Source organism: Brevundimonas vesicularis, assembly GCF_027105095.1.
Lineage (GTDB): Bacteria > Pseudomonadota > Alphaproteobacteria > Caulobacterales > Caulobacteraceae > Brevundimonas > Brevundimonas vesicularis_E.
Genome location: NZ_CP114278.1, coordinates 728,091 through 1,175,404, shown reverse-complemented (window position 1 = coordinate 1,175,404; position 447,314 = coordinate 728,091). Strand labels below are relative to the sequence as shown.

General features: G+C 67.0%; 441 protein-coding genes, 4 tRNA genes, 2 other RNA genes and 2 pseudogenes (2 of these 449 cut by a window edge). 190 read left to right on the top strand and 259 right to left on the bottom strand.

Annotated elements, in window-relative coordinates; genetic code table 11:
* The 11 genes from O2K97_RS05760 to O2K97_RS05710 form a co-directional block, all read right to left on the bottom strand.
* Positions 1-485, bottom strand: the beginning of a protein-coding gene (locus O2K97_RS05760) for a sensor histidine kinase (protein WP_269220809.1). The gene continues 961 nt to the left of window position 1, outside the view; the window shows 485 of its 1,446 coding nt (coding positions 1-485); its start codon is at positions 483-485; its stop codon lies off the left edge, out of view.
* 143 nt (positions 486-628) lie between these two features.
* Positions 629-2,725 (bottom strand): flagellar biosynthesis protein FlhA, encoded by a 2,097-nt coding sequence (gene flhA, locus O2K97_RS05755; RefSeq protein WP_269221106.1) that lies wholly within the window; start codon positions 2,723-2,725, stop codon positions 629-631.
* Positions 2,726-2,738: 13 nt separating this feature from the next.
* A complete protein-coding gene (gene bla / locus O2K97_RS05750) occupies positions 2,739-3,644 on the bottom strand; it encodes a class A beta-lactamase (RefSeq protein ID WP_269220808.1) in 906 nt (301 codons plus the stop codon).
* Between the two features lie 4 nt (positions 3,645-3,648).
* Entirely contained in the window at positions 3,649-5,061 is a 1,413-nt protein-coding gene (locus O2K97_RS05745; protein ID WP_269220807.1) for a sigma-54 interaction domain-containing protein, read from the bottom strand.
* A 36-nt stretch (positions 5,062-5,097) separates the two neighbouring features.
* Positions 5,098-5,430, bottom strand: coding sequence for a flagellar motor switch protein FliN (gene fliN, locus O2K97_RS05740; RefSeq protein WP_017504488.1), 333 nt, complete (start codon positions 5,428-5,430; stop codon positions 5,098-5,100).
* Positions 5,430-6,092 (bottom strand): flagellar assembly protein FlbE, encoded by a 663-nt coding sequence (locus O2K97_RS05735; RefSeq protein ID WP_269220806.1) that lies wholly within the window; start codon positions 6,090-6,092, stop codon positions 5,430-5,432. Before O2K97_RS05735 ends, fliN begins: the two co-directional genes overlap by 1 nt.
* 1 nt (position 6,093) lies before the next feature.
* Positions 6,094-7,128: a flagellar motor switch protein FliG gene (gene fliG, locus O2K97_RS05730; RefSeq protein ID WP_269220805.1), complete on the bottom strand. Its 1,035-nt coding sequence runs from the start codon at positions 7,126-7,128 to the stop codon at positions 6,094-6,096.
* The gene (gene fliF, locus O2K97_RS05725; protein WP_269220804.1) at positions 7,128-8,768 is read right to left on the bottom strand and encodes a flagellar basal-body MS-ring/collar protein FliF; all 1,641 of its coding nucleotides are present in this window, start codon (positions 8,766-8,768) and stop codon (positions 7,128-7,130) included. The genes fliG and fliF overlap by 1 nt, the downstream gene beginning before the upstream one ends.
* 88 nt (positions 8,769-8,856) lie before the next feature.
* Complete coding sequence (locus O2K97_RS05720) at positions 8,857-9,876, bottom strand: alpha/beta fold hydrolase (protein ID WP_269220803.1); 1,020 nt, start codon at positions 9,874-9,876, stop codon at positions 8,857-8,859.
* Between the two features lie 22 nt (positions 9,877-9,898).
* Positions 9,899-10,540, bottom strand: a complete 642-nt coding sequence (locus O2K97_RS05715) for a uracil-DNA glycosylase family protein (protein WP_269220802.1) — start codon at positions 10,538-10,540, stop codon at positions 9,899-9,901.
* Positions 10,530-10,832, bottom strand: coding sequence for a DUF3253 domain-containing protein (locus tag O2K97_RS05710; RefSeq protein ID WP_269220801.1), 303 nt, complete (start codon positions 10,830-10,832; stop codon positions 10,530-10,532). Before O2K97_RS05710 ends, O2K97_RS05715 begins: the two co-directional genes overlap by 11 nt.
* A 47-nt stretch (positions 10,833-10,879) precedes the next feature.
* Between O2K97_RS05710 and O2K97_RS05705 the strand changes: the two genes are divergently transcribed.
* Positions 10,880-11,314, top strand: a complete 435-nt coding sequence (locus O2K97_RS05705) for a PaaI family thioesterase (protein ID WP_269220800.1) — start codon at positions 10,880-10,882, stop codon at positions 11,312-11,314.
* Here O2K97_RS05705 and O2K97_RS05700 read toward each other — a convergent pair.
* The 3 genes from O2K97_RS05700 to O2K97_RS05690 all read right to left on the bottom strand — a co-directional run bounded on the left by O2K97_RS05700 (position 11,298) and on the right by O2K97_RS05690 (position 14,239).
* On the bottom strand, positions 11,298-11,936 hold the full coding sequence (locus O2K97_RS05700; protein WP_269220799.1) for a YoaK family protein: 639 nt from the start codon (positions 11,934-11,936) through the stop codon (positions 11,298-11,300). The two genes, O2K97_RS05705 and O2K97_RS05700, sit on opposite strands and share 17 nt — an antisense overlap.
* A gap of 16 nt (positions 11,937-11,952) precedes the next feature.
* Positions 11,953-13,227 carry a NupC/NupG family nucleoside CNT transporter gene (locus O2K97_RS05695; RefSeq protein ID WP_269220798.1) on the bottom strand — a complete coding sequence of 425 codons (1,275 nt, stop codon included), beginning with the start codon at positions 13,225-13,227 and terminating at the stop codon, positions 11,953-11,955.
* 133 nt (positions 13,228-13,360) lie between these two features.
* Positions 13,361-14,239, bottom strand: a complete 879-nt coding sequence (locus tag O2K97_RS05690) for a branched-chain amino acid aminotransferase (protein ID WP_045810405.1) — start codon at positions 14,237-14,239, stop codon at positions 13,361-13,363.
* Between the two features lie 88 nt (positions 14,240-14,327).
* Here O2K97_RS05690 and O2K97_RS05685 point away from each other — a divergent pair, with 88 nt between their 5' ends.
* From O2K97_RS05685 to O2K97_RS05675, 3 genes are all read left to right on the top strand, one after another.
* Complete coding sequence (locus tag O2K97_RS05685; protein WP_369814635.1) at positions 14,328-15,059, top strand: response regulator; 732 nt, start codon at positions 14,328-14,330, stop codon at positions 15,057-15,059.
* 4 nt (positions 15,060-15,063) lie between these two features.
* Positions 15,064-16,431: a sensor histidine kinase gene (locus tag O2K97_RS05680; protein ID WP_269220797.1), complete on the top strand. Its 1,368-nt coding sequence runs from the start codon at positions 15,064-15,066 to the stop codon at positions 16,429-16,431.
* Positions 16,432-16,516: 85 nt separating this feature from the next.
* The gene (locus tag O2K97_RS05675) at positions 16,517-16,993 is read left to right on the top strand and encodes a hypothetical protein (protein WP_269220796.1); all 477 of its coding nucleotides are present in this window, start codon (positions 16,517-16,519) and stop codon (positions 16,991-16,993) included.
* Here O2K97_RS05675 and O2K97_RS05670 read toward each other — a convergent pair.
* The 3 genes from O2K97_RS05670 to O2K97_RS05660 form a co-directional block, all read right to left on the bottom strand.
* Complete coding sequence (locus O2K97_RS05670) at positions 16,990-17,778, bottom strand: pyrroline-5-carboxylate reductase family protein (RefSeq protein WP_269220795.1); 789 nt, start codon at positions 17,776-17,778, stop codon at positions 16,990-16,992. The genes O2K97_RS05675 and O2K97_RS05670 overlap by 4 nt on opposite strands.
* 17 nt (positions 17,779-17,795) lie before the next feature.
* A complete protein-coding gene (locus tag O2K97_RS05665; protein WP_017504503.1) occupies positions 17,796-18,299 on the bottom strand; it encodes a YbjN domain-containing protein in 504 nt (167 codons plus the stop codon).
* 73 nt (positions 18,300-18,372) lie between these two features.
* The gene (locus O2K97_RS05660) at positions 18,373-18,660 is read right to left on the bottom strand and encodes an accessory factor UbiK family protein (protein WP_017504504.1); all 288 of its coding nucleotides are present in this window, start codon (positions 18,658-18,660) and stop codon (positions 18,373-18,375) included.
* Positions 18,661-18,833: 173 nt separating this feature from the next.
* Between O2K97_RS05660 and lgt the strand changes: the two genes are divergently transcribed.
* From lgt to pgeF, 3 genes are read left to right on the top strand one after another with little or no spacing between them, the layout of a single operon-like run.
* Entirely contained in the window at positions 18,834-19,709 is an 876-nt protein-coding gene (lgt, locus tag O2K97_RS05655; RefSeq protein ID WP_269220794.1) for a prolipoprotein diacylglyceryl transferase, read from the top strand.
* A complete protein-coding gene (locus tag O2K97_RS05650; protein WP_269220793.1) occupies positions 19,706-20,791 on the top strand; it encodes a class I SAM-dependent methyltransferase in 1,086 nt (361 codons plus the stop codon). The genes lgt and O2K97_RS05650 overlap by 4 nt, the downstream gene beginning before the upstream one ends.
* Positions 20,792-20,804: 13 nt before the next feature.
* Positions 20,805-21,575 carry a peptidoglycan editing factor PgeF gene (gene pgeF, locus O2K97_RS05645; RefSeq protein ID WP_269220792.1) on the top strand — a complete coding sequence of 257 codons (771 nt, stop codon included), beginning with the start codon at positions 20,805-20,807 and terminating at the stop codon, positions 21,573-21,575.
* On the opposite strand, the gene lpxC is transcribed toward pgeF, so the two are convergent.
* The 8 genes from lpxC to murC all read right to left on the bottom strand — a co-directional run bounded on the left by lpxC (position 21,572) and on the right by murC (position 33,420).
* Complete coding sequence (gene lpxC, locus O2K97_RS05640; RefSeq protein ID WP_269220791.1) at positions 21,572-22,471, bottom strand: UDP-3-O-acyl-N-acetylglucosamine deacetylase; 900 nt, start codon at positions 22,469-22,471, stop codon at positions 21,572-21,574. The genes pgeF and lpxC overlap by 4 nt on opposite strands.
* 185 nt (positions 22,472-22,656) lie before the next feature.
* Positions 22,657-24,243 carry a cell division protein FtsZ gene (gene ftsZ, locus O2K97_RS05635; RefSeq protein ID WP_269220790.1) on the bottom strand — a complete coding sequence of 529 codons (1,587 nt, stop codon included), beginning with the start codon at positions 24,241-24,243 and terminating at the stop codon, positions 22,657-22,659.
* A 286-nt stretch (positions 24,244-24,529) separates the two neighbouring features.
* On the bottom strand, positions 24,530-27,688 hold the full coding sequence (locus tag O2K97_RS05630) for a TonB-dependent receptor plug domain-containing protein (RefSeq protein WP_269220789.1): 3,159 nt from the start codon (positions 27,686-27,688) through the stop codon (positions 24,530-24,532).
* A gap of 177 nt (positions 27,689-27,865) precedes the next feature.
* Positions 27,866-29,158 carry a cell division protein FtsA gene (gene ftsA, locus O2K97_RS05625; RefSeq protein WP_039247066.1) on the bottom strand — a complete coding sequence of 431 codons (1,293 nt, stop codon included), beginning with the start codon at positions 29,156-29,158 and terminating at the stop codon, positions 27,866-27,868.
* Between the two features lie 55 nt (positions 29,159-29,213).
* A complete protein-coding gene (locus O2K97_RS05620; protein ID WP_218119323.1) occupies positions 29,214-30,101 on the bottom strand; it encodes a cell division protein FtsQ/DivIB in 888 nt (295 codons plus the stop codon).
* Positions 30,089-31,030: a D-alanine--D-alanine ligase gene (locus tag O2K97_RS05615; RefSeq protein ID WP_269220788.1), complete on the bottom strand. Its 942-nt coding sequence runs from the start codon at positions 31,028-31,030 to the stop codon at positions 30,089-30,091. Before O2K97_RS05615 ends, O2K97_RS05620 begins: the two co-directional genes overlap by 13 nt.
* A gap of 78 nt (positions 31,031-31,108) precedes the next feature.
* Entirely contained in the window at positions 31,109-32,011 is a 903-nt protein-coding gene (murB, locus tag O2K97_RS05610) for a UDP-N-acetylmuramate dehydrogenase (protein ID WP_269220787.1), read from the bottom strand.
* The gene (murC, locus tag O2K97_RS05605; RefSeq protein WP_269220786.1) at positions 32,008-33,420 is read right to left on the bottom strand and encodes a UDP-N-acetylmuramate--L-alanine ligase; all 1,413 of its coding nucleotides are present in this window, start codon (positions 33,418-33,420) and stop codon (positions 32,008-32,010) included. Before murC ends, murB begins: the two co-directional genes overlap by 4 nt.
* A 182-nt stretch (positions 33,421-33,602) precedes the next feature.
* Between murC and O2K97_RS05600 the strand changes: the two genes are divergently transcribed.
* The 4 genes from O2K97_RS05600 (at position 33,603) to O2K97_RS05585 (ending at position 40,502) form a co-directional block, all read left to right on the top strand.
* Positions 33,603-35,690, top strand: coding sequence for a catalase (locus O2K97_RS05600; RefSeq protein ID WP_269220785.1), 2,088 nt, complete (start codon positions 33,603-33,605; stop codon positions 35,688-35,690).
* Positions 35,691-35,786: 96 nt separating this feature from the next.
* Complete coding sequence (locus O2K97_RS05595) at positions 35,787-36,878, top strand: site-specific DNA-methyltransferase (protein WP_017504517.1); 1,092 nt, start codon at positions 35,787-35,789, stop codon at positions 36,876-36,878.
* Positions 36,879-37,088: 210 nt separating this feature from the next.
* Positions 37,089-38,204: a glycosyltransferase family 4 protein gene (locus tag O2K97_RS05590; protein ID WP_269221105.1), complete on the top strand. Its 1,116-nt coding sequence runs from the start codon at positions 37,089-37,091 to the stop codon at positions 38,202-38,204.
* 150 nt (positions 38,205-38,354) lie between these two features.
* Positions 38,355-40,502: an amylo-alpha-1,6-glucosidase gene (locus O2K97_RS05585; RefSeq protein ID WP_269220784.1), complete on the top strand. Its 2,148-nt coding sequence runs from the start codon at positions 38,355-38,357 to the stop codon at positions 40,500-40,502.
* Between the two features lie 3 nt (positions 40,503-40,505).
* On the opposite strand, the gene mutY is transcribed toward O2K97_RS05585, so the two are convergent.
* Positions 40,506-41,555, bottom strand: a complete 1,050-nt coding sequence (gene mutY / locus O2K97_RS05580) for an A/G-specific adenine glycosylase (protein WP_269220783.1) — start codon at positions 41,553-41,555, stop codon at positions 40,506-40,508.
* Positions 41,556-41,575: 20 nt separating this feature from the next.
* Here mutY and O2K97_RS05575 point away from each other — a divergent pair, with 20 nt between their 5' ends.
* From O2K97_RS05575 to O2K97_RS05545, 7 genes are all read left to right on the top strand, one after another.
* Positions 41,576-42,130, top strand: a complete 555-nt coding sequence (locus O2K97_RS05575) for a DUF721 domain-containing protein (protein ID WP_269220782.1) — start codon at positions 41,576-41,578, stop codon at positions 42,128-42,130.
* 106 nt (positions 42,131-42,236) lie between these two features.
* Positions 42,237-43,331: a PAS domain-containing protein gene (locus O2K97_RS05570; RefSeq protein WP_269220781.1), complete on the top strand. Its 1,095-nt coding sequence runs from the start codon at positions 42,237-42,239 to the stop codon at positions 43,329-43,331.
* On the top strand, positions 43,332-43,787 hold the full coding sequence (locus O2K97_RS05565; protein WP_269220780.1) for a response regulator: 456 nt from the start codon (positions 43,332-43,334) through the stop codon (positions 43,785-43,787).
* Positions 43,788-43,894: 107 nt separating this feature from the next.
* Positions 43,895-44,539 (top strand): DsbA family protein, encoded by a 645-nt coding sequence (locus O2K97_RS05560; RefSeq protein WP_039246870.1) that lies wholly within the window; start codon positions 43,895-43,897, stop codon positions 44,537-44,539.
* 15 nt (positions 44,540-44,554) lie between these two features.
* Positions 44,555-45,166, top strand: coding sequence for a thioredoxin domain-containing protein (locus O2K97_RS05555; RefSeq protein WP_269220779.1), 612 nt, complete (start codon positions 44,555-44,557; stop codon positions 45,164-45,166).
* Between the two features lie 12 nt (positions 45,167-45,178).
* Positions 45,179-48,616, top strand: coding sequence for a chromosome segregation protein SMC (smc, locus tag O2K97_RS05550; protein WP_269220778.1), 3,438 nt, complete (start codon positions 45,179-45,181; stop codon positions 48,614-48,616).
* The gene (locus tag O2K97_RS05545) at positions 48,613-49,026 is read left to right on the top strand and encodes a surface-adhesin E family protein (RefSeq protein ID WP_269220777.1); all 414 of its coding nucleotides are present in this window, start codon (positions 48,613-48,615) and stop codon (positions 49,024-49,026) included. The genes smc and O2K97_RS05545 overlap by 4 nt, the downstream gene beginning before the upstream one ends.
* Here O2K97_RS05545 and O2K97_RS05540 read toward each other — a convergent pair.
* From O2K97_RS05540 to sppA, 15 genes are all read right to left on the bottom strand, one after another.
* Positions 48,995-50,140 carry a mechanosensitive ion channel family protein gene (locus O2K97_RS05540; protein ID WP_269220776.1) on the bottom strand — a complete coding sequence of 382 codons (1,146 nt, stop codon included), beginning with the start codon at positions 50,138-50,140 and terminating at the stop codon, positions 48,995-48,997. The genes O2K97_RS05545 and O2K97_RS05540 overlap by 32 nt on opposite strands.
* 167 nt (positions 50,141-50,307) lie before the next feature.
* Complete coding sequence (gene murG / locus O2K97_RS05535; protein WP_269220775.1) at positions 50,308-51,399, bottom strand: undecaprenyldiphospho-muramoylpentapeptide beta-N-acetylglucosaminyltransferase; 1,092 nt, start codon at positions 51,397-51,399, stop codon at positions 50,308-50,310.
* Positions 51,400-51,682: 283 nt separating this feature from the next.
* Positions 51,683-52,858, bottom strand: coding sequence for a peptidoglycan glycosyltransferase FtsW (locus O2K97_RS05530; protein WP_055805836.1), 1,176 nt, complete (start codon positions 52,856-52,858; stop codon positions 51,683-51,685).
* Complete coding sequence (gene murD, locus O2K97_RS05525; protein ID WP_269220774.1) at positions 52,855-54,240, bottom strand: UDP-N-acetylmuramoyl-L-alanine--D-glutamate ligase; 1,386 nt, start codon at positions 54,238-54,240, stop codon at positions 52,855-52,857. The genes O2K97_RS05530 and murD overlap by 4 nt, the downstream gene beginning before the upstream one ends.
* A gap of 4 nt (positions 54,241-54,244) precedes the next feature.
* Entirely contained in the window at positions 54,245-55,354 is a 1,110-nt protein-coding gene (gene mraY, locus O2K97_RS05520; RefSeq protein ID WP_017504532.1) for a phospho-N-acetylmuramoyl-pentapeptide-transferase, read from the bottom strand.
* A gap of 9 nt (positions 55,355-55,363) precedes the next feature.
* Positions 55,364-56,782 carry a UDP-N-acetylmuramoyl-tripeptide--D-alanyl-D-alanine ligase gene (locus tag O2K97_RS05515; RefSeq protein ID WP_269220773.1) on the bottom strand — a complete coding sequence of 473 codons (1,419 nt, stop codon included), beginning with the start codon at positions 56,780-56,782 and terminating at the stop codon, positions 55,364-55,366.
* Positions 56,775-58,235, bottom strand: a complete 1,461-nt coding sequence (locus O2K97_RS05510; protein WP_269220772.1) for a UDP-N-acetylmuramoyl-L-alanyl-D-glutamate--2,6-diaminopimelate ligase — start codon at positions 58,233-58,235, stop codon at positions 56,775-56,777. The genes O2K97_RS05515 and O2K97_RS05510 overlap by 8 nt, the downstream gene beginning before the upstream one ends.
* Positions 58,232-60,016 carry a peptidoglycan D,D-transpeptidase FtsI family protein gene (locus O2K97_RS05505; protein ID WP_269220771.1) on the bottom strand — a complete coding sequence of 595 codons (1,785 nt, stop codon included), beginning with the start codon at positions 60,014-60,016 and terminating at the stop codon, positions 58,232-58,234. Before O2K97_RS05505 ends, O2K97_RS05510 begins: the two co-directional genes overlap by 4 nt.
* A complete protein-coding gene (gene ftsL / locus O2K97_RS05500) occupies positions 60,013-60,465 on the bottom strand; it encodes a cell division protein FtsL (protein ID WP_269220770.1) in 453 nt (150 codons plus the stop codon). Before ftsL ends, O2K97_RS05505 begins: the two co-directional genes overlap by 4 nt.
* Positions 60,462-61,442: a 16S rRNA (cytosine(1402)-N(4))-methyltransferase RsmH gene (rsmH, locus tag O2K97_RS05495; protein WP_269220769.1), complete on the bottom strand. Its 981-nt coding sequence runs from the start codon at positions 61,440-61,442 to the stop codon at positions 60,462-60,464. The genes ftsL and rsmH overlap by 4 nt, the downstream gene beginning before the upstream one ends.
* Entirely contained in the window at positions 61,439-61,915 is a 477-nt protein-coding gene (locus tag O2K97_RS05490) for a division/cell wall cluster transcriptional repressor MraZ (RefSeq protein WP_017504538.1), read from the bottom strand. The genes rsmH and O2K97_RS05490 overlap by 4 nt, the downstream gene beginning before the upstream one ends.
* A gap of 413 nt (positions 61,916-62,328) precedes the next feature.
* An RNA gene (gene rnpB / locus O2K97_RS05485) (RNase P RNA component class A) lies at positions 62,329-62,717 on the bottom strand.
* 32 nt (positions 62,718-62,749) lie between these two features.
* Entirely contained in the window at positions 62,750-63,511 is a 762-nt protein-coding gene (locus O2K97_RS05480) for an N-acetylmuramoyl-L-alanine amidase (protein WP_269220768.1), read from the bottom strand.
* Positions 63,512-63,524: 13 nt separating this feature from the next.
* Positions 63,525-63,848 (bottom strand): hypothetical protein, encoded by a 324-nt coding sequence (locus O2K97_RS05475; protein ID WP_017504540.1) that lies wholly within the window; start codon positions 63,846-63,848, stop codon positions 63,525-63,527.
* 105 nt (positions 63,849-63,953) lie between these two features.
* Positions 63,954-65,732 carry a signal peptide peptidase SppA gene (sppA, locus tag O2K97_RS05470; RefSeq protein WP_269220767.1) on the bottom strand — a complete coding sequence of 593 codons (1,779 nt, stop codon included), beginning with the start codon at positions 65,730-65,732 and terminating at the stop codon, positions 63,954-63,956.
* A gap of 222 nt (positions 65,733-65,954) precedes the next feature.
* Between sppA and panD the strand changes: the two genes are divergently transcribed.
* A complete protein-coding gene (panD, locus tag O2K97_RS05465) occupies positions 65,955-66,311 on the top strand; it encodes an aspartate 1-decarboxylase (RefSeq protein ID WP_017504542.1) in 357 nt (118 codons plus the stop codon).
* A 74-nt stretch (positions 66,312-66,385) separates the two neighbouring features.
* On the opposite strand, the gene O2K97_RS05460 is transcribed toward panD, so the two are convergent.
* Complete coding sequence (locus tag O2K97_RS05460) at positions 66,386-67,177, bottom strand: SIMPL domain-containing protein (RefSeq protein ID WP_269220766.1); 792 nt, start codon at positions 67,175-67,177, stop codon at positions 66,386-66,388.
* A 212-nt stretch (positions 67,178-67,389) separates the two neighbouring features.
* Between O2K97_RS05460 and O2K97_RS05455 the strand changes: the two genes are divergently transcribed.
* Both O2K97_RS05455 and O2K97_RS05450 read left to right on the top strand, forming a co-directional pair.
* Positions 67,390-67,465, top strand: a tRNA-Ile gene (locus tag O2K97_RS05455).
* Between the two features lie 119 nt (positions 67,466-67,584).
* Positions 67,585-68,196, top strand: coding sequence for a hypothetical protein (locus O2K97_RS05450; protein WP_269220765.1), 612 nt, complete (start codon positions 67,585-67,587; stop codon positions 68,194-68,196).
* A gap of 64 nt (positions 68,197-68,260) precedes the next feature.
* Here the strand turns inward: O2K97_RS05450 and O2K97_RS05445 are convergent, their stop codons facing one another.
* Positions 68,261-71,563, bottom strand: a complete 3,303-nt coding sequence (locus tag O2K97_RS05445) for a S8 family serine peptidase (RefSeq protein ID WP_269220764.1) — start codon at positions 71,561-71,563, stop codon at positions 68,261-68,263.
* 210 nt (positions 71,564-71,773) lie between these two features.
* Positions 71,774-72,271 (bottom strand): hypothetical protein, encoded by a 498-nt coding sequence (locus tag O2K97_RS05440; protein ID WP_269220763.1) that lies wholly within the window; start codon positions 72,269-72,271, stop codon positions 71,774-71,776.
* A 143-nt stretch (positions 72,272-72,414) separates the two neighbouring features.
* Here O2K97_RS05440 and O2K97_RS05435 point away from each other — a divergent pair, with 143 nt between their 5' ends.
* The 5 genes from O2K97_RS05435 to O2K97_RS05415 all read left to right on the top strand — a co-directional run bounded on the left by O2K97_RS05435 (position 72,415) and on the right by O2K97_RS05415 (position 78,003).
* Positions 72,415-72,912, top strand: coding sequence for a GAF domain-containing protein (locus O2K97_RS05435; RefSeq protein WP_269220762.1), 498 nt, complete (start codon positions 72,415-72,417; stop codon positions 72,910-72,912).
* A gap of 60 nt (positions 72,913-72,972) precedes the next feature.
* A complete protein-coding gene (locus O2K97_RS05430) occupies positions 72,973-73,650 on the top strand; it encodes an SDR family NAD(P)-dependent oxidoreductase (protein WP_269220761.1) in 678 nt (225 codons plus the stop codon).
* Entirely contained in the window at positions 73,650-74,480 is an 831-nt protein-coding gene (locus O2K97_RS05425; protein ID WP_269220760.1) for an HpcH/HpaI aldolase/citrate lyase family protein, read from the top strand. Before O2K97_RS05430 ends, O2K97_RS05425 begins: the two co-directional genes overlap by 1 nt.
* Positions 74,481-74,679: 199 nt before the next feature.
* A complete protein-coding gene (locus O2K97_RS05420) occupies positions 74,680-76,734 on the top strand; it encodes a capsular polysaccharide biosynthesis protein (RefSeq protein ID WP_269220759.1) in 2,055 nt (684 codons plus the stop codon).
* Positions 76,735-76,848: 114 nt separating this feature from the next.
* A complete protein-coding gene (locus O2K97_RS05415) occupies positions 76,849-78,003 on the top strand; it encodes a beta-ketoacyl-ACP synthase III (RefSeq protein WP_269220758.1) in 1,155 nt (384 codons plus the stop codon).
* A 4-nt stretch (positions 78,004-78,007) separates the two neighbouring features.
* Here O2K97_RS05415 and O2K97_RS05410 read toward each other — a convergent pair whose 3' ends face one another.
* Complete coding sequence (locus tag O2K97_RS05410) at positions 78,008-78,469, bottom strand: DoxX family protein (protein ID WP_153922485.1); 462 nt, start codon at positions 78,467-78,469, stop codon at positions 78,008-78,010.
* A 41-nt stretch (positions 78,470-78,510) separates the two neighbouring features.
* Positions 78,511-79,716, bottom strand: coding sequence for a M48 family metallopeptidase (locus O2K97_RS05405; protein WP_269220757.1), 1,206 nt, complete (start codon positions 79,714-79,716; stop codon positions 78,511-78,513).
* 145 nt (positions 79,717-79,861) lie between these two features.
* On the opposite strand from O2K97_RS05405, the gene O2K97_RS05400 reads away from it, so the two are divergent.
* A complete protein-coding gene (locus O2K97_RS05400) occupies positions 79,862-80,122 on the top strand; it encodes a hypothetical protein (protein WP_105625219.1) in 261 nt (86 codons plus the stop codon).
* 72 nt (positions 80,123-80,194) lie between these two features.
* Here the strand turns inward: O2K97_RS05400 and O2K97_RS05395 are convergent, their stop codons facing one another.
* Both O2K97_RS05395 and ppdK read right to left on the bottom strand, forming a co-directional pair.
* A complete protein-coding gene (locus tag O2K97_RS05395) occupies positions 80,195-80,722 on the bottom strand; it encodes a porin family protein (protein WP_269220756.1) in 528 nt (175 codons plus the stop codon).
* A gap of 232 nt (positions 80,723-80,954) precedes the next feature.
* On the bottom strand, positions 80,955-83,636 hold the full coding sequence (gene ppdK / locus O2K97_RS05390) for a pyruvate, phosphate dikinase (protein WP_419466086.1): 2,682 nt from the start codon (positions 83,634-83,636) through the stop codon (positions 80,955-80,957).
* A gap of 209 nt (positions 83,637-83,845) precedes the next feature.
* Here ppdK and O2K97_RS05385 point away from each other — a divergent pair, with 209 nt between their 5' ends.
* Complete coding sequence (locus tag O2K97_RS05385; protein ID WP_269220754.1) at positions 83,846-84,199, top strand: endonuclease domain-containing protein; 354 nt, start codon at positions 83,846-83,848, stop codon at positions 84,197-84,199.
* Positions 84,200-84,328: 129 nt separating this feature from the next.
* On the opposite strand, the gene glyS is transcribed toward O2K97_RS05385, so the two are convergent.
* From glyS to O2K97_RS05360, 5 genes are all read right to left on the bottom strand, one after another.
* Entirely contained in the window at positions 84,329-86,689 is a 2,361-nt protein-coding gene (gene glyS / locus O2K97_RS05380; RefSeq protein WP_269220753.1) for a glycine--tRNA ligase subunit beta, read from the bottom strand.
* Positions 86,690-86,873: 184 nt separating this feature from the next.
* On the bottom strand, positions 86,874-87,767 hold the full coding sequence (locus tag O2K97_RS05375; protein WP_269220752.1) for a glycine--tRNA ligase subunit alpha: 894 nt from the start codon (positions 87,765-87,767) through the stop codon (positions 86,874-86,876).
* A gap of 111 nt (positions 87,768-87,878) precedes the next feature.
* Entirely contained in the window at positions 87,879-88,751 is an 873-nt protein-coding gene (locus O2K97_RS05370; protein ID WP_269220751.1) for a 4-(cytidine 5'-diphospho)-2-C-methyl-D-erythritol kinase, read from the bottom strand.
* 3 nt (positions 88,752-88,754) lie between these two features.
* Complete coding sequence (locus O2K97_RS05365) at positions 88,755-90,632, bottom strand: tetratricopeptide repeat protein (protein ID WP_269220750.1); 1,878 nt, start codon at positions 90,630-90,632, stop codon at positions 88,755-88,757.
* A gap of 65 nt (positions 90,633-90,697) precedes the next feature.
* Positions 90,698-92,353, bottom strand: coding sequence for an electron transfer flavoprotein-ubiquinone oxidoreductase (locus O2K97_RS05360; RefSeq protein WP_269221104.1), 1,656 nt, complete (start codon positions 92,351-92,353; stop codon positions 90,698-90,700).
* Between the two features lie 195 nt (positions 92,354-92,548).
* Here O2K97_RS05360 and O2K97_RS05355 point away from each other — a divergent pair, with 195 nt between their 5' ends.
* Entirely contained in the window at positions 92,549-93,361 is an 813-nt protein-coding gene (locus O2K97_RS05355; protein WP_269220749.1) for a uracil-DNA glycosylase, read from the top strand.
* 205 nt (positions 93,362-93,566) lie between these two features.
* On the top strand, positions 93,567-95,135 hold the full coding sequence (locus O2K97_RS05350) for a lytic transglycosylase domain-containing protein (RefSeq protein ID WP_269220748.1): 1,569 nt from the start codon (positions 93,567-93,569) through the stop codon (positions 95,133-95,135).
* A 4-nt stretch (positions 95,136-95,139) separates the two neighbouring features.
* Here O2K97_RS05350 and O2K97_RS05345 read toward each other — a convergent pair whose 3' ends face one another.
* Entirely contained in the window at positions 95,140-95,277 is a 138-nt protein-coding gene (locus tag O2K97_RS05345; RefSeq protein WP_157004422.1) for a hypothetical protein, read from the bottom strand.
* Positions 95,278-95,306: 29 nt separating this feature from the next.
* Complete coding sequence (locus tag O2K97_RS05340; RefSeq protein ID WP_269220747.1) at positions 95,307-95,975, bottom strand: glutathione S-transferase family protein; 669 nt, start codon at positions 95,973-95,975, stop codon at positions 95,307-95,309.
* Between the two features lie 187 nt (positions 95,976-96,162).
* Here O2K97_RS05340 and purB point away from each other — a divergent pair, with 187 nt between their 5' ends.
* The 3 genes from purB to O2K97_RS05325 all read left to right on the top strand — a co-directional run bounded on the left by purB (position 96,163) and on the right by O2K97_RS05325 (position 98,757).
* On the top strand, positions 96,163-97,464 hold the full coding sequence (purB, locus tag O2K97_RS05335) for an adenylosuccinate lyase (protein ID WP_205682778.1): 1,302 nt from the start codon (positions 96,163-96,165) through the stop codon (positions 97,462-97,464).
* Positions 97,461-97,973 carry a DNA-deoxyinosine glycosylase gene (locus tag O2K97_RS05330; protein WP_419466085.1) on the top strand — a complete coding sequence of 171 codons (513 nt, stop codon included), beginning with the start codon at positions 97,461-97,463 and terminating at the stop codon, positions 97,971-97,973. Before purB ends, O2K97_RS05330 begins: the two co-directional genes overlap by 4 nt.
* 151 nt (positions 97,974-98,124) lie before the next feature.
* Positions 98,125-98,757 carry a fasciclin domain-containing protein gene (locus tag O2K97_RS05325; RefSeq protein WP_269220746.1) on the top strand — a complete coding sequence of 211 codons (633 nt, stop codon included), beginning with the start codon at positions 98,125-98,127 and terminating at the stop codon, positions 98,755-98,757.
* A 184-nt stretch (positions 98,758-98,941) separates the two neighbouring features.
* Here O2K97_RS05325 and O2K97_RS05320 read toward each other — a convergent pair whose 3' ends face one another.
* The gene (locus O2K97_RS05320) at positions 98,942-99,265 is read right to left on the bottom strand and encodes a DUF1476 domain-containing protein (protein WP_039244540.1); all 324 of its coding nucleotides are present in this window, start codon (positions 99,263-99,265) and stop codon (positions 98,942-98,944) included.
* A 289-nt stretch (positions 99,266-99,554) separates the two neighbouring features.
* On the opposite strand from O2K97_RS05320, the gene purC reads away from it, so the two are divergent.
* The 5 genes from purC to purQ all read left to right on the top strand — a co-directional run bounded on the left by purC (position 99,555) and on the right by purQ (position 103,098).
* Positions 99,555-100,313, top strand: a complete 759-nt coding sequence (gene purC / locus O2K97_RS05315) for a phosphoribosylaminoimidazolesuccinocarboxamide synthase (protein WP_017504770.1) — start codon at positions 99,555-99,557, stop codon at positions 100,311-100,313.
* Positions 100,313-100,564, top strand: a complete 252-nt coding sequence (purS, locus tag O2K97_RS05310; RefSeq protein ID WP_055805975.1) for a phosphoribosylformylglycinamidine synthase subunit PurS — start codon at positions 100,313-100,315, stop codon at positions 100,562-100,564. The genes purC and purS overlap by 1 nt, the downstream gene beginning before the upstream one ends.
* Before the next feature lie 95 nt (positions 100,565-100,659).
* Entirely contained in the window at positions 100,660-101,139 is a 480-nt protein-coding gene (locus O2K97_RS05305) for a YbhB/YbcL family Raf kinase inhibitor-like protein (RefSeq protein ID WP_269220745.1), read from the top strand.
* A gap of 60 nt (positions 101,140-101,199) precedes the next feature.
* Complete coding sequence (locus O2K97_RS05300; RefSeq protein ID WP_269220744.1) at positions 101,200-102,402, top strand: MFS transporter; 1,203 nt, start codon at positions 101,200-101,202, stop codon at positions 102,400-102,402.
* 33 nt (positions 102,403-102,435) lie between these two features.
* On the top strand, positions 102,436-103,098 hold the full coding sequence (gene purQ, locus O2K97_RS05295) for a phosphoribosylformylglycinamidine synthase subunit PurQ (protein WP_269220743.1): 663 nt from the start codon (positions 102,436-102,438) through the stop codon (positions 103,096-103,098).
* Here the strand turns inward: purQ and O2K97_RS05290 are convergent, their stop codons facing one another.
* A complete protein-coding gene (locus O2K97_RS05290) occupies positions 103,099-103,323 on the bottom strand; it encodes a hypothetical protein (protein WP_269220742.1) in 225 nt (74 codons plus the stop codon). It abuts the gene before it with no gap.
* Positions 103,324-103,379: 56 nt separating this feature from the next.
* Complete coding sequence (locus O2K97_RS05285) at positions 103,380-103,799, bottom strand: hypothetical protein (RefSeq protein ID WP_269220741.1); 420 nt, start codon at positions 103,797-103,799, stop codon at positions 103,380-103,382.
* Between the two features lie 75 nt (positions 103,800-103,874).
* Here O2K97_RS05285 and O2K97_RS05280 point away from each other — a divergent pair, with 75 nt between their 5' ends.
* Positions 103,875-104,672, top strand: coding sequence for a hypothetical protein (locus O2K97_RS05280; RefSeq protein WP_269220740.1), 798 nt, complete (start codon positions 103,875-103,877; stop codon positions 104,670-104,672).
* A 3-nt stretch (positions 104,673-104,675) separates the two neighbouring features.
* Here O2K97_RS05280 and O2K97_RS05275 read toward each other — a convergent pair whose 3' ends face one another.
* Together O2K97_RS05275 and O2K97_RS05270 are read right to left on the bottom strand one after the other, a co-directional pair.
* Positions 104,676-104,921 carry a Tat pathway signal protein gene (locus O2K97_RS05275; RefSeq protein ID WP_269220739.1) on the bottom strand — a complete coding sequence of 82 codons (246 nt, stop codon included), beginning with the start codon at positions 104,919-104,921 and terminating at the stop codon, positions 104,676-104,678.
* Positions 104,918-105,058 (bottom strand): hypothetical protein, encoded by a 141-nt coding sequence (locus O2K97_RS05270; RefSeq protein WP_269220738.1) that lies wholly within the window; start codon positions 105,056-105,058, stop codon positions 104,918-104,920. Before O2K97_RS05270 ends, O2K97_RS05275 begins: the two co-directional genes overlap by 4 nt.
* Before the next feature lie 110 nt (positions 105,059-105,168).
* Between O2K97_RS05270 and purL the strand changes: the two genes are divergently transcribed.
* The 6 genes from purL to O2K97_RS05240 all read left to right on the top strand — a co-directional run bounded on the left by purL (position 105,169) and on the right by O2K97_RS05240 (position 112,571).
* Positions 105,169-107,397 (top strand): phosphoribosylformylglycinamidine synthase subunit PurL, encoded by a 2,229-nt coding sequence (gene purL / locus O2K97_RS05265; RefSeq protein ID WP_269220737.1) that lies wholly within the window; start codon positions 105,169-105,171, stop codon positions 107,395-107,397.
* On the top strand, positions 107,394-107,843 hold the full coding sequence (locus tag O2K97_RS05260; RefSeq protein ID WP_269220736.1) for a DUF305 domain-containing protein: 450 nt from the start codon (positions 107,394-107,396) through the stop codon (positions 107,841-107,843). The genes purL and O2K97_RS05260 overlap by 4 nt, the downstream gene beginning before the upstream one ends.
* 2 nt (positions 107,844-107,845) lie before the next feature.
* Positions 107,846-108,307, top strand: coding sequence for a hypothetical protein (locus O2K97_RS05255; RefSeq protein WP_269220735.1), 462 nt, complete (start codon positions 107,846-107,848; stop codon positions 108,305-108,307).
* 94 nt (positions 108,308-108,401) lie between these two features.
* Complete coding sequence (locus O2K97_RS05250) at positions 108,402-109,793, top strand: cytochrome P450 (RefSeq protein WP_269220734.1); 1,392 nt, start codon at positions 108,402-108,404, stop codon at positions 109,791-109,793.
* A 72-nt stretch (positions 109,794-109,865) separates the two neighbouring features.
* Positions 109,866-110,978, top strand: coding sequence for a glycosyltransferase family 4 protein (locus O2K97_RS05245; protein WP_269220733.1), 1,113 nt, complete (start codon positions 109,866-109,868; stop codon positions 110,976-110,978).
* A 27-nt stretch (positions 110,979-111,005) separates the two neighbouring features.
* Positions 111,006-112,571, top strand: a complete 1,566-nt coding sequence (locus O2K97_RS05240) for an alkaline phosphatase D family protein (RefSeq protein ID WP_269220732.1) — start codon at positions 111,006-111,008, stop codon at positions 112,569-112,571.
* A 15-nt stretch (positions 112,572-112,586) separates the two neighbouring features.
* Here O2K97_RS05240 and O2K97_RS05235 read toward each other — a convergent pair whose 3' ends face one another.
* The 7 genes from O2K97_RS05235 to O2K97_RS05205 form a co-directional block, all read right to left on the bottom strand.
* On the bottom strand, positions 112,587-113,408 hold the full coding sequence (locus O2K97_RS05235) for a TIGR00282 family metallophosphoesterase (RefSeq protein ID WP_269220731.1): 822 nt from the start codon (positions 113,406-113,408) through the stop codon (positions 112,587-112,589).
* Positions 113,405-113,815, bottom strand: coding sequence for a tRNA(fMet)-specific endonuclease VapC (vapC, locus tag O2K97_RS05230; protein ID WP_269220730.1), 411 nt, complete (start codon positions 113,813-113,815; stop codon positions 113,405-113,407). Before vapC ends, O2K97_RS05235 begins: the two co-directional genes overlap by 4 nt.
* Complete coding sequence (vapB, locus tag O2K97_RS05225) at positions 113,815-114,096, bottom strand: type II toxin-antitoxin system VapB family antitoxin (RefSeq protein ID WP_269220729.1); 282 nt, start codon at positions 114,094-114,096, stop codon at positions 113,815-113,817. The genes vapC and vapB overlap by 1 nt, the downstream gene beginning before the upstream one ends.
* Positions 114,096-114,665: a 5-formyltetrahydrofolate cyclo-ligase gene (locus tag O2K97_RS05220; RefSeq protein WP_269220728.1), complete on the bottom strand. Its 570-nt coding sequence runs from the start codon at positions 114,663-114,665 to the stop codon at positions 114,096-114,098. The genes vapB and O2K97_RS05220 overlap by 1 nt, the downstream gene beginning before the upstream one ends.
* A 48-nt stretch (positions 114,666-114,713) precedes the next feature.
* Positions 114,714-114,874: non-coding RNA, 6S RNA (gene ssrS, locus O2K97_RS05215), on the bottom strand.
* A gap of 63 nt (positions 114,875-114,937) precedes the next feature.
* Positions 114,938-115,261, bottom strand: coding sequence for a cell division protein ZapA (locus tag O2K97_RS05210; protein WP_269220727.1), 324 nt, complete (start codon positions 115,259-115,261; stop codon positions 114,938-114,940).
* Positions 115,261-115,509, bottom strand: coding sequence for a hypothetical protein (locus tag O2K97_RS05205; RefSeq protein ID WP_269220726.1), 249 nt, complete (start codon positions 115,507-115,509; stop codon positions 115,261-115,263). The genes O2K97_RS05210 and O2K97_RS05205 overlap by 1 nt, the downstream gene beginning before the upstream one ends.
* A gap of 136 nt (positions 115,510-115,645) precedes the next feature.
* Here O2K97_RS05205 and tkt point away from each other — a divergent pair, with 136 nt between their 5' ends.
* The 4 genes from tkt to O2K97_RS05185 all read left to right on the top strand — a co-directional run bounded on the left by tkt (position 115,646) and on the right by O2K97_RS05185 (position 121,534).
* Positions 115,646-117,610 carry a transketolase gene (tkt, locus tag O2K97_RS05200; RefSeq protein WP_419466109.1) on the top strand — a complete coding sequence of 655 codons (1,965 nt, stop codon included), beginning with the start codon at positions 115,646-115,648 and terminating at the stop codon, positions 117,608-117,610.
* Between the two features lie 151 nt (positions 117,611-117,761).
* Entirely contained in the window at positions 117,762-118,964 is a 1,203-nt protein-coding gene (gene purT, locus O2K97_RS05195) for a formate-dependent phosphoribosylglycinamide formyltransferase (RefSeq protein ID WP_419466108.1), read from the top strand.
* Positions 118,965-119,220: 256 nt separating this feature from the next.
* Positions 119,221-121,308: a carbon starvation CstA family protein gene (locus O2K97_RS05190; RefSeq protein ID WP_269220723.1), complete on the top strand. Its 2,088-nt coding sequence runs from the start codon at positions 119,221-119,223 to the stop codon at positions 121,306-121,308.
* Complete coding sequence (locus O2K97_RS05185) at positions 121,292-121,534, top strand: YbdD/YjiX family protein (protein ID WP_260394759.1); 243 nt, start codon at positions 121,292-121,294, stop codon at positions 121,532-121,534. The genes O2K97_RS05190 and O2K97_RS05185 overlap by 17 nt, the downstream gene beginning before the upstream one ends.
* Position 121,535: 1 nt before the next feature.
* On the opposite strand, the gene O2K97_RS05180 is transcribed toward O2K97_RS05185, so the two are convergent.
* Both O2K97_RS05180 and O2K97_RS05175 read right to left on the bottom strand, forming a co-directional pair.
* Positions 121,536-122,807 carry a S41 family peptidase gene (locus O2K97_RS05180; RefSeq protein ID WP_269220722.1) on the bottom strand — a complete coding sequence of 424 codons (1,272 nt, stop codon included), beginning with the start codon at positions 122,805-122,807 and terminating at the stop codon, positions 121,536-121,538.
* A 50-nt stretch (positions 122,808-122,857) separates the two neighbouring features.
* Complete coding sequence (locus tag O2K97_RS05175; RefSeq protein WP_269220721.1) at positions 122,858-123,568, bottom strand: SDR family NAD(P)-dependent oxidoreductase; 711 nt, start codon at positions 123,566-123,568, stop codon at positions 122,858-122,860.
* 41 nt (positions 123,569-123,609) lie between these two features.
* Between O2K97_RS05175 and O2K97_RS05170 the strand changes: the two genes are divergently transcribed.
* The 4 genes from O2K97_RS05170 to O2K97_RS05155 all read left to right on the top strand — a co-directional run bounded on the left by O2K97_RS05170 (position 123,610) and on the right by O2K97_RS05155 (position 128,429).
* Positions 123,610-124,311, top strand: a complete 702-nt coding sequence (locus tag O2K97_RS05170) for an HAD family hydrolase (RefSeq protein WP_269220720.1) — start codon at positions 123,610-123,612, stop codon at positions 124,309-124,311.
* 126 nt (positions 124,312-124,437) lie between these two features.
* Positions 124,438-124,755, top strand: coding sequence for a ribonuclease E inhibitor RraB (locus O2K97_RS05165; RefSeq protein ID WP_269220719.1), 318 nt, complete (start codon positions 124,438-124,440; stop codon positions 124,753-124,755).
* Positions 124,756-124,780: 25 nt separating this feature from the next.
* Positions 124,781-128,080 (top strand): carbamoyl-phosphate synthase large subunit, encoded by a 3,300-nt coding sequence (gene carB, locus O2K97_RS05160; protein WP_269220718.1) that lies wholly within the window; start codon positions 124,781-124,783, stop codon positions 128,078-128,080.
* 70 nt (positions 128,081-128,150) lie between these two features.
* A complete protein-coding gene (locus O2K97_RS05155; RefSeq protein WP_269220717.1) occupies positions 128,151-128,429 on the top strand; it encodes a DUF1294 domain-containing protein in 279 nt (92 codons plus the stop codon).
* On the opposite strand, the gene O2K97_RS05150 is transcribed toward O2K97_RS05155, so the two are convergent.
* Positions 128,419-129,717 (bottom strand): dicarboxylate/amino acid:cation symporter, encoded by a 1,299-nt coding sequence (locus tag O2K97_RS05150; RefSeq protein ID WP_269220716.1) that lies wholly within the window; start codon positions 129,715-129,717, stop codon positions 128,419-128,421. The genes O2K97_RS05155 and O2K97_RS05150 overlap by 11 nt on opposite strands.
* 128 nt (positions 129,718-129,845) lie before the next feature.
* Between O2K97_RS05150 and O2K97_RS05145 the strand changes: the two genes are divergently transcribed.
* The 5 genes from O2K97_RS05145 to O2K97_RS05125 all read left to right on the top strand — a co-directional run bounded on the left by O2K97_RS05145 (position 129,846) and on the right by O2K97_RS05125 (position 132,808).
* The gene (locus O2K97_RS05145) at positions 129,846-130,046 is read left to right on the top strand and encodes a hypothetical protein (RefSeq protein ID WP_039244534.1); all 201 of its coding nucleotides are present in this window, start codon (positions 129,846-129,848) and stop codon (positions 130,044-130,046) included.
* 70 nt (positions 130,047-130,116) lie between these two features.
* Entirely contained in the window at positions 130,117-130,782 is a 666-nt protein-coding gene (locus tag O2K97_RS05140; RefSeq protein ID WP_269220715.1) for a glutathione S-transferase family protein, read from the top strand.
* Positions 130,783-130,836: 54 nt separating this feature from the next.
* Positions 130,837-131,037 carry a hypothetical protein gene (locus O2K97_RS05135; RefSeq protein ID WP_055752934.1) on the top strand — a complete coding sequence of 67 codons (201 nt, stop codon included), beginning with the start codon at positions 130,837-130,839 and terminating at the stop codon, positions 131,035-131,037.
* A 147-nt stretch (positions 131,038-131,184) separates the two neighbouring features.
* On the top strand, positions 131,185-131,658 hold the full coding sequence (greA, locus tag O2K97_RS05130; protein ID WP_055752933.1) for a transcription elongation factor GreA: 474 nt from the start codon (positions 131,185-131,187) through the stop codon (positions 131,656-131,658).
* A 184-nt stretch (positions 131,659-131,842) separates the two neighbouring features.
* Complete coding sequence (locus O2K97_RS05125) at positions 131,843-132,808, top strand: mitochondrial fission ELM1 family protein (RefSeq protein ID WP_269220714.1); 966 nt, start codon at positions 131,843-131,845, stop codon at positions 132,806-132,808.
* A 125-nt stretch (positions 132,809-132,933) separates the two neighbouring features.
* On the opposite strand, the gene O2K97_RS05120 is transcribed toward O2K97_RS05125, so the two are convergent.
* On the bottom strand, positions 132,934-133,221 hold the full coding sequence (locus tag O2K97_RS05120) for a hypothetical protein (RefSeq protein WP_269220713.1): 288 nt from the start codon (positions 133,219-133,221) through the stop codon (positions 132,934-132,936).
* Positions 133,222-133,289: 68 nt separating this feature from the next.
* Between O2K97_RS05120 and trxB the strand changes: the two genes are divergently transcribed.
* Complete coding sequence (trxB, locus tag O2K97_RS05115) at positions 133,290-134,297, top strand: thioredoxin-disulfide reductase (protein WP_269220712.1); 1,008 nt, start codon at positions 133,290-133,292, stop codon at positions 134,295-134,297.
* A 21-nt stretch (positions 134,298-134,318) separates the two neighbouring features.
* Positions 134,319-135,113, top strand: coding sequence for a hypothetical protein (locus O2K97_RS05110; protein WP_269220711.1), 795 nt, complete (start codon positions 134,319-134,321; stop codon positions 135,111-135,113).
* Here the strand turns inward: O2K97_RS05110 and O2K97_RS05105 are convergent.
* The 4 genes from O2K97_RS05105 to O2K97_RS05090 all read right to left on the bottom strand — a co-directional run bounded on the left by O2K97_RS05105 (position 135,107) and on the right by O2K97_RS05090 (position 139,804).
* Positions 135,107-136,066 carry an aldo/keto reductase gene (locus tag O2K97_RS05105; RefSeq protein ID WP_269220710.1) on the bottom strand — a complete coding sequence of 320 codons (960 nt, stop codon included), beginning with the start codon at positions 136,064-136,066 and terminating at the stop codon, positions 135,107-135,109. The two genes, O2K97_RS05110 and O2K97_RS05105, sit on opposite strands and share 7 nt — an antisense overlap.
* A gap of 69 nt (positions 136,067-136,135) precedes the next feature.
* Positions 136,136-136,543, bottom strand: coding sequence for a response regulator (locus O2K97_RS05100; protein ID WP_017504729.1), 408 nt, complete (start codon positions 136,541-136,543; stop codon positions 136,136-136,138).
* Positions 136,544-136,607: 64 nt separating this feature from the next.
* Positions 136,608-138,545 carry a PAS domain-containing protein gene (locus O2K97_RS05095; protein WP_269220709.1) on the bottom strand — a complete coding sequence of 646 codons (1,938 nt, stop codon included), beginning with the start codon at positions 138,543-138,545 and terminating at the stop codon, positions 136,608-136,610.
* Positions 138,546-138,622: 77 nt separating this feature from the next.
* A complete protein-coding gene (locus tag O2K97_RS05090; RefSeq protein WP_269220708.1) occupies positions 138,623-139,804 on the bottom strand; it encodes a cell wall hydrolase in 1,182 nt (393 codons plus the stop codon).
* Positions 139,805-140,041: 237 nt separating this feature from the next.
* Here O2K97_RS05090 and O2K97_RS05085 point away from each other — a divergent pair, with 237 nt between their 5' ends.
* Entirely contained in the window at positions 140,042-143,281 is a 3,240-nt protein-coding gene (locus tag O2K97_RS05085) for a PAS domain S-box protein (RefSeq protein ID WP_269220707.1), read from the top strand.
* A gap of 79 nt (positions 143,282-143,360) precedes the next feature.
* Here O2K97_RS05085 and O2K97_RS05080 read toward each other — a convergent pair whose 3' ends face one another.
* On the bottom strand, positions 143,361-143,717 hold the full coding sequence (locus tag O2K97_RS05080; protein WP_017504725.1) for a DUF6481 family protein: 357 nt from the start codon (positions 143,715-143,717) through the stop codon (positions 143,361-143,363).
* A 245-nt stretch (positions 143,718-143,962) separates the two neighbouring features.
* A complete protein-coding gene (locus O2K97_RS05075) occupies positions 143,963-144,148 on the bottom strand; it encodes a hypothetical protein (protein ID WP_017504724.1) in 186 nt (61 codons plus the stop codon).
* Positions 144,149-144,661: 513 nt separating this feature from the next.
* On the opposite strand from O2K97_RS05075, the gene O2K97_RS05070 reads away from it, so the two are divergent.
* Positions 144,662-145,723, top strand: coding sequence for a cell wall hydrolase (locus O2K97_RS05070; RefSeq protein WP_269220706.1), 1,062 nt, complete (start codon positions 144,662-144,664; stop codon positions 145,721-145,723).
* Positions 145,724-145,744: 21 nt separating this feature from the next.
* On the opposite strand, the gene nadC is transcribed toward O2K97_RS05070, so the two are convergent.
* The 5 genes from nadC to nadA are packed head-to-tail and all read right to left on the bottom strand — an operon-like array spanning position 145,745 to position 150,518.
* Positions 145,745-146,602: a carboxylating nicotinate-nucleotide diphosphorylase gene (gene nadC / locus O2K97_RS05065; protein WP_269220705.1), complete on the bottom strand. Its 858-nt coding sequence runs from the start codon at positions 146,600-146,602 to the stop codon at positions 145,745-145,747.
* On the bottom strand, positions 146,599-148,113 hold the full coding sequence (locus O2K97_RS05060; RefSeq protein ID WP_269220704.1) for an L-aspartate oxidase: 1,515 nt from the start codon (positions 148,111-148,113) through the stop codon (positions 146,599-146,601). The genes nadC and O2K97_RS05060 overlap by 4 nt, the downstream gene beginning before the upstream one ends.
* Positions 148,110-148,955: a metalloprotease gene (locus O2K97_RS05055; RefSeq protein ID WP_269220703.1), complete on the bottom strand. Its 846-nt coding sequence runs from the start codon at positions 148,953-148,955 to the stop codon at positions 148,110-148,112. The genes O2K97_RS05060 and O2K97_RS05055 overlap by 4 nt, the downstream gene beginning before the upstream one ends.
* Entirely contained in the window at positions 148,948-149,427 is a 480-nt protein-coding gene (locus O2K97_RS05050) for a hypothetical protein (protein ID WP_269220702.1), read from the bottom strand. The genes O2K97_RS05055 and O2K97_RS05050 overlap by 8 nt, the downstream gene beginning before the upstream one ends.
* Positions 149,427-150,518, bottom strand: a complete 1,092-nt coding sequence (gene nadA / locus O2K97_RS05045; RefSeq protein WP_269220701.1) for a quinolinate synthase NadA — start codon at positions 150,516-150,518, stop codon at positions 149,427-149,429. The genes O2K97_RS05050 and nadA overlap by 1 nt, the downstream gene beginning before the upstream one ends.
* A gap of 190 nt (positions 150,519-150,708) precedes the next feature.
* Between nadA and ilvA the strand changes: the two genes are divergently transcribed.
* Together ilvA and O2K97_RS05035 are read left to right on the top strand one after the other, a co-directional pair.
* Positions 150,709-152,223 carry a threonine ammonia-lyase, biosynthetic gene (ilvA, locus tag O2K97_RS05040; protein WP_269220700.1) on the top strand — a complete coding sequence of 505 codons (1,515 nt, stop codon included), beginning with the start codon at positions 150,709-150,711 and terminating at the stop codon, positions 152,221-152,223.
* Between the two features lie 69 nt (positions 152,224-152,292).
* Complete coding sequence (locus tag O2K97_RS05035) at positions 152,293-154,500, top strand: methyl-accepting chemotaxis protein (RefSeq protein ID WP_269220699.1); 2,208 nt, start codon at positions 152,293-152,295, stop codon at positions 154,498-154,500.
* 39 nt (positions 154,501-154,539) lie between these two features.
* Here O2K97_RS05035 and O2K97_RS05030 read toward each other — a convergent pair whose 3' ends face one another.
* The gene (locus O2K97_RS05030; protein ID WP_269220698.1) at positions 154,540-154,938 is read right to left on the bottom strand and encodes a host attachment family protein; all 399 of its coding nucleotides are present in this window, start codon (positions 154,936-154,938) and stop codon (positions 154,540-154,542) included.
* A 109-nt stretch (positions 154,939-155,047) separates the two neighbouring features.
* Here O2K97_RS05030 and O2K97_RS05025 point away from each other — a divergent pair, with 109 nt between their 5' ends.
* The gene (locus tag O2K97_RS05025; RefSeq protein ID WP_269220697.1) at positions 155,048-155,758 is read left to right on the top strand and encodes a LamG-like jellyroll fold domain-containing protein; all 711 of its coding nucleotides are present in this window, start codon (positions 155,048-155,050) and stop codon (positions 155,756-155,758) included.
* Here the strand turns inward: O2K97_RS05025 and O2K97_RS05020 are convergent.
* The 6 genes from O2K97_RS05020 to O2K97_RS04995 all read right to left on the bottom strand — a co-directional run bounded on the left by O2K97_RS05020 (position 155,755) and on the right by O2K97_RS04995 (position 159,872).
* Positions 155,755-156,282 carry a methylated-DNA--[protein]-cysteine S-methyltransferase gene (locus O2K97_RS05020; protein WP_269220696.1) on the bottom strand — a complete coding sequence of 176 codons (528 nt, stop codon included), beginning with the start codon at positions 156,280-156,282 and terminating at the stop codon, positions 155,755-155,757. The genes O2K97_RS05025 and O2K97_RS05020 overlap by 4 nt on opposite strands.
* Positions 156,266-157,357, bottom strand: coding sequence for a bifunctional transcriptional activator/DNA repair enzyme AdaA (locus O2K97_RS05015; RefSeq protein WP_269220695.1), 1,092 nt, complete (start codon positions 157,355-157,357; stop codon positions 156,266-156,268). The genes O2K97_RS05020 and O2K97_RS05015 overlap by 17 nt, the downstream gene beginning before the upstream one ends.
* Positions 157,358-157,415: 58 nt before the next feature.
* Positions 157,416-157,625, bottom strand: coding sequence for a helix-turn-helix transcriptional regulator (locus tag O2K97_RS05010; RefSeq protein WP_017504712.1), 210 nt, complete (start codon positions 157,623-157,625; stop codon positions 157,416-157,418).
* Entirely contained in the window at positions 157,618-158,319 is a 702-nt protein-coding gene (locus O2K97_RS05005; protein WP_269220694.1) for a hypothetical protein, read from the bottom strand. Before O2K97_RS05005 ends, O2K97_RS05010 begins: the two co-directional genes overlap by 8 nt.
* Before the next feature lie 72 nt (positions 158,320-158,391).
* Positions 158,392-159,540 (bottom strand): HAAS signaling domain-containing protein, encoded by a 1,149-nt coding sequence (locus tag O2K97_RS05000; RefSeq protein ID WP_269220693.1) that lies wholly within the window; start codon positions 159,538-159,540, stop codon positions 158,392-158,394.
* The gene (locus O2K97_RS04995; protein WP_161638426.1) at positions 159,537-159,872 is read right to left on the bottom strand and encodes a PadR family transcriptional regulator; all 336 of its coding nucleotides are present in this window, start codon (positions 159,870-159,872) and stop codon (positions 159,537-159,539) included. The genes O2K97_RS05000 and O2K97_RS04995 overlap by 4 nt, the downstream gene beginning before the upstream one ends.
* 144 nt (positions 159,873-160,016) lie before the next feature.
* Here O2K97_RS04995 and O2K97_RS04990 point away from each other — a divergent pair, with 144 nt between their 5' ends.
* Both O2K97_RS04990 and uvrB read left to right on the top strand, forming a co-directional pair.
* Entirely contained in the window at positions 160,017-163,454 is a 3,438-nt protein-coding gene (locus tag O2K97_RS04990) for a class I SAM-dependent DNA methyltransferase (RefSeq protein WP_269220692.1), read from the top strand.
* A gap of 184 nt (positions 163,455-163,638) precedes the next feature.
* The gene (gene uvrB / locus O2K97_RS04985; protein WP_269221102.1) at positions 163,639-165,864 is read left to right on the top strand and encodes an excinuclease ABC subunit UvrB; all 2,226 of its coding nucleotides are present in this window, start codon (positions 163,639-163,641) and stop codon (positions 165,862-165,864) included.
* A 377-nt stretch (positions 165,865-166,241) separates the two neighbouring features.
* Here the strand turns inward: uvrB and O2K97_RS04980 are convergent, their stop codons facing one another.
* Together O2K97_RS04980 and O2K97_RS04975 are read right to left on the bottom strand one after the other, a co-directional pair.
* Positions 166,242-168,437: an SIR2 family protein gene (locus tag O2K97_RS04980; protein ID WP_269220691.1), complete on the bottom strand. Its 2,196-nt coding sequence runs from the start codon at positions 168,435-168,437 to the stop codon at positions 166,242-166,244.
* Between the two features lie 178 nt (positions 168,438-168,615).
* Entirely contained in the window at positions 168,616-169,368 is a 753-nt protein-coding gene (locus O2K97_RS04975; RefSeq protein ID WP_269220690.1) for a hypothetical protein, read from the bottom strand.
* 164 nt (positions 169,369-169,532) lie between these two features.
* Here O2K97_RS04975 and O2K97_RS04970 point away from each other — a divergent pair, with 164 nt between their 5' ends.
* The gene (locus O2K97_RS04970) at positions 169,533-170,096 is read left to right on the top strand and encodes a hypothetical protein (RefSeq protein WP_153922347.1); all 564 of its coding nucleotides are present in this window, start codon (positions 169,533-169,535) and stop codon (positions 170,094-170,096) included.
* A 276-nt stretch (positions 170,097-170,372) separates the two neighbouring features.
* Positions 170,373-171,869 (top strand): DEAD/DEAH box helicase, encoded by a 1,497-nt coding sequence (locus O2K97_RS04965; protein WP_419466084.1) that lies wholly within the window; start codon positions 170,373-170,375, stop codon positions 171,867-171,869.
* 226 nt (positions 171,870-172,095) lie between these two features.
* On the opposite strand, the gene O2K97_RS04960 is transcribed toward O2K97_RS04965, so the two are convergent.
* Positions 172,096-173,463, bottom strand: a complete 1,368-nt coding sequence (locus O2K97_RS04960; protein WP_269220689.1) for an OmpP1/FadL family transporter — start codon at positions 173,461-173,463, stop codon at positions 172,096-172,098.
* Positions 173,464-173,625: 162 nt separating this feature from the next.
* Positions 173,626-174,393 carry a competence/damage-inducible protein A gene (locus O2K97_RS04955; protein WP_269220688.1) on the bottom strand — a complete coding sequence of 256 codons (768 nt, stop codon included), beginning with the start codon at positions 174,391-174,393 and terminating at the stop codon, positions 173,626-173,628.
* A gap of 97 nt (positions 174,394-174,490) precedes the next feature.
* Here O2K97_RS04955 and map point away from each other — a divergent pair, with 97 nt between their 5' ends.
* The 7 genes from map (at position 174,491) to O2K97_RS04920 (ending at position 178,712) form a co-directional block, all read left to right on the top strand.
* The gene (gene map / locus O2K97_RS04950) at positions 174,491-175,309 is read left to right on the top strand and encodes a type I methionyl aminopeptidase (protein WP_269220687.1); all 819 of its coding nucleotides are present in this window, start codon (positions 174,491-174,493) and stop codon (positions 175,307-175,309) included.
* A 52-nt stretch (positions 175,310-175,361) separates the two neighbouring features.
* Positions 175,362-176,099 carry a RadC family protein gene (gene radC, locus O2K97_RS04945; protein WP_112863607.1) on the top strand — a complete coding sequence of 246 codons (738 nt, stop codon included), beginning with the start codon at positions 175,362-175,364 and terminating at the stop codon, positions 176,097-176,099.
* Complete coding sequence (locus tag O2K97_RS04940; protein WP_269220686.1) at positions 176,096-176,620, top strand: GNAT family N-acetyltransferase; 525 nt, start codon at positions 176,096-176,098, stop codon at positions 176,618-176,620. The genes radC and O2K97_RS04940 overlap by 4 nt, the downstream gene beginning before the upstream one ends.
* 56 nt (positions 176,621-176,676) lie before the next feature.
* Entirely contained in the window at positions 176,677-176,919 is a 243-nt protein-coding gene (locus O2K97_RS04935; protein WP_055752906.1) for a BolA family protein, read from the top strand.
* A 5-nt stretch (positions 176,920-176,924) separates the two neighbouring features.
* Positions 176,925-177,827, top strand: coding sequence for an oxidoreductase (locus tag O2K97_RS04930; protein ID WP_269220685.1), 903 nt, complete (start codon positions 176,925-176,927; stop codon positions 177,825-177,827).
* A gap of 91 nt (positions 177,828-177,918) precedes the next feature.
* Entirely contained in the window at positions 177,919-178,272 is a 354-nt protein-coding gene (gene grxD / locus O2K97_RS04925) for a Grx4 family monothiol glutaredoxin (protein ID WP_269220684.1), read from the top strand.
* Positions 178,272-178,712 (top strand): acyl-CoA thioesterase, encoded by a 441-nt coding sequence (locus O2K97_RS04920; protein ID WP_017504695.1) that lies wholly within the window; start codon positions 178,272-178,274, stop codon positions 178,710-178,712. Before grxD ends, O2K97_RS04920 begins: the two co-directional genes overlap by 1 nt.
* Here the strand turns inward: O2K97_RS04920 and O2K97_RS04915 are convergent.
* Positions 178,696-179,106: a hypothetical protein gene (locus O2K97_RS04915; protein WP_269220683.1), complete on the bottom strand. Its 411-nt coding sequence runs from the start codon at positions 179,104-179,106 to the stop codon at positions 178,696-178,698. The genes O2K97_RS04920 and O2K97_RS04915 overlap by 17 nt on opposite strands.
* Before the next feature lie 282 nt (positions 179,107-179,388).
* On the opposite strand from O2K97_RS04915, the gene O2K97_RS04910 reads away from it, so the two are divergent.
* Positions 179,389-180,492 (top strand): NADH:flavin oxidoreductase/NADH oxidase, encoded by a 1,104-nt coding sequence (locus O2K97_RS04910; RefSeq protein WP_269220682.1) that lies wholly within the window; start codon positions 179,389-179,391, stop codon positions 180,490-180,492.
* Between the two features lie 51 nt (positions 180,493-180,543).
* Here O2K97_RS04910 and O2K97_RS04905 read toward each other — a convergent pair whose 3' ends face one another.
* Together O2K97_RS04905 and rpsD are read right to left on the bottom strand one after the other, a co-directional pair.
* The gene (locus O2K97_RS04905; RefSeq protein ID WP_082464942.1) at positions 180,544-180,924 is read right to left on the bottom strand and encodes a hypothetical protein; all 381 of its coding nucleotides are present in this window, start codon (positions 180,922-180,924) and stop codon (positions 180,544-180,546) included.
* 174 nt (positions 180,925-181,098) lie between these two features.
* The gene (gene rpsD, locus O2K97_RS04900; protein ID WP_055806141.1) at positions 181,099-181,716 is read right to left on the bottom strand and encodes a 30S ribosomal protein S4; all 618 of its coding nucleotides are present in this window, start codon (positions 181,714-181,716) and stop codon (positions 181,099-181,101) included.
* Positions 181,717-181,966: 250 nt separating this feature from the next.
* Here rpsD and O2K97_RS04895 point away from each other — a divergent pair, with 250 nt between their 5' ends.
* Positions 181,967-182,188 carry a hypothetical protein gene (locus O2K97_RS04895; RefSeq protein ID WP_205682714.1) on the top strand — a complete coding sequence of 74 codons (222 nt, stop codon included), beginning with the start codon at positions 181,967-181,969 and terminating at the stop codon, positions 182,186-182,188.
* On the opposite strand, the gene O2K97_RS04890 is transcribed toward O2K97_RS04895, so the two are convergent.
* The 9 genes from O2K97_RS04890 to O2K97_RS04850 all read right to left on the bottom strand — a co-directional run bounded on the left by O2K97_RS04890 (position 182,185) and on the right by O2K97_RS04850 (position 187,958).
* Positions 182,185-183,123 carry an MBL fold metallo-hydrolase gene (locus O2K97_RS04890; protein ID WP_269220681.1) on the bottom strand — a complete coding sequence of 313 codons (939 nt, stop codon included), beginning with the start codon at positions 183,121-183,123 and terminating at the stop codon, positions 182,185-182,187. The two genes, O2K97_RS04895 and O2K97_RS04890, sit on opposite strands and share 4 nt — an antisense overlap.
* A gap of 94 nt (positions 183,124-183,217) precedes the next feature.
* A complete protein-coding gene (locus tag O2K97_RS04885; protein WP_269220680.1) occupies positions 183,218-183,829 on the bottom strand; it encodes a superoxide dismutase in 612 nt (203 codons plus the stop codon).
* A 107-nt stretch (positions 183,830-183,936) separates the two neighbouring features.
* A complete protein-coding gene (locus O2K97_RS04880; RefSeq protein ID WP_017504686.1) occupies positions 183,937-184,161 on the bottom strand; it encodes a hypothetical protein in 225 nt (74 codons plus the stop codon).
* Positions 184,162-184,187: 26 nt separating this feature from the next.
* Positions 184,188-185,027 carry an S-formylglutathione hydrolase gene (fghA, locus tag O2K97_RS04875; RefSeq protein WP_269220679.1) on the bottom strand — a complete coding sequence of 280 codons (840 nt, stop codon included), beginning with the start codon at positions 185,025-185,027 and terminating at the stop codon, positions 184,188-184,190.
* Position 185,028: 1 nt separating this feature from the next.
* Positions 185,029-185,328, bottom strand: coding sequence for a type II toxin-antitoxin system VapC family toxin (locus O2K97_RS04870; RefSeq protein ID WP_269220678.1), 300 nt, complete (start codon positions 185,326-185,328; stop codon positions 185,029-185,031).
* A gap of 112 nt (positions 185,329-185,440) precedes the next feature.
* Positions 185,441-185,668 carry a FitA-like ribbon-helix-helix domain-containing protein gene (locus tag O2K97_RS04865; RefSeq protein WP_112863594.1) on the bottom strand — a complete coding sequence of 76 codons (228 nt, stop codon included), beginning with the start codon at positions 185,666-185,668 and terminating at the stop codon, positions 185,441-185,443.
* Positions 185,669-185,706: 38 nt separating this feature from the next.
* The gene (locus tag O2K97_RS04860) at positions 185,707-186,090 is read right to left on the bottom strand and encodes a VOC family protein (protein WP_269220677.1); all 384 of its coding nucleotides are present in this window, start codon (positions 186,088-186,090) and stop codon (positions 185,707-185,709) included.
* Between the two features lie 66 nt (positions 186,091-186,156).
* On the bottom strand, positions 186,157-186,849 hold the full coding sequence (locus O2K97_RS04855; RefSeq protein ID WP_269220676.1) for an SDR family NAD(P)-dependent oxidoreductase: 693 nt from the start codon (positions 186,847-186,849) through the stop codon (positions 186,157-186,159).
* A 2-nt stretch (positions 186,850-186,851) separates the two neighbouring features.
* A complete protein-coding gene (locus O2K97_RS04850; RefSeq protein WP_269220675.1) occupies positions 186,852-187,958 on the bottom strand; it encodes an S-(hydroxymethyl)glutathione dehydrogenase/class III alcohol dehydrogenase in 1,107 nt (368 codons plus the stop codon).
* 62 nt (positions 187,959-188,020) lie between these two features.
* On the opposite strand from O2K97_RS04850, the pseudogene O2K97_RS04845 reads away from it, so the two are divergent.
* Positions 188,021-188,732 (top strand): annotated as a pseudogene (locus tag O2K97_RS04845) (NAD-dependent deacylase).
* 62 nt (positions 188,733-188,794) lie between these two features.
* On the opposite strand, the gene O2K97_RS04840 reads toward O2K97_RS04845, so the two are convergent.
* A complete protein-coding gene (locus O2K97_RS04840; RefSeq protein WP_039244254.1) occupies positions 188,795-189,346 on the bottom strand; it encodes an OmpA family protein in 552 nt (183 codons plus the stop codon).
* 375 nt (positions 189,347-189,721) lie between these two features.
* Here O2K97_RS04840 and O2K97_RS04835 point away from each other — a divergent pair, with 375 nt between their 5' ends.
* On the top strand, positions 189,722-190,555 hold the full coding sequence (locus O2K97_RS04835; protein ID WP_269220674.1) for a hypothetical protein: 834 nt from the start codon (positions 189,722-189,724) through the stop codon (positions 190,553-190,555).
* A 235-nt stretch (positions 190,556-190,790) separates the two neighbouring features.
* On the opposite strand, the pseudogene O2K97_RS04830 reads toward O2K97_RS04835, so the two are convergent.
* From O2K97_RS04830 to O2K97_RS04815, 4 genes and pseudogenes are all read right to left on the bottom strand, one after another.
* A pseudogene (locus tag O2K97_RS04830) lies at positions 190,791-190,901 on the bottom strand (hypothetical protein); the annotation flags it as partial.
* Positions 190,898-191,206, bottom strand: coding sequence for a GIY-YIG nuclease family protein (locus tag O2K97_RS04825; protein WP_269220673.1), 309 nt, complete (start codon positions 191,204-191,206; stop codon positions 190,898-190,900). The pseudogene O2K97_RS04830 and the gene O2K97_RS04825, both read right to left, overlap by 4 nt.
* A gap of 148 nt (positions 191,207-191,354) precedes the next feature.
* On the bottom strand, positions 191,355-192,131 hold the full coding sequence (locus tag O2K97_RS04820) for an RNA methyltransferase (protein WP_269220672.1): 777 nt from the start codon (positions 192,129-192,131) through the stop codon (positions 191,355-191,357).
* 5 nt (positions 192,132-192,136) lie between these two features.
* A complete protein-coding gene (locus tag O2K97_RS04815; protein ID WP_269220671.1) occupies positions 192,137-193,165 on the bottom strand; it encodes a S1/P1 Nuclease in 1,029 nt (342 codons plus the stop codon).
* Between the two features lie 214 nt (positions 193,166-193,379).
* Here O2K97_RS04815 and O2K97_RS04810 point away from each other — a divergent pair, with 214 nt between their 5' ends.
* The gene (locus tag O2K97_RS04810) at positions 193,380-194,000 is read left to right on the top strand and encodes a DUF4168 domain-containing protein (protein ID WP_269220670.1); all 621 of its coding nucleotides are present in this window, start codon (positions 193,380-193,382) and stop codon (positions 193,998-194,000) included.
* A 3-nt stretch (positions 194,001-194,003) separates the two neighbouring features.
* On the opposite strand, the gene O2K97_RS04805 is transcribed toward O2K97_RS04810, so the two are convergent.
* Positions 194,004-195,866, bottom strand: coding sequence for a monovalent cation:proton antiporter-2 (CPA2) family protein (locus O2K97_RS04805; RefSeq protein WP_269220669.1), 1,863 nt, complete (start codon positions 195,864-195,866; stop codon positions 194,004-194,006).
* A 60-nt stretch (positions 195,867-195,926) separates the two neighbouring features.
* Positions 195,927-196,739, bottom strand: coding sequence for an isocitrate lyase/PEP mutase family protein (locus tag O2K97_RS04800; protein WP_269220668.1), 813 nt, complete (start codon positions 196,737-196,739; stop codon positions 195,927-195,929).
* Positions 196,740-196,886: 147 nt separating this feature from the next.
* Here O2K97_RS04800 and O2K97_RS04795 point away from each other — a divergent pair, with 147 nt between their 5' ends.
* From O2K97_RS04795 to O2K97_RS04780, 4 genes are all read left to right on the top strand, one after another.
* The gene (locus O2K97_RS04795; protein ID WP_269220667.1) at positions 196,887-198,701 is read left to right on the top strand and encodes a vWA domain-containing protein; all 1,815 of its coding nucleotides are present in this window, start codon (positions 196,887-196,889) and stop codon (positions 198,699-198,701) included.
* A 61-nt stretch (positions 198,702-198,762) separates the two neighbouring features.
* On the top strand, positions 198,763-199,170 hold the full coding sequence (locus tag O2K97_RS04790; RefSeq protein WP_269220666.1) for a CBS domain-containing protein: 408 nt from the start codon (positions 198,763-198,765) through the stop codon (positions 199,168-199,170).
* A gap of 75 nt (positions 199,171-199,245) precedes the next feature.
* Positions 199,246-199,812: a hypothetical protein gene (locus tag O2K97_RS04785; RefSeq protein ID WP_269220665.1), complete on the top strand. Its 567-nt coding sequence runs from the start codon at positions 199,246-199,248 to the stop codon at positions 199,810-199,812.
* A gap of 90 nt (positions 199,813-199,902) precedes the next feature.
* On the top strand, positions 199,903-202,287 hold the full coding sequence (locus tag O2K97_RS04780) for a PAS domain-containing sensor histidine kinase (RefSeq protein ID WP_269220664.1): 2,385 nt from the start codon (positions 199,903-199,905) through the stop codon (positions 202,285-202,287).
* Positions 202,288-203,068: 781 nt separating this feature from the next.
* Here the strand turns inward: O2K97_RS04780 and O2K97_RS04775 are convergent.
* The 6 genes from O2K97_RS04775 to O2K97_RS04750 all read right to left on the bottom strand — a co-directional run bounded on the left by O2K97_RS04775 (position 203,069) and on the right by O2K97_RS04750 (position 208,135).
* Positions 203,069-204,265 (bottom strand): acetyl-CoA C-acyltransferase, encoded by a 1,197-nt coding sequence (locus O2K97_RS04775; protein ID WP_269220663.1) that lies wholly within the window; start codon positions 204,263-204,265, stop codon positions 203,069-203,071.
* Between the two features lie 47 nt (positions 204,266-204,312).
* The gene (locus tag O2K97_RS04770) at positions 204,313-205,254 is read right to left on the bottom strand and encodes a flavin reductase family protein (RefSeq protein WP_269220662.1); all 942 of its coding nucleotides are present in this window, start codon (positions 205,252-205,254) and stop codon (positions 204,313-204,315) included.
* A 111-nt stretch (positions 205,255-205,365) separates the two neighbouring features.
* Positions 205,366-205,992, bottom strand: a complete 627-nt coding sequence (locus O2K97_RS04765) for a DUF1190 domain-containing protein (RefSeq protein WP_269220661.1) — start codon at positions 205,990-205,992, stop codon at positions 205,366-205,368.
* Between the two features lie 4 nt (positions 205,993-205,996).
* Positions 205,997-206,410, bottom strand: coding sequence for a DUF350 domain-containing protein (locus O2K97_RS04760; protein WP_269220660.1), 414 nt, complete (start codon positions 206,408-206,410; stop codon positions 205,997-205,999).
* Positions 206,411-206,436: 26 nt separating this feature from the next.
* Positions 206,437-207,084, bottom strand: a complete 648-nt coding sequence (locus O2K97_RS04755; protein ID WP_269220659.1) for a DUF2491 family protein — start codon at positions 207,082-207,084, stop codon at positions 206,437-206,439.
* A 7-nt stretch (positions 207,085-207,091) separates the two neighbouring features.
* Positions 207,092-208,135, bottom strand: a complete 1,044-nt coding sequence (locus O2K97_RS04750; RefSeq protein WP_269220658.1) for a potassium channel family protein — start codon at positions 208,133-208,135, stop codon at positions 207,092-207,094.
* Between the two features lie 76 nt (positions 208,136-208,211).
* On the opposite strand from O2K97_RS04750, the gene O2K97_RS04745 reads away from it, so the two are divergent.
* The 7 genes from O2K97_RS04745 to O2K97_RS04715 all read left to right on the top strand — a co-directional run bounded on the left by O2K97_RS04745 (position 208,212) and on the right by O2K97_RS04715 (position 214,419).
* Positions 208,212-208,892: a DUF2170 family protein gene (locus O2K97_RS04745; protein WP_269220657.1), complete on the top strand. Its 681-nt coding sequence runs from the start codon at positions 208,212-208,214 to the stop codon at positions 208,890-208,892.
* Positions 208,893-208,908: 16 nt separating this feature from the next.
* Positions 208,909-209,649, top strand: a complete 741-nt coding sequence (locus tag O2K97_RS04740; RefSeq protein ID WP_045811908.1) for a PspA/IM30 family protein — start codon at positions 208,909-208,911, stop codon at positions 209,647-209,649.
* A 3-nt stretch (positions 209,650-209,652) separates the two neighbouring features.
* Positions 209,653-210,819 (top strand): glutathionylspermidine synthase family protein, encoded by a 1,167-nt coding sequence (locus O2K97_RS04735; protein WP_269220656.1) that lies wholly within the window; start codon positions 209,653-209,655, stop codon positions 210,817-210,819.
* A 71-nt stretch (positions 210,820-210,890) separates the two neighbouring features.
* The gene (locus tag O2K97_RS04730; RefSeq protein ID WP_269220655.1) at positions 210,891-211,769 is read left to right on the top strand and encodes a hypothetical protein; all 879 of its coding nucleotides are present in this window, start codon (positions 210,891-210,893) and stop codon (positions 211,767-211,769) included.
* 145 nt (positions 211,770-211,914) lie between these two features.
* Positions 211,915-212,946 (top strand): tRNA dihydrouridine(20/20a) synthase DusA, encoded by a 1,032-nt coding sequence (dusA, locus tag O2K97_RS04725; protein ID WP_269220654.1) that lies wholly within the window; start codon positions 211,915-211,917, stop codon positions 212,944-212,946.
* Between the two features lie 61 nt (positions 212,947-213,007).
* Positions 213,008-213,676, top strand: coding sequence for a hypothetical protein (locus O2K97_RS04720; protein ID WP_269220653.1), 669 nt, complete (start codon positions 213,008-213,010; stop codon positions 213,674-213,676).
* Positions 213,677-213,861: 185 nt separating this feature from the next.
* A complete protein-coding gene (locus O2K97_RS04715) occupies positions 213,862-214,419 on the top strand; it encodes a 3D domain-containing protein (RefSeq protein ID WP_269220652.1) in 558 nt (185 codons plus the stop codon).
* 74 nt (positions 214,420-214,493) lie between these two features.
* Here O2K97_RS04715 and O2K97_RS04710 read toward each other — a convergent pair whose 3' ends face one another.
* From O2K97_RS04710 to O2K97_RS04700, 3 genes are all read right to left on the bottom strand, one after another.
* The gene (locus O2K97_RS04710) at positions 214,494-215,384 is read right to left on the bottom strand and encodes a hypothetical protein (protein ID WP_269220651.1); all 891 of its coding nucleotides are present in this window, start codon (positions 215,382-215,384) and stop codon (positions 214,494-214,496) included.
* Between the two features lie 83 nt (positions 215,385-215,467).
* Complete coding sequence (locus tag O2K97_RS04705; RefSeq protein ID WP_269220650.1) at positions 215,468-215,791, bottom strand: Mpo1-like protein; 324 nt, start codon at positions 215,789-215,791, stop codon at positions 215,468-215,470.
* 192 nt (positions 215,792-215,983) lie between these two features.
* Positions 215,984-217,882, bottom strand: a complete 1,899-nt coding sequence (locus tag O2K97_RS04700; RefSeq protein WP_269220649.1) for a DEAD/DEAH box helicase — start codon at positions 217,880-217,882, stop codon at positions 215,984-215,986.
* A gap of 206 nt (positions 217,883-218,088) precedes the next feature.
* Between O2K97_RS04700 and O2K97_RS04695 the strand changes: the two genes are divergently transcribed.
* Complete coding sequence (locus tag O2K97_RS04695; protein ID WP_269220648.1) at positions 218,089-218,298, top strand: flagellar basal body rod C-terminal domain-containing protein; 210 nt, start codon at positions 218,089-218,091, stop codon at positions 218,296-218,298.
* Positions 218,299-218,302: 4 nt separating this feature from the next.
* On the opposite strand, the gene O2K97_RS04690 is transcribed toward O2K97_RS04695, so the two are convergent.
* Positions 218,303-218,986, bottom strand: a complete 684-nt coding sequence (locus O2K97_RS04690) for a winged helix-turn-helix transcriptional regulator (protein WP_269220647.1) — start codon at positions 218,984-218,986, stop codon at positions 218,303-218,305.
* Positions 218,987-219,044: 58 nt separating this feature from the next.
* Between O2K97_RS04690 and O2K97_RS04685 the strand changes: the two genes are divergently transcribed.
* The 6 genes from O2K97_RS04685 (at position 219,045) to O2K97_RS04660 (ending at position 222,204) form a co-directional block, all read left to right on the top strand.
* On the top strand, positions 219,045-219,488 hold the full coding sequence (locus tag O2K97_RS04685) for a VOC family protein (RefSeq protein ID WP_269220646.1): 444 nt from the start codon (positions 219,045-219,047) through the stop codon (positions 219,486-219,488).
* Positions 219,488-219,964 (top strand): SRPBCC family protein, encoded by a 477-nt coding sequence (locus tag O2K97_RS04680; RefSeq protein ID WP_269220645.1) that lies wholly within the window; start codon positions 219,488-219,490, stop codon positions 219,962-219,964. The genes O2K97_RS04685 and O2K97_RS04680 overlap by 1 nt, the downstream gene beginning before the upstream one ends.
* On the top strand, positions 219,961-220,410 hold the full coding sequence (locus O2K97_RS04675) for a VOC family protein (RefSeq protein ID WP_269220644.1): 450 nt from the start codon (positions 219,961-219,963) through the stop codon (positions 220,408-220,410). The genes O2K97_RS04680 and O2K97_RS04675 overlap by 4 nt, the downstream gene beginning before the upstream one ends.
* Entirely contained in the window at positions 220,410-220,892 is a 483-nt protein-coding gene (locus O2K97_RS04670; protein WP_269220643.1) for a VOC family protein, read from the top strand. The genes O2K97_RS04675 and O2K97_RS04670 overlap by 1 nt, the downstream gene beginning before the upstream one ends.
* A gap of 22 nt (positions 220,893-220,914) precedes the next feature.
* Positions 220,915-221,268, top strand: coding sequence for a DUF1428 domain-containing protein (locus tag O2K97_RS04665; RefSeq protein WP_017506381.1), 354 nt, complete (start codon positions 220,915-220,917; stop codon positions 221,266-221,268).
* Positions 221,269-221,337: 69 nt separating this feature from the next.
* A complete protein-coding gene (locus tag O2K97_RS04660) occupies positions 221,338-222,204 on the top strand; it encodes a Ku protein (protein WP_269220642.1) in 867 nt (288 codons plus the stop codon).
* Here the strand turns inward: O2K97_RS04660 and ligD are convergent.
* The 9 genes from ligD to O2K97_RS04615 form a co-directional block, all read right to left on the bottom strand.
* Positions 222,201-224,774, bottom strand: a complete 2,574-nt coding sequence (ligD, locus tag O2K97_RS04655) for a DNA ligase D (protein WP_269220641.1) — start codon at positions 224,772-224,774, stop codon at positions 222,201-222,203. The genes O2K97_RS04660 and ligD overlap by 4 nt on opposite strands.
* A gap of 34 nt (positions 224,775-224,808) precedes the next feature.
* Positions 224,809-225,552, bottom strand: coding sequence for an extensin family protein (locus tag O2K97_RS04650; protein WP_269220640.1), 744 nt, complete (start codon positions 225,550-225,552; stop codon positions 224,809-224,811).
* Between the two features lie 59 nt (positions 225,553-225,611).
* Positions 225,612-225,788, bottom strand: a complete 177-nt coding sequence (locus tag O2K97_RS04645) for a DUF2256 domain-containing protein (RefSeq protein ID WP_269220639.1) — start codon at positions 225,786-225,788, stop codon at positions 225,612-225,614.
* A 50-nt stretch (positions 225,789-225,838) separates the two neighbouring features.
* A complete protein-coding gene (gene rpoD, locus O2K97_RS04640; RefSeq protein ID WP_269220638.1) occupies positions 225,839-227,785 on the bottom strand; it encodes an RNA polymerase sigma factor RpoD in 1,947 nt (648 codons plus the stop codon).
* Positions 227,786-227,859: 74 nt separating this feature from the next.
* The gene (locus tag O2K97_RS04635) at positions 227,860-228,186 is read right to left on the bottom strand and encodes a hypothetical protein (protein WP_038293555.1); all 327 of its coding nucleotides are present in this window, start codon (positions 228,184-228,186) and stop codon (positions 227,860-227,862) included.
* The gene (locus O2K97_RS04630; protein ID WP_269220637.1) at positions 228,183-228,578 is read right to left on the bottom strand and encodes a type II toxin-antitoxin system VapC family toxin; all 396 of its coding nucleotides are present in this window, start codon (positions 228,576-228,578) and stop codon (positions 228,183-228,185) included. Before O2K97_RS04630 ends, O2K97_RS04635 begins: the two co-directional genes overlap by 4 nt.
* A gap of 8 nt (positions 228,579-228,586) precedes the next feature.
* Positions 228,587-228,832, bottom strand: coding sequence for a hypothetical protein (locus O2K97_RS04625; protein WP_017504423.1), 246 nt, complete (start codon positions 228,830-228,832; stop codon positions 228,587-228,589).
* Between the two features lie 42 nt (positions 228,833-228,874).
* Positions 228,875-230,752: a DNA primase gene (gene dnaG / locus O2K97_RS04620; RefSeq protein ID WP_269220636.1), complete on the bottom strand. Its 1,878-nt coding sequence runs from the start codon at positions 230,750-230,752 to the stop codon at positions 228,875-228,877.
* A gap of 265 nt (positions 230,753-231,017) precedes the next feature.
* Positions 231,018-231,854, bottom strand: coding sequence for an LD-carboxypeptidase (locus O2K97_RS04615; protein WP_269220635.1), 837 nt, complete (start codon positions 231,852-231,854; stop codon positions 231,018-231,020).
* Between the two features lie 69 nt (positions 231,855-231,923).
* Between O2K97_RS04615 and O2K97_RS04610 the strand changes: the two genes are divergently transcribed.
* Complete coding sequence (locus O2K97_RS04610) at positions 231,924-233,321, top strand: glutamate ligase domain-containing protein (RefSeq protein WP_269220634.1); 1,398 nt, start codon at positions 231,924-231,926, stop codon at positions 233,319-233,321.
* A gap of 22 nt (positions 233,322-233,343) precedes the next feature.
* Here the strand turns inward: O2K97_RS04610 and O2K97_RS04605 are convergent, their stop codons facing one another.
* The 12 genes from O2K97_RS04605 to O2K97_RS04550 all read right to left on the bottom strand — a co-directional run bounded on the left by O2K97_RS04605 (position 233,344) and on the right by O2K97_RS04550 (position 246,471).
* Positions 233,344-234,708 carry a sulfite reductase subunit alpha gene (locus tag O2K97_RS04605; RefSeq protein WP_269220633.1) on the bottom strand — a complete coding sequence of 455 codons (1,365 nt, stop codon included), beginning with the start codon at positions 234,706-234,708 and terminating at the stop codon, positions 233,344-233,346.
* Positions 234,705-235,811 (bottom strand): FAD:protein FMN transferase, encoded by a 1,107-nt coding sequence (locus tag O2K97_RS04600; protein ID WP_269220632.1) that lies wholly within the window; start codon positions 235,809-235,811, stop codon positions 234,705-234,707. Before O2K97_RS04600 ends, O2K97_RS04605 begins: the two co-directional genes overlap by 4 nt.
* Before the next feature lie 10 nt (positions 235,812-235,821).
* A complete protein-coding gene (locus tag O2K97_RS04595) occupies positions 235,822-236,622 on the bottom strand; it encodes a DUF4198 domain-containing protein (protein WP_269220631.1) in 801 nt (266 codons plus the stop codon).
* A gap of 11 nt (positions 236,623-236,633) precedes the next feature.
* Entirely contained in the window at positions 236,634-237,146 is a 513-nt protein-coding gene (locus O2K97_RS04590; RefSeq protein ID WP_017504416.1) for a DUF2271 domain-containing protein, read from the bottom strand.
* Between the two features lie 11 nt (positions 237,147-237,157).
* Positions 237,158-237,835, bottom strand: a complete 678-nt coding sequence (locus O2K97_RS04585) for a PepSY-associated TM helix domain-containing protein (RefSeq protein WP_419466083.1) — start codon at positions 237,833-237,835, stop codon at positions 237,158-237,160.
* Between the two features lie 67 nt (positions 237,836-237,902).
* Entirely contained in the window at positions 237,903-238,589 is a 687-nt protein-coding gene (locus O2K97_RS04580) for a Fe2+-dependent dioxygenase (RefSeq protein ID WP_269220630.1), read from the bottom strand.
* Positions 238,590-238,665: 76 nt separating this feature from the next.
* Positions 238,666-241,035, bottom strand: a complete 2,370-nt coding sequence (locus tag O2K97_RS04575) for a TonB-dependent receptor (RefSeq protein WP_269220629.1) — start codon at positions 241,033-241,035, stop codon at positions 238,666-238,668.
* Positions 241,036-241,130: 95 nt separating this feature from the next.
* Entirely contained in the window at positions 241,131-241,916 is a 786-nt protein-coding gene (locus O2K97_RS04570) for a peptidase (protein ID WP_269220628.1), read from the bottom strand.
* 61 nt (positions 241,917-241,977) lie between these two features.
* On the bottom strand, positions 241,978-242,820 hold the full coding sequence (locus tag O2K97_RS04565; RefSeq protein WP_269220627.1) for a transglutaminase family protein: 843 nt from the start codon (positions 242,818-242,820) through the stop codon (positions 241,978-241,980).
* A gap of 2 nt (positions 242,821-242,822) precedes the next feature.
* The gene (locus O2K97_RS04560) at positions 242,823-243,761 is read right to left on the bottom strand and encodes an alpha-E domain-containing protein (RefSeq protein WP_039244207.1); all 939 of its coding nucleotides are present in this window, start codon (positions 243,759-243,761) and stop codon (positions 242,823-242,825) included.
* Positions 243,761-245,182 (bottom strand): circularly permuted type 2 ATP-grasp protein, encoded by a 1,422-nt coding sequence (locus O2K97_RS04555; RefSeq protein WP_017504409.1) that lies wholly within the window; start codon positions 245,180-245,182, stop codon positions 243,761-243,763. The genes O2K97_RS04560 and O2K97_RS04555 overlap by 1 nt, the downstream gene beginning before the upstream one ends.
* A gap of 80 nt (positions 245,183-245,262) precedes the next feature.
* Positions 245,263-246,471: an NAD(P)/FAD-dependent oxidoreductase gene (locus tag O2K97_RS04550; RefSeq protein ID WP_269220626.1), complete on the bottom strand. Its 1,209-nt coding sequence runs from the start codon at positions 246,469-246,471 to the stop codon at positions 245,263-245,265.
* 142 nt (positions 246,472-246,613) lie between these two features.
* Between O2K97_RS04550 and O2K97_RS04545 the strand changes: the two genes are divergently transcribed.
* The 13 genes from O2K97_RS04545 to O2K97_RS04485 all read left to right on the top strand — a co-directional run bounded on the left by O2K97_RS04545 (position 246,614) and on the right by O2K97_RS04485 (position 258,919).
* Positions 246,614-246,904, top strand: coding sequence for a YerC/YecD family TrpR-related protein (locus tag O2K97_RS04545; RefSeq protein WP_269220625.1), 291 nt, complete (start codon positions 246,614-246,616; stop codon positions 246,902-246,904).
* A gap of 10 nt (positions 246,905-246,914) precedes the next feature.
* Positions 246,915-247,811, top strand: coding sequence for an ATP phosphoribosyltransferase (hisG, locus tag O2K97_RS04540; protein ID WP_269220624.1), 897 nt, complete (start codon positions 246,915-246,917; stop codon positions 247,809-247,811).
* Positions 247,811-249,118 carry a histidinol dehydrogenase gene (gene hisD, locus O2K97_RS04535; protein ID WP_269220623.1) on the top strand — a complete coding sequence of 436 codons (1,308 nt, stop codon included), beginning with the start codon at positions 247,811-247,813 and terminating at the stop codon, positions 249,116-249,118. The genes hisG and hisD overlap by 1 nt, the downstream gene beginning before the upstream one ends.
* 157 nt (positions 249,119-249,275) lie before the next feature.
* Positions 249,276-250,700: an imidazoleglycerol-phosphate dehydratase HisB gene (gene hisB, locus O2K97_RS04530; protein ID WP_269220622.1), complete on the top strand. Its 1,425-nt coding sequence runs from the start codon at positions 249,276-249,278 to the stop codon at positions 250,698-250,700.
* Positions 250,697-251,299 carry an imidazole glycerol phosphate synthase subunit HisH gene (hisH, locus tag O2K97_RS04525; protein ID WP_269220621.1) on the top strand — a complete coding sequence of 201 codons (603 nt, stop codon included), beginning with the start codon at positions 250,697-250,699 and terminating at the stop codon, positions 251,297-251,299. The genes hisB and hisH overlap by 4 nt, the downstream gene beginning before the upstream one ends.
* Positions 251,293-252,030, top strand: a complete 738-nt coding sequence (gene hisA / locus O2K97_RS04520; protein ID WP_269220620.1) for a 1-(5-phosphoribosyl)-5-[(5-phosphoribosylamino)methylideneamino]imidazole-4-carboxamide isomerase — start codon at positions 251,293-251,295, stop codon at positions 252,028-252,030. Before hisH ends, hisA begins: the two co-directional genes overlap by 7 nt.
* A complete protein-coding gene (gene hisF / locus O2K97_RS04515) occupies positions 252,027-252,794 on the top strand; it encodes an imidazole glycerol phosphate synthase subunit HisF (RefSeq protein ID WP_269220619.1) in 768 nt (255 codons plus the stop codon). The genes hisA and hisF overlap by 4 nt, the downstream gene beginning before the upstream one ends.
* Positions 252,791-253,414: a bifunctional phosphoribosyl-AMP cyclohydrolase/phosphoribosyl-ATP diphosphatase HisIE gene (gene hisIE, locus O2K97_RS04510; protein WP_269220618.1), complete on the top strand. Its 624-nt coding sequence runs from the start codon at positions 252,791-252,793 to the stop codon at positions 253,412-253,414. The genes hisF and hisIE overlap by 4 nt, the downstream gene beginning before the upstream one ends.
* A gap of 48 nt (positions 253,415-253,462) precedes the next feature.
* Positions 253,463-254,923, top strand: coding sequence for a glucose-6-phosphate dehydrogenase (zwf, locus tag O2K97_RS04505; RefSeq protein ID WP_269220617.1), 1,461 nt, complete (start codon positions 253,463-253,465; stop codon positions 254,921-254,923).
* Positions 254,916-255,632 carry a 6-phosphogluconolactonase gene (pgl, locus tag O2K97_RS04500; protein WP_269220616.1) on the top strand — a complete coding sequence of 239 codons (717 nt, stop codon included), beginning with the start codon at positions 254,916-254,918 and terminating at the stop codon, positions 255,630-255,632. The genes zwf and pgl overlap by 8 nt, the downstream gene beginning before the upstream one ends.
* Positions 255,632-257,521, top strand: a complete 1,890-nt coding sequence (edd, locus tag O2K97_RS04495; protein WP_269220615.1) for a phosphogluconate dehydratase — start codon at positions 255,632-255,634, stop codon at positions 257,519-257,521. The genes pgl and edd overlap by 1 nt, the downstream gene beginning before the upstream one ends.
* A gap of 30 nt (positions 257,522-257,551) precedes the next feature.
* Complete coding sequence (gene glk, locus O2K97_RS04490; RefSeq protein ID WP_269220614.1) at positions 257,552-258,523, top strand: glucokinase; 972 nt, start codon at positions 257,552-257,554, stop codon at positions 258,521-258,523.
* A 90-nt stretch (positions 258,524-258,613) separates the two neighbouring features.
* Positions 258,614-258,919: a hypothetical protein gene (locus O2K97_RS04485; RefSeq protein ID WP_017504395.1), complete on the top strand. Its 306-nt coding sequence runs from the start codon at positions 258,614-258,616 to the stop codon at positions 258,917-258,919.
* An 80-nt stretch (positions 258,920-258,999) separates the two neighbouring features.
* Here O2K97_RS04485 and O2K97_RS04480 read toward each other — a convergent pair whose 3' ends face one another.
* Both O2K97_RS04480 and hmgA read right to left on the bottom strand, forming a co-directional pair.
* Positions 259,000-259,362 carry a hypothetical protein gene (locus O2K97_RS04480; RefSeq protein WP_269220613.1) on the bottom strand — a complete coding sequence of 121 codons (363 nt, stop codon included), beginning with the start codon at positions 259,360-259,362 and terminating at the stop codon, positions 259,000-259,002.
* Positions 259,359-260,654, bottom strand: coding sequence for a homogentisate 1,2-dioxygenase (gene hmgA / locus O2K97_RS04475; protein WP_269220612.1), 1,296 nt, complete (start codon positions 260,652-260,654; stop codon positions 259,359-259,361). The genes O2K97_RS04480 and hmgA overlap by 4 nt, the downstream gene beginning before the upstream one ends.
* 115 nt (positions 260,655-260,769) lie before the next feature.
* Here hmgA and O2K97_RS04470 point away from each other — a divergent pair, with 115 nt between their 5' ends.
* Complete coding sequence (locus O2K97_RS04470) at positions 260,770-261,282, top strand: hypothetical protein (RefSeq protein ID WP_017504392.1); 513 nt, start codon at positions 260,770-260,772, stop codon at positions 261,280-261,282.
* Here the strand turns inward: O2K97_RS04470 and O2K97_RS04465 are convergent.
* Positions 261,279-261,536 carry an Lrp/AsnC ligand binding domain-containing protein gene (locus tag O2K97_RS04465; RefSeq protein ID WP_269220611.1) on the bottom strand — a complete coding sequence of 86 codons (258 nt, stop codon included), beginning with the start codon at positions 261,534-261,536 and terminating at the stop codon, positions 261,279-261,281. The two genes, O2K97_RS04470 and O2K97_RS04465, sit on opposite strands and share 4 nt — an antisense overlap.
* Here O2K97_RS04465 and O2K97_RS04460 point away from each other — a divergent pair.
* Entirely contained in the window at positions 261,523-262,389 is an 867-nt protein-coding gene (locus tag O2K97_RS04460) for an alpha/beta hydrolase (protein WP_269220610.1), read from the top strand. The genes O2K97_RS04465 and O2K97_RS04460 overlap by 14 nt on opposite strands.
* A 195-nt stretch (positions 262,390-262,584) precedes the next feature.
* Entirely contained in the window at positions 262,585-263,265 is a 681-nt protein-coding gene (locus O2K97_RS04455) for a bifunctional 4-hydroxy-2-oxoglutarate aldolase/2-dehydro-3-deoxy-phosphogluconate aldolase (RefSeq protein ID WP_269220609.1), read from the top strand.
* A 14-nt stretch (positions 263,266-263,279) separates the two neighbouring features.
* Here O2K97_RS04455 and O2K97_RS04450 read toward each other — a convergent pair whose 3' ends face one another.
* From O2K97_RS04450 to O2K97_RS04390, 13 genes are all read right to left on the bottom strand, one after another.
* Positions 263,280-263,792 carry a periplasmic heavy metal sensor gene (locus O2K97_RS04450; protein WP_269220608.1) on the bottom strand — a complete coding sequence of 171 codons (513 nt, stop codon included), beginning with the start codon at positions 263,790-263,792 and terminating at the stop codon, positions 263,280-263,282.
* Positions 263,789-264,190: a hypothetical protein gene (locus O2K97_RS04445; RefSeq protein WP_269220607.1), complete on the bottom strand. Its 402-nt coding sequence runs from the start codon at positions 264,188-264,190 to the stop codon at positions 263,789-263,791. The genes O2K97_RS04450 and O2K97_RS04445 overlap by 4 nt, the downstream gene beginning before the upstream one ends.
* A complete protein-coding gene (locus O2K97_RS04440) occupies positions 264,187-264,759 on the bottom strand; it encodes an RNA polymerase sigma factor (RefSeq protein WP_269220606.1) in 573 nt (190 codons plus the stop codon). The genes O2K97_RS04445 and O2K97_RS04440 overlap by 4 nt, the downstream gene beginning before the upstream one ends.
* A gap of 65 nt (positions 264,760-264,824) precedes the next feature.
* Complete coding sequence (locus O2K97_RS04435) at positions 264,825-265,478, bottom strand: EF-hand domain-containing protein (protein WP_269220605.1); 654 nt, start codon at positions 265,476-265,478, stop codon at positions 264,825-264,827.
* Positions 265,479-265,543: 65 nt separating this feature from the next.
* Positions 265,544-268,450, bottom strand: a complete 2,907-nt coding sequence (locus O2K97_RS04430) for a bifunctional [glutamine synthetase] adenylyltransferase/[glutamine synthetase]-adenylyl-L-tyrosine phosphorylase (protein WP_269220604.1) — start codon at positions 268,448-268,450, stop codon at positions 265,544-265,546.
* A gap of 4 nt (positions 268,451-268,454) precedes the next feature.
* A complete protein-coding gene (locus O2K97_RS04425; RefSeq protein WP_269220603.1) occupies positions 268,455-269,882 on the bottom strand; it encodes a sensor histidine kinase in 1,428 nt (475 codons plus the stop codon).
* Positions 269,883-270,018: 136 nt separating this feature from the next.
* Entirely contained in the window at positions 270,019-270,690 is a 672-nt protein-coding gene (locus tag O2K97_RS04420; RefSeq protein WP_017504381.1) for a response regulator transcription factor, read from the bottom strand.
* 84 nt (positions 270,691-270,774) lie between these two features.
* Positions 270,775-272,313, bottom strand: a complete 1,539-nt coding sequence (locus O2K97_RS04415; RefSeq protein ID WP_066552562.1) for a Do family serine endopeptidase — start codon at positions 272,311-272,313, stop codon at positions 270,775-270,777.
* A gap of 108 nt (positions 272,314-272,421) precedes the next feature.
* On the bottom strand, positions 272,422-272,928 hold the full coding sequence (locus O2K97_RS04410) for a cytochrome c-type biogenesis protein (RefSeq protein WP_269220602.1): 507 nt from the start codon (positions 272,926-272,928) through the stop codon (positions 272,422-272,424).
* On the bottom strand, positions 272,925-274,913 hold the full coding sequence (locus O2K97_RS04405; RefSeq protein ID WP_269220601.1) for a heme lyase CcmF/NrfE family subunit: 1,989 nt from the start codon (positions 274,911-274,913) through the stop codon (positions 272,925-272,927). The genes O2K97_RS04410 and O2K97_RS04405 overlap by 4 nt, the downstream gene beginning before the upstream one ends.
* Positions 274,910-275,395, bottom strand: a complete 486-nt coding sequence (ccmE, locus tag O2K97_RS04400; protein ID WP_269220600.1) for a cytochrome c maturation protein CcmE — start codon at positions 275,393-275,395, stop codon at positions 274,910-274,912. Before ccmE ends, O2K97_RS04405 begins: the two co-directional genes overlap by 4 nt.
* A 70-nt stretch (positions 275,396-275,465) precedes the next feature.
* Complete coding sequence (gene ccmI, locus O2K97_RS04395; protein WP_269220599.1) at positions 275,466-276,284, bottom strand: c-type cytochrome biogenesis protein CcmI; 819 nt, start codon at positions 276,282-276,284, stop codon at positions 275,466-275,468.
* 44 nt (positions 276,285-276,328) lie between these two features.
* Positions 276,329-277,684, bottom strand: a complete 1,356-nt coding sequence (locus O2K97_RS04390) for a hypothetical protein (RefSeq protein ID WP_269220598.1) — start codon at positions 277,682-277,684, stop codon at positions 276,329-276,331.
* Between the two features lie 164 nt (positions 277,685-277,848).
* Between O2K97_RS04390 and O2K97_RS04385 the strand changes: the two genes are divergently transcribed.
* From O2K97_RS04385 to O2K97_RS04365, 5 genes are read left to right on the top strand one after another with little or no spacing between them, the layout of a single operon-like run.
* Positions 277,849-278,781, top strand: coding sequence for an ABC transporter ATP-binding protein (locus O2K97_RS04385; protein WP_269220597.1), 933 nt, complete (start codon positions 277,849-277,851; stop codon positions 278,779-278,781).
* Positions 278,778-279,545 carry an ABC transporter permease gene (locus O2K97_RS04380; RefSeq protein WP_269220596.1) on the top strand — a complete coding sequence of 256 codons (768 nt, stop codon included), beginning with the start codon at positions 278,778-278,780 and terminating at the stop codon, positions 279,543-279,545. Before O2K97_RS04385 ends, O2K97_RS04380 begins: the two co-directional genes overlap by 4 nt.
* Before the next feature lie 42 nt (positions 279,546-279,587).
* Complete coding sequence (locus tag O2K97_RS04375; protein WP_269220595.1) at positions 279,588-280,652, top strand: hypothetical protein; 1,065 nt, start codon at positions 279,588-279,590, stop codon at positions 280,650-280,652.
* Between the two features lie 60 nt (positions 280,653-280,712).
* Entirely contained in the window at positions 280,713-282,143 is a 1,431-nt protein-coding gene (tldD, locus tag O2K97_RS04370) for a metalloprotease TldD (RefSeq protein WP_066552576.1), read from the top strand.
* Between the two features lie 60 nt (positions 282,144-282,203).
* Positions 282,204-282,494 (top strand): hypothetical protein, encoded by a 291-nt coding sequence (locus O2K97_RS04365; protein WP_017504370.1) that lies wholly within the window; start codon positions 282,204-282,206, stop codon positions 282,492-282,494.
* Here O2K97_RS04365 and O2K97_RS04360 read toward each other — a convergent pair.
* Positions 282,491-283,231, bottom strand: a complete 741-nt coding sequence (locus O2K97_RS04360; protein ID WP_269220594.1) for a polysaccharide biosynthesis protein GumN — start codon at positions 283,229-283,231, stop codon at positions 282,491-282,493. The genes O2K97_RS04365 and O2K97_RS04360 overlap by 4 nt on opposite strands.
* A gap of 2 nt (positions 283,232-283,233) precedes the next feature.
* On the opposite strand from O2K97_RS04360, the gene O2K97_RS04355 reads away from it, so the two are divergent.
* Both O2K97_RS04355 and O2K97_RS04350 read left to right on the top strand, forming a co-directional pair.
* Positions 283,234-283,464 carry a hypothetical protein gene (locus O2K97_RS04355; protein WP_269220593.1) on the top strand — a complete coding sequence of 77 codons (231 nt, stop codon included), beginning with the start codon at positions 283,234-283,236 and terminating at the stop codon, positions 283,462-283,464.
* Positions 283,465-283,596: 132 nt separating this feature from the next.
* Positions 283,597-285,675 carry a TonB-dependent receptor plug domain-containing protein gene (locus O2K97_RS04350; protein WP_269220592.1) on the top strand — a complete coding sequence of 693 codons (2,079 nt, stop codon included), beginning with the start codon at positions 283,597-283,599 and terminating at the stop codon, positions 285,673-285,675.
* A gap of 70 nt (positions 285,676-285,745) precedes the next feature.
* Here the strand turns inward: O2K97_RS04350 and O2K97_RS04345 are convergent, their stop codons facing one another.
* A complete protein-coding gene (locus O2K97_RS04345) occupies positions 285,746-287,530 on the bottom strand; it encodes a peptide MFS transporter (protein WP_269220591.1) in 1,785 nt (594 codons plus the stop codon).
* 261 nt (positions 287,531-287,791) lie between these two features.
* Here O2K97_RS04345 and O2K97_RS04340 point away from each other — a divergent pair, with 261 nt between their 5' ends.
* Positions 287,792-288,943 carry an N-acetyltransferase gene (locus O2K97_RS04340; RefSeq protein ID WP_269220590.1) on the top strand — a complete coding sequence of 384 codons (1,152 nt, stop codon included), beginning with the start codon at positions 287,792-287,794 and terminating at the stop codon, positions 288,941-288,943.
* On the opposite strand, the gene mscL is transcribed toward O2K97_RS04340, so the two are convergent.
* The 7 genes from mscL to aroA form a co-directional block, all read right to left on the bottom strand.
* Positions 288,944-289,366 (bottom strand): large-conductance mechanosensitive channel protein MscL, encoded by a 423-nt coding sequence (gene mscL / locus O2K97_RS04335; RefSeq protein ID WP_112863514.1) that lies wholly within the window; start codon positions 289,364-289,366, stop codon positions 288,944-288,946. It abuts the gene before it with no gap.
* A 20-nt stretch (positions 289,367-289,386) separates the two neighbouring features.
* Entirely contained in the window at positions 289,387-289,677 is a 291-nt protein-coding gene (locus O2K97_RS04330; RefSeq protein WP_017504364.1) for an integration host factor subunit beta, read from the bottom strand.
* A 328-nt stretch (positions 289,678-290,005) separates the two neighbouring features.
* On the bottom strand, positions 290,006-291,709 hold the full coding sequence (rpsA, locus tag O2K97_RS04325) for a 30S ribosomal protein S1 (protein ID WP_066552585.1): 1,704 nt from the start codon (positions 291,707-291,709) through the stop codon (positions 290,006-290,008).
* Positions 291,710-291,907: 198 nt separating this feature from the next.
* A complete protein-coding gene (gene cmk / locus O2K97_RS04320) occupies positions 291,908-292,552 on the bottom strand; it encodes a (d)CMP kinase (protein ID WP_269220589.1) in 645 nt (214 codons plus the stop codon).
* Between the two features lie 100 nt (positions 292,553-292,652).
* Complete coding sequence (locus O2K97_RS04315) at positions 292,653-292,934, bottom strand: hypothetical protein (protein ID WP_269220588.1); 282 nt, start codon at positions 292,932-292,934, stop codon at positions 292,653-292,655.
* Positions 292,931-293,191: a hypothetical protein gene (locus tag O2K97_RS04310; protein WP_146756771.1), complete on the bottom strand. Its 261-nt coding sequence runs from the start codon at positions 293,189-293,191 to the stop codon at positions 292,931-292,933. Before O2K97_RS04310 ends, O2K97_RS04315 begins: the two co-directional genes overlap by 4 nt.
* Before the next feature lie 5 nt (positions 293,192-293,196).
* The gene (gene aroA, locus O2K97_RS04305) at positions 293,197-294,519 is read right to left on the bottom strand and encodes a 3-phosphoshikimate 1-carboxyvinyltransferase (protein WP_419466107.1); all 1,323 of its coding nucleotides are present in this window, start codon (positions 294,517-294,519) and stop codon (positions 293,197-293,199) included.
* Between the two features lie 122 nt (positions 294,520-294,641).
* On the opposite strand from aroA, the gene O2K97_RS04300 reads away from it, so the two are divergent.
* Together O2K97_RS04300 and O2K97_RS04295 are read left to right on the top strand one after the other, a co-directional pair.
* A complete protein-coding gene (locus O2K97_RS04300) occupies positions 294,642-295,103 on the top strand; it encodes a TIGR02300 family protein (protein WP_269220586.1) in 462 nt (153 codons plus the stop codon).
* 290 nt (positions 295,104-295,393) lie between these two features.
* A tRNA-Ala gene (locus tag O2K97_RS04295) sits at positions 295,394-295,469 on the top strand.
* A 165-nt stretch (positions 295,470-295,634) separates the two neighbouring features.
* Here O2K97_RS04295 and O2K97_RS04290 read toward each other — a convergent pair.
* Entirely contained in the window at positions 295,635-295,958 is a 324-nt protein-coding gene (locus O2K97_RS04290; protein ID WP_269220585.1) for a hypothetical protein, read from the bottom strand.
* Between the two features lie 80 nt (positions 295,959-296,038).
* On the bottom strand, positions 296,039-297,115 hold the full coding sequence (rsgA, locus tag O2K97_RS04285; protein ID WP_269220584.1) for a ribosome small subunit-dependent GTPase A: 1,077 nt from the start codon (positions 297,113-297,115) through the stop codon (positions 296,039-296,041).
* A gap of 178 nt (positions 297,116-297,293) precedes the next feature.
* Here rsgA and O2K97_RS04280 point away from each other — a divergent pair, with 178 nt between their 5' ends.
* Entirely contained in the window at positions 297,294-297,545 is a 252-nt protein-coding gene (locus tag O2K97_RS04280; RefSeq protein WP_055805252.1) for a DUF2171 domain-containing protein, read from the top strand.
* An 18-nt stretch (positions 297,546-297,563) separates the two neighbouring features.
* On the opposite strand, the gene O2K97_RS04275 is transcribed toward O2K97_RS04280, so the two are convergent.
* The gene (locus O2K97_RS04275; protein WP_269220583.1) at positions 297,564-298,235 is read right to left on the bottom strand and encodes a DUF1345 domain-containing protein; all 672 of its coding nucleotides are present in this window, start codon (positions 298,233-298,235) and stop codon (positions 297,564-297,566) included.
* 129 nt (positions 298,236-298,364) lie between these two features.
* On the opposite strand from O2K97_RS04275, the gene O2K97_RS04270 reads away from it, so the two are divergent.
* Together O2K97_RS04270 and O2K97_RS04265 are read left to right on the top strand one after the other, a co-directional pair.
* Positions 298,365-298,508: a hypothetical protein gene (locus O2K97_RS04270; protein ID WP_017504296.1), complete on the top strand. Its 144-nt coding sequence runs from the start codon at positions 298,365-298,367 to the stop codon at positions 298,506-298,508.
* Between the two features lie 189 nt (positions 298,509-298,697).
* A complete protein-coding gene (locus O2K97_RS04265) occupies positions 298,698-299,360 on the top strand; it encodes a DNA polymerase III subunit epsilon (RefSeq protein ID WP_269220582.1) in 663 nt (220 codons plus the stop codon).
* A 52-nt stretch (positions 299,361-299,412) separates the two neighbouring features.
* On the opposite strand, the gene O2K97_RS04260 is transcribed toward O2K97_RS04265, so the two are convergent.
* Together O2K97_RS04260 and cpdR are read right to left on the bottom strand one after the other, a co-directional pair.
* Positions 299,413-299,487: transfer RNA gene (locus tag O2K97_RS04260), tRNA-Val, on the bottom strand.
* Between the two features lie 136 nt (positions 299,488-299,623).
* A complete protein-coding gene (cpdR, locus tag O2K97_RS04255; RefSeq protein ID WP_017506825.1) occupies positions 299,624-299,980 on the bottom strand; it encodes a cell cycle two-component system response regulator CpdR in 357 nt (118 codons plus the stop codon).
* A 112-nt stretch (positions 299,981-300,092) separates the two neighbouring features.
* On the opposite strand from cpdR, the gene O2K97_RS04250 reads away from it, so the two are divergent.
* Entirely contained in the window at positions 300,093-300,917 is an 825-nt protein-coding gene (locus O2K97_RS04250; protein WP_269220581.1) for an N-formylglutamate amidohydrolase, read from the top strand.
* A 260-nt stretch (positions 300,918-301,177) separates the two neighbouring features.
* Here the strand turns inward: O2K97_RS04250 and O2K97_RS04245 are convergent, their stop codons facing one another.
* On the bottom strand, positions 301,178-301,861 hold the full coding sequence (locus O2K97_RS04245; protein WP_112863836.1) for a DUF599 domain-containing protein: 684 nt from the start codon (positions 301,859-301,861) through the stop codon (positions 301,178-301,180).
* A gap of 140 nt (positions 301,862-302,001) precedes the next feature.
* On the opposite strand from O2K97_RS04245, the gene ppa reads away from it, so the two are divergent.
* The gene (gene ppa, locus O2K97_RS04240) at positions 302,002-302,562 is read left to right on the top strand and encodes an inorganic diphosphatase (protein ID WP_066552596.1); all 561 of its coding nucleotides are present in this window, start codon (positions 302,002-302,004) and stop codon (positions 302,560-302,562) included.
* Between the two features lie 65 nt (positions 302,563-302,627).
* On the opposite strand, the gene O2K97_RS04235 is transcribed toward ppa, so the two are convergent.
* The gene (locus O2K97_RS04235) at positions 302,628-303,158 is read right to left on the bottom strand and encodes a GNAT family N-acetyltransferase (RefSeq protein ID WP_269220580.1); all 531 of its coding nucleotides are present in this window, start codon (positions 303,156-303,158) and stop codon (positions 302,628-302,630) included.
* A gap of 135 nt (positions 303,159-303,293) precedes the next feature.
* On the opposite strand from O2K97_RS04235, the gene hslU reads away from it, so the two are divergent.
* Complete coding sequence (hslU, locus tag O2K97_RS04230; RefSeq protein ID WP_269220579.1) at positions 303,294-304,595, top strand: ATP-dependent protease ATPase subunit HslU; 1,302 nt, start codon at positions 303,294-303,296, stop codon at positions 304,593-304,595.
* Here hslU and O2K97_RS04225 read toward each other — a convergent pair.
* The gene (locus O2K97_RS04225; RefSeq protein ID WP_269220578.1) at positions 304,585-305,889 is read right to left on the bottom strand and encodes a YihY/virulence factor BrkB family protein; all 1,305 of its coding nucleotides are present in this window, start codon (positions 305,887-305,889) and stop codon (positions 304,585-304,587) included. The genes hslU and O2K97_RS04225 overlap by 11 nt on opposite strands.
* 62 nt (positions 305,890-305,951) lie before the next feature.
* Between O2K97_RS04225 and prmC the strand changes: the two genes are divergently transcribed.
* Complete coding sequence (prmC, locus tag O2K97_RS04220) at positions 305,952-306,863, top strand: peptide chain release factor N(5)-glutamine methyltransferase (protein ID WP_045811073.1); 912 nt, start codon at positions 305,952-305,954, stop codon at positions 306,861-306,863.
* A 395-nt stretch (positions 306,864-307,258) separates the two neighbouring features.
* Here prmC and O2K97_RS04215 read toward each other — a convergent pair whose 3' ends face one another.
* Complete coding sequence (locus O2K97_RS04215) at positions 307,259-307,597, bottom strand: GIY-YIG nuclease family protein (RefSeq protein WP_269220577.1); 339 nt, start codon at positions 307,595-307,597, stop codon at positions 307,259-307,261.
* 1,324 nt (positions 307,598-308,921) lie between these two features.
* On the bottom strand, positions 308,922-311,510 hold the full coding sequence (gene clpB, locus O2K97_RS04210) for an ATP-dependent chaperone ClpB (protein WP_269220576.1): 2,589 nt from the start codon (positions 311,508-311,510) through the stop codon (positions 308,922-308,924).
* A gap of 173 nt (positions 311,511-311,683) precedes the next feature.
* On the opposite strand from clpB, the gene O2K97_RS04205 reads away from it, so the two are divergent.
* Positions 311,684-312,325 (top strand): LysE family translocator, encoded by a 642-nt coding sequence (locus O2K97_RS04205; protein WP_269220575.1) that lies wholly within the window; start codon positions 311,684-311,686, stop codon positions 312,323-312,325.
* 31 nt (positions 312,326-312,356) lie between these two features.
* Here O2K97_RS04205 and O2K97_RS04200 read toward each other — a convergent pair whose 3' ends face one another.
* Positions 312,357-314,657: a TonB-dependent receptor domain-containing protein gene (locus tag O2K97_RS04200; protein ID WP_269220574.1), complete on the bottom strand. Its 2,301-nt coding sequence runs from the start codon at positions 314,655-314,657 to the stop codon at positions 312,357-312,359.
* Between the two features lie 176 nt (positions 314,658-314,833).
* Here O2K97_RS04200 and O2K97_RS04195 point away from each other — a divergent pair, with 176 nt between their 5' ends.
* The 3 genes from O2K97_RS04195 to O2K97_RS04185 all read left to right on the top strand — a co-directional run bounded on the left by O2K97_RS04195 (position 314,834) and on the right by O2K97_RS04185 (position 318,985).
* Positions 314,834-316,720 carry a BCCT family transporter gene (locus O2K97_RS04195; RefSeq protein WP_269220573.1) on the top strand — a complete coding sequence of 629 codons (1,887 nt, stop codon included), beginning with the start codon at positions 314,834-314,836 and terminating at the stop codon, positions 316,718-316,720.
* A gap of 46 nt (positions 316,721-316,766) precedes the next feature.
* Entirely contained in the window at positions 316,767-318,407 is a 1,641-nt protein-coding gene (locus O2K97_RS04190) for a serine hydrolase (protein WP_269220572.1), read from the top strand.
* Positions 318,408-318,496: 89 nt separating this feature from the next.
* Positions 318,497-318,985, top strand: coding sequence for a hypothetical protein (locus O2K97_RS04185; RefSeq protein WP_269220571.1), 489 nt, complete (start codon positions 318,497-318,499; stop codon positions 318,983-318,985).
* Here O2K97_RS04185 and O2K97_RS04180 read toward each other — a convergent pair.
* The 4 genes from O2K97_RS04180 to O2K97_RS04165 all read right to left on the bottom strand — a co-directional run bounded on the left by O2K97_RS04180 (position 318,982) and on the right by O2K97_RS04165 (position 322,903).
* A complete protein-coding gene (locus O2K97_RS04180) occupies positions 318,982-319,722 on the bottom strand; it encodes a DUF4893 domain-containing protein (protein ID WP_269220570.1) in 741 nt (246 codons plus the stop codon). The genes O2K97_RS04185 and O2K97_RS04180 overlap by 4 nt on opposite strands.
* 60 nt (positions 319,723-319,782) lie before the next feature.
* Positions 319,783-320,457, bottom strand: a complete 675-nt coding sequence (locus O2K97_RS04175; RefSeq protein ID WP_269220569.1) for a DUF4893 domain-containing protein — start codon at positions 320,455-320,457, stop codon at positions 319,783-319,785.
* A 44-nt stretch (positions 320,458-320,501) separates the two neighbouring features.
* Positions 320,502-321,824: a hybrid sensor histidine kinase/response regulator gene (locus O2K97_RS04170; RefSeq protein WP_269220568.1), complete on the bottom strand. Its 1,323-nt coding sequence runs from the start codon at positions 321,822-321,824 to the stop codon at positions 320,502-320,504.
* A 71-nt stretch (positions 321,825-321,895) separates the two neighbouring features.
* Positions 321,896-322,903, bottom strand: coding sequence for a DUF4167 domain-containing protein (locus tag O2K97_RS04165; protein WP_269220567.1), 1,008 nt, complete (start codon positions 322,901-322,903; stop codon positions 321,896-321,898).
* 353 nt (positions 322,904-323,256) lie between these two features.
* On the opposite strand from O2K97_RS04165, the gene O2K97_RS04160 reads away from it, so the two are divergent.
* Both O2K97_RS04160 and O2K97_RS04155 read left to right on the top strand, forming a co-directional pair.
* Positions 323,257-324,489 carry an NAD-dependent epimerase/dehydratase family protein gene (locus tag O2K97_RS04160; RefSeq protein ID WP_269220566.1) on the top strand — a complete coding sequence of 411 codons (1,233 nt, stop codon included), beginning with the start codon at positions 323,257-323,259 and terminating at the stop codon, positions 324,487-324,489.
* Between the two features lie 8 nt (positions 324,490-324,497).
* Positions 324,498-325,391 carry an SDR family NAD(P)-dependent oxidoreductase gene (locus tag O2K97_RS04155; protein WP_269220565.1) on the top strand — a complete coding sequence of 298 codons (894 nt, stop codon included), beginning with the start codon at positions 324,498-324,500 and terminating at the stop codon, positions 325,389-325,391.
* Between the two features lie 128 nt (positions 325,392-325,519).
* Here O2K97_RS04155 and O2K97_RS04150 read toward each other — a convergent pair whose 3' ends face one another.
* The 6 genes from O2K97_RS04150 to O2K97_RS04125 all read right to left on the bottom strand — a co-directional run bounded on the left by O2K97_RS04150 (position 325,520) and on the right by O2K97_RS04125 (position 332,553).
* A complete protein-coding gene (locus O2K97_RS04150) occupies positions 325,520-326,131 on the bottom strand; it encodes a DUF1134 domain-containing protein (protein ID WP_017506335.1) in 612 nt (203 codons plus the stop codon).
* A gap of 125 nt (positions 326,132-326,256) precedes the next feature.
* On the bottom strand, positions 326,257-327,597 hold the full coding sequence (locus tag O2K97_RS04145; protein WP_269220564.1) for an APC family permease: 1,341 nt from the start codon (positions 327,595-327,597) through the stop codon (positions 326,257-326,259).
* Positions 327,598-327,640: 43 nt separating this feature from the next.
* Positions 327,641-330,064, bottom strand: a complete 2,424-nt coding sequence (gene pheT, locus O2K97_RS04140; RefSeq protein WP_269220563.1) for a phenylalanine--tRNA ligase subunit beta — start codon at positions 330,062-330,064, stop codon at positions 327,641-327,643.
* Positions 330,061-330,447, bottom strand: a complete 387-nt coding sequence (locus O2K97_RS04135; RefSeq protein ID WP_269220562.1) for a hypothetical protein — start codon at positions 330,445-330,447, stop codon at positions 330,061-330,063. Before O2K97_RS04135 ends, pheT begins: the two co-directional genes overlap by 4 nt.
* A 4-nt stretch (positions 330,448-330,451) precedes the next feature.
* Positions 330,452-331,528, bottom strand: a complete 1,077-nt coding sequence (gene pheS / locus O2K97_RS04130; protein WP_269220561.1) for a phenylalanine--tRNA ligase subunit alpha — start codon at positions 331,526-331,528, stop codon at positions 330,452-330,454.
* A gap of 41 nt (positions 331,529-331,569) precedes the next feature.
* On the bottom strand, positions 331,570-332,553 hold the full coding sequence (locus O2K97_RS04125; protein WP_269220560.1) for a polysaccharide deacetylase family protein: 984 nt from the start codon (positions 332,551-332,553) through the stop codon (positions 331,570-331,572).
* Between the two features lie 168 nt (positions 332,554-332,721).
* Between O2K97_RS04125 and O2K97_RS04120 the strand changes: the two genes are divergently transcribed.
* Positions 332,722-334,317 (top strand): ATP-binding protein, encoded by a 1,596-nt coding sequence (locus O2K97_RS04120; protein ID WP_269220559.1) that lies wholly within the window; start codon positions 332,722-332,724, stop codon positions 334,315-334,317.
* A gap of 239 nt (positions 334,318-334,556) precedes the next feature.
* Here O2K97_RS04120 and rplT read toward each other — a convergent pair whose 3' ends face one another.
* The 6 genes from rplT to O2K97_RS04090 all read right to left on the bottom strand — a co-directional run bounded on the left by rplT (position 334,557) and on the right by O2K97_RS04090 (position 340,376).
* Entirely contained in the window at positions 334,557-334,910 is a 354-nt protein-coding gene (rplT, locus tag O2K97_RS04115) for a 50S ribosomal protein L20 (protein WP_017506327.1), read from the bottom strand.
* Between the two features lie 55 nt (positions 334,911-334,965).
* Positions 334,966-335,163 carry a 50S ribosomal protein L35 gene (gene rpmI, locus O2K97_RS04110; protein ID WP_003166435.1) on the bottom strand — a complete coding sequence of 66 codons (198 nt, stop codon included), beginning with the start codon at positions 335,161-335,163 and terminating at the stop codon, positions 334,966-334,968.
* Between the two features lie 161 nt (positions 335,164-335,324).
* Entirely contained in the window at positions 335,325-336,614 is a 1,290-nt protein-coding gene (locus tag O2K97_RS04105; RefSeq protein ID WP_269220558.1) for an MFS transporter, read from the bottom strand.
* Positions 336,615-336,679: 65 nt separating this feature from the next.
* Positions 336,680-338,659 (bottom strand): alpha/beta hydrolase family protein, encoded by a 1,980-nt coding sequence (locus O2K97_RS04100; protein ID WP_269220557.1) that lies wholly within the window; start codon positions 338,657-338,659, stop codon positions 336,680-336,682.
* A 107-nt stretch (positions 338,660-338,766) separates the two neighbouring features.
* Positions 338,767-339,288 (bottom strand): translation initiation factor IF-3, encoded by a 522-nt coding sequence (gene infC / locus O2K97_RS04095; protein WP_055752751.1) that lies wholly within the window; start codon positions 339,286-339,288, stop codon positions 338,767-338,769.
* A 125-nt stretch (positions 339,289-339,413) separates the two neighbouring features.
* Complete coding sequence (locus tag O2K97_RS04090; RefSeq protein WP_269220556.1) at positions 339,414-340,376, bottom strand: glycosyltransferase family 9 protein; 963 nt, start codon at positions 340,374-340,376, stop codon at positions 339,414-339,416.
* A 71-nt stretch (positions 340,377-340,447) separates the two neighbouring features.
* Between O2K97_RS04090 and O2K97_RS04085 the strand changes: the two genes are divergently transcribed.
* Positions 340,448-341,188, top strand: a complete 741-nt coding sequence (locus tag O2K97_RS04085) for an alpha/beta fold hydrolase (protein ID WP_269220555.1) — start codon at positions 340,448-340,450, stop codon at positions 341,186-341,188.
* A 150-nt stretch (positions 341,189-341,338) separates the two neighbouring features.
* Here O2K97_RS04085 and aguB read toward each other — a convergent pair whose 3' ends face one another.
* From aguB to O2K97_RS04050, 7 genes are all read right to left on the bottom strand, one after another.
* Complete coding sequence (aguB, locus tag O2K97_RS04080; protein ID WP_269220554.1) at positions 341,339-342,238, bottom strand: N-carbamoylputrescine amidase; 900 nt, start codon at positions 342,236-342,238, stop codon at positions 341,339-341,341.
* Positions 342,235-342,630 carry a four helix bundle protein gene (locus O2K97_RS04075; RefSeq protein WP_269220553.1) on the bottom strand — a complete coding sequence of 132 codons (396 nt, stop codon included), beginning with the start codon at positions 342,628-342,630 and terminating at the stop codon, positions 342,235-342,237. Before O2K97_RS04075 ends, aguB begins: the two co-directional genes overlap by 4 nt.
* Positions 342,627-343,646, bottom strand: a complete 1,020-nt coding sequence (locus O2K97_RS04070; RefSeq protein WP_269220552.1) for an agmatine deiminase family protein — start codon at positions 343,644-343,646, stop codon at positions 342,627-342,629. The genes O2K97_RS04075 and O2K97_RS04070 overlap by 4 nt, the downstream gene beginning before the upstream one ends.
* A gap of 132 nt (positions 343,647-343,778) precedes the next feature.
* Positions 343,779-346,139: a TonB-dependent receptor domain-containing protein gene (locus tag O2K97_RS04065; RefSeq protein WP_269220551.1), complete on the bottom strand. Its 2,361-nt coding sequence runs from the start codon at positions 346,137-346,139 to the stop codon at positions 343,779-343,781.
* A 172-nt stretch (positions 346,140-346,311) separates the two neighbouring features.
* Positions 346,312-347,541: a capsular biosynthesis protein gene (locus tag O2K97_RS04060; RefSeq protein ID WP_269220550.1), complete on the bottom strand. Its 1,230-nt coding sequence runs from the start codon at positions 347,539-347,541 to the stop codon at positions 346,312-346,314.
* A gap of 131 nt (positions 347,542-347,672) precedes the next feature.
* Entirely contained in the window at positions 347,673-347,912 is a 240-nt protein-coding gene (locus tag O2K97_RS04055; protein ID WP_146756766.1) for a hypothetical protein, read from the bottom strand.
* Positions 347,913-347,960: 48 nt separating this feature from the next.
* Positions 347,961-349,115, bottom strand: a complete 1,155-nt coding sequence (locus O2K97_RS04050) for an OmpA family protein (protein ID WP_269220549.1) — start codon at positions 349,113-349,115, stop codon at positions 347,961-347,963.
* 154 nt (positions 349,116-349,269) lie between these two features.
* On the opposite strand from O2K97_RS04050, the gene O2K97_RS04045 reads away from it, so the two are divergent.
* Together O2K97_RS04045 and O2K97_RS04040 are read left to right on the top strand one after the other, a co-directional pair.
* Entirely contained in the window at positions 349,270-350,178 is a 909-nt protein-coding gene (locus O2K97_RS04045) for an SDR family NAD(P)-dependent oxidoreductase (protein WP_269220548.1), read from the top strand.
* Between the two features lie 144 nt (positions 350,179-350,322).
* Positions 350,323-351,525, top strand: coding sequence for an acetyl-CoA C-acyltransferase (locus O2K97_RS04040; RefSeq protein WP_269220547.1), 1,203 nt, complete (start codon positions 350,323-350,325; stop codon positions 351,523-351,525).
* A 246-nt stretch (positions 351,526-351,771) separates the two neighbouring features.
* On the opposite strand, the gene O2K97_RS04035 is transcribed toward O2K97_RS04040, so the two are convergent.
* The 3 genes from O2K97_RS04035 to O2K97_RS04025 are packed head-to-tail and all read right to left on the bottom strand — an operon-like array spanning position 351,772 to position 353,500.
* A complete protein-coding gene (locus tag O2K97_RS04035; protein ID WP_185225222.1) occupies positions 351,772-352,335 on the bottom strand; it encodes a demethoxyubiquinone hydroxylase family protein in 564 nt (187 codons plus the stop codon).
* Positions 352,336-352,339: 4 nt separating this feature from the next.
* The gene (locus tag O2K97_RS04030; RefSeq protein ID WP_269220546.1) at positions 352,340-352,885 is read right to left on the bottom strand and encodes a disulfide bond formation protein B; all 546 of its coding nucleotides are present in this window, start codon (positions 352,883-352,885) and stop codon (positions 352,340-352,342) included.
* A 39-nt stretch (positions 352,886-352,924) separates the two neighbouring features.
* Entirely contained in the window at positions 352,925-353,500 is a 576-nt protein-coding gene (locus O2K97_RS04025; RefSeq protein ID WP_269220545.1) for a YqaA family protein, read from the bottom strand.
* Positions 353,501-353,587: 87 nt separating this feature from the next.
* On the opposite strand from O2K97_RS04025, the gene O2K97_RS04020 reads away from it, so the two are divergent.
* From O2K97_RS04020 to O2K97_RS04005, 4 genes are all read left to right on the top strand, one after another.
* The gene (locus O2K97_RS04020; protein WP_112863463.1) at positions 353,588-354,232 is read left to right on the top strand and encodes an exopolysaccharide biosynthesis protein; all 645 of its coding nucleotides are present in this window, start codon (positions 353,588-353,590) and stop codon (positions 354,230-354,232) included.
* A gap of 134 nt (positions 354,233-354,366) precedes the next feature.
* The gene (locus O2K97_RS04015) at positions 354,367-355,476 is read left to right on the top strand and encodes a DUF5694 domain-containing protein (RefSeq protein ID WP_269220544.1); all 1,110 of its coding nucleotides are present in this window, start codon (positions 354,367-354,369) and stop codon (positions 355,474-355,476) included.
* 153 nt (positions 355,477-355,629) lie between these two features.
* A complete protein-coding gene (gene hppD, locus O2K97_RS04010) occupies positions 355,630-356,736 on the top strand; it encodes a 4-hydroxyphenylpyruvate dioxygenase (RefSeq protein ID WP_269220543.1) in 1,107 nt (368 codons plus the stop codon).
* A complete protein-coding gene (locus O2K97_RS04005; RefSeq protein ID WP_269220542.1) occupies positions 356,737-356,922 on the top strand; it encodes a hypothetical protein in 186 nt (61 codons plus the stop codon).
* Between the two features lie 15 nt (positions 356,923-356,937).
* Here the strand turns inward: O2K97_RS04005 and O2K97_RS04000 are convergent, their stop codons facing one another.
* Positions 356,938-357,441, bottom strand: a complete 504-nt coding sequence (locus tag O2K97_RS04000) for a DUF1543 domain-containing protein (RefSeq protein ID WP_269220541.1) — start codon at positions 357,439-357,441, stop codon at positions 356,938-356,940.
* 11 nt (positions 357,442-357,452) lie between these two features.
* Positions 357,453-359,117, bottom strand: a complete 1,665-nt coding sequence (locus tag O2K97_RS03995; protein ID WP_269220540.1) for an FAD/NAD(P)-binding protein — start codon at positions 359,115-359,117, stop codon at positions 357,453-357,455.
* Positions 359,118-359,368: 251 nt separating this feature from the next.
* Here O2K97_RS03995 and O2K97_RS03990 point away from each other — a divergent pair, with 251 nt between their 5' ends.
* The 5 genes from O2K97_RS03990 (at position 359,369) to O2K97_RS03970 (ending at position 362,561) form a co-directional block, all read left to right on the top strand.
* Positions 359,369-360,436 carry an isoaspartyl peptidase/L-asparaginase family protein gene (locus O2K97_RS03990; RefSeq protein ID WP_269220539.1) on the top strand — a complete coding sequence of 356 codons (1,068 nt, stop codon included), beginning with the start codon at positions 359,369-359,371 and terminating at the stop codon, positions 360,434-360,436.
* Positions 360,437-360,492: 56 nt separating this feature from the next.
* Positions 360,493-360,759, top strand: coding sequence for a hypothetical protein (locus O2K97_RS03985; RefSeq protein WP_017506239.1), 267 nt, complete (start codon positions 360,493-360,495; stop codon positions 360,757-360,759).
* 43 nt (positions 360,760-360,802) lie between these two features.
* Positions 360,803-361,822: a fumarylacetoacetate hydrolase family protein gene (locus O2K97_RS03980; RefSeq protein WP_269220538.1), complete on the top strand. Its 1,020-nt coding sequence runs from the start codon at positions 360,803-360,805 to the stop codon at positions 361,820-361,822.
* 63 nt (positions 361,823-361,885) lie between these two features.
* Positions 361,886-362,422 carry a CcdC protein domain-containing protein gene (locus tag O2K97_RS03975; RefSeq protein WP_269220537.1) on the top strand — a complete coding sequence of 179 codons (537 nt, stop codon included), beginning with the start codon at positions 361,886-361,888 and terminating at the stop codon, positions 362,420-362,422.
* 54 nt (positions 362,423-362,476) lie between these two features.
* A tRNA-Leu gene (locus O2K97_RS03970) sits at positions 362,477-362,561 on the top strand.
* Positions 362,562-362,573: 12 nt separating this feature from the next.
* On the opposite strand, the gene O2K97_RS03965 is transcribed toward O2K97_RS03970, so the two are convergent.
* Both O2K97_RS03965 and O2K97_RS03960 read right to left on the bottom strand, forming a co-directional pair.
* Entirely contained in the window at positions 362,574-363,425 is an 852-nt protein-coding gene (locus O2K97_RS03965) for an alpha/beta hydrolase (RefSeq protein WP_269220536.1), read from the bottom strand.
* Positions 363,426-363,486: 61 nt separating this feature from the next.
* Positions 363,487-365,436, bottom strand: a complete 1,950-nt coding sequence (locus O2K97_RS03960) for an AsmA family protein (RefSeq protein ID WP_269220535.1) — start codon at positions 365,434-365,436, stop codon at positions 363,487-363,489.
* A gap of 262 nt (positions 365,437-365,698) precedes the next feature.
* Here O2K97_RS03960 and O2K97_RS03955 point away from each other — a divergent pair, with 262 nt between their 5' ends.
* Positions 365,699-366,004: a hypothetical protein gene (locus O2K97_RS03955; protein ID WP_269220534.1), complete on the top strand. Its 306-nt coding sequence runs from the start codon at positions 365,699-365,701 to the stop codon at positions 366,002-366,004.
* 76 nt (positions 366,005-366,080) lie between these two features.
* On the opposite strand, the gene O2K97_RS03950 is transcribed toward O2K97_RS03955, so the two are convergent.
* A complete protein-coding gene (locus O2K97_RS03950) occupies positions 366,081-368,192 on the bottom strand; it encodes an alpha/beta hydrolase family protein (RefSeq protein ID WP_269220533.1) in 2,112 nt (703 codons plus the stop codon).
* Between the two features lie 145 nt (positions 368,193-368,337).
* Between O2K97_RS03950 and O2K97_RS03945 the strand changes: the two genes are divergently transcribed.
* The 8 genes from O2K97_RS03945 to O2K97_RS03910 all read left to right on the top strand — a co-directional run bounded on the left by O2K97_RS03945 (position 368,338) and on the right by O2K97_RS03910 (position 378,833).
* Positions 368,338-369,192: a GNAT family N-acetyltransferase gene (locus O2K97_RS03945; RefSeq protein ID WP_269220532.1), complete on the top strand. Its 855-nt coding sequence runs from the start codon at positions 368,338-368,340 to the stop codon at positions 369,190-369,192.
* The gene (gene tsaE / locus O2K97_RS03940; protein ID WP_269220531.1) at positions 369,189-369,647 is read left to right on the top strand and encodes a tRNA (adenosine(37)-N6)-threonylcarbamoyltransferase complex ATPase subunit type 1 TsaE; all 459 of its coding nucleotides are present in this window, start codon (positions 369,189-369,191) and stop codon (positions 369,645-369,647) included. The genes O2K97_RS03945 and tsaE overlap by 4 nt, the downstream gene beginning before the upstream one ends.
* Complete coding sequence (gene amgK, locus O2K97_RS03935) at positions 369,640-370,731, top strand: N-acetylmuramate/N-acetylglucosamine kinase AmgK (RefSeq protein WP_269220530.1); 1,092 nt, start codon at positions 369,640-369,642, stop codon at positions 370,729-370,731. The genes tsaE and amgK overlap by 8 nt, the downstream gene beginning before the upstream one ends.
* Positions 370,732-370,760: 29 nt before the next feature.
* Complete coding sequence (gene murU, locus O2K97_RS03930; protein WP_269221099.1) at positions 370,761-371,456, top strand: N-acetylmuramate alpha-1-phosphate uridylyltransferase MurU; 696 nt, start codon at positions 370,761-370,763, stop codon at positions 371,454-371,456.
* A 71-nt stretch (positions 371,457-371,527) separates the two neighbouring features.
* The gene (gene addB / locus O2K97_RS03925) at positions 371,528-374,566 is read left to right on the top strand and encodes a double-strand break repair protein AddB (protein WP_269220529.1); all 3,039 of its coding nucleotides are present in this window, start codon (positions 371,528-371,530) and stop codon (positions 374,564-374,566) included.
* On the top strand, positions 374,563-377,985 hold the full coding sequence (gene addA, locus O2K97_RS03920; RefSeq protein ID WP_269220528.1) for a double-strand break repair helicase AddA: 3,423 nt from the start codon (positions 374,563-374,565) through the stop codon (positions 377,983-377,985). The genes addB and addA overlap by 4 nt, the downstream gene beginning before the upstream one ends.
* A gap of 260 nt (positions 377,986-378,245) precedes the next feature.
* Positions 378,246-378,575, top strand: a complete 330-nt coding sequence (gene trxA / locus O2K97_RS03915) for a thioredoxin (protein ID WP_017506226.1) — start codon at positions 378,246-378,248, stop codon at positions 378,573-378,575.
* 72 nt (positions 378,576-378,647) lie between these two features.
* Positions 378,648-378,833: a hypothetical protein gene (locus O2K97_RS03910; protein WP_066552684.1), complete on the top strand. Its 186-nt coding sequence runs from the start codon at positions 378,648-378,650 to the stop codon at positions 378,831-378,833.
* Here O2K97_RS03910 and O2K97_RS03905 read toward each other — a convergent pair.
* Positions 378,830-380,116, bottom strand: a complete 1,287-nt coding sequence (locus O2K97_RS03905; protein WP_269220527.1) for a bifunctional folylpolyglutamate synthase/dihydrofolate synthase — start codon at positions 380,114-380,116, stop codon at positions 378,830-378,832. The genes O2K97_RS03910 and O2K97_RS03905 overlap by 4 nt on opposite strands.
* Before the next feature lie 36 nt (positions 380,117-380,152).
* Between O2K97_RS03905 and O2K97_RS03900 the strand changes: the two genes are divergently transcribed.
* Positions 380,153-380,596, top strand: coding sequence for a DoxX family protein (locus O2K97_RS03900; RefSeq protein WP_269220526.1), 444 nt, complete (start codon positions 380,153-380,155; stop codon positions 380,594-380,596).
* Here O2K97_RS03900 and accD read toward each other — a convergent pair.
* The 11 genes from accD to O2K97_RS03845 all read right to left on the bottom strand — a co-directional run bounded on the left by accD (position 380,551) and on the right by O2K97_RS03845 (position 388,265).
* Positions 380,551-381,441: an acetyl-CoA carboxylase, carboxyltransferase subunit beta gene (accD, locus tag O2K97_RS03895; RefSeq protein ID WP_039246013.1), complete on the bottom strand. Its 891-nt coding sequence runs from the start codon at positions 381,439-381,441 to the stop codon at positions 380,551-380,553. The genes O2K97_RS03900 and accD overlap by 46 nt on opposite strands.
* 10 nt (positions 381,442-381,451) lie before the next feature.
* Entirely contained in the window at positions 381,452-382,294 is an 843-nt protein-coding gene (gene trpA, locus O2K97_RS03890; protein ID WP_269220525.1) for a tryptophan synthase subunit alpha, read from the bottom strand.
* Entirely contained in the window at positions 382,291-382,710 is a 420-nt protein-coding gene (locus O2K97_RS03885; protein WP_269220524.1) for a hypothetical protein, read from the bottom strand. The genes trpA and O2K97_RS03885 overlap by 4 nt, the downstream gene beginning before the upstream one ends.
* Positions 382,707-383,174 carry a hypothetical protein gene (locus O2K97_RS03880; RefSeq protein ID WP_269220523.1) on the bottom strand — a complete coding sequence of 156 codons (468 nt, stop codon included), beginning with the start codon at positions 383,172-383,174 and terminating at the stop codon, positions 382,707-382,709. Before O2K97_RS03880 ends, O2K97_RS03885 begins: the two co-directional genes overlap by 4 nt.
* Positions 383,171-384,373: a tryptophan synthase subunit beta gene (gene trpB / locus O2K97_RS03875; RefSeq protein ID WP_168189973.1), complete on the bottom strand. Its 1,203-nt coding sequence runs from the start codon at positions 384,371-384,373 to the stop codon at positions 383,171-383,173. Before trpB ends, O2K97_RS03880 begins: the two co-directional genes overlap by 4 nt.
* An 89-nt stretch (positions 384,374-384,462) precedes the next feature.
* Entirely contained in the window at positions 384,463-385,104 is a 642-nt protein-coding gene (locus tag O2K97_RS03870) for a phosphoribosylanthranilate isomerase (protein ID WP_269220522.1), read from the bottom strand.
* The gene (locus O2K97_RS03865) at positions 385,101-385,514 is read right to left on the bottom strand and encodes a type II toxin-antitoxin system VapC family toxin (protein ID WP_181669203.1); all 414 of its coding nucleotides are present in this window, start codon (positions 385,512-385,514) and stop codon (positions 385,101-385,103) included. The genes O2K97_RS03870 and O2K97_RS03865 overlap by 4 nt, the downstream gene beginning before the upstream one ends.
* Entirely contained in the window at positions 385,511-385,774 is a 264-nt protein-coding gene (locus tag O2K97_RS03860; RefSeq protein WP_112863437.1) for a type II toxin-antitoxin system Phd/YefM family antitoxin, read from the bottom strand. Before O2K97_RS03860 ends, O2K97_RS03865 begins: the two co-directional genes overlap by 4 nt.
* 19 nt (positions 385,775-385,793) lie before the next feature.
* Entirely contained in the window at positions 385,794-386,528 is a 735-nt protein-coding gene (locus O2K97_RS03855; protein WP_269220521.1) for a pseudouridine synthase, read from the bottom strand.
* A gap of 32 nt (positions 386,529-386,560) precedes the next feature.
* Positions 386,561-387,460 carry a class I SAM-dependent methyltransferase gene (locus O2K97_RS03850; protein ID WP_269220520.1) on the bottom strand — a complete coding sequence of 300 codons (900 nt, stop codon included), beginning with the start codon at positions 387,458-387,460 and terminating at the stop codon, positions 386,561-386,563.
* Between the two features lie 4 nt (positions 387,461-387,464).
* Positions 387,465-388,265, bottom strand: a complete 801-nt coding sequence (locus tag O2K97_RS03845; RefSeq protein WP_269220519.1) for an undecaprenyl-diphosphate phosphatase — start codon at positions 388,263-388,265, stop codon at positions 387,465-387,467.
* 138 nt (positions 388,266-388,403) lie between these two features.
* Here O2K97_RS03845 and O2K97_RS03840 point away from each other — a divergent pair, with 138 nt between their 5' ends.
* Positions 388,404-389,396: a cation diffusion facilitator family transporter gene (locus O2K97_RS03840; RefSeq protein ID WP_269220518.1), complete on the top strand. Its 993-nt coding sequence runs from the start codon at positions 388,404-388,406 to the stop codon at positions 389,394-389,396.
* A 44-nt stretch (positions 389,397-389,440) separates the two neighbouring features.
* Entirely contained in the window at positions 389,441-390,127 is a 687-nt protein-coding gene (locus O2K97_RS03835; RefSeq protein WP_269220517.1) for a glutathione S-transferase family protein, read from the top strand.
* On the opposite strand, the gene O2K97_RS03830 is transcribed toward O2K97_RS03835, so the two are convergent.
* Positions 390,124-390,459 carry a GIY-YIG nuclease family protein gene (locus O2K97_RS03830; protein ID WP_269220516.1) on the bottom strand — a complete coding sequence of 112 codons (336 nt, stop codon included), beginning with the start codon at positions 390,457-390,459 and terminating at the stop codon, positions 390,124-390,126. The genes O2K97_RS03835 and O2K97_RS03830 overlap by 4 nt on opposite strands.
* Positions 390,460-390,517: 58 nt before the next feature.
* Between O2K97_RS03830 and O2K97_RS03825 the strand changes: the two genes are divergently transcribed.
* Together O2K97_RS03825 and queG are read left to right on the top strand one after the other, a co-directional pair.
* Entirely contained in the window at positions 390,518-391,045 is a 528-nt protein-coding gene (locus O2K97_RS03825; RefSeq protein ID WP_269220515.1) for a DUF2239 family protein, read from the top strand.
* Between the two features lie 141 nt (positions 391,046-391,186).
* Positions 391,187-392,341, top strand: coding sequence for a tRNA epoxyqueuosine(34) reductase QueG (gene queG / locus O2K97_RS03820; protein WP_419466082.1), 1,155 nt, complete (start codon positions 391,187-391,189; stop codon positions 392,339-392,341).
* Positions 392,342-392,671: 330 nt separating this feature from the next.
* Here the strand turns inward: queG and O2K97_RS03815 are convergent, their stop codons facing one another.
* A complete protein-coding gene (locus O2K97_RS03815; RefSeq protein ID WP_269220513.1) occupies positions 392,672-393,187 on the bottom strand; it encodes an FKBP-type peptidyl-prolyl cis-trans isomerase in 516 nt (171 codons plus the stop codon).
* Entirely contained in the window at positions 393,168-394,370 is a 1,203-nt protein-coding gene (locus O2K97_RS03810; RefSeq protein ID WP_269220512.1) for a threonine ammonia-lyase, read from the bottom strand. Before O2K97_RS03810 ends, O2K97_RS03815 begins: the two co-directional genes overlap by 20 nt.
* A 176-nt stretch (positions 394,371-394,546) precedes the next feature.
* On the opposite strand from O2K97_RS03810, the gene O2K97_RS03805 reads away from it, so the two are divergent.
* Together O2K97_RS03805 and O2K97_RS03800 are read left to right on the top strand one after the other, a co-directional pair.
* Positions 394,547-395,062 (top strand): hypothetical protein, encoded by a 516-nt coding sequence (locus tag O2K97_RS03805; protein ID WP_017506422.1) that lies wholly within the window; start codon positions 394,547-394,549, stop codon positions 395,060-395,062.
* A 115-nt stretch (positions 395,063-395,177) separates the two neighbouring features.
* The gene (locus O2K97_RS03800; protein WP_269220511.1) at positions 395,178-395,375 is read left to right on the top strand and encodes a hypothetical protein; all 198 of its coding nucleotides are present in this window, start codon (positions 395,178-395,180) and stop codon (positions 395,373-395,375) included.
* Positions 395,376-395,391: 16 nt separating this feature from the next.
* Here O2K97_RS03800 and O2K97_RS03795 read toward each other — a convergent pair whose 3' ends face one another.
* From O2K97_RS03795 to O2K97_RS03775, 5 genes are all read right to left on the bottom strand, one after another.
* Entirely contained in the window at positions 395,392-395,925 is a 534-nt protein-coding gene (locus tag O2K97_RS03795; RefSeq protein ID WP_269220510.1) for a GNAT family N-acetyltransferase, read from the bottom strand.
* A 167-nt stretch (positions 395,926-396,092) separates the two neighbouring features.
* Positions 396,093-396,380, bottom strand: coding sequence for a 50S ribosomal protein L27 (gene rpmA, locus O2K97_RS03790; RefSeq protein WP_026108603.1), 288 nt, complete (start codon positions 396,378-396,380; stop codon positions 396,093-396,095).
* Positions 396,381-396,476: 96 nt separating this feature from the next.
* Complete coding sequence (rplU, locus tag O2K97_RS03785) at positions 396,477-397,031, bottom strand: 50S ribosomal protein L21 (RefSeq protein WP_017506418.1); 555 nt, start codon at positions 397,029-397,031, stop codon at positions 396,477-396,479.
* A 157-nt stretch (positions 397,032-397,188) separates the two neighbouring features.
* On the bottom strand, positions 397,189-397,722 hold the full coding sequence (locus O2K97_RS03780) for a phosphoribosyltransferase (RefSeq protein ID WP_269220509.1): 534 nt from the start codon (positions 397,720-397,722) through the stop codon (positions 397,189-397,191).
* Positions 397,715-398,650 carry an MJ0042-type zinc finger domain-containing protein gene (locus tag O2K97_RS03775; RefSeq protein WP_269220508.1) on the bottom strand — a complete coding sequence of 312 codons (936 nt, stop codon included), beginning with the start codon at positions 398,648-398,650 and terminating at the stop codon, positions 397,715-397,717. The genes O2K97_RS03780 and O2K97_RS03775 overlap by 8 nt, the downstream gene beginning before the upstream one ends.
* Positions 398,651-398,721: 71 nt before the next feature.
* On the opposite strand from O2K97_RS03775, the gene O2K97_RS03770 reads away from it, so the two are divergent.
* Genes O2K97_RS03770 through O2K97_RS03750 form a run of 5 tightly spaced genes read left to right on the top strand, consistent with a single transcriptional unit; the run spans position 398,722 to position 402,537 of the window.
* Complete coding sequence (locus tag O2K97_RS03770; RefSeq protein ID WP_269220507.1) at positions 398,722-399,432, top strand: cell division ATP-binding protein FtsE; 711 nt, start codon at positions 398,722-398,724, stop codon at positions 399,430-399,432.
* On the top strand, positions 399,429-400,343 hold the full coding sequence (locus O2K97_RS03765) for a cell division protein FtsX (protein WP_269220506.1): 915 nt from the start codon (positions 399,429-399,431) through the stop codon (positions 400,341-400,343). Before O2K97_RS03770 ends, O2K97_RS03765 begins: the two co-directional genes overlap by 4 nt.
* Positions 400,340-400,984: a YdcF family protein gene (locus O2K97_RS03760; RefSeq protein ID WP_269220505.1), complete on the top strand. Its 645-nt coding sequence runs from the start codon at positions 400,340-400,342 to the stop codon at positions 400,982-400,984. The genes O2K97_RS03765 and O2K97_RS03760 overlap by 4 nt, the downstream gene beginning before the upstream one ends.
* On the top strand, positions 400,985-401,722 hold the full coding sequence (locus tag O2K97_RS03755) for a lysophospholipid acyltransferase family protein (protein WP_269220504.1): 738 nt from the start codon (positions 400,985-400,987) through the stop codon (positions 401,720-401,722).
* A 35-nt stretch (positions 401,723-401,757) separates the two neighbouring features.
* On the top strand, positions 401,758-402,537 hold the full coding sequence (locus O2K97_RS03750; protein ID WP_269220503.1) for a MipA/OmpV family protein: 780 nt from the start codon (positions 401,758-401,760) through the stop codon (positions 402,535-402,537).
* 279 nt (positions 402,538-402,816) lie between these two features.
* On the opposite strand, the gene hisC is transcribed toward O2K97_RS03750, so the two are convergent.
* Genes hisC through O2K97_RS03725 form a run of 5 tightly spaced genes read right to left on the bottom strand, consistent with a single transcriptional unit; the run spans position 402,817 to position 409,042 of the window.
* On the bottom strand, positions 402,817-403,920 hold the full coding sequence (gene hisC / locus O2K97_RS03745; RefSeq protein ID WP_269220502.1) for a histidinol-phosphate transaminase: 1,104 nt from the start codon (positions 403,918-403,920) through the stop codon (positions 402,817-402,819).
* 14 nt (positions 403,921-403,934) lie between these two features.
* Entirely contained in the window at positions 403,935-404,621 is a 687-nt protein-coding gene (locus tag O2K97_RS03740) for a hypothetical protein (protein WP_269220501.1), read from the bottom strand.
* Complete coding sequence (locus O2K97_RS03735) at positions 404,621-405,679, bottom strand: DUF2125 domain-containing protein (protein WP_269220500.1); 1,059 nt, start codon at positions 405,677-405,679, stop codon at positions 404,621-404,623. The genes O2K97_RS03740 and O2K97_RS03735 overlap by 1 nt, the downstream gene beginning before the upstream one ends.
* A 32-nt stretch (positions 405,680-405,711) precedes the next feature.
* Positions 405,712-406,185 (bottom strand): Cys-tRNA(Pro) deacylase, encoded by a 474-nt coding sequence (gene ybaK / locus O2K97_RS03730; protein WP_269220499.1) that lies wholly within the window; start codon positions 406,183-406,185, stop codon positions 405,712-405,714.
* A 1-nt stretch (position 406,186) separates the two neighbouring features.
* Positions 406,187-409,042, bottom strand: coding sequence for an ATP-dependent DNA helicase (locus O2K97_RS03725; protein ID WP_269220498.1), 2,856 nt, complete (start codon positions 409,040-409,042; stop codon positions 406,187-406,189).
* Between the two features lie 151 nt (positions 409,043-409,193).
* Here O2K97_RS03725 and O2K97_RS03720 point away from each other — a divergent pair, with 151 nt between their 5' ends.
* The 3 genes from O2K97_RS03720 to O2K97_RS03710 all read left to right on the top strand — a co-directional run bounded on the left by O2K97_RS03720 (position 409,194) and on the right by O2K97_RS03710 (position 413,035).
* On the top strand, positions 409,194-411,731 hold the full coding sequence (locus O2K97_RS03720; protein WP_419466106.1) for a ligase-associated DNA damage response DEXH box helicase: 2,538 nt from the start codon (positions 409,194-409,196) through the stop codon (positions 411,729-411,731).
* Positions 411,728-412,480, top strand: a complete 753-nt coding sequence (pdeM, locus tag O2K97_RS03715) for a ligase-associated DNA damage response endonuclease PdeM (RefSeq protein WP_269220496.1) — start codon at positions 411,728-411,730, stop codon at positions 412,478-412,480. The genes O2K97_RS03720 and pdeM overlap by 4 nt, the downstream gene beginning before the upstream one ends.
* 93 nt (positions 412,481-412,573) lie before the next feature.
* A complete protein-coding gene (locus O2K97_RS03710; RefSeq protein ID WP_269220495.1) occupies positions 412,574-413,035 on the top strand; it encodes a hypothetical protein in 462 nt (153 codons plus the stop codon).
* Here O2K97_RS03710 and O2K97_RS03705 read toward each other — a convergent pair.
* The 3 genes from O2K97_RS03705 to O2K97_RS03695 all read right to left on the bottom strand — a co-directional run bounded on the left by O2K97_RS03705 (position 413,032) and on the right by O2K97_RS03695 (position 415,052).
* Complete coding sequence (locus O2K97_RS03705; protein ID WP_026108602.1) at positions 413,032-413,592, bottom strand: HNH endonuclease; 561 nt, start codon at positions 413,590-413,592, stop codon at positions 413,032-413,034. The genes O2K97_RS03710 and O2K97_RS03705 overlap by 4 nt on opposite strands.
* A 153-nt stretch (positions 413,593-413,745) precedes the next feature.
* Positions 413,746-414,405 (bottom strand): trimeric intracellular cation channel family protein, encoded by a 660-nt coding sequence (locus O2K97_RS03700; protein ID WP_269220494.1) that lies wholly within the window; start codon positions 414,403-414,405, stop codon positions 413,746-413,748.
* Positions 414,402-415,052: a DNA-3-methyladenine glycosylase family protein gene (locus O2K97_RS03695; protein WP_269220493.1), complete on the bottom strand. Its 651-nt coding sequence runs from the start codon at positions 415,050-415,052 to the stop codon at positions 414,402-414,404. The genes O2K97_RS03700 and O2K97_RS03695 overlap by 4 nt, the downstream gene beginning before the upstream one ends.
* A gap of 112 nt (positions 415,053-415,164) precedes the next feature.
* Here O2K97_RS03695 and O2K97_RS03690 point away from each other — a divergent pair, with 112 nt between their 5' ends.
* Genes O2K97_RS03690 through gluQRS form a run of 3 tightly spaced genes read left to right on the top strand, consistent with a single transcriptional unit; the run spans position 415,165 to position 416,564 of the window.
* On the top strand, positions 415,165-415,413 hold the full coding sequence (locus tag O2K97_RS03690) for a type II toxin-antitoxin system ParD family antitoxin (RefSeq protein ID WP_017506399.1): 249 nt from the start codon (positions 415,165-415,167) through the stop codon (positions 415,411-415,413).
* A complete protein-coding gene (locus O2K97_RS03685) occupies positions 415,410-415,700 on the top strand; it encodes a type II toxin-antitoxin system RelE/ParE family toxin (RefSeq protein WP_269220492.1) in 291 nt (96 codons plus the stop codon). Before O2K97_RS03690 ends, O2K97_RS03685 begins: the two co-directional genes overlap by 4 nt.
* 3 nt (positions 415,701-415,703) lie before the next feature.
* Positions 415,704-416,564 (top strand): tRNA glutamyl-Q(34) synthetase GluQRS, encoded by an 861-nt coding sequence (gene gluQRS, locus O2K97_RS03680; protein WP_269220491.1) that lies wholly within the window; start codon positions 415,704-415,706, stop codon positions 416,562-416,564.
* Here the strand turns inward: gluQRS and O2K97_RS03675 are convergent.
* The 3 genes from O2K97_RS03675 to O2K97_RS03665 form a co-directional block, all read right to left on the bottom strand.
* Positions 416,548-417,357, bottom strand: coding sequence for a TIGR02186 family protein (locus tag O2K97_RS03675; protein ID WP_269220490.1), 810 nt, complete (start codon positions 417,355-417,357; stop codon positions 416,548-416,550). The two genes, gluQRS and O2K97_RS03675, sit on opposite strands and share 17 nt — an antisense overlap.
* Complete coding sequence (locus tag O2K97_RS03670; RefSeq protein WP_269220489.1) at positions 417,357-418,280, bottom strand: sulfite exporter TauE/SafE family protein; 924 nt, start codon at positions 418,278-418,280, stop codon at positions 417,357-417,359. Before O2K97_RS03670 ends, O2K97_RS03675 begins: the two co-directional genes overlap by 1 nt.
* Positions 418,281-418,377: 97 nt before the next feature.
* The gene (locus O2K97_RS03665; protein WP_269220488.1) at positions 418,378-421,248 is read right to left on the bottom strand and encodes a hypothetical protein; all 2,871 of its coding nucleotides are present in this window, start codon (positions 421,246-421,248) and stop codon (positions 418,378-418,380) included.
* Between the two features lie 215 nt (positions 421,249-421,463).
* On the opposite strand from O2K97_RS03665, the gene O2K97_RS03660 reads away from it, so the two are divergent.
* Both O2K97_RS03660 and O2K97_RS03655 read left to right on the top strand, forming a co-directional pair.
* Positions 421,464-421,682 (top strand): hypothetical protein, encoded by a 219-nt coding sequence (locus tag O2K97_RS03660; RefSeq protein WP_045810644.1) that lies wholly within the window; start codon positions 421,464-421,466, stop codon positions 421,680-421,682.
* A 61-nt stretch (positions 421,683-421,743) separates the two neighbouring features.
* Positions 421,744-422,241 carry a pyridoxamine 5'-phosphate oxidase family protein gene (locus O2K97_RS03655; protein ID WP_091750666.1) on the top strand — a complete coding sequence of 166 codons (498 nt, stop codon included), beginning with the start codon at positions 421,744-421,746 and terminating at the stop codon, positions 422,239-422,241.
* Positions 422,242-422,299: 58 nt separating this feature from the next.
* Here O2K97_RS03655 and argF read toward each other — a convergent pair whose 3' ends face one another.
* The 5 genes from argF to O2K97_RS03630 form a co-directional block, all read right to left on the bottom strand.
* Positions 422,300-423,214, bottom strand: coding sequence for an ornithine carbamoyltransferase (gene argF, locus O2K97_RS03650; RefSeq protein WP_269220487.1), 915 nt, complete (start codon positions 423,212-423,214; stop codon positions 422,300-422,302).
* Complete coding sequence (locus O2K97_RS03645) at positions 423,214-424,389, bottom strand: aspartate aminotransferase family protein (protein WP_419466105.1); 1,176 nt, start codon at positions 424,387-424,389, stop codon at positions 423,214-423,216. Before O2K97_RS03645 ends, argF begins: the two co-directional genes overlap by 1 nt.
* Positions 424,390-424,498: 109 nt before the next feature.
* Positions 424,499-425,023, bottom strand: coding sequence for a YcxB family protein (locus O2K97_RS03640; protein ID WP_269220485.1), 525 nt, complete (start codon positions 425,021-425,023; stop codon positions 424,499-424,501).
* Positions 425,020-426,030, bottom strand: coding sequence for a M28 family metallopeptidase (locus O2K97_RS03635; RefSeq protein ID WP_269220484.1), 1,011 nt, complete (start codon positions 426,028-426,030; stop codon positions 425,020-425,022). Before O2K97_RS03635 ends, O2K97_RS03640 begins: the two co-directional genes overlap by 4 nt.
* 42 nt (positions 426,031-426,072) lie before the next feature.
* Positions 426,073-426,903, bottom strand: coding sequence for an ABC transporter permease (locus O2K97_RS03630; protein WP_045810698.1), 831 nt, complete (start codon positions 426,901-426,903; stop codon positions 426,073-426,075).
* A gap of 230 nt (positions 426,904-427,133) precedes the next feature.
* On the opposite strand from O2K97_RS03630, the gene O2K97_RS03625 reads away from it, so the two are divergent.
* On the top strand, positions 427,134-427,670 hold the full coding sequence (locus O2K97_RS03625) for a GcrA family cell cycle regulator (protein WP_017506617.1): 537 nt from the start codon (positions 427,134-427,136) through the stop codon (positions 427,668-427,670).
* A gap of 211 nt (positions 427,671-427,881) precedes the next feature.
* Here O2K97_RS03625 and apaG read toward each other — a convergent pair whose 3' ends face one another.
* Positions 427,882-428,289: a Co2+/Mg2+ efflux protein ApaG gene (gene apaG, locus O2K97_RS03620; RefSeq protein ID WP_017506618.1), complete on the bottom strand. Its 408-nt coding sequence runs from the start codon at positions 428,287-428,289 to the stop codon at positions 427,882-427,884.
* A gap of 81 nt (positions 428,290-428,370) precedes the next feature.
* Here apaG and O2K97_RS03615 point away from each other — a divergent pair, with 81 nt between their 5' ends.
* Complete coding sequence (locus O2K97_RS03615; protein ID WP_045810652.1) at positions 428,371-429,396, top strand: 2'-deoxycytidine 5'-triphosphate deaminase; 1,026 nt, start codon at positions 428,371-428,373, stop codon at positions 429,394-429,396.
* 163 nt (positions 429,397-429,559) lie between these two features.
* Here O2K97_RS03615 and O2K97_RS03610 read toward each other — a convergent pair whose 3' ends face one another.
* Together O2K97_RS03610 and O2K97_RS03605 are read right to left on the bottom strand one after the other, a co-directional pair.
* Positions 429,560-430,735 (bottom strand): MFS transporter, encoded by a 1,176-nt coding sequence (locus tag O2K97_RS03610; protein WP_419466104.1) that lies wholly within the window; start codon positions 430,733-430,735, stop codon positions 429,560-429,562.
* 134 nt (positions 430,736-430,869) lie between these two features.
* On the bottom strand, positions 430,870-431,346 hold the full coding sequence (locus O2K97_RS03605) for a cupin domain-containing protein (RefSeq protein ID WP_269220482.1): 477 nt from the start codon (positions 431,344-431,346) through the stop codon (positions 430,870-430,872).
* Between the two features lie 42 nt (positions 431,347-431,388).
* Here O2K97_RS03605 and dapE point away from each other — a divergent pair, with 42 nt between their 5' ends.
* Together dapE and O2K97_RS03595 are read left to right on the top strand one after the other, a co-directional pair.
* Positions 431,389-432,624 carry a succinyl-diaminopimelate desuccinylase gene (dapE, locus tag O2K97_RS03600; protein WP_269220481.1) on the top strand — a complete coding sequence of 412 codons (1,236 nt, stop codon included), beginning with the start codon at positions 431,389-431,391 and terminating at the stop codon, positions 432,622-432,624.
* A gap of 194 nt (positions 432,625-432,818) precedes the next feature.
* Positions 432,819-434,303 carry a hypothetical protein gene (locus tag O2K97_RS03595; RefSeq protein ID WP_269220480.1) on the top strand — a complete coding sequence of 495 codons (1,485 nt, stop codon included), beginning with the start codon at positions 432,819-432,821 and terminating at the stop codon, positions 434,301-434,303.
* Between the two features lie 42 nt (positions 434,304-434,345).
* On the opposite strand, the gene O2K97_RS03590 is transcribed toward O2K97_RS03595, so the two are convergent.
* The gene (locus tag O2K97_RS03590; RefSeq protein WP_269220479.1) at positions 434,346-435,647 is read right to left on the bottom strand and encodes an amidohydrolase; all 1,302 of its coding nucleotides are present in this window, start codon (positions 435,645-435,647) and stop codon (positions 434,346-434,348) included.
* 90 nt (positions 435,648-435,737) lie between these two features.
* Here O2K97_RS03590 and O2K97_RS03585 point away from each other — a divergent pair, with 90 nt between their 5' ends.
* Both O2K97_RS03585 and O2K97_RS03580 read left to right on the top strand, forming a co-directional pair.
* On the top strand, positions 435,738-436,094 hold the full coding sequence (locus O2K97_RS03585; RefSeq protein WP_269220478.1) for a hypothetical protein: 357 nt from the start codon (positions 435,738-435,740) through the stop codon (positions 436,092-436,094).
* A 46-nt stretch (positions 436,095-436,140) separates the two neighbouring features.
* Entirely contained in the window at positions 436,141-436,575 is a 435-nt protein-coding gene (locus O2K97_RS03580) for an SRPBCC domain-containing protein (RefSeq protein WP_269220477.1), read from the top strand.
* Here O2K97_RS03580 and O2K97_RS03575 read toward each other — a convergent pair.
* The 9 genes from O2K97_RS03575 to O2K97_RS03535 all read right to left on the bottom strand — a co-directional run bounded on the left by O2K97_RS03575 (position 436,572) and on the right by O2K97_RS03535 (position 445,840).
* Complete coding sequence (locus O2K97_RS03575; protein ID WP_269220476.1) at positions 436,572-437,552, bottom strand: type II secretion system F family protein; 981 nt, start codon at positions 437,550-437,552, stop codon at positions 436,572-436,574. The genes O2K97_RS03580 and O2K97_RS03575 overlap by 4 nt on opposite strands.
* A gap of 10 nt (positions 437,553-437,562) precedes the next feature.
* A complete protein-coding gene (locus O2K97_RS03570; protein WP_112863392.1) occupies positions 437,563-438,540 on the bottom strand; it encodes a type II secretion system F family protein in 978 nt (325 codons plus the stop codon).
* 6 nt (positions 438,541-438,546) lie between these two features.
* Complete coding sequence (locus tag O2K97_RS03565) at positions 438,547-440,199, bottom strand: CpaF family protein (protein ID WP_269220475.1); 1,653 nt, start codon at positions 440,197-440,199, stop codon at positions 438,547-438,549.
* 3 nt (positions 440,200-440,202) lie between these two features.
* Complete coding sequence (locus O2K97_RS03560; protein WP_269220474.1) at positions 440,203-441,765, bottom strand: AAA family ATPase; 1,563 nt, start codon at positions 441,763-441,765, stop codon at positions 440,203-440,205.
* A 3-nt stretch (positions 441,766-441,768) separates the two neighbouring features.
* Positions 441,769-442,446: a CpaD family pilus assembly protein gene (locus O2K97_RS03555; RefSeq protein WP_269220473.1), complete on the bottom strand. Its 678-nt coding sequence runs from the start codon at positions 442,444-442,446 to the stop codon at positions 441,769-441,771.
* A gap of 7 nt (positions 442,447-442,453) precedes the next feature.
* Entirely contained in the window at positions 442,454-443,989 is a 1,536-nt protein-coding gene (locus tag O2K97_RS03550) for a type II and III secretion system protein family protein (protein WP_269220472.1), read from the bottom strand.
* An 11-nt stretch (positions 443,990-444,000) separates the two neighbouring features.
* The gene (gene cpaB, locus O2K97_RS03545; RefSeq protein WP_205682412.1) at positions 444,001-444,918 is read right to left on the bottom strand and encodes a Flp pilus assembly protein CpaB; all 918 of its coding nucleotides are present in this window, start codon (positions 444,916-444,918) and stop codon (positions 444,001-444,003) included.
* Positions 444,919-445,037: 119 nt separating this feature from the next.
* Positions 445,038-445,556, bottom strand: a complete 519-nt coding sequence (locus O2K97_RS03540; RefSeq protein ID WP_112863826.1) for an A24 family peptidase — start codon at positions 445,554-445,556, stop codon at positions 445,038-445,040.
* A 107-nt stretch (positions 445,557-445,663) separates the two neighbouring features.
* Positions 445,664-445,840 (bottom strand): Flp family type IVb pilin, encoded by a 177-nt coding sequence (locus tag O2K97_RS03535; protein WP_017506154.1) that lies wholly within the window; start codon positions 445,838-445,840, stop codon positions 445,664-445,666.
* Between the two features lie 237 nt (positions 445,841-446,077).
* Here O2K97_RS03535 and O2K97_RS03530 point away from each other — a divergent pair, with 237 nt between their 5' ends.
* The 3 genes in view from O2K97_RS03530 to O2K97_RS03520 are tightly spaced (at most 9 nt apart) and all read left to right on the top strand, a layout consistent with a single transcriptional unit that may run on beyond the window.
* Positions 446,078-446,500, top strand: coding sequence for a pilus assembly protein N-terminal domain-containing protein (locus O2K97_RS03530; RefSeq protein ID WP_269220471.1), 423 nt, complete (start codon positions 446,078-446,080; stop codon positions 446,498-446,500).
* Positions 446,501-446,509: 9 nt separating this feature from the next.
* Positions 446,510-447,055 carry a TadE/TadG family type IV pilus assembly protein gene (locus O2K97_RS03525; RefSeq protein ID WP_017506152.1) on the top strand — a complete coding sequence of 182 codons (546 nt, stop codon included), beginning with the start codon at positions 446,510-446,512 and terminating at the stop codon, positions 447,053-447,055.
* Positions 447,045-447,314, top strand: the beginning of a protein-coding gene (locus tag O2K97_RS03520) for a TadE/TadG family type IV pilus assembly protein (protein ID WP_269220470.1). 282 nt of this gene lie beyond the right edge of the window; the window shows 270 of its 552 coding nt (coding positions 1-270); the start codon lies at positions 447,045-447,047; its stop codon lies off the right edge, out of view. Before O2K97_RS03525 ends, O2K97_RS03520 begins: the two co-directional genes overlap by 11 nt.

Below are 447,314 nucleotides of genomic sequence, written 5' to 3'. Positions count from 1 at the left end.
CGGCGTCGGCTGTCGATCCGATCGGACTTCAGCTTGTCGAACTTCTCAATGGCGGCTCGGAGCTCGTCCATATATTGCTTGCCCTCGCCCGACCGCACAGCCTGGATCGACTGTCCGATTCGACCCTGGCGCGCCAAGGTGACGGTGTTTTCCATCTCGTCCCATTTCTTGTCGCCTAGACGGTGGATGGGTTCGACGGTGGCTTTCAGCGTCGGATCGAGGGCCGCGCCCTCATCCAAAAACGCCAGCGCAGGCTCCATGTCGGCCCTGGCGTCGCGGTAGGGCTGTAGAAAGTCGCTTCTTCCCGTCAGCAGAAAACCGCGTTGCGAGGTCTCGGCGTTCAGGCTCGCAATCAGAACCGTGCGTGCGGCGCGGCGCATCTGCTGAGCGTGTTCGATGGTTTCGTTCAACGCGATGGTGCGCTGGATCATTACGAAGGTTGTCGCATTGACCACGATCAGCAGCCCGAACGCCAAGATCAGCATGGCCGATATGGACCGAGCCAACGACGGCGTACGCATGAAGTCGCGCAGGCGCGACCATTGGGATCGGGGGTTCGGACTCATGACGGCGGAGCTTTAGCGGGGTGCGTCGCCGCGTCAAACGTCAAACTGCCAAGTCGACGGGATCAGACCTGGCCCAGGGTCCGCAAGCGCGCCTTGGGATGGATCTCGTTCTGGCTCATCACGACGGTCTGGCCGCGGAAGCGTTCGATGATCGATCGCACATAGGGCCGCGTCATCGGGCCGGTCAGCAACACCGGATTTTCGCCCGTCATGGCGATCCGCTCGAACGTATCGCGCACGGCGCGGATGAAGTCCTGAAGGCGCGATGGCGCCATGGCCAACTGCTTGTCCTCGCCATTGCCGATCAGGCTTTCGGCGAAGGCGTTTTCCCATTCCGGCGACAGGGTGACGATGGGCAGGGCCCCTTCGCCGTCCTTGTTCTGCCAGCACAGTTGGCGGCCCAGACGTGCGCGAACATGTTCGACAAGGGTCGTGACGCTGGAACTGTGCGGCGCAGCCTCGGCCAAACCCTCTAGAATCGCCGGCAGGTCGCGGATCGAGACCTTTTCCCGCAACAGAGACTGCAACACCCGCTGCAGCGTCGTGACGGTGACCACGCTGGGCACCAGTTCCTCGACCAGCTTCTTCTCTTCGGCGCCCAGTTCCTTCAGCAGCTTCTGCACCTCCGCATAGGACAGAAGGTCGGCCATATTGTCTTTCAGGATCTCGGTCAGATGGGTCGTCAGGACCGTTGACGGATCGACCAGCGTATAGCCCCGGAACGTCGCCTCCTCGCGCAGCCCTTCCTCGATCCAGGTCGCTGGCAGACCAAAGGCCGGTTCGCGCATATGCTCGCCCGGAAGCTCGACCTGACGGCCTGCCGGGTCCATCGCCATCAGGTGGCCCAGCCGCACCTCGCCCGCGCCCGTCTCCATCTCCTTAATGCGGATGGCGTAGCCTTGGGTCGGCAGGCGCATATTGTCGAGGATGCGCACCTGGGGAATGACGAAGCCGTATTCCTGGGCCAGCGAACGCCGCAACGCGCGGATTTGATCGGTCAGGCGGCGTCCCTCAAGATCGTTGATCAGGCTGAGAAGCGAGTAGCCGAGTTCGATCTTCACCTCGTCGATGGTGAGGATGTTGGCGATCGGCTCTTCGACGTCTTCCTTGGGTTTTGCCGCCGCCGCCGCCGCCGCGATCTCCGCCTCTGTCGGCTGAGGCTTCAGGCGATTGCGACCCAGCCGCCAGGCCATGAAGCCCGAGCCGATGGCTAGGGCCGCGAACGGGATCAGCGGCATACCGGGGATCAGGCCGATCAGACCGGCGGCGCCCGAAACCACGCCCAGCGACACGGGATTGGTCGCCAACTGGGTGACCATGGCCTTGTCCGCCGTGCCTTCGACGCCCGCCTTCGACACCAGGAAGCCGGCGGCGATCGAGATGATGATGGCCGGCACCTGCGTCACCAGGCCGTCGCCGATAGTCAGTTGGACATAGGTGTTGGCGGCCTCCATCGCCGGCATGCCGTGTTGCAGCGTGCCGATCAATATGCCGCCGATGGCGTTGATGAAGGTGATGATCAGACCCGCGACGGCGTCGCCGCGCACGAACTTGGAGGCGCCGTCCATGGCGCCGAAGAAGGTCGATTCCTGCTCCAGCTCCTTGCGGCGCAGCTTGGCCTGGTCCTCGGTGATCAGGCCCGATGACAGATCGGCGTCGATGGCCATCTGCTTGCCCGGCATGGAGTCCAGGGTGAAGCGGGCGGACACTTCCGCGATCCGGGTCGAACCCTTGGTGATGACGACGAAGTTCACCACCAGGATGATGGCGAAGATGATCACCCCGATGATGAAGTTGCCGCCCATCATTAGCTGGCCGAAGGCGTTGATGACCTGGCCCGCGCTCTCATGCCCTTCCTGACCATGCGTCAGGATCAGACGCGTGGAGGCCAGGTTCAGGCCCAGCCGGAACAGGGTCGAGACCAGCAGCACCGTCGGGAAGATGGCGAAATCCAGCGGCCGCCTCATCATCACGGCGGTCATCAGGATCAGCACGCTGGACACCAGCGAGAAGGCCAGCAGCAGATCCAGCAGGAACTTGGGCACCGGCAGGATCAGCAGCATGATCACGCCGATCACGCCGACCGCCATCAGCACTTCGCCGCGGTTCAGCCAGCCGATCACGTCGCGTCCCGTCGGGCGCGCCATGCCGTCCTTCATCAGGATCGGCGCATCAGCCACGACCCAAAACCTTCAGCGCGCGACGCGTGGCCTCGGCGATCACGGCCGCATTGGCGTCGTCCGATGTCGCCCGTGTCGCATGGTAATAGGCGGCGACGATCACGGGTTGGCCCTTCGGCGGATACAGCAGGCCGATGTCGTTGGTCGGCCCATAGCCCCCCGTCCCCGTCTTGTGCGCCACCCGCCAATCCGCAGGCGTCCCAGCCCTAAGACGATTCTGACCCGTGGGCGTATCGGTCATCCACTGCAGCAACAGGGCGCGCGACGCTGCGTTCAGGGGCGAGGCCGGATCGAGGAACAGTCGTTGGAGATTGGCGACGGACTGGTTGGGAAGGATCGTGTCCTTGTCGCCGTCCAGACGGTTCATCTCCGGCTCGAACCGGTCCGAGCGGGTGCTGACGTCGCCGATGCCGCGATAGAAGGTCTGCATCGCCGACGGGCCGCCCATGGCCTTCAACAACAGATTGGCGGCGGGGTTGTCGCTGACCTCCACCGCGCCCTTCATCAACTGCTCGACAGTCAGGCTGTCGCCAACGGCGGGCTCGGTGACCGGAGCATGGTCGATCATGTCCGCCGTCGTGATGGGGATGCGGCGATCCAGTCGCTCTTGCCCGGCCTGCACCCGCAACAGGGTCGCCGCGGCCAGATACATCTTGAAGGTCGAGCAATAGACGAAGCGTTCCTCGCCGCGCCAAACCAGCTTGCGCCCCGTCGCCGCGTCCTGGCAGACGAAGCCGAGACGGCCGCCATTGCGCGCTTCCAGGTCCGACAGGTCGATGACCTCGTCCGCCAAGGCGACGGGCGCGGCAGGGCGTGACTCCGCGCGCGGCGAACAGCCGACCGCGCTCAAGGCGGCCAGCCCCGTCAGGACGCATCGGCGCTCCACGGCTGCGCGCATGGGTTCAGGCCGCGTAGCCCGAGGCGGAGACGCCGCTCATCGGCGCCGGAATAGCCGTGCCCTCATCGGCGTATTCGTTCAGCTTGTTGCGCAGGGTGCGGATCGAGATGCCCAGGATGTTGGCCGCGTGGGTGCGGTTGCCCAGGCAGTGGGTCAGGGTGTCCAGGATCAGCGTCTTTTCCATCGCCGCCACGGTCTGACCCACGAAGCTGCGGGTCACGGCGTCGGCCGCTTGGGCGGCGCGCGCGGCCACCCCGGCTTGCGGCGCCTCATAGGCCTGTCCCGCCATCATGCCCGCGCCCATGCCGCCCAGCGGCTGACCGTCCGGCAGGCGGATGGCGTCGACGTCGATCTCGGGGCCGGTCGCCAGCAGCACCGCGCGGTGCATGGCGTTTTCAAGCTCGCGAACGTTGCCCGGCCAGCGATGGGCCGAAATGGCCTGACGCGCGGCGGCCGAGATCGGACGCACCGGCACGCCGTTCGCGGCGGCGTACTTCTTGATGAAGTGGTCGGCCAGAACGACGATGTCGCCGGGCCGCTCGCGCAAGGACGGCAGGCGCAGGTTCACCACGTTCAGGCGATACAGCAGGTCTTCGCGGAACGTGCCTTCCGCCACGGCCTTGGCCAGATCGCGGTTCGAGGTGGCGATGATGCGGATGTTGACCGAGACCGGCTTGGAGCCGCCGACGCGATCGATGACGCGCTCCTGGATGGCGCGCAGCAGTTTGGCCTGAAGCCGGGCGTCCATCTCCGAGATTTCGTCCAGCAGAAGCGTGCCGCCGTCGGCCTCTTCGAACTTGCCGATGCGGCGCGCGACCGCGCCGGTGAAGGCGCCCTTCTCGTGGCCGAACAGTTCGGATTCCAGCAGATTGTCGGGAATGGCGGCGCAGTTGACGCTGATGAACGGGCGTTCGGACCGGCGCGAATGCTCGTGCAGATACCGGGCCATCACCTCCTTGCCGACGCCGCTTTCGCCGGTGATCAGGATCGAGGCTTCCGAGCGCGCGACCTGGTCGGCCAGTTGCAGCACCGCCTTCATCGACGGGTCGGCCGAGATCATCGGCTTTTCGTCGTCGGCGACGGCCGACAGGACAGCGGCGATCAGTTCGGCGTCGGGCGGAAGCGGAATGAACTCCTTGGCCCCGGCCTTGATGGCGGCGGCCGCCTCTCGCGCATCGGCGTCGACGCCAAAGGCCACGACCGGAATGGTTATCCGCTCGGCCTCGTTGGCGGCGATCAGGGCGGCGATGTCCAGCTGATAGTCGACCATCAGCAGGTCGGCGCCCTGCCCCCGGCGCAGTTGCTCGGTCGCCTGATCCCCGCGCTCGACGTGATTGACTTTGGCGCCGTGCGCCATGGCCATCTTGACCGCCGAAGCGAGCTGGCCGCTCAGTCTGCCTACCACCAGAAGACGCATCGTTCTTCTCCTCTAATCTCTAAAGCCGGTCGCCAATCAGGCGCCCGAGTCCTCGGTCTTGATGATTTCCGTCATGGTCACGCCCAGCCGGTCGTCGACGACGACGACCTCGCCGCGCGCGATCAGGCGGTTGTTGACGAAGATGTCGATCGCCTCGCCGACCTTGCGATCCAGCTCCAGCACCGAGCCCTTGTTCAGTTTCAGCAGCTGGGCCACTGACATGTGCGACTTGCCCAGCACGGCCGAGATGTTGACCGGCACGTCGAAGACGGTCGCCAGATCGGCGGCGCTCTTTTCGCCGCCGTCGTCGAGGGGCGGAAGGCCGGAGAAGTCGGAGAACTCCTCCAGCGCCAGGTCGTCGGATGCCATCAGAACATGCTCCTGTCGACGGGAAGGGTTTCGGCGTGTCCGGCCTCGGCGGCCAGGGCGGCGGTCAGGGCTTCGGCGACGCGGTCGGCCGAACCTTTCGGATCGTGATCCGCGCGGCCGTCAGCCCATTCCAGCTGGAAGGCGGCCTGGGCCATGCCCGGTTCATCGCGGAAGGCGACCACGCCGGTGAAGCCGCTGTCGGCGCAGGCGCGCTCGATCAGGCCGCGCGCCTCGTCGTCCAGACTTGAGGCCCTGACCACCAGACGCGGCGAGGCATCGATTTCCTGCGCCAGCAGTTCCAGCGCGGCCTTCAGCGGCGCATGCGGAAAGCGATCCAGCGCCGCCCCGGCGATAGTGCGCGCCGCGGCCAGGGCCAGGTCAGCTGCCTGTTCCCGGTGCGCTTGGGCCACAGCCTTCAGGGTCGGCATGGCCGATGCGACGGCCTGGGCGATGTTGCTTAGGGCCATGGCGAGAATGTTCTCGATCTCGCTGAGAGCCTGTTCGCGCGCTTCCAGACGGCCCTGCGCCACCAGGGCTTCGACCTCGGCCGGCAGATAGGAGCGTTTCGCCGGCTTCCAGGCGCTCGCGCGCACCACAGAGCCGTCAGCGTCGAACTCGGTGTCAAAGGCGAAGAGACGCCGGATTTCGGGAGACTGGGTCATGTCAGTAGATCAACTCGTCGTCGGAGCCCTGACCAGCCAGCATGATGTCGCCCTTGGCGGCCAAATCCTTAGCGACCTGAACCATCGCCATCTGGGCGCCGTCGACGTCCTTCAGACGCACCGGTCCCATCGACTCCATGTCCTCGCGCATGATCTTGGAGGCGCGCTCGGACATGTTTGAGAAGAACATCTCCCGCAGCCCTTCGGACGCCCCCTTCAAGGCCAAGCCCAGCGAGTCCTTGTCCACGGCGCGCAGCAGGGTCTGCACCCCGCCCGGATCCAGCTTCGACAGATCCTCGAACACGAACATCAGGGCGCGGATGCGTTCGGCCGACTCGCGGTTGCGCTCTTCCAGGGCCCCGATGAAGCGGGCCTCGGTCTGGCGATCGAAGCTGTTGAAGATGTCGGCCATCATCTCGTGGCTGTCGCGCTTGGACGTCCGCGCCAGGTTCGACATGAACTCGGTGCGCAGCGTCGCCTCGATCTTGTCCAGGATCTCGCGCTGCACCGGCTCCATGCGCAACATCCGCTGCACGCATTCCAACGCGAAGTCTTCCGGCAGGCTGGTCAGGACCCGGGCGGCGTGGTCCGAACGCACCTTCGAGAGGATGACGGCGACGGTCTGGGGGTATTCGTTCTTCAAATAGTTGGCGAGAACCGCCTCGTTCACATTGCCCAGCTTGTCCCACATGGTGCGACCGGCCGGGCCCCGGATTTCCTCCATCAGGCCGTCGACGCGATCCTTGGGCAGGAAGGCGGCCAGCAGCTTTTGCGTCTGCTCATAGCTGCCGATCACGGCGCCGGAGCCGGACAGGCCCGACACGAACTCAATCATCAGGGCCTCGACGGCCTCGGCGCTGACATTGCCCAGGGTCGCCATCGCCTGGGAGATTTCCTTGACCTCGTCATCATCCAGCCGCTCCCACAGGGCGGTATGCTCTTCGCCCAGCGCCAGCAGGATGACGGCGGCCTTCTCCGGTCCCGAGAGCTTGTTGGGATCGTCGATCGAGGCCTTCTTGTTGACCAGCTTCGCCATCAGCCTTCCGCCACCCAGGTCCGCAGGATGCCGGCCGCATCATCGGGATGCGCCTGAACGAAATCGGCGACCTTCTTGACCGAGGACGCCTTCACCTGACCCTCGATGCGGGCGATGTCGATTTTCTGATCCATCTCGCTGGGCGCCGGCAGTTGAACCATCTGCGGCTGGCCATCCGGGCCGATCACGGTGGTCGCCACAGCCGTCACCGGCACGCCGTTGGCGCCCGCCAGCGCCGGCAGATTGCCCCCGCCGCCTGCGGCCGTCTTCAGCAGCGGACGCAGCACGAAGAAGATCAGCAGCAGAGCGACGACCGTCAGGATGCCCAGCTCGACGAAGCGCATGATGTCGTTCTTGGAGAAGTCCAGCAGCGACGACTTGCCGTCCAGACCGCCCTCGATGCCGGTGTCGTGGTTGAAGCGGACGTTGACGACCTCGATCTTGTCGCCGCGTGTCTCGTCGATGCCGGCGGCGGCGGCGACCAGCGACTTGATCTGGGCGATCTCCTCGGCGGTGCGCGGCGCATAGGTCGGCTCGCCCTTGCCGTCCTTGGCCGGCGTCCACTTGCCATCCACGGCGACGGCGACGGCCAGCTTCTTGACCTCGCCTGGCTCCTTGGTCGTGGTCGTGGTGGTCTTGGAGATTTCGTAGTTGGTCGTCTCGGCGTTTTCCGAGTTGGTCGAGCCGACAGGCGTCGTGCCGGGCGCAGCGCCGCCAGGGATGTTGTTGGTCGCGGTCACGCCGCCGTCGGCCTGGCCGCTGTTATCGGCGGATTGCGAGCCGTTGGTCGTGGTCGAGCGGACGACCTGACCGTCGGGATCGAACTTCTCTTCCTGGGTCGTGGCGCGGCTCTGGTCGATGTCGGCCGTGACTTGGACGCGAGCAGCGCCGGCGCCGACGACGCCTTCGACGATGTCCTTGATGCGCGCTTGAAGCTGGCTCTCGGTATTGCCCTTGGCCTCGGCGGCGGAGGCCGAGGTGAAGGTTCCGTCGTCGCTGCCGGCCGCCAGGGTGCGGTTGGTCTGGTCCGCCACGGTGACGCGGTCGGGCTTCAGGTTCGGCACGGACGAGGCCACCAGGTTGCGGATTGCCCGCACCTGATCGCTCGTCAGGTCCCGCCCGCCCAGCCCCACCAGAACGGCGGCGGTCGGTTCGCCGGCGGCCGAGGTGAACATCTCGCGGCGCGGCATGGTGATGTGGACGCGGGCGGCCGTGATGCCGCGCATGGACATGATGGTGCGCGACAGTTCGCCCTGCAGGGCGCGCTGTTCGTTCAACTGCTGCTGGAACTCGGTCTGGCCTAGCACCGACTGGCTGTCGAACAGCTCGTAACCAACCGATCCCGACGTGACCAAGCCCTTGCCCGCGACCAGCATCCGGGCCGTGCCGACCTCGTCGCGGTTGACCATGATGGTCGAGCCATCGCCCTTGGACGAATATTTGATGCCGGCCTGGTCCAGGGCGGCGGTGATCTCGCTGGCTTCGCGCAGATCCAGGTTGGAATAGAGCAGCGCGTCGGGCGCCTGGCCCATGCGCAGCATGACGGCGACCAGCACGGCGGCCACGCCTGCGGCGACGCCGAGGACCGCAGCCAGACGGCCGATCCCGAACTTCTGCAACGCCGCTGTGAAGCCGCCCACGCGTCACCGCCCCCTACTCGCGGGAGACACGAACGCCCCGCTAGGCAGAAAATGCCGCCTGGATGGTAAACGTCGCGTTAAGACCCGCTTAAGGGCGCGCCCCACCCGCCTGAAGCTGCGGCAAAACCGCCGGCGCACCGGACGGCAAGGGGGCTTTCGGATCTCTCAACCATGAGACCACGTCGCGATAGACGATCTCGGCGTCCAGATCGCGGTTCAACAGATGCCAGCCGTTCGGATACCAGGCGGTCCGCAGCGTCCCGCCCTCCTGCTCGGCCCGCTCCAGCGCCAGCTTCATCGGCCCCTTCTTCACCACCTCGTCGTGGGCGCCGTACATCAGGATGGCGTCGCCCCGGATGCGGCCCAGGCTGCGCGACGAGGTCTCCATCAGATCGACGAGCCCATAGACCGTGTCGAACCGGGTTGCGAGGATGCTCATCGGGTCGCGCCCGTTGCGGATCAGCTCAAGCGTGTTGGACGAGGCGTGGATATCGCGCGTGATGAACTCAGGCGGTTCCAGCGCCACGGCGCCCAGCGCCCGCGCCGCAATGTTCAGCGCCGTGCTGTTCAATGGGCCTTGCGTCGACCAGCCCCAGACGCCGGGCGCCAGCAGCACGATCCGGTCCGCATCCGGCGGATTGTCGGAGCCGAACGCCGCCGCCGTCACAGACCCGCCCATGCTCTCGCCCACCACGGCAATGACGGCATGGGGATAGCGGGCGCGGGCCATCGCGGTGATCTCGCGCAAATCATCGGTCATCCGCTGCTGCCCAGCCCATTCGCCCCGCCCCGGCGCTCCGCCGAAGCCGCGCTGATCGTAGGACCAGGTCTCGATCCCCTGCTCGGCCCACCATGGGCCGGCCAGACGGAAGCTGGCGTCGTGATCGTTCATGCCGTGGAGGGCCACGATAACCGCCCACGGGGCGCGGTCCTTCGGCCCCCAATGCAGATACGGCAGGCGCGCGCCGTCCGACATGACCAGCGCCCGATCCTCGACATGGGTGCCGACGAAGCCCGGCGGCGGCGTCAACGGCGGCTGAATATGAGGTGCGGCGCAGGCCGACAGAACGAGCGCGGCGGCCAGCGGCATTAGTCTGGAGGCGATCAAGGCCATGTGTCCCAAGCAGCGCTCACGATACCACCGGCAAGTCCTTCTCGCTGGAGCGAACGGCCGCCGGATTTGCAGAAGTCAGAATGCGCTGAACCCGTTCCCGCAGATAGGGAAGCACCTCCGTCTCGAACCACGGATTCTTCCTGAGCCAGGCCGTATTGCGCCACGACGGATGCGGCAGCACCAGCAGATCCGGCGCGTACTCGCGCCACGCCTGCACCGTCTCGGTCATCGTCCGCTTGGCCCTGTCGCCCAGCGCCCACGCCTGGGCATAGCCGCCGACCAGCAGGGTCAGCTCCATCTGCGGCAGGGCGTCCAGCAACTGCGGTCGCCACATTTCCGCACAGCGTGTCGGCGGCGGATAGTCGCCGCCTTTCGGCGCGGTGCCCGGATAGCAAAAGGCCTGGGCCGCGACCCCTATCCGGGGATCAGCGTAGAAGGTCTCATAATCCACGCCCATCCAGTCACGAAGACGATCGCCGGAGGGATCGGTGAACGGCAGGCCACTCTCATGGACCCGTCGTCCCGGCGCCTGGCCGCAGATCAGCAGCCGTGTCTCGGGAAAGACACGCACTACCGGGCGCGGCGTGTGCGGCAGGACGCCCGCGCAGGCGCGACAGGCGCGGATGTCGGTCAGAATCTCCTGGAGATCAGTCGTCATCGTCCTCGACGACCGGCGGACGGCGGCTCAACGCCAGGGCCGTTTCTTCCTCGGTCGCCTGACGCAGGCGTGTGACGCCACGGAAGTTGTCCGGATCGACCGCCTTGCCCTTCTTGGTGATGGTCAGCCTGCCCTGGCGCATCAGGCCCAGAGCGGTCGCGCGAACCTTGGGCAGCATGCGCTGCCACTGCTCGGGCTGTAGCTCTTTGGCCATTTCCGCCGGCTCAATGCTCTTGCCGGGCTCAAGCGCGGCGATTTTGTTCAGGATTGCGGTTTCGATCGGGTCGCTCATTGCGCCTATATGCTGCAACGCACGCCCATAAGTAAGGCCGAGTCTGCATGCCCAAGAAAATCACCATCACCGAGGGCGAGTTCGCCGGCTGGCAGACCTACGATCTGCACGACACCTTCGACACGGTGGTCGGCCCATTCTACCGAAAGCCGGACCCCGACGGGCACATGCGCTGCGCCTTTCGCGCCGAGCAGAAGCATATGAACGCAGGCGGGCGGATGCACGGCGGCTGCCTGATGACCTTCGCCGACATCGCCATGTTCCAGATCGCCTATCAGGAGATGGAGGGCGCCTCGGGCGTCACGGTTCAGCTGGACTCCACCTTCATCGACGGGGGCTATGTCGGCGAACTGATCGAAGCCACCGGCCAGGTCACCAAGGCGGGCAAGAGCCTGATCTTCGTACGGGGTCAGATCAATACCGGCGAGCGCCTGTTGATGACCTTCTCGGGCGTCATCCGCAAATTCACGCCGCGCGGCTGAAGCGCGCGATCACCGAGAGCATCAAGGCCAGTCCCGCAGCCGGCCATAACGCCGCCAACCCCAGCCATTGGTAAGTCAGGGCGCCTAAAACCGCACCTGCCGTCAATCCAGCCCACAGGGCGAGATAGGGACGATAGGTCGTACGGTCGCGCCCGGTTGCAGCGGCGGCCAAGGCTTGCCCGAGCTTGACCAGAGTGCCGGTCATATAGGTCAGGCTGACGCCGACCTCTCCATTTCGCAGGAAGACCGAATTCTCCGCCCCCATGGCCGCGACCATCAGCAGGATGGCCAGCGGCGTCAGACCGAACGCCCCGGCCAAGGCCGCACAGGCCAGCAACAGCCCTTCGAACAATAAAACTCGGCTGCGCGACCGCGCGCCCTCCCCTCCAGCGATCAGGGCCCCGAGGAACGACCCAAGCACGAAGACCGCGAGAATGGCGGCCAGATGCCCGACGGCCAGCCACTGTCCCGAGGCCAGGTTGGCGGCCAGCCGCGTGGAGTTGCCGCTCATGAACGAGACGAACACACCGCCAAGCTGCAGGAAGCCCAGACTGTCCACATAGCCCGCAAGACCCGCCAGCAGCAGCGCCAGTCCACGGTCCAGCGGGGCAAGCGCGCGCATCGGATCTAGGCCCGCCTCAGAGCCCGAACACCGCCGCCGGCATCGCGCCGACGATGGCCGCGGTCATCAGGGTGGCCAGGAAACCGGCGAACAGGCCCTTCCAGACCATGCCCAGCACCTCCTCGCGGCGTTCGGGCATCAGGACCGACAGGCCGGTCACGGTGATGCCGACCGAGCCGATATTGGCGAAGCCGCACAGGGCGTAGGTCATCAGCATCCGCGTGCGCTCGGTCATCTCGGCGGCCGGCACCTTGCCCAGGTCGATAAAGGCGACGAACTCGGTCAGGGTCAGTTTGACGCCCAGCAGCCAGCCGGCGACATCGGCGTCCTTCCACTCGACCCCGATCAGCCAGGCGACCGGCGCGAAGATCCATCCCAGCATCCGTTCAACGGTCAGGGGCGCATCGAACACGACGAACCCGCCCAGCATGACGTTGGCCAGGGCGACCAGGGCGACGAACACGATCAGCACGGCCGAGATGTTCAGCACCACCATCAGGCCGTCGGACGTCCCTTTGACGATGGCGTCGATGGCGCTGTCGTATTTCAGGGCCGAGTCATAGTCGGCGACGGCGCCGCCCATCCCTTCTTTCTCGGGGATGATGATCCGCGCCAGCAGCACGCCGGCCGGCGCCGACACGATCGAGGCCACCAGCACATGCCCCGCCGCATTCGACAGCACCGGCGACAGGATCGTCGCATAGGCCACCATGGTCGAACCGGCGACCGTCGCCAGGCCCACCACCATCATTAGGAAGATCTCGGACCGCGTCAGCTTGTCCAGATAGGCGCGGATCACGATCGGGCTTTCGATCATGCCCAGGAAGATGTTGGCCGCGACCGCCAGGGCCGAGGCGCCGCCCAGACCCATCGTCTTCTGAAACAGGAAGCCGAAGCCCAGGGTGATCCACTTCAGGATCTTCCAGTGCCACAGCAGGGCCGACAGGGCGGAAATCACCAGGATCAGCGGCAGAACCTGAAAGGCGAAGGTGAAAAGCGCGCCCTGGTTCGAGACCGTATAGGGTTGGTCCCCGCCGGCCAGATAGCCGAAGACGAACTTGGTCCCCTCGGTCGTGGCGACCGCAAGACCGTCCACCGCGCCCGTCACCGCCGCCAGCACCGCCTGTGAACCCGGAATGGCGAACAGGGCGAGCACCAGCCCCGCCTGCACCAGGATCGCGCCGATCGTCAGCCGCCAGGGGAACGCCTTGCGGTTTTCCGAGATCGCCCAGCAAACCGCGACGATGACGACCAGACCCAGAAGGCTCTGGAGGTTCAGGAGGCTGAACATGAAAAACGATCCCCGCACTCGGCGCGCCTGCCGGTCTGTATTCGCTTCAAGGACAAAGTGACGCGGCTGGCAAGCGAAACGAAAAAGGGCGGCCCCTTAAGGGACCGCCCTCATCCTGTCGTCGCGCCTCGGCTTACAGTTGGCCGCGCACCAGCTTGCCGTAGTGATCCATCAGATCCAGCGACAGGGCGCCAGGGGTGAAGCGGTATTCGCCGACCTCGGCGACCGGGGTCACCTCGACGGCGGTGCCGGTCAGGAAGCATTCGGTGAAGTCCGACAGTTCTTCCGGCTTAATCTCGCGCACCACGACCTCGATGCCCTTTTCGCGGGCGATCTCGATCACGGTCTGGCGGGTGATGCCGTCAAGAATGTGCTCGACGTTCGGCGTGTGGATGACGCCGTCCTTGACGAAGAAGACGTTGGCGCCGGTCGCCTCGGCGACATAGCCGCGCCAGTCCAGCATCAGGGCGTCGGCGAAACCGCGGCGCTCGGCGGCGTTCTTGGACATGGTGCAGATCATGTACAGACCCGCCGCCTTGGCTGTCGTCGGGGCCGTCGCCGGATCGGGACGACGCCACTTGGACCATTCCAGACGCAGGCCGCGCGCCTTGACCTCGGGGTCGAAATAGCTGGGCCAGTCCCACACGGCGATCGCCAGGTGAACCTTGTTGTTCAGGGCCGAAACGCTGGTCTGTTCCGGGCCGAGGTAGGCGACGGGACGCACATAGCAGTCCGTCAGACCGTTCTTGGCGCAGGTTTCCTTACAGAAGGCGTCGATTTCAGCGACGCTGTAGGGTATCTCGAAATCGAGCAGGTTGGCGGACCGCTTCAGGCGCTCGGAATGTTGCGTCAGCTTGAAGATTTCGCCGCCGTACATACGCTCACCCTCAAAGACCGACGAGCCATAGTGAAGGGCATGGGTCAGAACGTGCGTTTTCGCTTCCCTCCAGGGGACGAAATCGCCATTCACCCAGATGAAGCCGTCACGATCGTCGAAAGGAACGAAGGCCATTGAAATACGTCTCCCGCGAAACTGACGGTCTTAGAGCCGCACGAATCGCTCAGGTCAACGCCGCAAGCGGGGGAAACGTCGCATGAGCATGACGGAATCGCGTTCGCATGGCCGCTCAGGCCCCATCGCCGGCCCCGGCGTCGGCCGCCATCTGCTGATTGTCGACGACGACGATCGCATCCGCGAACTGCTGAAGGAATTCCTGGCGCGCGAAGGCTATCGCGTGACGGGCGCCGCGCACGCGGCCGCCGCCAAGCGGATGATGGAGCTGATCGAGTTCGATCTGGTCGTGCTGGACGTCATGATGCCGGGCGAAAGCGGCCTGGACCTGACCAGCTGGGTCCGCAACAAAGCCGAGCTTTCCAAGACGCCGGTCCTGCTGCTGACCGCGCGCGGCGATCCTGAAGACCGTATCGAAGGTCTGTCGCGCGGCGCCGACGACTATATGTCCAAGCCGTTCGAACCGCGCGAACTGGTGCTCCGCATCGACGCCATCCTGCGTCGCACCGGCGGCAAGCCCATCGGTCCCAAGGAGATCAAGCTGGGCACCGCCGTCTTCGACATGGAACGGCTGGAGCTGAGCCGTGACGGCGCGCCCCAGCGCCTGACCGAAGCCGAGGCCCAGTTGCTCAAGACCCTGGCGCTTCATGCCCATGCCCCGGTCGAGCGGATGAGCCTGTCGCCGGACACCGCCGACATCACCGGCCGCGCCGTGGACGTCCAGGTGACGCGTCTGCGCCGCAAGCTGGAGGTCGATCCCAAGAACCCGCGCTATCTCCAGACGGTGCGCGGCGTCGGCTATATGCTGGCTCCTGACTGAGCCGATGCGGCTTCTGCCCGCCTATCTGTGGCCGCGCTTTCTGAAGCGGCGCCTGCCGACCTCGCTCTGGGGCCGGTCGCTGCTGATCATCGTCCTGCCGGTGCTGGTCATGCAGATGGCGGTGACCTGGGTCTTCTTCGACGCCCACTGGCAGACGGTGACCGCGCGTCTGTCCGAAGGCCTGGCCGGCGACATCGCCTGGGCCGTCGAGAGCTATGAGGACGACCCCAGCCCGGCGAACCTGGACAAGCTGGCCAATCGCGCCGAACGGTCCATGTCCCTGTCTATCGTGCTTCAGGATGGGCGCACCCTTCCGACGGAAGAACGCCGCGGCGCCATCGGCGTGGTGGACCGTGTGCTGGACAAGGCCCTGGATGCGCGTCTGGACCGTCCCTACTGGTTCGACACCACCCGCTACCCCGCCTACGTCGACATCCAGGTGCAGGAGCCGCAAGGGGTGCTGCGCATCATCGCCCCACGCGAACGCGCGGTGGCGACCCAGGCCCATATCTTCGTCCTGTGGCTGGCGGTGGCGACCGTCCTTTTGATGGGCGTCGCCATCCTGTTCATCCGCAATCAGGTCCGCGCCATCGAGCGTCTGGCCGACGCCGCCGAGGCCTTCGGACGTGGCGAGACCGTACCTCGGTTCAAGCCGCACGGCGCGCGCGAGGTCCGCGCCGCCGCCGTGGCCTTCATGGCCATGCGCGACCGCATCCAGCGCCACATCGATCAGCGCACCGCCCTTCTCGCCTCGGTCAGCCACGACCTGCGCACGCCCCTGACCCGTCTGCGTCTCGAGCTGGCGCTGGCTCCGCCGTTCAAGCGCCAGTCGGCCATGCGCGGCGACCTGGACGAGATGGAGCATATGATCGACGAATACCTCGACTTCGCCCGCGGCGAAGCGGGCGAACCGCCCAAGCCGGTTTCGATTTCCGACCTGCTTAACGCGGCCGGCGAGGATGCAAAACGCGCCGGCGCCGAGGTCGAGGTGGTGGTCGCCGAGGGCCTGACAGCCTCCGTTCGCCCCCTCGCCTTCAAGCGCGCCCTGGTAAACTTGGCCGGCAACGCCGCCTCGCACGGCGAGCATGTGCGCCTGTCGGCCCGCGCCCTGGCGTCAGGCGGGCTGGAGATCATCGTCGAGGACGACGGACCCGGCATCCCCGAGGCCATGTATGACGAAGCCTTCCGGCCCTTCTCGCGCCTGGACGACTCTCGCAACCAGAACCGCAAGGGCGTCGGTCTGGGCCTCGCCATCGCGCGCGATGTGGCGCGCGGCCACGGCGGCGACGTCACTTTGGATCGCAGCGAACTGGGCGGATTGAAAGCGACGATCCGCATCCCCGGCGCGGTCACCGTCGCCGAGTCCGCTTAAGGCTTGAAAGCTTTCGTCGGCAGGGTCTGGCGGAACGGCGCTGCAAGGGTCATCTTGAGGGCGACAGGGCTTGGAGATGACTTCGATGCGTAAACTCGCCTTCTTTGCACCCCTGGCCGCGACCCTCGCCGTCGCCGCCATGGCTCAGGCTCAAGCGCCGACGGTGAACGTCACGGTCGGGCCGCAGCTTCAGCGGGAGATCGAAAAGCTCGGCGACCGCGAGGTCAACGAACAGATCGCGGGCCTTCAGGCCGAGGTCGGAAAGGCCTTGGCCCAGCGTTATCCGGGCGCGACCGCCAATCTGGTCCTGGTCGATCTGAAGCCGAACCGCCCGACCTGGGAGCAGGTCCGCCAAACGCCAGGCCTGGATCCGATCCGCAGCGTGTCGATCGGCGGCGCGGCCATCAAGGGCCAGATCGTGATGGCGGACGGCGTGACGCGGCCCGTGGACTATTCCTATTTCACGCCCAGCATCAACGACGTCTGGGGCTACAGCGTCTGGCGTGACGCCGACCGCGCGTTCGAGCGCTTCGGCGATCAGATCGAGCGCGGACGCTTCTAGCCCATCTCGCGGTTGCGTCTGACCGCCGCCGCGACCGTCTCGTCCAGCATCGCCGTCAGGCGGCCGTCCTTCGCCATGGCGTCAAGCCCGGCGCGGGTCGAGCCGCCGGGCGAGGCGATGCGCCCGATCAGCGCCTCCAGAGCATCGTCGCCCATGGAGTCCGCTGCCGACCTGAGCGTCGCGCGCGCCAGCACGTCCGCCGTCGCCCCATCCAGGCCCGCCGCCTCCCCGGCGCGGGCCAGCGCTTCGGTGAAGGCGTAGAAATAGGCCGCGCCTGAGCCGGCCACCGCTGTCGCCGCATCCATCAGCGCCTCGTCGGCCAGCACGACCGTCTCGGCCATCGGCTCGAACAACGCCCGCCCGACGCCCTCGGCGCGCCGGTCCGCGGACCAGACCGAGGCCACGCCGCGTCCACGCGACACGCCGGTCGTCGGCATCACCCGCACGATGGGCCAGCCTCCCAGGCCTTCCGCTAGGGTCGGCGCCGTCACGCCCGCCATGACCGAAAGAATGACGGCTCGGTCATTCAGGAACGGCGCCAGCGGAGCCATGACCTCGCGCCACAGCGCCGGTTTAACCGCCAGAACGATGATCGCCGACTCGGTCAGGACCTTCAGCGGCGGATTGATCCGCGCGCCCTTGGCCCGCGCCGTCTCGGCCGCCGGCTTTTCCGAGGGGGTGAGAATGATCAGGTCGGACGCCGCCACCGTCTCGGTCAGCAGCCAGCCTTCCAGAATGGCGGACCCCAGCCGGCCGCAGCCGACCAGGACGACGGGCCCCGCCACGGATTCCGCGCTTGGCATCAGGCGGTGCCGACGGTCTCGAACAGGCAGGCGTCGATCGCCTCCTGCGGCTTCTTGTTCCCGCGCACCATGAAGTCGAAGGCGGGGTAGTAGCGATCCGAAGCCTCGATGGCCGCGTCGATCATCGACGCCGCCTGGGCCAAGGTCGGGCGCTCGCCCATCGGCAAGGCCAGCGAATGGCGGAAGACGATCTCCCCGTCCTCGGCCCAGACCTCGAAATGACCCATCCAGGTGCGCTGGTTGATCAGGCCGACCAGTTCATAGGCGGCCGTTTTGCGGCTCTTGGCCACCTTCAGATCCAGCGCGCAGCACAGCTGAAGACAGTCGCCTTCGGGACGCCAGGCGAACCACAGTTCATAGTCCTTCCAGTCGCCGGCCAGAGCAAAGGCGAGGTCGCCATCGTCGGTGCGGTCGAACGGAAGATTCTCGGCCGTGAGCACATGCTCGACGACCTCAAGCGGGTCGAAGGGCACGTCCACTTCCTCGGGCCGGGCGATGTCCATCAAGTGTCTTTCACGCTGCGTCCGCGAGAATCGCGGGCGTTAACAGAACGGTAAGCCTGTTCGCAGATTCGGCTCAACCGGCTGCGTCCCCGGGTTGAGTTCCATCTGTGGACGTTCCCTTCACGGGCTTTGCAGCCGGCTTTTGGGCGGCCTTCAGCTCTGCGATCTCGGCCCGCAGAGCGGCGATCTCGTCCTTCAGAACATCGAACTCGTCGCGACGGACCAGGTCCATTTCGGCGGCGATCCGGTCGGCCTGGGCGCGCCAGGCGGTCTTGGCCTCTTCACCCGCGGCCTGGGCCAGGCCCATGGCGCCGGTCGTCAGCTTGGCGAACTCGTCCAGAATGGGATTGCGGGTCTGCATGGCGGCTCCGACCTCAACGTCGTTAACGAAGGTTCACCGACTATGGTGAACGAAACCTTTCTTTCTGCTGCTTCGCCGGCGCCATCAAGGCGTCGTGATGCGTCTTCACAGGCGACGACAGCGGCGACGCTTGCTAAACCGCTGTCAAAGACAGTCCCGCACAGGAACGCCCCTTGCCCTTTCCCGAATTCGATCCGGTCCTGATCCACCTCGGACCGCTTCCGATCCGCTGGTACGCCCTGGCCTATGTCGCCGGCATCGTGCTGGGCTGGTGGTACGCCGCGCGCCTGGCCAAGACCCAGCGGCTGTGGGCGCCGGGCAAGCCGCCCGTCACCACGACGCAACTGGACGATCTGGTGCTGTGGATCGTGCTGGGCATCATCCTGGGCGGTCGCCTCGGCTATGCCCTCTTCTACAAGCCGGCCATGTACGGCCAGCTGTTCACCGGCCAGACGCTGGGCGAGCGGTTCGAACTGTTCCAGCTGTGGACCGGCGGCATGAGCTTCCACGGCGGCTTCCTGGGCGTCTGCCTGGCCATCGTCCTCTATGCCCGGTCGCAGAAGATCGACATGCTACGCCTCGGCGATCTGGTCGCTCCCGTCGTGCCGATCGGACTGATGTTCGGCCGCCTCGCCAACTTCATCAATGGCGAGCTGTGGGGCCGCGAGACGACCGTCCCCTGGGCCGTGCGCTTCTGCAACGCCCGCATCGAACAGATGTACGGTTTCTGCCCCGCCGGCGATGCGCCCCGCCACCCCAGCCAGCTCTATGAGGCGGGTCTTGAGGGGATCGTCCTCTTCTCCATCCTTTCCATTGCGATCTGGAAGTTCGGCCTGCTGAAGAAGCCCGGATATATCACCGGCCTGTTCCTGGTGGGTTATGGCGTCTGCCGTGCGGCGCTGGAGAATGTGCGCGAGCCGGATATCGGCATGCCGGATTTCCCGTTCGGACTGACCATGGGAATGATGCTGTCGATCCCGATGATCCTGGTCGGCGCCTGGCTGATCTGGCGCGCGTGGAAGCGTCCGCCGGCTGCTGCTGAGGCATGAGCGAGGCCGAAACCCTCAAGGCCCGTCTGGCGCGTGAGATCGCCCTGACGGGTCCGATGACGGTCGCCGACTACGTGACCCGCTGCCTGCACGATCCCAAGGGCGGCTACTATGCGTCGCGTCCGGATTTGGGCGCGCGTGGCGACTTCATCACCGCCCCTTTGGTCAGCCAGATGTTCGGCGAACTGATCGGCCTTTGGGCGGTCGAAACCTGGAACCGGCTGGGCGCGCCCGAGCGATTCCGCCTGGTCGAGGTCGGCCCCGGCGACGGCACATTGATGAGCGACGCCTTGCGCGCCGCCCGCCTGGTCCCGGGCTTTCTTGAAGCCTGCGATCTGATCCTGATCGAACCCAGCGCCCCCTTGCGCGATCTTCAGGCCAAGGCCTTGGCCGATGCGGACCTGTCGCCGCGCTGGGTGCGCGACCTGACGCGGATCGAGACCGACGCCCCCGTCATCCTGATCGCCAACGAAGTGCTGGACTGCATGCCCGCGCGCCAGTTCGTTCGCACCGACGGCGGCTGGGCCGAGCGCCGCATCGGCGTCACAGACGGCGGCGACCTGATCTTCGGCCTGACCGCCATTTCCGGCGGTTTTCAGAAGCCGGACTTCGAGATCGCGCCGGGCGGCATTCTGGAAATTTCGGACCAGCAGGCGGTCTTCGGCCGCGACCTCGGCCTGCTGATGAAGGCCGCCTCGGGCGCCGCCCTGCTGATCGACTATGGCCGCGCCCGCCCCGAAGCCGGCGACACGCTCCAGGCCTTGCGTCGTCACCAGAAGGTGGATCCCCTCGCAACGCCAGGCGAAGCCGACCTGACCCAATGGGCCGATTTCCCACTGGTGCTGGAAGCGGCCGTTCGCACGGGTGCCGACGTCACCGGCAGCCTGCCCCAGGGCGAGTTCCTGCGCCGGCTGGGCATTGAGGCCCGCGCCCAGGCGCTGAAAGCCGGCCGTCCCGCAGCCTCCGGCGTCATCGCGCGCCAACTGGATCGGCTCACCGGCGACGACCAGATGGGAACCCTGTTCAAGGCCGCCTCCATCTTCGCCCCCCGATCCCTGGTCGTCCCCGGCTGGGACGCCTGATATAGGTGGGGGCATGAGCGAACTGGCCCCCATCACCCACCCGCTTCTGACCGCCGCCGGCATCGCCCACGGCTTCTTCACCCGTGCGGGCGGCGTCTCGACCGGCCTCTATGAAGGGTTGAACGCCGGCGTCGGCTCCAAGGACGACCCAGCCGCCGTCGCCGAAAACCGCCGGCGTGTCGCGGGCCATTTCAACGCCGACCCGGACCATCTGAATGGCTGCTATCAAATCCATTCCGCCGTGGCGCGTGTGGCGGAAGGTCCCTGGCATGGCGACCGGCCAGAGGGCGACGCCGTCGTCTCGGCCGAGCCCGGTCTGCTGTGTTCGGTCCTGACCGCCGACTGCGCGCCGATCCTGATGGCCGATCCCGAGACCCGCATCGTCGCCGCCGTCCACGCCGGCTGGAAGGGCGCGCTGGGCGGCGTCATCCACTCCGCTGTTTCCGCCATGCAGGCTCTGGGCGCCGAGCCCCGGCGGGCGGTCGCTGTCGTCGGCCCGTGCATCGCGCCCGCCAGCTATGAGGTCGGCGTCGATTTCGAAGACCGCTTCACCCGCCATGATCCTGGCAGCGACCGCTTCTTCCACCCCGGAGAGACCGACGACAAACGCCAGTTCGACCTGCCGGGTTTCGTCCTGTGGCGGCTGCAGCAGGCAGGCGTCGGCCAGGCCGTCTGGACCGGCCACGACACCTGTGCGGACTCCGAACGCTTCTATTCGAACCGCCGCGCCTTCCAGCACGGCGAGCCGGACTTCGGTCGATTGATTGCGGTGATCGGGGCTTAACCCGCGCGCGCCAGCTCCGGCACGCGGGTCACTTCACGCCAGGCGTGCGGGGCGGCCAGCAGAGCACGCACCAGCTTGTTGTTGAGGGCGTGACCAGCCTTGTAGCCCTCGTATCGGCCCAATAGCGGCGCGCCCAGGACATACAGGTCGCCGATGGCGTCCAGCGCCTTGTGACGCACGAACTCGCGTTCCATGCGCAGACCGCCGGGGTTCAGAATCTCATCGCCGTCGATGACCACGGCATTCTCCAGCGAGCCGCCGCGCGCCAGGCCCGCCCTGCGCAGCGCCTCGACCTCATGGGCGAACCCGAAGGTGCGGCAGGCCATGATCTCCTTGCGGAAGGTCGGTTCGTCCACGACGAAGTCGATCACCTGATTGCCGATCACGGCCGACGGGAAGTCGATCTCGAACCGCATCTCGTAGCGGTCGCACGGCATCAGGGCCGCATGCTTGTCACCCTCGACGACATGAACCGTTTCCAGGATCTCAATGTAGCGCTGCGGCGTCGGTTGCGGTCGGAAACCGGCCCGGTCCAGCAGTTTCACGAACTCCAGCGCCGAACCGTCCAGGATCGGGAGCTCCGGTCCGTCGACCTCTACCACGGCGTTCGACACGCCCAGCGCGGCGAAAGCGGCCATCAGGTGCTCGATCGTCGACAGGCGAACGCCCGCGCTGTTCTCGATCATGGTGTTCAGGGGGGCGTCAACGACCGCCTCGCCCGACACCGGAATGCGGTTGTCGCGGTCGGTGATGTCGGTGCGCACGAAGACGATACCCGAGCCAGACGGCGCAGGCCGAACCGCCAGCCGCACCCGGCGGCCGGTGTGCACCCCGACGCCGGCGATGATGGCCGGGGCGACGATGGTGCGTTCGTGATGGTCGTTTCTGACCGACAAACCTGAACTCGCTCTTTCCTTTGCGCGCCGCACGCCGTGCGGATTGCGCCCTGCGTTTCATGTAGCGGTCATGCCGCAAGCGCGAAATCAAAGTCCGGTTTCGGATTGTTTCGGTCTGAGACACATCGGAAACGAGAAACGCCCCGGAGGCGGGCTCCGGGGCGTTTCGTCGTCATTTGGGATGTTTAGTTGGCCAGACGGCGGAGAAAGGATGGGATTTCCAGGTCGTCATCGGCCTGTCCCGCCTCCGGTTCTGGATGTTGGGCCGGTTGAGCCGACGCGCGCGCCTGATGCGACGATTGCGGCGCATAGGACATATCGTGCTGAGGCGGGGTGCGCTTGCCGCGACCAAACAGGCTCCAGCCGCTGCGGCGGTGGTCACGGTCGTCGTAACTATCGTCGGCCTGAGGCTGCTGGGCCGCAGGCGCGGCGCGCTCATAGAGATCGCCTTGCGGCGCGACGCGCGGGGCCGGGGCGCGGGTTTCGTATTCCTCGACCCAGGGATCGACGATGGGGTCCAGAGTGCGCGGCTGCGGCTCGGCGACGCGGATCACCGGCTCGGGGCGCTGTTCCGGTTCGCGAGCGGGAGGGGCCTGAAAGGTCGGCACGACCGGCGCCGCCTCGATGCGGGGCTCAGGCGCGCGCGGGGCTTCTGCGCGAACCGGCTCGCGGTAGGCGTCGCGGGTCGGTTCCGGGGCGCGCGAGGCTTGCGTGCCATACAGACCACCAGCCGAGCGGCGAGCGTCATGACCAGCCAGCGGCGCGCTGGCGGCCGGCGGGGCGATGGGTTCGATGCGACGCACTTCGCCCTCGTCCATGCCGGTCGCGACGACCGAGACGCGGATCTTGCCATCCAGGGCCGGGTCGAAGGCCGCGCCGAAGATGATGTTGGCGTCGCCGTCCACTTCCGCGCTGATGGCGTTGGCGGCTTCGTCGACTTCCAGCAGGGTCATGTCCAGACCGCCGGTGATGTTCACCAGCACGGCCTTGGCGCCCTTCAGGCTGGTCTCGTCCAGCAGAGGGTTGGCGATGGCGTTCTGGGCCGCCAGCAGGGCGCGGTCGTCGCCCGTGGCCTCGCCCGTGCCCATCATCGCCTTGCCCATTTCGGACATGACGGCGCGGACGTCGGCGAAGTCCAGATTGATCAGGCCCGGCAGGATCATCAGGTCGGTGATCGAACGCACGCCCGAGTGCAGGACCTGATCGGCCATGCCAAAGGCGTCAGCGAAGGTCGTGCGCTCATTGGCGACGCGGAACAGATTCTGGTTGGGGATGACGATCAGGGTGTCGACATAGCGTTGCAGCTCGGCGACGCCCGCGTCGGCCAGACGCATGCGGTGACGCCCTTCAAAGGTGAAGGGCTTGGTCACGACGCCGACGGTCAGGATGCCGCGATCACGCGCGCATTTGGCGATGACAGGGGCCGCGCCGGTGCCGGTGCCGCCGCCCATGCCGCAGGTGATGAAGACCATGTGCGCACCTTCCAGGTGCTGATGGATCTCGTCGGCGGACTCCTCGGCGGCGTTCATACCGACTTCGGGGTGGGCGCCGGCGCCCAGGCCCTGGGTGATGGTTTCGCCCAGCTGGATGCGGCGATCGGTCTTGGCGAAGCTGAGGTGCTGCGCGTCGGTGTTGGCCACGACGAACTCGACCCCTTCAAGGCCGGCGTCGATCATATTGTTCACGGCGTTGCCGCCGGCGCCGCCGACGCCGAACACGACGATGCGGGGCTTCAGTTCAGTGTGTTGCGGCTTGACCAATGAGAGCGACATATTCTGTTTCCGACCTGCTGACCCGCCCCTTCAAACCAACCGACCGCCCCGCCGAATCGCTTTGGTTATGAGCGCGTTAAGGATTGCGCCCATGAAGGTTAAGAGAAGGTTACGGCGATAATGTGAGTCGGACCTAAGAACACCCCAAACCGAAAGCGTTGCCGGAGTTTTATGGCCCACAGCGAAGACCGCTCGGCCCGCGCATCACGATCGATGACGCCATTGGAAAATGAAAATGGGCGGAAGACGTTTCCGTCTTCCGCCCACTTCAGGACCCTACGACAGCTTAGAAGCTGACGCGCGCGCCCATCACGAAGCGACGTCCCAGACCGTCGTAGACAGCCGGTTCGGTCGTCCAGCCGGTCGGTTGGCCATAGCCCTGACCGATGTAGACATACTCGTCGAAGATATTGTCGACGCCCGCAAAGACCGTGGCCTTCGGCGTGATGGCGTAACGAACCTGCAGATCCGAGAAAGTCTTCAGACCGATATAGCCGCTGATGTCGTCATCGGCGCAATCATCCAGATCGAAGTAGCAGCTCTCACCGACGAACTGGGTCTGCCAAGACACCGTCAGGGCGTTGCGGCGATACAGCAGGTCCAGCTGAGCCTTGTTCTTCGACAGGCCAGTGGTGCCTGCCGATTCAACCAGCTCTGCACCCGGCAACGGCGACGTCTTGTACTCGTCGAGGTGCTGATAGGTCAGGCTGGCGACAAGCGTACCCCAGTTGCCACCGAAGTTGCGGGTGACGGGGAAGTTGTCGAAGTCGAACGTGTAGCTGGCTTGAACGTCGATACCGCTGGTCTTGAACGTTCCAAGGTTCTGCGTTTGAGAGTTCAGTTCACGCATCGCGCCGACCTGCGCCGTACCAGATGCGTAACGAATGACCGACTGACAGAACGGGCTGGACGCGTTGTAAACGCCGCCGCTGTTGACATAGCATTCGTTCAAGCTCGTGCCGCGCCCCAGGTTGGCGATGATGTCGTCGATTTCGATGTTGAAGTAGTCCACCGAGATCGAGAACGGCGACAGCCAGTCGTACCAATCCGCATTGAACAGAACGCCGCCGGTGATGCTGGTGCTCTTTTCTTGGCTCAGGTTCGGGTTGCCGCTGTTGAAGCCGCCCGTGCCTTGTGCCTCGGCTTGGGTTTGAGCAAACACGCCGTCACGAGCGACACGCGCCGCCAGGGTCGGATCGGCCAAGCAGGCCCGGGCCTGATCGCTTCCGATCGTCGACGCATTGACGCCGCTGGCGGCGACGTTCGACGGATTGGCGATGTCCACACGCGTGTTCGTAAACGCCGCTTGGCCGCCCGAGGTCGTCAAACCGCGACAGGGATCAAGGTTGGTCGGGAAGGTCTGCGACCGGCCGGAGAACAGCTCGCTGATGTTAGGCGCACGAACCGCGACGGAATACTGCGAACGGAACTTGATCCAGTCCGTCGGCATATATTCCAACGACGCCGCCCAAGCTTCCGTGTTCCCGACGGTCGAATAATCCGAGAGGCGGCCCGACAGGTTCAGGTCGAGTTGATGCGCGAACGGCATGTCACGAAGCAGCGGAACGCGAAGTTCAGCGAAGCCTTCGATGACCTTGAAATCACCCTTGGTTTCAGGGGCGATGTTGCCGCTGGCCAAGCCCTGCTGGAGCGTGGAGTCGGGCGTGTTACGCGACTCTTCACGACGGTATTCGGAACCCACGACGAACTGGATCGGGCCAGCCGGCAGTTCGAACAGGTCGCCGCTCAGGAAGCCGTTCAAGACCTTCTGATCGACGAAGGAGTCGAACGAGTTCTGAACCTTGATGTAGTTGACCACGCCCTGCGACGCGCCACCTTCTTCGAAGATACGGAACGGCGTACAACCACGAGCACGCTCTGCGATGTTGCGGCAAGCCAGCACGCCGCCACCCGTATCGACCACGTCGAGCGTATTGATCAGGCGATCCTTGAGAATGCCGCCGTTCGTGAGCTGCTGCTCCGAGCTGCGACCCCAGTTGCCGCTGATTTCATACTTGAGGTTCATCGAACCCGGAAGCTCGCCTTCCAGGCCGGCGACGACGCGGAACAGGTCGCGGGTCGCTTCGTTCTGACGGTTGCCGAACTCGGTCATGCGGCGCTGGAAGCCAACGACGCGCTGAGCATCGGTCAGGCCTGGCGTGCGATCACGAACCGCTTGACGGATGGACTCGGGCACGATCGCGCTGACCAGGGGAATACCATAAAGGCAGCCGGTGGCCGAGCACTGCGGGTTCAAACCAACGTCTTGCGCGTCGCGGAAGATGTCCGCGCCCGAAACGGGGCTCGGCTCGATGTCGCTCTTGGTTTGGCCGCGGTAGTATGAACCTTCAAAGAAGAAGCGGTTGTTGTCGTTGAAATCATAAAGCGCCTGGCCGGAGAACTGCAGCGCCGTATTCGGCACATACAACTGACGGCTGCCCTGACGGTTAAAGCCGTCGGTGGCAGCAGCATACGGGCGTTGAGCGCCCGTCGTCGGCTCATACACGCGGTTCGAGTTGTTCAGGCCGATGCCGGGGACGATCGCCACGCCACGCGGAATGAAGCTTGAGCCGTAGAAGTAGCGCGTTTCGCCGAAGGTGCCGTCCGCGAAGTTCAGACCACCCAGGCCGTCACGATCCATACCACGGTCGGCGCGATCACGGGCGTAGACAGCCTTGTTTTCCTGATAGGAAAGGGTGCCGACGAAGTTGCCGCGATCATCGGCGAAGTTCGAACCAAACTTGGTGCCGACCTTATAGTTCTCGCGATCGCCACGATCGGTGATGCCGTACTGACCAAAGAGCTGGAAGCCTTCGTAGTCCTTGTCCGTGATGATGTTCACCACGCCGGCCAGGGCGTCAGAACCGTAGATCGACGAGGCGCCGCCGGTGACGACGTCAACGCGGTCGATGAACTCGGTCGGCAGGCTGTTGAAGTCGACAACTTGCGTGCCCGGCAGACCGGCAACGAAGCGACGGCCGTTCACCAGAACGAGGGTGCGGTCTTCGCCGAGGTTGCGAAGGTTGACCGTCGCGACGCCGTTACCCTGCGTGAAGAAGTTCGAGTTGGTGGGCGTGAGCGAGGAAACGCCTGCGGCGGGCAGGGTGCGCAGGATTTCGCCTAGGTTCACTTCACCCGTGTTGGCGATGGCCTCGGACGAGACGACCTGCACTTGGGTGGGCGCGTCTTGGTTGGGGCGGACGATACGCGAACCGGTGACGACGATTTCGCCGACTTCGGTTGCGTCTTGGTTGCCGGCAGTCGATTGCGCGAACGAAGGCGCAGCGACGGCCAGAACGCCGGCAAGAATCGTCGTCCCAAACAGATATTGTCGTTTCAAATGCATTTTGTGCCCCAATGGAATGTAGCGAACAACAGCAATCCACACCCCAATCCCGGATGCGCGCTTGAGCGTCTCGTCTAATGCATTCCAACGGAACGGCAAGCTTTGTGACCGAAATCCGGCCAGCTCGCGTCGGGAGTGTTACAGTCGAGCAACAGTTTCATTTCGGGACAAGGAAATCGGAATGCGTGTGCGAGCCACACGCAGCCGGTGTTTGCCGTGATGCCTCGCGAGATGATGGGCGCCGTTAAGAGACGTGCCAAGCGACACGTACTCGTGTCAGAGATTATCTCTTAGCCAGCCCGCCACACGCCCCACCACATTCCCGCGGTGAATGCGCGGCGCATCCGCAGCCGTGATCTGCCGCGCCATCAGCTTTCTCGCCGACACCGCCTCACGCGGGCCGTAGGCGGCGCGGAGGAGGACGCCGGCGGTGGCGCAGAAGGCGGGGCCGGAGGCGGCGTCGGCCAAATGTGGCGCCCGTTGGGGTTTTCCGAGGCGGACAGGACGGTCGAAGACCCGCACCGCCAGCTCGCGCACGCCGTTCAGCTGGCTGGCGCCGCCGGTCAGGACAAGGCCTGCACCGGGCTCCAGGCCCACGCCCGCGTTTTTCAGCCGATCACGGAGCAGTTCGAGGGTTTCCTCGACGCGCGGGGCGATGACGGTCTTCAGCATGGCGCGCGGGACGATGACCGGGCCGGCCGAGGCGTCCTCGCCGCGCGGCGGGGCCTCCAGCATTTCGCGGTCCTCGTTGGCGCTGGCCATGGCCGAGCCGTGCAGGGTCTTGAGCCGTTCGGCGCCGGCCTTGGACGTCGACAGGCCGCGCGCGATGTCCGAGGTTACGTGATCGCCGCCGACATTCAGGCTTTCGATATGCAGCAATGACCGGCCGCCCCACACGGCGGCGCTGGTCGAGCCGCCTCCCATGTCGATGCAGACCGCGCCCAGGTCCATCTCGTCCTCTTCCAGCGCGGCCAGAGACGAGACGACGGGTGCGGCGGCGACGCCTTGCAGGTCGAGGTGCGCCAGCTCCAGGCAGTGACTGAGGGTCGTGAACACGTTCTCGGCCATCGAGACGACCAGCAGGTCCAGGCCCAACGAGCCGCCCCGCATCGAACGCGGATCATGCACGCCGCGTGCGCCGTCGACCGACCAGGCGATGGGCAGGACGTGGATCGGGCGACGGTTGGGCAGGCGGATCTGGGCCAGGGCCATGCCGATGGCGCGCGCCAGATCGGCGTCGCCAACCGGATTGGCGCCCAGCGAGACGCGGGCCTGCACCCGGTGGCTGGCCATCTGGCCGATAGCCGTGGTGACGACGACGCCGGATACCGGGCTCTGGGCGGCGCGCTCGGCGCGTTCGACGGCGTGGCCGATGGCCTGGGCCGCCTCATCCATATTGATGATGGCCCCGCCCCTCACGCCCTTGGACTGGACGTGGCTGGCGCCTGCGACGCGGATGGTGCGGTCGGCGTGACGGACGCCGTCCGGCTTCATGATGAAGCACGAGACCTTGGATTGCCCGATGTCCAACGCAGCGACCACGGGCGCACGTCCGGCGCGAGGATCCATGCCCCGACTGTGATCATTCGCCGCGCCGCGTTGCTTGGTCATGTCTCTACGGTCCTTAGGCGTCGCCGGCGGGTCGCACGGCGACCTCGTCGGGGGTTCTGAGATCGACGCGGGCGAAGCCCAGGTCGAGCAGGCGTTCGCGCTGGTCCAGCGCATCGAGGCGGATCAAAGCCGCCTCCTGTTCGGTGGCGGGAAGCTGGATCAGGCTGCCGTCTTTGAGACGCAGGTCCCAGCGGCGCTCATCCACGCGCACCAAGGCGTCCACCATCCCCATCAGTCGCGGGCGCTGGGCCAGCAGAGGCAGGATTTCGCCCGCCGCCACGTCGGCGCCCTTGCCCACAACCAGCGGCAGCGTCGGATAGCGACGCGCGTCGGCGCCGTCGATGACCTGGCCCCGGTTGTCGATCACCTTGATCTGACCGGCTTCCTGCCAGACGGCGAGGCGGTCGTGTTCCTTGACCTCGACGATCAGGGTGTCGGGCAACAGGCGCACCACGCGCGCCTCCTTGACCCAACCCACGCCCTGAACCCGCGTGCGGATGGCGTCCAGATCCAGGCTGGTGATCGGCTGACCGGAATACAGGCCCAGCGCGCGCTGGATCGCCGGCTCGGCCTCCGGCGAGGCGCCGGTGATGTGCACCCGCTTCAGCGTCAGGCCCATGCCGGCCGTCACACTGTCCAAGCCATGAGAAACCGAGGCGCCGATCCGCTCAGCGCGAGCGCCCGTGGCCAGAACCCCGACCAGCAGCAGCGCGCCGGCGCCCAGAGCGATCACGGCGGTGCGGGGCGAAATATCGACACGGCCGATGGCGGCCATCTTGCCGGGGACGGCGGACGCGTTCTGGGCCCCGCCGCGCGACCGGCCTCCGCCCTTGGAAGCCGCACCGCGTTGTGGAGCCTGATTAGAACCCTGTCGCCGGCCGCCGCGAACTACCGCGGGCATGAGGCGTCCTCCACCATCCACCGAACCAGATCGTCATAACTCATCCCGGTATGGGCGGCCTGCTCAGGCGCGAGCGAAGTCGGGGTCATGCCGGGCTGAGTATTGACCTCCAACAGGACCAGATCGTCCTTAACATCATCATAACGGAAGTCGGATCGCGACACGCCGCGGCACCCCATGGCGACGTGCGCCGCCTCGGCCTGACGCAGAGCCTTCTCGAACACGTGCGGCGGCAAGACCGCGGGCAGGACGTGCACCGATCCGCCCGGCGCATATTTGGCCTCATAGTCGTAGAAGCCCTTGGTGGGGGTGATGTCCGTAACGGTCAGGGCGCGCGGCCCGGCCGGTTCGCCCAACACGGTGACGCACAGCTCCTTGCCGGCGATATACGGCTCGACCACGACCTGCTCGCCGTAAGTCCAGCCCGGCTCGCCCACTTCGGAAACCGGACGGTTGGCGCCCTCGCGCACCAGGAAGACGCCGACGGACGAGCCCTCGGCATTGGGCTTGACCACATAGGGCGGGTCGATGACGTGGCGGCTGGCGACCTCGTGACGATCGTAAAGACCGCCGCCTGGCACCTTGATGCCGGCCGCCCGCAGCACGGCCTTGGACTTGTCCTTGTCCATCGCCAGGGCCGAGGCCAGCACGCCGGAATGGGTGTAGGGAATCCGCAAGGTCTCCAGCACGCCCTGGACGCAGCCGTCCTCGCCCCAGGCGCCGTGCAAGCAGTTCAGCACCACGTCCGGCTTGATCAGGCCCGAAAGCACATTGGCCAAGTCGCGCCCGGCGTCCACGCGGCTGACGCGCACGCCCTGCCGCTCCAGCGCGCGCGCGCACTGCTCGCCCGACGAGAGGGACACCTCCCGCTCTGCGGAAAGGCCGCCCATCAGAACGGCGACGTGAAGATCTTTGAAAGCGCGGGCCATGACGCCTTGGATTGGGGCCTACATGTTTAACAGGCCGTCAACCATTCGCGTCCGCTGGCTATTTTTGCGCGGGATTTTTTATCCCGCCCGGCCGATCCGCTTGATTTCCCACTCCAGCTGAACGCCGGTCTTGGCCAGGACATCGGCGCGAACCACCTCGCCCAGGCCTTCAATATCGGCGGCCGTGGCCTCGCCGGGATTGATCATGAAGTTGGAGTGCAGTTCGCTGAACTTGGCCCCACCCCCGGTTTCGGCGTGCAGCTTGCCGCGCCAGCCGGCCTCGTCGACCAGCTTCCAAGACGAATGGCCCTCGGGGTTCTTGAACGTCGAGCCGCCCGTCTTCTCGCGGATCGGCTGGGTGGTCTCGCGCCGGCTGGTGATCTCGGAGATCCGGGCCGCCACCGCCTCGGGTTCGTCGGCCGTGCCGCGATAGGTCGCTTCGATCCAGATGATGTCGGCCGGCGCCTGGGAATGTCGATAGGTGTAGCCGAAGTCGGCCAGGGCGTAGTCAACCCGCTCGCCCGTCCGCGTCAGCCCCCAGGCCGACACCAGCACGTCCTTGGTCTCAGCTCCATAGCAACCGGCGTTCATGATCAAGGCGCCGCCGATCGTGCCCGGAATGCCGGCGTAGAATTCCAGCCCGGCGATCCCCGCCTTGGCGCTGGCCTTGGCGACCATCGAATCCAGCGCGCCCGCGCCGGCCGTGACCGTGTCGCCGTCTGTCGTGATCTGCGCCCACGGGCGGCCCGCCAGGCGGATCACCACCCCATCAACCCCGCCGTCACGAACAATGACGTTCGATCCGACGCCCAGAACCGTCACCGGCACGGCCGGGTCCAGCGCCTTCAGGAAATCCGCCAGATCCTCGGCATCCGCCGGAATGAACAGGGCCTCGGCCGCGCCGCCGACGCGGAACCATGTGTAGGGCGCCAGCGGCTCGTTCCGCAGCAGCTTGCCGCGCGCTTCGGGCAGAGCGATCACGCCAAAGCCTCCAGCTGCGCCGGCAGGCCATAGGCCCAGCTGGTGATGTCCCCGGCGCCCAGCAGCACGACGACGTCGCCGGATTTCGCCTCGTCCTTGATCAGGCGTGGCAGGACGGCGGCGTTCTCCAAAGCCTGGACGTGACGGTGGCCGTAGCGGCGCACCCCGTCGGTCAGGGCGTGCTTGTCCACCCCTTCGATCGGCTGTTCGCCGGCGGGATAGACGTCGGCGACAATCACGCTGTCGGCGTCCGAGAAGCAGGTCGAGAACTCGTCCATCAGATCGCGCAGACGCGTGTAGCGGTGCGGCTGAACCACTGCGATGACGCGACCTTCCGTCACCTGGCGCGCGGCCTTCAGCACGGCGGCGATCTCGACCGGGTGGTGGCCATAGTCGTCGACGATGCGGACGCCGCCCACGACCCCCGTGGTCGTGAAGCGCCGCTTGACACCGCCGAACCCGGCCAGACCGGTGCGGATCGCATCGTCCGAGACATCCAGTTCGCGCGCCACGGCGATGGCGGCCAGGCCATTCGACACATTGTGCCAACCGGCCATCGGAAGGTGCAGACCTTCGATGCGGTGTGTCTCGCCGTTCTGGATCACCACGTCGAAACGCGCGCCGTCCGGTCCCATCTGGCAGTTTTCAGCCCGCACCATGGCCTGCGGGTTCGTGCCGTAAGTGACGAGGCGCCGGTTATCGATGGCCGCAACCAGCTTCTGCACCTCAGGATGGTCCAGGCAGACAGCGGCGAACCCGTAGAAGGGGATGTTCTCGACGAAGTCCACGAACGCCTTTCGCACCCCGTCGAAGTCGCCGTAGTGGTCCAGATGTTCGGGATCGATATTGGTGACGATGGCCACCGTCGACTTCAGGCGCAGGAAGCTGCCGTCGCTCTCGTCCGCCTCCACAACGATCCAGTCGCCATCGCCGACCTTTGCGTTGGTGCCATAGGCGTTGATGATGCCGCCGTTGACCACCGTGGGGTCCAGGCCCGCCGCATCCAGCAGGGCCGCCACCATCGAGGTCGTCGTCGTCTTGCCGTGCGTGCCGCCGACCGCGATCGAGAACTGCAGCCGCATCAGTTCGGCCAGCATCTCGGCCCGGCGCACCAGCGGGATGCGACGCTCGCGGGCCGCCTTCATCTCGGGATTGTCGGCCTTGACCGCCGTCGAATAGACCACGGCCGAGACCCCCTCGCCCACATGGGCGGCGTCGTGGCCGATGAAGATCTTGGCGCCCAGCTTTTCCAGCCGTTCGGTATTGGCGCTGGCCTTGGCGTCCGAGCCCTGCACCGAATAGCCGATCTTCAGCATGATCTCGGCGATGCCGCTCATGCCTATGCCGCCGATGCCGACGAAATGAACGGGACCGAGGTCGAACGGGACGGGGCGAAGGCGTGCGATCATTTTCGCCTCATAAACGCCGCCTCGCCTCCTGCGAAGGGCGCGCCGCATACGGAGCGAACTTTTCTAAGGACGATCGGGCGCGGCTGTGCGCGAACTCGCACAGAACTATTGCGCCTCCACCGTGTTGTCTTCGCGAACGCGCGCGGTTCCCGCTTGCGCCGCAGCTCCAAAGGACTCCCAAGATGGCCAAGAACGCAAAGCCGGCCGGCGCGCCGACAATCGGCAACGCCGGAGAGGTGCACCAGACCGCCTCGACGCCTGAGACCCGCCTGACCACCAATCACGGGACGCCGATCAGCGACAATCAGAACTCGCTCAAGGCTGGCCCGCGCGGCTCGACCCTGCTGGAAGACTTCATCCTCCGCGAGAAGATCCAGCATTTCGACCACGAGCGTATCCCTGAGCGGATCGTCCATGCCCGCGGCTCGGCCGCCCACGGCTTCTTCGAACTTACCGACAGTCTGTCGGACTTCACCACGGCCAAGATCCTGACCGAGGTGGGCAAGAAGACCGAACTGTTCACCCGTTTCTCGACCGTGGCCGGCGGCGCGGGCTCGGTCGATACGCCGCGCGACGTGCGCGGCTTTGCGGTCAAATTTTACACGACCGAAGGCAACTGGGATCTGGTCGGCAACAACATCCCCGTCTTCTTCATCCAGGACGCGATCAAGTTCCCGGACCTGATCCACTCAGTGAAGATGGAGGCCGACAAGGGCTATCCCCAGGCGGCCAGCGCCCACGACACCTTCTGGGACTTCATCGGCCTGATGCCCGAGAGCATGCATATGGTCATGTGGGCCATGTCGGATCGCGGCATCCCGCGCAGCCTGCGCATGATGGAAGGCTTCGGCGTCAACACCTTCCGGCTGATCAACGCCGAAGGCGAGGCGACCCTGGTCAAGTTCCACTGGCGGCCCAAGCTGGGCACCCAATCCACCTGCTGGGACGAGGCGGTCAAGATCGCCGGCGCCGACCCGGACTATCACCGTCGCGACCTGTATGAGGCCATCGATCAGGGCGACTTCCCCGAATGGGAGTTCGGGGTGCAGTTGTTCACGCAGGAACAGGCCGACGCCCTCCCCTTCGACATTCTGGACGCCACCAAGCTGGTGCCGGAAGAGGATTATCCGATCCGCGTGATCGGCCGCATGGTCCTGGACCGCAACCCCGACAACTTCTTCGCCGAGACCGAACAGGTCGCCTTCCTGCCGACCAACATCGTGCCGGGCATCCACTTTTCGGAAGATCCGCTGTTGCAGGGACGGCTGTTCTCTTATCAGGACACCCAGCTGTCGCGCCTGGGCACGGTCAACTTCCACCAGATCCCGATCAATCAGGCCAAGGGCTGCCCCTTCCAGAACTTCCAGCGCGACGGCCATATGCAGATGGCCGTGCCCAAGGGCCGTGCCAACTACGAACCCAACAGCCTGGCCGAGGCGGGCGAGGACGGCGGCCCGCGTGAAGATTCCAAGGGCGGCTTCCGCACCGCGCCCATCCCGGTCGAGGGCGAAAAGGTCCGGCTGCGCGCCGACAGCTTCGCCGATCACTACAGCCAGGCGCGACTGTTCTTCCGCTCCCAAACCGAGATCGAACAGGCCCACATGGCCAGCGCCATCGTGTTCGAACTGTCCAAGGTGTCGCTCGCCCACGTTCGCGAGCGTGTTCTGGCCAATCTGCAGAACGTCGATGAGACCCTGGCCAAGCGTGTCGCAGACGGCCTGAACCTGCCTCTGCCGAAGGCGTCCGACCCCGGTGTAGCGCCCATCGATCTGGATGCCTCGCCCGCCTTGCGCATCGTCGGCAAATATCCCGACACCCTGAAGGGCCGGAAGGTCGCCATCCTGGTCGCCGACGGTTCGGACGGTGCGGTCGTCGACGCCGTGAAGGCGGCGGTTGAAGGCGACGGCGGTTCGGTCTTCATCGTCGCCCCCAAGATCGGCGGCGCAAAGCTGAAGGGCGGCAAGACCCTGGCCGCCGACGGTCAGCTGGCCGGCAGCCCTTCGGTCTTGTTCGACGCAATCGCCATCGTCCTGTCCGACGACGGTTGCGCCCAGTTGCTGAAGGAAGGCGCCGCGGTCGATTTCGCCAAGGACGCCTTCGGCCACCTCAAGGCCATCGGCCACACCCCCGAGGCCCAGCCCCTGCTGGACAAGGCGGGCGTCGAGCCGGACGCAGGCGTGATCGATCTGTCCAAGGCCCCCGAGGCCTTCCTCGCCCCCGCCCGCACCCGCCAGTGGGACCGCGAGCCCAAGGTGCGAATGCTGGCGTAAGGCGAGGGGTAACCGGCTCGAACGCTTCGCGCCGGTTACTCGACCTTAACCACAAGGATTCACCATAGCGGTCTCACTGTTGCGGGGCCGCGTTCCATGTCCGATCTGAAGACCCCTGTCCTCGCCAAGGACGTCATCCATCGTGGCGACTGCATCGAGGTGCTGAAGAGTCTTCCCGACGCCTCGGTCGACATGGTCTTCGCCGATCCGCCCTATAATCTACAGTTGGGCGGCGACTTGCTGCGCCCGGACAATTCCAAGGTCGACGCCGTCGACGACGACTGGGACAAGTTCGCCAGCTTCGCCGAGTACGACGCCTTCACCCGCGCATGGCTGGCGGAATGCCGCCGCGTGCTGAAGCCCGAAGGCTCGATCTGGGTGATCGGCAGCTATCACAACGTCTTCCGCCTGGGATCGGCGATCCAGGACCTGGGCTTCTGGGTGCTGAACGACATCATCTGGCGCAAGTCCAACCCGATGCCGAACTTCAAGGGCACCCGGTTCACCAACGCCCATGAGACCCTGATCTGGGCCGCCAAGTCGCGGGATCAGAAGCGCTACACCTTCAACTATGATGCGCTGAAGGCCTTCAACGAAGACACCCAGATGCGCTCCGACTGGACCTTCGCCCTGTGCACGGGCGAGGAGCGGATCAAGGACGCCGACGGCAAGAAGGCCCATCCGACCCAGAAGCCCGAGGCCCTGCTGCACCGTGTCCTGCTGTCGGCGACGCGCCCCGGCGACGTGATCCTGGATCCCTTCTTCGGCACCGGCACCACCGGCGCCGCCGCCAAACGCCTGGGCCGCCACTACATCGGCATCGAACGTGACGAGACCTATGCCGAGGTCGCCGAAACCCGCATCGCCTCGGTCATACCTGCCCGCCCCGAGGATCTGATGGTCACCGGCTCGAAGCGCGCCGAGCCCAAGGTCCCGTTCGGTGCCTTGGTCGAGGCCGGCCTGCTGCAACCCGGCGACCGCCTGTATTGCCCCAAGGGTGAGCGCGAGGCGCGTGTTCGCGCAGATGGTTCGCTGGTTCACGGTTCGCTCAGCGGCTCGATTCACAAGCTGGGCGCGCTGTTGGAAAACGCACCGGCCTGCAACGGCTGGACCTACTGGCGCTTCAAGACGGACCAGGGCCTGAAATCCATCGACGCTTTACGCTCAGAGGTCCGCGCGGCGATGTAAGGTCGGTGCGACGCCGCGTCGCATCAATCACATCAAGCACTTAGCTGACGGACACATCAGATAGGTACGATTTCGCACATTATTGTCGGGTCAGCTTCGCTGTAACCCCACGAAACCTATGTGAAAATTCGCCGCCTGCGACGGAACTTCGCAGTTGCGAGACCATTGATGTCAACGGCCCGCCAGGATGCGGTGTCGGAGCACATCACCATGAAAATCGCGCAGATCACCCCGCTGTATGAGGCCGTGCCTCCCAAGCTGTACGGCGGTACGGAGCGTGTGGTCGCGCATCTGACCGACGCCTTGGTCGAGCTGGGCCACGACGTGACGCTGTTCGCCAGCGCCGACGCCCAGACCAAGGCCCGTCTGGTGCCCGTGCGCGACCAGGCCATCCGTCTGGATCCGGCGCCGTTGAAATCCGATCTCGCCGCCCACCTGTCGATGCTGGGAGAGGTGCTGGACCGCGCCGATCAGTTCGACGTCATCCACTTCCACACCGACATGGTCCATTTCCCGCTGTTCCAGAAATATGCGGACAAGACCCTGACGACCCTGCATGGCCGTCTGGATATGAAGGATTTGCCCGGCGTCTATGCGCGCTGGAGCGAGTTCGGTCTGGTCTCGATCTCCGACGATCAGCGCAAGCCGCTGCATTTCGCCAACTGGAAGGCGACCGTCCATCACGGCATGCCCGGCGAACAATATATCTTCTCGCCGAAATCGGAGGGCTATCTGGCCTTCCTGGGTCGCATCTCGCCCGAGAAACGCCCCGACCGCGCCATCGAGATCGCCACCAAACTGGGCAAGCGGCTGAAGATGGCCGCCAAGGTGGACGCCGCCGACAAGCGCTATTGGGAGGAGACGATCCGCCCTCTGGTCGAGGGCAACCCGCTGATCGAGTTCATCGGCGAGATCGGCGACCATCAGAAGTCCGCCTTCCTCGGCGGCGCCGAGGCCCTGCTCTTCCCCATCGATTGGCCGGAGCCCTTTGGCCTGGTGATGATCGAGGCCATGGCCTGCGGCACGCCCGTCGTCGCCTTCCGCTGCGGCTCGACGCCGGAGGTCATCGAAGACGGCGCCACAGGCTTCCTCGTCGACACGATGGAGCAGGCGATCGCTGCGGCCGGGCGCGTCCATCTGTTGGACCGCGAGGCTGTACGCGCGCGCTTTGACCTGCGCTTCTCCGCCACCGCCATGGCGCGCCGCTACCTGGACGTCTACGGCGACCTACTGGCGCGCCGTCCGTTCGCGGAAGCCGCGCTGGACAATGTCGTCACCCCGCTGCGTCCGCTCGAAGAAGACCGCAGCTTCGCCGCCATCGCATAAGCGTCGCAGCGTACGATTATCCAAGAAAAACAGGTGGCGGGGGTGAACCCTCTGCCGCCTGTTTCATTTCATCTCTCAAGCGGCCCCTGAGCGCCGCATTCGGGTGCGACACGTTCGGCCAAGGCCTCATAACGACGGGGAAGAGACCGCATGGACGACGCCTATTCCACTCAACTGACCGCCGGTGAATCGGTCGAGGCCACGGGTCTCGAACAGCTGATGGCGCTGAAGGAAGGCGATACCTTCCTGGTCGCCGACGGATGGGGCGACATGAAGGGCGGCGCCGACGGCCTGTTCGCGGGCGACACCCGCGTCCTGTCGCGCTGGGCCATGACCGTCGGCCTGCTGAAGCCGTCGCGCCTGTCGTCCGGCGTCAGCCAGGACAACGTCTTCTTCTCCTGCCACACCACCAACCGTCCCCTGCCCCCGATGGGCGGCCGGTCGGCTCCGGCTGGCGTCCTGCATATCGAGCGCCGGCGCTTCCTTTGGAACCGGCGGATGTTCGAGCGCATCCGCATGGTCAACCACGGGGTGGAGGACATCCTGCTGCCGCTGGCCTTCGACTTCGGCGCCGACTTCTTCGATATCTTCCAGGTGCGCGGCACGCCTCGGGCCAAGCGCGGGACCATCCATACGCCGACGACCGACGGTCGCCGCGTCACCTTCCGCTACACCGGCCTGGACGATGTGGACCGTTCCAGCTGTATCGCCTTTTCCGAACCGCCCGCGCGCCTGACGCATCAACGCGCGGAGTTCATGTTCAGCCTGCCCAAGGGCCGCTCCCTGGACCTGTTCATCGAGTGCGGCGTGGACGCCTGCGAAACGCCGGACGCCGATCGCTGGCGCCAGAACGCCATCCAGGCCCGCCTGGCCATGCGCGCCAAACGCCGGCGCGGCGCCTCGGTGCGCGGCCCGCGTAGCCCGCGCTTCAACGATTGGCTGGATCAGTCGCGCGCCGACATGGCGCTGTTGACCACAGACCTGCCGACCGGCCCCTATCCCTATGCGGGCACGCCGTGGTTCTCGACCCCGTTCGGTCGAGACGGCATCATTTCGGCCTGGCAAATGCTTTGGCTGGATCCGTCGCTGGCCAAGGGCGTGCTGACCTATCTGGCCTCACGCCAGGCGACCGAGACATCGCTCTATCGAGACAGCCAGCCCGGCAAGATTATGCACGAGACCCGCGGCGGCGAAATGAGCGCCCTGCATGAGGTGCCGTTCGGTCTCTACTATGGCGGGGTCGACACCACCTGTCTGTTCGTGGCCCTGGCCGGCGCCTATGCCAACCGCACCGGCGATCTGGATCTGATCCGCAAGCTCTGGCCCAATCTGATCGCGGCCGCCGACTGGATGCGTGACTACGGCGACAGCAACAACGACGGCCTGATCGACTATCAGCGCGGCGCCGACACCGGCCTGTCCAACCAGGGCTGGAAGGACTCCGAGGATTCCATCTTCCACGCCGACGGTCGCTTCCCCAAGGGTCCGATCGCGCTGCTGGAGGTTCAGGGCTACGCCTTCGCCGCCTGGAAAGCGCTGGGTGATCTGGGCGAGCGCCTGCACGACGACCGCACGACCGAATGGCGGATGCGCGCCGAACAGGTCCGCTCTCTGGTCGAGGAAAAGTTCTGGATGGAGGACGAGGGCTTCTACGCCGTGGCCCTCGACGGCGACGGCCAGCAATGTCGCGCCATCGCCTCCAACGCCGGGCACCTGCTGTTCACCGGCCTGCCGTCGCTTGAACGCGCGCGGCGTGTCACCAAACGCTTGCTGACCGCCGAGTTCCGCACCGGCTGGGGCATCCGCACACTGGAGGTCGGACAGGCCCGCTTCAATCCGATGAGCTATCACAACGGCTCGGTCTGGCCGCACGACACCGCCATGGCCGCCGCCGGCATGGCGGCTTACGGCGAGCGCGACGCGGTCGCCGAAATTCTGGCCGAGATCTACGCTGCGGCCGCCCACTTCCATCTGCGACTGCCTGAGCTGTTCTGCGGCTTCCCGCGTGAGCCGGGCGAGCCGCCCATCGCCTATCCGGTCGCCTGTCTGCCCCAGGCCTGGGCGGCGGGATCGGTCTTCCTGATGCTTCAGGCGACGCTGGGCCTGTCGATCGACGCCTGGACCGAGACGGTCGATCTGGCCGATCCGGTCCTGCCGGCCGGTCTGGATCGTCTGAAGATCACCGGCCTGGAAGTCGGCGGTGCCGTCGTGGATTTGAACATCCAGCACGCCGACGGTCGCGCGGTGGTCATTCCGCACCATAAGCAGGGCAAGGTTTCGATCCGCACTTTGCGATAGGGGTCAGCCGAACAGATCAGGCGCGCTCGCCCGGTCCAGCGCCTTGGCGAAGACCGTCGGCAGGGCGGCCCGCGCCGCCTCGATCGGCATCCAGCGATAGGGGCCGTCTGCATCGACGCACGCCGTCATCACCGTCAGGGTCAGGCTGAAGTGGGTGAAGACGTGCTCCACCGCCCCCGACTCGCGCCAGTCGGCCTCGACCGGCGGTACGGTATCAGGTTCTCCTGTCGTCCAGTCGCTGGTCGGCAGGCCAAGCATTCCGCCCAGCAGCCCCTTTTTGGGCCGCGTCTGGACTGCGACCCGCCCCTGGTCGTCGATCAACACATAGGCCGCGCCCCGCCGATGCGGCCTGTCGGCCTTCTTGCTCTTCATCGGAAACCGGGCCGGGTCGCCCGTGGCCAGACCCAGGCATTCGCTGGCTGCCGGACAGGCGCCGCACGACGGCGACTTGGGCCGGCACACTGTGGCGCCCAAATCCATCAGCGCCTGCGCCCAGTCTCCGGGCCGCTCATCGGTGACGAACAGGCCCGCCAGTCGCCTCAGCTCGGGCCGGGCGGCGGGGACCGGCGTCTCGACCGCGAACAGACGCGCCATCACCCGCTCGACATTGCCGTCCACGACATTGGCCGCCCGGTCGAAGGCGATGGAGGCGACGGCTGCGGCCGTATAGGCGCCGACGCCCGGCAGCGCGAGCAGGGCCGCCTCGGTGTCCGGAAACACCCCGCCATGCTCGCCCGCCACCGCCCGCGCGCAGGCCAGCAGATTGCGGGCACGCGCATAATAGCCCAGTCCCGCCCAGGCCCCCATCACCTCCGCATCCTCGGCCGCCGCCAGGTCCGAGACCGTCGGCCAGCGCGTGGTGAAGGCGTGGAAATACGGCGTCGCATGCGGAACGGTCGTCTGCTGCAGCATGACCTCCGACAACCAGACGCGGTACGGCTCGGTCCGCGGCGCGCCGACGGCGGCCCGCCACGGCAGGCTACGCGCATGGGCGTCGTACCAGGCCAGCAGCCGGGCGCGGATCAGGTCTATGTCGGGAGAGACGTCAGGCATCGGTCGCGCTATATAGACCCATGCGCCGCACGCTGCCCACTGACGCCGAGGCCCGCGAGATCCTGTCTCGCCGCCGCACCCGTCCGGTCCCCCGACCGGCGCCGCGCGCGGGCAAGGCGCTGACGCCCCTGATCAAGAAGCTGGACGAGCAGTTCGGTCGCGGCGCCGGCGCGCTGAAGCCCCGTTGGCGTGAGATCGTCGGCGATCGCCTGGCCCGCGTCACACGTCCGCAGAAACTGACCAAGGGCAAGGGCGGCCAGCCCGGCGTGCTGGAGCTGCGCGTCGCCGGCGCCGCCGCCCTGCTGATCCAGCACCAGTCCGAGGACATCCTGGCCCGCGTCAACCTGTTCCTCGGCGCCGGGACGGTGGATCGATTGCGCATCGCCCAAGGTCCGGTCGCCCCTTTGAAGGAGGCCGCCGCCCGTCCCAAACGCAGCGCCAAGCCGCCGCCCCTGCCCGCCCAGGCTGAGGCCGGTCTGGCCGCATCGATCGCTTCAGCCCCCGACGATCTGCGCGCTGCCCTGGCCCGGCTTGGCCGCGTCGCCCTGTCGCGTTCCGACATCGGCGGCGACTGATCCCCGCGTCTCGGTTGGCAGGCCTTATCGCCTGCTGTAGGTAGGGACGGTAAAGATAAGAATTCCGCACGGCATGTCCTGGTCGCGCGCCTGGACGCCGAGCCCGATGAAGCAACAAGACGACTGGCGACTGACCGAGCTCGTGGAGCACGAGATGGGTCGCGGCGACCCGTTTGCGGCGGCCGTTCGCGGCACCCGCATGCCGATGGTCATCACCAATCCGCGCCTGCCCGACAACCCGATCGTCTTCGTCAACCAGGCCTTCCAGGACCTGACGGGTTACGAACGCGACGAAATCATCGGGCAGAACTGCCGGTTCCTCCAAGGCCCCAAGTCGGACAAAGCCTCCGTCGCCAGCATCCGCGAAGCGATCGACGCGGGCGAAGACATTCATGTCGACCTGCTGAACTATCGCAAGGACGGCAGCACCTTCTGGAACGCCCTGTTCATCAGCCCGGTGCGCAACGCCGAGGGCGAGATCGAATATTTCTTCGCCTCTCAGCTGAACGTCACCGAACGCGTCGAGGCCCAGGTCCTGGTCGAAAAGCAGAAAGCCGTCGTCGAGCGTGAGGTCGCCGCCCGCACCGCCGATCTGCAGGAAGCCCTGACGGCCAAGACCTTGCTGCTTCATGAGGTCGATCACCGGGTCAAGAACAACCTGACCATGATCGGCTCGCTGCTGCGGCTGCAATCGCGCTCCCTGTCCGATCCGGCCCTGACCGCAACCCTGGATTCCATGCTGGAGCGGGTGGACGCCTTGGCGACCGTTCACCGCAAACTCTATCAGTCCGAAGACGTCACCCAGTTCGACGTCGGCGCTTTCACCAACACCCTGGTCGCCGATGTCATCGGCTCGACCGGACGCACTGATATTGAGGTGTCCGTCGAGGCGGAGCCGATGTTCATCCCCTCCACCCATGCCTCGTCGATCGGCCTGATCATCAATGAACTTCTGACCAATGCGATCAAGCACGGCTTCCCCGAGGATCGCGGCGGCCGATTGCAGGTCTCGGCCAAAAGAACGGAACAAGGCGGCCAGGTTGTTGTTCAGGACGACGGCCCCGGAATACCCGGCGCTGCGCATCAGGGATTGGGCAAGACTTTGATCGGTCGTCTTTCAAAGCAGATCGGCGGCAAGACGCTGTGGCTCCCGGCCGAACCCGGAACACGCGCGGTCGTCGACTTCCCCGTGAGCGGTTAGGTGAGCGCCGCTGGGCCCCACTTCGACGTCCTGGTCGTCGAGGACGAGGCCCTGCTCGTGATGGACCTCGAGGCCATGCTCGAGGACGAAGGCCACCGGCTGGTCGCCGAGGCCATGTCCCTGAGCGAGGTGGAGTCGCTGTCGCTCGATGCCCCGCCCGACATCGCCTTCGTCGATATCCAGTTGGCGGAAAACTCCAGCGGTCTGGACGTGTCTCGCCTGATCAAGGATCGTTGGCCTTCCACGGCCGTCGTGTTCCTGACCGCCAACCCGAAGATGATCCCCGAGGACTTCCTGGGCGCGCATGGCGTGATCCCCAAGCCCTTCTCGCGTTCCGGCCTGCTGTCGGCGATGCGCTTCATTCAGCAAGGTCTAAGCGATCCGCCGCCGCGCCAGGATCGGCCGCAAAGTTTCATCCCCGCACCCGCGATTGATCGGGCCTGGGCGCGCGGATAAGGCGCTGTTGACAAAACTTCGCCGCACCTGTTCCAGACTAGTTCAGGGTTGCGCCATTCCTGGGGAATCGCGCGACCATCGCCAACGATCCGATCCGAGGAACCTTCATGGCCGACACTGAATCCCGCTTCGCCCGCATGAGCCGTCGTGCGGCCATCACCGGCGCCGCACTGGCGACCATGGCTTTGGCGGCCTGCGGCGGCGGCGCCAAGGGTGCGGCCGAAGGCGACATGGGTCTGGGCGCGCCCGAAGGCGCCAAGGTCACGGTGGTCGAATACGCCTCGGTCACCTGCCCCCACTGCGCCCTATGGCAGAAGAACACCTGGCCGGCGTTCAAGGCCAAATACGTCGACACCAACAAGGTCCGCTACGTCTTCCGCGAACTGCCGACCCCGCCGGTCGACGCCGCCACCGCCGGCTTCCTGGTGGCGCGCTGCGCCGGTCCGGACAAGTATTTCGACGTGGTTCACCAGCTGATGGCGACGCAACAGGAGATGCTGACGTCCTCGCCGCGCGACTGGCTGCTGCGCACCGCCCAGGCCGCCGGCCTTTCCGAGCAGCAGTTCAACGACTGCGTCACCGACAAGGACGCCGTCGCCGCCATGGAGAAGCGTGTCCAGGCCGCCCGCGCCCAGGGCGTGACCGGCACACCGGCCTTCTACGTCAATGAGACGCAGGTCATCTCGCCCGGTGGCGAAGGCGCCAGCCTGGCCGACCTGTCCACCGCCATCGACGCGGCCCTGGCCAAGTAACCGAGGCCAAATCAGATGATGCGACGCGCCTTCATCGCCGCAGGTTTCGCCCTCGCCGCCCTGTACGGCGCTTTGGCGACGCCGGCGCTCGCCGCCGATGCGCCCCCGCCCGTCACGGCCCAGGATCACATCCTGGGTCGGGCGAATGCGCCGGTGACGATGATCGAATACGCGTCCTTCACCTGCTCGCACTGTGCGGACTTCCACAACACCGTGCTGCCGGCCTTCAAGGCCAAGTACATCGACACCGGCAAGGTGCGGCTGGTTCACCGCAACCTGCCGACCCCGCCCGCCAATCTGGCCGCCGCCGCCGCCGTCGTGGCGATGTGCGCGGCGCCCGAGCGCTACTTCGATGTGGCGGCCGTCTTCATGCGTGATCAGGCGGGCCTGCGCATCACCGGCGTCCAGCCCTGGTTCGCGGCCGGCATCGCCGCCAGCGGCAAGACCCGTGACCAGATCCAGACCTGCATGGAGACAACCGCCGTCCGCACCGCCCTCGATCAGCAGATCGAGGGCGCACGCGCCGCCGGCGTCACCGGCACGCCCACCTTCTTCGTCAACGGGACGATGGTGTTGGATCATTCGCTGGAGGCCCTGTCGGCCGCCATCGATCCGCTGCTTCGGTAGCCCGTCGGGACGATGCAGTTCCAGCGCCTCCGGCTCGTCGGCTTCAAGTCGTTCGTCGATCCAGCGGAGGTGCACATCGAATCCGGCCTGACCGGCGTCGTCGGCCCGAACGGCTGCGGCAAGTCCAACGTCCTTGAAAGCCTGCGCTGGGTCATGGGCGCCAACTCGGCCAAGGCCATGCGCGGTCAGGGCATGGACGATGTGATCTTCGCCGGGGCCGCCGGCCGTCCTCCGCGCAGCCACGCCGAAGTCAGCCTGACCATCGACAACGCGCAACGCCGCGCGCCCCAGCCTTTCACCGACAGCCCCGTGCTGGAGGTGTCGCGCCGCATCGACCGGGGCCAGGGCTCGACCTACCGCATCAACGGCAAGGAGGTGCGCGCGCGCGATGTGCAGCTGCTGTTCGCCGACGCCTCGACCGGCGCCAACTCGCCCGCCCTGGTGCGTCAGGGCCAGATCTCGGAACTGATCGCCGCCAAGCCGCAGAACCGCCGCCGCATCCTAGAAGAGGCGGGCGGCGTCGCCGGTCTGCACACCCGCCGTCATGAGGCCGAGTTGCGCCTGAAGGCGGCCGAGACCAATCTGGACCGGCTTGACGACATCGGCCGCGAGCTGGAGACGGCGATGAACCGGCTTAAGCGCGAAGCCCGCCAAGCCGAGAAGTACAAGAAGATCTCGGCCGAGATCCGCGCCCTTCAAGCCGCCCTGCTCTATGTGCGCTGGAACGACGCGCGTCTGGCCGCAGAGGCCGCCGCCGTCGAACTGCGCGCGGCCGACGTCGCTGTCGCCGACACCACGACCGCCGCCGCCGCCGCCCAGACGGCCGCCCTGTCCGCCCAGGAAGCCCTGAAGCCCGCGCGGGAGGAGGACGCCGTCGCCTCCGCCCTGCTGCACCGCGTCAGTCTGGAGCGCGATCGGCTGGACATGGCTGAACAGGCGGCCCGCGCGGAAGTGGATCGCCTCAAGGCCGAGGTCGCTCGCATCGCCGCCGACGCCGCGCGCGAAGACGGAATGGCCGCCGACGCCCAGCGCGAACTGGACCGGCTGGAGAACGAACTGAGCCGGCTGAAGGCCGAGATCGCCGCCGCCCCCGAACGCGGCCCCGAACTGGACAAGGCCCTGGCGGCCGCCGAGGACGCTCGCAAAGCCGCCGACGGCGAGGTCGAACGGCTGGCGGGGATGCTGGCCGCCGTCGAGGCCCGCGCCAACGCAGAGACAGCCCGCAAACGCGACGCCGAGGCCCGACTGGCCCGCGTCACCGCCCAGCACGACCAAGCCCGACGCCAACGCGAAGCTCTGGGGCCGCTGGAAACGCCAGAGCTGGAGAACGCCCGCCAGGCGCTGGAAGCGGCGCAGGCCGACCTTGCCGCAGCGCGCGACGCCGTCGACGCGGCTGAGGCCACGCGCGGCGATCTGGCCCGCGCCGAACAGGAGGCCCGCACCGCCGCCCGCGCTGCAGAGGACCGGCTGGGCCGGCTTCAGACCGAGGCGCGCGGCCTGGCCCAACTGCTGGTCACCGGCAAGCGCGACCATCCCCCCGCGCTGGACAAGGTGCGTGCCGACAAGGGGTTCGAGGCCGCCCTGGCCGCCGCCCTGGGCGACGATCTGGATGCGGCGCTGGACGCCAAGGCCGCCGCCTATTGGGGCGGGGCGGAGGCGCCCTCCCCGTCCTGGCCCGTCGGGGTCGCGCCCCTGTCCGACCATGTCCAGGCCCCGGAACAGCTGACCGCGCGCCTCGCTCTTTGCGGCGTGGCGTCCAAGGCCGACGCGGCCCGGCTGGCTCAGGCCCTGCCTCCTGGCGCGCGCCTGGTGACGGTCGAAGGCGACCTCTATCGCTGGGACGGGTTCGTCAGCCGCGCCGAGGCGCCGCGCCCGGCCGCCGTGCGCCTGGCCCAACGCACGCGCCTGGCCGAGCTGGAGGCCGAGATCGACAAGGGCAGACCGGCGCTTGATCAGGCGCAGGCAGCCCAGAAGGCGGCGACGGAAGCCTTCCGCGCCGCCGAAGACGCGGTCAAGGCCGCGCGCCTGAAGCCCTTCGCCGCCGACAAGGCCGTGACCGCCGCTCGTGACCGCGTCGAAAACTTGGCCCGCGAGCAGGCCCGACGCGAGGCCCGCGCCCAGGCGTTGGACGACACCGTGAGCCGGCTGGCGGCCGACACAGCCGAGGCGCAAGCCGCCCTGGACGCCGCCCAGACTACCGACGCCCCGTCCGAGACGATCGCCGGCCTGCGCGACGAACTGACGGCCGCCCGCGCCACGGCCGACGCCGCCCGCACCGCCGCCCAGACGGCCCGCTCGGACCGTGACGCCGAGGCTCGCGATCGTCAGGGTCGCGAGCAGCGGCTGGGCAGCCTGACCCGTGCGCGCGAAGGCTGGGTCACGCGGTCCAAGGACAGCGCCGGCCGCGTCGCCGCCCTGGCCAAGGACGCCGACCGGACGGCCGCCCTGCTGAAACAGGCCGAGGTCGCGCCCCAGGGCTTCGCCGAGCAGCGCGGCAAGCTAATGGACACGCTGGTCGCCGCCGAGCAGAGGAAACAGGCGGCGTCGGACGCCATGGCCGTCGCCGAAACCGAGGCGAGCGAGGCCGACCGCGCGTCGCGCGTCGCCGAGACCGCCGCGTCGCAGGCCCGCGAGGCGCGCGCCGGCCTGTCCGCCCGCGCCGAGGCCGCCGCCGAGAAGCTAGCCGAGGCCGAGACCACCCTGCGCGAGACGGCGCAGATGTCGCCGCAGGAGCTGGGTCAAAAGCTGACGGACGACGCCATCGCCCGCCCGCCGGACGCCGCCGGGGCCGAGAGCCTTCTCTACGGCCTAGAGCGCGAACGCGAGGCCCTGGGCGCCGTCAACCTGCGCGCCGAAGACGAGGCGGTCGAATACGGCGAACGGCTGAACAGCATGAAGTCGGAGCGCATCGACCTGACCCAGGCGATCGCCAAGCTGCGCGACGGCATCGACGAGCTGAACGCCGAGGGCCGCGAGCGACTGGTGGCGGCGTTCGACGTGATCAACGCCAACTTCAAGACCCTGTTCGAAGCTTTGTTCGGCGGGGGGCAGGCGGAGCTGAAGCTGGTCGAAAGCGACGACCCGCTGGAGGCGGGGCTGGAGATCTACGCCTGCCCGCCCGGCAAGCGGTTGTCGGTCATGAGCCTGATGAGCGGGGGCGAGCAGGCGCTGACGGCGGCGGCCCTGATCTTCGGCGTCTTCCTGGCCAACCCCGCGCCGGTCTGCGTGCTGGACGAGGTGGACGCGCCGCTGGACGACGCCAACGTGGACCGGTTCTGCCGGATGCTGCACGAGATGCGCAGCCGCACCGACACCCGCTTCATCGTCATCACCCACAACCCCGTCACCATGAGCCGGATGGACCGGCTGTACGGCGTCACCATGCCCGAGCGCGGCATGAGCCAGCTGGTCAGCGTGGACCTGAAACAGGCGGAGACCCTGGTCGCATGATCGCCCTGCTGCTCGCGCTCGCCGATCCTCAACTGATTCCGACCGGCGTGGGACGGTTCGCCATCTATGCCGACGCGGCCTCGATCGAGCGCGAGGGCGACGTGGCGCGGATGCGGGAGCTGCAGGTGACCGAGGCCGGGTTCAAGGTCGGAGACGTGACCTATGTCGGCGGCTGGTCGCGGTGGGCGTTCGACTGTCGGGCGAGGACGGCGGATCGGTTGGACTTCTCCTCTTTGAAGGCGGACGGGACGGAAGGGCCGGCGACGCCGGACGCCGCCCCCGCCTATGACGCCGCGCCGGGCGGGGATGCAGCGGAGCTGCTGGCCATCGCCTGCGGGGCCGAACGGCTGGCCGAGGCGCTGACGCTGGAGCAGGCCATCAGCCAGGGACAAAGGGCGCTGACGGACTGATGGCCCCCTCTGCGGGCTTGTCCGACCCTTGCGGCCATTCGATACGGTCGCGCGGCAGGGCCTCGCGGCATTCGTCGCGCATGAAGGCCATCAGCTTCTCGCGGATCTCGCAGCGCAGGTCGAAGGCGACCGGGGCCGAGCGCGCGCTGGCCAGGCAGCGCACCTGAAGCACGCGTTCGGTGATGTCGGTGACCTGCATCACCTGGACGTCGCCGTCCCACAGTTTCGATCCCTTCACGATGCTTTCGAACGCCTCGCGCAGCCGGTCGATAGGCGCCTCGTAGTCGACGTACAAGAAGGCTGTGCCGATCAGGCGTGCGTTCTCGCGCGTCCAGTTCTGGAAGGGCTTGGTGATGAAGTAGGACAGGGGCAGCACCATCCGGCGCCAGTCCCAGAGCTTGACCACCACATAGGTCGCCGTGATTTCCTCGACATTGCCCCACTCGTTCTCGACGATGACGGCGTCGTCGATGCGGATGGGCTGGGTCAGGGCGATCTGGATGCCGGCGACCATGTTGGTCAGGATGGGCTGGAGCGCCAGACCGGCGATGATGCCGACCACGCCGGCCGAGGCCAGCAGGCTAACCCCCCACTGTCGGAAGCCCGATATGGTCATCAGCGCCAGGCCCACGGTGACGATGAACAGAATGACCTTGGCGACCCGTTGCAGGATGCGGGTCTGGGTCAGGTGCTTGCGCGCCAGAAGATTGTCCTCGACGGCGATATTGTACCGCTTGAGGTGCATGACCGACCACATGTCCAGCACCCCCGACGCCAGCCAGCCTAGCGTCAGGATGAACAGGAACAGCAGGGCGCTGCGGATGTCCTCCGACGGTTCAGGGTGCATCGGCGAGACGGTCACGCCGATGCCGATGCCGACGAGGATGATCAGGACGCGCAGCTTGACCCGGGCGCGTTCGACCACGCCGCGCCAGAACACGTCCTTGTTTCGCACCACGCGACGCAGGATGGCGAAGACGATCTTGTGCGTCAGCCAGCCGCCGCCGACGAAGACCAGCAGGACCAGGCCGATGACCGCCCACTCGGGCAGCCAGTCGAACCGATGCCACAGGGCGCGGATCTGGCGGGTGACGGCGATGATTTCGGGAGGCATGAGCTTCCTAACGCGTCAGGGCTGAGAGGGTTGATGTCTCCTCCCTGCCGCGAAGCGATGGGGAGGTGGCGCGGCGCGCCCTTCGCGCTGTGACGGAGGGGTTCCTTCGGCGCGAAGAACCCCTCCACCGCTACGCGGTCCCCCTCCCCACACGTGGGGAGGAGACATTATGCACGTCCCGCCGTCGCCTCGACGAGGTCGGCCAGGCGTTGGGCGGCGTCGGGGATGGCGACGCTGCGGGCGGCGGCGGACATGGCCGACAGGCGCGCCGGATCGGACAGGACGCCGGTCAGGGTCGAGGCCAGGCGATCGACGGTCAGGTCGTCTTCCAGAATGACCTCGGCCGCACCCGCATCGGTCAGGGCCTTGGCGTTCAGGCGCTGGTGGTCGTCGGTGGCGATCTTCAGCGGGATCAGAACGGACGGCAGGGCCGCGACCGCCAGTTCGGCGCAGGTCGAGGCGCCGGAGCGGCCGACGACCAGGTGCGCCTTGAACAGCCTGTCAGCCATGTCGCGGAAGAAGGGGGCGACCTCGGCCTCGATCCCGGCCTCCAGATAGATCTGGCGCGCGGCCTCCAGCGTCTCGGGGCGTGACTGCTGCTGCACCTTCAGGCGGCGACGCAAGGCCTCAGGCAGGGCAGCCAGCGCGCGGGGCGTGGTCTCGGACAGGATGCGGGCGCCCTGGCTGCCGCCTGTGACCAACACATGGATCGGGCCGTCGGCGGCGGGAGCCACATAGGGGCGGTCGAACAGGGCGCGGATCTCGGACCGCACCGGCGAGCCGACGACGTGCGAGCGGCCCTGGACCTTGGCCGGCGCGCGTTCGAGCGTCGGGAAGGACGAAGCGACCTGACCGACATAGGGGGCCAGGATGCGATTGGTGCGGCCCAGGACCGCGTTCTGTTCATGGATCACCGTCGGTCGCTGGGACGTGACGGCGGCGACCAGAGCCGGGGCGGACGGATAGCCGCCGAAGCCGACGACGATGTCGGCGCCCAGCCGGTCGAAGGCCGTTCGCGCCTGGACCACGCCCTTGAAGATGGCGACGCCCGCCTTGATGAGGCCCAGGGGGCCAGAGCCGGTGGCGGCGTCCAGCGCCAGCCGTTCCTCGGCGGGAAAAGCGTGAGCGTATTGTTCGCCCCGGTGATCGGTCGCCAAGACTACGCGCCAGCCGCGCGCCGCCATCTCGCGCGCCAGGGCCTCGGCCGGGAACATATGGCCGCCGGTGCCGCCGGCGGCGACGACGCAGAGCTTGGTCATGGGCGAGGCTCCGAAAAAAGAGGGTCTGAATAGTCTGAAGTTCAGACGGTGGGCAGGCAAAAACACCGTCTAATTCGTCTAATCTGTATAATGTCGGTGGCGAATGGTGCGGCGAGGAATGGGGCGGCGACAGGATCGCACGGTTTCTGGACGTGTGCAGGAAACGGTCGATCGCGAGCGGTAAACGACGGAAATCGTCCGGATGTTTTCGTCAAAGAAGGCTGGCTAATCGCTCTTTCGTCCTCCGACGGGCGTAGCGAGATCGCGGGACGACGAAAGAGAACTACAGCAACCGCCGGCCCATGGTCAGGCTGGCGCCGGGTTCGTAGGCGCCGGGGCGGCGCCGCGTCAGGGCGAGCGCGAAGCCCATGGTCAGGCCCATGGCCAGCATGGAGGAACCGCCGTAGCTGATGAAGGGCAGGGTCATGCCTTTGGTCGGGATCAGGTTCAGGTTCACCGCGACGTTGATGCAGGCCTGAAGCCCGATCAGCATGAACAGGCCCGCCGCCGCCGTCTGCTCGAACGGGTCGGTCAGCTTCATGGCCCGGCGCATGCCCCGGATGACGATGAAGGCGTAGAGGCTGATCATGATCAGGCTGAGGATCAGGCCGAACTCCTCGGCGCCGACCGAATAGATGAAGTCGGTGTGCAGGTCGGGCACGCGGCGCTTCATCACGCCCTCGCCGATGCCCCGGCCCAGCAGGCCGCCGGCGCGGATGGCCTCGGACGCGCTGTCGATCTGGTGGGTGTCGGTGGTTTCGGGCGAGAAGAAGCGGCTGAGGCGGTCGCGCATATGGCCGAAGACGAAATACAGCGACACCAGCCCCGCCATGCCCAAGCTGGCCAGAACCGCCATCCATTTGAACGGCACGCCCGCCATGAAGAAGACGGCCATGAAGGTGGTGGTGATCAGAAGCGTCTGGCCGATGTCGGGCTGGATCAGCAGCAGCGAGACTGTCAGGGCATAGAAGCCGAAGGCGATGGTGACGCCGGGCACCCCCTGCCCCTTTTGCGCCTCGGCGAACATCCATGCGGCGAAGACGATGAGGCCGGGCTTGGCGAACTCGGACGGTTGCAGGCTGAAGGGGCCGAAGTTCACCCAGCGGGCGGCCCCCTTCACCGTATCGCCGATGAACGGCAAGGCCATCATCACGACGATGGCGCCGAACAGGGCCAGGACCGCAATCCGCCGCACGCCGCGCGGCGACATCAGCGAGGTCGTCAGCATGATGCTGAGCCCCACGCCCGAGAAGACCATCATCCGCCAGGAGTAGTGGAAGGGGTCCGTGATCGATTCATCGGCCAGGATAGCGGCGGGGCTGGAGGCGAAGCTGAGCGCCACGCCCAGGGCCATCAGCGCGAGCGCCGCGCCCAGCAGGCCGCGATCCACGGTCCAAAACCACTGGGCCACATGGCTCTGGTCGTTACGGGAGAAGGCGGGGGTGTAGGGAGCGCTCATGACGCGGTTTCCGGGACGGCGCCGAGGGCCAGGACGGCGGCGCGGAAGGCCTCGCCGCGCGCCTCGAAGTCCTTGAACTGATCGAAGCTGGCGCAGGCGGGGGACAGAAGGACGATCTGGTCGCCGCCGGCAGAGGCCGCATCGGCGGCGGCGGCGGCCACGGCTGCGTCGAGGGTGCGGGCGATGACGTGGGGCATGTCAGCAAGTGTTTCGGCGAAGGCCGGGGCCGCGTCGCCGATCAGATAGGCCTTGGCGATGCGGGGGAAGAGGTCGGCGAGGTCCGCGATTCCGCCGGCCTTGGGCACGCCGCCGGCGATCCAGAAGACGGACGGATAGGAGGCCAGGGCCTGACGCGCGGCGTCGGCGTTCGTGGCCTTGGAATCGTTGATGAAGCGCACGGAGCCGAGGCGGCCGACCGCCTCCATACGGTGGGCCAGGCCGGGGAAGGACAGCAGGCCGGCGACGGCCGCGTCGTGGTCGATGCCAAGCGCGCGGGCGGTCGCATAGGCGAAGGCGGCGTTCTGGGCGTTGTGACGGCCGGGGAGTGAGCGCGCGGTCGTGAGATCGGCGACCAGTTCGCCATCCTTCGAAACCGCGCCCGGCTGCGCGACATATCCTTCTGCTCTCTGTGAGGGGTGGGTCGAGATGACGGTGGCGCGATCTGACAGGTCACGCGCAATCCCCTGCCCCCAGCTGTCGTCCACGCCCACCAGGGCCACGTCATCCTGTCCCTGATTGGCGAAGATGCGCGCCTTGGCCGCGACATAGCCGTCCATGCCGCCGTGGCGGTCCAGGTGGTCGGGGCTGATGTTGGTGAGGATGGCGACATCGGGGGCGAAGGTGGTGGTCAGGTCGAGCTGATAGCTGGAGACCTCGATCACATAGACGGCGTCGGGCGTCGGTTCGGGCAGGGCCAGCACGCCGACGCCGATATTGCCGCCGACGTGAACCGTCAGGCCCGCCGACATCAGCACCCAGCCGATCAGGGCGGTGGTGGTGGACTTGCCGTTGGTGCCGGTGATGGCGACGACGCGCGGCCGCTGATCCTTCGGCCGGGCGGCCAGGGCGCGGGCGAACAGTTCGATGTCGCCGAGGACGGGCACGCCGGCCGCGCGGGCCAGGTCCACGCTCCAGTGCGGCCTGGGATGGGTCAGGGGCGCGCCGGGCGACAGGACCAGGGCGGCGAAGTCGGACCAGTCGGCGGCGGCCAGGTCCTCGACCGTGAAGCCCTCGGCTTTCGCCTGCGTCCGGCCCGCCTCGCCGTCGTCCCACAGGATCGGGATCGCGTCCCCGGCCTGAAGGGCGCGCGCGGCCGTGATCCCCGACCGTCCCAGGCCGAAGACCGCGACCCGCCTGCCTTCAAAGCCGGGAACGGGGATCATCGGATCAACGCAGCTTCAGCGTGGACAGGCCCAGCAGGGCGAGGGCGCCGGCGATGATCCAGAAGCGGATGACGACGGTGGATTCCGGCCAGCCCATCTTTTCGAAATGGTGGTGGACCGGCGCCATCAGGAAGATGCGCTTCTTGGTCAGCTTGTAATAGCCGACCTGGATCATGACCGAGGCGGCCTCCATGACGAACAGGCCGCCGACGATGCCCAGAACCAGTTCGTGCTTGGTGGTGACGGCGATGGCGCCCAGGGCGCCGCCCAGAGCCAACGAACCGGTGTCGCCCATGAAGATCTTGGCCGGCGGGGCGTTGTACCAGAGGAAGCCCGCGCCGCCGCCGATCATGGCCGCGCAGAAGATGGCCAGTTCGCCCGCGCCAGGGACGTGGTGGACCTGAAGATATTGGGCGAAGACGAAATTGCCGGCGAGGTAGCTGATCACGCCGAACGCGCCCGCCGCCATCATCACCGGCACGGTCGCCAGCCCGTCCAGACCGTCGGTCAGGTTCACCGCATTGGAGAAGCCGACGATGGTGAAGGCCGCGAACGCCACATAGAACCAGCCGATGTTCAGCAGCACGGCCTTGAAGAAGGGGAAGGCGATCGAGGTCTCGAGCCCCGGCGAGGTCGGCGAGACGGTCATCCACAGCACGGTCAGGACGCCGGCGACGACGGCGACGACAGTCTGGGCCAGGAGCTTCTGTTTCGACGTCAGGCCGGCCGAGGTCTGTTTGGTCACCTTGGCGTAGTCGTCGATGAAGCCCAGCACGCCGAAGGCCGCCGTCACGAAGCTGACGATCCAGATGTAGGGGTTGGTCAGGTCGCCCCAGAGCAGCACCGCCACGCCGATGCCGGCCAGGATCATCAGACCGCCCATGGTCGGGGTGCCGACCTTGGACAGGTGGGACACCGGACCGTCGTCGCGGATCGGCTGGCCCCGGCCCTGTTTGGCGCGAATCCAGTTGATGAAGCGGCTGCCCATGGCGACGGCGACGATCATGGCGGTGGCCATGGCGAGCGCCACGCGCACCGTCTGGTACTGAACCAGGTTCAGCAGCGGATACTGGTGCGCCACGTCGGCGTAGTAGAGATAGAGCAGGTAAAACATTCGGCTTCCCTATCGCGTCGTGGGCGTCGTGTCGCGGCCTTGAAGGTCGGCAAGCGCCTTGGCCACCAGCGAGGCCTTGGAGCCGTTCGAGCCCTTGACCATGACGATGTCGCCGGGCGCGACCAGCAGGGCCGCCTCGGCCGCCAGTTCCGCCGCCGTCGCGCGCCAGACGCCGCGTCGCGAGACCGGAAGCGCGTCGTAGAGCCAGCGCATCTCGGGGCCGGCGACATGGACCAGGTCGAGGCCGGCGGCGTCGATGGGGCCGGCGAGGCCTTCATGCAGGTCGCGGCTCTGCTCGCCCAGCTCCAGCATGTCGGTCAGCACCACCACGCGACGGCCCGAGGTCGAGCGCGCGCCCAGGGTCTTGAACCCGGCGGCCATGGACAGCGGATTGGCGTTGTAGCTTTCGTCGATCAGGGTGAAGGCGCCGTGCGGCGTCGTGATCGTGCGCGTCTGGCCGCGTCCGGCCAGAGGCTGGAATCCGGCGAGGGCCTCCAGGCCCGTCTCCAGCGTCACGTCCAGGGCGTCGAGCATCAAGAGGACGCACAGGCTGTTCAGGCCCCAGTGGGCGCCGGACTGGGCCAGGCGATAATCAATGCGTCGCCCGAACAGTTCGGCCGCGACCGCCGCGCCCTCGGCGTCCGGCCGGAAGTCCAGCAGGCGAGCGTCATGGCCGGCGTCGGATCCGAACGTCAGCAGGCGCGCGCCGACCGCCTTGGCCGCGTCGCACAGGACAGACGAGAAGGCGACGTCGCCGTTCGCCACCGCCGCACCGCCGGGCACCAGACCCTGGAAGATGGTCGCCTTTTCACGCGCGACGCCCGCCTCGCCGTCCGCGAAGGCCTCGATATGGACCGGACCGACTGTAGTGACACAGGCCGCGTGGGGAGCGACGAAGCGCGACAGGGGCGCGATCTCGCCGGGCGCATTCATGCCGATCTCGAAGACGGCGCGCTGGGTCTCGACCGGCATCCGGGCCAGCGTCAGGGGCACGCCGATGTGGTTGTTGTAGCTCTTGATCGAGCCGTGAGCAGGACCGGCAAGGTCGAGGCCCGCCTTGATCGCCTGGGTGACGCTGGTCTTGCCGACGCTGCCGGTGACGGCGCCGCGCTTCACATGGGGCGCGCGCTCGCGGGCGGCGACGCCCAGGGCTTCGAGGCCGCGCAAGGTGTCAGGTACGACGACGCACGGGCCGCCCTCGACCGGATGTTCGACCAGGGCGGCCGCAGCGCCCGATGCGAAGGCGCCGCCGGCGAACTGATGCCCGTCGCGTTCGCCCTTGAGCGCCAGAAACAGATCGCCGGGGACGATCTCGCGGCTGTTGTAGGTCAGGCCCGTGATCGGGCGATCGTCGCCGTGCAGCACGCCGCCCGTGGCGGCGGCGACTTCGGCGGCCGACCAGAGCGGGCGGGCGGAGTGTTCAGGCATAGAGAGACAGGGCCTCGGACGCGACAGTGGCGTCGTCGAAGGGGTGGGTCACGCCCGCGACGATCTGACCCTGTTCATGCCCTTTTCCGGCGATGACCACCACATCCCCGTCGCGCATCATTTCGACGGCGGCTTCGATGGCGGCGCGGCGGTCGCCGATCTCGATCCCGTCCGGGCAGCCGGCGCGGACCTGGGCGCGGATGGCGGCGGCGTCTTCGGATCGCGGATTGTCGTCAGTGACGATGGCGATGTCGGCCAGACGCCCGGCGATCTCGCCCATCAGGGGGCGCTTGCCGCGATCGCGGTCGCCGCCAGCGCCGAAGACGACGATCAGTCTGCCGGTGGCGTGGGGACGGAGCGCGTTCAGAACCGTCTCGAGCCCGTCGGGCGTGTGGGCGTAGTCGACATAGACCTCGCCCCGGCTTTCCTGACCGCCGTCGATGCGTTGCAGGCGGCCCTGCGCCCCGGTCAGGCCTTCCAGCGCGCCGATAACGGCGTCGGCGGGATCGCCGGCGGCTATGCACAGACCGGCCGCCACCAGGGCGTTGGACGCCTGAAACGCGCCGGCCAGGGGCAGCAGGATTTCGCGGATGTCGCCGCGCACGTCGATGGTCAGACGCTGGCCCTCAGGCGTCGCGCGACGGCCGATCAGTGTCAGGTCACGACCGCGCTCGCCCACGCCCATGACGCCCAGACCCGCCATGATGGAGGCTGAGGCGAAGACCGAATAGGCATCAGAATCGGCGTTCAGCACGGCGGTGCGGCCGCGCGGCAGCAGGGTCTCGAACAGGCGCATCTTGGCGGAGCGGTAGTCCGCCATGGTGCCGTGATAGTCGAGGTGATCCTGGGTCAGGTTGGTGAAGGCGGCGGCCTTCAAGGCGACCCCGTCCAGGCGGCGCTGATCGATGCCGTGGGACGAGGCCTCCAGCGCGACGTGGGTCACGTCCTTGGCGGCCAGTTCGGCCATCAGGCGCGCGGCCTCGGCGGCGTCGGGACTGGTCAGGCCGGGGCCGGTCAGGGCGTAGGTCTTGACGCCCTTCTGGCCGATGACGCCCAGCGTGCCCATGCTGGCGGACTTATGGCCGATCCCGGCCCAGATTTGGCGGCAGAAGGTGGCGACAGAGGTCTTGCCGTTGGTGCCGGTTACGGCGACGCAGGTCTTGGGCTGGGCGCCGTAGAAGCCGCGCGCGGCGATGGCGTAGGCCCGGCGCACGTCGCCCGAGGTGACCAGAACGGGCGCCACGCCATCCGGCGTGTCGGTCGGCGCCAGAACCGCAGCGGCCCCTTGCGCAAGCGCTTGCGGGATGAAGGCGCGGCCGTCGGCGGCCGTGCCCGGCAGGGCGACGAACAGGGCGCCGGGCGAGACCTTGCGGCTGTCGGCGGTGACGCCGGTGATGACGGGGTCCGAGGACACGTCGCGGCGCAGCAGGTCGGACAGGCGAAGCGCGCTCAAAGCCCGTCCCCCGCCACGTCCTGATACTGCGGAATCTTCTCGCCCGAGGCCGTGCGCCAGCGGTCGTCGCGGCGTTCGACGCCCAGGAAGCCGGCGATGCGGTCGGCGATATTGTGCACGGCCGGCGCAGCGACATAGGCGCCGGTCTTGGGATAGGTCCCCGGCTCGTCCATCACGATCAGGATGGCGTAGCGTTTGCCGTTCAGCGGGCCATCGACGGGGAAGACCGCCGCGAAGGAGCCCAGGGCGTGGCTGGGATCATAGCGGCCGCCGACCAGCTTGTTGGCCGAGCCGGTCTTGCCGCCGACCCGCAGGCCCGGCGCATCGGCGAAGCCGCCCGAACCCTTGACGACGTTGCGACGCAGCAGGTCGAGAATGGCGCGCGAGGTCTCTTCGGTGACGACCTGTTGCGGCTGGACGTTGCGGGCGCCGCCCTTGCGCAGCGACAGCGGGATCATCCGACCGCCGTTGGTCAGGGCGCCCATGGCCTGAACCATCTGGGCCGGGGTGATCATGATGCCATAGCCGAAGGACAGCGACGCCAGGGTCGAGTTGTCCCAGCGACGCGGCACGACCGGCTTGGCCGATTCCTTCAGCTCGATCTTGGCGGCGTCCAGCAGGCCCAGGCGGCGGAAATAGTCGCGCATGGTGTTGGGGCCCATCTGCACCGCCAGCTGCGACGTGCCGATGTTGGAGGAGTGCAGATAGACCTCTTCCAGCGTCATCACCCGGTTCTGGGCGTGGAAATCCTTGATCTTGCGATCGCCGATCTGGAAGGCCTGGGAGGCGTCGAACAGGGTGTTCATGTCGGCCCGGCCGGTGTCGAGGCCGGCGGCGACGGTGAAAGTCTTGAACACCGAGCCCATTTCGTAGTGGCCCGAGACGGCGCGGTTCAGCGTGGCGCCGTCGGGCGCAGCGCCGCGGTCGGCCGAGTTGAAGGTCGGCCAGGACGCCATGCCCAGCACCTCGCCGGTCTGTACGTCGGTGACGATGCCGACGGCGCCCTTGGCCTGGTTCTTGATCGCGGCGGCGGCGAGTTCGTTTTCCAGCACGCCCTGGACGCGCAGGTCGATGGACAGGGGGAAGGCCTCGCCGCGCTGACCCGCCGCGCGGATCTCGTCGTTGAAGGCCAACTCGGCGCCCGAGACGCCCTGCCCGCCCGTGTCGGCGTCGCCGATCAGATGGACGGCCGAGGTCCCGAGCGGATAGGCGCGACGATCCTCAGGCTCGAAGGTGACGCCGCCCAGCGCCAGGTCGTGCACGGCGGCCTTTTCCTGAGGCGTCAGGCCGGTCAGGGCGATCAGACGACGGTCGCCGCCCAGCACCTTCTTCAGACGCTCGGCCGAGATGCGCGGCAGGGCGCGGCGGATTTGGCGATAGGCCAGGTCGCGGTCCCAGATCTCGGCCGGGTCGATGTAGAGGCCGTAGTGGACGATGTTGGTGGCCAGCAGCTCGCCATTGCGGTCCGTCAGGTCGCCGCGCACCAAGGCGTTCGGATTGACGCCGCGCCCCAGGCCGTTGGCCGGGGCGAACAGGGCCTTATACGACGCGCCGATGGCCAGGCCGCCGAAGACGCAGGAAAAGACGATCAGGATCAGGAAGATGCGGACGCGCGTGTCCTCTTCCGGGCGGGCGTCGGCGCGGGCGCGCTCGAAGCCGTGCTCCAGCCGCCAGACCAGTTCGGTCAGCCAGCGCCAGAAGGGAGACAGACGGCCTTGCAGTCGTTCCTGGAAATCGGCGCCCGGCGCGGCGCGGTGATAGCGATGATCCTGAACGCTCATTGCGCCGGCTCCGGCGAGGGCGTTGGGACGGGCGCGTCGTCGGCGACGGCGGCGGCGGGCGCCGGCGCGGCTGCGGGAGCAGATGCGGCGGGTTGAGCGGGGACGGGTTTCAGGGCGGTCAGCTGACCTTCCTTGGCCTGACGGGCGACGGCGACGGGAGCCATGCCGATCTGGCGAGACAGGCTTTCCAGACGCGCGGGCTGCTCCAGCCGGGCGACCTCGGCGCGCAGCAGGCGGACGCGCTGTCCGTTCTCGCGGATGTCCTGTTCGATCTGGGCGATGCGGCTGCTTTCGCGCGCCGCGGCGGCCTTGGCCGCATAGACCGACACGATCATGATCGCGACCAGGGCCACACCGATGATCTCGACCCAGCGCACGCCACGCACCTTCCAGTCGAACAGGCGCTGAAGGGCGGTGCGGGAATAGGTGAAGAAGGGCGCCGTGGTCATGCCGCCGCTCTCCCATCGATCCGACCCCAAGCCGGCGCGTCCGTGCGCACGGCCGCGCGCAGCTTGGCCGAGCGGGCGCGGGGATTGGTGGAACGCTCTTCGTCGCCCGCCTCGCGCGCGCCTTTGAACTGCAGCGTGAAGCTGGGCTTGCGCGGATCGACGGCCATCGGCGCATGACGCGAACCGGCGGGGCTGTTGCCCGTGCGCTCGGTCAGGAAGGCCTTGACGATGCGGTCTTCCAGCGAATGGAAGGTGACGACGGCGAGACGTCCACCGGGGGCGAGCGTCGCCTCGGCCGCCTCCAGACCGCGCTCCAGCTCGCCCAGTTCGTCATTGACCGCGATGCGCAGGGCCTGGAAGACGCGAGTCGCCGGATGGATGGGCGCGCCACGACGGCCGCCCAGAGCCTTTTCGACCACCTCGGCCAGATCCAGGGTGCGGGTGAACGACTGTGCGGCGCGGCGACGCAGGATGGCGGTGGCGACGCGGCCCGACTGGCGCTCCTCGCCATACAGTTTGAAGATGTGAGCCAGGGGACCGTGGTCCCAGGTATTGACGATGTCGGCGGCGGTCGCGCCTTCATCCGACATGCGCATGTCCAGCGGACCGTCGCGCATGAAGGAGAAGCCGCGCTCAGCTTGGTCCAGCTGCATCGACGAGACGCCGATGTCGAAGACCGCGCCGTCCAGCTTCGCCTTGCCGCTGTCGGCGAACGCCTGAGCCAGACCCGAGAAGGGGGTGCGGATGAGCTGGAACTGGCCGGGAAAGTCGCTGGCGACGGCGTCGGCGTGCGGCTGGACCGTCGGGTCGCGATCCAGGGCGACAACCTGGGCGCCCGTTTTCAGGATGGCGCGGGTATAGCCGCCGGCGCCGAAGGTGGCGTCGATCACGACGTCGCCGGGCGCAGGCGCCAGGGCCTCGATCACATCGGTCAGCAGGACGGGGGCGTGGGGAGAATTGGGGGGAGCGTCAGTCACGATCCACCTCCCGCCAGCTTCATCTGGGCCGCCAGCTTCAGGGCGCCGATCTGGGCCATGCCGGCCTTGGCCAGGGCGCGCTGTTCGGCGCGGCGCGCCGCCCACTTCTCGCGCGACCAGATCTGGAAACGGTCGTTCAGGCCGACGATGACGACGGTGTCGCCCAGACCCGCCTCGGCGCACAGCGCCTCAGGCAAGGTGATCCGACCGCCGGAATCGTAGGCCAGACGCACCTGCTCGCCCATCACCTGCCACTCCAGCGCCGAACGCTCCTCGGAGCCGAACGGCAGGGCTTCGATCATTTCGGCATAGACGGCGAACAGGCGGTCGCCGCCCGCTTCCAGACAGTCGGCCTCGATCGAGGGGAAGATGAAGACGCCGCCGGCGGCGCCGTTTTCGGTCGTGCGGAAATCGTTGGGAATGAGGAGACGGCGCTTGCCGTCCAGCTGCTTCTCATAGGTCGAGAGAAACACGCCCTGTCCAATCGAGCCCTTCGGCCCGTCCCTAGATGCCCTGACGAACGCCCGCCGCGCCCGCCTCTCAGCCCCAAATCATGAAGTTGGGATAGCATGGGATGAAATGGGCCTCAATGGGATCGAAGCCAAGATTTAACCATGTTTTGACGTGTGACGACTTAAGCACGCTCGAACAGCTGGAACATACACGGAACAAACAAAGTATTCACAGGCTGTGAGGCGTTCTAACCTTCCATTGCCAGACAATAGGTTAACGCCCGCAAAAGCGCGGGACCGCCGCCAGAACACTGAAATGCGGGGATAATCCCAACGCGGACCAAAACATCACGCGAGCCATCACCGGCTGGGCGGGTGGGAAGCCCGCTAACGGGCCTCAAGTAGGCCGAAGGCCGATAGGCCAAGTAAAAAAGTCTGCCAGACGGCCTGTAAGCCGGGTTTTGTTCCGCTCCGAAGCCGAGGCCCGGATCGGCGACGATCATTCCTCTGGACCGACCATTGCTGATCGGTTCTCGCGACCTACCCGGACATCTGAGGCGGTGAGCCCCGCGAGCAAGCCCGCGCGATGTCCCTATTTGGTCTTGCTCCAGGCGGGGCTTGCCATGCCGTCCCTGTTGCCAGGTCCGCGGTGGGCTCTTACCCCACCCTTTCACCCTTACCGGCCTCGCAAGGCCGGAGGTTTGCTTTCTGTGGCGCTATCCCTCGGGTCACCCCGGGCGGAAGTTATCCGCCGCCTTTTCACCGTGGAGCCCGGACTTTCCTCGACGGACGCAAAGTCCGCCGCGACCGCCCAGCCGTCTGGCGCGCGCTAGATGCGCGTTAGCGGCGCGAACGTCAATTCAATACGCCCGTGACACTCTCGGCGCTGGCCAGTTGGAGCAGGCCGACCAGGCGGGCGCGGGTTTCGCCGTCAGCGACGCCGTCGACGCGGGCCGGGCGCCAATGACGCTGGAAGGCGCGGACGGCGGTTTCGACGGCGGCGTCGTAGTCGCCACTGGCCTTCAGGCCGTAGCCCAGCCGATGCAGGCCGGCGCTGAGCACCATCGGGCCGATGCCCTGATCGCCCTTTTGCAACAGGCCGCCCAAGGCCTGAACCCGTTCGGCCGCCGGTTCGAACCACAGGCCGTGCCCGGCCTCGGCCAGACGTTTCCAGGGGAAGAGCTCGCCCGGATCTTCCTTGCGATCCGGCGCCAGGTCGGAATGGGCGATGATGCGGTTGTCGGCGATGGTCCAGCGGCTGCGAATATCGGAGATCAGGGCGATGACGGCCGTGATCTGGTCTTCGGGGAAGGCGCGGTAGCCGAACTCATGGCCGGGATTGACGATCTCGATGCCGATGGAAGCGGCGTTGCAGTCGTCCTCGCCCTGCCAGACGCCGCGGCCGGCGTGCCAGGCGCGACGCTCCTCGGGCACCAGTTGAAAGACGCGGCCGTCTTCCTCGACCAGATAGTGGGCCGAAACCTTGGCCTCCGGGTCGCGCAGGCGGGCCAGAGCGGCCCCGCCGGTCTGCATGCCGGTGTAGTGCAACACCAGCATGTCCGGCGGCGCACGGCGCGCGTCGAAGTTGGGCGAAGGCGCGTCGATGTAGGACGTCATGGGCGGCGTCGGCTCAGCGGCCGTTGCGCTCCCAGCCATAGGCGACCCAGGCGCCGTCCACCTTGTGCGCCTCGATCAGGTCGGGATCGCTGTTGCGGCGACGCGGCGCGATATTGCGGCGGGTGCGCATGACCAGACCGACCAGAAAGACCAGAACGCCGGCGAACAGGGCGATGACCGCCACGGCCGCAGCGGTGAAGACAGCGAGGACGGCGCCGACCGCCATGGCGCAGACGGCGGCGATCATACCGGCGACCCACATGACCGACGCCACCAGGCCGTTGGGACGGCGGCGGGCGGCATGGCCGATGGCGGCGAGACGTTCAGGCTGGAACATGGATCATCCTTTCAGGCGATCCGGGGAACGCCTGACACGCAATGTCGGTCCATCGGGGCCTGCGGTCAATGGACCGCGACGCACGGTCGCGTGCGCCGTGCTCCGTCAAAAGATCGGCTGATCGGCCAGAACCACCGCGCCCTGGCTGCGCATGCGGTCGCTGTCGATCCGGCGCATCACGGCCTGGGCCTGGGGATCGGCCATGACCCCGCCCAGCATGACCAGGGCCTTGGCGGCCTCGGTCTGGACGCCGAACATTTCCGACAGGGCCTCGAACGGCGACTGCTGCTTGGGGAAATGCTTGAAGCGGACGGGCTCATTGTCGGGAATTTTGGCGAGTTGGCGGGCCTTGTTCACCGCCTCGGTCACGCCGCCCAGCTGGTCGACGAGACCCAGCGGCAGGGCCTGGGCGCCGGTCCAGACGCGCCCCTTGGCGATTTCGCGCACCCGGTCCGGCGACAGGTTGCGGCCCGTCGCCACACGGGTGATGAAGTCGTCGTAGATCCGGTCCATCGAACCGGCGAAGGCCGCGCGCTGCTGGGGGGTGAACGCCTGCGTCGGCGAGAAGGCGTCGGCGTAGTCCCCGCCCACCGTCAACTCACGCATGTCGACGCCGAACCGTCCCAGCGCATCGGCCAGCACGAACTTGCCGCCGAACACGCCGATCGAGCCGGTCAGGGTCGTGGGCTGGGCCACGATCCAGTCGGCCTCGGAACTGATCCAGTAACCGCCCGAGGCCGCATAGGCGCCCATGGACACCACCACCGGCTTGCCCGCGGCCCGCGCCGCGCGCACGGCGGCCAGGATCTGCTCGGACGCTTCGGGCGAACCGCCCGGCGATGAGACGCGGAAGACGATCGCCTTGACGCTCTTGTCCTCGATCGCGTCGTAGATGGCCTCGGCCGTGTCGTCGGAATGGATGGACGAGCCGCCGCCGAAGCTGGCGCCGCCGCCGCGCCCGGTGACGATGGCCCCCTCCCCGCCCACGATGGCGATGGCGTTCTTGCCCGAACCCGTGCGTTCGCCCTTCTGGCTGGCGTATTTGCCGAACTCGACGATCTCGGCGCCCTTGCCGGCGCGGGTCTTGATGGCGATTTCGGCCTCTTCGACCTGGCCCACCTTGTCGATCAGCCGGTTGCTGAGCGCCTGTTCCGCCGAATAGGGACCGGCTTCGATCACCGTCTTCAGCGCCGGGGCCGTCGTCTTGCGGTCCTTGGCCGCGTTGGCCAGGGCGGTGTCGTAGATCGACGTCATCCAGGCCGTCATCGCCTCGCGGTGCGGGCCGGTGTAGTCGCTCTGGGTGTATTCGTTGACGGCGTTCTTGTACTCATAGCGCTGTTCGAACTCGGGTTTGACGCCGTATTTCTGGAAGGCACGGCCCAGGAACAGGCTGTCGGCCGAGAAGCCCGTGGCCTGGAAGCCGGCGGTGTTCTGCATCCACAGCTCCGACGCAGAGGCCCCGACCATATAGGTGGACATCACCGCGCCTACGGGTGCGAAGCCCTGGCTGTGGGCGATGACCGGCTTGCCTGTGTTGCGGAAGCGGTGGATGGCCTGGCGCAGCTCGTCGGCGGTGGCGGGCGTCATGCCGCTTTCCGGCAGGCGGATCAGCAGAGCCTTGACGCTGCTGTCGCCCTGGGCCTGATGCAGGCCATCGACCACGTCCGTCAGGGCCAGGCCCGAACCGCCGAAGGCCGCGAACGGATTGGACGACGGCTGGTCGCTGACGCCGCCGCGCAAGTCCAGCTCCAGCACGGTGGTCGCCGGCGTCGTCGGCTTGGACGACGAGGCGACGGCGACCGTCAGCAGCACCACGGGAATGACGACGACGAACAGGATCAGCCCGGTGAAGACACCAAGGACCGTCAGGAAGAATTGCTTCATCGGAGGGAAAACGCGCGCTCGCAGGCCGGAAATGGCGTCGCCAGCATAGGGGGACGCAGGCCGTCGTCAAATGACGTGCGTGCAATCCGTCGGTTGACGTCGCGTTCGCAGCCGCACCCGATTGCTGCGGCGCAGCGTGCGGATTGATGCCGGGGCCGGAAATCCCTATATGAGCCGCCTGTGAGCGAGGGCCTGCGCCCCGCGTTTTTCGGAGACCGCACGATGCTGGTCACCCTGATGAAGTCCAAGCTGCACCGCGCCACGGTGACCCAGGCCGATCTCGATTACGAGGGATCGATCGCCATCGACATGGACCTGCTGGACGCCGCCGGCATCTATCCGCACGAACAGGTCGATGTGCTCAACATCACCAATGGCGCGCGCTTCACCACCTATGCGATCGAGGCGCCGCGCGGCTCCAAGGTCATCGGCGTCAACGGCGCCGCCGCCCGCCTTGTGCAGAAGAACGACAAGGTGATCGTGGTCACCTACGGCCAGCTGCCTCAGGAAGAAGCCCGCCAGTGGAACCCGAACGTTGTCCTGCTGGACGACGCCAACGCGATCAAGAACGCCGGCTGAGGCGTCTTTCGGCTCTAGAAATGCAAAAAGGCCCGCCGACGACGGCGGGCCTTTTCTTCATCCGGTCGATGCGATCAGCGGGCGATGTCGTAGACGCCCGTGATGTCGATCCTCACCGTCAGTTCGCCGGCGGAAACCGGGGTGCTCTCGGCCCGGTCCATCGACACGGCGCGGGCGGCGAACATCGGCATCGGCGGCTGGGGCGCATAGCCGCCGCCCTCGGTCAGGTTGCGAATGCCCGACAGCTGGACGTTCAGCGATTGGGCGTACAGCTGGGCCTTGGCCTGCAGGTTGCGCACGGCCTGCTGGCGCGCCTGGTTTTCGGCGGCGGTCGGATCCTTCAGGCCGAAGCTGATGCCGTCGATCTGGTTGACGCCGGCGGCGACCACGGCGTCGGCCGTCGTGCCGACCTGGCTCAGGTCGTTGATGACCACCGTCACGCGGTTGACCGCCTGATAGCCGCGCAGCTTGGGTGGTTCATTCTGGACGTAGTCGTACTGCGCCGACAGGTTCAGACCCGAGGTCTGGATGTCGCGCTCGGCGATGCCCGCGCGGCGCAGGGCGGCGACGACGCGCGTCATTTGCGCAGCATTATCGCTCATGGCGGCCTGGGCGGTCGGCGCCTCGGTCTGGACGCCGAAGGTGATGGTGGCCATATCCGGCGCGGCCTTGACCTCGCCGTATGCCGACAAGTTCAGCGACGGCGCGGGCTGCATCATGTGCATGGCTCCCATGGGTTCGGCTGTTTGGGCCATGGCGCGGGGCGTGGCGGCGGCCAGGAAGGCGGCGGCGGCGACGGCGCCGCCGAAAGCGACGGTCTTCAGCGAAACGGTCTTCAAGGGGGCGGCGGCCAGGGTGCGGGTCATGCAGTCTTCTCCGTAAGCGATCCGGGACCGGCGCGTTCGCCGATCCGTTGCAACGACCTTGGCCGTTCTCGCCTGAACCAACGCCCGTGCGCCGTGGCAGTTTCCGTTCATCTTCGTGAAATCGCCGAAACATCGCCTTCTTGCCCGCCCCCGCTTGGCAAGCCGCGCCCGCGCCTGCTAGGCGAAACTCCTACCGCCGAGGCGCGCCTTGGGGGCCTGTAGCTCAATGGTTAGAGCCGACCGCTCATAACGGTCTGGTTGGGGGTTCGAGTCCCTCCGGGCCTACCAAACCCATATCGTGCGCGTCTTGACAGATCGGTCGGTCGTGACCGTGATGGCCTATGGCGATCTTTCGACGGTCTGTGGCGCTTGTGACGATGATTGCGCTGAGCCATGCGTCAGGCGCTGTGACTCAGTCCGCGCGGGCCGATCGGCACAGCATCGATCAGGCCTATGCGATCGTGGATTTTCAGACGTCGCGCAGCGGTCGTGACATCGCGCAAGCCCTGCAGCGCCATCTCGATCGCCTGCCGATGCAAGTGAGCTATCGTCAGCTGAGCGTGGCCGATGCGCCGCGGTCGCCCGGCCGCTTCACCCTGGTCGATCCGACAGCGCAAAGTGCGTTTGGTCTGCAAGGGCCGGCGACCCGCGCGCCGGCCGGGTGGCTGAGCGCGCCCCGAACGGTGGTGTGCAAGGGCGCGAGTTGGCGCGCCGAGGCGGTTCAGCGTGTGCAGGCGCGGATCGAGCAGCACTACACACTGTGCCTGTTTCCCTATCGCGATGGGCGGCGTCGGGGGCATCAATTGAATGTCTACGCCTCGACCCTGCTGGAGGGCGATCCTGCGATACCCGTTCGACGCTCCAATGAAGCGGAGAGCCCGGCCGCCTTCATCCGCAGCGCGGTGGAGGCGGTCGAGCGGGTGACGGGTCGCAGCGGAGTCTGGATCGAAAACCGCACGTCCGAGCGAGATCGACCGTTCACCCAGGACAACGACGCCCTGTCCGCCCAGACGAACTAGGCCCCAAAGCAACAACGGCCCCGATCGTCGATCGGGGCCGCCGCGGTCTTACATTGCCGTCAGATCAGAACTTGACGCTGAACCGGCCATAGATGCGGTTGTCGCGATACTCGTCCTTGTAGAGGCCGGTATAGCCAAGCTCGATCGCGGTGCGTTCGGTCGCCTGGATGTTGAAGCCCAGGCCGCCCGAGATCACGTCGTCGCCAGGATTGGCTCCGTCGATCAGGAAGCGCGGACCGTCGGCGAAGGCGGCGTCGAAGACCGGGCCGTCGCCGTTCAGGTCGTGGGTGTAGGCCAGGTGGGTCACCGCCGACAGACGAGGACGCCCCTCGCCGCCCGCCAGCACGGTGCGGGTGCGGAAGCCGGCGGTCAGCAGATCGGCCTTCTGCTTCACATTGCCCGACAGAGCGGCGTCGCCGCCCGTCTCAACGACATCGGCGTCGTATTCGACGTGGCTGTAGGCGGCGTAGGGCTCGAACATCGTGCCGCCAACGGCGCGGCTCCACGCCACCTCGCCATAGGCCTGCCAGACGTCGCCGTCGTAGTCGCCGACCAGGGCGTTGGTGAAGGCGTTCAGCTGGGCCGTACGATCCGTGCGGACATCGGCGCTGGCCCAGGATCCGCCGACGCGGATCTGGAAGTCACCGACGCCGGCGCCGCCATAGACGCCGATCTGTTCACTGGTGACCCGGCCGGTCGAGCGCAGACGCGGCGAGCGCAGTTCCGAGCGAGTTTCGCCCAGCGCCACGCCGACATGGACGTCGTTCGCGAGCGCCTTTTCGGCCCCGACCAGATAGCCGGAGGCTTCGTTGCGGAAGCCCGCGAGGCCGTCATGCGCCGAGCCCCGGCCGTTGCCGAAGACGCCGCTGCCCCAAACCGACACGCCGTTGCCGACGTAGGTGGCCGCGCCGCCCTGACTGCGTCCGCGCTCGGACATGGCGTCGCGGATGACGCGAGAGTCCGAAACGGCCAGGCCGCCCAGAGTGGCGTGGACCTCGCCCGTCAGGCCGCTGAGCGCGCCCTGAACCGCCGGCACGCTGGCGTCCAGCAGGGCGTTTTCCAGCGACAGATCGCGGTTGGTCCCGGTCGCGGTGTTGTTGATCATGACGTCCAGCGCGCCGCCGACCGACTGTTGATTGTCCGTCCGACCCAGCGAAGCCACGGTCACGTCGTTGCGCCGCACCGTCAGGACCACGCCGTTGGTCGAATAGGTCAGCACCGGAGCCAGGAAGGCCAGATCGCTCTGGGCGCCGCTGAACGTGCCCGTCACCGCGCCGGTCGAGTTGATGATGTTCATCTGCGTCCGCAGATTCCATTCACCGTTGTCGGCTTTCAGGATGACCTGGCCGCCGTCGATCTTGGTCGTGCCGCCCACGTTCAGGCGAGAATAGGCCGCGCCGTTTACGTTGGAGCGAATCCACAGGAAGGAGCCGGGCTTGAAGTTGAGGTTGCCGGCGACCGTCAGGGTTCCGAACGGATTGACGCCGTCGCCAGGCGACACCACGCCGCCGCTTTCCGCCGTCAGGTTCGCCAGCGTGCCCGTGCCGCCGATCATGCCGACGCCGCCGACGGTGGCGCTGGAACGCAGCAGGCTGCCGTTGACGGTCAGCAGGCCGCCCTCGACCCGGGTCGGGCCGCTGTAGTCGTTGGCGCCCGTCAGGATCAGCTGACCGCCGCCCTTCTTGACCAGACCGCCGATGTCATTGCCGAAGTTGGCCTTGACCTCGGCCGAATAGCGGTCGCGCGCATCGCCGATGTTGTTACTCCAGATATCGACCGTGCCCACGGCGACGGTGACGTCGCGGGTGTCGCGCAGCGCCGTCGGTCCGCGCAGGGCCACGTCCATCTGCGGCGCGCCCCAGCCCGAGCGCAGATCGACGCCCGGCGTGTCCAGATCCTTGGAGCTGGACACCAGAATATCCGAGATCAGCGCCGTCGAATATTCGGGGAAGTTCTCCATCAGCAGGGCCGCGAAGCCCGAGATGTTCGGCGCCGCCATCGACGTGCCGGTGTAGGCCGCATAACCCGCGCCGGTGTATTTGATGTACTGGTTCAGGACGCGTTGAAGCTCGTCGTTGGCATATTGCAGCACGGCGCTGGAGAAGGCCGGCGTCAGGATCGCCATGTTTCCGGTCGAAACCAGCAGCCCGGCCAGACGCGAAGTGAAGCCGTCCGGATCGCCAAGGCGCGCCCCCGAAACCAGGGTGATGGCCGCCGCCTGGCGCGCGACCTCACGACGCCACGCATCTTCGTTGTAGGTGGGGCCGCCGGTCTGACGGGCGTTCAGATAGGCGTTCAGAACGCCTAGGAACTGATTGACCGACGCCGTCTCCAGGGCCGAAACCGTAGTCGCCGAATATAGGCCGGCATAGTTGGCGCGCGGATAAAGCGCCAGGATGCCCGCCCGGTCCATCGTATAGGCCGGCACCGACGAGATCACCCTCGAGCCCGGTCCGGCGACGCACCAGGTCGCCGTCTGGCCGCAGAAGCTGGTCGAGGGATCGGCGGCGGTGAAGCTGGAATAGTTGGCGACCGACAGCCAGTTGGAGCGCAGGCGCGGGTCGTTCAGCGGCGCGGCCGCATCGATGCTGGCATGGACGCCATAGCCATTGCCGGCCGAGAAGACGACCAGGACGTCCTTGTCCAAAACCGGCTTGTAGAAATCGCCGTAGTTGCGGTTGAACGACGCCAGCACCGTGGGCAGCGAGGCGTTGAACGGCAGCGAAGTGCCGCTGCCCCAGCTGTTGTTGATGATGCGCACCTGGCCCGTATTGGCCAGGTCGACGATGTTCTGGTTCTGGGTGGCGACGATCTTGCCGTCGATGATCGCGTCCTTGTACCAAAGGAAGTCGCCAGCCGAGAAGTTGGCGGTGGCGGCGTAGAGCTTGGCGTTGAAGGCGTTGCCGAACATCGGCTGTCCCGCCACGCGGTCGCCGGCGATGGTGCCGGACACGTGGGTGCCGTGACCTTCCCAGCGGCGGCGCGGGTTGATCAGGCCATCATTGCCGTAGCCGGCGACCGCCTCGGTGCGCAGGCCCGTCACCTTGCCGGCCGATCCGAACAGCGGGTGATCGACATAGACGCCGGCGTCATTGACCCCGACCGTTTGACCGCGTCCGCTCAGCCCCATGGCGTAGGCGTGTTCCAGCCCCAGAAAGCCTTTGGAATAGTCGACGGCGAACTGGCTGTCCGCACGCCAGGAGGCGATGGCCGTTTGATAGTTCGTCGTGCGCGTTCCGTTGGCCATGTAGAAACCGCCGGTCGGCGCCGTGGGAGCCGGAGCGGTCTGCGCCACAGCCGTCGTGCCCACCATGATCGCGACGCCAGCCGCTGCGGCCAGAAGCCCGCCCTTGAAACTGAAACCCAAAACAAACCCCCTGCGGCCTGTGGCCGACAACTCGTCTTCTGCGCCCCCGTGACGCAACTCAGACGTACAAATCGTAGGTGTTTTGCGTTGTCGTCAACCACATTTTAGCCTTGAGACGTTTCGTCCCAGTGGTTTTGTTTGGGATAGATCATGCGCTTGCGCTCAAGCTTTAGGCACGGATTGGATCCTGCCCGGCCCTATTGAACACGGTTATCCCACGCAGATGCGCGCGCGGTCGTTGATCCAGCAGCCGTCGCTGAGGCGCACGGTCCCTAAGCGATCGCCGGCCTTGTCGTCGTCGGGGTCGGCGTTCCAGGTGGCGTCGGCCGAGCCGTCGGCCATCAGGGCGACGACGGCGAATTGCGAGTTCTTGGGCTTGCCCTCGGACCAGGCGTTCATGGTGTAGCCCCCGTCGCCGAAAGGATAGACGAGGCACGATTCGTTGAGCAGAACCTTGCCGTCGACCGAGAGATAACAGGGCTTGCGCGACGCCGCCGGCGTCGCGGGTTCTGACGACGAGGTAGCGGAGCTTGCGCCGGTCTTCGCCGGTTCCGGAGGCGGTGCTGTCGGCTCCGGCGCGGAAGGCGCGGGGGTCTGCGTCGCGTCAGCTAGCCCAGGCGCGCCGGCGTCCTGACCGCAAGCGGCCGCGGCGGCCGACAGCATCAGGGCGGCGATCAGGCTGAGCGATCGTGAAGGAGTTGATGTCACGCGAGCCTCCGTCGTTGTCTCCCAGCGCCAACACGGGGGCGCATGGAAGCGTTCCCGGCCAGGTGTCGGCGATTGACGGCGCCCCTCCCCTTCGGCCAGCCGCTCGCCTATATCGCCAGCCTGTCCCGCTCCGGAGTTTTCCCATGGCCTATGTCGCCCGCAACGATCGTCCCGCCGACAAGGCGGCGCGCTATCTGGAGGTCGAGGCCGAAGTCCTGGCCGTGCTGGACGGCGAGCCGAATGTGACGGCGCGAATGGCGACGGTGGCATCAATGCTGGCCGATGCGTTCGAGCACTATTTCTGGACCGGGTTCTATGTCGTGGCGACGGACAAGGCGGACGAACTGGTGGTCGGGCCCTATCAAGGGACGCTGGGGTGCCTGCGCATCGCGTTCGGGCGCGGAGTGTGCGGCGCGGCGGCGGCGACGGGTCAAACGCAGTTGGTCGAGGACGTGCACGCCTTCCCTGGCCACATCGCCTGCGACAGCCGTTCGGCCAGCGAGATCGTGGTGCCCGTGCGCGACGCATCCGGCACGCTGATCGCGGTGTTCGACGTGGATGCGACGACGCCGGCCGCCTTCGATACGGACGATCAAGATGCCCTTGAGCGGTTGATGGCGAAGGTGTTCGCCGACGCTTGATCAGGACCGGTTGATCCGGCCGCAGCGGGCTCTATGGTCCCCGGCGACACGGAGGATCGGATGATGCAGCGCACAGTCGCAATCACGGGCGGACACGGCGTCCTGGGCCGGGCGGTGCTGGAGGCGGCGCTGAAAGGCGGCTGGCAGGTCGCGGTGATCGACCATGCCTCGGGCCACGCCGTGCCCGACGGCGTGCTTGAGATCGGCGGGGTCGATCTGACGGACGCCGGCCAGGCGCAGAAGGCCGTAGACGCCGTGATCGCGCGGTTCGGACGCCTGGACGCCCTGCTGAACATCGCCGGCGGCTTTGTCTGGCAGACGACCGACGATGCGGAACCGGCGTGGGACCGGATGCACGCGCTGAACGTCACCACCGCCGTGAACGCCAGCCGCGCGGCGCTGGATGCGCTGAAGGCCTCGCCCGAGGGTCGGATCGTCAATGTCGGGTCGGCCGCCGCGCTGAAGGCCGGGGCCGGCATGGGGGCCTATGGGGCGGCCAAGGCCGGGGTCCACGCCCTAACCCAGTCTCTGGCCGAGGAGTTGAAGACGACAAAGGTGACGGTCAACGCCGTCCTGCCGTCGATCATCGACACGCCGACGAACCGTCAGGACATGCCCGACGCCGACCCGGCGACCTGGGTCGCGCCGGCCGATCTGGCGGCGGTGATCCTATTCCTGGCCTCGCCCGAGAGCCGGGCCATGACCGGCGCCCTGGTGCCCGTGACAGGCCGCGTCTGATGCGCAGCGACCGGGTCCGCAGCGTCCTTTATCTGCCCGCCTCCAATGCGCGGGCGATCGAGAAGGCGCGGACGCTGGATTGCGATGTCGCCGTGCTGGATCTGGAAGATGCCGTGGCGCCCGAGGCCAAGTCTGACGCGCGTGACGCCGCCGTCGCGGCGGTTCGGGCTGGCGGGTTTGGGCCGCGCCTGGGCGTGCGGATCAATGGGCTGGACACCGACTGGGGGCTGGACGACCTGGCGGCGATGAAGGCGGCGGGGGCCACGCTGGTCGTCGCGCCCAAGGTGGAGACGCCCGAGGCCGTTCACGCCCTGTCCGCCGGCCTGGCCAAGGGTTGCGCCCTGTGGGCCATGATCGAGACGCCGCGCGCGCTGATGGCCCTGGCCGACATCGCGACGGCGGACGGGGCGCTGGACGGGCTGATGCTGGGGGTCAACGACCTGGCCAAGGCGCTGGGGACCGGAGCGTCGCCGGATCGCGAACCGTTCAAGCCGTGGCTCGCGATGCTGGTCGCCGCTGCGCGGGCCAATGGCTTGCTGGCCATCGACGGCGTGTTCAACCGGATCGGGGATGCCGAAGGCCTGGCGGCCGAGGCTTTGCAAGGGCGACTGTTTGGGTTCGACGGCAAGAGCCTGATCCACCCGTCGCAGATCGCGGCCGCCAACGCCGCCTTCTCGCCGTCCGAAGCGGAGATCGCCGATGCGCAAGCGATCGTCGCCGCCTTCGACGCGCCGGACGCCGAGGGGCGGGGCGCGATCCGAGTGAACGGGGCGATGGTCGAACGGCTGCATCTGGAGCAGGCGAAGGCCTTGCTGGCGCGGGCGGACTAGCCTGTATCCTCCCCACTTGTGGGGAGGGGGACCGCGAAGCGGTGGAGGGGCTCTGGAAGTCCTACAGACGCCTGTGATGATTTGAAGAGCCCCTCCGTCTCTCGCTGCGCTTCGAGCCACCTCCCCATGAAATGGGGAGGAGACTGGCGGGTGTGACGCAACCGCCGTAAAGCTCGCGTCGAACCACAGCGGACCCGCCTTGCCCCTACCCTCTGACACGCCTTTGAAAATCCCGGCCTGGGTCTGTGCGCCCGGTGTGCTGAAGGTCCCGTTCCTCGACGTGTTTCTGGCCGACTACGACCTGCGTCGCCTGCCAGGCGAGGACGTGCAGGCGGTGCTGGGCTGGGGGATGAAGCCGACAGCGGCGGCGGGGCGAAGGTGGGCCGAGAAGAACGGGCGGCCCTATGTGGCGCTGGAGGATGGGTTTTTGCGTTCGGTCGGCATCGGCGAGACGGGCGCGACGAGCCTCAGCCTGATCGTCGATGACCTGGGCGTCTATTATGATGCGACGCGGGCCAGCCGGCTGGAGCAACTGATCCAGACGGCGGACGACTGGTGCGACGCGGCCATGAGCGCGCGGGCGCGCGGGCTGATCGACCGGATCGTGGCTTCGGGCGTGTCCAAGACCAATATGGGCGGGCCGCTGGATCCGCGCCTGCTGAAGCCCGGTCTGCGCGTGCTGATCGTGGACCAGACGTTTGGCGACGCCTCCATCGCCTGTGGCCTCGCGACGGCCCAGAGCTTTGACGATATGATCGCCGCCGCCCGGCGCGACGAGCCGGACGCGCAATTGATCGTCAAACGCCATCCGGCGGTGGCGGCGGGCCGGAAGCGCGGCTGCGTAACGGACCTGACGGGCGTCACCCTGGTGGACGCCGATGTGCGGCCAGCCGACCTGCTGGCGGCGGTGGATGCGGTCTATTGCGTCACCTCGGCCCTGGGGTTCGAGGCCCTGTTGCGCGGCCTGCCGGTGCGGTGTTTCGGTGCGCCCTTCTATTCCGGCTGGGGCCTGACGACCGATGCGATCCAGACGGGGCGGCGCGGCGTCGCCCGCTCGATCGAACAAGTCGCCGCCGCCGCCCTGATCGCCTACAGCCGCTATGTCGATCCGGTCACGGGCGACAGGTGCGAGGCCGAACAGGCGCTGGAGCGATTGATCGCCCTGCGCGACCGGGCCGAGCGACTGGCGGGCTCTTGGTCGGCGGTCGGGTTCGCGCCCGCCAAGCGGCCGCCGGTGCGCCGCCTGCTGAACTCGCCCAAGGCGTCGATGCGCTATTTCATGTCGCCCTCGCGCGCCGCCGCCCACGCCAAGGCGACCGATGGGCGCCTGATCTGGTGGGCGGGCAAGGAGAGCGAGGCGACGCGCCAGGCGGCGGCTGCATTTTACGGCCCGACCGTGCGGATGGAAGACGGCTTTATCCGTTCGCGGGGTCTGGGTTCCGATTTCGTCGGCGCCCTGTCGGTCGCCCTAGACGATCAGGGCGTCTATTACGATCCGTCGCGGCCTTCGCGGCTGGAAACCCTGATCGAAACCTCGGACCTGTCGCCGGTGCAGTTGGCGCGGGCCGCCGCCCTGCGGACGCGCGTGGTCGATGCCGGCCTGTCGAAATACAATCTGAGGGGTCAGGCGCCGACGGACTGGCCTGTTGATCGCGACATCCTGCTGGTCGTTGGTCAGGTCGAGAACGACAAGTCGATCCTGCTGGGCTGTGCGCCGGATCTGAACACCAACTCGGCCCTGGTGGAGGCGGCGCGGCGCGATCATCCGGACGCCTTTCTGGTCTATCGCAATCACCCCGACGTGCTGGCGGGCAACCGGCCCGGGCGACTGGACGCCGGGGCCATGGCCTCGGTCGATGCGGTGGGCGACGGGCTGGATATCGTCGACTGTCTGAACGCCTGTCGGCGGGTGGCGACCCTGACCTCCCTGACCGGTTTCGAGGCCCTGATGCGGGGCAAGGCGGTGTCGGTCTATGGCCGGCCCTTCTATGCCGGATGGGGGCTGACCGACGACCGGCTGACGTTCGAGCGCCGCAGCCGCCGCGCCGGCGTCGATCACCTGGTCCACGCCGCCCTGATCGCCTACCCCGTCTATGTCACGCCCGAGGGCTGGCCCTGCGAGGCCGAGGATCTTGTGGATCGGCTGATCGCCGCGCGCGACGAGCCGACGCCCAAGGCGCCGCGCGGCCAGGTGCAGCGCTGGGCCGCCGGCATCATCGCCAGTCTCGACCGCAAGCCGCCGCCGTCCTATTGACGCGTTCTGATAGGAAACGGACTGTCCTCAAGCAGCAAGGTCCCGCGGGCCGAGCGATAGGAACACACTCCTCAAGCAGCGAGACGCCGCGCGTCGAGCGATAGGAACAAAAAAGTGTCGAATGCAGTGATCGCCGCCACCGGCCTCTTCACCCCCGAACAGTCGGTCTCGAACGCCGAACTGGTCGACAGCTACAACGCCTGGGCCGACGGCTGGAACGCCCGCCACGCCGCCCAGATCGAGGCTGGCGAACTGGAGGCCAAGTCGCACTCCTCGCCCGAGTTCATCGAAAAGGCGTCGGGCATCAAGAGCCGGTTCGTGCTGGACAAGGCCGGGATCATCGATCCCGAGCGGATGGCGCCGAACCTGGCCGAACGCTCCAACGACGAAATCTCGATCCTGGCCGAGATGGCGGTCAAGGCGGCGCGTCAGGCGATCGAGGCGTGGGGCAAGCCGGTTTCGGAAATCGGCGCGGTCCTGTGCGCCGCCTCGAACATGCAGCGCGCCTATCCGGCTATGGCGATCGAGGTTCAGCAGGCCCTGGGCATCGAGGGCTTCGCCTTTGACATGAATGTGGCGTGCAGCTCGGCGACCTTCGGCATCAAGACGGCGGCGGACTTCATCGCTGGCGGCTCGGTCAAGGCTGTGCTGATGGTCAATCCGGAAGTCTGTTCGGCCCACCTGAACTTCACCGACCGCGACAGCCACTTCATCTTCGGCGATGTGGCCACCGCAGTGATCGTCGAGTCATCCGAGACGGCGGGACCGGGCGGTTGGGACGTACTGGGTACGCGGCTGAAGACGACCTTCTCGAACAATATCAGGAACAACTTCGGCTTTCTGAACCGAAACGCCCGCGACACCGCGCATCTGGACAGCCCAGAGGCCGACGACAGCGTCCAGAACGACAAGCTGTTCATCCAGCAGGGCCGCAAGGTCTTCCGCGACGTGGTGCCGATGGTATCGGATATGATCGTGGATCACGCCGGCGAACTGGGCCTGGATCCGCACGAGCTAAAGCGCCTGTGGCTGCACCAGGCCAACATCAACATGAACACGATGATCGGCAAGAAGGTGCTGGGTCGCGAGCCCTCGGCGGATGAGAACGTCATCATCCTGGACGAATACGCCAACACCTCCTCGGCCGGCTCGATCATCGCCTTCCACCTGCACAACGACGGATTCGAGGCGGGCGATACGGGACTGATCTGCAGCTTCGGCGCCGGCTATTCGGCCGGGACGGTCTTCGTCAGGAAGCGCGCCGCCTGAAGCCTTAAAGCCGGGGCAGGAACAGGACGAAGTCCAGGCTCCACAGCCCCGGTCCATTGGCGATCAGCCAGACCAGGATGACCATCAGCAGGGTCTCGGGCAGGTCGAAATAGCTGGAGAGGCGATAGCCGAGGCTGGTCCCCTCCACCGATTTTGACGCCACGGTCACCAGGGCGACCAGGCTGATGATCAGCAGTACCAGGGCCGCCAGGCTGGTGAACAGGCCCATGATCAGCAGGGCGCCGAAGGCGAACTCGCACACCGAGACGAACTTGGCGGTCTGGCGCGGCGCCGCGATGCCGGCCTCGACCATCGTCTTCTGCATCTTCTCGGCCTGAGCCGGGGTGAACAGCTTGTAGAAGCCCGACAGGAAGAACATTCCCCCGACCACGACCCGCGCGATCAGGGGCGCGATGTCCATCAGGGCCGGAACGCCCAGGCCGAGGCCGCGATAGAGGTCGATCATGGGGCGAAGGCTCCGCTTGGAATGGCGAAGCCTTCAATGCCCTAAGGACGCGTCGGTTGCTCTGCCAAGGCTTGGGCGGGATGCGTCGCCTTCCATTCCATGGCGCGGCGGATGCGGTTCTCCACGCTGGGGTGATCGTAGAACAGGAACTCCTCGATCGCCGACGGCGATGGCGCGCGGTATTCAGCGGTCTTGATCAGGGCCTTGGACAGGCCGTCCGGCGCATTGGCGTGAACCAGCGAGAAGTGGTCGGCGTCCTCCTCCATCGTGCGGGTCATGGTGGCGAAGACCGGGGTGCCCAGCACGCCCAGGAAAGCCAGCACCAAGGCCAGGACCGGCAGGCCCGCAGGGTCGGAGATGTCGCCCACGCGATCCGCCCTCAGCAGACGATGCGCCACCGGATACAGCCGGTCGGTCAGCCAGAAGGCCAGCACCGACAGGAGGACCAGAATGCCGACGGTCCAGAGAATGTGCGCCCGGACGTAGTGGCCCATCTCGTGGCCGACCACGCCGCGCACCTCGGCCAGATCCGCGCCCTGTTTGAACATGGTGTCGCTCATCGCGACCCGCGCCGTGCCGAACAGGCCCGAGACATTGGCGGTGTAGCGGTCAGACTGTTTGGAGCCGTTGTAGATGAAGATCTTGTCTGACGGCGTGCCCGTCTGTTTGGCCAGGGTCACGACGGCGTCGCGCACCGGCCCGTTCGGCGCGGGCGTATAGGTGTTGAAGATCGGTTCGATCACCAAAGGCGCGAGCACCAGACCGATGACGATGAAGGCCGCCGTCACGCCGGCCGCCCAAGCCCACCAGAACCGGCGCGCACGCCGGATCAGCGCATAGATCGCCACGAGCAGCAGCGAGGTCGCAACGACCGAGATGGCTGCGCCGATCACGGCCTCGCCCAGCCAGCCGCCCAGGGCCTGGCTGGTCAGTCCATACTGTTTCTCTCGCCACCAGCCCTGATAGATCGCCCACGGCAGGGTCAGCGCCCAGCTCATGCCCGAATAGACCAGGGCGACGGCGAAACTGGCCAGGATCGGCCGACGACGGCGACGTTCGATCCGGCTGCGGATCGCGACCAACAGGCCGGTGCGCACGATGATCCAGGCGACCAAGGCCGAGACCAGGAAGCTCCACAGGATCAACCAGTGCGAACCGTGGGTATAGGCGATGGCGCGTGCCGTTTCCTGGGGCGACAAGGTCGCCAGCCATTGGGCCGTCGCGGCCGCCGGATCGAAATTCGTCATGGTTTTCTCCCTTGAGAGAACCAAACCGTGCGACCCGCGTTCTGTCAGGTTAATTCGCATCCATGATGATTCTCGCCCGGCCACGCTTGAATCTTTCACGACTTTTTGTCACGCATTCTCCTGTCGAGAACAGGGGATGTCCCAGATGGCTCACAAGACGCCCAAGCAGGTCCTGGAAAGCTTGGCTCATGATATCGCCACCGTGTTGAAGAGCATGGGTGGCTCGGCGCACCAGAACATGGTGGTCGATTGCGTGGCGGCGATGAAGCGCCAGCGCGGCGAGGCGGTCAACCCGCCCGATCTTCGCCAAAAGATCATCGAGACCTTCGAATATTATCGCGACTGGTTCGTTCGACCGTTCGGCGAAGGCTCGCAGCGTTGGGCCCTGGCCGGCGACTTCGGCTGATTTCACTGTCCTGAACGAAAAAGGCGCGCTCCCTTCGGAGCGCGCCTTCGTCGTTAAGACTGACCGATCCGATCAGAAGCGACGGATGTAGCTGACCGAATAGGCGTCGGCTTCACCACCGTTGTCGCGGTAGTCGCGACGGGTCCAGTCGGCGCGCACGCCGTTGACGCCGTCCAGGTAGTAGTTCGCGCCGGCGCCGTAGTTCCAGCTGTCGCCGCCCACGTCGGTGTTGGCGCCTGGGAACTCCTGTTTCAGCTCGGTGTGGCCGTAGCCGCCGCGCGCGAACAGTTCCAGCTTGTCAGAGACCGGCACCTTGCCGACCACGTAACCGGCGGCGTCCCACTCATGCTTGATCGAACCATCGACGCCGGCGACGGTGAAGTCGTCGTCCTTGACGCCGACCGAGGCTTCGGTCTCGACGGCCAAGTAACGGTTGAGGTTGACGCCCAAACGACCGGTCACAGCGCCCGTCGTTGCATTATCGCCTTCAAGATGAGTGTAGCCCAGCGAGCCGTAACCACGCGGCTCAGGAGTGGTTTGAGCAAAGGCCGGAGCGGCGATTGCGGAAACGGCGACAGCAGCGAGAAGAATGTTACGCATTGTTTCTTATTAACTCCTAGATGTGATGAACAGACCGATCATCAGCCCCATCCAGCGAGTGCTTAAGTAGGTCACGGCGTCATCTGTTCCAGAGGCCCGAAAACACGATGAATGCCTGTGGACACCGGGACACATACAGCGTTCCGTCAAGATCGGCGACTTTGTGGCGCCGCAGCAAAAAGGGCGGCCTCGATCGAGACCGCCCTTCTTGGGTTCGTCCTGCTGAGAAGGCCTAGCGGTCCTTCTCGCGCTCCACGTTCAGCGCGGCCTGGGCCGCCGCCAGACGGGCGATCGGCACGCGGTAGGGCGAGCAGGAGACGTAATCCAGCCCGGCCTGTTCGCAGAAGGCGATCGACGACGGATCGCCGCCATGTTCGCCGCAGATGCCCAGCTTGACCTCTGGCCGGACCTTGCGTCCGCGCTCGGCGGCGATCTCGATCAGGCCGCCCACGCCGTCCTGGTCCAGCCGCACGAAGGGATCGGTCTCGAAGATGCCCTTGTCCAGATAGGCCTGCAGGAACCGGCCGGAGTCGTCGCGCGAAATGCCGAACGTCGTCTGGGTCAGGTCGTTGGTGCCGAAGCTGAAGAACTGGGCGTATTCGGCCAGGTCCCCGGCGCGGATGGCGGCGCGCGGCAGTTCGATCATCGTGCCGACCAGATAGTCGATGCTCTGGCCCGTCTCCTCGAACACGGCCTTGGCCGTGCGGTCGGTCAGTTCGCGCAGATATTTCATCTCGAGGCCCAGGGCGACCAGCGGGTGCATGATCTCCGGCAGGGGCGCGGCGCCCGACTTCTGCTTCACCTCCAGCGCCGCCTCGATGATGGCGCGGACCTGCATCTCGTAGATTTCGGGATAGGCGACGCCCAGGCGGCAGCCGCGGTGGCCCAGCATGGGGTTGGTCTCGTGCAGTTCCTTGGCGCGGCGCTTCAGCTTCTCGGCGTCGATGCCGGACGAGGCGGCCAGGGCGTCGATGTCTTCCTCGGTGTGGGGGATGAACTCGTGCAGCGGCGGATCCAGCAGGCGCACCGTCACCGGCAGGCCGGCCATGATCTCGAACAGTTCGACGAAGTCCGACTTCTGGAACGGCGCGATCTTGGCGAGCGCCGCGCGACGGCCCTTCTCGTCGTCGGCCAGGATCATCTCGCGCACGGCGGCGATCCGGGTGTCGTCGAAGAACATGTGCTCGGTGCGGCACAGGCCGATGCCCTCGGCGCCGAAGCCGCGCGCGGTCTTGGCGTCCAGCGGGGTCTCGGCGTTGGCGCGGACCTTCAGGCGGCGCACCTTGTCAGCCCAGCCCATCAGGGTCTGGAAGTCGCCGGTCAGTTCGGGTTCGATCATCGGCACGGCGCCGTCCAGCACCTCGCCCTTGGAGCCGTCGATGGTGATGACCTCGCCGGCCTTGAAGGTGCGGCCGCGCGCGGTGAAGGTGCCCTTGGCCTCGTCGATGTGGATCTCGCCGGCGCCGGAGACGCAGGCCCGGCCCATGCCGCGCGCCACCACGGCGGCGTGGCTGGTCATGCCACCGCGGGCGGTGACGATGCCGCGCGCCGCATGCATGCCGTGGATGTCTTCGGGGCTGGTCTCTTCGCGCACCAGGATAACCGCCTCGCCCAGACCCGACATGCGCTCGGCCTCGTCGGCGTCGAAGACGATCTTGCCGGTCGCCGCGCCGGGCGAGGCCGGCAGGCCGGCGGCGATGACGGTGCGCGCCGCATCGGGGTCCAGCGTCGGGTGCAGCAGCTGGTCCAGCGCCGACGGCTCGACCCGGCTGATGGCCTCTTCCTGAGAGATAACGCCCTCGGCGGCGAGGTCCACGGCGACCTTCAGCGCCGACTTGGCGGTGCGCTTGCCGTTGCGGGTCTGCAGCATCCACAGACGGCCCTGTTCGACCGTGAACTCGATGTCCTGCATGTCGCGGTAGTGGCTTTCCAGCTTGCCGACGACGTCGACGAACTGGGCGAACACCTCGGGCATGGCCTCTTCCATCGAGGGGGCGGTCTCGCCCATCTCCTCGCGGCCGATCTTGGTGAGGGACTGCGGCGTGCGGATGCCCGCGACCACGTCCTCGCCCTGGGCGTTGATCAGGAACTCGCCGTACAGCCGCGCCTCGCCGGTCGAGGGGTTGCGGGTAAAGGCCACGCCGGTCGCCGACGTCTCGCCCATATTGCCGAACACCATCGACTGGACGTTGACGGCCGTGCCCCAGCTTTCGGGAATGTCGTGCATGCGGCGATAGAATTTCGCCCGGTCGTTCATCCAGCTTTCGAACACGGCGCCCACGGCGCCCCACAGCTGGTCCTTGGGATCCTGCGGGAAGGCGTGACCCAGTTCGCGCTCGACCACGGCCTTGTAGTCGACGACGACCTTCTCCCAATCGGCGGCGGTCAGGTCGGTGTCGACCGTGACGCCCAGGCGATCCTTGTGCTGATCCAGCACCTCTTCGAAGTCGTCGTGGCTGAGGCCCAGCACGACGTTGGAATACATGGTGATGAAGCGGCGATAGCTGTCGAAGGCGAAGCGACGGTCGCCCGACAGCTTGGCCAAGCCCTCGACCGTCTGGTCGTTCAGGCCCAGGTTCAGCACCGTGTCCATCATGCCCGGCATGGACGCGCGCGCGCCGGACCGCACCGAGACCAGCAGCGGGTTTTCGACATCGCCGAACGTCTTGCCGACCACGCCCTCGACCTTGGCCAGGGCGGCCTGGACCTGAGCGTCGAGATCGGCCGGATAGGTCTCGTTGTTGGCGTAATAGTGGGTGCAGACCTCGGTGGTGACGGTGAAGCCCGGGGGAACCGGCAGACCCAGCGACGACATTTCCGCCAGATTGGCGCCCTTGCCGCCGAGAAGGTTCTTCATCGACGCGTCGCCGTCGGCGGAGCCTCCGCCGAAGCCGTACACCCACTGAGTCATCATGCAGTCCCTGAGCTTTTCGGATCGTCCGGCGGATTGGCCCCGCTCGCACATGCAGCATGATCTAGCGCGTGAGAGCGGCCTTGACCATTGCGGATGTAACAATGCGTGAGGGGGTGTGCGGTTTCCTAGCGACGTGCGCGCACAACCTTGACGTCATCGTCTCCTCCCCATGAAATGGGGAGGGGGACCGCGAAGCGGTGGAGGGGTTCTTGACGCACGAAGGCTCCGTCTCGCGCGCACGCATCCTGCGCCGCGCCCTGACCCCGCCCGAAGCCCGACTGTGGGTCCACCTGCGCCGCCGCACGCTGGACGGTCTGAAATTCCGACGTCAGCATCCAGCGGGCGTCTATGTGCTCGACTTCTATTGCGCCGAGGCGATGCTAGCTGTCGAGGTCGACGGCGAAAGCCATGAAGGCCGAGGCGAACACGACGCCCGGCGCACACGCTGGCTTGCGACCCAGGGCATTGCGGTCATCCGCGTCTCCGCCGAACAGGTGCGGGTGGACATAGGCGACGTGCTCGAGTTCATCGCCGACAGGGCGAGAGACCGAATCCGGGGCTAAGAACCCCTCCACCGCTGCGCGGTCCCCCTCCCCACAAGTGGGGAGGAGACGATGCGGGGAAGTCCGGTCTCCTCCCCATTCCATGGGGAGGTGGCTCGGAGCGCAGCGGAGAGACGGAGGGGTTCTGCCCTACCCCGCGATCTGGCCGAAGTCGGCGACCTGGCCCATGACGTCGCGGACTTGGCCCAGCAGCTTCAGGCGGTTTTCGCGTTCGGCGGGGACGTCGGAGTTGACCAGAACGTCGTCGAAGAAGCGGTCCACGGGCGCGCGCAAGCGCGCCAGGGCCGTCATGGCGGCGGCGAAGTCCTCGGCCTCCAGCGCGGCCTCGACGGCGGTGCGGGCGGCGCCGACGGCGAAGGCCAGGGTGGTCTCGGCCTCGGGCTGGTTCGGCAGGCCGGTCTGGACCATGCCGGTCGGGACAGACCCCTTCTTCTCCTCGGCGCGAAGGATGTTGGAGGCCCGCTTGTAGCCGGCCAGCAGATTGGCCCCGTCGTCGGTGGCGAGGAAGGCGGCCAGCGCCTCCACCCGACGCACGATGCGAACGAGGTCGTCATCGCCAAGGGCGAAGACGGCGGCGACGAGGTCGTGGCGCTGACCCTGGTCACGGAGGAGGACGGTCAGGCGATCAGCGAAGAAGGCGAGGAGTTCGTTCGATACTAGATAGCTACTCCATTTCTTAGCCAAGCTTACACTAAAGAGAACGCTTTCTTCAGCTTCAGAAATTGGAGCCGTAAGCCAGACTTCTTCTGAGATGGTTTGAGGAAGCTCTAGATCAGATTTCGGTAGATCGTCGAACGGCACACCAAAGATGTGAAGCCGAGAGTTTATGCGCTTTATCTCAAATGCAAACTGCTGATTTATATCCACCAGATCCGCTTGGAATCCTCGAACCGAAACTTCGCGCCGGCCAGTCGCAACTGCCGCACTTAGCGTTTCAAGCGAGCAACCATGCAGGCGGACACAGCGAGGCGAGTCACTGACCTGCCGCCAAAGCCTGTCGGAAGTAAGCGAAAGGATTCTACCGAGAGAAATGCGAGTGCCGTTCTCCAACACCAGCCGGATCACCCCCAGCGCCGCTCTCCGCAGCGCGAACGGGTCCTTCGAGCCTGTGGGCTTTTCGTCGATGGCGAAGAAACCGACCAGAGTGTCCAGCTTGTCGGCCAGGGCGACGGCGACCGTGACGGGCGCGGTCGGGACCGTGTCGGCGGGGCCTTGGGGCTTGTAGTGGTCGCGGACGGCGTCGGCGACGGCGTCGGGGTATCCGGCCAGGCGGGCGTAATAGCCGCCCATGATCCCCTGCAATTCTGGGAATTCGCCCACCATGCCGCTGGCCAGATCGGCCTTGGACAGGCGGGCGGCGGTTTCGGCTTGCTGTGGATCAGCGCCGACCAGCGGGGCGATCTCGCGGGCCAGGGCGGCGATGCGCTCGACGCGCTCGGCCAGGGTGCCCAGTTTGGCGTGGAAGGTGACGCCGGACAGTTTGGCGTTCCAGGCGTCGAAGCCGACCTTCTGGTCCTCCTCCCAAAAGAAGCGCGCGTCGTTCAGACGGGCGCTCAGCACGCGGCTGTTGCCGGCGGCCAGGGCCTTGCCGCCGTCGGTCGCTTCGACATTCGCGACGACCAGGAAGTTGGGGGCCAGGCCTTCTTTCGACGGATCACGGACGGCGAAATACTTCTGGTGCACCTTCATCGACAGGCGCACGACCTCCGGCGGCAGGGCCAGGAACTGCGGGTCCATGTCGCCCAGGATCGGGGTCGGCCATTCCGCCAGACCCGCCACCTCGTCCAGCAGGCCGTCGTCATCGACCAAGGCGAGGCCGCGCGCGGCGCAGGCCGCCTTGGCCTGCTCGAGAATGCGCAGCTTCCGGTCGGCGACGTCCAGCAGGACGAAGTTCTTTTCCAGTTGGGTCCGGTAATCGACGAAGTCGCTGACGCGTAGCAGCTCGCCGGACCCCAGGAAGCGGTGGCCCTCGGTGATCGCGTCGCTCTGAATCCCGTCGATCTCGAACGGGACCACCTTGCCGTCGAACAGGCACAGAATGCGCTTGATCGGACGCACCCAGCGCAGGGTGCCGGAACCCCAGCGCATCGACTTGGGCCAAGGGAAGGTGCGGATGACCTGATCGACCGTCTCGGCGACCAGATCGGTCGTGGCGCGACCCTTGGACGACAGGACGGCGAACAGGACGCCGTCGCGCTCGGTCAGTTGATCGCGGGTCAGGCCGGTCTTGCGCAGGAAGCCTTCCAGCGCCTGTTCCGGGGCCGAGGCGCGCGGGCCCTTGACCTCTTCCTCGCGGTCCGGCGTGGCGGCGGGCAAGCCGTCGACGACCAGGGTCAGTCGGCGCGGACCGGCATAGGTCGTCAGCGCCTCCCACGTCAGGCCGGCGGCCTTCAGCCGGTCGGAAACCATCCGCTCCAGGTCGCGCGCGGCGCCCTGCTGCATCCGGGCGGGGATTTCTTCGGAGAAGATTTCGAGGAGGAGTTGGGGCATCAGGGTCTCGAAACAGAAGAGTGGCCAGCGGTGCAGGCGGCGAAGAGCCCCTCCACCACGCTACGCGCGGTCCCCCTCCCCGCTTGGCGGGGAGGAGACAAGGCGAAATCGGTCTCCTCCCCATGACATGGGGAGGTGGCTCGGAGCGAAGCGGAGAGACGGAGGGGTTCTTGCGCGTCCCCCGTCATGCTTCGGCCCGTTCCCGCTCGACATAAGCCGTCGCGCAGGCTTTGCAGAGTTCGCGGATGCGACCGATGTAGCTCTGGCGCTCGGCGACGGCGATGGCGCCGCGGGCGTCCATCAGGTTGAACAGGTGGCTGGCCTTCAGCACCTGGTCATAGGCGGGCAGGACCAGGGGCTGGCCCTGGGGTCCGGTCATGGCCAGAAGGCGCGAGACCTCGGCCACCATGTCCTCGAACCGGCGCTTCAGGCCGTCGACATCATAGCCGTGGAAGTTGGCTTCCGACTGTTGTCGCTCGTTCTCCAGGAAGACCTCGCCATAGGTCAGGCCCTCCTTGGTGAACTTCAGATCATAGACGTTGTCCACGCCCTGCACATACATGGCCAGACGCTCCAGCCCGTAGGTCAGCTCGCCCGAGACCACATCGACCTCGATGCCGCCGACGCCCTGGAAATAGGTGAACTGCGTCACCTCCATCCCGTCGCACCAGACCTCCCAGCCCAGCCCCCAGGCGCCGACGGTGGGGTTTTCCCAGTCGTCCTCGACGAAGCGGATGTCGTGCAGTTTCGGATCGATGCCGATGGCCGCCAGCGATCCGAGATAGAGTTCCTGAAGGTTATCCGGGTTCGGCTTCAGGATGACCTGGTATTGGTAATAGTGTTGGAGGCGGTTGGGATTTTCGCCATAGCGGCCGTCGCCGGGGCGGCGGCTGGGCTGGACATAGGCGGCCTTCCACGGCTTGGAGCCGAGCGCGCGCAGGACGGTGGCGGGATGCAGCGTACCGGCCCCGACCTCGATGTCATAGGGCTGTAGAATGGCGCAGCCCTGCTCGCCCCAATAGCGGTGGAGCGTCAGGATCAGGTCCTGAAACGCAAGCGGCTCGGTCGAGGTGGTCAAATCGGGCTCGTGGGGAGGGGCTGCAAAAAAGACGGCGGACCATAGGGCCCGCCGCCGTTCGCTTCAACACGCTGAGCCCGGCCATTTGGCGGCGTGGAGCGATGAACGGCGCTAAGACGCAGCCAGGCAGGTTGCGCGAACCCAGGCGGACGGGTGGATTTCGGCCAGGATCGCCGCCGCCGCCTTGGCCGCCGCATCCGTCCGATAAAGGCCGAACACCGTCGCGCCCGAGCCGGACATGCGGGTCAGGGCCACGTCCGGCGTGTCGGCGACGGCGCGCAAAGCCTCGGCGATGGCGGGTGTCAGGGACACCGCCGGCGCCTCCAGATCATTGCGCTGGACCGAAAGCCAGTCGATCGCCTTCTCCAGGCTCCAATCCGACGGCGGCGCCGGCCGGTTCGCCGATCTGAACGGCCCTGCGTCATAGGCCCGATAGACGGCGCCCGTCGGCGACGGGACGCCGGGGTTGAACAACACGGCCGGCAGCGACGGCAGTCGGGGTTCGTCGGTCAGCACGTCTCCCCTCCCCTCGGCCCAGGCCGTTCGCATCCGCAGACACATCGGCCCGTCCGCGCCGACGACGCCCGCGACCGCCTCAAGCGCGGCATTGTCGAGATCGATCGCCAGCACGTCGCGCGCCAGCTTCAGCGCCGCGCCCGCATCGGACGATCCGCCGCCGAGCCCCGCCGCAATGGGCAGGCGCTTGTCCAGCGTGACCTTCAGCATCGGCTCTCCGATGCCGCAGGCCTCGCCCAGCTGACGCAGCGCGCGCAGGATCAGATTGTCATCCGTCGCGCCCAGCCCGCCGCCGAAAGGCCCGTCGACAATCAACGACAAGCGATCCGCCGGCTCGACCGACATGCGATCCCCGACATCGGCGAAGGCGACCAGGCTGGACAGCGGATGATAGCCGTCAGCGTCCACCGCTCCGACGTGTAGGAACAGATTGATCTTGGCCGGCGCCAGGGCGGTCAGGGCAGGCATGACCTATTGCGCGACGCCCTGAGCGTTCGGCGCGCCGTCCAGCCCGTTGGCGATCTTGCGTTCGACCTCGGCCCGACGTTCGGGTTCAGGCTCCAGCACCAGGACGCGGTTCCACAGCCAGACGGCTTCGCGTTGACGGCCGACCTTCCAATAGGCGTCGCCGAGGTGATCATTGATCTCGGCGTTGGACGGCTCCTTGTCGACAGCCTCTTCCAGCGTGTTGACGGCGGTTTCGTACTGGCCCTGTTTGAACTGCGCCCAGCCTAACGAATCCTGGATGTTGCCGTTGTCGGGCTCCAGCGCGTGGGCGCGGGCGATCATTTCGGCGCCCTCCTGCACCCGCAGCCCCTTATCGACCCAAAGATAGCCGAGGTAGTTCAGCATATCGGCGTCGTTCGGCGCGGTCTGAAGCGCGGCCCACAGTTCGGCCTCGGCCTCGGGAACACGACCCAGCGCCTCATAGGCGGCGCCGCGCAGGAAGTGAACGCTGGCGCCCTGATCGGCGGTGTTCAGAAGCGGCCCGTCCAGCAACGCAAGCGCCTCGTCATGCTGTTTCAGCTGCATCAGCTGACCGGCCAAGACCAAGGCGATCTGCCGATCGTCGGGGCTGGCGGCGGCGGCGCGGCGCAGTTCGGTGAGCGCGTCCTGCGACTGGCCGTCCTCTTCCAGCGCCACGGCCAGCTGAGCGCGGGCGGCGGCGTAGAGCTGCGGATCGGCGGTCCCGACCCGCGACAGGGCGTTGCGGGCGGCGGATTTCAGACCGGCGCGGGAGAGCACCTGGGCCAGCTGATATTCCGTCTCGTCATCGTCGTGCAGGTTCTGGGCGAGGCGCAGATAGACGGCGGCGAACTCGTTGCCGCGCTCGGCCGAAGCCTGGGCGGCGGCGGTGATCAGGCCTTGGGCGGCGCCTTCGCGGAAGTCGGGCAAGGCGGGCGGGCGCCCGCCGTCCTTCAGCCGCTGCAGCGCGCGGGCCACGCCCGGATCGACGGGCTGGACCGCCATGGCGGCTTCATACAGGGCGACGGCGTCGTCGCGGCGTCCGCGCCGTTCTAGAAACTCGCCATAGGGGCGTTTGAACAGGGCGCCGACGCCGGCGACTTCGGACGCGGTCTTCAGCTCGACCTCAGCCTCGGCATAGTCGCGACGTTTTTCCAGCAGGGCGGCGCGATTGATCCGGGCGAAGGCCAGGGTCAGGGGATCGCCGGCGGTCGGCACCGGCTGAAGCGCCCGGGTCCAGTCGTCCGCCGCCGCCGCGATCCACGGCGCGACCAGCAGACCGGCGCGCGCGTGCGGGGCGCCGATGGGCTGACGGGCCAGTTCGGCGTTCGGCGTCCTGGCGTCGCCGCGCACGAAGTCCTGGACCAGACGCACCAGCCGCCCACCCTCCACAAACGCGGGAGACGCGGTCGCATCGGTCGGGGCCAAGGCGGCCGCCACATCCAGATCGCCGGTCAGCAGGGCGGAGGTGAAGGCCTGTTCGCGCACGCGCGGCTGTTCCGGCGTCAGTCGTTCCGCCTGGGCCAGATAGTCCGAGCCGGTCGCCCCCTCGCCCTGCATCAGGGCCAGCTTGCCCGCCAGATACAGACCATAGGCGCTGCGGCCCTCGGCGTTCGTCGGGATCGGCGCCCAGACGGCCGGGATCGCCGGCGTCGCGGGCATGTCGGTGATGATGATGTGAGGATCGGGCGCGGCCTCGGTCGGCGCCTGACTTGGTGTGGCCTGGCCCGGCGCCGTCTGGCCCGGCTCCAGGATGACGGCCGGCGGATGGGTGTCCGGCGTCGGGGCGGGCGGGGTCGTGTCCTGAGCCGAGGCATGGCCGGCAAGCGCCACGGCGAGGACGGTCAGGGAGGCGGCGAACAGGCGAGAACGGGAGGCGATCATGCCCGGACCCTTCACGCTTTTGCAGCGGCGGGCAAGGGCGGAACGCCGCCCCTGCCCCCGTTCCGTCACATGTTCGGATAGTTGGGACCGCCGCCGCCTTCGGGCGTGGTCCAGACGATGTTCTGAGACGGATCCTTGATGTCGCAGGTTTTGCAGTGGACGCAGTTCTGGGCGTTGATGACGAAGCGCGGATCGGCCTTGGCCGCCTCGTCGCCATAGACCACTTCGTACACGCCCGCCGGGCAGTAAAGCCGCGCCGGCTCACCGTATTTGGGGAGGTTGACGCGGATCGGGATCGACGGATCCAGCAGCTTCAGGTGGGCCGGCTGGTCCTCGGCGTGGTTGGTGTTGGAGATGAACACCGAAGACAGCTTGTCGAACGACAGCTTGCCGTCCGGCTTGGGGTACGCGATCGCCTTGTGGTCGGCGGCCAGGCCGGTCGAGGCGGCGTCGGTCTTTTCGTGCTTCAGCGTCGGGATCGGCGACAGGCCGCCCAAGAGGGTGCGGCACCACATGTCGAACATGCCCAGCGCCCCGCCCAGCGTCGTGCCGAACTTGGACAGCAGGGGCTTGGCGTTCCGGACGACCGATAGCTCCTTATAGACCCAACTCTTTTCGAAGGCGGTCTGGTATTCGACCAGTTCGTCGCCCGCGCGCCCGGCCTGAACGGCCTCATAGGCGGCGTCGGCGGCCAGCATGCCGGTCTTCATCGCGTTGTGGCTGCCCTTGATGCGGGGCACGTTCACGAAGCCGGCCGAACAACCGATCAGCACGCCGCCGGGGAAGCTCAGCTTCGGGATCGACTGCAGGCCGCCCTCGGTGATGGCGCGCGCGCCGTAGGAGATGCGTGTTGCGCCCTCCAGGTGCTGGGCGATCTCGGGGTGGTGCTTGAAGCGCTGGAACTCGTCGAACGGCGACAGGAACGGGTTCTCGTAGTTCAGGTGAACCACATAGCCGACGGCCACGTAGCGATCGCCGAAGTGATACAGGAAGCTGCCGCCGCCGGTGTGTTCGTCCAGCGGCCAGCCGGTCGTGTGCTGGGCCAGGCCGGGCTGGTGCTTGTCGGCCGGCACCTGCCACAACTCTTTCAGGCCGATGCCGTATTTCTGGGGCGACTTGCCGTCCTGAAGCTTGTGCCTGGCGATGATGGTCTTGGCCAGGGAGCCGCGCACGCCCTCGGCGATGAAGACATATTTGCCGTGCAGTTCGATGCCGGGCTGGAAGTCGCCGGTCGGCTTGCCCTCGCGGTCGATGCCGAAGACGCCGGCGACGACGCCCTTCACCTGACCCGTCTCTTCTTCCCAGACGACGTGGCTGGCGGCCATGCCGGGATAGACCTCGACGCCCAGAGCCTCGGCCTGCTCGCCCAGCCAGCGCGTAACGTTGCCCAGCGAGGCGATGTAGCAGCCGTGATTGTGCATGAAGGGCGGCATCAGCGGCATGGGCAGCGACGCCGACCCTTGCGGGCCCAGCAGCAGGAACTTGTCCTTTGTGACCGGCGTCTCCAGCGGCGCGCCGCGTTCTTTCCAGTCGGGGAACAGCTCGTTCAGCGCCTTGGGATCGATGACCGCGCCCGACAGGATGTGGCCGCCGACCTCGGCCGCCTTTTCCAGAACGGCGACGGTGATCTCCTTGCCGTCCTTTTCCGCGCGCTGCTTCAGTCGGATGGCCGCCGACAGGCCGGCCGGGCCGCCGCCGACGATCACGACATCATATTCCATGATCTCGCGCTCGACGCCGTTCAGCGCCTCGAGCGGCGGCAGATTGTCGATGATGGCGTCCTGACGGGCGTTCTCCGCGCCGCCTTCGATGGCGTCTTCGGCCATGGTTTCCCCTGAATCCCGGTTATCTGTGTGGTTATGCCGCTTATCGGAAGGTGACGCGAGGGCGGTCAAGGCTTATCGGTGGTTCGAGACATGAACGCGCAACCCCATGACATCGCTGCAGTCGAAAGCCTGCTCGCCTTCTGGCGGGATGCGGGGGTCGACGCCTGCTATGGCGATGCGCCCGTCGATCACACCCACATCGCCCCGCCTCCGGCCGTCAAGGCGGTGCAGAGGGCGACGGCCTCGGTCGTCATGCCCCTGGCCGGCGTCAACGCCGATGACGCCCTCGCCGAGGCGCGGCGGCTGGCCGCCGGCGCCGCGACGCTTCAGGATCTGGCGGCGGCGGTTGCGGCGTTCGAGGGCTGTCCGCTGCGCGGCATGGGCGCGACGCAATCGGTGTTCGGACGCGGCAACCCCAACGCCTCGGTCCTGATCGTCGGCGAAGGCCCCGGCGCGGAAGAGGACCGGGCGGGCCAACCCTTCGTCGGCAAGGCCGGGCAGTTGCTGGACCGGATGCTGGCGGCGGCGGGCCTGACCGACAAGGTCTTCATCACCAACACGGTCTTCTGGCGTCCCCCCGGCAACCGCACCCCCAGCCCTCAGGAACAGGCGGTGTGCGCGCCCTTTGTCGAGCGCGCCTTCGCCCTGCTGAAGCCCAGGGCCGTGCTGCTGCTGGGCGCAGCCTCGGCCAAGTCGGTGCTCGGCGCCGAGGAAGGCATCATGAAGCTGCGCGGCAACTGGAAGGAATGGCGTCTGCTGGAAGGGGCGCTGTCGGCGCCCGTCATGCCGACCCTGCATCCCGCCTTCCTACTGCGTCAGCCACAAGCGAAACGGCAGGTGTGGGCGGACCTGCTTTCTCTGGCCGTTCGCCTTGAAACGGACTCGGTTGAAGAACAAGGGTAGTCGCGGCATGCTCGCATGCTGACGACCGATCGCCATACACGCGCCTGTATCCCATGCGCGTCGCCAACGAGGGGGCCGCCGCTTTATGTTCCTATTCCGCCGCGCGCTCCTCGCGCCGACGCTTGTTCTTGCGTTCTGCGCCGCCACGACGGCCGCGACCGCCGAGACGCCTTACGGATCAACCGCTGAAGCCGGCGCCGGTTCCGTGCGCCCCACCGCGCTGAGTTCCGCCGACAGACTGTCCTACACCACCGCCTTCGACGCCCTGCGCCGCGGCGACATCGAGACCGCTCGCACGGCGGCCCGTCAGGCGCAGGACCGTGTGCTGCTGGGTCAGGTCGAGTTTGAAAGCCTGTTCCATCCCGACCACGTCGCCACCTACGAAGAGCTGACGGCCTGGCTTGAGACCTATTCGGATCTGCCGTGCGCGGATCGCGTCTATACGCTGGCCCTGCGTCGTCGCCCCGATGGCGCGCCCGAGCCGGTGCGTCCCGGCGGTGTGATCGGCCGCACCTGGAACAGTCTGGTCACCGCCGTGTCCGGCGGAGGCGGAGTCACCGATCCGATGAAGGCGGCGCGCGTCGCCTACAACAACGACGACCTGACCGGCGCCTCGGCCCTGGGGCGCCAGATCGGCGACTGGTGGACGGTCGGCCTGGCGGAATGGCGTCTGGGCCAGTTCCACGAATCCTTCGCCGCTTTCGAACGCGTCGCCAACGATCCGACCGAGGACGCTTGGGTGCGCGCCGGCGCCGCCTTCTGGACCGCGCGCGCCGCCGCCCAGTCGGGTCGTCAGGATCGCGTCACCGACTATTTGCGCCTGTCGGCCCAGTGGCCTGCCACCTTCTATGGCCAGATCGCCCTGCGTCAGCTTGGAGAAGAGCCGACGATCGAGAACATGGGGCCCCGCCCCTATGAGGCCGAGCCCCGCCTGCGTCGCGCCGCCTATGTGCCCCAGAGCGCCGCCGTCGAACCGACCGCCCTGGAAGCCTTCGTCCAGGCTGACGCCCGCGCCAAGCGCACCGTCGCCTTCTATGAGGTCGGGCGCAACGCCGACGCCGAGACCGAGCTGCGATCCGGCCTGCGCACCGCCGTCGGCGATGCGGCCAAGATGTGGACCGCCCTGGCGCGCGCCATCCTGCCGATCAACACGTCGGCCGAAGCCAGCCGCATCGACGCGACCCGTTATCCGATGCCGGACCTGGCGCCCGAAGGCGGCTTCGTCATCGAGCGGGCGCTGGTGTACGCCCTGGCGCGCAAGGAAACCGACTTCAATCCGAACGCCCGCTCCAGCGTCGGCGCCTATGGGCTGATGCAGGTCATGCCGACGACGGCGGCCGAGATGACCGGCGATCGCACCTTCGTCTCGGACCCGACCAAGCTGCTGGTTCCGGCGGTCAACATGCGTCTGGGCCAGGCCTACATCAACAAGATGCTGGCCCTGCCGGCCTTCCAGGGCGATCTGCTGCGGGCCGTGGCCTCCTACAACGCCGGTCCTGGGCCGATGCTGTCGGCGGTCAGGAAGCTGGGCGCGGACGCCGATCCCCTGCTGCTGATCGAGACGATCGACGTGCCCCAGGCGCGCGACTACGTCGAAAAGGTCATGGCCAGCTACTGGATCTATCAGCGCCTGTTCGGCGGCCCGCTGAAGACGCTGGACGCCGTCGCATCGGGCGCGCGCGCTGTCCCGATGGCGCTGGATTACGTCGCCCCGCCGCCGCAGGCGGAGCCGGTCCTGATCGCCGAGACCACACCCATCGCCGGCGCGCGCTGACGTCTTAGAAGACCGCGAACAGTAGGCTGGCCCAAAACGCCGCCCCGACCAGGGCCGCAAGCCCATAGGCCATGACCGGATTGAGGCCGCGCGCAGCAGCTTGCGTCGGAGGGCTGGGCAGGATCGGGCTCGTCATCCCCATAGAGATAACAGCGTCCGTTTAACGCTGCGTCAGCCGGGATGGTTGTCGCGCGTTAAGCTCAGCGCGTCGGCTTCCCATTCAAGAAAGTGGGGATGGGCCAGCAAGGTCTCGGCATAGGCCCGGGCCGTGCCGTCGTCGCCGTGGGCGGCGAGGTCCAGCTGGAAATGGCGGATGCGGGCGGCGACCGGCGTGAAAAAGGCGTCCGGCACGGACCAGTCGCCGAACAGATACGGCCCGCTCGCGCCGAACCGCTCACGCAGGCTCCGCCACAGCTCGACGATCCGGCGCAAATCCTTGGCCAGTCTCGGATGGTCCGGTGCGGGCGCGCGACTAGGACCGACCATCCAGTGATCCGGGCCGGTGGAACAGGCCGTGCGCAAGGCGGTGAAGCCGCCATGCATCTCACACGCCGCCGAGCGCGCCAGCCAGCGCGCATGCGCGTCCGATGGCCAGAGACGGGCTTCCGGATAGCGTTCTGCCGCCCAGACGGCGATGGCCATCGAATCCCAGATCACCTCGCCCTCGACCTTGAGCACCGGGACGAGACCGGACGGCGAATACTCGCGGATGCGTTGATCGGTGTCGGGCTGGTTCAGCGGCACGATGATCTCGTCGAAGACCGCGCCACAATGTTTCAGCACCAGCCACGGCCGCAGCGACCACGTCGAATAGGCCTTGTCGCCGATCACCAGTTCCATCACGCGTCTCCTGTCGCCGCCATCAATGGCTCGTCGCCAGCTTCAGCACAACCACCGCCAAGGCGTCGCCCGCGATCCGAGCGGCGTGCGAGAAGCGCGCTGAATCCGGAACAGGGGCTGTCAAAGTCAGTCTCACGGCCCCGCCAAACCTTGACTCCGCGCCCCCCACGACCGACACGACCCGCCCATGATCACGCGCTACTCCCGCCCCGTCGCCGCCGCCATCTGGTCCCAGGACACCAAATACAAGATCTGGTTCGAGATCGAGGCCCACGCCGCCACGAAGATGGCCGAACTGGGCGTGATCCCCAAGGAATCGGCCGACGCCATCTGGGCCAAGGGCAAGGATGCGACCTTCGACGCCGACCGTATCGACGAGATCGAACGCACCACCAAGCACGACGTCATCGCCTTCCTGACCCACGTCGCCGAGATCGTCGGCGAGGAAGCGCGCTTCCTGCACCAGGGCATGACCTCTTCGGACGTGCTGGACACCTGTTTCGCGGTCCAGCTGGCGCGCTCTTCGGACCTGCTGATCGAGGGCGTCGATCGGGTTCTGGCCGCGCTGGAGACACGCGCCAAGGAGCATAAATACACCCCGACTGTGGGCCGTTCGCACGGCATCCACGCCGAGCCGGTGACCTTCGGCCTGAAGCTGGCCGGCTATCACGCCGAGTTCCAGCGCGCCAAACGCCGCCTGATCACCGCCAAGGAAGAGATCGCCACCTGCGCCATCTCGGGCGCCGTCGGCACCTTCGCCAATGTCGACCCGGCGGTCGAGCAATATGTCGCCGACCAGATGGGCCTGACCGTCGAGCCGGTCTCGACCCAGGTCATCCCACGCGACCGCCACGCCGCCTTCTTCGCCGCCCTGGGCGTCGTCGCCTCATCGGTCGAACGTCTCGCCGTCGAGATCCGCCACCTGCAACGCACAGAAGTCCTCGAAGCCGAGGAGTTCTTCGACAAAGGTCAAAAGGGCTCGTCGGCCATGCCGCACAAGCGCAACCCGATTCTGACCGAGAACCTGACCGGCCTGGCCCGTCTGGTCCGCTCGGCCGTGACGCCCGCCATGGAGAACGTGGCCCTGTGGCATGAGCGAGACATCAGCCACTCCTCGGTCGAGCGCGGCATCGGCCCGGACGCCACCATCCATCTGGACTTCGCCCTGCACCGTCTGGCCAATGTGGTCGAGCGACTGAACGTCTACCCGGAGAATATGCAGAAGAACATCGACCGCCTTGGTGGTCTGGTGCACTCGCAGCGGGTGATGCTGGCCCTGACCCAGGCCGGCGTTTCGCGCGAGGACGCCTATGCCGCCGTGCAGGAAAACGCCATGAAAGTCTGGCGCGGCGAAGGCGCCTTCCTGGACTTCCTGAAGGCCGACGACCGCGTCACCCTGCCCGCCGACCAGCTCGAAGCCCTGTTCGACCTCGGCTACCACACCAAGAACGTGGACGTGGTGTTCAAGCGGGTGTTTGGAGAGGGGTGACCCCCGCCCAGTTGGCAGATCGCCGCATCGGCTTTCCGCCCGTCGTCGATGCGGCCACACGCCTCTTGATCCTTGGCAGCCTGCCCGGCGACGCCTCGCTGAAGGCGGCGCAGTACTACGCCCATCCGCGCAACGCCTTCTGGCCGCTGATCGGCGGCGTGTTGGGCGAAGACCTTGCGGTCCTGCCCTACGAGCAGCGTCTCGACCGATTGAAGGCGCGCGGCGTCGGTCTATGGGACGTGATTGCTTCGGCGGAGCGGTCGGGCAGCCTAGATGCGGCGATCCGCTCACCGGAGGCGGCCGATTTGCGCGGACTGATCGGTGACTTGCCGGCGCTAAGGGCGGTCGCTTTCAATGGAAAGCTGGCAGCCAAGCTGGGGCGACGCATTATTGGCGACGTCGACGGTGTTCGCTGGATTGATCTGCCGTCGTCCAGTCCCGCTCATGCGGTGGGGATGACAATCAAAGCCAGCTCATGGAATTCGTTGACAGATATCGTCTCGACATAAGTCTTTCGCTGCAAAGCAGCAAAAGAAACTGCGCATAGTGATTGAATGGTCAAGCTGCGATAACTTGTCGCGCGACACGCATCCATTGTTCGGTCTGACGCGTAACGTTCCTGTTACCGCCTTGAGAGCGGCCCAAAGGGAACGAAACACAATGACAAATCTTCGCAATCTGATGCTCGTCGCCGTGTCCGGCGGCGCGCTGATGGCGCTGGGCGCCTGCAACAACAACGAACCAGCCGCCACGACCCCGGCCGAGTCCACCGCCATGGCTCCGGCTGAGGGCGCCGCTATGGCTCCAGCAACCGATCCCATGGTGGGCGGCGCAGCCATGAGCCCCAACGAGACCATCGTCGCCAACGCCTCCAAGGCCTCGAACCTCAGCACCCTGGTGTCCGCCGTTCAGGCCGCCGGCCTGGTCGAGACGCTGCAGGGTCCCGGTCCGTTCACGGTCTTCGCCCCTGACAACGCCGCCTTCGCGAAAATCCCCGAGGCGACCCGCACCAGCCTGATGCAGCCGGCGATGAAGGCGGATCTGACCAAGATTCTGACCTATCACGTCGTGCCCGGTCGCCTGACGGCCGCCGATATCGCCGCACAAGCCCAGGCGAACGGCGGAACCGCCACGCTGAAGACGGTTCAGGGTGAAGAACTGAAGGTTTCGGCCGGCCCGAACAACACCTGGGTCATCACCGACGCCAAGGGCGGCAAGTCCACGATCACGCAGGCCGACGTGGGCCAATCGAACGGTGTCGTCCACGTCGTCGACACGGTTCTGATGCCGTAAAAAATATTTGGTTTCGGGCGGCGACGCCTGAAACCAAATCTTGTCCCCTGTGTTCTTCAGGGGCGCGAGACGCACAGTACGCCGGGTGAGACATCCCCCAACGTCCCCGGCAAGAAGAAAGGGCCGCACTTTCCCCCGGGTGCGGCCCTTTCGAATTCTCAGATCAGTCCAAAGACCGAGGCGATCACTCGCCGGCGCGGATCTGCTCGCGGGCGATCGAGGCCAGCTCGTCGATCTTGGAGCGAATCTCCCCCTCCGACACAGACAGGCCCGAGGCCTTGAAGTCGCCGGCGACCTTGCGGAACACGTCCTCGTCGCCCGGCTGCTCGAAATCGGCGCGCACCACGGCGGCGGCATATTGGTCCGCGCTTTCGCTCGACAGCCCCATCTTTTCCGCAGCCCAAAGGCCCAGCATCCGGTTGCGCCGGGCGATGGCCTTGAACTCCTGCTCCTGATCGAGGGCGTATTTGGCTTCGAAGGCCTTTTCCCGATCGTCGAAGGTCGTCATTTCGCTCAGCAAAGCTCCGTCCACCCCGCTAACGTCGGGGCAAGCGCCGTCTATAGACCGCCCGACCGTGAACGCAACCTGACTTCAGTCGCATGGACATCCTGTCCCCAATGATTGCGGCGCCGGCCATCCTCATTTGTGTCGCGGGCCGCCTTCGTCTAAGGAGACCGCGAACGAGATTGACTGCCCGAACGATTCCGAAACGCGCCGCCAGGACCGGGTCTTCCCCCTCCCCATATGGCCGCGCGATTTTTGTTTCTGGAGGGCGCCCGTAAGCCGGGACCGGACCATGAACAGCAAGCGCAAGAAGATCTACGAGGGCAAGGCCAAGATCCTGTACGAAGGACCCGAGCCCGGCACCCTGATCCAGTATTTCAAGGACGACGCCACCGCCTTCAACGCTCAGAAGAAGGCCGTTCTCGAAGGCAAGGGCGTGGTGAACAACCAGATCAGCGAGTTCATCATGTCGCGCCTGAACGGCATCGGCGTGACCAACCACTTCATCAAGCGCCTAAACCTGCGCGAGCAGCTGATCCGCGAAGTCGAGATCATTCCGCTGGAGGTCGTGTGCCGCAACATCGTCGCCGGCTCGATGAGCCAGCGCCTGGGCATCGAGGAAGGCACGCCCCTGCCCCGCTCGATCATCGAATTCTACTACAAGAAGGATGAGCTCAACGACCCGATGGTTACCGAAGAGCACATCACCGCCTTCAACTGGGCCTCGACCCAGGAGCTGGACGACATGCTGGCGATGACGGTGCGGGTGAACGACTATCTGTCGGGCATGTTCAGCGCCGTCGGCATCACCCTGGTGGACTTCAAGATCGAGTTCGGCCGGGTGTGGGAAAACGACTTCAGCCGCGTGCTGCTCGCCGACGAGATCAGCCCCGACAGCTGCCGCCTGTGGGACACGGCCTCGGGTGAGAAGCTGGACAAGGATCGCTTCCGCCGCGACCTGGGCGACGTCATCGAGAGCTATACCGAAGTCGCGCGTCGCCTGGGCATCATGAAGGGCATGCCGACGGTGATTCAGGGAGGTCTGCACTGATGGCCCCAACCGCTTCAAGCAAGGTCAAGGTTCACGTCTTCCTCAAGCCCGGCGTCTTGGACGTTCAGGGCAAGGCCGTCGAAGGCGCCCTGCAGGGTCTGGGTTGGTCGGGCGTCTCAAACGCCCGCGTCGGCAAGCTGATCGAGTTCGACCTCGCCGGCGCCGAAGACCCGCAGGGCGAAGCCAAGAAGATGTGCGAGCAGCTGCTCGCCAACACGGTGATCGAAAGCTACCGCATCGAGGCGGCGTAAATCTGCTGTCTCCTTTCCCATGTCGCGGGAAGGAGACAGTTGCATCCTTCGGCATCGACGCCAGTTTAGCAGACGGCTTGATTGACGGAGCGCCCATGACCTTTACCCTCACCTCCACCAACATCCAGGACGGCGGCGTGCTGCCGGACGCTCAGGTTCACGCCAAGGGCAACACCTCGCCGCAACTCTCCTGGTCCGGCGCGCCGGAGGGGACCAAGAGCTATGCCATCACCTGCTATGATCCCGATGCGCCGACCGGCTCGGGCTTCTGGCATTGGACAGTGGCCAATATTCCGGCGGATGTGACCGAGCTGTCGGCCGGCGCCGGCTCGCCGGGCGGGCATCTGCCGCATACCGCCGTCCAGGGCCGCACCGACTATGGCCAGCCCGGCTTCGGCGGCGCCGCCCCCCCGCCCGGCCATGGGCCGCACCGCTACATCTTCACCGTCTTCGCCGTGGATGTGGAGAGCCTGGAGGTCACGGCCGACGATTCCGGCGCCGTGTTCGGCTTCAACCTGCACTTCCACACCCTGGCCAGGGCGTCGCTCACCGCGACCTACGAAAACAAAGCGTGATCGATGCGGGGCGGCGTCGCCCTTGTGGCGTCATGAACGCTGATTAGTGTGCAGCGCAACATGACAGACGCCGCTCTAGACACTGCCCTTCCCGTCCGCTCGCGCGGGGCGGTCGCCCTCGTGCTGATCGCCTTGGCCATGGGCGGGTTCGCGATCGGCGTGACCGAGTTCGCGGCCATGAGCGTCCTGCCGGACTTCGCCGCCGGGCTTGGCGTGGATGCGCCAACGGCGGGCCATGTCATCAGCGCCTATGCCGCTGGCGTCGTGGTCGGCGCGCCGATCCTGGCGGTTTTGGGCGCACGGTATCCGCGCTGGTTGCTTTTGATCGCCTTCATGGCCCTGTTCGCCATTGGAAATGTGGCCAGCGCCCTGGCCCCGACCTATCACTGGATGCTGGTGTTCCGTTTCTTAAGCGGCCTGCCGCACGGGGCCTATTTCGGCGTGGCGGCCCTGGTCGCGGCCTCCATCGTGCCGCTGCATTTCCGCACGCGCGCGGTTTCGACCATCCTGATGGGGCTGACGGTCGGGACCGTTCTGGGCGTGCCCGTCGTCAACATCATCAGCCACGCGCACGGCTGGCGCTGGACCTTCGCCATCGTCGGCATGCTGGCCGTCGTCACCATGGCCCTGGTCGCCCTGTTCGCCCCGCGCGATCCGGCCCACCCCGACGCCAGTCCCTGGCGCGAGTTGGGCGCCCTGAAGCGCAGCCAGGTCTGGCTGACGCTGGGCGTCGGCGCCATCGGCTTTGGCGGCATGTTCGCGGTCTACGCCTATCTCGCCTCGACCTTGCAGTCCGTCACAGGCATCGGCCCAGCCCTGATGCCGTGGGTCTTCGCCGTGTTCGGCATCGGCATGTTCGTCGGCAACATCCTGGGGGCCTGGGCAGCGGATCATCTGGGATTCAAGGCGGCCGGCGGCCTGTTGCTATGGAGTGCAGCGGCGCTGGCCCTCTATCCGCTGGCGGCGCCGCAGCTGTGGGCCGTGATGGTCGTGGTCTTCCTGATCGGCGGCGGAGGCGGTCTGGGTTCGATCCTGCAGACACGGCTGATGGACGTCGCCGGCGACGCTCAGACCCTGGCGGCGGCGCTGAATCACTCGGCGTTCAACACGGCCAACGCCATCGGCCCGCTACTGGGCGGAATGGCGATCGCGGCCGGCTATGGCTGGGCCTCGACCGGCTGGGTCGGCATGGGCCTGTCGTTCGGCGGATTCGTCATCTTCCTCATCGCCTGGCTGACCGGTCGGGCGCGCGCGACGGCCTGACAAGCCGAAAGAACCCTGCTAAAGGCCCGCGCCATGAGCGCAGCCGTCATCGTCTTCCCCGGTTCCAACTGTGATCGCGACTGCAAGGTCGCCGTCGAACGCTCGACCGGCGAGCCGGTCTCGATGGTGTGGCACGCCGAGACCGAACTGCCCCAGGGCCTCGATCTGATCGTCATTCCCGGCGGCTTCTCCTACGGCGACTATCTGCGCTGCGGCGCCATGGCGGCCCAGTCGCCGGTGATGCAGGCGGTCAAGAAGGCCGCGGACAACGGCGTCGCCGTGGTCGGCATCTGCAACGGCTTCCAGATCCTGTGCGAGGCCGGAATGCTGCCCGGCGCCCTGCTGCGAAACAAGGGTTTGAAATACGTCTGCAAGCCCATCGCCCTGACCGTCGCCAACGGCCAGACCCGCTTCACCGCCGGCTATCAGGGCCAGCGCGCAGTGACGATGACTCAGGGCAACGGCGACGGAAACTTCTTCGCCGACGCCGAAGCCCTTGCCCGGATCGAGGGCGAGGGTCAGGTGGTCTTCCGCTACGTCGACAATCCCAACGGCTCGGTCAACGACATCGCCGGCATCCAGAACGCGCGTGGCAACGTCCTGGGCATGATGCCCCACCCGGATCGCGCCTTCGAAGCCGAACTCGGCTCCGCCGACGGCGCGACCCTGTTTCAGAGCATCTACGCCGCCGCTTGATCAGTCGGCGTCGTCGACGCCCTGAACGGCCAGGCTCTCGTCCAGTTCGTCAGCGTCGGTCGATACGCCGTCTTCAGAGCCTTCGTCTTCGTCCGGCGTGACCACGCCGCCCGGTTCGCGCTGGGCGGCCAGTTCGCGGGCGCCGACGCCGAGGCCCTGTTCGATAGCGCGGTTGGCGGCGACTTCGTCTTCGAGCGAGGGCTGAGTGTTGTCGATATCGGCCATGATGGGCTCCTTGAGTATGGACTGCCCTGACAACCACGCGGTCGGGCCGATTGTTCCTAACGGCCGAAAAACGGTTCCAGACTGGCGCGGGACAGCGGGCGGAAGATCAGGAACTGACCGTCCACCGTCACCGTGACCTCATGCGCTTGCGGACGTTGCAGCAGGGCCGGGTCGTCCAGCGACACGGCGCGACCCGAGGCGATATCGCGCGCATCAAGGGCCGGCGTCGTCGGCCGCCTGTTTTCGTTAGCGAGAGCCGACAGGAAACGCCGCACCTCATTGGCTTGCTGCTGGGGCGTCAAGGCCGCGCGAACGCGAAACCAGGCCGTCTGGACCGAGGCCGGCAAAGGCGCTCCGGTTGTCTGCGCGGACGTCTGGTCGGCTGCGATAGAAGTCGAGATCAGCAGAGCGAACAGGCAGGCTTTCAGCGTCATGCCGGGCAGGATGAAGCCGCCCGCCGCCAATGCAAGCTTCACTTTTCTTGTTCGCCGCGGTGAACCTTCCGCCAAGGCGAGGCGTAAAGGTAAGACAAGCGTCGCACTGGAAATCGAATGTCATCCATAATTCGTCCCACGCCCCGCCAGCGCACCCGCCGTCTGGTCGTCCTGGCCGCCGCCCTGTTCGCGATCATCGTGCCCCTGGTGCAGAACCTGGCGGGCCTGGGCCTGAACCAGGCCGAGTTCGCCGCCGACGGCGCCGGCACTCTGCGCGTTGCGGGCTACGCCTTCTCGATCTGGGGCCTGATCTATGTCGGTATTCTGGCCTATGCGATCCGTCAGGCCCTGCCGCAGACGGGCGAAAGCTCGCTGCTGGGCCGGATGGGCCTGCCGTCCGCCGTCGCCTTTTTCGGCATCGGCTTCTGGATCATCGTGGCGGCCCTGAACCTTAAGGCCGCCAGCGTGGGCGTGATCTTCGCCTCGCTAATCGCGTTGTTGCTGCCGATGCTGGCCGTATCCGGCCACATCCGCGCGCTGCCGATATTCGATCGTGAGCGCATCCTGCTGGTCTGGCCGCTGGCGGCCCTGGCGGGCTGGCTGACGGTGGCTGCGCCGTTGAACCTGATCACGACGGCGACCGCGTTCAACGCCCTGCCCGCCGCCCTGTCGCCCAACCTCTGGGCCATCGTCGCCATCGTCGCCGTGACAGTCGTCGCCTTGGCGGTGACGGCGGTGCTGCGCACCCTCGCCTATCCGCTGCCGACGGCCTGGGGTCTTCTGGGCGCATTCGTCGCCGAGCAGGCGGACAAGCCGACCGTCGCCTTCACGGCCCTGGCCGGCGCGATCGTTCTGCTGATCGGCGGCCTGCTGCTGACCTTCCGCCTGCGACCGGGGGTCGAACGCGCTCGCTAAGCCTCAGGGTTTGTCGGTGACCGCGTCGTCCTGAGGCGCGTGGTCATCGGCGCCCACGTCGAAGGCGCCGGTTTCATCGAAGCCGACGCTGCCGACCCCGACGGCCGAACCGGTCAGCCGCTGACGACGGCTGGCCAGAGCCGCTTCAGGCGCCGCGGCATCCATCTCCGCCGTGGTTTCAAGATCATTTGAACGATCCATCTGCTGGCCCGAGGCCGGGGCAATGCGGTCGGTGTGGGGCTTGCTCACGCCTCGTCCTCCTCGGCGTCGTCGGCCTGTTTTTGAGCCCGTTCGGCCAGGGCGGAAGCGCCGGCGTCGTCGGCGGCGATCTCGGGCCGGTCGTCATCTTCGGGGGTGGCGGCGGGGTCGATGGGCGTGTCGGTCATGGCGGCTCCTTTGGCTGTCGACGGAATCAACCACCTGCGATGGACGATGTTCCCCGTTCTTGCGCCGCGCGGGCTGACATTCGGCCCATCTGCGGCTAGAAGCGCCGCCCATGAACGCTCCTGATAAGACCCCCCAGAAGTCGATGGCCGAACTGGCCGCCGAATACGGCCTGGCCCCCAGTGAATATCAGGTCGTCCTCGACCGGCTGGGGCGCGAGCCCAACAACGTCGAACTGGGCGTCTTCTCGGTCATGTGGTCCGAGCACTGCTCCTACAAGTCGTCCAAAATCCACCTAGGCAAGTTCCCCACGACTGGAGAGCGCGTCATCTGCGGGCCGGGCGAGAACGCCGGGGTGATCGACATCGACGACGGCGACGCCTGCATCTTCAAGATGGAGAGCCACAACCACCCGTCCTACATCGAACCTTATCAGGGTGCGGCGACAGGCGTGGGCGGCATCATGCGTGACGTCTTCACCATGGGCGCGCGCCCGGTGGCGCTGCTAAACGCCCTGCGTTTCGGCGATCCCAGCCATGAGAAGACCAGGCGTCTGGTCACCGGCGTGGTCGCGGGCATCGGCGGCTACGGCAACTGCGTCGGCGTGCCCACGGTCGCGGGCGAAACCAACTTCCATAAGGGTTACAACGGCAACATCCTGGTCAACGCCATGTGCGTGGGCCTGGCCCGCGCCGACGAGATCTATTATTCGGCCGCGCCGGAGGCCGGCCACGACGTGGTCTATTTCGGCTCTAAGACCGGTCGCGACGGCATCCACGGCGCCACCATGTCCTCGACCGAGTTCGACGACGAGTCTGAGGCCAAACGCCCCACGGTCCAGGTCGGCGACCCCTTCGCCGAAAAGCTGCTGATCGAGGCGACGCTGGAGCTGATGGCGTCCGGCGCCGTCGCCGCCATTCAGGACATGGGCGCGGCGGGCCTGACCTCCTCCTCCGTCGAAATGGCGGGCAAGGGCGGCGTCGGCATCGAACTGAACCTCAACAAGGTGCCCCAGCGCGAAACCGGCATGACGGCCTATGAGATGATGCTGTCGGAAAGCCAGGAGCGGATGCTGGCGGTGCTGAAGCCCGGCTATGAAGACGTCGGCTATCGCATCTTCCAGAAGTGGGGCCTGGACTTCGCCATCATCGGCAAGACCACCAACACCGGCCATCTGGTGCTGAAGCATCACGACGAGACCGTCTGCGACGTGCCGCTGGCGCCCCTGTTCGACGACGCGCCCCTGTACGACCGCCCTTGGGTTCAGCCGGAGCTTCAGCCGAAACTGAACCACTCGGACATTCCCGCGCCTGAGAACTGGGCCGATGCGGTGATGAAAGTCGTCGCCTGCCCCGACATGGCGTCGAAGCGCTGGATCTGGGAACAGTACGACCGCCACGTCATGGCCGACACGCTGCAGGACTCCTCGACCGGCGCCGACGCCGGCGTGGTGCGCGTGCATGGCACGGACAAGGGTCTGGCCGTCACGTCGGACTGCACGCCCCGCTATGTCCAGAACGACCCCTATGAGGGCGGCAAACAGGCCGTGGCCGAGGCCTGGCGCAACCTGACCGCCGTCGGCAGCCGTCCGATCGCCATCACGGACAATCTGAACTTCGGCAATCCGCAACGCCCCGAGATCATGGGCCAGATCGTGCGCGCCATCGACGGCATGGCCGAGGCCTGCCGCGAACTGATGTTCCCGGTCGTGAGCGGAAACGTGTCGCTCTATAACGAGACCAACGGCGTCGCCATTCCGCCGACCCCGACCGTGGGCGCTGTCGGCCTGCTGCCCAACTACGACGTGGTGACGGGCTTCTCGACCATGGCCGAGGGCGATGCGCTGGTCCTGATCGGCCAGACCCAGGGCGAGCTGGGCGCCTCCATCTATCTGCGCGAGGTCCTGGGCCGCGAGGACGGCGCCCCGCCGCCCGTCGATCTGAAGCTTGAAAAGAAGACCGGTGATTTCGTGCGCGACCGGATCGAGGCGGGCGAGCTGACCGTGGTTCACGACCTCTCGGACGGCGGTCTGATTGGCGCGGCGGCCGATCTAGTGCTGGCTTCCGACGTCGGCGTGACCTTGGACGCCTCCAGCGCCGCCCACGCCCACATCTTCCTGTTCGCCGAGGACCAAGCCCGTTACCTGGTCGCCGTGCCTGACGCCGACGCCATGATCGCCAAGGCGCGCGAGGCGGGTCTGCACGCTTCGGTCGTCGGCCATGCGGGCGGCGCCGCCTTCGCCTCCAAGGGCGACAAGGGCGAACTGTTCAGCATACCCGTCGCCCATCTGCGCGAATGGCATGAAGGCTGGATGCCGGGTTGGCTGGGCGACGCGGCATGATCCGCGTCCTGACGCCGCTCGTGCTGCTCGGCCTGCTGAGCGCCTGTGACGGCGGCGGCGATCCGGTGCAGCAGGCGCTGCGCGACACCTCCGCCGCCAACCAGGCAGCGGCGGCGCGCACGACTGAACAGATGCAGGCCGCCGGTCATGCCGGTCACGCCATGGGCGGCGCTACGCCCGGCGTCACCCTTGGAGATCGGGCCTTCGCCGCCTCCGAGGCCGAGATGCACCGCAAGATGGCCGCCGCCTCGGGTCAGACGATCGACCAAGCCTATGTCGCCAAGATGATCGCCCACCACGAAGGCGCCGTCGCCATGGCCAAGGTCGCCCTGCGTGACAGCCGCGACCCCGAAATCCGACGCATGGCGCAGAGCGTCGTCGATACCCAGACGCGCGAGATCGCCCAGATGAAGGCCTGGGCGCCGACCGCCCCTCCGGTGAACTGAGATTGGCGAAGGGACCCTATCGCGGCGGCGAAAAGCCAGCGGGGCCCACCCGCACCAAGGCCGCGTCAGCTGGGCGGCCGTCTTCCAAGCCTTCGCAGATCACCAGAGACGAGCTGAAGCATTTCGCCTTTCGTGATCGCTCCAAAGAGGCGTTTCTGGACGAGCTCGATCCCCTGCTCCGCGCCTGTTTCAAGAGCGGCTTCACCCGGCCCAACGAGGTCGCCGGCCTGCTGAACAAGGCCAGCAAGAGCACCGCCTGCGGCCAGCCATGGACGCCTCACCTCGTCTGGGGTCTTCAACGCTTCCTTTTTGAACGGCGCGAAAAGAAGAGAGCGGCTCAAGCCGCTCCACCCGCAGCGACGGCTTCGAAACCTGCCGTCTCCAGCCAGCGCGCGAAAGACCTGGCTGCTGAAGATATGACGCGCTTGCTCGCCGCGATCGGCAGGGCGCGCCCGCCGCGTTGACGTCGCATTGATCCCGCATGAACGCAGGAGCCGGATGGCGCGTTTCAGGAGCGATGCGCCTGGCTGAACCGGCGACTTGAACAGGGAGCGTCTGATGGACGCGACGACCGCCGACACCATTTTCCGCCCTGCCATACCGCCCCGGCGCGCGGGCAAACCGCTGTCGCTGCTGCCGTTCCTGTGGATCAGTTGGCGCGATCCGATCCAGATGTGGTCCGAGCGGCATTTCACCGAGCCGCAACTGCATGGATCCTCAGCCTTCGGCGAAATCCTGGTGGTCAGCCATCCCGAGGGCGTGCGTCACGTCCTGACCGAGAACGCCGCCAACTATGTGAAGGGCGATCTGCAACGGCGGGTGCTGGGGCCTATGCTGGCTGAGGGCCTGCTGCTGACAGAGGGCGAGGTCTGGCGTCGTGCCCGGCGGATCCTCGCGCCCCTGTTCACCCCGGCCAAGATGGCCACGCTGAACGCCCGGATGGCCGAGGTCTGTCACGCGCGCGTGGCTGCCTGGTCGCTGTCGGCGCGCGGGCGGGTGCTGGATATCGACAGCGAAATGTCGGGCCTGACCTTCGACATCCTGTCGGCGACCATGTTCTCGGACGAGCTGGGCGGCGAGGCGCGTGGTTTCGAGCGGGCGCTGAACCAGTTTCTGGCCAATGGCGCGCGCATCGATCCGCTGGACGTGCTGGGCGCGCCGGACTGGGCCCCGCGCCTGGGCCGGCTGGCCAGTTTCCGCTCGGCCCGCTTCTTCGAGCAGCGCGTCACGAAGCTCGTCGAGGCCCGACGCGCCCGGATCGAGAGCGGCGACGCGCCGCCCGACGACCTGCTCAGCGCGCTTCTGCTGGCCAAAGGCGAGAACGGTGGTCCGGGCCTGACCGACGAAGAGGTCGCGGCCAACATTCTGACCTTCATCCTGGCGGGTCACGAGACGACGGCCCGCGCCCTGGGCTGGACCCTACATCTGCTGTCGCGCCAGCCGGAGCATCTGGCCCGGCTCCAGGCCGAGGCCGACACCTTCGACGTCTCCGATCCGAAATGGGCCGAGGCCCTGCCGTGGACCCGCGCCGTGCTGGAGGAGACGATGCGCCTGTTTCCGCCCGCGCCGACCATGGCCCGCAAGGCCCTGGCCGACGACGAGATCGGCGGCCAACCGATCAAGGCCGGCGCCACAGTCATCATCTCGCCGTGGATCCTCCAGCGCCACAGCCTCCTGTGGGACGACCCCGACGCCTTCCAGCCCGAGCGTTTCCTGCCCGAGAACCGCAAGGCCATTGATCGCTACGCCTACATTCCCTTCAGCGCCGGGCCGCGCGTCTGCATCGGCGCCGCCTTCGCCCTGCAGGAGGCGATGATCGCTCTGGCCGCCATCCTCCGCGTCGCCGATGTCGAGGCCCTGACCACCGTCGAGCCCCGTCCGGTCCACCAGGTCACCCTGCGCAGCCGCGAGCCGATGCGATTGCGGCTGAGGGCGCGGCGCAGAGTCTGACCAAGCGGCGCCGTCGCCGTTCCGCCACGAACCGTCTATAGGTCGCGCCATCCTTCCCCTTGGAGGTCGCCCTTGCGCACCGCCATCCTGCTCCCACCGGGCTGCCTGTTTTCCGAATCCCAGCCGAACTCGATGGAGACGGTCGTACGGACGATGGCGGGCGTCGATCAGGGCGGCGAGACGCGTATCTTCTGCTGCAGCGGCGCGGACGACGACCAAGCGCCGGGCGTGGACGCCCTGCCGGCGGGGCGCAGCCGCATGCCCACCCTGATCAAAAGGCTGCGCGCCTTTCGGCCCGATGTGATCGAACATCATCAGCAGGTGAAACAGGCGTTGGCGGTGCAGCAGGCCCTGCCCGACACCCCCCACCTGCTCTATCGCCACAACGCGCTTCGCCCGCCGCGCCATCCCATCGACCGCTGGCGGTATCGGGCGCGTTATGAGCGGCTGGATGGCCTGATCTTCGTCAGCGTGGCGGAGCGCGACGCCTTTGTGCGCACCTTCCCCGATCTTGACGACCGAGCCTTCGCGGTGCCCAACCCCATCGATGCCGGCGCCTGGCTGGCCTCGCCGGAGGATCGAGAGCCGATGATCGCCTTCGCCGGGCGCGCCATGCCGGAGAAAGGCGTCGATGTGTTGTGCGCGGCCCTGCCAGCTGTTCTGGACGCCCACCCCGACTGGCGCGCCGTGCTGATGCTGAACGACTGGGACGACCACGCGCGCTGGGCGGCCGGGCATGTCGCGCCGCTGGAGCGTTACGGCGACCGGGTCGAGGTGCTCAAGTCCGCGCCCTTGGGCGAGGTGCGGCGGCGAATGCAGACGGCGGCCATCGCCCTGACGCCGTCGGTCTGGGACGAGCCGTTCGGCCTGACGGCCGTGGAGGCCCATGCGGCGGGCGCAGCGCTCATCTCCTCCGGCCGGGGCGGCCTTCGCGAGGCCAGCGGCGATCACGCCCTCTATGTTGACGCCCTAACGCCTGCGACCTTGCGGTCAGCGATGGACCGTCTGATCCGCCACCCGGAGGAGCGCGTCGTCCTGGCCCGCGCAGGACAACGCTACGTCATGGATGTTCATACGCCGCAACGCCGCGCCGCCGAACTGGAGCAGGTTCGTCAGGTCGTGAGGGACCGACGCCGATCGACGGCTGAACATGCCGCTCGGAAATCTTTCACATCGCCGCGATAGAGCCGGCCTGAAGTCCGGGAGCCTTCGATGACGACACTCGCCCTCTCTCGCCGTTCGATGCTGGCCGCCTTCGGAGGAGGCCTCGCGCTGTCGCATACCGGCCCCGCCCTGGCCCAGGCCGTCTTCGACACCAACCCCTTCCGACTGGGCGTCACGGCCGGCGATCCTCTGCCCGACGGCTTCGTCATCTGGACGCGACTTGCGCCCAATCCCCTCGCCTATGGCTCCGGCATGCCCCGCGCGCCCGTCGCGGTAAAATGGGAGGTCGCCGCCGACCGAAGCTTCAACACCATCGTCCGTTCCGGCGAGGCGATCGCGCGACCAGAACTGGGCCACTCCGTCCACGTCGAGGTCGAAGGGCTGGAGCCGGCCCGCCCCTATTTCTATCGTTTCCAGTGCGGGACCGAGCGCAGCGGCGTCGGCCGCGCCAAGACCGCGCCCCTGGTCGGCGCCTCGCCGGCTTCCGTCCGCTTCGGCGTCGCCGGCTGCCAGGCCTATGAGCAGGGCTACTACACCGCCCACCGCAAGATGGCGGCGGAGGATCTCGATTTCATCTTCTGCTACGGCGACTACATCTACGAAAATCGGGGCGACCCGATCTATCAGTCGGCCGCAGGTCCGCTGGACATTACGCGCGTCCATCTTGGCGGAGAGGTCTACAGCCTCGACGACTATCGCCGCCGCTATTCCCAGTACACGATGGATGCTGACCTGCTGGCCTCGCGCGCCTCGGCGGCCTGGTTCTGCACCTATGACGACCACGAGGTCGACAACGATTGGGTCAGCGAAACAGACCAGGAAGGCTCTCCGCCAGAGGTCTTCCTGCTGCGGCGCGCCGCCGCCATGCAGGCCTTCTACGAGTTCATGCCGATGCGGAAGTCGGCCTTCCCGCGCGGCGCCGCCATGCAGGCCTATCGCCGGGCCCAGTACGGCGACCTGCTGGACATGGCCTTCCTCGACACCCGACAGTTCCGCACGGACCAGCCCTGCGGCGGCCGCTTCAACGTCACCTGCCCCGGCATAGAGGCCACGGCGGCTCAGGTGTTGGGCGACGCCCAGGAGGCCTGGCTGCTGACCAATCTGGATCGCTCGAAGGCCCGCTGGAAGGCCCTGGCCCAGCAGGTCATGATGATGGACCTGAACCGCAACACCTCAGGCGGCCAGGGGGTCAACACCGACAGCTGGGCCGGCTATCGCGTGCCCCGCAATCGCCTGCTGCGCCACATCCGCGACCGCCGCCTCGACAATGTGGTGGTCCTGACCGGCGACGAACATCAGAACTACGCAGGCGGCCTGTGGCTGGACGGCAGCCAGCCCGAAGGCGCCCCTATCGCGGTCGAGTTCGTCGGCACCTCGATCAGCTCGCGCGGCGACGGTTCGGATCGCGGGTCCGACTACGAGCCGTTCATGGCGGCCAATCCCCAGCTGAAGTTCCGAAACTCCCAGCGCGGCTACATGGTGTGCGAAGTGACGCCTAACCTCTGGACCACCCAGTTTAAAGTTCTGGACAAGGTGTCGGACCGCGACGGGACGCTCAGCCTGCGCCAGACCATGGTGATCGAGGCCGGCTCGAACACCCTTACAACCGCCTGAGCGGTCGGCGCCGGATCAGACGACCGGAATCGCCTGAGACAACCGCCCGCCGACCCGGATCGGCTCGACCCGCGTCGCCAGCCCCGTTCGGTCGTCGGTCTCGACGAAGACCCCGCATACCGTCGCCGGGCCGGAGGCGGGCATGTAGCGGCCGCCCGAAATCCGGGTGGTGAAGCGGCGTAGCGGCTCTTCCTTCTCGTTGCCGATCACGCTGTCGTAGTCGCAGCAGCCCCCGGCGTCGGTCTGATAGGCCGTGCCGCCGGGCAGGATCTGGCAGTCGGCAGTGGGCACATGGGTGTGGGTGCCGACCACCAGCGACGCGCGCCCGTCGCAAAAATGGCCCATCGCCATCTTCTCGGACGTGACCTCGGCATGCATGTCCACGATCACGGCGTCCGCCACCGCGCCCAGCGGCGCCGCGGCCAGCTCGCGCTCCACCGCCCCGAACGGATCGTCCATCGGGTCCATATGCACCCGGCCCAGCACGTTCATCACCAGGACCGTGCGGCCCGAATGGGTCTCGAACAGATTGGCCCCGGCGCCCGGCGCATCCATCAGGCGCGGATAGTTGGCCGGCCGGATCAGGCGCGGCTCGCGCACGATATAGGTCAGCGCCTCGCGCTGGTCCCAGCTGTGGTTGCCCAGCGTCAGGCAGTCGGCGCCCGCCATGAACAGCTCGCGCGCCGTGTTCTCGGTGATGCCGAAGCCGCCCGCGGCGTTCTCCGCATTCACCACCACGAAGTCGAGTTTCAGGTCCCGCTTAAGGCCCGGAAGATGATCGCTGATGCCGTCACGGCCGGCCTTGCCGATGACGTCGCCGAAGAAGGCCAGTCTCAAGTCTTACTCTCCGCCCAGTCCTGGCAACGCAGACCGGGAACGCGTTGGAACTCACCCAAGTTGCCTGTCAACAAGAGCAGGCCCCGACTGCGGGCGTGGCCTGCAATCAAGGTGTCGTGAGCGCCGATAGGGGTTCCGGCTCTCTTGAGAGAAGTCTTGATGTCGGCAGCGTGTGCAGCTGCCTCGTCATCGAAGTCCAGCAAGACCAGCCGTTGAACGAAATCCTCGACCTCGGCCTTGTGATGATCTGGTTTCGACGACAGGTTCGCGCCGTACAACAATTCCATCAACGCAATCGTCGAAATACAGAGACGATCGGCGCTCGACCGGAAGTGCGATCGCAGAACGCCCGAGCGATCTCTCAGCGCGCGAACGCACACGCTGGTGTCCAGCATGGTTTCAAGCATCAGTCGAACGAGATCACGGTGTCATCCACTGGATCGGCGGGCTCTTCGATGTCGATCCCAGGCTTGTCGAAGAAATCGTCCCAGACGGCGTTAGCGGGCAGCAGAAGAAGACCTTTGCCCTCCTTGATCACTCGCAACTCTTTGACATCATCGGGAAAAGCCACGGCCTTGGGCAACCGCACCGCTTGCGAACGGTTCGACTTGAACACAGTGGCTTTCAGAGCGCCTGACATGCTGAACATATCAGCCGAACGGGCGGATATGTCAATGACATATCCCATCACACCTCTTTGTAGCCCGCCTCCGTCAGAACGCCATGCAGTCGAATGTCGTGCGGCTCCAACGCCAGCCGCTCGACCCTTTGGCCGACGTAGGCGAAACCGATGCGGATGGCGTCGGGTCGCGCGGCGAAGGTCCGGTCATAATAGCCCCCGCCCTGCCCCAGGCGCCCGCCATGATCGTCAAAGGCCAGCAGCGGCGTCAGGATCAGGTCCGGCATGACGACTTCCGCCAGCGGCAGCGGCGCCGGGCATCCGGCGGCGTCCATCTCCAGCGGCTCGCCGGGCGACCAGGCGCGAAACTCCATCGGCGCGTCGCGCTGGACCACGACCGGCAGGCACAGTCGGCGGCCCGCCGCCTCCAGCGCCGCAGCCAAGGCGTCGGTGGCCAGCTCCGACCCCATGGCGCGATAGAGCGCGACGATTCGAGCGGCAGGAAGCGCATCGGCATGGTCCGCCGCCCGGCTGGCGGCCAGCGGGTCGGCCTCGGCCAGACGCTTGCGCAAGGCGCGGGCGGCCGATCGAAGTTCGTGCTTGTCCTGGATCATCGAACCGCCCCTACGCGTGCTCATGCAGGGAGCCGCCGCGCGGCGAGCGATAGCACATCACAGAGAGAGGGTGGCGGCGCCGCGCGAACCGTGAAGAACGTTTAAATCCTCTCGACCTGGGTAGCCAGGTGGGCTCCGTATGCCCAAGCCCTCGAGCCCGGACAGGGACAGATCCCGTAGAGTGAATTAAGGTCAGAAGGATATGTTGTCTTCGACGTGAGCCGCAGCAAGACCCGCCGTCGATCAAGATAGGCCTTCGCCGGCCCCGACGCCAGCATCCGCAGCGGAATAATCGTTTAGAGGTTCTGGGCGATCTTTTCGATCCGCGCGGCGACGGCGTTCAGCGCCTCGGCCACCCCGTCCGTCGAAGCCGCCGCCGGGGCGGTCGCTGACGAAGGCCCCGCCTTGCCGACGTTCAGCCGCGCCTCATGCAGTTCGTCGGCCAGGATCAGCGCGGACATCAGAAACAGCCGCAGATCGCCGACATGGCCCACGTCGCCTGCGACCTGGCGCACCTGGTTGTCGAACTGTTTGGCCAGGATGCGCACGCGCTCTTCCTGTCCGTCGGCGCAGCCCACCGCATAGGGGCGACCGTTGACCTCGACCGTCACCGTCGCCATCAGCCGGCCTCGCTTTCGGCCAGGACCTCGCGCACGGCCTGGGCGGCGCGGCCCAGCGCCTCGGACGCCTCACGCCCGGCGGCCTCCAGCTCGGCCACGCGCTGATCTGTGGCGCGCGGAGCGAACAGGTCGTCGTCCGCGATCGGAGGCGCCGAGGCGGGCCTCGCCTTCAGCTCCAGAATCTTGCGTTCCAGTTCGGCCAGGGCGCGATCAATACGCGCCCGTGCGGCCGTGGTGGCGTCTGCCATCGGTCGCTCCTTTAGATTCCGTATAGAAGCCGAGGACGCGCCGGGGTAAAGGGGCGCGCCCCCTTTTTCCGCCTTCCCAACAGAGGTCTCCACAGTGACCGACGCCAAAACCGCACCAAAGGCCACGCCCGAGCAGATGGCGAACGCCATTCGCGTCCTCGCCATGGACGGCGTCGAGAAGGCCAAGTCCGGCCACCCCGGCATGCCGATGGGCATGGCCGACGTCGCCACGGTGCTGTTTTCTCGCTTCCTGAAGTTCGACGCCTCCCGCCCCGACTGGGCCGACCGCGACCGCTTCATCCTGTCAGCCGGCCACGGCTCGATGCTGATCTACGCCCTGCTGCACCTGACCGGCTATAAGGGCGCGACGAAGGAAGAACTGTCCAACTTCCGTCAGTGGGGCTCCAAGACCGCCGGGCACCCGGAATACGGCCATATGCCGGGCGTCGAGGTCACGACCGGCCCGCTGGGTCAGGGCCTGGCCACTTCCGTCGGTTTCGCCATGGCCGAGCGCCATCTGGCGGCGAAGTATGGCGACGATCTGGTCGATCACCGCACCTGGGTCATCGCCGGCGACGGCTGCCTGATGGAAGGCGTGTCGCAGGAAGCCATCGCGCTTGCCGGCCGCTACAAGCTGAACAAGCTGCACGTCCTGTGGGACGACAACGAGATCACCATCGACGGCAAGGTCTCCCTGTCGGACACCACCGATCAGAAGGCTCGTTTCAAGGCCGCCGGATGGGCGGTCAAGGCGATCGACGGCCACGACATGAACGCCATCAAGGGCGCGATGAAGTGGGCCATGCGTCAGGACAAGCCCACCCTGATCGCCTGCAAGACCAAGATCGGCAAGGGCGCCGCCACGATGGAAGGCAGCCACAAGACCCACGGCGCGGCCCTGGGCGCCGCCGAGATCGCCGCCACGCGCCTGGGCCTGGCCTGGGATCACGATCCCTTCGAAATGCCCCAGACCATCGCCGACGCCTGGAAGAAGGTCGGCCGTCGCGGCGCCAAGGATCGCAAGAAGTGGGAGGCCCGCCTCGCCGCCTCGGCCCAGGCCGCCGACTTCACCCGCGCCATGAAGGGCGACCTGCCCGAGGCCGCCTTCGACGCCCTGAACGCCAAGATCGCCGAACTGGTCGAGACCCAGCCGGCCCAGGCGACGCGCCAGTCGTCGGGCGCGGCGCTCGACGAACTGTTCGCCGCCATTCCCGAACTGGTCGGCGGCTCGGCCGACCTGACCGGCTCGAACAACACCTTCGTCAAGGGCACGCCGATCCTGGATGCGCCGACCTATGAGGGCCGCTACGTCAACTGGGGCATCCGCGAGTTCGGCATGGCCGCGGCCATGAACGGTCTGGCCTTGCATGGCGGGGTCATCCCCTACGGCGGCACCTTCATGGTGTTTTCGGACTACAGCCGCCCGGCCATCCGCCTGGGCGCCCTGATGGGCGTGCGCGCCATCCACGTCCTGACGCACGACTCGATCGGCCTGGGCGAAGACGGCCCGACGCACCAGCCGGTGGAACATCTGGCGGCCCTGCGCGCCATTCCGAACCTGCTGGTCTTCCGCCCCGCCGACACCATCGAGGCGATGGAGTGCTGGCAGATCGCCCTGCAGACCAAGACCGCGCCGTCGGCCCTGGCGCTGTCGCGCCAGAAGACCCCGGCTGTCCGCACCGTCGCCTCGACCGAAAACCTGTCGGCCCAGAATCTCTGTGCAAAGGGCGCCTATGAGATCAAGGCCGCCAGTGGCGAGGCCAAGGCCACCCTGTTCGGCACCGGCACGGAACTGGCTCTGGCGCTGAAGGCCGCCGAGACGCTGGAAGCCGAAGGCGTAGCGACCCGCGTCGTCTCGGTCCCGTCGTTCGAACTGTTCGAACAGCAGGACGCCGCCTATCAGGCCTCGGTCATCGGCCGCGGCACGGTCCGCGTCGCCGTGGAAGCCGCGATCAAGCAAGGCTGGGAACGCTTCATCGGCGAAGACGGCGCCTTCATCGGCATGACCGGCTTCGGCGCCTCGGCCCCGGCCGAGGTTCTGTACGAGAAGTTCAACATCACCTCGGACGCCATCGTCGCGGCGGTCAAGGCGCGGCTGTAAGTCCCTGTCTCCTCCCTGTTCGCGCAGCGAACGGGGAGGTGGCTCGCAGCGAAGCGGAGAGACGGAGGGGCTCTTTCGGCGCCCAGAACCCCTCCACCGCTTCGCGGTCCCCCTCCCCGCTGGCGCGGGGAGGACACAGCGCCGGAGACTGATCGCCATGAAACTCGGCACCCCGCTTTCCGACACCGCCGTGCGCGTCATGCTGCTGGGCTCGGGCGAACTGGGCAAGGAAGTCGCTATCGAGCTTCAGCGGCTCGGTGTCGAGGTCATCGCCGTCGATCGCTATCCCAATGCCCCGGCCATGCAGGTCGCTCACCGCAGCCACGTCATCCCCATGACCGACGCCCAGGTGCTGAACGGCGTCATCCTGGCCGAGGCCCCGCACTTCATCGTGCCCGAGATTGAGGCCATCGCCACCGAGGTTCTGGCCGATATCGAGGCCGCCGGCATGGCGACGGTCATCCCGACGGCTCGCGCGGTGCAGCTGACGATGAACCGCGAGGGCATCCGCAAACTGGCCGCCGAAGCGCTGGGTCTTCCCACCAGCCCCTACGCCTTCGCGGGCTCGGCCAAGGAACTGGCCGCCGGCGCCGAGGCCGTCGGCTATCCCAACTTCGTCAAGCCGGTCATGTCCTCGTCGGGCAAGGGCCAGTCCTTCGTCGAAGGCGCCGATGAAATCGCCGACGCCTGGACCTACGCCCAAGACAGCGGCCGCGTCGCCGGCGCCCGCGTCATCGTCGAGGGACGCATCGACTTCGACTTCGAGATCACGCTGCTGACCGTCCGCTCGCGCGACGCCGACGGCTCGACCCGCACCGATTTCTGCGCGCCCATCGGCCACCGCCAGGTCAAGGGCGACTACGTCGAAAGCTGGCAGCCGCAGGCCATGACGCCCGCTGCGCAGGCCGCCTCCCAAGACATCGCCGCCAAGGTCACCGAGGCGCTGGGCGGTTACGGCGTCTTCGGCGTCGAACTGTTCGTCAAGGGCGACCAGGTTTGGTTCTCCGAGGTCTCTCCTCGCCCGCACGACACTGGCCTGGTCACCCTGGCCAGCCAGACCATGAGCGAGTTCGCGCTGCACGCCCGCGCCATCCTGGGTCTGCCCGTCGACGTGACCCAGCGCGAGCCCGCCGCCAGCGCCGTCATCTATGGCGGCATGGACGCGCAAGGTATCGCCTTCGAGGGCGTTGCGGAGGCACTGTCGGTCCCGACCGCCGATCTGCGTCTGTTCGGAAAGCCCGAGGCCTTCGAGCGCCGCCGCATGGGCGTGGCTGTCGCCCGCGGCGCCGACGTCGAACAGGCCCGCGACCGCGCGCGTGAAGCCGCCGGACGGGTCAAGGTCGTTCGGAACTGACACCGCCGTCTCCTCCCCATGAAATGGGGAGGGGGACCGCGAAGCGGTGGAGGGGTTCTTGAAGTCGCACAGGCGCCTGTGATGCGTCGCAGAACCCCTCCGTCACGGCGCGAAGATGCGCCGCGCCACCTCCCCGCTCCGCAGGGAGGAGACGTCTGATCCCTCATTTCTACGACTTTAGTCGATTGGCCTTGTCCCGCATTGTGGTGCAAACCAAGGGCGAGGGTCGCAGTCAGCCGGCCGGGAGGGATCTGTCGTGGGCAAACTCAGCACACCCATAATCTTCGGCGCCATCGCCATCCTGGGGGCGGCAGCCCTCGGCATCATCGCCCTGCATCAGGGCGAGAGCATCAGCGCGGTCTGGATGGTGGTCGCCGCCGTCTGCACCTATGCGATCGCCTATCGGTTCTACAGCCGCTACCTGGCCAACAAGGTCATGCAGCTGAACCCCGCGCGCCTGACCCCGGCCATGCGCCGCAACGACGGGCTGGACTATGTGCCGACGCCCAAGAACGTCCTGTTCGGCCACCACTTCGCCGCCATCGCCGGCGCAGGGCCGCTGGTCGGGCCGGTTCTGGCCGCCCAGATGGGCTATCTGCCGGGCGTCCTGTGGATCCTGGTCGGCGCCGTGCTGGCCGGCGCGGTGCAGGACATGATGGTCCTGTTCATGTCGACGCGTCGCGACGGCAAGTCGCTGGGCGACATGATCCGCACCGAAATGGGCAACATCCCCGGCATCATCGCCCAGGTCGGCGTCCTGATGATCATGGTCATCATCCTGGCGGTTCTGGCCCTGGTCGTGGTCAAGGCCCTGGCCGAAAGCCCGTGGGGCACCTTCACCGTCGCCGCCACCATCCCCATCGCCATCTTCATGGGCCTGTACACCCGCTTCCTGCGGCCGGGCCGCGTGGGCGAGGTGTCGGTGATCGGCGTCGTCCTGCTGATCCTGGCCATCATCGGCGGCGGCCATATCGCGGCGGATCCGTTCTGGGGCCCGGCCTTCACCCTGACCGGCCCGACCCTGGCGATCCTGATGATGGTCTATGGCTTCATCGCCTCGGTCATTCCGGTATGGCTGCTGCTGGCGCCGCGCGACTATCTGTCGACCTTCCTGAAGATCGGCGCCATCGTGGCCCTGGCCGTCGGCATTCTGATCGTGCGCCCGCACCTGCAAATGCCGGCCATCACCCCCTTCATCGACGGCACCGGCCCGGTCTTCGCCGGCGCCCTGTTCCCCTTCCTGTTCATCACCATCGCCTGCGGCGCCGTATCGGGCTTCCACGCCCTGATCTCGTCGGGAACCACGCCCAAGCTGCTGGAGAACGAAGCTCAGATCCCGATGATCGGCTATGGCGCCATGCTGTGCGAAAGCTTCGTCGCCGTCATGGCCCTGATCGCCGCCACGGTTCTGGACCCGGCCGTCTATTTCGCCATGAACAGCCCGGTCGCCGTCATCGGCAAGGATGCGGCCTCCGCCGCCGCCGCCGTGGCCCAGTGGGGCTTCCACATCACGCCCGGAGAGCTTGAACAGCTGGCGCGCGACGTGGGCGAACATTCGATCCTGTCGCGCGCAGGCGGCGCCCCGACCCTGGCGGTCGGCATGGCGCACATCCTGTCCGGCGTGATCGGCGGCAAGGCCATGATGGCCTTCTGGTATCACTTCGCCATCCTGTTCGAGGCCCTGTTCATCCTGACGACGGTCGACGCCGGCACTCGGGTCTGCCGCTTCATGATCCAGGACCTGCTGGGCGTCGCCGTGCCCAAGATGCGCGAGACCAAGTCGTGGGGCGCCAACGTCGTCGCCACGGCCCTGACGGTCGGTCTGTGGGGCTATTTCCTCTACACCGGCGTGGTCGATCCGCTGGGCGGCATCAACAGCTTGTGGCCCCTGTTCGGCATCGCCAACCAGATGCTGGCCGCCGTCGCCCTGATCCTGGGCACCGTCGTCCTGTTCAAGATGAAGCGCGAGAAGTTCGCCTGGGTCATGGTCGTTCCCGCGACCTGGCTGTTGATCTGCACCCTGACGGCGGGCTTCCAGAAGCTGTTCCACCCGGACGTCCGCATCGGCTTCCTGTCCCACGCTCGCAAATATCAGGAGGCGCTGGGCGCCGGCGAACTGATCGCCCCGGCCAAGAGCATTGGCGACATGCACCGCATCGTGGTCAACGACTACGTCAACTCGACGCTGACGGCTGGCTTCCTGTTCGTGGTCGTCACCATGGTCGTCTATGGCGTCCTGGCGTGCCGCAAGGCCTATGCGAACAACCGCCCGACGGTGCGCGAATATCCGGAAAGCCACGAGCTGACGGTGGCCGACGAGGCGGCGGATGCGGCCCGTGCCTAACCCGTCGCAAGACGACCTGCTGTGCCTGTGCCGCGACACCGCCCTGCGGTGGGGTCGCGGCGTCAGGCGCACGGCCGGCGCCATGATCGGTCAGCCGGATTATCAGGCCTATGTCGATCACGCGGCGGCGACCCATCCCGACCAGCCGCCGCTGGACAAGACCGCCTTCTTCCGCCTGCACGAGCAGCGCCGCTTCGGCGGCGCCGGCGGCTTCAAATGCTGCTGATCTAGAGGCCGCTGGCGGGGGTGTCGGCCCTGGCGCGATCCTCGGCCTGCAGGGCGGCGATCGCCGTCTCCAATGTCGGATCTTCGCCCGCGCGGCGCTGGGCCACGGTGCGGGGCGCGGCGATGTCCGGCGTGACCCCCCGCTTCTCCAGCCGAATGCCGCCCGAAGTCACGAAGTCCGCCCGGCTGAGCGTCAGCCGCCCGCCGTCCGGCAGATTGGTCTCCTGGGCGATCAGCACCGATCCCCCCGTCTTCTCGCCCACCACGATGCCGCGCCGCGCCTCCTGCAGGGCGGCCGGCGTCAGTTCGGCGGCGCTGCGGCTGCCCTGGTCCACCAGAACCGCCACATCATTGGCCAGGGGATCGCGCCGATCGCCGCAGTCGCCCGCCGCTCGCAGAACCACCGGCCGGCCGCTGCGTCCCGTCCGCGTCGCCCAGACCTGATCGCGCGGCAGGAAACAGGTCAGGACCGATTCCGCCTCCATCAGCCGCCCACCGGGATTGCCGCGCAGGTCCAGCACCACGTCGACATCCGGCGGCAGGCCTTCCAGTTCACTGCCCATCCAGGCGCCCAGGCCTTTGTCGAACTGCTCGACGCGCAGCACCAACACCCCCGGCCGCGACTTGTCGGCGGTGAATGGTTCGATGGCCTCCATCACGCGCGGCGTCAGGACGATCTCGCGCCTCTGTCCCGCATCGTCGGTCAGGACCAGTTGCACCGGAACCCCGTCATAGGTCTCGACGTCCGGTCCCCAGGGCTTCCCATCGACCGAGTTCAGGGCCCAGCCCATCTGCACGCCCGCCGCCTCGGCCGGCGAGCCGGGTCGGACACGCTCGACCGTCCAGTCGTCCGGCGTCTCGCCCCGCATCAGGGTCAGACCCATCACGGCGCGCCGGGCGAACTGCGCCTCCTGACGCCGCACCGCCGCCGGCGGACTGGCCGCCGCATGACCGTCGTTCAGCAGATCCAGCATCGCATTGATGACGCGGTAAAGCCCCCGCTCGTCGCTCGCCGCCAGGGCCTGGGGCCGGAACGTCGCCCGCGCGGCGTTCCAATCGACGCCGTGCAGGGTCGGATCGTAATAGCCCCGCCGCACCTCGCTCCACACCCGATCGAACACCCGCTGGTTCAACCGCACGCGGTCGCGCGAGGGCGCTGTAGCGACGACCGGATCGACAACCGGCGAATCGACCGGTTGGGCCACGGCCGGGACGCTCAGCGGCAGGCCGAGCAACATAAGGCTGAAAAGCCGGGCGGAAACGCTCAGAAGCATGACCACCATCTGACGTCAGTCGGCCGTCTCGCTCAAGTCACGACTGCGCGCTATTCGGGCACCCGCGCCCCGTCCCATGCGAAGACGCCGCCGCTGTCGGCCGGGGTCAGGTTCGACAGCACGGACAGCAGCCGCTCGGCGGAATAGTCGGCCGTGAACAGCTTGCCTTCCGCCACCCCCTTCTGAAACGGCGCGCTCAGATCCGTCGCCACCGTGCCGGGATGCAGACCGGCGATCACCGCCTGCGGATGGCTGCGCGCCATCTCGACCGACAGATTGCGCAGGATCATGTTCAGCGCCGCCTTGGACGCGCGATAGGCGTGCCAGCCGCCCAGCCGGTTGTCGGCAATCGACCCGACCCGCGCCGACAGGGCCGCGAAAACCGCCCGCCGATCGCGCGGCATCAGCGGCAGCAGATGTTTCGCCGCCAGCGCCGGCCCCACCGCATTGACGCGATAGTCCCGCAACAGATGTACCGCATCCAACTGACGAAACGACCGCTCCGGCTGAAGCCCGTCGTGCAGCACTCCGGTCGCCGCGACGATCAGGATTGGGGCCGGTCCCTGGCCGATCCGTTCGGCGGCGGACGCCAGACTGGCCTCATCCTCCAGATCGGCCGCCAACCCTAGTGCGCCCGCCACATCCGCGCCGGACCGCGACACGGCCCACACGGTCTCGAACGCGCCGTCCGCCACGATCCGCTCGACCATCGCCCGGCCGATGCCGCCCGTCGCCCCGATCACCACCGCCGATCCGTTCATCGCGTCTCCCTTCCGCGTTCGTCCCATGATAGGGGCGCGGCATGAGCATCACCACGGTCGGCCTCGATGCCGACGACACCCTCTGGCACAACGAGACGATCTTCCGCCTGACCCATGCGCGGTTCGTCGATCTTCTGGCCGACCACGGCGACGAGGCGACCATCGAGGCGCGTTTAGCCGAAACCGAGCAACGCAACCTGCGGCTCTATGGCTACGGCATCAAGGGCTTCACCTTGTCGATGATCGAGACGGCGATGGAGCTGACAAACGGCGCCGCTCCGCCCCATGTCGTGCGCGAGATCCTGGCCGCCGGGCGCGAGATGCTGGCCCATCCGGTCGAGACCCTGCCCGGCGTGGATGCGGTCGTCGCCGAACTGTCCGAAAAGTACCGCCTGGTCCTGATCACCAAGGGCGACCTACTGGATCAGGAACGCAAGCTGGCCGCCTCGGGCCTGGGCGACCTGTTCAGCGCCGTCGAGATCGTCTCCGAAAAGGATCGCGCCACCTACGAGCGGGTCTTCACCCGCCACGGCACGGGCCCGGTCGAGGCCGTCATGGCCGGCAACTCCATGAAGTCCGACGTTCTGCCCGCCATCGCCGCCGGCGCCTTCGGCGTCCACATCCCCTATCACGTCACCTGGGCCCACGAACTGGCCGACGCCCCGGTTGACGAACGCCGCTACTTCTCCCTCGCCCGCATCGACGAACTCCCCGACTGGATCGCAGCGATCGCGGACGCTTAAGGTCTTGCCCCCTCGCCCCACCCTCTCTAAACGGGCCGCTTAACCGACAAGCAGACGTGAGCGTCGCAGGGCCAGGCTCTGCGGGGGCTTCTCGCGCGCGTAGAGAACGAAGGACGACGCACTCCCTTGGACGCCTCGGACATCTGTCACGACGAACGCGACGCCATGGTGCGCGCGGCGCTGGCCGAACAGGGCGACAGCGGCGTGACGCCGCGCCATACGCTGTTCTTCTTCCTCGGCGACGAGGATGCGCACGGCGACCTGTGCGAGGTGGCGCGACGTGCGGGCTTCATCGCCCGTGGCGAGGGCGACATGACGATTCTCGAAACCACCATGGCGGTCGACGCGGCCAGTTTCGCGCCCGTCTCGGCCATGATGCAGACCTGGGCCGCGGCCTTCCAGCTGGAGTATGACGGCTGGGAATGCGCGGTCGTGACCCACTAGCGTTCAATAAGAAGAAGAGCTGGCGATGCCCAAGCGCACAGACATCAAGTCCATCCTCATCATCGGCGCCGGCCCGATCGTCATCGGCCAGGCGTGCGAGTTCGACTATTCCGGGGTTCAGGCCTGCAAGGCGCTGAAGGCGGAAGGGTATCGGGTAATCCTGGTCAACTCGAACCCCGCCACCATCATGACCGACCCGGAGGTGGCCGACGCCACCTATATCGAGCCGATCTCGCCCGAGATGGTCGAGAAGATCATCATCAAGGAAAAGCCCGACGCCCTGCTGCCGACCATGGGCGGTCAGACCGCGCTGAACACCGCCCTGGCCCTGCATGAATCCGGCGCGCTGGCCAAGCACGGCGTCGAGATGATCGGCGCCAAGGCCGAGGTGATCGACAAGGCCGAGGACCGCCAGAAGTTCCGCGACGCGATGGACAAGCTGGGCCTGGAATCACCCCGCTCCAAGGCCGCCCATTCGATGGAAGAGGCGCTGGAGGGGCTGGAGTTCGTCGGCCTGCCCGCCGTGATCCGCCCGTCCTTCACCCTGGCCGGCACAGGCGGCGGCATCGCCTTCAACCGCGAGGAGTTCGAGGAGATCGTCCTGCGCGGCCTCGACCTGTCGCCGACCACCGAAGTCCTGATCGAGGAATCGGTTCTCGGCTGGAAGGAATATGAGATGGAGGTCGTCCGCGACACGGCGGACAACTGCATCATCATCTGCTCGATCGAGAACGTGGATCCGATGGGGGTGCACACCGGCGACTCCATCACCGTCGCCCCTGCCCTGACGCTGACCGACAAGGAATATCAGCGGATGCGGACGGGTTCGATCAATGTGCTGCGCGAGATCGGCGTCGAGACGGGCGGATCGAACGTCCAGTGGGCGATCAACCCCGCCGACGGCCGCATGGTCGTGATCGAGATGAACCCGCGCGTGTCGCGCTCGTCCGCCCTGGCGTCCAAGGCCACCGGCTTCCCCATCGCCAAGGTCGCGGCGCGTCTGGCGGTCGGCTACACCCTGGACGAACTGACCAACGACATCACCCAGGTCACGCCGGCGTCGTTCGAGCCGTCGATCGACTATGTGGTCACCAAGATCCCGCGCTTCGCCTTCGAGAAATATCCGGGTTCCGAGCCCCTGCTGGGCACCTCGATGAAGTCGGTGGGCGAGGTGATGGCCATCGGCCGCACCTTCCAGGAATCGATGCAGAAAGCGCTTCGCGGGCTTGAGACCGGCCTGTCGGGCTTCGACGAAATCGAGATCGAAGGGGTGGCCGGCGCCGAAGACGACGCCACGGCCCGTGGCGCGGTCGTGCGCGCCCTGGGCATCCCCACCCCCGACCGCATCCGCGTCATCGCCCAGGCCTTCCGCCACGGCCTGACGGTGGAAGAGGTCGCCGCCGCCTGTGCCTATGAGCCCTGGTTCCTGCGCCAGATCGCCGATATCGTCCGCGAGGAAGGCCACGTCCGGGTCAAGGGCCTGCCGACCGAGCCGACCGAATTCCGCCGCCTGAAGTCCAAGGGCTTCTCCGACGCTCGTCTGGCTCAGTTGACCGGCCAGAGCGAAAAATCCGTCCGGACCGCCCGTCGCGGCCTGAACGTGCGCCCGGTGTTCAAGCGCATCGACACCTGCGCCGCCGAGTTCGCCTCAGCCACCGCCTACATGTACTCGACCTATGAGACCGGCGCGCTCGGCCAGATCCCCGAGTGCGAGTCCGAGCCGACGGACAAGAAGAAGGCCATCATCCTGGGCGGCGGTCCGAACCGGATCGGCCAGGGCATCGAGTTCGACTACTGCTGCTGCCACGCGGCCTTCGCCTTCGACCAGATCGGCGTCGAGAGCATCATGGTCAACTGCAACCCCGAGACCGTCTCGACCGACTACGACACCTCCGACCGCCTGTATTTCGAGCCGCTGACGGCCGAGGACGTGCTGGAGCTGATCGAGGTCGAGCGCTCGAACGGCGAGCTGATCGGCTGCGTCGTCCAGTTCGGCGGCCAGACCCCGCTGAAGCTGGCCCACGCCCTGCAAGAGGATGACATTCCGGTCCTGGGCACCAGCGTCGACTCCATCGACCTGGCCGAGGATCGCGAACGCTTCCAGCAGATGCTGAAAGGCATCGGCCTGCGCCAGCCGCCCAACGGCCTGGCCCGTTCGGCCGAAGAGGCCGCGCAGAAGGCCGAAGAGGTCGGCTATCCCGTCGTCCTGCGCCCCTCCTACGTCCTGGGCGGTCGCGGCATGATGATCGTCCACGACCGCGAGCAGTTGGACCGCTACGTCCACGAGGCCATGCGCGTCTCTGGCGACGATCCGGTCCTGATCGACCACTATCTGAACCGCGCCACCGAGGTGGACGTGGACGCCCTGTGCGACGACGAGACGGTCTTCGTCGCCGGCGTGCTGGAACATATCGAGGAGGCCGGCGTCCACTCGGGCGACAGCGCCTGCTCCATGCCGCCCTTCTCGCTGCGGCCCGCGATCGTGGACGAGCTGAAGCGTCAGACCACCGAAATGGCCAAGGCCCTGAAGGTGCGCGGCCTGATGAACGTGCAGTTCGCCATCGAGGAGCCGCACGGCGAAAACCCGCGCATCTTCGTGCTGGAGGTCAATCCGCGCGCCAGCCGCACGGCCCCCTTCGTGGCCAAGACCATCGGCCAGCCCATCGCCTCCATCGCCGCCAAGGTCATGGCCGGCGTGCCGCTGAAGTCGTTCGGTCTGACCGACAAGCCCTACGACCATATCGCGGTCAAGGAAGCGGTCTTCCCGTTCGCCCGCTTCGCCGGCGTGGACACCGTCCTGGGTCCGGAAATGCGCTCGACCGGCGAGGTCATGGGCCTGGACTTCAAGCGGCCGGGAGAGGCCGACATGGCCCCCGCCTTCGCCCGCGCATTCGCCAAGTCCCAGATCGGCGGCGGGACCACGCTTCCGACCTCGGGTTGCGCCTTCATCTCGGTCAAGGACGAGGACAAGCCCTTCATCGTCGACGCCGCCCGGACGTTGCTGGCCGAAGGCTTCAGCCTGATGGCCACCGGCGGCACCCACGCCTATCTGGTCGAACAGGGGCTGAAGGTGAAACTGGTCAAGAAGGTGCTGGAAGGCCGCCCGCACATCGTGGACGCGATGAAGAACGGCGAGGTCCAGCTGGTCTTCAACACCACCTCGGGCAAGCAGTCGCTGCAGGACAGCTTCTCGCTGCGCCGCACCGCCCTGATGATGAAGATGCCCTACTACACCACCACCGCCGGCGCCCTGGCCGCGGCCCAGGCCATCGGCGCGATCAAGGCCGGCGACCTGGATGTGCGGGCGATCCAGGACTACGCCTGACGTTGACGAGATTTCCGGTTTTCGGCCGCACGCTGCAAGGCTGTAGCGGCCGAACGCCGGAGCCACGCCGATGTCCAATCTCGACCTCGCCCTGATCGCCATCTTGTGCGGCGAAGTCTTGGGATTTCTCGCCTTCGCCAGGGACAAGCAGCGCGCCAAGGCCGGCCTGTGGCGCACGCCGGAATCGACGTTGTTGCTGTTCGGCCTGATCGGCGGGCTGGGCGCGTGGATGGGTCAGCACATCCTGCGCCACAAGACGGGCAAGGAACCATTCAGGACCCAGTTCGGCCTGATCGTCCTGCTTCACCTCATCCTGATGGCGGGCGGCGCCGCCTGGGTCATTCTGTAACGCGACCGTCCTCGCCTGCCCCATCTTCGCCGGCCACGATCCGGGTCGCGGCAAGGTCGGCGGTGACATTGCCGACGGTGCGGAAGATGTCGGGGATGACCTCGACCGCCAGCAACAGCGGCAGCACGCCCAGCGGCAGGCCCATGGCCAGACAGATGGGGCCGATGGCGGCGAAGAAGCTGACCTGACCCGGCAAACCGACCGAGGCGATGGACACGGCGATGGCCGTCAGTCCGCCGGCGATCAGCACGCCGAGCCCCAGATCCACCCCGTGCAACTGCGCCACATAGAGGCAGACCGCCAGGTTGGCGACCGGGCTGGTGATGCGGAACACCGCCACCGCCAGCGGCAGCACCAGACCCGCCGACGTCTGCGGCACGCCCAGCCAGTCGCGCGCGCGCTCGATCATGACCGGCAGGCTGGCCAGCGACGACTGGGTCGAGACGGCGACGACCTGGGCCGGGGCCACGGCGCGCGCGAAACGGGCCAGCGAAATCCGCCCCCACACAATCGCCACGACATAGATGATCAGGATCAGCCCGATCTGGCTGAGGCAGACGATGGCGACGTAGTGAGCCAGCGTCCCCGCCACCCCGAGGCCCGCGCGCAAACCCACGCCCAGCGCCAGGGCGAACACCCCGAATGGCGCCGCCAGCAGCACCCAGTGGACGATGACCACCATGGTCTCGGCCACCGCCTCGAAGAAGCCCGCCAGCGGGCGCCGCAGCTCGGCCTTGATCCGCGTCGCGGCGAAGCCGAAGGCGACGGCGAAGACCACCACCGCCAGCACCCCGTCGTCGGACGCCGCCTTGATGACATTGGCCGGCGCCAGACTGGCCAGGAAGGCGCGCAGCCCGTCGGTGCGCGCCGCCTCGCCCACGGTCGCCAGCGATTCGGCGCTGACGCCCGCCAGCAGGCCACGTCCCGCCTCGGCATCGATCGGCCAGACCGCCAGCAGGCCCAAGCCAGCCAGGATCGCATAGAGCGTTGCCCCGACCAGCAGCACGCCGAACACCACCAGCGACCGCACCGCGATCCGGCCCGTCGCCGCCGCATCGGCGATCGACACGATGCCGGTCATCAGCAGGCTGAACACCAGGGGAATGACGGTCATGCGCAGGGCGTTGAGCCAGACCTGGCCCAAGCTCTCGACCACGCCCAGAGCGCCGGTCAGCCAGGCGGCCTGCGCCCCTTGCGCCAGGGCGCCGACGACGACGCCGGCGACCAGGGCCGCGATGACGAAAAAGCTCAGGGAGGTGAAGAAGGCGGCGATGCGGGATTGGCTCATGCCCTAGCGCTAGCACCGCTCGGCGCGTTGCGCGCGCCAAACCTTCTGCCGGTCGCTGACAGTTCATGTCGTCGCAGGGCGAACCCTGATCGCCCACGGCGCGTTGGGACGACGAAAGGAACTCAATCATGTCCCGCCTGCACAAACTCGTTCCCCTCCTCGGCAGCCTGCTGCTCTCCAAGGGCGGCCGTCGCGTCGCCGGTCGTCACGCCGGCAAACTGGCCCTGGCGACCCTGGCCTATGAGGTCTGGCGCAACCGCCGCGAAGGCGCCAAGCCCAAGGTCGCGCCGCAACCGCGCGGACGCTGGAGCGGACGTCGCCCGCGCTGACGCCGCAATCGCCGCTCGACTTCTCGGGCGGCGTTGCGAATAGTCACGCCTCGCCGCCCGGAGCCGACCCATGATCAAAGTCCACCATCTGAACGACAGCCGCTCGCAACGCGTCCTTTGGCTGCTCGAAGAGCTGGGCCTGGACTACGAAGTCGTGCGCTACGAACGAAACCCCGGAAACCGGCTGGCGCCCCCCGAACTGCTGGCGATCCACCCGCTGGGCAAGTCGCCGGTCATCGAGGACGGCGCGGTCAAGGTCGCAGAGACCGGGGCCATCGTCGAATACTTGCTCGACACCTACGGCCAAGGTCGCCTGCGTCCGGCGGCGGGAACCGAGGACGGCCGTCGCTTCACCTATTGGCTGCACTATGCCGAAGGGTCAGCCATGCCGCCCTTGTTGCTGAAGCTGGTCTTCAGCATGTTGCCGCGCCGCGCGCCCGCTCTGCTGAAGCCCATCGTCAACGGCATCGCCAACAAGACGCTAGACACCTTCGTCGATCCTCAGCTGCGCAATCATGTCGGCTTCTGGGAGGACGAACTGGGCCGCTCGGAATGGTTCGCGGGCGACCAATTCACCGCCGCCGACATCATGATGAGCTTTCCGGTCGAAGCGGGCGCCGACCGCGCCTTCAATGCCGAGACCAAGCCTCGCCTGAAGGCCTTCTTGAACCGCATCCATGCGCGGCCTGCCTATCAACGCGCGCTCGAACGCGGCGGTCCCTACAGCTACGCGTGATCGGATCGTGATCGCGGCGGCGCAACCCGCCGTGGTCGAGGGCGTTAAGGTCTCATGCGCCTTCAAACCATTCAGATCGTCGCCGGACTGGCTGCGGCCGTCGCCTTCGTCCTCGCCTTCATGGCGGCAGGAGCCGCCCTGATTTCCGGCGTCTTCATGCTCGCCGGGCTCGCCGCCGTCGGTTGGCTGGCCTACAGCCTCATAAAGGGCGTCCTGCGTCGTGATCACAAGCCCGAACCGCCGGCCCGCGCCTGAGCGGTCAACCGGCGCGGGCGCTGCGCTCTTGAATTCCTGAGCGAGAAACCCTAGTCTTGATGCCCGGCCGCGCCCGCCCCGCGGCCTTTTGTGTGCTTATCTCGCGTCTTTCCAGTCTCCGGGCGAACCAGAAAAATCACGACACAAATGGAAAAAGTGCCGATGACGGGCGAGGGCTACCGTGCCCTCGACGATCAACTGAAGCAATTGAAGTCGGTCGAAAGGCCGAGCGTGATCGCCGCCATTTCCGAGGCGCGTGAGCACGGCGACCTGTCCGAAAACGCTGAATACCATGCCGCCAAGGAGCGTCAGGGCTGGATCGAAGGCCAGATCGCCGAGATCGAGGACAAGATCAGCCGCGCCCAGGTCATCGACGTGTCCAAACTGTCGGGCAGCCAGGTCAAGTTCGGCGCCACGGTCACCGTGGTGGACGAGGACACCGAGGAAGAGGCTACCTACCAGATCGTCGGCGAACACGAAGCCGATGTGAAGAAGGGCAAGATCTCGATCGCCTCGCCGATCGCGCGCGCCATGATTTCCAAGGAAGTCGGCGACGTCGTGGAGGTCAACACCCCTGGCGGCGTGAAGGCCTACGAGATCCTCAAGGTCGAGTGGAAGTAAGCCAAAACTCGCACGACCTTCTCCCTCTCCGCTCCGGGGAGGGTCGTCGCGCAGCGACGGGGTGGGGGCGGCCCGGCAGGGACGCACTTTCTGAAACCATTAAGGTCCTTGGGGTTTCGCTCTGCCCCCCCCACCCGACCTCGCTCCGCTCGGCCTCCCTCCCCCGCAGGGGGAGGGAGAGCAGATGACGCGCCCCCTCTCCATCTGGGTCGTCTCCGACGGCCGCGCGGGCATACAGAATCAGGCGTTGGGTCTCGCCGAGGCCGTTCAGCGCCTGACCCCGGCCGAGATCACGATAAAACATATCCGCTGGCGGCCGATCTTCGACCGCCTGCCGTCGGCGTTGAAGACCCCGGCCATGCTGGCGTCCGCACCCCTGACCGCCCCCTGGCCCGATCTATGGATCGCCACGGGTCGCGCGACCCTGCCGCTGTCGACCCGCATCAAGGCCTGGAGCGGCGGAAAGACCTTCGTCGTTCAGACCCAGGATCCCCGCTGGGCGAACGACCGCTACGACCTGATCGTCGCCCCCGCCCATGACGGTCTGTCGGGCGACAATGTCTTCGAAGTAACCGGCTCGCCCCACCGCATCACGCCCCAGCGGATCGCCGAGGCTGCGCCCGCCTTCGCCGACCGGATCGCCCCCCTGCCCCATCCGCGCATCGCCGTGCTGATCGGCGGCAAGTCCAAGGCTTTCGACCTGACCGAGGCCCATGCGGCGGACCTGGCCGACCAGATCGCGCACGCCGTGCGAGCATATGGCGGCGCGCTGATGCTGACCTTCTCACGCCGCACGCCCGATGCGGCGAAGGCCGTCATGACCGCTCGCCTGTCGGACCTGCCGGACTGGATCTGGGACGGGACAGGCGACAACCCCCTGTTCGGCTTCCTGCATTTCGCCGACCACATCCTGGTCACCGAGGACAGCGCCAACATGGCCGCCGAAGCCGCTTCCACCGGCAAGCCGGTCCACGTCCTGCCGATGATCCCGCTGAAAGCCGGCGACAAGTTCGCTCGCCTGCACGACGACCTGCAATCGCGCGGCGCAACCCGTCCGTTCGACGGCGCGCTGGACGGCTGGACCTACGACCCGCTGGCCGAAACCGACCGCGCCGCGCGCGCCGTTCTGGAAGCGATGCGGACGCGATAGCGAAACCCACGTCCGTTCCTGACGCAGCTATGCCCCATGGTGGCGACCGTCATCGGGAGGTTTCCTAAGAACGGGTCGCAAAAATCTGCACTAAAGTGCACTCAAAAAATCTGGAGTGGCCTTTTCTAGTCGCCGCCACCGCCCCCGCCGTCACAACCGCTGTCCCCGCTGCAGTCTGGGCCGCTGTGCTGCGACGTATCCGACGACGGCATGACCGCGCCGCCGTCCGACCCGTCGCCCTTCTTCGCCTTGGCGTTCGCCGCGCTCATCAGGGCCACGCCAAAGCCCGATCCGATGGCCGTGCCCAGGGCGAGGCCCAGGCCGACGTTGTCCAGGGCGACGCCCAGCGCCACGCCGATCGACAGGCCCATGCCGATCCCGATCGGCAGGAAGGCCGCGTTCTTGTTCGTCATCCCATCTCCCCTGCGTGTCAGACGAGACTAGCATCGCGCAAACGGGAATCACCGCCTAAATAGGAGCCATGACCCAAGCTCGTACCGTTCGCGTCGCCATCATCGGCTCCGGCCCCGCCGGCTGGACCGCCGCCATCTACGCCGCCCGCGCCTCGCTGAACCCCGTCGTCATCGCCGGCATCCAGCCCGGCGGCCAGCTGACCATCACCACCGACGTCGAGAACTATCCCGGCTTCGCCGACACCATCCAGGGCCCCTGGCTGATGGAGCAGATGCAGGCCCAGGCCCTGCATGTCGGGACCGAGGTCATCCACGACATCGTGGTCTCCGCCGACCTGTCGCAACGCCCGTTCCGCCTGACGCTGGACAGCGGCCAGGAACTGCTGGCCGAGACGGTCATCATCTCCACCGGCGCCCAGGCCAAATGGCTCGGGCTTGAGAGCGAGGCCGCGTATCAGGGCTTCGGCGTCTCGGCCTGCGCGACCTGCGACGGCTTCTTCTATCGCGGCAAGGAGGTCGTGGTCGTGGGCGGCGGCAACACCGCCGTCGAAGAAGCGCTGTTCCTGACCAACTTCGCCTCCAAGGTCACGGTCGTTCACCGTCGCGACGAGTTCCGCGCCGAGAAGATCCTCCAGGACCGGCTGTTCGCCCACCCCAATGTCGAGGTGATCTGGAACTCGGCGATCGAGGAGATCGTCGGCGTCGTGGACGGCATGGCCAAGAACGTCACCGGCGTCCGGCTCAAGAACGTCCAGGACGGCTCGACCCGGGAAATCCCCGCCGACGGCGTCTTCATCGCCATCGGCCACGCCCCGTCGTCGGAACTGTTCAAGGGCCAGCTGGAAACCAACGCCGGCGGCTATCTGCGGGTCAAGCCCGGCACCGCCTCGACCGAAATCGAAGGCGTCTGGGCCGCCGGCGACGTGACCGACGACGTCTATCGCCAGGCCGTCACCGCCGCCGGCATGGGCTGCATGGCCGCCCTGGAAGTCAGCCGCTTCCTCGCCGAGGAGGACCACGCCAAGGCCCACAACCCCATCAGCCACGCCGAGGCGGAGAAGATCGGGGTCTGGTAGTGCTGCAAGAGGAGGCGGATTGTGAAAGGACAGATCAGACTTTGGATCGCTGTGGCAGCGGCGTTGATTATCCTGCCCATCACGACCGTAAAGGCTCAGATCACTGAGCCTGAACCCTCTCGTTTCTCTGACGCCATAGTGTTTCCAGTCGTCATCAGGCCGACCCGAAATGATGGATCAGTCCAACCCGGCTACTTGTTTGATTTCAGACTTTCCAGGGCCAGCGCGCGAAGCGTGACGCGTGAGCTTCGACCTGCGGGGTTCGGCGAGGAAGCCATCAAGCCGACCGATCCGCTCTGGATGGCCGTGACCACACGGTCCGGCCAGACGGTGTTTTGTTCCGATCAGAACTATTCGATTCGCTGTCTTCGTGATGCCGACGACGATGGGCGGTTCGAACAATTCTGGTCTGCGATGCGTGGCGGCTGCACGATCCTGCGCGAAGCGGCATGCCGCGAACCGACGCCCCTAGCCTACCAAGGACGACAACCGCTTGCGGAAGGCCCGGTGAGTTATTCCACGCCGGCTCCAAGTGAGTTGAGCGATCCCCGCGCTATGGCTGGCCAGGCGCAGGTGGTTTGGAACCGCCGTTCGGGCGCCTACGAGGTGACGATGTGGACCGGCGAAGGACGACGAAAACGCCAGTTGCCCGGCAGTTTCACGCCAATCCGACCACAGGTGCTGGGCGGGCCTGCCCTGTTGAATCAACACGGTCTCAGAGTTCAGATCGACGGCGTCGATTCCAACGGTGCTGTGAAAATCGCAAGCGCCGAACTCCCTGTTGAGTTCGGCGCCTTGTTCACCCCCCTTCAGTAGGCGCTCGCCTCCATCAGTTCCGCCACGTCCTCGTCCGACAGCATCAGGGTCGCCGCCTTCAGCGTGTCGGCCAGTTGCTCGGTCGAGGTCGCGCTGACGATGGGGGCCGTCACGCCGGGTTGGGCCAGCAGCCAGGCCAGGGCGACCTGGGCGGAGGTGGCCTCATTCTTCTGCGCCACGGCGTCCAGCACCGCCAGGATGCGCACGCCGCGCTCGTCGAACTTGTCCTTCAGCATGCCCTCGCGCTTGGTCCCGGCGATCTGATCGACGGTCTTGTATTTGCCGGTCAGGAAGCCGCTCTCCAGGCTGAAATAGGTGATGACGCATAAGCCCCTCTCGACGGCCAGGTCCTGCAACCCGCCCTCGAAGGTGTCGCGGCTGTACAGGTTGTAGTGCGGCTGGATCGTCGCATAGGCGGCCAGACCCTCGCGCTGCGAGATGTCCAGAGCTTCGGACACCTGTTCGGCCGAATGATTGGACGTGCCGATGGCGCGCACCTTGCCGGCTTGCACCAGCTTGTCCAGCGCGCGCAGCGTCTCCTCCTGCGGCGTCTTCGGGTCGGGCCAGTGGGTCTGGTACAGGTCGATATAGTCGGTCTGGAGCCGGCGCAGCGACGCCTCGACCGCCGTCTCGATCCAGGCCGGCGACAGGTCGTTGTGGCCCTGCCCCATGTCCGATCCGACCTTGGTCAGAATCTTGACGTGGTCGCGCCGGCCGCGCGCCTTCAGCCACTTTCCGATGATCGTCTCGCTCTCCCCGCCGGAGTGGCCCGGAACCCAGCGCGAATAGGCGTCGGCGGTGTCGATGGCGTCAAAGCCGGCCTCGACGAAGGCGTCCAGCAGGGCGAATGACGTCGCCTCGTCCGCCGTCCAGCCGAAGACATTGCCGCCGAACACCAGAGGGGCGATGTCCACGCCGCTGGAGCCGAGCTTGCGTTTGGTGAGGGTCGTCATGGGGAGGTCTCCTTTTGGGAACCCTCGACATATGCCGCATCCATACGGCTGCAACCGTTGGGAAAGCGGTTACCCGAAGAGTTGAAGGCCCGGCGGTGCGTAGTCGACCGGCTGGCCCTGGCGACGGCGCAGGGCGTAATCCACGGCGGTCTGCACGGCATGTTCATCCGTCGGCTTGGACAGGACACCGATCGTTCCGGCGACGCCTTCCTTCACCATGCCGGGATTGGCCGTCATGAACAGGACGGAGACGCCCATGTCCTGACCCAGTTCACGACCCAAGTTGATCCCCGTGGGACCATCGGACAGGTGGATATCGACCAGGGCCAAATCCACTTCGTTTTCGCGCACCAGATCGCGCGCGGCCTTTGCGGTCGCGGCGACGCCCAGGACTTCATGCCCCAGATCTTCCAGCACGAATCGAAGCTCCATCGCAACGAGGGCTTCGTCTTCGATGATGAGGATACGCGCGGTCATGAGGTTAGGTTTGTGCTCGGGAGCGTACAGAACGCGAGTTGAACCGATTGGTTTCAACATTTCGCTAATTTCTGAGATCATGGGCGGCTCGTCGGCGTGAAAGCGCCGTCGCCGGAAGATCGACGATGATTTTCAAACCTTCCGGACGCCATTCGCGGTCCAGCCGTCCACCCAATTGTCCCTGCACGGACAGCGTGGCGAGGGATGAACCGAAGCCGGTCCGCGCCGGTGGATTTTGGATCGGCGGCCCTCCGGTCTCGGTCCAGGTCAGCACAAATCGATCCTCATTCCGGGCGGTCCTCAGCGAGACTAGCCCGCCCTTCTCGGACAGGGCCCCGTACTTGGCCGCATTCGTGGCCAGTTCGTGGAAGAGGAGGGCCACCGACGTCGCCGCCTGATCGTCGAAGACCGCATCATCCCCCTCGATCACGACGCGCGGCGCGCCGGTCTCGTCCGCATAGGCCTTGAACAGGTCCGACAGGAAGGAATGCAGCGTGGTCGCACCGATCGTGGTCTTCGACGTCTCCGTATGGGGACGCACGAACTCGTGCGCGCGCGCCAGGGCGGCGATCCGGGTGCGCAGCGAGGCGGAGAAGGCCTTGGCTTCGGGATACTGGCGCGCCGATAGGGCGACCAGTGCCGTGACCACCGCAAAGATGTTCTTTATCCGGTGGCTCAGCTCCTGGCTGACCAGCTCGCGCCCCTGCTCAAGCCGCTTCAGCTCGTCAATATCGGTCAGCGTGCCGAACCAACGGGTGATCTCGCCGGCTTCGTCGCGCACCGCGACCGCGCGGCCCAGCGTCCAACGATAGACCCCGCTGTGGTGTCTCAGGCGGTACTCGATCTCATAGGGCTCGCCGGTTTCCAGTGAGCGACGCCAGACGCTCCAGGCGCGGTCGCGATCATCCGCGTGGAACATGTCGTTCCAGCCCTCGCCGTCCGTGGAGCCGAGCGGCACGCCGGTAAACTCGTACCAACGGGCGTTGTAGTAGTCGTGGAAGCCGTCAGGCAGCGTCGACCAGACCATCTGCGGCATAGCGTCGGCGAGAACGCGGAACCGCGCCTCGCTCTCGCTCAGGGCCCGCGCCGTCTCGGCCAGATCCGTCTCGATCCGTCGGCGGTCCGTGATGTCCACAGCGATGCCGGGAAGGCGAGCAGCGTCCCCCTTGGCGTCGAAATAGGTCTGGCCGCGCACCAGCACCCAACGCTCGACGCCGTTGGCGATCAGACGATATTCGCAGAGGAATACGCCATCGCCGGACATGGCGCGATCGATCTCGTCTCGCACACGCTCAACATCGTCAGGATGGACATTGGCGGTGAACATCTCGATCGGCGCGCCGGCCTGAGCGGCGACGGGATCGACCCCGTACATGCGCGCGAAACGCTCGTCGGCGACGACCTTGTCCTCGACGATGTCCCAATCCCAGGCCCCGACATAGGCCGACGCCTCCATCGCCAGACGCGCCGTGCGCTGGCTGGTGTCCCGGTCCAGCAGGGCGCGACGCAACTCCAACTGGTTCATCACCTGGTCGGCAAGGGTCTTCAGCGCCAGGGTCTGGAGTTCGGTGAGGCCTTCCGGTCTCGGCTTGTCGTCCAGGACGCACAGCGCGCCGAGCGATACGCCGTCTGGCGTCTTCAGCGGGTGGCCGGCGTAGAAGCGGATGTGCGGCGGGCCGGTGACCAGGGCGTTGCCTGCGAAACGGGAATCCAGCTCTGCATCCGTCACCACCATGGCCTCCTCGCCAAGCATGGCGTAGGCGCAGAAGGATTGGGACCGTGGCGTTTCACTGACGCCAAGGCCGACCTCGGCCTTGAACCACTGACGCTGCGTATCGACCAAGCTGACGGCGGCCATGGGCGCGTCACAGATCCGCGCCGCGAGCTTGGCGATGTCGTCGAAGGACGTTTCCGGGGGTGTATCCAGAACACCATAGCGTTTGAGGGCGTCCAGTCGGCTTGCCTCGTCCCACCTAGGACTTTCGACATCAGGGTGGGTCAATCAGCTATCCTCGTCGGCGTCAGGGTGCGGGAACATGCATCAATGCCCTGACGCCCTATAGCGTTGCAATGAAGGTGTCAGGTCGCCGGTCGGCCGACTTCTTCGACGTCCATCGAGGGGACGCCTTCGACTTTCGGAGCCGCAGGCTTGGGCGTCGTCGATGATGGGTCGACGGCGGAAAGCCGGGCGTTGATCGCCGCCACCTCGTCACGCGTCGGCAGTCGCCGCCCGCCCAGACTGATCACGCCGACGACGCGTTGGCGCCCGTCGACCTCGACGGTGCGCAGGGGCGCGTCCGTGACGACCGCATCGGGATCGGCGCCGCCGGTTGCGGCGCCGGCGGCGATCGTCATACGCGGCCGCGAGAAGCGCGCCTCGTCGATCGCCGGCTCGCGCCCGCTATAGGTTTTGCGGAAGGCGGCCGTTTCGCCATAGACGCCCTTCCAGCGATAGAAGATGTGCGCGCCGATCTGCGTCACCTTGGCCACCGTCGGCGCCCACCAGGGATGCACATAGTCGGCGTGATAGTGGGTTGCGGTGCCGACCTCCTGAGCCACGGCGCCGTCCAGCGCGCGCTCAGCGACCTTACGCGCCCGGTCCCACGCCCAACCCACCGGCGCCTGGCCCAGCGAACCGTCGCAGGTGAAGCTGAACTGACAGCCTGTGACGCGCTCGGCGCCCTCGAACACCACGCCGCAGACGGTGTTGGCGTAGTTGGGATCGCGAACCCGGTTCAGCACGACCTGAGCGACACCGGCCTGGCCGTTTTCGGGTTCCAGCGCCGCCTCGTAATAGACTGCCTGTGTCAGGCAGCGCAGGGCGCGGCGACGATCCTGAGCGCTGCCCTTGAACACGAACGGCAAGGCGGGACGCAGCGCGCCGGACGCCGGGGCCATGGCCGCATTCAGACGTTGGGCCTCCAGCCCGCTCTTGCCCGGTTCCAGTCCCGGCTTGCCGGCCAAGGTCAGGCTTTCCCAGCCCGGCGTCAGCCCATAGAGGACCGGTTGCAGCAGGTTCGGATCGTGCCGCATCGCCAAGGCCAACTGCGAGGGCGTCAGACGCCCCTTGATCGCCGCCAGACCGCCCGCGCCCAGGTCGCCCCCGGTGATGCGCGAGACCGCCTCGGCCGTGCGATCCATATCGGGGCGGACGCTGGACCCCGCCGCCATGGCGACGCCCAGCACCGCGCCGGCTGCGGGCAAGGCCGCCGCCGAACGCCGAAGCGCCTTCCACATCGTCTTCCAGGGCAAGCGGGTCATTCAGGGTCCAACAGCCGCGATCGGCGCACCGGCCGTTCGCTGAGATCGCGCGTCTAGTCTGACTTATAGGCCATTTTCCGGCGTCACGACGACCGCCGTTATCACGCCCTGCTGCGCGTCAGGGGGTGGTCGCCCCAAACGCAAGGTGTAAGACTATGTTCCAGCATCGCAAACGCGTCGCTGATGGGGCGAACCGACAGTATGAGCGCAGGCGGATCGAAACGGCGGATCGCGGGCATGGATCGCTGGCTGGTCGGCCTGGCGCGCCTGCCGACGGCCTCGTTCACTCACCGTCTGCTCGTCGGCGCGGGATTTGCGCTGCTGGGTCTGGCGTTGAGGGCGCTCGCGTCACCCCTCTATGGGGGCCTGACAGGCTTCACCATTCTGCTCCCGGCCGTCACGCTTGCGGCGCTGGCGGGCGGCTGGACCGGGGCCCTGACGGCGCTTGTCATCTGCACAGGCGGCGGCTGGGCGATCGTCGGCGTCACTGCGACTGGCCATGACGGTATTCTAGAGGCCGTCGGCGGCACAGCGACCTGGAACTTCCTGCTGGTCGGCCTGTTCATCGCCGCCATCGGCGCCTCGTTGCGAGGCGCCATCTCGCGACTGAGTGAAAGCGAAACCCGCTTTCGACAGCTGGCGGACACGGCCCCTTCGCCGATCTGGCTGATGGACGCCCAGGGCGAGTTCGAGTTCGTCAATGAAGCGCTGTTCGACCTGCATGGCATGAGCTTGGAGGCGCTCAAACAGGGCGGCTGGCGGTCGGCCGTCCACCCAAAAGATCTGGAGCAGGTGAAGGCTGCTGAAAACGCGGGCGCGGCCGGACGCCAGCCTTTTGAGATGGAAGCGAGGGTTCGGGATCGCGACGGTGTTTGGCGCTGGATGCGGGCCATCGCGCGGCCCCGCTTCGACGGCCAAGGCGCTTTCATGGGCTATGCCGGCATCTCTTTCGATGTGACCGAGACGCACGAGGCTCTGCAAAGCGCGGCGCAGGCCGAACGCAGACAAGCCTTCCTGCTGGATCTCAGTGATCGCCTGCGCGACCTGACCGATCCTGACGATATCATGGCCGAGGTCGAGAGCGGGCTGGGCGCGCTGTTAAAGGTCGACCGGGTGGGTTACGGCGAGGTCGACCAGACGGCCGGCGTCGTTTCCATGAGCCGCGACTGGACAGCAGGGGTAAGCAGCGCTCAGGGCCAGTTCGATCTCAACGCCTTTGGCGAAGGGCTGATCGCGGATCTGAACCAAGGCCGCACGATCCAGATCGACGACGTGAGGGAGGACGCACGCACGACGGCGTCCGCCAAGGCGTTCGAGGACATCCAGACCCGCGCCCTGATCCGCGCGCCGCTGATCCGGGCCGGACGTCTGCGCGCCTTCCTCTATCTCCACTCCGCCGCCCCGCGCGCCTGGACCGAGGCTGAGGTCAGTCTGGTTGAAGAGGTGGCCGCGCGGACCTGGGCCGAGGTCGAACGCGCGCGCGCCGAAAACGAGACCCGTGAAAGCGAGCAGCGGTTCCGCGCCATCGCCGACACCGCACCGGTGCTAATCTGGGTCACCAACCAGGATCGCACGCGCGCCTTCGTCAATCGGGCGTATGTGGACTTTTACGGGTCTGACTATGAGACCGTCCTCAACCTGGATTGGCGCGCCGCGCTCCATCCCGAGGATCAGAACCGCATTCTGACGGAATCGGTCGCTGGAGAAGCGACCTGCGAGCCCTTCTCGATGGAGGCGCGTTACCGCCGCCATGACGGCGAGTGGCGCTGGCTCAAGTCGTTCTCTCGTCCGCGGCTCGCGGGACAGGACATTGTCGGCTTCGTCGGCGTGGCCTTCGACGTCACGGACATGCGCGTCGCGCAAGCCAAGCTGGAAGAATCCGAGAACCGCTTCCGCACCGTCGCCGACAGCGCGCCGGCGTTGATCTGGATGAGCGACGACGCCGCCCAGATGATGTTCGCCAACAGGCGCTACCGCACCTTCTTCGGCGTCGAGGCCGACTCGCATCTGCCCGACAGTTGGAGGCGACTGATCCACCCGGACGATGAAGGCGTCTTCGCCGCGGCCTTCATGCGCGCCTTCGAGGCGCGGGACCGGTTCGAGGCCCTGACCAGGATCAATCATCCGACACTCGGCCCGCGCTGGCTGCGAACCGAAGGCGTGCCGCGCTTCGACGCCTCCGGCGTGTTCCAGGGCTATGTCGGCGCCTGTCTGGACGTCACCGACGCCAAGAAGGCCGAGGACGATCTGAAACGGATCAACGAGCTTCTTGAAGAACGGGTCGATGCGGCCCTGATCGAAAAGGCTCAGGCCGAGGCCCAACTGGTCCACGCCCAAAGGATGGAGGCGGTGGGTCGGCTGACCGGGGGCGTGGCGCACGACTTCAACAATCTGCTGACCGTCGTGATCGGCGCCCTGGACATCATCCTGCGCAGCGACGATGCGGCCAAGCGCAGGAAGTTGGGCGAGGCGGCGCTGGCCGCGGCGCGACGGGGCGAGAGCCTGACGCATCAGTTACTGGCCTTCTCGCGTCGTCAGGCGCTGCGCCCCGAACCGATCGACCTGAACGCCCTGATCCGTGAGAGCGAACCGCTGCTGCGCCGGGCCGTCGGCGAGGCGGTGGACTTCAAGGTCAAGCTGAAGCGCGGCGGCGCGCGGGCCAATGTCGATCCGGCCCAGTTCGAGGCCGCGCTGCTGAACCTGATCGTCAACGCCCGCGACGCCTTGGGCGACGTCACCGGCGCCAAGGGCCGCCAGGCCCGCATCACCGTGCAGACGCGGGCCTGCACCGTCGAGGCGGGACAAATCGCCGAGCTGGCGGCCGGCGACTATGTCTGCGTCAGCGTCGCCGATAATGGTGAAGGCATGTCGCCGGACATCCGCGACCGGGTGTTCGAACCCTTCTTCACCACCAAAGGCGTCGGCAAGGGGACGGGCCTGGGGCTGAGCCAGGTCTATGGGTTCGCGCGCCAATCGGGCGGCGGCGTCCAGATCATCTCCGAGCCGGGACGCGGGGCCGAGATCTGCATCTTCCTGCCGCCCCTGTCGGCGGAAGACGCCGCGATGACGTCGAACCTGGTCGCCGCCGATGGCGCCCCCTTGGTCGAGGGCGGGCGGATGTTGCTGGTGGAGGACGACGCCGGCGTCGCCGCCATCGCGCTCGAAATCCTGGAAGGTTTCGGGCTGGAGGTCGACTGGGCCGAGACGGGCGACGATGCGCTGAAGTTCCTTCAGGCCGACGACTTCGATCTGATGCTGACCGACGTGGTGATGCCCGGCGGCATGAGCGGCATCGATTTGGCGCGCGAGGCGGCGGCGCGCTGGCCGGATCTGCGGATCGCCCTGACCTCGGGCTACGTCGGCGAGGACGTGGATGCGGTGCTGGCCGACACGGTCTGGCCGCTGCTGCGTAAACCCTATTCGTCGGACCAGTTGCGCGCCCTGCTGGAACGCCTCAGCGCCGCGACGACGAACTAACTAACAAGGGAACTGACGGCCAAAGAAAAACGCGCCGCAGCGATACGACGCGTCGATCTTCTTGGAGCCGCAGTTGGATTTAGCGGCGGGCCTTGCGGGCGGCGTAACGCGCGTCGCGCTTGGCCTTCTGCTCTTCCTTGGTCAGTTGCTTGCGCGCCTTGCGGTCGGCGCGCTTCTCGGCGTCGATCTCTTCCTGAGCGGCGAGTTCGGCGGCCAGACGCGCGGCTTCCTTCTCGGCCTTCTCGCGACGCAGCTCGGCCTTGGCCAACTCGTGCTGCTGACGCAGGGCTTCCTTTTCGGCGGCGCGCTTTTCAGCCAGGCGGTCGAACTCGGGATCGGGCGCGGCGGCCTTGGGCTTGAATTTGGCGAGCAGGGCCTTCTTGGCCTCTTGCTGGGCGGTAATGCGGTCGGAGAATCCGGTCTTCAGATCTTTCATGCGAAAGCGTCAGGGTTCCTTGTGAGCGACCAGGGCGGTCGTCGGGGGTCAGGCTGCGTCACGCACGGCCCGAAGCGGGGCGCACAAAGCCGATAAGCGCGCGAAAATCAAGTTTCGCAGCCCGCAAATCGGCCCGATGCGTCATTTGGAGCGTTGCGGCGGCGTGGCCGCAACACTCCGATCAGATAGGCGACGTGGCCCGTATCGCAAGCGCGGCCATATGAACACGCACCACCATAGCTATCTTAATTCGGCTTCTGCGCCTGACCGACAGCAGCGCCGGCAGCGCCGCCGACTGCGGCTCCGACCGGCCCGCCGACGACCGCGCCGGCGATCGCGCCGCTGGCGGCCTTCTGTTCGATGGTCGCGCCACAGGCGGACAGCGTGAGCGCCGTGGCCACGGCGGCGGTCAGAACAATGATCTTCGACATGGGCTTCTCTCCGAAAGGCCACGCTTCAACGCAAAATCGAGGCTGCGGTTCCTGTCTTCGGTTTTAGTTCCGTGCTGGACGGTCGTCATAATTCTAAACAGTTTTGAGCCATGCAGTTAGTCTGCTGCGCCGCAGCACAACCACACACGACAAGTCCAACTGTAGTCGGATACAGTATTCAGACGATTGATTGCGCCGTCATCGCCATGTTGCAGCCACACAGGCCTTCGCGACTAAAAAATACCTGTCGAATCTGAGGGCTTAACCATCGGATTGCGAATCGAACACATTGACGCCATAAAAGGCTGGCTAAAGGCCCGTCCTCGACGCCCGGGCCAGTGAGCCGAGCGCCGGAATTTGCAGGCTGGACCGCGACCGCGAGAGGTCGCCTCGCCGGCAAGACTACCCCCGGGGGCCGCGTTTCTCGCCCTGCTGAACAGGACTATCTCGTTGTCGCATTCCTCGCAGACGCGCGCCATTTTGCGCGCCGATCGTGTGGCCAAGATCAAGCCCATGACGGCTGTCGCAGCCTTTGGCGGTCTGATGGGACTGGCGATCGGATGCGCCTATCTGGGCGGCACGACGGCGCGCGCGACGACGCTGCGCGCCCAGGCCGAACGGATTCAGGGCGCCACCGCCGCTGGGTTCACGGAAGAAGCCCTCGCCGCCGCCGCCGGCGGCCTCGACGCCAGCGCCCTGACCATTGCGCGTCGTCATGATCCCTACACCAGCGCGGGCTCGGCCCAGCGCGACCGCCAGTCCGAACTGCTGGCCGCCCGTCTCGAACAACTTCGCGCGCCCGGCGACCCCAACCTTCGCCGCGCAAGCCTGACCGCACCGACCGCCGCGCCGGCCTTCCGCGTCGCCAACGCCCTGGACGCCAGCCGCGATCTCGATTGCCTGACCCAGGCCGTCTATTATGAAGCCCGTGGCGAGGGCGCCGACGGCATGAAGGCCGTGGCCCAGGTCGTCCTGAATCGCGTGCGCCACCCCGCCTTCCCCAAGACGGTCTGCGGCGTCGTCTTCCAGGGCGCGGCGCGCAGCACCGGCTGCCAGTTCTCCTTCACCTGCTCCGGCGCGATGCGCGGCCGCGTCAACCAGGCCGCCTGGAACCGCGCCAGGACCGTGGCGTCGAACGCCATGTCGGGGTCGGTCTTCTCGCGCGTCGGCAATGCGACCCATTTCCACACCACCGCCGTGACGCCGGGCTGGCGTTCGTCGCTGGTGCAGGTCAGCCAGGTCGGCAGCCATCTGTTCTATCGCTTCGGCGGCCGTTCGAGCACCGGCGGGACCTTCACCTACGCGGCCCGTCGCGCGGCGCCGGCGGACCAGCCGCGCCTGATCCAGGCCGGCCTCAACCCGGTCGAGACCGCGCGGCAGGCCGGACAGGCGGTCGCCTATTCGATGGTGCTGGCGCAGGAAGGTCGCGCCATGCCCGCGCCGGCGGCCCAGTCGACGACGTCTTCCGCTGTCCCCACGCGCGCCGCCGCGGCCCAACCGGCTTCGCGCCCTGCGCGGGCGAACGAGACTTCGGCCAAGACCGACGTCGCCGAAACGGCCTCCAGCCCCGCGTGATCGGCGGACGCCTACAAGCCGTCAGAGCGCGTCCAGGCCGATATCCAGAACCGGCGCCGAATGGGTCAGGGCGCCGACCGAGATGACGTCCACCCCTGTCTCGGCGATACCGCGCACGGTGGTCAGATCGACCCCGCCCGAGGCCTCCAGCACGATCCGCCCAGCGACGCACGCCACGGCGGTGCGCAGGTCGTCGAGGCTGAAGTTGTCCAACATGATGACGTCAGGAGCCGCGCCCTCGTCGATCAGGGCCAATACGGCGTCCAGCTGATCCAGCCCATCGACTTCGACCTCGACCTTCATCAGATGCGGGGCGAAGGCCTTGGCCCGCCGTACCGCCTCGGCGACCCCGCCGCAGACAACGACGTGGTTGTCCTTGATCAGGATGGCGTCATCCAGACCGAAGCGATGGTTGATCCCGCCGCCGCAGGCCACCGCGTGCTTCTCAAGCGCGCGCAGCCCGGGCGTGGTCTTGCGCGTATCCGCGATGCGCGCCTTGGTCCCGGCGACGGCTTCGACATAGGCGCGCGTCAAAGTCGCCACGCCGCTGAGCCGCCCGACCAGATTGAGCGCCGTCCGCTCGGCCGAGAGGAAGGCGCGCGCGTCAGCCTCGACCACCGCCAGCACGGCGCCCGCGTCAAAGGCGTCGCCGTCTCTGAAACTCAAATCGACCGAGGCCTTGGGGTCCATGGCCAGCACGGCCAGGCGCACGCAGTCGATGCCCGCCAGCACGCCAGGCTTCCTCGCCGCAAAGGCCGCCCTCATCCGCGCATCCTCTGGGATGCAGGCCATGGCGGTCACATCGCCCGCCCGACCCAGATCCTCGGCAAGCGCCAGCCGCACGACAGGCTCGATCAGGACTTCTGGAAGTCGTCTCATTCCGCCGCCTCCAACGCCGCCGGGTATGGGATTCGCACGCGCGTATGCACCGCCGCCCCATCCGTCTGCGGATAGTCCGACCGGTAGTGCCCGCCCCGGCTCTCGCGCCGGTCCAGAGCCGCCTGGGCGATCAGCCGCGCCGCCAGAAGAACAGCCGCCGGCCCGCACTGCCTCTCCAAACGGTCGATCAGGGCGATCAGGGCCTGCAGCCCTTCCGCATCGCGCACCACACCCGCATACGCCGTCATGGCGGTCCGCAGTTCGGCCATCGCCGCATCCGGCAGGTCCGGCGAAATCTCCGTCGCCAACGCACGGCCGCCGCCAGTTTCCACGGCCGCCGACCGGCCCGCGCGTCGACCGAAGGCCGCCGCTTCCAGCAGGGAGTTGGACGCAAGCCGGTTGGCGCCGTGCACGCCGGTCGCCGCGCACTCTCCGACCGCATAAAGGCCCGCGACCGTCGTGCGGCCGTCGGCATCGGCGGCGATCCCGCCCATGTGATAGTGGCAGGCCGCCATCACCGGGATCGGGCTAACGCGCGGGTCCAGGCCGGCGCGCATGCAGGCGGCGAAGACGGCGGGAAACGCGTGAGGAAACTCGCCCCCGATCGCCGTGCGGGCATCCAGAAAGGCCCCTCGCCCGTCGGCGCGCGCTGCATGGACCGCGCGGGCCACCACGTCGCGGGGCTTCAGGTCGGCGTCGTCCGCCTCGCCCAATAGAAAGCGTCCCCGACCATCGATCAGTCGCGCGCCCTCGCCCCGCAAAGCCTCGGTCGCCAGCGGCGCGGGGTCCAGTCCCACGTCGATAGCCGTGGGGTGAAACTGCACGAACTCCGGATCGAGGATTTCCGCGCCGGCGCGCGCCGCCAGCGCCATCCCCTCGCCCTTCAGCGCCGCCGGGGTTGTGGTCGCCGCGAACAGACCGCCCGCACCGCCAGTGGCCAGCACCACCGCCGTCGCCGTGATCTCGACCAGGCGGTCGCCGCGCACGACCACCGCCCCGACCACTCGGCCGTCGGCATCCTTCGACAGGGCCTTAAGCCGCGCGTCGTCCCAGACCTCGATCAAACTCTCAGCCCGCACCGCCGCGACGACGGCCGACAGGATCGCCCGGCCGGCGCCGTCGCCGCCGACCCGGGCCACGCGGGGAACGGAATGGGCCGCCTCCAGGCTGACGACGAAGCCGCCGTCCGCATCCCGGTCGAACGGTGCGCCCACCGCCGCAAGCCACTCCACCGTCTCGCGCCCGGCGTCGGTCAGGGCGCGCGCCGCGACCGGCTCGACCAGGCCCGCGCCCGCCGCCTCGGTATCGCTGGCGTGCAATGCGGCCGAGTCCTGCGCCGTCAGCGCCGCCGCCATCCCGCCCTGCGCCCAGGCGGACGAACAGGCGTTCAGCAAGGGCTCGGGCGTCACGACCAGAACCTTGGCCCCAGCCTTCGCCGCCTCCAGCGCGGCCGACAGCCCCGCCAGGCCCGCTCCGACGATCAGAGGTCCGTCATGCCGCATTCGGTTCATCGTCCAAAGCCCAAATAGTCGAGGCCCAATTGCACCGCGCCGGCCGGATCGCCCCCGTTCATCGGCATCAGGGCGCCGACTGCCGCCGCCGCGCACACCGCCAAGGTCAGCAGATAGAGCGCCAGGCTCTTGCCCGCCTCGGGCCAGCTCAGGGTTCCCCAGGCCGCGCGCCAGACGCCACGCTTCAGATGGCTGAACACCGACAGGGCCAGAAAGGCGGCCAGAATGAACCGCCCGGTCGTCAGCCCCCACCAGACCACCGCCACGCCGATGACCAGCAGCACGATCTGCTCCAGGCGCGGATGCACACGCGTCAGCACCGGGCCAAGAGCCTTGGATCCATCCAGAGGCGGCGCCGGCACAAGGTTAACCAGATTGAGCATGGCGATGAAGAAGGCGCCCATCAGCCATTCGCCCTGCCCCAGAACCATCCAGACCCCGACGAAGGGGATCATCGCCAGCAGGCCGAACGCCGGTCCGGCCAACGAGACTAGCACGCCGTCCCACTCGCTCTTCGGCTCACGCCGCGCCTTGGCCAGGCCGCCGAGGAAGGGGATGATGTAGATGCGGGCCGGCCCCATGCCGAGCTTGTTCATCGCCAGAGCGTGACCCGCCTCATGGACGAACAGGCCGATTAGCACCGCGCCCGCCACGATGGCGCTGCCCGTGATCCACCACAAGAAGCCGCCCATCAGCGCTGTGGACAGCATGGCCCACACCAGGCTCTGGTCCTTCTCGACCGGCACCTCCACGGCGGCGCGCTCGTCCGGCGCCTCGCGGACGGCGGCGTCATTTGGCTTGATGTCCCAAGGCCCAGGACGATTTGAAGCGTCTTCAGTCATTGACGCTAAGTTGCGATGGACGAGCAATTTCGTACTCCTCCAGACGCCTGGTCGCGGCCTCCACCACATGACTATCGAAGCGGTTAGGCATCTCAGCGATCACGTATTCGAACACAAGGTGAGGCAGACCAGCATCAACTAGATAGTGAAAGCCATCACTTGGCTCGCTCTTCAAAGCCAAATCGCTCATCGTTTTTACGATGCCTTGCTTGGCAGCCTTGTTTCTCGTTCGTTGCAACCGAGTGGTCTTACCATTCGCTTGGGTGCGGACTTGTTCAGCTGCGGTGATGGCCTGCCAAAAGCGCTGCGTGAGCCAATCCGACAAATCGGCCGTGCCGATGTCCGCGTCGGGAGACATGCGGCACAACCAATCTAACGCCTCTCCATACACTTGGACATTCTCAAGCCGTTGGGCGTTGGCCATAAGATTGCGAAGTTCGGTCGGTGTCAGATCCTGATAATTGATCGACATCAGATCAGCTCCACATCGACGTGGTGGCGCGCCTTGACCAGATCGTAGCGCGCGGGGATGGCGGGCGGCGGCAGGTCGATCATTCGCTGCACCGCCAGGCGTCCGCGTTCGATCATGTCGGCCGGCACCGTGACCTCGAACTGCATGTGCAGCAGGCAGTCTCGGATGTTCTGCAACGTGATCCGCTTCATGTGGGGGCACAGGTTGCACGGGCCGATGAACTGCACGCCCGGCACGTCGCCAGCGACGTTTGAGGCCATCGAACATTCGGTGATCATCACCACCTGTTTGGGCCGGCGCGCCTCGACATAGTCGGTCATCGCCGCCGTCGATCCGGCGAAATCCGCCGCCGCCAGCACGTCCTCAGGGCATTCGGGGTGGGCCAGGATTTCGGCGCCGGGATAGACGGCACGCATCTCGGCGATATCGTCGACCGTGAACCGCTCGTGCACCTCGCAGCGGCCTTTCCAGGCGATGATGCCGACCGTCGTCTGGGCCGCGACGTTGCGCGCCAGGAACTCGTCCGGGATCAGGATGACCCGGTCCACGCCCCATTCTCTGGCCGCCCACTCAACCACCTGAACAGCGTTGGCGGACGTGCAGCAGATGTCGGTCTCGGCCTTCACATCGGCGGTGGTGTTCACATAGGTCACGACCGGCAGGCCCGGATAGCGTTGCTTGATCAGCCGCACGTCCGCTCCGGTGATGGAGGACGCCAGCGAACAGCCCGCGCGCAGGTCAGGGATCAGCACGGTCTTTTCCGGGCTCAGGATCTTGGACGTCTCGGCCATGAAATGCACGCCCGCCTGGACGATCACCTTCGCGTCCGACCGCGCGGCCTCCTTGGCCAGACCCAGGCTGTCGCCGACATAGTCGCCGACGCCGTGGAAGATCTCGGGCGTCATATAGTTGTGGGCCAGGATCACCGCGTCGCGCTCGCGCTTCAGCCGGTTGATCTCGCTGATCAGGCGCGCCTGCGCGGGCCATTCCAGCGGCGTGACGTGGTCCTTGACCTTGGCCCACACCCCGGCGGTTTCCCGCGCCAGCTCTTTTGTCAGACCAAAGGCGCCGTCAGCCATGATCATCTCCATACCCTTATGCTCACATTTAGCATAAGCAGGCGCAATGTAGGCCGATGCGGACGCTGTGCAAGAGGAAATGCATACCTCTCCGTGCAAGTCACAGACGACCGCGATTTGCAAAAACCGTTCCCAAGCGGGCGGATATCGCCTAGATGGCAGCCCACTTCTTTGCCCCTAAGCGCCTATTCACGACATTTCCATGCAGGACACCATCCGCCGCATCCTGACCGCCCGCGTCTATGACGTGGCGGAGGAGACGCCTCTCGACCCGCTGCGCCGCCTCTCGGTGCGGCTCGACCGGCCCGTTCTGCTGAAGCGCGAGGACTTGCAGCCGGTGTTTTCGTTCAAGATCCGCGGCGCCTATAACAAGATCGCCGGCCTATCGGAGGACGAACTGTCCAGGGGCGTCATCTGCGCCTCGGCCGGCAATCACGCGCAAGGGGTGGCCCTGGCGGCCGCACGCCGCAACATTCCCGCCACCATCGTCATGCCGACCACCACACCCGGCATCAAGGTCGCGGCCGTCCGCGCCCTGGGCGGCGAGGTCGTCCTGCACGGCGACAGCTTCGACGAGGCCTACGCCCACGCCCGTGAGCTGGAGGGCCGGACCGGCGCGGCGTTCATCCATCCCTTCGACGACCCCGACGTCATCGCGGGCCAAGGCACCGTGGGCCTCGAGATCGCCCGCCAGCACGCCGATCCGATCGAGGCCGTCTTCGTGCCCATCGGCGGCGGCGGCCTGGCCGCCGGGGTCGCGGCCATCGTCAAATTCCTGCGGCCCCAGACCCGGATCATCGGCGTCGAGCCGGTGGATGCCCCCACGATGAAGGCCGCCATCGATGCGGGCGAGGTCGTCACCCTGAACGAGGTCGGCCTGTTCGCCGACGGCGTCGCCGTGCGTCGTGCGGGCAGCGAGACATTCCGCATCTGCAAGAATCTGCTGGACGAGATCGTCCTGGTCGACACCGACGCCATCTGCGCTGCGATCAAGGACATTTTCGACGACAGCCGCGCCATCGCCGAGCCCTCCGGAGCCGTCGCGCTGGCGGGGCTGAAGGCCTGGGCCGCCGCTCATCCCGGTAGCGGCAGCCTGATCGCCATCAACTCGGGCGCCAATTTGAACTTCGACCGGTTGCGCCATGTCGCCGAACGCGCCGAGATCGGCGAGGGCGCCGAGGCCCTGCTGGCTGTGGCGATGAAGGACGACCGCGACGACTATCGTCGATTCCTGGACAGTCTGGACGGCCGTTCGGTCACCGAGTTCAACTACCGCTGGTCCGGCGACGGGCAAGCGCAAATCTTCGTCGGCGTCGCCCTGCGAAACGGTCCGCATGAACGCGACGACCTGATCGCGGCCCTGCGTTCGGGCGGTTACGCCGTCGAGGACATGAGCGACAACGAGACCGCCAAGCTGCACGTCCGCTACATGGTCGGCGGCCGCACCGTCGGTCTGCCCCACGAACGCATCCTGCGCTTCCAGTTCCCCGAACGCCCCGGCGCCTTCCTGCGATTCCTGAACAGCCTACAACCCGCCTGGGCCCTGACGCTGTTTCACTATCGCAACCACGGCGACGACGTCGGCCGGGTGCTGGCGGGGATCAGCGTGCCGCCCCACGAGCAGGCCCAGCTGACCAACGCCCTGGCCGATCTGGGCTACCCCTACGTCGACGAGACCGCCAACCCGGCGTGCCGCCTGTTTCTGGACGGTGCGTAACTACGTAGTGCGACCTTAACCGGACGTTTGCGGGCGGCGGCGCATGGATACAGGCCTACGGAGCCCGTCATGTTCTCGTTCAATCGCCTGTCCATCGCCCTGAAGCTCGCCGTTGTGGCGGGACTCGCCATCGGCGCCTTGATGATTGTCGCCGCCGTCGGCGTGACGGCCTATTCCGGCGCCATCGTACGCGACATGGCCGGCCGATACGCCCAAAGCGCCGCTCAGGAGGCGTCTCAGGAAATCCGCAACGAGATCGTTTCCGCCGGCACGGGCGCCAAGACCTTGGCCGCGACCTTGGGCGCGGCGCGACAGACGGGCCTGACGGATCGCGCCGCCTATCTGGCCCTGATCAAGCCGAACGCGGAGGCCACCGATCAGGTCATGGGCGCCTGGTTCATGGCCGCCCCGGACGCCGTGGGGGCCGACGCCGCCCACCGCGGGGATGCGGCGACCAGCTCCAACGTCAACGGTCGTCTCTCGATCTATTGGGTGCGCCGTGACGGTCAGATCGCGATGGAGCCCGAGGCTGACGGATCGGACTTCGAACAGGCCTATTACACCGAGCCGATGGCCAGCGGCGCGCCGGTCGTGGTCGAGCCCTATGAAGAAAGCATAGGCGGCGGCAAGGTGGCGATGACTTCGGTCGCCTATCCGGTGCGCGCCAACGGCCGCATCATCGGCGTCGCGGGCCTGGATATCACCTTGGCCAACCTGTCGCAGCGCTTGGCGGCGATGAAGCCGCTGGGCGCCGGCCGCGTCACCCTGGTGTCGAACAAGGGCGTCTGGGTCGCGCATCCCGACGCCGCCGTGCGTGGCAAGGCCTATGCCGACGCCGGCGCGGACATCGTGCGCAACGTGATCGCCAAAGGTCAGACCCAGACGGTCGAGGGCGTCAGCGTGAACGGCGAGCCGGTTCGACGTCTGGTCCAGCCTGTGATCCTGCCCGGTCAGAAGGCGACCTGGGCCGTCGTGCTGGATATCCCCGTCAAGACGATCGAGGCCCCGGCGCGCCAGCTGGCCTTGATGCTTCTGGTCGGCGGCGTCCTGATCATCGCCGCCATCATCGTCGCCCTTCTGGTCACCAGCGACCGTCTGATCCGACGCCCGCTGGCGCGTCTGACGGCCGATGTGCGGACCATGAGCGAAGGACGCTATGACATTCCCGTCGCCGGTGCGGACAAGGCCGATGAACTGGGCCAGATTGCGCGGGCGCTTGAAGGTTTCCGGCTCGAGCTTGCCGACGGTCTGACGCGTCGCGATCAGCAGCAACGCGAGCGTGCGGCCGCCGAAACCGATCGTCGCCGGCACGCCGAGGAGACCGAGCTTTTCGCCGCCTCGCAAACCCGCGCCGTCGAGACTTTGGGCGAAGGTCTGTCGCGTCTCGCCGCCGGCGAACTGGCCTGGCGGATGCCGGAGGCGGGCTTCACCGCAGACACGCGTCGCATCCCGGAAGATTACAACGCCGCCTTGCATCAGTTGCACACAACGATGACCGGCATCTGGACCACGGCCCAGTCGATGCGCGGCGGATGCCAGGACATCGCCGCCGCAGCCGACAGCCTGTCGCGCCGGACCGAACAGCAGGCCGCCGGTCTGGAGCAGACCGCCGCCGCACTGGACGAGCTGACGCAGACGGTGCGCAGCAGCGCCGAAAACGCCGAGCGCGCCCGCGACATCACAGAGGCGGCGAAGGCGGCGGCCGACAGGGGCGAAACCGTCGTCCACGACGCGATCGGCGCCATGTCGGAGATCGAGCAGTCCTCGACCCAGATTAATCAGATCGTCGGCGTGATCGACGAGATCGCCTTCCAAACCAGCCTTCTGGCCCTGAACGCCGGCGTCGAGGCCGCCCGGGCCGGGGAAGCCGGGCGCGGTTTCGCCGTCGTGGCCTCCGAGGTGCGGGGCCTGGCCGAACGGTCAGCCAGCGCCGCAAAAGAGATCAAGGGTCTGATCGCCCTGTCGCAAAGCAATGTGCAGCGCGGATCCGATCAGGTGTCGCTGACGCGCGATAGCCTCAGCGCGATCGCCACACAGGTGGCGGAGGCCAACGCCCTGGTTCGCACCATCGCCGCCGCCACACGCGAACAGTCCGTCGGCATCGGCGAGATCAATGTGGCGATCAATCAGATGGATCAGTTCACCCAACAGAACGCCGCCATGGTCGAGGAATCCACAGCCGCCAGCCACGCCCTGACGAACGAGGCCGGCGAACTGGAGGGTCTGATCAGTCGCTTTGATCTGGGTCAGACGGCGCAGTCGAGACGCGCCGCCTGATCAAGGGACGGGTGCCGCGCAGCGCCCGTCTGACTGACGTTATGCCTTGTCGATGGCGGCGGCGATCTGATCGCTGGAATGGCCGGTCAGGTCCTTGGCGATCTCGCCGACCAGCTTGGCTTGAAGGTCCTTATGCCAATGCTTGCGCAGTTCGCCGAGAGTCTTGGGCGCTGCGATCACCAGCAGTTCGTCGATCTTGTTGGTGACCGACCATTTGTTCAGCACCTCGGCGACGCCCATGGCGAAGCCGTCCTCGGCCTGGGTGTCGTTGTCGGGGTTGGCCTCGTTGGATCGACGACCGGCCGAACCCGACACGCGGTCCGCGATCGTAGGGGTCTCCAGCGGCGTCAGCTTGATGTCCGAGGCGTTCGTGTTCTTGAACAGGGCCAGCTTCTCGCCATCGACCACCGCCACCAGCGCGCCATTGGAAAGTTTCATCGTCGATACTCCAGTGTGTAGGGATCGAGACAACGAACCGGGACGCAGGCCGTTGCCTCACGCCCCCGATCCCATAGTGTCGCGCGACAAAGCCGCCCGGAGATGAACCATGCCTGACGTCCTGCCGCTGGACCGCCGCCGCCTGATGGCCCTGGGCGCATCAGGCGCCGCGGCTGTGATCCTGCCGGGGTGCGCGACCATGACGACTGCATCGCCGCGCCAGTCGGTATGGACCTTTGATCGCCTGACCGACATCGGGGGGATCGAGACCCGTGTCGAAGGCGCACCGAGCCTGATCGACAGTCACTTCGGCCGAGCGGTTCAGTTTGACGGCGTGGACGACGCCCTTTTCATCGATCAGCATCCGCTGGCCGGGGCCGAGACTTTCACGTTCGAGGCCCTGTTCCGACCCGACGGCGGCGCCTTCGAACAGCGCTGGTTTCATCTCGCCGAAGAGGCGCCGGCCGGTCAGCCACCGTCGCAGACGCGCTTCCTGTTCGAGATCCGCGTGGTTCAGGACCGCTGGTACCTGGACGCCTTCACGCGCGGCCCCGGATACAACCACACCCTGATCTTCCCCGAGCGGCTCCATCCGTGCGGACAGTGGTTCCACGTCGCCCAGACCTTCGACGGCGTCCTGTACAGGGCCTATGTCGACGGCGTTCTGCAGGGAGAGCACCCGCTGCTGTTCACGCCGCAAGGGCCAGGCCGCGCCTCGGTCGGTTGCCGCATCAACCGCGTGAACTACTTCAAGGGCGCGGTGCGTCAGGCCCGCTTCACCTACGCCGCCCTGCCGCCCGAACGGTTCACGCGGGGCTAAAGCAGCCGGCCGCCCGCTTCATGCGCCAGCAGCCAGCGTTTGCGCTCAAGTCCGCCGGCATAGCCGGTCAACGTTCCATTCGCTCCGATCACGCGGTGGCAGGGCACGATGACGCCGACCGGATTGGCGCCGTTGGCCAGGCCCACGGCGCGGACGGCCTTTGGCGCGCCGATGGCCGCAGCGAGCTGACCATAGGTGCGGGTCTCGCCCGTCGGGATGTTGCGCAAGGCCTTCCACACCGCGCGTTGGAAATCCGTGCCGCCGGTGCGGACCGTGATCGCGTCAAAGGCGGTCAGATCACCGCCGAACCAGGCCTCGACCGCTCGCCGCACCGGCTCCGGCGCACGGCCTTCGGTCAGCACGACCTCACCGTAGTGGCGGCGCAGCAGCAGGCGCAGACGGGCTTCGTAGTCGTGGAAGTCCAACGCCCGCACCGCGCCGTCGGCGTCGGTGACGACCAGCACCTCGCCCACAGGCGACGGGATGCGATCCAGGGTCAGATGCATGTCAGGCTGCTCGGTCATCTCGCCGCTCCTCGCTCAGGGCCCAATAGAGTGCGCCATAGGCCCGCCATGGCCGCCACCGCTCGGCGCGCGACAGCAGCGCGGCGTCCGTCGTCTCCAGCCGGTCGCTGGGCGCATCCTCGCCGGCGTCGATCCAGTCGCCCGCGAGCCTCAACCCCGGCCTGGCCCTGGTTGCGGCGTGCAGAACGGGATCGGCCGACAGGTCGCGCGCGATCGCCTCGGGATCGGCGCCGAGGTCGAACACGCGCCGCACCCGCGCTAGCACACCCGGCAAGGCCTTCAGATTGTCGATCCGCGCCTCGACCGCCGCCTTGCCCGGTTGGGCGGGGCGCACCGTCACCGAACCGTCCGTGCCGTCCACGTCGGGGTGCAGCCGCCGGGTCCAGACGCCATCGACAACCGTCTCGCCCGCGACGCCGCGCGTCGCCAAGGTCGTCATCATGGCGTCCCAGTCATAGGGCGGGCGATAGGACAGACCGATCTTGATCACCCCGCCCGCTTCGGCCTGGACCTTGCGACGTCGCAGGTCGGACGGTGCGCGACCATAGAGGGCCTGAAACGTTTCGTTGAAGCGTCGCACGCTGCCGAAACCCGACGCCATCGCCACCTCGGCCATCGACAGGGCACTCTCATGGATCAACTGTTTGGCCAGGAGGACGCGCCGTGTCTGGGCCACGCTGACCGGGGCCGCGCCCAGATGCTGGCGGAACAGGCGGCGCAGCTGCCGCTCGCCCATGCCCAGCCGTGTTGCCAGTGCGTCCGTGTCGCCGACATCCAGCGCCCCTGCCTCGATCAGGGCCAGGGCCCGGCTGACGGTATTGGACGTGCCGCGCCAGGCGCCCATTTCCGGCGCCGTCTCGGGCCTGCAACGCAGACAGGCCCGTAAGCCCGCAGCCTCGGCCCCTGCGGCGCTGGGGTGAAAGACCACATTCTCGCGCTTCGGCGTCCGCGCCGGGCAGACCGGCCGACAGTAGATGCCCGTCGAGGTCACGCCGGTGAAGAAACGCCCGTCGAAACGGGCGTCCCGCGCAACGATGGCGCGCCAGCAGGCCTCCTGATCCAACAGCTGATCCATGTCCGCAGGATGCGCCGAGCGCCCGCCGATGTCTCGCGGTTTTCGGACATGAATCGGATCAGTCTCTCAAGAAGAACAAGGCCTCCACCGTCGTGTCCAAGGCCCGGGCGAGTTCAAGGGCCAGGACAGTCGAGGGCACGAAGACGCCGTTCTCGACCGTATTGATGGTCTTGCGCGAGACGCTGGCCTTGTCGGCCAGCCCCTGCTGCGTCAGGCCCGCGGCGGTGCGCGCCTCCTTCAGCCGCGAGCCGAGCCTGGGATCACCCATCGCGACCGGCCTCGCGATCCAGCCAGGCGAACCGCAGGCCCGCCGACGCCCCGCCCAGCGCCAAGACATAGGGCAGAGCCAGCACGCCATAATCTGCGCGCCACAGACCTAGCCCCAGCGCCACGGTGACCCCTCCCATCAGCACGACGAAGGCCAGGATCATCGACCGCGCCCGCAGAACCTGCGTCAGCTCGTCTTCCATCAAACGGCGGTTCTTCTGCGCGTTCCAGTCCCAGCCCATCAGCAGAACAGGGATCAGCCAGCCGTACAGGACCGGCAGGAGGATCTGGACATAGGCGCCGAGATTGTGGTCGCCGCCCAAGACCCGCAGCATGGCGCTGTGGGCTTGGACCATGAACATCAACATGATCACCGGGTAGAGGATCAGTAGTCGTGTGCGCTCTCGCTGCAGCTTGTCGCGGCGCGACCCTTCTCCACCTCCAGCGACATTGATCGGCCGACCTGGCCGTCCGCACCAGGCCATAAGCCCACCCACGATCAAGAGGCCAAAACCCACGCCCGCAGCCACACCCGCCGTCGTCGCTTGATCAGCATCGGCCCCGAGAAAAAAGGCGAAGCCTGCGCCGTTGACTATGGCGGCGGCGCCGATGACGAGCATGGCGACGCCGCCCCACCAGTATCGGCGCCGGCTCGACTGCACCCGCAGAACCGCGGCGTTTTCATCCTTGTTCACGACTTCCTCCTGAAGTAACCTTGAGGTGACATATCACCTATAGGTTACACGCCGTCAAGAGGCATCTTCGCCTTATCGACCGACGACCAGCCGCGCCGCCGCGCGGATGACCCGCACCACCTCTGCGGCGAAGGCCCAGACGACCACGACCATCAGGATCGTCGCCACCCCGCCCACATCGTCGCCGGAGCGGCCGATCAGAACCCGAATCCGATCCACGAAATCGGTGACGCTGCCGACCCAGATCAGCGGCGACAGGGCCGACCAGAACCAGACCCACAGCAGCCCCCAGGCGGCGGCGATCCCGAACGCCAGGTCGCCCAGCGCCGTCAGCCGCGCATTGCCGCCCGACGCCGCCCGCATCAGGTCGAAGCCGATGCGGCAGGCGGCGAACAGGGCGACCGGCCAATAGGCGACGCTGATCATGTCCGTCAGGATGCGGCCGTAGTTGACGCCGTCGATCACGCCGAACAGCTCGTCGGGCGAGACCGGCCGCGTCTGAAGCAGGCCCGTCCACCACAGCAGCACCACGGTCCAGCCGATGGCGCTGGCCACCGCGCGCGCCACGGGCGACATCTCGGCGCTCTTGCGCACGGCGCGGCCTGACTTCGAGGCCCCTTCAGCGCCTCTGGTGAACCATTCGCCCTTGGCCATCCGTTGGGCGGTCCACCGTTCGGCGTCGAAATCGCCGCCCAGCTCGAACACACCCAGATCCTTGACCCGCCATTTGGCGATGAAGTCGGGGCGGCACGACTGCCGCTCCAGCACGAAGCCAACGGCGGTGAGCAGACCGACGACCGTGATCGCCCCGCTGATCAGGCTGGAGATCCCCTGCCCGATCGCCTGACCCACATAGACGTCGCCGACCAGGACCCGCACCGCCAGGCCGATCAGGGTGACGGCCGCCATGACCGTCAGCCCGACCTTCAGCCCGAACATCCACCACGGATAAAGCTCAGGCCCGATCAGCGCATGCGGTCCAGGGCGATAGCGCGCCGCCACGCTCAGCGGATGACCGACCTCGCGCAGCAGGGCCTCGACCTCGTCGTCGGTCGGCGCGCGCCCCAGACGGGCCTCCAAGGCCTCGAGACGCCCCATGATCTCGTCGCGCAGCTCGGCGACGATGTCCTCGCGGTTGTCCTTCGGCAGCTGGGCCGCCACGGCCTTCAGATAACGTTCGACCAGGTCCATGCCGGTCTCTCCCTCTTTCCCGGTGTTCACAGCATCTTCTCCAGCGAGGCCGACAGGCCGCGCCATTCCACAGCGAGCCGTTCCAGCATCGCCTCCCCGCGCGACGACAGGCGGTAGAACCGCTTCTTGCGCCGCTCCTCCTCGCGCCATTCGCTGTCCAGCAGCCCCTGGCTCTCCAGCCGGCGCAGCAGCGGATAGAGGGTGCTCTCCTCCATCTCGACCCCGACCTCGCCCAGGGCGACCCGCAGCGAATAGCCGTATTGCTCGCGCCTGAGGCTCGCCAGCACGGCCAGGATCAACGACCCCCGCCGCAGCTCCAGCCGCAGGCTCTCGAACAGCAGCGCCTCGTCGTTCTCGCTCACTCGCCATCTCCGTGCGTCACATAGTGTGTGACGCACAGTGTATGGGGCATACTGTGTGAGGGTGTCAAGCGCGAACAGCTTCATTCCCGCCTTGCAACCTCTCGGCGATCTAGGCCAAGTGCGCCCTTCTTGGGGGAGACTGACTTGGACGTCGACACGTTCATCGAACGCTGGAGCCAGGCCCGCGGCGGCGCCGAGCGCGCCAACTATCAGATGTTCCTGACGGAGCTGTGCGAAGCGCTGGGTCTTCCGCGCCCCGATCCGGCCAGCGACGACACCCGCACCAACGACTATGTGTTCGAGCGAGGCGTGAAGCGGCGCGAGTCCGAAGGCCTGGCCTCGACCCTGAGGATCGACCTGTACAAGCGCGGCTGCTTCATCCTGGAGGCCAAACAGTCGCGGGCGGCGCATCGCGACGACGGGCAGGGCACGCTGTTCAAGGCGGACGAAACCGCCTCGACCGCCGCGTCGCAGGGCAAGTGGGACGTGCTGATGCGCAACGCCCGGCGTCAGGCCGAGGACTATGTCTTCCGCCTGCCGGCCGACCACGCCGCCCCGCCCTTCATCATCGTCTGCGACGTCGGCTATGTGTTCGAGGTCTACGCCGACTTTTCCGGCAGCGGCCGGGCCTATTCGCACTTCCCCGACCGCAAGGGCTTCCGCATCCGGCTGGAGGATCTGCGCGACGAGAAGATCGTCAAGCGGCTGAAGGCGATCTGGACCGAGCCCCTGTCGCTGGACCCGACCCGCGAGTCGGCCCGCGTCACCCGCCAGATCGCCGAGCGACTGGCCGAGGTGTCCAAACGGCTGGAGAAGAACCACCCGGCGGAAGAGGTCGCCCATTTCCTGATGCGGTGCATCTTCACCATGTTCGCCGAGGATGTGGACCTGTTGCCGCGCGGGCGGTTCACCGCCCTGCTGAAGGACCAGTTGGACCATCCCGAGAGCTTCGCCCCTATGCTGCAGGCCCTGTGGAAGAGCATGGACGCGCCGGAGTATGAGAACCGCTTCTATGCCGGCTTCGGCCTGCATCTGCGCCATTTCAACGGCAGCCTGTTCAAGAACGCCAAGGCCTTCCCCCTGGGGCGCGAGGAGATCGGGGAACTGCTGGCCGCCTCCAGCCACGACTGGCGCTATGTGGAGCCGGCCATCTTCGGCACCCTGGTCGAACAGGCGCTGGAGCCGGGCGAGCGGCGCAAGCTGGGCGCCCACTACACCCCGCGTTCCTATGTTGAGCGGCTGGTCGAGGTGACGGTGATGGAGCCGCTGCGGGCCGACTGGAACGCCGCCCTGATCAAGGCGGGGGATGCGCGGGAGCGGGGCGACGCCGCGCACTCAAGCAGCGCGGAGCGCGATAGTGCAAAGAGAGAGGCCGTGGCGGCGATCCGCGCCTTCCACCATCAGCTGTGCACCACCCGTGTGCTGGACCCGGCCTGCGGCACCGGCAACTTCCTCTATGTCTCGCTGGAGCTGATGAAACGGCTGGAGGGCGAGGTGCTGGAGGCCCTGGCCGAACTGGGCGAGACCGAGGGCATCGGCTTCGAGACCGTCGATCCGCACCAGTTCCTGGGCATCGAACTGAACGTCCGCGCCGCCGCCATCGCTGAACTGGTGCTGTGGATCGGCTATCTGCAACAGCATTACCGCAACAGCGTCGAACACCCCGCCGAACCGATCCTGAAGGCCTTCGGCAATATCCAGCAGAAGGACGCGGTCCTGACCTGGGACGGCTATCCCGAGCATCAGTTCGAGATGAGGGACGGGGTTGCGGTTCAGGTCTATCCGAACGCGCGGCGGCCGGACTGGCCGGAGGCGGAGTTCATCGTGGGCAACCCGCCGTTTATCGGCGGCAAGGATCTGCGTTCACGCATGATGACCGGCTATGCCGAGGCGCTATGGAAGGCGCACAAGGCGATGAACGAAAGCGCCGATTTCGTCATGTATTGGTGGGATCGGGCAGCGGAGTTGCTCACCCGCAAGAAAACGGCGCTGCGCCGGTTCGGCTTCGTCACGACCAACTCGATCAGCCAGGTGTTCCAGCGTCGAGTGATGGAGCGGCATATGAACGCCAAGGCGCCAGTGTCGATTATCTTCGCTGTGCCGGATCATCCTTGGACCAAAGCGACGAAAGACAGCGCGGCGGTCCGGATCGCAATGACGGCGGTTCGCTCGGGATCGCACGAGGGCGAGCTGCGTGAGGTCGCTTCTGAGGCTAAGCTAGACACTGATAATCCGACTTTAGATTTCATCTCGCGGATCGGTAAGATCAACTCGGACTTGACCTTGGGCGTGGATGTGAACCGGGCAAGCCCGCTGCTTGCCAACAAAGGTCTTTGCGTGAACGGAATGAAGCCGCTCGGCGCGGGCTTCATTGTTTCGGAGGTAGAGGCTAGGCATCTAGGTTTGGGCACCCGCCTTAATGCTGATGCTCACATTCGCCCGTACCGAAACGGGCGCGACCTGACGGCTTACCCCAGAGGCGTCTACGCAATCGATTTTTGGGGCATGACGCCTGTAGAGGTTCGTCACGCCTTTCCTGAAGCGTATCAACATCTATTAGCGACAGTGAAGCCGGAGCGAGACGAGGCTGCTAGGCGTTCGCCCACGCGAGACGCTCAGGAGTATGCTGAGCGTTGGTGGACCTTCTGCAAGCCAAGGCAGGAACTGCGGGAGTTTTCATCCAATGTGACCCGTGTCTTAGTCACCGTTCAGACTGCAAAACATAGAATCTTCCAGTTCTTGCCAACTGAGATCATGCCGGACCAGAAGCTAATGGTCATTGGGTCGGACAGTGCGGACCTGATGGCAATGCTGTCGAGCCAAATTCACACCGCCTGGACTCTGCGAACGTGCAGTTGGTTAGGGATGGGAAATGACTCCGTCTACGTGAAGGTCCGTACCTTCGACCCGTTCCCCTTCCCAGACCCATCCGACGCCCTCCGCACCACCCTCCGCGATCTCGGTGAGGAACTCGACGCCACGCGCAAGACGGTGCAGGCCGAGCATCCGGACCTGACCCTGACCGGCCTCTATAATGTGCTGGAGAAGATCCGCGCCGGGACGCCGCTGGACGCCAAGGATCAGGACGTCAAGGAACGCGGCCGGGTGTTGATCCTGAAGGATTTGCACGATCAGATCGACCGGGCGACCGCCGACGCCTATGGCTGGCCCCACGACCTGAGCGACGAACAGATTCTAGAACGGCTGGTCGCCCTGAACGCCGAACGCGCGGCGGAAGAGGCGGCGGCCCATGTCCGCTGGCTGCGGCCCGACTATCAGATTCCGCGCTTCGCCAAGGGCGCCGCCGCCAAGTCCGGTCGACTGGACCTGGGCGAGACGGTCGTCGCCATCGACAAGAGCCTGCCGGCCTTCCCCAAGGACAAGGGCGAACAGGCCATGGCCATTCACGCCGTGCTGGAGGCGGCGCACCGTCCGATGGACGCCGCCGCCGTGTCGCGCGCCTTCAAGGGCGGCGGCAAGCGGATCGAACAGCGGGTGGTCCAGGCCCTGTCGACCCTGGTCCGCTATGGCTGGATCACCGCCCTGCCGGGGGGAACCTACGTCGCGCGCCGCGCGGCCTGACGGGCGGGAGCAACCCTTGCGGTCGTGCGGCGCTATGGCGGGAGACCTCCTCACGCACTAAGTTCTGTTCATGAACCGTTCTTCGACGCCGAAGCCCGCCGCCGCAAAGTCGGCCAAGCCCGTTCACGTGCCCAATCCGGGGGTGCAGGAGGCGTCGGCCGCCTTCCTGCGCGACACCGGAAAAATGCCGATGTTCGCCCCGGTCGCCGGGCCGCGCCTGACGCCGGAGGAGCCGGTCGCCGCGCCCGCCGACTGGGTGCCGCACCGCCCCTCGCACGAGGGCAAGAAGAAGGGCGGGCGCTTCCGCCTGGAGACCAAATACACGCCCGCCGGCGACCAGCCCGCCGCCATCGCCGAACTGGTGGCCCAGGCCCAGGACGGGGACCGCGACCAGGTCCTACTGGGCGTCACCGGCTCGGGCAAGACCTTCACCATGGCCAAGGTGATCGAGGAAACCCAGCGCCCCGCCCTGATCCTGGCGCCGAACAAGACGCTGGCGGCCCAGCTCTATTCCGAGTTCAAGTCATTCTTCCCCGATAACGCGGTCGAATACTTCGTCAGCTACTACGATTACTACCAGCCAGAGGCCTATGTCCCGCGTACGGATACGTACATTGAAAAGGACTCAAGCATCAATGAGCAGATCGACCGGATGCGGCACTCTGCGACGCGCGCTATACTAGAACGGGAAGACGTCATTGTGGTGGCGTCGGTGTCCTGCATCTACGGGATCGGGTCGGTTGAGACCTATACGGCGATGACGTTCACGCTGAAGGTGGGGGACCAGATCGACGAGGCGAAGCTGCGGGCGGATCTGATCGCGCTGCAGTACAAGCGCAACGACCTGAACTTCGACCGGGGCATGTTCAGGAAGCGGGGCGATGTGATCGAAATCTTCCCGGTCCACCTGGAGGATCGGGCCTGGCGCATCAGCCTGTTCGGGGACGAGTTGGAGGCGATCCAGGAGTTCGATCCGCTGACGGGCAAGAAGACGGCCGATCTGAACGAGATCACCGTCTATGCGGCCAGCCACTATGTGACCCCGCGCCCGACGCTGAACCAGGCCGCCGCCGGCATCAAGGCGGAGCTGAAGGAGACGCTGGACTGGATGGTCGAGAACGGCAAGCTGCTGGAGGCCCAGCGGCTGGAGCAACGCACCCGCTTCGACCTGGAGATGATGGAGGCCACCGGCAGCTGCGCCGGCATCGAGAACTACAGCCGCTGGCTGACCGGCCGCGCGCCGGGCGAGCCGCCGCCGACCTTCTTCGAATACATCCCCGACAACGCCCTGCTGTTCGTGGACGAGAGCCACGTCACCATCGGCCAGATCAACGGCATGTTCCGGGGCGACTACCGCCGCAAGTCGACGCTGGCGGAATACGGCTTCCGCCTGCCCTCCTGCATCGACAACCGCCCGCTGAAGTTCGAGGAATGGGAGGCCATGCGCCCCCAGACGGTGCACGTGTCAGCCACCCCCGGCCCGTGGGAGATGGAACAGGCGGGCGGCGTCTTCGTCGAGCAGGTGATCCGCCCCACCGGCCTGATCGACCCGCCGGTCGAGATCCGTCCCGTCTCGGGCAAGACCCGCAACCAGGTCGACGACGTCATCGACGAGGTCAAGGCGACGACAGCCAAGGGCTATCGCAGCCTGGTCACCACCCTGACCAAGAAGATGGCCGAGGACCTGACCGAATATATGCATGAGCAGGGCATCCGCGTCCGCTACATGCACTCCGACGTCGATACGCTGGAGCGGATCGAGATCCTGCGCGACCTGCGGCTGGGGACGTTCGACTGCCTGATCGGCATCAACCTGCTGCGCGAGGGTCTGGACATCCCCGAGTGCGGCCTGGTCGCCATCCTGGATGCGGACAAGGAGGGCTTCCTGCGCTCGGAGACCTCATTGATCCAGACCATCGGCCGCGCCGCACGCAATGTGGACGGCCGCGTCATCCTGTACGCCGACCGCATGACCGGCAGCATGGAGCGCGCCATCGCCGAGACGGACCGCCGTCGCGAACGGCAGATGGCCTACAACGCCGAACACGGCATCACGCCCGAAACGGTCAAGCGCGACATCAAGGAGATCATGGACAGCCCCTATGAGTCGCGCGAGATGGATCGCCTGACCAAACCGGGCGTGGCCGAAGCCTCCAAACCCTTCGTCGGCTCCAACTTCCAGGCCGCCCTGCGCGACCTGGAAGGCCGCATGCGCGAGGCCGCCTCCAACCTGGAGTTCGAGGAAGCCGGCCGCCTGCGCGACGAGATCAAGCGCATGAAGCTGATGGACCTGGAGTTCGCCAACGAAGCCCTGACCGGCGCCGGCGAAGCCGTCGACAAGTCCGCGCCCAAACGCTGGCGCGCCGAGGCGGCGGCGGAGGCACAGGAGCGGTTCAGGAAGGGGCGATAGCTCAAAGCGGTGCCAGATTACCGCGGCCTTCTGTATCGGCGAGGCGGCTTTTTGCTATATCGGTCCTGAAGCGGCCACTCTTTAAGCGTGATGAACCTAAATATCCTCTCTCTCGCTTTTGACAGGGAAGCAGACGTTACCAACTTTTCCATCTGTTGAAGTCGGTCAAAATAGATTACTGCAACTTTCCTTGCCTCATCATTCAAACCGTGGCGATGGAGAGCGTTAACGTGCCCTGTTGAAAGAGTAACAATTGGGTACTGATCGACCTCCAGCATCTCTCTCCTGTCTAACGATTTCAGCGCCCGCACCGCCTCATCGATCAGGTCTGACGTTGTTCTGTCGTATCTAGAGCGAGAAGCAGCAGCTCGTAGCTGTCAATCAGCGTAAGCATGTACAGCAAATACATTGTCGGGGTAGGCTTCAATCGACCTTCGAAGCATTGTCATTGAACCCTCATCATCACCCGCCTCTGATAGATAAAGACCATACTGAAGCCAATAGTGTCCATCGAGCTGAAACTCAACTTCAAACTCTTCATAGATACCTATACCGGCGCTTACCGACCTATCCTTTTTTGCTCGCTGCATAATAAAATCATGATTTATTATGAATCTGAATAGCTGGCCATCTTTTTTATTAACGTTTTTGATTATTGGAACGGCATATTGCGTATAGGTGCGCAATACTCCGACAACAGCTCGACTAAAGTCTTGCCACTGAACCAATTGTGTAAGAACATGACGAACATATAGCTCATGTCTTGCTAACAGTCGCCCATAACTATCGAGTGAAACGATACCGTCAAGCGCTGCTAAAGCGGATTGGAATGATCTTTTAGGAAGGTTGGCTTCATATACAGACTTGGCAACCTCCGGCCTAATTCCGACACGAGCGATTGTTGCCAAACTTACAATAAGAAGTAGGTCTTTCGTGTCGTCATCAGGCAGACTTTCAAATTCACTCGTTATTATGTCGTCAAACGTTTTGGATTCAGTCGCCTCTCTCAACGCGATCAGTAGCTGGCTTTTTGATCTACCGAGCGCGCGCTCACGATCAGGCCCGGACATCTTCAGAAATTTTGGAGCCGGAACATATGATAGAAGGCGATCAATGAGCGGCGCATAGTCGCGCTGAATGAAGCGCTGGAAAGTTGATGTTGATGCGTAATCGCCGAAGTGGCGCTCTAGTCGCTCTCTCCACTCACTCGACCGCGCAGTCGAAACGACAGTTATGTTTCGTCCAGATAGGGACTCGACATCCCCCCTGAATGCGTCTCCCAGCAGAAACAAGTCTGGTACGAACACGACGACGTGGGTGGAATGTATTTTGTCAATCAACGAGAACGCCGATCTAACTTGATGGCCCTCTCCTTTTAGCTCGTACACTATGATCGACTTGTCTTCCCGCATACGCTTGACGAGTGACTGCATAAGGGCAGTGGTTTTTCCGCTTCCCGCTTGGCCTAGCACAACAAAAAGACGGTCTCTTCTTTGAATTGATCCCTTTAGGTCAGCATCTAGATCATCAGTTGCTCGCAACCATACGGGTATGTCCGAAGCAGCAACATCCCAACTGGGCGCAAATCCTCTATAGAATTTGCGACCGGCAGCGGCTTTAGATTGCGACGTGGCAGATGCTATTGAAGCTTCCAAATTGGAAACCTTTATAGGTTTCAAGTTCCAGGCCGCCTGCCGCTCATCAGGAGTTAGTCTAGAAATATCGTCTGCTGGAATGCGAATATTATGGGCCGATAACGCCGATGCCGTCGATACACCATTCGGCAACTCGGATTTTAGCCATCGTACAAATTCTTCTAAAGTTGCCTTGATATGTATGATACCTTGGCTTCTATAATTTCCCTTTTGTATTGGTGTGAGATTTTCTGGCACAACCAAATAAGCACGCCCCTGCGCCGATGACGCGTCACGCATGGCCCGCTGAAGCTCAGATTTAAGAATGGGCTCCGACAATTTTGAGCCGATAAATATTGGACTGAAAGCTAGATAGTCCTGGGCGGCCTGCCGATACCATTTATGGCCGCCGCGAGATAATGTGTCAGAGTACTGCGACTCTGACATTATTAAACCCAGCTCAGGGCGCGATATTTCTCCATGAAGACTTATAAACTGAAGAAACTCTTTTCCGTCTATCTCATGGACTGCATCAATGATGCCGTTAAAGTAACGCCGAGCTTGTGCTGACCGACGGTTTATATTCTGAACCGAATCGTCGATATTCCACGTGTAGGCCCGCTTCCATGTATAGCCAAAAAGTTGCTCGAGCCACTCCGACGGTCTAACGCCTCTATACTCGTTCTTGTATATTTCCGTGAGTTGTACATCTGAAAGGAACTGCTTCGCTGCTCCGATAACATCAGTTAAACTTTCATCAGCATACGGGAGTGCGGCGGCACGAGCGATCTCAGCCGCGAGTTCAGAAGCCATCTTCACTGGCTGTCGCCGAGCATTCTCACTGCCAAAGCTCGCCCCTGCACCAAGAACCAGCGTGGCGTCGCCTTCTTTGATGGTCTGTAGGAGGAAGCGTGCATCCTCTTCCGCGATGTCGAGCATATAAGTCCTCCAAGCCATACAAAAAGGCTATTTAGGACTGCGGCGTCAATAGCCCAGGTTGCGCAAATTACACGCTAACGATTTACGGGATTGCTATCTGCAGTGATGACCTGAAATGAGGGTTTGTGGACGATCTGTCTGATAGCCCACACGACAGCCAGAGAATCTGACGTTTGCATCACAACTCATCCAGCGTCATCTCCCATTCCTCCATCGTCACGATCCCGCGCCAGGTGCCCAGATAGAGGTCTATCCCTTTCGAGATGCGGCGGTCCTGTTCGCGTTCGATGACGGGGTCGAGGCCGGCGGCGCGGAGTTGGTCCTCGAGCGCGGCGATGCGGCGGTCCAGCTGGACGCGGCGGGCCAGTTGGGCCTCGCTCCATTCATCGTTGGCGCGGGTCAGCTTCTGCTTCGCCTGCCAGTATTGGCCGCGCAGTTCCCAGTCGCTCTTGTCGCTGGTGTTCATGGCGAAGCGGTTCTCGGCCTCGGCCTCATTGGTCAGGATGTCGAAGACCAGTTGCAGGGGCGCGTTTTTCACCGTCAGGCGGGCGGCGCGGCCGGGGCCGTCGCGGTCGGCCAGTTTGCGATAGGTCTCGGCCAGGGCCGCCAGGGCGCGGGCCTGGGCGAAGTCCTGGGCATGCAGGGCGCGGCCCGAGGCCTGGGCGGCGGCGCGGGCGAGAGCCGCAGGATCATTGGGGTCGTCGGGCGACAGGTCGGCCGCCTCCTGAGACGAAAGGGGTTCTGGCGCGGGCGTCGCGGCCTCGCTGCGCGGATGGCGGGACCAGCCCTCCTTCGTCGCGCGGGCGCGAATGGAGGCCTCGGTCACGTCGTGGCGGGCGGCGACGGTCTTGGCGTCGAGGCCGGACAGATAGTCCTTTCGGACCTGGGTCCAGACCTCGGGCGGTTTGATCTTGTAGCGGCGTTTTTCCATGCGGGCATTATGGGGCGGTCTCTACCCCAGGCCGGAAGAAGGCCGATTTTCGAGGCTAGAGATTTGATTTTCCACATCGCGACATGTCAGGGGTCACGCGCCAGCTGTGCATGAGGCGCGGGTGCGACCGATGATGACGCAGGGGCGTGCGACACCCCCGTCCCATGAGCCAGGGCATACATCGCAAGATCCGGCCGGACGCCGTCTGGGCCGAGGTCAGGAAGGCGTGGGAGGACGGCGAGACCGCGCGGTCGGTCGCCGCGCGCTATGACGTGGGGGTGCACGCCCTGTGGAAGCGGCGCGAGGCGGAAGGCTGGAAACGGCCCGAGCCGACGCTGGCGCCGATCGAGCCGGCCGAGGGCTGGGACCGGCATATCCAGGCGCGGCGCGACGCCTTCAACGCCCAGCTGGAGGACGCGCGGGCGCTGGCGGAATGTCTGGCGGCGGCGATGACGGACGAGCGGCTGAGCCGGGCGCCGCACTGGCATATTCCGTGGCTGTATCACTGGCGCGCGACGCATCTGGGGCCCGAGGCGACGGCGCGGGACCGGGCGCGGGCGATCGAGACGGGCCAGCCGTGGGCCGAGCGGTTCTGGGACGCGGACGGGGCGCTGAAGCCGCTGGCGTGGCTGGATCTGGAGATGGCGCGGCTGCATCCCGAGGACTGGCGCGCGGCCATCGGCCTGCCCGACGGATTGCCCGAGGCGGCGACGCGATACGCGCCCTGATGTGTGCGGCAGTTGACTTATCGGCGATAAGCGCCCATTTGCGCGGCGTCGCACACTCGCGATCTCCGGCGTCTCCAGCGCGTGTGGGTCCCCCTCGGACCTGTCTGTAGAAGCCGCCGGCCCCTCATATCCATTCGCTGCCCGGACACGCGGGGCGGCGCCCGATCCACCCCGCAGGCCTCCTCCCCGAGGCCCCGTCGGGACTGGCGGTGCGCGGCCCGACGGCGTCATGCCATGGCTGATAGCGCCCTGCCGCTACGCGAAAGATACATTGCTGTGAGCACCACATTCGAATCCATGGGCCTGAACAAGGCCCTGCTGCAGGCCCTGGCCTCGACCGGCTACACCAAGCCGACCCCGATCCAGGAAAAGGCCATCCCCGACGTCATGGCCGGCAAGGACCTGCTGGGCATCGCTCAGACCGGCACCGGCAAGACCGCCGCCTTCGCCCTGCCGATCCTGCATCGCCTGGCCGAAAATCGCATCCCGCCCCGGCCGCGCACGACGCGCGTGCTGGTCCTGAGCCCCACGCGTGAGCTGGCCACCCAGATCGGCGACAGCTTCAAGGCCTATGGCGCGCACCTGGGCTTCCGGGTCGCGGTGATCTTCGGCGGCGTGAAATACGGCGCCCAGGAGCGGGCCCTGCAACAGGGCCTGGACATCCTGATCGCCGCGCCCGGCCGCCTGCTGGACCACATCCAGCAGAAGAACCTGGACCTGTCCTCGACCGAGATCTTCGTGCTGGACGAGGCCGACCAGATGCTGGACCTGGGCTTCATCAAGCCGATCCGCCAGATCGTCTCCAAGATCCCGGCCAAGCGCCAGAACCTGTTCTTCTCGGCGACCATGCCGTCTGAGATCGGCAAGCTGGCGGGCGAACTGCTGAAGGACCCGGTCAAGGTCCAGGTCACGCCGCAGTCGACCACGGTGCAGCGCATCAGCCAGTCGGTCGTCTACATCGAACAGGGCCGCAAACGCGCTCTGCTGACCGAGATGTTCAGCGATCCCGAATACACGCGCTGCCTGGTCTTCACCAAGACCAAGCACGGCGCCGACAAGGTCGCGGCCTATCTGGAAGCCGGCGGCGTCGAGGCCGGGGCCATCCACGGCAACAAGAGCCAGCCCCAGCGTGAACGCACCCTGGAAGCCTTCAAGAAGGGCAAGCTACGCGTGCTGGTCGCCACCGACATCGCCGCGCGCGGCATCGACGTGGACGGCGTCTCGCACGTCGTGAACTTCGAGCTGCCGCACGTGCCGGAAAGCTACGTCCACCGCATCGGCCGCACGGCGCGGGCGGGCAAGGACGGCACCGCCGTCAGCTTCGTCGCCGGCGACGAGATGAAGCTGCTGCGCGATATCGAGAAGGTCACACGCCAGAAGATCCCGGCCATCGACCGCCGGAACGACAAGGCCCTGGGCCAGCTGGACGCCACCATCATGGCCACCGGCGTCGGCAAGAAGGCGACGATGCCGGAACGCGAGGGCGGCGAGCGCAACGAGGGCGGCCAGGGACGGGGTGGTCGCGGCCGTCGCGCGCCTCACCGCGAGGGCGTGCGTCCGGAAGGCGGCGGCCAGCCGCACCGCCAGCGTCGCAACCGCCCGGGCGAAACCCCGGCGGCCCCGCGCCCCGAGCGCGCCTACAACCCCCTGGCCGGCGAGCGCGTCCCCTCGATCAACGACAACGTCAAACCGGCCGAAGGCGAAATGAAGCGCCGCCCCCGTCGCCGCCCGTCGAACGGCGGCAAGGGCTACGGCGGCGCCGCCAAGGGCTGATCTAGATCCTCCCCCGCGAAGCGCAGCGAAACGGGGGAGGGGGACCGCGCGAAGCGGTGGAGGGGGCGAACGCCGCATGGCGGGAAACGTCGGACATCGCGCCCGTTTCCGCCCCCTCCACCCCGCTTCGCGCGGTCCCCCTCCCCCGCTACGCGGTGGAGGAATAAAAAACGGCGGCTCCTGCGAAGGAGCCGCCGTTCTCATGTCAGCCGGGGCTGAGCGGACCTTAGAAGTTCCAGGTCGCGCCCAGCGAGAAGCCGACGCCCGAGCCTTGCGCTTCGCCACGCAGGTTCGAGATGACCAGGCCGTTGCCGTAAACGTCGCGGGTGTCGTTGATGGTCGCGGTGTCGATGTCGATGTAGGTCACGGCGCCGTCGAAGGTCATCGAACCGATCGTCTTGGACAGACCGGCGGCGTAGAGCCAGCGGTCGCCGTCCGGGATACGGGCGGTGCGGTGATCGTCCGAGGTCGGGGTCGGGTCGTAGCCCAGGCCGGCGCGGAAGGTCATCGACGGATCGATCTTGTAGTCGAAGCCGATCGCGCCAGTCGTGACGTCGTCATAATCCTGAACGATGGTCGAACGACCGTTCGCGCCATAGGTCACGCGGATGGCGTCGAACTCGCTCCAACCGATTTGGTTGACCTGGGCGTTCAGCGTCAGGCGATCGTTGACGGCGTAGCGAGCCGAGACGGTGGCGTACCAGGGTGTGTTGAAGCTGGCCTGGCCGTCGGCCGAGACGTTTGCCGCAGCCAATGCGCCAGTCAGGCCGGAGATGTTCACCGAGCCTTCCAGTTCGTGCTCGATCTTGGAGCGGTACGACAGACCGAGGTCCAGCTTGCCGAAGTGCATCTGGGCGCCGGCGTTCCATCCGTAATCCCAGCCGTCGCCTTCCAGCTGGTTGCGGCCGTCGGTGGCCGAGGGGATCAGCACCAGCGGAGCAACGCCAGCAACGGTCGGCAGGTTCGGCAGCGCCGACGAAAGAGTCGCCTTGGCGTACTGGGCGTCGAAGCCGGCGCCGATGTCCAGCCAGTCTGTGACCGTCATGGCGGCGACCAGGCTGACGTTGGCCGAGCGCAGTTCCGACGTCAGGGCGTCGTAGCGGGCGAAATCAGGCTGTTCGTATTTGGTGGTGAAGTTGTAGGGCGCCTGGACGGCCAGACCGACGTTGAAGCGGTCGCCGATCGGCATGGAGACGGCGAAGTTCGGCACGATGCCGCTTTCGACGACGTCGTGGACATGCGGGTCGCCAGCCACAACGGTTGAGCCGCTGAGGATGGTGCCGGCCGGGAACGGCGGCGTCGGCGCAGGCAGATTGTAGCTGAGCGTCGAGCCGCGATTGTCGACGTCAGAGTCCAGGATCAGGCCGTGCATGCCGACATAGACTTCGCGCTGGGTACCAGCGATGGCGGCGGGGTTCCACCACAGCGACTGGACGCCCTTGTCGGCGCCGACGCCGGCGTTGGCGCGACCCTGGCCGCGGGTCGATTGTTCCTGGACATAGAAGGAGCCGGCCATGGCCGGGGCGGCGACGCCGGCCAGCAGGGCGGTCGTCAGGGCGATCCCGCCCATGCGGGCGAAGTTCCTGGAGGTCATTTCATACACCTAAGTAAGCGCCGGCCGCATTACGCGCGGTCGATCAGGGGAGGAGCCCTCTCAGCGTTCGCGGCGCGAAAGCGTTGCGGGCAAGGCCCCCATCGGACCGGAAACAGGCGAAACCGTGGCGCCTGAGCCGCACACGATCACGGCTTTGCGAGGTTACGCAGCGACAACATCGATGCCCAGATTACGCAGTTCTGCGATCAAATCATGCGCCGCCGCATCGACCTGATCGGCGTTGCGGCCACGAATGACCAGCTGGGTTCCCATCTCGCCGACACTGCCATGGCCGAATGGATAGCTGCCGAAGGACAGGTCCCGACGCTGGTTGGCCGCCGCCCGCAGCACATCGGCCACCGCCCCCTCGCCCACGCCGGTGACCTTCAGGGTCTGGACATGAACGATGGCGCCGGTGCGCAGGCGTGGGGCCACATCCTCCAGCATGGCCTGCATGATCTTGGGCACGCCGGCCATGACGAAGACAATGCCGATCTGGAAGCCGGGCGCATCGGTGACCGGATTGGCGATCAGAACGCCGCCTTCGGGGATGCGCGCCATGCGACGGCGCGCGGCGTTGAACTCGTCGCCATAGCGGCGCGACAGGATCGCCAGCGCGTCGGGATGTTCAGGCAGGGCCACGCCGAAGGCGGCCGCCACGGCGTCGGCGGTGATGTCGTCATGGGTCGGACCGATGCCGCCGGTGGTGAAGACATAGTCCCAGCGTGGGCGGAGGGCGTCCAACGCCTCGACAATCCGGCCGTGATCGTCGCTGACAACCCGCGCCTCCATCAGGTCGATCCCCAACGCCGCCAGAAACCGGGCGATGGTGTTGGTGTTGGTGTCCTGGGTCCGGCCCGACAGGATTTCGTCGCCGATGACCAGGACGGCGGCGGTCGGGCCGGAACGGTCGGTGTCAGCGTCGGTCATGCGGGAATCCGGGGGCAGGCTTGAGGTTTCATGCTATAACGCCCATCTGCGGCGAACGGATTGCGCCGTATCCCGCCTTTTGCAGACCGATCGCCCCATGTACGAAACGCCCGAACTCGAAACCGACGTCCTGGTCCGCTCCAGCGCCATCCGTATCCATGAGGCGGAAGACTTCGAGGGCATGCGCAAGGCCGGCCGTCTGGTCGCCGAGGCGCTGGACATGATCGCGGCGCATGTGAAGCCGGGCGTCCTGACCGGCACGATCGACGATCTGGTTCGCGAGTTCACTCTGGACAACGGCGGCCTGCCAGCCTGTCTGGGCTACAAGGGTTACGAGAAGACCGTCTGCACCTCGATCAACCACGTCGTTTGCCACGGCATTCCCGGCGACCGGGTGCTGAAGGACGGCGACATCGTCAACATCGACCACACTGTGATCGTGGACGGCTGGCACGGCGATTCCAGCCGCATGTATGCGGTGGGCGAGATCAATGCGCGTGCCAAGAAGCTGATCGACGTGACCTATCAGTCACTGGACCTGGGCCTGGAGCAGGTCAAGCCGGGCAACACCTTCGGCGACATCGGCTATGCGATCCAGAAGTTCGTCGAGGCCCAGCGCATGAGCGTGGTGCGCGACTTCTGCGGCCACGGCATCGGCCGCGTCTTCCACGACAGCCCCAACGTCCTGCACTATGGCCGTCGCGGCGAGGGCGCGGTGTTGAAACCCGGCATGTTCTTCACCGTCGAGCCGATGGTGAACCTGGGCAAGCCGCACGTGAAGGTGCTGTCCGATGGCTGGACCGCCGTGACGCGCGACAAGTCCCTGTCGGCCCAGTGCGAGCACACCATCGGGGTGACGGAAGACGGACTGGAAATCTTCACAGCGTCGCCGGCGGGGCTGTTCCGACCGAACTGAACCCTTGATCCTCAGTCGCAATACGCACAGGTTGCGTTGAGCGGGAGGGATCATGCTCGACGACAAGGCGTCCGAAGTCGGGGACAAGCCCAAGCCCCGCCACAGCGGTCATCGCGACCGGCTGCGTGAGCGGGCGGCGAAGGGGGGCCTGGGCGCCCTGCCCGACTATGAGCTGCTGGAGCTGCTGTTGTTCCGCAGCGTGCCCTATAAGGACACCAAGCCGCTAGCCAAGGATCTGCTGGCGCGGTTCGGAGGGCTGGAGGGGATCGGGGCGGCCAGCCATGAGGCGATCGAGGATCAGGTGGCGCGGTCGATGGGATACGCCGTCGGCAAGGCGACGCGGGCGGTTGCGCTGGACCTTCAGCTGATCTTCGACGTGACGCGGCGGATCGCGAAGGAGCCGACGGCCAAGCGGCCGGTGATCTCGTCCTGGACGGCGCTCCTGGCCTATGTCCGCGTCGCCCTGCAGCACGAGCCGCGCGAGCAGTTCCGGGTGTTGTATCTGGACAAGAAGAACCAGCTGATCCTGGACGAGGTGCAGAACCGCGGCACGGTCGATCATGCGCCGGTCTATCCGCGCGAGGTCGTGCGGCGCGCGCTGGAGCTGTCGGCCAGCGCCCTGATCCTGGTGCACAATCATCCGTCGGGCGATCCGACCCCCAGCCGCGCCGACATCGAGATCACGAAACAGGTTGTGCAGGCCGGCCGCGCCCTTAACGTCGAGGTTCACGACCATCTGGTCGTCGGCCGCGACGGGGTGGCCAGCTTCAAGCAACTGGGCCTGATGTGACCGACAGAATTCTGACGACCGAGCGACTGGTGATGAGCCCCGTCTCGACACAGGATTTCGACGATCTGCTGACGCTGTGGTCCGATGAGGATTTCACCCGCCACATCATGGGCCGGGCGCTGGGGCGCGAAGAGGTCTGGTTCCGGCTGCTGCGCGATCTCGGCCACTGGGCGGCGATGGGCCATGGCAACTGGACGGTCCGGCTGCGGCACGGCGGCGCCTATCTGGGCAGCGTCGGGGTGTTCGACTATCGCCGCGAGCTGGAGCCGCCGTTCGATGCGCCGGAGCTGGGCTGGGGCGTGGCGCCGGAGTTTCAGGGGCGGGGCTATGCGGCCGAGGCCCTGACGGCGGCGCTTGCCTGGACCGACCGGAGACTGGAGGGGCGAACCGTCTGCATGATCTCGCCAGACAATCTGGCCTCGCTGAAGCTGGCGGCGCGGGTCGGTTTTCGTCCCTATGCGACGACGACCTACAAGGATCATCCGGTGCAGTTGTTCGAACGACCCGGCCGCGCGCCGTAGGTCGGCATTAAGGATTATCGGGCAAACTGGCGTCCAACGAAGTGTGAGTGCCCGCCATGCCCATGTCCGTGGAAACGCTGCGCCAGCATCTGGTCGAAGCCTTCGCCGACGCCGAGATCGAGATCGAGGATCTGGCGGGCGACGGCGACCACTATCGCGCGCGGATCGTGTCGAGCGCCTTCGCCGGCCTGCCGCGCGTGCGTCAACACCAGATGGTCTATGCCGCGCTGAAGGGTCAGATGGGCGGCGAACTGCACGCCCTGGCGCTCGAGACCTCCGCGCCGGCCAAGGAGGGCTGAAGGCCATGCGCTATCGCCCCTTCGGCGTCTCCGGCGCCGCCATCTCCAACCTGACGCTGAGTTTCGGCGCCGACGTGCTGAAGCGCGGGCGCGAGGCCGGGCTGGACCTGCTGTATTCGGCGCTGGAAGCCGGGGTGAACAGCTATCGGCTGGAGACCGCCGACCCGGTGGCGGCCGAAGTGCTGGGCGAGGCCCTGTCGCATGTGGATCGCAAGCTGGTCTATGTCAGCCTGACCCTGGGCGCCGGCGACGGTCGCGACCAGCAGCGTGACTTCTCGGCACAAGGCATGACGGCGGCCATCGACCGGGTGCTGCACTTCTCGGGCCTGGGGTGGATCGACGTGGCGGTGCTGCACGAGCCGGGCGAGACCGAACTGGCGCAATCGTCTCTCAGCGCGCTGAAGGCCATGCGCGCCACCGGACGGATCAAGCTTTTGGGCATCGCCGGCGGCGGCGACGTGATGGACGCCTATGTGTCGACGGGCGCGTTCGACGCTCTGCTGACGCCGTTCGACATCAACGCCGACTGGAAGATCCGAAACCGCATCCGCTCGGCGCGCGAGCAGGACATGGCGGTCTTCGCCTACGATTTCTACGCCGACCGGCGCGCGCGAGCGCCCGATGCGCCGATCTTCAAAAAGGGGCTGTTCGGCTTCGGCAAGGACAAGCGTCCCGTCGATACGCCCAAGAAGGACGCCTTCGGGTTCCTTTATCGCACCCATAACTGGACGGCCGAGGCGATCTGTCTGTCCTACGTGCTGACCGACCCGTCGGTATCCAGCGTGATCGTCAATCCGACCGACACCGATCGGTTGGCGACATTGGCCGCCGCGCCCGAGCGGGACATGCCGCCGGGCCTAGCCGCGCAGATCGAGATGGCGCGCGTCGTGGCCAATCAGGCGGCCTGACCAGCCCCAGCGGCTGTGCAGAACGTCGCGGACGCCTTGACCGCGCCCGTTCGGCTCCCTAGCTGACGGGCTTCACGAAAGGCCCTTATCCGTGACCGACACCGCCGAAGCCGCCGATCCCGTCCACGCCTTCATCGGCGAAACCGTCGCCCAGAACGACGTGGTTCTGTTCATGAAGGGCACGCCGGACCAGCCGCGCTGCGGCTTCTCCTCCCTGGCGGTGCAGATCCTGGATCATGTCGGCGCCGGTTTCGTGGGCGTGGACGTGCTGCAGGACGAAGCCCTGCGCGAAGGCATCAAGAGCTTCACCGACTGGCCCACCATTCCGCAGCTCTATGTGAAGGGCGAGTTCGTGGGCGGATCGGACATCATCCGCGAGATGTTCCAGGCCGGCGAACTTCAGGCCCTGATGGTCGAGAAGGGCGTGCCGCTCGGCGAGGCCTGATGGCTAGGAAGACCCTCACGCCGCGCGAGGACCGCGAGGTCTTCGTCGTGCCGCTGGACGTGCGGCCCGAGCACATCGACGCCAACGGCCACGTCAACAACGTCGTCTATGTCGGCTGGCTGCAGGATGCGGGCACGGCCCACTGGAATGCGCGCTTCGATGAGGCGACGCGGGCGAAATGGTCGTGGGTCGCGACCCGGCATGAGATCGACTATCTGCGCGGCATCGAGCCGGGCGCAGAGGGCGTGGTCGCCCGCACCTGGGTCGGAGATCCGCAGGGACCGCGCTTCACCCGCTATGTCCGGATCGAGGACGCCCAGGGCCGCGTCTGCGCCCAGGGCGTCACCGAATGGGTGCTGGTGGACGCTGCGACCCTGAGACCGCAGCGCATTCCGCCAGACATGCTGGTCGTGTTCGAGACGCCTACTTCAGCGCATTGAGGATGCGGGCCGCCGTGCCGGGCTCCAGGCCCAGGTCGGCATAGGTCCAGCGCAGCTCGACGCCGTCCGTGACCAGGGCCTTGCACAGGTCCTGTTTCGTGCGGCGAAGCGTGATCTCGGCCGGCGAGCCGTCCGATACCGACACCTCGAAATCCGACGCCTGGGTGCAGCCGTTCGAATCGACGCGCGCGACCAGGGCGCCGTCGGCGAACCGGGCTTCGCGGATGGCCTCGGCCGGTGGGGCGTCGTCGCGGCGCAGGTTCACCGAGACGTTTTCTCCCGCGTCGCTGTCATAGATGAGGCAGGCCGATAGCAGCGGCGCGACCAGGGCCGCGACCGCCAGACCCTTGATCATCTGGCCCTTGATCATCGGGCCCTTGACCAGACGGCGCATCACTGACCCGAGGCCGGCGCGGTGATGACGCGCGTGGTCGGCTTTTCGGTCGAGACGATGATGCAGCCCGACAGCAGCGGTGCGGCGATGGCGATGGCGAGAGCGAGACGAAGCATTGGTGTGTTCCCCAGTTGAAGCTTGACCCTTTTGTGCCGCGTGGGCCGGGCGTGCACACGTGAATAATCGGAAAGCTGGGTGAACAATCGGAAAGGATCGGGGTTGAACGTGACCGCAACCGCCATAGCTACAGTCCCCCCTCTCCTGCCCCACGGATCGCCTATCATGAGCCAGCTGTTCTCGCCCCGCGCCGTCGGCCCCCTGACACTGAAGAACCGGGTCGCCATCGCGCCGATGTGCCAGTATTCGGCCATCGACGGCGTGCCCCAGCCCTGGCACGTGCAGCATCTGGGACGACTGGCGATCTCCGGCGCGGGACTGGTCATCGTCGAGGCGACGGGGGTCGAGGCGGCGGGACGGATCACGCCGGACGACACCGGCCTATGGAACGACGTCCAGGAAGAGGCCTTCGCCCGGATCATCCGCGACATCCGCACCTACAGCGACACCCCGATCGGCATCCAGCTAGCCCATGCCGGACGCAAGGCCTCGACCAGCGCCCCGTGGAAGGGCGGCGGCGCCCTGAAGGCTGAAGACGGCGCGTGGGAAACCTTCAGCGCCTCGGCCGAACCGTTCAAGGATGACTGGCACACGCCAACCGCCATGACCCCGACCGACATGGACCGCGTCGTCGCCGCCTTCGAGGACGCCGCGAGGCGGGCGGACCGGGCCGGGTTCGATCTGGTCGAACTGCACGCCGCCCACGGCTATCTGCTGACCCAGTTTCTGTCGCCGGTGTCCAACCACCGCACCGACGACTTCGGCGGATCGTACGAGAACCGGGCGCGCTTCCCGCTGCGGGTCGCCCAGGCCCTGCGCGACGCCTGGCCCCGGACCAAGGCGCTTGGCGTACGCTTCAACGGCTCGGACTGGGTCGAGGGTGGCATCGCCCTGGACGAGGTGACGGCCCTTGGTCAGGCGCTGCACGACATGGGCTATGACTATCTGCACCTGACGTCGGGCGGGAACGTCGCGCAGGCGAAGATTCCGGGCGGCGAACCGGGCTATCAGCTGCGGTTCGCCCAGGCCGTGAAGGCGGCGACGCCGCAGGCCAATGTGATGGCTGTCGGCATGATCTTCGATCCTGAGCAGGCCGAAGAGATTGTCCGTTCGGGTCAGGCCGACTTCATCGCCATCGCCCGCGCCGCGCTGGACGATCCGCACTGGGCGCACCATGCGGCCGTCGCCCTGGGCGAGGATGAAGGCCTGCCGCCGCAATACGAGCGGGCCGGAAAGGCGCATTGGCCGGGGTACGGCAAGGCCCACTGACCCTACCGATCAATCAGGCGGCGTCCGTCAGCGGACAGGAGGCCGGCGTTTTCAGGAGCGGGGCATTTGATAGGGGTTGTTGACGCTGACGGGCGAGCCGGGCGTCAGGCCCAGTTCCTCGAACGACCACTTCAGCTCGACGCCCTGGACCAGGTCCTGCTTGCACTTGTCCTCGTCGATGCGGCGCAGAGTGATGACGGCGCTGCCGCCCTGCAGGCTGACGATCGGGATCAGGTCTTCCTTGGCTGTGCAGCCGTTCGAACTGACCCAGAAGACGGCCTGGTCCTTGGTGAAGGCGGCGGCGTGGATCGGCTCCAGCGCGCCGGGCATTCCCGCGGTGGAGACGGTGGGCTCGCCGCGGCTGGCGCAGGCGGCCAGGCCCGCCGATGCGGCGGCGATCAAAGCCAAGCGTTTCATGATGGAGTCGCGCAACTGACGACCTCCCCTGCCTCAAAGCCTGAACCGGCCGAGAATGCGCCTGTTCGCCCTTGGAGGGAACAGGATAAAAAACGAAAGGCCCCGGACGAATCCGAGGCCCTCCAAACTCAAATCCAGAAGCGGCTCAAGTAGGCCGAAGGCCGATAGCCGCTCTGAAGAAAACTCCGCTTACGAAGCGTAGTATTCGACGACCAGGTTCGGTTCCATCTTCACGGCGTACGGCACGTCCGACAGTTCAGGCACGCGGACGTAGCGAACCGAGAACGAGCGGTCCGACAGTTCCAGGTAATCAGGCACGTCGCGTTCCGACGACTGCTGGGCTTCGAGCACCAGAGCCATGTTGCGCGACTTTTCCTTCACGGTGACGACGTCTTCCGGCTTCACGCGATAGGAGGCGATGTCGACCTTCTTTCCGTTGACCAGGACGTGGCCGTGGCTGACGAACTGGCGGGCGGCCCAGACGGTCGGGACGAACTTGGCGCGGTAGACGACGGCGTCCAGGCGCGATTCCAGCAGACCGATCAGGTTTTCCGAGGTGTTGCCCTTGCGACGCGCAGCCTCGTCATAGGTCTTGGCGAACTGCTTCTCGGTGATGTTGCCGTAGTAGCCCTTCAGCTTCTGCTTGGCCTTCAGTTGCAGACCGAAGTCCGAAACCTTGGACTTGCGACGCTGGCCGTGCTGGCCGGGACCGTAAGAGCGCTTGTTGACCGGCGACTTGGCGCGGCCCCACAGGTTCTCACCCATGGCCCGGTCGATCTTGTACTTGGCGCTGTGGCGCTTGGACATTCTATTCTCTTTTCGACGATACGGCCCGGCATCCCCTGGATTGGGAATGCGATCTCAACGGCGGTCCACGCATCTTCCGTCATTCATCCCGGCCCCGCCGAAGCGGACCCGTGGAAGGCGGCGCTTATGGCCAGCGAGGGCGGCGGAGTCAAGCACGGCGGGCCGTTAAGCACGATGGCATGGAACGATCCCGTCGCCCCACCCTTCCTTCGATGCAACCAAACCACGCATGAGGACAAGGAGGAGTGGAATGCAGCCCGAACCCAACAGCTTTCAGACCGGCCTGTCCGACAAGGCCATGGAAACACTCAAGAAGCAGCTGGTCGATCTGGTCGAGCCTTTGAGCGACCACCAACTCCTCGATCTCGCCGACGGCATCCACGAGATGCTGCGCCGGCGCCGCATGGTCCGCCAGCACCATGCCGAGCGCATGAACGCGCGCACCCGGCACGGCGTGGATTTTCGCATCTAGTCCTTCGCAGACTGCGCTTCCGAAATGAACATGGCGCGGCCTTCGCGGGTCGCGACCTTGCCCAGGCCCGGGAACGGGAAGTGATAGGCGTAGATGTGGGCGCCGGAGTTGCGCAGCGCCGTCACCTCGTCCAGCCGCGCCTTCAGGCCTGCCGCCTGATCGTCGTCATAGCCGATCTTCCAGTCTGGATGTTCGACCGACAGAATCCAGTGATGCATCAGGTCGCCGGTGTAGAGCAGCTGGTTCTGGCCGTTGGCGATCAGATAGGCGACGTGCCCCGGCGTATGGCCGGCCGTGTCCTGGGACTGGACGCCCGGCGCGACCTCGCCGCCTGGCTCGAAAGCCTGGACCTTGGGCGTGATGATCCGCACCAGATCGGCCAGCTCGGGATTGGCGCGGATGGACGCCCATTCCGCCTGCGACATCCGGACCGCCGCATTGGGGAAGGCTAGGCCGCCATTTCGGATCAGGCCGCCGACATGGTCCGGGTGGCCGTGCGAGATTAGCACGTCGGTGATCGAGGCCGGGTCGACGCCCGCCTTTTGCAGGCTGTCCATCAACTGGCCCTTGCCCTCGCCCAGGCCCGTGTCGAACAGCATCGTGCGGACGCCGTTCCTGAGCAGCAGCGGATGGATTTCCAGCATGATCGGATCGGCCGGCTGTCCGGCGGCGGTGAGCGGCGCGGCGACCGCCTGCGGCGTCAGGCCGACACCGAAGGTCTGGTTGTCGTTCTTGACCGGGTTCTCGCCGTCGAACAGGGCGATGGCGTCCAGCGCGCCGATCTTGAAGCGATAGACCGGCTTCTCGGCCGGCGCGGCGACGGTCTGGGTAGGGTTCGGCGGCGCGGAATCGCCGGGCTTCTGCGGGTTCGCGTTGGGGTTACAGGCCGCCAGCATCAGAGCCGCGAAAGCTGCCCCCGTCATCATCATCCGCATCGCTTCGATCTCCGTTTGCGATGACGCAATCGAAAACGCCCGCCGGAGGTTCCGGCGGGCGTCGTCATCTCTCGATCTCTGGGCTGAACCGGCCCTATTTGGCGGCGGCGTAGAGTTCGTTGACCTTATTCCAGTTCACCACCGTCCAGAACGACTTCAGATAGTCGGCGCGGCGGTTCTGGTATTTCAGATAGTAGGCGTGCTCCCACACGTCGGCGCCCAGAATGACCTCGCCGCGCTCGTCCACGACGTCCATCAGCGGATTGTCCTGGTTCGGGGTCGAGGTGATCTTCAGCTTGCCGTTCTGCACGATCAGCCAGGCCCAGCCCGAACCGAACTGCGCGGCGCCGGCGGCGTTGAAGTCTTCCTTGAACTTGTCCATGCCGCCCAGATCGGCGTCGATGGCGGCCTCCAGCTCGGCCGAGGGCTCACCCGCCTGATCGGCTGGGGCCAGCAGCTCCCAGAACAGGCTGTGGTTCCAGTGACCGCCACCGTTGTTACGCACGGCCTTGGGTGCGGTGGAGATGCTGGTGAAGATCTCTTCCAGCGACTTGCCCTGCAGGCTCTCGTCGGCGTCGACGGCCTTGTTCAGATTGTCGACATAGGTCTGGTGGTGCTTGTCGTGGTGGAAGGTCATCGTCTCCTTGTCGATGGCCGGCTCCAGCGCGTCATAGGCGTAGGGCAGCGGGGGCAGGGTGAAGGCCATGGGAGGTTCCTCTCGCGACAAGTTTCCGATGCGCCTCATCTAGGCGCCCGTTCATGAAACCCAAGCGACAGCGCCTGGATTTGTTCCGACTTATCGACCCGTAACGGTCAAGCTGGCAAGTTCGCCTTCAGGCAATCGCGAACGGCCCGCTTCACATCGCCCGGCGCATTGGGTTCATCCACGCCCTCGGCCGCGAAGACGGCGCGCACCGCAGCGTCCAGCCCCTTCGGCAGGGCCTCGATCACCCGCTTCTGACCCTTGGCGTGCAGGCAATAGCCCACCTCGCGGCAAAGGGCGGAAAACATCGGTTCATAGGGATCAGGAGCGCTCATGCCGGCCCTGTAGCATCGCTGACCGCTCAGGTCTTCAAGCGTTCGGCGTGGAAGGCGATGTGGTCGGCGATGAAGCTGGCCATGAAGAAGTAGGAGTGGTCGTAGCCCGGCTGCATTCGGATCGTGACCTTCTGGCCGGCGGCGTCGGCGGCGGCTTGGATAAATTCCGGCTTCAGCTGGTCGGTCAGGAAGGTGTCGGCGTCCCCTTGGTCGATCAGGATGTCGTCATAGACGCCGCGCGCCGCGCCGGCTGCCATCAGCTTTGCAGCGTCGTGACGGTCCCAGGCGGCGCGGTCTTCACCCAGGTAAGCGGTGAAGGCCTTTTCGCCCCAGGCGCATCGTGTGGGCGAGCAGATCGGCGCGAAGGCGGAGACCGAACGGAACAGGTCGGGGTGGTTCAACGCCAGGGTCAGGGCGCCGTGGCCGCCCATCGAATGGCCGCTGATCGACCGGACGCCCGTGGTCGCAAACTCGGCGTCGATCAGGGCGATCAGTTCCTCGGTGACATAGGTCTCCATGCGGAAATGCGGCGCCCAGGGCGCCTCCGTCGCATCCACATAGAAGCCGGCGCCCTGACCCAGGTCATAGGCCGGATCGTCGGCGACGTCTTCTCCGCGCGGCGAGGTGTCGGGCGCCACGATGATGACGCCGTGTTCGGCCGCCGCCTGATAGGCCCCCGCCTTGGTGGTGAAGTTATCCTCGGTGCAGGTCAGGCCCGACAACCAGATCAGCACCGGGAAAGGCCCCTCTCCCGCCGGCGTGAAGACCGACAGCGTCATCGGCGTGCCGGTCGCTGTGCTGTCGTGCTTCAGATAGCGCAAGGTTCCGCCGTGGACGGCGTGGGTCTTGGTGGTCTGCAAGGTCATGCTAGATTTCCTGCGAGCTTAGGAGACGAACGTCCATGTCCCTGACCGCGTGCAGCTTCCGAGCAAGCTTGGCATCCGCGGTGACGAGAGGCAGACCTCGCCGCCGCGCCATCACGGCATAAAGGCAGTCGGTCATCGAATGATTGAGATCACAAGCAAGATCGAAGGCTTCAGAGATCAGTTCTCGATGATCGGCCAAATCAACGACTTGCGGGATGACGGACAGGTTCTCCGTCGCGGACGAAGCCTCCAGTTCGCCACGAACCACGTAGCGGCGAAAGACATTGGCCGCTTCGATCAACATCAGGTCCGGAGCAACGGGAGACGCGTGGATTGACGGGCCTCGATCGCGTCGTCAGCCAGTGGATCGTCGATGAACCATTTGACGACAACGCTGGCGTCGAAAACCGCACTCACCGATCGCGATCTTCGCGGATCAGGGCCGTGGAATCGAGAGACGAGCCTCGCGTCTGCTCGCGGGATCGTCGAGACGCGGCTTCAAAGCGGGCCTCGACATCCATCGCCTCACGCACGGCCATGTCCCTGAACTTCTGCTCGAGGGAGATGTTCTGAGCCTTCGCCATCACCTTGAGGCGGGCGACGACGCCATCATCCAGATCGCGGACAAGAACTTGAGCCATGCGTCATGATAGCACAGCGCTAGCATGACGACAACGCTTCAACCCGCCCGATGCATGGCGCAGATCTTGTTGCCCGACGGATCGCGCAGATAGGCCAGGATCATGGGGCCGAAGGGGCCCTTGCGTTCGCCGGGCGGATCCTCGATGGCGCGACCGCCGGCCGCGACGCCGGCGTCGTGGAAAGCCTGGACCATCTCGGCCGTCTTGGCGTGAAAGCCGATGGTGCCGCCGTTGGCGTGGCAGGCCGGCTCGCCGTCGATGGGCGCGCCGATCGCAAAGGCGCCCATGCGGGTGCGCCACCAGTAGCGGCCCTTGGGGTCCGGCCCCTGGCCCGGCTCGACGCCGAGCGCGCCCAGCGCGGCGTCATAGAACCGGCGCGACGCCTCGATGTCGTTGGCGCCGACGGTGACGTGGGTGAACATGGCGAGCCCTCCTGATCTATGGTCGACAGACGATAGCCATGACCGTCTCTTTTGGCAACGAACCCGTCACCACGGAACGGGCCGGCCGTCGCGGTCCAGATAACGCAGCCCTGGCTGTCCCTTTTGAGCCAGGATCATCTCGACCAGTTTGGGGATGCTGTCCTCGATCGTATGGGGCGCGTCCGGCCCGCCCAGATCGGTGCGAATCCAGCCCGGCGCCAGCAACAACAGCGCGCGGGGGTCATCGGTGTGACGCGCGGCATAGCCGCGCATCAGCATATTCAAGGCCGCCTTGGAGGCGCGATAGGCGTCGACGCCGCCGCCGTTGTTGTTGGCGATGCTGCCCTGGCCCGACGACATGACGCCGATCACGCCGCTTGGCGCGACACGGTCGCCCAGCGCCTCCACCACCTGAAGCGGCGCCCAGGCGTTCGTAGCCATCAGCCGGGTGAAGTCATCCAGCGGCGTATCGGCGATGGAAGCCGGCGCATCGGCCACGCCCGCATTGATAAACAGACAATCGAAGCGTCGATCCGACAGCCTCTCTGCAAGCGCCCGGACCTGCTCGCCATCCGTGATGTCCAGCATCTCGATCTCTAGCGTCGGATGGTCCGACGCCAGGGCGTGCAGGGGCGACACGGCGGATCGGGCGGTGGCGACGACCGACCAGTCCCTCTCCAGAAAGGCCTCGGCCAAGGCCAGGCCCAGGCCTCGCGACGCCCCGATCAGCAGGATGGAGCCAGGGGCCCGTGCGGCCATGATCAGAACACCACGACCGAGCGGATGCTCTTGCCTTCGTGCATCAGGTCGAAGGCCTTGTTGATGTCGTCCAGGGCGAAGGCGTGGGTGATCATCGGGTCGATCTCGATCTTGCCGTCCATATACCAGTCGACGATCTTGGGCGTGTCGGTGCGGCCGCGCGCACCGCCGAAGGCCGAACCGCGCCAGATGCGGCCGGTCACCAACTGGAACGGGCGGGTGGCGATCTCCTTGCCGGATTCGGCGACGCCGATGACGACGCTCTCGCCCCAGCCGCGGTGGCAGGCCTCAAGCGCCTGGCGCATGACGACCGTGTTGCCGGTGCAGTCGAAGGTGTAGTCCGCCCCGCCATCGGTCAGCTGGACCAGATGGGCCACCACGTCCGGCACATCCTTAGGATTGACGAAATGGGTCATGCCGAAGCGACGGCCCCATTCTTCCTTGTCGCCGTTGATATCCACGCCGACGATCATGTCGGCCCCGACCATCTTCAGCCCCTGGATGACGTTCAGGCCGATGCCGCCCAGGCCGAAGACGACGCAGTTTGCGCCGGGCTCGACCTTGGCCGTGTTGACCACGGCCCCGACGCCGGTGGTCACGCCGCAGCCGACGTAGCAGGCCTTGTCGAAGGGCGCGTCCTTGCGAATCTTGGCCACCGCGATCTCGGGCAGCACGGTATAGTTCGAGAAGGTGGAGCAGCCCATATAGTGGGCGATGGCCTGACCCTTGTAGCTGAAGCGGCTGGTGCCGTCGGGCATGACGCCCTTGCCCTGGGTGCCGCGAATGGCGGTGCACAGATTGGTCTTGCGGCTCAGGCACGACTTACACTGGCGGCATTCCGGCGTGTACAGCGGAATGACGTGATCGCCGACCGCGACCGAGGTCACGCCCGGCCCCACCTCGACCACCACGCCCGCGCCCTCGTGCCCCAGGATCGAGGGGAAGACGCCCTCGGAGTCCAGGCCGTCCAGCGTGTAGGCGTCGGTGTGGCAGATGCCGGTGGCCTTGATCTCGATCAGCACCTCGCCGGCGCGCGGCCCCTCCAGATCGACCTCGACAATCTCCAACGGACGTTTGGCCTCGAAGGCGACGGCGGCGCGGGTTTTCATGGCGGGGCTCCTGAACGATTCCCTCCTCTTCTAGGGCAGGCGCAGGATGGTATGAAGCCGTCATGTCACACACAAACCTCGTCGTCCTGACCGGAGCCGGCATATCGGCCGAGAGCGGCGTGCCGACCTTTCGGGCGTCGGACGGGCTGTGGTGCGGGCATCGGGTCGAGGATGTAGCGACGCCCGAGGGCTATGCCGCCGATCCAGCGCTGGTGCAGGACTTCTACAATCAGCGGCGGCGGCGGCAGTTGGCCGACACCCAACCCAACGCGGCGCACTGGGCGTTGGCGGCGTTGGCGAGGCGGTGACGGGGCGACTTCCTGCTGGTGACGCAGAACGTCGATGATCTGCACGACCGGGCGCACGAAGAGACGCCGCCAGCCGCCGGTTTCGAGCTGATCCATATGCACGGCGAACTGCTGAAAGGCCGCTGCACCCGGTCGGGCGTGGTGATGGACTGGGCCGGGGACATGGCGGCGGATGAGGCCTCGCCGCATCACCCCGAGGGCGTCATGCGGCCGCACATCGTCTGGTTCGGGGAGATGCCGCTTCAGATGGAGCGGATCGAGCGGGCGCTGGAGGCCTGCCACCTGTTCGTGTCCATCGGCACGTCCGGCGCGGTCTATCCGGCGGCGGGGTTCGTGCAGGCGGCGCGATATGCCGGAGCGCGGACGGTGGAGATCAATCTGGAGCCTACGTCGGGGGCGCCTGTTTGACGAAGGCGTTTACGGGCCGGCGACGCAGGCCGTGCCGGCCTTCTTCGACACGCTGTAGAGACGAAAACGGCGGCCGCTGCGAAGGCGGCCGCCGTTCCGGTGTTCGAGGTCGAAAGCGGCTTAGGCCAGGACGACGATGGTCACGCGGCGGTTCTGCGAACGGCCCTCGGGCGTGTCGTTCGAGGCCACCGGCTGTTCCTGGCCATAGGAGATGGTGGCCATGCGGTTCAGGGCGACGCCCTGGCGGTTCAGGAAGCGACGCACGGCCTCGGCGCGTTGCTCGCCCAGCTGGTCGTTATGCTCGGGCGTGCCGGTCGAGTCGGTGTAGCCCTGGATTTCCAGATAGACGTTCTTGTTCTCGCCCTGCAGACGCTGGGCGAACTGGGCCAAGCGCTGCTCGGCCTCGGGCGACAGGGCCGCCGCGTCGGTGGGGAATTTTACGGAATCGTCCGATAGCACGACCTGATAGAGGAACTTGCCCTCGGCCAGTTTGTGCGCGTCGTTGGCGCGTTGCAGGGCCTGGCCTGCGGTGCCTTCGACGGTAGTCACGCGGTTGTCGACGACTTCGACCTGATCACGCACGAAACGATGGCTGGCGCAGCCGCTGGCCGCAAAGCCGAGGGCGATGAGGGCGCCGCCGACGACCGCCGTCCTGAGTTTCGATCTGCTCAAGTTCTGTCTCCTTCTTGCCGGGAGCGCCACACCCAGTTCATGCGCAAGATGAAAATGGCGTATGAGACAAGGCGGAGTAATGACGCGCTTTGGGCGGCATCATGTCAGCTTGACCATAAGCAGATCGAATATTCGCGTTATTCTTGCATGAGGATGGAACCATCGCCTCAGTGAAGACGTTGCGCCGCCGACGGCCGATGCCGGAGGGCGGACACTCTCATCTATCGCCGCTCTGCGCCGTCGCGCGGTTGTATTCACGACGACGCCACTTTCCTGACGCGACCGAATGTTTTCAACGGAGCCTGGCGGTTTTTACAGGCGTTTTGTCCCGATGACCATGCGGCGGCGTGTTCAACTCCCATCACGGATAGGCGATTGAGCGCGGCGCGCACACGGCGCTGGGCGCTGGCGGCGACGCCGATCCTGGCCGCGCATCTGGGGCTGGCGCTGCTGATGCACGCCCGCGCGGAGCCGATGGTCGAGGCGCCGCAGACGCCGCCGATGATGGTCGAACTGGTCGAGCCGCCCCCGCCGCCTCCCCCGCCCGCGCGCGTGATCGCGCCTGCCCCCTCGCCCAAGCCCGACGCGCCGGCCGCCGCCGCCCAGGCGGCTGCGCCGCCCAAGCCCGCGCCCCAGCGGCGACCGCCGGCCGTGGCGGCGGCGCGACCGCGACTGGTGGTGAGCAAACGCCCGCCGGACGTCGAACCCCTGCCGGCCGCGCCCGCGCCGCCGGGTCCGCCCCTGCCCCTGCTGGGCGCGGCCCAGATCGCCGGCACCATGACGGTCGGCGCAGGTTCGGGCGGCGGCGGCGGAACAGGCGTCGGCGGATCGGGCGGTTCGGGAGGGACCGGCGCGGGTTCAGGCTCGGGCGGCGGGTCGTGCGACATGGTGCGCTGGGTCCAGGACGCGGTGCGCGACGACCAGGCCGTGCGCCGCGCCGTCATCGCCGCATCCCAGGACATGGATGCGAACGGCCGCGCCATCCTGGTCTGGAACGGCGACTGGCTGCAAAGCCGCAACCAGGCGGGCAAGGGTCTGGCGGGCGTGCGCCAGGCCATCGCCCTGGAAGTCGCCTTCGCCCCGGCCGAGTGCAAAAGCCAGCGCATGACGGGCCTCGCGGTCCTGAAGCTGGAAGACCGCCCCGGCGGCGCGCAACTGGCTCTGGGCAAGGGCAGCTGGCGCTGGTCGGACCTGCTGGGCGCAGGCTGATGCGCCAACGTCCATTCAGACGGTCGCATCGGAAAAACACCGTCTAATTCGTCTAATTCGTCTGATCTCGCGCCTCCTCGACCGTGCGATGCATCCGCTGCGGGCGAACAGAGCCAGGATCGCACGGTCGGAGGGCGTGGACAGGAAGATGACGCTGACGCGAGGCAAAGGATTGAAATGTCTGCGATCGTGTCTCGCAGATCGGCTGGCTAGCCTCTCGGGCCGAACAGGATGAGCCCGGCGCCAGCCAAAGCGGCGAGCGGCCCAGCTTCAGCCAGGCCCAGAAGGCGAAACAGCCGCCGATCTCCGCCAGGGCCGCCAGCGGATAGATCAGGATAGGTTTCATGCGCGGGCGCCATACCAGTGGGCGGCCAAGTCGAGCCACTGCGGATTTGCGGCTTCGATCAACGCCAGTTTCCAGGACCGCCGCCACTTCTTCAGCGCCTTTTCGCGAAGGATCGCCTCGATCATGCTCTCATGCTGCTCGTACCAGACCAGGGTCTTGCAACCATGTTCTGAAGCGAACCCCGGCGTGGCGCCAGTGCGATGCTGCCATGCCCGCTGCATCAGATCGCTGGTGACGCCAGTATAGATCGTGCCGTTGCGAAAGTTCGCCATGATGTACACGGCGATGACGGCGTCCGCTCTCATGTACAGAACCTGAGCATGCGGGCTGAAGCTGCACAATAGACGTCACTCCGGGGCTGCGCAGCGGAACCCGGAGCCCAGAGCGGTCCCCCGCTCGATGATGCGGTCCTGGGTTCCGGGTTCTTCGCTACGCGAAGCCCCGGAATGACGACTATTTTTCCTTGGCCGCGCGTTCGGCCGCCAGCTTGGCCAGGACCCGGCCGCGGCCGCGCGACAGGGCGTGGATGGCGCCGCGCATGGTGGCGACCTCTTGCTCCGAAAAGGCGGCGCGGCCCAGCATGACGCGCAGGTTCTGGCTCATCGAGCGCTTCTTCTCGGGCGGGTAGAAGAAGCCGCCGTTTTCCAGCTCTTCCTCCAGATGCTCGTACATGCCGACCAGCAGCTCGTTCGACGCCGGCGGTTCGCTGTCGCGAAAGCGTGGCGGTGGGGCGTCCAGGATCAGGGTGCGCCATTCATAGGCGTTGATCGCCACGGCCTGGGCCAGGTTCAGCGAGTGGTGCTTCGGGTCGATCGGAATGGTGACGATGCCGGCGCACAGGGCGATGTCGGTCGTTTCCAGCCCGGCGCGCTCGCCGCCGAACAAGAGGCCCGTCTTCAGGCCGGAGGCGGTGTCGTCATAGAGGACGCGGCTGGCCTCGCGCGGGGTGCGCACGGGCTGGCGCGTCTCGCGCGGGCGGGCGGTGGTGGCGAAGACGGTGTTCAGGTCGGCGATGGCCTCGGCGGCGCTGTCGAACACCCGCACCCCGTCCAGCACCCAGTCGGCGCCCGAGGCCGTGGCCCAGGCCCGTTCCTGGGGCCAGCCGTCGCGGGGGCTGACCAGACGCAGGTCTGACAGGCCGAAGTTGGCCATCACCCGCGCCACGGCGCCGATGTTCTCGGCCATCTGCGACTTGTCGAGGATGACGGCGGGAGGTGTCAGCTCGGACAACGCAATCAGTCCTCGCCCACCATGGCGATCCAGGGGTCGGCGGTTCCGGCCTCGACCTCGGCGACCTTGACGGCGGGCCAGCCGATGGAGGCGCTGCCGGAGGCGGTCCAGGCGGCGACGATGAAGTCGCGCAGTTCGCCGGCGCCCGCCGCCAGACGTTCATTGACGAAGGCCGCGCCGCGCGGGTCGCTGTCGCGGAAACCTCCGGCCTTCTCCAGACGATAGAAGGGGATCACCGTGCCCAGGGTCGTGGTCAGATAGGAGACGGTGCGCGCCTTGACGTCGAAACCGTCCAGTTTGGCGGCCGGCATGGCGGCCTCGACCGCGTCCAGACGGGCGACGCGGTTGGTGAACTCGCCCTCGAACACGGCGTGGGTCTGGCGCGAGTTGGTGAAGCCTGCCGGGTTCGGGAAGTCGCCCCAGCCGTTGTAGTGAATGCTGGTGTGATGCGGTTGCGAACCGTCGCCGACGTAGTGGCCCATGACGCCGATGTCGCGCAGGATCAGGGCCTCGCGGCGGATGCGGTCGGCGCGGTACCAGGCCTGACGCTCCATATTGGTCTCGCGCTTCTCGGCGGCGTTCAGCACGCGCCAATAGGCGAAGTCGCGGCCCAGCTGCTGCCAGGCGTCCATCATGGCGTAGGGCAGATAGCCGGCGTCGTTGACGTCCAGTCCGGCCTTGGTCAGGGCGGCGTCATATTCGGACTTCAGGCGCGGCAGGTCGTTGAGGCTCATGCCGCGCTGGTCGTAGACGCGGCCCTGGTCGTCCAGATCGACGAAGTGGGCGGTGTCGCGCTCGCGGTCGTGCGGCTGGCCGGCGCCTTTCCAGCGGTCGGGCTCGCGCGCCAGTTCGCCCACGTCGGCGATGGCGGCGGGGGTGCGAAGGAAGGCCGGCAGTTCGTCTGGCAAAGCCCGCATCGCCGCCACGCCGATCAGGCGGTGGCCGGTGTTGCCCCAGGCGGTGACGGTGACCGCCGGCGCGGCGACCGCGACGACCGCGACGAGGGCCAGGGCGGCGATGGCGAGACGTTTCATGGACAAACCTCAACAAGGATCACGCCCGTCTAACGCATCCTTGATCGCGCCTCCAGCGTCCAAGGGGTGGTGCGAGGCGCATCGGCGCCTAGGTTATGAAGGCTCCCCCTTCGTCTGTTTCAGGCTCCACGCTCCTGGGGAGCGATGACGTGATTGCGTCATCGCCGTCGTCGGACGGCCCTTCCAGTGGACGCCAGACCGAAAGGACATTCCCATGCGCACGCCCCGCATCGCCCTTCTTGCTTCCGTCGCCCTTCTTGCGACCGCCGCAAACGCTCACGCCCAAGAGGCATCGACGACGCCACAGACGCCGACGGCCGCGCCGATGGCCAGCTCGACCACCTTCACCGATGACGAGTTGAAGAAGTTCGACGACGCCATGGCGAAGGTGAGAGCCGTCAGCGACACGCTGAACGGCGCCCAGCCGACGCCGGAACAGCAGGCGCAGATGGCCGCCGCGGTGCAGGATTCGGGGCTGGAGGTGACGCGCTTCAACACCCTGTCCAATGCCGTCGCCGCCGATCCGGCCTTGGCCGCGCGCATTCGGGTGGTCAACGCCACGCCGCCAGCGCCCGGCACGCCAGCCGCCGCCGTGACCGATGACGAACTCAACCGCTTCGTCACCGCCATGACGCAGATTCGCGCTGTCACGGCCGAGGTGCAGAACAACCAGGCGACGCCCGAGCAGAGCGCCAAATTGACGGCGGCGGTCCAGGCGTCCGGCCTGACGACCGAGCGTTTCAACGCCATCTCGCAACTGGTCTCCGCGACGCCCTATCTTCAGGCCAAGGCGCAACTGGCCGGCGCGCGTCTGGAGAAGGGCGCCAGCCAGTAGGGATCAGGTGTCTGCGGGCTCGCGCCGGGTGTCCGGCGCGGCCGGGCCCGCCTCGTCCTCGTTCAGCAGACGGCCTTCGCGGCGGGGCTTGATGTAGGGGGCGGGCTGAGGTGTCGGCATATTGCCGCGCATAAGCTGGCGGCCCGCCTTGAACCCGCCGGTCAGCTGTAGGTCCAGTCGAGCCTCGTCGCGACGGCGCACGTCGCCGATGGTCTCGGCCGCCTCATGCTCGTCCAAGCCCAGTTCGACCAGGGCGCGCTCGCCGAACTTGAGCGCCGACTCGAATGTCTCGCGGATCTGGTAGTCAACCCCGGCCTGGATCAGGCGCATCGAATGGCCTCGGTCGAAGGCGCGGGCCATGATCCGGGTGGTCGGGAACTCGGACTTGACCAGTTCGACGATGCGGTCGGCGGCCTCGGGCTTGTCCACGCAGACCAGGACGATCTCGGCCTCCTCCGCGCCTGACGCGCGCAGGGTGTGCAGCTGGGCGCCGTCGCCGTAGTAGACCTTGAACCCGAACTGGGAGGCGGCCTGGATCATCTCCACGTCGTTCTCGATGATAGACACGTCCACGTCGCGGGCCAGCAGGGGTTGGGACACGACCTGGGCGAAGCGGCCGAAGCCGATGATCAGGACCTGGCCGCGCAGGTCCTTGGCGAAGTCGACGCCCTCGGCGCTTTCGGCGTCTTGGACCGGCTTGGGCGACAGCCGCGCGATCAACAGCGAGGTCAGGGGCGTCAGGGCCATCGACAGGATGACCACCGCCGACATCATCGCCCCGATGCGGGCGTCGAACAGGCCGGCGGCGACGGCGGCACCGTACAGGACGAAGGCGAACTCGCCGCCTTGCGCGAACAGTCCCGCACGCTCGACCGCCTCATGGTGCGAGGCCTTGAACAGGCGCGCGACGGCGTAGATGCCCACGCCCTTGACCAGCATGAAGGCCACGACCCCGCCCAGCACCAGACGCCAGTCGGCGACCACCACCGACAGGTCCAGCGACATGCCGACGCTGAGGAAGAAGAGGCCCAGCAGGATGGCGCGGAACGGCTCGACGTCGGCCTCCAGCTGGTGACGGAAGGTGGATTCCGACAGCAGGACCCCGGCCAGGAAAGCGCCCATGGCCATGGACAGGCCGCCCAGCGACATGGCCCAGGCGGCGCCGACCACGACCAGCAGGGCGGCCGCCGTCATCACCTCGCGCCCGCCGTACTGGGCCAGGAGACGGAAGACGGGATTGACCAGATATTTGCCGGCCAGCAGCACACCGCCGACCGCCGTGACTGCGAAGCCGACGGTCCGCCAAAGGGGCGGCGCCTGTTCGTTGGCCACGCCCAGCACCGAGGCCAGGACGGCGACGATGGCCAGGAGCGGCACGATGGCCAGGTCCTCGAGCAAAAGGATGGAGACTGCCCGCTGGCCCGGCCCGCCCGCGATCTCGCCGCGCTCTTCCAGCATCTGCATGATGACGGCGGTGGACGACAGGACAAAGCCCATGGCCCCGACGAAGGCGACCGGCGCTGAGAACCCGGCCAGCATGGCCGTCAGCGTCAGAATCAGGCCGCAGAACAGCACCTGAGCCGCGCCGAGGCCGAAGATTTCCTTGCGCAGCCCCCACAGACGTTTGGGCCGCATCTCCAGCCCGATAATGAACAGGAAGATGACCACGCCGAACTCCGCGACGTGCAGGATGGTCTCGGGCTCGCGGAAAAGCTTCAGGCCGTACGGACCGATAGCCAGGCCCGCCGCCAGATAGCCGAGCACCGATCCCAGGCCGATGCGCTTGAACACCGGCACGGCGAGCACGCCTGCGGCCAGCAGAGCGGCCGCCGCGCCCAGATCCAGTCCCGTCGTCGCCTCGGCCATCGCATCCCCCTGTCCGCGAACGACAATAGTGGGGAAGCGGAACCGATTTTGCGAGCCTGTTCAGCCGAAGACCGATCCGATCTTCGTGAGACCGTCTCCGGCAGGCTTCATGACTGCCCAGTCGTCGGCCAGTCCGTCGGCCAAGGTCTTTAACCGCTCAAGCATCGCCAGCATCGGATAGGGGCCGGTGCTGATGCGGCAGGCGCCCACGTCGAACAGAGTCTTCGCAGGCGGTGCGTCGGGGCCCGCCATCAGGCTGATCGGGCCGCCGATTCCGTCAGCCAGTCTGCGGACGACAGCGGGATCCGTCGTTCCGGGCAGGAAGACCACTTCGGCCCCTGCGTCCAGCCAGGCGCGCCCCCGTTCGATCGCCATTTCGATCCGCTGTTCCTCGTCGTCGCCCAGCCTGAGCAGGAAAACATCCGTCCGGGCGTTGATCAGCAGGTCAGGCGCGGCCTCGCGAAGGGCGGCGATGCGGGCCTGCTGGGCCCCAACCTCGATCACTTCGCCCGGCGCGGCATGATCGGCGTCCTCAAAATTGATCCCGACGGCGCCCGCCGCCCAGGCCTGGCGTCCCGTCTCGGCCGCATCGGCTGCGGCTGCGCCATAGCCTGCCTCGACATCGGCGTTCAGCGGCAGGTCGATGGATCGCGCGATGGTCGCGATCTCCCGCATCATCGCCTCGCGATCCAGCCCCTGGCCGTCCCGCGCGCCGCAGGCCCAGGCGACGCCCGCGCTGGTCGTGGCCACGGCGGAGAAACCGGTGGTCTGGAATATTCGCGCGCTGGCGGCGTCCCAGCAATTCGGCAGGATCAGACAGCCCTTGTGATGTTGCTCCCTGAACGCCTCGGCGCGTCGAATCTGATCGGTCATGCCTATCTCCCTGTGTGGCGACGCCGTTTGGCATGAAAGCCACGCTCGCTGCTGGCGATATTCGGACGCGACCTGAATCCGAGCCGGCGCCAAAGTTTCGCCCCAAGACGACCCGCGACTGGCGTCAAGAAACAACCGGAGGAAGCCATGTCACGCATCATCAGGATCGCGGCTCTGTCCGTTCTGAGCCTGTCGTTCGCCGCGCCGCCGGTCGCCGTGCCGAGCGTCGCCCTGGCCAAGCCGCTGGATGGCGAGCCGACGCCGGCGGCGTGCCGACCGTTGGGGTTCGAGCTGGCGCCGCCGCCACCTGCTTTCGTGGCCACGCCGCCACCTCCCCCGCCCGTGAACGTCCCCCCGACCCGAAAGGCGGATCGCGTTCCGTATGGCGCGCCCCCGCCCCCGCCCCCGCCCCCTCCTCCACCGCCGCCGCCAGCGCCTCCTGCGCCGCCTCCCCCTGCAGCGATGGCGGGGAATGTGGTCGTTACCGGCTCTCGGGTTTCGGCCATCATGCCGGCGCCCGCGCCGGTCGACACCGAGCGCTATCCCGACGCGACGCCCAATCCGGTGAAGCGGACCAGCGATCAGCCGGTCTCGACCTTCTCCATCGATGTGGACACGGCGTCCTATTCGAACGTGAAGCGCTTTATCGACGAGGGTCGTGCGCCGCCCAAGGATGCGGTGCGGGTCGAGGAGCTGATCAACGCCTTCGACTATGACTATGCCCGGCCGACCAGCCAGACCCGGCCCTTCGCCATCACCACGGCGGTCGCGGCCTCGCCCTGGGCTGACGGGCGTCAGATCGTGCACATCGGCCTGCAAGGTTATGAACTGCCGGCGGGCGAGCAGCGTCCGCTGAATCTGACCTTCCTGGTCGACGTCTCCGGCTCGATGCGCAGTCCCGACAAGCTGGACCTGGCCAAGAAGGCGATGAACCTGGCGATCGACCGGCTGAGGCCACAGGACACCTTGGCGGTGACCTATTATGCGGAAGGCGCGGGCACGACCTTGCAGCCTACGAAGGGCGACGAAAAGCTGAAGATGCGCTGCGCGGTCGCCAGCCTGAAGGCCTCAGGCGGCACGGCCGGGGCGACCGGCATGACTAACGCCTATGACCAGGCCCAGGCGAACTTCGCCCGCGACAAGGTCAACCGCATCCTGATGTTCACTGACGGCGACTTCAATGTCGGTGTGACCGACAACAAGCGGTTGGAGGACTATGTCTCCGACAAGCGCGGGACAGGCATCTATTTGTCGGTCTATGGCTTCGGGCGCGGCAACTATCAGGACGCGCGGATGCAGACCATCGCCCAGGCGGGCAATGGGGTCGCGGCCTATGTCGGGAACCTGAGGGATGCGCGTCGGCTGTTCGGGCCGGCCTTCGACAAGGGGGCCTTCCCCATCGCCGACGACGTCAAGATCCAGGTCGAGTTCAATCCCGCCCGCGTCGCCGAATGGCGGCTGATCGGCTATGAGACCCGGCTGTTGAACGAGGAAGACTTCAACAACGATCAGGTCGATGCAGGCGAGGTCGGATCCGGCGCCAGCGTCACGGCCCTGTACGAGATCACCCCCGTCGGCGGCCCGACCCAGGTTCCCGAAAGGCGCTATCCCGACAACCGTATTGGGGTCGGCGGCGGCGATCCGAACGGCGAGATCGGCTTTATCCAGGTGCGCTACAAACAGCCGGGCCAGAGCCGCTCGGACCTGATCCAGCAGCCGCTGAACAACCGCGCGGGCGAGCCGGTCAGCGCCCAGCCGCCCGAGGCCACGCGCTGGGCCATCGCGGTCGCCGGCTTCGGTCAGAAGCTGCGGGGCGATCCGTGGATGACGGCCGACTATGGCTGGGACCGGATCATCGATCAGGCGCAGGGGGCCAGGGGCGAAGATCCCTATGGCGACCGGGCCGAGTTCGTTCAGCTGGTGCGGGCGGCACAAGGCCTTCCCCCTATGCGGACGCCCTGACCGGAACCGCCACGCTCGCGGCGGGTTTTCAGCGCAACGCTTCAAGCAAAGGAAACCCGCCATGAAGATCCGCGACGTGATGACCAAAGACGTGCATCTGGCCCGGCCCGCCGACACCCTCCAGGATGTGGCCAGCCGCATGGCCAAGGGCGACTTCGGCTTCGTGCCCGTGGCGGACGGCGATCAGCTGATCGGCACGATCACCGACCGTGACATCGTGGTGCGCGCCCTGGCGACCGGCGCGGCCCCGTCGGCAGCGGTGGTCGAGTTCATCACGCGTGATCCGCAAACCGTGCTGGACACCGATGACCTTAAGATCGTGCTGGACCTGATGGGCTCCAAGCAGATCCGTCGCGCCCCGGTCGTGGACAAGCATGGCCGCGTGGTCGGCGTGGTGTCGCTGGGCGACCTGTCGACGCGCGTGAAAGAGAAATACGCCGGCGAGACGCTGGAAAGCATCTCACGTTAAGACCTGCGTAACCGCGCCCCGACACCCGCCGTCAATGATCTTGATTCATTCTGGCTGCGGGTTTCGGAGAGTGGCATGGCGCGCGCGCAGTTCCAGAAGGGTCAGAAGGTCTGGGTCGAGTGCGTCGGCGCATGGGCCTTCATCGAACAGGTCCAGCCCGTCTGGGCCAAAGGCTTCGAGGAGCCCGTGCGCGTCACCTATGACGTCGGTCTGGGGCGCGAGTTCACCGCCAATGAACTGATGCTGGCGGCCGACGATCCCGCCTCGGATCAGGGGCCTGGCGAGTGGCGGCTGCTGCGCGCGCGCAACAAGTGGCAGCTGCCCGAGGACTGCCTGCATCATCCCCACCCCGGCACCTATCCGGTCGTCGTCACCGATCGGGCGGACTGGGGCGGTTGGCGCGTGCCGGGGGCCGAATATGATCGCGACCCGCAGCATATCGAGTTTCAGGCCCGCCTGATCGCCGCTGCGCCGCAGTTGATGCGCATCGCCCAGGATCTGGTCGATCTGGTCGCCGAGACGCCGGACGATGCGCCGCCTGCCGTCCTGACCCTGGCCCGACAGGCGCGCGACACCCTGCAGGATGTGACGCGTGTGCTGGAGCCCGCGCCGGACCGCCTGACGGCGCCCGCCGCCGCATAAAAACCCGTTAAAAGCGCGCGCCGAGCCTCGACACGAATCCGCGACGCAGCCTAGATTCCCGCAACGAAGTGTTTGTCGGAGGGCCAGGGCTTGCGGGACGAGGAGCGGCGCGAAAATCGGTCGGGGCGGCGCGCCTCCGACCGCGCCGCCGGCGCGCCCGCCTGGTTGCGGATCGCCGTTCTGGTCCTGGCGCTGATCGCGGCCGGCTATGCCCTGATGGCGTCGCGCGAAGTCAGCCGACCGACCCGCGAAATCAGCCGCCTGGAAGCCGAAAACCTCAAGCTCAACGCCGAACTGGCCGCCAGCCAGACCGCCGTCCTGATCCAGTCGGCCGAGGCGGGCTTGGCCGCCGGCCGCACCGCCATCGCCGCCAAGCGCCCGCCCATCGAAGTCGTGGAGGCCGCACAAGCCGCCGCGCCCAAGGTCGCCTTCACCCTCGTCGGTCCCGGCGAGACGGTGCAGGCGTTCAAGGGCGAAGGTTCGGTCGTCGCCGGCCAGGCGAATGTCGACGGCCTGAGGCTGGAGGCGCGGATCGCGCCCGTCCTGCCGAATGGCGGCGAAGCGCGGATCGTGTCGGCGGGCGGCGTGGTGCTAGCCTCGGCGCGCGCCGCCGAGATCGGCCAGCCCATCCGCACTCTGATCGGCGTTGACGCTTCAGCCCTGGCCGATGGGGCAGAACCACGCGCTGTGACTCTGGGCGGCGAGCCTCGGATGGCGAGCGCCGCCGCGACGCGCCCGGGCGGTCCGTTTGTGGTCGCGGTCTCTGAGGAGACGACCGCCTCCTTCTTCGACGACGCCTGGGTGATCGTCGTGCCGCTGCTCCTGGGTCTTGGCGTCGTCGTCCTGTTCATCCTCTACGGCCTGCGCCAGACGCGTCAGCATCGCGAGCGGGTGGCGACCGAGAAACGGTTCCGCATCGCCGTCGAAGCCGCGCGGTGCGGGGTGTGGGAGTGGGATGTGGCCAAGGGCGAGGTTTCGCTGTCGGACTATATGGCCGCCCTGCTGGGCTATCCGCGCGGCGGCGTGACCGACGCCGAGGATGTGATCGGCCGCGTCCATCCACGCTTTCAGGAAGAGGTCCGCCACGCCCTGCGACAAGCCGCCGCCTATGGCGCCTTTGAGGTCACCTTCCCGGTGGCTGGGCCGGACGGGCGGGCGCGGTGGATCGACGCCAGGGGTCAGGCGCGTGGCGAGCGCGGCGATACGGGCTTTTCCGCCATCCTGGGCGTCGCGCTGGACATCACCGAGGCCCGGCGCGCCAAGGCCGCCGCCCAGGCCGCCGAAAGCCGGCTGCGCGACGGGGTGGAGAGCATCTCCGAGGCCTTTGTCCTGTTCGACCGTCAGGGGCGGCTGATCCTGTGGAATCAGGCGTTCGAGGACGCCTTCAACTTCGAGCACGGGGTGGTGCGGCGCGGCGCGCTGAAGGACGAACTGAACCGGATCGCCGGCCTGGCCATCAAGGCCGAACACCGGCCGGCCAGCGGTCGTGCGGGCCTGCGGGAGGTCGAGCTGAACGACGGCCGCTGGCTGCAACTGTCCGAGCGGTTCACCTCCGAAGGCGGCTCGGTCGTCACCGCCGCCGACATCACCGCCATCAAACGTCAGGAGGCCGAGCGCCGCCGCGCCGCCGACGATCTGCGGGCTACCGTCGACCAGCTGGAGTCCAGCCAGGAGAAGCTGTCGCTGCTGGCCCGCAAATACGAGGTCGCCATGACCCGGGCCGAGGCCGCCAACCAGGCCAAGTCCGAGTTCCTGGCCAATATGAGCCACGAACTGCGCACGCCTCTGAACGCCATCAACGGCTTCTCGGAAATCATGGCCAGCGAGCTGTTCGGGCCGCTGAACGAGAAATACAAGGGATACGCCGGCGACATCCTGAAGTCGGGCCAGCACCTGCTTAGCCTGATCAACGACGTGCTGGACATGGCCAAGATCGAGGCCGGCAAGATGACCCTGCACTATGAGCCGGTGTCCTTGCGCGAGGTGTGCGAGGACGCGGTGCGGCTGATGCGCGGCAAGGTGCAGGATGCGGGCCTGAAGATCGCGGTCGAGGCCGGCGACCTGCCCGACATCGAGGCCGATCAACGCGGCGTCAAACAGGTGATGCTGAACCTGATCTCGAACGCCGTGAAGTTCACGCCCGAGGGCGGCTCCATCGTCGTGTCGCTGAAACCCTTCATTGGCGCGCAGGGCGAGGACCGCGTTCGCGTCGCCTGCGCAGACACCGGCATCGGCATCGCGCCCGAGGACCTGGTCCGCCTCGCCCGCCCGTTCGAACAGGTCGAGGGCCAGCATTCCAAGACCACGCAAGGCACCGGCCTGGGCCTGGCCCTGACCAAATCCCTGATCGAGATGCACGGCGGCCAGCTGAGCATGGAAAGCCAGCCAGGCGTCGGCACGGTCGTCAGCTTCGACCTGCCGGTGAAGCGCCCGGATCAGACCGTGCAGCCGATTCGGGCGGCGTTCGCGGCTTAAGGCTTTGGCATATATGGCCAGCCGAAAAGCTGCTGCGGTTTTCGGCATATCCGAGACCTTCTGCCCGTAGGCTGCGAGCGCGAACTGTTGAGCTTTTTCGGCGGCCCGATCAGAGTGCATTTATGAGCCTCCGATCCCTTTTCGCCCTTGGTCTCCTCACTCTCGCTGGATGCGCTCCATTTCCGAAAGGGCCGCCTTTGATCGGGTACGATCCGGCGCCTTACGGCGACGCATTCCGGGCGGCGGCGACGGAAGCAGTCATCCGGAAAAAGCTGGGAAAGGGCTTCTACGAAGCCTTCGGGGACAAGGCTTATACGATAGGCAAGTCCGGCCTTTGCGCGGAGGACTCGCTCCAGCAGTTCTTATCGCAGCAGCAAGGATGCGCGCTGCTCGGTCCAGGCGACGATCAAGACTGCCGCGAACTGGAGCTTTGCATCCGGCTCACATTGAGCAGCGCATTATTTAGAGACCCAGAGATCAGGTCGGCTGTCGAATCCGCTTTGCTACGGCCCTGCGATGCGCTCACTCCGCCTCGAGATCTGCCATACGCACGATGGCCTTCGGCCGTTGGCAAGCCCGCGACCGCCAGTTGGGACTTGCTTGGCTGCGGCAGTCGTCTTCAGGTGGATGGGCGCGACATCTCATTTCACGAGAACGGCGCCCAAACCGTTATTTCATTCACGATTAGACGCACTTAGCGGAAGCAGCCCGATCGCGAAACAATCTGCAAGCCCCGCTGACGAAAGGGCGCTGCGTCCGCTATGACGACCCGCAAGACGCCCTATACCAACTCCACGCCCATCGCCGTAGCCTCGCCGCCGCCGATGCAGAGGGCGGCCATGCCCTTGGTCTTGCCGTGGGCTTTCAGGGCGGACAGCAGGGTGGTCAGGACACGCGCGCCGGAGGCGCCGAGCGGGTGGCCCAGGGCGCAGGCGCCGCCGTTGACGTTGATCTTGTCGTGGGGGATGCCAAGTTCCTGCATGGCGATCATCGGCACGATGGCGAAGGCCTCGTTGACCTCCCAAAGATCGACGTCGTCGGCGCTCCAGCCCGCCTTCTTCAGCGCCTTTTGCAGGGCGAAGACCGGGGCGGTGGTGAACAGGTGCGGCTCGTGGGCATGGGCGGCCTGGCTGACCACGCGGGCGACCGGCGTCAGGCCCAGGGCCTGGGCCGTCGATTGGCGCATCATGACCAGGGCGGCGGCGCCGTCCGAGATCGAGGCGGCGGAAGCCGCGGTGATGGCGCCGTCCTTGCCGAAGGCGGGCTTCAGATTGGGGATCTTGGAGGGGTCGGACTTGGTCGGCTGTTCATCGCGGTCGACGACGATGGGGCCCTTGCGGGTCTTGACCTCGACCGGCGTGATCTCGCTATCGAAGGCGCCCGAGCCTTGGGCCGCTTTGGCGCGTTCGACGCTGGCGACGGCGTAGGCGTCCATTTGTTCACGGGTAAATTGGTAATCTCTAGCCGTGTCCTCGGCGAACTGACCCATCAGCTTGCCGGGGGTGTAGGCGTCCTCCAGCCCGTCCAGATACATGCTGTCGGAAATGACGTCGTGGCCGATGCGCGCGCCGCCCCGGTGCTTTTGCATCAGATACGGGGCGTTGGTCATCGACTCCATCCCGCCCGCAACGATCACATCGGCTGAACCGGCGGCCAGCGCATCGTGCGCCATCATGGCCGCCTGCATGCCCGAGCCGCACATCTTGTTGACGGTGGTCGCCTCGGTCGAGACGGGCAGGCCCGCGCCCATACCCGCCTGACGCGCCGGCGCCTGGCCCAGGCCCGCAGGCAGGACGCAGCCCATGATGATCTGCTCGACCTTTTGCGGATCCAGGCCCGCGCGGTCCAGCGCCGCCTTGACCGCGACGGCGCCCAGGTCGGTGGACTTGGCGTCGGACAGCACGCCCTGGAAACCACCCATCGGGGTGCGGGCGTAGGAGACGATGACGACGGGATCGGCGGACGGGGTCGCGGACATGGGGACGGCTTCCTCTATTTCGCGCGAGAGATAGCGATCCCGGCCGGTCAGGAAAAGTGCAGCCGCCGATACTTGCCCCGGAAATAGAGCAGCGGATCGCGGCGCGGCTCGAACCGGGCGCGCCGGACCCGGCCGATGATGACCAGATGATCGCCTGCCTCGACGATCTGCTCGGTTCCGCATTCGAAGCTGGCCAGGGCGCCCGACAGGATGGGCGCGCCGGTGTCCCAAGTTTCCCACGCCACGTCCTGGAAGCGGTCGGCCTGGGACCGGGCGAAGACGCCGGAGGTCGGCTGCTGGCCGATATGCAGGACATTGATGGCGAAATGTTCGGCCTTGCGGAAGCGGTCGACATTGGTGGACGAGCGGGCCAGGCAGAACAGGATCAGCGGCGGGTCCAGCGACACCGAGGAGAAGGAGTTGGCGGTCAGGCCGACGGGCTGACCGGCCTCGTCCAGGGTCGTGACCACCGTGACCCCGGTGGCGAAACAGCCCAGGGCGTCGCGCAGGGTGCGCGGGTCGGAGCCGGCCTGATAATGCAGGGCGTCGCGCGGGGCGTGGCGTTCGAGGAAGCCCAGGAGGGCGGCGTTCTCGGCCTCGACCGCGTCCGGCGCCTGGGCTCGCGCGATCGTCTGGATCGGGACGCCGGCCAGCTGCGCCTCAAGCTTGGGCGAGACCGCCCCCTGCCCTTCGGCGACGACCACCAGACAGCTGGCCAGGGCCGGGCCGGTGACGGAAAGCGCAGGCGCGACCGCCTCCAGAGTCGTGTCGGAACAGACGATGGCCGGGCGAGAGGGAAGCTCGGTCAGCAGTCGACGCAGGGCGGCGGAGCTGTCGTCCGCCTCGTCGAAGTGGGCGGTCAGCATGACGTGGCGGCCGGCCTCGACCAGCGCGCGCACCGACCGGCGCCAGTCGCCGGACAGACGCTCGGGCGCGCCGATCAGCAGGACGATGGGATCCTCGGGGTCGCCCCAGCTTTCGACGTCCAAGCCTCCATTCGGGGGCGGCGATGCGGTCATGAGGCGGGGCGGTCCGGTCTGTCGTGAAGCGTAGGCGCGATCCCTATTAGGGGAAGACCGGCGCCCGGCGCCAGAACTGTATCAGCCGCCGTAGCCCCGGCCGCCGCCGCCGAAGCCGCCGCGCGAGACGACGGTTGTGCGGCTCTGCACCCGCGTCGGGGCCTGACGGGCCACGTCGCCATGCTCGCGCGCATTGGTCAGGGTCTTGCCGGTGCGATAATCGCGGTAGGCATAGCCGCCGCCGTAGCCGTTGGACAGCTGACCCTCGCGGTCACGATACAGCGGGCCGCCGCCGCGATAGCCGCCGCCGTTCAGCATCTGGCCGACGATGAAGCCGGTCAGCAGCGGGCTGAAGAAGGAGCCGCCGTTGGTGTTCGGCTGGCACTGCGACGGTCCCCACTGGCCCTCGCACTCCTCGCGGGTGGCGTAGCGCGGCGCGGTCTTGGCGGCCTCTTGCTGAGCCTTGGCCAGGGCGGCGTCGCATTCGTTGTCGGGAATGTCGTTGGCGGCCTTGCACTCGTCCAGCGACTGATAGGCCAGGGTCGGCTCGGGCTCGGGCGCCGGCACGCGCTGGGGCGAACCGCAGGCGGCCAGCGAGAAGCTGGCGGTCGCCATCAGACTGCTGACGTGCAGGACGCGCGAGCGCTTCAGCCGGCGCATGGTGTCGGTTTTGGCCAGGTTCTGGGGCAGATCTTTGGGGTCGGTCATGGGTTCACGACGTCATGCAGGCGGCGTTGAGCAGGCCGACGCAGATGGAGATGGAGGCCAGATAGACGGCCGCGGCGATCTCGCCCGCCTCGATGCGGGCGACCAGGTTGCGGAAGGCCATGCGGCTGATGGCGACGAAGACGACGATCTGGATCACGCCGGCCAGCAGGGCCCAGGCCGCGAACTCCATCAGGCTGACGGTGTGCGACAGGGCCGAGGCAAGCGGCAGGACATAGCCGATCAGGGCGCCGCCCAACGCGATGGCGGCGGCCGTGTTCCCCTCACGGATCAGCGTATGTTCGTGATACGGCGTGACCCACTGGTAGATCAGCTTGAAGGCCAGGGTGAAGGCGCCCGCCATGGCGAAGGCGATCAGGAAGGCGATCGCCCCCTGCTGAAAAATGAACCAGTCGAACATCGGTCTTGCCCCCTCGGATTGCGCGCTCAGGCGCGGAATTCGGCCATTTCCAGCGGAATGCCGATCATGATTTCGTGCGTGGTGTCGCCGCCCTCGGGCTGCTGCTCAAGCGCCAGCATCAGTTCGCGCCCGCCGCCCAGCTCGCGTGCATACAGCATGCAGGTCTGGAAGATCTTGGCATAGGGCGCGGTCGCGGCGCGGTCGTCCCAGATCGTCTCCCACAGGGTGACGGGCGGCTGGATGGCGTCGCTCTCGGCGAACCAGAAGCGGGGATAGTCGGGCAACTCCTCGGCCGCGCCGTGAAAGACCGGCGCCGACAGGCGGTCGCGCCAGATGCGGCGTTCGCGCTCGCCCGGCGGATAGGCCGAAGTCCAGGGCACGAACAGGCTGAAGTCGTAGGATTCCAGCCCGGCCTCGTCGTCGCTCATAGCCTGAAACATGACGTGGTCGTCGGTGTAGAAGCGATGGACGAACTGGCCGCTGTCCAGGCTGACCAACCCCTGCGCCGAGATGTCCAGCACGTCGCGATCCAGGGTGAAATGGGTCTCGTCGCCCAGCCGGCGCCAGGCCAGCGGATCCAGCGACACGGTGCGGCCGACGGTGATGTTGCGCACCGTCGCCAGCCGATTGGCAGGCGCGGCCTTCTCCGACGATCCGAAAAGCTTCTTGAACATAGGACGATCAGGATCCGGCCAGGCTCGGCTGGCTCAGCCGGGCCGCCGAGACATAGAACAGGCGGTCGCCCTGTTCCACGCCTGTTTCCGGCGAGGGATTGAAACGCGGCGAATCCGCGCCGTCCGGCTGATGCGCCAGAAGGGTCGCGCGGTGCTGGAGGAAACGCTGCGTCAGGTCGCCGACCGACCGACTCGCACCGGCCCATCTCAGGCTGAACAGCGTTGCGCCTTCGTCGAGGTGGCTGGTCAAGGCGCTGATGACTTGGCTGGAACCCGGATCGCGCGCGGCGCGGGCCAGCATTTCCGGTGCGGACGACAGGACGATCTCGACCCCGGGACAATGCTGCGCCAGCAGCCGCGCGCTATCGGCATCATCGAAGAAGCAGACGATGTGCGCGGCGTCCGGGGCTATCGCCGAGACGGCCAGGGTGGCGGTCAGGGTGTCGGCGTCATTGCTGGCGTGGATCAATATGCGACTGGCGTTCGCTGCACCCGCGCGCGTCAGCCCTATCGTCGAGGTCAGGCTTTCCGTCTGGACATAGCGAATGCGCGGATCGACGTCCGCCACCGCCTGCCGCGTCAGTAGCACCAGGGTCTGCGACCGGTTCAGCTCCGCACACAGTTCCTCGACCATCTTGGGCGTTCGAACGGGGTGATAGCCGACCAGCAGAATCGTATCGGTCATCCTTGAATAGTCTCCCTTGCCCGATCTCCGGGCGCGCCAGATGTCGCCGATCCCGGCCAGCACCTTGGCCACGACCGTCGTGAAAGCCGCGATGGCGCCGGGAAAGATCCACAAGGCCGTGATCAGCCGCCCGCCGACGCCTTGCGGACTGAGGTCTCCATAACCTACGGTGTAGGCTGTCGTCGCGTACCAGTAGAAGAAGGCCAGCGGATCGTGCAGTTCCGCTTCGTGGGCGATGGCCAGGAGAAGCCACGACGAAACGGCGTGAAAGAGGATCAGACTGCCCAGCATACGCCAGTGCATATCGGCCATGGCGTGGAACGCCCGGTCGAAAATCACGGCCAGCTTCATTCGCGGCAGCAGCATATGTCCTTCCCTCGCGTCTAGATGAACCCAGACCTCTAGACGAAGTCAAGCGTTCATGTTACGCGTTTCATGTAACATGCCGAACGACTCATCGCCCCCTTCCGCCGCCAACGACCGCATTCGTGCGTGGCGACAGGCGCGTCGTGAGGCGGGCCTGGTCAAGCTGGAGCTTTGGGTGCCGGCCGCTGCCCGCGACGACGTCAAGGCGGCCGTGCGCGCCATCGTCACCGACTCAACGCGCGGGCCACAGCTTGCGGGGCGCCCGCGCCGCCCCACTTCCGATTCCATCACCTCTGGAGACGACCATCAAATGGACGCCGTGATCGAGACCCCCTGGACTGTGCCCGCCATCAAGGCGGCGCTGGACGGCTCAACCCTGCTGCGTGACGGCGAAATGACCCTGCGCGTGGTCGAGGGCGCCGAGCCGGTGCTGCTGGCGACCATGCACGAATACGGCGACCTGCCGGTCTATCTGAGCGTCGGCGGCGCCCAGATCGTCTGTTCGGTCCTGCTGTGGCCGGTGTCGGAGCAGAAGGACCGCCATGCCTTCAACGAGTTCCTGCTGAAGGCCCAGCGCGTGGTGCCCCTGTCCAACTTCGCCATCACCAATGTCGGTGGCGAAGACGTGTATGAACTGATGGGCGAACTCTCTTGCAAGACGACGCTTCAGACCATCCTGATCGAACTGCGCACCCTGGCCGAGAATGCGATCGACGCCACCGAACTGCGTGAAACCTTCGGCGCCGACGCCGCCTGATCCCGGAAGACCGACCATGTCCATGCTCAGAAAACTGTCCGCCCTGTTCCGCGGCACGGCCCACGATGCGGCCCAGGGCGTCGTCGACGCCAATGCGCTGAAGATCCTCGACCAGGAAATCCGCGACGCTGACAACGCCCAAGGCAAGGCCCGCGATGACCTGGCCGGCCTGGTGGCGCGCCGCCGCATGGCCGAAAACGAACTTGCATCGTTCAGGGACCAGATCGCCAAATACGAAAGCTCGGCCCGCACCGCCCTGGGTCAGGGCAAGACCGACTTGGCGCGCGAAGTCGCCGGCCGCATCGCCGAGCTGGAAGTCGAGATCACCAGCCGCGGCCCGCTGATCGAGGACATGAAGACCGCCGAGACGCGCCTGCGCACAGCCATCGCCTCGACCGACCAGAAGATCGAGACGCTTCGTCGCGAGATCGACATCGTCAAGGTCAACGATTCCGTCCAGAAGGCCCAGACCTCCGTCGCCCTGAACTCGGCCGGCGCCCAGTCGCGCATCGGCTCGGCCGCGGACAGCCTGCAACGCATCAAGCAGCGCCAGGCGATCCAGGAAGAGAAGCTGAACGCCAGCCAGGCGCTGGAGGATCGCCGCACCGGCGCGGACCTGGACGCCAAGCTGCGCGAGGCCGGCATCCTGCCCGGACATTCCTCGGCCGACGACGTCCTGGCCCGCCTCAGCCAGCCGGAGGTGACGGTGGTCACGCCGCGCATCGGCCAATCGACCCCCGACAAGGACCCGGCATAACCCATGGAGCGTCTGCGCTTCGATCCCCGAACCGACTGGGACGCCAAGGCCGAGGAGCTCGGCTTCACCTGGCGCCATACCGACGGCAAACCCTATTGGGACGAGTCGGCGGCCTACGCCTTCTCGCTGGCCGAGATCGAGGACGAGATCGAGGCGCCGACCGAGGAACTGCACGGCCTGTGCCTGGAGCTGGTCAACGAGGCCGTTCAGTCCGAGCGACTGATGGAACAGCTCGATATCCCGGAGACCATGCGGGACTATGTGGCCGACAGCTGGAAGCGGGGCGATCCGTCCCTGTATGGCCGGTTCGACTTCGCCTATGGCGGGACGGGGCCGGCCAAGCTGTATGAATACAACGCCGACACCCCGACCAGCATCTATGAGACGGCGGTGTTCCAGTGGCTGTGGCTGGAGGATCAGATCAAGGCCGGCGCCCTGCCCGCCGATGCGGATCAGTTCAACAGCCTGCATGAAAAGCTGGTCGATCGCTTCCGCGCCATCTTCCCGGACGGCGGCTTCGTGCATTTCGCCTCCGACGCCGATTTCGTCGAGGACCGCCAGACTGTGCGCTTCCTGGAAGACCTGGCCCAGCAGGCCGGGTTGGAGCCCCAGTTCGTCGCCATCGACCAGATCGGGCTGAACGCCGACGGCCGGTTCGTCGATCACGAGAACTGGATCATCCAGGCGATGTTCAAGCTCTATCCATGGGAGCAGATGCTGCGCGACGACTACGCCGCGCCCCTGCCGACCGCCGACGTGACCGTGCTGGAGCCGGCGTGGAAGAGCATCCTGTCCAACAAGGCCATACTGCCGTTGTTGTGGGAGCGGCATGCGGGCCACCCCAACTTGCTGGAAAGCTATTTCGAGGGCGATCCGGCCGAGGCGGCGCTGGGCTCATCCTACGTCCGCAAGCCGTTGTTCTCGCGCGAAGGCGACAATGTCGAACTGATCGACCAGGGCGTCAGCGCCGCAGAGGTGGTGGACGGCGGCTATGGCGCAGGGCGTCACATCCGCCAGGCGCTGTGCGATCCGCCCCTGTTCGACGGCAATCATGTGATCGTCGGGTCGTGGGTGGTGGGAACGGAGCCGGCGGGCATCAGCCTGCGCGAGGATACGGGCCGCATCACCCGGAACACCTCGCGCTTCGTGCCGCACTTCATCCGCGACTGAGACGCCGGCAGGCAACCAAGCCGGACGACCGCCGTTTTGTCGGCTGACATCAACCGACAAGAAGCCTCCCCATGCGCAACGTCCGCCTCGCCCTGATCGCCACCACCGCCCTGACCCTCGCAGGCGGCGCCGCAGTCGCCCAGACGCAATACCCTTCGACGACCCAGGATCGGCTGGGCGCGGTCGTGGGCGCCCTGTTCGGCGATCGTCTGGGCCTGTCGGCGATGGATCAGGCTTGGCTGCGCGGCGGCCGTCCGCTGCGTGACGGCCAAAGCCAATTCTCGACCCGCGTGGACGCCAGCGTGCGCGCCGGCGGCGTCTCCGCCTCGGCCGCGACCCGGCTGCGCGCCGACTATTCGGCCCTGGTCGATCTCGAAAACCGCTACGCCGCTGGCGGCATTTCGGCCCAGGAACGCGCGGATCTGAACGCCCGCTACACCGCCCTGACGCAGACGCTGGAAGCCGGCGCGTCCGGCTATGCCGACATGGACACCGTGGCCCAGGGCCGTGCGGACTTCGAGACCCGCGTCAACGCCGCCGTGACCGCGCGCCGCATCACCCGCACCGAGGCGACGCGCCTGAAGTCCGACTATCAAGCCCTGATCCAGTTGGAGAGCCGCTACAGCGCCGACGGCTCCATCAGCGCCAGCGAGCGCGCCGATCTGGACGCCCGTCTGGACGCTCTGGACCTGCGTGTCGGCGACGGCCCGGCCGGACAGACGCCGTCGGCCAACCTGCCCGCCCGCACGCGTCTGGCGAACCTGGAAACCGCCCTGACCGTCGCCGAACGCTCGGGCGCCGTCAGCCGCACAGAGGCCGCCGATATCCGCGTCGAGGCCGGCGATCTCGCTCGCCTGGACGCCGCCTACAGCCGCACCAGCCCCTCGTTCGACGACGCGGCCTACCTGAGCCGCCGCATCGGCGAACTGGAAATGCGCGCCCGTCGCTAAGCCGTGACCAAGCGTCCCGCGCGATCCGGCGCGGGACGCCTATCGGGCCACGCTTGTGCATTGGGGTCTCTGATTTCACGCCGGGCCGGAAATCGCGTATGGGCCGCCTCATTCGCCCCTGTACCGCTGGTCAAGCCGCAACCCCATGTCCCTGAACGCCTCCCGCACGCTGTCCATCGCCCCGATGATGGACTGGACCGATCGGCATTGCCGGGCGTTTCACAGGGCGCTGACGCGCAGGGCCTTGCTCTACACCGAGATGGTGACGGCGCCGGCGGTGTTGCATGGGGATCGCGAGCGGCTGCTGGGGTTCGATGCGCTGGAGCATCCGGTGGCCTTGCAGTTGGGCGGATCGGATCCGGCTCAGCTGGCCGAGGCCGCCAAGGTCGGCGAGGCGTTCGGCTATGACGAGATCAATCTGAACGTCGGCTGCCCGTCGGACCGGGTGCAGTCGGGCAAGTTCGGCGCCTGCCTGATGCGCGAGCCGGAGTTGGTGGCCGACTGTATGGCGGCGATCAAGGGGGCGGTCAGCGTGCCCGCGACCGTCAAATGCCGCATCGGCGTGGACGATCAGGATCCGACCGTCAGCCTGTTCGCCACGGTGGACGCCTGCGCCGCCGTCGGGATCGAGGCTTTCGTCGTCCATGCGCGCAAGGCCTGGCTGAAGGGGTTGTCGCCCAAGGAGAACCGCGACGTGCCGCCGCTGGACTATGATCTGGTGCGTCGGCTGAAGCGCGAACGGCCGCATCTGAACGTCTCGATCAATGGCGGCATCGCCTCGATGGACGCCGCCGAGGCGCATTTAGCCGAGGTCGACGGCGTCAAGCTGGACGGGGTCATGCTGGGTCGCGCCGCCTATCACGAGCCGGCCATCCTGGGTCAGGCGGATCGTCGCCTGTATGGCGAGCCGGCCGAGGACACCGACGCCTTCGCCGCGCTGGAGCGATATCGGCCCTATATGGCCGCGCGTCTGGACGAGGGCGTCGCCCTGCCCGCCATGGCGCGGCACATGCTGGGTCTGATGCACGGCCGGCCGGGCGCGCGGGCGTTCCGTCGCATCCTGACGGTCGAGGCGATCAAGCCCGGCGCCGGTCTGGAGGTGCTGGACCGCGCAGCGGAGGCTGTGCGCGAGGCCGAGGCGAGGCGCGATACGGCGCCCGGCGACTGGGCGGCGTAACCCAATCTTCAGAGCCGGCTGGCAAGGTTAAGAGAACCCTGCCGTTTCGGACCTGCACGCCATGAAGACCCTGCTGATCGCCGCCGTCATCGCGACCGCCCTGCCCGCCACATCAGCCCTGGCGCAGGCCGACGGCCGGTTCGCCGTCGGCGCGCAGGTCGGCACGCCGGGCGCGGGCCTTCAGGCGCAGTTCGCGCTCAGCCCGGTCGTGGTGCTGCGCGGCGGCTATGACGTGCTGAAATGGGATCGGGATCAGACCTACAAGGGCATCGATTACGACGCCAAGATCGACTTCAAATCGCCGGGCGCCTTTGTGGACCTGCATCCGTTCCGCAACGGTTTTCTGGTCTCGGGCGGGGCCTATTTCGGCGATCGCAAGGTCGATCTGGACGCCACGCCCACCGGCAACGTCAATGTCGGCGGGGCGACCTTCACCCCGGCCCAGGTCGGGACATTGACCGGCCGCATCGACCTGGAGAGCACCGCGCCCTTCGTCGGCCTGGGCTATGACAACACCTTTACGCGCGGCGGAAGACTCGGCTTCCGCATTCTGGCCGGCGCGGCCTTTGGCGATGCGCCGCAAGTGGATCTGGACGCTCGCGGCGGGACGCTGTCGAACGACCCTACCTTCCGTTCGCGTCTGGATCAGGAAGAGCGTGAGATTCAGGCCGAGGCCGATGATTACAAGGTCCTGCCGGTGCTTCAGGCGGGCCTGAACTTCAGGTTCTGACGCCTGGGAAGTCGTCCCGATGCGCGAAGGCTGGGAATAAATAGGTTATGCAAAACAGGGTGTTAACCTAGAAACAAATCGTAACAGATGGCGCCAACAGCGGTTTCGCCACTTTCTCGCCACAGGTTAACGCGACAAGGCCAGCGCCGGCGGCGTTGGGAGCCGGTGTCTCCTGAGCGAAACTCATGATCGGCGCCTCCGCTGCTATCGCCATGCTTTGGGCTGCCGTATCGTCTGTGACGAGCGGGCCTGTCCCCTACAATGACGTCGTAGCGGCGGATCAAGTCAGGACTGAAACCCCTGCCGCCATCGTCGGTTCCGATGAAGTCGAGACCGCTCTAAGCGCCGAACAGGCCGAACTGATGGCCTCCGATCCCGACTGGCGCGCGTCGGCGCGCCTCTATCACGCAGGCGGCGGCGGCGCGACGGGCAACGATTCGCTGGGTTGCCGCCCGATCGCCATGCGCACCGTCGCGGTCGATCCCCGCGTGATCCCGCGCCGCACCAAGCTGTTCATCCGCGAAACGGTCGGCCTGCGTCTGGCCGACGGAACCATCCACGACGGCTACTGGTACGCCTCCGACACCGGCGGCGCGATCAAGGGCCAGAAGATCGATCTCTACACCGGCAACGGTCGCGGCTCGATGAACCAGGCGCAGCGCCTGAACATGCGCACCCTGACCATCGTGGACGCCGGCGACTTCGACGGTTGCCCCCCCGCCTGGACCACCGCGTCCAACTGATCCGGCCGATCATGAAAAACGCCGGCTGACCGCGAAGGTCAGCCGGCGTTTTCGTGTCTGATGGCTTACGCCGATCAGTCCATCTCGGACACTTCCAGCGTGGACTGCACCATCGAGCCATTATAGGTGCCGACCCAGATGTCGTAGCGGCCGCTCTGCGGATTGGTGATCGTCACCTTTGGATCGACGCCGCCCGCGCCGTCGTCGTCGCAGTAGAAGCGGCCGTTGGGCGTATTGATCAGCAGGGTCGTGTCTTCCGATGCGCGCACGCGGAAGGTCAGATCGGCGTCGCCCGGCTCGAAGAAGATCTGGATGTCGGGAGCCGAGCTGACCGAGCCTTCGCAGCCCGCCTTCGCGGCCGAGGCGGGCGAGGAACCGCCGGCCAGGATCGACTTGGTCCAGGGGTCGGGCGTGAAGCCGCCACGCAGATTGGCCGTGCCGTAGTTGGGCTCAAGATCGATGTTGGGCGCCGCGCCCGCCGCCGTTTCCGTGCCGCCCAGTTCGCTGATCTGCAACGTCGACTGGACCATGTTGTCGTTATAGGTGCCCAGCCAGATGTCGTAGCGGCCGCTCTCGGGATTGGAGATGGTCACCATCGGGTCCAGGTCGCCGCCGCTATCGTCGTCGCAGTACCAGCGGCCGCCGGGGCTGTTGACCAGCAGCGTCGTGTCCTCGCTGGCGACCGCCTTGATGGTCAGGTCCAGATCCCCGGCTTCGAAATTCAGTTGCAGGTCGGGCGCGGCGCTGACCTTGCCCTCGCAACCCGACTGCGCGGCCGAGGCGGCGATCGAACCGCCCGCGAGGATGGACTTGGTCCAGGGATCGGGCGTGAAGCCGGTCTCCAGCCGCACCGAACCGTAGTTGGGGTCCAGGGTGAAGTCGGGCTTGGCCCCGCTCTTCTGCGCCAGGCTGACGCCAGGGGCGAGCAGCACGGACGCAGCGGCGATGACGGCGATGGATTTCATGTTGCTCCCTCCAGCAGCAGCGGCGCCATGCCGCAGGCGGAGGTTAATCCGTTTCGCCGAACCGTGCAGCTTGAAATGCGGTCTCAGAAGCGGCGCCTGCCCGTCACCGTCTCGAAGAACAGGCGAAAGTCGCCCATCAGGCTCCACAGCGGATATTTGAACGTCGCGGGCCGGTTCTTTTCGAAGAAGAAATGCCCAACCCAGGCGAAGCCGTAGCCCAGCAGCGGCATGGCCAGCAGCCACCAGGCGTTCCGCGTCGCCACGAAGGCGACGAAGGCCGAGATCACCAGAAAGGTGCCGACGACGTGGATGCGCCGACACGTCCGGTTGGAATGCTCGTGGATGTAATAGGGATAGAAGGCCTCGAACGAGGCGTAACGGCCCTCAGGTGCGGACGGCGTACTCATGGGCGGAGGGTGCGCCAGCATCGCGTAGGTGGCAAGCGCCTATCCTCCCCCGCCCGCGGGGGAGGGGGACCGCGAAGCGGTGGAGGGGGCGAAGGCGAGCGCTACGACAACCGTGTCACACCCGATCCGTATCCGCCCCCTCCACCCCGCTACGCGCGGTCCCCCTCCCCCGTTTCACGAGGGAGGATCAAATCAGCCCTTGGGCTTGCCCTTGAATCCATCCTTTTTGAAGCCCGGCTTGGCCTTGAAGGGCTTCTTGGCATAGGGTTTGTCGCCCGAGGCGTTCGAGCGCGGATTGGCGCCGCCATCGTTCTTCGGCGCCCAAGGCTTCTTCTTGAACGGCGGGCGGGCGTCGCCCTCTCCGCCATCGGCGCGCTTGTAGGGGGTCTTCTTGAAGGGGCGGTCGCCATCCTCGCGCGGCTTGCCGGCGAAGCGGCTGGCCTTCATCGAGCCGGGCGTCGGGGCTTCCGACGGCGTGATCTTCACCTCGTCCTTGGAGGCGGCGACGGCTTCACGGAAGGCCTTCTCGTGGGTCTTGGCGACCTCGAACCGCGTCTCTTCGGGGAAGGTGCGGATGGCGCCAATCTGGGGCTTGGAAATGCCGCCGATGCGGCAGATCAGCGGGATCAGCCATTTGGGGTCGGCGTTCTTGTTGCGGCCCACGTCCAGACGGAACCAGACCACGTCGTCGGCGCCCAGGCGCTCGCCCGGCCAAGGCTGGGCCGCCGTGCCGTCATCGTTGCGGACCATGCGATCGCGCCTGGCCGGACCGCGATCCGAACCCGGATCGGACAGTTCTTCCGGCGCCGGCTGTTCCTTGCGCAGCAGGCGCACCAGGGCGGCGGCGATTTCGTCGGGCGTGCGCTCGGCGATCATCCGCTTGGCGACGACCATGTCCTCGTCCGAGACCTCGGCCTCGAAGTGCGACGGCGACAGCAGGCGATCCTCGTCGGCCTTGCGGATTTCGTCGAAGGTCGGGGCGCCGGTCCAGACGGCGTCGATACCGGCCTCGTCCAACAGCCGCTCGGCCTTGCGACGGCGCGAGTGCGGAACCAGCATGACCGAGATGCCCTTCTTGCCCGCCCGGCCCGTCCGGCCCGAACGGTGCAGCAGGCCGGCGCGGTTCATCGGCAGTTCGGCGTGGATGACCAGACCCAGGTCCGGCAGATCCAGACCGCGCGCGGCGACGTCGGTGGCGACGCAGACGCGGGCCCGGCCGTCACGCAGCGACTGAAGCGCGTCGGTACGCTCGCGCTGACCCATTTCGCCCGACAGGCTGACGGTCGAGAAGCCGCGCTCCAGCAGCGACGACTGCAGGTGACGCACGCTGTCGCGGGTCGAGCAGAAGACCATGGCGCGCGGCGCCTCGAACCAGCGCAGGGTATTGACCACCGCGTGCTCGATCTCGTTGGGCGCGATACGATAGGCGCGGTATTCGATGTCGGCGTGCTGGCGCGTCTTGTCGGTCGCGTCGATGCGGACCGCGTCCTTCTGATAGCGTTTGGCCAGGGTGGCGATCTCGCGCGCGATGGTCGCCGAGAACAGCAGGGTGCGGCGTTCGGCCGGCGCCTGGTCCAGGATGTGCTCCAGGTCCTCGCGGAAGCCCATATCCAGCATCTCGTCGGCCTCATCGAGGACGGCGACCTTCAGTTCGGACAGGTCCAGATTGCCCCGGTCGATGTGATCCTTCAGGCGGCCGGGCGTGCCGACGACGATATGGACGCCGAAGCCCAGCGCGCGGGCTTCACGGCGCGCATCCATGCCGCCGACGCAGGTGGCGATTTTGGCGCCGGCGTCGGCGTACAGCCATTGCAACTCGGCCGCGACCTGCATGGCCAGTTCCCGCGTGGGCGCGATGGCCAGGCAGAGCGGCGCGCCGCCGGGTCCGAAGATCGCCTTGTCGCCCAGCAGGGTCGGCGCAGCGGCCAGACCAAAAGCCACGGTCTTGCCCGAACCCGTCTGGGCCGAGACCAGCAGGTCGCGATCCGCATGCTCCGCCTCCAGCACGGCGGCCTGAACCGGAGTGGGTTCGGCATAGCCCTTGTTGATCAGGGCGCGGTCGAGCGCGGGATGGACGGCGGGAAAGGGCATAGGAAACCTGGGACAACGGACAAGGGCGGTCGCCGAAACGACCGCGCCCGGCCGAGGTCAGACCTCAGGCCGGGCGAATGATGGCGCTCTATACATCAATAAGGGCGCAAGCGGGGCGGAAAACGCCGTTCACCCTGTTCCTTCAGGCGACGTTGACCTGAAAGACGCAGTCTGGCGATCGAACCCACCGCGTCCGGAGCTTCGCCATGCAAGCGCTTTCTATCGCCGCCGCCGGAATGACGACCGCGCAGAACCGGTTCGACAACAGCGCGCGTCGCACCGCAACCGCGCCGCTGGACAATCTCGCTGAGGAAACTGTGGAGCGGATCCAGGCCAAGACCGCCCTCAGCGCCAACGCCGCCGTTCTGCGCACCGCCGACGACATGACCGGCACGCTGCTCGACATGCTGGCTTGAAGCCTCAGACCGGCGCCTTCTCCGGCAGGTTGAAGAAGGCGACGAAGCGGTCAAACACAGCCCGGTCGCCGGTCAGGGTCATCAGGCCGTCAGCCTCGAAGGCGGCAGGCGGGACCTTGCCATAAACGCAGGCCGCGACCAGTGGCGGTTGGGTCGTCAGGACGACGTCGGCGGCGTCCGTGGCGCCGCGACGGGTCGTGATCGTCCCCTTCTCGATCTGAACGACAAAAGGTTCGTCGCCGAAGACGAAGCCGACGGTCATCGCCGCGTCCCCTGCCCGGGCCGCATCGAACATGGTCTCGAACGACATCATGATGGACACGGCGCTGAGCGGCAGGGTCGGGTCATGGCGGGGCGAGCGCGCGGCCCAACCGCCCAACAGCATGAAGACCGGCTTGATCTCGTATCCCCACGGCGTCAGCTCATAGACCTGGACCGAGGCGGGCGGCGGCAGCTTGCGGCGGGTGACGATGCCCGAAGCCTCCAGCCCCTCCAGCCGCTGAGTCAGCACGTTGGCGGAAATGCCGTGCAGATCCTTTCTCATATCACCGAACCGACGCGGGCCCATCATCAGTTCGCGGATCACCAGCAGGGCCCAGCGCTCGCCGATCAGGTCCAGTCCGTGCGCGGCGCCGCAAGCATCATGGTATTTTCGGCCCGCCTTATCGGTTATCTTTTCTAACTTCATAGTTGACTATCGTAATCATCGGAGTCAGGTTTCGCAAATAACAAGGAGAGGAAACGCCGTGGCTCAGCTGATTTTCATCAACCTGCCGGTCACCGACCTGCCTCGATCAATCGCCTTCTACGAAGCGGTCGGCGCGACCAGGAACCCGATGTTCAGCGACGACACAGCCGCCTGTATGGTGGTGTCGGACGTGATCCACGTCATGCTGCTGACCCACGACAAGTGGCGCACCTTCACCGACCGCGCGATCCCCGACGCCCATGCCTCGGCGCAGATGTCGCTGTGCATTTCGTTCGACAGCCGGGAGGCTGTGGATTCAGTGGTCGAACGCGCGGGTGGGGCGGGCGGTATGATGGACCCCAATCCAATTCAGGATCACGGCTTCATGTATTGTCGCGGCTATGCCGACCCGGACGGCCATATATGGGAGCCGATGTGGATGGACCCGGCCGCCGTCGCCGCCGGTCCCGAAGCCTTCGCCGCCAACGCCATGGTGTCGTGATGGCTGACAGTCGCGAACTGAGCATCAGCCGTCTGATCAAGGCCTCGCCGGAAACGGTGTGGAAGATCTATACCGAGCGCACCGGCGAGTGGTTCTGTCCTCGCCCCTGGACCACGCCGGTCGTGGATTGGGACCTGCGCGTCGGCGGGCGGGCCAATGTGGAAATGGCCTCGCCCGAGGACGAGCGGCATCCCTATTCCGGCGTGTTTCTGGAGGTGGTTCCGGGCCGCAGACTGGTCTCGACCGGGGCCTTCACCGAGGGCTGGGTTCCGCAGGCCGGCGACATGAATTTCGTGCGCATCGACACCTTCGAGCCCGAGGCCGGCGCAACCCGCTACACCGCCACGGCCCGGCACTGGGACGAAAAAGCTGCCGAAACCCACAAGGCCATGGGCTTCGAACAGGGCTGGGGCGCGGTCGCCGATCAGCTGGCCGTTCTTGCAGAGACAGAACAGGCGACAGGAGAAACCCAATGAAGATCACCCCCAATCTGACGTTCGAAGACAATGCGCGCGAAGCCTTCGGCTTTTACGCCGAGGTGTTGGGCGCTGATCAACTGAACCTGATCACGTTCGCCGACATGCCCGACGCCCCGGTCGGCCCCGACTGGAAGGACAAGATCGCCCACGCGTGGATGCAGGTTGGAGACCAGGCGATCATGGGATCCGACAATCCGCCGGGCGTCTGCGGCGACGCGGGCGGTTCGGGGACCGAAACCCGGCGCGCGCCGCCCACCCAGACCGCCATCGCCCTGCATTTCGATACCGCCGACCGGGCGCGCCAAATCTTCGACCGGCTGAGCGAAGACGGCCTGGTCCAGATGCCCTTCGCCGCCACGTCCTGGTCCCCCGGCTTCGGCATGGCGCGCGACCGGTTTGGCAAGGATTGGCTGGTCAACACCTTCCCGCAGGAGCGCGGATGATGGCCGACAAGGTCATCCCCTGCCTGTGGTTCGACGGCGACGCCGAGGCTGCGACCGCCTTTTATGTCAGCCTGCTGCCCGACAGCCGCATCACCGCCGTCAACCGCTCGCCGGTCGATACGCCGTCCGGTCCTGAAGGATCGGTCCTGACGGTGCAGTTCGTGCTGGCGGGTCGTCAGTATCTGGCGCTAAACGGCGGACCGAACTTTCGCTTCACCGAGGCCGTCTCCTTCATGGTGATGACCGAGGATCAGACCGAGACGGACCGGCTGTGGGACACCCTGCTCGCCGACGGCGGCAGCGAAAACGCCTGCGGCTGGTTGAAGGACCGCTGGGGCCTGTCCTGGCAGATCACGCCCCGTCGCCTGATGGAACTGACCACCGATCCGAACCCCGCGCGCGCCAAGGCCGCCATGCAGGCCATGATGGGTATGATCAAGATCGACATCGCGGCGCTGGACCGCGCCGTCGCCGACGTTTGAATCCAGAAAGAGGAGACGACCGATGACCTATGTGACCGGCTTCCTGACCCCCGTGAAAACCGAGGACAAGGCGCGCTACGTCAAGTCCGCCGAGGCCTCCTGGCCCCTGTTTCAGAAATACGGCGCCCTGTCGCAGGTCGAGACCTGGGGCGAGGACGTGCCGGACGGCAAGCTGACCAGCTTTCCCATGGCGGTGAAGCTGCAAGAGGGCGAGGTCGTCGTCTTCTCCTGGGTCACCTGGCCCGACCGCGCCACAGCCGACGCCTGTTTCGGCAAGATGCAGGACGACCCCGACTTTGCGAACATGGACATGCCCTTCGACGGCAAGCGCATGATGTGGGGCGGTTTCAGCGTCGCCTTCGAAGGCAAGGCCTGATGCCCAGGCGGCGGCCCTGTTCGAACGCAAATCGCCCTGACGCATTGTCAGGGATCGAGGAGAACCGACATGGCCGCCCGCCCCACTTGGCAAGGACATCTGAAGCTGTCGCTGGTCACCTGTCCGGTGGCCCTCTACACGGCGACGACCAGCACGAACGACGTGCGGTTTCACCTGATCAATCCCGACACCAACAATCGCATTCGCATGGTGCCGACCGATCCGGACGCCGGGCCGGTCGAGCGCAGCGATCTGGTGCGCGGCTATGAGGTGTCCAAGGACGAATACGTCCTGTTCGAGGACGCCGACTTCGACAAGGTGAAGCTGGAAAGCACCAAGACCATTTCGATCGATAAGTTCGTCGATGAGGACGACATCGACCGGCTCTATTGGGACGATCCCTTCTTCGTGGTCCCCGAGAAAGGCGCGGGCGTCGAAGCCTTCGCCGTCATCCGCGACGCCATGAAGAAACAGGGCAAGGTGGCGCTGGGCCAGTTGGTGCTGCGCGGCAAGGAGCGTCAGCTGGCGCTGGAGGTCCGGGGCAAGGGGCTGATCGCCTACACCCTGCGCGCCCATGACGAGGTGCGCGATTCCGACGAATACTTCGACGACATTCCGACGGTAAAGGCCGATCCGGACATGGTCGAAATCGCCGCGCGCATCATCGGGCAGAAGGAGGCGGACTTCGACCCGACGGACTTCAAGGACGGCTACGACGACGCTCTGCGCGCGATGATCAAGGCCAAGTCCAAAGGCGGCAAGGGCGTGGTCGATGTCGCCGAACCCGACGACACCAATGTCATCGACCTGATGGCCGCATTGCGGAACAGCCTGAAAGGGTCGGCGACGGGGACGAAGAAGCCAGCCGCAAAGAAGGCCCCGGCAAAGAAGGCGACGCCCAAGAAGGCTGCGGCAAAGAAGAAGACAGCGGCCTAGACGCCCATCTTTTTCAGCGCCGATTTCAAACTGACCGCTGAGGCGCGGAATTCGGCCCAGGGATCGGGCTTCTTCAGCAAGGCCGCATAGGTCCAGAGGTTGAATGCGGCCGGATCCAGCCCGGCCTTCACCTGCCCCCACGAGAGCGGGAAGGCGATCCCCGCCCCCGGCCGGGCGCGCGGCGACCAGGGCGCGACCGCCGTCGCCATTCGCCCGTTGCGCAGATAGTCGATGAAGATCTTTCCGCCCCGCGCCTTCTTGGCCAGGGTCGTGGTGAACCGGTCCGGCGCCTCGGCGCGGATGGCCTCGGCCACTGCCTTGGCGAAGGCCTTGTTCTGATCCCAGGTCACGCGCGAGCGGGCGTCGGTCTTGATCGGCACGACGACGTGCAGCCCCTTGCCCCCGGTCGTCTTGACGAAGGCGGCCAGACCCAGCGCCTCGATCTTCGCCTTCACGACCTTGGACGCGGCGATGACGTCGGCGAAGTTCAGCCCCTCGTCCGGATCCAGGTCGAAGGTGATCTGATCGGGGACTTCCGGCTGGTCGGGTGCACACCCCCATGGATGCAGTTCCAGCCCGCCCGACTGGGCGATGGCGACCATGCCGCCGACATCGACGGCGGCGACGTAAGGGGTGCGGGCCTTGACGTCGATCAGCTTCAGCCGCGGGTTCGACCCCGCCATGGCGTGCCGCTGGAAGAAGGTCTCGCCGCCGATCCCCTCGGGTGCCCGGATGATCGATGTCGGCCGGTCCGCCACATGGGGCAGGATCCGCTCGGCGGCCGCCTCGTAATATCGGGCCAGATCGGCCTTGGTGATTGCCGGCCGGTCGCCGACGGCAGGCCACAACACCTTGTCGGGGCTGGAGATGGTCACCCCCGCCACGACCACCTTGCCGGGCTTTCCAGCCGGTCGCACCGTCGTCGTGGCTTTCTTCGCGTCGCCCATGTCCGTGGGCGGTTGCGGCGCCTCGGTGACCTCGGCGGCCGTCTTGTCTTCCCGCAAACCCTTGAAGGCCGCCTGCCTCAGCGAGCCGGATTCGGTATAACCGCCGTGCTCGACCTCGGCGACCAGCACCGGCTTGATCCAATGGATGTCCTTGGCCGCCTTAGGCGCGCCCGCCCCGGCGAAGGGAGACTTCTGCGTCGCCACGCCCTTCAGCGCCGGAACAAGCAGCTTCGTCACCGCCTCGCCATAGCCGGTCCCGACCCGGCCCAGATAGCGAAGGCCGCCCTTTTCCCTGACCCCGACCAGCAAGGAGCGGAACCGCGTTCCGCCCTCGGACGACCAGCCGCCGATCACCACCTCGTCGCGCCCCCGGCACTTGGACTTCAACCAGGTCGATGACCGCCCAGCATGATAGGGGGCGTCCAGTTTCTTGGAGATTACGCCTTCCAGATCCATGCGACAGGCGCTCTCCAGCACCGCCTGGCCGGTCGAGGCGAAATGTTCGACGTAGCGCAGCCGCCCTGCGGCCGCCCCCGACTCTGAAGCGCCGATCCGGTCCACATAGGCCTGCAGCCGCGCCTTGCGATGCGACAGCGGCAGCTTGCGCAGATCCTCCGCCCCCTCGAACAATAGATCGAAGGCGAAATAGACCAGGCCTTCCGTCTTCTCGTCCGAAATGGCGGCCTGCAACGCCCCGAAGTCCGGCATGTGATCGTCGTCCAGCGCGCACAGCTCGCCGTCGATCACCGCGTCGGGCCAGGTCGCCGCGTCCGCCGCCAGATTCAAGAACTTGTCGCTCCAGTCCAGACCCTTGCGCGTCCGCAAAACCGCCCGACCGCCGCCCACGCCGATCTGGATGCGATAGCCGTCGAACTTGATCTCGTGCGCCCAGCCCGTCCCGCCCGGCGGATGGTCGGTCACCTTGCACAGCTGGATCGGCACGAAGGCCGGCGGCTTCTTGGCCTTCGCCGCCGCTTTCGAGGGCTTGGGCTTGGCCGGACCTTTACGCCCCGTCGGCTTGGACGCCGTCCATTCCTTGGTCCCGTCCGCGATCTCGGCCAGCGACCGCCCGGTCGTCACCGAGGCGTCGATTTCGGCGAGCGCATCGCCCTCCCCCGCGACGGCGAAGTCGTCCTTCTCCTTCAGCAGTAGCCAGTTGCTGCGTTTGGAGGGTTTGCCCCGATCGCTCTTCAGCCGGATCAGAGCCCATTTGCCCTTCAGCCGTTCGCCGTGAAGGATCATCTTGATCTGACCCTTGGCCCAGGCCGCCTCCAGGTCCGGCTCCTGCGGCTCCCAGGTGCCGACATCCCACATCTGCACCGTGCCGGCGCCGTAGTTGCCGTCGGGAATCGTCCCCTCGAACGACCCGTAATCCAGCGGATGATCCTCGACCTCGACCGCCAGCCGCTTCACCGCTGTGTCGCGCGACGGCGCCTTGGTCACGGCCCAGGATTTCAGCACCCCGTCCGCCTCGATGCGGAAGTCGTAGTGCAGCCGCGTCGCCGCGTGGCGCTGGATCAGATAGCGGAAGCCGCCCTTCGCGCGCTTGCCCTTGGCGCCCTTCGGCTCGGGCGTTTCGCCGAACCGCCGCTTGGCCTGATAGGTCTTCAGTTCACCGCGCATATTGGCGTAATCCGCCCCGCGCCAAAGCGTTGCCTCAGCGACAGAAGCGCGTGTCGGTCGCCTCGAGGTGCAGGTGGTCGTAGTGGACGGCGTTGTAGTCGGGGCTGAGCGTCGTGCCGAAGATGCGGCAGGCGTCGTCGCGGATACGCTTCAGGAAGCGTGCTTCGGGCGTGTCGCCGTTCCAGTCCCTGGTCACGGTGATGCGCCGCCCGTCCCTCAGCCGCACCCCGGCGAAGTCCAGCGCCGCCGCCTGGGAATGGGCGCTGATCCGATTCGACCCCACGCCGTTGTTCACGTTGCGACAGGCATAGGCCCCCATGTGGTCGATCTGCACGACGTCAGAGCCCAGGATCTCTCGCGCCGCCGGCTCCAGCGACTGGCGACGCCAGATGCTCAGCGCCAGCGCGGTCTGGCAGGTCATCTCCACATCGCCCGGCGCCATGCGCGCTACCGTCCCCAGGTCGGCGCCCAGCACCCCGCCTTGATGCAGGCCGCAGGTTGCGGTGTTCTGGCGATCCGGCACGGGACTGAACCGCACGCGGGCGGCGTTCAGCTCGGCAAGGCACCGGCCCAGATCGCCGCCTTCGCGCACGACCAGGGCCTGAGTCCCCCCGTCGATCATCCGGTCCACCAGCCCCCCGACCAGCGGCGCCTCGGTGCGCGACGGATAGGGCGATGGCTGCCGCAATGGCTCAGGCGGCCGCCGTACGCAGCCGCTGAGGATCAGCAGGACGCCGAGGCCGATGAGAAAGGGAGAGACGCGCGACACGGGAAGCATGGCCGCGACGCTTAGCTGATTCCCGCCGCCGCCGTGGTCACGAGGCGGAGAGCCATCTATCAGCGCTCTTCGGACGCGCTTTTGGCCCGGCACCGATCCGAACAGAACCGCACTTGCTCCCAGTCCCGCGCCCACTTCTTGCGCCAGGCGAACGGCAGACCGCAGGCGGCGCAGAGCTTTTGCGGCAGGTCGGACTTGGCCGGCGCCTTACCGAGATTGACGTGCTTTCGGGCCATGTCGCCTGCCAAGAAAAAAGGGCGGCCCGTCGGGGCCGCCCTTGATCGTATCAGCTGTCCAGGAAGGACCGCAGTTTGCGCGACCTCGACGGATGCTTCAGCTTGCGCAGCGCCTTGGCCTCGATCTGACGGATGCGTTCGCGGGTCACCGAGAACTGCTGGCCGACCTCTTCCAGCGTGTGATCGGTGTTCATGCCGATGCCGAAGCGCATTCGGAGCACCCGCTCTTCACGCGGCGTCAGCGACGCCAGAACGCGGGTGGTTGTCTCACGCAGGTTCGACTGGATGGCGGCGTCGATCGGCAGGACGGCGTTCTTGTCCTCGATGAAGTCGCCCAGGTGGCTGTCTTCCTCGTCACCGATGGGGGTTTCGAGGCTGATCGGCTCCTTGGCGATCTTCAGAACCTTGCGCACCTTCTCCAGCGGCATGGCCAGCTTTTCGGCCAGTTCTTCCGGGGTCGGCTCACGGCCGATCTCGTGCAGCATCTGGCGGCTGGTGCGGACGATCTTGTTGATCGTCTCGATCATGTGCACCGGGATGCGGATGGTGCGCGCCTGGTCTGCGATCGAGCGGGTGATCGCCTGACGAATCCACCAAGTGGCGTAGGTCGAGAACTTGTAGCCGCGGCGGTACTCGAACTTGTCGACCGCCTTCATCAGGCCGATGTTGCCCTCCTGGATCAGGTCCAGGAACTGCAGGCCGCGGTTGGTGTATTTCTTGGCGATGGAGATCACGAGGCGCAGGTTGGCCTCGACCATTTCCTTCTTGGCCTGACGCGCTTCGCGTTCGCCCTTCTGCACCGTCTGGACGATGCGGCGATAGTCGTCGATCGGCAGACCGGCTTCCAGCGCCACGGCGGCGACGTCGGAGCGGATGGTCGCGATCTGGCTGGCTTCGTTCTCGCTGAACTTGGTCCAACGCACGCCCTGATCCTTGATCCGGTCGGTCCAGGCGGGGTCGAGCTCCGAACCGAAATAGGCCTTGAGGAACTCAGGCCGCGAAATGCCGTAGCTGTCGGCCAGGCGCAGCAGACGACCTTCCAGACCGATCAACCGCTTGTTGATCGCATAGAGCTGCTCGACAAGCGCCTCGATGCGGTTGTTGTTCAGCTTCATCGTCTTCAGACGGTCCGAGATGGACGTCGTCAGCGCCTGATAGGCCTTTTCATCCTTGGCGCTCAGCACCTCGCCCTTCAGGCGGGTCTGAACCAGCTTGTCCTGCAGGGCGCGGAAGGCGCCGAAGTCGGCGGCGATGGCGTTCAGGACGTCCATCACCCCGTCGCGCAGCTCGGCTTCCAACGCCGAGATCGACATGCCGCCGCCGTCGTCGAAGTCGTCGTCATCGTCGTCGTCGGACTCAGGCTTGTCTTCGGCGGCTGGCTTTTCCTCGGCGTCTTCTTCCTCTTCGCCTTCAGCCTGGGCGGCGCCCGGCAGGGACGAAGGGTTCAGCACGCCATAGGTGGCGTCCAGGTCGATGACCTCGCGCAGCAGGATGCGGTTGTTTTCCAGCTCGTCGCGCCAGACCATGATGGCCTCGAAGGTCAGGGCGCTTTCGCACAGACCCGAGATCATGGCGTCGCGGCCGGCCTCGATCCGCTTTGCGATGGCGATTTCGCCCTCGCGGCTCAGCAGTTCGACCGAACCCATCTCGCGCAGATACATGCGCACGGGGTCGTCGGTGCGGTCATAGGCCGACTTGGCGGGCGTTTCGGCGACGGCGGTGCCGGCCGCGGCGGCGACGTCGGTGGACTGCTGCTCCTGCGCGTCCTCCTCGGCCTCCACGACGTTGACGCCCATTTCGGACAGCATCGCCAGGGTGTCTTCAATGGCGTCTGGCGTGACTTCTTCGGACGGCAGGACCTTGTTCAGCTCCTCCATCGTCACATAGCCGCGCGCCTTGGCTTGCTTGATGAACTTCTTGACGCCGGCGTCCGTCAGATCGAGCAGGGGCCCATCGGTCGAAACCTCGGTGTCCTGCGTCTCGGTCTGTGCGTTCATAGTCAGTCTGTCTCCAGCCGAGAGGGTGATCAGTCCGCCCCGGCGAAAAATACAATGCTTGGCGTGCCGTAAGGTTACGTGCCCGCGCTGTCTTCCCAAATCGTCCCGGCTTTGATCGCACGGCGAAGCGCATCCCGCTCGGCCTTCAGCCGGCGGAACGCCTCATCCTGCCCAGGCACATCACGTGCATGGGCCAAGGCGTCCTCCAACGCGGCGACCCGCGTCGAAGCGTCGAACGCCTGCGACCATCGGACCCTTGCCTCGGCGAGGGGCGCATTTGCGGCCAGGAATGGCGCGCCGGACTTTGCCGCCGCCTTCTCGACCTCGCGCACTAAGGCATCATGACCCGATTGCGCCAGATGGCGTCGCAGGGCGGCGGAGTCAAGCGGCGCGAGGTTCAATCGCTCCGCAACCAGTTTTCAACCCGCAGGCCGGGCACGCGCGAGAACTCGCGCTCATTGTCGGTGACGAGGATGCAGTCGAGTGCCAAGGCATGCGCGGCGATCAGCAGATCATTGCCGCCGATAGGCTGGCCACGCTTGTGTAAATCGGTGCGGATATCGCCGTAAACATGATCGGCAGGCGCATCCCATGCCTTGACGGCCAAGCCGGACAGCACCCTGTCCAACTGAGCGGCCAAGCGCACCGAGCCAGACTTGGCGACACCAAACCTCAACTCAGCGACCGCAATCAGGCTGACGCAGATTTCCCCTGAGCCGACCATAGCCATACGCTGCCCGACTGGACCTAGCGGATCATACATCAGGTCCGACACCGCATTGGTGTCCAGCATATATCCGCTCAAAGATCGACCGGCTCAGGTAGCGGATCATCGATCGGGTCGAGACGCTCGTCGATCGGCTCCATCGTCGCCAGCACTGCCAGCAGTCGTTCAACCGATCCCAAGCCAGTCCCGGCTTGTTCGATGATCAACCGCCCGCCTTCCTGACGAACCACCGCGTCGGTTGGGACTGACACGCCGCTGGGCAGATGGACGACCTGATGGTCGCCGTCTCGCGTGATCCTGACAGGTTGAGAACCATCCATAGTTTGATCCTAACCTATACCACGTCAACACCCAACGACTTGTCAGTGCAGGGTGGCCGTATCTGTCCAGATTTCGCCGCTGGATATGAAGCGGTCCAAGGCGTCACGTTGTCCCTTCAAACCAATGAACGCCTGGCTATCAAAGCTTTCCTCGGACTTCATTTCATTCATCGCTCGACTGAGCGCCATGGACTGAAGCAGAACATCCACTGCGCGGCTCAGTCCCGCTGCCGCAACTTCAAGCGATGCGGCGCTGTCCAAAAACGGGGCATGGGCTATTGCGGCAGTGCGGTCTATCCGCCTGAGCGTTTCCTCGTGTCCCATTGCCAACAATCGTGACCTCAGCAGGCCATTGCTCATAGCCTGCGCTTCATAGGTCAGCCTCACGAGGTCACTGACCAAACGATCAAGGCCGACGTCGCCGAAACTTTGGGTCGCTAATGTTTCGCCACGTTCGTTGACCGTGTCAGGATGAGCGATCAGACCTTCCACAATGGCAGCCAAGACCGGACGAGGCGCACGCGCCAGGGTGATGGCGGCAGCGCGCGCCTCCGGCGTCACATCCATAATTGGAGCCATCGAACGTGCTTTTCGGTCCCTATATATGACCCTGTTCGCGGCTCTTTTTTCTTCAGGTGAAGGGCGAACTCGCTGATAAAAGGCGCCTACGAGAAAGTCTTTGTAAGTCCTCGCCAGATCTGGATCGGCGATAGTCGCTGCTGCTTTACGTAGCCGAACCAGAAGCCCCGCCTCTTTCTCGGGTGTATCGAGAGCCCCAACCTCGGCCATCTCCCGGTCGAGCAGCATTCGCGAAAATGGATTGGTTACGCTCATCGCTTCACGCAGCGCCGGCGCACCTTTCTCCCTCAACATATCATCTGGATCTTGCCCCCCAGTGAGTGTCACGAAGCGAAAGCTTCGCTCTGGTTTCAAAAGAGGCAAGGCGCGTTCGACGGCACGGAAAGCGGCTCTCTGGCCTGCCGGGTCGCCGTCAAAGCAGAGGATAGGTTCCGAGCTGACCCGCCACAGCAACGCCATCTGCTCCTCGGTCAGAGCCGTGCCCATCGGCGCCACGGCCGGCAGGCCCGCGCGCTGGCAGGCGATGACGTCCATATAGCCTTCGACCACGATGATGGCCTGGTCGTTCTTGCTCTCCGCGCCCAGGATGCGCCGCGCCTCGGGCAGGCCGTAGAGGGTCGCGCCCTTATGAAAGAGCGGGCTTTCCGGGCCGTTCAGATATTTGGCGCGGTCGTCGGGGTTCATGGCCCGGCCGCCGAAGCTGACAATCCGGCCGCGCGCATCCAGGATCGGGAACATCAGCCGGTCGCGGAAGCGATCATAGGGCTGGCCGCCGCTTTCGGGCGAGATCAGCAGCCCGGCCTCGACCAGTTCGGCGGGCTTGGCGCCGCGCTGGACCAAGGCCTGTTTCAGCCCCTCGCGGTCGTTGGGCGCATAGCCCAGCCCGAACCGCTCCCACTGATCCTCGGGCAGGCCGCGCTTGTCCAGATATTCACGCGCCGCCTTGCCCGGCGTGCGGCGCAGATTGGCGGCGAACCATTTCTGGGCCAGGTCCATCCAGTCGGACAGTCCCGCCCGCTTCTGCTCGCGCTCGGCCTCCTTGGGGTCTTCGGCGGGAAGCTGCATCCCCGCCTCGCCGGCCAGGCGCTGCACCGCTTCGACGAAGCTGAGCCGCTCGGTTTCCTGCAGGAAGGAGATGATGTCGCCATGCTTGCCGGACGAGAAGTCGTGGAAGAAGCCCTTGTCGTCATTGACGAAAAAGGACGGCGACTTCTCCTTCGAGAAGGGCGACAGGCCGACGTATTCGCGACCCTGACGTTTCAGCTTCACCGTCCGCCCGATCACGTCGGACGGCCGAAGGCGAGCCTTCAGTTCATCGATGAATCTCTCGTCGAAACGCACCCGCGATCCTTAAGCCCTGCGGCCCTCAACGTCGATGGATGGAAAGACCATCAGGCGGCTCGTCCGGGCATCCCCCGATATCCGAACGAACCGCCGCATCGCAGAAGGCGCAAACCGCAGCGTCCCCCAACGCCTTGGCTAACGAAGTCCTAACGCCTCGCGGACCGGCATCTGAGGTCAGGACCGGCGTTCTGTCGAGAGGCGGGCGGCCTCGCCTTAGCGAATAGAGGCGAGACTGTGTCCTTTTCGTCGCGCGCCATTCGTCTTACGGGCGACCGAAGGGGACGACCTTGTTGGCGGCGTCATGCCCGATATCGGCGCTGCCCAGAAAGGGTATGCCCGAACGCAGGCACCAGTATCGAACGATTTCCTCCGGAGTCTGACCAAAGTCGGGATCGTTTGGCGTGATGTCAGAGACCCGTCCCAGGCGAATCCCGGCCACTCGTCGGATGCTGGCCTGGCTGGTCAAGTGAAACATCATTCGGTCGATCCGGTAGGCGGCCTCGGATACCTCCTCCAACATCAGGACGTGGTCGGATAGATCGGGCTCAAGCGGCGTGCCGGTCAGTTCGTTCAGGATGGTTAGGTTGAAGGCGACGGCCGGGCGCGGATCGGTCGCCAGCGACGGCTCGATCCAGTCGGTGCGTTCGGTGGTCAGCCAGGACAGGGCGCCGCGCGCGGTCGCGTCGTCGCGCACCGAGTCCGAGGCCATCGGTCCGTGCGCCAGATGCTGGAACCCGGCCTTGTACATCCCGGCCAGCAGGCTGCCGGCATCGGAATAACCCATGTAGCGCTTCTTGCGGGCGACAGCGTCCAGGCGCGGGATCACCGCGTCGGCGATGCGGCACGAACCGTATCCGCCGCGCGCAAACCAGATGGCGTCGATGCGGGGATCGTTGGCGAACTCCACGAAGGCGTCGGCGCGCGCCCGGTCGTCGCCGGCGAAATGGCCGTGTTTCAGAAAACAGGCGGGGTGGAAGACGACCGCCACATCGCGGTCGGGGTGGTTCTGCGCCATCCAGGCCTCGACCGCCTCGGCGCGCTCTTTCGCAAAGCGCGAGCTGGCGCAGACGACGCCGATCTTGAAGCTGTTGGTATCCACGTCCGTCTTCTTCGTCGTTTTTGCGATCCCCCACTGGCGGACCGGCCCGATCCCCTGTTCTAAGGGGGCATGAACCAAGACGCCTCCTATTTCTTCTGCGGCATCGGCGGGTCGGGCATGCTGCCCCTGGCCATGATCGTCCAGGCGCGCGGCGCCGTGATCGAAGGGTCGGACCGGGCGCTGGACCAGGGCCGTACGCCCGAGAAGTTCGACTGGCTGCGCGCCCACGGCGTGAACCTGCACCCCCAGGACGGATCGGGCGTGACCCGCGCGGATCAGACCGTCATCGCCACCGGCGCCATCGAGGAGACGGTGCCCGACATCGGCGCGGCCAGGCGCGCGGGCGCGACGATCAAGACCCGGCCCGAACTGCTCAGCGAACTCTTCAACGCCGCCCCAACCTCGGTCGGGGTCGCGGGCACCAGCGGCAAGTCCACCATCACCGGCATGATCGCCTGGATCCTGCATCAGACGGGCCGCGAGCCGACCGTCATGAACGGGGCGGTGATGAAAAACTTCGCCGACGCCGACCATCCGTTCGCCAGCGCCCTGATCGGCGGGCCGGACCTGTTCGTGTCGGAGGTGGACGAGAGCGACGGCTCGATCGCCCGCTACGATCCAACGGTGGCGGTGGTGTCCAACATCTCGCTGGATCACAAGTCGATGGAGGAGCTGCGCGACCTGTTCGGGGGCTTCACCGCGCGGGCGACGACGGCCGTGCTGAACCTGGACAATCCCGAGACGGCGGCCCTGGCCCAGACCTTGCCGGCTGGGAAAGCGATCACCTTCGGCCTGGGCGAAGAGAAGGCCGACCTGTCCGGCCATGATCTTCAGCCGCTGCCGACGGGCATGCGGTTCCGGCTGATCGAGGGCTGGAGCGAACACGACGTGGTTCTGAACGTGCCCGGCGCCCACAATGTCGCCAACGCCCTGGCCGCGCTGGCGGCGACGCGAGCGCTGGGCGTGCCGACGGCCAAGGCGGTCAAGGCGTTGGAGACCTTCGCCGGCATCCGTCGCCGTATGGAAGTCGTCGGGACCGCCGGCAACATCACCGTCATCGACGACTTCGCCCATAACCCGGACAAGATCGCGGCCACGCTGAAGACTCTGCACGCCTTCGACGGCCGGCTGCTGATCCTGTTTCAGCCGCATGGGTTCGGCCCGCTGAAGCTGATGAAGTCGGAGTTCATCGACGGTTTCGCCGGCCTGATGCGCGAGGACGACGTGCTGCTGATGCCCGAGCCGGTCTATTACGGCGGCACCACCGACCGCAGCGTGGGATCGGAAGACATCGCCTCCGGCGTCCGCGCCGCCGGCCGTCAGGCTGAGGCGCTGGCGACGCGCGCCGATTGCGGTGACCGGATCGTCGAGATCGCCAAGCCGGGCGACCGGATCATCGTCATGGGCGCGCGCGACGACACCCTGTCGACCTTCGCGGCGGAACTGTTGGGGCGTCTAGGCCGGTAGCCGCCATCGGCAAGGACGGCGTTCAGTACACGTCGCGGCGGTAGCGGCCGTCTTCCAGCATGGTCAGCACCACGTCCGCGCCCAGCGCGCTTTCCAGCGCGGCATGCACGCCTTGCGACATGCCTTCCAGACTGCCGCAGACGTAGATCGCCGCGCCGCGCGCGACCCAGGCACGCAGTTCGTCGGCTGCAGCCGCGACCAGGTCCTGCACATATCGGCCGTCGCCGGCGTCGCGCGAGAAGCTCCGATCCAGCCGCCGCAGCACGCCCGACGCCAGCCAGGCCTGCAACTCCGCATCGAAGAAGGCGTCATGCGCTTGCGTGCGTTCTCCGAACAGCAGCCAGGCCCCGCCCTCCGCCGCCCGCGCTTTCAGATGCGCGCGCAAACCGGCGATGCCCGTGCCGTTGCCGATCAGGACCATCGGCGTCTCGTCCGCCGGGCCGTGGAAGCTGCGGTTCGCGCGCAGGCGCATTCCAGCCTGATCGCCCAGCGAAAGATCCTGCGTCAGCCATCCCGACGCCAGACCCGGGGCGCCGTCGGGGTGGCGCATCAGGCGGATCAGGAACTCGACCCGGCCGTCCGACGGCAGAGAGGCGATGGAATATTCGCGCGAGCCGGGCGTGACGCCGTCGCGTTCCGGCAGGCCGACCTCGGCGATGTCGCCGGCGGACCAGTCGGGCGTCGCGCCCACGGCCTCGAACGCCAGATGCCAGGCCTCTCCGCCGGGACTGCCCGGATTGACGAGGGTGCGTTCGACCAGCCGCCAGGGGTCGTAGGCGGGCGGGGTCCAGTCGGGGGCGGTCACGCTGCCGGTGATCTGGTTCAACTGGTGCTGCCAGCGGCGAAGGGCGCCGGCCTCGCCGTTGTCGACCTCGACAATGTCGAACAGCGGCTCGGCGCCCGCGCGTCGCAGCCAGCCGTCCACCGCGTGGCCGAAGCCGCAGAAATGATCGTAGCTGCGATCGCCCAGCGCCAGCAGACCGAAACGCAGTTCCGACAGATTCGTCGCCTCGCCCATGACCTTACGCACGAACCGAGCGGCGCTGTCGGGCGGATCGCCCTCGCCGGTCGTGGAGACGATCAGCAATGCGCGGTCCGCCGCCTTCAGGGTCTGCACATCCAGATCGGCGAAGGACAGCACCCGCGCGCCCACGCCGCCGTCGCTTAAGGCGCGCGCCGTCATCCACGCCAGTTCCTCGGCGAAGCCCGTCTGGCTGGCGAAGGCGATCAGCAGCGGCCGTCCCTCGCCCGCGCCCGCCAGAGCATCAGACCGCGCGTGGGCCGCCGCCCTGGCCTTGCGTTCGCGCCAGACGATGACGGCGATCAGGGCCAGCCAAAGCGCCAAGGCCCCGACCGCCCACAGCCAGCGCTGCGGATCGGCTGTCACCCCGGACGATCTCCGTCGTCGTCAAGCAAGGCGGCGAAGGCCGGCGACATCCGCTCGACCGGACCGCGCTCGGTGCGTTCGACGAAATGGGCCATCAGGCCGACGGCCTCGGCGTAGTCCGGCCCCTCGAACGGCCCCATGACCGTCAGAGCCGTGGCGTAGGCGTCGGCCATCATGGCCGAGGGGTGCAGGACGGTGACCGAACTCAGATTATTGCTGACCGGCCGCCCGGTCGATCCGTCGATGGTGTGGGGGTAAAGACGCCCGTCGTGGCGGAACGCGCGACGATAGTCGCCGCTGGTCGCCACGGCGAGATCGAACAGGGCCGCCACGGTGTGGGGCGCAGGCGAACCCTCGACCCGCTCGATCTCGACCCACCACGGCTGAGCGTCCGGCTTGACGCCGCGCCCTTTCAACTCGCCGCCGATCTCGATCAGGTGCGAGGTCGCGCCCATGGCCATCAGCCGGTCGGACACGCGGTCCACCGCATGACCCTTGGCGATGCCGGAGAAGTCCAGCCTCATCCCGCCCATCTGCATCACCGCCCGCGCGTCGCCGTTCAGCCGCAGCTTCTGCCATCCCGACACGGCCGCAGCCGCCGCGATCTCATCTTCGGCCGGGACGGGCAACAAGGCCGAACGTGGTCCGGGCGGGCCGAAGCCCCACAGATCGACCAAGGCGCCCAGGGTCGGATCGACCGCCCCGTTGGTTTCGTCGCCCAGGGTCATCGCCGCATCCAGCAGATCCCAGAACGGCTGGGACACCGCCCAGACGCCGGCGGGCGCGGTGTTGAAGCGGCTGATTTCGCTGGTCGGCTCCCACGGGCTGAACAGGCCGACGACGGTCGCTAATTCCTCTTCGATCGCCGCCTGGAGGTCGGCCTCGCCCACGCCTGGTGGGGCGATGATGCGCGCGCTCCAGGTCGTGCCCATGGTCTCGCCGCCCAGCGAACGGATCAGGTCGCTGGGCGGACGAGGGGGCGCGCCTTCGATCGCAGGCACGAGGACGCGGTTGTCGACGCGGTCGCCCAGAGGGGCGGCGTCGCCGATGTTGACCGTTGGCGGGGCGGCGCGTGAACCGCGCGAAGGGGGAATGTCGGACATGGCCCTTCGCTTAGGGCAGGACTTCCATCGCCGCCACATAGCTGGCGTTGGAACCCAGCGTTTCGCCTTGGCCTTCGGTGCGGACCGAGGCGTTCAGCCAGTACATGCCCGCTTCCGGCCAGGTGATGGTGAAGGCGCCCTCGGCGTTGGTCTTGAGCGTCGATTCTTCGGGGTTGTCGCGATAGCGCAGTCCGCCGCGCGCCACGGTGACGTCGATGTCAGCCGCCGGCTGGCCGTTGTTCAGCAGTTTGAAGGTGGCGGGTTCGCCCACGACCAGGTCGTTCGGGTGGGTGACGGGAACCAGCTCAAGCCCCTCGCCGGTCGTCTTGAAGACGGTGTCGGTGGGGTTGTTCAGGGTGACGAAGGTCTCGATGCGGCTGGCGGTGCGGGTCGCCTGAACATTGGTCGCGCCCTCGGGAAGGCCCGCCGGGTAGTCCGAGGCCGCGCCGCGCCAGCGCTTTTGTTCGCCGTTCAGGGTGTAGCTGGCCATGACGCCGTTCATGACGTTGGCGATCTTGTAGGTGCCGTTCTGGGTCAGATGGGCGTCGAAGGTCGAGCGATAGCGGCCCTGCATGGTGTTCTCGGGCTGGACCGCCGAGCCGTCCGGCGCGGTGATGGTCAGGCCGGTCAGGCGCATGGCGGCGTGGTCGGGGTTGAACACCTGGTTCGACATGCCGGCGTCGAATCCGACCCAGGCGTCCGTGCCCGACAGGGTCGTGGCGGTCGGCGCCAGCCAGGCGCGGTGGGCCTGGGCGGCCATGGGGGCGGCCAGCGCTGCGGCCAGCGTCAGCAGGGCGATCGTCTTCTTCATGGTCATGATCCTTAGCGAGAGACGGCGACGCGCACGGCGCCCAGTTCGGTGGAGCCGGTTCCGGCGCCGGTGTTGGCCGCGCCCCAGCGGAAGGGCACGCGCACGACCTCGCGCCCGCCCAGTTCGCGGGCCGCCTCGACGACGATGTTGTATTGGCCGGGCTGAAGGTTGCGCAGGCGGGCGGCGGGTACGGTGACGGTCTGGCGACCTGGCGCGCGCGTGGCGCCGGACACGCCGTCGGCCGGCAGCGTCATGGCCCGACCGCCCTTGCGCCACCAGGTGCGCAGATCCTTCAGCCAGTCCTTGCCGTCGCCCTCGTTATTGCGTGTCTGCTGATACCAGACGGCCAGGGTGCGTTCGGCGGACTGATCCGGCTTCTCGATCCACACGGCGACATAAGGGCGATGATAGGACGCGGTGTTGAGCCGGGGGATTTCGACCGACACCGTCAGGTCGGCGGCCATGGCGGGCGCAGCGGCGGCGGCCAGGCCGACGGTGGTGATGACGACGGGAAGAAGGCGCATCGGAAAACTCGTCAGTGAATGAAGATCAGGGCGATGACGACGGGGATCAGCAGGCCCAGCGCCGCCAGCGGCCAGGTCGAGGGCCGACCCTTGGCGTGCAGGACCATCAGACCCAGCCCCGTCAGGGCGAAGATGACGCAGGCCGCCGCGAAGACGTCGATGAACCAGAACCAGACCACGCCGGCGTTGCGGCCCTTGTGCAGGTCGTTGAGGTAGGCGATCCAGCCGCGCGTCGTCTTCTCGTGCAGCGTCTCGCCGGTCGAACGGTCGATGGTGACCCAGCCGTCGCCGCCGGGCATGGCCAGGGCGACATAGACCTCTTCCGCCGTCGTCTCGGTCGGCTTGCCGGCGATCTCGACCTTCAGCGTTTCGGACGCCCAGCGGGCGACCGCGTCGGGGACGGGATCGGTCGTCTCCTGCGGGAAGCTGGCCAGCCGCTGCAGCAGGGGCGCCGGCAGGGTCGCAGTCTGTTCGACCGTCACCGGATCGCCGGGGATCGAGGCCGCATGGTTCAGGGTGATGCCGGTGACCGCGAACAGGATCATGCCGACCAGACTGACCGCCGCCGAAATCCAGTGCCAGCTATGCAGCTGTTTCAGCCAGAACGACCGCGCGCCGTTCAGCGCCGCCTTGGGTTTGGGGCCCTTGGCTGCGGTTTCGGCCTGACGCTGTGTGGCGAGTTCGGTCACGAGGTCGCTGTGCCATTGTTGCGAACGGGTTGCAATAGCATTTAGCGACGTCGCGGCGCCTTGTGCGTCAGAGCTCGGTCCAGCGCCGCAGCAGATTGTGATAGACGCCGGTCAGTTCGATCACCGCCTGATCCTTCGGTCCCCTCTCGGTCGCCACGCGCTGGGTGGCGATGTCCAGACGGAACAGGGTCTCGCGATCGGAGTCATCGCGGACTAGGCTCTGCATCCACATGAAGGACGACACCCGCGCCCCACGCGTCACCGGCGTGACCCGGTGCAGGCTCTTGGACGGATAGAGGACCAGATCGCCAGCCGGCAGCTTGATCGCCTGCGACCCGTACATCTCCTCGATGATCAGCTCGCCGCCGTCGTAGTCCTCGGGCTCGGACAGGAACAAGGTCGCCGACAGGTCGCTGCGAATGCGCATCGCCCCGCCGGTGCGGGACTGGCGGATGGCGTTGTCGACGTGCAGGCCGAACTCACCCCCGCCCTCGTACCGATTGAATAGAGGCGGAAAGATCGTGTGCGGCAGGGCCGCCGCCACGAACATCGGATTGGCGTTCAGCGCCTGGACTACAAGTGCCGAGACCTCTTTCGCTACATCCGACTCTTCGGGCAGTTGAAGGTTCTTCTTCGCCGTCGCCGATTGATGGCCCGAGGTGGCGTTGCCGTCCGCCCACGGCCCGGCGTCCAGCCGCGCACGCAGAGCCGCGACCTCGGCCTTGGAGAAGACTTCCGGAATCTGCAGCAGCACGGGCGTTCTCGCTGAAAGACGAAACGGCCCCGCGGGTGGATCGCGGGACCGTCAAACTAGGCCGGGGAAAAGGCCTTTAGAAGCGCAGGTTCAGCGCAAGGATAGCCTGGCGACCTGCGGCCACGTCGGCGTGGTGAACGCCATTGGTGCGCATGATGTATTCCTCGTCCGTCGCATTCTTGACGTTCAGCTGAAGCGTCGCGCGATCCGTCAGATCATAGGCGGCGAAGGCGTCCACGCGGGTCCATTCGGGCGCATAGATGCGGTTGTTCCCGCCGCCCGCGCCGCCCTGGTTCCCGCCCAGAGATTTGGACGTGTAGTAGACGCCGCCGCCGACCGTCAGCCGGGGCAGAACACGATAGGTGGTGAACAGGCTGGCGCTGTGCTTGGGCGTGTTGGCCAGCGGCAGGCCTTGCAGCGGATTGACGATGGCGATCGGCGGCGTGCCCGACACGACCACGGCCGCCTTGGTCAGTTCGGAGTCCATGTAGGTATAGCCGCCGAACACGGTCCACTTCGGCGTGATGCTGCCCGACACGCCCAGCTCGAACCCGTTGACCTCGGCCTCGCCTTCCTGACGGAAGATGTTGGGCTCAACCAGGATCAGGGCGTTCTTGCGGGTCAGATGGAAGGCGGCCGCCGACAGGGCGAGACGGTCGTTCAAGACATTGGCCTTGGCGCCGACCTCGAAGCTTTCGGTGTCTTCCGGCTCCAGAACGGTGTTGGCGACGCCATTGACCGTGCCCGTACCGCCCGAGGCGTTCTGGTCGCCCGCCGAAATGGTCGGCGGCGTCGAAGAGGTCGACCAGGACGCATAGACGCTGCTGTTCTGCGTCGGCTTGAACACCAGACCGACCTGATAGTTGGTGAACTCCCAGGTCTGTTCCGGAACGGCCGTATAGCCCGTGACATTCCAGACGCCAGCCGTGGACGAAGGCGAACCCAAAACGGCATTGCCCCCCTTGACCGAATATCGGTCCCAGCGAACGCCCAGGTTCAGGATCAGTCGCTCGGTCAGGGTGATGCTGTCGTTCGCATAGACGCCGATGGCCTCGGTCGTGTTGGAGCTGGTGGGGCCGCGATTGATCACGCCGGTCCAAGCGTCATCGGGGTTTGGGTTATAGACCGGGGTGCAGTCGCCGGCGCCCGAAGCGCCTGTGGCGGTCGGATAGGTTCCCGACACCGTCGTCAGACCGGTCGGACAAGCCGAGCCCGAGGTGGTGTAGGTCGAATAGGAGGCGTTCCTGTTGTGCTCGCGCGACAGCTCCACGCCGACGTCATAGCTGTGCTTGATCGAACCGGTGGCGAACTGGCCGAAGACATCCGTCACATTGGCCAAGGTGGTGACCGGGTTCCAACGGGTCTTGGTGCCCCGCTTCATCCAGTAGGTCCCGTCCGCCGCCCGTCCAACATAGCCGCCGTCGCCGGGGTTGGTGACGATGTAGTCGTTCAGCGTCTGCGAATAGCGGCTGACGTTGCGGATCGTGGCGAAATCGTTGAGGCGATGCTCGGCCTTGAAGGTGAAGGTATCCACCTCATTGGTCAGGTAGTCGCGCGCCTTCAGCCCATAGAAGCTGTCGTAGGGCACATCCAGAACGCCGCTGTCGGTCGTGCGCGACTGGATCTTGGTGAACAGCGGAATGCCGTAGTCGGGCATCTGGTCGCTGGTCAGGTGGTAGTAGCTGAAGACCATCGACGACGGCGTGCCCAGGCCGGCGCCCAGGCTGATGGCCGCACCCCATTTGTCGTAATCGACGGCGTCGCGGCCGGGCACGTCGCCCTGGGCGCCCATCAGGTTGATGCGCAGGGCGGCGGTCTCGCCCAGTGGCAGGTTCGCGTCGACCGTGCCGCGCAGATAGCCGTCGGTGCCCGCGCCCGCGCTGACATTGGTGAAGGCGTTCAGCTTGGGCGATTTGGAGGCCAGATTGATGCTGCCGCCGCCCGAGCCGCGTCCCGAATAGACGGCGTCCGGCCCCTTGATGACCTCGACCTGTTCCAGGTTGAAGACCTCGCGCTGCTGCCCGCCCGTGTCGCGAATGCCGTCCACGAAGATGTTGTTGCCCGACGACTGACCCCGGATGAAGGGACGATCGGCCAAGGGCTGACCGCCCTCGCCTGCCCCGAAAGTGATGCCGGGGGAGTTGGACAGCAGGTCCTGTAAGGACGAGGCCGAGGTCTGTTCGATGATGGCCTGGGGGATGACCGTCACGGCGCGCGGCGTGTCCACCAGGGGCGCGACGAACTCGGGGCTGACAGGGGCCGGCTTCTTGAACTGACCGTTGACGTCGATCGTGCCCAGATTGGCGGGCTGGGACTGGTCGGCCGTGACGACCACGCCGTCCTCGGCGGTCACGTCAGCGGCGATGGCGGGGGCGGCGACCAGCATGCTAGCGGCGCTGGAGGCGAACAGAAGCGAGCGGAGCGCGGCGGCGCGGGATTCGGACATAGTCTTGCGACCTTTTGGTCTGATTTTGCGATGCGCTCGCAATAACCAGCTCCACAGGAAGGCACAAGACAATTGCGAACAAATCGCAATCTTAATTAGCCGACTGCGCTGATGCTCCTCTGCGGCGCCGACGTATCCAAATCCAGCCAGGTCGGATCGGGCATGGCGCGGTGGGCGGCGGCCAGGGCTTCGGACCAACGCCGGCCCAGGTCGCGGAAATAGGGATCATCCGCTTCGATGCGACGCGCCGTGCCCGTCAACTGGTCGCGCGGCATGACGATCAGGTCCAGCGGCGGGCCGACGGCGATGTTCGAGCGGATGGTCGAATCGAACGAGATCAGCCCCAGCTTCACCGCCTCGGACAGGGAGGTGGAGCTGTGCAGGGCGCGATCCAGAATGGGCTTGCCGTACTTCAGCTCGCCGATCTGCAGATAGGGCGTATCGGGCCCGCACTCGATGAAGTTGCCCTGCCCGTAGATCAGGTAGAGCCCCATCTTGCCGCCGGCGATCTGACCGCCCAGGAGCATGGAGGCGGTGACGTTCAACCCGTCGGCGGTCGGCGTCGGCGGGGTATTGATGCTGGCGCGCACGCTGGCCATCGCGTGACCCAGAAGCTGGGCGGCGCGGAACAGGGTCGGGGCGGTCTGTAGCGTTTCAAGCTCGGTGGAGTCCGGCAGTTTGACCCCGGCTGCGACCATGGCCAGCGCCGTCTGGGTGACCGACAGATTGCCCGCCGTCGCGACAGCCAGAATCCGCTCGCCCGGCGACTGGTAGATGTGGAGTTTGCGATAGGACGAGATGTTGTCCACGCCCGCATTGGTGCGTGTGTCGGCGATCATCGCCAACCCGTCGTCCACCAGCATGCCTACGCAATAGGTCACTTCGCTCTATTCGCTCCCCGCGTTGCGAATCCCCAGACGCTAACAGATTCGCGCGTCATGCCTATCGGGGCCATCCGCTGGATTGCAGTTGTTGCTGGCTCTGTTGCACCGGCCGCACATTCAGGGCGACAGTCAGTTGCTCCTGGCCGCCGCCATAGCTTGTGCCCCGGATCGGGGTGGCGCCCCGCGCGTCCAGGCCGACCGCGACCCGGACATAGTGTTCGGTCGGGCAGATGCCGTTGGCCGGATCGAACCCGACCCAGCCCAGATTCTCGACCCAGGCCTCGGCCCAGGCATGGGCGGCGTCCTGATCGTGGCGTCCGTCCTGACGGCTGAGGTGGCCCGAGACATAGCGGGCCGGCACGCCCAGCAGGCGTGCGGCCGAGATGAAGATCTGCGAATGGTCCTGACAGACGCCGCGCCTCTGGGCGAAGGCCTCAGCGGCGGTGTGGGAGGCGGAGGTCGAGCCGACCTGGAACGCCACCGTGTCCTTCAGCGCGCCCATCAACTGATGCATCCGGCCCAGCGTCGCGCCCTCAGGGATGGAGCGGGCGAAATCGACGATACCGGCGTCGGCCTTGGTCATCGGGGTGTCGCGCAGATAGACGATGGGCGACAGGCGTTCGGCCTGCCCTTTCACGACGCCGCCCGTCTCGACGGTCGAGACCTCGCCGGTGACGCGGATGGTCAGGGCGTCGGTCGGCCGCTCGGTGTAGAGGCTGTGAACGATGTTGCCGAACGCGTCCTCGCTGCGCCGCAGCCGGGCGTCCACATCGGTTTCGATCCGCCAGTCGCGGACCTGCTGGCTCTCACACGACTTGGGCGTCAGGCGCAGCATCTGGACGATGAAGCGCGCAGGCCGGGCGTAGGCGTAGCGGGTGGAGTGATCGATCCGGATCCGCATGGTCAGACCAGATACTGTTCGTGGACGGCCGCGGCCAGGGCGTTGTTCTCATTCAGGAAGCCCTGAATGTATTCGTGCAGGCCGGACTGGAAGATGTCCTCGATCTTGGCCTCGTTGAACTGGCTGAGGCGGTTGGAGGCCAGTCGCTGCGCCGGTCCGCGTCTTCCGTAATCGGTCGCCAGCTTCTCCAGATAGCTGACGATCATGCCCTGACATGAGGCCAGCGAGCGCGGCATCTGGCGGTTCAGCACCAGCAGGTCCGCCACCAGCCAAGGCCGCACGCTTTCGCGGTAAACCCAGCGATAGGCGGTCAATGCCGAAACCTCGCGCAGAAGGGTGGTCCACTGGAAGTAGTCCAGTTGCCCGCCCACCCGTTCGCCGGGCGGCAGCAGCAGGTGATATTTCACGTCCAGCAGGCGTGCGGTGTTGTCGGCTCGCTCGATCGCCATGCCCAGCCGCAGGAACCAGTAGGCGTCATTCCTCAGCATGGTCCGCGACGAGGCGCCTTCGACCGCTAGGGACGTTGATTTCACGAAGTCGAGGAAGTTGGTGAAGTCGTCGCGCTTGGTCGGTTCGCCCAGCTCGTTCAGACCGTTCCAGGCGCCGTTGATCGCCTCCCACAGTTCGATGGTCAGGGCGGTGCGCACCGAGCGCGCATTGGTCCGCGCCTTGGTGATGCAGGCCTTGATCGAGGTCGGATTGTCGAAGCCGAAGGCTAGATATTCCCGCACGGACTTTTCCGACACGGTCCGGCCGGTCGCATCAAAGCCCGCCTTCACCCCCGACGAGGCGATGGCCCCCGCCCAGGCGGTGACGGCGGCCTGATCCTTGGCCGGCAGGGCGGCGAGACGGATCGCCGCCTCTAGAATTCGGGCGAGGAAGTCCGCCCGCTCCATATAGCGGCCGGTCCAGTAGAGGCTGTCTGCGGTGCGTGAAAGCATCAGTTGTCCAGCACCCAGGTGTCCTTGGTTCCGCCGCCCTGGCTGGAGTTCACCACCAGCGACCCTTCCTTCAGCGCCACCCGCGTCAGACCGCCGGGCGCGACGCGCACGCCGGCCGGGCTGGACAGGACGAAGGGCCGAAGATCGACGTGGCGGGGCGACAGGGCGCCGCCGTTCAGCGTCGGAGCCGTCGACAGGCTCAGCGTCGGCTGGGCGATGAAGTCGTCGGGATCGGCGATCAGCTTGGCGCGGAAATCCTCGATCTCGGCCTTGGTCGAGGTCGGCCCGACCAGCATGCCGTAGCCGCCCGATCCGCCGACTTCCTTGACCACCAGTTCCGGCAGCTTATCCAGCACTTCCTTCAGGGCGTCCGGCTCGCGACAGCGCCAGGTCGGCACGTTCTGCAGGATCGCATCCTCGCCCGTGAAGAAGCGGATGATTTCGGGCATGTAGGTATAGACGGCCTTGTCGTCGGCCACGCCCGTCCCGACCGCATTGGCTAGGGTCACCCGTCCAGCGAAATAGGCCGACATCAACCCCGGCACCCCGATGGTAGAGTTGGGCATGAAGGTCAGGGGATCGAGGAAGTCGTCATCGATGCGGCGATAGATAACATCGACGCGCTTGGGCCCCTCGGTCGTGCGCATGAAGACAGTGTCGTCATTGACGAACAGGTCCGTGCCCTGAACCAGCTCGACGCCCAGCTTGTCGGCCAGGAAGCTGTGCTCGTAGTAGGCCGAGTTGAAGGGGCCAGGCGTCAGCACGACGATGGTCGGGTCCGCCCCCGCCCCTGCCGGCGCGGACGCCTGCAACGAGCGCAACAGCATATCGGTGTAGATCTCGACGGGTCGCACGGCGTGTTCCGCGAACAGGTCCGGGAACAGCCGCATCATCATCTCGCGGTTCTCCAGCATATAGGAGACGCCCGACGGCGTGCGGCAGTTGTCTTCGAGTACGTAGAAGCCGTCCTCGCCGGTGCGCACCAGATCCACGCCCGAGATATGGCACCAGACGTCGCCCGGTGGACGACGCCCCTGCATCTCCGGCCGATAGTGCGGATTGGTCAGGATCAGATCGGCCGGGACAATGCCCGCCTTGATGCAGTCCTGCGGCCCATAGATGTCTTTGAGGAAGGCGTTTATGGCGGTGACGCGCTGCTTCAGCCCCTTTTCCAGACCGCCCCACTCGTCCGCACCGATGATGCGCGGCACGACATCGAAGGGGATCAGCCGCTCGTTGGATTCCTCGTCGCCATAGACGGCGAAGGTCACGCCCATGCGACGGAAGAACAGCTCCGCCTGGCGCGAGCGCGCTTGCAGCAGATCGGCCGGCGCGTTTTCCAGCCAAGCCGCCAGCGTCTTGTAGCTGTCGCGGATCGCACCCGATCCGCCGCCATTCATTTCGTCGAAAGCTCTCGTCATCCGCCCCCGCCGCGTTGAAGTCGCAGCTTGAACGGTCACGAACGTAAAGCGCAACAGTTTTGTTGCACTGCGGCGACGCCTTATCCGACGGCCACCGCCTTCATCGACACCGCCGGATCGGCCAGCTTGTCCACGTCCACAGGCGTCGCCTTGGCGATCAACTGTTTGCCGGCCATGAACTCGGGTGGGGCGTTGACGGCCTCGACGCAGACGATGCGGTCGCCGTTCAGATGAAAGACCGCAAAGCCCGACGCCGTCGGGTCGCCACGCACCACCTGTCTGTCGGCGTCGAGCGGCAGGCCCGCGATCTGAAGCTTGACGTCATACTGGTCCGACCAGAACCAGGGCACTTCCGGCGTCGGTCCGGCCCGTCCGACGATGGCCGCGGCCGCCTGTTTGGCCTGCTCCAGGGCGTTGGGCACGCTTTCCAGCCGATGATGCACGCCGCCGTGGACCGGAATGGGCCGCCGCGTCATGTCGCCGATGGCGAAGATCGCCGGGTCGCTGGTCCGCGCCTCGGCGTCCACCACCACGCCGTCGTCGCAGGTCAGCCCGGCCGACCGCGCCAGGGCGTCGCAAGCCAGGGCGCCGACTCCCACCAACACCGCATCCGCCCACACCACCGATCCGCCGGCCAGGCTCACGCCGTCGCGGGCCACGGCGATCACCTCCGCGTCGGTCAGGATTTCGACGCCGTGCGCCCGGTGCTGCGCCGTGAAGAAGGCCGACAGGGTCTCGGACGCCACCCGCGCCAGCACGCGCGGCGCCCGCTCGATCACCACCGCCTCGGCGCCCAGGGCTCGCGCCGACGCCGCCGCCTCCAGCCCCACATAGCCGCCGCCGACCACCGCCAGACGCTTGCCGGGCCCGAGGACGGCCTTCAGCCGCTCGGCGTCCTTCATCGTACGCAGTTCCAGCAGATCGGGATGGTCCCCGCCCGGGACCGGCAGTTTGCGCGCCGTCGATCCGGTCGCCAGCACGAGAATGTCGTAGGTCTCGGACGAACCGTCATCGAAGACGACCGTCTTCGCTGCCGGATCCACCGCCACGGCGACCATCGAGGGCCGGAAGTCGATGTTCTGCTCGGCGTAGAAACTCAGAGGCCGCAGCAGCAGCGCCTCCAGATCCGCCTCTCCCTTCAGCCAGGCTTTGGAAAGCGGCGGCCGCTGATACGGCGGCGCATCCTCCTCGCCCACCAGCACGATGGGGCCTTCATGCCCATACTGCCGCAAGAAGGCCGCGACAGAGCCGCCCGCGTGCCCGGCGCCGATGATGAGAACCTTGGTCATGGGACGCATTTAGAGTGGCGAGTGGCAGGTGGCGAGTGGCGAGCACGCGGCGGATGCCCAGTTTATCTTGCCACTCATCAGTCGCCACTCGCCACTCGACAGCCTCTTGACCGTTCCAGCGTTACAGCATAGTGGAACACGCATGACACCCCCGCCCGCCCGTGACGACCTGCATGACGCCCTGCTGTCGATGCAGACGCGCGCCGAGATCGACGCCTTTCTGGCCGATCTTTGCACGCCTGCGGAACTGCGCGCCTTCTCCGAGCGCTGGCAGGTCGCGCGCCTGCTCGACGCCGGCGGCAAATCCTATCGCGAGATCGCCGCCGAGGCCCATGCCAGCCCCACCACCGTCGTTCGCGTCGCCCGCTATCTGAAAGACATGCCGCATCAGGGCTATCGCCTTGCCCTGGACCGCCTGAAGAACAAAAACTGAGTATCCGAACATGAGCACCGTGCAGGGCCGGCTTCGCATCGCCGTACAGAAATCCGGCCGTCTGGCCGACCGCAGCCTCGACCTGATCCGCGACGCGGGCCTGAAATGGGTGAAGGGTCACAACGACCTGCTGTACCGGGTCGAGAACTATCCGATCGACCTGCTGCGCGTCCGCGACGACGACATCCCCACCTTCGTGGCGGACGGCGTGTGCGACCTGGGCATCGTCGGCGAGAATGTGCTGGAGGAAGGAAGCAACGGCGGCCCAGACTCCAAGGAAAAGAACGCCTCGATCGTCATGCCGCTGGGTTTCGGTCGCTGCACGCTCAAGATCGCCACGCCTCCGGCGCTGGCCTATGACGGTCCGGCCTCGCTGGACGGTCTGCGTATCGCCACCTCCTATCCCAAGATCCTGCGCCGCTTCCTCGACGAACGCGGGGTCAAGGCCGACATCGTCGTGATGCGCGGGGCCGTCGAGGTCGCGCCCCGGCTGAAACTGGCCGCCGCCATCTGCGACCTGGTCTCGACCGGCGCGACGCTGGAGGCCAACGGCCTGGGGGCCAAGGATACGGTTCTGGAAAGCCAGGCCGTGCTGATTCAGTCGCCCGTCGCGCCCGAGCCGGCGTTGCAGCAGCTGTTGGACAGCGTCATCGAGCGGATGGCGGGCGTCGTGTCCTCTCAGGGCGCCAAATACGTCATGCTGAACGCCCCGCGCTCGGCGCTGGACGAAATTACCGCGATCCTGCCCGGCGCAGGCTCGCCCACGGTCATGCCCCTGATGGGTCGCGACGATGCGGTCGCCGTCCACGCCGTCTGCCAGGAAGCCGTCTTCTGGGAGACCTTGGAGAAGCTGAAGGCCGCCGGCGCCTCGGCCATTCTGGTCCTGCCGATCGAGAAGATGATGTGATGAAACGCATCGACTGGTCTTCCCTCGACGCCGCCGAAAAGACGGCCGCCCTGGCCCGCCCGGCCCAACGCACCGCCGGCGACGTGACCGAGATCGTCCGCACCATCCTGGACGATGTGCGCCAGCGCGGCGGCGAGGCCGTGACCGACTGGTGCCTGAAGCTGGACAAGGCTCCGCCCCATCGCATCGCCATCACGCCCGAGGCTGTCGCCGAGGCGCGTAACGCCCTGCCGCCCGGCGACGTGCGCGCCCTGCGCATGGCGGCCGACAATGTGCGCGTCTTCCACCAGGCGACCCGGCCCGAGGACACCCCCCTCATCGAGACGACGCCCGGAGTACGGTCCAAACTGGCCTGGCGTCCCATCGCCTCGGCCGGCCTCTATATTCCCGGCGGCACCGCGCCGCTGTTTTCGTCGCTGCTGATGCTGGCCATTCCGGCCGGCGTCGCGGGCGTAGGCCAGCGCATCGCCGTGACGCCGCCGAACAAGGACGGCGGCATCCACCCCGCCATGATCCTGGCCGCCGCAGAGGCGGAGTTGGACGCCATCTGGCTGATGGGCGGCGCCCAGGCCATCGCGGCCCTGACCTTTGGCGTCGAACTGGAGGACGGGGTCATTCCCGCCTGCGACAAGCTGTTCGGACCCGGCAACGCCTATGTGGCCGAGGCCAAGAAGCAGGCCTCCGCCCTGCCGGGCGGCCCCGCCGTCGATATGCCGGCCGGCCCGTCGGAGTTGATGGTCATCGTCGATCGCGACGCCGCGCCCGAGATCGCCGCCGCCGACCTGCTGAGCCAGGCCGAACACGATGCGGATGCGCAGGTTCTGCTGGTCTCGACCAGCCGCGCCACCATCGACTACATCCTGAGCGAGGTCGAGGTGCAGGTCGCAACCCTGCCCCGCGAAGCCATCGCCCGCACCTCTCTGAACGAGGCCCGCGCCATCCTGGTCCGCGACCTCGACACCGCCGCAGAAGTCGCCAACCTCTATGGCCCCGAACACCTGGCCATCCAGATCGACGATCCCGAGCCGCTGGTCGATTCGATCAAGGCCGCCGGGGCCGTTTTCGTCGGCCGGTTCGCCGCCGAGACGCTGGGAGATTACGCCGCCGGTCCCAGCCACGTCCTGCCGACCGACGGCGGCGCCCGCACACTGGGCGGCGTCACCACCGCCAGCTTCATGACCACCATGTCGGTCCAGCTGGTGACCGAGGGCGGCGCCCGTCAGCTGGCCCCCATCGCCGCCCGCCTGGCCCGGATGGAAGGCCTGGAAGCCCACGCCCGCGCCGCCGATTTGAGGAGCGAGGGATGAGCGTGATCTATCTGATCCTCCCCCGCAACGCGGGGGAGGGGGACCGCGAAGCGGTGGAGGGGGCGACCCCAGACACGGTGTGTGGCTCCGCCCCCTCCACCACCCTTCGGGCGGTCCCCCTCCCCCGTTCCGCTTCGCTTCTCGGTGGAGGATCACTTTGACCCTGCCCGCTCCCTATCCGCCGCTGGTTTCCGGCGGCGAAGGTCTGGATCGCTATCCCGACGACGCCTCAGCCCTCGCCGTCCGCATGGCCGCCGTCTATGGCGTGCCTGCCGACCAGGTGCTGCCGGTGCGCGGCCTGACCCACGGGTTGGAACTGGCCTATCGTCTCGCCGCCCACGACGGGGGTTCGGTCGAGGCCCCGAAGGCCGAGCCCTACGACAGCCTGGCCGCCATCTATCCGAACAAGGGCGAACCTGCCGTCGTCGTGATCCGAGCGCTTGGCTCGCCCGAAGCCGTCGCCGAAATGGCCGCCCGCGTCTCCCCCGCCCTGCTGATGGTGGACGAGGGGCTGATTGAGTTCTCCGACAGCGTCTCGGCCGTGACCGTCGTCACCGATCAACCGAACCTGGTCGTGCTGCGCAGCCTGTCTTTGGCCTATGGCTTGGCCGGCGCCCGCGTCGGCGCCGCGATCGCCCAAGCCCAGACCCTGGCGCGTCTGGCGTCGGTGCTGGAACCCTACGCCCTGCCCGAACCGCTGGTGCGGCTGGCGATTCAGGCGCTCGATCCGTCGCGGATGATCGAGACCGCCGAGCGGATCGCCTCGGTCCGGCGCGAGCGCGAACGGGTCGTGCGCGAACTGAGTCGCCAGATGCCGGTCGAACCGGGCGTCGGTCCCATCATCATGGCTCGCCCAGAGGAGCCCGCCGCCGCCCTGGCTGGTCTGAAAGCCTACGGCGTCGAGGCCGATCTGTCCGGCGAGCGTCTGCGCCTGCCGATCTCGATCAAGTCCGAGGTCAACGACCGGCTGCTCGCCGCCTTTGGCCTGACGCCCGCCAAGCGCCGCCCGGCGCGCGTTGGTCAGGCGGTGCGCGACACCAAGGAAACCCGGATCGTCTGCGTCGTCGATCTGGATGCGCCCGGTCCGGTGAAGATCGAGACCGGCGTCGGCTTCTTCGATCACATGCTGGAGCAGATCGCGGCCCACGGCGGCTTCTCGCTGCGTCTGCAATGCGAAGGCGACCTGCACACCGATCCGCACCACACGATCGAGGACAGCGCCATCGCCCTGGGGCAAGCGTTGAAACAGGCGTTGGGCGAGCGCAAGGGCATCGCCCGCTACGGCTTCGTCCTGCCGATGGACGAGGCGAATGCGACCGTCTCGATCGATCTTTCCGGCCGCCCGTATCCGCTGTTCGAGGGCACGTTCGAGACCCCCTTCATCGGCGAATACCGCACCGACCTGACCGCCCACGTCTTCCGGTCTCTGGCCGAGGCCATGGGCGCGGCCGTGCACATCAAGGTCACGGGCCAGGACGACCACCACAAGACCGAAGCCGTCTATAAGGCGTTCGGCCGCGCCCTGCGCCAGGCCATCCGCGTCGAGGGCGACGCCGTGCCGTCCACTAAAGGTGTTCTGTGACCGAGGTGGCCGTCATCGCCTACGGCACCGGCAACGTCGCCTCTGTCCAGTTCGCGCTGGAGCGGCTGGGCGCGACCGTGCGCCTGACCGACGATCCGACCGTGATCGCCGAGGCTGAACGGGTGATCCTGCCGGGCGTCGGCGCGGCCGGATACGCCATGAAGCGCCTGTCGGACCTGGGTCTGATCGCGACGATCCGCGCCTTCCCACGCCCCCTGCTGGGTGTGTGCCTGGGTCAGCAACTGCTGTTCGGATCGAGCGACGAAGGCGACGGCGTCGATCTGCTGGGCCTCATTCCCGGCGCGGTGACCCGGCTGAAGCCTGCGGGCGATCTACCGGTGCCGCACATGGGCTGGAGCCGGTTGACGCGCGACCGCGACGACCCCTTGCTGGAGGGCGTCGCCGACGGCGCCTACGCCTATTTCGTTCACGGCTACGTCTGCCCTGACGGGCCCGCCACCTTGGCCCGCGCCGACTATGGCGGCGTCGTTCCGGCTGTGGTTCGATCCGCCAACCGCTGGGGCTGCCAGTTCCACCCCGAACGCTCGGCCGAGGCCGGGGCGACCATCCTCAAGAATTTTCTGAGTTTGTCATGCTGATCTACCCCGCCATCGACCTGAAGGACGGCGTCTGCGTGCGCCTGATGCATGGCGACTTCGCCCAGGTGACGCATTACGACCAGCAGCCGGCCGCCCGCCTGACGACCTTTGCGGCCGAGGGCGCGGAGTGGATTCACATCGTCGATCTGGACGGAGCCGAGGCGGGCGAGGCGCGTCAGCATGCTCTGATCGGTGAACTGACCCAAGCCATCGACGTCAAGGTCCAGTCGGGCGGCGGCGTGCGCAGCGCCGACGATGTGAAAAAGCTGCTGGACGCCGGCGTGTCGCGCGTCGTCGTAGGCTCCTTGGCGGTGACCCAACCTGAGACGGTGGCGACTTGGTTGGAAACCTTCGGCGTCGAGCGCATCACCCTGGCCCTGGACGTCAAGATCGAGGACGGCGTGCCGGTGCCTGCACTGAAGGGATGGACCCAGTCCTCGGGCATGACGCTCTGGGAGGCGTTGGATCGCTATCCCAAGGGGACGGCCAAACACCTGCTGGTGACCGACGTCGGTCGCGACGGCGCCCTGACCGGGCCGAACCTGGATCTACTGGCCGAAATCCGCAGCCGTCGGCCGGATCTGGTGTTGCAGGCCTCGGGCGGCGTTTCCTCGCTGGACGATATCGCTGCGGTGAAGGCGCTGGGCTGTCACGGGGCCATCGTCGGACGCGCGCACTACGAGAACTGCTTCACCCTGCCCGAGGCGATCGCGGCGGCCAAACGCTCGTGACGGCGCGGCGGATCATTCCCTGCCTGGACGTGAAGGACGGCCGGGTGGTCAAGGGCGTGAAATTCGTCGGCCATACGGACATGGGCGACGCGGCGGTGCTGGCCGCGCGCTATCGCGACGCAGGCGCCGACGAACTGGTCTTCTACGACATCACCGCCAGTCCAGAGGGCCGGACGCTGGACTACGGCTGGATCAAGGACATCGCCCGACTGCTAGACATTCCTTTCTGCGTCGCCGGCGGCATTCGCAGCGTGGACCAGGCGGCGCGCTGTCTGGACCACGGAGCGGACAAGGTCTCGATCAACTCCCCGGCCTTGGAACGGCCCGAACTGATCGCCGAGATGGCGGCGCGGCTGGGCAGCCAATGCGTCGTAGTCGGCGTCGACAGCCGGTTCGAAGACGGCGATTGGGTGGTCCACAAATATACCGGCGACCCCGATGCACGGCGTCATGCCGGCAAACGCACCTTGGACTGGCTGGACGAGGCGCAGAGCCTGGGCGCCGGCGAGATCGTGCTGAACTGCATCGATCAGGACGGGGTTCGGCGCGGCTATGACATCGAGCAACTGTCCGCTGCGCGCGCGCGCCTGACCATTCCCCTGATCGCCTCGGGCGGCGCCGGCGCGCCCGAGCATTTCAAGGCTGTGTTCGAGCAGGCCGACGTCTCCGGCGCCCTGGCCGCCAGCGTCTTCCACACCGGCGCCATCGCCATTCCGGACCTGAAACAATACCTGGCCGACGAAGGCCTGGAGATGAGACTGTGATCGACCCGAACACCATCGACTTCGCCAAGGGCGCCGGCCTGGTCCCCGTCGTGGTGCAGGACGCCGCCACGCTGCAGGTCCTGACCCTGGCCTATATGGATCGCGCGGCGCTGGACGAGACGATCGCATCCTGCGAGGCCACCTTTTTCTCCCGCTCGCGCGGGGGGCGTTGGAGGAAGGGCGAGACGTCGGGCGACCGACTTCACGTCGTTTCCATCACGGCCGACTGCGACGCCGACGCCATCGTGTTGGGCGTCAGGCCGGTCGGAAACGCCTGCCACCTGAACCGGACGAGCTGTTTCGGAAAGGCCGACGCGCCGGGCCTGGGTCGGATCGCCCGGCTGGAACGGACCATCGCCGAACGGGCAGCCGCCGATCCGTCCGAAAGCTGGACCGCCCGACTGCTCGCACAGGGGCCCAAACGCATCGCCCAGAAGGTCGGCGAGGAGGGCGTAGAGACCGCTCTGGCCGGCGTCGCCGGCCCGGACGAGGAACTCGCCAGCGAGGCTGCGGATTTGATCTATCACCTGCTCGTTCTTCTCCATGCCCGTAACATGGTGTTTCAGGACGTGCTGGACGTGTTGGCCTCGCGAGCGGAAGCGGCCAAAGACAGCGGCTAGACCGTAAAGGCGTGCGTCCCGACAAATGGGATCATCGAGGGACAAGACATGGCGGCTCTCATTCTGTTTGGCGGCGGCGGCGATCTGGCGATGCGCATGCTCCTGCCGTCGCTCTATTTCCTCGAACACGACGGCCTGCTGCCTGAAGGGTTGAAGATCATCGGCGCCGCGCGTTCCGAAGAGAGCGCCGACGACTATATCGCCAAGGTGCGCGAGGCGGTGAAGGCGCGCGCCGAGGCGGACAAGGTCTGGGACGAGGCCAGCTGGTCGCGGATGGAGGCCCGCCTGGACTATCTGGCGGTCGACGCCACCTCGCCCGAAAGCCTCAAGCCGCTGAAGGACAAGGTCGGCGACGGCGAGGTCACCTCCTTCCTGGCCGTATCTCCCTCGCTCTATGCCCGCATCGTCACGGCGATGAAGGCGGCGGGTCTGGCGGAAAAGAACTGCCGCATCGTGCTGGAAAAGCCGGTCGGGCGCGACCTGAAGTCCTTCCTCGAAATCGACGACGCCGTGGCCCACGCCTTCAGCGAAAACCAGGTGTTCCGCATCGACCACTACCTGGGCAAGGAGACGGTCCAGAACCTGATCGCTCTGCGGTTTGGCAACACGATCTTCGAACCGCTGTGGAACAACCTGTCCATCGACCACGTGCAGATCACGATCGGCGAGACGGTGGGTGTCGGCGATCGCTGGCCCTACTATGACGAATACGGCGCCCTGCGCGACATGCTGCAGAACCACATGCTGCAGCTGCTGTGTCTGGTGGCGATGGAGCCGCCCAGCGACCTGGATCCCGACTCGGTGCGCAACGAGAAGGTCAAGGTGCTGCGCTCCTTGCGTCCGATTACCCCCGACGAGGCTGAGCGCGTGACAGCGCGCGGTCAGTATGTGGCGGGCGTCTCGGAGGGCAAGCCGGCCAAGGGCTATGACGAGGAGCGCGGCCAGCCGTCCGACACCGAGACCTTCGTCGCCGTTCGCGCCGATATCGACAACTGGCGCTGGGCGGGCGTGCCCTTCTTCATGCGGACCGGCAAGCGCCTGCCCGAGAAGCGCACCGAGATCGTCATCCAGTTCAAGCCGGTGCCCCACTCGATCTTCGACCGCGACGACCGGGGCGAGGTTCAGGCCAACCGGATGATCATCGAGCTGCAGCCCGAGGAAGACATCTCGCTGACGGTGATGAACAAGCGTCCGGGCCTGGATCAGCGCATGCAGTTGCAGCCGATCAAGATGAGCCTGTCGTGGGGTGTGGACGGCAAGTCCGCCGCCCCACCGCGCCGCCGCATCGCCTATGAGCGGCTGCTGCTGGACGCCATGGCCGGCGATTCGACCCTGTTCGTACGGCGCGACGAGGCCGAGCAGGCCTGGAAATGGGTGGACGAGGTGTCCGAGGCCTGGGCCGAATCCGGTCTGAAGCCCGACAACTACGTCGCCGGAACCTGGGGTCCCGACAGCGCCGACATGCTGATGATGCGGACCGGCCGCGACTGGAATACGACCGATGTCTGAGACCCCCGTCATCGAAGCCTTCGCCTCCGTCGAGGCCTGGGCCGAAGCCATCGCCGCGCGTCTGGCCGAAACTCTTGGCGCGGCCGTCCGCGACCATGGCCAGGCCCTGTTCGCCGGTCCCGGCGGTTCGACGCCCGCACCCGTCTACCGCCGCCTGGCGGCGACCGATCTGGATTGGTCCAAACTCGCCGTGACCCTGGTGGACGAGCGGTATGTGCCCGAGACCTCGCCAGAATCGAATGCCCGTCTGATCCGCGACGTGCTTCTTCAGGACAAGGCGGCCGCCGCGCGCTTCATCCCGCTCTATACGCCCGAGGTCACCGTGGACCGCGCGGCCATCGTGGCGGCCAACGCCTTGGCCGATGCCGGCGGGCGGTTCGATGCGGTGCTGCTGGGCATGGGCGAAGACGGCCATATCTGCTCCATGTTCCCCGAAAGCCCGACGCTGAAGGCCCTGCTGACGCCGACGCTGAAGCCGACCGTTCTGGGCGTGCCGCATGGGCGCGACGGCATGGCGCCGACGCTCGAACGGCTGTCGATCAACCTGCCCTATCTGATGTCTGCGGGCCGGGTGATCCTGGGCCTGAAGGGCGCCGCCAAGCGTCGCGTCTTCGAAGAACAGGCCCAGGGCGATCCCAAGATCCAACCCATCGCCGCCTTGATCGCCGCCGGTGTTCCCCTTGAAGTTTTGTGGACGGAGGAAGGCTGATGGCGCTTCATCCCACGGTCGCTGCGGTCACCGCCCGCATCATAGAGAAAAGCCGCGAGACCCGCGCCGACTACATCCGTCGCATGGACGCGGCCCGAGACAGCGGCGCCGGACGCGCCAAGCTGAGCTGCGCCAACTGGGCCCACGCCTTCGCGGGCCAGACGATCGCCGACAAGCTGACCGCGATGGATGGGTCCAAGCCCAATCTGGGCATCGTCACCGCCTATAACGACATGCTGTCGGCCCACCAGCCGTTCGAACGCTTCCCCGACGTGGTGCGCAAGGCCGTGCGCGAGGTCGGCGCTACGGCCCAGGTCGCCGGCGGCACCCCCGCCATGTGCGACGGCGTCACCCAGGGTCGTCCCGGCATGGAGCTGTCGCTGTTCAGCCGCGACCTGATCGCCATGTCGGCGGGCATCGCCCTGACGCACGACGCCTTCGACGCCGGCCTGATGCTGGGCGTGTGCGACAAGATCGTACCGGGCCTGTTCATGGGCGCCCTGGCCTTTGGCCACCTGCCCGTCGTCTTCGCACCCGCCGGGCCTATGCCGTCGGGCATTCCGAACGCGGAGAAGGCCCGGGTCCGGGCCGAATATGCGCAGAACAAGGTCGATCGTCAGACCCTGCTGGAAAGCGAGATCGGCAGCTATCACTCGCCCGGCACCTGCACCTTCTACGGCACCGCCAACTCCAACCAAATGATGATGGAGCTGGGCGGCCTGCACATGCCCTCCACCGCCTTCGTCCATCCCGACACCGGCCTGCGTGACGCCCTGACCGCGGCGGCGGCGAAACGGGCGGTCGAACTGGCGCGCAGCGGCGAGTGCCGCATGGCCGACGTCATCGACGAGAAGTCCATCGTCAACATGATAGTGGCCCTGCTGGCCACCGGCGGCTCGACCAATCACGCCATCCACCTGGTCGCCATGGCGCGGGCGGCAGGGGTTCTGATCGACTGGACCGACATGGACGAGCTATCGTCGGTCACGCCGCTGCTGGCGCGGGTCTATCCCAACGGCTCGGCCGATGTGAACGCCTTCCAGGCCGCCGGTGGCGTCGCCTTCATCGCCCGCGAACTGGCGATGGCGGGCAATATCCACACTGACGTCACGACCATCATGGGTCAGGGCATCCAGGCCTATTTCCAGGAACCGTCGATGGTGGACGGCGAACTGGTCTGGCGCGACGGCGTCCAGGAAAGTCTCGATCTCGACATTCTGCGCCCGGCCTCCAATCCCTTCGACAAGGAGGGGGGCTTGCGTCTGGTTCAGGGCGACCTGGGTCGTGCGGTCATCAAGATCTCTGCGGTCAAACCCGAGAACCGCATCGTCGAGGCGCCCGCCGCCGTGTTCGAAACCCAGGAAGACGCGCTGCAAGCCTTCCGCGACGGCAAGCTGTTCCGCGACGTGGTCGTGGTCCTGCGCTTCCAAGGGCCCAAGGCGAACGGCATGCCGGAACTGCACAGCCTGTCGCCGGCCCTGTCCGTTATTCAGGACAAGGGGTTCAAGGTCGCCTTCGTCACCGACGGCCGCATGTCGGGCGCCAGCGGCAAGACGCCCGCCGCCATCCACGTCTCGCCCGAGGCCCTGGCCGGCGGTCCGCTGGCCCATGTTCAGGACGGCGACATCATCCGCCTGGACGCCGAGGCCGGGGTTCTGACGACCGTCGGCGTTTCCGACCTGACCGCCCGTCCGCTGGCCGCCCGGTCCGCCGTCAACGCGGAGGGTTCGTCCTGGGGCTATGGCCGTGAACTGTTCGGCGCCTTCCGCCATGTGGTCACGACGGCCGAGCAGGGGGCGACGGTCTGTTTCGCCCTGCCGACCGGTTCGCGCGGCAACGACGACACCCCGCCCAATCCCAACTTCGTCGATCGGACCGTGGACGCCTGATCCACCGAACCGAGCGCAGGAAACGACCCAATGAATGACAAGACCCTTCTCGTCGGCGATGTCGGCGGCACAAACGCCCGCTTCGCCGTGGCTCGCATGGTGGACGGCAAGCCCGTGCTGGACCACCACGACAGCTTCCCGGCCGAGACCTATCCGACCTTCCTGGAAGGCGTCGCCGCCTTCATCGACGGCTGCGAGGTCAAGCCGACGGGCGGCGTGATCGCTGTCGCCGGTCCTGTGACGGACGGCGCCATCGACCTGACCAACTCGCCCTGGCAGGTGTCGGAGGCGGAGCTTCAGACCCTGGGCCTGAAACCCGTCAAGCTGATCAACGACTTCGAGGCCCTGGCCTGGGGCGCGCCCATCGTGCCGGAAGACCAGCTGGAGAGCCTGGGCGGGCCGGTCGACGGCGATCCGCACTGCACCGTCGCGGTGCTCGGCCCCGGCACCGGCTTCGGGGTCTCGGCCCTAGTGCGCGATGCGGCCGGCAAGGAAATGGCCATGCCGTCCGAGGGCGGGCACGCCTGCTTCCCCCCCGGCGATCCGGTCGAGGATGAAATCCTGCGCATTCTGCGTCGCCGCTATGACCGGGTGTCGATCGAGCGTCTGATTTGCGGGCCGGGCCTGCTGAACATGCACCGGGCCCTGGCCGAGATCGACGGGCGCGAGACCCACATCGACGATCCGGCTCAGATCACCGCAACGGCACTGGCCGATCCGAACAGCCCGTGCGGCGCGACCCTGGCCCGCTTCTGCGCCATCCTGGGCGCGGTCGCCGGCGACATCGCCCTGACCACCGGCGCGCGCGGCGGCGTCTATATCGCCGGCGGCATCGTTCCGCGCATCCTGCCCTTCATCAAGGCCAGTCCCTTCCGCCAGCGCTTTGAGCGCAAGGGCCGGTTCAAGGAGTATATGCAGGACATTCCGACCAAGGTGATCATGCACAAACATGCCGCCCTGCTGGGCGCCGCGCGGGTCGCCTTCGCCCAGTCGGAGGGCTGACGCAACGGGCGATCACGAAAATCTCACGGCGGCGTGAACCGAACCGTCACCGTGGCGTTTGTGTGTTTCCATCTAGGAGAGGAAACTCAAATGAAGAAGTTCGCCATCGCCGCCGCTTCGGTCTTCATGCTGGCCGGCGTCGCCGCCTGCGGTGAAAGCGCCGCCGACAAGGCCGCTGAAAAGCAAGCCGACGCCATCGAAGCGACGGGTGAAGCCCGCGCCGATCAGCTCGAAGCACAGGCCGCCGCCACTTCGAACGAAGCGCAAGAAAAGGCCCTGAACGACAAGGCCGATCAGGTCGAGCAAAACGCGGACCGCAAGGCCGACATGGTCGAGCAGAAAGCCGGCAACGCCGACGGCGGCATGACCACCGCCAATACGCCTTCGACCCACTAAGGTCTGGCGACCCACTAAATCCGTTTACGGGTGGATCAGCCCCCGTCGTTCACGACGGGGGCTTTTTCGTGCCTGCGTTCTCAGTCGATGCACAGGGTCGGGCCGGCCTTGCCGTCCTCGACCGTCGTATTGCAGCCGAAGCGGTCGCTGGTCGCTTGGCAGACGCCGGCCGCCGCCGTCCCCGGCGCCACGCCGCTGTTGCCCTCGATGCGGCAGTCGCCTTGGCACTGATCGCCGTCGGTGCAGCGCTTGCCGGCGTCGGCGTAGCTGATGACGCACTGCCAGGATTGCATCCGCCCGACCTGTTTCATCGTGCCGCCGCGCGTTGCACAGGACGCGGCGTTGGCGCTCTGCATCGGCGCATCCGACGCCGTGCTCGTGGTCTGGGGCGAGCAGGCGGCGGCCAGCAGAGCGACGGCGGCGATGAGGGAAATGCGGATCATGAGATCTGTCCTTTGGTGAAGCCTGACCAGACGTCGTCGTAGTCGAACTGCATCTGCGGTGATTCCGACGCCCATTTCGTGACGCGGATAGGCATGCGCGTCTCGAACATGAAGGCAAGGGTGTTTTCGATCTTGTGCGGCTTCAGTTCAGTCTTGATCGCGCCGTCATAGCTGGCTTGATCGGGGCCGTGGCCGCTCATGCGGTTGTGCAGCGATGCGCCGCCTGGCGCGAATCCGCCGGCCTTGGCGTCATAGGCGCCCGTCACCAGACCCATGAACTCGCTCATCACGTTGCGATGGAACCACGGCGGGCGGAAGGTGTCCTCGGCCACCATCCAGCGCGGCGGGAAAATGACGAAGTCGATGTTGGCGGTGCCCGGCGTCTCGGACGGGCTGGTGAGGACGGTGAAGATCGACGGATCGGGGTGGTCGTAGCTGACGGTGTTGATCGTGTTGAACCGCGCCGTGTCATAGCGGCAGGGCGCCAGATTGCCGTGCCAGGCGACGACGTCCAGCGGGCTGTGATCGAAGGTCGTGGCCCACAGGCGCCCGCCGTATTTCTGGACGCACTCGGTCGGGCGATCCACATCCTCGAAGGCGGCGACCGGCGTTTCGAAGTCGCGCGGATTGGCCAGACCGTTCGACCCGATGGGGCCGAGATCCGGCAGACGGAACGGACTGCCGTAGTTCTCGCAGACATAACCGCGCACGTCCCCCTCGACCTCGACGCGGAACCGCACGCCGCGCGGGATCAGGACGATGTGACCCGGCTGGGCCTCGATGACGCCGAACTCGGTGACGAAGCGATGGTCGCCTTCTTGAGGCACGATCAGCAGTTCGCCGTCGGCGTCATAGAAGACCCGGTCGGTCATCGACCGGTTGGCGACATACAGGTGAATGCCCGCCCCGGCCCCGCCGTCCGGCTCGCCGTTGCCGCCATATGTCGTCAGCCCCTCGACCCAGTCGGTCGCAGCCTGCGGGATCGGCAGCGGGTCCCAGCGCATCCGGTTGGGATTGGGCGGCGTCTCGTCGAACGGACCGGAGCGGACCCGCCCCTGATCGAAGGGGGTGTAAGGTCCATGCTGGGCCGAGGGACGCAGGCGATAGAGCCAGCTGCGCCGGTTCTCGGCGCGCGGGGCGGTGAAGGCGGTGCCGGACAGCTGTTCGGCATACAGGCCCATCGGCGTCTTCTGCGGCGAGTTTCGGCCCACCGGCAGGGCGCCGGGCGCGGCCTCGGTCGCGAAATGATTGCCGAAACCGGTCATGTAGGCGGGCGCGTTGGATCGCGTCATGTCGTGTCTCCCTATGCTCCCTCGTTTAGCCGTCCCCGGCGCCAGCGTCACCCTTTGCCCGTCAGGCAACAGCTTGGCGGTTGGCGCGTTGCTGTGGCCTCGCGGAGGGATTTTCATGACCTATCTGACCCGGGCGGTGTTCGCCTTCGCCAGCCTTCTGCTGTTGCTGGCGGCCATGGCCCTGATCGGGTTCGGGGTGAAGGATGCGCTGCACGGCATCGGCTCGCCCGACAAGTCCGGCGCCGACGCGGTTCTGGACGTGCTGGGCTACGTCATCGTCGCCATCGCCGTCTTTGACGTGGCCAAATACATCTTCGAGGACGAGGTGCGGCGCGGGAATGAGCGTCGCAGCGCCGCCGAGGCCCGGCGCAGCCTGACGAAGTTTCTGTCGACCATCGTCATCGCCCTGTTCCTAGAAGCGCTGGTGGTGGTGTTCAAGACGGCGCGCGAGGACGTGGCGCAGCTGCTCTATCCCACCGCCCTGCTGATCGCCTCGGTGCTGGTTCTGGTGGGCCTGGGCGTCTTCCAGCGGCTGTCGGCTACGGTCGAGGAAAAGGTCGGCGACGACGACGAGGCCGAGGAGCGCAAGGACGAGGTCAAGCGCAAGGCCAGCCCCCGCAAAGCCTAGCCCTTCGAGGGCAGGAAGGGCGAGAATGTGATGACGGTGAAGGTGTCGCGCACGTGCGGCCGCGTCTGGACCTGTTTCGTCACGAAAGTTCCGATATCGGCCTCGCGCGGCAGGTTGAACTTGGCCAGCAGGTCGTGCTGACCCGAGGTGGAATAGACCTCCGAGACGTTCTCGACATTGTCAACGATGTCGGCCGCCACGTCGTTGGCGTAGCCCAGCTCGCATTTGATGAAGACGAAGATGGCGGTCATCATGGCGGATCAGTCCTCTGGTTCGAGGGCGCTTCTAGCGGACGATGACGTGACGGGTAAGCCGCAAGACACCGACGCCATGCTGGAGGCGCAATACAACAACCGCGCCCTGGTGCCCGACCACCCCGCCGTCATGGCGCGCTGGAAGGCGGGATCGGAGACGGCCCGCGCCGCTCATTCGCCCCAGGTCCTGAGATACGGCCCAGGCGAGCGCGAGCGGATCGACTGGTTCGACGCCGGGGACGGCGCGCCGGTCGTGGTCTTCCTGCACGGCGGATACTGGCAGGCGCTGGATGCGGGCTGGTTCAGCTTCGTCGCGCCGCCCCTGCTGACCCACGGCGTCAGCGTCGCCATCCCGACCTATGACCTGGCGCCGAGCGTGCGGCTGGGCCGGATCGTCGACCAGATGCGGGCGGCGGTCGATCTGATCCGCGACCGCACCGGCGCCGCGCCCGTCGTCAGCGGCCATTCGGCGGGCGGGCATATGGCGGCCTGCCTGCTGGCGGAAGGTCGAGCCTCGGCGGCCGTCGCCATCTCAGGCGTGTTCGATCTGGAGCCGCTGATCCCCACCTCGCTCAACGTCGCTCTGGACCTGAATAAGGCTGAGGCCCACGCCTTGTCGCCGATCCGCTGGCCGGCGCCCGCCGGCGCGGTTCTGGACTGTATCGTCGGCGGGGCCGAAAGCGAAGCCTTCGTGGACCAGAGCCGCGACATGGCCGCGCGCTGGGGCGCCGCCGGGGCCGAGACGCGGTTCGAGCCCCTGCCCGGCCTGAACCATTTCACGGTTCTGGATCCCCTTTTCGATGCCGAAAGCGCCATGGTCAGGCGGCTGACCGACCTGGCCCATCGACGCTGAGGATCAATCAAACGCTGCCCCCAAAAATGAGTCTAATTCGTCTAATTCGTCTAAAATCCCCATTTCCCCACCGCTGAGGAGATGGGAGCGAACCCGTGCGATTCAAGCGCGACAGCCTCGCTAACGCGGTTTGACTTGACCTTGCGTCCGCGACAGCGGAGGTCGGACGCGAACCTATCGCAGAGGAACCTGTCCATGGCCCATGATCGCGTCAGCGTGCTTCAGGCGCTTCAGACCCAGGGCGTGTGCCCGGTCTTCTACCATCCCGACGCCGAGGTCAGCCTCAACGTCATTCGCGCCTGCGCGCGCGGCGGGGCGCCGGTGGTCGAGTTCACCAATCGCGGCGACTTCGCCTGCGACCTGTTCGGCGAGATCAATCGCGAACTGATCAGGACCGACCCAAACGTCGTTCTGGGCATCGGTTCGGTCGTCGATGCGGGGACGGCCTCGCTTTATCTGAACCGGGGCGCGCGGTTCGTGGTCAGCCCCTGCCTGATCCCCGACGTGGCCAAAGTCTGCAACCGCCGCATGGTCGCCTATTTCCCCGGCTGCGGGTCGGTGACCGACATCGGCGAGGCGCACGAGCTGGGCTGCGACATCGTCAAACTGTTCCCCGGCTCGTCGGTCGGCGGCCCGGACTTCGTCAAGGCGGTCAAGGGCCCGATGCCTTGGGTCAAGATCATGCCCACCGGCGGCGTCGATCCAGACGAGGCGTCGATCGCCAAATGGTTCGGCGCGGGCATCGTCGCGGCGGGCATGGGCTCCAAGCTGGTGACCGATGACGCCGTGAAGTCGGGCGACTGGGCCGCCATCGAGGCGTCGGTGCGCGCGGCGGTGAACGCCGTCGCCGCCTTCCGCGCGTCCAGAAAGGGCTGAGCGCCCAAGCGCCGTCAGCGGGGCGCGGGGTCGTCCGGCTGACGGTGATCCGGCCCGTGGGCCGCGGCGCGACGGGCGGCGCCCTTACGCTGAAGGATCGGGGCCAGGGCCTTGCGCTCCTCGGGCGTCAGCGTCGCCAGCACGGCGACCGCGCCGCTTTCCAGGCGGGTGCGGCCCCGCATCTCGGCGGCTCTCGACTGTTCCAGCAGGCTTTCGACGCGGGCCGCGTCCAGGGTCGGCTGACCGGCGATGTCGATGGCCTCGCGCCGGGCGCCGCGGGCCGCCTCGAAATCAGGACGTGCCACCAGGGCCGATTCTCGCAGCGCGGTGCGCACGCGCTGGCGCACAGCCGGATCCAGATCGGCCAGCACCTCGGCCAGCGGCCCCTCGCGGCCCGGACGGCGTTGATCCTCGATCCGGCGTTCGATCCGATCGCGATTGACGACATAGGTGACCCCGCCCGCCACGGCGAACAGGTTCAGGGCCACCGAGACGGCCAGGGCGATCTTCAAGCTCTTGGACGTCATCCCAGCAGTTCCGTGTCATCCACGCCCGTCAGCGAGGATTGGTAAAGCACCGCATCGGCGCGCGCGTCGGCGGTCAGATGGGTGGTCAGGCCGACGCCGGCGACCACGCCCGCACAGGCCGCGGCGGCCCAACCGGCGCCCAGATACCAGATCGCCTTGCCCAGACGGCTTTTCGCCCGGGGCGCCGCCGCGAGGACGCGAGCCGTCAGGGCGGCGGACGGGACGGGTCTGGGCGCGGCGTCGAGCAGAGCGTCCAGCGCGGCCGCCTGGTCCAGCACCGCCTTCAGCGACGGATCGGCGGCGATCAGGCTTTCGGCGAAGGCGCGCTCGGACGCGGGCCACCGACGCAGGTCGGCGCCGTAGGCGTCCGCCAGTTCGTGCAACCGTTCCGCCTTCATCGTCCGTCTCCTCTAATCGACCCCGGACCGATGTCCGAAAGGGCCAGACGCAATGCGCGACGACCGCGCGACAACAAACTCTCCAGCGCCTCGACGCTGATCTCCATCAGGGCTGCCGCATCGATATTCGACAGCTCCTGATAATGGCACAGGACGATGGCCTCGCGCTGTCGGTCCGGCAGCCGTTTCAGAGCCGCCGTGACCCGCACGCCCGTCTCGGCCTCCAGCAGACCGCGATCCGGCGCCGGGCCTTCGTCGGGACGATCTGGCGGCGTGTCGGTCGGGATTTCGCGCCGACGCCTCAGCCGATCGTAACAGAGGTTCAGCGCGACCCGGTGCAGCCAGGTGTCGAACCGGGCCTTGCCGGGCGTCCATTTGGGCGCTTGGCGCCAGGCCTTGAGCATCGTCTCCTGGGCCACGTCCTCGGCCTCGACCGCATCGCCCAGCATGCGCTGCGCCAGCGACAGGATGTGCGGCAGCTTGCGCGAGACGAGCGTCTGCGCCGCCGCCGGGTCGCCCTGCCCCACGCGCCGCACCAGATCCTCGTCGGGGTCGACGATTGCGACCAAACCTGCCTCTTCCGCTGCTGACGAAAGGGACCGGTGCGTTCACGACGGCCGACCCCGACACCGTCTTACTCCGAAGCCGGAACGGGGGAAGCGGGTTGTTGCGCCGGATACTGAGTCTGGCGCTGAGCCTGGCGGGCCGCGCGGCGTTCCTGCCGTTGCTCACGCTGAGCGGACATGGCCGCCCGGCGCTCGTCGGCGGAGATCACGCCGTCGCGGTTGGCGTCCATCTTGTCGAACCGCTCGCCCAGCTTGGCGGCCGCTTCGGCGATCACCACCGGCCCGCGTTCGCGTCCTTGTCCGCGCATGGCGTGAGGCGCGCCGCCGCGACGGCCCTCACGATGACCGGCGCGTTCAGCGCGCGGACGGCGGTCCGCGCGTGCGGCATGGCCGGCGTCGAACTCGGCACGGCTGATGGAGCCGTCGCCGTTCGCATCCAGCTTGGCGAAGTGGTCGCCTGCGCGTTCGGCGCGACGGGCCTGCATGGCGGCGGCGCGTTCCTCGGGGCTGACCACGCCGTCGCGGTTCGTATCGAGCGCGGTCAAACGCGCAATGCGCGCATCGACGAACTCGGCGCGGGTGATCTGGCGGTGCGGATCCGCGCGCGCATGGTGCGGCGCAGGCGCGCCGGCGGCGGGGGCCGGCGGAACCTGTGCAGTCGCGGCGCCGGCGGCGGCGGCCAGAGCGATGACGCCCAGGCCGGTCAGAAAGGTCTTTCTCATCTCGATCATCTCCACGGGCGCGTTTGGCGCCCTTTGAAATCGCCCTGTCAGGAGATTGAACGCGGTCAGTCGGATTCTCCGTCGCGGCCTGCTGGAACCGCCCGCTCGAAGGCCTTTCGCGCCCGCGCGCGCAGGTCGGTCAGCTCGGTCTTCAGCGTGTCGAAGTCCGGCGCGCCAGCGGCCTCGGCCAGGCGCAGCTGGAAGACGCCGGGCTCGCCCTCCGGATCGACCCGCCCCTCGAAGGCGGCGGCCAGAAGATGGGCCAGCCGCTGCTGCACGCGCCAGGCCTCGGCCAACACCGGGTCGTCGTGCAGGGCCTCAAGCGTCGACAGGGTCAAGGGTTCGCCGATGGCGGCGGCCCGAAGCTGGCGGAACTGGGCCGCGAACTCGGCGTCCACCTGCCCGCCCGGCGACAGCTTCAGATCCCAGAAGCCGTACGGGCGACGCTCACGATCCATCAGGCTACGCATCTTTCGGACATCGGCCGCGACATCGACGCCGGGACGCGGGCGACGCAGGGCGGCCTCGATGGCGGCCGAAACCTGGGCGCCGAACTTTAGATCGCTGGCCCAGACCACGCGGGCGCGGGTCAGGACCATGAACTCCCAGGTCTCGGCCTCCTTGGCGTAATAGGCGTCGAACGCCTTCAGCCGCACCGAAACCGGCCCCTTGGAGCCGGTGGGGCGCAGGCGCATGTCCACTTCATAGAGGCCGCCTTCCGCCGTATGCGCCGACAGGGCCGCGATCAGCCGCTGGGTGAAGCGGGCGTAGAAGACGTCGGCGGTCCAGCCCTTGATCTCGGAGGTCGCCTCGGGCGGCGCCTCATACAGGGTCATCAGATCGAGATCAGATCCGGCCGTCATCTCGCGCGAGCCGGCCTTGCCCAAGGCGACCACCGCCACTGCGCCGGGGAAGGCGCCGCCCAGCCGTTCGGTCTCGGCCAGCGCCGCCGGCGACAAGGTGCGCATGGCGGCGTCGGCCAGGGCGGCGTAGGCGCGGCCCGCCGCCTCGGCGCCCGCCCGGCCGGTTAAGGCGTGGATGCCGATACGAAACATCTGCTCGCGGTGCAGGCGGCGCACGGCGTTCATGGCCCCCTCGAAATCTTCGGTCTCGCCGGCCTCGCGCAGCATCTGCTCGGTCAGGCCGGTCTCTTCGGACAGATCGACCAGGAAGCGGGCGTCCAGCACGCCATCCAGCGCCGCCGGTTGCCGGCCCAAGGTCCGTGCCAGACGTGGCGCGAAGGCCATGACGCCCAGCACCATCTCGAACAGTTTGGGCTGGTTCAGGAACAGGGCCTGGACCTGCACGCCCGCCGCCAGCCCGGAGAAGAAGACCGCGAAACGGCGGAACGCCTCGTCGGGCGCACCCGATCGGGCCAAGGCCTCCAGCAGGCGCGGAGCCAGGCGGGTGAACAGTTCGCGCCCCCGCGCCGTGCGCGTCGCCGGGATGCGGCCGTGGTGCCAGCTGCGGATGGTGTCAGCGACCGACGGCGCCTCGGAAAAGCCCATGCGACGCAGGGTTTCCAGCGTCTCGGGATCGTTCTCGACCCCGGTGAAGACCAGGCTGCCGTAGCTGGAGTCCAGATCTTCGCCGCCCTCGAACAGTTCGCCGTAGCGGGCGTTGACCCGCGCCAGCAGGGCTTCGACCCGGGCGTCGAAGGCGGCCAGGTCGTTCGAACCGGCCAGGGCGGCGACGGCGGCGCGGCGCTCGTCATCCTCGGGCAGGCGATGGGTCTGCTCGTCGTCGAGCATCTGCACGCGGTGCTCCAGCCCGCGCAGCTCGACATAGGCGGCGGACAGTTCCTCGCAGACCGCCTGGGGTACATGGCGCGCCTCGGCCAGAGCCTTCAGCGCCTCCAGCGTGCGAGGCTTGCGCAAAGCCGGATCGCGGCCGCCCAGGATCAGCTGCTGGGTCTGGGCGTAGAATTCGATCTCGCGGATGCCGCCGCGTCCCAGCTTCAGATTGGCCCCGGCGGCCTGCAGCCCCTCGCCCGTCTTGTGGACGTGGATCTGTTTCTTGATCGACTGGATGTCGAGGACGGCTGCGTAATCCAGGCTGCGCCGCCAGATGAAGGGGATCATGGCCTTCAGGAACCGACCCGCCGCGCGCATGTCGCCCAGCACCGGCCGCGCCTTGATGAAGGCCGCCCGCTCCCAGTTCTGGCCGACGCTCTCATAATAGGCCAGGGCCATCGGCCCGGCGACGACTGGCGGGGTTGAGGACGGGTCCGGCCGCAACCGCAGATCGACGCGGAAGACATAGCCGTCGCCTGTCCGCTCGGTCAGCAGGCCGGCGATCCCCTTGCCGACGCGATTGGCGAAGTCCTGCATCTCCTCGCCCTCGCGCAGAGCCAGGCCCATAAGGCGCGGCTCGAAGAAGAGGGAGATGTCGATGTCGGACGAATAGTTCAGTTCGTTGGCGCCGTGTTTGCCCATGGCCAGGCCGAACAGGCCGGGAATGGGGCCGCGCGGATCGCCGGGCGGCGAGATCAGCCGGCCGCGCGCCCTCTGTTCAGCGGCGACCGCGCGCAGGGCGGCGCGGCATGAGGCGTCGGCGAACCGGGACAGGGCGTCGGTAACCTGATCCAGATCCCACACCCCGCCCAGATCGGCCAGGGCGGTCAGCAGGTGCAGGTCGGCCTTCAGCACCCGCAGCGGGGCGCGCACCGCGTCCGGCTCGGCGTCCAGCGCGTCCGTGTCGCGAAGAATCCGCTCCAGCGCCTCGACCGGATCGGCGTTCAGCAGACGACCCAGATGGGCAGGCCGGCGGCGCATCAGACCGGCGAGATAGGGCGAGGCGCCGGCGACGGGGGCCAGGGCGGGCCAGGCGGCGTCCAGAGTCTCGCGCCAGCCGTCGGCGTCGGCGGCTTGGATCAGGGTTTCGTGCAGGCGGTCGGCGGCGGCGATATTTGTGACCGGACCGGCGGGCGTGAGGCTGTAGGCCAGCGGGATCGAGGTTTCTGGATGGGCCATCACATCATCCGCTCATCCCTGTCGAGGCCGGCGGCAGCACTAGCGCAACCCGTAACCCCGGTCCGAAATCGCCGTAAGCGCCGGGGCCTTCGTCCAGCACCACCCGGCCGCCGTGGGCCTCCGCCACCGCCGTCACCAACGAAAGCCCCAGGCCCGAGCCGGGTTCGGTCCGGCTGTTGTCCAGGCGTACGAACCGCTGGACCACCCGCTCGCGGTCCTCTTCGGGCACGCCCGGTCCGGTGTCGGTGACCGAATATTCGATCTCGCCCGACGAGCGCCGGCGCGCGCGCAGCTTCACCGCCCCGCCGGCGGGGGTATATTTGATGGCGTTGTCGATGAGGTTGGCCAAGGCCTGGGCCAGGAAGGGCTGGTTGCCTTCGATCATCAGCCCCTTTTCGACCTCGGACGAGAAGTCGATGTCCTTGTCCTCGGCCGCCGGTTCGTAAAGTTCGGCCATGTCGGCGGCGAGGTCGGCCGCGTCCATGACCTTTGGATCCGGCGCCCCGCCCGCCTGCAGCCGCGCGATGGCCAGGACGGTGTTGAAGGTCTTGAGCAGATGGTCCGCCTCGTCCAAGGCGATGCTTAGGGCGTCCACCCCGTCGATCTTGCCCGCCTCGGCGTCGATCAAGGCCACCTCCAGCTTGGCCCGCATCCGCGTCAGAGGCGAGCGCAGGTCATGGGCGATGGCGTCGCCGGCGTGGCGGATGGAGGACATGGACGCTTCCAGCCGATCCAGCATGGTGTTCAGCCCCTGGCCCAGTTCGTCCAGTTCGTCGCCGGTGTGGCGCACGGGCGCACGGACCTTGAGGTCGCCGTCCTGCACCGACTGAACGACGCGGTTCAGCCCGGCCATGGCGTTTTCGACCCGCCGGCTGATGTAGAGACCGCCCGCCAGGCCCAGCAGCATGACCAGAGCCATGGCGCCCCACAGGGCCTGGGTCAGGCGCGCCAGATAGGCCTCGATGTCGCCGATGTCCTGACCGACGAACAAATGTTCGCCGCCGGCCAGGGTGGTGATCACCCCGATGGAGCGACGCCGCTGGACCTTGCCCTGGGCGTCCGTGTCGGTCAGGCGGAAGGTCTCCCAGTCGCTAGCGCCGGCCGGCAAGCTGAGGTCGATGTCGATCGGGGATTCGGTGATATTGCCGGTGATCGTCTTTCCGGCCTTGTCGGTCAGCAGATACAGATACGGCCCGCCGCGGATCGACCGTTCGACCAAGGCCTGGTTCAGGGCGTCGATGCCGCGCGTGCGGTGGATCGCCGTCAGGGCGCCCAGCTCGATCTCCACATCCGCCCTGGCCCGGCCTTGAGCCTCTGACGCCGAGGCGAAATAGACATAGGCCAGGATCGCCCCCGCCGCCGCTACGAACAGCGCCAGGAAGAGCAGCGTCAGCCGGAAAGGCGTGCGGCGAAGGAGGGAGGGAAGGCGCATGGGATTTTAGTGACGAGTGGCGAGCGGCGAGTGGCGAGCAACCCGACGCAAAACTTTGCGCAGCGCCTTATGCAGCCAAATTCGCCCCGCTTGTCTCACCCCCTCGCCACTCGCCGCTCACCACTCGCCACTAAACTCACGCCTCCAACCGATACCCGGCCCCACGCACGGTCTGCAGCATGGCGCGGTCGAAGCCCTTGTCGATCTTGGAGCGCAGGCGGCTGATGTGGACGTCGATGACGTTGGTCTGGGGGTCGAAATGGTATTCCCAGACCTTCTCCAGCAGCATGGTGCGGGTCACCGACTGGCCGGCGTGGCGCATCAGGAACTCCAGCAGCTGGAACTCGCGCGGCTGAAGATCGATCTCGGTCGTTCCGCGATGCACGGTGCGGCCGATCAGGTTCATTTCCAGGTCGCCGACCTTGAGCACGGTCTGCACCCCGCCGGTCTCGCGACGGCGCGCCAGGGCCTCGACCCGCGCGATCAGTTCGGCGAAGGCGTAGGGCTTGACCAGATAGTCGTCGGCGCCGGCCTTCAGCCCCGTGACCCGGTCCTCGACCTCGCCCAAAGCCGACAGGAACAGGACCGGCGTCTGATCGCCGCCCTTGCGCACCGTCTCGACCATGCCGACGCCGTCCAGTCGCGGCATCATCCGGTCCACCACATAGACGTCGTAGCCGCCCTTCTGCGACTCCAGCAGGCCAAAGGCGCCGTCCACGGCGTGGGTGACCTCATGTCCGGCTTCGGACAGGCCCCGCACCATGGCGGTCGCCGCCTCGGCGTCATCCTCGACCACCAGAATCCGCATCGAAACCCCTCCCGGAATCAAAATCGCCGCCGATGGTAGCGCATCGGCGGCGATTCACGAGTTAAGGCTTGGTCAGAATGCCGATCACTCGCCGGCGGCGAACTTTAACGGCACCGGGCTGGTGCCCTGCGGCGTGCGCACGAACAGCAGGATGCTGGGGCGACCCGCCTGTTTGGCCGCCGCCACCGCCGCGCGCAGATCAGCGGCGGACGTGATGTTGCGATCATTGGCGCGAGTGATGACGAAGCCCGGCTGGAAGCCGAGGCGCGCCGCAGCCGAACCCTGTTCGACGTTGGTGATCACGACGCCGTTGACGCTGGCCGGCAGGCTGAAGCGCGAACGCGCGGCCGGCGTGATCGCGGTGACGGCGAGTCCTTCGATCGTGTCGCCCTGACCAGGCTGGCTCTGCCCCGGATTGGCGCTTCCGCCCTCTTCCGACGCAGCGAGCTCCTCTTCCGAAGGACGGGTGCCTGAGCGCACGTTCAAGGTCTGGCGGCGACCGTCGCGGATCACTTCCAGGCGAATGGTGTCGCCCGGCTTGGCCGCGCCGACCCGACGGGTGGCCTCCTGGCTGTTGGCCACCGCCTGGCCGTTCACGCCGACCAGAAGGTCTCCGACCTGGACGCCGGCGCGCGAGGCCGGGCCGTCCTCGGTCACGCTTTCGATCAGGGCGCCCTTGAAGTCCTTGGGCTGGCCCAGGGCTTCCCAACCGTCGGGGCTGAGGGTGCGAAGACCCAGGCCCACATAGCCGCGCTCGATCGACTGACCGCGCATCAGGCGTTCGGTGATGGTCTTGGCGGTGTCGGCCGGAATGGCGAAGCCGATACCGACCGAGCCGCCCGTGGGCGAATAGATGGCCGAGTTCACGCCGATGACGCGGCCGTGGATATCGAAGGTCGGGCCGCCCGAGTTGCCCCGGTTGATGGCGGCGTCGATTTGGATGTAGTCGTTGTAGCCCGACGGATCGATGTCGCGGGCCTTGGCCGAGACGATGCCCGCCGTGGCGGTGCCGCCCAGGCCGAAGGGGTTGCCGATGGCGATGACCCAGTCGCCCACGCGCGGCTCGGCCGTCTCTTCGAAGCTGACGTATTTGAAGTCGTTGCCCTCGACCTTGATCACCGCCAGGTCGGTGCCGGGATCGCGGCCGATCAGGCGGGCCGGCAGCTCGCGACCGTCCGACATCTTGACCTTGATCTCGGTCGCGTCGGCGACGACGTGGTTGTTGGTGACGATGAAGCCGTCCTGCGAGATGAAGAAGCCCGAGCCGGCGCCTTGGGTCGTCTGCGGCTCGTCATTGCCCTGACCGCCACGGCCTTGCGGCGGAACGAACTGGAACGGCAGCCCGGGGATCTGGAAGGCGCCGCCCTGGGGCTGGTCCACCTTGACCGTCACGTCGATCTGAACGACGGCGGGCGAGACCTGGTCGAAGATGGTCGCAAAGCTGCTGGGCGCCCCCGGCGGGGGCGTGAAGGCGTCGCCGTTGGCCGGGACCGGGGTGATCCGGTTCACCGCCTGCGGTTCCGCGTGCGCGCCAGGCCAGTTGATGACGCCGCCGGCGGTCGCCGCCGCCGCCAGGGTCAGGCCGGCCGCGGCCCCGAGAATGAACTCCTTGCGCTTCAGCATCGTGGTCCTTGCGATCCTCTTGTCCAGCGCCAGACGGGCGCCGGTTTCGCGATTGATATAGGCCGAACCGGCTTTGCGCCAATCCCGACCGCCGATCGTTGATCTCGACTAGCGCCCGTCGTGAGGCGAGGTTGCGTCAGGATCGCGGCGAAGCTTCTCATTTCGTAGAACTTCGTCCAGCCGGCGTTCTTCTTCGGGCGTCAGGGGGACGGCCTCAACCGGACGACGGTGGGCGCGCAGGGCCAGAACGGCGGCGGCGAGCAGCAACAGGGCGAACGGGCCGAACCACAGCAGCCAGGTCCCCGCCCGGACCGGCGGGGTGAACAGCACATAGTCGCCGAAGCGCCGCACCAGATCGTCGCGCACGGCCTGATCCGACGCGCCGGCCGCGATCTCCTCGCGGATCAGGCGGCGCATGTCGCCGGCGACGCCGGCCGGGCTGTCGGCGATGGCCTCGTGCTGGCAGACGACGCAGCGCACATCCTTGAACAGGTCCTGGGCGCGGGCCTCCTGGGTCGCATCGGGCAACGGGCGGTCGGGTGCGGCGGGCGGCTCGGCCGCCGTCAGCATCAGCGCCAGCACCGGCGCGGCCATCAGGACTAGCAAGCGCTTCATGCGGTCTTGCGCCGGCGCGCGCCGATCCCGAGCCTTAGACGACGATCCAGCAGCGACAACACCCCGCCCAGCGCCATGATCATCGGCCCCATGAAGATCAGTCGCGCCCAGGGGTTCCAGTACAGACGCACGACCCAGGCCGCCTGTTCGGGACTGCCCGCGCGTTCGCCGATCACGACATAGACGTCGTCCAGGCCCCGGAAATCCAGCCCGACCTCGGTGGTGGTCTGACCGCCCGCGGGGAAGAAGCGGCGCTCGGCCGTGACGGTACTGGCGCGGCCCTGATCGTTCGTGGCCCGCACGGTCAGTCGGCCCTGCTCGGCCAGATAGTTCGGCCCCTCGACGACGCGGACATCGTCCAGGGTCACCGTCCAGGGGCCGGCGGCAACGCTCTGGCCCAGTGAGACGGCACGGGCGGCCTCGGCCTTGAAACCGGTCTCGACCACCGCCCCCAGGATGAAGACGCCCAGACCAAGATGCGCCAGAGTCATACCCCAGGCGCCCAGCGGCAGCCCTTTCAGTCGGCGAACCGTCTCGGCCATCGAGGCGCGGAACAGGCGGGCGCGCTCGGCGACTTCCGACAGCGATCCCAGGATCAGCCACAGGCCCAGGCCGATCCCGGCGGCGGCGAACGCCTTCTTGGGCTCCCACAGGGCGTAGGCCGCCAGCGCGCCGACGATCGCCAGACCCGCCGCGACGGCCAGGCGCTGCATCGCGCCGGGCAGGTCGCCGCGCTTCCAGGCCAGCAGCGGACCGGCCGGCAGGATCAGGAAGGCGACCATCATCAGCGGGGTAAAGGTGGCGGCGAAATAGGGCGGGCCGACCGAGATGGTCGCGCCGGACGCCGCTTCCAAAATCAGCGGATAGAGGGTGCCCAGCAAGACGGTCGCGGCCGCCGCCGTCAGGAACAGATTGTTCAAGACCAGCGCCCCCTCGCGGCTGACCGGCGCGAACAGGCCCCCGCCCTTCAGTTGGGGCGCGCGCCAGGCGAACAGGGCGAAGGCGGCGCCGGCCGTGATCCCGAGGATAGCCAGCAGCATCAGCCCGCGCTGGGGATCGACGGCGAAGGCATGGACGGATGTCAGGACGCCTGAGCGCACCAAGAAGGCGCCCAGCATGGAGAAGGTGAAGGCCAGCAGGGCCAGAAACACGGTCCAGCCGGCCAGCGCGCCGCGCCGCTCGGTCACGACCGCGCTGTGCAACAGGGCCGCGCCCGCCAGCCAGGGCATGAATGAGGCGTTCTCGACTGGGTCCCAGAACCACCAGCCGCCCCAGCCCAGCTCATAATAGGCCCAGAACGACCCTAGGGTGATGCCGACGGTCAGGAAGGCCCAACTGGCCAGCGCCCAGGGCCGGACCCAGCGCCCCCAGGCAGGCCAGAAGGCGGTCTGCGCCCGGCCCTCGATCAGGGCCGCGACGGCCAGGGAGAAGCAGACCGAGAACCCGACATAGCCGGCGTAGAGCAGCGGCGGATGCACGGCCAACGCCGGGTCCTGCAACAGCGGGTTCAGCGACGCGCCCTGGAACGGCGCGGGGTCCAGGCGGGTGAAGGGGCTGGAGGTGAAGACGGCGAAGGCCAGGAACAGCGACCCCAGCGCGCCCTGCACCGCCACGGCCGAGGCCTTCAGCCCGAACGGCAGGCCGCGCGCCCGCGCCAGCGCCCCGCCGAAGACGGTCAGCACCAGACACCACAGCAGAAGCGACCCCTCGTGGCTGCCCCAGGCGCCGGCGACCTTGTAGAGCATCGGCTTGTCGGTGTGGCTGTTGGCCGCGACGTTGGAGACCGAAAAGTCCGACACCACGAAGGCGTAGATCAGGGCTGCGAAACTGAGCGCGACCGCCGCCGCCGCCGCCAAAGCCGCGCCCTGGGCGGCCCCGGCCAAGACCGGGCTGCGACGCGCGCGTCCGGCCGCCGAAAGCCCCGTCTGCAGGATCGACAGCGCCAGCGCCAGCGCCAGGGCGAAGGCCCCAAGCTCGGCGATCATAGGGGGACGGACTTGGTCACGGCCGGCGCCGTCTCAGGCCGCCACTCGCCCTTTTCCTTCAGACGGTCGGCGACCTCGCGCGGCATGTAGTTCTCGTCGTGCTTGGCCAGGACCTGGCTGGCGTGGAAGGTGCGGTCGGCGCCGAAGGCGCCTTGCGCCACAATCCCCTGCCCTTCGCGGAACAGGTCGGGCAGGTCGCCGTGATAAACGACGCGAGTCGTGGCGGCATTGTCGGTGACGACGAAGGCGACCACGCCGTCGCCGGTCTTTTGCACGCTGCCGGCCTCAACCAGACCACCCAGGCGGATGTTGCGGCCCTCCGGCGCCTTGTCGGCGGTGGCCTCGGACGGCGAATAGAAGAAGGTCACGCTGTCCTGCATCGCCCATAACGACAGGCCGACCGCCAGCGCCAGGATCGGCGCCACGGCGGCGACGACCCACAGGCGGCGACGCGCCTTCGGCGATTTGGGCAGCCAGCTCATGCGAGGGACATTCCGGATTCCAGGGACGGACCGGCGGCATATACCGCCGTCGTCGCGCAGGACCAACGCGTCATTGCGCGCCGTCCTTCGGCAGTCGGCGTTCCAGATCCAGACGGCGCGGATCGCCCGGGTCGAGCGCGGCGATCAGAGGCGTCCACAGGGTGCGGGCCTCGACGGCCTCGCCGCGCCGCAGCGCCGCCTCGCCCAGGAAGAAGCGCGCGCCGAGTTGGTCGGAGTCCAGTTTCAAGGCCTCGCGGAAGGCGGCCTCGGCATCGCCGCCGATCTGGTTGTCGTTGGCGACAACAAGGCTTTCGCCCAGCCGCGCCCAGGCCTGCGCGTCGCGGGGGTCCAGGGCGATCAGGCGGCGAAAGGCGGAGGCGGCGCCCAGCGGATCGCCGGCGGCGAAGCGGGCCGCGCCCAGCATGGCCAGCGCCTGCCGATCCTTTGGCCGTTCCTGAACGACCCGCGCGGTCACCGCCGCCAGTTGCGCCGGCTCCAGCCGATCCAGATTGGCGGCCCAATCGTCGACACGCCGCTCATAGGCCTGATCCGGCAGGCCGGGCGAGCCGGTGAAAACATAGAGGCCGAGAGCGGCCGCGACCGTCACGCCGATCCCGCCCAGCACCCAGAACCGATCGCGAGCGCCGGCCACCGGGGTTGTGGTCGCCGAAACGGCGAGAAGCCGCCGCCCCGCCTCGGCGCGCGCCCCCGCATACGCCGCCTCGTCAAGCAGGCCGCGCGCCTTCAGCCGATCCAGTTCCTCGATTTCGCGCGAGCCGGCCTGGGTTTCGACGCCGGCCGCCGGATCGGCGCCGCGTCGCGCGCCGGTCAGCACCAACAGGGCGGCCAGGGCCGCCGCCAGTCCCGTCATTATCCAGAAGACGATCATCCTCGCCGTCTAACCCATCCGCGAACGTCGGGCGAGGCGTCGTTTCAGCCCAGCCGCGCCATTTCCGCCGAGGCCGCGCGTCGCCTGACCGCGCGCGCCGCCTCCAGCGCCTCGATCACGGTCAGGAACCGCGCCGCGACCCCGATCAGACGCAGCACATGGTCGGGGTTTTCGGCCTCGCCGTCCGACAGACTGTTCAGCGCCTCGTCGGACCAGGTGGAGAGATAGTCGGTCAGGTCGGCCTTCAATCCCGAGCGATCGGCTTCACAGCCGAAGGTGACGGCCGCGCCGCGCAGGGCCGCCACCGCCGCCAGCAGGGCCGCCGCCGCCTCGATCGGTTCGCCCTCGGCCGGCGCCTCCAGCCAGGGCGACATCCGCGTCATCCGGCCGGTGATGACCTGGCGCTTCATCGGCAGGGCGGCGTGGACGGCGCTGGAGGCGGATTTCATCAGGCCTGAAAGCTGGCCCGACACCTGGACCCGCGCCATCCGCGCCGCCTTGCCCCAGCTGGAATCGGGCCGCACCTGCAGGCTGAGGTCCATCTCGGCCAGCACGCCGGCGCACCAGTTGACGTCGTCAACCGCACCCAGCATCGCCGTCTCTCCCAGCGACGAACGGACAACGGCGGCGATCTTCTGCACCCGCACCTGCACGGAGGTCAGCAGCCGCTCGACGAAGACGCCCATGTCGGAATGGCTGAGGGTGATTTCGCGGTCGGCCAAGCGGCTGGTCCGCGTCACGACCCGCAGCATCCGCTCGGCGTCCGCCACATGGGCGAACAGGATGTCGATCATGCGCCGCCCGCCGTCCGGCGACATCGTCATACAGTCCTCGATCAGCAGCCGAAGTCCCGCCAGCTGATTATCGTCGGGGCGTTCCAGCCAGACGGGCAGGCGCGGCAAGGCGCTGCGGGCCAGAGGCGTCAGGTCGAAACAGCCGGCCAGTTCGACCGGAGTGGATGGCGGCTGGTCGTCGGCGGGGCGCTGAAACTCCGGCCAGACGTCGCGCGGCCGGTCGCGCAGCACGGCGGCCGCCTTAGCGCACAGGCGGTCGGCCGCCAGGGTCCATTCGCCGTCGATCGTGACCGCGCCGTCCAGCAGCGGGAGGAAATCCTCCTCGCCTTGCACCGCCTCGCGCCAGACCCGTTTCAGGACAAGAGCCGGAAAGACCAGGGCCGGCACGCCGTCGGCGCGCGGCTGAAACAGCGGCAGCAGGGGCGCAAACGCCGTGCCGCGACGGGCGCGATCGCGCGCCTCTGCGGCGACGATGTTCGCCAGTTCGGCCGCCTTGTCGCCCTTCAGCGCCGCCACGGCCTCGCCCAGCATCCCCAGCGATGCGTCGGGACAGGCCTCGACGATCGCCGTCAGAGCGGCGTGGTGGGCGGCGGACAGGGACGGCACGAAAGCTCCTGCCAAAACTCAACTCAGGCCGGCACCGTGCGACAATCGGGTTAACAACGACTTGGCGTCTATTGAGCGTCGCCGCCACTTGAGTCACGCGTCAGGCACGCCATATTGCCGCCACACTCGGCCCGCGCCGCCGCGCGCGCCGGAAAGGAAAGCCCATGCCCGTAATCGAGATCGACGACCTGACCAAGACCTACAAGTCGGGGCATCAGGCGCTGAAGCGCATCGACCTGACGATCGACAAGGGCGAGATTTTCGCTCTGCTTGGCCCGAACGGCGCGGGCAAGACCACGCTGATCTCCATCGTCTGCGGCATCGTTACGCCGACGACCGGAACCGTGGTCGCCGACGGCCATGACATCCAATCCGACTTCCGCGCCGCCCGCACTAAGATCGGTCTGGTGCCGCAGGAGCTGACCACCGACGCCTTCGAGACCGTGTTGGCCACCGTCACCTTCAGTCGGGGCCTGTTCGGCAAGGCGCCGAACCCCGCCTTCATCGAAGGCGTGCTGAAGGACCTGTCGCTTTGGGACAAGCGCGACGCCAAGATCATGACCCTGTCGGGCGGGATGAAGCGGCGGGTGATGATCGCCAAGGCCCTGAGCCACGAGCCGGACATCCTGTTCCTGGACGAGCCGACCGCCGGGGTCGATGTCGAGCTGCGCCGCGACATGTGGGCCATGGTCAGAAAGCTGCGTGAGCGCGGCGTCACCATCATCCTGACGACCCATTACATCGAGGAGGCCGAGGAGATGGCCGACCGGGTGGGCGTGATCCTGAAGGGCGAGCTGATCTTGGTCGAGGAGAAGTCGGCCCTGATGAAGAAGCTGGGCAAGAAGACCCTGACGCTGAACCTGATCGAGCCGTTGGGCGCCCTGCCCACCGAACTGTCCGGCTGGGACCTGACGCTGAAGAACGAGGGCGGCGAGCTGGAATACAGTTTCGACGCCAACGCCGACGACACGGGCGTGCCGTCGCTCATCCGCCGGCTTGAGGCGCTGAACATCGGCTTCAAGGACTTGAACACCCGCCAGAGCTCGCTGGAAGACATCTTCGTCAGCCTGGTCCACCAGAACGGAGCCGCGGCATGACCTTCAACGGATACGGCGTCTGGGCCATCTATCGTTTCGAGATGGCGCGTGCGCTGCGCACCCTGTGGCAGAGCGTGGTCACGCCGGTCATCACCACGGCCCTGTATTTCGTCGTCTTCGGCGGCGCGATCGGCAGCCGGATGCAGCAGGTGGACGGCGTGCCCTACGGCGCCTTCATCGTGCCGGGGCTGATCATGCTCAGCCTGTTCACACAGTCGATCTTCAACGCCTCGTTCGGCATCTACTTCCCCAAGTTCACCGGGACGATCTACGAGATCCTGTCGGCGCCGGTGTCGTCGCTGGAGATCGTGCTGGCCTATGTCGGCGCGGCGGCGACCAAGTCGGCGGTGCTGGGGCTAATCATCCTGGCGACGGCGGCCTTCTTCGTGCCGCTGCAGATCCTGCATCCGGTCTGGATGATGGCCTTTTTAATCCTGATTTCGGTGACCTTCAGCCTGTTCGGCTTCATTATCGGCGTCTGGGCCGACGGCTTCGAGCAACTTCAGATGATCCCGATGCTGGTCGTGACGCCCCTGACCTTCCTGGGCGGCGCCTTCTATTCCATCGACATGCTGCCGGACGGCTGGCGCACGGTGACCTTGTTCAACCCGGTGGTCTATCTGATCTCGGGCTTCCGCTGGGCCTTTTATGGTCAGGGGGATGTGGCCATCGGCGTCAGCGTCGCCGCCACCCTGGGCTTCTTCGCCCTCTGCCTCGGCATCGTCATGTGGATGTTCAAGACCGGCTACCGGCTCAAGAACTGATCCGTCACGAAACGGGCCAGATCGCCAGCGATTGAGAAGACCATGTCCGACGACCAGAAGACCCCGCCCCAGCCTTTCGCCCGCAAGCCGGTGACCTGGGGTCGTATGCCCGCGACGACCTTCCACGTCGGGCCGGTGCCGGTCGCGCCCAATCCGCTGGACCGCATTCCCAATCCGCCGCCGCGCAAGCCCACGCCGCAACAGCGGCAGGCCTCGATCCACACCCAGAGCCTGGCCTCCGGCGTCGCGCCGGCCAAGGGTCAGGCGACGCCCGCCAATCCCGCCCCGCGTCCAGCGCCCCGTCCGCAGGGTGCGAGCATCCTGGGCGGTTCGCTGATCCCGACGGCGCGCCCGGCCCAAGCCCAGCCTCAACCCCAGGCTCCGACGCCGCCGCAGTCCAGGCCGCAGCCGGCGCCGGCCGCTCAACCCGATCTGACCGTGCGGCCCCTGCCCGCGCCCGAGACGACGCCTGCCCCTGCGCCGAAGCCGGTTGCGGCCGAACCTGTCGCCGCCGCCCCAGCGGTCGCGGCCAGACCCGCCATCGCGCCCGCAGCTGCGCCAGTCACGCCCAGCTTCGCCCGTGCGCCCGCCAAGACCTCGCGCCTGCCGCTCTATGTCGGGGTGGGGATCGTCGCCCTGCTGGTCGCCGGAGGCGGCCTGTGGTTCGCGATGCGTCCCGCCTCGACCCCGACGGCATCCACGCCCCCCGCCGTCGCCGATGCGCCTCTGACCACCCCGCCGGCCGATACGATTCCTGCTGACGCCGCACCCGTCGTCGCGACCGAACAGCCCGCACCCGCCGCGACGCCCCCCGGGACGCCCGCCCCCTCCGCTTCCGCGCCGGCAACGACGACGACGACGCGATCGACGACCGCCGCGCCCCGCACGCAGCCCCCGGCCCAGACCCCGACGCCGGCCGTAACGACGCAACCGACGACGCGTGCGCCGACCACGACGACCCCGGCGCCGTCCACGCCGGCGCCGACCGTCACGACCGAACCGCTGGTGATCGTGCCGACGGCCCCGACGCCCGCCCCGACCGCTGCACGTCCGTCGAGCAGCGATCCCGACGGTCCGGTGGTGACGCGGCCCCAGCCGCTGGACTGATCGGCGGTATCGCGCGTCGGGGCAGGTGACGAAACGGCCTTCAGTCCCTACCTACAGGCCATGACCGTTCACGCCTCCCCGCCGCCCATCCTCGACGCCGCCGGCGTCGATACCGATGAAGCCCTGTCGATCCTGAAGACGGCCCTGGCCGGCGCCGACGACGGCGAACTGTTCCTGGAGCGGTCCGAGAGCGAGAGCCTGGTGTTCGACGACGGCCGGCTGAAGTCCGCCGCCTATGACGCCACCGAGGGCTTCGGTCTGCGGGTCGTGGCGGGCGAGACCGCCGGTTACGCCCACGCCAACGAGATCTCGGCCGCCGCCCTGCGCCGCGCCGCCGACAGCGCCGCCCTGGCCAAACAAGGGCATGAGGCCCGGGTCGCCGAAGGGCCCCGCGCCACCAATCAGAAACTGTATGGCGAGGTCGATCCGCTCGCCTCGCCCGCCTTCTCCGACAAGATCGCCTTGCTGGCCGAGATCGACGCCTGGGCGCGCGCCCGCGATCCGCGCGTGGTTCAGGTGTCCGCCTCCCTGATCGGCGAACGTCGCGCCATCGAAATCCTGCGCGCCGACGAGCGGGCGGTGCGCGATGTTCGCCCCCTCGTCCGGCTGAACGTCTCCGTCACCGTCGAACAGAACGGCAAGCGCGAGAGCGCCTCGTCCGGCGCCGGCGGACGGGCCGGCTTCGAGGCCTGGGTCGCGCCCGAACGTTGGCAGGCCCAGGTGGACGAGGCCCTGCGTCAGGCCCTGGTCAATCTGGACGCCGTCGACTGTCCGGCAGGCGAGATGGACGTGGTCCTGGGCGCCGGCTGGCCTGGCGTGCTGCTGCATGAGGCCATCGGCCACGGCTTCGAGGGCGACTTCCACCGTAAGGGATCGTCGGTATTCAACGGCATGATGGGCCAACGGGTCGCCGCGCCCGGCGTCACCGTGGTCGATGACGGCTCCATCGCCGGCCGTCGCGGCTCCCTGTCGGTCGATGACGAGGGCACGCCCACCTCGCGCACCGTGCTGATCGAGGACGGGATCATGGTCGGATTGATGCACGACCGGCTGTCGGCGCGGCAGCTGGGCGTCGCCGCAACCGGCAACGGCCGGCGCCAGTCCTTCGCCCACATGCCGATGCCGCGCATGACCAATACCTTCATGGAGGGCGGCAAGGACTCCAAGGCCGACATGATCGCCAATACGAAGCGCGGCCTCTACGCCGCCAACTTTTCGGGCGGCCAGGTGGACATCACCAACGGCAAGTTCGTGTTCCAGTGCAATGAGGCCTATCTGATCGAGGACGGGGTGATCACCGCACCGGTGCGCGGCGCGACCCTGATCGGCGATGGGGCCACGGCCCTGACCAAGATTCAGATGGTCGGCGACGACTTCGCCTTCGATCCGGGCGTCGGCGTCTGCGGCAAGGCCGGACAGGGCGTGCCCGTCGGCATCGGCCAGCCCAGTTTGAAGATCGGCGGTCTGACGGTCGGCGGTACGGCCGTCTAGGCCAGCGGAACCGTATGGCTGCAACGGGTGTTTCCCCGCCATCACTGGAGAGGACACACCATGACCACCGAACGTACCGTCGAACATCCCGATGGCCGCGTCGAGCGCATCAGCGAAAGCAGCGCCGCCCCGACGACCGTCGTCGAACGCCGCAGCGGCAGCGGCATGGGCGCCATCGTCGCCCTGATCGTCGGCCTCTTGGCCGTGCTTGTGATCGGCTACTTCCTGATGAACATGAACCGCAACGACGCGATCGAGTCCAACGCCGTCGCCGGCGCGGCCGAGAGCGTCGGCAACGCCGCCGAAAACATCGGCGACGCCGCGCGCGACGCCGTTCCGAATCGCAACTAAGGCCTAGCGGCAGATTGAGCGGAGGCGGAGGGGCGCCAGTCGGGACCGATCGGTTCCAGCCCCTCCGCCTCCAGCCGATCCAGTACGCCGTTCGGCTCGGCCAACAGCCGCAAGGGCGCGATGGCGACGGTGACCCCGTCCTCGGCCAGCGCCTTGTCCACCGCCGTATTCCATATCCGACGCAGATCGTCCGCCTGGGCCATAACAGACCAGTAAGAACAGGCCGTCGCCGCCTTTTCCAAGGGCGAATCCAACACCGCCGGAATCCGTCGCAGACGCCAGTTCTCAGCACGTTGCGCGCCCGCCTCGACCCTGGCCTCGGCCGCCGTCGCCGCAGCCTCGATGCAGTCGAGATAACGTTCAGGCGGCGTCGTCAGAACCTTTTCGATCAGTTCGTCACCCCTGAAGATGCCGACGGGCTCAGCGGGCGTGCGATTGGCGCGCGTCGCCTGACGGACCAGGCCGGACACCGGACGCCCTCCACTGCTGTAGCCGCCCAGTTCCATCAGATCGCCCGACAGGATCAGCATGCTGTCGCGGGTCGGGCCTTCGCCTGTCAGGCGTTCGACCCGGGCCTCAAGGTCCGGGGACAGATAGTCGGCGCTGGTGCGCCCGTTCGGCAACCGGGTAAGCGTCCGAAACCGCCAGATCAGACGGCCCACGTCGGACAGCGACGGCCCGCCCCTCGACGGGAAACAGGACGCGGTCCGCACGATCAACCGCAGAGATGAGAGCATCCGTGCGCCACTCCATCTTTCTGGGCAGGCCGTCGATCGATCCGACCAGGATCAGAACGCTGTTACCGCGTCGCACCTCCCACATCGGCGCCTCGATCCGGCGGGCGGTGACGACGATGTCCTCGACCGCGTCCGAAGGCGCGTCCTGCGCGACGGCAGGCGCGGTCGTCAGCGCCATCGCGGCAAGTAAAAGCAATAGAGAAGAAGAGCGTCTGATCATTACATCACTGTAAACTTCATTACTGTCACTGGCGTAATGAAATCGCTGTAATGATGTCGTCGATTTAATCCACCTTGCGGCCTTGTAACTGGAGATGAACGCGCCTGATCGGCACACCTCTCGCCAACACCCGAGGGGAAGACCAATGACAAAGACCCTGCTGCTGGCCAGCACCGCCCTGCTTTTCACCGCCGGCGCCGCATTCGCTACCGACGCCTCCAACAAGCCCCAAGTCGCCGAAGCCCCCGTGCCGACCGGACCGACCAACCAGGCGCCCCTGGCCGACGCCAGCCAGCGCGGCGTGCTGGTCTTCACGCCGGACTTCTTCGCCGCCCAGCGCCCCAATACGGCGCTGGACATGGTCAACCGCGTCCCCGGCTTCTCCATCGACAACGGATCGGGCGCGCGTGGATTTGAAGGGGCGGTCGGCAATGTGCTGATCAACAACAACCGCCCGGCGTCCAAGAACGACTCCGGGTCGAACGTCCTAGGCCGGACCCTGGCCAATCAGGTCGAGCGCATCGAACTGATCCGGGGCGGCGCGCCGGGCATCGACATGCAGGGCTATTCCGTCGTCGTGAACGTCATTCTGAAGACGACCGACAGCCGCCAGTCGATCCTGACCTGGAACGCCATGCTGTTCGAAGGCGGCCATGACATCTATGGCGGCTCCTATCAGTTCACACAGAAGAAGGGCGACCGCAGCTGGGGCGTGACCCTGTCGGACGGCATGGGATCCAGCGATTCCAACGGCGTCGGCCGGTCGATCCGTCGCAACGCCGCCGGCGATGTCATCCGCGACGAGCGTTACGAGAACGACGGCTGGGGCGGCGGTCAGAGCATTCGCGGCAACTACACCGGCCCGTTGTTCGGCGGGAAGCTGGAGGGCACCGCGCGCTATGGTTTGAACGACTATGAGAACTGGACCGAGCTTTCGTCGCCCACCTCCCTGCGCCGCAGCGACTATGCTGAAGACGGAAATTCCGGTGAGCTGGGCCTGACCTGGACCCGTACCCTGAACCCGCGCTGGACCCTGGAGACGCGTCTGATCCACGAGTTCTCTAGCTTTGACAGCGTCTCGGGCAGCAATGAGACCCTGAACGGGACGGCGGCGCCAGAGCAGCAGTTCAAGTCCAACGGCGACTCGTCGGAATCCATCCTGCGCGCCCTGGTGCGTCACGAACGCTCGCCTGCCCTGACGATCGAGGCGGGCGCCGAGATCGCCTACAACATGCTGGACGTGAGCCAGGCCTTCACCGTCGGCGGCGTCGACGTTCCCCTGCCCAGCGCCTCGGTCAAGGTCGAGGAAACGCGGGGCGAGGCCTTCAGCAAGGCCACCTGGCGGATCAATCCGAAACTGACGCTGGAAGGCGGGGTGCGCCTGGAAGCCTCCACCATCAGCCAGTCGGGCGATGCGGACCAGGAAAAGAGGTTCTTCTTCGCCAAGCCGCGCCTGCTGGCGACCTGGACGCCGATGGAGAACAACCAGCTGCGTTTCCGCTTCGAGCGCGAACTGGGTCAGCTGGACTTCGGCGACTTCGCCGCCTCGGCCGAGCTGGACGACGGCACGGTGTTCGGCGGCAACGTGGATCTGGAGCCGGAACAGCGCTGGATTTCCGAACTTTCCTACGAGCGTCGCTTCTGGGGCGAGGGCGTGGTTTCGATCGGCTATCGCCACGACCGCATCATCGACGTGATCGACCGCCTGCCCCTGCCCGGCGGCCTGTCGGCGACCGGCAACATCGGCGACGGGACGCTGGATCAGCTGTCGCTGAACGTGGTGGTGCCGCTGGACAAGGTCGGGATTTCGGGCGCCCGCTTCACCTTCAAGAACGACTGGAACAAAACCAGCGTCACCGACCCCACGACGGGCGAGGACCGTCGCATCTCCGGCGTGCGCCCCAGTCAGGCCAATGTCGGCTTCCAGCAGGACATCACCTCGTGGAAAACCCAGTGGGGGATCAACTGGCTGCCGCGTCTGGGCCAGGCGACTTACGATCCGGACCAGACCTTCGCCTGGCGCGGCGCGGACTATCTGGAGGCCTTCGTCGAATACAAGCCCAGCCCGACCCTGTCGCTGCGCGCCCAACTGAACCTGTGGGACGACTTCACCATGCGCCGTACGGTTTACGCCACACGCAATCCGCGCACGGTGGCCTTCGTCGAAGACCGCTCCATCGACCCGCGCACCTTCGTCTCCCTGCGGGTCCGCAAGACCTTCTGAGGCCAAGTTCAACTCAGCAAAAAGCCCCGGCGGATCGCTCCGCCGGGGCTTTTCCTTGGTCAGGCGTAGATCAGTGGATTCCGGCCATGCCCTTCTTGAGCAGGGGCGAGATCAGCAGCAGGAACACGCCGACGCCGACGCCAGTCCAGCCGATGGTGCCAAAGATCGAGCCGTAGGTCTGAAGCGCCAGTTCGGGGCTGGTGACGACCCCGGCGACCGTGTCCGTCGCCGTTGCCTTGGCGATAATGCCGGCGACGATGTGGGCGACCGAGCTGGACAGGAACCAGACCCCCATCATCATGCCGACCACGCGCGCCACCGACAGTTTGGTGATCATCGAAAGGCCGACCGGCGACAGGCACAGCTCGCCGATCGTGTGGAAGAAGTAGGTCAGGAACAGGAAGATCAACGGCACCCGGAAAGCGTCGTTGGCCTGCGTCGCCGCTGCCCAGGTCAGCACCAAGAAGCCCAGGCCCACGAAGACAAGGCCGAAGGAGAACTTGACCGGGGTCGACGGCTCCAGCTTGCGTTTGCCCAACCAAACCCACAGGGCGGCGATGATCGGCCCGCCCAGAACGATGATGCCGGGGTTGAAGGTCTGGGTCATGGCGGCGTTGAACCACGACGGCATTTGGGTCGACTGATCGGCGAACAGGGTCAGGGACGACCCTGCTTGTTCGAACAGGGCCCAGAACAGCACGGAGAAGAAGATCAGCACCTGGGCGACCAGCATGCGCGATCGCTCGGCGCCCTTCAGCCGGAAGACGGTGAAGCCCACCACTGCGGCGAAGATCACGCCCGCGATCCAAGGCAGTGCCGTCTCGATGATCTCATGCCGCTGCATGAGCAACCACGTCGGAATGACGGCGACAATCCCCGCGATCCAGAAGAAGGGCACCAGCGGCACGCCCAGGATCGAACGGCCCTGAACCGGAACCGGCGGCGCGCCGCGCCCTTCGAGCCAGGACTGGCCCAGGACGAAGGTCAAGAGGCCGAGCAGCATTCCGATTCCGGCAAGACCGAAACCGTAGGCCCAGCCGTATTTGATGCCGAGATAGGAGCAGGCGATGGTCGCCAAGAACGAACCGAGGTTGATCCCCACGTAGAAGATGGTGAAGCCCCCGTCACGCCGCGGGTCGTTCTCTTCATATAGTGCGCCGACGACGGTGGAGATGTTAGCCTTCAGGAAGCCGACGCCCACGATAATCAGGGCCAGGGCCAGAAATAGCACCGGCTCGCCGAGCGCCAGATCGCGCGTGGTCTCCAGCTTATAGGCGCCGGTTGCGGTGAAGGCCGGGAAGCCCGATCTGGCGGCGGCTTGGGGCGCGGCGGCCGTCGCCGGATCGAGCGCGCCGGTCGGCTGGGCGCCGATCGCCGCCCCCGTGGCGACTGCCGCGACATCGGCGGCATTCGCGGCGGAGGGTTCGGCGCCGACGGCGGATACGCCTTCGGGCGATATGGCGACCTGAACCCGTTCATCCCCGTTCACGGCGAAGATACGACGGTTTTGGTCGCGGCCTTCGACCTGCAGCTCATAGGTCGTGTCGCCGATGGTAAGGCGTTCGCGTCCCCCCGTGCCCTCGAAGGCCATGGTGAAGTGGCCGAGCACCAAGAGGACTGCACCGATGATGACGGCCTTGCGCGATCCGAGATAGCGGTCTGCAATCAGGCCGCCGAGGACCGGCATCAGATAAACGAGGGCGGCGTAGGCGGCGTAGATGCCCTGAGCCTCGGCCGGTCCAAACAGGAAGTGCTGCGTCAGATACAGGACCAGCAGGGCGCGCATGCCGTAGTAGGAAAACCGCTCCCACATTTCCGTGAAGAACAGGATCACCAGCCCCCGAGGGTGTCCCAAGAAAGTCTTGCGAGGCGCGAGCGCCCCCCCATCCGTCGCTGTCAACGGCTCACTCCCAACTGCCGCGCCGCTTCTCGGGCGCGCGAAAGGCGCATACCCAGCACAGCGGGCGAATTCGAACAAGTGTTAAGGCTGTCGCGGGGGTGGCCAGGCGACGCGCGAAGGAAGCGAAAGACAACCCTGAGTGATGTCTGGTGGCGCACATCCTGCTAGGTCGTTCGTCAGAAACGCCCACGGTTTCATAATGGGAAGGCGCGCCAGATGTCTGTCAGACCGATCGCCGCTCTCGACTATGAAGCGCTGAACCGGCTGCATCGTCAGGTCGGCTGGCCCGAGCGGTCGCCGGCCGGATGGCGCTGGCTCGAGGCCAATCCGGCGCGGTTGGCGCTGGGCGCGCCCGCCGGATGGGTCGTGGTCGACGAGGACGACAATGCCGTCGCCATGCTGGGCAACTTCATCCAGCGGTTTCGATACGGCGCCCAGGACCACTTCGGCGCCACCGGCTTTTCGATCATCGTGCCGCCCAACCAGAAGGGCGCCAGCCGCCCGCTGATCCGCAACTTTTTGAAACAGCCAGGCCTGTTCGCCCGCTACACCTTCAACGCCAATGCGCGCTCGGCGCCGCTGTACGGCCTGTTCGACATGAAGCCCTGGCCGGCCGAAACTCATGGGTTGAAGCTGTCATGGATCACCGACCGTCTGGCCTGCGCGCAGGGCCGAGGCCTGCGCCTATTGCTGGGCCGCACCTCCGCCGAGACCGCCGCGCATCTGGGCGAGCGGCTGATGAACGGGCGCGTGTTTCGCCAGACGCCGCTGGTGCTGCCTGCTGGGGTGACGATGCTGCGCGATTTGTCGGACGCCTCGCCCTATGCGGACTTCTGGCGCCGGCTGTCGCAGGAGGAGCGTCTGCTGGCGGACCGCAGTCCGGAAATCCTGCGCTGGCGGCTGGCGGACCCCGACCTGACCCTGCCGCCAGTCATGCTGGCTTGCGTCAGGGACGGCCGCATCGTCGGGATGGCGATGGCGCAGATGACCAAGACCAGCCTGATAGAGCCGCCCTATCTGGATATTGTCGATCTGATCGCGCTGGACACGGCGCCCGAGGCGATTGGGCTTCTGACCCAGGCGTTGATCGACAACGCCCGTGCGCTGGGGGCCGCCAAGGTGCGGCTGCAGGTGGTGACGTCGCGCCTGCTGGCGCACTTGGACGATCTGGCGAAGTCGGCGCGGCGCGAAGGCGGCTGGGGACATTGCCACGCCATCATCGATGATCCTGCGCTGGCGGCCGCCTGGACGCCGACACCGTTCGACGGCGACTACGGCATCTGTTCACGCACGCCGCCGATGCCCAAGGCATGGGCTGCCGCCGCGATCACGCGCCCGACCTTGGGCGGGCGCGTGTCCAAGGCCTGATCAGGCGTTGGGGCGGGCCTTCAGCTCGTCGCGGATTTCAGCCAGCAGCGCTTCGGTCGCCGTCGGCGCGGCGGGCGCCGGATCGGGCTTGGCGGCTTCCTGACGACGCAGGGCGTTGATGCCCTTGACCACAAGGAAGACGACCCAGGCGACGATCAGAAACTGGATCACGGTGTTCAGGAAGGCGCCGTATTGGATCGCCACCTTCTCGACGGCCTCGGTCGCCGGGTTCTCAGCCCTCAGCACCCATTCCAATTCCGAGAAATCGATGCCGCCGGTGATCAGGCCGATGGGCGGCATCACCACCTGATCGACCAGGCTTTTGACGATGCCGTTGAAGGCGGCGCCGATGATCACGCCGACCGCCAGGTCCACGACATTGCCCTTGACCGCGAACTCGCGAAATTCCGAAAGCAGGCCCATAGGGTATCCTTAAATGACGATCAGGCGTCGCCCGAGGCGTTCAGCCGCTCGCGCAGCTCTTTGCCGCTCTTGAAGAAGGGGACGGCCTTGGCGGGCACGTCGACGGTCTCGCCGGTGCGCGGATTGCGACCCGCGCGCGCCGGGCGCGATCGCACCGACAGGGCGCCGAAACCGCGCAACTCGACCCGGCCGCCGTCGGCCAGGGCCGACGTCATGGTGTTGAGGATCGCGTTGACCAGCCGTTCCACCTCGGCGTGGGTCAGGTGGGTGTTTTCCGCTGCAAGTTTCTCGATCAGTTCGGACTTGATCATCTGCGCCCCTGCCAGCTCGTTTGGACAGGCCGTTTCGCCCGCCGTCGATCCAGAGCGACACCCTAACCCCCGACCGGCTCTCGAAAAAGCCCTTATCCGACAAAGATGCGCGTCATTCGCAAGAAAAATGTCCGGAGCCGAACACAGCGATGTTTCAAACAGAGAAAAGGGCGGCGAGATCGCTCCCGCCGCCCCCTCAGTCTTTGTCGCTATCGCAGAGCGCGCGGCGCTCTGCTGCTTGAGCGAGATTGCCCCTATCGCAGAGCGCGCGGGCTCTGCTGAATGAGCGAGGCGACCGAAGGACGCGGTGCGCCCTTCGGCTTGAGCCTTACTCCTTGGTGCCGGCGTTCTTCAGTGCGGCGCCTAGGATGTCGCCCAGCGAAGCGCCCGAATCGGACGATCCGAACTGTTCGATGGCTTCCTGCTCGTCCTTCATTTCCAGCGCCTTGATCGACACCGAGACGCGGCGCGAGGCCTTGTCCACGGCGGTGATCATGGCGTCGACGCGGTCGCCGACGGCGAAGCGTTCCGGACGTTGCTCGTTGCGATCGCGCGACAGGTCCGACTTGCGAACGAAGGCCGTGACCGGCGCGTCGTCTTCACCGAACTTGACCTCGATGCCGCCCGACTCGATCGCCGTCACGGTGACGGTGATCTGCTGACCGCGACGATAGGTGTCGCCCTCGCCGATCGGATCGCCACCCAGCTGCTTGATGCCCAGCGAGACACGTTCCTTCTCGACGTCGACGTCCAGGACCTTGGCCTTGACCATCTCGCCCTTGCGGTAGCGTTGGATGGCTTCTTCACCCGACACCGACCAGTCGAGGTCGGACAGGTGCACCATGCCGTCGATGTCGTTGTCCAGGCCGATGAACAGGCCGAACTCGGTGGCGTTCTTGACTTCGCCCTCGACGGTCGAACCGATCGGGTTGTTGGCGACGAAGGCGTCCCACGGATTGTCCTGAGCCTGCTTCAGGCCCAGCGAGATGCGGCGCTTGGAGGCGTCGACATCCAGAACCACGACGTCGACTTCCTGCGAAGTCGAGACGATCTTGCCGGGGTGGACGTTCTTCTTGGTCCAGGACATTTCCGAGACGTGCACCAGGCCCTCGACACCGGCTTCCAGCTCCACGAAGGCGCCGTAGTCGGTGATGTTGGTGATGCGGCCCGTGTACTTGGCGCCGACCGGATACTTGGCTTCCACGCCGTCCCAGGGGTCCGACTGCAGTTGCTTCATGCCCAGCGAGATACGTTGGGTGTCCGGGTTGATCTTGACGATCTGGACCTTGACGGTGTCGCCGACGGCCAGAACCTGGCTCGGGTGCGAAACGCGCTTCCACGACATGTCGGTGACGTGCAGCAGGCCGTCGATGCCGCCCAGGTCGACGAACGCGCCGTAGTCAGTGATGTTCTTGACGACGCCTTCGCGGACTTCACCCTCGGCCAGCTGGCCGACCAGTTCCGTGCGCTGTTCGGCGCGGGCTTCTTCCAGGATGGCGCGACGCGACACGACGATGTTGCCGCGCGGACGGTCCATCTTCAGGATGGCGAAGGGCTGTTCCTTGCCCATCAGCGGGCCGACGTCGCGGACCGGACGGATGTCGACTTGCGAACCGGGCAGGAAGGCCGAGGCGCCGCCCAGGTCGACGGTGAAGCCGCCCTTGACGCGACCGACGATGGCGCCGTTGACCGGCTGGCCTTCGGCGAACACGACTTCCAGACGGGTCCAGGCTTCTTCGCGACGAGCCTTGTCGCGGCTGATGACGGCTTCGCCCAGGGCGTTCTCGACGCGCTCCAGGTAAACCTCGACGTTGTCGCCGACCTTGGGCAGGGCGCCGTCGTCGCCTTGGCCGAATTCGCGCATGGCGATGCGGCCTTCGGTCTTCAGACCAACGTCGATGATGACGATGTCTTTTTCGATGCCGACGACGCGGCCGTGCACGACCTGGCCTTCGCCGAAGTCGCGACCCGACAGTTGTTCGTCGAGCAGCGCCGAGAAGTCGTCGCGCGTGGGGTTGAGAGTATCAGACATGAAGCTCTGGTGTTTCCAGTGGGGCTGTGGCGCGTGACCGAAGGACGATCCCGCGCGAGGTGGACCCCTGACGCAGCGAAAGGCGGCGCGCGGGGCGATGGGAAAAGATGGAATCAGGTCGTCGGGATGCGAGGCCGTTCAGAACGATCAAAACGCCCGCGGAGGCCGAGGGTGGGAGCGTTGGATTTGCGAGATGGGTCAGAGACCGTGTTTCGCGCGCGCCGCCTCGACGATACGGCGGGCCGCATCGAAGGCGGCTTCTATACCCAGATCGGTCGTGTCCAGCAAGACCGCGTCATTGGCCTGGACCATCGGGGCCGCCCCGCGCCCGGCGTCGCGCTCGTCGCGGCGCTGGATGTCGGCCAGCATGGCGTCAAAGGCGATGTCCGATCCGCGCGCCGTCAGCTGCTTCCAGCGGCGCGTGGCCCGCACTTCGGGCGTCGCGGTGACGAACAGTTTGGCCTGAGCGTTCGGCGCAATCACCGTGCCGATGTCGCGTCCGTCGAGAACCGCGCCGCCCGCCTGGGCCGCGAACGCCTGCTGCAATTCTAGTAGAGCCGCCCGCACGCCGGCGAAGCTGGCGACCCGGCTGGCCGCCTCGCCCGCCTCGCCCGTCGTCAGGCGCGGATCGTCCGACAGGCCCGCCGCGTCCAGCCCCCGCGCCGCCTGCGTCGCCGCCGCCTCGTCATCCAGCGATCCGCCGTCCGCCAGCACCTTTGCACCCACGGCTCGATACAGCAGCCCCGTATCCAGATGCGGCAAGCCATAGGTCTGGGCCAGACGCGCGGCAATGGTCCCCTTGCCAGAGGCGGCCGGTCCGTCGACGGCGATGATCAGGGTCAAGCAGGTCTCCGCAGCGCGTGGCGCATTTCAATCTCGATCCCAAACGCACGGGAGGCCGAACCTGATAGCGAGGATCGCCCGACCAATCCAGCCGCAGGCCTCAGTCTCGGCGTCCGACCAAATCACGAATTGCAAGGCCGGCCAGCAGGACCGCCAGGCCCGCCCCGGCCGCAACCGACGCCACATAGAAGCCGACCACACTCCAATACAGCAGGGGTCGGTCCGCCAACAGAACGTCCGGCCCCTTTCGGTTGTTCAGCACCCCGGCATCCAGGCTTTGGACGATTTCTCGGGCTCCGATCACGCAGAACCAGCCGATCAGGATCGCGATCGCCAGCGTCAGGATCGGCTTGATCCAGCCCGACGGCCCCGGCCGGTTCACGACCATGCCTTCCAACGCGCCAGAACCACGACCGCGAAGGCCGCCAAACCCAGCCAAACCAAACAGGCGACGCCGCTCAGCGCCACGGTCGAATAGAAGAAGGCGTCGCCCTCGGCCCTAAGATGCACGGCGCCATGCTTGCCCGAGACCCGGCCTGTCGTCACCCCTTGCCAGACGATCCAAGCCGTCCAGCCGGCTCCGCCCAGACAGGTCAGAAGACCAAGGACCGCGATGCCTCGACCGACGACGTCGCGCACGGGCTTCACGCGATACGCCCGCCCAGGCCGTTCATCATCTCGACGAAGCCGGGGAAGCTGGTGGCGATCATGCCAGGCTCGTCGACAGAGACCGGCTGTTCGGCGGCCAGGCCTAGGACCAGATGGCTCATGGCGATGCGGTGGTCGTGGGCGGTGTGGACCAGGCCGCCTCCACGCACCGCCCCGCCCTGGCCGGCGCCGGTGACGATGAAGCCTTCCGGCTCCTCCTCGACCTGAATACCGCAGGCGCGCAGCCCCTCGACCATCAGCGAAATCCGGTCGCTTTCCTTGACCCGCATCTCGCCCACGCCGCGCATGACGGTGACGCCATCCGCAAAGGCCGCCGTCGCCGCCAGGATCGGATATTCGTCGATCATCGAGGCGGCGCGATCCTCAGGCACGACCACGCCCTTCAGGGACGAGTGACGGGCGGTGATGTCACCGACCTCTTCGCCGCCGGCCTCACGCCGGTTGGTGATGGTCAGGTCGGCGCCCATCTCGATCCAGGTGTCGAACAGGCCGGTGCGAAGCGGGTTCAGCATCACGCCCTCGACCGTGACCTCCGACCCCGGCACGATCAGACCGGCCCCCAGGGGAAACGCCGCCGAGGACGGATCGCCCGGCACGGCGACGACGGTCCCGGTCAGGGCCTGCCCGCCCTTCAGCGTCACCTTCCAGCCCTCGCCCCTCTCCTCGACGCCCACCTCGGCGCCGAAGGCGCGCAGCATCCGCTCGGTATGGTCGCGGCTCTTTTCCGGCTCGACCACGGAGGTGACGCCCTCGGCGTTCAGACCCGCCAGCAGGATGGCCGACTTCACCTGGGCCGAGGCCACCGTCTGCACATAGTCGATCGCCTTCAGCGCGCCGCCGGTCAGGGCCACCGGGAGCCGATCCTCGGTCGCCTGCCAGTCGAACGCCGCGCCCATCTCGGCCAGCGGTCCCGTGACCCGCTTCATCGGACGCTTCCTAAGCGAACCGTCGCCGTCGAAGGTCGCCGTCAATGGATAGCCGGCCGCCGCCCCCATCAGCAGGCGCACCCCGGTTCCGGCGTTGCCGCAGTCGATCACCGACGCCGGGGTCGTAAAGCCGCCCTCCCCCTCGATCCGCCATCTGCCGTCGCCGGTCCGCTCGACCTTGGCGCCGAAGGCTTCGACCGCTCGGGCGGTGGCCAGGACGTCGTCGCCTTCCAGAAGACCCTCGACCTCGGTCACGCCCGACGCCATGCCGCCCAGGATCATAGACCGGTGCGACATCGACTTGTCGCCCGGCGCGCGAACCTTTCCAGTCAGGGCGGATGCGCGGCGCGAAGTCAGTTGGGACGGCATGATCACCCGCTTCAGGCTGTATTGTGTGAAGGGCCGCGCGGGCGGCGCGAAAGACAGCTTTTGACAGCGGGTCAAAGGGGTGGCAAGGGACCGCCCCGAATTCAACCCGTTGAAAGCATCCAAACGTGGCCAATCCCGAACTGGGCGCCAAACAGGTCTGCCCCAACTGCCAGGCGAAGTTTTACGACCTGAACCGTCGCCCCGCACACTGCCCCAAATGCGGAACCGACTTCGATCCCGAAGAGGCGATGAAGCTGCGCAGCCGCCGCGCCCGTCCCGGCTATCCGTCCGACGATGAGGACACGGACGATCAGGTCAAGGACAAGAAGGTCGACGGCGACGAGGACGAGGAAGACGACGTCAAGACGCCGGAAATCGACGAGGAAGGCCACGAGCCGATCCTGACGCCGGACGACGAGGACGAAGACTCCCCGGCCGACGCCTCGGAAGAAGCCGGCATGGGCTCGACCGACGGCGACGACGATCTGCTGGCCGACGACGATGACGACTCCGTGCCGTTCATCGAGGACGAAGACGACGACTCGATCGACGACGAGATCGCCAAGCCGTCGCGCGACGACGACTAAATTCCTGGGCCTATCGCGCATCGCGCGACTTGAAGCCCGACTTGCTGTGGGCTTCTTGCGATCTGGCTCAGATTCTTGTTGCACCCGCCGCATTTCCCGTTAGGGAGACGCGGCGGGACAGCAGGCCTTTCACACCTTTCGATTTGAAAAACCTGCGTATTTTCACCCCCGGGAACGCGGTGAAAATAAATCTCGAAACGGGCTTGATCACAGAAAAGGCCTGACCTAGTTTCCGCCGCCTCGCCGGGGGCCATCGCAAGATGAACCGGGCGATCCAGACCGACAGGTCCGGGGCTTTAGCTCAGTTGGTAGAGCGCTTGCATGGCATGCAAGAGGTCAGCGGTTCGACTCCGCTAAGCTCCACCATCGTCACCTCCGAGCACCGCAAGGTGTTCGGAGGGACGGCCATCCTCCCCCACATTTTCGATCCGCAGAAGTCGCCAGTCGGCGCGCGACTAGGTGCCCGTCTCTCGTCCGATGACCGACGCGGCAGGCGGCTCGATCCGAACCTCCCGCCGCGATAGTCGCCGATCAGTTCTCGACTTCGGTCGATCCCGGGCGGAACTCTTCGGCCGGCACGAAGGCCGAGCCTTCTTCATCCAGCACCCAGACGCCGATCAGTGCGGGGTGATCCGGGGTGACGTCTTCGTCCAGCAGATCGCCCTCATAGACGCCGACATTGCTGTAATCGAAATCCAGCAGCAGCTGATCGGCCATGTCGATCATTTCGTCGGCCATGCGCCGTGCGTAGCCCACCGCCTCGCTGGCGTCGGAAAAGTCGTCCGTCAGCGTATTGACCTCTGCGGCCTCGCTGCCCTGAACGGCGCTGGTGGTGACGATGGTGAATGCGGACATGGTGATCTTTCTTGAGTCTAAGGACTTCACCTAGCCCGTTTGGCCCCGCAACACGTCGAAAATCGGTTGCGCCATCGACGCTATCGATCGGCCCCGCCACGATCGTTGCGCTTCGTCGCGCGATAGACCTTCTGCAGGCCGCCCAGCCGCCGACGTTCCGCAGCCTTGGCGATCCGTTCCGCCTTGTCCCCCGCCGCCGCCAGTTCCGACTTCAGCTTCTGGAAATGCGCCCAGCGTGATCCCTCCAGCGCGCCGTCCGCGAGCGCCGTCTGGACAACGCATCCCGGCTCACTCACATGGCCGCAGTTGGTGAAGCGGCAGTTCTGCATGAGCTGTTCGATGTCGTCGAAGACCGCTTCCACACCCTCTTCGGCGTCGATCAGGCCCACTTCGCGGATGCCGGGGGTGTCGATGATGAGACCGCCGCCGGGCAGCGGGAGCAGCTGGCGGTGGCTGGTGGTATGCCGTCCCTGGTCGTCTGATGCGCGGACCGCCTGGGTCGCCATCCGATCCTCGTTCAGGAAGGCGTTGACCAGGGTGGACTTGCCGACACCCGACGAGCCGATGAGGACACAGGTCTGGCCCGGCTTCACCTGAAGACGCAGCGCCTCCAGGCCGACGCCTTCGCGCGCCGAGACGGTCAGGACCAGTGTCTGCGCCTCCAGCGCCGCCACCTGAGCGGCCTCGGCTTGAGGGTCGGCGCTGAGATCCAACTTCGTCAGAACGAGAACAGGCCGCGCTCCGCTGTCCATCGCGGCAGCCAGGAAACGCTGAATTCGACGCGGATTCAGATCCGCATTCATCGAGGTGACGACGAAGGCCACGTCGATATTGGCCGCCAGGATCTGGGTTCGACGCGCGCTGTCCGCCGCCCGCCGCACGAAGGCGGTGCGGCGAGGCAGGACGGCATGGATGGTGGCGGCGCCGTCCTGAGGGTTCGGCGACAGCGCCACCCAGTCGCCCACTGCAGGGGGCCCAGTCTCCTGGGCTTCGTGTCGCAGTCGGCCCGAAGCCTTGGCCTGAAGCTCGCCCGCATCCGTGACGACCAGATAGCCGTTGCGATGCTGGAGGATGACGCGGCCCGGCGTGTGACCGGCATGGGCATGCGGCGCAAACGCCGTCGCCCAGACCTCGGACCATCCATACTGTTCGATCAAGTCAACGGCATCCCTGTCGCTCGCGCTCCTCAGCCGGCTTGTGCTGAACACTGACCCAAAGCCTTGCCAGTCGGCGGGACCGCGAACAAGCACGCTCGCCGTCGCGTCGCCTCGGGAACGAAATGCCGGTCGGCGGCGCTCCGCTATCGACACGATGTTCAGCGAGGAAAGAACGGCGATGAGCGAGATCAAGGAAGGCATGGAAGTCATCGGAGCCGACGGTGTTCACGTCGGCGTCGTGGACCGGGTCGAAAGCGACCGGATCAAGCTGACACGGCGCGAGAACACCGGCGCCCACGCCGATCACCACCACTATATCGAGAACGGCTTCGTCGCCGGCGTCGAGGGAGACAAGGTGCGCCTGTCGGCCAACGCCGACGTCGCCGTGACCCTTGAGGAAGAGGAGTCCGGTCGCCCCGTCGATCTCTGACCGAACGTCTGCGCGTGCCTAAAGCAGCGTGGCGGCCAGATTGACCGTCAGCGCCAGGATGACGGCGTTGAAGAACCAGGCGATCAGGCTGTGAAACGTCGCCAGGCCACGCAGCTCGCGCCTGGCTATCTGCACGTCGGCCGTCTGGTTCGCCACGCCGATAATCAGGGCGAAGTGCAGAAAGTCCCAGTAGTCCGCGTCCTCCTCGCCCGGAAAGATCAGCCCGCCCTGATCGCCCTTGCCGTCGTCACGCGGCGCGTAGAAGCCGTGGGCGTAATGCAGGGCGAAGATGATGTGCACGTACAGCCACGACAGGCCGACGGTGCACACTGAAAAGACCGCCTGCCCGACGGTCGGCTTGCCGTCGCTGGCCACCATGGCGAGGACCAGGACCACCACGCTGGCCACGGCCGCCGCCATGCTGAGCGGCAGAACCAGAACGCCCGCCTGATCCAGTTCCGCCGCGCGCCGCCGCATCGCCTCCTGCGAACGGGCGCGAAAGATCCGCGCGAAGGTCGCGACGAGAAAGGTGGCGACGCCTGCGTCCCAGCCGGCCGCCAGTCGCATCGGCCAGCCGACGCTGGCCGGCGCCAGCGCCACGACTACCGCCAGCACCAGCAGCCCGAGCCATAGCGACAAATGTAGACGGAACAGGCGCGCGACAGATCCCATGCCTGCGAGATTGCGCATTCCTTGCCGCACGTCCAGCGACCGCGCGGCCTGCGGAGCGGCTACGACAAAATGGATTTCGTCTCATTGAGGGACACGTCTGTCGGCAACGTCATAGAAGTGTCGCTTATCGTTTCGGGGGAAACGCGAATGCTGGTGTCGATCGTGATTGGCGAGGCTCTCTATCTGGCGCATCGCTGTCGGCGGGCGCTGATCGCCTCGCCCGTGGTGCTGGTCGGCCTCTGGGCCGTGATGACCGTCATGCCGCACGGATCGATCCGCCTGCCGAACTGACGCCCCGCCGTCGGCGGTCTTTCCAGACGCCGGACCGAATCCGGCGCCCCAGGCGTTATCAGGTGTGAACTCCACGCCGAGGACGCCCTGACCGACTTCACGCCATCCCCCCAACGCATCCGCGTCCTCGACCTGGAGACGGCCGGATCCGGCCCTCAGGACGTCTGCGAGATCGGCTGGCAGGACGTTGTGCGTGACGGGGCCGGCCCATGGCGTCTGGATGCGACGCGCGGCGCCCGTTTCGTAAATCCCGGTCGGCCGATTTCGCCCGACACCATGGCGATCCATCACATTCTGGACGAGTGGGTTCAGGACGCCGGCTATTGGAAGGCCGTCGCCCCGCCCATCCTTCGTCCCGAGGCGGGCGTGATCGCCCTGGCGGCTCACCGCGCCAGCTTCGAGCAGCGGTATTGCACCCCTGCCCTGTCAGGCGGCGCAAAGTGGATCTGCACCTGGAAATGCGCCCTGCGGCTGTGGCCCGACCTGCCGCGCTTCTCCAACCAGATGCTGCGCTATCTGCGCCGGCCCGAGGGATTGGTGCATGAACTGGGCCTTCCGGCGCATCGCGCCCTGCCCGACGCCTATGTCACCGCCCACCATCTGCGCGACATGCTGAACCAGACGACCGTCGAGCAGCTCCTGGCCTGGAGCCGCGAACCGGGACTGCTGCCCCGCGTGCCCGCCGGCCCTGAACGCGGCAAGGCGTGGAGCGCGGTGGATGCCGACCGGCTTCAGATCCTGGCGTCGGGACGCGACATCGACATCGCTTTTACCGCCGCGACCGAGCTTCGCCGCCGCGGCCTGATGACCGACACGGTCGTGCGGACGTCGGACCAGGGATGGCTGCTCTAGCGCGCGAGCGCCAGCCAGGGCTGATGGCGACTAATCTGAAAAGAAAGAGAAATGGTGGACGCGACAGGGATTGAACCTGTGACCCCCTCGATGTCAACGAGGTGCTCTCCCGCTGAGCTACGCATCCGCCGTAGGGCTCCGAAAAACGTCTTCGGAGCGGGAAGAGCGGTCGTATAGCGGCGAGGCCGGTCGGCATCAAGCCGATTTAGCGGCAAGAATGCGATTTCTCGCCAAACGCCGCTCGGCCCAGCCGCAGGGAAGGTTCAGGCGGCGACCATCCGCTCGACCTCATTGACCAGATCGCGCAGGTGGACGGGCTTGGACAACACCTTGGCGTCCGGCGTGGCCTGGGCGGCCGTCAGGGCCACGGCGGCGAAACCGGTGATGAACATGATGCGCAGGCCGGGTTGGCGGGCGGCGGCGACGCGGGCGACCTCGATCCCGTCCGCGCCTGGCATGACGATGTCGGTTAGAAGCAGGTCGTAGGGACCGTGTTCCAGGGCGTCGATGGCGTCGTCGCCGTTCTCGCAGTCGATGACCTGGTGGCCCGCCCGCTCCAGCGCGCGCGTCAGAAATCCGCGCAATGAACCGTCGTCTTCGGCCAGGAGAATACGCGCCATTCGAGAAACACCCTTGAGACAGACGGCCAGCCTAGGGCCGCAACGGTAAACCGCCGATGAAATTCGCCGGTCAGCCGACTTCCTTCCACAGCGAAACGCGCTAAGCGGGGGCATGACCGACGGCGGCGACAGCTTTTCGATCACCGCCCCGGCGGCGGACGCGCCCGCGACGGCGCTGATCTTCGCCTCGCCCCACTCGGGCGACCTTTATCCCGACGACATGGGCGCGGCGCCAGGCCTGTCGCGCGCCAGCCTGAAAAGCGCCGAGGACGCCCTGGTCGGGCGCTTGATCGAAGAGGGACCGCGCAGAGGAGCCGCGCTGATCGAAGGGCGGATCGGTCGGGCCTATGTCGATCTGAACCGTGATCCGTCGGAGCTTGATCCAGCCCTGATGGCGGATCTGGACGGGCCCGTCGGGGCCAAGACGGCCGCCGGTTATGGCGTGATTCCCCGGCTGGCCGGCGACGGGACGCCGCTTTACGCGCGCCGGCTGACGCTGGCGGAGGCTCGACACCGCATCGCCAGGGTCCACGCCCCCTATCACCAAGCCTTGGGCGAACGGATGCAGGCGACGCGCGCGAGGCACGGGCGAGCCGTGTTGATCGACTGGCATTCGATGCCGGCGCGCGCCGTCGGGGCCGAGGTCGTGCTGGGCGACCGTTACGGCTCGTCGTGCAGCGCACGGCTCAGCCGACGGCTGCGTGAGTTGTTCGAGGCCTTGGGCTGGCGCGTGGCGCAGAACCACCCCTACGCCGGCGGTTGGTCCACCCAACGCTGGGGCCGCCCGGACGAGGGCTATGAGGCCATCCAGATCGAAATGAGCCGCAAACTGTATCTGGACGAGACGACGCTGGCCCCCAACGCGACCTACGCCAAGACGCAAAAGGCCTTGTCGCGCGTGATCGCAGCCCTGTGCGCGGACGCGTGGTCGGCCTGACTGATCGCTGATCAGATCAAAAAAAAGCCGCACCCGAGGGTGCGGCATTACAAGTCTATAGGGAGGAAACGCCCAGGAAGGGCAAGACGCCCGGAGGCGTCAGAGGTCAACTTAGGTTGCGATGCACAATGGGTCAAGGCCAATGCAAGCCGCTGCGGTCACGCCTTGTTACGGAAATATGGCCCCGCCAAGCTAATGATGACGGCATTTAGACCGGCCTGGGACGCGGCGTTCGTTTCGCAACTGCGTAATAGCGTTGATCAGTGTTCCAGCAGCCGCCGTGCGTTGCGGATGGCGCGGGCGGCAGGCGACGCCTCCTGGCGATAGATCAACAGGCCGAACGACGAGGCGACGCCCAAGGCCAGCCATAGCGGTCCGAACAGCCAGGCCGCCGCCGCCAGGGCGAAATAATAGCCGCGCACACCCTGACTGAAGGAACTGAGCGCCGGGTTCAGAAGCTGTCCCGCCGCCTCGCTGAAGGCCATGCGGTCGGTCTTGGTGTGGATTTCCGGCGCCGCGCCGATCAACGCCAGGGTGTAGTTCATCTGGCGCAGCGCCCAGATGAAATCCAGAAAACCGCGCGCCAGGCAGATCAGCACCAGCGCCAGCTTCGCCTCCAGAATCTTCATCGGCACGTTTTCCGCCCCAACGGCCGCGAACCCCTGAAGCGCGCTTTCGCCGCCGAACAGAATGCCCGCCACCGCCGCGATCAACAGCAGGTTGGTCGAGGCGAAGAAGGACGCCGAGTTGATCGAATGGCCCATCAACTGACTGTCCACCAGCCGGATTTCGCGGTGAGCCATCGACTGCATCCAAACCGCGCGGACATGCACCATGTCCTCGTTCAACGAACCGCCCCTGCGGCTGATCAGCGACAGGATCGGGCTGTATCCCAGCCAGCAGATGAAGAAGAGCGCAAGCGCGGCCCAATCGGTCCAGGTCATGATCCAGATGTCCGCGATGATGCGCCGCCACGCAAGCCCGCCGAGGCCCGTGTTCGCCACATGTCGCCCTTGCCGTGACGGGCCGGGGAGCCTATCACCCTTCGCCTTTCAAAGTTTCGCAGTCGCAGCAAAGACCCGCCATGAACCTCGACGCCATTCCCGTCGGCCCGAACGCTCCCTGGGACATCAACGTCATCATCGAAATCCCGCAGGGCGGCCTGCCGGTGAAATACGAGATGGACAAGGCCTCGGGCGCCCTGTTCGTCGACCGCTTCCTTCACACCGCCATGTACTATCCGGGCAACTACGGCTTCGTGCCGCACACCCTGTCGGACGACGGCGACCCCTGCGACGTGATCGTGCTGAACCCGACGCCGGTCGTTCCGGGCTGCGTCATCCGCTCGCGCCCCATCGGCGTGCTGAAGATGACAGACGAGGCCGGCGGCGACGAAAAGATCCTGGCCGTGCCGGTCGACAAGCTGAACCCCTACTACACCGAGATCGCCAGCTATCGTCAGCTGCCGGCCATCCTGATCGAGCAGATCGAGCACTTCTTCACCCGCTACAAGGACCTGGAGAAGGGCAAGTCGGTCAAGGTCGAGGGCTGGGGCGATGCCGGCGAGGCCGCCGACCTGATCGCCAAGGGCATGCAGGCCCACCAGGACAAGCTGGCCAAGAACAAGGCCGCCAACGCCGCCTGATTTGGTCGACAGGCGCTTGAAGCCTGAAGGCGTCCTCCGACCGGGGGACGCCTTTTTGCTGACCGTCAGGCTCGCCATTCGTGTCGCAGAAGGGCGTACTGACACGTGTTGACGTAGATCGGCTGGCCCGCGGCGTCGTTCACGAACGAGATGAACTCGCGGAACAGTCCTTCTCGCCGCATGCCCAGCCGTTCGCAGAGCCTCTGTGACGCCAGATTGTCGTCCTCGACATAGGCGTACAGGCGACGGGCCGCCTTGTCCTTGAACAGATGGTCGACCAGGGCGCGGGCCGCTTCGGACGCATAGCCGGCGCCCCCATAGGCGCTGTTGAAGTTCCAGCCGATGGACCAGGTGTCCGGCGCCTCGAACATTGCGAAGACATCACCGATGACATGGCCGTCGGCCTTGGACTGGACGGCGATATATTCGCCCTCGGCTGCGCGCTTGAGAACTTCCGCCTCGGCCGCCGCCATGTCCTGAAGCGCCATCGCGGCGAAACAGGCGGCGCGCGGATGATGAAGATAGGCGAGCAGGTCTGCGGCGTCGCCGGCCTGAAAGGATCGAAGGGTTAGACGATCCGTTTGCAAGGGTGTCATCAAGGGGCTCTGGTGCAGCTAACGCGGTCCTGACGATCGGCATGACGCCCTTTCGCCGATGACGATAGGATTTTGTGCGCGCTGCGACGCCCCGCCCCTCTCCCGCAACGGTTCGGCCTCTCCTATCTGCGTCGCATGACCGAACTGACCCCCCGCGAGATCGTCTCCGAACTGGATCGCTATATCGTCGGCCAGAACGACGCCAAGCGCGCCGTCGCCGTCGCCCTGAGGAACCGCTGGCGCAGGAAGCGCGTGCCGGCCGACCTGCGCGACGAGGTGACGCCCAAGAACATCCTGATGATCGGCCCGACCGGCGTCGGCAAGACAGAGATCGCGCGTCGGCTGGCGCGGCTGGCCGGCTCGCCCTTCCTGAAGGTCGAGGCGACCAAATTCACCGAGGTCGGCTATGTCGGCCGCGACGTGGATCAGATCGTGCGCGACCTGGTCGAAAGCGCCCTGATCATGGTGCGCGAGCGCCGGCGCGGCGACGTGCGGGCCAAGGCCGAGGCCGCCGCCGAGGACCGGATCCTGGATGCCCTGGTCGGACCGGGCGCAGGGCCGGCGACGCGGGACAGTTTCAGGAAGAAGCTGCGGGCCGGAGAGCTGGACGACAAGGAGATCGAGATCGCGCTGGCCGACACCGCTTCTCCGATCCAGGGCCTGGACATTCCGGGCGGCGGCAATGTCGGCCTGCTGAACCTGTCGGAAATGCTGGGCAAGATGGGCGGCGGGCGCACCAAGACCGTCAAGCTGGCCGTGCGCGACGCGACGACGCCCCTGATCGCCGAAGAGGGCGACAAGCTGCTGGATCAGGACAGCCTGACGCAGGAGGCGCTGAAACTGGCCGAGAACGAGGGCATCGTCTTCCTGGACGAGATCGACAAGGTGGCGGCTCGCCAAGGCGCATCCGGCGCCGACGTGTCGCGTGAGGGGGTGCAGCGCGACTTGCTGCCCCTGATCGAGGGCACCACGGTCTCGACTAAGTACGGGCCGGTGAAGACCGATCATGTGCTGTTCATCGCCTCGGGCGCCTTCCACGTCGCCAAGCCCTCGGACCTGCTGCCCGAGCTTCAGGGACGCCTGCCGATCCGGGTCGAGCTGAAGGCCCTGACGCGCGACGACTTCAGGCGCATCCTGACCGAGCCGGAAGCCAATCTGATCCGTCAGAACCAGGCCCTGCTGGCGACCGAGGACGTGACCCTGACCTTCACCGACGATGCGGTCGAGGCGATGGCCGATGCGGCGGTGGCGGCCAACAGCGCGGTCGAGAACATCGGCGCGCGCCGGCTTCAGACCGTGATGGAGCGGGTGCTGGAGGAGACCAGCTTCAAGGCTTCGGATCTGTCGGGCCAGACCGTGACCTTCGACGGCGACGCGGTGCGCGAGAAGATGGACGCCCTGACCAAGGACGTCGATCTGAGCCGCTTCATTCTGTAGCGACGCGCTCGGCGGCCTTGCGGTTCTGGCGGCCGCGCAGGCGGTCCGCCACCCGCTCGGCCTGGCGCTGGGTGAAGGCGAGAGCGGCGGGGTTGCCGCGGCGGGCGCCGATGCTGTCGGCGACCTTGGCGCCCCGCTCGCCGATCGGCAGGGGCTTGCCGGTCGTGGTGTCCACGGCGGTCTGGTGCTCGATCTCGGCGTTCAGCTCGGCGCCCATCAGGATCACCTGCACCGACAGCCAGGTCCACAGCAGGAAACCCATCATGGCCGCAAGCGGGCCGTAGCTGTCGGTCCGCACGAAGTTGGACAGATACCAGCTGAACAGGAAGGACACCGTCAGGCTGAGCACCGCCGCGAAGATCGCGCCCGGCGTGACCCAGCGCCAGCGGGCGCGCTGACGGCAGGGGCCGAAGCGATAGATGACGGTCAGGGCCGCGATATAGCCCGCCAGCAGCAGCGGCCAGCGCAGCGGCGCGATCAGGCCCCACTCCTCCTCCAGCCCAAACAGCCGCACCACAACCGGTACCCCGACGACCAGGACCGAGGTCAGCATCACGGCGACGATGGCCCCGACGGTGAAGACCATGCAGATCAGGTTGTAGCGCACGATGTTGCGCTTCTCGACCTCGTGGTAGGCGACGTTCAGGCCGTAGAACAGCACCTTCACCGCCCCGTTGGCGGTCCACAGCGACAGGGCCAGAGTCCAGATCAGGGTGAAGGTCAGCTGGCTGTTGGAGTTGGCCGCCAGCCGCTGCATCTCCCCGCCCAGGAACTCGGCGATGCTGGAGGGCAGAAGCGCATAGAGGAACTGAAGCCGGGCCCAGGCGTCGGCCGGATCGGCGAACAGGCCGTAGAGCGTCACGAACGTCCCGAGGAGCGGGAACAGCGACAGCAGGGTGAAGAAGGTCACGCCGCCGGCGACGAAGCCGACCCGGTCGCCGAAATAGGACCCGCCGGTGCGCCAGACGATGTCGGACCAGCCCCGGTGCGGAATGTGCTCGGGCCGTTTGGCCATGCGGCCGCGACCGGGCTCCTGGGCCTCATAGTCCTCGGGCGTGGGGACCTTGGGCGGCAGGGGCTCGGGGCGAGGCGCGCGCAGCTCGACACCGACCTTGTGCCCCTGGCTGTAGAGCAGGTGGGCGGCGCCGGCGCCGGCGGCCAGACCCCCGGCGGCGGCGCCCAGGAACTTCCACACCCGGCCGCGCTCGGCCGGCATGGGCGCCCGGGCGAACAGGTTGCGAAGCGGGGCGAGGCGGGAGGGGCGGCGCGCAGTCATCCCGACGCGAACGGTCAAGCTGGCCTCGCGTTCCTCCCGTCGCGCTTGAAATCGTCGCCGGGCCGGGCCAATCAACGCCCATGACCGACCCCATCACGCCCAAGTCCGACACCGACGCCCCCACCCTGCTGACCGCCTGGAAGGCGGCGCAGGCCCGGCTGAAGACCGGCCGCATCGACAGCCCCGCCATCGACGCCCGCCTGCTGCTGGAGGCCGCCGCCGGCGCCAGCCGCATGGACATCCTGACCGACCCCTATCGGCCCATCACCGCCGACCAGCTGAGCGCCTATGAGGCCATGGTCGAGCGCCGCTTGAAGCGCGAGCCCGTCTCGCGCATCGTCGGCAAGAAGGGCTTCTGGAAGATCATGCTGAACGTCACCCCCGACGTCCTCAGCCCCCGCCCCGACACCGAGACCCTGATGGACGTCTCCATGCTGGCCTTCGGCAAGAACGAGGCCTTCGACGCCATCGACCTGGGCACCGGCTCGGGCGCGATCCTCTTGGCGCTTCTGGCCGAGCGGCCGGCCGCGCGCGGGGTCGGCACCGACATCTCGTCCGAGGCCCTGGCGGTGGCCAAGGAGAACGCCGCCAACCTGGACCTGAATGAGCGCGCGACCTTCCTGCGCACCGAATGGGCCGCGGGCTTCGGCGACGCCAGCTTCGACCTGGTGCTGTCCAACCCGCCCTATATCCCGACCGACCATATCGCGACCCTGGACCCGGAGGTCCGCGACCACGACCCGCACCTGGCGCTGGACGGCGGCCCCGACGGCTTGCAGGCCTATCGTGATCTGGCGCCCGAGGTGAAACGCATCCTGAAGCCGCTGGGCGTCTTCGCCGTCGAGATCGGCTTTGATCAGGGCCCGCAGGTCAAGGCGCTGTTCGAGGCCGCCGGCTTCACCGACGTCAAGATCATCAAGGACCTGGGCGAGCGCGACCGCGTCGTCACCAACGGCCCGGACCCGCGCACCAATCCGATCCCGCAGGACTGACCGAGATCAGACGGTCGGCGGACAAAAACACCGTCTAATTCGTCTAATTCGTCTGAATTGGCCCTCCCCGGCCGTGCGATGCGTCCCCTGCGGACGAACCGAGACAGGATCGCACGGTTTGGAGCCGTGGGCAGGAGGATGACGCTGGCGGGCGGCAGGGTGTTGGAATCGTTGGGCTGACCTTATCGGAATAGGACGGCTAACCCATCGTTTCGTCATCCTCCGGCAAGCCGCGCTTCGCGGCGCAGACCGGGGGACCCAGCGGCGCCGTCAGGCGAAATCTCAACGCCGCACGATCTCAAACACCGCGTCCGCAACAGGTTCGCGCTAGCGCGCGCCGCTGGGTCCCCCGGTCTCCCCTCGCTTGCGCAAGGGTCGCCGGAGGATGACGAAAGCTAATCTTCCACCGGTGGTCGCCAGTTCGGATCGCTCACCGGAAACCAGTCCTCGGCCAGATCCCGCCATTCCGGGTTCTCCGCCTCGATTAGCTTCAGCTTCCAGTCCCGCAGCCACTTCTTGATCCGCTTCTCGCGCGCGATGGCCTCGACCACCCAGGCGTGCCGCTCGAACCAGACCAACCGCGTGCATCCATGCGCGGTTGAGAAGCCGTCGAACACGCCGTTGCGATGCTTCCAGACCCGCGCCTCCAGGTTCGCCGTCATGCCGGTATAGAGCGTGCCGTTGCGCCCGCTGGCCATGATGTAGGTCGCGATGAACGTCCGATGCGTCGGCATCCGCACAACCTATGCCATACGCCCTCTTTCGTCATCCAGCACGCCGCTCTCTCCTTTCGTCATCCTCCGGGCCGCGCAGCGGAACCGGGGGACCCAGCGGCGCGCGTGAGCGCGAAACTGTCGCGGACCAGGTCTTCCCGCATCGTGCGGCGGATAGATTTCGCCTGACGGCGCCGCTGGGTCCCCCGGTCTGCGCCGCGAAGACGCGGCTTGCCGGAGGATGACGAAAGTAGCGTGAGGTGGTCCAACAGCGCAGTTGACCCTGCTTTGTTCTTTTTTCGACTCCACCTCCTCCCAAAACTGTCCATACATGAGGTGCGTCGCGGAGCCTTAAAACGCTATATGTTGGGGCAGCCCCAATATTTTGTGGATAAATGCTCTAGCACTCCTAGACGGGAGTGATAATGGCTGCGTAGCGTTAATCGCCGAGAAACGATTGGCGATTCTGGAGGAGGGCCGAGCAGAGGATTTTTTAAAGATGATCTCGAAACCAGCCAGCATGAGCGGCTTGGTGAGAGAGTGTGGAGAGGAACGCGGGGAACAAAGTTCTCAGGCCGAGTACCCGTTGCCCCTCTCCGTAAGCGCCTGAACGACGCTGTGCGAATCAGTGCACATGCCGTGCCTAGCACGACAATACTGGTTGTCCACAGCGTCATCGAAAACCTGTGAATCCTGTGATTCCAAGGAGAATAACGATGACCGGAAAACCCGGATCAAACACCGGCCGCAATGGCGGCATTTTCCAAGAAGTGGGGCCGCGAGGCGGCGCTAAGCCGAACTACGTGACCGTACCGGATAACCACCGTCTTCCCCCGACGTCTTCGCCGGGTTCGACGTGGAAGCCGACCCATCGCACGCCCAACAGCACTCGTTGAAGGAACGCTTGCAATGGTGACCTTCCCACAACGGCCTTCCATCCCGGAACGTCCGACGTTCCCTGATCGGCCTTCGTATCCGCAACCACCGCAACGGCCGACCCGTCCGGATCGCCCGACCTTCCCAGTCCCAGGCTGGCGGTGACACTCAGCGGGCGGCCTCGGCCGCCCGCTTTTTCATGACAGCTTTGGAAAGAAACAATGCGCTACTACGTCAATCAAAATGCTCAGTCGAACGGCGATCACGAAGTGCACACCTATAGCTGCACGCAAGGACCCGAGGATTGGAATCGGACTTATCTGGGTGACTACACTTCGTGCGGAGAAGCCGTTCGAAAAGCCAAAACAATCTATTGGCAGTCCAACGGTTGCTACTACTGCTGCAACGCCTGTCACACGTCGTGACGTGACAACACGCTAGGTCCGGGAACAAGTTCCCGGACCATTTCTCAATGCACCCGCATCTTCCCGATCTCCAACCCGCCCTCGCCGGCGGTGACGGCGATCACGCCGCCGTCCTCGATCTCGCCGGCCAGCAACTTGCGCGCGATCGGGTCGACAAGGTCCTTCTGGATGACGCGCTTCAGGGGTCGTGCGCCATAGGCGGGGTCGTAGCCGCGGTCGGCGAGCCAGGCCAGGGCGCTGTCGTCCAGGTCCAGGGTCAGGCGGCGGTCGGCGAGCAGCTTCTCGAAGCGTGACAGCTGGATGCGGACGATGCCGCCCATCTGGTCGCGGCCCAGGCGGTGGAACAGGATGATCTCGTCGATCCGGTTCAGGAACTCGGGCCGGAAGTGGGCGCGGACGGCGTCCATGACGAAGGGGCGCACGGCCTCGACATCGTCGCCCTCGCCCTGATCGGCCAGATACTGGCTGCCCAGGTTGGAGGTCATGATGATCAGGGTGTTCCTGAAATCGATGGTGCGCCCCTGGCCGTCCGTCAGGCGGCCGTCGTCCAGCACTTGCAACAGCACGTTGAAGACGTCGGGGTGGGCCTTTTCGACCTCGTCGAACAGGACGACCTGATAGGGCCGACGGCGCACGGCCTCGGTCAGGGCGCCGCCCTCGTCATAGCCGACATAGCCGGGAGGGGCACCGATCAGGCGGCTGACGCTGTGTTTCTCCATATATTCCGACATGTCCAGGCGGGTGATGGCCGCCTCGTCGTCAAACAGGAAGTCGGCCAGCGCCTTGGTCAGTTCGGTCTTGCCCACGCCGGTCGGGCCCAGGAACAGGAAGCTGCCCAGCGGACGGTTGGGGTCGTTCAGGCCGGCGCGGGCGCGGCGCACGGCGTCGGAGACGGCGGCCAGCGCCTCGTCCTGACCCACCACGCGGCCGCCGAGGGCGGTCTCCATCTGGAGCAGTTTCTCGCGTTCGCCCTCCAGCATCTTGTCGACGGGCACGCCGGTCCAGCGGCTGACGACGGCGGCGATCTGTTCGGCGTCGACGACCTCGGGCGTCAGGGGGCCCTTGCCGCTGGTCTCGTTGGCCTCGGCTTCTTCGAGCTGCTTCTCGATCTGGGGGATCTGGCCGTAGGCGATCTCTGACGCGCGGCCCAGGTCGCCGGCGCGCTGGGCGTTGGCGAGTTCCAGACGCAGGCGGTCCAGGGTTTCGCGCAGCTGGGCGCCCTGGCCCACCTTGTCCTTTTCGGCCTTCCACTGGGCGGTCAGGTCGTCGGACTGGCCTTCCAGATCGGCGATCTCGTCCTCCAGCTTTTCCAGACGGTGTTGAGAGGCGTGGTCGGTTTCCTTCTTCAGGGCCTCGCGTTCGATCTTGAGCTGGACCAGGCGGCGGTCGATCTCGTCCAGGGCCTCGGGCTTGGAGTCCACGGCCATGCGCACGCGGCTGGCGGCCTCGTCGATCAGGTCGATGGCCTTGTCCGGCAGGAAACGGTCGGTGATGTAGCGGTTCGACAGGGTGGCGGCGGCCACAATCGCGCTGTCGGAAATGCGCACGCCGTGGTGGACCTCGTACTTCTCTTTCAGGCCGCGCAGAATGGAGACGGTGTCCTCCACCGTCGGCTCCTCGACCATGACCGGCTGGAAGCGGCGGGCCAGGGCGGCGTCCTTTTCGACGTGCTTTCTGTATTCATCCAAGGTGGTGGCGCCGACGCAATGCAGCTCGCCGCGCGCCAGCGCGGGCTTCAGCAGGTTGGACGCGTCCATGGCGCCGTCGCCCTTTCCGGCGCCGACCAGGGTGTGCATTTCGTCGATGAACAGGATGATGCCGCCCTCGGCCGCAGAGACCTCGGACAGGACGGATTTCAGACGCTCCTCGAACTCGCCGCGATATTTCGCGCCGGCGATCAGGGAGCCCATGTCCAGCGCCATGACGGTCTTGTCGCGCAGGGATTCAGGCACGTCGCCGTTGACGATGCGCAGTGCCAGCCCCTCGACGATGGCGGTCTTGCCGACGCCGGGTTCGCCGATCAGGACGGGGTTGTTCTTGGTGCGGCGGGCCAGGACCTGGATGGTGCGGCGAATTTCTTCGTCGCGGCCGATGACCGGGTCGATCTTGCCGTCGCGGGCGGCCAGGGTCAGGTCGCGGGCGTAGCGTTTCAGGGCGTCGTAGCCGTCCTCGGCGCCGGCGGAATCGGCGGTCTTGCCCTTGCGCACCTCGGCGATGGCGGTCTCCAGCTTGTCGGCCGTGACGCCCGAAGCCTTCAGCACCTCGGCGGCGACCCCGCCTTCCCTGGCGAGCGCGGCGAGCAGCCGCTCGGTGGTGACGAAGGCGTCGCCGGCGGTCTTGGAGGCCGCCTCGGCGGCGGCGAAGACGCGGGCGGTGTCGCCGTCCAGATAGAGCTGGCCCGAGCCGCCGGTGACCTGGGCGCGCTTCTTCAGCGCGGTTTCGACATCGGCCTCGGCGCGGCGGGCGTCGCCGCCGGCGGCGGTGATGAGATTGCGCGCCAGGCCGTCGCGTTCCTCCAGCAGCACCTTGAGCAGATGCTCGGGCGCGAACTGCTGGTGACGGCGGGCCAGGGCTAGCGACTGGGCCGACTGGACGGCCTGTTTGGCGCGGTCGGAATAGAGTTCGAGATTCATGGTTTCAGTCCCCTCGGGAGGCGGATGGATTTCAGCGCACCCTCTGCTGAGCAGCGCGCCGTTGAGATCGAGGTGGGTGTGACGATCGGGTCACACAAGGGGTCAGCTGGGCGGCTTTCGGGGCTGTCCGTTTCGCCGCCGCGCGACTAGGCTCTGGCGAACAGGAGCGCCTCGTGATCGCCCATTCCGCCTGGCCCGTCGATCCGGCCGTCGTCGGCCCCTTTCTGATCGCCGTGGCGCTGATCGAGCTAACGCCGGGGCCGAACATGGGCTGGCTGGCGCTGGTCGCCCTGGCGCGGGGACGGCTGGCCGGTTTCGCGGCGGTGGCGGGGGTGACCCTGGGGCTGGCGGTGTGGATGCTGGCGGCCGCCTATGGGCTGACGGAGGTCTTTTCCGTCTGGCCGCCGCTGTATCAAGGCCTGCGTTGGGCGGGCGTGCTGTTTCTGCTGTGGCTGGCGTGGGAGGCCTGGCGCGCGCCGACGATCGAGGCGGCGCCGACGCCGGACGCGCGCTCGCTGCGCGGCCTGTTCGTGCGCGGTCTGATGGGCAATCTGCTGAACCCCAAGGCCGCGGTCTTCTATGTGGCCCTGCTGCCGACCTTCATGCGGCCCGACCACGGCGCGCCGCTGAGCCAAGCCCTGACGCTGGGTAGCATGCATCTGGCGGTCGCCGTCCTGGTGCACAGTTTGATCGTGATCGGCGGCGCGGGCGCGGCGCGGCTGGCGCCCCGGATGCAGGGTCGCGCCCTGCGCGCGGTGATGGCCGGCGGCCTGATCGTGGTCGCCGCCTGGCTGGCCTGGGAGACGCGGACCTGAGCCCGCGCCTCACAAGCCGGTCGACGCCTTGTCAGCCGCCGGTCGTCGGACCCTGGAAGTCGAACTGTTCGGGGCGACGCTGCCCGCCGCCGAAGTTCCAGGTCAGGCCGATATAGGCCGCACGCCCGCCGAAGGTCTGCTCGGAACGGTCGCGGAAGGTCGGGGTCGTCAGGGTGGTGGTCGAGCCGAAGTCGTCGAACAGGTCGCGCACTGTCATCTGCATCGACCAGGCGTCGTTTAGCTTGCGGCGATAGCCCAGGTTGACCAGGGTCGACTGCTCGCGCACCCCTTGGGCCAGCAGTTGATCGCCGCTCCAGACGCCGGATATCTGGACGAAGTCCTTGGGCGTCGGCTGCCAGTTCAGCGACAGGCGCCCCGAGACGGCGTCGCCCGAGCGATCCTGGGCGCCGACGATGCCGGCGGCGTCGATCTCCTGACGGTAGACGTTCAGGCTGGCGCTGTAGCGCAGGGTCGGCAGCAGCGGGCCGTTGGCGACCAGCTCAAGCCCGGTCGAGGTGCTGGCGCCCAGGTTCTCGGGCCGGGTCAGGAAGACGCCGTTGCCCAGGTCGACGGTCGTCTGAGTGAAGGCCTTGTTGGTGTCGCGGTAGTAGAGGGTCGCCTGGTAGAACGTCTGCTGGACGCGGCGCTGCCAGTTGAGCTCATACGAATCCGTCTCCTGCGGCTCCAGATCCGGGTTGCCCGAGCGATAGTTCTGCGGGTCGCCATAGGTGAGGAAGGGGTTCAGATCGGCCGGGCCGGGACGCTGGATCCGACGGCTGTAGCTGGCGCGCACGGTGTTTTTGTCGTTCAGCTTGTAGGACAGATGGCCGGTCGGATAGGCGCGGAAGTAGTCCTGGGACGTCTTGATGCCGCTGGTGACCTGATTCAAATCCAGGTTCGCCTGTTCCAGACGCAGGCCGAACTGGGCCGACAGCTTCTCGCTGAAGGGCTTCTCGTAGGTGACGTACAGGGCGTGGACGACCTGGTCGACGTCGAAGCGGTTGGACACCAGCGGGTCGGGCGTCAGGGCCGCCTGGGTCGGACCGCGCGCGACACGGTTGTCCAGCTCCAGCAGCGTGGCCTGCAGCTCATAGCCGAGGCGCAGCTTGCCGCCGTCCGACAGCGGCCGGACATAGGCGCTGGTGACGCCCCACTGGTCCTGATGGTTTTCATTGGCGGTGGCCTCGATGAAGTTCGCGGCGACCGGGATCTGTTGATCGACGAAGCTGTCAGAGGTGAAGTTGAAGTTGTTGCGGTCGAAGCGGACCTCATTGGTCCATTCGTGGCCCTGGTCGTCGAAGCGACGCAGCACTCGCGCCGTGGCGCCCGAGAACTGACCCTTGAAGCGGCCGTCTCCGCTGCGGCGATAGGCCGAACCGATGCCGCCGGCCGCATTGTCGGCCTCGTACAGAGTGACGCCGTCGCCGCCTGCGTCGACGTCGGTGTGACGCAGTTCGCCGACCAGCTGGGTCTTGGCGTCCAGATCATATTGGGCGGACAGGCGGAGGTAGGCGCTGTCAGAGGCGCCGTCGATGTCCTGGCTCTGGCGCGACTCCAGGAAGCGGCCCGAGCCGGTGTCCAGACGTTCGCGCACACGATTGGTTTCGGCCAGATAGCCATCGTGACGGATGCCGGCATCGGCCGTCAGGGTCGTCTTGCCGTTCACATGAGCGATGTTCGCGCCGATGTTGTAGCGGCCGCCGTCGCCGACATTGGCGCGGATCGAGCCGTTGGTGGTCTGGGTCGGGCGGACCGTGGTGGGCTTGGAGATCAGGTTGATGACGCCGCCCGAACCCTCGGGGCTGTAGGCCGCCGACGGATTGGTCATCACTTCGATGCGGGCATACTGCGCGGCCGGAATCTGCTGGATCATCTGGCCGCGGCTGGGGCCGTTGAACTGGGTCGCCGGGCGGCCGTCGATCAGGATCGTGACATTGGAATCGCCGCGCAGGCTGACGTTGCCATCGGGGTCGACCTCGACCGAGGGGATGTTGCGCAGGGCGTCGGCCAGGGTCCCGGTCGTGGCCTGAAGATCATTGGCCAGGCTGTAGCTGGTGGAATCGATAGAGGTGCGCACGTCATTGGCGCGGGCGTTGACGACCACGTCGCCGACGCTGGCGGGCTGCTGTTGCTGGGCCGGTTCGGCCGTCTGAGTACGCGGCGCGGGCGTCTGGGCCGTCGTCGCCGGGGGCTGGGCGGCCGGCTGGCTCGTCGCCGCCGGCGGCGGGGTCTGCGAGGCGGTCTGGAACGAATTCTGGGATTGAGCCAGAGCGGCGCCAGGCAGGACGACGGCGGCCGCACCCAGCATGAGAACGAGTTTGGAAGAGGTCATGCCCCGGCGATCCTGAAAGAGTGCGCGGGCGTCTGTTTGCGCCCGTCAATAAGCCTGACTATCGACGTTACTTTGAATCGCAAAGTTACATCTTCTTCATCGAGACGGCGCGGTTGTGGCCAAGCTTTGGAACCCTCAGCTTCGCCATACGCTTTGACCCGATGCTGACCACGAAGATGAACCCCCGCGTGTTTTGGGGCGCGAGCGCCATCATCGCGCTGTTGCTGCTTGTCGCCATCGTCGCGCCGGGAGAATCCGACCGCCTGTTCCAGAGTGTTCAGGCCTGGGTGATCGACACCTTCGGCTGGCTCTATATCGCCTCGGTCGCCGCCTTCGTGGGACTGGTGCTGGTGCTGGCGATCGGCCCGACGGGCGCGCTGAAGCTGGGGCCGGACGACGCCGAGCCGGACTTTCCCTATCTGTCCTGGCTGGCCATGCTGTTCGCCGCCGGCATGGGGATCGGCCTGATGTATTTCGGCGTGGCCGAGCCGATCCAGCACTATATCAATCCGCCCGAGGGCGCCGGCCGCACCTTCGACGCAGCGCGTCAGGCCATGGGCATCACCTTCTTCCACTATGGGGCGCACGCCTGGTCGATCTATGCGCTGGTGGGCCTCAGCCTGGCCTTCTTCGCGCACCGCAAGGGTCTTCCGCTGACGCTGAGGTCGGGCCTGTCGCCTCTGCTGGGCAAGCGCGTCAACGGGCCGATCGGCGATGCGGTCGACATCTTCGCCATCTGGGGCACGGCGTTCGGCATCGCCACGTCTCTGGGTTTCGGCGTGTCGCAGATGAACAGCGGCCTGACCTATCTGCTGGGCATTCCCAACACGGCCTGGGTTCAGGTCGGGCTGATCGTCGTGGTCATGGCGGCGGCGACCGCCTCGGTCATGAGCGGGGTCGGCAAGGGGGTGCGCCGTCTGTCGGAGCTGAACCTGACGCTGGCGGTGCTGCTGATGCTGTTCGTGCTGGTGGTCGGGCCGACCGGCTTCTTGTTCAAGGCCCTGGTCCAGAACTTCGGCTTCTATCTCAGCCATTTCGTCGAGCGGACCTTCACCCTCTACGCCTATGAGCCGCGCGCCTGGATGGCGGACTGGACCCTGTTCTACTGGGCCTGGTGGATCGCCTGGTCGCCGTTCGTGGGGATGTTCATCGCCCGGATTTCGCGCGGACGAACGGTGCGGGAGTTCCTGCTGAACGTGCTGCTGGTGCCGGCCGGCTTCACCTTCCTGTGGATGACGGTCTTCGGCAATACGGCGATCAGCCTGGACATGGGCCAGGCGGCGGGCGCGATTTCCAACGCCGTCTCAGCCGATCTGTCGACCGCCCTGTTCTACTTCCTGGAGCAGTTGCCGGGCGCGGCCTTCACCTCGGGTCTGGCCATCCTGCTGGTGGCGGTCTTCTTCATTACATCGGCCGATTCCGGCGCTCTGGTGATCGACACCATCGCCTCCGGAGGGGCCGATGACACGCCGCGCTGGCAGCGGGTCTATTGGTGCCTGCTGCTGGGCCTGATCGCCGCGACCCTGTTGCTGGCGGGCGGACTGGGCGCGCTGCAGGCCGCCACCCTGGCCGCCGCCCTGCCCTTCGTCCTGATCATGATCCTGCTATCGATCGGCCTGGTGCGCCAGATGAACGCCGACGTCGCGGGTCGCAGCCTTGAGACCGAAGGCGCGCCCCTGGCGCAGCAGCTGAAACGCATCCTGGCCCCGGCCAGCCGCGCCGACATTCTGAGCGAGATCGAGCGCCACGGCCTGCCCGCGCTGGAAACGGTTCACGCCGCCATGGAGGCCGAGGCGGCGAAGTCCGAGATCGGGCGTGACGACGGCGTCGCCTGGCTGACGGTCAAACAGGGCGAGCGCACCTTCGTCTATCGCCTGGGCGCCCGCTCGCGTCCGCGTCCCGCCGTGATCCAGCGCGAGACGCCCGAAGGCCGTCGCCTGCTGGAATGGCGACTGACCGCCCAGACCGGCGAGGGCGAACGCCCCCACGACATCACCGGCTTCACCCGCGACCAGATCGTCGCCGACGTGCTGGAAAAGCTTCAACGCTGGCGACTGGCCTAGACGACGAAGGGGCGCTAGCGTCCGGCGGTCTTCGCTGGAGTTCGCCATGTCCCTTCGTCTGTCGCGCCGCACCCTGTTCGCTTCCGGAGGCGCGGCGGCGCTGGCGGCGGGACCCGTGTTCGCCCAGAGCACGCCGGCGAACGACGATGCGTCGCTGGCGGCGGCGGTGGACGCCTATGTGGCCAAGTGCATGGCGGCCTGGCCGGATCAGCCGGCGCTGGGCGTCGCGGTGGTCAAGGACGGGGCGACCGTTCTGGCGCGCGGTTATGGCGTCAAGGTTCAGGGCAAGCCGGCGCGGGCCGATGAGCACACCCTGTTCGCCATCGCCTCCAACACCAAGAACGTCACCGCCGCCGCCCTGGCCATCCTGGTCGACGAGGGCAAGGTGAAGTGGGATGAGCCGGTTCGGACCTATCTGCCCGGCTTCACCCTGTCCGATCCCTATATCGGCGAACACATCACGGTGCGCGATACGCTGAGCCATCGGGCCGGGTTCGGCCTGGGCGCCGGCGACCTTCTGTTCTGGCCCAACTCGGACCGCACCCGCGCCGAGGTGCTGGCCCAGGCCGCCTTCGTGCCGATCGAGGACGGCTTCCGGGCGCGCTATCACTACTGCAACCTGATGTTCGTGGTCGCGGGCGCGGTGCTGGAGGCCGTGTCTGGGATGAGCTGGGAGGCCTTCATCCAGACCCGCATCTTGGACAGGGTGGGGATGACCGAAACCGTGCCGCTGGCGCGTCTGGCCGATGCGTCCAAGTCCGCCCTGCCCCACGGCCGGGTCGGCCCGCCGCTGCGCTATCAGGGGGCGATGACGCCCATCGCCAAGTCCATCGTCGAGGTGTGGAACTGGGATTCGGCGGCGGCGGCGGGGGGCATCTGCACCACCCCGACCGACTGGGCCAAATGGATCGCCGTGCGGCTGAACGACGGCAAGCTGGCGGACGGGACGCGTCTGTATTCCGAGGATGCGGCGCGCGAGATGTATCGCCCCAACATCATCGTCGGATCGTCGGCCGGACCGACGGCGGAACTGCCCAACCGATCCATCGCCTCGACCTATGCGATGGGTCTTCAGGTTCAGGACTATCGCGGCGAGCGGATCGCCAGCCACGGCGGCGGCTCGCCCGGCGGCATTTCCGCCACGGTGCTGATCCCCGGCCGCAAGACCGGCTTCAGCGTCTTCTCCAACGCCGAGGAGAGCTTCCTGCTGCGCGCCCTGCGGTCCGGCATCACCGACATCTGCATGGGCAAGGTCGATGTGGACTGGATCGCAGACTCCAAGAAGTTGGAGGCCGAGGGCAATGCGAAATCCATCGCCGCCGCCGCCGAGATCGACGCCAAACAGGCGGCGGGCGCGCCTCCGTCGATGCCGCTGGACGCCTACGCGGGGACCTGGCGCGATCCGTGGTACGGCGACATCGTCATTGCGCCCAAGACCGAGGGACGCGGCCGAAATAGGAAGAGCGGCCTGTGGCTGAGCTTCACCCACACGCCCGCCCTGCAAGGCTGGCTGGAGCCGTATGACGGCGAGACCTTCCGCACCCGTTTCCCGGACAAGCGCGAGGAGGACGCCTTCGTCACCTTCTCGATCCTGACGGCCAAACCGGCGACGGCGACGGTGAAGGGGGTCAGCCCCGACATCGACTTCAGCTACGACTATCAGGACCTGAGACTGACGCGCGTGTGACCTCGGACGACCCTGTGACCCAGGGTCGCAAACCGGAACGGCCCTGGCGTCCTGACGCTATCTTCCCATCAATCGAAAGGGAGACCGTCATGTCCAAGACCCCAAACCCGCGCGCGCTGGATCGCGACGAGGCGGATTTGGTCGAACAGACGAAGGCGCTGGCCGAGCGTTCGCCGGCGGAACTGCGCGACCTGATCGGGCGGCTGCGCGGGCGGCGTGACCGGGTGCAGCGTCAGATCCGAGGACGCGTTCGTGCGGGAGAGAGCGGCCCGGATGCGGGCGCGCGCGAGAAGAAGGCGCTGCTGACCGAGGCCATCGCCCGCGTCGCCGATGAGATGGACCGGCGTAAATCCGGCCCTAAATCCGGCGGGGCGGTCGCGACGGCGACGGCGACGGCGACCGACAATCTGCGCGAGGCCGTTCGTCGCAAGGCCGAAAGCCCGACCTGGACCGGACCGGACGATCGCACCGCCGATCTTGGGCCCAGCGAAACGCCGAACACCAAGATTGCCCCCTCCGGCGCGCTTCACGCCGAAGGGATGCGCGCGGCGATCAGCCGATCGACCGGCGCGCGTTAGCCGGTGATCTCGAGCAGCTCCAGCTTAGCTTCCTGCTTGGGCCACGGCAGGACCAGGCGCCAGCGGTTCTGGCCGATGCGTTCGATGACGCCGACCTGATCCCGCTCGGCGCTGTCGCCGTAGGCCGGATACCGGTTCTCGTCGGCGCCCCAGGCCTGGGCGCCGATGTAGACGCCGCGGCGGTCGGTGTCGGGGTAGATCAGACCCCGGGTGCGCTGCGAGCCCGTCAGCTTGGTCAGGATCAGGTCGCCGCCCGCCGTCAGTTCAACCGTGCAGCGGAACCAGGGATATTCGACATAGGCCAGCCCCGAGCCATTGCGGCTGCCCATCTTGATTGTGCGGCAACGATAGTTCCCCTGACCGGGTTGGACGCGGCCGCTCTGCCCCGCATTAGGGTCGGCGAGCGGTCCCAGGGCCTCGACCTGACGCGAGAAGCCACCCTCCTCGGCCTCGGCGCGGGCCATGCGCCAGGCTTGGTCCAGCCGCCCCAGCAGGCTGGCGTCGGCTGTGTTGGCGACCTTGCGCCAATCGTCGGTTCCGCCCTGCATCCCCTCGGCTGGGGTCGTCTGAGGTTGCGGCGTCGCCGTCGCCTCAGGCGCGGCTTGTGGCGGAACGCCGGCCGCGGGCGTGGTCACGGCGGGCGAGGCCTCGGTCGGTGCGGCGGGACTGTTGTCGCCACAGGCCGCCAGGGCGGTCGTGGTCATCAGGGCCAGAACGGCCAGAGGGGTGCGGCGCATCAGCGTCTCCATCGGTTGTCATGACCGAACGTGACAGGGCGCCCGAGGTTCAGCCGAACCTTAGCCGCGCGGCGCCGGGACCAGCTCGATGAGGTCCAGATTGGATTCGGTGTTGGGCCACGGCAGGACCAGCCGCCACCGCGCCTCGCCGATGCGTTGCAGGATGGCGACCAGATCGCGGTCGGGGTTGCGGCCATAGGTGTTGGCGGCGGGCTCCTGCGCTAGGGCCAGCGAACCGAGCATCACCATATGGCGGTCGTCTTCGGGAAAGAGCAGGCCGGAGGGGCGCTGCGAGCCGGTCAGCTTGGAGAACTTCAGGCCTTTCGGCGTCTGTTCGATGCGGCAGGCGAACCAGCCGTAGACGACATAGCCCAGCCCGTCCTCGCCTCCCTGGGTGCCCAGTTTCACGGTGCGGCAGCGATAGTCGCCGGGCGGCGGCGCGACGCCGGGACGGTCGGCCTTGGGGTCGATCAGATCGCCCAGGCTGTTCAGATCGCCGGAGCCGCGCTGACGTTTTGCCTGTTGCAGGGCCAGGGTCCAGGCGGCGTCGACGCGGCGATAGCGATCCCGGTCGGCCGAGGTGATGACGCCGCGCCAATCCATCAGCGCGCCGGCCGCGCCGGGCGGCGGCGGGGGGGGCGGCGGCGGGGTCGAAGCGCAGGCGGCGACGGCGTACAGGGCCGCCAGCGGCGCCAGGCGGCGCACGAGCGTGCGGGACGAAATGAACAGACGCATCAACGCTTCCCTTGGGGGCGACCTTACGGGCGAACTCAAGCCTCTTAGGCCCTCTGGCGCCCCTCGTCGTCAAGGCCGGGACAGGCCGAACCGTCGTCCAGCACATCGTTCAGCGCCGCGCCCAATGCAGCGAGATCCAGCGGCTTGGCCAGCCAGGCGTCGAAGCCCGCATCGCGCCCACGCGCGCTGTCCCGAGGCGAGGCGGCGGCCGTCAGCGCCAGCACGGGGACGTGGCGCGTCAGGGGATCGACGTCCAGCCGCGCCTTGACCTCATAGCCGTCCATGTCGGGCAGACCGATGTCGAGCAGGATGACGTCGGGGCCGAGCGCCCGCGCCAGGTCCAGCCCCTCCGCGCCTGTGGTCGCGGCATGCAGGGTCAGGCCGAGACCGCGCGCGACCTGACGCATCAAGGCGATGTTGGCGGCGTTGTCCTCGATATAAAGCGCCACTGCCGGTTTCGAGAGCGCGACGACCGGCGTCACGCCGGGGGACGGCGCAGCAGGCACATTGAGCGAGAAGACGGCGCCGCCTGATGGATCATGCTGCATCGCCAACGTCCCGCCCATCCGTTCGGCCAGGCGCTGGGCTGAGGCGACGCCCAGACCTGTTCCGCCGCGCGCGTCTCGACCGTCCAGAGGGCGAAACAGCCGCTCCGCCCCTTGGCCCTGCGGGCCTGATTTGGCGTCGTGGATGGCGAGGCGGATGTCGTGGTCCACACGCGACAGCTCCATTCGGACGGTCCCGCCGGGCGACGAATGGCGAAGGGCGTTCTCGACCAGTCGACGCAGGAGGCGGCGGACCTGGCCCGCATCGGCCATGACGCACAGGCCGTGGGCGGCCGGCGGGCAGGCCAGAGCGACGCCGGCGTCTCGCGCCTGGGATTGCAGCCGGTCGCACACCTGACGCAGCGCCAGACGCAGGTCGACGCGATGGATCGCCTGAGCGCCGCCGCCGTCTTCGCACGTCATGAAGGCGTCCGTCTCTTCGATCAGCGCCAGCAGAACCCCACCCGCCGCCTCGATCTGACCGACGGCCTGAACCTGCCGTGTCGACAAGGGATCGGTCTGATCGTTGAGGCGGAGAAGCTGGGTGAAGCCCATGACGGTGGTCAGGGGCGTACGCAGTTCGCGGCCCAGGGCCTGCATCACCTCGCCTCGCGTGCGCAGGGCGGCGGTCAGACGTTCGACCTCAGCTTCGGCGGTCGACAGGGCCCGGCGCAGCCCTTGCGTCTGTCGGCCCAGGCGGGTTTCGAGCCGGGCGTTCTCACGCTTCAGCCGTGTCGCCGCCTCATCCGCGCGCAGCCACAGCCACACGCCCGAACAGGTCCCGGCCAACGCCAGAGACAGGACCAGCAAGACGAAATCCATGACGCCCCTCCGACGCACCAGGATGACGCGCAGGAGTTGCGTTCAGGTAAACATGCCCGCTTAGGTTGTTGTCAGTCTTCGCTGGCCGTGGCGGCTTCGGGCTTGCGACGTGGCGCACGGCGACGCGGGGCCGCCTCGCCTTCGGCTTGCTCGGCCGGGGTCGACGACACCGGCGCGCGGGTCAAAAAGCCCGGCAAGGCGGTCGGGGCGTCGCCGTCGTCCGCTGCGACAGCGGCGGCGGTGCGGCGGGGACGGCGCGCGGGGCGCTCGTCGGCGGTCAGCGCCTCGACGCTCGGGGCGTCAGCGACATTGACGGGCGTCTCGACGACGGGCGCTTCGCTCACGGCTTCGGCGCGGTCGGCCTCGGCATAGGAAGGGGCGGCGCCCTCAGCGCCGTCTTGGGCGCCGTCCTGATTGTCGAAGCGGCGATTGCGTTCCTCGCGGCGACGCTCCCAGCGTTCGCGGCGGCTTTCGCGACGACCGCCGCCCTCGCCCTCGGCGCGGACCTCGTCGCCTTCGCGCGGCTCGCGGGGTTCGCGCGGCTGCTGGCCGTCGCGGTTCTGGTCACGATCACGGTTGTGATCGCGGTCGCGGTTGTCACGGTCCCGATCCCGGTCGCGACTGTAGTCGCGGTCGCGGTTCTGATCACGGTTCTGGTTCTGCTCGGCGCGCTCGGCGGCCTCAGCGGCCTGGCGGTCGGCGGCCTGCTGGGCGGCGACGAAGGCGGCGGCCTGGGCGCCGGATTCGTCCTCGAAGTCGATGTCGAAGCCCTGGTTGGACTGTTCACGCGCGGCGATGTCCGAGAAGGACCGCTGCGGCTGGAGCGCGCGCAGGACGCGGTAATAGTGTTCGGCGTGCTGCTGATAGTTTTCGGCCAGCACCCGGTCGCCGCTGGAGGCCGCATCGCGGGCCAGCTGCTGATAGCGCTCATACACCGTCTGGGCGTTGCCCCGGACCTTGATGTTCTCGGGGCCTTGCGAATCCCACGAACGATTCGGATTGGCGTTGTTGGCGTTATTGGCGCCCGCCTTGTTCCGATTGCGTCCGCGCTGACGCTTCATGCCCTTGAAATCTCTCATTCGCGCTACCGTGTGCAGGGGCGGACCAAAGCCTGAAGGCCGGTTCCGTCCGTTTCGTGGTTCCGTCTCGCTCGGGGCCGATCCCCGATTGTCGAACTGTCGGAATGCCTTGTCGCCCGCATGGTGCGCCGGTCCTTTCGGGACCGACCGTCATGGCCGGCTCAAGCCGCGAACAGCCGGGTATGCGCCCGTAAAGCTGCGATTGAGTGGGAGACGGCAGAGACTTAACCCGAGTGAGCGGCCTTTCCAAGCGATATTCGTCAATGCGTCGCACCGAACCCTGCACAGCGCCGCTTTGCCAAGCTCGCCGGCTGGGCTAGGCATGACCTTTGAGACGACGACGAGGCGATCCCATGCGCGTGCTGGTTCTGGGCGGCGACGGTTTTTGCGGCTGGCCCACGGCCCTGCATCTGTCGGCCGAAGGGTGGGACGTGACCATCGTCGACAACCTGAGCCGCCGCAACATCGATAACGAGCTGGAGGTCCAGTCCCTGACGCCGATCCGCACCATGGGCGAGCGGATCAAGGCGTGGAAAGACGTGTCCGGCCGCGACATCGGCTTCGTCAACATGACGGTGGGCAAGGAATTCGACCGCCTGGTCGCCCTGATCTGTGACTTCGCCCCCGACAGCGTGGTGCATTTCGCCGAGCAGCGGGCGGCCCCCTATTCGATGAAGTCGGCGCGGCACAAGCTGTACACCGTCGACAATAACATCAACGCCACCAACCACCTGCTGGCCGCCATCGTCGAAAGCGGCCTGGACGTCCATCTGGCGCACCTGGGGACGATGGGGGTCTATGGCTACGGCACCGCGGGCCTGCGCATTCCCGAGGGCTATCTGAAGGTGACGGTGGACACCGACAACGGTCCCGCCGAGCAGGAAATCCTGTTCCCGCCCAATCCGGGCAGCATCTATCACATGACCAAGACGCAGGACGCCCTGCTGTTCCAGTTCTATGCCCGCAACGACAACCTGCGCATCACCGACCTGCACCAGGGCATCGTCTGGGGCACCCAGACCGAGCAGACCAAGCAGGACGAACGGCTGATCAACCGCTTCGACTATGATGGCGATTACGGCACGGTGCTGAACCGCTTTTTGATGCAGGCGGCGGTCGGTTATCCGCTGACGGTGCATGGATCGGGCGGCCAGACGCGGGCCTTCATCCATATTCAGGACACGGTGCGCTGCGTCGAACTGGCGCTGAAAAACCCGCCCAAACGCGGCGAGCGGGTCAAGATCCTGAACCAGATGACCGAGAGCCGCCGCGTGCGCGATCTGGCGGCCATGATCGCCGACAAGACCGGCGCCGAAATCCACAATGTCGCCAATCCGCGTCAGGAAGCCGACGAGAACGATCTCGTCGTCGCCAACGACCAGTTCCGAAATCTTGGGCTGAAGCCGATCACCCTGGCGCAGGGTCTGATGGACGAGGTTACGGACATCGCCCGCCGCTATGCCGACCGGGCCGATCTGGGGCGGGTGCCGTGCGTCTCCGCCTGGAACCAACGCCGGGCGGAGGCGCTGGAAAATGAGGCGCGGCCGACAGCCGACGCGGTGCCTTCCCAAGTTCTGACGGCCTGAGTTTCGTAATGCCTATCGCCTCCCCTCCCCTCGATCTGCTGGTCTTCGGCGGCGGCTATCTGGGGCGGGCGGCGGCGCTGGAGGCCATGAGGCGCGGCGGACGCGCGACCGCCACCTCTCGCGATCCCGAGCGGCGTCGCGCCATGGCGGCCGACGGGATCATCGCCATCGATCCCGGCGATGCGGCGGCCTTGAAGACGGCGCTGGAGGCGGCGACGGCCGTGCTGATCACAGCCGCGCCGGACGCCCAAGGCTGTCCCGGTCTGCGGGCCCTGGGGCCCCTTGCGGGCGACGCGTGGCCCGACTGGATCGGTTATGTCTCATCCACCTCCGTCTATGGCGACCGGGCCGGCGGATGGGTGTTCGAGGACGGGCCGTTGAACGCCGCCAATCTGGAGGGCGCGCGCCGTGTCCGGGCCGAACGCGATTGGCTGGATGGGGCGCAGGGGATGGGGCTGACGGTCCAGATCTTCCGCCTGCCCGGTTTCTACGGACCGGGGCGCAGCGTGATCGAGCGGTTGAGGGAAGGTACGGCGAAACTGGTCAGAAAGCCCGGCCAGGTCTTCAACCGCATCCATGTGGACGACATCGTCTCGGGCCTGTTCGCCTCGATGGCGCGCCCGCGACCGGGCGCCGCCTACAATCTGACCGACGACGAACCGTCGCCCGCCGATGTGGTGATGGAATGGGCGGCGGATCGAATGGGCCTGCCCCGCCCGCCCCAGGTCGACTGGACCGACGACAGCGTCAGCGAGGCGATGCGTCGCTTTTATCTGGACTCCAAGCGCGTCTCGAACGCCCTGGCCAAGGCCGAGCTGGGCTGGCGGCCCGTCTATCCCAGCTGGCGCGAGGGGCTGGCGACGCTGATGGACGCGCCGCCGCCGCTGCGATTGGTGAGCTGATTACACCCCGTCATCCTCGGGCTTGACCCGAGGACCGGGCGTCGTTCGGCCTGTGCGTCGCCCGTTCGCACGAGCGGCGGATCATCCGGTCCTCGGGTCGAGCCCGAGGATGACGAACGGTAAGGGGCTTAGAACGGCAGCAGATTGCGCTGGCGACTGTAGCTCATGGTGCCGACGTTGGCGCCCAGACGCAGGCCGACGCCGGTGCGGATGGGGGCCAGGACGATGCCGTCGGCGCGCTGATAGTTCACGCCCAGGCCTGCGACCAGATAGGCCGAGCCCTCGATGCCGGGATAGCGGCGATAGATCATGTCGGGGTGGTACAGGCCATAGACCAAGGTGAAGACGCGGCTGGCGTTGCCGCCCCAGTCCCAACCCACCGACGCGCCCTGCCAGAACACTTCCTGAGACGCCGACAGGTCCTTCATGTGCAAGGCGCCGCGGCCGTAGCGGGCGCCGACAACGACGGCGCCGGAGCCTTCCTCGCCCGCGATATAGGCGGTCGGGCGGTCGCCCTGGTCGGCGAAGACGCGCTCGATCGCGCCGCCCACGACCTCAGCCGCGATGCCCAGCTCGCGCGAGCCGGCCGAAACCAGTTCATCGAAGCTGTAGGCCTGGGCCGTCTGGTCCGAGCGGATCGGATAGTTGGGATCGCGCGGCGGCGCCGAGGCGCAGGCGCCCAGCGACGAGGCGCCGGCGGCGGTGGCGAGGCCCGAAAGGATCAGTTGGCGGCGATGCATGGAGGGCGCTCCGAAAGGCGACGAGAGGACGGCCGGCTGGCGCGCCGGTCTTGGCCTCACCGTCCCCGACCTTTGCGGCAGCCTTGCGGCTTCAAGGTTAACGGGGTCTTACCAGGGCGCGCCGATCAGGCGGCGGCGCGCTTTCGCCGGACCAGCAGCCAGGCCAGGCCGATCAAGACCGCCAGCATCCCAAAGGCCTTCCCAGCCGTCAAAGGATCCTCGACCACGAAGATCACGAACAGGGTCGTATTGATCGCCAGGGCGACGATAGCCGGCAGGGGATAGAGCGGCATCTTCCACGGCCGTTCCAGACTGGGCTCGCGCACGCGCAGAACGATGACGGCGGCGTTCACCAGCACGCTCATCAGCGCCAGCAGCGACGTCGAGAAGGTCAGCAGGGTCTCATAAACCCCGATCGTGGCCAGCAGCCCGCCGGCCAGCACGGTCGCGATCAGGGCCAGACGCGGCGTGCCGTTTGCGGCGACCCGGGTCAGGGCGGATATCTGATACTCGCGCGCCATGGCGAACAGGACGCGCGGGAACACCATGACCATCGCATTGATGATCGTCACCAGCGACACCAGCGAAATGGCCGTGACGATGGGGCCGGCGACATCGCCGAACACCCGACCGGCCGCATCCGCCGCGACGAGGTTCGAGCCGGCCATCTCGGCCGGCGTCAGGACGTTCAGATAGGCCAAGTTGGCCAGCACATAGATCACCGTCACCACGGCGATGCCCGAGAAGGTGGCCCGCGCGATCGTCCGGCCCGGATCCACCACCTCTTCGCAGAAGTAGGAGGCGCTGTTCCAACCGTAATAGGTGCCAGAGATCGCCCGCAGAGCCATGACGATGCCGCCGAAGGTCAAGGCCGCCGCCGTCGCCGGCGCGATCTCGGTCGCGAGGGGCGCGCCACGCGGCGCCAGGAACAGGCCGATGATCAACACGGTGAACAAGGCCGCCTTGACCGCGCTGCCGATCTCCTGCGACCGACCGCCGACCTTGGTGCCCAGCCATTGCACGCTGCCCACCACGACCACGATCAACAGGGCGAGAACGCCGACGGGCACGGTGGTCGCGACGCCCAGCCGGTGCAGATATTCGCCGAAGACCACGGCGATGAAGGCGATGCCGCCCATATTGCCCAGCCAGTCGCAGACGCCGACGGCGAGGCCGGTCAACGACCCGAAGGCGCGCCGGGCGAAGATATAGGGGCCGCCCGTCTTGCGGATCGAGGCGGCCAGTTCGACGGTCGACATGGCGTCGATCCAGGCGACCAGACCCGCGATGCACCACAGCGCGATGATGATCGTGGGGTTCTGGACCCCCTCGGCGACCACGCCCGGCGTGCGCAAGATGCCCTGACCGATGACGCCGCCGACCACGACGGCGACGCCGAACGTCACGCCCAGGACGCGCAGCAGATGGCCGCGATCCGGTTGGGCCGCCTGAGGTTCCGTCGTCATCGCCTATGCCCCCGCGCCGCCCGAAAGACGGCGCTGCGCTCCCTCAAGCCCGCAGCTTGCCGCCCTGCTTTTCGACCGCTCCGACGACCTTGGCGGTGAGGGCCTCGATCTCGGCTTCGGTCAGGGTGGCCTCGCGCGGCTGGATCACGACCTCCAGGGCCACGGACTTGAAACCCTCGTCCACGCCCTTGCCGCGATAGACGTCGAAGACCCGGACCTCGGCGATCAGGGCCTTGTCGGCGCCGGTCGCGGCGCGGACGAGGTCGCCGACTGGCTTGGCGTCCTCGACCACGAAGGCGAAGTCGCGCGTCAGGGGCATGAGGGTCGACAGATCGGCGGTTCCCCGCGCCTTGCCCGACTTTCCGCGCGGCTCGGGCACATTGTCCAGAACGATCTCGAAGGCCAGCATGGGGCCGTCGGCGTCCAGGCTTTTGAGCACGCGCGGATGCAGTTCGCCGAACTCGACCATCACATTCTTGGGGCCCAGTTGCAGCCGGGCCGAACGGCCGGGGTGCCACCAGTCGCGGTTCTGACCCTGGACCAGTTGCAGCGAGGCGACCGGGGCGCCGATCTCTTCCAGCAGGGTGGTCAGGTCGCCCTTGAGCGCGAACAGGGCGTCCTCGCCTGCGCCGGCCCAGTGACGGGCGGCGTGCGGGGCGACCAAGCCGGCGATGACCGTGCGCTGATCCGTCGCACCGTCGCCCAGATAGATGGGGCCGATCTCGAACAGGGCGGCGTCGGCGAAACCGCGCGCGGCGTTGCGCGCCGCCGCCTGGACCAAGTTCGGCAGGGCCGAGGGCCGCATGCAGTCCAGATCCGCCGCGATGGGGTTCTCCAGCACAAGCCGATCATCGCCGCCCCCGAACAGGGCCGCGGTCGATTGTTTGGTGAAGGACCAGGTAACGGCCTCGGCGTAACCGAGGGCCGCGAGGGCGCGACGCGCGGTGCGGACGCGGGCCTGGCGCGAGCTCAACACGCCGCCGGCGGGGCGAGCGACCTCGGGCAGGGGCGTATCGGGCAGGCTGTCGAAGCCCTCGATCCGCGCGACCTCTTCCACCAGATCGGCCGGACCTTCGACGTCGCGACGCCACGAGGGCGGAGTGACGAGCCAGGGCTCGGCCTGACCGGCCGGCGCGGCCTGAACCAGGAAACCGAGCTGGCCCAGGATGGTCCCGATCCGGTCGTCAGCCAGATCCATGCCGCTGAGGCGCTTCACATAGGCGGGGTCGAAGGCGAAGGGCGCCGGGCTCGCCGGCGGTTCGCCGACGAAGACGATTTCCGACGGCTCGCCGCCGCACAGGTCTAGGATCAGGCGCGTGGCCAGTTCAAGCCCCGGCGTGACCGAGACCGGATCGACGCCGCGCGCGAACCGGTACTGGGCGTCGGAATGGATGCCCAGCGCACGGCCGGTCTGGGCGATCACAAGCGGGTCGAACCAGGCGCTTTCCAGGAAGACGTCGGTGGTGGTCTCGTCGCAGCCGGTGCTCTCGCCGCCCATGACGCCGCCCAGGCCGATGGGGCGCTCGCCCCCGGCGTCGGCGATGACGCAGTCGGCTGCGGACGCGGCGTAGGTCTTGCCGTCCAGGGCGATCAGATGTTCCTGCTCGCCGGTCGCGGCCGAAACCTGCCCCGCCCGCACCACGATCTCGGTCCCCGACAGCTTGGCGACGTCATAGACGTGCAGCGGGCGAGCGCGGTCATAGGCGATCAAGTTGGTTACATCGACCAGACGGTTGATCGAGCGCAGGCCGATGGCCGTCAGACGCTTCTGCAGCCAGGCCGGCGACGGGCCGTTCTTCACGCCGCGAATGACGCGACCGGCGAAGACCGGGCACATCTCGGGCGCCTCCAGCCGCACGCTGATCGGCGAGGGGAAGGCCCCGCGCACCACGGCGATGTCGAAATGCTTGAGCTTGCCCACGCCGGCGGCGGCCAGATCGCGGGCGATGCCGGCGACGCCCAGCCAGTCGGGCCGGTTCGGCGTGACCTCGAAATCGATGACCGGCTCGGCGCCGAATAGGCCGGCGACCGGCGTGCCGACGGGAATTTCCGGCGGCAGTTCCTGAATGCCGTCGCTCTCGTCCGACAGCTCAAGCTCAGAGGCCGAGCACAGCATGCCGTTCGACACCACGCCGCGCACCGGCTTCTCGACCAGGGTCACGCCCAGGCCCGGCACATAGGCGCCGATGGGGGCGTAGATGGTGGTCAGCCCCGCCCGCGCGTTCGGCGCGCCGCAGACGATCTCCTTCATCCCGTCGACCGTGTCGACCTGGCAGACCTGCAGCCGGTCGGCGTTGGGATGCCGCTCGGCCGAAATAATCTTGGCCACGGTGAAGGGCGCCAGTTTGGCGGCAGGGTCGAGCACTTCCTCGACCTCCAGCCCGGCCATGGTCATGGCCTCGGCGATCTGCTGAACATCCGCCTCGGTCTCGAGGTGGTCCTTCAGCCAGGACAGGGTGAACTTCATTGCTGGACGCCGCTCAAGGCCGACTGGAACGCTTCAAGATGTCGATCTTCACCCGTGAAGCCGACGGCGTTGAATGAACAGTTTTCGAACAGGCACATGGCGAACGGCACGGATCCGATCACCTTCTTGCCCATCGGACGAAGCAGCAGATTGCGAACATCGCCTCCGTCAAACCCCATGTTGCAGCCTTCGAAAGCCACGCCGTCGAGGACGAGCATCACGGCGGGTCCCTCGATCTTGCAACGTCGAAACGCACGCCCCTCGACGATGGAGACATTGCTCATCGCCAACTGACGGAAAAAGACCGCCAAAGGGATCTGAATATCCTCGAAGACTTGCTGACGGGCGAATTCGGGCGGGAAAGGCAGGTTTACTGTGGTCATGGGTTCAGCTCAGGCCCGAGGCCGGGTTGGGGGCGGCGAAGGCCGAGAAGCCGTAGTGGGACAGCCAGCGGGTGTCGGCGTCGAACATGGGGCGCAGGTCGGGCACGCCGTATTTCAGCATGGCCAGCCGATCCACGCCCATGCCAAAGGCGAAGCCCTGATATTCGTCCGGGTCGATGCCGCAGTTCCTGAGCACATTGGGGTGCACCATCCCGCAGCCCAGTATCTCCAGCCAGTCGTCGCCGGTGTTGAAGACCAGTTTTCCGCCCGAACGGTCGCAGCGGATGTCCATCTCGGCCGAGGGCTCGGTGAAGGGGAAATGGTGCGGACGGAACCGCGCCTGCACCGCATCCAGCTCGAAGAAGCGGGCGATGAAGGTCTGAAGCGTCGTCTTCAGGTGGCCCATGTGAATGTCGCGGTCGATCACCAGGCCTTCGATCTGGTGGAACATCGGCGTGTGGGTGGCGTCGGAATCCTTGCGGAAGGTGCGGCCCGGCGCGACGATGCGGATCGGCGGCTTCCGGCTCATCATGGTGCGGACCTGTACCGGCGAGGTGTGGGTCCGCAGCACCTTGCGCTCGCCCGTCTCGGGATCGGGCTTCAGGAAGAAGGTGTCGTGCATCTCCCGCGCCGGATGTTTCGGCGGGAAGTTCAGGGCGGTGAAGTTGTGGAAGTCGTCCTCGATGTCCGGGCCTTCCGCGACCGCAAAGCCCATCTCGGCGAACAGGGCGATCATCTCATCCATCACCTGCATGGTCGGGTGGACCCCGCCCTTCCTGCGCGGACGCGCCGGCAGGGTCAGGTCGATGCGTTCCGACAGCAGGCGGGCGTCCAATTCGGCGGCTTCCAGCGCGGTCTTCTTCGCGGCGATGGCGGCGGCGACGCGGTCACGCAGACCGTTGATCATCGGCCCCTGTTCGCGGCGTTCGTCGGGGCTCATGGCGCCCATGCCCTTCAGCAGGCCGGAGACGGAGCCGGACTTGCCCAGGGCGGCGACGCGCACCTCTTCCAGGGCGGCGACGGTTTCCGCGCCGCCGATGGCGTTGATCAGGTCGAATTCGAGTGTGGCGAGATCGGTCATTTGGCCCGTGCCTTAGCGGGCCGGAGCCGTTTCGTCACCCTTCAAGGCGCGGTTTGCGCCCCGGCGATGGCCTGAAGTTCGGACGCCGGCGCCTTGTTCGCCGCGACGATCCAGGCGGGCGGTTCCGGCTCCCAGCGGATGGGTTTGCCCTCGGTGCTGGTCCAGCGGTGCAGCCACGAGATTCCATTGGCGCGCACATAGGTGTCGGCGTGCTGATAGATCGGATCCGCCAGCGCCTCCTCCAGGGGCACGAACCGATAGCCGCGTGCCAGATAGAGGTCGTGGATCTGCGGATAATAGGCCTGGTTCAGGCTGTTGGCGTGCAGCAGCAGGACCTGCGCCGGTTCACTCCCGCCCGCCACCTCGGCGCTGTAGGGTTCGTAGAAGTCCAGCACCGTCGCCATATGCGTCACATAGGCCTGGCCGATGCGCTGCATCAGCGCCTGATCGCCGATCTGCTCGGCCTTGCGATAGACGTCGGCGAACATCCAGTCGTTGTTGTCGAGGGTCACAGGCGCGATCGTATAGCCGCGCTGGGCCAGGCCGGCGGCGATGGCGTCGTGCTTTTCCTGCGTCTCGCCGGTGAACAGATAGGGGTGGCGGAACCAACGCAGGGTCTGGCCGCGCGCCTCAAGCGCCTGCCGAACGATCGGCGCGCCGGCATCCACGTCGGCCAGATAGGCCTCGACCATCGTACGATGGATGTTCAGATGGGTGTTGGTGTGGTTGCCCAGGTCCAGACCAGCGTCCAGCCAGACGTTCAGCACGCGCGGCAGGAGCGTGGCGCGCTCGGCCTCGCACACCTTGCCCGCATTGACGAAGGCTGTGCCGTGCGTGTCCAGCGGCTTCAGCATGGCGACGAAATCCTGGGTGATCGTCATCAGGCGCGCCGGATCGCACAGGGTCGCCGCGTCCGTCTGGAACGGCAGGTCGTCGAAGGTCACGGCGACGCGTCGGTCCTGCGCGGCGGCGGGAGTCACAAGAACGAGGGCGGCAGCCAGGCCGCAGATCAGGGTGCGCATCATGCGGCGAGGCTATCGAAGCCGCGGCCGCGAGGGAATATGTCGCGCGACAGGGACTTTCCATCCGCCCGCGGATCGACTGTCGAAAACCCGCCGCGAAAGGTTCACGAACGGCAAAGCTGGCGTTAAATATCACCGTCTAATCAGGCCCTCGGACTTGCGAGGACCCTGATGCCGCTGATCGGTGATTTCGTCGACTTGATCGCGCCCGTGGCCCCGTCCACGCCGGGCGCCGATGTGTTCGAACGGTTTCAGACCGAGCCGAACACCCTGGCCCTGGCTGTCGTCGATGACGATGGCCGCCCCCTCGGCATCATCGAACGTAACGCCTTCACCCTGAGGATGGCGGCCGAGTTCGGACGCGCCCTTTATGCCCGAAAGCCCGCCGAAAGCCTGATGGACCGCAATGCGCCGGTGGCGGAGGCGGCGACCAGCGCCGAGGCCTTCTTCCACGCCTACGACGCGGCGGAACTGGGCGCCTTGCTGACGGGCTTCATCGTGGTGGCGGGCGGCCGCTACGTCGGCGTCGGCACGGCGCTGCAGGTGGTGCAGGCCGGCGCGGCCCTGCACCGCCAGCGGGCCGAGGAGATGAGCGCCCTGGCCCGCGATCTGGCGCTGGCCGAGGCCGAAGCCGTCGCCTCCAGCCGGGCCAAGTCCGAGTTCCTGGCGGTGATGAGCCACGAGATCCGCACGCCCCTGAACGGCGTGCTGGGCGTCGCGGCCCTGATGGACAAGAAGCTGACGCAGGAAGAACTGCGCCCCTATGTCCGCACCGTCATCGATTCAGGCCAGAGCCTGCTGCGGCTCCTGACCGACGCGCTGGATATGTCCCGCGCCTCGGCCGGCATGCTGACACTGGAGGAGGAGCCGCTGGACCTGTCGGCAGTCGCCTTCGACATCGACGCCCTATGGCGCGCGCGGGCCGATGAAAAGTCCCTCGGTCTGACCATCCGCACCGACCTGGCCGTTGCTTGCGTTCAGGCTGACGGGATGCGGCTGAAGCAGCTGCTGAACAACCTGATCGGCAATGCGCTGAAGTTCACCCGGACGGGCGAGGTCGTCGCCCTGATCGAGAGCCGATCCGACGGCGAGGTGATCTTCACCGTGGACGACAGCGGTCCCGGCGTGCCCGAGGCGGCGGCCGCGACCATCTTTGATCCCTTCAACACCGGCAAGGCCGGGCGCGAGGGCGCGGGCGCGGGCCTGGGCCTGGCCATCTGCCGACAGATCGCCGAACGGATGGGCGGCGCGATCTCGCTGGGCGCCTCGCCGCAGAGCGGCGCGCGCTTTCAGGTGCGCCTGCCGCTGCGCGTCGCGACCGAGAGCGCGGCGCCCGCTCCGGTGATGGCCGAGCCGACCCCGCACGACACCCTGCATGTGCTGGTTGTGGACGACAACGCCACCAACCGCTTCGTCGCGGGCAAGCTGCTGGAGATGTTCGGCTGCACCTGCGAGATGGCCGAGAACGGGCGCGAGGCGGTGGACGCCGTCAGCGCGCGTCCGTTCGACCTGGCCCTGATGGACATCAAGATGCCGGTGATGGACGGGGTCGCCGCGACTCGGGCCATCCGCGCCCTGCCGGGCCCGGCCCACGCCCTGCCGATCCTGGCCCTGACGGCGAACGCCGACGAGCGCGACGAGCTGGACTATATCGCCGCCGGCATGAACGGGGTGGCGCAAAAGCCGATCCAGCCCGACGCCCTGCTGAACGCCATCCGGCAGATCATGAGCGTTGTCGAAACCACACCGGCGCAACAGGCCGCTTAAGCGTCGTCATTCCGGGGCGTCCGCAGGACGAACCCGGAACCCAGGAGATCATTTCCCACGCCCCACGCGTCCAACAGCGCGACAGCCCCTGGCTTCCGGGTTCCTCGCTCCGCTCAGCCCCGGAATGACGCTGAAAAGCGACGCTCAAAACGAAGAACGCCCGCCCCGGAAACCGGAGCGGGCGTCATTCTTGTTGCGCTACGCTCGCGACGCGATCGCTCGCGGCTTGAGCGCGGCCCTTAAGCCAGGGCGGCGCGGACCTTGTCGGCGACGGCCTTGAAGCCGGTCGCGTCAGCGGCGATCGCGGCCAGAACCTTGCGGTCCAGTTCGATGCCGGCCTTGTTCAGGCCGTTGATGAACTGGCTGTAGGTGAAGCCTTCCAGACGGGCGGCGGCGTTGATGCGCTGGATCCACAGGGCGCGGAAGTTGCGCTTCTTGGCGCGACGGTCGCGATAGGCGTATTGCCCGGCGCGGTCGACGGCGGCCTTGGCCGTACGGATGGTATTCTTGCGGCGGCCGGAGAAGCCCTTGGCCTGCTCCAGAACCTTCTTGTGCTTGGCGTGCGAGGTTACGCCACGTTTAACGCGAGCCATGTCGCTATTCCTTCAAATTCTTTGGGATGGAGATCAGTCGTACAGCGCGCGCCGATCAGGCGTACGGCATGTAGGATTTGATCTTCTTGGCGTCGGCGTCGGCCATGACCGAGGTGCCGCGGTTCTGGCGGATGTATTTCGAGTTGTGGCTGATCAAGCGGTGACGCTTGCCCGCAACGCCGGCCTTAACCTTGCCAGTGGCCGTGAATTTGAAGCGCTTCTTGGCGCCCGACTTCGTCTTCAGTTTCGGCATTTCAGTCTCCTTTTTGGAGGGCCACCGTCCTTTGGACTGCTTGAGCCCGTGGGAGGTATCTCTCCAGAGTTTAAGAACCGCCCAGGCATGCCTGTTCGCCTGGCGGTTCGGTACGCGAAGGCGCGGCTTCTACGTGAAGAGCGCCGTCATTGCAAGACGAGTCAGGCCGGGGCTTTGACGCCGCCCTCACTGCTGCGAATGACGCGTCCGGCGTTGATCGCCATCAGGGCCGCCGGGATGGTCAGCAGCGCCCCGATCACGAAGGGCCAGTCATGCCCCAGCCCTGAGAATAGCGCGCCCGCAATCATCGGCCCGAAGATGCGCGCCACCGAGCTGGAGGCCATGTTCAGGCCCAGCATGGCCCCCTGCCGATCGGGCGGCGAGGCGCGGCTGATCATCGCCGAGATGTTGGGCATGGCCAGCGACATTCCGCACGCGCCGATCGCCATCACGATCGGAATGATCCAGCCCTGGACGACCGGGATCGTCAGGGCGCCCAGCTCAAGCCGCGTCGCGGGAAACCAGGCGACCGGCGCCAGCACCTGCAACACCAGCGAGGTTCCAAACAACAGCATGCCGGTGGCCAGCACGCGCGATTCGCCGAACCGCCGCGCCAGCCGCCCGGCGAAGAACCCCTGGTTCAGCGTCGAGACGATGCCCACGATCATGAAGCTGAGCCCCACTTCGCGAGCGCCCCATTGATAGCGGCTTTCGGACCACAGGCCGAACACGCTCTCCATCGCCGAAAACCCGGCCATATAGATCAGGGTCACGACCAGGACGCGCGACACCACGGCGTTGTCGCGCGCATCCTTCAGCCCCGCCAGGAAGGCCGGACGCGGCGCGGCGGGATCGGCCTTGGCCCGGCTTTCGCGCAGGAAGACGACGACGCCCACCGCCGCGACCGCCGCCAACGCCGCCGCCAGGAAGATCGGCAGTTGATAGCCCAGCCGTCCCAGCTGCGGCTGGGTCAGCAATCCGCCCAAGCCCGGTCCGACGATGAAGCCCAGGCCGAACGCCGCCCCGATCAGACCCATCCGCCCGGCCCGCTGCTCGGGCGGGGTAACATCGGCCACATACCCCTGAACCGTCGAGATATTGCCCGCGCCCAGGCCGGTGAACAGCCTGACCGCGATCGCCAGCCAGACGTTGGGCGCGAAGGCCAGCATCAGATAGCCCAGCGCATTGGCGATCAGGGTCATCAACAGCACGGGCTTTCGCCCGATCCGGTCCGACAGCCGCCCCCAGAACGGTTCGGCGAAGAACTGACCCAGCGAATAGGCCGAGAACATCAGCGTGATCTGCCACGCCTCGGCCTTCAGGCTCTGGGCGAAGAACGGCAGCAACGGCACCACCAGCCCGAACCCGACCAGATTGATGAACACCGTCGCAAACAGCACGGCCAACGCCGGCGTCTTGAGCTTTGGCGGGGTCGTCCGGGGCGTGGTCATGCCGCAGGCTTAGCTCGGCGTTCGACGACGGAGAAGCGCCATCATCGAACGCGGCCGCCCGCAGATCAGTCGACCGGGTTGTTCGCCTTCAAGAATCTCACGGTCTCATCGAGCATCCGCTGTCGCGTGGCGGCGGTCGACAGCCAGTGGTCCTCATCATCGAGCGGAACGAGTTCAACGGGCTTTCCGGCTCTGCGTAGAGCATTGTAAAGTCGGACAGACTGGTCGTAGGGCACGACCGTGTCATCTCGACCGTGAATCAGCAACATCGGCGCATCGGCGCGGTCAGCCATCAGTGCTGGCGACAAGGCGTCGAGCGCCGGATCGCCAAGCTTCTCCGCGCCCATGAAACGCATCCAATATCGAACAACCGGGCTCTCGCGTCCCCGTGAGCCGCCCCCCGACCAACGGATCATCTCATTGAGGTCGGAAACGCCCGCCACAGCCACGGCGCAACGGTAGATGCCCGTGTCCAGAGTCGGACCGGCCATGGCGGCGTACCCCCCGTAGCTGGCGCCGACGATACACACCCGCTTGGGATCGATCATGCCTTGCGACGCCAACCAGCGTACGCCGTCTGACAGGTCGGTCTGCATCTTGCGACCCCACTGACCGTAGCCGGCGCTCAGATGAGCTTCACCCAAGCCGTCCGATCCCCGAAAATTCGGCTGCAGCACCACATAGCCCTGAGCGGCAAGCGCTTGCGCCCACCAGTCGAACCCGAAGGTATCGCGCGCGGCAGGGCCGCCGTGCGGCAGCACCACGAGCGGCAGATTACGAGGCTCCCCAACACCCGGCGGCAGGGTCAGATATCCGGGAATCGTCATGCCGTCGGCCGCCGTGTAGGAGACGGATCGTATCTCTCCGACCTGGTTGGCCGCGATGTCGGGATAGGATTGGCCCACGATTTCCGCGACGCCCCGATCCAGATCCACGAGGTTGTACGTGCCGGGATCGCCGTTTCCGTCCGTCTCGACGATCAGCGATCTCATGTTCGCCGCCCAGCTCTGAATCGACGGATGACGATCCTTGAACGCGGTCCTGACCGCGCGCCAAGTCCGCGCCGCCGCAGGGTCAGTGATGTCGTAGACAGGTCCCTCGTCGCTGGTTCTGACCGTGCCGATCAACAACTTCGTGACGGGATGATAGATCAGGCTGTCCGGTTGAGTGTCGAAAGCGAGATCCGTCCACTGGCCGGTTTCGAGTGAGAGCTCGCGATACTTGGGTTCGTCGTCTCCTTCGAGTTTGGCCTGAACGATGACCGACTTTGTCGAAGCGCCAAAACCAATCAACGAAGGCTGATCAAGCAAGGCGGTCATCGACCAGACTCGAGGCCATCCTCCATCTCGCTTGACATCGACGCTCCATGTGCCGGTTTCGGCGTAATAGGTGGAGCGCGCGATCGGTTCGCCGGCGCTGTCTAGGAGATAGTTGCCGACATTGCGGCCGCGGGCGATCTGAGTGGCGCGATTGGTGGCGGGATCGACGCGGTAGAGATCAGCCGTTCCATCGCGCGCATCAAAGGCTTGCGAATAGATGGCCGGGCCAGTCGGCGTATCACGGATAATCGCGCCGCTGATCATGATTCGAGCCAGCTCCGGATTGCGGGCGAAAACGGTCTGAACCGAGCGCGTCGCAAGCGTATAGATGAGGCCCTGCGTGTATTCGCCCTTGCCAGCAGCGAACGGCAATGAGGCGGCGGTGGATGTGGAAATCAGCAGGTAGTCGTTGCCCACCCACGACAGGCCACGCACCTTGTTTTCGATCGAACGAAGCCCGCCAATCACTTGAAGGTTTGACAGGTCGATGATGACCAGGGCCTGCCCAGTTCCGACATTCACCAAATGCGCCAGTTTCGTGCCGTCGGGCGACAACCGCGGGCTGGAAAACGCCGGGAGCCGGCCGTACAAATCCAAGGCAGCGGGTTTCGCCGGCGCGGAGGCCGACGCCTGCGAGACGGCGGGCACATCCTGCGCCTGGGCTGGAACACAGCCCAAGGCCAGCACGCTGACAAAAGCCCAAAGCGTTGATTTTGACAGATTCACAGCAGCCCCATCCTCGAATCGAAAGATCCAGAGGGGACACTGTTATTCAAACGTATGACGCCCGCAACCAGGAGGCGCGGGCGTCAGACTCACAAGATGAAGAAGCTTTAGCGCGGGGCCAGGATCATGATCATCTGGCGGCCTTCCATCTTGGGCGAGAACTCGACCTTGGCGACTTCGTCGAAGTCGGCCTGGACCTTGTTCAGCAGCTTCATGCCCAGTTCGGGGTGGGCCATTTCACGACCGCGGAAGCGCAGGGTGACCTTGACCTTGTCGCCTTCCTCGAAGAAGCGGTGCATGGCCTTGGCCTTCACCTCATAGTCGTGGGTGTCGATGTTCGGACGGAGTTTGATCTCCTTCAGCTCGACGACCTTCTGGCGCTTGCGCTGCTCGGCCTTCTTCTTCTGTTCCTGGAAACGGTGCTTGCCGTAATCGAGGATCTTGGCCACCGGCGGCTCGGAGGTGGAGACGATCTCGACCAGGTCCATCCCGGCTTCCTCGGCGGCTTCCAGAGCAGCGGAGGTGGGCATGACGCCCTGTTTTTCGCCGTTCTGGTCGATGAGCAGAACGCGAGGGGCGCGGATATCCTGGTTCATACGCGGCCCGTCTTTCACGGGTGGCGCTTGCATGGGACGGCGAATGGGCGTCGTTTCCTTATGTGGTCAGAGAAGGCGTGTGTCGTGATGAGCGAATGCACGCGGCGATCGCCACGTTCCCCTCAAGGCCGGCAATATGCGCCGCGAGCCCCGATTTTTCAAGGGTTCGCAGGCGTTTCGAAGATGTACGCGTCATGCAGCGCCAGCACCGCGTCGAAGACGTGATCCACCGTCAGGTCCTCGATCGGCGCGAACTGGCCGCGCGTCTCGTTGGACGCCGCCGTGCGCGTCTTGGGTCCCCAGGGACCGTACAGCCACCACTCGGTCGGACCGAACAGACCCAGGGTCGGCCGGCCCAGCGCCGCCGACACGTGCATCAGACCCGAATCGTTGCCGACGAACAGATCGGCCCGATCGATGGCGGCGGCCGAGGCCAGGATGTCGCCCTTGCCGACGAAATCGATGCCGCGCGGCCCCGCCGCCTCCAAAGCCGGGGTCGCCGGGGGCCGGTCACCCGGCCCGCCCACCGGCATGAAGCGCCAGCCGTCGAAGCGCGGCTCGGCTTTCAGCTTCTCGACCAGCGCGCCCCAGCGATCGGCGGGCCAGCTCTTGCCCGGCTGATGCGCGATGGGGGCCAGGGCGATTATCGGGCCGGGACCCGCGCCGCCCGCCAGCTGCGGATCGATCACGGCGGCGGCCTCGGCCCGCGCCTGATCGTCCAGGAAGATTTCGGGATCCAGCGGCGTCGGCGAACCCATCAGCCGCGACACCATCTCGACCTTGCGCAGGCCCGTCTCCCACGAGCGGTTATAGACGATGCGCCGCTTCGCCGGGATCAGATAGCTGAGCGCCGAACCCCGGATGTCGATCACCAGATCCCAGCGCGTGCCGACGACCTGTTTCCACAGATCGAGCCAGTGGCCAGACAGCTTCTTCTTGTCCAGCACGATGGTGCGCACCACGCCGGGCGCGTTGCGGAAGAAGGGCGCAGGCGGCCGACCGCACGCGACGGTGATCTCGGCCCCCGGGACCTGACGCGCGATCTCGCGGATCACGCCCGACGAGATGACGCAGTCGCCGATGCGGTTGGAGGTGACGAACAGGACCTGGGGTGCGGGCATGGGTCTGTGTTCCGCCATCGCGCGTCGCGGTCAAGGGTGACGACGGCGGAAAGTCCGGGCAGAACGGCGCCATGACCGACATCCAACACCTGTCCCGCCCCGATGGCGAAACCCTGGCCTTCAAACGCGTCGAAGGCGACGGCCCGACCGTGATCTGGGTCGGCGGCTTCCGCTCGGACATGGAAGGCACCAAGGCCCTGGCCTTGGACGTCGCCGCGCGCGAACGCGGCTGGAACTTCGTCCGCTACGACCACTTCGCCCATGGCCAGTCCACCGGCGACTGGAGACAAGCCACCATCGGCCGCTGGCGCGAGGACGCCGTCGCCCTGATCGACAGCCTGTCCGGCCCGGTCATTCCGGTCGGCTCCTCGATGGGCGGCTGGGTCTCGCTGCTGGCGACCCTGGCGCGGCCGAACCGGATCAAGGGGCTGGTCCTGGTCAATCCGGCCCAGGACTTTACCGAACGGCTGATGTGGCCCGGCCTGGCGGACCACGAGCGTCAGGCCATCCTGCGCGAGGGCGAAACCCTGATCGTCGAGGAGGGTCTGGGCGAATATGTCCTGACGCGGCGCATGTTCGAAGAGGCGCGCGATTGGCTGCTGCTGGACGGCGCGATCGACGTCGCCGCCCCGGTTCATGTCCTGCAAGGCCGCGCCGACGACGTCGTGCCGTGGCGCCATCAGGTCGAACTGATCGAACGGCTGACGGGCGGCGACGTGCGCCTGGACCTGATCGAGGGCGGCGATCACCGGCTTTCGTCGCCGGCGGACCTAGACCGACTGGTCGCGGCGGTCGAGGCGATGCGAACCTAGATCCTCCCCCGTTCACGGGGAGGGGGACCGCAAAGCGGTGGAGGGGGCGGCCGCGTGTTCGGTGTCGAACGGCTAGCACCCTGCACGCCCCGCCCCCTCCACCATGCTGCGCATGGTCCCCCTCCCCCGCTGATGCAGGGGAGGATTGTGTCAGCGGGCGCCCGTCAGCGCCCCGTACAGATCCGTCCGTCGATCGCGGAAGAAGCCCCAGGCCGCGCGGTATTTGTCCAGCTCGTCCAGGTCGAAGCGGTGCACCAGCACCCCCTCCTCCTCGGCGCCCAGTTGCTCGACCAGTTCGCCCTGCTGGTCGGCGATGAAGGAATGGCCGTAGAAGGTCTGGCCGACCTCGGTCACGCGCTCATGGCCGATCCGGTTGGCGCCCACGACCGGCACGGCGTTCGACACCGCGTGTCCCTGCATGGCGCGCCGCCACGGCTCGGCCGTATGCAGGGTCGCATCGTGCGGCTCGGTGCCAATGGCGGTCGGATACATAAGCACATCGGCGCCCATCAGCATCATCGCCCGCGCCGCTTCCGGGAACCACTGGTCCCAGCAGATGCCGACCCCGACCTTGCCGAAGCGCGTCTTCCACACCTTGAAGCCGGTGTCGCCCGGCCGGAAATAGTATTTCTCCTGATAGCCGGGGCCGTCGGGGATATGGCTCTTGCGATAGACGCCCAAGGCCTCGCCGTCGGCGTCCAGCATGACCAGCGAGTTGTAATACTGCGGCCCGTCCTTCTCGAAGATCGAGACGGGAATGGCCACGCCCAGCTCCTTGGCGACCGGCGCCATGGCCGTGACGCACGGGTGTTCGCGCCACTCATAGGCCTGGGTGAACCAGTGCTCTTCCTGCGAGACGCAGAAATACGGCCCCTGGAACAGCTCCGACGGCAGGATCACCTGCGCGCCCCGCCCCGCCGCCTCGCGCACGAAGGCGATGGTCTTGTCGATGTTCGCCTGCATGTCCTCGCCATACGAGGTCTGGATGCCGGCGACGGTGATGGTTCTCGGAGTGGCGAGTGACGAGTGGCGAGTGGCGAGGGAAGTCATTTCGTGCGCTCCTCGAGCTTGGAGATGAGGCCGGAAAGCATACGGCTGATTTCGTCGGCGGCTTCGAGCAATCGCGTGAGCGCGGCCTCCTCGATATAGGCCAACCTCTGGGCAAGGATGAGTTGGGTTTCCACCTCGGCCAGAGGGCCGCGGGCGATGGAAAGGAAGCGCAGAAAATCAGGCGTGCTGCGACGCGCGCAACCTTCGGCAATGTTGGAAGGTACGGACACGGCAGCGCGCCTGACCGGACTGATCAGGCCGAACCGCTCGTCGGATGGCCAAATGCGGCTTTCCTCATAAACAAGCTCAACCCAGGTCAGGGCTTTCTGCCAGACGAGCAGATCACGGTAGTGGCGGACCTCGCCACTCGCCGCTCGCCACTCGCCACTCATTGCGGCTCCTGCTGGGAGATGCAGTGGAATGAGCCGCCGCCGGTCAGGATGGCGTTGGACGGCAGCGGAATGATCTCGCGATCGGGGAAGGCGTCCTTCAACGCCTGACACGCCATGTCGGCGGCGCGCATATCGCCATAGGTGGGAACGATCACCGCGCCGTTGGCGATCAGGAAGTTCATGTGGCTGGCCGGAATCGGGCGTTCGTCCTCGTCCAGCACCAGGCCCGGCGACGGGATGCGCACGACCTTCAGCCGACGGCCCGCCGCATCGGTCACGGCGGCCAGATCGCGCGCCGTCGCGTCATAAACGTCGGCGTTGACGTCGTTCGTCCCCCAGGCGACGGGACAGGCGACGACGCCGGGCGCGACGAACCGCGCCAGATTATCGACGTGCCCATCGGTGTGATCGTTCAGCAAACCGTCGCTCAGCCACACCACCACCTTGGCGCCGACCGCCTTCTCCAGCGCCGCCGCCGCGACGGCTTCATCCTGGTTCCAGGCGGGATTGCGGTTCGGGTTCAGCAGGCATTGGCGCGTGGTCAGGACGGTCCCCTCCCCGTCGTGATCGAGCGACCCGCCCTCCATGACAAAGTCGTTCCAGGTGAGGGGCACGCCGGCATGTCGGCCGATCTGGCCCGCGACCAGATCGTCGCCCGGCATGTCGTATTTCCCGCCCCAGCCGTTGAACTTGAACGCCGCCGCCGTTTTGGATCCCGCGCCGAAGATCGGCCCGGTGTCGCGCAGCCAGACGTCGCCGAACTCGCCCGCCACGACCTCGACATTTTCCACGCCCGCAAAGCGCGCCTGGGCGTCGGCCAGAGCCTCGGCCTTGCCGACCATCAGCTTGACCTGCTCGCGACCCGGTCCCGCCAGCGCTCGAACCAGCCCTTCGACCTCGTCCTGCGCCTGTTCCAGCGCCTCGAACCAATATTCCGCATGGCTGGGCCAACCCACCCACATGGCGCGGTGCGGCGCCCATTCTGCGGGGATGGCGGCAGCAGTCGGATCGGTCATGCGGGCGTCCTCAAGAAGGGCCGAACTCGGAGCCGCGCCATATGGCCCCAAGCGCCCCCGACTTCAACGTCGGCCACGAAAAAGGGCGGCCCGCGAACGGACCGCCCTTCGTCGTTTCAGTCTGGCTAAGCCTTAGAAGGAAGCGCGCAGGGTGACCATCGCCGTGCGGGGGGCGCCCAGCTGATAGCTGGCCGAACCGGTGGTCGAGGTCGAGATGTCCGCGAGGTATTCTTCGTCGAACAGATTGATCACGTTGAACTGGATATACGAACCGCCATTGCCGAGGCTGGCCAGGTTGTAACGAACGTCGAGATCAAACGTCGTGTAATCCGGCGCGACTTCGGTGTTGATGTCGTTGGAGAACCGCTCGCCAACATATTTGCCTTGCAGGCCCAGGTCGAACGGACCGACCGAGTAGGCGACCCGCATGCCGTATTGCCACTCTGGCGTCTCCACCAGTCGGTTGCCGGCGGTCTGGATGAAGACCGGAACCCCGTTCACCACGCCGTTAGGCAGGTTGTTCTTCACTTCGCTGTCCGTATAGGTCACGGAGCCGGTGATGTTGAACTTGTCGAACGGCGACCAGCCCAGTTGGCCGTCGAAGCCTTGAAGCGTCACGTCGCCCACGTTGCGGGTCAGGAACAGGCCGGCGGCTTCGTCGAAGGTGCGGACGATCCGGTTGGAATAATCCGTCTTCCAGGCGGCGATCGAACCGATCAAGCCCGCGGTCTGGTACCGATAGCCGAGGTCGTAGGACTTGGTGCGTTCCGGTTCCGGGTTCACATCGACCACGTCGTAGAGGTCGTCGGTACGAGGCGCGGAGAAGCCTTCGGCGTAGCTGGCATAGACCGAGTTGTGGTCGGCGAAGCGCCAGGTCACGCCACCGTTCGGCAGAACCGCGTCATACTTCTTCTCGAACGAACGCGGCTTGCCGTAGCGGTTCGCCGCACTGCTGTTCATCGACGACGCCGGGAACGTGACGAGGTCGGTTCCGGCGACCGGCGTGCCCACCTGGGTGGTGCAGTAGGCGTTAAAGGTGTCGCGCTGGTAGCAGTAGTTGGTCAGTTCGCGGTCGAAGTAGGGCGCACGAACGCCCAGGTCCAGGCTGATCGCGTCGTTGAAGAAGTTGCCGCGGTATTCGGCGGCGATCTGGTTCAGCTTGGCGTAGGACAGGCGATCGCGGCGGCGCAGAATGGTGCCGTCCGGCAGATTGATCGGCGTGCCGTTACGGCCGGCGAAGGGATCTTCCGGCTTGCCGTTAGCGTCGATGTATCCGAACTGGCCCGTCTGACGGTGACGACCATTGTCGTAGGTGTAGGCGAGGCGCAGGCGGTTGTCGTCGTTAATGTCCCAGATCAGCGAGCTGGTCAGAGCGTAACGGTGGGTGTTGGTGATGTTGGGGCGGAACAGGGTGACCCGCGTGGCGCCATTGATCACGCCGTCGCGATTGAGATCGACGCCGGCTGCGGTGGAGTTTCCGATCAGTTGCGGGTCGGTTTCGCTCATGGTCTGAGTGCCGCCGCCGTGCGCCAGGACGTACTGGAAGGACGGGTCGATGGTCAGGACCAGATTGTCGCGCAGAGTGAAGCGCGAAGCGCCACGGATGTTGCCCGTGTTCGAGGGGTTGATGTTTGTCAGAGCGGACGGAAGCGTATTGCCCGACTCGTAGGCCGTCCCGGCATTAAACTGAGCGAGCGTTTTGCGAGCGATGAAGCTGTTACGGTTTTCGTTGTAGTTGGCGGTCAGCGAGAGGAAGTCGCCGTTGTCGCCGAGCGGCTGATAGATGCGCGCGTTGTATTGGGTCTTGTCGACGCCGCCGGCGCCGATGAAGTGGTCATATGCGGTCTTCGAAGCCGAGAACCAGGCGGTCGTGCCCCAGGGGCCGAAGGCGCCGGTGTCGACCAGGCCGAAGAAGCGGCGGTAGCCGGTCTCCCCGATCGAAGGCTGCAGGATGACGCCGAACTCCTGCTCAGGACGGCGCGTGGAATAGTTGACCGTACCACCGGTCGCCGAAGCGGTCGGGCTATCGACGTCGGTGGTTCCAAGGTTGACTGTCGCCCGGCTGATCAGTTCCGGGTCCAGCTGCTGGTTGGAATAGATGGCGTAGTTGCCGGTGTCGTTCAGCGGAACGCCGTCCTGCGTAAGAGAGATACGCGCCGAGTCGAAGCCGCGGATCGTCAGATCGCCGCCCGAAGAACCGAAGGCGTCATTGTTGGTGAAGTTCACGCCCGGCAGCAGATTGATCGAGTTGAGGATCGTCTGTCCCGGTGCCTGGGTCGAGATGTACTCTTCGGTGATCGAGGCCCGCGACTTCGCCACCGTCTCCGCGACGATCGCGCCGTCGATCGAGCGCGGTCCACGCTGGCCGGTGACAACGACTTGGTCCAGTTCGGTCGCTTCCGTGCCGGTCGATTGGGCGGAGGCGGCGCCGGCGAAGGCCAGCGAACCGGCGAGGGCGGTGGTCGCCCAGATCAGGCTTTTGCGAGAAATCATTACATCTATCCCCAGATGGACGGCGCCAATGGCCTTTTGGCGGCAGACGTCCATCGCCTGTCGCAATCCAGCCCCCTCTAGGGCGCATGTTGAAACCTTGGGCGACAGTTATGTAACAGCAATATGACAGCGCCCAAGGGTGGTGTCGGCGCCACACCGCGCGTGGATGTCGCTAGTCAGCCGCCCGTTCGAAGACGTCCGCAATTCCGTTGGCTGTCGGCAGGATCGCATGCGGCTCGTGATAGTTGCCGTTGACCTGGCTCTGGGCGATCACATGCGCGCGGAACCGCGTGAACAAGGCGCTGTCGGGAGCCTCCGGCGCGCACCAGAAAGCGTCCAGCGGCTTCTGGTCGGTCAGCCCCTCGAAGTCAAAGAAGGCGTCGCCCAGAACCTTGACCGGCGTGTGGAAGCCGAGCGCAGAAAGCGCAGCGCTGGAGTTGTTGACGACCATGCCCAGCGACGCACGGCACAGGGCGGCCAGATTGCCGCCGTCGATGAAATCGACACGTCCCGCCAGCCCATGCTCTTGAGCAAGCCGCATTGTGACCGCGCGAAGATTGACCAGGCCAGGATCCAGCGGATGGTTCTTGACCACAAGCCGCATCTCAGGCGCCGCGTTTGCGGCGAAGCTGGTGATGACAGCCGTCAGGAAGGCGCGATTGTCGGCGTATCGGGAATAGCGCAGCAGCTGCGCATCGCCCTCCCGTTGCAGGCAGGCGATGAAGAACTCACCTCTGTCCCGGATGATGTCGGCGTCGCAATTCTCGGGTCGACGGAAGGCCAGGCTGACGTAGCGTCGAACATGGCCCAGGCACTGCTTCAATGGAGAGAACACATAGGGCGCGGTATAGTTTGGGAAGAACGCTTTTCCCGCCACCTGCACCGTATGGTAGGCGCTGATATTGGCGACATGGTGCGGCAGGATTTTTCCGACTGCGACTGGCTCGGGCAATTGCGGCGCTGGCTCGGGATATCCGTCGCGGAAGCGTGGCAGCGCGCTTGAGCCGTTCACGCCGTTGCGTTCGACGGTGATCCAATCAGGACGGAAATAGCCGTTCTCCAAGACCCAGACGCGAGCCTTCAGGCTTTCCGATGCGGCCAGAACCGCGCGGTTGTAGGCGCCGGCCTCGCCAAAAACGATGATGTCACTGAAATCCGCGACGATACGGGCGAGATCATCGGTCCACGATTTTGCCGTGTCCTTGAACACCAACCCGCCCGGCCTGCGCCAGTTCATCGCATCGCCGGCGTTGAAGATCATGCGGTTGACGACCGCCCCGCGCGATTCGAGCACCGAGGCCAGTGCGGATCCGAACGATCCGAAAGGGGCGGAAACGATCAGGAAACGACGGCCCGACAGGCCATGTCGACCGCCTTGCCGTGTTGCGGGGAAGGCAGACACGACGGTTGACTGGGCAGGCGCTACTGAACGCAACCGCAGAGATGCGCTGGGCCGAACGTCATCTGCCCTTAAGCGATAACGGCGACGACGTCGCGCCGACAGAACTCGAGAAGACGAACGCACGTCCACCATCACGCCCACCGGTACAATGACGGAACAGAGACCGCTTCGGCGCGGCCGGTGCAACCGAAGGGTTTATCGACAAAGGGCATCATCGCCCTTTTGTCGCGACCACCTTTTGCGATCAATCGAAAACGCCCAGAGTTCTGAGATTTTGAAACGTGGCGCTTTGAGCGTTGTTTTTTAGCATCAAAGCCGCCGCCGCCCGGAAGGCGACGACGGCTCGATGTCTTTGAGACGACGACTTCCATGCTTCGCAGGTCGCTGGTTGGGTGATCCCAACCAACTTCCCGAAAGTCTTAGAAGTTGATGTCGATGGTCGCGCGGCGGTTGAGCGGTTCACGCACACCGTCGGCGGTCGGCTTGGCCAGGTTGGTTTCACCCTTGCCGTCGAGGGCGATCACGCCGCCGTTGACGCCTTGAGCGACCAGGGCGTCCGCGACGGTGCGCGAACGACGGTTGGACAGACCCACGTTATAGGCGGCCGAACCCGAGGTGTCGGTGTAGCCGACGATCAGGACGCGCGTCGGACGACCCGACTTGGCGTAGTTGGCGGCCTGCGTCACCACCGAACGGGCTTCCGCGGTCAGGTCCGAGCGATCCCAGTCGAAGTAGACGACGAACTGGCGAGCGACCGGAGCCGGCGGCGTCACCGGAGCGGGCGGGGGGGGCGGAGGAGGCGGCGGAGGCGGGGGCGGCGGGGGAGGCGGCGGGGGCGGAGCGTCTTCCGCACCGAAGCTGTAGCGCAGACCCAGGGTCACGGTGTGCGACTGATCGTAGTCGCCGTCCCATTCGCCGAACTGCGTAGCGCCAGGACCAGCGCCGACCGTCGTCGAGGCGAAGTTGGCGTCGCCCGTCAGGTAACGGTAGGTCAGGTCGATGTTGGTGCGGTCGCCCACAGCCCAGGCCAGACCAGCGATCGCCTGAGCGGCGAACTTGGTCGAGTCGTCATCAGCCGTGAAGGTGGCGGCGCGGTTGGCGCGCAGAGCGCCGGTCGTGTCGGTCTTCACGCGGTTGACGCCGGCGCCGAGGCCGACGAACGGACGAACGCCCCAGTACTCGAAGCCGAAGTCATAGATGACGTTGGCCATCAGGGTGGCGGATTCGATGTCGCCTTCGGGCGAGAAGCAACCGCCCGTCGCCGGGGTGAAGTTGCACAGGCCCTGCGTGCCCGACACGGCGCGAACGCGGCCGATGTCGCCCGAGCGATAACCGCCCTCCAGTTCAACGCGCCAGTTCGGGTTGAAGCGATAGCCGAGGCGAGCGAAAGCCGCCCAGCCGTCGTTCACTTCCCAGTTCCAGTTGGCGCCGGTCGTGGACGATTCAGCATTGATATCGTCGATCATGTGGTAGCCGGCGTCGATGGCGCCGTACCAACCATTGGGTTCCGCCGATGCGGCGCCAGCTGCGAACAGTCCGGCGGCGGCAACGGAGGCGAGAAGTTTGAGCTTCATAGCTTCCTCACTGTGTGAATGCGCGAAGCTGCACAATAGCACAGCATTCACCCGACCGAACGGCGTGGCTGGCGTGCGGTTCCGCGCTTGAGCTACGATTGTGTCGACTGTGGCGCCGTTTCAACACATTGGGCGTCTGCGAGAGGGAACGATTATGACGATCAGATTTGACGGACAGGTGGCGATCGTGACGGGCGCCGGGGGCGGGCTGGGGCGCGAACACGCTCTGGCTCTGGCGGCGCGGGGGGCGAAGGTGGTGGTAAACGACCTGGGCGGCGCCCGCGACGGTTCGGGCGGGTCGGCGACGGCGGCAGAGGCCGTGGTCGCCGAGATCGAGGCGGCCGGCGGCGAGGCCATAGCCAACGCGGCCTCGGTGACGGACTTTGCCGCAGTCCAGGCCATGGTCGATCAGGCCATGGCGAAATGGGGCCGGGTCGACATTCTGGTGAACAACGCCGGCGTACTGCGCGACAAGACCTTCGCCAAGATGGAGATCGAGGACTTCCGCTTCGTCGTCGACGTTCACCTTATGGGAGCGGTCAACTGCACCAAGGCGGTGTGGGAGATCATGCGCGGGCAGAACTACGGCCGGATCGTGATGACGACCTCGTCGTCGGGCCTGTACGGCAACTTCGGGCAGTCGAACTATGGCGCGGCCAAGATGGCGCTGGTCGGCCTGATGCAGACCCTGTCGATCGAGGGGGCCAAGAACGACATCCGCGTTAACTGCCTGGCGCCGACCGCCCACACCCGTATGACCGAGGATCTGGGCGCCGCCCTGCCGCTGGAGGCGCTGGCCCCAGCCCTGGTCACGCCCGGCCTGCTTTATCTGGTCAGCAAGGATGCGCCGAGCCGCGCCATCCTGGCCGCCGGCGCCGGGGGGTTCGAGCGCGCCTATGTCACACTGACGCAAGGCGACTTCGTCACCGGCGACGATGCGCCCGAACAGGTCGCCGCCCGCTTCACCGCCATCTCGGACCGCAGCGGCGAGATCGTGCCGGACATGGGCGCCGCCCAGGGCATGATCGAACTGACGAAAGCCCAAAAAGCCCACGGCGGTTGAACAAAAAGGCGCCTTGCGTTGACGCGACGTGAGGCGCCTAACTTCGCTTCAGAGGAAACCGGCCTCCACCAGCGCGAACGCGCGTAGGCCAAACAAGAGTGGGCTCAAGTAGCCCAAAGGGCGATAGCCCCAGGAGGAAAGCCCATGCGCGAAGCCGTCATCGTCTCCACCGCCCGCACCCCCATCGGACGCGCCTATCGCGGCGCCTTCAACGACACCCAGGCGCAGCAGCTCGGCGCCCATGCGGTCAGACACGCCGTCCAGCGCGCCGGCGTCGATCCGGCCGAGATCGAGGACGTGGTCATGGGCGCGGCCCTGCAGCAGGGTTCGACCGGCACCAACGTCGCGCGCCAGATCGCGCTCGCCGCCGGCCTGCCCTCCTCCGTTCCCGGCATGAGCCTGGATCGCCAGTGCGCCTCGGGCCTGATGGGCATCGCCACGGCGGCGAAACAGGTCGTCTTCGATCAGCAGAAGATGGCGGTCGGCGGCGGGCTGGAAAGCATCTCCCTGGTCCAGAACCAGAATATGAACCTGTACCGGATGAAGGACGAGGCGCTGCAGAAGCTGTCGCCCCACATCTATATGTCGATGCTGGAGACGGCCGAGGTGGTGTCGCGCCGCTACAGCGTCAGCCGCGACCGCCAGGACGAATATGCGCTAAAATCCCAGCAGCGCACCGCCGCTGCTCAGGACGCCGGTCGGTTCGACGCCGAGATCGTGCCCATGACCACCACCATGCTGGTCATGGACAAGGCCACCGGCCAGACCTCATCGAAAGAGGTCACCCTGTCCAAGGACGAGGGCAACCGTCCCGGCACGACGCTGGACGGGCTGAAGGCTTTGAAGCCCGTCTTCGGCGGCGGCGAGGAGATCCAGACGGGCGAGTTCATCACCGCCGGCAACGCCTCGCAACTGTCGGACGGCGCCTCGGCCTGCGTCGTCATGGAGGCCGGCGAGGCGGTGAAGCGCAATCTGCAACCGCTCGGCGCCTATCGCGGCATGGCCGTCGCCGGCTGCGAGCCAGACGAAATGGGCATCGGCCCGGTCTATGCCGTGCCCAAACTGCTGAAGCGCCACGGCCTGACCATCGACGACATCGGCATCTGGGAGCTGAACGAAGCCTTCGCGGCCCAGGTTCTGTATTGCCAAGACACGCTGGGCATTCCCGACGACCGCCTGAACGTCTCGGGCGGCGCCATCTCCATCGGCCACCCCTACGGCATGTCCGGCGCCCGCATGACCGGCCACGTCCTGATCGAGGGCAAGCGTCGCGGGGCCAAATACGGCGTCGTCACCATGTGCATCGGCGGCGGCATGGGGGCTGCGGGATTGTTCGAAATTTACTGAGAAAGCCAGAAAGCCGCGCCCACATGAGACACGGTTTCGAAACGCCAGCGTTTCGAAACGGCGCGCCCGGGCTGTTCGAAGTCTACTGAGAGAGACCAATTGTCTCCTCCCCATTTCATGGGGAGGAGGCTCGTAGCGAAGCGGAGAGACGGAGGGGCTCTTCACCGCATCGCAAACGTCTGTGGGACTTCAATAGCCCCTCCACCGCTTCGCGGTCCCCCTCCCCACAGGTGGGGAGGAGACGCGTCAGACCCGCTCGCTGATCTTGATCGCGGCCTTGCAGCCGACTTTGATCACGCCGGACAGCAGGCGATAGGCCGGCGCTTCGCGGCTGCCGTGTTCGATGGCGTGGTCATGGTGGGCCAGTTCCTCATCGCGGAACTGCTTCAGCTCGGCGGCAAGAGCCGGGTCGCGATCGCCGATCTCGGCGATCTGGTCGGCATAATGCTTCTCGATCACGCTCTCGACCGCCTCGGTGCAGGCGTGCGCGGCCTTTTCGCCCATCAGGGCCGTGCCGGCGCCAAGGGCCGAGGCGGCGATGCGCCACAGGGGCGTCATGACCGTGGGCCGCACCCGCCGCTCGTTCAGCAGCCGCTCGAAGCGCGCCAGGTGCACCGCCTCCTGGTCCTGCATCTCCGACAGATCGCGGGCGATGCCGTCACGCCCCTTGCGCCCTTCGAACACCGCCTTCTGGGCGCGATAGATCAGGACGGCCGCATATTCCCCGGCGTGATCGACGCGCAGGATTTCGTCCATCCGCGCCTTGTCGGCGCCCTGACCGGGACGGGGAAGCGGAATGGAATGGCTCATCGCATCAGGCCTTTTCGATCCGGGGCGCTCGGGCGTCCTTTGGACGTTTCGCCGCCAACAGGCTGAACACCGCAAGCGCCGAGGCGATGATCGCGTTCCATCCTGCCATCGACAGACCCAGCCAGCTCCAGGCCACATCGCCGCAGCCGATCACCTTGGTCACCGGCCCCGTGCCCATGGCCAGCGCTGTCAGGCTGTCCATATCAACCGAGCCGCCGACGGACGAACAGGTCGCAGGCAGCGCCCACCATTTGTATTCGCCGCCCATATGGAAGATGGCCGTGATGGCGCCTGTCGCGAACACGGCCGCCAGCAGGAAGGCGGCGATGCGCGGCGTGCCCCGGCGTCCGCCGCTGAACAGGGTCCAGCCCGTAGCCATCACCGCGACGACGGCCGCGCCCCAATAGACCTCGCGCTGCTTCAGACACAGGTTGCAGGGCGCAAGGCCGCCGAACCGTTCGAACGCATGGGCCGCGCCCAGCATGGCCAACGACGCGGCCAGGGCGAAGGCGGTCCACCAACGGGTCAGAAGGCGATAGACATCGATCATCTTGAAACGGTCTTACCCCGCCCCTGCGGCCGCGTCGACTTACAGAAGCTTCAGGACGACGATCAACCCGACCAGCGCGACCAGGCCGATCACGCTCCACATCGCCAGCCGCTTTTCGACCTGCGCCAGCATGGCCGGCCCCCAGCGTTTCAGGATCCACGCCTCTAGGAAGAACCGTCCGCCCCGCGTCACGACCGACGCAGCCATGAAGACCGGAAAGCTGAACGCCGCCAGGCCCGAGGCGATCGTCACCAGCTTGTAGGGGATGGGCGTCAGCCCCTTGATCAGAATGACCCACAGGCCCCACTGATCGAACCAGGCTCGGAACTGCTCCAGCCCGTCCGAATGGCCCAGCACCCGCATGATCGCCAGGCCTAGGTCGGTCAGGAAATAGCCGATCGCATAACCGAGAATCCCGCCCAGAACCGACGCCACGGTGCAGACGGCGGCGTAGAAATACGCCTTCTGCGGCCGCGCCAGGATCATGGGCGCCAGCATCACGTCGGGCGGGATCGGAAAGAACGAACTCTCGGCGAAGGAGACGACCGTCAGGGCCTTGGTCGCATGGCGGCTGCGCGCCAGGTCGAAGACGCGGTCATAGAGTTTGCGCAGCATGGAGATCCTTAAGGCGGCACGGCGCGTTAGCACCCCTGCGGCGTTGCGTCATCCTCGGCCGTCACGTCCACCTGCTAGAGCGCCTGAATGACGACCCCCGCCTCTTCCCCGTCCACGGTCCAGCAGGACGACGTCAGCCATAACGTCACCCGTCTGCTGCGGCGGCTGGCCGACGACGGCGGCGACGCCGGACTGACCCTGCACGAAATCCGCGACCGGCTGGACGAGCGCGCCTACGGCCTGTTGATCCTGCTGCTCTCCATCCCCTGCCTGGTGCCGGGCCTTTACGGCGTGCCGCAGGTGGTCGGGCTGATCGTCATCCTGCTGGCCGGCCAGATGCTGGTCGGGCGCGAGGAGCCTTGGCTGCCGCGCTGGTTTCTGAACCTGCGGTGCAAGGGATCGTGGCTGAAGGCCATGGCCGATTTCGCCGAAACCAAACTGGGCTGGATCGACCGGCTGTCGCGGCCCCGCCTGCGCCGCTTCGCCGATGGACCGGGCGAGAAGCTTGCCGCCGTCTTCATGATCCTGGCGACCGTCACCATCGTCATGCCGCTGACCAACACCATCCCCTCCATCGCCCTGGCCCTGCTGTCGGTCGGCCTGATCCAGCGCGACGGCCTGTTCGTCCTCGCCGGCTGCGCGGTCACCACCGTCTGGCTGACCATTCTGGGCGCGCTCGGGACCGGCCTTCTTATGGGCGCCGAATGGGCCACGCGCTGGCTGCCGGGCTGACGCACGCAGCAATCCCAGCCCTACAAGCGTAGCCTTAGATGTCCAAGAATTAACGGGCGCCCGGGTGGTGATCCGTGGAAGGTGGCGTGACCGACCGACGGTCGATCATTCCCAATCTTCTTTCACGGCGTGTCATGGCTCTGCCTCTTCGTTACTCCCGCACCCTGTTCGTCGCCGTCGGCGCGCTGCTGGCCGTCGCCCTGCCCGCAGCGGCGCAGGACTACCGCCAGCCTTTCCATCCTGATCAGCTGAAGGGGCCGCCCGCCGGCGCGCTGAACGAGGTTTTGGTGCTGGGCACGCCGCACCTGTCGAACATGGGCGACGGCTTCAAGGTCGAAAGCCTGTCGCCGCTGCTGGATCGGCTGGCGGCGTGGAAGCCGACCGCCATCGCGACGGAGGACCTGTCGGGCCTGCAATGCGACAGCTTGCGTCGCTATCCGTCGCGCTATGCCGAGACGGTCGAGACCTATTGCTGGGATCCCGCCCCCGCCGCCCTGGCCACCGGTCTGGACGTACCCGCCGCCAACGCCGAGGCCGAGCGGCTGCTGGCCGCGTGGCCCGCTCAGCCCACGGCGGCCCAGCGGCGCCATCTGGCGGCGGTCTTTCTGGCGGCCGGCGAGCGGGGATCGGCCCTGGTCCAGTGGCTTCGGCTGGCTCCTGAGGACCGCATCGCGGGGGACGGCCTGAACGACGCCTTGGTCGCCGTGCTGAACCGGATCAAGGATCGGGCCAACGAGACCTTTCTGATCTCGGCCCCGCTCGCCGCACGTCTGGGGCTGGAGCGACTGTGGAGCGTCGACGACCACTCCGCCGACACGCCCGATCCGACCGATCCCGCCGAAAAGAAGGCCTATGGCGACGCCATCATGGGCGCCTGGAACAATCCCGCCACCCAAACTCGCCGAACCCAGGGCGCCGAACTTGAGGCCGCTCTCGATCAGCCCGACGGCGTGCTGCGCATGTACCGCGTCTATAATGCGCCGACGACGCCGACCCTGACCTATCAGTCCGATTTCGGTGCCACCCTGGTCGAGCCGTCGCCGCAGGCCTTCGGCCGCCACTACCTCGGCTATTGGGAGACGCGCAATCTGCGCATGGTCGCCAATATGCGCGATGTTCTGGGCCGCTATCCGGGCACGCGGATGCTGACCATCGTCGGCGCCTCGCACAAGGGCTACTACGAAGCCTATCTGGATCAGATGCACGACGTCCGGCTGGTCGATCCTGAACCCGTCCTGCGCTGATCGCATAAAGACGGCCGACGGGGCTTGCGGGGCGTCCGTCATCACGACCCCGTGGCTTCGTCTTGGCTCCGTCGTCTTCTGTGACTAGGTTCCGCGCCAATCGGCGGCTCCTTTCGGTTAAGCCCGCCTCAAAAGCTACGCGGGAGACGCGCCATGAACGACATGACCCAAGGCCAGCCGACGGCGGAACAGATCGACCTTGAAAACCCCCTCGGCGTCGACGGTTTCGAGTTCGTCGAATTCACCGGCCCCGAGCCCGAGGCGATGATTTCGCGGCTGGAACTGATGGGCTTCACCCAGACGCACGTGAACCCCAAGACCGACGTGGTGCGCCTGAAACAGGGCGACATCAGCTTCCTGGTGCAACGCTCGCCAAAGGGTCAGGCCGAGGCCTTCGCCAAGGATCACGGCCCGTCCGCCAACGGCATGGCCTTCCGCACTACCGACGCCAAGGCCGCCTATGAGGGCGCGCTGGCCCGCGGCGCCGTCGCAGCGACGGACGCCGCCGGCGGCGCGCTGGGCGACGACTACCCCTACATCCTGCAAGGCATCGGCGGCTCGCTGCTCTATGTCATCGACCAGTACGGTGACGCCGGCTCGCTCTATGACGCCTGGGACGAGATCGAGGGCTGGGAAGAGGCCGAGCGCAAGAACTCGATGGGCCTGGAGATCCTGGACCACCTGACCCACAACGTCCGTCGCGGCCAGATGCGCACCTGGTCGGGCTTCTACAACTCGATCTTCAACTTCGAAGAGCAGAAGTATTTCGACATCAAGGGCAAGGCCACGGGTCTGTTCTCCCAGGCCATGATCGCGCCCGACCGCGCCATCCGCATCCCGCTGAACGAAAGCCAGGACGAGAACTCCCAGATCGAGGAGTTCATCCGTCGCTACAACGGCGAAGGCATCCAGCACATCGCCCTGACGACCGAGAACATCTTCGAGACGGTCGAGGCGATGAAGGAACGCGGCGTCGCCTTCCAGGACACCATCGAGACCTATTTCGAACTGATCGACAAGCGCCTGCCCAACCATGGCGAGGACGTGGAGCGGATGCGCAAGAACCGCATCCTGATCGACGGTTCGGACGAGGAAGGCCTGCTGCTGCAAATCTTCACCCAGGACACCTTCGGCCCGATCTTCTTCGAGATCATCCAGCGCAAGGGCAACGAAGGCTTCGGCAACGGCAACTTCCAGGCCCTGTTCGACTCCATCGAGCTGGACCAGATCCGTCGCGGCGTCATCAAGGTCGACGCCTGAATGAAGATGCGGCCGCCGACTTGGCTGCCTTGGCTCGGCCCGGTCCTGGCGGCCGGCGCAGGGGCCCTGGCCGGCGAAGTCTGGCTGGGCGGCGGCTTCTGGATGGTCCTGGTCGCCGCCCTCCTCTGTGGCTTCGCCCCCATCGTCGGCTATCAGATGTGGAAGCGCCTGCACCGCCGGGGGTGAGGGCGCCCCTTTGCATTAGCGAAGGGGCATGTAGCGGCAGGTGAAGCTCGGGTCGCCGGACATCGGGCGGGGCGTCAGATGGATATGCATCCGCTGGGCCTGGGCGGCGTCTTGGAGCGCGAAGGCCTGTTCGGCCTCATACATCTCGTCGCGGTGGGCGTCGCTCCAGCCTGAGGCCAGCTTGATGGCGCGCGCCTTGGCGGCCTGAAGGGTTTCGGCGACGACGAAGACGTTGCGGTGCTGTTCGGCGAAGGCCACCCCGTCATAGCCGCCCAGATTCACGTAATAGAGCTTCTCCTGGCCGGTGTAGGGCTCGGGACGCAGGCTGACGTCATAGCCGTCCGCGTGTGAAATCTCCGACCAGCAATCGATGTGCAGACTGCCCGTCTTGCCCCACCACTGTTCACGCAGAGTGTCGTAGGTGCCCTCGATCGAGGGGGCGGCGATGAAGCGCATATCATGCACTTCGATATTGGCGCCGGGGTGCTCGCCGCCGATGTAGATCGCAAACAGCTTCATCAGGTCTCGCTTCAGGCCGCCGAGGCGGCGGGATGAGTCGGGTTCTCCTCGCCTTTGACCACCAACGCCAGCCTGCGCCCGACGATCCCTCCCATTTCAAAGGAACTGGTGATCCCCTGCGCGAAGGGGTGGCGGCCCATCAGGAACGGCAGCGTCAGGCAAAACAGTCGGTCCGGCGGCAGGGGCGCATCAACGGGTCGAAACAGCTCATCGACAGCAATGCCGCGCACCACGTCGGGCGCATCATTGGCGACCTCGTCGCGAACGATGCCCTGCTCCAGCAGCGACAGGAACGGAAACTGGATCGCGGCCAAGGCCTGCTGGCCGGTCGCCTCGATGAAGACCGGGAAATGTCTTGTCCGTCCGGCGATCGTCACGTCGGCCCCAACTTCCGGACTTTGCGTATCGACCGCGTGGTCCTCGCCGAGCGCCAGAACCTCCAGCTTGCCGGCCTCGTGCAAGGCCAGCATCCGCTCGATCGATTCATGCGGCACCCCGGCGTAGACATCGACGAAGATCGGCTTGAACACCCGGCTGAAGCGGTCGAACTGCGCGGCGTCCAGATGCGGCACGATCGCGGCGACGACTTCATGCATGCGAAGGATGGCGTCGCGCCACGCCACCGTGACCCTGGCGGCGTGATTGGCCCGCGCTTCTTCCAGGTTCGCCGCAGCCCAGACGAACGGATCGCTCGCCGCACGTCGGGCGAAATAGGCCTGGGCGAATGTCTCCAGCGTGGCCTCGCCCAACGCCGTTTCTGCCGCGTAAGCCGAATCGGCTTGCATCAGCTCGCGCCGGAAGAGGTCGAACACCGCATCCAGAAGACCGCCCGTCTCCTGCACGATCAGGGCGGCAACCGCTTCCGGTGTGCAGATGTCCAACGGCGCGTGGGGCAGCGGAAAATAGAAGTCCGCTTCCGGCAGGATGCCCTTGCGCGACATCATGGTCAGGCGAAACGCCTCGGTGTCCGGCGCGGGTTCGTACACCAGCCGGTCGGCTTGGCGAACGAAGGCGCCGTGCGACCCCGCCAGGGCGACCGCCGCATCGATCGCCGTCAAGGACGAGCCGCGGATTCCGATATCCGTCGCGGGGATCTTGGACAGCGCCGAGGCCGGCCACGGACTGAGGTAATAGCCGGGACGACCCTGCTGGCGTGACGGCCATTGGTGGCCCGTGGCCAGGACCACATGATCGAAGATCGCCTTGCTTGCGCGCAGCGAGGGCGGCGAGACAGAGGTCAGTTCGATGCCGGCCGGCGTGTTCGCGGCGTCGACGACGCGACAGTCGGTCATCACCTGGATCGAGACGCCAGCGGCCCTCGCCCGTTCCACAAGGGCTCTGAACTGGTCCTCGAAATAGCGCCCTAAAGCGAGACGCGGCACGAAACTACGCTCATCCAGCGCGGCAGGGTCGACGTCCAGCGCGTGCAACTCCGCCGAGGTCCGTGCCGCCAGCCATTCCGCCAGGGTTTGCGTGACCGGCGGGATTTCCACGCTGGCGATGTTCGACAGCATCGCCCGGTCGTTCCACTCGGCGCTGTAGGGGCTGCCCGATCCCGCAGACCCGCCCGCTTCGATCACGGTGATGCGCGCCGGCAGCTGGCCTTGGGACAGCAGGGCGTGAAGGGCGTAGAGCGTGGTTGGCCCCGCTCCGACAAAGGCGATCGATGCAGTCATGCGCCCACAATGCGCGAGGCGCGCAAAGGCGCCACGACGCGTGATTTTTCAACCGGAACAGCCACCTCCGCCCCGCCGGACACGTCCGATCTGCACGATTTCGCACATAAGGCCGCCCAGATCGCCCGCCTGGTTATGCGCTTCGCTCTTCTTTGATCGATCGGCCTGACACGACCCTGTCATGGGTTACAGTGGCGGCGCCAACGACCTGCCGACGGGGTGCGTCCTGATCCGGCGCCGGGAGGAATTTCATGATGCGCATCGCCTGTTCGGCACTGATTGCACTCTTTGCACTGTGTTTCTCCTCGGCGCACGCCCAGGACGCCGCGCCGCAATGGTCGCTGGCGATCCACGGCGGGGCGGGCGTGATCGAGCGGTCCAGCCTGACGCCCGAGCAGGACGTGGCCTATCGCGCGGCGCTGCAAGGCGCGCTGGACGCCGGTTCGGCCGTGCTGAAAAGCGGCGGCTCGGCGCTGGATGCGGTCCAGGCCGCCGTGCAGGTCATGGAGGACGATCCCCTGTTCAACGCCGGGCGCGGGGCGGTCTTCACCGCAGCGGGCCATAACGAGCTGGACGCCGCCGTCATGGACGGCTCGGACCTGACCGCCGGGTCCGTCGCCGGCCTGACCACCACGCGTCACCCCGTCGCCGCCGCCCGCGCGGTGATGGAGCGGTCGCCCCACGTCATGCTGATCGGCCCCGGCGCCGACGCCTTCGCCGCCTCGGTCGGGCTGGAGCAGGTCGATCCGGCCTTCTTCTTCACCGAGCGCCGCTGGCACGGGCTGGTGAAGGCCCTGACCGAGGCCGGACAGCCGATCCCCGAGCGCCCCGCCGGCCCGCCTGCCTCCCCTACGGCCCCAGGCGCTCAGGCCGAAATCGCCCCACCCCTGAATGAGAAGAAGTTCGGCACGGTCGGCGCCGTGGCGCTGGACAGCCAGGGTCGTCTCGCCGCCGCCACCTCGACCGGCGGCATGACCGCCAAACGCTGGGGACGGGTCGGCGACGTGCCGATCATCGGCGCCGGCACCTATGCCTCCAACGCCGACGACTGCGCGGTGTCCGCCACCGGCGACGGCGAATATTTCATCCGCGCCACCGTCGCCCGCGACATCTGCGCGCGGATTGCAGGAGGGGCGGCAACGCAGGCCGCCGGTCAGGCGGAGATCGCCGACGCCGATCGTCTGGGCGGCAAGGGCGGCGTCATCGTCATGGGCCTGGATGGCCGCCCCGCCTTCGCCATGTCCACCTCGGGCATGTATCGCGGCGCGGCCTCCTCGACCGACCCCGCCCGCGTCGCCATCTACGCCGACGAACCCTGAGCGCCCGTTCAGACCAATTAGACGAATTAGACTCTCTTTTTCCCAGACCGAGACCCATGCCTGCATCCGATGACGAACTGACCGTGATGGCCAACGAAGAGCTGGACGCCGCCTGCGCCATGCCCTTCGTCGAGGTCAGGAAGATCACCCCCTGGGGCGACAGCTATGAGGGCTTCGCGCCGTCCGGCCGCACGGTCGAGGTCGAGCGTCGCTATCTGTGGGCCGTCGAGCCTGAGGGCGGCGTCATCGTCGAGGTCGAGGTCCGCGACCGCGCCGCGCGCACCGGCGCCGAGGCCCGCGCCCTGCTGACCGCCGCCGACTGATTCCGCCGTTCCCAACATCGCAAATCCGGTCTAGGCCTTCCCTATGAAACTCGCCTCGCTCAAGCACGGCCGCGACGGCCGCCTCGTGGTCGTCTCGCAGGACCTGAACTGGTTCACCGACGCCTTCCTGATCGCCCCGACGCTGCAGGCGGCGCTGGATGACTGGGACCGCTGCGGTCCTCGCCTCGAGGCTTTGGCCGAAAGTCTGGAGCATGAGGCCGTGCCGCGCGGGCGCTTCCACGAACGCGACGCCGCCTCGCCCCTGCCCCGCGCCTATCAGTGGGCGGACGGCTCGGCCTATGTGAACCACGTCGAACTGGTGCGGAAGGCGCGCGGCGCCGAAATGCCCGAGAGCTTCTGGACCGACCCGCTGATGTACCAAGGCGGCTCGGACAGCTTCCTGTCGCCGCGCGATCCAATTCCGCTGGCCGACGAGGCCTGGGGCTGCGACCTGGAGGCCGAGATTGTGGTGGTCGTCGGCGATGTGCCCCAAGGCGCGACGCGCGATCAGGCCCTGGCCGCCATTCGCCTGGTCGGCCTGGTCAACGACGTGAGCCTGCGCAATCTGATCCCTGCCGAACTGGCCAAGGGCTTCGGCTTCGTCCAGTCCAAGCCCGCCAGCGCCCTGTCGCCCGTTCTGGTTACGCCCGACGCGCTCGGCGACCGCTGGAAAGACGGCAAGCTGCATGGCGCGCTGAACGTTCAGCTGAATGGCCAGGACTTCGGCAAGGCCGACGCCGGGGTCGACATGACCTTCGATTTCGGAACCTTGATCGCCCACCTGGCCAAGACACGCTCGCTGGGCGCCGGGACCATCATCGGTTCGGGCACGGTGTCGAACAAGGACGCCGACGGCGGCCCCGGCAAGCCGGTCTCGGAAGGCGGCCTGGGCTACTCCTGCATCGCCGAGGTCCGCACGGTCGAGACGATCCTGCGCGGCGCGGCCGAGACGCCCTTCCTGAAACACGGCGACACGGTGCGGATCGAAATGCTGGACGAGCGTCATCATTCGATCTTCGGGGCCATCGAACAGACGGTCGCGCCGCTATCCAGCGCGGATTGACGCCGCTAGGGTGCTGACACCGGCCTCGGGGGAGGCCGCATCCGGTCTTTGGGGAGAGACGACGTGCCGCCTGAAAAACTGATCCCGCTGCTCATGATCCCGGTCATGCTGGTGGTGGTGCTGCTGAAGAATCGCAGGAAGCGGGTGCTGAAGCCGCACATGCTGTGGGTCATGCCGGCCATCGTCCTGCCGCTGATCGGCCTGGGCCTGTGGGGAACGGCCCAGAACCCGAACATGGCCCATGCGCCCTTCGGCCCCGACGCCTGGGCGGTTCTGGCCATCGGCGGCCTTCTGGGCGGCGTCGCCGGCTGGTATCGCGGCAAGACCGTCACCATCGAAAAGGAGCCGGACGGCTCCCTGATGGCCCAGGCCTCGCCGCTGGGGCTGATCCTGCTGGTCGTGCTGTTCGCCGGCCGGTCGCTGCTGCGCGACCTGATCGAAAGCCATGCCGCCGCCTGGCATCTGAACGCCCTGGCCGTCACCGACGCCTTCCTGGTCTTCGCCATGGGCCTGATCGTGATGCAGCGCGTCGAAATGTACATCCGCGCCCGCCGCATCCAGTCCGGCGGCACGGACAGCCATGTGGAGGTCGCGGCCTGACGCTTCGGGCTGGACGCGGCCTTCGCCTCTGTGGCATGAGGCGGTCCTTCCGCTGCGGGCGTGGTGGAATTGGTAGACGCGCTGGACTCAAAATCCAGTTCCGAAAGGAGTGCCGGTTCGACCCCGGCCGCCCGCACCACTCTTCGTCGGTTCAGCCCAGCTGCCGGTGGAAGAACGACGTCACGTCAGCCAGCACCGTCGCCTTCTTGCGGAACAGGGGCGAGAAGGTCGCGATCAGGTCGGCGTGATCCAGGCCGGGGTAGAGCTTGGCCTCTGAGCGCCCGCCCACAGCGCGCATCCGCTGATCCAAAATGATCGTGTCCTCGTCGTGGACCACCGTGTCGGCGGTGCCGTGGCCCAGCCAGATCGGCGGGGCGTCGGCGCGGACGAAGGTCACGGGCTGCGTCAGGGTCGGATCGGGCGCACGGCCGAAGGCGTTCTGCGACGCCGCCACGTCGAAGGGCAGAAAGTCATAAGGGCCCGCCAGACCTGCCGCCGCCTTGATCAGGTCAGGCCGACCGACGGCGGCCATATAGCGTCGGTCCAGGGCGATCATCATCGCCAGATGCGCGCCCGCCGAATGGCCCAGCACCCCAAGCCGCGCAGGATCGCCGCCATATTGACCGACCACCTCGGCCGCCTTGGCCGTGGCGGCGGCCGCGTCCTCGATGAAGGCTGGGAAGACGACCTGGGGCACGATGCGGTAGTCCGGCAGGGCGACCACGAACCCCCGCGCCGCTAGGGCTTGCGCCGCCCAGCCATACTGGCTGCGCGAGCCCGAATCCCAGCCGCCGCCATAGAAGAAGACCAGGGTCGGATAGGGGCCAGGCGCGGTCGGCGCATAGAGATCCATCTGCTGGCGCGAATCGTCGCCATAGGGGACGTCGCGCGCGACGCGTCTCACGCCGCCATCCCTGGGCCCCAAAGTGTTCAGCAGGCTCAGCGGCGAGCAGGCGGCGGCGAGAAGCCCAAGGGCAGGCGCGAACAGTCCACGGCGGGTCATGCAAAAGGCTCCATCACCCACAATACGCTCGGATCGCCCGATCGGTCGTCGTCATCAACGATCAGCGGGCGTTGGCGATCAGCCGGCCGCAGTCGGCGTCCTCGGCCAGGCCCGGATCGACGAAGGCGAACAGGGCCGTGACCGGCGCCACGACCGCGCCCAGCAGGCCCGCCAGACCGCCCTGCGACACGACCGAACCGACATCGACACCGACCTTGGGCGCGGTCAGCGGGCCGGAGACGGTGATCGGCGCCCACAGGCGCAGCAGACGCGGCTTCTTGGACTCGCCGTCGATCCTCAGGTTCAGCGTCTCGGCGCCCAGGTTGATGCTGCCCTTGCCCTGGGCCAGCACCACATCGGTGTCGATGACGAAGGTGCGGGCGGTCGCCGTGCCGCCGCTGACGTTGAAGTCGGCGACGGCGCAGCGGATCTGGCTTTCGGACTGGTCTCCGCTCAGCAGCTTCAACAGGCCCGCGCTGGCGTTGATGCCCAGCAGTTCGGCGAAGGCCGCCCGCATCTTGCCGTTCGGCACCACCAGACTGAGCGAGCCCTTCGACGCGGCGGCGAAGTCGTGGATCGAGGCCCCCGGCCCCTCCAGCTTGGCCCGACCGAGCGCCCGACCGCTGAGCGGGACCGATCCATTGCGCGCAGGAATGATGGATTCCAGCGGATAGCCCGCCAGCCGCAGATCGACGCTGCTGTAGGGCGTCGCCTTGGTCGCGTCGATCCGCGCCGTCCCGTTCAGCGCGCCCCTGTTGAAGTCGAAGCTGATCGGATCCAGCTTCAGAATGCCGTCCTTCAGGTCGGCGCCCAGGTTCACCTGACGCACGTCGAAGGCGTTCGCCTTCACCGATCCGGCCCGATAGGACAAAGTCCCGTCCATGGTCTGCAGCCGCTCGGTCTGAAGCTTGGCGTCCGGCAGGAGCTTGCCGCCCACGACGACCGGCGCCTCGGTGTCGGTGCCCGCCGCATTGGTCCGGGTCCGCGCGCCCAAGACAGCGGCCAGGTCGTCTATGTCCAGACGACGCGAGGTCAGGTCGGCGTCGACGCGCAGCCGCTGGGCGGCGTCGACCCGCACCTGGCCCGACAGATCGGAGGCGCCGACGCGTCCATCGAAATCCTTGAAGGTCCAGACCCGCTCATTGCGGTTCAGCGCCCCCGACAGCCTATAAGGCGGCGTATTGGGCAGGGTCACGCCCGTCAGCAGATACAAATCCGACAGATCACGCCCCTGCATGGTCAGGGTCGCATCGAACCGCCCCAGATCGAACGGCCGTGTGATCGCGCCCTTGGCGATCAGCGATGACCCTGCCCCATTGACGGCGGCCTCGAAGCGATAGGGTCGGTTGCGACGAATGTTGACGAAGGGGCCGCCCTCGACCTTCAGCGTCAGTGGCGATCCGTTCACGGCGCCGCGCCCTTCCAGCAGGAAACCCGCTGCGCCCCCTGCCGCCTCGCGCGCATTGACCGCCGCCTCCAAGGTCAAACCGCGCCGCTGTTCATCGAATGACAGCTGGCCGTCCTTGATGACCAGTTGCTGGATCACCGGCAACTTCAGCCCCTCGCCAGTATCCGGCTTGTCGGGATTCAGCACCCAGCTCTTGCGACCGTCCTTGGTCGAGATCAGGACGACGCGGGGTCGGGTGAAGCTGAGCAGGGGCATCTCCACCTGACCGGCGAGCAGTTTTCTCAATCGCACCGAAGCGCGAATTTCATCGACGGCGGCCGTGTCCCGATCCAACGCCCAGTCGGGCCCGCCGATCTTCAGCCCGCGCACCACGGCGGACGGGGTCCAGCTGAACAGATTGACATCCAGATCCCCGGTCAGGGCGATTTGGCGATCGTATTTGACCGAGGCCCAGCGGCCGATGGGTCCGCGCAGCATGTTCCAGTCGAACAGGGCCAGGAAAAGAACGACGGCTGCCACGACGACCAGCACCACGCTCGCCGCCCATTTTTCCGCCAGCCCGGGCCGTCGAGCCGCGGCATAGACGGGATCGTTGTCGCGCACCCAGTCGCGCCACGTCAGCAGGCGCGCACCCGCCGGCGCCCACGCCCGCTCTTGAAGGGTAGTCTGAAAAGTCCGCCAATTCCGTAGGTTCGACAAGCGCTCGTCTCCGTCAGCCACAGGAAACGCGCCAGAACCGGTTTGGCGCCGCAGCGTCAACTGTCGTCGATTTGACGTGAAGTTGTCGTATAATATTTACAAACGTTAAGATCGGCGCATAATTCGTCAGAGTCCTGATCTTAATTCAGGTCGTGGAGCATTGCCGATGACCCGTTTTCTGACCCCCGCCCTGATCGCCGCCGCTCTGGCGACCGCAACGACGCCGGCGCTGGCGCAAAGTCCGCGACCGGCCGAGCGCGCGGCCGTGCTGCAAACCGTCAGGGTATGCGGAACCGATGTGGCGTCGCGCACTGCCTATCAACGCGACCACGGTGCGCCGCCGACCTTCGTCACCGCCCAGCAAGCCGTCGCCGCCTATCAGTCGGGCCAGCGCTGGTCCGCGCCGCGCTGCATGACCGCGCATCAGTATGATCGCCTGGCCGGCGCGCCGATCCAGCGCGCGGCGCTCTGATCCCGATCAAACCGGCATGAAGAAGGGGCGCGGTCGTCGGACCGCGCCCCTTTTTTGTCGTCTGAACGGACGCTTCTTACTGCGTCGGCGTCAGATATTTGTTCAGCCAGCCGAACACTTCGTTGTGCCATTGCAGGCTGTTGGCCGGCTTCAGCACCCAGTGGTTTTCGTTAGGGAAAACGATCAGACGGCTGTCGATGCCACGCCGTTGCAGGGCGGTGAAGGTCGACAGGCCCTGGGCGGTCGGGATGCGGAAGTCGCGGTCGCCCTGAACCACCAGCATCGGCGTCTTCCAGTTATCGACGTGGTTGGCCGGGTTGAACTTCTGATAGCCCTCCGGCTTGTCCCACGGCGTGCCGCCGTATTCCCACTCGGTGAACCACAGCTCCTCGGTCGAATAGCCCATGCCGAAGGTGTCGAAGACGCCGTCGTGGTTGACCAGGCACTTGAATTCATTGGACCAGTTGCCGGCGATCCAGTTGATCATATAGCCCCCGTAGGAGGCGCCCAGCGCACAGGCGTTGTCGCTGTCCAGGAAGCTGTACTTCTGTTGAGCCGCCGCCCAGCCCTTCTGCAGGTCTTCCAGCGGGCGGTCGCCCCAGTGCTGGCTGATCGCATCCGTGAAGGCCTGGCCGTAGCCCGTCGAACCGTGGAAATCGATCATCACCACCGCATAGCCCGCGCCCGCATAGGTCTCGGGGTTCCAGCGATAGGACCAGCCGTCCCCGAACGAACCCTGCGGCCCGCCGTGGATCAGGAAGGCGACCGGATATTTGCGACCCTCCACGTATCCGGCCGGCTTGATGACATAGCCGTGGACCGTCTCGTTGTTCCAGCCGGCGAAGCTGAACTGCTCATACTCGCCGAACTCTTTGGCGGCGAAGGCGGGGTTGGACTGCGTCAGGCGGCGCGGCATTTCGCGACCCAGATAGGTCTTGAAATACAGGTCGCCCGGCTCGCGCAGGCTGTCCTGGGCGAAGACGAAGCCCGACGGCGTCTGCTGGAAGGCCGAGACGTGGCCCGCGCCCGTGATCGGCGTGACCACGCCGTTGCGCGTATCCACCGAAAACAGTTTGGTCGAACCGACGTCGCCTGCCGTCGTGTACAGCGTCTGGCCGTCGCGCGACCATTGCAGCGTGTCGGCCGAGCGATCCCAGTTCGAGGCGATCTCGCGCTTCTGGCCCGTTTCGACGTCCATCAGCACGATCTGATAGCGATCAGCCTCGAAGCCCGGCCGCGCCATGGCGCGATAGGCCAGGGTGCGTCCGTCCGGCGAGAACACCGGGCCGGTGTCCCAGGCGTCGTTGCCGTCGGTCAGGTTGGTGAAGGTGCCGTCCCCCGAAAGGCCGTTGGTCTTCCACAGGTCGAAGTTGGTGCTCCACGGCTCGGTCTGACCGGCGAGACGCGCCGAGAAGACCACGGCGTCGCCCGCCGGCGTGAAGACGAACTCGCTTTCGTCGCCGAAGGGTTTGGAGGGCGTGTCGCCGTCAAAGCCCTTGGTGATCCAGGTCGGCGTGCCCGTGGCCTTGCCGTCGCGGCCGATCGACTGGACGAACAGGTGGTTCTGGGTGTGGTCGTTCCAGGCATCCCAGTGACGCACGAACATGCGGTCATAGACCTGGCCGGTCGTCTTCTGCTCGGAGACGGCCTTTCCCTGTTGAACCGAGGCGTTCAGATCGGCCGCATCGGGATAGACGGCCAGCGACACCGCCACCTTGTCGCCCGAAGGGCTGATCCGATAGGCGTTCACGTCGGTGGGCAGGTTCGTCACCTGAACCGGCGCCGACGTGGGCGAGGCCACGCGCCAGACCTGGCTCGCGCCCGACTTGCTCGACAGGAAATACAGATTGCCGTCCCCGCCCCAGCGCGCGGTGTTGGCGCCCTGATCCGAGATGGCCAGGCGGCGCGGCGCCGTGTCCGGTGCGCTCAGGTCCAGAATCCACAGGCTGCCGGCGCGGCTGTTGCCCTGAACATCGGTGGTCGTGACCGAATAGACGACATAGCGGCCGTCCGGCGACACCTGCGGATCGCCCAGCCGGTTGGCCGAAATCATGTCCTTGTAGGTGAAGGCGTCCGGCGTCGCGGGCGCTGCCGGAACCGGCGCGGGCGGCACCTGGGCCAGGGCAGGCGCGGCGCTCATCAGCGCAACAGCCGCGCAGGCGGCGGACAGAAGGGAACGGTGACGCATCAAGATCTTCCTCGCGAAGCTTTCTGGCCGCGAGGCGTAGCACCACCGTTCGCCGGGCGGAAGTTGCTGCGAAGCGACATCAGCAACGCCCGTCCCTTCACCCCATCTTGCCCCCTCCGACCGAACCGGCGAAAAGCGATCGTTCATGACCGCCGCCACCCTTCCCGCCCGCCGTCAGCCCCACATCGTCGATGTGCTGATCGCCGAACGCGCGCCGCGCCTGACCGCCTTGCCGCTGTGGCCGGTCGTGCGGCCGGCGCTCTACGGCGTGCTGGGCTATGGTGCGGCGGTGCGAATGGCCGACGCCATCCGCGAGCGGTCGGGGGCAGACACCTTCGCCTACGTCTCGGACCTGCTGAGGCTGAAGGTGACGACGACGAACCTGGAGCGCCTGCCCGCGACCGGCCGCTGCGTCGTCGTCTGCAACCACCCCACCGGCATCGCCGACGGGGTCGCCGTATTCGACGCGATCAAACAGCGGCGCAGCGACATGATCTTCTTCGCCAACGCCGACGCCATCCGCGTCTCGCCCCGGCTGGCCGAGACCATCATCCCCGTCGAATGGGTCCACGACAAACGCACGCGCGAAAAGACCCGCGCCACGCTGAACGCCGCCAAGGAGGCGTTCGAGGCCGAACGCTGCGTCGTCATGTTCCCCGCCGGTCGTCTGGCGCGCGAGAGGAACGGCGTCCTGACCGATCCCGAATGGGCGCCGACCGCCGCCTCCATGGCGCGCAAATACGATGCGCCGGTCGTGCCCATCCATGTCACCGGCCCCTACAGCCGGCTTTTTCACCTGTTCGACAAGGTCTCGCAGGAGCTGCGCGACGTGACCCTGTTCCACGAGTTGCTGAACAAGGAAGGCAAGCCGTTCGGCGTGGATGTCGGCCTGCCCATTCCCGCCGATCGGCTGGACGTGGACGCGGCCAAGGCCACCGAGGCGCTGAAAATCTTCACCGAGCGCACCCTGGCCGCCGATCCTGATGCGGTGTTCGCATGAAGATCGCCCTGCCCGACGCCGAGGCCACCACCGCCCTGGGCCAGGCCATCGCCCCCCTGCTGGCGGCGGGCGACAGTCTGCTGCTCTACGGGCCGCTGGGCATGGGCAAGTCGACCCTGGCGCGCGGCCTGATCCGCGCCCTGACCACGCTGGACGAGGACGTGCCCAGCCCGACCTTCACCCTGGTCCAGTTCTACGAAAGCGACCCGCCGGTCGCCCATTTCGACCTCTATCGACTGACCCGACCGGAAGAGGCGTTCGAGATCGGCCTGGACGAAGCGCTGGACGAGGGGTGCGCCGTCATCGAATGGCCCGAGCGTCTGGGCGACGACCCTGGCCGGTTCTTAGGAGCGGATCAGTTGATCGTCGAAATCTCCGAACAGGGCGACGGCCGCCTTGCGACCGTTTCCGGCGTAGGCCGATGGGAAACGGAGCTGAAGGATCTGCATGTCTGACCGCGAAACCATCCGTCTCGATTTCCTGAAGGCCGCTGGCCTGGCCGACGCCGTGCGCGCCCCCCTGCCCGGCGACGCCTCGACGCGGCGTTACGAGCGGCTGACGCCGACGACCGGCCCGACATTGATGCTGATGGATCAGGCGCCCGCCGCCGAAAGCCAGCCGTGCGATCCGCGCTGGACGCCCGAGCAGCGTCACGGCGCCGGCTGGAACGCCGTCGCCCGCCTGTCCGCCGGCCGGATCGAGGCCTTCGCCGCCGTCGCCGCCCATCTGAAGTCTCTGGGCCTGTCCGCCCCCGAGATCCCGTCGCTGGACGCCGCCAACGGCCTGGCCGTGCTTGAGGATTTCGGCGACGACCTGTTCGCCCGCGTGATCGAGAGCGGCGCCGACGAGGCGCCGCTTTATCTGGCCGCCATCGAGGCCCTGGCCGTTCTGCACGAGGCCGGCGCTCCGCCCGAAATCTTGCACGGGCCCGGCGGCGACTGGCCGCTGCTGACCTATGACGAGACGGCGCTGCAGGGCGGGGCCGATCTGTTCGTCGAATGGTTGCCGAAGCTCGACGATCGGGTCCGCTTCGACGCCGCCGCCATCGCCGACTGGCGCGCGGCCTGGGCGCCCATCGTCGCCTCGGGCGCGGCCGGGGCCTCGGTCATGGCCCACCGCGATTATCATGCGGAGAACCTGATCTGGTTGCCCCAGCGCGACGGCCCAGCCCGCGTCGGCATGATCGACTTCCAGGACGCGGTGCGCGCCCACCCGTCGTGGGACCTGCACTCCCTGCTGCAGGACGCCCGTCGAGACGTGTCGCCGGCGCTGGAGGTCGAGGCGCTGGACCGCTATTTCGCCCTGCGGCCCCGGGTCGACCGCGCCGCCTTCATGGCTGACTACGCCGGCCTCGCCGCCCTGAACGAGGCGCGGATCATCGGCATCTTCGCCCGGCTGATCGCGCGCGACGGCAAGCCGCGATACCGCCAGTTCCTGCCGCGCATGTGGCGACACCTGAACGCCAATCTGGAACAGCCGGCTCTGGCGCCCGTCGCCCGCTGGTTTGCCCGCCACGTTCCTGCCGAGGTGCGCGCATGACCGCTCCGAAGACGGCCCCCAAGACCGCAATGGTGCTCGCCGCCGGCTTGGGCACGCGCATGCGCCCCCTGACCGACGACCGGCCCAAGGCGCTGGTGGAGGTCCAGGGTCGCGCCCTGATCGACCATGTGCTGGACCGTCTGGCGGACGCTGGCGTCGAAAAGGCCGTGGTCAATGTTCACTGGTTCGCCGACCGACTGGAAGCGCATCTCGCGGCGCGAGGATGCGGCCCCGAAATCGTGATTTCCGATGAACGCGCCGAGTTGCTGGAGACTGGCGGCGGGCTGAAGAAGGCCCACGCCCTGCTGGGCGACGATCCCGTGTTCGTCGCCAATATCGACAGCGTCTGGATCGATCGCGGCGATGCGCTAGCCGACCTCGTCCGCCTGTGGAATCCCGAGACGATGGACGCCGCCCTGCTGCTGGCCCGCCGCGAAGGCTCCATCGGCTTTGAGGGCGACGGCGATTTCTTCATGGCCGACGACGGAAAGCTGACCTTCCGGGGCGACGCCCCTTCCGCGCCGTTCGCCTATATGGGCGTCCACATCACCCGCCCCGGCTATGCCGATCACGGGCCCGACGGCCCCTTCTCCCTCGGCCCCCTTTGGCGCCAGTCCGCCGCTGAGGGACGTCTGTTCGGCTGTGTCCTGGACGGCGCTTGGATGCACGTCGGCGACCCGCAGGCGCGGGATGAAGCCGAGGCGAAACTGGCGGGAGACGCGTGAGCGTCTTCGATCCATTCGCGAGCGTCCCTCAAGCAGCCGACCGCCGCGCGGTCGGCGATAGGGAAACGGAAATGCGCCCCCGCTGGTACGCCATCCCCGCGCACCGGCCGTTCCTTGAGGATCTGGCTGCCGGGGTGCTGGCCTGGCTGGGCGATCTGCCGCCCGAAAGCCTGTCCGACGCCACCATCCTGTTGCCCAACCGCCGGGCGGCGCGCGCTTTCACCGGCGCCCTGTCCAAGCTGTCGCAGGGTCGCCCCATCCTGCTGCCCCAGGTCCGGCCGCTAGGCGACCTGGAGGAGGACGAGCCGCCCTTCACGCCCGGCGCCCTGGGTCTGGACCTGCCGCCCGCCATCCCCGCCCTGACGCGCCGGTTCGAGATGGCGCGGATGATCGTCGAACAGTTCGATGCGTCCCTGAGCCCGATGCGCGCGCTGGACCTGGCCGATGCCTTGGGCGGCTTCCTCGATTCCTGCCAACTGGAAGAGATTCAGAACCCCGAGCGGATCGCCACATTGGTCGACGGCGAAATGGCCGAACACTGGGAACGATCGGCCGAGTTTCTGGGTCTGGCGGTCGAGGCCTGGCCCAAGCGTCTGGCCGAACTGGGTCTGGTCGATCCGGCCTGGCGTCGCGCGACCCTGCTGCGCCGCCTCGCCGAGCTGTGGGACCGCGAGCCGCCGCGCCAGCCCGTCATCGCCGCCGGCTCGACCGGCACCGTCCCCGCCGCCGGCGACGTGTTGAAGGCCGTGGCGCGGGCGCCGCTGGGCTGCGTCGTCCTGCCCGGCCTCGACCTGGATCTGGACGCCGGCGTCTGGGACCGGCTGGACGAACAACATCCGCAAAGCGCGATGAAGCGGCTGCTGGACCGCTGCGAGATCGCGCGCGAAACCGTCCGCCCCTGGTTTAGTCCCGCTGTTCCCACCGCTGTCGAGGCGCGCGGACTGGCGCGCCAGCGGCTGGTCAACGAGGCCCTTCGGCCGGCCGAGGCGACCGACGACTGGCGCCGCGCCATCCGCGACATCCGCTCGGCCGCCGCTGCCCGCAAGGAGGCGCGTGATCCGATCGCCGAGGGCTTGCAGGGCCTGTCCCTGTTGACCGTCCGCGCCGAGGAAGAGGCCGCCGCCGCCATCGCCCTGATGATGCGCGAGACGCTGGAAACGCCCGGCAGGACCTGCGCTCTGGTCACGCCGGATCAGGGCCTGGGCCGCCGCGTCGCCGCCCGACTGGAACGCTGGGGCGTCATCCCGGATTCGTCTGCCGGCGCCCCCCTGTCCCGCCTCCCCGCCGGCGCCCTGGCCGATCTGTGCGCCCGCTGGATCGCCGATCCGGTCCAGCCCCATCTGCTGCTCGCCGTCGTCAAACATCCGCTGGCCCGGTTCGACCTGGGCGAGGCTCCTCAGGCCGCCGCCGTCGCCGCGCTGGAGGAACACGCCCTGCGCGGCCCCCGCCCGCGCGACTTCGCCGCCATCCACCGCCGCCTGCTGGAGGCGGTCCAGCCCGACCGGCGCGGCAAGGCGCCGCCGGAATGGAAACAGGCCCGGCTGTCGGCCGCGACCCGCCTGGTCGGTCAGCTTCAGGCCGCCATCGAGGCCGCGACCGCCGCCTTCACTCCCGACGCGGATCTAAACGTCGCCGCCTCGGCCCTGACCCGGCTGATCGAAACCTTAGCCGGCCAGAACGCCTGGGCGGGTCCCGACGGCGAGGCCGCCGCCGCCCTGTTGTCCGGCCTGATCGAGGGCGGGGCGTCGCTCGGCCGCATCCGCCGCGCGGAACTGGCCGAACTGGTCACATCCCTGGTCAAGGAAAACGTCGTGCGGACCGGCGGGGCGACCCATCCGTCGCTGCGGATTCTGGGGGCCATCGAGGCGCGGCTGGTGCGCGCCGACCGGATGATTCTGGCCGGGCTGGAAGAAGGCGTCTGGCCTCAGGCCGCCCCGACCGATCCCTTCCTGTCGCGCCCGATGCGCAAGGCCCTGGGCCTGCCCCCGCCCGAACGCCGCCTGGGCCAGACGGCGCAGGACTTCGTTCAGGCCGCCTGCGCCGACGACGTCATCCTGATTCACAGCGAGCGGCGCGGCGGCCAGCCCGCCGTCCGCTCGCGCTGGCTGTGGCGGCTGGAGATGCTGACGCGCGGCGCGAACGCTGTCGAAACACCCGTCGCCATCGCCCGCCCGGCGGCCGTCATCGACTGGGCCCGCGCTCTGGACGCACCGCCGCCCGGCCCACCCCAGTTCGCCAAACGGCCCGAGCCGCGCCCGCCGGTCCATCGCCGTCCGCGCAGCCTGTATGTCACTCGTATCGAACGCTGGGTGCGCGATTCCTACGCCATCTACGCCCTGTGGGTGCTGGCGCTGGAGGCGATGGAGCGGCCCGGCGCGTCTGCCGAAGCGCTCGCCCGTGGCAACGCCGTCCACGCCGCCATCGAACGGCTGACGCTGGACTGGCCGAACGACCTGCCCGACGATTGCGAGGCCATCCTGCACGACCATCTGCTGCGCGAACTGGGCGCGCGCGGGTTCGAGGATGCGGCCATGGCGCGTGAGGCGCCGCTGGCCCGCAACTGCGCCCGTTGGCTGACCGAGTTCGAGCGCCGGCGTCGGGCGCGCGGCGTCGATATCCTGGTGGAACAGCAGGGGACGATGACCTTCGAGGCCCCGGCCGGCCCCTTCACGGTCAAGGCCTTCGCCGACCGGATCGAGCTGGCGTCGGACGGCGCGGCGGTCATGGATTTCAAGACCGGGGCGGCCCCGTCCGCCAAACAGGTCAAGTCCGGCTTCGCGCCGCAGCTCACCCTGACCGCCGCCATCCTGGCCGACGGCGGGTTCAAGGACACCAACGGTCCGGTCACGCCCGACGAACTGAGCTATGTCCGTGTGGTGGGGCGAAAAATGGCGGGGGAAGTCGTCACCCGCGCTTCGGGCTCTGAGGCCGCCGACCTGGCGCAGGCTGCGCTGGACGGGCTGAAGCGCCGCGTCGCCCGCTTCGACGACCCGAACACCCCCTATGTCTCCTGGGCCGCGCCACAGTTCATGGGCAATCAGGGCGGCAACTACGACCATCTGGCCCGCGTCTGGGAATGGTCGGTGATCGGCGACGGGGACGAAGAATGAGCATCGCCCCCCAGATCGTCGCCGCCGATCCGCGCCTGACCGTCTTCGTCACCGCCAACGCCGGTTCGGGCAAGACCACCACCCTGGTCAACCGGGTGGCGCGGCTGCTGCTGGATCAGGTCGATCCCGGCGCCATCCTGTGCGTCACCTACACCAAGGCCGCCGCCGCCGAGATGCAGGCCCGGCTGTTCGACCAGTTGGGCGGCTGGGCCGTGCTGGACGACGCCGCGCTGTCGCGCGAACTGGCCCGGCTGGACGACGGCGACCCGCAGGCGATGGATCACGCCGCCCTGTCGCGCGCGCGCAAGCTGTTCGCCCGCGCGTTGGAGACGCCGGGCGGCCTGAAAATCCAGACCATCCACGCCTTCTGCGAAAAACTGCTGCGCCGGTTCCCGCTGGAGGCCGGGGTCTCGCCCCACTTCACCGTGCTCGAAGACCAGGCTGCGACCGCCCTCAGCCATGCCGCGCGCGAAGACCTGGCCCGCGCCGCCGTCGCCCATCCGGACGGCCCCCTCGGCCAAGCCTACAGCCATTTCGCCGTCGAACTGGACTGGCAGCGATTCCAGGCCCTGCTGTCGATGATCGAGGCCAAGCGCGCCGATCTGCTGGACTATATCGACCGGGCCGAGGCCGGAACCGCGCCCGATCCCTGGTCCCTGACCGGCGCCGAACGCGATCGCAGCCCGGAGGATCTGGAGCGCGATTTCGTCGCCTTCATCGATCCCGACGAATGGAACCGCATCGCCGAAGCCATGGAAACCGGCTCGGCCAATGACAAGAAGATCGCCGACACCCTGAGCGTCGCCGCCCCTCCCTATGCCGGGTTCGCGGCCCTGGCCGGGGTCTTCTGCACCCAGGCGGGCGAACCGCGAAAGAGCATGGGCACGAAGTCGGCGCCCCAGGGGGCGGTCGGCTGGCTGCTGGACCTTCAGACCAAGTTCCTCGCCACGCGCGAGGCTCTGCGCAAGGCCAAGGTCGCCGACGATACGGTCAAAGTCATGACCCTGGCCCGCGCCCACGCCGCCTTCTACGAAGCGGCCAAGGCCCAGCGCGGGGCGCTGGACTTCCCCGACCTGGTCGCGCGCGCCGCCGCCCTGCTGACTGAGAGCGGGGCCGCCGCCTGGGTGCTTTATAAGCTGGACGGCGGGGTCGATCACGTCCTGATCGACGAGGCCCAGGACACCGCCCCCGAACAATGGGCCATCGTCCGCGCCCTGACCGGCGAGTTCTACTCCGGCGAAAAGTCCGGCCGCACCGTCTTCGCCGTCGGCGACGAGAAACAGTCGATCTATTCCTTCCAGGGCGCCCGCCCCGAACGGCTGCGTCAGGAACGCGGCGCCTTCCTGGCTCTGGCCGAGGGCGCCGGCGAGCCCTTCGCCGGGCCGGAGTTGAACACCTCCTACCGCTCGACCGAAGAGGTGCTGGCCTTCGTTGACGCCGTCTTCGCCGATCGCGACCGCACCCGCGCCCTGACCGGCCCCCAGGGCGACATCGCCCGACACCTGCCCGCCCGCATCGGCCAGCACGGCGCCATCGACCTGTGGCCCCTGTTCCTGGACGAGCCCGCGCCCGAGACCGACGCCTGGGACGATCCCGTCGATCAGGAAAGCGCCGGCAGCGCCCGCAAGCGCCTGGCCCGCGACCTGGCCCGCGAGATACGCCGTCAGGTCGAAAGCGGCGTCGCCGTCTTTGACCACAGCACCCGCGACCTGCGCCCGGCCGGCTATGGCGACTACATCGTCCTGGTCCGCCGCCGCGACGCGACGTTCGAGGAGATTATCCGCGCGCTGAAGACGGAAGGGCTGCCTGTCGCCGGGGCGGACCGGCTGAAATTGTCCAGCCATATCGTTTTCGACGACCTGATCTCGCTGGCCCGTTTCTCCCTCTTCCCCGATGACGACCTGTCCCTGGCCGAGGTGCTGCGCAGCCCGCTGTGCGATGTGGACGAGGACGGTCTTTATGCGCTGGCCGGGCGCGAAGAGCGTAAAGCCGGCCAACTGTGGCGCGACCTGCGCGACCGGGCCCACGAACGCCCCGAGTGGACCCGCGCGCGCGATGCGCTGCAGGCCGCCATCGGCGCGCGCGGCGGCGATCCCTTCGCCTTCTTTTCCCAAGCCCTGAACCGCGTGGACGATACGGGGCGGTCGGGCCGCGCCCGCATCCTGGCCCGGCTGGGGCGCGAGGCGGAAGAAGCCATCGACGAGACCCTGAACCAGGTGCTGGCCGCCGAGAACCGCGGCGCGATCGATCTGGAGACCTGCCTGGCCCAGCTGGAGGCCGCCGACGTCGAGGTGAAGCGCGAACTGGAGGGCGCGCGCGGCGAGGTCCGCGTCATGACCGTCCACGGCGCCAAGGGGCTGGAGGCGCCCATCGTCATCCTGCCCGACACAACCATGAAGGCGAAGGCGCAAGGTCCGTCCCTGATGCCCGTGGTCACGCCGGAGGGCGAAGGCGAGGCCTGGCTGATGGCGCCCGGCTCGGCGAAGGACGATTGCCCGGCCTCGGCCGACGCCCGCGCCGCGCGCCAGGCCCGCACTGACGACGAAACCCTGCGCCTGCTCTATGTCGCCCTGACCCGCGCGCGGGACCGCGTCATCGTCATGGGTCGCGCCTCAAGCCGGGGGGCCGAGGCCGGCAGCTGGTGGTCGATCCTCTCGGAAACCTTCGACCGCCTGGGCGATCAGGTGCGCGAAATCGACAACGGCGTGCGTCGCTATGGCGTCGATCCAGAGCGTCGCCCGGTCGCCGCTGATGAAGTACGGTCCGCCGCCGTCCTGCCCGCCTGGGCCGCCTCGCCGCCGCCGGCGGACGCCGCCGCCCGCTTCGCCTCGCCGTCGCGGATGGAGGGCGGCGCGATCCGCATCCCCGCCCCCTCGCCCCTTGCCAAGACCGAGGCGGGTGTTGTGTCGCTGGGGCGGTTCCGGCGCGGCGACCTGATCCACCGACTGCTGGAACGCCTGCCCGAGATCGCGCCCGCCGACCGCCCCGACGCCGCCCGGCGCCTGCTGGCCAAGGAGAACGATCTCGACGACGCTCAGCGCGCCGAGATGATCAAGGCGGCTTTCGACGTCTTGACCGACGCCCGGTTCGCCCCTGTTTTCGGTCAAGGCTCGCGCGCCGAGGTCGCCCTGACCGGATCCGCTCCCGGCCTGCCGCCCGGCGTCGCCATCAACGGCCGCATCGACCGGCTGGTGGTAACACCCGAACGGGTTCTGGTCGTCGATTACAAGACCAACCGCCCTGCGCCCGACGCCATAGAAGCGGTCGATCCCGCCTATGTGCTGCAGGCCGCCGTCTATGTCGCCGTGCTGAAGCGCCTCTATCCCGACCGCCCGGTCGAGGCCGCCCTGGTCTGGACCGACGGACCCAAGCTGATGCCCATTCCTGAAACCCTGCTGGAGGCGGCGCTCAAACCCTAACCCCCGTCATCCTCGGGCTTGACCCGAGGACCGGGCGCCGGTCGATCTGTGCGTCGCCGTCTTCGCACGAGCGGCGGATCATCCGATCCTCGGGTCGAGCCCGAGGATGACGGACGGAGAGAGGGAGCGACGGCGGCAGTTGAATTGCCCGCGATTCGCTCCCACATCTGCCATCGAACCCGGACACATCCGGCCAACACCAACACGCGCTCATGCAGCGAGGCGCCGCGCGCCGAGCGATAGCGCCCAAGGAGCCATTCATGGCGACTGTAAAAGTCACCGACGAAAGCTTTGACGCCGACGTCCTGAAATCCTCGACCCCGGTCCTGGTCGACTTCTGGGCCGAATGGTGCGGCCCCTGCAAACAGATCGGCCCGGCGCTGGAACAGATCGCCGACGAACTGGGCGGTCAGGTCACCGTGGCCAAGATCAACATCGACGACAGCCCCATGACCCCGTCCAAGCTGGGCGTGAAGGGCATTCCGACCCTGATGCTGTTCAAGGACGGCCAGATGGCTTCGATGAAGGTCGGCGCCATGCCCAAGGGCAAGATCGTCGAATGGCTGGCCGAGGCCGGCGTCAAGGCCTGAGCCTTTTCGACCCTGTCAGATCAAGCGCCCGCCGGTCCGACCGGCGGGCGTTTTTCATGCTAGGATGGCGCCATGAGCGACGAAGACACCCCGAACCCGGCTGACGATATCCCCGGCGAGACCCCGGTCCAGAAGGCCCTGCGCCTGAAGAACGCCAGGCTGGATGCGCGCGCCAAGCCGCCGCGCGGCGGTCGCTTCCAGCGCGAGCAGGCCGCCCGCATCGCCGCCGGCAAGTCCAAGCCCTGGATGACGCGCTAGACCGGCCAGGTCTCCGTGCTGGCGCCCAGGACCTCGCCGGCCAGATACAGCGAGCCGCAGATGGCGACCCGGCCTGCGCCCAGGCGCAGGGCCAGGTCCAGCGCCTCGGAAACCGAACCCGCCGGGGTCGCCGCCAGCCCATGCCCGCGCGCCACGGCCGCCAGGGCCGTCGGCTCGGCCGCCGCACCGTCGAAGCCGACGGTGAAGACGGTGGCCTGGCTGTCCTTCAGCGCGGCGAAGAAACCGCCCGCATCCTTGTTGTTCAACATGCCGCAGATCAGGGCCAGGGGACGCGGCGCCCGCGCCTGCCGCTCGGCCAGAAACGCCGCCAGCGCCCGCGCCGCATGGGGATTGTGCCCTCCGTCCAGCCACAGCTCCGCCTCCGCCGCCTTGGCCGCAGCGCCATAGGGGCCGCCCGAAATCCGTTGCAGACGCGCGGGCCAGCGCACGCGCTTCAGCCCCTCGGCGATCGCGGCCTCGGGCAGGTCCAGTTCGACCGCCGCCGCCACGGCCAGGGCCGCATTGTCGATCTGGTGCGCGCCCGCCAAAGCCGGCGCCGGCAGATCCATGAACAGTTCGGCCGTCTGGAACGCCAGGCCGCCCCGCTCGGCCCAGGCGTCGAAATCCACCCCCAGCACGTTGAGCCGCGCATGGACGTCGGCGGCGCGACGTTCGATGGCCGCCATCGCTTCTTCCTTCTGGCGCGCGATCACGGCCGGCGCTCCGGCCTTCAGCACGCCCGCCTTTTCCGAGGCGATGGCGGCCAGATCCGTGCCCAGGAACTCCGCATGGTCGTAATCGACCGGCGCGATGACGCTGAGCAGCGGCCGCTCGATCACATTGGTCGCGTCCAGCACCCCGCCCAGACCCACCTCGATGATGGCCAGGTCGGCGGGCGTCTCGGACATGGCCAGGAAGGCGGCGGCGGTGGTGCTTTCGAACACCGTGGCCTCGCTGTCCGTCTCGGCCATGACCGCCTCGATCCGGTCCAAGATCGCATTCAGATGATCGTCCTCGATCAGCGTTCCGGCCAGCCGGATTCGCTCGTTGAACCGCACCAGATGGGGCGAGGTGTAGGCGTGCACCTTCAGCCCCGCCGCCTCGGCGATGGCGCGGATCAGGGCCACGGTCGATCCCTTGCCGTTGGTGCCCGCCACATGGATCACCGGCGGAAGCTTGTGCTGCGGATCGCCAAGGGCCGCGCACAGCACGCGCATTCTTTCCAACGAAAGGTCGATCCGCTGGGGGTGGCGGGCGCGTAGTCGTTCGGAGACGGGATCCATCCGCCTCCTTTACCCCCTGATTTCGAGAACCGCGACATGACTTCCAGGCCGCAGATCAGAACCGCGGCGCGCCTCGTCCTCGCGGCCGTCTTCCTGGGCGCAGGGGTCCTGCATCTGATGGTCCCCGGCCCCTTCGTGCGGATCACGCCGGCGTGGGTCCCGCAGCCGGCCCTGGTCGTGGCCCTGACGGGGATCGCCGAGCTGCTGGGCGCGGCGGGTCTAACGATCCCGCGCCTGCGGGTCGCGGCGGGCTGGGCGCTGGCCGCCTACGCCGTCTGCGTCTATCCGGCCAACATCCAGCATGCCGTGAACTTTATGACGTCGGGCGCAGGGTTAGGCTGGGCCTATCACGGCCCGCGCCTGCTGTTTCAGCCGGTCATCGTCTGGTGGTGCCTGTGGGCCTCGACCGCGATCGACTGGCCCTTCAGACGGTCTCAGGCGGCGGCGCGGGTTCCGCCCATCAGCATGGACAGGATCTGACCCAGGGTGCGCGGCAGGTCGGCTCGGGTCACGACCCGGTCCACCATGCCCTTTTCCTGCAGATATTCGGCGCGCTGGAAGCCGGGCGGCAGTTTCTCGCGGATCGTCGCCTCGATCACGCGCGGTCCGGCGAAGCCGATCAGGGCGCCGGGTTCGGCCAGATGCACATCGCCCAGCATGGCGTAGGAGGCCGTCACCCCGCCCGTCGTCGGGTCTGTCAGGACCACGGCGTAAGGCAGTCTGGCGTCCTTCAGCTCTTCGATGGCCAGGGTGGTGCGCGCCATCTGCATCAGCGACAGGGCGCCCTCCTGCATCCGCGCGCCGCCGGCGGCGGTGAAACAGACCAGCGGAACCTTGCGGCTCACCGCCTCGCGCGCCGCCTTGATGAAGGCCTCGCCCGCCGCCATACCCAGCGATCCGCCCATGAAGGTGAAGTCCTGGACGATCACGACCGCGTCCTGACCGCCGACCGAGCCATAGCCGATGGCCATGGTGTCCTTGCGGCCCGCGGCCTTGCGCGCGGCGTTTAGGCGATCCTTGTAGGATTTGCCGTCCGAGAATTTCAAAGGATCTTCGGGCACGTCCGGCGTGTCGATGGACTGGAAGACGCCGCCGTCAAAGGTGGCCTTCAGGCGCGTCGGCGCATCGATGCGCATATGCCGACCCGACGGGGTCACCCAAAGGGCGGCCTCCAGATCCGAGCGATACAGCATCTCGCCGCTGTCGGGATCCTTGACCCAGAGATTGTCCGGGGTGTCGCGGCGCGACACGATCTTGCGGACGCCGGGCGCAAAGCGGCTCAGCCAGCCGCCGCGCTTTTCCTGAGGCTTGGTCTTGTCGTTCATCCGCGCGCTCTTAGACGGTTTCCGCCACGGAAGCACTAGCGGCGACGGATCGAACCGCATCGCCCAGCGCCTTCACCCGGGCCAGAACGCGCGCCGCGACGGGTTCGTTCTCCTCCAGCGCCGCCGCCACCTCGTCCACCAGAGCCGAGCCCACGACCACCGCATCGGCGACGCGGGCGATTTCGGCGGCCCGTTCCGGCGTCTTGACCCCGAAGCCGACCGCGACCGGCAGGCCCGAGGCCTTGCGCACCCGCTCGACGGCCGGCGCCACCACATCCGCGTTCGCTTCCTTGACGCCCGTCACGCCCGCGACGGCGACGTAGTAGACGAAGCCCGACGTGCCCTGGACCACGATCTTTAGCCGCTCGTCGTCCGAGGTCGGCGTCGCCAGGCGGATCAGCGAGATCGAAACCTTATCCAGCGCCTCGATCAGAGGCCCGGCCTCTTCCGGCGGGCAGTCCACCACGATCAGCCCGTCGATGCCGCAGTCGGCCGCATAGGCGGCGAAGGCGTCATAGCCCAGGCTCTCGATCGGGTTCAGATAGCCCATCAGCACGATGGGCGTGGCGTCGTCGCCCTTACGGAATTCCTTGGCCAGATCCATGGTCGAGCGCAGGCCGAAACCCGCCGCCATGCCCCGAATCGCCGCCCGCTGGATCGGAGGCCCCTCGGCCATCGGATCGCTGAATGGAAAGCCCAGTTCGATGATGTCGGCCCCGGCGGCGGGCAGCCCCTTCAGGATCGCCAGCGCCTCGTCGCGCGACGGATCCCCCCCCATCACATAGGGAATAAAGGCCGCGCGACCCTCGGCCTTCAGCGCCTTGAAGCGCGCGTCAATACGGGCGGTGGTCATTGGTCGTTGCCCTCGGTCGCAGATTCTTCGCAGGTATCTTTAGCCAAGGCGATCACCATGACAGCCGTCTTTGCGGGATCCGTTTCTCCATCAACCGCAAAGATCGAAACCAGCCCGCTCTCACAGGACTCAGGATGGTTCGGATCGGCACCCTTGAGCCGCAGAAAACCAAAGCTAACCTCGGGCGCGGGGCCGACCATAAAGCCTTGCTGCTGCAACGCAGATGTAAATTGCTCCCGCACTGCTCTCGCTTTTTCTCGTGGATACGTCAGGCAAAAATAGCGGTCGCCGCCTTCCTCCGAAGGAGGGCACTCGGTCCCGACAACGGCGTCCTCAATCTCTGGCAGGACAAAATCATCGCGCCAATCCGCCTTTGACGCGAACAAGGCAGCAGCGGCGAGAGACGCCAGGATCATTGCTGCGGCGTTCCGGCGGCGGCCGGCGGTGTCGCGGCTGCGGCAGCCGCGCACACGTCGCCCGGAATGGTGGCGAAGCCCAGATAGCCGGGCAGTTCGGCGACGGCGGTCTTGGTGGTGTCGTAGAAGGCGACCATCTGCATGCCGTCGCAGCCGCCCGCTTCACGGCGCTTGATGAAGACCACGCGGTTGTCGTCGCCGCCGGCGGCCAGCCAGTTCTTGGTTTCCAGATCGGCGATATAGGCGTCGGCCAGAGCGCCGATCTGGCCCAGCTGTGCGGTCACGCACCAGGCCCGCCCCGTCAGATTGTTCAGCCCACCGCAATCGGGCGACAGCTCCGCGCCGGGCAGCAGGCCGACGTCGGCCGGACCGCCCTGCGGTGCAGCGGGGGCCGGCGTCTGGGCCTGCACGGCCGCAGCGGACAAACTCATCACGGCGGTCGCCGCAAGAAGGGTACGGATCACAGGTTCACTCCCAGATGTTTGGCGACCTGGAAGATGTCCTTGTCGCCGCGCCCCGACATCAGCAGGACGACGTCGCCGCCCTTGCCGACTTCGCGCGCCACTTCGCCCGTCCGCGCCAGGGCGTGGGCGGGCTCCAGCGCCGGAATGATGCCTTCCAGCTTCGAGCACAGCTGGAAGGCTTCCAGCGCCTCATTGTCCGTCGCCGAGCGGTATTCGGCCCGGCCGATGTCGTGCAGCCAGGCGTGTTCCGGCCCGATACCTGGATAGTCCAACCCGGCCGAGATCGAGTGCCCCTCGACGATGTTGCCGTCCTCGTCCTGAAGCAAATAGGTCCGGTTTCCGTGCAGCACGCCCGACCGCCCGCCCTTGAGGCTGGCCGCGTGATCCGGCGTATCCAGCCCATGGCCGGCCGCCTCGACGCCGATCAGCCGCACGCCCTCGTCCTCGATGAAGGGGTGGAAGGCGCCGATGGCGTTGGACCCGCCGCCGATACAGGCGACCACCGCTTCGGGCAGTTTGCCCATCCGGGCCATCGACTGGCTCTTGATCTCCTTGCCGATCACCGACTGGAAATCGCGCACCATGGCCGGATAGGGGTGCGGACCCGCCGCCGTGCCGATGATGTAATAGGTGTCCGAGACGTTGGTGACCCAGTCGCGCATCGCCTCGTTCATCGCGTCCTTCAGGGTCGCGGCGCCGGCCGTGACCGAGAAGACTTCCGAGCCCAGCAGACGCATGCGGAACACGTTCGGCTGCTGCCGCTCTACGTCCACCGCGCCCATATAGACGGTGCAGGGCAGGCCGAACCGCGCCGACACGGTCGCCGAGGCCACACCGTGCTGACCCGCGCCGGTCTCGGCGATGATGCGCGTCTTGCCCATGCGGCGGGCCAGCAGGATCTGGCCCATGCAATTATTGATCTTGTGCGCGCCCGTGTGGTTCAGGTCCTCGCGCTTCAGCCAGATGTTGGCCCCGCCGAAATGTTCGGTCAGGCGCTCGGCGAAATACAGCGGGCTCTCGCGCCCCACGTAATGTTCCAGGTAGCCGTCCAACTCGGCCTGGAAACTGGGGTCCGCCTTGGCCGCCTTGTAGGCCGCGTCCAGCTCATGGATCAGCGGCATCAGGGTCTCGGCCACGAACTGACCGCCATAAGGACCGAAGCGACCCTGCGCGTCCGGCCAGGCGTAGGCGTTCGACAGCGGCTTGGCGGAATCGGCGGCTTGGATGGGGGCCACGATGGGGGTCTGGGCGTTCACGGTTTCGACTTTCACGCGGAGAGGCGTCGCAATTACGACCGGCGCGCATTTTGGATGAAGGTCGCGATCCGGTCGGCGTCCTTAACACCCGGCGCGCTCTCCACGCCAGAGGACACGTCCACCATGGGCGCGCCCGTGATCATCAGCGCCTCGGCGACGTTATCCGGGTTCAGCCCCCCGGCCAGGAACCACGGGTGGCGAAAGGCGCGGCCGGCCAACAGGGTCCAGTCGAAGCTGTGTCCCACCCCGCCGGGCAGAGCCGAACCCTCCGGCGGCTTGGCGTCGAACATCAGATGATCGGCCTCATCATCCCAGGCGTCGGCGGCGGCGAAGTCGTCCGCCCGCCGGATCGGCAGGGCCTTGATCACCCCCGCCCCCGTCAGCGCCCGCACGCGCTCGGCCCGTGCCGGCGCCTCAGACCCATGCAGTTGGATGAAGTCGGGCCTCAGCGTCCGGGCGATCTGTTGCAGCAGGGCGTCGTCGGGATCGACCGTCACCGCCACGATCTTCGCCCGCCCCCGCGCCCGCTCGAACAGGGCGGCGGCGGTTTCGGGCGCCAGATGGCGCGGACTTTTGGGAAACACCACCGCCCCCACGAAGTCCGCCCCGCCCTCCAGGGCGACGTCCAGCGTGTCCGGCGTGGTCAAGCCGCAAATCTTGATCTTGGTCGTCATGGCACGATCACCGACAACCCGATGTCGCGCGCCACCGCGGCCATATCTCCATCGAGCGTCGCGAGAATACAGCCATGTCGCATAGCAAGGGCTAGATGGACACTGTCGGGCGCGCGCAACCGAACGTCGTTTCTCACCAATCGACGCGCCGCGACGATATCGGCGTTAAGAACGTCCAGAACGACGCGTGTCGATAACCAATGGTCGAGATCGAGTTCGAGCCTGCGTCGATCACGATCGATCAGTCGCTTCATCCGCGACTGCACGGATAAGGCCGATGTGAACTCGGTCGCGGTCCAAGCGCTCAAGACAAGTGCATCAACACTTCCTGCCCAATCCAGGACACGGACGGTGTGATCATCTTCGTGCAACAGCGACACCAGCACGCTGGTGTCCAGATAGACCGTCAAATCTCTTCGTCCCGCATCATCCGCACGAGTGTGACGGAATCCATCGGTACGGTCGGCTTCACGCGAACGCGTTTGAACCATTCGACGTCAATGGGCCCCGACGTCGGAACGACCTCCTGTGCCGGCTCCAGCCGCGCGATCGGCACACCGCGCCGCGTGATGGTCACGGCCTCGCCCGCCAGCATGCGATCCAGCAGCTTGGGCAGGTTGTTCTTGGCTTCAGCGACGGAATAGCTGGACATGGCCATCAAGATAGCCATCTGATCACTCTGTGTCCAATCAGGCGAAAATCGAGGCGACCTCGTCCGCCGTCGCGAGGCGCCACTGACCGGGCGCCAGATCGGCGGGCAGGCCCAGTCCGCCCAGCCGTTCGCGATGAAGGGTTTCGACGTGGTTGCCGGCGGCGGCGAACATCCGGCGCACCTGGTGATAGCGGCCTTCCGTCACGGTCAGCAGAGCCTCGGTCGGCGACACCACCTCCAGCACCGCCGGCGCCAACGGCTTGTCCTCGCCCTCCAGCATCAGCTCGCCCGAGGCGAACAGCGCGCCTTCCGTCCCGGTCAGCGGCCGCGCCAGAACCGCCCGGTAAACCTTGGCCACATGGCGTTTGGGACTGATCACCCGGTGCAGAAGATCGCCGTCGTCGGTCAGCAGCAGCAGACCCGTCGTCTGCTTGTCCAACCGTCCGATGGTCGAGATGGCGGGATCGCGCGCCCGCCAACGTCCCGGCAGGATGTCATAGACCAGCGCCCCCTCTTCCTTGTGCGAGCAGGTCATGCCCAGCGGCTTGTTCAGCAGGATCACCAGCCCCTGCACGGGATCCAGCGGCTTGCCGTCGATCTCCATTCGGGTGGGCAGGTCCGGCGTCACGGCGATGCGTTTGGACACGTCCGTCAGGTCCGCACCATCCAGCACGATGCCGCCCGCCTTGGCCATCCGCGCCATCTCGGCGCGTGATCCATAGCCCATAGACCCCAGCAGACGATCGACCCTCGACGTCGGGACTTTCTTCATGCGCTGCCGCCCTTCGGACTGTTTGAGCGCGGTCACTTCACCGCCTCGAACAGTTTGTAGCCGCCTGCCTCGGCGACCAGCCGCACCCGCTTGAACGCCGCGTTCAGCTCGGCCTCATACGGCAGGTGCCGGTTGGCCACGACCCAGGCGACGCCGCCCTTCTTCAGGAGTTCGGCCGCCTTGCGGATAAAGGCCTGCCCCAGCCGCCTGTCCTCGGCCCCGCCGTCGTGGAAGGGCGGATTGCTGACCACGAAATCCTTGTCGCCCTTGGCCTCCAGGGTGCGGACGTCCGACCACCAGACCTTGGCGCGGTCGTCCTCGATATTGCGTCGAGCGGCCTGGATGGCGCGGCGATCCAGATCGACCATCTTCAGCTTGGTCACGGCGGGCGAGCGCAGCACCACGATCGACAGCGCGCCATAGCCGCAGCCCAGATCGACCCCCTCGCCCTTCATCGGCGGCAGATGTTCGGCCAGCAGCGCCGAGCCCGGATCGATCCGGTCCCAGGCGAACACGCCGGGCTGCGACCAGGCTTCCAATCCCGGCACGATCTGCGGCCCGCCGGAGGCGATGGCCTCGTCCAGCCCCTCGACCGTTTCGGGCCGAATGACGATGCAGCGGCGATGGTGCGCCTTGGCGGTCTCGGCGACCTCCAGGCCGAACGTCTTCAGCTCCTTGCCCAGGCGCGATCCGCCCTTGTCCTTGGGCGCCATGACGTCCAGCTGTCCCCCCACCTTCAGCGCCTTCAGCGCCAGGGCCAGCACGTAGCGCCGCTCCAGCACGCCGGGCGGGGCGTAGATCATGATGCTGTCGGCCGAGCCCGGTTCCTGCGCCTCCAGCGCAGCCGAGTCCGGGATCAGGGGCGAGGTCTGGGTCGCGTCGCCGGGCGGATCGAAGACGACCGGCGGCCGGCCGTACAGAAGCGTGGTCATGGTCTCAAAACCCCGCCTGCAACAGCGCCAGACCCACGACACCGACCACGATCCGCCACCAGGCGAAGACGCCGAACCCGCGCCTGGACACGAAATCCAGCAGGAACCGCACCACCGCCAGGGCCGAGATGAAGGCCACGACAAAACCCACGACGATCAGGCCGATGTCGCTGAAATCCAGCGTCTTGTGGTTCTTCAGCAGGTCATAGGCCACCGCCGCCCCCATGGTGGGCAGGGCCAGAAAGAAGCTGAACTCAGCCGCCGACCGCTTGTCGGTCTTCAGCAGCAGCCCGCCGGCGATGGTGGCGCCGGACCGCGACACGCCGGGGATCATGGCCAGGCACTGGAACAGGCCGATCAGGAAATAGATCCGCATCGGATAGGCCTCGGCGTCCAGCCACCTGGGCTTCTTGTCCATCCGGTCCAGCAGCAGCAGGATCACCCCGCCGACGATCAGGGCGATGCACACCACCTGCGGCGTCTCGAACAGCACCGTCTTGATGAAGTCATAGGCCAGGAAACCGATCACGACGGCTGGTGCGAAGGCGACCAGCAGCCCGATCAGGAACCGCCGCGCCTCGGCGTCGAAGGGCCAGCGCGTCGCCAGGGTCCACAGCTTCTTGAAATAGACGCTGACGATGGCCAGCAGGGCGCCCAGCTGGATCACGATCTCGAAGGTCTTGCCCGCGCTCTCAAAGCCCATGAAGTGGCCCAGCAACAGCATATGGCCGGTCGACGAGACCGGAATGAACTCGGTCAGCCCCTCGACCAGACCCAGAATAATGGCGGCAAGCCAGTCCGACATGAGACCCTCGAAAACCAATGCGCCCGGAACGCGCCGCGCCCGGATGCCTTCCCCCTAGAGCATGATCGTTTCTGACGGAACGACCCGTTTGGGCCAGCGGTTGGCTTTCAGCCACGATTGCGCGAGAAGAAGCCGACAATGACGACGCCCGCCCCCGCCCCCGCCTCGCTTGACGACGCCCATCTGGCCACGCGCCGCATCACCCGCCTGTCGGTCGGGGTCGCGGTGGTGCTGATCGCGATGAAGGCCTTTGCACTGGGCGCCTCGGGCTCGGTCTCCATCCTGGCGACCCTGGCGGATTCGGTTCTGGATCTGGCGGCGTCCCTGACCACCTTCTTCGCCGTGCGCTGGGCCGCCGCGCCGGCTGACGAGGACTACCGCTATGGCCATGGCAAGGGCGAGGCCCTGTCCGCATTGGTTCAGGCCGGGCTGGTCTTCGCCTCGGCCCTCTTCATCGCCTGGGAGGGGGTGCAGCGCATCTTCGACCCCCGTCCCGTAACCGCCGGCGCGTGGGCAAGCGGGATCGTGGTCGCCACCATCGTCATCACGGCCTGGCTGGTGTGGATGCAGACCCAAACGCTGAAGAAGACCGGCTCCGTCGCCGTCGCCGGCGACCGTGCCCACTATGCGGCGGACCTCGCCGCCAACGTCGTGGTGCTGATCGGCGTGATTTCAGGCGCCTTCCTGGGCGCGCCAGGACTGGATGCAGCCGCAGGCATCGTCGTCGCCGTCTGGCTGTTCTGGGGCGCGACCGGCATGTTGAAGGCCGCCGCCGATCACCTGCTGGACCGCGCCGTGCCCGAGGCCGACCGCGCCGCCATCACCAAGGCCGTCCTGGCCGACCCCCAGGTCTTCGGCGTGCACCAGCTGCGCACTCGCATGTCCGGTCAGGTGATGATGATCCAGATGCATGTCGATCTGGACGCGCACCAGACCCTGGACGCCGCACACGCCATCGTCGTCGCCGCCGAGAACCGGGTGCTGGCCCAGTATCCCGCCGCCGACATCCTGATCCACGCCGACCCGCGCGGCCACGCCCGTCCGCAGCCCGCGATCCCCGCCGCGGCTCCCGCCGAGCCGCAAGCCGCCACCGCCCCGACCGGCCTCGCGCCCAAGGGGCCGTGGTCCTGATGCGGTAAACGCCGATTTAACGGGTCCGGGCGCATCACCCTTAGATGCCCGACCCTTGCGTTCTCTTCCACTTCGCCTTCCAGCCCGCGTCTCGCGCCGCGCGACTGGCGCTGGGCGAGGCGCGGATCGAATGGACCGACACCCCGGTCCGTCCGTGGGAGGACGATTGCCCAGTCAATGACTTCAATCCATCCGGCCTGCCGCCGGTGATCCAGACGATGGATCGCGGCCGTCCGCTGGTGCTGTGCGAACTGCCCGCCATCCTGGGCTGGATCGAGGATCAGCAGAAGGGGCCGCTGCTGCTGCCCGCCGACCTCGCCGAACGGGCCGAGGCGCGCCGCCTGACCGGCTGGTTCGAGCGCCGCTTCATGGACGAGGTCGACGCCGTCCTGCTGCACGAGCGGATGGAAAAACCGCTGCTCAAGCTGGGCCCGCCCGAAGCCCGCGCCCTGCGCGACGGGCGCGACGCCCTGAAATTCCATCTCGCCATGCTGGAGGACCTGGTCGCCGCCCGCGACTGGCTGGCCGGCCGCCGCCTGTCCCAAGCCGACCTGATCGCCGCCGCCCACCTGTCGGTGCTGGACTATTTCGGCGAGATCCAGTGGAAGACCTGGCCCGGACTGAAGACCTGGTATTCCAAGCTCAAATCCCGCCCCTGCTTCCGCCCCCTGCTCGCCGACCGCTTCGTCGGCGTGCCGCCCTCGGCCTGGTACGCGGATCTGGATTTTTAAAGCGCCTCTGCGCCCAACCGGGCGATCCACAGCTTGGCGCGACTAGCCAGCTCGTCCTTGCGCCTCAGATCCGAGATGTCTTCCGGCAGGCGGTCCAGCTGTTCGAAGCGGAAATCCTCGGGCGTGTGCGCCTTCCACGCCGCCTGAAGCGACCGATACGGACTGCCGCCGTGGCGCAGCGCGAACCACAGGCCGTTCTGCTCGGTGTCGATGTGGCGGCTCTTGCCGACCCAGGCCTGACCTGTCGCGCTGCAGATCACGGCATAGACCCCGGCGATGGTCGCGCGCTCCTTATATTCGGCGATCAGGCTCTTGCGATTTGTCGGGGTCATGGCGCTCTCTTATTTATCCGGGTATAAACATGACAGATAGTTTCATCCGGGTAAATACATGAGCGACGAAGATCGTGATCTGGTCCTGTTCGACGGCCCCCGACGCATCGCAAGAGGCTCGGACGCCGCCGTGGCTGCCGCCATTCGCAAGGCCTTGGCGGCCTCGCCTCAAGCCGCGCTGCGCGTGTTCGATCTGGCGACCGGTCGCCCGGTCGATCTGGATCTTCGGGAACAAGAACCGGCTCCGGCTCCAAAGCGCGGCCGTCCGCGTCTGGGCGTCGCCGCACGCGAGGTCACGCTTTTGCCTCGCCACTGGGACTGGCTGGCGACCCAGCCGGGCGGCGCCTCGGCCGCCCTGCGCCGTCTGGTGGAACAGGCCCGCAAGACCGGCGCAGGAAACGATGCACGCCGCCGTCGCACTGACGCCGCCTACGGGTTCATGGTCGAGATGGCCGGCGACGCCTCCGACTTCGAAGAGGCCAGCCGCGCCCTGTTCGCCAGCGACCGCGATCGTCTGGTCGTCCTGATCGCCCCCTGGCCGGCCGACATTAAGGCCCAGCTTCTTGAACTGTTCGACGGCGCATGACCGTCTCCTCCCCATGAAATGGGGAGGGGGACCGCGAAGCGGTGGAGGGGCTCTTGAAGTCCCACAGACGCCAGTGATGCGCTGAAGAACCCCTCCGTCACGGCGCGAAGACGCGCCGCGCCACCTCCCCGCTCCGCAGGGATGAGACTTCATGCTATCCCCCGCCCCGTGTCCGACCGCTTGAAAACCTTCATCCGCCAGCGCGCGGCCGAGCTCGGCTTCGATGTCTGCCGGTTCGCCTCGGCGGCTGACGCCTGGCCGGCGGGCGAGCGGCTGCGGCATTTCGTGGACGAAGGCCGGCATGGCGACATGGAATGGATGGAGACGACGCTGGATCGCCGCCAGCACCCCACCGCCATGTGGGACGAGGCCAGGACCGCCATCGTCCTGGGCATGAACTACGGCCCCGACCAGAACCCGCTCGATCAGCTGGCCGACCGCTCGGCCGGCTACATCTCGGTCTATGCGCGCGGCGACGACTATCATGAGGTCATCAAGGGCCGGCTGAAACAGCTGGCGGGCCAGATCGCGGCCCGCAACGGCGCGGACATCAAGGTCTTCGTCGACACCGCCCCCCTGATGGAAAAGCCTCTGGCCCAGCGCGCCGGCCTGGGTTGGCAGGGCAAACACACCAATCTGCTCAGCCGCACCCATGGCAACTGGCTGTTTCTGGGGACCATCCTGACCGCCGCCGAGATCGAGCCCGACGCGGCCGAGACCGAACACTGCGGCCGGTGCACCGCCTGTCTCGACGCCTGCCCGACGAACGCCTTCCCCGCCCCGTTCCAGCTCGACGCCCGGCGCTGCCTGTCCTACCTGACCATCGAGTTCGCAGGCCCTTGGCCGGTCGAGTTCCGCACCCTGACCGGGTCGCGCATCTATGGCTGCGACGACTGTCTAGCGGTCTGCCCGTGGAACAAGTTCGCCCAAGAAGCCCGCGAGATCCGGCTGGCGCCCCGCCCGGCCTTTGAAAGCCCACGCCTGCATGACCTGCTGGCGCTGGACGACGCCGCCTTCCGCGCCCTTTTTACCAAGAGCCCCGTCAAGCGGATCGGCCGCGACCGCTTCCTCAGGAACGTCCTCTACGCCGTCGGCAACTCGAACGACGCCTCCCTGATCGCCCCGACGAAAGCTTTGCTGGCCGACCCCTCATCCCTGGTGCGCGGCGCCGTCGTCTGGGCCCTGTCGCAACTGACGCCGCCCGACGCGTTCGCGGCCCTGGCCGAGGCGACGACCGAAACCGACCCCCAGGTCCTGGCCGAATGGCGGCGGTCCGAAACCGCTCAACCCGCATAATCGCCGCGACGAACGACAGCGATTTCAAAGATCTAGAGACAACCAGCGACCGCTACCGTGCCGCCCTCGCACTCTGAGCTATACTGCTCGTCTGGTCTTTGACATTCGCCGCCGCAGAACTGCAAGCCACTCGCAAAAATCTGCACGAAAGTGCACTCAAAAAATTCGCAGTGCACTTTTCTTCTCCTCCCCATGGAGAGGGGGACCCCGAAGGGGTGGAAGGGCTCTCGACGCCCCACAGGCGCCTGCGATGCATCCCAGAACCCCTCCGTCACGTCGCCAAGCGGCGCCGCGCCACCTCCCCGCTTCGCAGGGAGGAGACGGCAGCCGTCACCCCATCGCCGTGCCGACGCCCGATCCGCCGCCGGGCACCTTGGCCACGTCGAGCAGTTTCAGGCGGAAGATCAGCACCGAGTTGGCGGGGATCTTGGGATTGCCCTGCTCGCCATAGCCCAGCTCGGGCGGGACATAGAGCAGCCATTCGTCGCCGACCCGCATCTTTTGCAACGCCTCGGTCCAGCCCTTGACCACTTCCTCGGGCGTGAACACCGCAGGCGCCCCGCGCGCGAAGGAACTGTCGAACACGCTGCTGTCGACCAGCTTGCCCTCGTAATCGACTTTGACGAGGTCGTTGCGGTCCGGGCTGACGCCGCCGGCCGGTCCCGCCTGAACCACCCTGTATTGCAGGCCGCTGGGCAGGGTCTGGACGCCCTCCTCCTTGGCGTTCTTGGCCATGAAGGCGGCCGCCTCGGCCTTGCCCGCGTTCGGATCGACCGGCGCGGCCTGGCCGCAGCCCGCCAGCAAGAAGGCCGCGACGATTGCCGCCTTACCCCATCCGAAGTTCATAGCCGCGTTCCTTCAAGGCCTCGCCGATCTCGTCGGCGTGGGCGCTATCGCGCGTTTCGACCATGATGTCGAACTCGGCGCCCTTGGCCGGCACGTCCAGGGCCAGCCGGTTGTGGACCACGTCGATGATGTTGCCGCCCAGGCCGCCGATCACCGCCGCCATGGCCGACAACATGCCCGGCCGATCGTCGCCCAGGATGCGATAGACGATCAATCTCCGTTCACGGACCATCTCACGGTTCAATACGACCGCCAGCATCCGTGCATCGATGTTTCCGCCGCACAGCTCCAGCCCGACCTTCATCCCCTTGAACCGCTCGGGATAGGCCAGAAGCGCTGCCAGACCGCCCGCGCCGGCGCCCTCGGACACCGTCTTCTCATAGGTGACATAGGTGGCGACGGCCCGTTCGAAGTCGGCCTCCTGGCAGACGAAGACCTCATCCACCAGCGGGTCGGCCAAGGCGAAGGGAATGTCGCCCACCGCCTTGATGGCGATGCCCTCGGCGATGGTCTGGCCGGTGCAGACCGGCGGCTGGCCCGCCCGTTTGGCGGTGAAGGAGGGATAGCGCGCGGCCTCGACGCCGAAGACCTTGATGTCCGGCTTCATCGCCTTCGCCGCGATGGCGCAGCCCGCAATCAGCCCGCCGCCGCCGATGGGGATGATCAGGGCCTCGACCTCGGGCGCATCCTCCAGAAGCTCGATCGCGCAGACGCCCTGGCCCGCCACGATGCCTTCGTCGTCGAAGGCCGAGACGAAGACGTAGCCCTTTTCCGCTTCCAGCCGCTTGGCCGCCTCGGTCGAGCCGGTGAAGTCCAGCCCCTCGATCACCACGGTCGCCCCATGCGAGCGGGTGCCGTTGATCTTGGCGAAGGGCGTCCCCTCGGGCATGACGATGGTCACCGGAACACCCAACCGTCCGCCGTGATAGGCCAGGGCCTGGGCGTGGTTGCCGGCGCTGGCGGCCACCACGCCGCGCTTCCTCTCCTCGGGGCTCAGCATCAGCAGCCGGTTCAGGGCGCCGCGCTCCTTGAAGCTGCCGGTGAATTGCAGATTGTCGAACTTGACCCAGACCTCGGCTCCCGTCAGCTGCGACAGCTTTCTGGAATAGCGGGTCGGGGTGCGGTCGACCGCGCCGGCGATCCGGGTGCGCGCGGCTTGGATATCGGCGAAGGTGACGGTCATGCGGGGCGTTTCCGAGCTGTCGCGCCTCGACGACTGGGCGCGTTGTCGGGCCTGTTTCGCGCGTTGTCGGGTCCGGGTCCAGAGGGGGAATCTTGAGCGTGGAAGTCGCCCGCCCTGTCGTGCGATAGTGGGCCTCGGTCGTCCGCGCGACCGCAACGAACACCGGAGGAAGCCCTATGTCGAACCGTCCCCTCGCCGCGACCGGCCTCGCCTTGGCGCTCGGCGCCGCCGCCCTTTCGGCCTGCGCGCCCACGACCGGCGGCGGTCTGCCCTACGCCGCCCCGGCCGCCTTCAACGAGCGCGACTTCGGCTGGTCCCAGATGCCGGGCCGCAACAGCATTCAGGGCCAGATCGCCTTCGCCCGCGACGGCAAGGCCTTCGATTGCGTCGGCAATGTCGGCCTGACGCCGGACACTCCCTACACCCGCGCGCGCTTTCGCACCCTGTACGGCTCGACCCAGCGCGCGGCCGTGCCCGCCGCTGTCGTCCGCGCCCGCACCGTCGCCGACGCCAACGCCGACTATCGCACCTATGTCCGCGACACGCGCTGCGAGAACAGCCGCTTCCGCTTCGACGGCCTGCCCGACGGCGGCTGGTTCCTGATCGTGCCGGTCACCTCGGGCGATGCGCCCCTGGTGCTGATGCAGTCGGTGCAGACGCGCGGCGGCCGGGTCGTCTCCGTCACCCTGTGACCCACAGACCCGTTCTCACGAAGATGCGACCCCGGTAACGCGGATCGCCATCTTCTGACCACGAGCGCCCCGGACTGATCGCGACTTCTGTGCGAGAGTTCGGGGAGCTTTTTTCTTGTCCCAACACAATATCATAGGATCCGAGGCCTTTACGCGAGGGCCGTCGGTCATCATCCGTCAATACAAGGCGGGCGGCATGCGGCGTCGCCGGACCAAGACCATCGCCACCTTCATCGCCGGCGCGGGCGCCATGCTGGTGGTGGGCGCCGTCGCCGTCGCGGCCGTCTATGGTCCCGCCCTGGCGGGCGGCTGATCCTGCGGGCTGGCCGTCAGGCCAGCCACACCATCATGCGCGTATCGGCCACGGCCCGACGCGCCCGGCTCCACGCCCGGCGCGTCTCGCCGGTGTAGAGAAAGCCCGCCTTTTCCAGCACGCGGCCAGAGGCCGGATTGTCGGCGAAATGGCCGGCGACCAGCGCCCGGCGCTTCCACTTGCGGCTGGCCCAGACCAGGGCGGCGTCCAGCGCCTCGGTGGCGAAGCCCCGACCCCAGTATTCACGCCCGATCCAGTAGCCGGTTTCCGGCACCCGGTCTTCGCCCTCGAACAGGCCGATGACGCCGATGGGCCCCACGTCCTCATGGTCGATGACGAAGGTGTTGGCTCGTCTTGGGTCCTGCGAGGCGACCTGCAGCACGAAGTCGTCGGCGTCGCGCATCTGGAACGGATGCGGCATCCGCTTGGTCATGCGCGCGATGTCCAGATCATTGGCCAGGGCGGCGATGCGTGGCGCATCCTGGGGCGCGGGCGCGCGCAGGATCAGGCGCCGGGTCTCGACGACAGGAGAGGTTTCGATGACGCACATGGGCGTTGCCTCGGATTGTCGACCATCTCCTTGAAGGGCTCGGACGGTCTTCGAGGCGGGGAAACGCAAACGGGGAGCCTGGTGATCCAGACTCCCCGCGGATTATCATCCCTGGTCCGGATCGGCTGCTGGCAGGAGCAACGCGATCCGGGAAGGTCCAGACTGCGTTACTCGGCGGCCATCGCCTGAGCGGCGTCGTCATTGGCCGCGAGGATCGACACGTAACAACGGCCGCCACGTTTGGTGGTGAACTTCACAGCGCCGTTCTTCAGGGCGAACAGGGTGTGGTCGCGGCCCATGCCCATGTTCTCACCGGCGTGGAAGGTGGTGCCGCGTTGGCGCACGATGATGTTGCCGGCCAGCACGCGCTCGCCGCCATACTTCTTCACGCCAAGGCGCTTCGACTCGGAGTCGCGACCGTTACGCGACGAACCACCGGATTTCTTGTGAGCCATCTTGCCGCTCCGTACTTTCTTGGTGCGCTACCGGCCTTTCGGCCTACTTGAGCGCGTCCGCAACTTAGGTCTGGCGCCGAGGCGCCGGTGAATGTCTTAGGCTTCGTCGCCGGCGGCTTCAGCCTTGGGCGCAGCCTTCTTCTTGGCCGGGGCCTTCTTGGCGGGAGCCGAGCTCTCGACCACGACGCCCTTGACCTCGGCGCCGTCCACGTCGGTCACGACCGTCTCGGTCGAACCCAGCGAGGAGGTGGCGTCGCGAGCGGCCAGGTTGCGAGCGCGCAGGTTGATCTCGGCCTTGGTGGTCAGATCGACCTTGCCGTCCCACTTGGCGGTCTCGCCGGCGCCTTCGATGCCGGTGATGCGCAGGACCGATTCCATCTGGCGATGGCCGTTCGTGCGGCGATAGCCCTGGCGACGGGTCTTCTTGAAGATCTTGATCTTCTCACCCTTGCGGGTCTCGACCAGGGTCGCGCCGACGAAGGCGCCGTCGATCAGGGGGGCGCCCAGGGTCACGCCCTTGTCGCCGCCCAGCATCAGGACGCTGTCGAACTTCAGCTCAGCGCCGGCGTCGCCGTCGAGCTTTTCGACGACGATGGTGTCGCCCGGTTGGACCCGGTACTGCTTGCCGCCGGTCTTGATCACCGCGTACATGTTGAAGCCTCAGCGCAAACGCAAAAAAAGATACGCCCCCGGAGAGGGCCCCGGCGGCGAAGAGCGGCGACATATACGGAAGGGCGTCGGAGAGTCAACGCCGAACCGGGCGGAAATTCAGCCCCGGACGGATTATCCCGCTGTCGCGAACCCGATGTCAGTCCAACGCGCAGATGTCGGGCAAGCCCCGCAGACCGCCCGCATTGTCGAGGCCATAGCCGACCAGGAAGCGGTTCGGCGCCTCCCAGCCGACGAAGTCCGGCTCCGGCGCGCGCGGCTTTGGCCACGGCTTTCTGGCGAAGACGCAGGTCAGCACTTCGGACGCTCCCGCCTCCCGGGCGATGCGCACGGCCTCGGCCAGAGACAGGCCGGTGTCGAAGACGTCGTCCAGGATCAGCACCTTTCGTCCGGCGATCGGACGCTGGAACGGCGCATAGACGTCGATCTTGCCGCGGCTGGTCTTGTCGTCGCCGTAAGACGCCAGCCACAGGGCGTCGAAACGGACGTTGCGGCCGACGCGCGACAGGGCGCGGGTCAGATCGGCGGCGAACCACAGCCCCCCGGTCAGCAGCACGGCGGCGACCGTATCGTCGTCGACGACGGGCGCGATGCGCTGGGCCAGGTCGGCGACGATGCGCGCCACCTCGGCCTCGGACAGAAGAACGGTCGGCGTCGGGGAGGGATCAGCCATGATGCGAGGCCGATACCGCCTCACCATGCCCCTTGTCCACAGCGCCTACGGGTCGCGCGTCGATCGGCGCGGCCGTGTTCGGCGCCTCGGCGCCCGGCGCCGTCGCCGAGCGCAGTCCCTTGGCGGTCTCGCCCGCCGGCTCTGCTTCGTGAGCGGGCGCGGCCTTGGCATCATGTCCGCCGTGTTCAGCGATAGGCTTGGCGGTCTCAGGGCTGGCCGGCGCGAAGTCGACGCCGATCCCCGCCCCATGGCCGCCGGGATCGGGGATCAGGGCGGCGAAGCCCTGGACCTTGCCCGGCAGGACCGGCGCCGCGTCGATCTTTACGATCTTGAACCCGACCTCGGCGCCGGCGGCGTCCAGCAGGGCCACGCGAATCGGCGGCGAGACGATCTCGACGTCGCGCACATTACGGATGGCGCCGGACACCACGACCATGCCGGGATGGTTCGGCGCAGCCTTGGCCGTCAGCGCCTCGAAGTCCAGCCCGACCGGATTGACCGGCGCGCCGAAGAATTTGTAGGCCGAAGCGGCTCGGGGGAAGGCCTGGACGATCTCGACCCGGAACAGGAAGGCCGAAACGATCAGGCCGATGAAGACGCTGGCCAGACCCGCCCAGATCACGCCCTGGGTGGCGGCGCGGCGCAGCTTCTTCTGGCGATCGGCGCGGGCGCGGAAGGCGCGAGGCAGTTCCGGCGCCGGCGTTTCGGCCAGGCTGGCTGCGGTCGGCGCGGGGTCGGGTTCGGGCGAGGTTGCAGGCGTGGCGGCGGCGACCGTCGGCTCGGGCGTCAGGGTCAGTTCCAGCGGCTCGTCGGGCGTCGCGCGCCAGACTTCGCCGCACGATTGGCAGCGCACCTTGCGGCCTTCGTGGCCTATGGCTTCGTCACGAATGAAATAGCTGGTGGCGCAGGCGGGGCAGGTCAGTATCATGTGGCTGACTGCGAGGCTGTCGCCCCCTCCTGTAAGGCGCGACGCCGCGCCCTGTTCCTGAAACACATACCATGCCGTCCTCGCCCGCCGAACCCGCCGCTATGACCGAGACCGTTCGCCTGTCTGGCGTCGGCTTCGGCTATGTCGGCGCGCCCGACGTGCTGCGGGACGTTAACCTCATTTTGCCGCGCGGCTCTTTCCACTTTCTTACCGGGCCGTCCGGGGCCGGAAAGTCCTCGTTGCTGCGTCTGCTGACGCTGGCGGACCAACCCCGAACGGGAACCCTCCGCCTGTTCGGATCGGATGTCACGCGCATCGATCGTCGCGACATCCCGGCCTTTCGGCGGCGGATGGGTGTGGTGTTCCAGGATTTCCGCCTGCTGGATCATCTGTCGGCCTTCGACAATGTCGCCCTGCCGCTGCGCCTCGCGGGCGGATCCGAGGCCGAGTACGCCGACGACGTGCGCGAGATGCTGAAATGGGTGGGCCTGGGTCGCCGGATGGAAGCCCGTCCCCCCGCCCTGTCCGGCGGCGAGAAGCAGCGGCTGGCCATCGCCCGCGCCGTCATCACCCGCCCCGGCCTGATCGTGGCCGACGAACCGACCGGCAGCGTGGACGCCGTGATGGCCGACAAGCTGCTGCGGCTGTTCCAGTCGCTGAACAAGCTGGGCGCCACCGTCCTGATCGCCAGCCATGACGAGGCCCTGGCCCAGAGGTCGGGCGCGCGCGTCTTGAGGCTGGAGGCCGGAGGGCTCAGCGAACCCTCGCGGGTCGCCGCATGATCCGTCTATCCGATTTCAGCCTCTCCAGCCGCCGGCCCGGCCTGCTGCCGCCCGCCGCAGCCGGCGAGCCGTGGCTGATGACCGTCATCGCCGTCCTGTGCTTTTTGGCCTGCCTCGCCGCCGTCGCCGCCTCGGCCGCCGACCGCGCCGCGCACGGCTGGGCCCGACAGCTGGGCGCCGAGGCCACCGTCCAGGTCCGCCCCCGCGTCGGCGAAACCGGCGACACCGCCGCCGCCCGCGCGGCCGAGACCCTGTCCGGCGTCGATGGGGTGGACGAGGCCGCCGCCCTCAGCCGCAAGGCGGCCGAGGATCTGCTGCGCCCCTGGCTGGGCGACGCCGTCCTGCCCGATCTGCCCCTGCCCCATCTGGTGACGGTGCGGCTGAACCCCGAGGCGCCGGCCAGCGCCGTCACCCTGAGCCGCGCCTTGGCCGAAGCCGGACTGGACGCCACGGTGGACGATCACAGCCTGTGGCGCGGCGAAGTCGAGCGGTCAGCCGGCATGATCACGGTCCTGGCCGGAGCCGCCTTCCTGGCCGTCGCCTTCGCTGCGGCCGCCGCCATCGCCTATGCGACACGGGCGGGCCTGGCGGCCGGTCAGGGCGTGATCGAGACCCTGAGCCTGAACGGCGCGACCGATGGCGCCATCGCCTGGCTGTTCCAGCGGCGGTTCGGCCTTATGGCGGCCGGCGCGGGCGCGATCGGCGCCGGACTGGCGGCGGTTCTTCTGATCCTCCTGCGGTTCATCGGCGGATCGGGCGGCCTGACGGCGGCCCTGCCGATCAGCTGGAGCGACCTGGCGTTGCTCTCGCCTTGCCCGCTGCTCGCGGCTACGGTTGCGGTTCTCGCGGCGAGATTCGCCGCCATGCGAATGCTGGCTTCAGGACGGCCGACAGAGGGAGGGGGCGCATGAGACTGTTGAGCGTCATCTTCATCGCCGGTCTGATCTGGCTGGTCGGCCTGTTCGCCTTCGCCCACCGGGTGCGCGAACTGACGCCGGCCGACGACCCCGCTCGCGCCGACGCCATCGTGGCCCTGACCGGTCCGTCGTCCGAACGGGTCAACACCGCCATCCGCCTGCTGGAACAGGGCAAGGGCGAGCGGGTGCTGATCTCCGGCGTCAATCGCGAGGTGCGCCGTCAGGAGTTGCGCGAGCTGACGCCCGGCTCCAGCCGTCTGTTCAACTGCTGCGTCGACCTGGGCTTCGAGGCCGAGGACACCGTCGGCAACGCCCAGGAGATCGCCGCCTGGAGCCGCGCCAAAGGCTATCGCAGCCTGATCGTCGTGACCTCCGACTATCATATGCCGCGTTCGCTGGTCGAAATCCGGGGCCAGCTGCCGGGCGTGAAACTGACGCCCTACGCCATCTCCACCCCGTCGCTGGACAATGCGCGCTGGTGGCGGGCGGCGGTGACCGCGCGTCGGATGACGCTGGAATATATGAAATACCTCGCCGTCCTGGGTCGCGAGGGCGTGCGTCGCATCACCCGCGACCGGCCCGCCTCAGTCACGGCCGAGAGCGACACCGCCCCTGACGAAAAGGCCGCGTCCTAAGTGAACACCCTGCGTTCCCTGATTTTCACCGCCTGGCTCTATCTGTCGATGCCGATCATCGCCATCGGCCTGTCGCCGGTCCTGCTGGCGCCACACCGCTATGTGCAGGGCGTGTGCAAGCTGTGGGCGAAGATCGTCCTGTTCGGCCTGCGCTGGATCGCGGGGATCAAGGTCGAGGTGCGCGGGTTGGAGCACGCCCCGTCCGGCGCCGCCCTGATCGCGTCCAAACACCAGGGGATGCTGGATATCGTGGCCCTGTTGGCCGTCCTGCCCGACGCCTGTTTCGTGATGAAGAAGGAGCTTATGCCCCTGCCCTTCTTCGGCTGGTTCGCCTGGAAGTCGAAGATGATCGCCGTGGATCGCGCGGGCCACGCCAAGGCGCTGAAGGACATGACACGACAGGCGCGCGACCGCCTATCGGAAGGCCGCCAGATCGTTATCTTCCCCGAGGGCACACGCAACGACCCTGGCGTGCCGGGCGACTACAAGCCCGGCGTCGCCGCCATCTATCGCGATCTAGAAGGCCCCTGCTGGCCCGTCGCCACCAACTCCGGCGTCCACTGGCCGGCGCACGGCTTCCGCCGCTATCCCGGCACGGTCGTGTTTGAATTCCTTGAGCCGATTCCGGCCCAGCTGAAGCGCGGGGCCATGATGGCGTTGCTGGAAAGTCGCATAGAGACGGCGTCGTTGGCGCTGCTGGAGCCAAAGGCCCAGCTTGCGCATTCTGAACCGGCCTGATCTCCCCGCTCGGGCGCCATTCATGGAAACGCCCGATGCTTCGTCCCCTTCTGCTCTCCGTCGCCTTCGCCGCCGTCGCCGGCTCCGCTCTGGCCCAGTCGCAACCGTACGAGCAGATCAGGCCCGCCCCCCAGAACTGGACCGTCGATCTCGGCGCGGGCGCCCTCTATCGCAACGACTCCAACGGCGACACAGGTTCCAAAACGACGGTCGCCCCGTGGGTTTCGGCCAACTATCGCGACCTGGTCTATCTGAACCCGATCGACGGCCTGGGCTGGAACGCGATCAAGACCGACGACTTCCGCGCCGGCCTGCAACTGCGTCCGCGCTTCTCCGCCGATGATATCGAAGGCCTGACGCTGGATCGTCCGGGCTTCGGCGCGGACCTGGCCGCCTACGCCTACAAGCGTCTGCCCGGCAATGTGGTGGTCGGCGGCCGGATCAGCCGCGACGTGTCCGACGTCAGCGAGGGCACGGAATACTATGCCTCCGTCGGCCATCAGCGAGTGACGTCGGTCGGCCTGCTGAACGCCTCGGCCTATGTGCGCGGCGGCGATTCCAAACTGGCCGACGCCTACTATGGCGTCAGCGCCGCCGAGGCGACGGCGAACGGCATCAGCGCCTATTCCCCCGGCGGCGGGCTTCAGGGCGCGGGCGCCAGCCTGGTCCTGCTGGTCCCGATCGGCGACAAATGGGGCGCGGGCGGCCTGATCAACTATGAGCGCCGCCTGGGCGACGTGGCCGACAGCCCCCTGTCGCAGAGCGACGACGCCGTCCGCACCGGCGTCTTCATCGCCCGTCGCTTCGGCGGCTAATCCTCGTCAGAGGCTAGCTTTCTGTCGCTCATGCCAAGCCCTTTGGGCTTGGCGCACATCCCTCTCGCTTGCGTGCGGATCGATCTGGCAACCGAGGAAGGCTCCCCGCTCCGATCTGCCGTCCAAGGTCAGGATGGGCGGACCTTCAAGAACAAGGCCGCCCATCGCTTCACATCGCTGGGCAGGATCAGTCGGAAGTGGAGGCAACGGCGTGGCGCAGGCTGAAAGGCCCAACACCATGCTCACCGCCCATGTGCCGGCCACTCGCACCTTTTCGGCCTACTGCGCCGCGAACTCGCTGAGCGCATCGATGACCGCGCGGTTCTGGTCTTCCGTGCCGATGGTGATGCGCAGGGCCTGGGGCAGGCCATAGCCGCCGACAGGGCGGACGATGATGCCCTTGGTGTTCAGATAGTCGTTGGCGGCGGCGGCGCGCTCGGGGCTGTCGAACAGCACCAGCACGAAGTTGCCGGCGCTGGGCAGGACGTTCAGCCCAAAGCCGCGCAGGGCCTGGGTCAGGCGCGGCTTCCAGTTCGAGATCAGATCGCGCGACGCCGTCTGGTGCGCCTCGTCCGACAGGGCGGCCGTTGCGGCCTCAAGCCCTGGCACCGAGACGTTGAACGGCAGGCGAATGCGGTCGATGGCCTCGGCGACCTTTAGCGGCGCATAGCCGAAACCGATGCGCAAACCGCCGAGGCCGTGGATCTTGGAGAAGGTGCGGGTGACGACGATGTTCTCGGCGTCCTTGGCCAGCGGGAAGGCGGTTTCCCAGTCGGCCTCGGTCACATATTCCGCATAGGCCTCGTCTACGACCAGGATGATGTGGGCCGGCAGGGCGGCGTGCAGCCGGCGGATTTCCTCGCCCGTATTGTAGCTGCCAGTCGGGTTCGACGGATTGGAGACATAGACGATCTTGGTGCGGTCATCGACCTGGGCCAGAAGCGCGTCGACCTCGGCCTTGAAGTTCGGCTCCGGCGCCAGCTTGACCTGGGCTTCGCAACCCAGGGCGCTGATGCGGTAGGCGAGAAAGCCGTACTGGCCGCAGACGATGTTGTCGCCCGCCGTCAGATAGGTCTGGTTCAACAGGGCGAAGACCTCGTCCGAGCCGTTGCCGAAGATCAGCCGCTCGGGCTCCAGCCCGTGCAGTTCCGACACCGCGTTCCGCAGCTTGGTCGCCCGGCCGTCGGGATAGATGTGGATGTTCTTGACCGCCGCCTCATAGGCCGCACGCGCCTTTTCGCCCGCGCCCAGCATGTTCTCGTTGGAGGACAGCTTCATCGGCTCGGCGACGCCGGCGATGGACGACTTGCCGCCGACATAGGGGGCGATGTCGAGGATGCCGGGCTTGGGGGCAGGGCCGTGTGGCGCGGTCGCGTCGGTCATGGAAAGCCTTGATCTCAGAAGATGGGGGCGGCGCCGATCACGCCGCTCATTCGTCCGGGCGCGCTCTTCAGCCGCCCGTCGTCGACCTGCACATAGCCCGTCAGCATGAACAGCTTCAACCCGCCCGCCGCCGCCAGCGGATCGGCGACCAGTCCCGCGTCGCCCAGGGCGTCCACGATCTTGGTCTCGGACCAGCCGCTGTCGGTGACCCAGAAGCTGCGGTTGTCGCCCGTGGGGCCGGATGTTTCTTTGGACACGACGAAGGCCTGTGGCCGGCCGCGCCGGTCGTCCGGCAGGGCGGCGACGATCTTCAGTTCGGGCCGCGCCAGCAGGCGGCCCCACCACGGCCGGTCGGGCGAAAGGTCGATCACGGCGCGCGAGCCCGCCTCGGCCGCCTTCAACGCCTCGTCGGCGGACATAGGCCGCGACCGCAGGCCGTAGCGGTCCGTGGCCAGGGCCTGGGCTACGCCGCCACAGACGACCAGCGCGGGTCCGGTCGCTGCCTCGATCCGGCCCCACACCGCCTTGACCGCAGCAGCCTCATCGGCCGAGGCGCCGTCCAACAGTTGACGCAGGGCGATGGCCGAGGCGTCGGCCCGGTCGCGCGGACCCGCGGCGACCCGCGCCCGCACCGCCTCGACCAGGGCGCGATCCAGCGCCAGCAGGGCGTCGTCGGCTTCGGGTTCGTTCAGCAGGGCCATCAGAACAGTTTGGGCGCCGGGGCCAGCGGGAAGGGGCCGAGCCAGGTGCGGCCGTCGCGGAAGACCAGCGTCAGCGGCAGCTGCTCCTGTCCGGTAGCCTCGGCCGCGCCCGCCGCTGCCGCGGCCCCGGCCGCGCCGATCCGGTTGACCGGCCCCTGACGCGTCGCCATCAGGCCGGCCAGGGCGGGCAGAGGCTTTTGCGCCTGGAGCTGGACCTGGCCGGTCAGCCGGCCGTTCTCATCGGCTCTCAGAACGTCGCTGGAGAGGGTCGCGCGGCTGTCGCCGGCCTGCAGATCGCCGCGCACATTGCGGAAGGTTCCGCCCGCCTTTGTCCACGCGGAAAAGACGCCCGCCGCATCGCCGCCGGTCTTCAGCAGGCTGGCCTGGCCGATCTCGACCTCCAGCTGGGTCGTCAGGCGGCCGTCCTGGGCGAAGCCTTCGACGGGGCCGTCCGCCCGCCCCTGCCCGTCCACCAGACGAAACATGACATCGACGTCGTCGGTCGGCGCGGTCGAGCCCTCCAGATGCGGCCGAGCATAGAAATCGATCCGCGCCGCGCGAGCGATGGGGAAGGGTTCCGCGCCGGTCTGGGCCGTGAAGACCGGATTGACCATCTCCAGCGCCAGATTGGGCCAGCGCTGGTCGATGCCGCTGGCGCTCATGCGGATGGCGTCGCCCTTGACAGCGACCTCGCCCTTGCCGGCGCGGGTCAGCATCAGGCCTTGCGGAGCCACCACGACCCATTTGGTCGGCTGATAGGCGTTGGCCTCTGCGGTCAGTTCGGTCGCCTTGATCGCATGGCCCGATGGCGCCTGAACGATCAGGTTCGTCAACGCCACATGGGTGCGAAACGGCCAGCCGTTGATGGATTTGTCGGCGAAGCGGATGTCCCAGCCGTCCTGACGCAGGGTCTGGACCTGGGCCTCCAGCCGCGTATCGATCTGGCGCGTCAGGAAGATCCACCATCCCGTCCAGGCCGCCAGCGCGATCAGCACCAGGATGAAGGGCGCATACAGGCCCTTGCGGCTGTGTCGCTTGGTCGTCGAGGCGTCGGTCATGCCAGACCTATAGCGCGCAGCACCTCGCCCTTCTAGGCGGTCAGGTCGGCCAGCACCGCCTTCGCCGCCCGCCGCGCATCCTCCGGCGCCAGGCCCAGCAGAAGCCCCCGCTGACCGCCATTGATCAGGACCTGATCGAACAGGATGGCGGTTTCGTCCATCACGGTGGGCACGGCCTTTCGCTGGCCGAACGGGCTGACCCCGCCGACCCTGTATCCGGTCAGCCGTTCGGCGTCGGCCGGCTTCATCATCTGGGCCGACTTGCCGCCCAGCACCGCCGCCAGCTTCTTCATGCTGACCTCGCAGTCGGACGGCACGATGACGCAAGCCGGAGCCCCGTCGATCAGGACCATCAGGGTCTTGAACACCTGCTCTGGCGCCACGCCCAGCGCCTCGGCGGCCTGCAATCCCACGCGCGGCGCGTCGGGATCATAGTCGTAGGGAAACAGATCGAAGGCGACGCCGGCCTTGGTCAGGGCGACGGTCGCGGGCGTGGTCTTGGACATCCTACGTCGTCTCGGGGTTCAGGAAACTGCGGGTCAGTTCGACCGCATCGGCCAGGCCCATGCGCTGAACCTCGGTCCCGGGCGGCAGGCTGGCGAACAGCCGCGTCGGCGTGGCGGCGTCCAGCATCAGGAACACCCCCTTGTCGTCGCCGCGCCGGATCAGCCGGCCGAACGCCTGGGCGATGCGGGCGCGGGCCAGCGCATCGTCATAACCCTTGCCGCCCAGCCGTTCGCGCCGCGCCTTGTGCAGCAAGTCCGGGCGCGGCCACGGCACACGGTCGAAAGCGAGCACCCGCAGCGACCGTCCCGGCACGTCCACCCCGTCGCGCACCGCGTCGGTGCCCAACAGGCAGGAATTCTCCTCGACCCGGAACATGTCCACCAGCGCCCCGACCTCCAGCGGATCGACGTGCTGGGCGTAGAGCGGCACGCCCGACTTCGCCAGATCCGGCCCCAGCCGCTCATAGACCGCCTTCAATCGGCGAATGGCGGTGAACAGGCCCAGGCCGCCGCCGCCCGCCGCCAGGAACAGCTCGCGCATCGCCGCCGCCGTCTGGCGCGGATCGTCCTTGACCAGGTCGTTGACGACGATGACCCGGCTGTTGGCGGCATAGTCGAACGGGCTCTCGACCTTCAGGGTGCGGGGCGGCTCGATCAGACGGGCCGATCCGGTCCGCAGCCGCGCCAGGTCGAACGGGTCTTCCTGTAGGGGATCGGACAGGGTGGCCGACGTCACCAGCACCCCGTGCGACGGCACGATCACGGCGGCCTCCAGCGGAACCGTCGGGTCGATCCAGTGGCGACGCAGGGCCACGTCGTGGATGCGGCCGAACGCGGTCTCGGCCGACAGCCAATCGACGAAATCAGGATCGGGCTGATCGCTTCCATCCTCCAGCGCCGCCAGCATCGACCGCCACCCCGGCAGGGTCATGCGCGCGCGCCGGTCCAGCCCGCGCAGCGCCCCTTCGATCCGCGACCGCTGCGACCCGTCCAACTCGGCCGCCTCGTCGTCGAGGATGTCTTCCAGATGCCGCGACAGGGCCAGCAACGGCGCCTCGATGGCGGCCAGGGCCTGGGCCGCCGCACGCGCCGTCTCCGCCACCGGATCGGTCACCGGCTTCAGCGCGCACTCCATGCCGAACTCGGGGCCGCCGTACGTATTGGTCTCCGCCGTGCGGGCGCGCAGCTGATCCAGGGCGGCGGCCAGAAAGGCCTCGATCGGGCCGATCGGATTGACCTCGCCCGAGGCCGGCGCGACACGGCCCGACACGCCTTCGCCCGGCAGGGCGGCCGAGGCGCGGATGGCGTCCTGCAGCGCCTTCGTCGCCGCCTCATTGTCGTTGACCATGTCGCCCAGCCGCTGCTCCAGCCCGCGACCGCGACGCCCCCGCCCCTCCGGCCCGCGGATCCAGCGGCGCAGCTCGGCCGCCTCCTGGCCCGACAAGCAGGCGGAAAAGGCGCTGTCGGCGGCGTCGAACAGGTGGTGGCCCTCGTCGAAGACGATCCGCTTCAGCGCCGCCGTCTCGCCGTCCGACTTCTGGCCCCGCGCCGACCGCGCGCCGTCGAACGCCGCCTGGGTCAGGACCAGGGCGTGGTTGGCGATGACCAGGTCCGCGCGGCGGCTGGCGCGGATCGTCCTTTCGACGAAACAGGTGCGGTAGTGCGGACAGGCGGCATGGACGCACTCGCCGCGCCGGTCCACCAGATTGGCCGCTCCCGCCGCATGGGCGGCCGGCATGGCGAACAGGCCGGGCAGCCAGCCGGGAAAGTCCCCGCCCGTCATGTCGCCGTCGCGCGTGTGCAGCGCCCAGCGCCCGGCCAGCGCCAGGCCGATCAGGTCGCCATTCCCCAGCTGAGCCGCCTGCACCATGTCTTGCAGGTTCAGGACGCACAGATAGTTCTCGCGCCCCTTGCGGATCACCGCCTTCTTCCTGCGCTCGGCCGGATCGGGCCACAGCGAATGGCTTTCACGGTCGATCTGGCGTTGCAGCGCGCGGGTATAGGTCGATATCCACGCCGCTCCCTGGTTACGCTCGGCCCACAGGGAGGCGGGCGCCAGATAGCCCAGGGTCTTGCCCGTGCCGGTCCCCGCCTCGGCCAGCAGCATGCGGGGCCGCCCCTCCTCATTCCTCGGCGAAAAGGCGAAGGCGGCCTCGGCGGCGTAGTCCGATTGGGTCGGCCGCGTCTCGTCCAGGCCCGAGGCCTGAAGCAGTTTCTCCAGCCGGATGCGGGCGCTCTCGCTGTCGACCGGCGCCGAGCCCGCCTCGCCGCGCGGCGCCTCGTCCTCCCATTCGGTCAGCCGCGACCAGACATCCATGCCCGACCCGCGATGCTGGCGCGCCCGCACGCCGCCGGCCTCAAGCGCCTGAACGACCCGCTCGCCCCAGGCCCAGCCCGCCCGCTGCATCGTCAGCGCCAGGACATAGGCCGCCTCGCGCTCCGGGTAGGCCGGATCGGCCAGTTCTCGCAGCAGCAGACCCGCCGCCTCGCGCAGGGCCGCCGCCTGGTCCTCCGCCGACTTCGGCTCGGCTGAGCCCAACGAAAGCGCGAGCCCCGTCGGCGACGGCGCACAGAAGCGCGCCGGCCGCACGAAGGCGTAAAGCTCCAGCACGTCCATCAGCTCCGGCGACCGGGGCGGCGGCGTCAGCCCCAACCGGCGCGCAGTAAGCGACGCATGGGCTGTCATCACCGGCCCGGTGCTGAAGAACCCCTCGGCCGCCCCGCGCCCGATCTTCCTGGCCCCCGCCTCGTCGCACACCGCCCCCGCGCCGGGCGGGGTGGCGAGCGCCGGCGGCAAGTCCGCCCACGGCTGGGCGCCGGTCGGGCGGGCTTCGGAAAGGACGGATTCGTCGGACACGTCCGATAGATAGCGACCCTGGGGCTGAAACGGAACGGGAACATGCTATATCCCGTCCGTGACGACCGCCGCCGCTCCCGCAACGCTTCCGCCCCTGTTCGCCGACTGGTTCGCGTCGCGCGGCTGGGCGCCCCGGCGGCATCAGCTGGAGATGGTCGAGGCGGGTCAGGCCGGCCGCCACGCCCTGCTGGTCGCGCCGACCGGCGGGGGCAAGACGCTGGCGGGGTTTCTGCCCAGCCTGATCGACCTGGCCGAGCGCGGACCGAAGCCGGCGACCGGGCCGGGGTCGGGCGTGCACACGCTTTATCTGTCGCCGCTGAAGGCGCTGACGACGGACGTCGAGCGCAATCTGATGACCCCGATCCGCGAGATCGGGCTGAATATCCATGTCGAGACGCGTACCGGCGACACGAAACAATCCAAACGCCAGCGACAGCGCGACTTCCCGCCCGACATCCTGCTGACCACGCCCGAGCAGCTGGCCCTGTTCTGCGCCTGGGAAGGCGCCCGGTCCTATTTCGCCGATCTGAAATGCGTCGTGCTGGACGAGGTCCATGCGATCTGGAGCGGCAAGCGCGGGGACCTGCTGTCTCTGGGTCTGGGGCGATTGCAGAGCTTTGCGCCCGACATGCGCCGGGTGGGACTGAGCGCGACCATCGAGGATCCCGATCTGATCCGGGGGTGGTTGGCGCCGGGCGATGCGGATGCAAAGAGCCCCTCCCCCGCTTCGCGGTCCCCCTCCCCGCAAAGCGGGGAGGAGACGCCGGCCGACCTGTCTCCTCCCCATGCCATCGGGAGGGGGACCGCCGAAGGCGGTGGAGGGGTTCTTGACGCGGTGACTCTCGTCCGCGGCGACCCCGGCGCGCCGGCGGTCATCGACGTGCTGATCTCCGAGGGCAAGGTGCCGTGGGCGGGCCACACGGGCCAGCACGCGATCCCGGAGGTCTATGCCGCCATCCAGCGTTCGACCCTGGCCCTGATCTTCGTCAACACCCGCTGGCAATCTGAGTTCGTGTTTCAGCAGCTGTGGGCCATCAACGACGAGAACCTGCCCATCGGCCTGCACCACGGCTCGCTGGCGGCCGAGCAGCGACGCAAGATCGAGGCGGCCATGTCGCGCGGCGATCTCAGGGCCGTGGTCTGCACCTCGACGCTGGATCTGGGCATCGACTGGGGCGACGTGGATCTGGTGATCCAGATGGCGGCGCCGAAGGGGTCCAGCCGTCTGGTCCAGCGGATCGGCCGCGCCAACCACCGGCTGGACGAGCCGTCGCGCGCGCTTCTGGTGCCCGCCAGCCGCTTCGAGATGCTGGAGTGCCAGGCGGCGCGCGAGGCCGTCGCCGACAACGCCTTCGACTGGGAGCCGGTCCATATCGGCACGCTCGACACCCTGGCCCAGCACGTCATGGGCGTCGCCTGTTCCGAGCCGTTCGACATGCAGGTCCTGTATGGCGAGATCACCGGCTGCGGCCCCTATCGCGCCCTGACGTGGGAGCAGTTCGAGGAGGTGGTCGATTTCGTCGCCACCGGGGGCTATGCGCTGCGCACCTACGACCGGTTCGCCCGGATCGTGCGGACGCCCAATGGCCGCTGGAAGGTCCGCAACCAGCACATCGCCCAGCGCCACCGCATGAACGTCGGCGCCATCGTCTCAGCCGGCACACTGAATGTCCGCGTCGCCAGCCGTCGCGGCAGCGCCTCGCGCCAGTTGATCGGCGGCCGCAAGGTCGGCGAGGCCGAGGAGTGGTATTTCGAACAGCTGACGCCCGGCGACACCTTCCAGTTCGCCGGTCAGACCTGGGCGTTCCAAGGCATCACCGGGACCGACGCCTTGGTCACCCACGCCAATGACAGCGACCCCAAGATTCCGTCATGGGGCGGATCGAAGTTCCCGCTGTCCACGTCGCTGGCCGACCGGGTGCGTACCATGATCCACGACCGCGACCACTGGCGCGTCCTGCCGCCCGACGTTCAGGAATGGCTGGAGTTGCAGGAAACGCGGTCCGTCATTCCCGACGCCGAATCCATGCTGGTCGAAACCTTTCCCCGCGGCAGCCGGCATTTCCTGGTGGCCTATCCATTCGAGGGCAATCTGGCCCACACCACCCTGTGCATGCTGCTGACCCGGCGGCTGGACCGGATGGGCGTCGGGCCGCTGGGGTTCGTCGTGACCGACTATTCGCTGGCGATCTGGTCGATCAAGCCGATGGACACGATCGATCTGGACGCCCTGTTCCAGCCGGACATGCTGGGTGACGATCTGGAAGCCTGGCTGGAGGAAAGCTTCATGATGAAGCGGTCCTTCCGCAATTGCGCCCTGATCTCGGGCTTGATCGAACGCCGCCAGCCCGGCGCCGAAAAGACCGGCCGGCAGGTGACCTTCTCCACCGATCTGATCTACGACGTGCTGCGCCGCCACCAACCCGACCATCTGCTGCTGAAGACCGCCCGCGCCGACGCCGCCTCGGGCCTGCTTGACGTGGCGCGCCTGGGCCAGATGCTGACGCGCATCGAGGGGCGCATCCGCCACCAACCCCTGAGCCGCGCCTCGCCCTTCTGCGTGCCCGTGCTGGTGCAGATCGGACGCGAGCGGGTCAGCGGAGACGCCGCCGAAATGATCCTGGACGAAAGCGCCGACCTGCTGATCGCCGAAGTCATGGATGAAGCCGAACCAGAAGCCGCCGCATGAACGCCGCCCTGCGTCAGACCCTGTCCCCGGCCCGCAAGATCTGCGGTTCGCTGAGCGTGCGGATAGCGGGCGAGGCCTGTGTGCTGCGCTGTTCCGGAGCGATGTGGGTTCCGGCGTACCGCGCCCTGATCGTCGCGGACCTGCATCTGGAAAAGGGGTCAGCCTTCGCCGTGCGCGGCCAACTTCTGCCGCCCTATGACAGCCGCGCCACGCTGGATAGGCTGGAAGCCGAGATCGTCGAACTGAGCCCGGCCATGGTCGTGCTGCTGGGCGACAGCTTCCACGACACAAAGGCCATTCCCCGTATGGCGGCCGACGACCGGGCGCGTCTGGATCGGCTGTCGGCCGGACGCGACTGGCTGTGGCTTGAAGGCAATCACGACCGCGAGGCGCTCGCTCGCGATGCGGACACGGCGTCCCGCCTGCCCGGCCGGATCGTCGGCGATATGGCCTTGGGCGCGCTGCGTCTGACCCACGAGCCGGAGGCGCTGACCGCCGACGACGACCGGCGCGGCGAGGTCGCGGGCCACCTGCACCCCGCCGCCAAGGTCGCCGCCTATGGGCGCGGCGTGCGCCGTCCATGCTTCGTCACCGACGGATCGCGCATCGTCCTGCCGGCCTTCGGCGCCTTCACCGGCGGGCTGAACGTGCGCGATCCCGCCATCGCCGACCTGTTCGTCGCCCCTCCCCTGGCCGCAGCCCTGGGACGAGACCGTGTCCACGCCCTGGATTGGGCGATTTTGCGATAGTCTGTTCGTAAAGCGTTCAGCACGTCGCTTCACCGCATCTTGGCGGAAGGCGATCCAGGATGACGGCGGATCAAGGTCACGGACACCCGCCTCATGCTCACGCCCCGCCGCATCGTCATGGCCGCCCGCCTCGGCTTCGCCCTGGTCGCGCTGGGCATGGCCGTCCTGATGCTGGGACCATTTCAGGGCCTGGAACAGGTCTTCGGGCTTAACGACAAGGCCGCCCACGTCATCGCCTTCTATGGTGTGGCCAGCGGCCTGTTCCTGATCGCGCCGAACCAGCGCCGCGACGACCTGGCCCTGTATGTCATCGCCGCCGCCTTCGGCGCCGAACTGCTTCAGGCCCTGACCGGCCGCAGCGTCTCCGTCATCGACTTCCTGGCAGGCGCGGCCGGCGTCGCCGCCGCCTGGGCGCCCGGACGGATCGAACAGTTGCGCCAGGCTTTCCGCCGCCATCCAGACATGACCCTGGCCGAGATCGACCGTCTGGATCGCCGACTGCGCCGTCGTCGCGCCGAAACCAGCCGCCCGGGCGTCGCCGTCCTGCGCCCCTAGGGTTCGAGCTCTATGTCCCAGTAGAGATAGTCCAGCCAGCTCTGGTGCAGATAGTGCGGCGGGAAGCGTCGGCCGGCGTCCTGAAGCTGCCAGGCGTTTGGGCGATAGGGTTCGCGGCGGATCGGCATCATCGCCTGGCGCGGCGTTCGCCCGCCCTTGGCCAGATTGCAGGGGCTGCAGGCCGCGACGATATTGTCCCACGTGGTGCGTCCGCCCTGTGAGCGGGGAATGACGTGATCGAAGGTCAGTTCAGCCGACTGACCGCAGTACTGACAGGCGAAGCCGTCGCGCAGGAAGACGTTGAAGCGGGTGAAGGCGGGGCTGCGGTCCTGATCCACATAGCTGCGCAGCGCGATCACGCTGGGAAGCTGCATCTCCATCGACGGCGAGCGGACAACCTTGTCATACAGGGACACCACGTCCACGCGGTCCTGATAGACCGCCTTGACCGCCTCCTCCCACGGCCACAGCGACAGCGGATAGTAGGACAGCGGCCGGAAGTCGGCGTTCAACACCAACGCGGGAAAACCGGAGGGTGGTCGATGGAGAACCTGCATCAGGCCCTCCCGCTCAGACGGGGGGATTTTGAGGCGACAGAGGTGAGGACACGTCTCCTTCCCTAGTCTTGGCCTTGGTCTTGTCGATTTAACCTAACCCTGATTCCCGCTCATCGCCATGACCAGTGTGCAGCGTTTTCGTGACGTCTTGCCTCAGACCCCGCGCGCGTGGGTCGGAAACCCCGGCAGGGTCCAGCCCCAGCGCAGGGCCGCCGCGCGCAGCAGGAAGCCGGACAGCGCCGCGACGATGGCGGCGGGCCAGACGCCGACGCCCGGCACCCGCAGCACCATATAGACCGTCGCCGCCAGGATCGCGGCCGTGACGTTGATCTCTCGCCGCAGCAGGATCGACGGCTGACCCGCCAGGGTGTCGCGCACGACACCGCCGAAACAGGCCGTCAGCGTACCCATGACGATGCAGATCAGGGCCGGCGCCCCGGCCGCCTCAGCCTTGGCCGCCCCCATGACGCCATAGGCCGCAAGCCCCACCGCATCCAGCCACAGCAGGGCGCGGAACCGCCAGTCGCGCTGCCCCACCAGCCACAGGGCCGTCGAGGCGAAAAGGCACACCGCCAGATAGCGCCAGTCCTGCACCCAGAAGACCGGAAGGCCCAGCAGCAGGTCACGCAGCGTCCCGCCGCCCACGCCGGTGATGGCGCCGAAGAAGGCGAAGGTGACCACGTCGTGTTTCTCGCGCGCGGCGGCCAGGGCGCCGGTGGCGGCGAAGACCGCCACGCCGGCGAAATCCAGCGCGGTCAGCACGGTCTGCGGATTGCGCAGCGGTTCGGTCAGAGCCGGATCGAGCGGGGTCATGCCGGGGCATCCAGCGCGATCTCGCCGCGCTTCACGCCCGTGTACCAAGCCCACAGCAGATGGGTGGCGACCGCACGATAGGGCCGCCAGATCTCGGCGCGGGCATAGGCGCCCTTCTGATCAGGTCGCACCTCTGCACCGTCCGCCCAGCGGATCGCCTCCTGCAAGGCCACGTCGCCGCCGGGGAAGACATCCAGCCGCCCCTCGCACATCATCAGATAGGCCTCGGCCGTCCACAGGCCCACGCCCTTCAGCGACGTCAGGGAGGCGATCGCCGCCTCGTCATCCAGGTTGGCCAGATGCTCCAGATCGATCTCGCCCGCGATCTGCGCCCGCGCGATCCCCTGACCATAGGTCGCCTTCTGTCGCGACAGGCCCATGCCGCGCAGCTGATCCAGATCATGCGCCAGCAACAGCTCGGGCGTGATGCCGCCCATGCCTTCGCGCAGCCGCGCCCAGACCGATGCGGCCGAGGCCACCGACACCTGCTGCTCCACGATCATGCGAAACAAGCCTTCGAACCCGCCCACTCTCAACCGCCACTCCAGCGGCGGCGTCTGGGCGTCCACGCGCCCGAGCGCCGGATCGGCGGCAACCAGCGCCTGGCGCGCGGTGGCGATGTCATCGGGCGTGGGTGCGAACGGCATCGGCTACCTATGGCGCGAGGCGGCCTTCAAGGGAATGGCCGCTTTGGCGGATTTCGGCTGGCGACATCGGGCCTTAATAACTATTATTGGCGCGTGCATTGAGGACATCGCAATGACCATGACCGTCGAACTTGGAGCTTTGGAACAGGTCGTGGACCGTCTGGTCCGCGACGGCCGCTACGGCTCCAAGAGCGAGGTGCTGCGCACCGGCGTCAGACTGGTGCAGGAACACGAGGCTCGGCTGGCGGCCCTGCTCGGCAAGCTGGAAGAGGGCGTCGCCGACGCTGATGGCGGACGGACGAAGCCGCTTGAAGATGTCCGCGCCGAGTTCGAAGCGCGGTGGGCTGCCGAAGGCGAATGAGAGTTCGGCTCACCCACGCCGCCTTGCGCGATCTGGTCGCCATCGAGAACCATGTAGCGTCGGACAGCCCAAATGCAGCCCGTCGACTGGTCAGGACGCTTTTCGAACGCTGCGAGACCCTTGGCCAAAATCTCCGACGCTATCCAGAGGCCGGCCTCGGCGATCTGCGTAAACGCGCCGAAGGCAGCTATCTGATCTTTTATCGCCTGACTGGCGACGTGGAAGTCGTGCGGATCCTTCATGCCGCGCGCGACTGGACCCATCTGCTGTCACCGGACGAAGACTGAGCTGTGTTCACGACCCGCTTCGCCCCCTCGCCTACCGGCCGCCTGCACAAGGGCCACGCTTTCTCGGCCCTGACCGCCTGGACGGCGGCGAAGGCGGCAGGCGGGCGGTTCGTGCTGCGCATCGAGGATATCGATCCAACGCGATGCCGACCGGAATACGGGGCGGGCATTCTGGAGGACCTAGCCTGGCTGGGTCTGGATTGGGAAGCGCCGGTCCGTCGCCAGTCTGATCATCTGAGCGACTATGCCGCCGTGATCGAAAATCTGCAGACGCGAGGCCTGCTCTATCGGTGTTTCCGCACGCGCAAGGAGATCCTTAGCGCCATCGGCGACGCACCGCACGGGGCGATGGAGGCGGCGAAGCCCGGTCCGCATTCAGGGGACGAGGAGGCGCACCTGCTGGCCTCGGGCGCACCGTTCGCCTGGCGGCTGTCGCTGGATCGGGCGCGCGAAACTCTGGGCGAGGCGACCTGGAACGGCCTGAGTTTCGTCGAGGAGGGCGAGGGTCCCAACGGCGAAACCGGCTTCATAGCCGTCGATCCCGAGGCGGCGGGCGATGTCGTCCTGGCGCGCAAGGATACGGGCGTCGCCTATCATCTGGCCGTGACCCACGACGACGCCTTGCAGGGGATCACCCATGTGATCCGCGGCCAGGACCTCTTTCAGGCCATACATGTGCAGCGGCTGATCCAGACCCTGATGGGCTGGCCGGCGCCGACCTATCGTCATCACGCCTTGCTGACAGGGCCGGACGGGCGGCGCTACGCCAAACGCGATCGCTCTATCACTCTGGCCGAGCTGAGGGCCGGCGGATTGACGGCCGAAGCCCTGCGCGGCGAACTGGGCTTCAGCTCCGCCGGCTGAAGATGCGCGAAGCGCCATAGCCGGTCAGGGCGGCCAGCACGACGCACAGCACGCCGTACAGCCACGGCCGACGGTGCGCGAACTCATAGATGTCGCGCTCCAGCCCGACCTTCTCGACCGTCAGGGTCAGGTTCGACACCGACTGCGGCTCGCCGTCCTGAAACAGCCAGACCTCGGCGTAGTATTTTCCGGTGGGCGCGACGGTCGGCAGCTTGACCTCGGCGCGGAACAGGCCCCGGTCGACGAACTCCACCCCTTCGGAATCGGTGTCGTAGAGGGCGGCGGCCTCCTTCAGCCGGATCACGGCGCGACGCCAGTCCAGATAGTCGTCGCCCAGACGGCTGACGACCACGTCGCGCACGCCGTAGCGGGTGACGGTGCGGCTTTCCTCGGGCGCGTCGATGCGCAGGTGATCGACGCCGACGCCCAGCCGCCGCAACTGGCCAAAGTCGGCGATGTCGCTAAGCGGGCGGGTCGAGGCGGTCATGTAGAAGCCGGGCGCCCCTTCGAACAACACCGGCCGGCTGTTCAGCCAGACGCCGGACGTACGCGTCTTCTTGACCAGGCGGATCGGCGCGTCCGGCCCCCGCACCACCACCACGACGTCCGCCGGTTCGGTCGTCGGATTGAACACCGCGCCGTAGAGGACGATGGACGCGCCCCGGAAACTGCTGTCGACCCGGACCTGGGCGTCGGTCAGGGCGGCGGCGACGCGCAGGTCGCCCGTCGTCGCTTCGGACCGATCGAGCGGCGGGGCCGCAACAGCGGGCGGAGGGGGAGGAAGCGCCTGCATCAGTCGGCGATCCCCGGCGCGATCATGAAGATGTCGTTGGGCCGCACGAACAAATCCAGCCCCATCTGGATCCCGACCAGCAGCACAATCAGGCCCAGCGCCGCCCGCAGTTCCTCGGCGCGGAACCGCCCGGCGAAGCGCGCCCCGAGTTGAGCGCCGACGACGCCGCCCAGCAGCAGGATGGTGGACAGGACGATGTCGACCGTCCGGTTACGCCCCGCCTGAAGAATGGTGGTGATGGCGGTGGTGATGATGATCTGGAACAGGCTGGTGCCCACCACCGCGCCCGCCCGCATGCGCAGGATATAGAGCATGGCCGGCACCAGGATGAAGCCGCCGCCCACCCCCATGATGGCCGAAAGGACGCCTGCAAAGACGCCCAGGCCGAACGGCGGCAGAGCGCTGATATACAGACCCGACTTCGGGAACTTCATCTTCAGCGGCAGGCCATACAGCCACATCGGCCGCCGACGCTGCTTGTGCGGCGCGGGCAGCCCCCGGCGGCGGCGCAGGATTTCGGTCAGGCTTTCGTTCAGCATCAGAATGCCGATGGCGCCCAGGAAGACGAGATAGGACAGGGCCACGACTAGGTCGGCCTGGCCCAGCAGCCGCAGGTAGCGAAACAGCTCGACCCCCGCCAGGGCGCCGGCCGCGCCCCCGGCCGCCATCACCGATCCCATCTTGAAATCGACTGAACCCGCCCCGGCATAGCGGATGACGCCCGACGTCGAGGAGGCCACGACGTGGCTGGCCTGGCTGGCGACGGCGACGGTCGGGGGGATGCCCAGAAAGACCAGGATCGGCGCCATCAGGAAGCCGCCGCCGATGCCGAACAGGCCGGACACGAATCCGACCACCGCCCCCAGGATCACCAGGGTCGGCCAGTTCACCGAAACCTCGGCGATCGGCAGATAGATGTCCAAAGGACGCGCCTTCGGCTGGAGCGGACACAAGAATCGCCGTCAGGCGGGCGAGGTCGGGGACGACCGGGCGACCGATAGCCGCCCGGCGCCTAGGAATCTAGCCTGTCGCCTGGACTTGGGTCTGCGACTGACCCTGCGACTGGGCCACGAAGGCGTCGGCGGCGGTGCGGGCCGCGCGCTGTGCCGTGGCGCTGGCCGTTGGGCGCAGGCGCGTCACGGCGGCCTGGGCCTCCGCATCCCCGCCGCGTGCGGCGATCATGTACCACTTCAGCGCTTCGGTCGGATTCTTGGCCACGCCGTCGGCGCCGGTCTCATAGATGCGCGCGACATTGTACTGGCTGTCCGGCAGGCCGCGCTCGGCCGCGTTCAGCAGCCAGGTCAGGGCCTCGGCCTGATTGGTTGCGCCGCCGTCGCCTTCATAGAGCTGCATCCCATACAGATGCATCCCGCGCGGATCGCCGCCCTCGGCCGCGCGACGGCCCCACTGACGGCTTTGAGCCGGGTCGGCGGGCACGCCGTTGGCGCCGTCCAGATACAGTTGACCCAGATAGGTCTGGGCGGGGGCGTAACCCAGGTTGGCGGCGCGCTTCATGCCGTCCAGGCCCGAGTTGTCGCCGGCCTCCAGCTTGCCGATCGCCGCCTCATAGTCAGCCGCGCCGGGGCCGCCGATGTCGAAGGTCGCTTTCGGGCCGGTCGGCGTCACCGCCGACGCCGCCAGAGGCACGGCGCCGTTGGTCGTCGAACCGCCGCCGAAGCTGGGCATTTCGAAGTCCGGCGCCCCGCCGTCGGTCAGGGACAGATAGCCATAGACACCCCCGGTCAGGGCGACCGCCGTGACCGAAGCCAGAAAGGTCTTCTTGACCGTCGATCCGTCCTTGGACGCCTGCCGGTCCAGCCGCTCCTGCAGCTTGGACTTGCCGCCGCGCTTCAGGCCGAAGCCTGACCGGGGCGCAGGTTCTGGTTCGGCCGGCGCGGTGATCGCAGCACGGGCGGCGTCGATGGTGCTGCGGGTCGAGGCGGCGCGGCCGGCGGCGGCGGCGGCTTCCATGCTGGAGCGCAGCCGACGCGGATCCACGAACTCGGTCTCGCCGCCGAAATCATCGTCGTCCGCATCCAGGACGGCGGCGCTGCGCTTTTCGGTCGGTGCGGTCGAGAAGCCCGGCGACGTCGCCTCCAGCGCGTCCTCGACGTCGGCGCCGCCGAAACCGCTGAAGGGCTGGATGATGGGTTCGACGCCATCGGGATCGACCTGACGCATCGGCATGTCATCAGCCAGCGCCTCGGCGGGCTCGGCCTCGGTCTCGACGACGGGCGACGAAGGGAAGGGCGCAGCGGTCGCAACTTCGGGCGTCACCGGATCGCTGGACCAGGCGTCCTGGTCGGTAAAGGTCTCATCGGGGAAGGCGGCGGCGCGCCAGTCGCCTTCGATGGATGCGGACTGGATCGGCGCCTGTGTCGTCGCCGAGGCGGCGCGTTCCAGCACCTGTCGCGCCGGGGTCCACGCGGGCTCATTGTCCAGCGGCTTGTCGCGGATCGACGTGGGCGCGCGGGCGTCAATGCTTTCGCGGGCTTCGGCCAGCAGACGGGCGGTGCGCTCCTCGCTCAGACGCATCCGCTCGGCCAGCTCGCCGGAGGCGCGGTCATAGCGTTGCTCGATCTTGTCCGAGCTTTCCGACAGGCGTCGGCCGATGTCTTCCAGCGCCTGCTGCGAGCGGCGCTCGGACTGGGCGATGCGATCGCTCAGCTGGTCCGAGATGCGGGTGATCTCGCCGCCCAGCTTCTCCAGGGCGATGGCGTGGCGATCGTCGCTGGCGGTCAGGCGTTGGTCGACGCGGTCGATGTGGCGGGCGAACTCCTGATCCAGACGCGCGGCGCGGCGGGCGACCTCGGTTTCGATGGTCTGGCCGACGACGTCGGCGGCGGCGCGGGCGACGGCGTCGGTGCGACCGTCGTTGTCCGTCTCGACCTTCTTGACCCGCGCATTCAAGTTGCGGGCGATGCGCAGGACTTCGCGGCCCATGGCCTCAAGGCCGATAGCGCCCTTCTCTTCGGACGCCTTCAGCTGATCGCCGACGGCCTGGACGGCGCGTTCGATGCGGTCGATGCGCGCGCCCGTTTCGGCGGCGTCCAGACGCTGCATCATTTCGGCGCGATTGTTGTCGATCTGACGCGACAGGCTTTCGGCCAGCTTCTCGAAACGGGCCAGGTCGCGCGCGCCTTCCGGCTCGACGCGGCTTTCGGCAGTCCGCATCCGCTGGTCCAGCGCAGCGAACGAGCGTTCCAGGGTCTTCAGAGCTTCGGTCGTGCGGTTCTGGGCCTCGTCCAGACGCGCGCTGACCTGGGCCAGCATTTCCGTGCCGACGCCGGGGCCGGCGGCCTTCTCGACCGCCTCCATCCGCTCGCGCAGATCGCTGACGCCCAGACGCTGGCGTTCCTCGATGTCGTACAGGCGTCCGGTCAGCGCGCCCAGCGAGGTCTCGATCTTGCCGAAGGCTTCCTGGGTCGACGGGCCGGTGTCGCGTTCGAAGGCGCGCAGCCGGCGATGCCCTTCGCGCAACTCCTCGGCGATGTCGTCGATGCGGCGGGCGGCTCCTTGCGCCTCGGCCTCCTGGCCGTCCAGCCGGCGCATCAGGCCCGCAACGGCCTGATCCACGCCCTGAATGGCGACGGTCGAGCGGCGTTCGGCGGCTTCCAGCCGCGCGGCGATCACATCGATGGAGGCGCTGATCCGCTGCTGGCTGTCTTCAACCTCATAGGCGTCGTCCAGACGGCGGCTGCGGTTGCGGCGTTCGTATTCGGCGGCCTGGGAGCGACGCGGCAGGGTGGCGTAGCCCTCCTCCTCGTCTTCCATGATCATGGAGTTGAGCCACTCGCCCAGCGTCATGCCGGACCGGCGCGCCAGATCCTTGGCGACCTCGCGTGCTTTGGGATCGATTCCCTTAACGCTCCAAGGCGCTGCAGCGCTCACTGATTCGTCTCCCGGCCCATGCGACGAAGGCTATACCGTCAATATCGAGGGTGTAAACTGATGGTTAACCGCAATATCTAGCCGCGATATTCCAGCCTGTGGACATCGCCTCAGATCGCCGGATTTGTGAATCATCTCGGTTAACGCGGCATGAAGATTAACCTCCCGGCAAGGGTTCGCTTGCCAAGCGGCGCGGGTTTCGCCACCTGCGGCGCATGAGCCTGACCACCACACTCGTCCTGCTGGGCGTCGCCCTCGCCGTCATGGTCTTTTGCGGATGGCGCGGCGCCAGGCCGCCGGATCCGTTCAAGGGACCGCGCCTGATGCCGTGGCGGTTCCTGATGGTCGGCGCGGCGGCGATCGCCATGCTGCTGCTGATCCACCTGGCGACGCTATTCGGCGCCGAGCGTGCGCCCTGGATACCCGGCGCCTAGAGACGGGAACCCGATTACGGCCGGTCGGTTGAACCTTGCGAACCACTCAAGGAGAGACCGCGTGTCTGACAAACTGACCCCCGCCGAGGCCGAGAAGGAATTCTGGAAGAGCCTGAAGGAGTCCAACACCGGCATGCTGGGCATCGATCGCCCCGGCTATCACCACCAACCCATGACCGGTTTCGGCGAGGACGAGACGGGGACCATCTGGTTCTTCACCCGCGACGACACCGATTTCGCCCGTGACGTCGCCGGCGGCGGCCAGAACGGCATGTTCTGCTACCAGGCCAAGGACGGCAAGGTTCAGGCCTGCATCCACGGCCGCCTGGCCATCGATCAGGACCGCAGCCGCATCGAGAAATACTGGAACCCCGTCGTCGCCGCCTGGTACCCGGACGGCAAGGACGACGCCCACCTGACCCTCGTCCGCTTCGACGCCGACGACGGCCGCGTCTGGGTGTCCGACAAGGGCGCTCTCGGCTTCGGCTACGAAGTCCTGAAGGCCAACCTGACCAAGAGCGTCCCGGACGTCGGCGGCGTGTCGGACGTGAAACTGTAGGCTTCGACGCTTCAGAAACCAGAAAGGGCGGGCCCGACCGGGTCCGCCCTTTTTTCGTTCAGCCGCCGAAGCACCAGGCCAGAACGGCCTTCTGGGCGTGGATGCGGTTTTCGGCTTCGTCCCAGACCAGAGAGCGCGGCCCGTCGATGACGGCGTCGGTGACTTCCTCGCCACGGTGGGCGGGAAGGCAATGCAGGAAGACCGCTTCGGGATCGGCGAGATCCATGAGGGCTTCGTCGACGCCGTAATGTTCGAACGCCGAAAGCCGCGCCTCATAGTCCTGATCCCCCATGGACACCCAGGTGTCGGTGACGACGACGTCGGCGCCCTTGACCGCCTCGCGCGGATCGCTGGTCAGGGTGACGGCGTCGCCGCCCTTGGCCAGGTCGCGAAGGTCCGGGTGGTATTCCGCCGGGCAGGCGACGTTCAGATGGAAGCCGAACTTGGGCGCCGCGTGCATGAAGCTGTGGCAGACGTTGTTGCCGTCGCCGATCCAGGCGATCGTCTTGCCGGCGATCGGTCCGCGATGCTCTTCGATCGTCTGCAGATCGGCCAGGATCTGGCACGGGTGCGACCGGTCGGTCAGGCCGTTGACCACCGGCACGGTCGAAACGCGGGCGAAGCGCTCGACATCCTCGTGATCGTTGGCGCGGATCATCACCGCATCGACCATGCGCGACAGGACGCGGGCGGTGTCCTCCACCGGCTCGCCGCGGCCCAACTGCATGTCGGAGGCCGTGGCGATGATGGACGAGCCGCCCAACTGGCGGATCGCCGCGTCGAAGCTGAATCGCGTGCGGGTCGAGTTCTTCTCGAAGATCATCGCCAGGACGCGGTCCTTGCCCGGCGCATCGGCGTCGGCGCGCCCCTGGGGCCAGCCCTTGCGGGCGGCCTTGCGGGCATGGGCGTCGTCCAGGATGCCGCGCAGGTCCGCCGCGTCCAGCCGGTGGATGTCGAGGAAGTGCCGGACCATCAGGCCGCCAGCTTTTCGCGGGCGACCTCGCAGGCCGCTTCGAAACGGGCCACGGCTTCGCGGGCCTCGTCCAGCGTCAAGTTCAGCGGCGGCAGCAGGCGCACGCAGTTGTCGCCGCCGCCGGCGATCAGCAGCTGCTGCGTGTCGCGCGCCAGGGCCATGAACTCGCGATTGTTCGGCACCATCTTGATGCCGATCAGAAGCCCCTTGCCGCGCACGTCGGCGATGACATCGGGGAAACGTTCCTGAAGGCCCGCGAACTGCTGCTTCAGATAGCCGGCGACCTCGTTGACGTTGTTCAGCGTCTCGGGGCTGTTGATCAGGCTCAGCGCCTTCTGGCCCACGGCCATGGCCAGGGGATTGCCGCCGAAGGTCGAGCCGTGAACCCCGACCGTCATGCCCTTGGCCGCCTTGGCCGAGGCCAGGCAGGCGCCGATGGGAAAGCCCCCGCCCAGGGCCTTGGCCACCGCCATGATGTCCGGCGCCATACCCGCCCATTCATGGGCCCACAGCTTGCCGGTCCGGCCCATGCCGCACTGGACCTCGTCGAAGATGATCAGGACGCCGTGTTCGTCGCACAGCTCACGCAGCCCCCGCAGGCACTGTTCGGGCATGGCGCGGCAGCCGCCCTCGCCCTGTACGGGCTCGACGATGATGGCGGCGGTCGTGGGGTTGGCGATGGCGGTCTTGATCGCCTCGTGGTCGCCCCACTTCAGCTGGTGGAAGCCCTGCATCGGCGGGCCGAAGCCCTCGGTATAGCTGGGGTTGGCAGCGGCGTTGATCGCGCCATAGGTCCGACCGTGGAACGAGCCGTCGAAGCCGTAGATGTCGATCCGCTCAGGCGCGCCGTTGGCCGAGTGGTATTTGCGCGCCGTCTTCAGCGCGCATTCGACGGCTTCGGTGCCCGAGTTGGTGAAGAACACCACGTCGGCGAAGCTGCATTGGCACAGGGCGTCAGCCAGCGCTTCCTGACCCGGGATGCGAAAGATGTTGGAGACGTGCCACAGCTTCTCGGCTTGATCCTTGACCGCCTGGACCAGTTCGGGGTGGGCGTGGCCCAGGCCGTTGGTCGAGATGCCGGCGACGCAGTCGAGATATTCGGTCCCGTCGGTCGCCCACAGACGCGCGCCTCGGCCGCGTTCCACTTCCAGCGGCGCGCGATTGTAGACACCCATCAGATGTTCAGTGGACACGGGACCAAGACCTCCAAAAGCGAGACGGCCCCGGCGCGAGCGCGACGGAGCCGGATCAATACGGTCAGGCGTTGTCGGACGCGCGAGGGTCTTAGTCAACACCGGCGCCGAGGACGCCTCGCGCTCTCACATCGGCGATCAAGACGCGCAACGCCTGCCGTTGATCCGTCTCCATCACGCGCAGGGGCAAAATGAAGTTGGTGTTGGGCGAGGCCGCGAAGATCAGGCGATCCTTTTCCTCCACCACCGCGACCAGATTGCGCCAGCCGATGCGGGTGTCGAAATCCGCCCCCGACAGCGCCAGACCGCTGTCATCGATGCGCCAGTCGGTTGGCTTCTGCGCGATCGGGGACCGGCGCGACGCCGCCATGACCCTGTAATGCGCCAGGGCCGACAGCCCGATAACACCGTACAGCCCGACCAACTGAAGGCCGACGATCCAGCCCGTCCGCTCCAGGGGCAAACCAATGCAGACGGCGATGGTCGCCAGCATGGCGCCGCCCAGAAAGAACACGGGCAGGTTCGCCCAGCGCCGGACGATGGGCCACGCCTTGACGGCCGCGCGACCTTCCTTCGGCGTCGGCTGGACGCCGCGAACCTCGATGACCGTCGTCACTCGCCCCCGGGCGTCGTCACCGGGGCCGCCGGCGCCGTTTCGGCGGCGACGGCCGCGTCCTTGGCCTGGATTTCGACCAGCTTCTTGTCCAGCGCCAGGCCCAGGTCGGCGATGAACAGGCCGAAACGGGCGACGTCGACGCCCTTCAGATGCGACAGCTTGTCTTCGGTCGAGTGGATGCGCTGGAAGACGGGCGGGACGAAGCCCTCCTTCAAACCGTTGTCCTTGCCGCCGTTGAAGGCCAGCCACATCTGGTGGGCGCCGACCGGATCCTGGGTGCCCATCGACACCACCGGCACGCCCGCGGCCGAGAAGGCGCGGTCGTCGCTGGGCGGATAGGTCGGATAGGGCATGCAGTCGAAGCCGCGTTCGGCGCACAGGCCGCGCAGCGTCTCCAGCACGAAGGCCGACTGCGGCCCATTGTTTTCGCCGTACATGACCGTCTGACCATAGGCGGCGACATCGGCGTTGATGACGGCGGCAATCCGGTCCTTGCCGTGTTTCTCAAGAAAGGCCTTGGCGCCCAGAAGGCCCAGCTCTTCCTGGTCGGTGAAGACGAAGACGAAGCGGTGGGCGACCGACTGGCCTTCCAGCGCCATGTCCAGCGTCTTGGCCGCCTCCATCATCGCCATGACCGAGCCGACGTTGTCGACGATGCCCTGCGACAGGGTTCCGTCGCGCAGCTTCACCGCGTCATAGTGGGCGGTCAGCACGATATCCTTGTCGCCCTCGCCCACCGTGACGACGACATTGGCGCCTTCCATCGGGCCGGTGGCCTGGTTGCCGCCCTCGAAGGTCTGGATTTCGGGCGTGAAGCCCAGCGTCGTCAGGAAACCGACCAGAACCTGGGTCCGCTCGGCGTTGGTGGGCTTGATGAACTGTGCGGCGCCGGCGGCGATATCGGGGCGATCGCCGGCCTGGGGCGTCGCTTCCTGAGCGAAGGCGGGACCAAAAGCGGATGTGGCGGCGAACAGGGCCGTGGCGGCGACGAGCGAACGAAACAGCATGAAGCGGACCTCTCGGGGGAGCGATCCGCAACAGGTAGCGATCTAGCTCTTAAGACGCCAGCCCGAGCGGAACACCAGCCAGCAGACCACGCCCATGACGGCCATCAGCACGGCCGACCCTATGACGCCGACCGTCAGATTGCTCTCGGCATGGCCGATGAAGCCGTAACGGAAGCCGTCGATCAGATAGAAGAAGGGGTTGTAGCGGCTCAGCGCCCGGAACGGCTCGGGCAGGTTCTCGACCAGATAGAAGGTCCCCGACAGGAAGGTCATCGGCATGACGATGAAGTTCTGAACCGCCGACAGGTGGTCGAACTTCTCGCTCCACAACCCCGCCAACACCCCGGTCATGCCCATGATGAAACAGGCGGCCAGGGCGAACCAGACGATGGCGAAGATATTGGCGATGCCCAGAGGCGCGAACGGCAGCACGCAGATCGCCGTCACCAGACCGACCGCCAGGCCGCGCGTCGCGGCGCCCAGCGTAAAGCCCAGCGTCAGCTCAAGCGGGCTGAGCGGCGGGGTCAGGAAGTCGGTCGCGGTACCCATGATCTTGGCCTGGATCAGGCTGGACGAGGCGTTGGCGAAGGCATTGTTCAACATGGCCATCATGATCAGGCCGGGCGCGACGAACAGGGCGAATGGCGTGCCGTGCAGCGGCGGCCGCGCGTTCTGAAGCGCCACCACGAACACCAGCATATAGAGCAGCGTCGTGACCACCGGCGCCGCCACCGTCTGGGCGCCCACCTTCCAGAAGCGACGCACCTCGCGCAGATACAGGGTCTGCACCCCGATCCAGTTGATCCCCGGATAGCGACGCGGCTGCGGCAGGCCGGCAGGCCGGGTGGAGATCAGATCGGGCGTATCGGTCATGGCCCGCCAGATGCGCTCGACCGCCGCGCTTCGCAAGAGATCAGGCGAGATCGTCCCGAAAACGACGGCGCCGCCTTAACCTTAACGATGATTCAATATCTGGTTTCTGTGGACAGGATGATTCGCACATCTTGCGTCTCTTAACGGCTGGTTTACGATTAGTTGTAGGTCAAGACCCCGGAGGGGGAGCTTGGACCTAGATATTGAATCCAAACTCGCTGGAGGGTGGCATGACCGCAGGCTGGACCGACGACCGTGTAGGCGCGCTAAAGAAGCTCTGGCTTGAGGGCCAGTCCGCGAGCCAGATCGCCAAACAACTGGGCGGCGGGGTCACCCGCAACGCCGTGATCGGCAAGGTGCACCGTCTGGGCCTGTCGGGCCGGGCCGCCCCGTCGCAACCGGCGCGCACCGTCGCCGCGACCTTCCGCACCGCGCGTCCGCGTCCGGCGCCGGCCGCTCCGGCGCAGCAACCTTCGGCCCCGCGCCGTCTGGAGGCCGTCCAGCCCAAGCCGGTCGAACCCGCCGCGCCCGTCCCCGCCCCGATCCCGGACCTGCCGGGCACGGCGACCGTGATGACCCTGGGCGCCCACATGTGCAAATGGCCGATCGGCGACCCGTCGTCGCGCGAGTTCAGCTTCTGCGGCCGTCGCTCGTCGGAAGGCGTCTATTGCGTCGAACACGCCCGCGTCGCCTACCAACCGCAAGTCCGTCGCGGCTCCAAGGAAAGCGGCTCCGACCTGGCCCGCAGCCTGCGTCGTTACATCTAAGGGCGCTACCGCGCTTCGCGCGACTTGAGCGCGGCGCTTCGCGCAGGGCGCACGACTGCGCTCAAGTCGCGAACGACCGCGTCGCGAACGTAGCGCCAAAAAAGATGCTCCTTAGGGAGCCGACTTCCCCCTCGCCGGTTCGCGCAAGCGGCCGGCGAGACTTCAGGGGCGGGGCTGCGGTTCATCCGGGTTGACGCAGCCCCATCCGCCCTCAGTTCAGTACCCGCCGCGCATCCGGCGTATCTAGCGAGAACGCGGGAATCTGCGCCTCGAAACTGCGCCCGTCAGCATCCGTCATATAATAGGCGCCGACCATCGAGCCGCTGTCGGTGCCCAGCGGACAGCCCGAGGCGTAGGCGTAGCTGCCGCCCGGCTCGATCACCGGCTGTTCGCCGACGACGCCGGGACCGCGCACCTCTTCGACATGGCCGTGGCCGTCGGTGATGGTCCAGCGACGCGCCATCAGCTGCACCGTCGAGCCCGTCAGGTTCACGATCTCGATCTGGTAGGCCCAGACCCAGCGGCCTTCGTCGGGATCCGACTGGCCCGCCAGATAGCTGGGCCGCACCCGGATCAGGATGCCGTTCGTCTCGGCGGTATAGGCAGGACCATCGTGCATGGGCTATATGCTCGCCCCGCCGCGCGCGGGCTGCAAGCGCGACTTGGAGACAAGTCGTGAAAACCGTGTGAGACAGACGCCATGAGCTCCTTCCAAGCGCCCCGTCCCGGCATCCTGCCCGCCCAGTCCATCGAGACGTTGATCGCCGCCGGCGCCGTCACGTCCGACACGCCCTTCGACCACGACCAGGTCCAGCCGGCCAGCCTGGACCTGCGGCTGTCGGATCAGGCCTGGCGCGTGCGCGCCTCCTTCCTGCCCGGCCGGCGCAAGGTCGAGGACCGCATCGCCGACGTGGCCATGCACGCCATCGAGATCACCGAGGCGGGCGTCGTGCTGGAAAAGGGCTGCGTCTATATCGTGCGCCTTCAGGAGCGGCTGAAACTGCCGAAAGGGTTGATCGCCCGCGCCAATCCGAAAAGCTCGACCGGCCGCGTTGATGTCTTCGTGCGTCTGCTGACGGATCAGGGCGCCAGCTTCGATGACGTCGCCGAAGGCTATGACGGCCCCCTCTATATGGAAGTCGCGCCCCAGACCTTCTCCATCCTGGTCCGTCCCGGCACGCGCCTGAACCAGTTGCGGCTCAAGGCCGGCGATCCGCCCAAGCTGGAGACCCGCTCGGTCGGCGTCGATCTGCAGGGCGGCGACATCGTCGGCTTCCGCGGGCGTCGCCATGCGGGCGTGGTCGATCTGGACCACATCGACGGCCACGATCCGCGCGACTTCTGGGAGCCGCTGAGCCTGCGCCGTGGCGAACTGCTGCTGGATCCGGGCGAGTTCTACATCCTGGCCTCGTCCGACGACGTCGAAATCCCGGTCGATCAGGCCGCCGAAATGACTCCCATCGATCCGTCGGTCGGCGAATTCCGCGTCCACTACGCCGGCTTCTTCGACCCCGGCTTCGGCACCGACGAGGCGCATGGCGCGGGCTCGAAAGGCGTGTTGGAAGTCCGCACCCACGACACGCCGTTCCTGCTGGAACACGGCCAGATCGTCGCCCGCCTGGTGTACGAGCCCCTGACCGAACGCCCCAGCCGTCTGTATGGCGAAAGCGGCAGCCACTATCAGAACCAGGGCCTGAAGCTGTCGAAGCATTTCAAGGCGTGGTGAGGCAGTCCTGACCGTCTCCTCCCCATCTGATGGGGAGGTGGCTCGTAGCGCAGCGGAGAGACGGAGGGGCTTTTCACCGCATCGCTAGAGCCTGCGGGACGTCAAGAGCCCCTCCACCGCTGCGCGGTCCCCCTCCCCACTTTGTGGGGAGGAGACGCGATCGTCACGTCAGGTTGTCCGCCTTCCTTAGCCCCGGGAACATCGTCGCCCAGGCCCCGGTCGCGGCCAGGGCGCCGAAGCCGCCGAACACCGCCGCGCCGACCGCGCCCAGCAGCCGGACCATGACGCCGGAATAGGCCTCGCCCAGTTCGTTCGAGGCGCCGATGAACAGCATGGACACCGAGGACACCCGCCCGCGCATGTGATCGGGCGTGGCCAGCTGGATCAGGGTCTGGCGCACATTGACGCTGATCATGTCCGCCGCCCCGCCGATGAACAGCGCCAGGCCCGACAGCCAGACGATGCGCGACAGGCCGAAGGTGATGGTGCACAGGCCGAACACCGCCACCGCCGCGAACATCCAGCGCCCGCCGTTCTGGCGGATCGGATAGCGGCTCAGATAGATGGCCATGACCATGGCCCCCACGCCGAACGAGGCCCGCAACAGACCGAACCCTTGCGGCCCGACATGCAGGATGTCGCGCGCGAAGATGGGCGTCAGCAGGGCCACGCCCGCCAGCAGCACCACGACCAGATCCAGCGAAATGGCGCCCAGCACGATCTTGGTCTTCCACACATAGGCCAGCCCCTCCTTGACCGAATCCACCGGCGAAAGCGGATTGACCTGGGGCGCCGGCTTGCCGCTGGTGCGGATCAGGATGAAGGCGGCGACGGCCAGCAGGAACATGCCGAGCGACACCGCATAGGCCAGGGGCACGTTGATCCCCACGATCACCCCGCCCAGGGCCGGGCCGGCGATGGCGCCGGTCTGAAACGCGATGGACTGGGCCGCGATGGCCGGCGGCAGGGCCTTGCGCCCCACCACCATCGGCAGGAAGGCCTGGCTGGCCGGCGCCAGGAACGCCCGCGCCGCGCCGAACAAGGCCGCGACCGCCAACAGACCCCACAGCGGCGGGTTTCCATGCAGGGCCATGGCCAGAAACGACCCCGCGCAGGCCGCCTCGACCAGGATCGAGATCCACACCGTGCGCTTGCGGTCGCGCCGATCCGCCATCGCCCCAGCCGGCAGGGTGAAGGCCAGCAGAGGCAGGAACTGACACAGCCCCACCAGCCCCAGATACAGGCTGGCCTCCTCGATCGGATGATCGCGCCGGGCGATCTCATAGACCTGCCACAACAGGGCCGACGACTGGATCTGGATCGCCAGCACCGCCACCACGCGGCCGAACCACAACAGGCGGAAGTCGCGAATGCCCCACGGGCTGGACGGGCCTTCTGGCCCTCCAGATGACGGAGACGGCGAAACGGGCGGGGCGGCGGGGCCGGCGGGGCCGGTGTCGATGGATTCTGTGGTCACGTTCTTCTTGGGTATTTCGGATAGGGCGAGCCGTCGCGGTGGAAATAGCCGTCGACGCCGGCGTGCAGCACCATGTCGATGTCGGGATAGTCGGCGGGGGTGATTGTCGGGCTGCGCGTGCCGACTTCCAGCAGAACCGCCTCGCGGCCGGATCGGTTCTCCAGCTTATGGCCGTTCGGCACGCCGGCCTTGAACCCGGCGCAGTTGCCGGCGCGCAGGATCGTCTCGCCATCGTCCTCGATCAGCACCACTTCGCCCTCGACCACCATGACGAACTCGTCTTCTTCGGCGTGCCAGTGGCGCTGGCTGGACCAGGCGCCGTCGGGCAGGCGCAGCAGGTTGACGCCGAACTGGCTCAGCCCCGCCGCATCGCCCAGCCGCCAGCGGCGACGCGGGTTGCACGGGCCGGCGTATTCCTCGGGATAGGTGGTGCCGAAGCTGGTCGGCGCGCTGTCGATGTCGATCTTGGGCATGGCTCTTCTCGCCTCCGCACGATGGTCCTAAAGCATAGCCGCATGAGCCGCGCATCAACTCCCGTTATCGATCCTGTCGAACTGACCCGCGACCTGATCCGCATTCCCTCCGTCACGCCCGCCGACGAAGGGGCGATGGATGTGCTGGAACGGCACCTGACGGCGCTGGGCTTCACCTGCCGCCGCCTGGCCTTCGAGGGACCGGGCGGCGAGGGCGTCCATGCGCGGATCGAGAACCTGTACGCCCGGCGCGGGACTGCCTCGCCCAACCTCTGTTTCGCCGGCCACACGGACGTGGTCCCGACCGGTCCGTCGGACCAGTGGTCTTCCCAACCCTTCAACGCCGAGGTCAGGGACGGCGTCCTGTACGGCCGCGGTGCGGTGGACATGAAGGGCGGGATCGCCGCCTGGGTCGCCGCCGTGTCCCAGGTGCTGGCGGACGGTGAACCCACCGGCTCCCTCTCCTTCCTGATCACCGGCGACGAGGAAGGTCCGGCGCTGCACGGCACCAAGCGCGTGGTCGAAGCGCTGGCCGCCGAGGGCGAGGTCATCGACGCCTGCGTCGTCGGCGAACCTTCGTCGTCTCAGCAGCTAGGCGACATGATCAAGGTCGGGCGGCGCGGCTCGCTGAACACCTGGATCACCGTCCACGGCAAGCAAGGCCACGTCGCCTATCCCGAGCGCGCCGCCAACCCGGCCCCGGTGATCGCGAAGCTGATGGCCCGCCTGAACGATCACGTTCTGGATGAAGGCTATCCTTCTTTTGACGCTAGCGTCCCGCTCGCGGAGCGGGACTGCTTGAGCGTGGCCTTTCCCCCGTCGAACCTCGAAATCACCACCATCGACATCGGCAATCCGGCGACCAACATCATCCCGGCCCAGGCGACGGCGCGGCTGAACATCCGCTTCAACCCAAGCCATACGGGCGATGCTTTGATCGACTGGCTGAACCGCGAGGCCGGGGCCATGCAGGCCGAGACCGGGCTGCAGATCACCCTGGACCACCTGTGTTCCGGCGAGGCCTTCCGGACCGAGCCCGGCGTCTTCGTCGCGGCGGTTCAGGACGCGGTCGAGGCCGTCGCCGGCCGCCGCCCCGAGGCCTCCACCACCGGCGGCACCTCCGACGCCCGCTTCATCCGCGCCCTGTGCCCGGTGCTGGAACTGGGCCTGGTCGGCCAGACCATGCACCAGATCGACGAACGGGTGCCGGTGGCGGAGCTGGAGACCCTGACGGCGGTCTATCGCCGGGTGATCGAGACGGTGTTAGAGCGGTTGTGACGCCGGGGGAAATAGACTCAATCCTGAATAAGTCTTTGACGTGCGCCATGAGCTAGCGCTGGCGCGTTTAGTGCGAGCAGAAATGATGTTCCACCTGTCTTTCGCCTCCATCGTCGTTCGACGCCGCCGAATAGGTTGGCAAGGTGTACCTGACGGAGGTAGCATTTCGGAGTCGACGCTCACATAACAAGCGCATGAAGCGGTTTGACGAAATAGAGCAAAAGCACGGAAGTTCCCCGGTTGTAACCGACGAACAAGCGTATGCTGGAAGCGGAACCCTCATCTTAAACAAGGCCAAGTCTGAGGCCGTAATCCAGTCAGACCAATCACTTCTGGGGCATGCGGACGATGCCGGGTGGTTTGAACTCCGGCTTAAGGGTCCAAATGGTCGTGCGATCCTCTTGCACAACGCCCTGATTAAAAGCTCAACTCGGCATCACTCTCATACTGGGCAGAGCTACGAGGAACACATTTACCCAAATGCCGTGGTGTTAGGGGCAGATGGGCTAGTGAACGGAAACCAGGTAGAATCAATCGCCTTTACGATGCGAGATCTCAGCCTCTTCTTTCATTACCAGCACGTTGAATCGCATTTTCTCCTAGATACGCCAAAAGATTTGTTAGCAGCCCTTCGACGCCTGCGATCTAAAGAGGGCAGACCATACGATCTCTTCAAGCCACGTGAAATTTTCGTCGTCCATCAGTTCCCAAAGGTATTCAAGTTCAAGGCAGATCGACACCAGTACGAAATATTCATTGGCTCAACGCAATCCGGCATTGGATGGAAGAAAATTGACTTCCAGACCGACCCTATCGCCAGCATTATTTTTGATAAGCCGGTCGGTATCGACGAAGCGATAGATGCCGCCTGGCAATGGAAACGTTTCTTTGGGCTGGTGGCTCTTCGGCCACTTCCTTGGACCTCCCTTTCAGCAAGATCGGGAAGCGGTCGCAAAATGCGCGAAGCAGAATTCTATCTCCCTAACCACGAAGATGATCCGCTTGATATGCGCCAGCCCTTTTCACTTTGGCTTGGCAATGTGCCTCTAAATCGATGGGCAGAGCGTCGGACGCTCGCCGATGTGATGCGGCGGTGGATTGAAAAGGAAAATGAGCGGCGGCGATTCAGAAGCTCCATAGAAAATGTCGCTAAACACATGCGCCAGCGAAGCTCGCTCGACGACATCGTGACTCTGTGTGCTGGCATAGAGAGTTTAACAGAACTGAAGGGGAAGCCAGCGCTGTCGGCTAGCCAAGCCAAGCTGATTGCTGAAGGGGCAATCGCCGCCGCCAAGGCTAACGACATTTCCATTGAGGACGCGCGGATCAAAGGGGTCATCGGAGGCCTTCAAAACCAGAGCCTGGGTCAAAGACTTAAAATCCTCTTCGAAGGCCTTTCCTCAGTCGTAACACCCGCACAGGCGAAGATACTTACGTCAGCAGTGTTGGAACTCAGGCAGATAGCGGCGCACGGCGTCTCGCCTGGAGAAGACGTAATGCCAAAAGCCACTCCAGCAATTGAAGGCCTCGCCAGTGCCTGCGCTCTTTACGACCTTGTGACCTGCGGCATGCCAACAAAAACTGCTTCGGAGCAAAACGTCGGGCTACTCAGCCACCTCACATCTTCGATTTTCCAGTTGGAGCAAATCAAAGATCACAAAGCACTTGGCTCGAATTAGCAGCGAGTGCGGCTGCGCAGCTCAAGCCCAATCGTGCCCCCCCTAACTCCGCTCCAAGAACCGCAGCGCGGTCAGGACGTGCGTCTTCACCCCCAGCGGCAAGACCTTCTCGTTCGGCGAAAACTCTGGCGAATGGTTCGGGGCGGACTGGGACGGGTCCACCCCGTCGGGACTGGCGCCCAGGTGGTAGAAGACGCCGGGGATGGCCTGCTGGAAATAGCTGAAGTCCTCGGCCACCGTAGTCGGGGGCGTGGCGGGGTTGACGTTGCCTTCGCCCGCCGCCTCGGTCAGGACCGGGGCCAGCCAGGCGGACAGGCCGGGGTCGTTGAACACCAGGGCCGCGTTCTGTTTGACGCCGAACTCGGCGGTGGCGCCGTACGCTTCGGCGACGTGATCAATCGCGGTCTCGGCGCGGGCGACCAGGGCGTCGCGCTGGGCCGTATCGAAGGTGCGCAGCGTGCCTGACAGCGTCGCGCTGTCGGGGATGATGTTGTAGCGGACGCCGGCGTTGATCGTGGCGATGGTGAAGACGGTCGGGGTGGTGGTCGGATCGACCGTGCGCGCCGTCAGGGTGTTGACCGTCTCGACCACCTGGCCCGCCACCGCGATCACATCGACCCCGCGCCAGGGCCAGGCGCCGTGCGTCTGCTTGCCCTTCAGGCGGATATCCACGCGGTCGGAGGCGGCCATGAACCCTTCCGGCCGATAGAAGACGCTGCCCGGACGTCCCGGCACGACGTGCAGGCCAAAGATGGCCTGGGGCTTGGGATCGTTCAGCGCCCCTTCGGCGATCATCAGGGCCGCGCCGCCCTTGGGTTCGCCCGGAGGCGCGCCCTCTTCCGCCGGCTGAAAGACGAAGACCACCGTGCCGGCGATCCGGTCCTTCATCCCCGCCAGCACCTCGGCCGCGCCCATCAGCATGGCCATATGCATATCGTGGCCGCAGGCGTGGGCCACCGGAACCGTATTGCCCATATAGGTCCCGGTGGCGGTGGAGGCGAAGGCCAGGCCCGTCGCCTCCTGCACCGGCAGGGCGTCCATGTCGGCGCGCAGGGCCACCGTCCGGCCCGGCCGTGCGCCGCGCAGCACGCCGATCACCCCGGTCTTGCCGACCCCGGTGCGCACCTCCAACCCCAGCGATCGCAGATGGTCGGCGATCACGCCGGCCGAGCGAGTCTCGGCGAAGCCCAGTTCGGGATGCTGGTGGAAGTCGCGCCGCCACGCGACGACCTCGGGCATGACGCGCTGCACGGCGGCGTCCACGCTGGCCGTATCGACCTGAGCCTGAGCGGCGCCGGCGGCAAGCAGCAGCGCCAGTGTGGAGGCGGCGAACAATCGGCGCATGTGAAGGTCCCGTGAAATTTTCAGCCCGACGAAAGGTGACGGCGCCGCACCCGCTTGTGCAAGCCGTCGCGAACGCCGATTTCTGTCCGCATGGGTGAGAAGGCCTTCAAGAGCGCAAAGACCGAATGGCGCGACGTCGTTCTGGTCTGCCGCAAATGTTCGAAAAAGCTGGACGGCGGCTTCGGCCCCGGCGGCGACCTGACGCTGAAGAAGGCGTTGCGAAAATACCTGCACCTGAAGAAGGGCAAACAGGGTCGCAAGGGCGAGCTGACAGTCGTCGGCGCCGACTGTTTCGACATCTGTCCCAAGGGCGCCGTCGTCGCCGTCAACACGGCCCAGCCCAAGAAGCTGCTGATCGTTCCGGCCGGCGCCGACCTGTTGGAGGTCAAGACGCGGCTGGGGCTGGACGACGGACGACGATTGAAGCGGATCGACGGGGCCGCCTGAGCCTCGGCGCCTTTCTTCCGGCGGCCAGCCGTGTCAGAGCGAAATCATGGATGACACTCGCATCGAAAAACGCGTCGGCGTTCAGGCGACCTCGGACCGCATCTGGGATCTGGTCGCGGACCTGTCCGGCTGGGGGGCCTGGAACCCGATCGACAAGGACGTCGAGGGCGCCATCGCCTATGGCGGCCGGCTGAGCATGACCGAGGCCTGGCCGGACATGGCCGAACGCCAGTCGGCGGCCCAGGTGGTGGAGTGGCAGCCGCGCGCGCGTCTGGTCTGGGCCGAACGGCGCGGCTTTCTGTTCCAGAGCCTGCGCTACATCCAGATCGAGGAGCTGGCGCCCGGCAACTGCATCGTCGCCATCGGCATCCGCTTTTCCGGCATTCGCGGCGAGCTGTTCCACGACAAGCACCGTCCGGCGATGAAGAAGGCGCTGGAAAGCGCCGCCGAGGGTCTGAAGGCGACGGCTGAGCGCGCCTAACGCCCGTCTTTCATCATGTCGATGACGTTCAGGATCGCGGGCCCCAGGATGACGATGAACAGGACCGGCAGGAAGAACAGGATCATCGGCACGGTCAGTTTGGCCGGCAGGGCCGCCGCCTTCTTCTCGGCGGCGGACATCCGCAGATCGCGGTTTTCCTTGGCCATGACGCGCAAGGCGGTGGCCAGCGGCGTGCCATAGGTTTCGGCCTGCGTCATGGCGGTCGCGACCGACTTCACGCCCGGATGGTTGGTGCGCTTGCCCAGATTCTCATAGGCCACGCGACGGTCCGGCAGATAGCTGAGTTCGGCCGACAGCAGCGACAGTTCCTCGGCCAGATCGATCGACGACGGCCCCATTTCCTGGCTCACCTTGGTGATCGCCGCCTCGATGGACATGCCCGCTTCGACGCAGATCAGCAGAAGGTCCAGCGCGTCGGGAAAGGCCTGCATAATCGAGGCGCGACGCTTGTCGATCCGGTTCTTCAGATACAGGTTCGGCGCATAGAATCCGGCGACGGCCGCCGTCATGGTCGCCGTCACCTTGTTCATCGTGGGCCAGTCCACGACCTTGAGGACGAACAGATAGAAGGCCGCCACGATCATGAAGATGAAGGGCGAGGCGAAGCGGAAGAAGTAGAAGGTCGTCAGCGGACGCGGCCCGCGATAGCCGGCCTGCACCATCTGGCCCGCAACCTTGGGATCTTCCAGCAGCTTGGTCAGGTTCAGCCGGTCCACGATCCGCTTCTTGAACCCGTCGTCGGTGTGACGCAGCGCCCCCTGCCCTGCGGCCATGCTGGCGCGCGAGCGGCGTTTCAGATCGTCGCGGCGTTCGGCGACCGCCTTCATCCGCTTGTCCAGCTTCACCCCGCCGGTCATCGACGACAGCAGGGTCATGATGGTCGCGAAGACCAGCACGCCCACGCCGATGCTCAGCAGGTTCTGGGGGTCGGTGATGAAGCGGATAAAGCCTTCCATGGTCCCGGCCTCAGAACTTGAACGAGATCATGCGCTTCATGACGAAGATGCCGGTCGCCATCAGGCAGACCGCGATCAACAGCAGGAAGTTGCCGCGGAAGTCGGTGAACAGCGGCATCATGTAGGACGGGGTCGTGAACATGACCATCGTCATGACCGCAGGCGGCAGGGAAGCGATGATGCCGGCCGAGGCCAGGGCTTCGGACGACAGGGCCTTGATCTTCTCGCCCATCATTCGCCGGGCGCGCAGCACGGTCGACAGGTTGCCCAGCGCCTCGGCCAGGTTTCCGCCCGTCTTTTGCTGGATGGCGATGACGATGGTGAAGAAGCGCAGTTCGGACGTCGGCATCCGGCCGTACATCTTCTCCAGCGCCTGCTCCAGGGTCAGCCCCACCCCCAGACCCTCGACCAGCCTCTGGAACTCCGGGCCCAGAGGCGCCGGGCTTTCGCGGGCGATGATCTTGAAACACTCGTGGACCGGCAGGCCCGACTTGATGCCGCGCACGATGACGTCGACGGCGTTGGGGAACTCCAGTGAGAACTTCTTCATCCGCGACTTGCCGAGGAAGCCCACGACCCAGCGCGGCAGCCCCAGACCGAAGATCAGCGCGATCCCCAAGACGACGAGGATCGGCAGGCCGAACACAAGGGCGCCCAGCCCGGTCACAACCCCGACCACGGCCGAGACGATGTAGAAGGTGCGCACGCTCAGGCTCAGGCCCGCCTGTTTCAGGCGCGACGACAGGGTGGTGCGCGCCTTGCGCTCGCGCCGGTCCGCGTCCTGAAGCTGGAGAAGGATCTGTTTGCGCCGCGCCTCCGGCGTATTGGCGGCGGCGGCCTTGCGGGCGAGCGCAGGGTTCTTCTTGCCCTCGCCCAGACTCTGGGCGCGCTTGACGGCCTGGGCCGAGGAGTCGTCACCACCGACAAAGACCCAGCCGAGCCCGCCGATGGTGATGAAGGCCAGAACGGCGGCGAGGATCGGCAGCATCGCGCCCTACTCCGCCGCGTCCAGGGCGTCGGCCAATTCGCGCTCCAGCCCGTAGTATCGGGCGCGGTCCCAGAAGCGGGGCCGGGCGATGCCGGTCGAGCGGTGACGGCCGATGATCTTGCCGTTCTCGTCCTCGCCGGTGATGTCGTAGACGAATAGGTCCTGCGTCACGATCACATCGCCTTCCAGGCCCACGACCTCGGTGATGTGGGTGATGCGGCGCGAGCCGTCGCGCAGGCGAGCGGCCTGGATGATGACATCGACCGAGCCGACGATCATCTCGCGGATCGTCTTGGACGGCAGGCCGTAGCCGCCCATGGTGATCATGGACTCCATCCGGCTGATGGCTTCACGCGGGGAGTTGGCGTGCAGCGTGCCCATCGAGCCGTCGTGGCCCGTGTTCATGGCCTGCAACAGGTCGAACGCCTCGGGTCCGCGCACCTCGCCGACGATGATCCGCTCGGGACGCATCCGCAGGCAGTTCTTGACCAGATCCCGCATCGTGATTGTGCCTTGGCCTTCCAGGTTCGGCGGGCGGGTTTCCAGGCGGACCACGTGCGGCTGCTGCAGTTGCAGCTCGGCGGCGTCCTCGCAGGTGATGACCCGCTCGGTCGGGTCGATGAAGGCCGTCAGGGTGTTCAGCAGGGTCGTCTTGCCCGAGCCGGTGCCGCCCGAGATGACCAGATTGCATCGCGAGGCGCCGATGACGCCGAGCACGCGCGCGCCCTCGGGACTGATGGAGGCGTACTCCACCAGATTCTTCATCGTCAGCTTGTCTTTCTTGAACTTCCGGATCGTCAGCGTCGGGCCGTCGATGGCCAGCGGCGGAGCGATGACGTTGACGCGTGAGCCGTCCGGCAGACGGGCGTCGCAGATGGGGCTGCTTTCGTCCACGCGCCGGCCGACCTGGCTCACGATCCGCTGGCAGATATTCATCAGCTGGGTGTTGTCGCGGAAGCGGACATTGGTCAGCTGGACCTTGCCCGCGACCTCGATGAAGACCCGGCCTGCGCCATTGACCATGATGTCGGCGATGTCGTCGCGGCTCAACAGCGGCTCCAGCGGACCATAGCCCAGGACGTCGTTGACGATGTCCTGAACCAGATGCTCCTGCTCGGCGACCGACATGGAGACGTTCTTGATCGCCACCAGTTCGGCGACGATGTCGCGTATCTCTTCCGACGCCGCCTTCTGGTCCAGATGCGCCAGCTGGGCCAGGTCGATGGTGTTCATCAAGGCGTTGAAGATCGTCGTCTTCGTGGCGTGATAGTAGTCGCTCTGTTCCCGGACGATCTCGGCGACCGCCTGGGCCTTCTTCAGCTGTTCAAGACCCGCCGTGGCCTTGGGTCCGGCTCCGGCGACGTTGCCGGTCGGGCGCGGAGCCTCCGGCGCGGGCTTGGGTCGCGAGGCCAGGGCGTCCAGCCGATCCACCGGCGCGGGCTGAGCCGGCGCAGACGCGCGGTCGAAGGCGTCAGCCGCCAGTTCCAGGTCTTCGTCGGCATAGGCATAGGCCGGCGCCTTGGCCGCCTTCGCCATCGCAGGGGCCGCCGCCTCCATACTGAACGCCGACACAGGTTCGCCGGCTGCGGGCGGCGGGGTCGGGGCCGGACGCAAAGGCGCGGGCGCGGCGCCGGGCTGACCTGTGCGTTTGCCGAACATCCGTCAGCGCTTCCTGAACATATTGGCGAACAGGGATTTCGACGCCCCATCCGCCGGCTTGGCCTTCTCCGCCTTGCCGGCCTTGCCCGGCTTGGCCTTGGGTCCCGCCACCATCGGCAGTTCGCGCCGCGAGACGATCTGGGCCAGGGTCTGGAAGGCCTCGGCCGACTTGGTCTTCGCGCCGGCGTCCAGGATCATCTGGCCGTTGTTGGCGGCGGCGCCAAAGGTCTTGGCGTCGAACGGAATGATCAGGCTGGGATGCACGCCAAGCGCAGCGCCGAAGTCCTTGGCCGGAATCTCGGGACGACCTGGCACCCCGACCTGGTTCAGCACCAGGCGCGGCGGCGCGTCATTGGGGCGGCCCTGACGGATCAGATCGATCATGTTCTTGGCGTTGCGCAGGGACGCCAGATCCGGCGTCGCCACGACCACCACCTCATCGGCGCTGATCAGGGTGCGGCGCATCCACGGCGACCACAGATGCGGAAGGTCCAGCACGACGAAGGGCGCCGTGGCGCGGATCTGGTTGGTGACCTCTTCGAACGCCTCGGTCGAGATGTCCCAGTCCGTATCCAGGCTGGCGGGCGCCGCAAACAGGCTCAGCTTGTCGGTGCAGCGGACCATCATCCGGTCCAGCAGCGTCGAATCCAGCCGCTCGGGCTGGCCCAGGGCGTCGGCGACGCCGCTCAGCGGGTCCTGATTGAAATCCAGACCCGCCGTACCGAACGGCAGGTCGTAGTCGACAATCACCGTATTGGCGCCGATCCGCTCGGAAATCGCATAGGCGGTGTTGTGTGCAACGGCCGAGGCCCCGGCCCCGCCCCGCGCGCCGACGAAGGCGATGGTGCGACCGACGAAGGGCTGGGCCGGATCGTTGAACAGACCGCCGATGGCTGCGATCAGTTGCAGCGGCTGCAAGGGCGCGACCAGATATTCGCTGACCCCGCGCCGCATCAGTTCGCGGAACAGGATGATGTCGTTGGTCGCCCCCACCACAATGACCTTGGTGCCGGCGTCGCAGACCTCGGCCAGCTGGTCGACCTCCCACAGCAGGGTCTGGGGGTCTTTCAGGCATTCGACGATGATCAGCGGCGGCGTCGGCTCATGCTGATAGGTCTCGACGGCCGCAGCGACGCCGCCGATGCGGATCTGGGTCGTGGCGCGCGACAGTCGGCGATCCTGGGCCGCGCGCTCGGCCGAGGCCAGGGTGTCCTGGCGTTCGGCGAAGACGTGGATGGCGATGCGCGGCACCGACACTTCGCCGATGTTGCTGGCCGGGGCCAGGCCGGTGAAAGCCAGACCCGTCTCCACCAGGCTGGCCTGTGCCTGGGCCACCACGTCGCCGACCGGATTGAAGCCCGCGGCTTCGGGTGCATAGGCGGGCGCGGCCGGAACCGGCGCCAGCGGTGCGGGTGGGGCAGTCGGCGACGGCTCCGCCGGCGGTGCAGTGAACTGAAGCGGCGAGCGCGGGGCGACCATCTCGTCGATCGGCGCAGCGAACTCCATGTCGACATCGAACGCGTCGTCGAAGGTGTCGAAGTCGCGAGGGGCGGGGGCGGTGCTCATGGGTCAGTTCACCGCGCGCGACACGGCGGTTTCCCGGATCAGCCTTTCGGCTTCCGCCGATGTCGGCTTGCCGCCGCGATAGAGATCGAGCACCACGGTGCGGCGCCCGGCGTCAGCGGGCGTCATCGGGCGCGGCCTTTGAATGTCGCGCGGGTCCTCGATCTGGGCGGCGAGATTGGCGGTGACCGCGCAGCCGAAGTTGGAGGCCGACTGGTTGTCGCCGGTGCGGCTCAGATTGCCCCAGGTCGTTCCACATCGCGGCACGGCGGCGCGGATCGTCTGATAGCCGACCACGACCGGCGCGCGCGGGTCAGGCGCCGCATAGCTGACCAAGGTGATGCGCTCCGGCGCGACCCCGTAGGCCGCCAGGGCCGATTTGATGTCATAGGCGGTTTTCAGAGCGACGGGGTCGTCTCCGGCCGGGGCCTCGATGACCATCGGCACAGCGTCGACGTAGCGATAGCGCCCGACCAGCGCCTGCAACGCCCCGTTCTGCGCGGGCGACAAGCCGGTGTCGTGCACAGCCAGGGCGATGCGATCCAGATCGGGCTCGACCTGAAGCTGATAGCGCGAGGTCGGCGTCAGCGGCGGCTCTCCGCCCAGGCTGGCGGGACCCCCGACGCAGGCGCCCAGCGCCAAGGCCGTGGTCGTCAGAAGCGTGGCAATCAGGGTGCGAGTCATGATGCGCTCACTCGATCACATAGCCGACCGAACCGGCCGGGGGCGCGTTCGGCAACCCGTAGACCTGGTTCAACTGGCCAAAGAGGATGGTCTGGCTGTCCTCGGCGATCCGCAGGCCATCGGCCGGCGTCTGCATCCGCGACGGCGAGGTCGGGCTGACGATATAGGGCTCGACGATGACAACCAGCTCGGTCTCGCCCATCAGATAGTCGCGTGAGCGGAACAGCTGGCCCAGCACCGGCAGATTGGTCACGCCGGGCAGCGAGTCGATCGCCTGTCGGCTGTTTTGCTGCAGCAGGCCTGCGATCATCATCGATCCTCCCGAGGGGATTTCGATAGTGTTCTCGCTGCGGCGAACCGTCAGGCCGGGCAGGGTAATCGACGAAGCCGTGCCCGCACCGATCGTCAGGCCGCCCTGCGACGTCAGTTCGGACACCTCGACCTTGACCTGCAGGCTGATGCGACCGCCCGACAGCACGACCGGACGGAAGGCCAGGCCCACGCCATAGGGCTTATACTGAACGGTGATCTGCCCCATCGCGTCGCGGCTGGCCGGAACGGGGAATTCGCCTCCCGCCAGGAAGCTGGCCGCTTCGCCGTTGACAGAGGTCAGGTTTGGCTCGGCCAAGGTCCGCAGCAGACCGACGCGCTCGAAGGCCTTCAACATGGCCTCGCCCTTGTTCAACCCATCAGAACCAGGGCCGGTGCCGGGCTGCGCGGTGTCCCAGTTCGGGGAGTCCTGGGGCCCGTTGACCGTAAACGGGCACAATGCGCCGGGCTGCCAGCCCGGCCCCACGCACGGCCGCTCCATCTGGTAGTTCTTCGTCGTGTCGATGCCTGTCCCTGCGCTGATCCCGCCCAGCAGGGCGCTGTTGACACCCCAGGTCGCGGCATTGCCCAGCATCCATTGGGCGTCGCCCAACCGCCCGACGACCGCTGACGTATCGAAGCCTAGCTGTTTGATAACGTTGCGCTGCACCTCGACCACGCGGACCTTCAGGGTCACCTGGTCGGAGCCCGGCACGGTGATCAGGTTCAGAACCTTGTCCGGCGCCGAGACGAAGGCCGCGGCGATGCGGCTGGCCTGGGTCGATTGCGCCGGATTCTCGGCGACCCCGCTCAGGATGATGCTGTCGTTGACGGCCTCGGCCTTGACGCCGCCGCCGGGGATCATGCGGTCGAGTGTATCCTGAAGCGCGCTGGTGCCCGCATCCACCCGCACCCGAAGGCTCAGGATCGTGCGACCGGCTCCGTCCAGAAACACGGCGTCGGTTTCCCCCGGCGCGATGCCGATGACGGTGATGCGGCGCGGCGAATGCAGCATGGCCTCGGCCACCTGCGGATTGGAGACGATGACGTCGCGCGCATCGGCGGGCAGGTCGACGGCGAAGGAGGTTCCGCGCGGCAGATTGATCAGGCGCTGCGCCGCCCCCGTGGAAACGGCGGCTCTCGTCTGGGCGACGCCGACGGGCGCGGCGGTCAGGGTGGCGAGCAGGGCGCAGGCGGCGGCGACGGCGGCCTTGCGCATCATGGGTCGACGCATCGGTTCAGCTCTCATGGCACGGCCACCACTTCGGGCGCGCCGCCGCGATAGATGCGCACGGCCTTGGGTTGGGACACGGCCGCAACGGGGCGGCGCGTGGCGCCGGACGGCCCTGCGGTATCGGCATAGGAGCGCAGGGACAGGGACAACTCGCCCTCTGACTTGGCCTGGGCCAGCAAGACGGAATCCTGCGGTCGGACTTCAAGCGTCGCAGTCGCGCCGACCACGGCCTGGGCGTCGTCGCCGACGCGGGTCGCCTGGTCGATGGCCAGGACCTTGATGTTTTGCAGCACGACGCCCGAGGCGAACTTGGACCTGGTCGCGCCCTCGACGGCGCCGTTGCGGCTGGTTTCGGCGGTCAGCACCACGTCGACCCGATCGCCCGGCAGGATGAACCCGCCGGCTGCGGATTCCACCGTGACGGCGATGGCCATCGCCCGCATGCCCGGCTCCAGATAGGCGGCCAGATAACCGCTGTCGCCGGCGCGCACGATCTTGCGCGACACGATCGGCTCACCGGCCAGAATGGGTTCGCGGACCACCGAGCCGATATAGTCGGACTTGGCGCCGGTGGTGGCCAGTTCCGTAGCCGCCTTGGCGACACGGGCGACGGCGTCGGTCGCCTTCTCGGTCGCATTTTCCGCGACAGGCTTTGCCGGGACCGGCGTCGTGCCGTCGGTAATGAAGATCGGATTGACCTCGTCCACCGGCCAGTCTTTCCAGGCAAGGTCAGCCTCAACCAGACGCTTGCCGGGTTCCAGATCCTTGGCGGCGACCAGCACCTTCGCCATGGGCCGGACTTCGACCGGCGCGGCGGCGGCGGGTGCGGCCGGCTCGTTCGACGACGATCCCATGGCGCGGACCACCAGGGCCAGGCCAATGGCCGAGACGGCGGCGATGCAGATGACGACGATGCGGGCGGGCTTCATCCAGGATGTCTCCAGCGGGCGCTCTGTTTCGGATTCATCCCCCGACGCCTACCGTTAACGATCATGGGCCCTGCGGGTTAACGCTTCCTAAGCGCCCCGAAAGCCGGTCAATTCAGGCTTCAGCGACCCGACGCGAAGGTCAGCAGCAAGCCGCTCTCTGGCAGCGCCAGCAGGGCGCCGATGGCGATGGCGACGCCATAAGGGATATCCCCCTTGGGCTGCATCAGATTGATGACCCACCCTTGAGACACCGACGGGGCGACCATCGGAAAATACTGACGCGCCGTCATCAGCAGCAGGCAGAAGGCGCCGCCGGCCAGGCCGGTCCAGATCAGGAACGGCGCCAGCCCGCTGACGCCCATCCAAAGACAGCTGGCCGCCAGCAGCTTGGCGTCGCCTCCGCCGATCCAGCCGGCGGCAAACATGCCCATCCCGACCAGCAAGGCCGCGAAGCCGACCCCGGAGTGGATGGCGACATCCATCGGCGCCGCCCCGACCAGAAAGGCGATGGGGAAGAAGGCCCCGACCAAGGCCAGAGAGATCCAGTTCGGGATCTTCATGGTGATGAGGTCGTGCAGCCCCCCGACGATCACCAGGGCGGGAAACACGCCAAGCAGAATGAGCAGCAGAATGTCCATGACGCCGATCATGGCTGATAGGACTTAAGGTTGGGTTGCCGCCATGCGAAAAGGGCCGGGACTTGCGTCCCGGCCCTTCCGACAGATTGGGAGATCTGTCGCGCGTCTTAGGCGTTAGCGGCCTTCAGCGAGTTCTCGACCTTCGTGAAGGTGGCCTTCAGCTGGCCGCTCATGGTGCCGAGCACGGTGATCAGGGCGACGGCGATCAGAGCAGCGATCAGGCCGTATTCGATGGCGGTGGCGCCCGATTCGTCTTTGGCGAAGCGCGAGATGAACTTGGTCATGGGTAGGTCCTTTTTCAAATGGTCTAGCGAGCAACTTGGCGGGGGGAGCCGGTAGCCCGCTTGACCCCCAAACGCAGGATCAAAATGCCAGACCCCCGTTAAATCAGAGCTACGAGGTTTGGTTACGGCTCGATTTACCAAAGAAAATTTCCATTCCGGCGCTTCAGTCTTTGTTGAGGATCACGGCGCCATCATGCGCGCGTCCGCGTCTGCACGCGCCACTATCAAGAGCCGTCGATGTCTCGCATCTCGTCCCTTCTGCTCTCTGCGGCCCTTCTCGCCGCGCCACTGGCCGCCCCCTTGACCGCGAACGCCCAGGACGGCGCGCTCAACGTCGAGATCGACCGCTCCGCGCGCGTTCAACTTCGGGGGGCCGCCGCTTCCATCATCGTCGGCAATCCTCAGATCGCCGACGTCTCGCTGGTCGACGCCAACACCATGTTCATCGTCGGCAAGGGCTATGGCGTGACCGAAGTGGTCGCGGTTGACGGCGTGGGCCGCACCCTGTTTCAGCGCGAAGTGGTGGTGACCGGCGGCTCGACCGGCTCGGTTCGGGTCTGGCGCGGCGCCCAGGCCACCGAAATGGCTTGTGGTGTTTCCTGCACGCCCAGCGTCCGATCCTCGTCCTCATCGGCGGCCCCCGCGCCTACCGCGCCCTGATCGCGGGTGATGGCTTTCTGGAGATCGTCGAAGTCACGGACCGCGCGCTCCAAACGACGGCGCGAAGGCGCGGCGGCCGTGGAGTTCGCCATGGTCGCCATTCCCTTCTTCCTGATGATCTTCTCGATCCTGGAGCTGGGGGTCGTCTTCATCCTGGATTCCGTTTTGGAAACGGCGACCATGGAAAGCGGCCGCCTCATCCGCACGGGGCAGGCGGACGCAAGGCGTTTCGACAAGGCGGCGTTCAAGACGGAACTGTGCAATCGCATGATCCTGTTCAAGAACGACTGCACCAGCCGCGCGACCGTCGATGTGCGGGTGATCCCGGCCTTCTCGCGACCGGACACGACCGACCCAGTCGCAAACGGCGCCATCGACGACACCAAGACCATCTATGACGGCGGAAAGCCCGGAAACATCATCCTGGTGCGCGTCTGGTACGTGCACCCCCTGGCGACACCCTTCGTCAGCCAGGCCGTGTCGCGCGTCGGCGTCGGAAAGGTGCTGCTGACCACGGCGACGGCTTTCCAGAACGAGCCCTGGAATGCGTCCTAAGCCCCTCGAACGTCACGTCTGGAAGCGGCTGGCGCGCGATACGCGTGGCGTCGCCGCCATCGAATTCGCCTTCCTGGCGCCGGTCCTGATCGTGATGTATTTCGCCATGGTCGAATACTGTCAGGCCTATATGGCCTTGAAGCGCACCGATCACGTCGCGGCCATGGTCGCTGACCTGACCTCTCAGAACGACAAGTTCGTCAAGAGCCAGATCGAGGACGTTTTCGCGATCGGCGACGTCATCATGTCCCCCTTCGCC

What these genes read in the sequence shown, in the direction of transcription:
- flhA (WP_269221106.1), bottom strand. Translation starts at nt 2,725, where the DNA reads ATGAAGGACGGCATGGCGCGCCCGACGGGACGCGACGTGATCGGCTGG.
- bla (WP_269220808.1), bottom strand. Translation starts at nt 3,644, where the DNA reads ATGCGCGCAGCCGTGGAGCGCCGATGCGTCCTGACGGGGCTGGCCGCC.
- O2K97_RS05745 (WP_269220807.1), bottom strand. Translation starts at nt 5,061, where the DNA reads ATGCGTCTTCTGGTGGTAGGCAGACTGAGCGGCCAGCTCGCTTCGGCG.
- fliN (WP_017504488.1), bottom strand. Translation starts at nt 5,430, where the DNA reads ATGGCATCCGACGACCTGGCGCTGGAGGAGTTCTCCGACTTCTCCGGC.
- O2K97_RS05735 (WP_269220806.1), bottom strand. Translation starts at nt 6,092, where the DNA reads ATGACCCAGTCTCCCGAAATCCGGCGTCTCTTCGCCTTTGACACCGAG.
- fliG (WP_269220805.1), bottom strand. Translation starts at nt 7,128, where the DNA reads ATGGCGAAGCTGGTCAACAAGAAGGCCTCGATCGACGATCCCAACAAG.
- O2K97_RS05715 (WP_269220802.1), bottom strand. Translation starts at nt 10,540, where the DNA reads ATGACGACTGATCTCCAGGAGATTCTGACCGACATCCGCGCCTGTCGC.
- O2K97_RS05710 (WP_269220801.1), bottom strand. Translation starts at nt 10,832, where the DNA reads ATGAGCGACCCGATCGAAACCGCAATCCTGAACAAAATCGCCGCGCTT.
- O2K97_RS05705 (WP_269220800.1), top strand. Translation starts at nt 10,880, where the DNA reads ATGCCCAAGAAAATCACCATCACCGAGGGCGAGTTCGCCGGCTGGCAG.
- O2K97_RS05700 (WP_269220799.1), bottom strand. Translation starts at nt 11,936, where the DNA reads ATGCGCGCGCTTGCCCCGCTGGACCGTGGACTGGCGCTGCTGCTGGCG.
- O2K97_RS05695 (WP_269220798.1), bottom strand. Translation starts at nt 13,227, where the DNA reads ATGTTCAGCCTCCTGAACCTCCAGAGCCTTCTGGGTCTGGTCGTCATC.
- O2K97_RS05690 (WP_045810405.1), bottom strand. Translation starts at nt 14,239, where the DNA reads ATGGCCTTCGTTCCTTTCGACGATCGTGACGGCTTCATCTGGGTGAAT.
- O2K97_RS05685 (WP_369814635.1), top strand. Translation starts at nt 14,328, where the DNA reads ATGACGGAATCGCGTTCGCATGGCCGCTCAGGCCCCATCGCCGGCCCC.
- O2K97_RS05680 (WP_269220797.1), top strand. Translation starts at nt 15,064, where the DNA reads ATGCGGCTTCTGCCCGCCTATCTGTGGCCGCGCTTTCTGAAGCGGCGC.
- O2K97_RS05675 (WP_269220796.1), top strand. Translation starts at nt 16,517, where the DNA reads ATGCGTAAACTCGCCTTCTTTGCACCCCTGGCCGCGACCCTCGCCGTC.
- O2K97_RS05665 (WP_017504503.1), bottom strand. Translation starts at nt 18,299, where the DNA reads ATGGACATCGCCCGGCCCGAGGAAGTGGACGTGCCCTTCGACCCGCTT.
- O2K97_RS05660 (WP_017504504.1), bottom strand. Translation starts at nt 18,660, where the DNA reads ATGCAGACCCGCAATCCCATTCTGGACGAGTTCGCCAAGCTGACGACC.
- O2K97_RS05650 (WP_269220793.1), top strand. Translation starts at nt 19,706, where the DNA reads ATGAGCGAGGCCGAAACCCTCAAGGCCCGTCTGGCGCGTGAGATCGCC.
- pgeF (WP_269220792.1), top strand. Translation starts at nt 20,805, where the DNA reads ATGAGCGAACTGGCCCCCATCACCCACCCGCTTCTGACCGCCGCCGGC.
- ftsZ (WP_269220790.1), bottom strand. Translation starts at nt 24,243, where the DNA reads ATGTCGCTCTCATTGGTCAAGCCGCAACACACTGAACTGAAGCCCCGC.
- ftsA (WP_039247066.1), bottom strand. Translation starts at nt 29,158, where the DNA reads ATGGATCCTCGCGCCGGACGTGCGCCCGTGGTCGCTGCGTTGGACATC.
- O2K97_RS05620 (WP_218119323.1), bottom strand. Translation starts at nt 30,101, where the DNA reads ATGCCCGCGGTAGTTCGCGGCGGCCGGCGACAGGGTTCTAATCAGGCT.
- O2K97_RS05615 (WP_269220788.1), bottom strand. Translation starts at nt 31,030, where the DNA reads ATGGCCCGCGCTTTCAAAGATCTTCACGTCGCCGTTCTGATGGGCGGC.
- murC (WP_269220786.1), bottom strand. Translation starts at nt 33,420, where the DNA reads ATGATCGCACGCCTTCGCCCCGTCCCGTTCGACCTCGGTCCCGTTCAT.
- O2K97_RS05600 (WP_269220785.1), top strand. Translation starts at nt 33,603, where the DNA reads ATGGCCAAGAACGCAAAGCCGGCCGGCGCGCCGACAATCGGCAACGCC.
- O2K97_RS05595 (WP_017504517.1), top strand. Translation starts at nt 35,787, where the DNA reads ATGTCCGATCTGAAGACCCCTGTCCTCGCCAAGGACGTCATCCATCGT.
- O2K97_RS05590 (WP_269221105.1), top strand. Translation starts at nt 37,089, where the DNA reads ATGAAAATCGCGCAGATCACCCCGCTGTATGAGGCCGTGCCTCCCAAG.
- O2K97_RS05585 (WP_269220784.1), top strand. Translation starts at nt 38,355, where the DNA reads ATGGACGACGCCTATTCCACTCAACTGACCGCCGGTGAATCGGTCGAG.
- mutY (WP_269220783.1), bottom strand. Translation starts at nt 41,555, where the DNA reads ATGCCTGACGTCTCTCCCGACATAGACCTGATCCGCGCCCGGCTGCTG.
- O2K97_RS05575 (WP_269220782.1), top strand. Translation starts at nt 41,576, where the DNA reads ATGCGCCGCACGCTGCCCACTGACGCCGAGGCCCGCGAGATCCTGTCT.
- O2K97_RS05570 (WP_269220781.1), top strand. Translation starts at nt 42,237, where the DNA reads ATGAAGCAACAAGACGACTGGCGACTGACCGAGCTCGTGGAGCACGAG.
- O2K97_RS05560 (WP_039246870.1), top strand. Translation starts at nt 43,895, where the DNA reads ATGGCCGACACTGAATCCCGCTTCGCCCGCATGAGCCGTCGTGCGGCC.
- O2K97_RS05555 (WP_269220779.1), top strand. Translation starts at nt 44,555, where the DNA reads ATGATGCGACGCGCCTTCATCGCCGCAGGTTTCGCCCTCGCCGCCCTG.
- smc (WP_269220778.1), top strand. Translation starts at nt 45,179, where the DNA reads ATGCAGTTCCAGCGCCTCCGGCTCGTCGGCTTCAAGTCGTTCGTCGAT.
- O2K97_RS05545 (WP_269220777.1), top strand. Translation starts at nt 48,613, where the DNA reads ATGATCGCCCTGCTGCTCGCGCTCGCCGATCCTCAACTGATTCCGACC.
- O2K97_RS05540 (WP_269220776.1), bottom strand. Translation starts at nt 50,140, where the DNA reads ATGCCTCCCGAAATCATCGCCGTCACCCGCCAGATCCGCGCCCTGTGG.
- murG (WP_269220775.1), bottom strand. Translation starts at nt 51,399, where the DNA reads ATGACCAAGCTCTGCGTCGTCGCCGCCGGCGGCACCGGCGGCCATATG.
- O2K97_RS05530 (WP_055805836.1), bottom strand. Translation starts at nt 52,858, where the DNA reads ATGAGCGCTCCCTACACCCCCGCCTTCTCCCGTAACGACCAGAGCCAT.
- murD (WP_269220774.1), bottom strand. Translation starts at nt 54,240, where the DNA reads ATGATCCCCGTTCCCGGCTTTGAAGGCAGGCGGGTCGCGGTCTTCGGC.
- mraY (WP_017504532.1), bottom strand. Translation starts at nt 55,354, where the DNA reads ATGTTTTACCTGCTCTATCTCTACTACGCCGACGTGGCGCACCAGTAT.
- O2K97_RS05515 (WP_269220773.1), bottom strand. Translation starts at nt 56,782, where the DNA reads ATGCCTGAACACTCCGCCCGCCCGCTCTGGTCGGCCGCCGAAGTCGCC.
- O2K97_RS05505 (WP_269220771.1), bottom strand. Translation starts at nt 60,016, where the DNA reads ATGAGCGTTCAGGATCATCGCTATCACCGCGCCGCGCCGGGCGCCGAT.
- ftsL (WP_269220770.1), bottom strand. Translation starts at nt 60,465, where the DNA reads ATGACCACGGCGCCCTTCTTCACCTATTCCCGCACCGCCCTTCAGCGC.
- O2K97_RS05480 (WP_269220768.1), bottom strand. Translation starts at nt 63,511, where the DNA reads ATGACGTCCTACATCGACGCGCCTTCGCCCAACTTCGACGCGCGCCGT.
- O2K97_RS05475 (WP_017504540.1), bottom strand. Translation starts at nt 63,848, where the DNA reads ATGTTCCAGCCTGAACGTCTCGCCGCCATCGGCCATGCCGCCCGCCGC.
- sppA (WP_269220767.1), bottom strand. Translation starts at nt 65,732, where the DNA reads ATGAAGCAATTCTTCCTGACGGTCCTTGGTGTCTTCACCGGGCTGATC.
- panD (WP_017504542.1), top strand. Translation starts at nt 65,955, where the DNA reads ATGCTGGTCACCCTGATGAAGTCCAAGCTGCACCGCGCCACGGTGACC.
- O2K97_RS05460 (WP_269220766.1), bottom strand. Translation starts at nt 67,177, where the DNA reads ATGACCCGCACCCTGGCCGCCGCCCCCTTGAAGACCGTTTCGCTGAAG.
- O2K97_RS05435 (WP_269220762.1), top strand. Translation starts at nt 72,415, where the DNA reads ATGGCCTATGTCGCCCGCAACGATCGTCCCGCCGACAAGGCGGCGCGC.
- O2K97_RS05430 (WP_269220761.1), top strand. Translation starts at nt 72,973, where the DNA reads ATGATGCAGCGCACAGTCGCAATCACGGGCGGACACGGCGTCCTGGGC.
- O2K97_RS05425 (WP_269220760.1), top strand. Translation starts at nt 73,650, where the DNA reads ATGCGCAGCGACCGGGTCCGCAGCGTCCTTTATCTGCCCGCCTCCAAT.
- O2K97_RS05410 (WP_153922485.1), bottom strand. Translation starts at nt 78,469, where the DNA reads ATGATCGACCTCTATCGCGGCCTCGGCCTGGGCGTTCCGGCCCTGATG.
- O2K97_RS05405 (WP_269220757.1), bottom strand. Translation starts at nt 79,716, where the DNA reads ATGACGAATTTCGATCCGGCGGCCGCGACGGCCCAATGGCTGGCGACC.
- O2K97_RS05400 (WP_105625219.1), top strand. Translation starts at nt 79,862, where the DNA reads ATGGCTCACAAGACGCCCAAGCAGGTCCTGGAAAGCTTGGCTCATGAT.
- O2K97_RS05395 (WP_269220756.1), bottom strand. Translation starts at nt 80,722, where the DNA reads ATGCGTAACATTCTTCTCGCTGCTGTCGCCGTTTCCGCAATCGCCGCT.
- ppdK (WP_419466086.1), bottom strand. Translation starts at nt 83,636, where the DNA reads ATGATGACTCAGTGGGTGTACGGCTTCGGCGGAGGCTCCGCCGACGGC.
- glyS (WP_269220753.1), bottom strand. Translation starts at nt 86,689, where the DNA reads ATGCCCCAACTCCTCCTCGAAATCTTCTCCGAAGAAATCCCCGCCCGG.
- O2K97_RS05370 (WP_269220751.1), bottom strand. Translation starts at nt 88,751, where the DNA reads ATGCCTGCCCTGACCGCCCTGGCGCCGGCCAAGATCAATCTGTTCCTA.
- O2K97_RS05365 (WP_269220750.1), bottom strand. Translation starts at nt 90,632, where the DNA reads ATGATCGCCTCCCGTTCTCGCCTGTTCGCCGCCTCCCTGACCGTCCTC.
- O2K97_RS05360 (WP_269221104.1), bottom strand. Translation starts at nt 92,353, where the DNA reads ATGGAATATGATGTCGTGATCGTCGGCGGCGGCCCGGCCGGCCTGTCG.
- O2K97_RS05355 (WP_269220749.1), top strand. Translation starts at nt 92,549, where the DNA reads ATGAACGCGCAACCCCATGACATCGCTGCAGTCGAAAGCCTGCTCGCC.
- O2K97_RS05345 (WP_157004422.1), bottom strand. Translation starts at nt 95,277, where the DNA reads ATGGGGATGACGAGCCCGATCCTGCCCAGCCCTCCGACGCAAGCTGCT.
- O2K97_RS05340 (WP_269220747.1), bottom strand. Translation starts at nt 95,975, where the DNA reads ATGGAACTGGTGATCGGCGACAAGGCCTATTCGACGTGGTCGCTGCGG.
- purB (WP_205682778.1), top strand. Translation starts at nt 96,163, where the DNA reads ATGATCACGCGCTACTCCCGCCCCGTCGCCGCCGCCATCTGGTCCCAG.
- O2K97_RS05325 (WP_269220746.1), top strand. Translation starts at nt 98,125, where the DNA reads ATGACAAATCTTCGCAATCTGATGCTCGTCGCCGTGTCCGGCGGCGCG.
- O2K97_RS05320 (WP_039244540.1), bottom strand. Translation starts at nt 99,265, where the DNA reads ATGACGACCTTCGACGATCGGGAAAAGGCCTTCGAAGCCAAATACGCC.
- purC (WP_017504770.1), top strand. Translation starts at nt 99,555, where the DNA reads ATGAACAGCAAGCGCAAGAAGATCTACGAGGGCAAGGCCAAGATCCTG.
- purS (WP_055805975.1), top strand. Translation starts at nt 100,313, where the DNA reads ATGGCCCCAACCGCTTCAAGCAAGGTCAAGGTTCACGTCTTCCTCAAG.
- O2K97_RS05305 (WP_269220745.1), top strand. Translation starts at nt 100,660, where the DNA reads ATGACCTTTACCCTCACCTCCACCAACATCCAGGACGGCGGCGTGCTG.
- O2K97_RS05300 (WP_269220744.1), top strand. Translation starts at nt 101,200, where the DNA reads ATGACAGACGCCGCTCTAGACACTGCCCTTCCCGTCCGCTCGCGCGGG.
- purQ (WP_269220743.1), top strand. Translation starts at nt 102,436, where the DNA reads ATGAGCGCAGCCGTCATCGTCTTCCCCGGTTCCAACTGTGATCGCGAC.
- O2K97_RS05290 (WP_269220742.1), bottom strand. Translation starts at nt 103,323, where the DNA reads ATGGCCGATATCGACAACACTCAGCCCTCGCTCGAAGACGAAGTCGCC.
- O2K97_RS05280 (WP_269220740.1), top strand. Translation starts at nt 103,875, where the DNA reads ATGTCATCCATAATTCGTCCCACGCCCCGCCAGCGCACCCGCCGTCTG.
- O2K97_RS05270 (WP_269220738.1), bottom strand. Translation starts at nt 105,058, where the DNA reads ATGACCGACACGCCCATCGACCCCGCCGCCACCCCCGAAGATGACGAC.
- purL (WP_269220737.1), top strand. Translation starts at nt 105,169, where the DNA reads ATGAACGCTCCTGATAAGACCCCCCAGAAGTCGATGGCCGAACTGGCC.
- O2K97_RS05260 (WP_269220736.1), top strand. Translation starts at nt 107,394, where the DNA reads ATGATCCGCGTCCTGACGCCGCTCGTGCTGCTCGGCCTGCTGAGCGCC.
- O2K97_RS05250 (WP_269220734.1), top strand. Translation starts at nt 108,402, where the DNA reads ATGGACGCGACGACCGCCGACACCATTTTCCGCCCTGCCATACCGCCC.
- O2K97_RS05240 (WP_269220732.1), top strand. Translation starts at nt 111,006, where the DNA reads ATGACGACACTCGCCCTCTCTCGCCGTTCGATGCTGGCCGCCTTCGGA.
- vapC (WP_269220730.1), bottom strand. Translation starts at nt 113,815, where the DNA reads ATGCTTGAAACCATGCTGGACACCAGCGTGTGCGTTCGCGCGCTGAGA.
- vapB (WP_269220729.1), bottom strand. Translation starts at nt 114,096, where the DNA reads ATGGGATATGTCATTGACATATCCGCCCGTTCGGCTGATATGTTCAGC.
- O2K97_RS05220 (WP_269220728.1), bottom strand. Translation starts at nt 114,665, where the DNA reads ATGAGCACGCGTAGGGGCGGTTCGATGATCCAGGACAAGCACGAACTT.
- O2K97_RS05210 (WP_269220727.1), bottom strand. Translation starts at nt 115,261, where the DNA reads ATGGCGACGGTGACGGTCGAGGTCAACGGTCGCCCCTATGCGGTGGGC.
- O2K97_RS05205 (WP_269220726.1), bottom strand. Translation starts at nt 115,509, where the DNA reads ATGGCAGACGCCACCACGGCCGCACGGGCGCGTATTGATCGCGCCCTG.
- tkt (WP_419466109.1), top strand. Translation starts at nt 115,646, where the DNA reads ATGGCGAACGCCATTCGCGTCCTCGCCATGGACGGCGTCGAGAAGGCC.
- O2K97_RS05185 (WP_260394759.1), top strand. Translation starts at nt 121,292, where the DNA reads ATGCGGCCCGTGCCTAACCCGTCGCAAGACGACCTGCTGTGCCTGTGC.
- O2K97_RS05180 (WP_269220722.1), bottom strand. Translation starts at nt 122,807, where the DNA reads ATGCTTCTGAGCGTTTCCGCCCGGCTTTTCAGCCTTATGTTGCTCGGC.
- O2K97_RS05175 (WP_269220721.1), bottom strand. Translation starts at nt 123,568, where the DNA reads ATGAACGGATCGGCGGTGGTGATCGGGGCGACGGGCGGCATCGGCCGG.
- O2K97_RS05170 (WP_269220720.1), top strand. Translation starts at nt 123,610, where the DNA reads ATGAGCATCACCACGGTCGGCCTCGATGCCGACGACACCCTCTGGCAC.
- carB (WP_269220718.1), top strand. Translation starts at nt 124,781, where the DNA reads ATGCCCAAGCGCACAGACATCAAGTCCATCCTCATCATCGGCGCCGGC.
- O2K97_RS05155 (WP_269220717.1), top strand. Translation starts at nt 128,151, where the DNA reads ATGTCCAATCTCGACCTCGCCCTGATCGCCATCTTGTGCGGCGAAGTC.
- O2K97_RS05150 (WP_269220716.1), bottom strand. Translation starts at nt 129,717, where the DNA reads ATGAGCCAATCCCGCATCGCCGCCTTCTTCACCTCCCTGAGCTTTTTC.
- O2K97_RS05145 (WP_039244534.1), top strand. Translation starts at nt 129,846, where the DNA reads ATGTCCCGCCTGCACAAACTCGTTCCCCTCCTCGGCAGCCTGCTGCTC.
- O2K97_RS05140 (WP_269220715.1), top strand. Translation starts at nt 130,117, where the DNA reads ATGATCAAAGTCCACCATCTGAACGACAGCCGCTCGCAACGCGTCCTT.
- O2K97_RS05135 (WP_055752934.1), top strand. Translation starts at nt 130,837, where the DNA reads ATGCGCCTTCAAACCATTCAGATCGTCGCCGGACTGGCTGCGGCCGTC.
- greA (WP_055752933.1), top strand. Translation starts at nt 131,185, where the DNA reads ATGGAAAAAGTGCCGATGACGGGCGAGGGCTACCGTGCCCTCGACGAT.
- O2K97_RS05125 (WP_269220714.1), top strand. Translation starts at nt 131,843, where the DNA reads ATGACGCGCCCCCTCTCCATCTGGGTCGTCTCCGACGGCCGCGCGGGC.
- O2K97_RS05120 (WP_269220713.1), bottom strand. Translation starts at nt 133,221, where the DNA reads ATGACGAACAAGAACGCGGCCTTCCTGCCGATCGGGATCGGCATGGGC.
- trxB (WP_269220712.1), top strand. Translation starts at nt 133,290, where the DNA reads ATGACCCAAGCTCGTACCGTTCGCGTCGCCATCATCGGCTCCGGCCCC.
- O2K97_RS05105 (WP_269220710.1), bottom strand. Translation starts at nt 136,066, where the DNA reads ATGACGACCCTCACCAAACGCAAGCTCGGCTCCAGCGGCGTGGACATC.
- O2K97_RS05100 (WP_017504729.1), bottom strand. Translation starts at nt 136,543, where the DNA reads ATGACCGCGCGTATCCTCATCATCGAAGACGAAGCCCTCGTTGCGATG.
- O2K97_RS05090 (WP_269220708.1), bottom strand. Translation starts at nt 139,804, where the DNA reads ATGACCCGCTTGCCCTGGAAGACGATGTGGAAGGCGCTTCGGCGTTCG.
- O2K97_RS05085 (WP_269220707.1), top strand. Translation starts at nt 140,042, where the DNA reads ATGGATCGCTGGCTGGTCGGCCTGGCGCGCCTGCCGACGGCCTCGTTC.
- O2K97_RS05080 (WP_017504725.1), bottom strand. Translation starts at nt 143,717, where the DNA reads ATGAAAGATCTGAAGACCGGATTCTCCGACCGCATTACCGCCCAGCAA.
- O2K97_RS05075 (WP_017504724.1), bottom strand. Translation starts at nt 144,148, where the DNA reads ATGTCGAAGATCATTGTTCTGACCGCCGCCGTGGCCACGGCGCTCACG.
- O2K97_RS05070 (WP_269220706.1), top strand. Translation starts at nt 144,662, where the DNA reads ATGACGGCTGTCGCAGCCTTTGGCGGTCTGATGGGACTGGCGATCGGA.
- nadC (WP_269220705.1), bottom strand. Translation starts at nt 146,602, where the DNA reads ATGAGACGACTTCCAGAAGTCCTGATCGAGCCTGTCGTGCGGCTGGCG.
- O2K97_RS05060 (WP_269220704.1), bottom strand. Translation starts at nt 148,113, where the DNA reads ATGAACCGAATGCGGCATGACGGACCTCTGATCGTCGGAGCGGGCCTG.
- O2K97_RS05055 (WP_269220703.1), bottom strand. Translation starts at nt 148,955, where the DNA reads ATGACTGAAGACGCTTCAAATCGTCCTGGGCCTTGGGACATCAAGCCA.
- O2K97_RS05050 (WP_269220702.1), bottom strand. Translation starts at nt 149,427, where the DNA reads ATGTCGATCAATTATCAGGATCTGACACCGACCGAACTTCGCAATCTT.
- nadA (WP_269220701.1), bottom strand. Translation starts at nt 150,518, where the DNA reads ATGGAGATGATCATGGCTGACGGCGCCTTTGGTCTGACAAAAGAGCTG.
- ilvA (WP_269220700.1), top strand. Translation starts at nt 150,709, where the DNA reads ATGCAGGACACCATCCGCCGCATCCTGACCGCCCGCGTCTATGACGTG.
- O2K97_RS05035 (WP_269220699.1), top strand. Translation starts at nt 152,293, where the DNA reads ATGTTCTCGTTCAATCGCCTGTCCATCGCCCTGAAGCTCGCCGTTGTG.
- O2K97_RS05030 (WP_269220698.1), bottom strand. Translation starts at nt 154,938, where the DNA reads ATGAAACTTTCCAATGGCGCGCTGGTGGCGGTGGTCGATGGCGAGAAG.
- O2K97_RS05025 (WP_269220697.1), top strand. Translation starts at nt 155,048, where the DNA reads ATGCCTGACGTCCTGCCGCTGGACCGCCGCCGCCTGATGGCCCTGGGC.
- O2K97_RS05020 (WP_269220696.1), bottom strand. Translation starts at nt 156,282, where the DNA reads ATGACCGAGCAGCCTGACATGCATCTGACCCTGGATCGCATCCCGTCG.
- O2K97_RS05015 (WP_269220695.1), bottom strand. Translation starts at nt 157,357, where the DNA reads ATGGATCAGCTGTTGGATCAGGAGGCCTGCTGGCGCGCCATCGTTGCG.
- O2K97_RS05010 (WP_017504712.1), bottom strand. Translation starts at nt 157,625, where the DNA reads ATGGGTGATCCCAGGCTCGGCTCGCGGCTGAAGGAGGCGCGCACCGCC.
- uvrB (WP_269221102.1), top strand. Translation starts at nt 163,639, where the DNA reads ATGCCGATGTTCGCCCCGGTCGCCGGGCCGCGCCTGACGCCGGAGGAG.
- O2K97_RS04980 (WP_269220691.1), bottom strand. Translation starts at nt 168,437, where the DNA reads ATGCTCGACATCGCGGAAGAGGATGCACGCTTCCTCCTACAGACCATC.
- O2K97_RS04975 (WP_269220690.1), bottom strand. Translation starts at nt 169,368, where the DNA reads ATGGAAAAACGCCGCTACAAGATCAAACCGCCCGAGGTCTGGACCCAG.
- O2K97_RS04970 (WP_153922347.1), top strand. Translation starts at nt 169,533, where the DNA reads ATGAGCCAGGGCATACATCGCAAGATCCGGCCGGACGCCGTCTGGGCC.
- O2K97_RS04960 (WP_269220689.1), bottom strand. Translation starts at nt 173,463, where the DNA reads ATGACCTCCAGGAACTTCGCCCGCATGGGCGGGATCGCCCTGACGACC.
- O2K97_RS04955 (WP_269220688.1), bottom strand. Translation starts at nt 174,393, where the DNA reads ATGACCGACGCTGACACCGACCGTTCCGGCCCGACCGCCGCCGTCCTG.
- map (WP_269220687.1), top strand. Translation starts at nt 174,491, where the DNA reads ATGTACGAAACGCCCGAACTCGAAACCGACGTCCTGGTCCGCTCCAGC.
- radC (WP_112863607.1), top strand. Translation starts at nt 175,362, where the DNA reads ATGCTCGACGACAAGGCGTCCGAAGTCGGGGACAAGCCCAAGCCCCGC.
- O2K97_RS04935 (WP_055752906.1), top strand. Translation starts at nt 176,677, where the DNA reads ATGCCCATGTCCGTGGAAACGCTGCGCCAGCATCTGGTCGAAGCCTTC.
- O2K97_RS04930 (WP_269220685.1), top strand. Translation starts at nt 176,925, where the DNA reads ATGCGCTATCGCCCCTTCGGCGTCTCCGGCGCCGCCATCTCCAACCTG.
- O2K97_RS04920 (WP_017504695.1), top strand. Translation starts at nt 178,272, where the DNA reads ATGGCTAGGAAGACCCTCACGCCGCGCGAGGACCGCGAGGTCTTCGTC.
- O2K97_RS04915 (WP_269220683.1), bottom strand. Translation starts at nt 179,106, where the DNA reads ATGCGCCGTCTGGTCAAGGGCCCGATGATCAAGGGCCAGATGATCAAG.
- O2K97_RS04910 (WP_269220682.1), top strand. Translation starts at nt 179,389, where the DNA reads ATGAGCCAGCTGTTCTCGCCCCGCGCCGTCGGCCCCCTGACACTGAAG.
- rpsD (WP_055806141.1), bottom strand. Translation starts at nt 181,716, where the DNA reads ATGTCCAAGCGCCACAGCGCCAAGTACAAGATCGACCGGGCCATGGGT.
- O2K97_RS04895 (WP_205682714.1), top strand. Translation starts at nt 181,967, where the DNA reads ATGCAGCCCGAACCCAACAGCTTTCAGACCGGCCTGTCCGACAAGGCC.
- O2K97_RS04890 (WP_269220681.1), bottom strand. Translation starts at nt 183,123, where the DNA reads ATGCGGATGATGATGACGGGGGCAGCTTTCGCGGCTCTGATGCTGGCG.
- O2K97_RS04885 (WP_269220680.1), bottom strand. Translation starts at nt 183,829, where the DNA reads ATGGCCTTCACCCTGCCCCCGCTGCCCTACGCCTATGACGCGCTGGAG.
- O2K97_RS04880 (WP_017504686.1), bottom strand. Translation starts at nt 184,161, where the DNA reads ATGAGCGCTCCTGATCCCTATGAACCGATGTTTTCCGCCCTTTGCCGC.
- fghA (WP_269220679.1), bottom strand. Translation starts at nt 185,027, where the DNA reads ATGACCTTGCAGACCACCAAGACCCACGCCGTCCACGGCGGAACCTTG.
- O2K97_RS04865 (WP_112863594.1), bottom strand. Translation starts at nt 185,668, where the DNA reads ATGGCTCAAGTTCTTGTCCGCGATCTGGATGATGGCGTCGTCGCCCGC.
- O2K97_RS04860 (WP_269220677.1), bottom strand. Translation starts at nt 186,090, where the DNA reads ATGTTCACCCACGTCACCGTCGGCGCCAACGACATCGAGGCGTCGCGC.
- O2K97_RS04855 (WP_269220676.1), bottom strand. Translation starts at nt 186,849, where the DNA reads ATGGCCGCACGGGCCCCTGGCTCCATCCTGCTGATCGGGGCGTCGCGA.
- O2K97_RS04850 (WP_269220675.1), bottom strand. Translation starts at nt 187,958, where the DNA reads ATGAAAACCCGCGCCGCCGTCGCCTTCGAGGCCAAACGTCCGTTGGAG.
- O2K97_RS04825 (WP_269220673.1), bottom strand. Translation starts at nt 191,206, where the DNA reads ATGAGAGCGGACGCCGTCATCGCCGTGTACATCATGGCGAACTTTCGC.
- O2K97_RS04815 (WP_269220671.1), bottom strand. Translation starts at nt 193,165, where the DNA reads ATGAAACGTCTCGCCATCGCCGCCCTGGCCCTCGTCGCGGTCGTCGCG.
- O2K97_RS04810 (WP_269220670.1), top strand. Translation starts at nt 193,380, where the DNA reads ATGCGCACGCCCCGCATCGCCCTTCTTGCTTCCGTCGCCCTTCTTGCG.
- O2K97_RS04805 (WP_269220669.1), bottom strand. Translation starts at nt 195,866, where the DNA reads ATGGCCGAGGCGACGACGGGACTGGATCTGGGCGCGGCGGCCGCTCTG.
- O2K97_RS04800 (WP_269220668.1), bottom strand. Translation starts at nt 196,739, where the DNA reads ATGACCGATCAGATTCGACGCGCCGAGGCGTTCAGGGAGCAACATCAC.
- O2K97_RS04795 (WP_269220667.1), top strand. Translation starts at nt 196,887, where the DNA reads ATGTCACGCATCATCAGGATCGCGGCTCTGTCCGTTCTGAGCCTGTCG.
- O2K97_RS04790 (WP_269220666.1), top strand. Translation starts at nt 198,763, where the DNA reads ATGAAGATCCGCGACGTGATGACCAAAGACGTGCATCTGGCCCGGCCC.
- O2K97_RS04785 (WP_269220665.1), top strand. Translation starts at nt 199,246, where the DNA reads ATGGCGCGCGCGCAGTTCCAGAAGGGTCAGAAGGTCTGGGTCGAGTGC.
- O2K97_RS04775 (WP_269220663.1), bottom strand. Translation starts at nt 204,265, where the DNA reads ATGTCCGCGACCCCGTCCGCCGATCCCGTCGTCATCGTCTCCTACGCC.
- O2K97_RS04765 (WP_269220661.1), bottom strand. Translation starts at nt 205,992, where the DNA reads ATGACCGACCCCAAAGATCTGCCCCAGAACCTGGCCAAAACCGACACC.
- O2K97_RS04760 (WP_269220660.1), bottom strand. Translation starts at nt 206,410, where the DNA reads ATGTTCGACTGGTTCATTTTTCAGCAGGGGGCGATCGCCTTCCTGATC.
- O2K97_RS04755 (WP_269220659.1), bottom strand. Translation starts at nt 207,084, where the DNA reads ATGTTCAAGAAGCTTTTCGGATCGTCGGAGAAGGCCGCGCCTGCCAAT.
- O2K97_RS04750 (WP_269220658.1), bottom strand. Translation starts at nt 208,135, where the DNA reads ATGCTGCTGCCGCGAATGAAGCTGGCCGTGATTTTCGACCGGGCGTTC.
- O2K97_RS04745 (WP_269220657.1), top strand. Translation starts at nt 208,212, where the DNA reads ATGCCGAACGACTCATCGCCCCCTTCCGCCGCCAACGACCGCATTCGT.
- O2K97_RS04740 (WP_045811908.1), top strand. Translation starts at nt 208,909, where the DNA reads ATGTCCATGCTCAGAAAACTGTCCGCCCTGTTCCGCGGCACGGCCCAC.
- O2K97_RS04735 (WP_269220656.1), top strand. Translation starts at nt 209,653, where the DNA reads ATGGAGCGTCTGCGCTTCGATCCCCGAACCGACTGGGACGCCAAGGCC.
- O2K97_RS04730 (WP_269220655.1), top strand. Translation starts at nt 210,891, where the DNA reads ATGCGCAACGTCCGCCTCGCCCTGATCGCCACCACCGCCCTGACCCTC.
- dusA (WP_269220654.1), top strand. Translation starts at nt 211,915, where the DNA reads ATGTCCCTGAACGCCTCCCGCACGCTGTCCATCGCCCCGATGATGGAC.
- O2K97_RS04720 (WP_269220653.1), top strand. Translation starts at nt 213,008, where the DNA reads ATGAAGACCCTGCTGATCGCCGCCGTCATCGCGACCGCCCTGCCCGCC.
- O2K97_RS04715 (WP_269220652.1), top strand. Translation starts at nt 213,862, where the DNA reads ATGATCGGCGCCTCCGCTGCTATCGCCATGCTTTGGGCTGCCGTATCG.
- O2K97_RS04710 (WP_269220651.1), bottom strand. Translation starts at nt 215,384, where the DNA reads ATGAAATCCATCGCCGTCATCGCCGCTGCGTCCGTGCTGCTCGCCCCT.
- O2K97_RS04705 (WP_269220650.1), bottom strand. Translation starts at nt 215,791, where the DNA reads ATGAGTACGCCGTCCGCACCTGAGGGCCGTTACGCCTCGTTCGAGGCC.
- O2K97_RS04700 (WP_269220649.1), bottom strand. Translation starts at nt 217,882, where the DNA reads ATGCCCTTTCCCGCCGTCCATCCCGCGCTCGACCGCGCCCTGATCAAC.
- O2K97_RS04695 (WP_269220648.1), top strand. Translation starts at nt 218,089, where the DNA reads ATGCAAGCGCTTTCTATCGCCGCCGCCGGAATGACGACCGCGCAGAAC.
- O2K97_RS04690 (WP_269220647.1), bottom strand. Translation starts at nt 218,986, where the DNA reads ATGAAGTTAGAAAAGATAACCGATAAGGCGGGCCGAAAATACCATGAT.
- O2K97_RS04680 (WP_269220645.1), top strand. Translation starts at nt 219,488, where the DNA reads ATGGCTGACAGTCGCGAACTGAGCATCAGCCGTCTGATCAAGGCCTCG.
- O2K97_RS04675 (WP_269220644.1), top strand. Translation starts at nt 219,961, where the DNA reads ATGAAGATCACCCCCAATCTGACGTTCGAAGACAATGCGCGCGAAGCC.
- O2K97_RS04670 (WP_269220643.1), top strand. Translation starts at nt 220,410, where the DNA reads ATGGCCGACAAGGTCATCCCCTGCCTGTGGTTCGACGGCGACGCCGAG.
- O2K97_RS04665 (WP_017506381.1), top strand. Translation starts at nt 220,915, where the DNA reads ATGACCTATGTGACCGGCTTCCTGACCCCCGTGAAAACCGAGGACAAG.
- O2K97_RS04660 (WP_269220642.1), top strand. Translation starts at nt 221,338, where the DNA reads ATGGCCGCCCGCCCCACTTGGCAAGGACATCTGAAGCTGTCGCTGGTC.
- ligD (WP_269220641.1), bottom strand. Translation starts at nt 224,774, where the DNA reads ATGCGCGGTGAACTGAAGACCTATCAGGCCAAGCGGCGGTTCGGCGAA.
- O2K97_RS04650 (WP_269220640.1), bottom strand. Translation starts at nt 225,552, where the DNA reads ATGCTTCCCGTGTCGCGCGTCTCTCCCTTTCTCATCGGCCTCGGCGTC.
- O2K97_RS04645 (WP_269220639.1), bottom strand. Translation starts at nt 225,788, where the DNA reads ATGGCCCGAAAGCACGTCAATCTCGGTAAGGCGCCGGCCAAGTCCGAC.
- rpoD (WP_269220638.1), bottom strand. Translation starts at nt 227,785, where the DNA reads ATGAACGCACAGACCGAGACGCAGGACACCGAGGTTTCGACCGATGGG.
- O2K97_RS04630 (WP_269220637.1), bottom strand. Translation starts at nt 228,578, where the DNA reads ATGCTGGACACCAATGCGGTGTCGGACCTGATGTATGATCCGCTAGGT.
- O2K97_RS04625 (WP_017504423.1), bottom strand. Translation starts at nt 228,832, where the DNA reads ATGGATGGTTCTCAACCTGTCAGGATCACGCGAGACGGCGACCATCAG.
- O2K97_RS04610 (WP_269220634.1), top strand. Translation starts at nt 231,924, where the DNA reads ATGAACCAAGACGCCTCCTATTTCTTCTGCGGCATCGGCGGGTCGGGC.
- O2K97_RS04600 (WP_269220632.1), bottom strand. Translation starts at nt 235,811, where the DNA reads ATGTCCGACATTCCCCCTTCGCGCGGTTCACGCGCCGCCCCGCCAACG.
- O2K97_RS04595 (WP_269220631.1), bottom strand. Translation starts at nt 236,622, where the DNA reads ATGAAGAAGACGATCGCCCTGCTGACGCTGGCCGCAGCGCTGGCCGCC.
- O2K97_RS04590 (WP_017504416.1), bottom strand. Translation starts at nt 237,146, where the DNA reads ATGCGCCTTCTTCCCGTCGTCATCACCACCGTCGGCCTGGCCGCCGCC.
- O2K97_RS04575 (WP_269220629.1), bottom strand. Translation starts at nt 241,035, where the DNA reads ATGTCCGAATCCCGCGCCGCCGCGCTCCGCTCGCTTCTGTTCGCCTCC.
- O2K97_RS04565 (WP_269220627.1), bottom strand. Translation starts at nt 242,820, where the DNA reads ATGCGGATCCGGATCGATCACTCCACCCGCTACGCCTACGCCCGGCCT.
- O2K97_RS04560 (WP_039244207.1), bottom strand. Translation starts at nt 243,761, where the DNA reads ATGCTTTCACGCACCGCAGACAGCCTCTACTGGACCGGCCGCTATATG.
- O2K97_RS04555 (WP_017504409.1), bottom strand. Translation starts at nt 245,182, where the DNA reads ATGACGAGAGCTTTCGACGAAATGAATGGCGGCGGATCGGGTGCGATC.
- O2K97_RS04550 (WP_269220626.1), bottom strand. Translation starts at nt 246,471, where the DNA reads ATGACCAAGGTTCTCATCATCGGCGCCGGGCACGCGGGCGGCTCTGTC.
- O2K97_RS04545 (WP_269220625.1), top strand. Translation starts at nt 246,614, where the DNA reads ATGACACCCCCGCCCGCCCGTGACGACCTGCATGACGCCCTGCTGTCG.
- hisG (WP_269220624.1), top strand. Translation starts at nt 246,915, where the DNA reads ATGAGCACCGTGCAGGGCCGGCTTCGCATCGCCGTACAGAAATCCGGC.
- hisD (WP_269220623.1), top strand. Translation starts at nt 247,811, where the DNA reads ATGAAACGCATCGACTGGTCTTCCCTCGACGCCGCCGAAAAGACGGCC.
- hisA (WP_269220620.1), top strand. Translation starts at nt 251,293, where the DNA reads ATGCTGATCTACCCCGCCATCGACCTGAAGGACGGCGTCTGCGTGCGC.
- zwf (WP_269220617.1), top strand. Translation starts at nt 253,463, where the DNA reads ATGGCGGCTCTCATTCTGTTTGGCGGCGGCGGCGATCTGGCGATGCGC.
- pgl (WP_269220616.1), top strand. Translation starts at nt 254,916, where the DNA reads ATGTCTGAGACCCCCGTCATCGAAGCCTTCGCCTCCGTCGAGGCCTGG.
- edd (WP_269220615.1), top strand. Translation starts at nt 255,632, where the DNA reads ATGGCGCTTCATCCCACGGTCGCTGCGGTCACCGCCCGCATCATAGAG.
- glk (WP_269220614.1), top strand. Translation starts at nt 257,552, where the DNA reads ATGAATGACAAGACCCTTCTCGTCGGCGATGTCGGCGGCACAAACGCC.
- O2K97_RS04485 (WP_017504395.1), top strand. Translation starts at nt 258,614, where the DNA reads ATGAAGAAGTTCGCCATCGCCGCCGCTTCGGTCTTCATGCTGGCCGGC.
- O2K97_RS04480 (WP_269220613.1), bottom strand. Translation starts at nt 259,362, where the DNA reads ATGATCCGCATTTCCCTCATCGCCGCCGTCGCTCTGCTGGCCGCCGCC.
- hmgA (WP_269220612.1), bottom strand. Translation starts at nt 260,654, where the DNA reads ATGACGCGATCCAACGCGCCCGCCTACATGACCGGTTTCGGCAATCAT.
- O2K97_RS04470 (WP_017504392.1), top strand. Translation starts at nt 260,770, where the DNA reads ATGACCTATCTGACCCGGGCGGTGTTCGCCTTCGCCAGCCTTCTGCTG.
- O2K97_RS04460 (WP_269220610.1), top strand. Translation starts at nt 261,523, where the DNA reads ATGGCGGTCATCATGGCGGATCAGTCCTCTGGTTCGAGGGCGCTTCTA.
- O2K97_RS04465 (WP_269220611.1), bottom strand. Translation starts at nt 261,536, where the DNA reads ATGATGACCGCCATCTTCGTCTTCATCAAATGCGAGCTGGGCTACGCC.
- O2K97_RS04455 (WP_269220609.1), top strand. Translation starts at nt 262,585, where the DNA reads ATGGCCCATGATCGCGTCAGCGTGCTTCAGGCGCTTCAGACCCAGGGC.
- O2K97_RS04450 (WP_269220608.1), bottom strand. Translation starts at nt 263,792, where the DNA reads ATGACGTCCAAGAGCTTGAAGATCGCCCTGGCCGTCTCGGTGGCCCTG.
- O2K97_RS04445 (WP_269220607.1), bottom strand. Translation starts at nt 264,190, where the DNA reads ATGAAGGCGGAACGGTTGCACGAACTGGCGGACGCCTACGGCGCCGAC.
- O2K97_RS04435 (WP_269220605.1), bottom strand. Translation starts at nt 265,478, where the DNA reads ATGAGAAAGACCTTTCTGACCGGCCTGGGCGTCATCGCTCTGGCCGCC.
- O2K97_RS04430 (WP_269220604.1), bottom strand. Translation starts at nt 268,450, where the DNA reads ATGGCCCATCCAGAAACCTCGATCCCGCTGGCCTACAGCCTCACGCCC.
- O2K97_RS04425 (WP_269220603.1), bottom strand. Translation starts at nt 269,882, where the DNA reads ATGCGCCTTCCCTCCCTCCTTCGCCGCACGCCTTTCCGGCTGACGCTG.
- O2K97_RS04420 (WP_017504381.1), bottom strand. Translation starts at nt 270,690, where the DNA reads ATGCGGATTCTGGTGGTCGAGGATGACGCCGAGGCGGCGACCGCCATG.
- O2K97_RS04415 (WP_066552562.1), bottom strand. Translation starts at nt 272,313, where the DNA reads ATGCTGAAGCGCAAGGAGTTCATTCTCGGGGCCGCGGCCGGCCTGACC.
- O2K97_RS04410 (WP_269220602.1), bottom strand. Translation starts at nt 272,928, where the DNA reads ATGAAGCGCTTGCTAGTCCTGATGGCCGCGCCGGTGCTGGCGCTGATG.
- O2K97_RS04405 (WP_269220601.1), bottom strand. Translation starts at nt 274,913, where the DNA reads ATGATCGCCGAGCTTGGGGCCTTCGCCCTGGCGCTGGCGCTGGCGCTG.
- ccmE (WP_269220600.1), bottom strand. Translation starts at nt 275,395, where the DNA reads ATGAGCTGGCTGCCCAAATCGCCGAAGGCGCGTCGCCGCCTGTGGGTC.
- ccmI (WP_269220599.1), bottom strand. Translation starts at nt 276,284, where the DNA reads ATGATCGTCTTCTGGATAATGACGGGACTGGCGGCGGCCCTGGCCGCC.
- O2K97_RS04385 (WP_269220597.1), top strand. Translation starts at nt 277,849, where the DNA reads ATGCCCGTAATCGAGATCGACGACCTGACCAAGACCTACAAGTCGGGG.
- O2K97_RS04380 (WP_269220596.1), top strand. Translation starts at nt 278,778, where the DNA reads ATGACCTTCAACGGATACGGCGTCTGGGCCATCTATCGTTTCGAGATG.
- O2K97_RS04375 (WP_269220595.1), top strand. Translation starts at nt 279,588, where the DNA reads ATGTCCGACGACCAGAAGACCCCGCCCCAGCCTTTCGCCCGCAAGCCG.
- tldD (WP_066552576.1), top strand. Translation starts at nt 280,713, where the DNA reads ATGACCGTTCACGCCTCCCCGCCGCCCATCCTCGACGCCGCCGGCGTC.
- O2K97_RS04365 (WP_017504370.1), top strand. Translation starts at nt 282,204, where the DNA reads ATGACCACCGAACGTACCGTCGAACATCCCGATGGCCGCGTCGAGCGC.
- O2K97_RS04360 (WP_269220594.1), bottom strand. Translation starts at nt 283,231, where the DNA reads ATGCTCTCATCTCTGCGGTTGATCGTGCGGACCGCGTCCTGTTTCCCG.
- O2K97_RS04350 (WP_269220592.1), top strand. Translation starts at nt 283,597, where the DNA reads ATGACAAAGACCCTGCTGCTGGCCAGCACCGCCCTGCTTTTCACCGCC.
- O2K97_RS04340 (WP_269220590.1), top strand. Translation starts at nt 287,792, where the DNA reads ATGTCTGTCAGACCGATCGCCGCTCTCGACTATGAAGCGCTGAACCGG.
- mscL (WP_112863514.1), bottom strand. Translation starts at nt 289,366, where the DNA reads ATGGGCCTGCTTTCGGAATTTCGCGAGTTCGCGGTCAAGGGCAATGTC.
- O2K97_RS04330 (WP_017504364.1), bottom strand. Translation starts at nt 289,677, where the DNA reads ATGATCAAGTCCGAACTGATCGAGAAACTTGCAGCGGAAAACACCCAC.
- rpsA (WP_066552585.1), bottom strand. Translation starts at nt 291,709, where the DNA reads ATGTCTGATACTCTCAACCCCACGCGCGACGACTTCTCGGCGCTGCTC.
- O2K97_RS04290 (WP_269220585.1), bottom strand. Translation starts at nt 295,958, where the DNA reads ATGTCCGCATTCACCATCGTCACCACCAGCGCCGTTCAGGGCAGCGAG.
- O2K97_RS04280 (WP_055805252.1), top strand. Translation starts at nt 297,294, where the DNA reads ATGAGCGAGATCAAGGAAGGCATGGAAGTCATCGGAGCCGACGGTGTT.
- O2K97_RS04275 (WP_269220583.1), bottom strand. Translation starts at nt 298,235, where the DNA reads ATGCGCAATCTCGCAGGCATGGGATCTGTCGCGCGCCTGTTCCGTCTA.
- O2K97_RS04270 (WP_017504296.1), top strand. Translation starts at nt 298,365, where the DNA reads ATGCTGGTGTCGATCGTGATTGGCGAGGCTCTCTATCTGGCGCATCGC.
- cpdR (WP_017506825.1), bottom strand. Translation starts at nt 299,980, where the DNA reads ATGGCGCGTATTCTCCTGGCCGAAGACGACGGTTCATTGCGCGGATTT.
- O2K97_RS04250 (WP_269220581.1), top strand. Translation starts at nt 300,093, where the DNA reads ATGACCGACGGCGGCGACAGCTTTTCGATCACCGCCCCGGCGGCGGAC.
- O2K97_RS04245 (WP_112863836.1), bottom strand. Translation starts at nt 301,861, where the DNA reads ATGACCTGGACCGATTGGGCCGCGCTTGCGCTCTTCTTCATCTGCTGG.
- ppa (WP_066552596.1), top strand. Translation starts at nt 302,002, where the DNA reads ATGAACCTCGACGCCATTCCCGTCGGCCCGAACGCTCCCTGGGACATC.
- O2K97_RS04235 (WP_269220580.1), bottom strand. Translation starts at nt 303,158, where the DNA reads ATGACACCCTTGCAAACGGATCGTCTAACCCTTCGATCCTTTCAGGCC.
- hslU (WP_269220579.1), top strand. Translation starts at nt 303,294, where the DNA reads ATGACCGAACTGACCCCCCGCGAGATCGTCTCCGAACTGGATCGCTAT.
- prmC (WP_045811073.1), top strand. Translation starts at nt 305,952, where the DNA reads ATGACCGACCCCATCACGCCCAAGTCCGACACCGACGCCCCCACCCTG.
- O2K97_RS04215 (WP_269220577.1), bottom strand. Translation starts at nt 307,597, where the DNA reads ATGCCGACGCATCGGACGTTCATCGCGACCTACATCATGGCCAGCGGG.
- clpB (WP_269220576.1), bottom strand. Translation starts at nt 311,510, where the DNA reads ATGAATCTCGAACTCTATTCCGACCGCGCCAAACAGGCCGTCCAGTCG.
- O2K97_RS04200 (WP_269220574.1), bottom strand. Translation starts at nt 314,657, where the DNA reads ATGACCTCTTCCAAACTCGTTCTCATGCTGGGTGCGGCCGCCGTCGTC.
- O2K97_RS04195 (WP_269220573.1), top strand. Translation starts at nt 314,834, where the DNA reads ATGAACCCCCGCGTGTTTTGGGGCGCGAGCGCCATCATCGCGCTGTTG.
- O2K97_RS04190 (WP_269220572.1), top strand. Translation starts at nt 316,767, where the DNA reads ATGTCCCTTCGTCTGTCGCGCCGCACCCTGTTCGCTTCCGGAGGCGCG.
- O2K97_RS04185 (WP_269220571.1), top strand. Translation starts at nt 318,497, where the DNA reads ATGTCCAAGACCCCAAACCCGCGCGCGCTGGATCGCGACGAGGCGGAT.
- O2K97_RS04180 (WP_269220570.1), bottom strand. Translation starts at nt 319,722, where the DNA reads ATGCGCCGCACCCCTCTGGCCGTTCTGGCCCTGATGACCACGACCGCC.
- O2K97_RS04175 (WP_269220569.1), bottom strand. Translation starts at nt 320,457, where the DNA reads ATGCGTCTGTTCATTTCGTCCCGCACGCTCGTGCGCCGCCTGGCGCCG.
- O2K97_RS04170 (WP_269220568.1), bottom strand. Translation starts at nt 321,824, where the DNA reads ATGGATTTCGTCTTGCTGGTCCTGTCTCTGGCGTTGGCCGGGACCTGT.
- O2K97_RS04165 (WP_269220567.1), bottom strand. Translation starts at nt 322,903, where the DNA reads ATGAGAGATTTCAAGGGCATGAAGCGTCAGCGCGGACGCAATCGGAAC.
- O2K97_RS04160 (WP_269220566.1), top strand. Translation starts at nt 323,257, where the DNA reads ATGCGCGTGCTGGTTCTGGGCGGCGACGGTTTTTGCGGCTGGCCCACG.
- O2K97_RS04155 (WP_269220565.1), top strand. Translation starts at nt 324,498, where the DNA reads ATGCCTATCGCCTCCCCTCCCCTCGATCTGCTGGTCTTCGGCGGCGGC.
- O2K97_RS04150 (WP_017506335.1), bottom strand. Translation starts at nt 326,131, where the DNA reads ATGCATCGCCGCCAACTGATCCTTTCGGGCCTCGCCACCGCCGCCGGC.
- O2K97_RS04145 (WP_269220564.1), bottom strand. Translation starts at nt 327,597, where the DNA reads ATGACGACGGAACCTCAGGCGGCCCAACCGGATCGCGGCCATCTGCTG.
- pheT (WP_269220563.1), bottom strand. Translation starts at nt 330,064, where the DNA reads ATGAAGTTCACCCTGTCCTGGCTGAAGGACCACCTCGAGACCGAGGCG.
- O2K97_RS04135 (WP_269220562.1), bottom strand. Translation starts at nt 330,447, where the DNA reads ATGACCACAGTAAACCTGCCTTTCCCGCCCGAATTCGCCCGTCAGCAA.
- pheS (WP_269220561.1), bottom strand. Translation starts at nt 331,528, where the DNA reads ATGACCGATCTCGCCACACTCGAATTCGACCTGATCAACGCCATCGGC.
- O2K97_RS04125 (WP_269220560.1), bottom strand. Translation starts at nt 332,553, where the DNA reads ATGATGCGCACCCTGATCTGCGGCCTGGCTGCCGCCCTCGTTCTTGTG.
- O2K97_RS04120 (WP_269220559.1), top strand. Translation starts at nt 332,722, where the DNA reads ATGCCGCTGATCGGTGATTTCGTCGACTTGATCGCGCCCGTGGCCCCG.
- rplT (WP_017506327.1), bottom strand. Translation starts at nt 334,910, where the DNA reads ATGGCTCGCGTTAAACGTGGCGTAACCTCGCACGCCAAGCACAAGAAG.
- rpmI (WP_003166435.1), bottom strand. Translation starts at nt 335,163, where the DNA reads ATGCCGAAACTGAAGACGAAGTCGGGCGCCAAGAAGCGCTTCAAATTC.
- O2K97_RS04105 (WP_269220558.1), bottom strand. Translation starts at nt 336,614, where the DNA reads ATGACCACGCCCCGGACGACCCCGCCAAAGCTCAAGACGCCGGCGTTG.
- infC (WP_055752751.1), bottom strand. Translation starts at nt 339,288, where the DNA reads ATGCAAGCGCCACCCGTGAAAGACGGGCCGCGTATGAACCAGGATATC.
- O2K97_RS04090 (WP_269220556.1), bottom strand. Translation starts at nt 340,376, where the DNA reads ATGCCCGCACCCCAGGTCCTGTTCGTCACCTCCAACCGCATCGGCGAC.
- O2K97_RS04085 (WP_269220555.1), top strand. Translation starts at nt 340,448, where the DNA reads ATGACCGACATCCAACACCTGTCCCGCCCCGATGGCGAAACCCTGGCC.
- aguB (WP_269220554.1), bottom strand. Translation starts at nt 342,238, where the DNA reads ATGACTTCCCTCGCCACTCGCCACTCGTCACTCGCCACTCCGAGAACC.
- O2K97_RS04075 (WP_269220553.1), bottom strand. Translation starts at nt 342,630, where the DNA reads ATGAGTGGCGAGTGGCGAGCGGCGAGTGGCGAGGTCCGCCACTACCGT.
- O2K97_RS04070 (WP_269220552.1), bottom strand. Translation starts at nt 343,646, where the DNA reads ATGACCGATCCGACTGCTGCCGCCATCCCCGCAGAATGGGCGCCGCAC.
- O2K97_RS04065 (WP_269220551.1), bottom strand. Translation starts at nt 346,139, where the DNA reads ATGATTTCTCGCAAAAGCCTGATCTGGGCGACCACCGCCCTCGCCGGT.
- O2K97_RS04055 (WP_146756766.1), bottom strand. Translation starts at nt 347,912, where the DNA reads ATGGAAGTCGTCGTCTCAAAGACATCGAGCCGTCGTCGCCTTCCGGGC.
- O2K97_RS04050 (WP_269220549.1), bottom strand. Translation starts at nt 349,115, where the DNA reads ATGAAGCTCAAACTTCTCGCCTCCGTTGCCGCCGCCGGACTGTTCGCA.
- O2K97_RS04045 (WP_269220548.1), top strand. Translation starts at nt 349,270, where the DNA reads ATGACGATCAGATTTGACGGACAGGTGGCGATCGTGACGGGCGCCGGG.
- O2K97_RS04040 (WP_269220547.1), top strand. Translation starts at nt 350,323, where the DNA reads ATGCGCGAAGCCGTCATCGTCTCCACCGCCCGCACCCCCATCGGACGC.
- O2K97_RS04035 (WP_185225222.1), bottom strand. Translation starts at nt 352,335, where the DNA reads ATGAGCCATTCCATTCCGCTTCCCCGTCCCGGTCAGGGCGCCGACAAG.
- O2K97_RS04030 (WP_269220546.1), bottom strand. Translation starts at nt 352,885, where the DNA reads ATGATCGATGTCTATCGCCTTCTGACCCGTTGGTGGACCGCCTTCGCC.
- O2K97_RS04025 (WP_269220545.1), bottom strand. Translation starts at nt 353,500, where the DNA reads ATGCTGCGCAAACTCTATGACCGCGTCTTCGACCTGGCGCGCAGCCGC.
- O2K97_RS04020 (WP_112863463.1), top strand. Translation starts at nt 353,588, where the DNA reads ATGACGACCCCCGCCTCTTCCCCGTCCACGGTCCAGCAGGACGACGTC.
- O2K97_RS04015 (WP_269220544.1), top strand. Translation starts at nt 354,367, where the DNA reads ATGGCTCTGCCTCTTCGTTACTCCCGCACCCTGTTCGTCGCCGTCGGC.
- hppD (WP_269220543.1), top strand. Translation starts at nt 355,630, where the DNA reads ATGAACGACATGACCCAAGGCCAGCCGACGGCGGAACAGATCGACCTT.
- O2K97_RS04005 (WP_269220542.1), top strand. Translation starts at nt 356,737, where the DNA reads ATGAAGATGCGGCCGCCGACTTGGCTGCCTTGGCTCGGCCCGGTCCTG.
- O2K97_RS04000 (WP_269220541.1), bottom strand. Translation starts at nt 357,441, where the DNA reads ATGAAGCTGTTTGCGATCTACATCGGCGGCGAGCACCCCGGCGCCAAT.
- O2K97_RS03995 (WP_269220540.1), bottom strand. Translation starts at nt 359,117, where the DNA reads ATGACTGCATCGATCGCCTTTGTCGGAGCGGGGCCAACCACGCTCTAC.
- O2K97_RS03990 (WP_269220539.1), top strand. Translation starts at nt 359,369, where the DNA reads ATGATGCGCATCGCCTGTTCGGCACTGATTGCACTCTTTGCACTGTGT.
- O2K97_RS03985 (WP_017506239.1), top strand. Translation starts at nt 360,493, where the DNA reads ATGCCTGCATCCGATGACGAACTGACCGTGATGGCCAACGAAGAGCTG.
- O2K97_RS03980 (WP_269220538.1), top strand. Translation starts at nt 360,803, where the DNA reads ATGAAACTCGCCTCGCTCAAGCACGGCCGCGACGGCCGCCTCGTGGTC.
- O2K97_RS03965 (WP_269220536.1), bottom strand. Translation starts at nt 363,425, where the DNA reads ATGACCCGCCGTGGACTGTTCGCGCCTGCCCTTGGGCTTCTCGCCGCC.
- O2K97_RS03955 (WP_269220534.1), top strand. Translation starts at nt 365,699, where the DNA reads ATGACCCGTTTTCTGACCCCCGCCCTGATCGCCGCCGCTCTGGCGACC.
- O2K97_RS03950 (WP_269220533.1), bottom strand. Translation starts at nt 368,192, where the DNA reads ATGCGTCACCGTTCCCTTCTGTCCGCCGCCTGCGCGGCTGTTGCGCTG.
- O2K97_RS03945 (WP_269220532.1), top strand. Translation starts at nt 368,338, where the DNA reads ATGACCGCCGCCACCCTTCCCGCCCGCCGTCAGCCCCACATCGTCGAT.
- tsaE (WP_269220531.1), top strand. Translation starts at nt 369,189, where the DNA reads ATGAAGATCGCCCTGCCCGACGCCGAGGCCACCACCGCCCTGGGCCAG.
- amgK (WP_269220530.1), top strand. Translation starts at nt 369,640, where the DNA reads ATGTCTGACCGCGAAACCATCCGTCTCGATTTCCTGAAGGCCGCTGGC.
- murU (WP_269221099.1), top strand. Translation starts at nt 370,761, where the DNA reads ATGGTGCTCGCCGCCGGCTTGGGCACGCGCATGCGCCCCCTGACCGAC.
- addB (WP_269220529.1), top strand. Translation starts at nt 371,528, where the DNA reads ATGCGCCCCCGCTGGTACGCCATCCCCGCGCACCGGCCGTTCCTTGAG.
- addA (WP_269220528.1), top strand. Translation starts at nt 374,563, where the DNA reads ATGAGCATCGCCCCCCAGATCGTCGCCGCCGATCCGCGCCTGACCGTC.
- trxA (WP_017506226.1), top strand. Translation starts at nt 378,246, where the DNA reads ATGGCGACTGTAAAAGTCACCGACGAAAGCTTTGACGCCGACGTCCTG.
- O2K97_RS03910 (WP_066552684.1), top strand. Translation starts at nt 378,648, where the DNA reads ATGAGCGACGAAGACACCCCGAACCCGGCTGACGATATCCCCGGCGAG.
- O2K97_RS03905 (WP_269220527.1), bottom strand. Translation starts at nt 380,116, where the DNA reads ATGGATCCCGTCTCCGAACGACTACGCGCCCGCCACCCCCAGCGGATC.
- O2K97_RS03900 (WP_269220526.1), top strand. Translation starts at nt 380,153, where the DNA reads ATGACTTCCAGGCCGCAGATCAGAACCGCGGCGCGCCTCGTCCTCGCG.
- accD (WP_039246013.1), bottom strand. Translation starts at nt 381,441, where the DNA reads ATGAACGACAAGACCAAGCCTCAGGAAAAGCGCGGCGGCTGGCTGAGC.
- trpA (WP_269220525.1), bottom strand. Translation starts at nt 382,294, where the DNA reads ATGACCACCGCCCGTATTGACGCGCGCTTCAAGGCGCTGAAGGCCGAG.
- O2K97_RS03885 (WP_269220524.1), bottom strand. Translation starts at nt 382,710, where the DNA reads ATGATCCTGGCGTCTCTCGCCGCTGCTGCCTTGTTCGCGTCAAAGGCG.
- O2K97_RS03870 (WP_269220522.1), bottom strand. Translation starts at nt 385,104, where the DNA reads ATGACGACCAAGATCAAGATTTGCGGCTTGACCACGCCGGACACGCTG.
- O2K97_RS03860 (WP_112863437.1), bottom strand. Translation starts at nt 385,774, where the DNA reads ATGGCTATCTTGATGGCCATGTCCAGCTATTCCGTCGCTGAAGCCAAG.
- O2K97_RS03855 (WP_269220521.1), bottom strand. Translation starts at nt 386,528, where the DNA reads ATGAAGAAAGTCCCGACGTCGAGGGTCGATCGTCTGCTGGGGTCTATG.
- O2K97_RS03850 (WP_269220520.1), bottom strand. Translation starts at nt 387,460, where the DNA reads ATGACCACGCTTCTGTACGGCCGGCCGCCGGTCGTCTTCGATCCGCCC.
- O2K97_RS03845 (WP_269220519.1), bottom strand. Translation starts at nt 388,265, where the DNA reads ATGTCGGACTGGCTTGCCGCCATTATTCTGGGTCTGGTCGAGGGGCTG.
- O2K97_RS03840 (WP_269220518.1), top strand. Translation starts at nt 388,404, where the DNA reads ATGACGACGCCCGCCCCCGCCCCCGCCTCGCTTGACGACGCCCATCTG.
- O2K97_RS03835 (WP_269220517.1), top strand. Translation starts at nt 389,441, where the DNA reads ATGCCCGACCCTTGCGTTCTCTTCCACTTCGCCTTCCAGCCCGCGTCT.
- O2K97_RS03830 (WP_269220516.1), bottom strand. Translation starts at nt 390,459, where the DNA reads ATGACCCCGACAAATCGCAAGAGCCTGATCGCCGAATATAAGGAGCGC.
- O2K97_RS03825 (WP_269220515.1), top strand. Translation starts at nt 390,518, where the DNA reads ATGAGCGACGAAGATCGTGATCTGGTCCTGTTCGACGGCCCCCGACGC.
- queG (WP_419466082.1), top strand. Translation starts at nt 391,187, where the DNA reads ATGAGACTTCATGCTATCCCCCGCCCCGTGTCCGACCGCTTGAAAACC.
- O2K97_RS03815 (WP_269220513.1), bottom strand. Translation starts at nt 393,187, where the DNA reads ATGAACTTCGGATGGGGTAAGGCGGCAATCGTCGCGGCCTTCTTGCTG.
- O2K97_RS03810 (WP_269220512.1), bottom strand. Translation starts at nt 394,370, where the DNA reads ATGACCGTCACCTTCGCCGATATCCAAGCCGCGCGCACCCGGATCGCC.
- O2K97_RS03805 (WP_017506422.1), top strand. Translation starts at nt 394,547, where the DNA reads ATGTCGAACCGTCCCCTCGCCGCGACCGGCCTCGCCTTGGCGCTCGGC.
- O2K97_RS03795 (WP_269220510.1), bottom strand. Translation starts at nt 395,925, where the DNA reads ATGTGCGTCATCGAAACCTCTCCTGTCGTCGAGACCCGGCGCCTGATC.
- rpmA (WP_026108603.1), bottom strand. Translation starts at nt 396,380, where the DNA reads ATGGCTCACAAGAAATCCGGTGGTTCGTCGCGTAACGGTCGCGACTCC.
- rplU (WP_017506418.1), bottom strand. Translation starts at nt 397,031, where the DNA reads ATGTACGCGGTGATCAAGACCGGCGGCAAGCAGTACCGGGTCCAACCG.
- O2K97_RS03780 (WP_269220509.1), bottom strand. Translation starts at nt 397,722, where the DNA reads ATGGCTGATCCCTCCCCGACGCCGACCGTTCTTCTGTCCGAGGCCGAG.
- O2K97_RS03775 (WP_269220508.1), bottom strand. Translation starts at nt 398,650, where the DNA reads ATGATACTGACCTGCCCCGCCTGCGCCACCAGCTATTTCATTCGTGAC.
- O2K97_RS03770 (WP_269220507.1), top strand. Translation starts at nt 398,722, where the DNA reads ATGCCGTCCTCGCCCGCCGAACCCGCCGCTATGACCGAGACCGTTCGC.
- O2K97_RS03765 (WP_269220506.1), top strand. Translation starts at nt 399,429, where the DNA reads ATGATCCGTCTATCCGATTTCAGCCTCTCCAGCCGCCGGCCCGGCCTG.
- O2K97_RS03760 (WP_269220505.1), top strand. Translation starts at nt 400,340, where the DNA reads ATGAGACTGTTGAGCGTCATCTTCATCGCCGGTCTGATCTGGCTGGTC.
- O2K97_RS03750 (WP_269220503.1), top strand. Translation starts at nt 401,758, where the DNA reads ATGCTTCGTCCCCTTCTGCTCTCCGTCGCCTTCGCCGCCGTCGCCGGC.
- hisC (WP_269220502.1), bottom strand. Translation starts at nt 403,920, where the DNA reads ATGACCGACGCGACCGCGCCACACGGCCCTGCCCCCAAGCCCGGCATC.
- O2K97_RS03740 (WP_269220501.1), bottom strand. Translation starts at nt 404,621, where the DNA reads ATGGCCCTGCTGAACGAACCCGAAGCCGACGACGCCCTGCTGGCGCTG.
- O2K97_RS03735 (WP_269220500.1), bottom strand. Translation starts at nt 405,679, where the DNA reads ATGACCGACGCCTCGACGACCAAGCGACACAGCCGCAAGGGCCTGTAT.
- ybaK (WP_269220499.1), bottom strand. Translation starts at nt 406,185, where the DNA reads ATGTCCAAGACCACGCCCGCGACCGTCGCCCTGACCAAGGCCGGCGTC.
- O2K97_RS03720 (WP_419466106.1), top strand. Translation starts at nt 409,194, where the DNA reads ATGGTCGAGGCGGGTCAGGCCGGCCGCCACGCCCTGCTGGTCGCGCCG.
- pdeM (WP_269220496.1), top strand. Translation starts at nt 411,728, where the DNA reads ATGAACGCCGCCCTGCGTCAGACCCTGTCCCCGGCCCGCAAGATCTGC.
- O2K97_RS03710 (WP_269220495.1), top strand. Translation starts at nt 412,574, where the DNA reads ATGCTCACGCCCCGCCGCATCGTCATGGCCGCCCGCCTCGGCTTCGCC.
- O2K97_RS03705 (WP_026108602.1), bottom strand. Translation starts at nt 413,592, where the DNA reads ATGCAGGTTCTCCATCGACCACCCTCCGGTTTTCCCGCGTTGGTGTTG.
- O2K97_RS03700 (WP_269220494.1), bottom strand. Translation starts at nt 414,405, where the DNA reads ATGACCCCGCTCGATCCGGCTCTGACCGAACCGCTGCGCAATCCGCAG.
- O2K97_RS03695 (WP_269220493.1), bottom strand. Translation starts at nt 415,052, where the DNA reads ATGCCGTTCGCACCCACGCCCGATGACATCGCCACCGCGCGCCAGGCG.
- O2K97_RS03690 (WP_017506399.1), top strand. Translation starts at nt 415,165, where the DNA reads ATGACCATGACCGTCGAACTTGGAGCTTTGGAACAGGTCGTGGACCGT.
- O2K97_RS03685 (WP_269220492.1), top strand. Translation starts at nt 415,410, where the DNA reads ATGAGAGTTCGGCTCACCCACGCCGCCTTGCGCGATCTGGTCGCCATC.
- O2K97_RS03675 (WP_269220490.1), bottom strand. Translation starts at nt 417,357, where the DNA reads ATGCAGGCGCTTCCTCCCCCTCCGCCCGCTGTTGCGGCCCCGCCGCTC.
- O2K97_RS03660 (WP_045810644.1), top strand. Translation starts at nt 421,464, where the DNA reads ATGAGCCTGACCACCACACTCGTCCTGCTGGGCGTCGCCCTCGCCGTC.
- argF (WP_269220487.1), bottom strand. Translation starts at nt 423,214, where the DNA reads ATGGTCCGGCACTTCCTCGACATCCACCGGCTGGACGCGGCGGACCTG.
- O2K97_RS03645 (WP_419466105.1), bottom strand. Translation starts at nt 424,389, where the DNA reads ATGGGTGTCTACAATCGCGCGCCGCTGGAAGTGGAACGCGGCCGAGGC.
- O2K97_RS03635 (WP_269220484.1), bottom strand. Translation starts at nt 426,030, where the DNA reads ATGCTGTTTCGTTCGCTCGTCGCCGCCACGGCCCTGTTCGCCGCCACA.
- O2K97_RS03630 (WP_045810698.1), bottom strand. Translation starts at nt 426,903, where the DNA reads ATGACCGATACGCCCGATCTGATCTCCACCCGGCCTGCCGGCCTGCCG.
- O2K97_RS03625 (WP_017506617.1), top strand. Translation starts at nt 427,134, where the DNA reads ATGACCGCAGGCTGGACCGACGACCGTGTAGGCGCGCTAAAGAAGCTC.
- apaG (WP_017506618.1), bottom strand. Translation starts at nt 428,289, where the DNA reads ATGCACGATGGTCCTGCCTATACCGCCGAGACGAACGGCATCCTGATC.
- O2K97_RS03615 (WP_045810652.1), top strand. Translation starts at nt 428,371, where the DNA reads ATGAGCTCCTTCCAAGCGCCCCGTCCCGGCATCCTGCCCGCCCAGTCC.
- O2K97_RS03605 (WP_269220482.1), bottom strand. Translation starts at nt 431,346, where the DNA reads ATGCCCAAGATCGACATCGACAGCGCGCCGACCAGCTTCGGCACCACC.
- dapE (WP_269220481.1), top strand. Translation starts at nt 431,389, where the DNA reads ATGAGCCGCGCATCAACTCCCGTTATCGATCCTGTCGAACTGACCCGC.
- O2K97_RS03595 (WP_269220480.1), top strand. Translation starts at nt 432,819, where the DNA reads ATGAAGCGGTTTGACGAAATAGAGCAAAAGCACGGAAGTTCCCCGGTT.
- O2K97_RS03590 (WP_269220479.1), bottom strand. Translation starts at nt 435,647, where the DNA reads ATGCGCCGATTGTTCGCCGCCTCCACACTGGCGCTGCTGCTTGCCGCC.
- O2K97_RS03585 (WP_269220478.1), top strand. Translation starts at nt 435,738, where the DNA reads ATGGGTGAGAAGGCCTTCAAGAGCGCAAAGACCGAATGGCGCGACGTC.
- O2K97_RS03580 (WP_269220477.1), top strand. Translation starts at nt 436,141, where the DNA reads ATGGATGACACTCGCATCGAAAAACGCGTCGGCGTTCAGGCGACCTCG.
- O2K97_RS03575 (WP_269220476.1), bottom strand. Translation starts at nt 437,552, where the DNA reads ATGGAAGGCTTTATCCGCTTCATCACCGACCCCCAGAACCTGCTGAGC.
- O2K97_RS03570 (WP_112863392.1), bottom strand. Translation starts at nt 438,540, where the DNA reads ATGCTGCCGATCCTCGCCGCCGTTCTGGCCTTCATCACCATCGGCGGG.
- O2K97_RS03565 (WP_269220475.1), bottom strand. Translation starts at nt 440,199, where the DNA reads ATGTTCGGCAAACGCACAGGTCAGCCCGGCGCCGCGCCCGCGCCTTTG.
- O2K97_RS03560 (WP_269220474.1), bottom strand. Translation starts at nt 441,765, where the DNA reads ATGAGCACCGCCCCCGCCCCTCGCGACTTCGACACCTTCGACGACGCG.
- O2K97_RS03555 (WP_269220473.1), bottom strand. Translation starts at nt 442,446, where the DNA reads ATGACTCGCACCCTGATTGCCACGCTTCTGACGACCACGGCCTTGGCG.
- O2K97_RS03550 (WP_269220472.1), bottom strand. Translation starts at nt 443,989, where the DNA reads ATGCGTCGACCCATGATGCGCAAGGCCGCCGTCGCCGCCGCCTGCGCC.
- cpaB (WP_205682412.1), bottom strand. Translation starts at nt 444,918, where the DNA reads ATGAAGCCCGCCCGCATCGTCGTCATCTGCATCGCCGCCGTCTCGGCC.
- O2K97_RS03540 (WP_112863826.1), bottom strand. Translation starts at nt 445,556, where the DNA reads ATGGACATTCTGCTGCTCATTCTGCTTGGCGTGTTTCCCGCCCTGGTG.
- O2K97_RS03535 (WP_017506154.1), bottom strand. Translation starts at nt 445,840, where the DNA reads ATGACCAAGTTCATCTCGCGCTTCGCCAAAGACGAATCGGGCGCCACC.
- O2K97_RS03530 (WP_269220471.1), top strand. Translation starts at nt 446,078, where the DNA reads ATGTCTCGCATCTCGTCCCTTCTGCTCTCTGCGGCCCTTCTCGCCGCG.
- O2K97_RS03525 (WP_017506152.1), top strand. Translation starts at nt 446,510, where the DNA reads ATGGCTTTCTGGAGATCGTCGAAGTCACGGACCGCGCGCTCCAAACGA.